We start from the raw sequence: 461373 nt of genomic DNA on the forward strand, positions 1-461373 counted from the left end.
GAAGCCAGCTGTGTGAAATTTTCATTTTTAAAAATAATTTAAGAATAACCGCCGAAATAATCATGGTCTCGCCGGTCTGCAAATATCGTGTTTTCAGCGCCTAAAAAAAAATTGAGACCCGAAAAATTCGAATCTCAAATGATAGTTTTTTAACTGTTAGATGCTTTTTACATTCCAATCACCGGCATAGAAAGCATCAGGATATTTTCCTGGTCTTCCAGTCCGTCCACCGGCTCGATGATGCCCGGTCTGTTCGGCTGCGACATTTTCATCGTGATATCGTCGGAACTCAGTACAGAAAGCATTTCGGTAAGGAATTTAGAACTGAAACCGATGTTGATGTCTTCACCGTTGTAATCGCACGGAATCTGCATGTCTGCTTTGTTTGCGTACTCGGTATCTTCAGCGTGCAAATGTAAAATATTGCCCGAAAGCTTGAATCTCACCTGATTTGTCGATTTGTTTGACATGATCGAAGCACGGCGGATCGAGCTCAGCAACAGGCTTCTGTTGATTGTCAGTACATTCGGATTCTCTTTTGGGATTACCGCGGAGTAGTTCGGATATTTACCGTCAATCAGTCGGCAGATCCAGATATTGTTTCCGAATGTGAATTTGGCCATGTTTTCATTAAATTCAATCTTCACATCTTCGCTGGAGTTCGCAAGGATGTTTTTAAAGATTGAAAGCGGCTTTTTGGGCATGATGAACTCAATCGGTTCCGGATTTCCAAGGTCGCTTCTTTTGTAAACCACCAAACGGTGAGAATCAGTGGAAACGAAATTGGTTTCGTCTTCTTTAAACTGGAAGAGAACGCCCGTCATCACCGGTCTCAATGAATCGTTGCTTGTCGCAAAAAGCGTATTGGTAAGAGCTTCGCAAAGAACGCCGGCTGAGATTTGAACACTTTGGGAGGCATCAAATTCCGGAACTTCCGGATAATCTTCAGCATGATCCAGCGCCACGGCGAAGTTGTCTTTTTCATCCAGTATCTCCAGGATACTGCCATTGCCGTCTTCCGCATCTTTTACAGATAATGTCAAAGGCTGTTCGCCATAAGTCTTCACAAAATCCTGAAAGATCTTGGCAGGCACGGCGAATTTCCCCGTATCGTCTGAACGTACTTCAATGGAATTTATGAGCGTGGTTTCGCCATCGGAGGCCGTTATTTTAAGGTTGTTTTCGTCAATTTCAAAGAGGTAGTTTTCGAGAATCGGCCGTGACTGGGAACTGGAAATCACACCACTCACCGTATTCAGTGCTTTCTGTAACTCCCCACTTGCAACAATAAATTTCATTTGGATATATTTATTTTTTTAAGGTCAAATGAAACGTGGACGCTTCATTTTAGAAAAATATTTTGACAAATATAACGATTTGAAGCAAAAAACCGCAATAATCCTAAAATATAAAAACGGCCTTTACGCAAAAGTTATCAACACTAATCCGCGCCCGGGAAACCGTATTCCTTCTCGTCTGAACCGTCTATTGTAATATTCAGTGCGAGATACAGGAAATGCACATTTTTGTTTCCGGACAGTGCAAATTCACGCTGCCAAAGATAGCCGGACGCGATGCCGAAATGATCATCGATCTGATACCCGAAACCACCATAAACACGGTTCCGTGCGAACAGCGGCTCCTGCGTCGTCACGAAGAAGACTTCCTCATAAGCATTCGCGAAGATGGTTCCCTTTTCAACCTTGGCAGAATTCAGCGGCACAGTGAGATTGAGCCTGTAGCGCAAACGGATCCGGTCTGAAACTTCATCGGTCTGCGGCTCATAAAACCAACTTTTTTCTGCCCGCACACGGTTTTCGAACTTTACGCGGCCTGCTTTAAAATCTACCACATCCTGAAGCCAGACACGGAATTCTTCCTTATCAAGCTTCCGGTCTGCGTAAGTCGCATAGCGTCCGATACCGATGAATGGCTTATGATTGGGCGTAAGTTTGTAGCCAAGCCCACCCTTGATCTCGTAATAATCGGGGTATGAGAAATCTTCGATTCCGCGCAACTGACCTTCCGCAAAAAGATAGAATTTCGGATGGAAATTATACGTGACAGAAACGCTATTGAAACTCGAAATATGTTCCTGAGCGCTTAATTTGCCGAAGAAAAGCGCAAACGCGAGAAATAACAGGCATTTTTTCATCGGGCAAAAATAGCACTTTTTGGTTTACCCAAAAAAAGTGTAACCTTTTCAGATTACACTTTTGCGTTTTAAGAAATTAGACATAAAACTACTTATCTTTTTCTCATCAAATGTGTAAGCAGATCATTAAAAAATTTTTTCATGATTGTTACAGATTTGTACTGCAAATATCTTAAAATTTTCCGGATTGAGCAATGCCGCCTTTTAAAATGAATTCGGTGGAAAAAGCGTAATTTTGTGGGTTCCAATTTTACACATGATTACTACAGAAATAGATATAAAAAAAGAGATTTTCGTTAAAAATGCACATCTCAACAACCTGAAAAACATTGATGTTCTGATTCCGAAGAATAAACTTGTGGTAATCACGGGTGTTTCCGGAAGCGGCAAATCTTCACTGGCATTTGACACGATTTATGCGGAAGGACAGCGCCGCTATGTGGAGAGTTTGAGCTCTTACGCAAGGCAGTTTTTGGGAAAGCTCGAAAAACCGAAAATTGATGATATCAAAGGGCTTGCACCTTCTATCGCGATACAGCAAAAGGTGATTTCATCTAATCCGCGCTCCACCGTGGGTACGTCCACCGAAATCTATGATTACATAAAGCTGCTTTTCGCGCGCGTGGGCCGCACTTTTTCGCCTGATTCCGGACGGGAAGTAAAAAAAGATTCGGTGACGGATGTGATTGAGCACATCAAACAGAATGAAAACCAGGATTTCCTGCTCAGAAGTCCGCTTATATTTGAAACTGAAAAATTTCAGGATTTGCTGAACACGCTGAAGGTTTCCGGTTTCACGAAGCTTGAGGTAAACGGAAATGTCGCAGGAATAGAAGATCTGGAAAGTTTCGGTTTCGTGCCGGAAAAACACATGGAAATCTTCCTGGTCATCGACAGATTCCGGTATGAGGAAGATGAAAGTTTCCTGCAGCGGCTTGCAGATTCAATACAAATGGCATTTTACGAAGGTCATGGTTACTGTTCTTTAAAAAATACCGAGACCGCTGAGATCACCGAATTTTCAAATAAATTCGAACTCGACGGACATGAATTCATGGAACCGAATGTCCATTTTTTCAGTTTTAATAATCCTTATGGCGCATGTCCTGAATGTGAAGGTTACGGTAAAGTAATCGGCATTGATGAAGATTTGGTGGTTCCAAATAAGAACCTGTCGGTTTTTGAAGATGCGGTGGCAAGCTGGAAAGGTGAAAGCATGGGCGAATGGAAGAAATCTTTTATAAAAAAGGTCGGTACTTCATTTCCGGTGCACAAACCTTATTTCCAACTCACAAAAGAGCAGCGGAATTACCTTTGGAAAGGCGACGGAACGCGAAGTTTCCCGTCCATCAACAGTTTTTTCAAGATGGTCGAGGAAAACCTGTACAAGATCCAGTACCGCGTGATGCTTTCCAGATACCGGGGTAAGACACTGTGTCCGTCCTGCGAGGGTCTGCGTCTGCGCGAAGAAACCCAGTGGGTAAAGATCGATGGCCATAATATCCAGGAAATGATTGAGCTGCCGCTCGACGAATTACTGCCGCTGATCAATTCGCTGAAACTCAACGAACACGATGCTGAGATTGCAAAAAGGCTACTCTACGAAATCACCACGCGCCTCGATTTCCTGCTCAAAGTTGGGCTTGGATATCTTACTTTAAACCGAACTTCAAACACACTTTCCGGCGGTGAAAGCCAGCGGATCAATCTCGCGACATCACTCGGAAGTTCGCTTGTAGGCTCGATTTATATTTTGGATGAACCTTCAATAGGACTCCACTCCCGTGACACCGAAAACCTCATTGAAGTACTGAAAAACCTTCGCGACCTGGGCAATACGGTAATCGTGGTAGAACACGACGAAGATGTGATGCGCGCGGCAGATTACATCATCGACATCGGTCCGGAAGCCGGTTATCTGGGGGGCGAACTGGTTTTTGCGGGTAATTTTGAAGAATTGAAAGATTCCGAATCGCTTACCGCGCAATATCTTACCGGAAAATTACAGATCGAAGTTCCGGCCAAAAGGCGCAAAGCCAAAGAATTCATCGAAATAAAAGGTGCGCGGCAAAACAACCTTAAGAACATTGACGTCAACATTCCGCTTGAGAATCTGGTGGTGATTTCGGGTGTTTCGGGTTCCGGAAAATCGACTTTAATGAAGGAAATCCTGACGAACGAGATTCACATCCAGCTTGGAATGGGCGGTAAAAAAGGTGATTACGATTCGGTAGAATTTCCGAAAAAACTCGTCAGAAATATTGAACTGATCGATCAAAACCCCATCGGGAAATCATCGCGGTCAAATCCGGTAACTTATTTAAAAGCTTACGACGACATCCGCGACTTGTTTTCAAAGCAGAAACTCGCTAAAATTCAGAATTTAAAACCTAAACATTTCTCCTTCAACGTAGACGGCGGACGCTGCGATGAATGCAAGGGCGAAGGCGTGATCAACGTGTCCATGCAGTTTATGGCCGATATAGAACTCGAATGTGAAACCTGTAAAGGCACGCGTTTCAAGAGCGAAATCCTTGAGATAAAGTTTGATGAGAAAAACATCGCCGATATCCTGCACATGACTGTGGATGAGGCACTTGAATTCTTTAAAGACAACAACGAACAGAAAATCGTGACCAAACTGAAACCTTTGCAGGAAGTCGGCCTTGGTTATCTACAACTTGGCCAAAGCTCCTCTACCCTGTCCGGTGGTGAAGCGCAGCGGATCAAACTCGCGTCGTTCCTGGTGAAAGGTGTCACGACGGATAAGACACTGTTTATTTTCGATGAACCTTCTACCGGCCTGCATTTCCACGATATCAATAAGTTGCTGACCTCACTGCAGGCACTTATCGAACTCGGGCATTCGGTGATCGTCATCGAACATCAGCCGGATATCATCAAGTCTGCAGATTACATCATCGACATTGGTCCGGAAGCCGGAAAATATGGCGGTGAAGTGGTGTTCCAAGGAACGCCGGAAGAACTGATAAAAAATAAAAAGTCCCACACCGCACGATTTTTGGTTGAGAAGCTTACCTAAATTAGAAGTTATCCACAAAAAATGGTTAGTAACTTGTGAATTTTAATATTTCGTTCATCTTTCGGAATATTTTAAACAGTACATTTACAGTAAGAAAGGACAAGTTTTAAGATATATTCTGAAATTTGAAATTTTTGAAATCTAAAAAACAGAAGCGATGTCGGCTTCACTGTTCGTGGTTGTATAACTAAACAAATGAGATGAAATTATCTGTCAATCCCACGTCTGAAGCGTGGGATTTTCTTTATTTGTGGAAGGATTTTGTAGCCCCAACAGGAATCGAACCTGTATCTAAAGTTTAGGAAACTTTTGTTCTATCCTTTGAACTATGGGGCCGGGAATACAAATTTACAAAGAAAAATTCCGCTACAGTCTGCAGCGGAATTAATTTGTTGATTCAGTATCAACGGGTATTCTTACCGTCAACTACGATTCTTTCAGCGCGGTTCGCCAGTTCCCACGCGGTGGCAAACACGAGTTGCGTACGTTTTTGGAGTGCGACGTAATCGATCTTGTCTGGATCGTCGCCCGGCTTGTGATAATCGGCGTGGATACCATCAAAGAAAAAAGCAGCCGGCACGTTGTGCTTTGCAAAATTATAATGATCAGACCGGTAATAAAGCCTTTGCGGATCTGCAGGATCGTCATATTTATAATTCAGTTCAAGCTTTACGGTCTTGTTGTTTGCTTCTACGTTGATTTTCTTCAGTTCGGAGCTCAGCATTTCTGAGCCGATTACATACACATAATTTTTACCACAGTTTTCAGGATCGCAACGTCCAATCATGTCAATATTCAGATTTGCAACCGTATTGGCCAACGGAAATACCGGATTTTGGGAATAATAATCAGAACCTATCAGTCCGTGCTCTTCACCGGTCACATGCAGGAATAGAATTGATCTTTTCGGGCCGTGACCGGCTTTTTTGGCGTTCTGAAAAGCTTCCGCGATTTCCATCAGGGCAACCGTTCCACTGCCGTCGTCATCCGCACCATTGTAAATCTGCCCGTCCCGTGTTCCGACGTGGTCGTAGTGCGCCGAGATCACGATGAGTTCCTCCGGCTTTTCGCTTCCCGGGATGTAAGCCAGAATATTTTCAGATTCCGGCAAATTGCCACCGCGCGTCTTGGCCTGCATAAAGGCTTGCGGAACCGTTTGATAATAAGATTTGAGCGGTGCGGGGAAACCTACACCCATCTCTTGATACTGACCAATCATGTAGCGGCCGGCTTTCTTTTGACCTTCGCTGCCGGTCTGGCGGCCTTCCATCTCATCGGAAGCTATGATATAAAGGTCCCGTTTTAGGTCGTCCTGGCTGATCGATTCGTACGCTTTGCGAAATGCACGGCCGTCATAGGAATAATTTGTGGTAGCACAACTTGTCAGCAATACCGCCGAAAGCAACGGCACAAAGATGTTTTTCATAAATTCTTAGTTAATTGGAAGGTTTAAAAATATAAAAAAATTCTAAAGTCTTTTCCATGCAGAATATAGTAAATTTGAGTATGATAAAACGGAAACATTCAGGTCAGGACATATCTATTTTCTCGGAAATGTCGGCATTGGCGGCAAAACATCAGGCGGTGAATCTTTCGCAGGGTTTTCCGGATTACGAGACCGATCCGCGACTGCGTAAACTGCTTGGCGAAGCTTCTGATCTGCATTACAACCAATATCCACCGATGAGCGGACTGCCTGTTCTGCGCGAAAATCTGCTTACATTTAACCGCCAGCGTGAAATTCCACTTCAGCTTGAGCTTGAAAACATCATGATTACGCCCGGCGCGAGCTATGCGATCTTCATGGCGCTGGCCACGGTACTCGAGCCCGGAGATGAAGTGATTGTGCTGGAACCTTCGTACGATTCTTATGTTCCGTCAATCGAGACCAATGGCGGTGTGCCTGTCTATGTTTCTTTGAAGGATGACTTCTCTGTTGATTTTGAGGCTTTAAAAAATGCAGTTAACGCTAAAACAAAGGCAATCATGGTCAATTCACCACACAATCCCTCAGGTTACGTGTGGACGCAATCCGACTGGAATCAGCTTGCCGAAATCACCACGCGAACCGGCATTTTCGTGATCTCCGACGAGGTCTATGATATCTTAACCTATGATGGTAACCCATTCTACAGCGCATTTCATCACCCGGACCTGTGCGAACGCTGCTTCAGCATATTTTCTTTTGGTAAAATGTTTCATGTGACGGGTTGGAAGGTGGGCTACGTGTTGGCATCAGCAGAATTACTGGCCGCGTTCGGGCGGGTCCATCAGTACGCCGCGTTTTGTGTAAATGCGCCTGCACAGTATGCGCTGGCAAAATATCTCGAGATTTTCGATGTAAAGGAAAACCGCAGAATGATGCAGCACAAACGCGATTTTTTCACCGAAAGTTTTGCCGGTCTGCCGTTCAGCTTTGATCAGAAAGCCGGCGCCGGCTATTTTCAGCTATTAAAATTAGAAGGTACAGAACTCAATGACCGCGAACTTGCATTTTGGCTCACCGAAAAAGCCGGAGTTGCAGCCGTTCCTCTTTCCGCTTTTTATAGAGACCGGCCGAAAACCGGACTCCTTCGCTTCTGTTTTGCGAAGAAAAAAGAAACCATTGAGCGGGCCGCACTCAATCTTAAAAAATTCTTCGGCAGCTAATTTCCGCTTCAATTGTTCCGGGCGTCGTCAGACAACTTACTGACAATCAAATTTAAATTGAAACAAACCGCTGTTTTTCTGCGGATCTCCGCTTTAGCACCGTTACGTTAAACAATGTTAATACAGCCATGCATGGCATTTTAATTGAATGTTCTGCACCATAACAAATCAAAAATATTAACATTAAAAATTTTAAAGTTATGGAAAACCAACAGTACAGACCAGAATTCAGAAACGATTATGTTTCACGCGTATTCAGATCAAGAGAAGAAGCTGATAATGCATACTCAGACCTTCACAGCAGAGGATACAGCAAAGACGATATCAACGTGATGATGTCTGATGATACACGCAACAGATATTTCACGGAAAATGATCACGACTCTGAATTGGGCGATAAAGTAGCAGAGAACGCAGCTACCGGCTCACTGATTGGTGGTGGTATCGGTGCCGTAGTAGGTGCTGTAGCAGCAATCGGTTCTAACGTACTTCTTCCGGGTCTTGGACTTGTAATTGCCGGTCCATTGGCTGCAGGTCTTGCGGGCGCAGGCGCAGGTGCCGCAACTGGCGGCTTGGTTGGCGCGCTTACCGGTGCAGGTGTACCTGAGGATGAAGCCAAAAGATATGAAAACGAAATCAAAGACGGTGGAATCTACATGGGTTACAAACCACGTAACGAAGAAGACGCCCGTTATTCATACGACAGATGGTATAACGACGATACCGAATCTAGACTTTAATCTGCACAGATCTAAAAGACAAAACCACCGACATTTCGGTGGTTTTTTGTGTGGCAATAGGGATGTGATCAAACTTTTTTGCGCTGAATCCATTATCTTAGCTAATAAATGCATTATGAAAAAAGTACTTATTATTCTTTGCGGCGCCCTGATTCTGGAATCCTGCGTAGTATCCACCGCCGCCAGTGTCGTGAAAGGTGCCGGAAAACTAGCCTATAAAACCGTGAAAGGAACCGTGAAAGGTATCGCGTGGACGGTGAGCAAAGCCAAAGGTAAGATCGATGAAGACCGTCTCGATGGTAAATGGAAAATCGTGGGGATTTACAACGGTTCATTCACCGAATTTGAAAAAGCTGAAAATCCGGAAACTTCATTTGAAAGCAATTGTGCAGAAGGTTTTGAACAAATCGAGTTTAAGGCAAAACGCAGTAAATTCAAACCGGTTCACTGCAGCAGTGAAAAAGAAGACTGGACGAAATATGACTTTAAGTTCGGTAAAAATCCGGCGAACGGTGAACGTGAAAACTATCTCGAGTATAATTCGCGCAATTATATTTCGGTCATCGACGTCAGCGGCAAAAACCTGACGCTTGAAGGAAACCTGATGATGTCGGGAACCCAGGTTTATCTTCTTGAAAAAGTGAGATAAGCCGAACGCTGCCTGCAACGTTTTAAATTCAAGTTCGAATCTGCGGCGAAGTTCGGAGCAATTTTTGTTTTTGATCATATTCATCCGGCGGAATTTTCTGCCGCAATCATCAAAAACCAACTTATGCACAGAACGATTGAAGCCTCCATTCCATCAACCGCTACTCCTGCTGTTACCAAAGCCTTACTCAACGACCAGAACGTCATCCATCTCAGCGTACATGAAAATTCATCGCTGAAACCCGCCGGCGACACCCTCGTCATTCATGTGCTCAACCGCGGCACAGATGACGTATTGAAAATGATTGGTGAACATACCGAAGGTCTCGAATTCTCAATTGCCACCGCCGAGGTCGCCAGCCTTACGCACCATTCGAAACAAAAAGAAATCAACCATGATGTGGATGAAGCCATTTGGGAAGAGATGGAAACCGGCTTGCGGCACAACGGACGTATGACCACGAATTATCTGATCCTGATGTTCATCGGAGGCGTAATTGCTTCGGTAGGCTTCATTTCGGAAATCCACGATCTTATCATCGCATTCGTGGCGGCTTCTATTATCGCGCCGGGTATGGAACCTTTAGCCAAAATTCCGCTCGGTATCGCGCTGAAAAAAACCGATGTACTTCTCACCGGGCTGAAAGCTACATTCTTTGGTTACTTCACACTTATCGCCGCTTCATTTCTTACGTTTATGGTACTCGTCAATTTCGGCCTGGCGAAAGAAGCCGATTTCACCCATAACGAAGCTACGGCGGGCATGCTGCATTTAAGGCTTAAAGACATTTTGCTTTCACTCGCAGCCGCCACAGCGAGTATCATCATGTATCTGTCTTACCGCACCAATGTAATCGCGGGACCGCTGATTGCGCTGATCATCGTTCCGGCTGCGGCCGCGATGGGCATTTCGCTCTACATCCAAAACTGGGATTTTCTGGCCAATTTCAGCAAAAGATTTATGCTCGATGTACTGACGATCGTGATTGTCGGCATTATCTGCATAGTGCTCAAACAGAAATTCGTTCACCAGCGTGAACCATTAAGGTAAACTGGATCCAATAAAACACAAAAGAGGAGACTACTTGTAGATCTCCTTTTCGTATGCCTTGAAGACAAGGTTTTTCAGACTGTTAAGAATGGTTTGGTGATTCCGGTCTTTTTCATTGTCTATTTTAATGACATTGTTATCCTTTGTAATCAGCCGCAAATTGGAAAGTGATACCACGAAACCTTCCTTCATGAAATCATAGCGTACGCGGCTTTTGATCTTTCCCGCCTCCACTGGCATTACGAGAAATAAATCAAGATGGTCGCTGCCTGAACTTATCGGCTCCACGGAAAAGCGGCCGGATGAAACCACATCGAGCAGAAACAGGTCGGTTTTGGCTTTCACCAGGGCGGCATCGTTGCGGGTGGTGTAATTGTATATTTCGCGCACCGGTTTCTGTTGTGCAAATGAAAGCATAGAAACTGTGATCAGTAGGCTTACTAATACTCTTTTCATTTTTTTAAAGGTTTAGCGCGATGAAGCAAAAAGCTTTCCACATTCCTACCTCAGGTTTAGCCACAACTAACACATTAAATGATTTTTAACAGTATTTAATATTTCGAACATTAAAATAATTAAAAACGCTTGCACGATTTGCAGAATTAAAGTATTTTCCGAATTAATATTTTAAAATTATTTCATGTCATTAACTTTCCTTCTTCTGCTCGTCATTGCCCTTGTAGTCATCATCGGCATCGTAACCAAAAAACTCGACATCCTCACCTATTCCACTGACCGAAACGGCAAACAGGTACCGAACGGTGTGCGCTGGAAACCACTCACTTTCATCTTTTTCGCGTGCATCGCAGCGCTGCTTCAGCCCATGAATTATGACGTGATCAGCGTGGGTCACAAAGGTTTGCTCATCAACTTACTGGGGGACAAACGTGGTGCGTCTGATACCGAAGAAGTTTCGGGTGTGGTGTTTTACAACAAATACACCCAAGAAATCCAGGAGATCCCGCTCGATCAGCGCCACATTGAATATCCGGAATCCATTATCGTGGCCAAAGGCGGTTTCCCCTGCCCGATCAAGCCTTCGTTCAACTATTCAGTGAAAGAATCCACCGCCGCGGATATGTTTACCAACCTGCGCTCCACCTATAAAAAGGGCGGACTCGAAGCTATTCAGGAAGGCTGGCTCAACAACGCCATCATCGGCGCGATCAACGATGTGGCGAACCGTCATTCGATTGATTACCTGTTCAATAACCGTGAAACCTATGAAGCCGAAATTCTGTCGGAAGTAAACAAACGCATCGGCAAATGGTTCCTCGTGTCGCAGTTAAAAACCAATATTCAGCCACCCAAAGCCATCCGCCAGTCGATTGAAGACAAGGCAACTGCCGATGCCGACGCCATTAAAGCGGAAGCTCAGGCGCGTGTGGCGCAGGCTGATGCACAAAGAAAAATTCAGCTTGCGAAAGGAGATTCAGCTTCAATCGTGATCCGGGCGCAGGCCGATGCCAAGGCGATCAGCCTGAAACAGCAGGAAATCACCCCTACTTATGTGGAATACCAGCGCGTGCTGAAATGGGACGGTGTAATGCCCGCGACGATGCTGGGAAGCGGGAGCGGGACGCTGTTGAATTTGGGGAAGTAAGACACAGGAAAGGATTCGTAGAGTATGGATACAAATATTGATATGATACAATAAAGTGAAATGTATTTAGCCAAAATAAAAGTCGAAAATTATAAAGGAATTGAACTCATTGAAACAGAGTTTGATCCTAAATTAAATATTATTATCGGAGAAAATGGATGCGGCAAATCTGCGATAATTGATGCAATCAGACTACTATATAACATTGGAGAGCCGATAAGAGAAATATCAGTATCGTTTGATGATTTTCATCAAAAAATAATTGACAATGCTGGAATTAAAGCCATTCAAAAATCCACTCTTGTAACCATAACATATATTTTCAAAGGATTATCAACACCGCAAAAAGGTGCTTTCTATGAATATATGGTGATTGACCCAAATAAGATTGAAGAAGATTATGCTAAAATTTCTATTTCTTACGAGGACAAAGATGATGGAAAATATCCCTATTTTTCTTATAACACTGGAAATATAGATGGTCAAAAAGCTGACTATAAAACCTTTGAATTGTTTCAACATTATTACTTAGGTGCATTAAGAGATAGTACAAAAGATCTATTAAGTACTAGAAACAATATTCTTGGAAAAGTAATTAGAAGATTTGTAAAAAGAGAAGGTTCAGAAGCAGATATTGAACAAATTATAAAAGATGCAAATACACAATTACTTGGTCGTGATGAAGTGAAAAATACAAGAGATGGTGTAAATACAAATCTTGAAAATATTTTTAAAAAAGTCATAGATAATAAAGTCGGACTTCGAATAGAGGAAGCAAGAACTGAATATATTGTAAATGTTATAAAACCTTATCTTCCGCACAATAGAATTACTCTAATTGATGAGGGATTTCATCTATGGCAAAATAGCTTGGGATTAAATAACCTAATATACATAGCAGTTGTTCTCGGTGATATTAAGGAACAAATTAAAGATAATGGACTTCCACATTTTGCATTACTAATAGAAGAACCTGAATCACATCTTCACCCGCAATTACAACTCAGCTTATATAACTTCCTTAATAATGCTAATGCAACAGAAAATAGCCAATTATTCATAACTACACATTCTCCTACTCTAACTTCAAAAGTCCCTCTTAAGAATTTGATTTTGATAGATTGTGGGAAAGCGACAAAACTTGATAAACAATTTCAAAATAGAGAATCAGAAAAAATAATTGAGGATACTACTAAAATTAAAGAATTATTGGATGTTGATTTTGAAAATAGGATGAAGAAACTTCAGAGATATATTGATGTTACAAAATCTCAACTTCTATTTGCTAAATCAATTTTATTTATTGAGGGGATTTCTGAAGAGCTACTTGTCTCATCTTTTACACATTTGGAAGATTATAAACTAGAAGACTATAGAACTGAAATTGTAAATGTTAGCGGAACATCATTTTATCCTTTTTTATATCTGTTTAACAATTCTAATCCTATAGAAAGAATAAACAAACCCATTTCAGTAATTACCGATGATGACAGATTTACGGATTCAAAAAAATCAGAATACAGCTTTGAAAAATTAATAGCTGATAACTCAGTTCTTGATACTTTAGATGATTCTATACAAAAAGGTAATGCCGTTTCTAGAATCAAAAATTTACACTCGGTCAAAAATAATGCAGATAATATCAAAATATTTGCATCATTTAAAACGCTCGAATACGAAATAGCATTACACAATATAAATAGAGATAGAAAACACTTTAAAGAAAATTTTTTAGTAAAATATATTGGTTTAATTGACAACGATAAAATAAACAAGATTGTCGCTTATATGTTAACATTTCCAAATGACCTGTTGACAAATGAAGAAATAAGAAAAATAGCAATTCTATTATGGAAAAGTTTTCCAACCAAAGCAGAGTTTGCTCAAGATTTTTCAATTCACTTGCTCGAAAACGTAGATGAAGCTAAAATATCGTTTAAAGTCCCAGTATATTTATTAAATGCACTTAACCACTTAAAAAATGGATTATAATGTATTTTGAAAATGAAGAAAGGCTTGCTTATTTAAATGCAAGAGGTAAGGTAATTTTGAACGCTTGCCCTGGTAGTGGAAAAACAACAACGATTGCTAAAAAAATTATAGAATTAGAGAACTTGAAAGAAATTGGAGGTCATTCAGGTGTAGCTTGTTTATCTTTCACAAATTCTGCTAAGGATGAAATTAATGAAGCATACAAAAAATTGAGTGGTAAAACATTACAATTTCCAAACCACGTTTCAACAATTGATAGTTTTATAAATAAGTTCATAACGCTGCCTTTTTATAATTTACTAAATCGTGATTTTAACCGACCAAATATACTTGAAAATACAACGATCTTAGATAATATGTGGAAGATTACATATATCAAGAACGGTAAAACACTAGAAGGTCTGTTAAGACCTTTAAATAATAAAGAATACAAAGCAAAGAATAATAGAAGTATATTTTATCTTTATCCCCCAAGTGAAGTAAGAATTGAGCCAAACGGCACATATTCAATAAAAGGGAATCAGCCATCTGTTAAGAAAGTAGATAGAGAAAATTTTAATAAATATTGTCAACTCATTAAAAACAGACAATTTACAAAAGGACTCATATCAACTAATGATTCAGCATTCATAGCCTTACACTTATTACGAAATAATCCTAAAATTAGTGAATGGCTTAGTGTAAGGTTTCCTTTTATTATTATAGATGAAGCTCAAGATAATTCAATAATGCAGCACACTATTTTTGAGGAGCTCATAAAACAAGGACTAAACAATATTGAGTTAATTGGAGACCCTTATCAGAGTTTATATGAATGGAGAGATGCAAAACCTACTGAATTTTTGAGAAAGTACGATGAAGATGAAACTTGGCAATCTTTTGATTTAACAGATAATAGACGCTCACCACAAACAATCGTAGATGTTTTTTCAAAAGTAAGGAGACAAAACGATTCGAAGATTAATAGTGTAGATTGTCCACAATTGGATGAATCCATCCTAATTTATAAATATAGTTCTAATAATCACCAATCAATAATTAAACATTATGATGATATTTGTATAAAAAGCAAATACAAAAATAGATGTATTGTAGTAAGAGGTAATTCAATAAAAGATGGCCTTTTAGGAAATAAAGCAGAACAAAGACCTTGGGGAAATGAATTGCCAAAAAGGATTATATATGCTAAAAATCTTTATCTAAGTGGTGACATAAAAAACTCAATTAAAGAAATGCGAACAATATGTATTCCTTTAATTCATTCTGACATTTCAGATTATCATAAGTTGAAGGAAATCGAAAAGAATAAAAGTTTAGACCCGAATTTTAATTCTTTAATGATAACTATTTTAGATGAATTACCTGAGTTTACAATGACTATTCGTAATTGGACAACTAATGCACAACTTTTTATTAAAAACAAACTAAATTTAGATTATGATGTGGATTTTAAATTAAAAAGTAGAAAGTCTCCATTTCTAGAGAAAGCTACTCTAGATGAAAATGTTGAAAAACATTTTAGAAAATCGTATTCAACATTCAATACTCCAATAACAACAATTCATCAAGTAAAAGGACAGACTTTAGATTCTATATTGGTTTTTTTTGATCAAAATAATCGCAAAGACAACATGAATTTTGAAAATATTGCAAATACGGAAAATACGTTTCCTGATGAAATTAAAAGATTAATTTATGTAGCTCTATCTAGACCAAAGTATTTATTGGCAATGGCGTTCCCCATTTCAGTATCAGATGAAAAACTTCTAGCAAAATTTGGAAATAAGATAAGGATAATATCAGACCTCGAGTTACTATGATTCTCCGCTGCGCCAACTCTGACTTCGTCTAATCTTCGATTTCCTGACTTTGCGCTAACCTATATAAACCTTTATGAATAGAAACTTCCATCCCCTATTAAGAAAAAGTTTGATCACTTTATTAGTAGTCTTTGGCTTAACTGAATTCTACTCCCAGAATACCTTACTCAAAGACATCGAGGCTGCGAAGCTTGTTTCAAGACATGTTTCCCAGGATTTCCGGGATAATAAAATTGAAGAAGCCTTCAATACCCTCAGTCCGTATTGGCCACTGCCGGTGAATGAAATCAATAACCTGAAGACCCAAACCATACAGTCTATTAATCTGATTTCCGAGCGTTACGGGAAAGCGGAATCTATTGTAAAAGTTTCGGAACAAAATATTAAAGATGCAGGGTTTCGGGAAACTTACCTTGTGAAATTTGAATATACTGCCATCAGATTAATATTTACCTACTACAAAAACAGCAAAGGCTGGCTAATTAACGGTTTCAAATGGGATTCGGATTTTGATGAGGAATTCAAATAACATCATTGACCTACCCGCCCCTAATTTTATTTCATTAAATGAAAGATTCAAAAGAAAATACTCATACGCCTACTCACATTTCCCCAGGCAGAAGGACAGGATATTCACTATTTGCCGCCGCCCTAATAATTTACGCAACCTATTCATTGTATACCGGCAAAGTATACATTCCGTCGCGCAGCGGTGAAGGACTATCTTTCACCGGTATTGCGCTCAAACTAATTTGCTCCGGACTATTTATGGCGGCAGTAACAGCGCTTTCCCTTGTAGCTAAATCCTATGACACAAAAAATAAAGGAAACTTTTATGACCGAATTGGCTACTTTACAAAGGCTCTGGCTTTAGTACTAGTTGCAGTCGGAACCATAGGATCGCTTTTATATGAGTACTTAATGCGTTAAACGCACAGCAGTACGGCGACCAGCTTGGCATTTTTTTTCGCCATCGGGTCAACACTCAACCACACGCTGGTCTTTGGATCATAATACCTTGCCACGTAACAATACAGCCATGTCCCCCGCTGCCGCACGATTGCATCGTGTGGTCATTTCTAAAAACCAAACATCCTAAACACCACTATATCATCCAACAGTCCTTTCCCCCGCTGCGCAAAGTCTCCTGACTTTGAGCCTTCTACAAAAATTATTTATCTTTGATAAAACACAACCAATGAAAACCGGTTACCTTATCAGAGATCAGGAAAAGCCACATTTTATTACGGCTACTGTGGTTAACTGGATTGATATTTTCACAAGGAAAACCTATCGCGACATTATCATAAACTGTTTCGACTTCTGCATCAAAAATAAAGGGATGGTGCTGTTTGGTTACGTCATTATGAGCAACCATATACATTTCACCGTGCGGAGTAACGAAAGAAGATTAAAGGTGATACCACTAAGACAGAGCAATAAAGTTTGGTAATGCTGTACGCGGAAGCCTTGTTACTTTGCGCCTTTAGATTATATTTCTGTATATAATTACCACTACCTGCTAAAAAAACTTTAACCGAATTTTTAATTTCCTTCTTACAAGGATTTTTTTATTCCACAATACGGAATGTTCTGCTGAACTCTGCACCAGAATTCCTGTAATTGCATATAAATCCGATCTGCAAGGTAGAACCCGGATACCATGATGATAAACCACGCGGACTTGTCACCGTACAATAATCACATTTCCGGGACGTTTTTGGCTGTTATAAAACGATACAGCAATATCTTTTATCGCACTGATCCTTTGTTTTTCAAGGGCGACATGATCCTTCCGCATGTTCATCTGCTGATCCCACTGTTTTTTCTCCTCCGCCGTTATCCTGTTTTCGATGTTTTTAACCAACAGACTGCTTTCGGCCGCACAGGGAGATACGCTGCCGACTCTGGAGAGAACTTCAAAAGCAGAAGAATAATCTTTCTGCGCAATAAACATTTTTGCGTCGCTGATGAATGCTGAACACTCCTTGCGCTGAAGATTACTGAAAATTTCCAGTGATTTTGACTGTGCGGTATTATAGCACCGTGCCGCATCTGGAATGGATGCCAACAATGCTAACGATTCTGCATATTTTCCGGATTTATCAAGGTTGGCTGATTTTGAAATGATCTGATTACAGTTGCTTTCATAGTACTTCAGCACTTTGTCTGTCCCTTTGTTCAGGAAGGCGACCAGCGACGGGTCGCCAGCAGAGAGGGTATTTAGCGCATTACTAATAGCCAAGGCCGTATTTCGTCCGGTTCCTTTTAATGTTTTGGAATAAGAGGAAAAAATAATATCAGTCTGATCCTGTCTTATCACAAGCTGCAGGGTCATAGTAATCACGTTGATATTCTGCATGCCGCCTTCCACAACATCCTGGCTGTTGATAATGATATTGGGTTGAAGGAGGAGACCATTGTTATAGTTTGTCGCTGCAATTCCATAGTCGGCAAGTAACTGCGTAAGTTTCGACTCCGTTTTCAATAATACATCCTGCTCAAAACGTTCTGTCTGAGCTTCGGTAAAGGAAACTGAGAGTTGAATCTTTCCCAGATCTTCCTGCGTTTGCGAATACGAGACCGCCGAAGCCATAAATGCTGCGCAAAGTAATAATTTTTTAATCATTATTTAATGGTGATATAGATCGTATTTCCTTTAATATCTTTTTCTGTCTGGAGATTTAAATTCCTGAAGAACTTGAACATTTCGAGCGCAAATTTGTTGGCATTGTAGTTTTTTCCTGTCGAATCTTTAAGCGGAATTCTCACATCGTCCAAAATCATCCTAAAGTCTGTAGTACCCTGTATGTGATAGTTATTTTTGTAGGAATTATTTTCCATCCACATCTCGATCTGATCGGAAAGAGGAAGGTTTTCCGGTGCAATCTCGGAAGACATTTTATATTTTGAATCCTGAGCGAAACTGATATCAATGTTGATAGATTTACCGTTCAGGACAATATCGGTGAATTTAGCTTGCATCACGTTCAGGAATTCTTCAGAAACGCTTTCTACCGCTTTGGAAGCCAGCTTACCGAAATCATCTGTATAGAATTTGCCACTTTCACCCACTTTATTGGACAGCGAATTTCCTGTAGAAGCTTCATAGCCAGACATTACTACCGAAACGGAATTGCCTGAAGGTGTCCGGTTTTCGGTTACTTCTGCCTGAACGTAGATATCAGCACCGGACATTTGGACGATCTGGTCTTTAAGATCAGTCTGATTGTCAGATGTGAAGATATTATTGTCTTTTGCAGATTTTAGTTTGGCCACGAAATCTACGGTCGTGAAGCCACGAGAGTCAAAAACCTCTTTTATTTTTGTAAGCGCTATCCTTTTGTTGACATCATTTTCAAGAATGGTTCGGAGGTCTTCACCTTCTTTTACGTAAGGAATGACCATAATTTTTGGCTGCACGGTCTGCACGTTCGAAGCAGACATTTGGGCAAATCCTTTAGTAATCACCAGGACAAGTGCCACTGGCAGTATAGTTTTCAGGAGAAATTTTTTCATTTTAGTAACCGAAGTTTCGGATAATGGAATTTTGTTCTAAATCTAATTTAAGGGCCCTGGTGTTAAGGACAATCCGGCAACTGCCATCTTTGTTCCGCGAGGCGACCGTGACAAATGTTTTATAGCGGTTCTTTTCGAAGAAGTTTTTAAAATAAGCAGGATTCTGTTTCTGTATCAGCTCTTCGGAGGTAGATATCAAAGGAAAAGTCTGATTGCTTTCAGGAAATCCCCGAAATAATAATTGGTAAATGGCCGCGTATTCCGGATTACCGGAGTTTACATCCAGAGTTATAGATGTACTGTTGCTCTCGATAACATGTATCTGGGAAACTCTGCGCTGCGGTGTGCAGCTGGAAATAAAAAACAGGCCTGTAAGTGACAAAATATAGAGGTACTTCATCTGTTATTTTTTAATGATAAGCGTACAGTCCAGTTTCTGTGAATCTGAATAGTTAGAAGAAAGGTTTTCACTGGACTTCCTGTCTACTGCCACTGCTTCGCTGAGGTTTTCGCCGGCTAGATTTATCACTTCCACTGTACCGATTAATTGAGGATATTTCTGGCCTTCAATAATTTCCGTTTTTTCTACTGTAAACCTGTCTCCCACTGCAACTGCATTGTTTTTACCCACATTCAGCAGGAATTTTCCCCTGTTTTCTGACTCCAGTATTTTTATCACTTTTCCCTGGACCGGGAAATTCTGTTTAAAATATTGGTTGATTTCACCCTGTAAAGATCTCATGGCATGCTGCACGGCACTTTCCGGGGACAGCATCAAATCGCCAGCTTTCCCTTCAAAGCTTGTAGCATCAGTACTGAGGCCGGTAGCCACGTCTACAACTTTCATCTGAAAGGCAACGCTGGCTTTATAACCGGTGATTGTTCCAGCCGCACTCTTCATTGCATACACCGGTATTTTAGTGATATGTCCGGTAATTATCTTTTCAGCTGCCATACTGGCTCCCTGCTCCACCCGGTTTTTACTGTCTATAAATGCTTCAGACTTCTGCAGTTCTAGTTCATTGCGAACCTTTTCACTGCTGGTTCGGTCTACGACACGGAATCTCTTTGTATTGGTAAGCATTTCCACGACTTTTTCAGTGACCAGACCTACAAACCTGTCGCTTTCATTGGTGGTGAAAGCGCTTACTCCCACTACGGCTCTGGTATCCTCCTGTGCCGGGAGCTTCGTCACAGGCAGCAGAAGGAGTAAGAAAAAAAGTGCTCTGTACATTAGAGATTCTCTGAAGTGCGAATCGTTTGAATCATGCTCTTAATCGCGGTAGCCTGAAAAAGTGTCTCTTCACCTAAAAGCGCTACAGCAGTTTTTGCATAATTAACAGCTTGTAAAGCTTTGGCAATTTTAAGCGGATTTTTAATTTCAGACGCATCTTTTGATGCACTGGCAACATCAGAGGAAATGTTTTCCAGGTTTTTTGACTGTGAATATATTCTCACGGCGAGTTCTTCAAGTTCTCTCAGGGTAGGTTTCTTAACAGTAACATCAGTTACACCGTCAACACTCTGACCGACGGACCGGTAGTACAGGTTCTGAAGCAGCGGTGTTATAGCTGCAGACTCCAACGCGGTGGAGGCAATTTTTATCTGAAGACCGTCAATAGAAGAAATTGCAGTTTCTTTTGGGGTTTCTAACTTCTGAATTTTTATAATTCTCTGTTTTGAAGTTTCAATTTGTTCTTGTGTCTGTCCAAAAACATTGGTGTAAGCAGTTAATAATACTGCCGCGAGTAAAAGTTTATTCATGTAATTGTTGTGTAAAGTGTGTATCCACAATTCTCCTGGTAGATGGGTCCTATTAGCTGTACTACTGGAAAACTGAAAAATAAAAAGTGCTCGAAGGCGTGATGTAGGATGGAAATTCAATGAAAGTGAATTGCTCTATTTCAAAATGCAGCTACCCGCAACATAAAATCGGCACAATCAGCTTGTAATTATTTGAAGATTTGCCTTAGCCTTAAATTTATTACTTAATTCTACCCCGCCGCTTTTCACTTCGCAAACAGAAAAGTTCTCATCTTCTATTCTAATTACTTTTAGTTCCCCAATGGGCTTTTTCCGTTTCATCATTTTCCCGGCAACTTCTACTTCGATAACTTCTGATACTATAAGTTTATCTTTTTCTTTAATACCAAAAGCTGACCCTCCTGCAATTAAAATTTTTTTTGCACCACTGTTACTATCAAATTCCTGGATTTCGACAATTGGAAAGGAGACAGGAAAATTAGCACCTACGAATTTGTCAATTGCTCCGCTTATATCCTGGACAGCTACTGCAAAGGCCTCTTGGGTATTTTGAGGGTCTTTTCCGGTTAGGACATTAGTCCAGCTCTTCAACGAAAGAATACCTTTGTCTGCTTTAGTAGCAAGCATATCGGAAGCGAGAATTTTCCCCGTCTCAATATCAATGAGTTTTATATCCAGCGAAATCGTGGAGTCATAGGTAGTATAATGTTTACCTTTTGAATCAACATGGTTCTGTTCCGTAGCGGTTACCGAGTTTATGTTTCCTGCAACTAAATATTGGGCTCCTAAATTTTTACTTTTTGCGATAAAAGTCCCATCCATAAAATCCTCAGTTTTTTGAAGTTCTCTTTCATTGCGGAGAGCTTCCATTTGAGCACGACTTACTATGTCAAATCTTTTTGTTTTTGCAAAGGAATTAGTTACTGCTTCTTCAATCGTCCGCGTAATGCTTTTGTCATAGCTGGAAGTAAAGGGAATTACTCCTATTGAAACCTTTTCTTGAGCTGAAATCAAACTGCCGATCAGCAGCATAAAAAGTAATGGTTTTTTCATGTAAAATAGATATTTTATTTTTTTCAAAAGTATCTCTTCCACACTAACTATATTTGTCCAATATTGCCCAAATGCATCTGATTCCATGTTCCTGGGGTTTACCGTCAGTTATATTGCGTCCCTTGGTCAGTTTCACATTACCGGCTGCACGCGGTAATTTCTCAGGCGGCACATCTTCAAACATGACTTCCTGTTCCGCTGACACAATTTCCGATGTTTATTTCGGCCAACTTCCCACATTGAAAGATCATGGCTCCATTATAAACCATTAGTTTTATTAGACAATATTGAGTCTATTTCGTACTTACATTGCGTAAGTAACGAACATGACCCGTCCTAAAATTACTGCTCAGATTAAAAAAAAGCCCGGTGAAAAAACACCGGACTTTACCTGCAAGCCATCACTATTCTAAAGTTTAATAAGCGAATTCTGCTTTGTTACTCAAAATTCATTTCCGGCATACTTTGCTGTAAGCTCTGCGTTGCTTCTATCATCTTTAAACTGATCTCGTTCATACGTTGTAGCTGCTGTGCGGAAAACTGTTCTTCACGGATGCTCTTTAGCCTGGTATTAAAATCCACCGCTTTTTGCATTAATCGAGGATATTCTGCCAACGCACGTTGGTCGCCTTGCAGAGACTTTTTATACATGGCGATATACTGGTCCATGTACTCCTCATAACTGTCGAGCATTTTATTGATATCTGCTTCTGAACTACCGGACTCAAATGAGGATTCTTCGATAGTTTCTTCAGTTTCAGTGGCGATTGGCTCCGATGTAGAGTAAGTAGTAAATGTTTCTGGTTCCAGGCTTTCATTTTTTTCACATGAGCATACAATTGCAAGCATGGCAACAGTAAATAATAGTTTTTTCATAAAAATTAGGTTATTTTAAGTAGGGTTCAAAAATAGGATGGCAACCCGACGCAGCGTGAGCCCATTTCTGCCCAATCCTTCATTCCGCTTATTGGGTCCTAATTTTTTTCAGCGTCACACCGAATCCTCACAAAATCAGCCACACATATCCGCACTGCAAGAAGCCATTTCCCCAATTTTTAAAAGTCATGATTTATTTCACCCAGAAAAAGTGTGAATATTGGTTCCGCGAACTGGAATAATTTCGAATCTTTCAATAAAACTGTGTATTTTTACCCTTAACTAATTATTATGGAGCTCAGCACACAGTCAGGAGAAATTATTAGCCTGGAGGAAGCCAGACGGTACACCCATGCTTTTCAGAAACGTAATCTAAACGAAAAGAAAGCCTTCCTTGTCGGAGCAGAAATCCTTCGGAAAATTCTTGAACAGCCAGGCTGTCTGGGTATCCGAATCTACAACGGATTCTGTGAGGAGGACGATATGCAGAACAGGGTTTTGATCGGCGTCGATGCTGACGGAAAAGATATGGAAACCGGTATTATTTTAGACAAACTTACGCCCTGTCCCCCAGGCTGCACATCATCATCCCTGTTAATGTAATGCCTGTATTGCTGTATATTACCTTTTTTGCGGGATTTCTTCCTCTTGCAGCATTGGTTTTACTTAAAAGTAAAATCCCAAATACCATGCCTGCAAAACCATTTATCTATCTGGCAGCCGCGAGTTCACTTTATGAAATGATTTTTACCGTGATGCTAAAAATAGATTCACGGGTATGGTTTACCGTATACGATATTCTTGCGTTTCTGTGCATTTTTTACTATTTTTTTAAAATTAACCGCCCAAAATACAGAAGTATTTTTACAGTATCCATGGTAATTTTTGCCCTGGTGGCTGGTGCGGGCTGTTTTATAGCTCCCAGAAGCCTGAGTCATTTTCTGCACGTACAGGCAGTCTTCTCCGGAACCATTACTCTTTTTGTAATGGTAATGACGTTTCTGTGGTTTACCGATATTTTCAGGAAAATGGAGGTTCCCAACCTTTGGGATCTGCCTGATTTTTATAACATTGCAGGTCTGTTTATCTACTATTCCACTACATTTTTTTTATTTTTACTCAGTGACATCATTCAGACTGACGGTTCTGTGATATTTTTGAACTACTGGATGTTAAATGTAGTTGCCGCGCTGATTTTAAGGACATTATTAACAATAGGTGTTTGGAAAAGTATTCGGAATTAAAACTATTTTTTTGGTTCGGAACCGCAATAATGGTCTTCCTGGCTGTTGCGGTCATCTTCCTTGCCCTGTATTACCAGAGCAGGCTCTACAAACTGAAGAAAAAAGAGGCGTTCCTGCGTATGCGGGCGATACTTAATAAAGAAAAAGAAGAACGAGCCCGCATTTCCTCCGATCTGCATGATACGGTAATTGGAAATCTCGTGTCCATCAGTATCTACTTCGGAATGCTGAAAAACCAAATCAAAGACCCTGAAGTCCTGGGCGTGATTAATGGGATAGACGATGAGCTAAGGGATACAAAGCAGCTGATCAGACAGATTACCTATAACCTGATGCCCCCGCTGCTGAGTAACAACGGTTTTATTGCTTCGGTGGAAGATTTCCTGCGCAAAAGCAGTGTTCGGTATGGGTTTACCTACGAACTTAATCACCTTGGGTTTATTGAATTTTCAAAACAGTCCTCCTATGATGTACTTCTTATCCTACGCGAGTTCATTACCAACAGCTGCGTGCACGGCGGCGCCACAGACATCAGTATAACGCTCACCACCGCGAAGAAGCACAATATCATTACCTACAAAGATAACGGTGCAAAGTATGACTTCGTTGCAGAAATGAACCGCTCCACCGGGTATGGGCTAAAGAACATTCTCTCGCGCGTTGAAAATCTCCACGGAAGTCTGCATCAGCGCGAATCTGCCACCCATAATGAGTTTGTTATATTTGTAAAAAGCGCAGACTGAATCACAACGCCTAAGAAGCCGGAACTTTCGTTGGCTTTTTAACTTTCATTGCTAAATTCCGTCAGTTTCTGAAACTTTTTCCGCCTGCGGTTTCAGAGGGTAAAGTGCTTCAGTCACTCGATTTTTCTGCCTATTTTAGCGGTCTTAAAAAAATATTTAATGACGGCCACCGCATTCATTCAGCAATCCACTTCCATTTCCGAACAAAACATCAGCGCTACGCTCCGGCTATTGGCCGAAGACTGCACCATTCCGTTTATTTCGCGCTATCGGAAAGATAGCACCGGAAATCTGAATGAAGTGCAGATCGAACAGATCGCAAAAGTGAACAGCCAGTTTCAGGAAACAGTGAAGCGCAAGGAAAGCATACTTAAATCAATTGAGGAGCAGAGCGCATTAAGCGCGGACCTAAAAAAACGAATCGATGAAAGTTTCGATCTGCAGGAACTTGAAGATCTTTATCTGCCGTTTAAAAAAAGACGAAAAACAAAGGCCGACAGCGCAAAAGAAAAAGGTCTGGAGTCTTTGGCCAAGATCATTATGAGTCAGAAATCCGATGATCTGCACTATATCGCCGGAAAATACCTGAATGCGGACGTAGATTCGGTGGATGAAGCCCTCCAGGGCGCGCGCGACATCATCGCTGAGTGGATCAACGAAAACGGTTATGTCAGGAAAATCCTCAGGAGACTTTTCCAGCGGAAATCGGTCATCAGTTCCAAAGTTGTGAAATCTAAAAAAGACGACGAAGCTGCGCAGAAGTATAGCCAGTATTTCGACTGGCAGGAAAGTCTCAGCCGGATTCCCTCCCACCGCCTCTTGGCTATGCTGAGAGCCGAAGCTGAAGGCTTTGTAAAGACCAAAGTAGATATCGATAAAGATGAAGCGCTGCGCCTGATAGAAAATGCCGTCCTGAAATCTGATAACGCGTCGGCGGAACAAATCGCTATCACGATTGCCGACAGCTACAAACGGCTTCTTGAACCTGCTCTTTCCAACGAATGCCTGCACGAAGCGAAAGCAAAAGCCGACCTCAAAGCCATCGATATTTTTTCGGAAAATCTGAGACAGCTTCTGCTCGCTCCGCCTTTGGGTGAAAAGAGAATTCTGGCCATAGATCCCGGCTACCGCAGCGGTTGCAAGATTGTCTGCCTGGATGAGAAAGGTGATTTGCTGCATAATGAAACCCTTTATCCGCACGCGCCCCAGAATCAAACCGGCATGGCCATGAAGAAAATCCGCTCGATGGTTAACGCCTATAATATTGAAGCGATTTCGATTGGCAACGGAACGGCAAGCCGCGAAACCGAGTTTTTCATTAAGAAAATTGCATTCGATAAGCCGCCGCAGGTTTTCGTCGTGTCCGAAGCCGGCGCCTCGGTTTATTCTGCGAGCAAAATTGCACGCGATGAATTTCCGAATTATGACGTCACCGTGCGCGGCGCGGTTTCGATCGGGCGAAGACTGGCAGATCCGCTGGCAGAACTCGTGAAGATCGATGCAAAATCAATCGGTGTCGGGCAGTACCAGCACGATGTAGACCAGACTTTGCTTAAGAATGAACTCGATTCTACGGTGATGAAATGTGTAAATGCGGTCGGCATCAACCTGAATACCGCCAGTAAATCATTGTTGAGTTACGTTTCCGGTATCGGCGAAAAGATGGCGGAGAATATCGTGAGTTACCGTGCGGAGAACGGTGCTTTCGAAGACCGGAAACAGCTGAAGAAAGTCCCGCGCCTTGGGGAAAAAGCATATCAGCAGGCCGCAGCTTTCGTCCGGATTTCAAACGGAAAAAATCCGCTTGATAATTCGGCCGTTCACCCGGAAGCCTATCCCGTTGTGGAGCAGATGGCTAAAGACCTGAAACTTAAAACTTCCGCATTAATAGCCAATAAAGAGAAAATTGCACTAATCGTACCGGAAAAATACGTGACCGAAACCATTGGGATTCTCGCCATTAAAGACATCCTGAAGGAACTGGAAAAACCTGGTCTCGATCCGCGCAAAGCAGCGAAAATTTTTGAATTTGACCCGTCCGTGAAAAGCATTAAAGATCTAAAAACCGGAATGATTCTTCCCGGCATTGTGAATAACATCACCGCGTTCGGCTGTTTTGTGGATGTGGGCATCAAAGAAAGCGGACTCGTACATATTTCACAACTGAAAGACGGATTCGTGTCGGATGTAAATGAGGTCGTGAAACTTCACCAGCATGTTCAGGTTCGCGTGACAGAGGTGGATGAAATCAGGAAAAGAGTGCAGCTGACGATGAAGCTTGGTTAGGTTGAGGTTGAGGTTGCGGGTAAGATTAAGGTTGAGCAGGGCGAGCTCGTTGGTCAAAAAGGTAAGGCATTGTTTTGGATGTAGGGCTTAAAAAATTTTAAAATGAAAGCATTACTTACCCTCAACTGGAAAGATCTGATGTTTGGCGCCGAAGACTGGTCCTTCCTGCCCGAAGTGATCGTGCGCACGGTCATCATGTTCCTGATCATCATCATTGGACTCCGCTTCCTGGGCAAACGGGGCGTAAAACAGCTATCCGTGTTCGAGCTGGTGGTAATAATCGGTTTGGGCTCGGCCGCCGGCGACCCCATGTTTTACAAAGAAGTTGGGATCATCTTTTCACTTTTGGTCTTTGTGGTAGTTATCGCGCTTTACGCCATACTCACCTTTTTTCTGGCGAAATCGGACCGTTTTGAAGACCTTGTAGAAGGAAAGCCGTCCTGCCTGATTGAGGAAGGTGTGTTTGTACTTGATAAGTTTAAAAAAGAAAACCTCGGGAGCGACGAATTTTTTGCCGAATTGCGTCTGCGCGGTGTGTCGCATCTGGGACAAGTTGAAACAGCAATCGTAGAGACATCCGGTGGTCTCAGTGTATTTTTCTTCGAAGACAAAGATGTGAAATACGGCTTGCCGGTTATGCACGATTCCATTGGTAATGCTTCAGCACATATTAGAAAAGCAGGACATCACTCCTGCATTTTCTGTGGCTATACCGAAGTAAAAGAAACTGGCAACGCCGGGAAATGCCCAAACTGTGCCCACGAAAAATGGGTGGAATCAAGCTGTAAGCGTCGGGTGACCTAATCTTTTTTCTTCGCGTCCATAAATTTTTTGATTACTTTCTCAAGGTTTATTCCTTTGCCTAAGACGGGTTTGAAGATATCACCTTCCGAACTCAGTCTTTCGAGCGCATTTTTGATTGTGAAATCTTTCATTTTTAATCCCTTCTTCACTTCATCCCAATTCAGCGGCATCGAAACCGTGGCGCCGGGTTTGGGTCTTACCGAATAGGCAGCTGCAATTGTAGCATGCGGCCTGTTTTGCAGAAAATCGAGATAGATCTTTCCTTCGCGGTTTTTCACGATCCTTTCGATGCTCGTGATTTCCGGCAGCTCCTGGTTGACCAAAGTGACCAGCGCGCGTGCAAATTCTTTAGACTGCTCATAGGTGTATTTATTCGCCAACGGAATGTAAATATGCAGTCCGGTAGAGCCGCTGGTCTTGCAATAGGAAGGTACGCCCATATCGTCGAGCAATTGTTTTGTGACCTGCGCGGTTTCAATCACCTGGTCAAAAGAATTTTTGTCAGGATCGAGATCGATGATGCAGAATGTAGGGTTATCCGGCTTCTCCACCGTGCTGTTCCACGGATTCATTTCGATGCAGCCCAGATTGGCCATAAACAGTAGTGTCGCTTCGTCTTTTCCTACTAAATATTTTCTTGCGCGGCCGTCGGTTTCGCTTACGTATTTAAAAGTATCCGCCCACTTTGGTGCTTTGCCGGTAACATCTTTAAAGTAGAAACTCTCACCGTCAATTCCGTCCGGAAAACGGTTCATACTTTGTGGCCGGCCTTTCAGATACGGCAAAATGTAAGGCGCAACCTGATAATAATAGTTGATGAGGTCGCGCTTTGTAATCTTTTCATCGGGCCAGAAGACTTTATCCAGGTTGGTGAATTTCACTTCGTTGCCGTTGATTTTTTTAACCTGACTCTTTTCTTTTGGGTTCAAAAGGGTTTTTCTGGGCGCTTTGCCACGTTTTGCGATGATCGGCGCCGCATCTTCTACAATTTTTTCCACAGCCTGTTCTTTTTCGAGGGTTACACTTGTTGCTTTTTTGTCAGCCCGCATCCCCTGGAATGAGGGATGGCGCATGATGCCGTCTGTTGTAAGTTCCGTGAATGCCACTTCACACAGCAATTTGGGTTTGAGCCACGTAACTGTAGCGTGGGGCGGATCCGGCCGGAAGCGTGACGGTTTGTTAACGTCTGGTTCTTTGTCAAATGGCGGTTTATCTGTAATCAGCGGTTTAAACTGTTCCATCATTTCCTTCTGGTCTTTCGTGTTGAAACCGGTTCCCACTTTGCCCGTATAAACCAGTTTCTTTCCCTGGTAAACGCCGACCAGAAGACTGCTGAACTGTTTGCGCGAATCATCGTTGAGCGTGAAACCGCCGATCACCACTTCCTGTCTTTTGTTGGCTTTTATCTTGAGCCAGTTTTTTGTGCGGTTCTTTGTGTGATATTCGCTGTCTTTGCGCTTGGCCATTATTCCCTCAAGGTCCATCTTTTTGGCGGTCTCAAGAAATTCGATACCTGATGTTTCAAAGGCTTCGCTGAGCAGGATGCTTTGGCTTTTGGGCAGGATTTGCTTTAATATTTCACGTCTTTCCATTAAAATAAATGCTTTCAAATCTTTACCGTCAAGCCACAGAATATCGAAAACGTAAAATACCAGGTCACCGTCGGCTTCGCTGCGCCAATTCTGCAGCGCTCCGAAATTCGCCTGGCCGTTCGAACCTACAACAACGATTTCGCCATCGATCACCGCATTTAAATTAATTTGTTTAAGTTCGTCGTAGATGGGATAGAATTTTTCGTTGAAACTTTTGTCGTTTCGCGATTTCATCGTCACTTCGCCGTCATTCATGAAAGCAACAGCGCGGTAACCGTCCCATTTTACTTCGTAGATCCATTCATCACTGTCGAAAGGTTTATCCACCAGCGTAGCGAGCATCGGGTCTACGGAAGTATAGAACTTCTGCGCGGGCGCATTTTTCAGTAGTTTTTCAACCGTCTTACTATCCTTTGAAGATTTCTTAGGTTTCGAGGTTTCTGTCGCGGTATCTTTTTTAGTTGAGGAAGGATTTTCTGTCTTTTTAGCTTTAGTCTTCTTCTCTTTCTTTTCTGCATCTTCTTCGCCATACACCTTGTCCGGAGATTTTTCCATTTCCGCAATAGATTTTCCCGAAATAACCGACTCATCCAGCTTGGTGATGTCTTTTTTGGTTGCAAACTCATCTTCGAGCTTCATCAAAAGCCAGCTGTTTTCACCGCGACCTTTCGTTTTTACTAGGGCGAATTCGCCTTTCAGTTTCTTACCATTCATCTTGAATTTCAGCCGTCCGGCTTCCAAATCCTTGCGAAGTTCTTTTTCGTATGCCTTAATATCCCCTTCTACGTCCGACGGAATATAGGTACCTTCGTCCCAGACAATCACGGTGCCGCCACCGTACTGGCCTTTCGGGATGATGCCTTCAAACGTGCGGTAATCGTACGGATGATCTTCCACCATCATCGCGAGCCTTTTGATATCAGGATCCATTGACGGTCCTTTCGGCACTGCCCAACTTTTCAAAACGCCCTCCATCTCAAGCCGGAAATCGTAATGAAGATGTGAGGCATCGTGCTTTTGAATGACAAAACGCAGTTCTTTGCCTGAAGGTTTGCCACCAAACGGTTCCGGTGTTTTATCTTCAGATCTTTTTTCGCGGTATTTTTCTAATGCCATAATGTATGGGTTTAATTAAATGCATCTCTTAGCTGTGACGGGTAGCGTCACTAAAGGCACCCGCGCCCCGGCTTGAGCGGAAATCCTTTTTGTGAAGCAAAGCGGAACAAAAAGATTGCAGCGGAAGACGGATGAAGGCGCCCAAAAAGATGATCCTAAATTTTGAAGCGCCCGTAAGTTTTTTGCAAATATTAAGCCGTTCAGACGATTGCGGATCGAGGGGAATATTATAATACTGCAGACCTACCCGGATGGCGAAATGGAAAGCAGGAAATGGCCGGTATGAGAAAAATTCGAAGGAAATGGGTATCGTCCAATGACTGACTCACGAAAGCGGGAAACATATAAAACGAAAAAACCTACTGTTTCCAGTAGGTTTTTCCTTAGTAAGCGGAGGAACAGGGATTCGAACCCCGGGACCTGTTACAGTCAACAGTTTTCAAGACTGCCGCAATCGACCACTCTGCCATTCCTCCATTGATCACGGTTTCCCGTTTTCAGTGGTGCAAATATAAAAAGGTTTTATATACTCACCAAACTATTTTTTCAAATTTATCTTAAACGCTTAATTTTCAATACCGAAAATTACCATTTAACTATCGACTGACCCAGCCAAACGGCCGCAAGACCTAAAATCACACTCAGCAAAATATAAATTGCGAGTACTGTAAACTGCCCAGACTGCCAAAGGGAAACACTTTCAACCGAAAATGCGGAGAAGGTCGTAAACCCACCACAAAAACCGGTGATCAGCAGAAGTCTTAGATGCAGATCACTTTTTACCAGCGCTGAAACAAGCACTCCAATCAGAAAACAGCCGATTATATTCGCGAGAAAAGTCCCCAGAGGAAACGATTTCACAATCCAAAATCGCTGGGCACCTACGGAGAGCAGGTAACGTAAAACGCTGCCCGCACCTCCGCCGATGAAAACAAAAAGAAGGCTTCTCACGCGCGTGTTTTTTGTTATTCTAAACTTAAATATTCAGAAAAGCTAAATCACTCCAGTTCAGCCAGATATTTTTCAGCATCCATCGCCGCCATACAGCCGGTTCCCGCTGCCGTAATCGCCTGGCGGTAAATATGATCCTGAACATCACCTGCTGCGAAAACACCCGGCAGATTGGTAAATGTAGAACCCGGAACGGTTATGATGTAGCCATTTTCATCAAGATCGATTTGTCCTGCGAAAATTTCGGTATTCGGTTTATGACCGATCGCGATGAAGATTCCGTGTACATCGATTTTCGAAGTTTCCTGCGTTTGGTTGTTGATTACCACCGCTCTTTCCACCAAAGCATTCTCCCCTTCAATACCAATAAGTTCATGGTTAAATTTCACTTCAATATTTGGGGTATTTTCTACACGGTGAATCATGGCTTTTGACGCACGGAAAACATCTTTACGCACAAGCATCGTCACTTTGTTGGTAAGTTTAGCAAGGTAAGTTGCTTCCTCCGCCGCGGTATCACCCGCTCCTACTACGATCACATCTTTTCCTTTATAGAAAAATCCGTCGCAGGTTGCACAGGCTGACACTCCGCCGCCGGCATATTTTTTTTCATCATCTAGACCGAGGTATTTGGCCGTCGCACCTGTTGAAATAATCACGGTACGGGCTAAAATCTCCTTGTTACCTGCCCACAGTTTATGAATTCCACCTTTTTCAGTTGAAAATTCGGTTTTCGTGATCATTTCATAATGCACTTTGGTATCAAAACGTTCGGCTTGCTTCTGCAGGTCCAGCATCATCGCCGGTCCGGTAATACCGTCGGGATAGCCGGGGAAATTGTCTACTTCCGTTGTTGTAGTAAGCTGTCCGCCCGGTTCAAGACCCGTGTAAAGTTCTGGTTTCAGGTCTGCGCGTGCCGCATAGATCGCTGCTGTGAAACCTGAAGGGCCGGAGCCGACGATGATACAGTCTAAGATATTTTGTTCCATATTGAGGTTATTTTAATTCTTTGGTTTTTAGAAGGTGCAAAATTAAACCTTTAAAATCACACTTTCACTTTGAGCTGTGCTACATTTAGAATTTTGTAAGTCATTTCCGTCAGCAGCTGCGTTTCGTTCATATTCACAGCGCCCAGACCTTTTCGTTTCATGTCGAATTCACGCAGAACAGAGATGATACGAGTGGCATGTTTTAAAGAATAATTGGCCGCAGCCACCCGAAGATCCTCCACCTGGTAGTAGTTCAGCTTCATTTCCTCCTGAATGAGTTTTGGATTCTTTCCGGCCAGCGTGTGATAAATAATAAGGTTTGAAAAAAAGCTGTATAGCGAACCCATTATCATCTCAAACGGGCTTTGCTTGGCGCTTTTACCCAAAAAATAGGCTACGCGCATGGCCTTCGCGGCGTCACGGTGGGCCAGCGTCTTTGTCAGTTCGAAAGTATTGAAATCCTTACTGATCCCGATGTGGGTTTCGATGATTTTCTCGTCAAGAACATCGGTGTCTTTCAGAATCATCTTTAGTTTGGAAAGTTCGTTTGAGATGCGCGAAAGATCAGTTCCAAGGTATTCCGAAAGCAACGCCGGAATATTCGGCTTGGTGCGAAGTCCTAATTTGCGGATTTGTTGGTCGATAAACTTCGGCACGTCACTATCGTACATTTTTTCGCTCAGGAAAAGCATTTTGTTTTTCGAAAGTGTTTTCGCGAAAGCTTTTCTTGCATCCACTTTTTTATACTTGTACGCGATGACGAGAAGTGTAGACGGTACCGGATTCTGCGCGTAAACTTTCAGTGCTTCACTTTCTTTTTCGGTGAGTTTGATTTCCTGGGCTTCTTTTAGGATAATCACCTGGCGGTCGCCCATCATCGGGAACTGGCGCGCGAGTGAAAGTACGTCACTGAATGTGGTGTCTTTGCCGTAAACTACGGTCTGGTTAAAGGCTTTTTCGTCCTCCTCCAGCACATCGTTTTCAAAAGATTTTATTGCAACATCGATGTAGTAGGGTTCCTCACCGTGAAAAAAATAGATTGGCAGCAGCTCCTTATTTTTAATATTTTTGAGGATTGAATCTAAATCTTTCATAAATGCAAGTTCCGAAACTGAATTTTGAGGATACTTTTGACTTTAAAATCAGGAGCGACAAAGATAAGTTTTTTATTTATGACCTCGTACGCAAAACGTGGCTCCTGCTCACGCCCGAAGAGTGGGTGCGCCAGCATTGGGTGCACTATTTCCACTTCATAAAAGGCCGCAATCTCTCATCGCTTATCCTTGAAAAAAAAAATCCTGCTGAACGGAACTACCAAACGCATTGACCTGCTGGTTACCGAAAAAACCCAGCCGAAAATCTTGGTTGAATGTAAAGCACCGGAAATAAAACTCACGCAGCAAACCTTTGAACAAAGCGCACGCTACAACTCGGTAACTGGTGCGGAAGAAATCATTTTAAGCAACGGCGTTCAGCATATCTGGGCAAAATTTGACGATAACCATTATAAATTTGAGCCTTTTAATTATTAATGAAACATCAATGAAAATAAGATTTTATTTACTCCTTTCCATTTTAATGCTAACGTCGCTGAAAGCCCAGAAGATAACGGACATTAGGCTCCTCAACAGCGGAAACTCGGCCGATTTAGCGGTTCAGATTGATAACACAACCGTCATCCTGAATACGAACGGCAAATTATTAAACATCAATACATTAAATTCCGATAAAATCACGCCCAATACAGGTTGGATAACATACGATTCCGACTCAAATATCGACTATGATAATCCGGATGCGATACCGCTGAACGGTGAAATTTCCTACTATGGCGACTTTCACGATTACAACAGTGGAAAATTAAAATCTGTCGGTGATGTTACATTTAAATATAATGATGGTTTTAAGACCTATCTCAAAGGAAAAGTAGAGCAAATCGGGAATCTTAGAATTTCTTATTTTGATGATTTTCATCCGTATCAAAGCGGAAAGATTAAGTCTATCGGCAACATTACATTCACTTATCACGATGATTTGCACGCATACAAAAGCGGCAAATTAAAATCTATCAAAGGCAACGCAGACCATACCAGGATAATGGTCAGCAATTACTAAATGCGTGTTAAGGTTTTATTCTGTACAACCGGACCGAAATTCTTTTCCGCTAAATTTGCATTATGAAATCAATCAGTTCGCAGGCAGTGGCTATCTGGCCGTTATTGGTATTCGTCGCGGTTTTTCTCAGCTTCGGAATATATTATGATGATTTTTATGCCTTGCCCTCACCCGTCGCAGCGCTGATCGGTATTACGGCCGCTTTTATTCTGCTTAAAGGGACAATCAACCAAAAAGTGGACACCTTCCTGAAAGGTTGCGGCGACGGAAAAATCCTTACGATGTGCATCATTTACCTGCTTGCCGGCGCGTTTGCAACCGTTACGGAGGCGACGGGCAGCGTTGATTCAATCGTGAATTTGGGTCTCAATTATATTTCGCCGGCTTTTTTCCCGGTGGGTATTTTCGTCATCGCTTCATTTCTTTCATTTGCTGCCGGAACATCGGTCGGGTCGATCGTAACACTCGGCCCTATCATCATCGCCATGGCTGAAAAAAGTGAATCACCGCTAGGGCTGATTGGCGCATGTCTATTGGCAGGTGCTATGTTTGGCGATAATCTTTCGCTGATTTCCGACACGACGATTGCCGCCACCCAAAGCCTCGGTTGCCAGATGAAAGATAAGTTCCGCTACAACTCGAAAATTGCGTTGCCAGCTGCGGCGGTAGCAATAATCATCCTTACGGTCATTGGTTTTTCGCACGAACAGACGTCCGCCGCAAATGAGATTAAAGACTTCAACTTACTGTTGATTCTGCCCTACATCCTGGTCGTAGCGCTTTCGCTTGTAGGCCTGAATGTTTTTGTGGTGCTGTTCGCCGGTTTGCTGTTCGCGGGAATCTTAGGATTAGGATTTGGCAGTTTTGATTTCATAGGCTTTGCCAAAAAAACCTACGAAGGCTTTACGGGCATGACCGAAATCTTCCTGCTGTCGCTTCTCACAGGCGGTCTTGCCGCTTTGGTGGAAAAAGCGGGCGGCATAGCGTATTTACTTAAAAACATCAGCCGCATTATAAGTTCAAAAACAACAGCGCTTCTTGGGATTGGAGCTTTGGTCTCCGCGGCTAACCTTTGCGTGGCCAATAACACCATTTCCATTATAATCTCGGGAAAGATCGCAAAGGAAATCAGTGACAAATATGAGTTGCAGCCGCAGCAGAGCGCCTCTGTACTCGACATTTTTTCATGCTATATTCAGGGACTGATTCCTTATGGCGCACAGATTTTGATCCTCATTTCGCTGAGCAACTTTAAGATGAACTACCTCGAGCTTGTACAGAATGCGTATTACCTCCACATCCTGCTCATTTTCACGCTGGCGAGCGTTTTCTTCTCTAAGAAAAAACCAGCGCACATCAGTCTTCCCGATTCACTAAATCCATAGAAAAGGCTGGCAGGCAAATGGCAATATACTCGCATTCGTCATTAGACGGATTGCTGTAACGTACGCGCGCACCTTTTTCGATCAGGATGCTTTCGCCGCCGCTCAACATCACAGTTTCACCATCGATTTCAAATTGTTTTTTACCGCGCAGAATGTAAGTAAACTCGTCAAATTCCGGCGTTTGATGCGGCTCGCTCCAGTTTGGCGGTGCAACCATATGTGCAATCGAAATTCCGGGTGTGTCGGTGGAATTTCCCCAAATTTCTTTGATGAGTTTTCCGTCCGTCGTTGGAACGATCGATGGATTTTTCTGGATTTTATATTTTGCCATGCTGTTAATTCTGATTTAGTTGATTCAATCAAAATTAAATAAAAAAATCAGGAAAAATTCCTGGTTTAAAAAGTAAACTTAGTGTCATTCTTGATGACCGACAGCACAATATTGCTGTGATACTGGCCGATATTCGGGATATTGGCAATCACCGTTGTCATGAAACTGTTGTAATCTTTAATGTTTTTAGCGACGACCTTGATCATATAATCGTACTGGCCAGACAGACTCACGACCTCCATCACCTGCGGTTCCGCTTTTATTTTATCTTCAAACTCCTGAAGTTTGTCGTGCGACTGCTCTTTCAGAACGATATTACAGTACGCCATCAACTCAAATCCGGCGAGTTCCGGATCGATCAACACGACATTTTTGCGGATGATGCCGTTGTTTTTGAGCGATTTTATCCTTTCATAGGTGGCAGTAAAGGAAAGTCCGATTTTTTCCGCCAAGTCTTTCACCGAAACCGTTGAATCTTCCTGTAAGAAATTGAGGATTTTATGGTCTGTAAGGTCTAAAGCTTTCATACATTATTTAAATTTCTGGAAGACTTCTGCAAACTGTGCAGAAATCTCATCGAGGCACAAATCCCCAATACTTCCTTTGTGGGTGTGCTTTAAATCATCATTCCGGTAACTGTAGGAACCTTCTTCAATGGAATTTCCCACCTCGCGGTACGCTTCCCGGAAAGTCGCCCCATTCATTACCAATTCATTGATTTTTTCGACGCTGAAAAGATAATCATATTTCTCATCCTTCAAAATACCTTCTTTAATCTGGATATTATTAAGCATAAATTCAAAAATCTGCAGGCAATCTTTTAAATCCTGAATTCCCGGGAAAATGATTTCCTTGGTCAGCTGAAAATCTCTGTGATAACCGGACGGAAGGTTGTTCGTCAGTATTGTAAGTTCATTTGGAAGACTCTGAATTCGGGCAGATTTTGCACGGATCAGTTCAAAAACATCAGGATTTTTTTTGTGAGGCATAATGCTGCTTCCGGTGGTAAGTCCGGACGGAAAACTCAGGAAACCGTAGTTCTGATTGCTGAACAGGCAGATATCATACGCGAGTTTGCTTAATGTGGCCGCCACCGTACTCATTCCCATTGCCGTGATTTTCTCCGATTTTCCGCGCGTCATCTGCGCATAAACGGAATTAATATTCATTTTTTCCAGTCCCAGTTCTTTCGTTGTAAAATCCCGGTCCAAAGGAAACGAAGAACCGAATCCCGCGCCCGAACCCAACGGATTTTTTTGAACCACCGACAAAGCGGCGGCTAAAACTTCCAGATCCTCAGACAAGGATTCCGCGTAAGCGCTGAACCACAAGCCAAAAGAGGACGGCATACCGATCTGAAAATGCGTGTAGCCCGGCATCAATGCGGCTTTGTGAGTTTCTGCAAGATCAATTAAAACTTCAAATAAATTTTTTGAAAGCTGTGCAATCTCTTTTATTTCGGCTGCCAGATATAATTTGATTGCGAGTAAAACCTGGTCATTCCGTGATCTTCCGGTATGGATTTTCTTTCCGGCATCGCCCAGTTTTTGGGTAAGGTTGAATTCGATTTGACTATGGATATCCTCTACTCCATCGTTAATAGTAAGCAGATGATCTTTAGCCAAAACATACATTTCGTCCAATTCTTTTTGAATGGAATTGTTTTCATCTGGAGTTAATAAGCCAATTTTCGCCAGCATTTCACAATGCGCTTTGGTTCCGATAATATCGTACTGAGCCAGTAAAACATCGAAATCTTTGTCTTTACCAACGGTAAATTTTTCAATGATTTCCAAATGATTCTGATCTGCTGAATCTTTTGCCCACAATTTATTATGTTTCATCTTTAGAGGATATTAGAGAGAATTTTAATGTATTTTTCGATGCCTCCATCGAGTTCATGCTGATAAATAAATTCATCCGCCGTATGCGAACGGGTAGAATCTCCGGGACCAATTTTCACTGAATCGAACGGCATCAGCGCCTGATCCGAAACCGTGGGAGACCCGTATAAACTGCAGTTTTCCTTCTGCGCAGCAAACACAAAAGGATGATCTAAATTGATTTTTGAAGAATTTAAAGCCAATGATCTTGGTTGGATTTCCGACTCCAGTTCATTTCTGAAAATTTCTAAAATTTCCGAATTGGAATAATGCTCATTCGTGCGGACATCAATCGTAAAATGACACTGATCCGGAACCACATTATGTTGCGAACCGGCATTCACAATCGTTACGGTCGCTTTCACTTTTCCGAGAACTTCCGAAATTTTATCAAATTCAAAATTCTGAACTTTCTGAATATCACGAACCGCTTTATAAATCGAATTATCTTCATTAACATGAGCCGCATGAGATGCAGTTCCTTTCGCGACACAGTTTAGAACGATCAAGCCTTTTTCTGCAATCGCCAAATCCATTTTAGTAGGCTCACCCACAATGGCAAAATCTATATTCCCTAAATCTTCCAAAATGGATTTCACACCGTTCGCTCCGGAAATTTCTTCTTCTGCAGTGGTGGCGTAGATCAAATTATATTTAAGTTTTTCAGCGTAAAAATGCGTGAAAACGGCCCATAAACTCACCAAACTTGCGCCTGCATCATTGCTTCCCAAGCCAAAAATCTTTCCCTCTTTCTGTACGGCTTCGAAAGGATCAAGAGTGTACGCCGAATTTGGTTTTACCGTGTCATGATGGGAATTCAATAAAACTGTCGGTAAATTTTCGTCAAACTGAAGGTTTTTTGCCCAGATATTATTTCCTTTCCGCTGAAACGGAATATTTTTAAGATTTAAATACTTTTCAATAATCAGCGCAGTATTTTCTTCCTCCCGGCTGAAAGAAGGCGTTTCGATCAATTCGATCAGAAAATTCCGGGCGTCGTTCTTTAAGATCTCCATTAGTGCAAACTGATATTTGTTCCCGGATTTTCGTTGTTGAAATATTGCTCCAACGCGTCACTTTTAAGAATTCTGGCTTCTTCCACACCGTGATACAACGCCCTAAAAGCCGTCTGAAGTTTCGGAATCATTCCGTCAGCAATCTGTTTCGTTTCTTTCATTTGCTTAAAATCCGCTTTGGAAATGACAGGAATTACAGAATTTTCGTCGGTAATATCCTGCAGAACCCCACTTCGCTCAAAACAGTAAATAAGATGCGTTTTATATTTTGCCGACATCGCTTTGGCGATTTCAGCAGCCATTACATCGGCATTTGTATTTAAAAGGTCGCCCTCTTCGCTGATGCTGATTGAATTAACCACGGGAATGATGTTCCCGGCAATAAAATTTTCAAAAACCACATCATCAACTTTCACCACATCGCCAACAAATCCATAATTAATGACAGAAGCATCTCTTTTCTTCGAGACTACACAATTCAGATCTGCGCCGGAAAGTCCGATTGCCATAAGTTTTTGTGCCGACAAACCCGCCACGATATTTTTATTGATCAACCCCGCATAAACCATTGTGCAAAGCTCCAAAGTTTCACCAGAAGTGATGCGTCTTCCTTCAACCATCTGTTGGGGAATGAACAGTTTCTGTGCTAGGTCTGTCACTTTTTTTCCGCCGCCATGCACCAAGATTACCTTTTTGCCGGAATTAGCAATCGCTTTCAGACAGGTTTTCAATGTCTCCTTGCTGTTGATGGTTTCCCCACCGATTTTTATGATGAATAAATCTCCCATTTTACAATGAATTTTCGAGAATTTTCTTGATAATTAACTGTACTGAAATTGTTCTGTTATTGGCCTGCTCATAAATTAAAGAATTGGCAGAATCTAAAACCGCGTCACTCATTTCCAGATTTCTTCGGACCGGAAGACAGTGCATGAATTTCGTTTCAGGATTTGTTTTCAAAAACTCTTCACCTAAAAGCCAGTTTCCTTCCACCACAGGCATCGCACCATATTCATCATAAGACGACCAGTTTTTCACATAGACAAAATCAGCATCTTTCAAAGCTTCCTCCTGATTGTGATACACTTTTGCATCGCCCGTAAAATCTTCGCTTAAATCATAACCTTCAGGATTTGCGATGCAGAAATCGACGTCCGCAGCGTTCATCCATTCCGCGAAAGAATTACCAACTGCCTGCGGAAGCGGTTTGATGTGCGGCGCCCATGAAAGAACAACTTTCGGTTTCTGAGGTTTGTTCCAGTTTTCTCGGATCGTAATTAAATCCGCGAAACTCTGTAAAGGATGTCGAGTTGCAGATTCCAAGGAAATTACAGGAACGGTTGCGTATTTTATAAATGAATTCAGCACAAATTCGCTGTAATCTGCGTCGCGATCTTTCAAACCCGGAAAACATCTCAAACCGATGACATCGCAATATTCGCTCAGAACTTTTGCGGCGTCTTTGATATGTTCAACTGTAGAGCCGTCCATCACCGCGTTTTCTGCAAATTCCCAGTTCCAGGCATCCTGTCCGGCGTTGATGACCTGAACCTGCATTCCGAGATTCATTCCGGCTTTCTGGCTGCTCATTCTGGTTCTTAAACTTGGATTTAAAAACACCAATCCAAGCGTTTTATTTTTTCCTAAATCGCCAAAGCCGTAAAGATCTTTTTTAAGTTCCAAAGCTTCCTGAACAAGGATTTCAGGATTTGATATATCGTATATTGATGTGAAATTTTTCATTTTTAAATTGAATTTAGGACTGATTTTAAAGAAGAGATGAAATAATCCATTTCCGGATAAGAAATGGTAAGTGGCGGTAAAAGCCTCATGGTTAAAGGATCTGAAGCGCTTCCGACAAAGATTTTAAATTCTTCCCTTAATTTTTTTGAAACCTGAGCGGCCGGAATTTCAAAATCAATTCCTATCAAAAGTCCTTTTCCCCGGATTGCCTTGATCTGCGGAATCTCTTTTAATTTTTGAATTAAATATTTCCCTTTCTCTAAAGATTCCCGAATCAGATTTTCGTTTTCAATGATTTCAAGAACCGCAATAGCAGCGGCACAAGCAAGATGATTTCCGCCAAATGTGGTTCCGAGCATTTTGTGTTTTGCCTGAATTTTTGGGGAAATTAGAACTCCACCAATCGGGAAGCCATTCGCCATTCCTTTTGCTGTCGTGATGATATCAGGTTTCACATCAAAATACTGATGCGCGAAGAATTTTCCGCTTCTTGCGTAACCCGACTGAATTTCATCTGAAATAAAATAAACTGAATTTTCAATGCACAGCCTTTCAATTTTATTCATCAATTCCTGCGACGGAATCTGAATTCCGCCAATTCCCTGAATCCCTTCAATAATGACTCCGGCCAACTTCTGAATATTTTCAAAAAAAAGTTTTTCAAATTCTTCAACATTGTTCCATTCACAGAAGATAAAATTTTCGGTTTCGTTTACGGGTGCAACAATCGAAGGATCGTCTGTGGCAGCCACGACAGCGGAAGTCCGGCCGTGAAATGAATTTCTGAACGTAATAAATTTCTTTTTTCTTGAAGTGAAAGAAGCGACTTTCAGCGCATTTTCGTTTGCCTCCGCACCGGAATTGCCAAGAAATAAACTGTAATCTTCGTAACCGGAAATCTTTCCGAGCTTTTCCGCCAGTTCTTCCTGCAATTTATTGATCACCGAGTTGGAATAAAACCCAATCTGATCCAACTGGTTTTTGATTTTTGCCACATAATGCGGATGCGTGTGCCCAACAGAAATTACCGCGTGACCACCGTAAAAATCCAGATATTCGGTACCGTTTTCGTCCCAAAGTTTGCAGTTATCTGCCTTCACAATATTTACGGGCATCAACGGATATACATCAAATAATTTCATAATTAAAATACGGAAGGTTTAAGGTTAAGTCCGGCTTTTTCGTTGAAGCCAAACATAATATTCATATTCTGGATCGCCTGTCCGGAAGCGCCTTTCAAAAGATTATCGATTGCCACGTGAACGGCCAGATTTTTACCGACTTTTTCGATGTAAACAACGGCTTTGTTCGTGTTTACGACCTGTTTCAAATCGATTGGACTTGCTGAAACAAAGACAAACTTCGAATATTTGTATGCGTATTTATAGATTTCCTCAATTTCAACCTGGTGAAAATCGCTTTCCATCATCAAGGAAACGAAAATTCCACGCGTAAAATCACCGCGCCATGGGATGAAATTGATCTCCGTTTTTGTATCAGAAATCAGGGAAATGCTTTTTTCAATTTCCGCAATGTGCTGGTGAATAAAGGTTTTATAAGGTGAAATATTATCGCTTCGCCAGTTAAAATTCAGCGTCTGATGCAGCGCTTTTCCGGCACCTGTAGAACCTGTAATTCCAACGCACTGGATTTTTTCGATTTTTTCCTGCTTCAAAATCGGCAGAATTCCTAATTGAATCGCAGTAGCGAAACATCCGGGATTGGCGATATAAGAAGACTTCGCGATTTTTTCTTTGTTGAATTCTGAAAGTCCGTAGATGAATTTCTTATCGTTCCATTCTTCATCAACACGAAAATCGTTTCCAAGATCGATAATTTTGGTTTCAGGAGCGATGCCTTTTTCGTTTTCGATGAGCCAGTTTTTACTTTCACCATGCGGAAGACAAAGGAAAATAATATCCGCAGGCTGGGCTAAATTTTCGAATTTGAGACTGGTTTCTCCAACAAGATCTTTATGAACATCGGTAATAAAATAGCCTTGAAGACTTTGGCTCGTCACGAAAGAAATCTCCACATTCGGGTGATACAGCAAAATTCTGATTAATTCTCCTGCTGTAAATCCTGTCCCCCCAACAATTCCTGCTTTTATTTTTTCCATATTAATTCTTGTTGTTTACCTGATGATAAATGCTCAGCGCATTCGAATATATTTTTGAGAAACCTTTCACGTCAGATTCCGTCCAGGTTTTGTTCATTTCTCCGTAAGAACCGAAATCAGATGACATCAAATCATTTGGAGATTCAATTCCGATCAAACTGAAATGATAGGGTTTTAGTAAAATTTTCACTTTTCCGTTGACGGTTTTCTGAGAGCTTTCGAAAAGTGCTTCAAAGTCTTTCATCACGGGATCGAGTACGAGACCGTCGTGAAGGTAATTTCCATAAGAAAGGCTCAACTGGTCTTTAATTAAAAGCTGATTTTTCGTCAGCGTATGTTTTTCCAACAAATGATGCGCTTTCAGAATAATTAAAGGCGCCGCCGCCTCGAAGCTTACGCGGCCTTTAATTCCGATAATCGTGTCGCCGACGTGCGTGTCGCGGCCAATTCCGAAAGCCTGCGCAATTTCCTGGATTTTCTGGATTGCTTCGATCGGTTTTGAAAATTCCTCATCATTTACAGCTTTAATTTCCCCTTTTTCGAAAGTGATGGACATTTCTTCATGTTCGGTTTTTGAAACCTGAGTTGGATAAGCGGTTTCAGGAAGCGACAGGTTGGAAGTAAGCGTTTCTTTTCCGCCCACGGAAGTTCCCCAAAGTCCTTTATTGATGGAATACTGGGATTTTTCAAAATTGATTTCGAAACCGTTTTTCTTCAAAAATTCAATCTCTTCATTTCTGGAAAGTTTCAGATCACGGATTGGCGTAATGATTTCAACTTCCGGCAAAAGAATCTGGAAAATGCTGTCGAAACGAACCTGATCATTTCCCGCACCTGTACTTCCGTGCGCGATGGATTTTGCACCGATTTTTTTGGCATAATCAGCAATTGCAGTTGCCTGAAAAACTCTTTCAGAACTTACCGAAAGCGGATATGTATTGTTTTTTAAAACATTCCCGAAGATTAAATATTTGATACATTTTTCGTAATAATTCTCCGCATCATCTATAACGTGGAAAGATTTTACGCCCAACTGATAAGCGCGCTCCTCCGTTTTTTTAATTTCCTCTTCGGAAAATCCGCCGAGGTTTACCATCACCGCATGCACTTCCAGCTGCTTTACTTTTGAAAGGTAAACGGCGCAAAAAGAAGTATCGAGGCCGCCGCTATAAGCTAAAACTACTTTTTCCATAACATTGTTCTTATTTTTTTGAATTTTGAAAATAACTTCTGGTCATCTTCCGCTTCGGTTTTTTTACTATTTTCAGGTTCTTTCGCTTCACTTGGATTGTAAAGCATTGCGGTACAAAGGCAGTTTTTGCGCTCTTTGCTTTTGAGGATTTCGAAATTCACGCAGCTTTGGCATCCACTCCAGAAAACATCATCCTGGGTGAGCTCTGAGTAAGTAACCGGTTTATAACCAAGATTGCTGTTGATTTTCATCACGGCAAGTCCCGTGGTGAGGCCAAAAAGTTTTGCGTCGGGATATTTTGTTCGGGAATAATCGAAAATGACTTCTTTGATTTTCCTAGCCAATCCTTCATTCCTGAATTTTCTGGAAACTATCAACCCGGAATTCGCCACATAAGTCTTATTGCTCCAGGTTTCGATATAACAGAAGCCGGCCCACTCGTCGGCCGCAGAAAAAGCCATCACAGCCTTGCCTTCATTAATTTTTTCTTCAAGGTAAGAAGCGGTACGTTTTGCGATTCCCGTTCCGCGTTCCTTAGCAGATTCCTCAATTTCTCTCAAGATTACCGGTACATATTTTAAGTCCTGCACCTCTGCAACTTTTACTGTAAATTTCGTATTCACTGTACGTTTATCTAATTAAGTCGGCAAAAATAGATATTTTTTGTTTATTACAAAATGTTTTTAGATATATTTTTCAAAAAAGAGGGTCATCTCGAGCATAATTATCTACGAAACCTTTTGATTTAAGATAAAAATTCTGTTCGCAAATCGCCAAAAAAAATCCCTCTCAATAAATTGAAAGGGATGAAACGCGATATATTTTAAAGCTACATCAAAAATATGTTGACATGCTTTATAGCGTGCGCAAATTCTTAAAATCTATTTACACACCGTACAGTAATTTGCAATGCCACAATCATTACACATTTTGCAGTTTGCCGCATTGAAATAATCTGCCTCATTACAGCCATAGACTTTTGCAAAATATTCATACGCTTTCTGGCATTTTGCGGTTCCTTTTGGGATTGGAACCGTGTTTTGGGAGCCTGCAGGACAGGTAAACGTAAAATCATAGCCCGGAAGCTGCGTCGCACTCGGTTCTACAACTTCTTCTTCGTCCCTGCCGAATAGGTCTTCAAAACAACTTACGTTAATTACCGACATCGCGAAAATCAACGAAATCAAAAATAACAGTTTTTTCATGGTTTATTTTTTTATTAATGGAATTTATTACTAAAACAAATTTAGACTATACATTCAATCAATACAATCCCACTTTCGAGTGATTTTTAATAATTTAGAAATATCTGAAAACCAAAAAAAAACCCTTTCACTATTGTGAAAGGGATTGAATATGAAACTTATCAACTTAAAACTGCATTTCGGGAATTTCCCCTTCGACGATGAGTTCGGCTTCGGTGGCTTTAATAATATCCTCGACTGAAACTCCGGGCGCTCGCTCCAAAAGTTTGAAACCATTTGGCGTAACATCCATCACAGCCAATTCGGTCACCACTTTTTTCACACAACCAACTCCGGTCAAGGGAAGCGTACATTTTTTGAGGATTTTGCTTTCACCAGCTTTGTTTACGTGCATCATCGCGACGATAATATTCTCCGCCGACGCCACTAAATCCATGGCGCCGCCCATACCTTTCACCAATTTTCCCGGAATTTTCCAGTTGGCTATATCACCGTTTTCGGAAACTTCCATCGCTCCAAGAATGGTAAGATCCACTTTTTTGCTGCGGATCATTCCAAAACTGAAAGCAGAATCGAAAAATGAAGCGCCCGGAAGTGTTGTTATCGTCTGTTTTCCGGCATTAATTAAGTCCGGATCCTCTTCGCCTTCGTAAGGAAAAGGACCCATCCCGAGCACCCCATTTTCACTCTGAAATTCCACGGAAATGTCCTGCGGAACATAGTTTGCGACTAAAGTGGGAATTCCAATACCGAGATTTACATAATAGCGGTCTTTAACTTCCTTTGAAATTCGCTGTGCGATTTGTTCTTTTGTCAACATTATGCTTCTCTTTTTCGGGTTGTACGCTGCTCGATTCTCTTTTCATATTTCTCACCCTGAAAGATGCGCTGCACCATAATTCCGGGGATGTGAATTTGATTTGGATCCAGTTCGCCCGGTTCCACAAGTTCTTCCACTTCAGCGATAGTTATTTTTCCGGCGCCAGCCATTGGCGCATTGAAATTACGTGCAGTTCCTCTAAATATTAAATTTCCTGCGTAATCACCTTTCCAGGCTTTTACTATAGAGAAGTCTGCTTTATACGCATGCTCAAGGATATGCATCTTACCGTCAAATTCTTTTGTTTCCTTGCCTTCAGCTACTTCGGTTCCATAGCCTGCAGGTGTATAAAATGCCGGAATTCCGTGTTGTGCAGCGCGACATTTTTCGGCTAAAGTTCCCTGTGGTGTCAATTCCACTTCCAGTTCACCGGAAAGCATCTGTCTTTCGAACTCAGCATTTTCTCCCACATAGGAAGCGATCATCTTTTTGATTTGCTTTTTCTGAAGCAAAAGTCCGAGGCCGAAATCGTCTACTCCGGCGTTATTGGAAATACAGGTAAGGTTGGTGACATTGCTTTCTACCAATTGATTGATACAATTCTCCGGAATACCGGAGAGGCCGAAGCCGCCTACTATTAATGTCATGCCGGCGGAAATGCCTTCTATGGCTTCCTGAGCGTTTTTTACTCTTTTGTCGATCATTGTTTTTACACGTTTTTTCGGTTACTAAATTTAGGTTTTTTTTTGAGATTAAGGGTTTTGAAAAACGGCATTGATTTTCAGCGTGTACCGCGTGAGGGATGGCAGCGGCATCCCCCTCGTCCCCTGCTAAGGGGCGAGGGGATATAGCGAACAGCCCGACCCGATGAGAGGAATGGAGCGCGAGCGGCCGCAGGCCGCGAGCGTGAAATGACCGAAGAGGGACACGCCCAGATTGAGATGAGGAGTTGGAGTGTTTGAGTTTTTGAGTTTTTGAGTGGTGAATCAGTGGTTTTTAATTGATGAAAAGAACACGACATTATTTCGGTTAAGATGTTGGCTGGTAATAATTTTTGTGCTATTTTTGCAGCCTGTTAATCAACCTCTGACGAAGGACGTGAATGTTGCTTGGCTAGACAAAAAATTTTTTATTTAAAAAATGGATTTATTAAAGTACGTACAAGACAAGTACATTGCTAAGAAAGAATTCCCTGAATTCAAAGCCGGTGACACCATCACTGTGTATTACGAAATTAAAGAAGGTGCTAAAACGAGAACTCAGTTCTTCAAAGGAACTGTAATCCAGCTAAGAGGTACCGGTCTTACGAAGACTTTCACCATCCGTAAAATGAGTGGTGATGTAGGTGTAGAGAGAGTTTTCCCTATTAACATGCCTGCACTTCAGAAAATTGAAGTTGACAGAAGAGGTAAAGTTCGCAGAGCGAGAATCTACTACTTCCGTAACCTACGTGGTAAAAAAGCGAGAATCAAAGACGCTGCATACAAAAAGTAATTCAGACTTACTTCATAAGAAAACCCATCAGATTTGTTCTGGTGGGTTTTTTGTTGCTGAAATGCCGGTGCATTCTACACGACTGCGCCAAAATGCAGGCAGCGAAAATGATAATACAGTTGCAAGCCTACTTTTTTATTAACAGTTTGGTTGAATAATTCGTGTCCTGGCCTAAAGCTTTTACGAAGTACACGCCATTTGGCAATGCGTGCGTATCTACGGCTTCAGAGCCTGAAATTTTTTGGGTTGAAACTAATTTGCCGGTGGCGTCGAAGATTTCGACATGTATTTTTCCTAACCCGTTTTTAGCGGGTTTGATATACAATTCATTTTTCGCCGGATTTGGATAGATTGTACCGCATTTATCTGAAGTTAGGACGCCGCTGCTGCCTAAAACTAAATTCGAATAGAATATCTTATGACCTGCCGGATTGGTAACTACCAGATTTCTACCGGCAGACACCTCGTTATACTCAAAATAGAAACGGTCTAAAGGCTGCGACGGATAATAAAAATCCATCACTATGTTGTCGAAATCCCGCATCTCCTGAAGTCCCGGATCCCAAATATCTATGTAGGATCTGACGAGGTTTTGAAGCTGGAAGTAAGCCGCGTTATTCGGACCGAATGTAAGCTGACCAGTACAGTAGTTAAAAAAACGTGATTCGAATGTATTATTTTGAGCATTGAAAATCACTTTGCCGGATTCTTTAAAGGACTCGGGCGGATAATAATCGGTACCATTCCAATTAATTTTCATGATTGTCCAATCAGTACTTTGCAGCAAATGACTGTAAGGCTGTGACCACGCAACGCTTGAAAGTACTGCGAAAATGAGAATGTAAATTTTTTTCATGATGTGTGTGTTTTTAGTAAATTAAAGTTATCAAAATTTTAACGATGATTAAAAATATATACAACCGGTACAGGTATCGAGCGGCAAAAGCGGGACGATCACTCCAAAAAAACGCAGTAGAACCATCCCGCAAACAAAACCGCCCTGCAAAAGCAGAGCGGCTATTAGAAATCTGATTCTTGAAATTACTTTCTGATAATCAGTTTAGATGAATAATCTATACCCAATCCTGAAGCTTTCACGACGTATACGCCATTTGGCAGCGACTGTGTATTCACCGCCTCAGAGGCAGCCACTTTTTGGCTCGTTACTAGCTTCCCTGAAGCATCGTAGATCTGAACCATTACTTTACCCGCAATGTTTTTAGAAGTTTGCAGGAAGAATTCGTTCTTCGCCGGGTTCGGATAGATCGTGATTCCACGATCCGCAGCCACATTACCAGTAGCAAGCGTAGTACATGCCGGATCAGGTGTCGGTTCTGTGTAGTCACCTTGCTGATCATTGATGTTAGTTGCTGACCCTGCTGAAGCATTAACCCCAAGACCGCGTCTTGCAAATACGCTCCAAATCATGCATTTATCCTGTTTGCCTGTTGTAGCTTCTTCGGCAGCCAAAATAGCGTTTCGACCCTGGATAAATCCTGGATTTGTAGGCGTAAGTTTAAGTGCGTCAACTACAAGCTGAAGAACTCTTGCACTTCCACTGTTCGGGTTGGCCATCACATCTGATGCATAACCGTACTTTTCAACATATTTCCAGTGCAGATCCCAAAGCATGCTTGCCCACACGAAACCGATAGAGTGAACATCAGGAACAAGTGCGCCAGCAGTGTTGGTATATTCCATTCCGTTTGTGTCACCGTATTCATAATTATTAATTCCAAAATCCGGTGAATACTGTGCCGGGCGAATCCCTAAACCTGTAATTGGTTCCGTAGTAGCATAAGTCCCGATTCCACGTGGAACTGAAGCGTCATCTCCCGGACGGTTGGTAAGCATCAAAGCAAAGAAATCTGACCAGCCCTCACCCATCTGTTCTTTGTTTATCGAAGAGCTCAGCTGCCCTACCAATCTTGTAGAAATTCCGTGACCGTATTCATGAATTACGATTCCGTTATCAAAACTTCCATCACGTGTTTTCTGCATCAGGGGATCGTACTTCAGCGTAATATTTACAGGAGCAGATGCCTGCAGCAAACCTTTCATGTAAACTCCTTCTGAATTCTCGATAAGTACCGAAGGAATCGTGATCGTAGGGTCTACGCCGGCCATACCTGCTGTAGGAGTAGACGTTGGTAAGCTATAAATAATAGCAGCTACGGCGCCGGCATTCTGTGCATTTTTAACTTTAACCACAAAATCGCAGCTTCCTCTTTCTACCAGGCCAATAAGACCCGTAAGTGAACCTGCAGGTAATGCTGTACATGCATCCAGAACCGGTGAAAGTTTCACATCAGCTGTAACTCCCGTTGCCGTAAGTGCTGGTCCGAAAGTGGTGGAAATGTAGTTCTGTACTACGCGACCCACGGCTTCAGGAGGTGAATTATAATACACACGCTCAATCACAGACGGATCCCAAAGGTACATCTGCATTCTTGGACGCGTACCGTCACCCGGCGTAGCAAAGTTTGCGTTATTTGTACCACCGCCATCCTGTGCTTCAGCCTGAACATAATCATTCTGATTGCCGCCTTTACCGAAGTTCCAGGCCTGGAAGTTACGCGCAGTCTCAGTGAAACCAAGACGATAGAAAATATCGTGAATCTTGTTATTTACATAGAAAAGGTTCGAGATAGCTGCATTCATGTTACCTGCTGTATCATTTACCGTAAACGGGAAATCGAAAACGCGGTTTGCGCCACCATCTGCATAGGCTCCCGGTGCATTGTTGTTGGCCTTGTCTTCATAAGCCATCACATTGTTTCCGCGGGTTGTGGTGTAAGTTCCGGTGTAAGTTCCGCCAGGAATTGTGTGCCAACCTTCAGGTGAGGCATCTGCAAACCAAGGATTTGAAACCAACTGACGTCCACCGTGGCTTGGGCTTTCCACAGGTAGTGGAAATACGCGGTAACTCGCGTCCTGCGGAGCTGCTGCTACTGCTTTTGCGGTATTTGAGAAATCATTTAAAAAGCCTTCCGGTGTATGTGCCGAATAATCGTGGTGATAGGCATCATGCTTAAATGAGCAGGACACGGTAAGGTTTTCTTTGCTTAATATTTCACCGGTAGCAGCATCAGCTAAGATATCCCAGTAATTTGATGTTCCTTTTTCTTCAAATACGAACTCGTGGCAAAGCTTCAGGTCATTGGATGGCGTAAGGTAATACACCATTCTTGTTTTCACGAACGGCACGTCCAAATCTGCATCTTTAATGCTGATTAATCTGTAATCTGCACTGTTTTTCAGGTTAAGAGTCTGTGCTACGTTCTGGAAGATGGATTTCTCTGCGCGCGCCGATGAAGGCTGCGATACATGAGTGTAAGTCTTTGCAAAATTATCGGTAAAATAATTGATCCTGCTGTCTTTTACAAGTGCTGTAGCCACCGCGTTGTAAACCGGAATTCCGTTGTACGATTGCTGAACTTTAATTACATCCGCATTCATCGATTTCGAAAAATCCTGTGCGATAATCTCGAAATTATTGAGGTCGGCTTTCATAAATGTATTCTTCGATGACATGTGCTGCTTTATTATGGACTGGAAATCCTGTGCAGACGTGTTACCAAAAGAAAACATCAGACAAACTGCCGCAATTTTCAAAGGTAAATTTCTGTTTTTCATATATATTGATTATTAGGCACCGAATTTATAAAAAATATAGACATGTGCTAACTTTTTTTTACAAAAAAACGCCTCCGGTTGCGGAGGCGTCATTTATAAAGATTTGTAAGGATTAGTTCCCTTCCATTTTCTTTTTAAGTTCTGCAAGAACGTCAAGATCTCCCAGTGTAGATTTCTCTTCGTTACCTGTAGAAGTCATTGATGAACGTGAAGAAGAATTGTCTTTCACATTCTTTCTTTCCTCATCTCTGAAAGTTGCAGTGTGAGACACTACTACTCTCTTGAATTCTTTGTTGAATTCGATTACTTTGAACTGAGCATCTTCACCTTTCTTGATTTTAGATCCGTCTTCCTTCTCTAATAATCTAGATGGGCAGAAAGCTTCTACTTCAGCATCTTCTAACTGTACCTGAGCTCCCTTGTCGAAAACTTCTGTAGTTTTACCAGCGTGCACTGTTCCTTCAGCATATTTAGTTTCGAATTTATCCCAAGGGTTCTCAAGAAGTTGCTTGTGACCTAATGAAAGTCTTCTTGCAGCTGTATCCAATTCAAGAACTACAACTTTAAGTTTATCACCGACGTTGCAGAATTCGGATGGATGCTTGATTTTCTTAGTCCAGGAAAGATCAGAGATGTAGATAAGACCATCGATACCTTCTTCTAACTCTACGAATACACCGAAGTTAGTGAAGTTTCTTACAGTACCTGTATGCTCAGAACCTACTGGGTATTTAGACTCAATATTAGACCATGGATCTTCGTTAAGCTGCTTCATACCTAGAGAAATTTTTCTGTCTTCTCTGTCTAAAGTTAAAACTTCAGCTTCTACTTCATCACCTACTTTCACGAAATCACCAGCGCTTCTCAAGTGAGTAGACCAAGACATTTCAGATACGTGGATCAATCCTTCAACACCTGGAGCAACTTCTACAAATGCACCATAGTCAGCAAGAACCACTACTTTACCTTTAACTCTGTCACCCACTTTCATGTCAGCAGAAAGTGCATCCCAAGGATGAGCTTCAAGCTGCTTCATACCAAGTTGGATTCTTGTTTTCTCATCATCGAAATCAAGGATTACCACTTTTACAGTTTCACCGTCTGAAAGGATCTCAGATGGGTGGTTAACTCTAGACCAGGAAAGGTCTGTAATGTGGATAAGTCCGTCAACACCTCCAAGATCAACGAATACACCGTAAGAAGTGATGTTTTTAACAGTTCCTTCAAGAACCTGACCTTTTTCAAGCTGACCGATGATCTCTCTCTTCTGACCTTCAAGGTCTGCCTCGATAAGAGCTTTGTGAGATACAACAACGTTTTTGAACTCTGGGTTGATTTTCACAACTTTGAATTCCATTGTTTTACCAACGAACTGATCGTAATCTTTGATAGGCTTCACATCAATCTGTGAACCTGGCAAGAACGCCTCGATGCCGTGTACGTCTACGATCATACCACCTTTCGTTCTTGACTTTACGAAACCGTTTACGATTTCACCAGTTTCGTGAAGCTCGTTAACTTTATCCCAAGCTTTCAGCGTTCTGGCTTTTTTATGAGAAAGCTGTAGCTGTCCAGACTTGTCTTCTCTTCTGTCAACCATTACTTCTACTTCATCACCTACCTGCAATCCTTGGTTGTAACGGAATTCGTTAAGAGAGATTACACCTTCAGACTTGAAGTTAATGTCAACGATCGCCTCTTTGTCAGTAAGTCTTACAACTCTACCTACAAGAACGTCATTGTCCTGAAGATTGTTAAGAGAACCGTTGTAGATTTCCTCTAAATCGCTTTTCTCTTTTCTAGCGTCTGCATCAAGACCTGATTCGAATGAATCCCAATCAAACTGCTCTGGTGCTACGTTTTGGTTCAAAAGAACCTCTGCTTTGTCTGTCGTTTCTGACATAATAAAATAATTTGTATTCCTTATTTTTCAATCTTTGGCTTAATGTGGTTAATGAAAAATACGGAAGATGTTAATTGTTAATGTTTTAACTTTGCCAAATGCTTCCACAAAAAGTGGTGCAAAAATAAGCAATTATTCTCACTGCCACAATATCTTAGGCATTAATATACAGCTATTCTGAGGAGGTTTTTCCGCGCTTGTCATTTTAATTTACCTTTGCAGCATGGAATTCGACTTAATTTACCGCAAACTGCAGATTCAGGACATGAATCAAATGCAGAAATCAGTATTTACCGCAACTGAAAATAATCGTGACACCGTCCTTCTTTCACCTACAGGCTCCGGAAAAACACTCGCGTTTTTATTTGCGGTTTTGCGCAGTTTGCAAAAGAATGTTTCCGGCGTTCAAGCTATGATTTTGGTTCCTGCGCGTGAGCTTGCATTACAGATCGAACAGGTGTTCAAAGCCATGGGAACTGATTTTAAAGTTTCCATCTGCTACGGCGGACACGACAAAAAAATAGAAGTTAACAATTTAAAAGACGCTCCTGCCCTGCTTATCGGCACTCCGGGACGTATCGCTTATCACATCAGAAACGAAAATTTCGACCCGACGACCGTCCATACCTTGATTTTGGATGAATTCGATAAGGCGCTTGAACTTGGTTTTGAAGATGATATGGCTTTCATCATCCGTTCGCTGGAAAATTTAGAACAAAGAATCCTGACCTCAGCTACAGCGATGGATAAAATTCCCGATTTTGTTGGCTTGAAAGATGAAAAGATTTTAAGCTTTTTAAAATTACAGGAAGCGAAACCCGATATTCAACTCAAAAAAGTGATGACGATTTCTGAGGAGAAACTTGACACGCTTTTCAAGCTTCTTTGCCAAATCGGAAATAAACGCACCTTGATTTTCTGTAATCACCGCGATGCCGTTGATCGTATTTCCGACCTATTACGTGAAAAAGGCATTGACCGTGAAACCTTCCACGGAGGAATGGAACAGGACGAAAGAGAGCGCGCGCTGCTGAAATTCAGAAATGATTCCGCGAGAATTTTAATCACGACAGATTTAGCTGCACGAGGATTGGACGTTCCGGAAGTAGAATCGATTGTTCATTATCAACTTCCGCCAAAAGAAGACGCATTTATCCATAGAAACGGCCGCACAGCCCGTATGAATGCAAAAGGTTTTGCCTATCTGATCATGACCGAAGAGGAAAATTTTCCTTTTATTAAAAGCGACACACCGGTACAAACGGTTTCGGACCAATGCAGGATTCCGGCAAAAACACCGTTCCAAACGATTTATATCAGCGCCGGCAAGAAGGACAAAGTAAATAAAGTGGATATCGTGGGTTACCTCATCAAAAAAGGTGAACTGACGAAGGAAGATATCGGTTTGATCGAGGTAAAAGATACCACTTCTTATGTTGCGGTAAGTCGCTCAAAAGTGCGGGATCTGCTTAAAAAATTAGGCTCGGAAAAACTGAAAGGCAAAAAAGTAAAAATTGAGGTCGCTTATTAAATTCATTTTCAAATCGCTATCTTTAAAAATCAATTTGCATACTTAGATGAAACTTAATCTGCCCGACAAATTATACTATCCGATTGGTGAAGTGGCAAAAGCTTTTAACGTAAATGCCTCGCTGATACGTTATTGGGAGCAGGAATTCCCGATCATAAAGCCTAAAAAAAACAAAAAAGGCAACCGCTACTTCACTCCTGAAGACATCAAAAACCTTCAGATCATCTATCATCTTGTCAAAGAGAAAGGTTACACGCTTGACGGTGCCCGAATCGCTCTGGCAACCAACAGCAAAATCTCCGAAACCGTTTCCATCATCAGCCGTCTTGAGTTCGTAAAGGCAGAACTCGTCAAACTGAAAGACTCCTTAGTTGAAAAACCTTAGCCGTTAAAGGTTGATTATACTTCACAATGTAGGTGGTTTACACCACTGAAAATCAGCGTGTACGCGATAATTTTAAATAAAAATCGCCATGCGCCACCACATCCAACTTTCCGCCGCCAAGAACTACTTTTTAGGCTTAGCAACATCCGGTGCCATTCTGCTTACCGGTTTATACTATTTCAATTCAAAAAGTCCTTCATCTGAACCAAACCCTACAGATGTCAAATTAAATTTCGTCTCCGCAGAACAGATTCCGCTGCAGGACTTCGATCCAAATGAATTAAGTGACGTGCAGTGGGAAAATCTGGGATTCAGCACGAGACAGGTTGCCACAATTCTAAAATATAAGCAGGTTGTAGGCGGCGCTTTTGAGTCGAAGGCACAATTGAAGAAATGTTATGCGATCTCCGCAGAAAAATTTGCGCAGTTAGAACCTTACATCCTACTTCCGGAAAATTCTCAGAACAGTTATCAGAAATTCGGAAACTACAGACCTCACTACCGAAGTTATTCACCAGCAAACAATCGCAACAACCAACAACTTCATTTAACGCGAAAGTTTAATCCCGACGACCTTAGCGCAGATGATTTTGTACGGTTAGGCTTTTCGGAAAAACAGGCGAACTCGATTCTAAAATACAAACAATATCTGGGCGGCAGCTTCATCAGTAAGGAAAAATTCAGAGCCTGCTTCATGATCAGCGATGAAAAATACCGACAGATGGAGCCGTACCTGCTTCTACCCGATTCTGCTCCGGAAAACATAATGACTGTAAACAACTTCCGCCAGGCACAGCAGAAACCAACGGTTAAGTATCAGAAATTTGATCCGAACAGAACCGATTTAGCCGGTTGGATAGCTTTGGGTTTTTCGGAGAAGCAGGCGCACGTGATCATTAATTATCGTGACCGAAAACTCCGCGGCAGTTTCAAATCGCTCGAGGATATCCAAAGTTGTTTTGTAATCTCGCCAGAAAAATTTGAGGAATTAAAGCCTTATATTATATTGGATAGGGAAAATTCGACTTCAGCAAACACGCCCAAAGCATCTTTCACGTCGAAAACTTATAATAATGAGGCGTCGCCCGAAACCAAGACTGATTTTTCAAAAACCGATCTCAACCAAATCACCTTTAAGCAATTGCAGGAATTTGGTTTTGATGACAAGAGTGCCGCAATGATTTTAAGCTACCGTAAAAAACTTGGCGGTTTCGTGACCAAAGAGCAGATTGTAGATACGTATGATATCGACAGAATCTTGGCTCAGCGTCTTATTTATGTTGCGCCACTTGATATTTCATCTGTTCCAAAATACAGACTAGCAGAGGCACCCGAAGAATGGCTGCGAAATCATCCCTACTTCAAATATTCCGCTGATAAGATTATCTACTATCGCATCACCCATCCGGATGACAGGAAAATCTGGAAGTTCCTGAAGCTAAAACCAGAATATGAAACCCGGATGCGACTTTATGTACGGAATGACTGAACGTTTTTTATTTTTTAATGAATTTTAATGTTTGCTGATCGAGTTTCAGTGTATAAACGCCCGTTACCAGACGACTTACATCAATTGAATTGGCCTTTTTGAATGGATATTGAATAACACAAACTGATTTCCCGCTCGCATCGAAAATTGAAAGCGAACCGACTTTTTCCCGTGAATTACCCTCAACATACAGCGTATTTCCGGTCACCGGATTAGGATAAATTCTGAAACTGTTCTGCGGGGCGGCTGAAGCACTTCCGGTTGATAAGTTTCCGAGATTTTGACAATAATCGGCCGGGTAGGTTTGCCATTCAGAAAGCGTGAAAGTGGCATTAGGCTCAGTAACAGCATTTAGTCGGTAAAGAGACTTATTTGCCAACGTTGAATAATTGTCAGTCGCGCGTACACCAATAGCATCTACAGTTGAATTCAAATATCGCAGTTCAAGATACTGACTGCCGGAAAAGGCCATTTGCGGCGATGCCGAGACGAAACGAGCCTCCTCATTAGTAATACAGGAAAAATTAGAATATGGATTCAGTACTACGAAAGTTTCATTATGCTGAACCACGCCTTCAAGTTCATAGGGTGCCGGGAAATAGTAATTGTCATTCACACTGTTATAAAACTGAATGGTTAAGCGGTATTTGTTCAGATCTACTGCATGGCCGGTTCTGTTTGTGATTTCAATTGCGGCATTCTGGCCGGTGCCTTCCAAATATTTCGTAATCTGTAAATCCTTTGCATATGCATCAGAAGCTAGCGTTGTAACGGAAATAAGATTACTTTCCGCCGATTCCAGATAGCCGTTGTCGAACGCGCGGACGGTGAAGTTATATAGAGTTCCCGGTTGCAAATGATCCACAGTGAAGCTTGTATCCTTCGTGACACCCACCAGAAGACCATTCTGATAAATGCGGTATCCCAACACGTCCCCTGATTCGGAGGCGGACCAGTTCAGATTAACAAAATATGCACTGGTAACTGACGCCGAAAGATTTTGAACCGCTGCAGGTGCTGCCGCGTCCGGGGTCTGCGTCCAGATCACGTTCACCCATTCCGGATGGTCAATAAACGGATTTCGGTTTTTTTGGATGGCAAAAACCGAATTGTTACGGTCTATTTCCCTTTGCGAAACCGGATCCTGTGCGTGCCACTGAAGCAACATCTGAACATACCAGTTTTCAAATGCTTTTTCTTCCGTACCGTCCAGAGGGCTGGTATCATTAGCCGCTGAACTTCCGTTATAGAAATTAAATGAACTCAGTTTACCCTCATACCGTACCGCGAAATACAGCAGACTTCTGGCAACATCCCCTTTAAATTCATTGATAGGTTCATAAACTCTTCCGGTATAGCCTGAGCTTGCCGTCCCGTTTTTACTTATCTTGGAAGAATTGGTGAAAGTGTAATAGTTGGTGCTGCCCGCAACCCCATACGGATAATTACTTCGCAACTGGTTGATCCGCGCATCTGTCGGAATTACATAAAACAGGTCCGAATACATCGGGTAATTACTGTTATAGGTACTTTGTGGCATCATGTGCTCACGGTTCCAGCCTTGTCCTTCAGCAGAAGCAGAACCTATAATGTTAGCGATTGTGTATTCATATACATCTGGCCCATTTGGAATTTCCGAGTAGATATCAAGGAGAATTGTATTATTACCAGCACTGTGATCGTAATAACGGTCAAGATCGGTTTGATTATAAAATGCGGGCAAATCTCCATAATGCCACGTTATATTTTTCTTTGAGACTATTTCGTGCAGTTTACTTTTCAACGCATAGCCGGTAAGCGAGGCAGTTCCATCATAGTAGCCTGCCGGCGCCTGCGAAAATGCATAATAAGAAGTGAGGACTGATAAAAGTAAAATTCGCTTCATGTAATAATTTTAAAAAAGCTAAATTAATCATTTACAGGAAGCATGGCATCAAGTGGATACTTTATTTTAGAACGTACTTTGGACTTAATGTCACCGCTACCACTGCCGACGTACGCTTGACAAAAAAAATTATTCTGCATCCTTCATTTTAATTATCTTTGGAAACAAAACATAAGATATGAGTAGCGACATTATGGATAACATTTCAATGATTGCCGAAACTGCCAAAGATTTTGCAGAAAAGAACATTCGCCCAAGAATTATGGAATGGGACGAGAGCCAGCATTTCCCGGTTGAACTTTTTCACCAGCTTGGTGAGATGGGTTTTATGGGGATCGTAATTCCTGAAGAATACGGTGGCTCCGGTTTAGGCTATCATGAATATGTGGCCATTTTGGATGAAATTTCGCAGGTAGACCCTTCAATAGGTCTTTCAGTTGCTGCGCATAACTCCCTGTGTACTAACCATATTTACGAATTCGGAAATGAGGAACAGCGCCATAAATGGTTGCCACAACTGGCTTCCGGAAAAGTAATCGGTGCCTGGGGCCTGACAGAACACAACACAGGTTCAGATTCGGGCGGAATGAGCACAACAGCTGTAAAAGATGGCGATGACTGGGTTATCAACGGGGCGAAAAATTTCATCACACACGCGATTTCCGGCGACATAGCAGTAGTGATGACTCGCACAGGCGAAAGAGGAGCTAAAAACAATTCCACCGCTTTCGTGCTTGAAAAAGGAATGGAAGGCTTCACTTTCGGACGTAAAGAAAACAAACTCGGAATGCGTGCTTCTGAAACAGCGGAACTCATTTTCGATAATGTCCGCGTACCTGACGCCAACCGCTTAGGCGAGGTAGGTTCAGGTTTCAAACAGGCCATGAAAATTCTGGATGGCGGACGTATCTCTATCGCTGCTCTAAGCTTAGGAATTGCCCGCGGAGCATACAAAGCTGCTTTAAAATATTCACTTGAGAGACATCAGTTCGGTCAACCGATCAATCAGTTCCAGGCAGTGAATTTTATGCTTGCAGACATGGCAACTGAAATCGACGCGGCAGAATTACTTATTCAGCGTGCCTCCAATCTCAAAAACGCCAAGAAACCGATGACTAAAGAAGGTGCAATGGCTAAACTGTATGCATCTGAGGCTTGCGTGCGCATCGCAAACAATGCGGTACAGATTTTTGGAGGTTATGGTTACACCAAAGATTTCCCGGTAGAGAAGTTTTACCGCGATGCGAAACTTTGTACAATCGGCGAAGGTACTTCAGAAATTCAAAAATTGGTGATTGGCCGCGAGATTTCCCGACAATAATCAATCATAAACAATAGAAAAAACACCGGTAGCGGTGTTTTTTTTTGCTTAAACGCTAATTTCGATAAAATCATCGATTTAAACTTTTCTCTAAATTTTTTATAGTAAAACACATTATGTAATTTGTTTTTTTATATACATTTGATTTTTCTTAACGGAAACAATAATTCAAATTATTTGTATTAAATGAAAACAAAACTATTATCGCTCGCATTCGCGGCAGTAGCCGGTTTGACCTTTGGCCAAACCGGTTCTTTGTGGACTCAAACTTCCCGTTCGGCGCACGCTGAAGTCATCGGAAATAAAGTTTCCATACAGACGCCCAGGCTTTTTCAGCTTGACATTGAAGGCTTGAAACAGGCTTTAAAAAACGCTCCGAAAAAACTCGCAGCAGATGAAAAATCAGGGAAAATAATAAGTTTCCCTTCCGGTGAGGGTAATTTAGAAGATTTTAAGGTTTCAGAACAGTCGAATTTTGAACCTGCACTGGCCGCAAAATATCCGGACATCAAAGCCTATGTGGGCCAAAGCCTATCGGATCCTTCCAAAATAATTTACTTCAGTGTTTCTCCGCTCGGACTTTCGTCCATGGAAATTCATGCGGACAATTCTGCCGTGTTTATTGAGCCTTACACAACCGACGCACAAACCTATGTTGTGTACAAAAGATCTGACAAAAAAGATAATTTAAGCAAATTTGAATGTACCACGATCGATGATGTTCGGGCCCAGACCGACCTTTCAGCCAGACCGAACGCAGACGACGGTTTACTTCGTACTTTCAGGCTCGCGCTTTCGTGCACAGGAGAATATGCCGTTTATTTTGGCGGAACAAAGGCACAGGCACTTGCAGCGATGAACAACACGATGACGCGCGTAAATGGCGTTTTCGAAAAAGACTTTTCGGTAAGAATGGTTTTAATCGCGAATAACGATGCCGTGATTTACACCAACGCTTCCACAGACCCCTATTCAAACGCATCATCTATGTCGCAATGGAATAACCAGCTTCAGACGACTTTGACAAATGTAATCGGTGAAGCCAACTACGACATCGGGCACCTTTTTGGTGCTTCCGGCGGGGGAGGAAATGCGGGCTGTATCGGCTGCGTCTGCGTAAACGGTTCAAAAGGCAAAGGTATAACCTCCCCTGCTGATAACATTCCGGCTGGTGATAACTTCGATATTGATTATGTTGCACATGAAATGGGTCATCAGTTTGGCGGAAACCATACTTTTACTCATTCCAATGAAGGCACAGGTGTTCAGATGGAGCCTGGATCGGGCTCCACGATCATGGGCTATGCGGGCATTACGTCGGTTGACATTCAGCCTCATTCAGACCCAATCTTTCATGCAGTGACCATTCAGCAGATCACAAATAATATTAAATCCAAAACCTGCTCAGTAAATACGCCCACAGGAAACTCAATCCCGACAGCCAACGCAGGTTCTGATTATACGGTTCCGAAAAGTACGCCTTACATGCTTACCGGAACTTCGAGTGATGCGAACGGTGATGTACTTACCTACATTTGGGAACAGATGGACAACCAAACTACATCGGCAGCGCCAAGCGCAACAAAAACAACAGGTGTGAATTTCCGCAGTTGGGTACCTACCACCTCGCCTACGCGGTACTTCCCTCGGATGCAGTCGGTTTTAGCCGGTGCAACCACCACGGCTGGGCAGGAAATTACTGTTGAGGCGCTTTCATCAGTTGCGAGAAATCTTAATTTCAGATTTACAGTTCGTGATAACCGTCCAGACGGTTCCGGAAATAATTCAGATGATGCCGTGATTACGGTGAATGCGACCGCAGGACCATTTACAGTTACTTCACAGTCTTCTGCTGTTACATACAGCGGTGGTTCTTCACAGCCAATAACATGGAACGTTGCCGGTACAACCGCCAATAATATCAATGCCGCAAACGTAGACATTCTTTGGTCAACAGACAATGGAAACAGCTGGACAACATTACTCGCAGGAACACCAAACGACGGTTCTCAAAATGTTACAATCCCGAACTCAGCTACTTCCACAGGACGAATCATGGTGAAAGGCAGCAACCACATTTTCTTTAATGTGAATAAAGCCAACATCACTGTGACCGCGGGTACTTCAGACACAGAGGCGCCAACGGCACCAACACTTGCAGCTTCCGGAACCACTCAAAATTCGACAAATCTGTCGTGGAGCGGTGCAACGGATAATGTGGGAGTTACCGGTTACGAAATTTACCGTGGTTCCACATTGCTTGGAAATACGTCAGCCACAAATTACACAGCGACAGGTCTGGCAGCATCTACTACATACACCTTTACAGTAAAAGCTATGGATGCAGCGGGCAACACTTCGGCAGCGAGCAATTCGGTTTCCGTTACCACACTTGCTCCCGCGAGTGACACCACAGCGCCAACGGCTCCCACTTTATCTGCTTTAGGAACTACATCTTCAGCCACTAATTTAAGCTGGAGCGGTGCAACTGACAATGTGGGTGTTACAGGTTACGATGTTTATCAAAATTCAGCGCTGATCGGTTCTACAGCTTCAACATCTTATTCAGTTACCGGTCTTACGGCCTCCACAAATTACAGCTTCACTGTGAAAGCTAAAGATGCAGCCGGAAATATCTCAGCAGCCAGTAACGCAGTTTCAGTTACCACGTTGAGCAACTCTGTTACTTATTGTACAGCTTCTGCAAGCAACACAGCTGATGAGCGAATTGGTAATGTGAAGTTCGGAACCATTAATAATTCATCTACCGGAACTGCCGGATATGAAAACTTCACCAACATTTCAACAAACGTAACACGCGGAACATCTTACCAGATTACAATTACACCAACGTGGACATCTACCAAGTATAAAGAAGCTTACGCGGTGTACATTGATTACAACGGAAACGGTGTCTTCACAGATTCCGGCGAGAAAGTTTGGACTAAAACAGGTTCAACCACAACTCCGGTAACAGGCAATATCACGATTCCTACTACAGCAAAAGTAGGTACCACAAGAATGCGCGTGATGATGCAGTACAATACCGTTCCTTCATCGGCTTGCGGCACTTTCACTTACGGACAGGTTGAAGACTACACGCTGAACATCGTTTCTGCCAACAGAGACGAAGACCGAATGGTTACGCCTACAACAGGACTTTCAATTTATCCAAATCCTATAAAAGGAAATATCCTGAATATCGAGAATGCGGAGTCATCAGACTTCCGAATATTCGACATGAGTGGAAAACTGATCAGCAGCGGAACCGTCACCGACCAAAAAGTGGACGTAAACCGTTTGGTAAAAGGTGTTTATATCATTCAGATTGGTAAGACTTCAAAACGTTTTATCCGCGAATAAATTAACGAAACCTTCTTTATATGAGCCGCCGCAAAGCAATTTGCGGCGGCTTTTTCATTTTAAGTTCGAATTTCTATCTTTGTTTAAATATCAATTTAAATGGATAAAATAGATTCGCTGAATCAGGTGGCTCAGTTCCACAGAACCTTTAATGCACCCATTCTCAGTTCGCCACAGATACCGTCTGCTGAAAGATGCAAACTTCGCGTCGACTTACTTCAGGAAGAACTCAATGAACTAAAAGAAGCGATTGATAATAATGATATAGTTGAGGTCGCCGACGCGCTTTGCGATTTGCAGTATGTATTAAGTGGCGCGGTCTTGGAGTTTGGGCTTGGCGAAAAATTTGTAGAGCTTTTTAACGAAGTGCAGCGTTCCAATATGTCTAAAGCCTGCGCTAATCAAATGGAAGCAGATGAAACAATAGCGTTTTATAAAGAAAAAGGAGAAGACGCCTATTGCGAAACGAGTGGTGAAAAAATCAATGTTCACCGGGTTTCCGATAACAAAGTTCTTAAAAACAAAAACTATTCTCCAGCAGATCTTAAAAGCATCCTAGACCTTACTCCAGCAAAAAATTTAAGTTAATGAGAAAATTTTCAACGCTTATATTCGCGGCCACCCTCACGCTTACGTCAGTGTCGTGCAGCAGCCAAAAAACGGTGGTAAACCGCGAAGTGGAAAGTACCTCCGACGGCAAAATGCTTCTCGGTCCGCAGACCAAAAACCAACTGCTGAAATCTCCATACAGCGAGTGGTACACTCCGGAATTTGAGGGATACAGCGTGGATGAAAACGCAATCGCTGAACTTCGGAAAGAAAAACTTAGCAGCTATAATCTTACGGTGGTGATGGGAACGTGGTGCGAAGACAGCCACCGACAGGTACCAAGGCTGATGAGAATTCTGGAGACCTTGAAATTCCCCGAAAACAAACTTACAATGATAGGCGTAAACCGCAAGAAAGAAGCGCCAGGCGGTGAAGAAGGCCTGCTTAATATTCAGTTTGTACCGACCATTATAGTTCAGAAGTACGGCAAGGAAATCGGCCGCATCGTTGAAAATCCGCAAAGCGGCTACATTGAGCGCGACCTGGTTGAAATTCTTAAAAAAGACAATTCCACGATTAAAGAAATATTCAAATAGTGAAAAATTATTCGAAAATATTACCTTTTATTATCGGGGCAGCGGCAATGCTGCTGATGGTGCTGATCTATAATTCACTTTCCAAAAGAACCGAGGATAAGATGCAGAATGATTACTACATCATCACCAACCAAATCCGAAAGATGAATAAAATGGTCGTAATGGAGCAGGATTTCTCAAGCATGCAAAAAACAAAAGTGACATCTCAACTTTTGGGCGGCATGCTGCCAAACATCGAAAAAGAGCTCATCACATTCACAAAAACGAATGCGCAGGTTTCTTACGATTTAAATAAAATGAAACTTGAAGTTGATTCCGTGAACCGCAAAGTTATCATCCGCGAACTTCCGGCGGCAGATATCAGGATCATCCCGAGTGTCGAAATACAGTCTATGGACGATTCTTTCCTCGACCGTTTCAATGAAAAAGACCTGCAGAAAGTGACGAAATCGGCGAAAGACAATGCGTACCAGACCGTAAACCAGCAGCGCCTGCGCGCCGAAGGCCGCAAACAATTACTTGAAAACCTGGATCAGCTTTTCGTTTTGGCAAGGGCTTTGAACTACGAAATCGAAGACCAAACCGGTCAGATCGACACCACAAAACTCTAAAAACTTTACTCATGATTCCTGAAAAAAACCACGACAAAAAAACACCTTCAGAAGTAAAAAAGGAAAATCAGGATCTGCCGAATATTCCGGCTTCTTCCGAAAAAATACGCTCCGAGCAGCCGACGGAGAAAGAGATAAAGCAAACATCCAAACTTCACAAAGACGGCAAAACAGAAAGTCAGGATCAAAACGAAAATTAATTTTTTCGTTTTTTTTGTGTGAACTCTGTCGAACTTTATATTTAAATACCTTCTGTAAACCACATTGTCATAATTTTTGCTGTTCCAAAGCAAAGTTTAACCTTAAAAATTAAAATTATGTCATACACAGTCGTGGGCATGTTCCCAACTACCGAAGCAGCCGAGAAAGCTTCCAGTAAACTCGCCAGTGCAGGGTTTGGAAAAGAAGATTACCAGATTTCACGCTATTCTACCACCGGCGAATACACCGAAGGCTCTGAGTTTGATGAAGACGAAAACACATCCGGATTCTGGAACTGGCTCTTCGGAGATAATGATAATGACCGCAAAAAATACAGCTACGCCGGCAGCAAAAGCAATATCGTCACCGTTTACACCAATACCAGCGACCGTGCCGAAAAAGCCCGCGACATCATGAACGACGAGGGAGCGCTGAATGTAAATGATGTCACACAGGACCGCTACATGGGCGAAGAATTTGCATCGCCTGACAACAACTTGACCGAAGACGAACGCGCAAGAATCATTGCCAAAGCCAAAAACAACCTGTATATGGTCGGTGAAAACCGCTCTTACAATTTCCGCGGACGCGGCATGAGCACCGACATGGATTCCATGGGAAATGCTGATGATTAAAGGAAACTATAGAAATAAAATCCGGACATTTTGTTCGGATTTTTTGTTTTTAGAACCCGAAGACTCTCACACTTGCCACTACCCTGCCTGCTTTCCATTGCAATCCCGCCGTGGCGGCGGGGATTTCCATTGCAATCAGGGCTAAAACATCAGGCATTTTCTCTTCCGACATACAGTGTGGACATGCTCTCTTTAAATTCAACTTTTACACCAACAAAAGTTGGAAGAAAAACCGTATTTTTGCTTCTTAAAATTTTGAGCTAAAAATGGTAAAGATCACACTTCCCGACGGGAGCGTCAGAGAATTCGAGAGCGCGGTAACGCCTCTTGACCTAGCAAAATCGATCAGCGAAGGCCTCGCCAGAAACGTAATTTCTGCAATGGTAAACGGCACACAAACCGAAATCAACACGCCGATCAGTACAGATTCTACACTTCAGCTCCTCACCTGGAATGATGATCTTGGCAAAAAAGCCTTTTGGCATTCTTCCGCTCACCTTCTCGCGCAGGCAATCGTGGAATTTTACCCGGACGCCAGACTTACTATTGGGCCAGCCATCGAAAACGGGTTCTATTACGACGTAGATTTTGGCGATGAAAGTCTTTCGGAAAAAGACTTTGAAAAAATCGAGAAAAAAATGCTCGAGAACGCGAAGAAGAATTCAACTTTCAACCTTTACGCGGTTTCCAAAGCAGACGCGCTGAAAGAATATGCCGACAATCCGTACAAAACCGAGTTGATTTCAAACCTTAATGATGGCGAAATCACGTTCTGCTCTCACGACAACTTCACCGACCTTTGCCGCGGCGGCCATATTCCTGCCACCGGAATTGTGAAAGCAGTGAAAATTCTGAACGCCGCTGGAGCTTACTGGCGCGGAGACGAGAAAAACAAGCAGCTGACACGTGTTTACGGAATTTCGTTCCCTAAGCAGAAAGACCTTACCGAATATCTCGAAAGACTTGAAGAAGCAAAACGCCGCGATCACCGTAAACTCGGTAAAGAACTTGGTATTTTCGCATTCTCAGAAAAAGTGGGCGCAGGTTTACCGCTTTGGTTACCAAAAGGCGCAGCATTAAGAAAAAAACTAGAAAACTTCTTATCCGACGCTCAGAAAAAATCGGGTTACGAGTTCGTGATGTCGCCACATATCGGTGCCAAGGAACTTTATGTAACTTCTGGTCACTGGGATAAATATGGCGCAGACAGCTTCCAACCCATCAAAACACCTAATGAAGGCGAGGAATTCATGCTGAAACCGATGAACTGCCCGCATCACTGCGAAATCTACAAAGTCGGACAGTGGTCGTACAAAGACTTGCCAAAACGATTTGCAGAATTCGGAACGGTTTATCGTTACGAGCAATCCGGCGAACTTCACGGTCTGACACGTGTCCGCGGATTTACGCAGGATGATGCGCACCTTTTCTGTACACCCGACCAGCTTTTGGCGGAATTCGAAAATGTGATCGACCTGACACTTTATGTTTTTAAATCTTTAGGATTTGAAGATTTCGTGACGCAGGTTTCACTGAGAGATCCGGACAAAAAAGAAAAATACATCGGCAGCGATGAAAACTGGAAAAAAGCAGAAGATGCAATCATTCAAGCAGCGGAAAAGAAAGGTCTGAAAACGATCGTGGAATACGGTGAAGCTGCATTCTATGGCCCAAAGCTCGATTTCATGGTGAAAGATGCGCTCGGACGCAGCTGGCAACTTGGCACCATCCAGGTAGATTATAATTTACCGGAGAGATTTGATCTTTGGTACACGGGAAGCGATAATGAAAAACACAGACCGGTAATGATTCACCGAGCGCCGTTCGGCTCGATGGAGAGATTCATCGCGATCCTGCTCGAAAACACTGCGGGCGATTTCCCGCTTTGGCTTGCACCGGATCAGTTTACCATTCTGCCAATCAGCGAAAAATATGTTGATTATGCGAAAAAAGTTTCGCAATTACTGGAAAATCACGATATTTGCGGCCTGATCGACGACAGAAATGAAAAAACCGGACGTAAGATTCGGGATGCTGAAATGAAAAAATTGCCATTTATGTTGATAGTTGGCGAAAATGAGGAGCGGGATGGCACAATTTCTGTCCGCAGAAGAAACGAAGGCGATTTGGGCACCATGAGTGTCGAAGATTTTATCGCCTACTTCCAGAAGGAAGCAAAAATTTAAGAATTAACATTAAAAATTAAACACCATAGCACAGAAATTTAACTACCGAGGCCGAGGTCCACAGCGACGCGTACAGGAAGATTTGCATCAGATTAACGAAAAGATCCGGGCAAAGGAAGTACGTTTGGTCGGCGACAATGTAGAACCCGGCGTTTATCCGCTGCAGAAAGCGCTGGAAATTGCCAAAGACCAGGAACTGGATCTTGTGGTAATCTCAGACAAGGCGGAACCGTATATTACGCGGATTCTAGACTATAAAAAATTCCTTTACGAGCAGAAGAAGAAGACCAAAGAGCTTAAAGCCAAGCAGGTGAAAGTGGTGGTAAAGGAAATACGTTTCGGTCCTCAGACTGATGAGCACGATTACGAATTCAAGAAAAAGCACGCCGAAAAATTCCTTGAAGAAGGTTCAAAACTGAAAACATACGTATTCTTCAAAGGACGTTCTATCGTTTTCAAAGATCAGGGAGAAATCCTTCTTCTGAAACTGGCGCAGGAACTGGAACATGTGGGGAAGGTAGATCAGTTGCCAAAACTGGAAGGTAAGCGGATGATTATGATGATGAGCCCGAAAAAACCGGCGAAATAGCAGTTGGCCGATGGCTTTTTGCTGATTGCCTGAAATATAAAAGAGACTTTTTCAAGTCTCTTTTTTTTGTGATAGTGTCATAATATTTGCTACTCTTCATCTTCAGCTTTCTTCTTAGATGTTAGTAAGCTAACGGCAACGGCTGTTCCTGCAGCGATGAGCGCCATTTTCAGGATAAAGCCTTTTTTGTTGTGCTTGAGTTCCGCACCCCAACCAAGTTCGTTGAAAATATTTGGAATATGACCTTTTTTGAAGTCATCCAATATTCCTTCCACTACACCCACACGGTCTGCCAGGACAAGAGGAAGCCATCTTCCGTAACTTGACTCACTGTATTTGAACGCAATTTCGCGAAGTTTTCCGTTGAGACCTTCAGGTGGTGAAGCAGTGCCGAAAACGGCTGTAAGGTTTGGCCGTTCTACGGATTTCAGGATTTCCACATCGTCTTGTTGCTGCGCTGGTCTGTCCCAGGCGTAACCTTCATGTTCTGCGTTATTGCGCTTTTTCATCGGGTAGACAGGATCATTTTCAGGATCGGCGTCTATCCCCCAACCCTTTATTTGGCTGAAATTAGCGTTTTCACTCTTTTTAAAATCGGAGGGTTTTGTTTCATCTGTAAGCATGTCGTAATATTTTTAAGTTAAAAAACCTTTTAAGCTCTCGGCGGAATCAGTACTGTTTTTATACAGCCATCAAGTTTCTGCGAAAAGATGTGGTAAGCATCAGATATTTCTTCCAGTGGAACGCGGTGCGTAATGATTTGTTTCGGATCGATGACACCGTTTTTCACATGCTCAATAAGTTTCGGCAAGTGACGTTTCACCGCGGCCTGATTCGCGCGGATGGTAATTCCTTTGTTTACTACATTTCCGATTGGTACAAGTGCATCAATCGGTCCGTATACACCGACAATTGAAACAATACCCCCTTTCTTGACGGAGTTGATCGCCCAATGCAGCGCCGTAGTAGAACCTCCCTGCAGAAGCAATTTTATACCCAGTAACGTATTCATCCTGTTTCCTTTGGCCTCGCAGCCTACGGCATCGATACAGACATCTGCTCCAAGCGAGTCGGTTTGAGTTTTAATGAAGACAACCGGATCCCCGATACTTTTAAAATTATAAGCTTCACATTGCGCATATTTTGCTACGAAATCGAGTCTATATTCCAAATGGTCGATTACGATAACCCTTCTGGCGCCAAAGAGCCAGGCACTTTTAGCAGCCATAATACCGATTGGTCCAGCTCCAAAGACAACAACCGTATCGCCTTTCTGTATTCCGGCCATTTCGGCGGCCTGATAACCGGTCGGTACTACATCGGTTAGAAGTACAGCGTCATCAGGATCCATCCAGTCTGGAATTACGGTCGGGCCCACGTCCGCGTACGGTACCCTTGCATATTCTGCCTGTCCGCCCTGGAAACCTCCGGCGGTATGCGAATATCCAAAAATCCCACCTACGGCGGTAGCGCTTGGGTTTGATTCGTGGCAGTTACCGTAAAGTTCCTGCTTGCAGAAGGCGCATTTGCCACACGAAATATTAAACGGGACCATAACTTTATCGCCCACTTTAAGTTTTTGGACGCCGGATCCTACTTCCACAACTTCACCGATGAATTCATGGCCGAAAGTGGTGCCCACACGGGTATCGGGAACAAGGCCGTGATACAGATGAAGGTCGGAGCCGCAAATACAGGATCTGAGCACCTTTACTATAGCGTCTTCCGGATGCTCGATCTGTGGCTCCGGCATATTGCGGTCGGGACGGACGCGAAAAGGTCCGCGGAAATTCATTGCTAACATATTTGTTTATTTTTTTGGTGATTGAATCTTCATGCATCAAAAAAAAGACCGCGAAACCAGAAATAATCATTATTTATGATTTTTTAAGAGGTTAAATAGTTCAGTACAATGCCGAGCAAATCAAATGCAGCACGTACCGCGGACCGTGAATTTTTAAATCCAATTAAGTGTTTCGGCTATAAAAGGGATAAAGTGTAAATATTTTTGTCTGAAATGATTTGCACCGTCTGCGTGAGGGATCGCAGCGGTTACTCCTCGCGGCGGCGGGCCGACAGGCCTGCCGACGCGAGGAGTATGAGCGCCCGACGCAAGTGAGGAAGTGGCCCCGGCAAAGGACGCAAGCCCGTGCCGGGAAAACGACCGAGCGCGCGGCACGCCCAAAAACTTAAGCAACACCACTTTCCTATTACAACAAATTGTTGTACTTTTGCACCCTGAATTGTAGTGTAACACCCCAAGGTGCCGCGACAACAGAAAACAGGATTGATAACAAACAGATAAATTAAGCAAAATGCCAAAATTAAAAACTAAATCAGGTGCTAAGAAGCGTTTTAAGCTGACCGGAACCGGGAAGATTAAAAGAAAAGGTGCTTTCAAAAGCCACATCTTGACGAAAAAAGAAACTAAGCAGAAGAGAAATCTTACGCAAACTTCTTACGTTGCTACCGTGGATGAGAAAAGCGTACTCCGCCAATTAGCCATTAAGTAGTTTTTATAAATCAACCGGTTTATAAGAATTCAAAAAAAATTCAGAAAATTTAACCCTGAAACGGTGCAGAAAAGTGTAATGAAATAATTTACCGCCCTTTTCAAAAAAAACAAATTCAATTATGCCAAGATCAGTAAATGCCGTAGCTTCCAGAGCTCGCAGAAAGAAAGTAATGAAGCAGGCTAAAGGTTTTTTCGGTAGAAGAAAGAACGTTTGGACTGTAGCTAAAAACGCCGTGGAAAAAGCAATGCAATACGCTTACCGCGGTAGAAAAGAGAAGAAAAGAAATTTCCGTAGCCTTTGGATCATGCGTATCAACGCGGGTGCAAGAGAACACGGGATGTCTTACTCCCAGTTTATGGGCGCTCTGAAAAGCAACAATATCGAACTGAACAGAAAAGTTTTAGCAGATTTAGCAATGAATCACCCTGAAGCTTTCAAAGCAGTTGTAGATCAAGTAAAATAAGTACAATTTTTTGTTATCAATTATTAAATCCTGAACTTCGGTTTAGGATTTTTTATTTTAATTTTACGCCCATAAAAATCCGTCCTGTGAAAAAGACTTTCATCGCTTTAGCTATTGTATTTACCGCTTTCGTATTTGGCCAAACTATTCCGGTTTACCAGTCGAGAGTAGATCTTGTTTCTGCAACTAATATCAATAATTTCCTTTCGGAATTCGAAGCGCTGGGCGTGAAAACAACGGGCAGCACCGCGAACGCAAATACACTTGCCTGGCTGAAAAATAAATACACGGAGTTTGGATACAGCGCGTCATCTATCCAAGAACAAAACTGGACGCAGAGTGGCTACACCAGCAAAAACCTGATCGTTAGCAAGACCGGGACTGGAAGCAATGCATCAAAATTTATCATCGTTTGTGGGCATTTTGATACCATCGTGGGACGCGGAACGAATGACAACGGCTCCGGCGTCGCACTAATATTGGAACTGGCCCGGATTTTAGCTACCGTGCCCACGGATTATTCTATTAAATTCATCAACTTCTCCGGTGAAGAACAGGGTTTGCTGGGAAGCCGGGCGTATGTGGCGAGTACACTTGTTCCGTCTCTTGCAGACACCGCTTTCATACTTAACATTGATGAAATTGGCGGCGTAACCACCAAAGCGAACACCACGGTGACCTGCGAAAGCGACCAAACCAGTGCGGGCGGAACCGCGAACAATGCCCCAAGTCTCGCAATTACCACCAACTTGGCCACATACATCCGGAATTACAGCAGTCTGCAAACCACGATGTCATATGCCTACGCCTCTGATTATATGCCTTTTGAACAAAAAGGCTACGTAATCACGGGTCTGTTTGAAACCAATGAGACTCCGCACAAACATTCTTCTACGGACCTCAAAAGTAATATGGATCCGGCGTATGTCACTAACATCACCCGCGGCGTTGTAGGTGCCATGCAGCATTTCGCAGGCGCTTCAACTGACCCAACTCCACTTTCGACAGTTTCAGCAAATATTTCGGAGCGCGTAAGTCTTTACCCCAATCCTGCACAAGACAATGTAAACGTAGGTGTAGATGCAAAGTATTTCAAAGTATTCATCTCAGATCTTACCGGAAAACGGGTTTTACAGTCAGAAAATCAGCAGAACATTGATATTTCAGCATTGACAAACGGCGTTTACATCCTGACGACGCAGATTGGCAACGAGTCTGTGAGTAAAAAGCTTATCGTAAAAAAATAGATTTAGTTTATTTTAAAAACTTAAAGCAGGAAGTAAATCTTCCTGCTTTTTTTATTCCTGTTTATTTAAAAGACTTTCGTAGACGCGCATCAGGTCGGCTGCTACCTCTTCGTCTTCAAACTTTGTGACATACCGCAAGCCTTTTTCGGCGCGGCGATCACGTTCTGATTTATTTTCCCAAAGGAAGAGAACTTTAGCTTTTAAATCTGCTACATTGTAAGGATCAACGTAAAGAGAGTCCGGTCCGCCGGCTTCGGGCAGGGAACTTCTGTTGCTGGTGATAATGGCTGTTCCCGAAAAAAGTGCCTCAATGACAGGAATTCCGAAACCTTCATACACGCTAGGATACACAAAAATATCTGCGAGCTGATAAATTGCAGCGAGTTCGTCCATGGAAACTCCTTCAAGGAAATGCACGCGCTGCTGCATCTTGTTTTTGATTAAATACTTCTGCACGTGGCCGAAATATCTGGTTTTTTTTCCGACGACCACCAGCGGAATCTCAGAATCCGTGATTGCTTTTACTACATTCAGCAGGTTTTTTCTTTCCTCAATGGTTCCTACATTCAAAATAAAACGCTCAGGAAGCGAATACTTAAGTTTTACGACACTCCGTTCTTCGTCGGTTTTTTTTGATTTAAATGCGGCGTGGCAACCCTGATAAACTACGTTGATCTTGTGCTCAGGAACTTTCAGGTAATGAATGATGTCCCTTTTCGTCTGTTCGGAAATCGCAATGACTCGGTCGGCCTGATTTGCGGCCTGGCGGAACTTCCACAAATGAATCTTACGGTCAAAAAAAGAGTAATATTTGGGAAATTTCAGAAAGATTAAATCATGGATCGTTACTACTTTCCTGATTGGTTTTTTGTTCCATTTCAACGGCAGTTCACCAGAAAGTCCATGGAACACATCAGCATCCGCGTTCTGCGCGTCTTTGCCCATTTTGAGCTGGCGCGAAAGGTTACCTTTTGATGTCGGAATAAAATCAACATTCGTTAAACTGAGGATTGACTCACCTTTTGCTGTCTTCGACTTATTTAATAAAAGATACTCATGCGCCGGAAAGTGCGTAGCTAAAACCCGCACCAGGTCCCGCGAATAGTTGCCTAAGCCCGAACTGTTGTTAAAAAACCTTTTACCGTCGAATGCAATCTTCATACGTTTGCCTTTCTTTCAAATTCCTGAAAAGTGCCGAACCGGAAACCGTTTTTATTAAGCCAGCCTAAATATTCGTCAAAGCGCTGCACCATTTCACGGCCTGTGTTTTTGGTCGTGAAAGCCGGAAGTTTCAGTTTCTCATCTTTAATACCGGCGAATTCCCAGGGATGAAAATAAATATTTAAATAATTATCTTCCTTTAAGACAGCTTTGCTTAAAAATTTATAGAACACAAGCGGGAAATTATGGAAACTCAGCCAAAACAGCGGAATCCGGAGTATGGGTGATACAGATGCAGGAACCTGAAGTAGTTTTCCCTCACGAAAAAAAGTTCTGGAAACACCAAGATTGTTGTATTTTCCAGGTAAAAATGTAGGATTAACCGATGAATTATAAGTATATCCCGCCGCTTCAACGTCTTTGCAATCTACTTTTTTCATTCGCGGCATCCGCAGGCCCGAAACATTAGTCACGAACATTTCCGCTAACTTCTCACGCGATTTTTTCAGGTCTTCAACAGAAAATTTTGAATGGAACCACGTATGTGAAGCGAGCTCATGACCTTCTTCCAATAGCTGCACGATCAGGTCTTTGTTATTTTCAGCAAAGACAACGGTGGAAAAGAAAGTAGCTTTTGCATTGTGTTTGCTGAGCAGCGCAAGGATTTCGATCAGGCCGCGCCGCGATATTTCGAGTTGTTCCTCAAAACTGATTTCACCGCCATATTCAAAAGGCATATCAAATTCTTCGATATCAAAACTGAGCAAAACCATATTAAAAATTTTTAGATCTGATGATGTAGTTGGGTCTGTCCTTAACCTGCTTGAAAATTTTGCCTAAATAAATGCCGATTATCCCAAGCATGATTAGCTGAACCCCGCCAAAAAACACAACGGTCATGATCAGCGAAGCCCAACCGGAAATCTCTGTGCCGTCTACGAATGAATTGATTACATAAATACCATAACCCACAGCGGCAAAAGCTGAAAAGATAAAGCCAAGATACGCCGCCAGATAAAGTGGTTTAACGCTGAATGCCGTGATGCCGGTGAAAGCGAAACGCATCATTTTTTTGAGGTTGTAGCTGCTTTGGCCTGAAACGCGTTGTCCAGCCGTAAATCTTAAGCCGGTCTGCCGAAAGCCCATCCAGTGGGTAAGTCCGCGCAGAAAGATGTCAGATTCGTTCATGTTGCGCATTACACGCACCACCGCTGCATCCATCAGCCTGAAATCTGAGCCGCCACCCTCGCTCATATCTACATCAGAAATTGCCGTGAGGAAGCGGTAATAAAGCGATGACGATTTCCTTTTGAACATCGATATCTGCTTTGGGTATTTACGGATGGTGTAAACCACATCGTAGCCTTCTTCCCACTTTGCAATAAGCGTCGGAATAAGTTCAGCGGGATGCTGCAGATCGGCATCCATCGAAATTACAGCATCACCGTCAGCAAGGTCAAGGCCGGCTTTCACGGCCGGCTGATGGCCGAAGTTCCGCGAAAATTCGATGGTTTTTATTTCGGGGTGGAGTTTTGATAGTTTCTCTAAGACATTTTGAGTGTCGTCGGTACTTCCATCATTGACAAAAATAATTTCAAATGTATAATTCAGTGATGCAAAAACGCGTGCAACCGCGTCATAGATCAACACGATGTTGCCTTCTTCGTTATGTGCCGGAATTACAATTGAGATTTTTTTCACCGTAAATGTTTTATGCGAATTTATAATCTTTTGCAAAATCTTTCGTCATGAGTTCATAGCATACCCGAAACCACACTACGCAGCACGGCAAAGCCTTGAGCGAATATTTTATGATATAATTTTCCTTAATTGACTTCGGAAACAGATCTGAAAACGAAAAGCACGTGAGTATGATAACGAATACCAACAGCGCGATATCAACCGCAGTTTTTTCTTTCTGCATCAAAAACCACAACATCACACCCGAAACCGCTATGATAAAGGTAGGCGATTCGGAACCGGAACTGAAAAGCACGATAAACAAAAGCGTGGACGCCAGAATCATCATTTGGAAAGCCAAATTTTTATACTGTTTAATCCGAAGATACGGTAATCCAAACAAAACAATACCCGGCAGCAGAAACGTAAGGTTTGAAATTTCTGCGCCGCTGATCCGTCGCACAATTCCCATCAATGAGTAATCCTGACGGTTGCCCAAGACCTGATTCGACATATTTTTCTCCGATAAAGACTGGTACCAATCCGCATAAGATCTTAAACCAAAGCCGGGACTTGAGATTATCATTGGCAGGATGAAAAACAAAACAGCAACCGCGATGAATGCACCGATAAACCGAAGTTTATTTTTAATAAAGAAAAATGAAGAAAGCCCCGCGATTCCGTATAGTTTTACGAAGAACCCAATTAAAATCGCGATGGCAGATTTAGCTTCTTTCCCCTCATAAACGTACACAGCGGACAGCATCAGTAATCCCGTCAATGCAATGTTAAATTGAAGACTCACCGCGGCTGTGATAAATTCCTGCAGACACAGCCACGCAAAAAACGCTTTATACTGGTTCGGGAACGGTAATTTATGGATGGCATAGGTGAAAATGGCGGCATTTGCGACGTTCCACAAAACGATCCCGAGCCAATCGGGCAGCATCGCGAATGGCGCAATGATTATGCTGAACAGGATGCCGTAATGATTGGCATCAAAATGCGCGTCTGGATAGTATGAATAAATATTCCGCTCACTCAGCGTGTTGACGAAGACATTCTTAAAAATCAGATAATTATTATATTTCAGCGGTCCGCCCAGATATTTTGCAATGGCAGAAGCGGCAGAAACAAGAAAATAAATCCCAAAAATATATTTGGGATCTGAAATGAATTTTAAGAATTTAGATTTCACGGTGCAGGGTTATACTGCGACGTTATTTTCGCGAAGCGCATCATTCAGTGAGGTTTTCTTATCGGTAGATTCTTTTCTCTTACCGATGATCAGCGCGCACGGAACCTGAAATTCTCCGGCCGGAAATTCTTTGGTATAACTTCCCGGAATCACGACCGAACGTGCGGGTACACGACCTTTAATTTCAATTGGATCATCTTCTGTAACATCAATGATTTTTGTGGATGCCGTAAGCACCACATTTGCGCCTAGAACAGCCTCTCTTTCCACATGCACACCTTCAACAACGATGCATCTGGAACCCACGAAAACGTTATCTTCGATGATAACCGGCGCAGCCTGCAACGGCTCTAAAACCCCACCAATACCTACTCCACCACTCAGGTGTACGTCTTTCCCGATCTGCGCACAGCTACCTACCGTCGCCCACGTGTCTACCATAGTTCCGGAATCTACAAACGCGCCGATATTCACATAAGACGGCATCAGGATCACGCCCGGCGCAATATACGCACCTTCTCTGGCAACCGCATGCGGCACCACACGAACGCCTTTTTCGGCATAATTTCTTTTTAATGGCATTTTATCGTGAAATTCGAACGGACCCACTTCGATAGTTTCCATCTTTTGGATCGGGAAGTACATCACCACCGCTTTCTTCACCCATTCATTTACTTTCCAGCCATTATTGGTAGGCTCCGCAACACGCAATTCGCCTAGGTCAAGTTGGCGGATTACCTCGCGTATCGCCGCCTGGCTGTCTGCGTTCTGCAAAAGGTCGCGGTTATCCCAAATATTCTCGATGGTCTGCTGTAACATATCTGATTATTTTTAAATATTAAAATTGAGGCCGCAAATCTACAAAACTCTGCGCACGAAAAGATACGCCTGATTCCAGTATTTTTCGTTCAGCGATGAAATGATGACGCCTTTTGACGTAGAAGCATGAATGAATTTCACCTCGCCGCCATGACCAATGTCGTGCACAATACCCACATGCGAAACGCGGCTACCGCCCGCTGTGGCGAAAAACACCAAATCACCGGGTTTGGCGTCTCGGATGTTTACTTCTTTTCCGGTACTCGACTGGTCTTCGGAGCGGCGTGGCAGTTTCGTTTTGTTCTCATCGAAAACTTTTACCACCAAACCGGAACAGTCGAAACCCGCCGATGTATTTCCGGCGTATTTGTAAGGTGCACCGAGATATTTTTGCGCATCGCGGAGAATCTCTTCGATCTGCGAATTCAGTTTGCCGGAAAAATTAGATTCCAGATTTTTTAAGTTGGGAGATTTTGCAACGGTTTTTGTAGGAATGCTTCGCTTTACGACTGCGGGTTTGGAAGCGCCACATGAAACTAGAAGCAATGCCAGAACGGCCAGAAGAAGGTTTTTCATAGTAGAGTTCGCACTGAGGTTCAAAAGTACTAAAATTATTTTGTCTAAGCTGAATATCACAGCGTTTTCCGGGTGCTAATAGATTTTTAATCTTAAAAATATCTTCATCAAAAGTTTTTGGTTAAAAATTATTTATATTTAAAAACTTCAAGCAAAAAACAATGACTTTACAGGATCTGAAAGATGTATATAAAACTGAATTAAGCGCAATTTATGATGCAGGCGAAATCACGGAGCTGTTTGCGGTATTCACAACAGAATTTGTAGGTCTAAGCCGAAGGGAACAGCGGCGGTCTTTGGATTTAATCCTAACCGAAGACCAAACAAAAGTACTTATACAGGCTCTAAACGAACTGAAAAGCGGAAAACCCTTCCAGCAAATCCTCGGAAAAACCGAATTTTACGGTGTTGATTTTATTGTGACTGAAGATGTGTTGGTTCCGAGACCCGAAACGGAAGAACTGCTAGAACTGGCGATTGGACAAATAAACCGCATACATACCACCAAGAGAACGCTAAAAATACTTGATATTGGGACCGGCAGTGGTATCATTCCGATAATCCTGAAAAAGCATTTTCCGGAGGCTAAAGTTTGTGCCGTCGACTTCTCTCAGAAAGCGCTTGGAGTTGCGCAGAAAAACGCGGCACTGCACAACGTGGATATCAATTTCATCCATGCAGATTATCTGAATTCTGAACTTTCTGATGTTTTTGAGGTGATCATTTCGAATCCACCCTACATCGGACAGAATGAAAAATCGGATATCGCCGTCTCTGTGAAAGATTTTGAACCCGAAATGGCGCTGTTTTCACCCACCGAAAATGCGCTCATATTTTACGAAAAGATCGCCGGGGACTGCAAAAAACATCTAGCTGCGGGCGGAATGGTATTTCTCGAAATCAATCAGAAGCTTGGAGCGGAAACGTGTGGACTGTTTGAAGAGGTTCTGACCCGCGCGGAACTCGTGAAAGATATTTCCGGGAATGACAGGATGGTATGGGGAATAAAATAGGATGTAATTTCGTGGTCCGGTTTTGTATGGCGCGAGCGAAGCGAGCGCCAAAAAGTTTTTTTTGTCTCTCCGAAATGAAAAATACCTGATTTTTTAGCCCCGATGGAAGCGGCATCCCCGGCGACGCGCCAGCGGCGGGATATAGCGGACAGCGGGTAAAGTCGTCGAAAAATCGACTCACTTTCTTGCTCCTAAAAAATTACCCGATTTTCTTTTTCACGAAGACCATGTACGACATGTAGATTAGTGGCAAAGCCATGATGGCGAGGTAAAGTGCATTCTCGATCGCACGCTCCGGCTGAAGCGCCACCGCAAAGACCAGTCCGAAAAATGCACCGCCTAAATGTGCGGCATGTCCGATATTGTCATTTTCACGCGGGTTCAGCATCATATACACCGAATACGCGAAGTATGCGAGTCCAAAAATGTAGCCCGGGATCGCAATTGGGATGAAGAAAAAGTAAATCCCAAGATCCGGAATCATCGCAATGGATGCGAACAGTATTCCCGAAACGCCACCGCTCGCACCAATAGCCGAATACCAAGACTGGTTTTTGTACAGATACAGCGAGAACAAGTTTCCAAGCAGTATAGAGCCGAAGTATACGACTAGAAATCCGATTGGTGTGAAGGCCTGAATTACAATGGGCGCAAAAAAGTAAAGCGTCATCATGTTGAACAGCAGGTGTATCATGTCGCCATGCAGGAAACCCGCGGAGATTAGCCGCACATATTCTTTCCGCTGCAGAATGGCCCCTACATTGAATTTATACTTCTCGAACATTTCCCTGTTGCTGAACGCAACGAAACTGATGATGGCCGTGGCGGCTATGATAATAAGTAAAAAGGTATCCATATCTAAATAAAAAGTTTCAGCAGCGCCGAAACTTTGGTGTTAAACTATTTCTGAGGTTAAACTCCGGGCAAGTAATTTTTCGTGCATTGGCTTCAGAACTTCAAGACTGCCCGTTTTCACTGTACATTTACCTTTGTAGTGAACCAAAATGGTACATTGCTCGGCCTGTTCTAATGTGTGACCGCAAATTTCGATCAAAGCCTCGATTACATAGTCGAAAGTGTTTACATCATCATTCCAAAGCACAATTTTATATACTTCGTCTTCACGCTCCAGCAGCGCTACTTCTTCATCATATTCGCGCTGCGGATTTTCATAATCGCGCACGTTATCAAAAAACTGATTAAGCATTTTTAGATTTCTGAGATTTCGTCTGTCAGTTCAGACATGATGTTCGGCTCGTCATAGGTGAGTTCTACAACGTCCACACTCTTATTCTGCATTTTGAGAATCTTCACATGGTAACTGTTCATCACAAACTCCTGATTTTCCTCCGGAATATCTTCAAGCTCATGCAGGATGTAGCCGGCCAGCGTATTGTATTCACCGTCTTCGGAAAGCGGAAATATCTTTGGCAAATGTTCATTGATCTCATCCAGGTTTTGAGTCGCCTGCACGCAGTAAACATTTTCGCCAACTTTCTCTACGATTCTGTCTTCGTCATCTTCCTCGTCCTGAATTTCTCCTACCAGTTCTTCCAGAATATCTTCAAGTGTGATGATACCTTCCGTACCGCCAAACTCATCGATAACCACGGCTAAATGCTGCTTTTTCTGCTGGAAAACTTTCAAAAGATCAGAAATTTTCTTGCTTCCGACTACGAAGAAGGCTTCACGCATCAGTTCTGCAAGCGTGTCGTGCGTCACTTCGCCTTTGGTACGCACATACACACGGATGATTTCTTTCGCATAGAAAATTCCGATGATATTGTCAATCGAACCTTTATATACCGGGATACGCGAGTATCCGCTGTCCATGATTTGCGTAATGATATCTTCTATCGGATCTTCAATGTCGATTGACGCAATATTCTGACGCGGCACCATGATCTGCTTCGCAGAATGGTCTGTAAAATCAAACGCGTTCTTGATGATCTCATAATTTTCTTCCTGGATCTCACCGCTGTCCGCAGACTGCTTCACCAAAAGCTGAAGTTCTTCTGTGGAGTGTATTTCATGTTCCGTAACCGGATGAACTTTCATTAATCTTAAAACCGCATTTGACATCATGTTCATTGACCAAATGAAAGGTTTGAAAACAGTATAAAAAACGCGAAGCGGCATTGCGATCGCCATCGTAGTAGGTTCAGCTTTACGGATCGCAATAGATTTTGGTATCAGTTCACCAAAAACGATGTGCATGATCGTAATCAAAAGGAAACTCACGACAAGAGAAACTGTATAAACAGTGGCTTCCGCAATTTGGAAGTTAAAATAATGGAAGATATTTTCTATGATATGATGCAGGGCGCTTTCACCTACAAAACCTAGCCCCAGAGAAGCGAGTGTAATACCGAGCTGCGTGGCGGAAAGGTATTCATCAAGATGTTTGATGATGTGCTCGGCCTGCTTGGCCATTGAGTTGCCTTCGGCAGCTTTGATTTGAATTTGAGAGTAACGAACCTTAACGATTGAAAATTCTGCGGCTACGAAAAAGCCATTGAGTAATACTAAGAATAAAGCCAGTAACAGCTTGACGACGTCTGAGTCCATTTAATTTTTTAAAAATAATTCCTACAAATATATATAAAAAATAAATAACGCCGGGGAAACGATCCGCCATCCAAATGCATCAATATTGCGCGGTTAGCACCAAAAAAAGCACCGGCAAAACCGATGCTTATATAAATTTGTCTATTGAAATTCTTACGAATTTTTAAGGGCTTCTGCGCCGGATACAATTTCAAGAATCTCATTTGTAATCGCAGCTTGTCGTGCTTTATTATAGAAAATCTTCAGATCATTTCTCAGGGCTTCGGCATTGTCGGTTGCCTTGTGCATCGCCGTCATCCTGGCGCCGTGCTCAGATGCAATAGAATCCAGAATTGCTTTGTAGACCTGTGTTTTGATCGATTTTGGAATCAGAACATTCAGGATGTCGGCCGCATTTGGCTCGAAAAGGTAGTCTGTATTCGCAGATCCTTCTTTTTCCGACATCTTTATCGGCAATACCTGCTCAAGCTGAACTTCCTGCGTTGCGGCGTTGATAAATTTGTTATAAACAACAAATACTTTATCGAATTTACCCTCACGGTAATCGCGCATCACATTCTCCATGAAATTTGATACCACCTGGAAACTCATGCCATCGAAGATCGCACTTTGGTTATCATACACGGTACGCGTTCTGCGAACTGCATCGAACACTTTTTTCCCAACGGCTAAAATTTCCACTTCGTGCGGCGTATTGCTCAGTGCGCTGTTCAGCTCTTTGATTACCGAAGAGTTGAAAGCCCCCGCAAGACCTTTGTTTGAAGTAACTACGATGAAAAGAACCTTTTGCACTTCTCTTTCCTCAGTAAATGTGGAGATCCCTTCAAGATCCGTCGAGGAACTTACATTTTCAATAATTTCCTGCAATTTTTCCGAGTAAGGTCTCAGCATTACGATCGCGTCTGTAGCTTTCTTCAGCTTAGCTGCAGAAACCATTTTCATCGCGCTGGTAATTTGCATCGTAGAAGAGATGGAAGTAATTCTACCCCGTATTTCCTTTAAGTTTGCCATTTGTTCTATAGTTGTCGGTTGTCGGCTTCTGGTTGATAGTTTTAGAGAAAATCCCGTGAGCTACCAACCAAAAACCATCAACAAATATTAATTATATTTTGAAGCCAATTCTGTAGCTGCCTGCTTCAGAACGCCTGTAATATTATCGTCGATCTTTCCAGCTTTGATAGCGGCCATCGTATCCGGATGTTTTGATCTAAGGAACTCCACATACTCTTTCTGGAATTCTTTTACCTTTCTGATTGGGATATTTCTCATCAGGTTTTCTGTACCTGCATAAATCATCGCTACCTGAGAATCTACAGGAAGTGGTGAATTTACCGGCTGCTTAAGAAGCTCTACGTTTCTCTCACCTTTAGAAATTACACCTTGCGTAGAAGCATCAAGATCGGAACCGAATTTAGCAAATGCCTCAAGTTCTTTGTACTGAGCCTGATCTAGTTTCAATGTACCTGAAACCTTCTTCATCGACTTGATCTGCGCGTTACCTCCTACACGTGATACAGAGATACCTACGTTGATCGCAGGACGTACACCTGAGTTGAACAGATCAGATTCAAGGAAGATCTGCCCGTCCGTAATCGAAATTACGTTCGTTGGGATATATGCAGAAACGTCACCAGCCTGTGTTTCGATAATTGGAAGTGCAGTAAGTGAACCGCCCCCTTTTACGATAGGTTTTAGAGAATCCGGAAGATCGTTCATTTGTGCCGCAATGGTATCATCAGCGATTACTTTTGCAGAACGCTCCAATAATCTGGAGTGAAGGTAGAAAACGTCACCTGGATAAGCCTCACGGCCCGGTGGTCTTCTCAATAGAAGAGAAAGTTCACGGTATGCTACGGCCTGCTTTGATAAATCATCATAAATGATCAATGCAGGACGACCTGTATCACGGAAATACTCACCGATTGCAGCTCCGGCCATTGGCGCGTAAACCTGCATTGGAGAAGGGTCTGAAGCGTTTGCAGCTACAACCACTGTATATGCCATCGCACCTTTATCTTCTAATGTTTTAACGATCTGTGCAACGGTAGAAGCCTTCTGCCCAACTGCTACATAGATACAAAATACTGGTTCACCAGCGTCATAAAATTCTCTTTGGTTAAGGATGGTGTCAATCGCCACAACTGTCTTACCAGTCTGACGGTCACCGATGATCAGCTCACGCTGACCTCTACCAACCGGAATCATGGAATCGATGGCTACAATACCTGTCTGAAGAGGTTCTGTAACCGGCTGACGGAAAATAACTCCCGGCGCCTTTCTTTCCAATGGCATTTCGTATAAATCTCCGGTGATCGGTCCTTTACCATCAATTGGGTTTCCTAAAGTATCTACTACTCTACCCAACATGCCTTCACCTACATTGATAGATGAAATTCTTTTGGTTCGGTTTACCGTATCTCCTTCCTTCACCTGCTTAGACTCACCAAGAAGTGCTACACCCACATTGTCTTCAGCAAGATTAAGAACGATTCCTTCGATACCGCTCTCGAATTTTACCAATTCACCGTACTGAACATTTTCTAAACCGTACACTAAAGCGATACCATCACCGATGGTCAATACAGTTCCTACCTCTTCCACATTACTCTGTGTGTCGAAGTTTGCCAACTGCTGTTTAAGAATTGCAGATACTTCTGCCGGATTTATTTCTGCCATTTTATGGTTGTTTTTGTCTTAATTTAATTGAAATTCTTTTTTAAGCTTGCCCAGTTTTGATCTTACAGAAGCGTCGATCTGCTGATCGCCCACTCTCAGGATATAACCTCCAAGAAGTGATGAATCGATTACCGTCTTCACATCAAATTTGTTGTCATGATTGATCAAATCTGTCGCCTTCAGGATGTTTTTTTGGTTCTCATCTGTAAGTGGAGCCGCTGACGTAAGCGTAATTCTCTGCACGCCGTTCATTTCGTTCACTTTGTTGATGAATTCCTGAGCTACGTTCTGCATTTGGCTTTCGCGACCCTGTTTGATGATCAGTGTGATCAAATTTTTGGTTACCGGTGAGAAACCCTTGAAGATTTCCGCAGCAATCGATTGCTTTTTCTTGCCGTCAATAATCGGCGACGCGAAGAAATTCTGAAGTTCACGGGAATTGGCAATCGTTTTTGCAACATCGCCCATTTCCGCAAATACAGCCTCAGTATTTCCGCTGTCCTGCGTAAAGCTCAGCAGTCCCTGTGCGTATCGTTTAGCTACTTTACTTGTAAGCATCTTAGTTCAGGTTAGATTTGTTCAAGATGTTTTCTACTAATGCATTCTGCGCACCGTCATTGCTGAGTTTTTCCTTAAGGATAGATTCCGCGATGTTCACAGAAAGAGTTCCGATCTGGTTTTTGATATCAGACATTGCAGCTGCTTTTTCAGCCTGGATAGACTGGCGTGCCTGCTCTATCATTTTATCACCCTCCGTTTTCGCAATTTCTTTGGCTTCACCTACGATTCTTTCCTTAATCTCGCGCGCCTCTTTAAGAATGTTATCACGCTCTATTTTCGCTTCGCGGATGATGATTTCATTCTCAGCTTTAAGGTTCTGAACTTCCTGCTTTGCAAGTTTAGCCTGATTAAGTGAATCAACAATAGTTATTTCTCTCTCATTCACCGCCTGCATGATCGGTTTCCATGCGAATTTGTGTAAAACAAAAAGCAAGATCAAAAAGATCACAGACTGAATGATGAATAAACCTGATGAAAAGTCTTCTAATAATCCCATACGAGTTATAATAAAATATTGTTCTTAAATTTTTTTCTAATTTTTTAAAAAATCACTTGCCGTAACCAACCGTTCCCGGCAAGTGAAAATTTCTGAGTGTTCTTAGTTTACTGCGAACAATGCAGCAAATGCAAGACCTTCTACAAGTGCAGCAGCAATAAGCATCGCAGTTTGCAGTTTACCTGCCTGCTCTGGCTGACGAGCCATACCTTCCAAAGCAGCAGCACCGATCTTACCGATACCAAGACCTGCTCCGATTACTACTAGACCTGCTCCTACTAACTTAGGGATTTCCATAATATATAATTTAAAAAATTAGTTTCTGTTTATTGCTTTCAGCTACTTTTAATCAGCTGTTGGCTACTTCTGCCGCTTACGTGGCTCTATTTACTTTTTACTATTGCCTTTGCTCTTATTAATGAGCTTCTTCATGATGGTGCTCCTCATTGGCCATACCGAAATACACCGCCGAAAGCATCGTGAAGATATACGCCTGAAGGAACGCTACCAAAATTTCGAGCAAATAAAGCACGAATGTCAGGAAAGGGAACGCGATACCCGCGATTACATTTTTAAAGACATAAATCATTGCAATAAGCGACATTACTACGATGTGACCCGCAGTCATGTTCGCGAAAAGACGGATAAGCAGCGCGAAAGGCTTGATAAACATCCCGATAATTTCAATCGGCATCATCACCAGCTTCATCGGCCAAGGCAAGCCCGGCATCCAGAAAATGTGCTGCCAATATGTTTTATTTGCGGTAAACTGCGTCAAAAGGAAAGTCACGATCGCCAACGCAGCAGTGATTGCTAAGTTTCCTGTCACGTTGATCCCGAAAGGCATCAGACCTAAAACATTAAGGAACAGAATAAAGAAAAATACGGTCAGCAAGTAACCCATGTACTTTTTATAGTTCGTCCCGATGTTTGGTTTGGCAATGTCATCACGAATGAAAATAATAAGCGGTTCGAAAATCTTCCCTGCACCAGATGGCACCAAAGAATTCTTATAGCTTCTGGCAATCGATACAAAAAGAAGCGTCATCAGAATCGCTACTAAAAGGATAGCGAAAACGCTTTTTGTAATTGACAGATCCAGCATTTTAGCGTTGGTCGCATGTCCATGGTCATCCATTTCGATGGTTCCTGAAGCATCTGTCTTATAGATTTTTTCGTGAAATAGCTTATAGTAGCTTCCTTTGCTGGCAAAAGTATCTTCTCCATGGTTGAAAGTTGAACTCATCGTTGCATGGAAACCGTTCTCTTTGTCGTAGAAAATTACCGGAAGCGGGAAACCGATGTGGTGTCCGTCTTTGGTCACCATGATATCGAAACTGTGAGCGTCCTTTACGTGATGCTGTATAAACTCTTGGTTTTTAGCTTTTTCAGCCTGGGCCTCAGTTACATTTCCGGCAGCGTGTTCAGTAGCTGCGCTGGTTTCGTGCTGCGCCTGCGAAAGCGAAAATGTAGATAAAAATCCAAGTAAAAGGATAACTCTTTTAAGCATTATGATATATCTTTTTAAAGTTTTGCAAAAATAGGATAAATATTCAGATTACAAAGAGGTTGTCTCCTGATTTTTTTCATCTTTTTCCGCGGCCGAGGCATCCTGAAACTGAATAAGTTTCACCGCAAATAGGGTTTCGAGGATAAGTGATACCAGATATGGAATTGCAAAATGCAGCTTATAGTTCGGAACGGTACTCAGTTCAAGCTGACCCATCGCGATGAAAAGCGCCGCCATCTTCACCATCACCAAACCCAAAAAACCAAAACCGATATACTGCGGGAACTGGTTTTTTATAATGCTAAGAACGGTAATCACCATCACGAACAGCAGCGTAAGGAAAATATAATAGCGGAAGAACACGAGATCAAAACCGATCTTCAACCATTCCCAAAGCCCGAAATGCACGGCAATCATGACAAAGAACAAGATGATATAAAGTGTGGTAGGTTTCATTTTCATTTTTGAATATTTTTTAGCTGTTTCAGCAGATTGTAAAATGCCAGTCCCATCGCGGTGAAACCGATAGCAACCGTCAGTAGGTTGCTTTCGATTTCATAATAGTCGTTAATCTTCTTTCCTCCCCAAAAACCAAGTCCCATCGTGGCCAGCATTTGGAAAACTACAGCTGAATAAACACCGTACTGCCGCAAGCCCGAGGAGGCAAATTTGCGTTCAACGTCTTTACCCGCAGAGTTTGGGTTGGTATTTTCGGTTGCCATTTTATTAATTTTTGCAAAGCTAATGATAATCAGTCAGCCTAAAAATTTTCAATTTTAAATATCCGCGATTTTCCCTATTTTTGCGCATCTTTAAAATAAAAAACCGATGTTCAACAGTTTACAGGATAAATTAGACAAAGCTTTACACAATATCTCAGGCCGCGGAAAGATCACCGAGATCAATGTGGCTGAAACCGTAAAAGAAATCCGACGCGCACTGGTAGATGCCGACGTAAACTACAAGGTGGCGAAAGACCTCACAAAGCGTGTTCAGGACAAAGCTTTAGGCCAAAATGTTCTCACGAGCCTCACGCCGGGACAGCTGATGACCAAAATCGTGCACGATGAGCTTGTAGAGCTTATGGGTAGTACGAGTGAGGGCATCAATCTTTCGGGCAAGCCTTCTGTGATTTTGATCGCAGGTCTGCAGGGTTCAGGTAAAACCACTTTCTCCGGAAAATTGGCGAACTATTTAAAGCAAAAAAGAAACAAAAAACCTCTTTTGGTGGCATGCGACGTTTACCGTCCGGCCGCGATTGAGCAGCTTAAAATATTAGGAACCCAAACCGGAATCCCTGTTTATACGGAAGAAGGTGCCTTAAATCCTTCGTCTATTGCTGAAAATGCGGTAAAATTTGCGAAAGAGAATAATCATGATGTAGTGATCGTGGATACGGCTGGCCGTTTGGCAGTTGATGAGCAGATGATGAATGAGATCAAATCGGTTCATTATTTCATCAAGCCGCAGGAAACACTATTCGTAGTAGATTCCATGACCGGTCAGGATGCGGTGAATACGGCGAAAGCGTTTAACGAAGCCTTGAATTTCGACGGTGTTGTACTTACGAAACTGGACGGTGATACGCGTGGTGGTGCGGCGCTTACAATCCGTTCGGTTGTTGAAAAACCTATTAAATTTATCTCTACCGGCGAAAAAATGGAAGCGCTCGACGTTTTCTATCCCGAGAGGATGGCTGACCGAATTCTTGGAATGGGTGACGTTGTTTCGCTCGTTGAAAGAGCTCAGGAGCAGTTTGATGAGGAAGAGGCTAAGAAGCTTCACAAGAAAATCGCCAAAAACGAATTCGGTTTCGACGATTTCTTAAAGCAAATCAATCAGATCAAGAAAATGGGTAACATGAAGGATTTGATGGGCATGATTCCGGGAGTTGGCAAAGCCATTAAAGATGTGGATATTCAGGATGACGCCTTTAAACATATTGAAGCGATCATCCACTCTATGACGCCGGAAGAAAGAAGAAGACCTTCAATCATCAACACGCAGCGTAAAAACCGCATTGCACGCGGAGCCGGAAGAAAAATAGAAGATGTAAATGCTTTGATGAAACAGTTTGAGCAGATGGGCAAAATGATGAAGATGATGCAGGGACCGCAAGGCAAGCAGATGATGGAAATGATGAGCAAAGGAATGCCGAAGATGCCTGGAATGGGCGGAAACCTCTTTGGGAAGTAAGAGTTCGAAAAATTCAGATAAAAAACAAAACCCGGATCAGATGATTCGGGTTTATTTTAGATATGAACTTAATACTATTTGAACTTGTAGTTAAGACCAACGTTCAGTGTGTTGATTTTTGCAGAAGCACCGGCATCTTTAGCAGCTCCTTTGATATGATCATTTAGCTGAAATCCGTATCGCGCCTCCACGCCAAAAGCTTGAGTAAAGTTGTATCCCGCTCCAAGCGCAAGACCAAAATTAAATCTGTTGTAGTACTGATCCATCCCTGCAGGAACTTCAGCAAGATCAAACATTAACTGAGGACCGAATGCCAAGTTAAATTTTGGATCAACATAATACTTCAACATTACAGGAATTTGCAAAGCGTTGGTATCTTCAGCAAAAAGATAATTAATGCCAGGTGCTATATTTAAGCTACCATCAAGGTTGAACTCTCCAAAAAAGCCAACGTAACCACCAGTCTGTGAGTCACTCTCAGAATATCCGGGAGCTTCAGCTTTTGCATTAAAAACTGCTACACCACCAGTTAAACCAAATGATTGCGCGTTAGCCAATACAGTTGCCACGAATGCAACAGCAAAAAGTAATTTTTTCATAGTTTTTATAAAATTTTGCCGCGAAACTAAGCGTTTTAACTTATGTTAACAACTTTTTGCGAGCAAATTTTAATAAAAATTATTCTTCCCGCTGGCGCTGCTCTTCCTTTCCATAGGCATTGATGATCTTGCGCACCACCGGATGCCGCACCACATCTTCTTCCGTAAGATGTACAAAACCGATCTCCTTTACATCTTTCAGAATGCGCATCGCCTCTTTAAGGCCGGATTTCTGACGCAGCGGCAAATCTACCTGGCTTGGGTCGCCCGTGATGATGAATTTAGCATTCATTCCCATCCGGGTAAGAAACATTTTCATCTGGGCGTGCGTAGTATTCTGCGCTTCATCCAAAATCACAAAGGCTTCATCTAGGGTACGGCCGCGCATGAAAGCCAGTGGCGCAACTTCAATCACCTTTTTTTCAATGAATCCTTCCAGTTTTTCATGCGGAATCATATCGCGAAGCGCATCATAAAGCGGCTGCAGATATGGATCAAGTTTTTCTTTAAGGTCGCCCGGCAGGAAACCAAGGCTCTCACCGGCCTCCACTGCGGGTCTTGTAAGGATGATGCGTTTCACTTCTTTGTCCCGAAGGGCGCGTACTGCTAACGCCACGCTGGTATAGGTTTTCCCCGTACCGGCCGGCCCAATGGCGAAGACCATATCTTTTTTCTCCGATTCCTTTACCAGAATTTTCAGATTGGTGGTTTTGGCTTTAATGATTTTACCGCTGACGCCTTTTACAATGATATCCTGATCGAACACGATCTGCTTTTCAGTTTCGCTCTTTATGCTGAGTATATTCTCTACATCCTTCAGCGTAATGCTGTTGTTTCGGGAGATGAAACCTATGATATCATCCAGCTTATTTCGGAGCAAATCCAGCGTTTCCGTGTTGCCCTGTGCAAAGATAAAATGGTCTCGCCCGGTTATTTTAAGGGTTGGAAACGTAGATTTTATAAGATTAAAATATTGGTTGTTGACGCCGTAAAATGTTTTAGCGTCTATGCCTGTAATTTCGTAATTCAGTTCAAACATTCAGTTGTACTTTGTGATCGTTAATTTGTTTAAAATTATTCATTTTATTTTAAATACACGCTTTTGTGCCGGCGAATACGTCGCAAAATATTTTTTTACTTTAAATTTGCCGTTCCTATTTTTCCAATAATGGCGGTCATCACATTCACATCAGATTACGGATTGGTTGATCACAGAGTTCCCGCTGTGAAAGGTAAGATACTGAGCCTGAACGAGAATGCTGTCATCGTGGATATTACGCACGAAATCCAGGCATATAACCTTTTGCAGACGGCCTATATTGTCCGGAACGCATACCGGCACTTTCCCAAGGGCACCGTGCACATCATTGCAGTCGACAGTTTTTTTACAAAAGCCCGTAAGTCCCTGGTTTACGAAGCCGACGGACATTTCTTCATCGCCGCCGACAATGGCGTGATGAGCCTTATCTTTCACGACCTGAAACCGGACAATGTTTATGAACTTACGTTCAACAACCGTTTTGATGATGCCGTTTCATTTACATGTACCGATATTTTCGCGCCTGCTGCCGTACATTTGCAGAATGGCGGTTTACCGGAAGTAATAGGGCGCAAATATAATATGCCGAAGCAACTTGCTCTGCCGCGCGCCGTCTTCAATGAAAAAGAGAAAATGATCATCGGCGAAATTATTTACATCGATAATTTCGGAAATGTAGTATCCAATATCAACCGCCGCTTTTTCGAAAAATGGAGCATCGGTTATACCGATTTTTACTTAAAATTCAGGAACCTTGCATTAACGAAAATCTACAATCAGTACACCGAATTGATTGCTGACTGGTCGCTGGAGCATGAATATCACGGGAAATCAGCTGCTATTTTTAATGACGCTGGCTTGCTTGAACTTACCATCTACAAGGGCAACCGGCTGAACGGTGCGAAAACACTTTTCGGACTTCACGTCGGCGAACGTATTTACATAGAATTTTTGTAAATCTTAAAAACCTTTAAACATTAAAAAAAAATTAGCCGGCTCTTTTCAGAACCGGCTAATTTCGTTATCAATTATTAATTATCTAATCACTTTCTTGGTCACAGTTTCTTTTGAAGTTGTAACGCTCACCACATAAGTTCCTCTTGGGAAAGAAGACAGATCAAGTTTTGCAACTGTAGAATCCACCTTTGCACCTTTAGACACCATTTTACCGGAAGCATCAAATACCGAATAGGACAGTACTTTATCTTTCGAAGTAATGGAAAAGACACCTGCAGTAGCTGTTTGCGAAATGTTTACGTCGCTTGAGAGCGCAGCGTCATTCACACCCAAGATCGAGCTTTCAAAATGAGCCACCCAGCCCGCTTCAGTTGCTCCTGGATCTGAAATAAATCTTACTGTGATGGCACCTGTAGAATGCGTGGAAGTAAATGGTCCCGGAATGGTATTTCCACTGATCTGTGTACCGCCTGTAAATCTTGGTGAACCGGTACTTGGTCCGTCATACACATTCATGAAATCATATCCCTGCTCCGTAGCAAACTCTGTGAATACCAATTTAAGTTTGGCATTAGGCGCGCAAGTGGTTGAAGGATAGAATGTCTTAATGATTATCTGGCTGTCACCATAATTAGCATTTTCACCACCCGGATCGGTAAACGGAACACCCGCACACCAATCTGCGTCGGTAAGTATAAGTTGTTCATAGGCAAATGCCTGTGGACCTGAACAGTCTGTTCCAACGGCAATGGTGTAGTATGTTCCTTGATCGAGATTTGAAAAAGTAAGTGCTTTATTTGTCGTATTTCCGGAAGCAACAACGGTTCCGTCCATTTTCGCCAATCTGTATTTCCAGCTTGTACCCGTAGCATCAACGATTGTTGCACTTGCAGAAGTAGCGGTTACACTCGTAATATTAAGGCCAGTCACTGTAAGAGCACAAGAAGTAACGCAATTGGTACCAAGGCAACCTTTAGAATTTACTGTATTTCTGATGAGGGCCCCAGGCTGTGGACCAAAACCAAGAGAAAAGTTGATTCCCACAGAGCCAACAAGGTGGCAATAACTCATGATCGTACCGCCGTTTGTTGGAAGCGGCGCGTTACAGCCCTCATCATTACCTGATGCGGGCCCGCAACCGTCGATAGCGGTATCATTACCGTTCCAGGCACATGCGTGCGTGTGTGGCGACCCGAGGTTGTGACCAATCTCGTGGGTCATTGCCTCAATGTTCCATGAATAGGTAGGTACGTTCTGGTAACTGAAGTTTACCCCTGAATACGAATATTTGTAAGTGCTGCAAAGTGCATTTACCCAAGCGATACTTGTAGTTGCGGGGTTTCTAAGTAATTGTGCGATATCACCGTTGAAAGATGTTCTTGTATTTCGGAACTGGTTCAGGATATTCGACGGTGTACCGGAATACGGATCCGTGGTTGTCCACACCATCACTTCACTTAAAGCTACGGTGATTCCATCATTTGCATAAAGTGTAGAAATGTTGTTGTGCATGGCGGTTACCCAGTTGGTGGTAGTCTGCACGTTTGATCCATTCTGTGTATATGGTCCGAAGCCCGCTTCATAATAAATCCTCACGCAGTTGTCCGTCTTTTTGTCGGTCATTGTTTTCGGATCGAAAGACGGCATCGCCATTTTTTGGTTTTCAATGAGTTCATCTGCCGCGCAGCTAAAAGGATTTGCCTGCTTAAGATTGGCATCGTTGTAAGAAACGAAATATTCAGAATCCTTGGCCTTTCCGATTACGATGTTACCGATATTCCTAATTGAAGTAACACCTACCACATCGTCATTGAAGAAACTGATGGCGACAAGTGATTCATTATCACCTTTCACGATCCCGTGATAGTATACGCCGGGGGAATAAGATGTGCGGCCTTTATCAGTACTCAGCCTGAAATCATCGGTAAGGAAATTGTTTTTCACCAATTCTACGGTGATATCTTTACCCTCAAATGGGAAAACCATTTCTAAAGCTTCCGGTCTCTCAGCATTAATACGGGAAATTTCCGCGGTATTCAGTTTCATTACCGATACCCCATCTGCGGCGGCTCGGTATTTATTTCGCAGCTGCCCCGATTTTTCTTCGGTGAACACACTGTATTTAGCAAACATCTTGTTCGCGCTGTGCGCGCGCTGCACCTTTTCTGCAACGGGCCTCAGGCTCTGCGAAAACCCGAAAGCGAATAATGCAAAAGTGAAGCACACTTGGAGAATTCTTTTCATATGTAATATTAAATGGATTATTTATCTGCAAAAAAAGTAAATAATATTGAAATACACACCGAAACCTGTAATTTTAACAAAAAAATTCGAGGGGCGTATTCCGCTCAAAATCCACTATATTTGCGGCTAAATTTCTAAGATGCTGTACGTAATTCTGAAGGCAGTTCACATTATTTTCATGGTCAGCTATTTTGCCGGAATTTTTTATCTGGTTCGGATCTTCGTCTATTATAAAGACACCGATGATTTCCCCGACCCGAAGCAAAATATCCTGCGCGAACAATATGTTTTTATGGCGCGCCGTCTTTGGAATATCATCACGGTGCCTGCCGGCGTCATCATGCTTGCAAGCGGACTTACACTCATTTTTTTAAATTTTGGTCTGATGAAGTCGCCGTGGTTTCATCTGAAACTGACGTTTTTAGTAGGACTTGCGCTCTATCATTACTGGTGCTGGAAAAAAGTGCTTCATTTAAAGAATCTCTCGGGAAAATCAATTGAAACAAAAAACATCAAACTTCGACAAGCTAACGAGATCGCTACATTCATTTTGTTTCTTGTGGTTTTCACAGTTATTCTTAAAGGTGCTGTTTTAGCTTATTGGTGGCAGCTCATCACTGGATTTATTCTCCTGGTAGCCGCGATTACCGCCACCGTAAAACTCGTAAATAAAAATAAAGCTGGCCGTTAACTACTAAAGGGAATAATAAAATATGATTGCAATTTTCAAAAAAGAACTTTGGAGCTATTTCGGGAGCTGGCCGGCTTGGCTGGTGATCGGAGCGTTCAGTATTATCGGTGGTCTGTTCCTGTTTTTCTTCGAAAACGATTTCAATATCTTCGATATCGGCAGCGCAAGCCTTCAAAGCTACTTTGTGCTGGCGCCGTGGCTGCTGCTGTTTATAATACCGGCACTTTCGATGAAAACGCTGGCCGAAGAACAGCAGAGCGGAACGCTTTACTGGCTATTTTCCCAGCCGCTGAAGGTTTCTGATATCGTTTTGGGAAAGTTTCTCGCGGTTTGGTTGGTCGCACTTTTGTGCCTTCTGCCGTCACTCGTGTATTTTTACAGTGTTTATTCTTTAGGCGTTCCCGCCGGCAACCTTGACCTTGGCGCGACTCTCGGAGGTTACTTCGGTCTGTCTGTATTGGCAGCAGCATTTTCAGGTGTTGGAATTGTGGCCTCAGCCCTTTCGCAGAACCAGGTGATGGCCTATTTGCTCGGCGTAGTTTTATGTTTTTTCATGTATTTCGGCATAGAGCAACTCGCAAGTTATAAACTTCTTGGCGGTGCAGATTATGTACTTTCCTCACTTGGGTTTTACCAGCATTTCTTAGCGTTTACTCGTGGTCTTATAGACACAAAGGATGTATTCTACTTTCTTCTGGTGGTTGGGCTCTGTCTTTTTTTAGCTAAAATATTTGTTGAAAAGAAAAAATAGCATCGCGATTTATTTTTAAAGATGAACAAAAAAAACTTCATATACATTGCCATCGCCGGGCTTCTATTGCTTGGCACTTTCGGAGTTTTCTCGCACCGGTTCGATTTTACGCAGGAAAAACGGTATACACTTTCAGAATCTACACTGAAGGTTCTAAATTCAGTGCAAAGGCCGCTGACGGTGGAAGTTTATCTTGAAGGTGACTTTCCGGCAAGCTTTCGTCAGTTGCGAAACGAAACCGAGTTCATGCTTCAGGAATTCCGGAAAATCAATCCAAAAATCGATTACAAATTCATCGATCCCATCAAAACAAAGATGTCACGCGACACGCTGGCCGCAATGGGAATGCAACCCTCCATCCTACCCGACATGAAGGATGGGCGGATTTCTGAAATCGTGATGTTTCCGTATGCAGCCATTAAATATAATTCTTACGGCACCTCCATTCCGCTGGTAATTACACAGAGCGGAATCGACGCCAATGAACAGCTCAACCGTTCCATTGAAAATCTGGAATATAACTTGGTCTCGAACATTAAAAGCATAAGTGAAGAGCGCAAAAAAAACATCGGAATCCTCATCAATCAGGATGAACTGGGTCCCGAGCAGTTTCAGGGTTTTATGGAAATGGCGCTCGAAAATTACAATGCCGGTCCTGTGATACCGCAAAATCAGACAGAACTATCGATGGCTGACGTATCGCGTTTGAAACAAATGGATGCGCTGGTGATCGCGAAACCGCGTAAACCGTTTACTGAGAACGAAAAAATAATTTTAGACCAATACATCATGAACGGCGGGAAAACGCTGTGGATGATCGACGCGGTGAATGCGGAGATGGATACTTTGTTCCAGTCGAAGAAAATAATGGCGTATCCGATGGAGACTAATCTTACGGATCTGTTCTTCAGTTATGGAATCCGCATCAATTCAGGTTTGGTAAAAGATATGCAAAAGTCTGCCCTTATCAGAATCGTTTCCGGGGAAATCGCCGGAAATCCACAGTTCAGCAGTTTTTTATGGCCTTATTTTCCATTGGGCATTGCGGAAAGCCAAAATCCTATCACGAAAAACATCAATCCGGTAAAATTTGAATTTCCTACCTCAATCGATACTTTGGGCAGGCCTAATTTGCGCACCAGAGTACTTTTTGAATCGAGTGCGCGGACGAACACGAAACAAGTCCCGAATTATGTCGCGCTGAGCGAAATCGTGAAAGCAGATTCGTTAAGTGAATTCGACAGGCCTTCGCCGCCGAGGATTTTTGCGGTTTCTCTTGAAGGCAAATTTACGTCCGCCTATAAAACGCGCAGCGAACGCGGATCCTACCCAGGTTTTCGCAGTGAAAGTGGTGAGAACCGGATGATTGTCATTGCAGATGGTGACGTGGGCCGAAACCAGGTTTTCAAAGGCAATGCATTGCCGTTAGGTGAGGATTTGCTTACGAAACAGACCTATGGAAACGCCCAATTTCTGCGCAATTCACTCGATTTCCTGCTGGATGATGCAAACCTGATGGAACTTCGTAACCGAAACATCGAAGCCCGCCTGCTCGACAGACTGCGCATTGATGAAGAACGGACAGATTGGCAATGGATCAATCTGCTGCTGCCGCTGTTTTTTACGGCTTTAGCTGCGGCAGTTTTGGTTTGGGTGCGTAAAAAACGGTTTAGCTAAACAAATATTACCGCTAAACGTCTTTAATGAAATCTTCATAATCATAGAAGAACCTTTCGAAACCTTCCATTTTCGAGACGAAAAACTCGAAAATATCACGCCACGTTTCCTTGTTATAGATTGAAACATTTTCTTTTGAAACCCAGATGCGCGCGATGATCTTGCCGTTTTCCAAAAGATAGGTCGAATCTTTATTAAAGTCACCGATCTCGTCTTTGAGCATAGCTTCTAAAGACCATATTTTGTCGTAATAGGCCTCGCGGAAGAGTTCATCCTTCATCTCAATGTCCAGCGAGACTTCTGCTTTCTTGTTGTCTGCATAAAACTTAAATGAAAAGTCTTTGATCTTTGTGTCATAAAGTAACCATTTACGCGGAAAACTTTTGCCAAAAGCTGTCCAGAATTCCTGTTTAAGTTGCTGCGCTTCGTTTTTTGAGAACATTTATGTGCGTTTTTAATTTGCCAAATATTAAGAATAAAAAACGGGCCGAAGCCCGATTTGTCATTTCATATTTAAGTTTAAATCTAAGCGATGACACCAAGTTCGCGACCTACTTTTTCAAATGCCGAAATTGCCTTATCTAAATGTTCCTTTGTATGCGCGGCCGAAAGCTGTACACGGATCCTGGCTTTGCCTTTCGGTACGACCGGATAGAAGAACCCAATTACATAAATCCCCTCATCCATCAGTTTTTCAGCCATTTTTTGGGCTAAAGGAGCATCGTAAAGCATTACGGGCACTATCGCCGCATCGCCGTCCGGTATATCAAAACCTTTTGCCTTCATTTCATCTCTGAAATATTCAGCATTTTCCATCACACGGTCGCGGAGTGAGTGATCATCGGAGATCATATCCAAAACTTTCATCGCTGCTCCTACAATCCCGGGAGCTAGTGAATTTGAAAACAAATAAGGCCGCGAGCGTTGTCTCAGCATATCGATTATTTCCTTTTTACCGGAAGTGAAGCCACCAAGAGCTCCGCCAAGCGCTTTACCTAATGTGGAAGTGATAATGTCTACCCTTCCCATCACATCATTGGCTTCATGCGTCCCACGGCCCGTCTTACCGATGAAACCGGTCGCGTGGGAATCGTCTACCATTACCAGACAGTCATATTTATCAGCAAGGTCGCACAAACCTTTGAGGTCTGCCACGATACCATCCATCGAGAAAACACCGTCTGTTACGATGATCCTGAAACGGTGATTTTTCTCCGAAGCGGCCTTTAGCTGTTCTTCAAGGTCCTGCATGTCATTGTTCTTGTAACGGTAGCGTGCAGCTTTACAGAGACGCACTCCGTCAATAATGGACGCGTGATTCAGTTCATCGGAAATGATAGCGTCCTGGTCTGAAAAAAGCGGTTCGAAAACACCACCGTTTGCATCGAAACATGCAGCATAAAGAATGGTATCTTCCATCCCAAGAAAGTCAGAAATCTTAGCTTCAAGCTGTTTATGGATATCCTGGGTACCACAGATAAACCGCACGGAGGACATACCATAGCCGTGACTGTCAACCATATCTTTTGAAGCCTGCATCACCTCGGGATTATTTGAAAGTCCCAGGTAATTGTTCGCGCAGAAATTAAGCAACTCTTTTCCGTTTGCGGTGATTACCGCAGACTGCTGAGAAGTGATGATGCGTTCGGTTTTATACAGCCCGTCATTTTTTATGTTTTGCAGTTCATTGCTGAGTGCATCGATGAAATTTTGGGAGATCATAAGGTAAATTTTATTAGAATTGCTAATTTAAGAAAAAAGCCTTCATTTCTGAAGGCTCCTTTGCTTTATTGTTTGATGAACTTAAGGTTCTGACTGTCAATTTTCAGTACGTATAAACCTTTTACAAGTGAATTCACATCCAGGTTTTGGCCCGGTTGATAAATCCCGGAATTCACCAGCTTGCCGTCGGCACTTATGATTTCAAATGGTTGTGATGTTTTCAAACCTGAAACGGAGATGTAGTTTTTCGCCGGATTTGGATAAAGTTTTACCGCATCGTTAGTAGTATCGTTTACCGCAAGAATCGACGAATCTTTTACCACCGACGAGTTTCTGTGAATGATTTGATTTTCATAATTAAACTGAATGGAGGCCACCGGAAAATTAAGTTGGTTAGCAAAATTCTGGTTGTTGGTTGTGTGATCCAACACCAAATACGCCACCTGACCACCGGTACCATTTACTTTGATTGGCAACGGCATCTCGAAGAAACTCACTGAAGAATGGCTCTGTGTCTGGCTCACGCGAAAACGCAGGACCTGATCTGAAGTCTGGTTCCATCGGATCTGGTAACTTGGGTAACCTTGGCCGTAAATCCAGTCATTAAAAAATTCCGTGAAGTCTTTACCGGTAGATTGCTGCAAAGAGTTTTTAAGGTCTGCGGTCCGCGCATAACTGTATGCCAGGTTCGGTCTTGAATGATAATCTTTTAAAGCGGCGTAAAACACGTCATCCCCCAAAATCCATTTGATCATCCTTACGACATAACCACCTTTGGAATAGCTGAGTCTGCCACTGAAAATGGCACCTGTATTGCCCAAATTGGAATCCGCAACATACACGCTGCCGCCGGGGCTGCTTGTAATATAGCTCATCTCCTGAGCTAAATAATTTAAAAACTGCGAATTCGTCATCAGCAATTTTTCATTGGCCAGATGTTCGCCAAATGTGGCAAAACCTTCATTAAGCCAGATATCATTCCAGGCGCCACACGTCACTTTGTCACCAAACCACTGGTGCGCCAATTCGTGAGCGATAATTCCGCGACTCCACGCGCCCATTGAAGACATCGTAGCATGTTCCATTCCGCCACCCCAGCCAAACTGCATGTGACCGTATTTTTCATTCCGGTACGGGTAAAGCCCAAAGTATTGTTCAAACGTGTTCATCACCGTCTTGGTCCACTCAATATTTGACATTATCCCAGAATTGGTGGTGGTTGAAGGATACAAATAATTGACAAAAGGAAACGCGGGGTTGCCCATCGTATCGTTCAGTTTTGTATAATTCGTGATTCCCAGCGCAATAAGATATGCGGGAATCGGATAGTTTGTTTGCCACCAGGTAAGTTTCCGCCCGCCCGTAAGGGCAGCCTCAGATATCAACTTGCCGTTTGAAGCTACATTATACAGTGAAGGTGTATTGATCTTAATATCTACTTTTTCAATTTTGTCATTGAGGCTTTGCTTTGTCGGGAACCACTCCTGCGCGCCATAAGGCTCAGATAAGGTGTAGAGTGCCGGTACGCCGCCCTGAGTAGAAGTTGTGAACGCATCACCCGCACTGCCGCCGGTATTTGGAGCGCCAGCATATCGTATCGAAAGTGAATCAAGCGTGGCCGCAGATATAGCAGCCGGAAAATCGATCTTGATTTCCTTTGTTGAAAGCTGCGTAAAACTTACATTGGCACCGTGATATTTCACTTCTGAAACAGTGAGATTATCGGCCAAATCGAAATAGATGCTCGAAATATTCTGGTTTGGGATAAAATGGTTTGTCACCGTCCCGCTTACGTACTGCTGAGCGGGGTCAAGTTCAAGTTCAAGGCGCTGATAGCGTAAATCGTAGTTAAGTGTATTCGGATTTACGTTGTACTCAATCATCTTCGCGTATTTGAGTAGTTCGCTATTTATCATACTTTTTCGCTCAGCTTCCTCATTTTTTTGAGCGAATGCATGAAGAGAAATCAATGAAAATGCAATTGCATAAAGGTTTTTCATTTTTAAATATTTGCCGATAAAGGTAAAAAAAACCTGCAATAATATTTGCAGGGTCACTGATTTTTAAATCTTTAAATATCAAAGCTGAAGAGCCGGTTTCAGGATTTGCTCCATTCGGTTTTTCACCTGATCTACAGAACCAGCGTAATTATTGATCAGCAGGGAAAAAACATAAGTCTTCCCACTGTTTGTCTTTAGGTAGCCAGCCAGTGTTTTAACTTTGTTTAATGTCCCTGTTTTCGCGAAAATCTGGCCATTGCCTTCACCCACAAACTGACTTTTTAATGTACCTGTTTGCCCGGCAATAGGAAGTGAGTCAAAATAATTGCGGAAATAGTTTCTGTCCATTAGACCCGTTAAAAACTTAACCTGCGAAATGGGCGTAACCACGTTAGAACGCGAAAGTCCGCTGCCGTCCATATAATTCAGACCGTCAAGGTCGAAGTTGATTGATTTTAAATGTTCGTTTACTACAATTTTACCGCTTGATGCCGTCTGGTCGCCTCTTTTCTGGAAACCTACAGTCCGAAGCGTTGCTTCCGCCAAAGCATTATCACTTCGCTGATTAATGTAATAAACCACTTCGGATAGGGCTGGTGAGCTGTAGGCCGTTATCTTCACACGCGGTTCAGGATTGGTTTCAGTAAGACGCGTCACCACTTTTCCGGTAACGGATGTACCTCTTTTCACCAGCAAAGTCCTGAAAGTATTGGCCAGATAAGCTGGCGGATCCGCAACCTTGGTTGTCAGGGCAGCACCTTCAAATTTATCCGCGTAAACCATTTGTCCGATGTAAGGTGAGATGTAATAAAAATTCTTGCTCTCAGAAAAAGGGTTGGATGACTTCGCGATTAGTTTTTCATTCTGCGGACTGATCTCTGAAGTAGAACCAGCAGGTAGATAATAACTTCCGTTTTCCAGCCAAACAATGTTTTCGGGCAACTGATTCAGTTTGTTTGATTTAAATATGGCAGTCTGAATGATGATATCGCCATTTACTTTTTTTATGCCTTTGGAAGATAGCGCATCCAGAAAGTCTGCTGCGATTGCTGAGTACGATGACGCGCCAGCTTTGTTGGTACCCAATGTAGGGTCACCGCTGCCGACGATGTAAAGATTACCCTGCAAAACGCCGTCTGCATCTATTTCACCGGAATGTTCCAAAAGTGTGTGCCATCGGAAATTACTGCCCAGCAAGCTCATCGCGGTTTCTGTTGTTAACAGTTTGGTGGTGGAAGCAGCGATAAGTGGCGTGGTTTCATTGTATGAGCTCACCACTTTCTTAGTTTTAGGATCATAGATCACGAAGCCCCAATTCGCATTACGCAAGACTGGATCATCGCTCATGGCATTAATATTGATGTCCAAAAGCTCTTTCGGACTCATCAATTTTTCCGGAGCGGTAAAGTCTTTTACAATTGAACTCGGATGGCTGTCATAAGACTGTGGGATATTAGAATTTGCGAAGGTGCCCTGAGCAAATGTAATTGACGACAATGCAAGTAAGGGCGCTAGAAAAATATTTTTAAGTCTAATCATTTAATTTTGGTTATTTGATTATCTGATACTTACGTTTTAGGTAAAGGTTTAATTAACCTTTCTTAAACGCCCAAAAATATTAAATATTACCGTAGGAATAGAATTAAGCTTCTTAAAACACTTATAGAAGCTGTTAAACTATGTTAAAAATCGACAAAAATCAGTTTTTTCACGCTTTTGTAAGCCGGAATGTCTTCCACTTCGTCTAAACTTTTCATTACGAGTGATTTATATTCAGCGTAATTCTTCCGCGGAAGTTTTAGCCAGATCTGGTATTGATAAAGCAAATTCAATTTCGCAATCGGTGACTTTTCAGGTCCCAGAATACATTCTTCAGGCAAATATTTTCGCAAAACTGAACCCAAAAACTGCGAACACCGGTCTGCTTTATCTTCACGCCGATGTTTTATTTCGATCATTATCAACTTTACAAATGGTGGATAATGAAATTTTTGCCGCTCCGCGAGCAAATGGGTGTAAACCTCGGTGGAATCATGCTCAGCAATCAGCTTGAAGACCGGATGCTCGGGATTATAAGTTTGAATCATCACTTTCCCTTCACCCGAAACGCGCCCTGCACGGCCGGATACCTGCGTGATCAGCTGATACGCACGTTCTTCCGCACGAAAATCCTGCACATAAAGTAAAGAGTCAGCTTTTGGTATTGCAACGAGTTCGATATTTTCGAAATCTAAACCTTTGGAAATCATCTGGGTACCTACAAGAACGTCTGTTTCGCCCTCCTCTATTTTTTCGTAGAGCTTTTCGTACGCAAATTTCTTGCGCATAGAATCCACATCCATCCGGTCCACTTCTGCATCGGGCAGGAGCCTTGAGATTTCTTCATGGATTTGCTCCACACCCACGCCACGAAGGTTCAGATTGGCGGAATTACAGCGCGGACACGCCTTTGGCTTTGCTGCTTTCTGTCCACAGTAGTGACATTTCATCTCATTAGAAAACTTATGAAAAGTCATCACCACATCACAGTTTGAGCAATAATTCACATAGCCGCAACTTTCGCATTCTATCACGTTCGAGTATCCGCGGCGGTTATGCAGAATCATTGTTTGCTTGTGTCGGTCAATTTGCTTCTTGATCTCATCTGTGACACCCAAAGAAAAGTTGCCCACAGACTTTTTCGAGTCCTGCGCTTCTTTGAAATTAATGATTTGAATTACCGGAAGACTGATGTTTCCAAAACGGTTCTTCAGTTTTACGTGTGCAATTTTGTTTTTTAAAGCCAAATAGTAAGATTCGACCGACGGCGTGGCAGACCCCAGGATGGCGCGGCCGCCATAGAAATTTGCCAGCATCAGGGCAGCATCGCGGGCGTTGAAAAACGGCGAAACTTCACGGGGCTTGTAAGCAGAATCATGTTCTTCATCGACAACGATAAGCCCCAGATCCGAATAGGGTAGAAAAAGCGCATTTCTGGTTCCAACCAGCACCTTGATTTCGCCGTTCCGGACTTTACGCCACACCTCTACCCGCTCAAAATCTGACAGTTTTTGGTGATAAAACCCCAGTTGGCGTCCGTACTTTTTTTCGAGCCGCTGCACAATCTGCTTGGTGAGGGAGATTTCTGGTAGAAGGAACAGCACCGTGCGGCCCGCTGATACGGTTTGCTCAATGATTTCAAGATAAACATGCGTCTTGCCCGATGAGGTCACGCCGTGTAAAAGTACGTTCTGGTTTTGAGCGAAAGCTGTTTCTATTTCTTTGGTGGCAATCTGCTGTTCGGGTGTAAGCTGTTCGCGACTTTCCGTTTCGCCGTCGTAGAGCTCGATCCGGTCTTTCTGCATGAAATATTCTTCAACCCAGTTTTTAGAAATAAGTGTTTTTAATGGTGCTGTGCCAAAATTTCCCTGATCCAGAAACTGCGATTTTTTCAGCGGTATTCCGGCAAATTCGGTCTCATGTTCCAGAATGCTTAGCAAAAGTTCCTGTTGCCGCGGTGAGCGTTTAAGTGAAAGCAGAATTTCGGGTAAAGACGCTCGTATCTCCGCAGGATTTTTAAGTCTCAGATACGCGACTTCTTTTGCCTTATAGGTTTCAGCGATTTTCTCGTCAATTTCAATGTACTGAAGGTCAATGAGCGATTTGATCGTTTTTACAATCTCCTTTTTTGGGATAAATGCTTCGATTTCTGTGACATTGATCAATTGCCTTACTTCCAGAGCGTGAATTAAGTGCATCTCGTGAACATCAAGGTTCTCAAAGGCAACGGAAACATTAGGCTTCAGTTTCAAATAAGTTTCACTCTCTAGTTTCAGCGAAGCTGGAAACGAAAAACGGTAGATTTCACCGAGGTTGCAGAGATAATATTCGGACAGCCACTGCCAAAACTGCATTTGACTTTGAGGCATGATAGCCGCATCATCCAGCAAACTGATGATGTCTTTCGGTAAAAAACCTTCGGGCTCCTCGTCGTGAAACTGAAAAACGATGCCGGTGTAAATCTTTTTGCCCCGAAATGAGACCAACACACGCATGCCCACTTCGATTTTATCTTTAAAATCAGCAGGAATCTTATAGGTAAATGTACCTTTCAGGTTAAGCGGTAAAATGATTTGGGCGAAATTCAAAATCGGGCTGCCATAAACAGTTTGCGAAACGGCAACTGCAAATTTAGAAAAATTCGCAAGAGCGAAGTTCGGAAGAGCATCGCAGCATGCTTCCTATTTCCCGTTTCGGCGTTTCAGTTCACGGCTGATCAGGCTGAGTTCCCGACCCGTCTGACCGGCTACAGAAGTATTTTCCTCCGCACGGCGCGTGAGATACGGAACTACATCTTTCACCGGGCCATAAGGAAGATATTTGGCAACATTGTAATTTTTATTCGCCAAAAGATAGGTGATGTTGTCGCTCATGCCATAAAGCTGCCCGTAAAAGATTCGTGGGTCATTGTTCTGCAGACCGTTTGCTTTCATTTTTTCGATGACAAGCTCACTCGAGATCTCATTATGCGTGCCGAAAAATGCGGAAACACAATCCAGATTGGCCATCACAAAATCAATGGCGTCATTATAATTTTTATCAGAAGCTTCCTTTGTAGGTTGAATAGGATCAGGATAATTCATTTCAGCGGCACGCTCCCTTTCCTTTTCCATATAAGCGCCGCGTACGATCTTGTAACCGATGAAATAACCTTTCTCCTTCGCGGACTTCAGGTTTTGCTGCATATATTCAATACGTCCTGTCCTGTACATTTGCATGGTGTTCCATACTATCGCTTCCTTCGCGTTGTACTTTTCCATCATCTCCTCTATCAGCCAATCTACAGCGTCCTGCATCCACGATTCTTCAGCATCGATCATTACTTTCTTGCCGTTTTCGTGGCAGAGCCCGCACACCGCATCAAAACGTGCGACAATGCGTGACCATTCCTGCTGCTCAGCGTCTGTGAGGGCAGATTTCTTACTTACTTTTTCATAAAGACCGATTCGGCCAAATGCGGTAGGTTTAAAAACAATAAAAGGAAGTGCCGGATTGCCAACCGAAAAACGAACAATATCCTGAATCTCCGCGCACACCGCGTCAAACGTGCTTTCTTCTTCTTTGCCTTCAATGGAATAATCGAAAATGCTTCCTACGCCGCGTTTGTACATGCGGTTTACCACGTTCAGACTCTCTTCTCGGGTTTCGCCGCCACAAAACTGCTCGAATAAAGTAGATTTTACGATATCACCTGCAAACGGAAAATTATTGTGAACCGCCACATTCAGCAGTCGTGTCCCGATTTTTGTCAGCGCCGGTTGCTCAATCAGTTTAAACATCCAGTAGGCTTTGCGGAGCTGGCTGTTTGATTTGTCTGCGAAGGCGATCTGCGTGTCATTGAATAGGCTCATGGATGGTATTTTGGATGTTCGCAAATTTAACGATAGTAGCTGAATAGAAAAACCATTTTAAAGTTTAATTTTGTGATAAAATTCAGTTAATGATCACAATTTTAGACGACACTTTCAGCGAGCTCAATGCCTATTTAGAAAGCAATAAACCTTCGAAAATCATCTTTCTTACCGATGAGAACACGCATGAGCACTGCCTTCCGTTTCTGTTATCTAATGTCACCACTGAGGTTCCGTATGAAGTCATAGAGATTGAACCAGGCGAAGAACTCAAAACCATCGACACTGCCACGCAGCTTTGGGAAATTTTGTCAGATTTCGAAGCAGACCGAAAAACATTAATGATTAATCTGGGCGGCGGCGTAATCACGGATCTGGGCGGGTTTGTAGCATCCACTTACAAGCGCGGCGTCTCATTTATCAATATACCGACTACGCTTCTGGCAATGTGTGATGCGGCAATCGGCGGAAAGAACGGCATTGACCATCAGTTTCTGAAGAATATTGTGGGCACTTTCGCAAATGCTGAGCAGATATTCATTTACCCAGGTTTTCTAGAAACCCTTCCTTACACGGATCTACGCAGCGGGTTTGCCGAAATGCTGAAGCACGGATTGATAGCAGACCGAAAGCATTGGGAAGATCTGACCGCCATTTCTGAATTAAGACCTGAAAATATCGCGCCTTTTATTGAAAGGTCCACTGAAATCAAACAAGAGATTGTACAGCAGGACTTCAAAGAGCAAAATATACGTAAAACGCTGAATTTTGGACATACAATCGGACATGCGCTTGAAAGTTTGTTTTTAAAGTCTGGCCGCCCGATTCCGCATGGTGAAGCTATTGCTATCGGGATGATATGCGAAACAAGGCTGTCTTATCTAAACAAGTTGATAACTGAGGAGGTTTCGGACGAAATCATCAAACAAATCAAAAAGTATTTCCCGTTACACGACATTTCATCGTTCAAAACTAAAGAAATCCTGCATTTGATGACCAATGACAAAAAGAACAGTTTGGGTGAAATCAGCTTCTCATTAATCGACGGGATTGGATCATCATGCCACGATCAGCGTGTTTCAGATGATGAAATTACCGAAGTTCTGACTTTCTATAACAACATGACAGCATAGTGCTATTCATTGCATTATTATTAAATTTTATGACTATGTTCCTAATATAGTCCTGAATTTCAATGCATTATAATAATTTTTAGTTAAACATTTGTTTAATTTTTTAAATCATACACCGGTTTTGGCACACGGTTTGCGACATCGCTTTCCGTAAAACAAAAAATTTAAAAAGTGCAGACCGATAATTTAGAACCGTGATATTTCAAATTAAAGAATATTCACAATCTAAATTCAGTCAGCAAAAATTAACTAAAAATTTAAGATTATGAAAAAGTTATTTTTAGGTGCAGCAATCGCAATGAGTTCATTGACATTCGCACAGCAGTTTGGTATCAAGGCAGGGATGAATGTTTCTTCACTTTCTACTGAAGAAGGTTTGGATGATCAGTCTTCAAAAATCGGTTTTAACGCTGGTTTGTTCATGAATGCTCCGATCGCTGAAAACTTCAGCATCCAGCCAGAGCTTCTTTACAGCCAATATGGTTCAAAAGTAGATTGGGTAAACCCGATTAACAACGAGCGTTACTCAGGTTCAAGAAATCTTGATTATATCACTGTGCCAGTAATGTTCCAGTACAACGCTACACCAAGCTTCTACCTTGAGGCAGGTCCGGAATTGGGTCTATTGGTTTCAGCAAAAGACAAGTCTAAAAACGAAACTACAGGTAACACAATTGCTGAGTCTGATAACTACAAAGACGAGCTAAACGGCTTCAACTTTGGTGTTGGTCTTGGTGCAGGTTACTACTTTACACCTAATATCGGTCTTACTGCAAGATATGTGGCAGGTTTCACAGACATCTACAAAGATGGTGAGAACAGTGGTGACGCTGTGAAGAACAACGTATTCCAGGTAGGTTTAGCATATAAATTCTAATAAGACAGAATTTATTAAAACAGAAAGGTTGAGAAATTTCTCAACCTTTTTTTATTTGTCTGTGTAATCAGGATTTGGTCCGGGAGGAACGGGATAAATTTCGGTAAAACAACCAAAGCAGTGGTCGCTGCTGCCCAAAATTTCCTTCAGGTTATCCATACTTAAAAACTCCAGTGAATCTACTCCAAGATAATCGCGCAGTTCAGGAGCTGTCATATTTGCAGAGATGAGATCTGTTTTGGAAGGTGTATCAATGCCCAGATAACATGGCGCAATGATTGGCGGTGACACACTTCTGAAGTGAATTTCCTTCGCGCCTGCATCTTTCATAATTTTTACAAGACGTTTTGAAGTGGTTCCGCGTACAATGGAATCATCAATGATCACTACCCTTTTGCCACGTATTTCGGAAATGATGGGATTAAGTTTCAGGTTGACGATCCGTTCGCGCATATCCTGTGTCGGTACTATGAAACTTCGGCCGATATAGCGGTTTTTAATCAGAACAGGTCTGAAAGGTATTCCGGAGGCTTTTGAAAAGCCAATCGCGGCCGGCACGCCCGAATCGGGCACTCCAATCACAATATCGGCATCTACAGGAGACTGCTGCCAAATTTTCTCACCGGATTTCTCGCGGATTTCATGCACATTGATTCCTTCAAGGGTAGAATCAGGTCTGGCAAAATATATATACTCAAAGGCACAGATACGTCTTTGGCAATTTTCTTTTACCAAAAAAGATTTTAGACCCTGTTCATTCTCGCTCGTGTATACTATTTCGCCGGGAAGAATATCACGTACATATTGCGCTCCCACCGCATCAAGCGCCACAGATTCTGAGGCTGCCACGAAGGTGTTCTGATCAATTGCGCCAAGAACCAAAGGCCGAATACCGTTAAAATCACGGAACGCGAAAAATTTATTGCGCGTCATCCCAACTACGGAATAGGCACCTTCGATCTTTTCCATGGTCGCTTTGATTGCGCCACGCAAACCCAGGTCCAGGTTTTTCTGGATAAGCCTTAAAATAACTTCCGAGTCTGAAGTAGCTTTGAAAACGACGCCTTCGGCTTCAAGTTCTCTTTTAAGTTTGACCGCGTTCGTGAGATTTCCGTTATGTGCAATTGAGAGAATGATCTGGTCATATTCATTTTTCGCGAAGAAGGGCTGAAAATTATATTTCTTCTTGTCGCCGGCGGTGGTGTAGCGCGTGTGCCCGATCGCCGAATTGCCCATGAAAGTTTCGGGCTCGCGGATGTTTTTGTACACATCCAGCACCAGACCTTCATCCTTGATGTTGAAAATGCGTCCTTTGTTCATCACCGAGATTCCGCAAGCTTCCTGTCCGCGGTGCTGCAGTGCAAAAAGGCCAAACTGCGAGAGGGAAAAAGTATCCAGATCCATATCCGAATATATACCGAAAATCCCGCATTCTTCCGACGGCGAATCGTGCATGTCCTCGCTCTTCATCAGGTTCCGGCCGTACATCCGGTCTTTAAACTGATCTAAATATTGTTTTTTTTGTGATTCTAAATCCTGCATGATTCGTTTAAAAAAATTTTACTTGCCCAAAACTTTTTTCAGGCGCTCGTAGATTTCTACGTATGCTTCGGTCACCTCGCCTAAATCCCGTCGGAACCGGTCTTTATCGAGTTTTTTCATGGTCTCCTTATCCCATAAACGGCAGGTATCCGGGGAAATTTCATCTGCGAGGATAATTTTTCCGTCCGCTGTTTTTCCAAGCTCGATCTTAAAATCAACCAAAATGATATTCATCCGGCCAAAAAGTTCAATCAGGATATCATTAATGTCAGAAGTCAGTTCGTACATTTCGTCCAGTTCCTCATAAGTTGCAACGCCCAGGAAGACCGCGTGGTGATCATTGATCAACGGATCACCGAGTTCGTCATTTTTAAGACAGAGATCGAAGATTGTAACGGGTGATTCAATACCTTCTTCCACGCCAAGTCTTTTGGCCATACTGCCTGCGGAATAATTCCGCACTACCATCTCAAGTGGGATAATGTTCACCTTCTTTACCAACTGTTCGCGCTCGTCTAGCTGTTTGAGGAAATGCGTCGCGATGCCTTTTTGACTTAAATATTCAAAGATCAGCGTGGTAATCGCATTATTCATCTCTCCTTTTAGGTCGACGCTGCCTCTTTTTTGGGCATTGAAGGCAGTTGCGTCATCCTTGAAACGGACAATCACTTCATTCGGATTGTTAGTTTCGAAAATTTGTTTCGCTTTGCCTTCGTATAACATTTTTCCTTTTTCCATGTCTTTTTGTAATGATTTGTAGCTGTTAAATTTGAACTAAGATCCCGACTATAACCGCTATTCCGAAGCTTAGCAGCGTGCCGATGAGCACATATTCGGTAAGTTTTCGCTGTTTTGCCTGTGCCAGATCACTGAAGCGGAAGACCGATTTGGCGGCGATCATGAAACCGACACCTTCCCAATGATTCACTAAGATAAATACGAACACTAGCAATCGCTCCAGGATGCCGATATATTTTCCTGCATTGATCAAAGATTCTGTTTGGTTGTCGGCAGAAGATGCGTCTTCGGGCGTCCAGATCGAGATTAAGGTCTTGATTAAAATTGAAGTGGGCAGCGTAAGGAAGATGATGGCAGTAGCGATGCGGATATTTTCGGGCGAAAACAGGTCAGACCAACGCCAATACGGAAAATAAAGCGCAGAGACTCCGGCGATTACGGCGATGTGAAGCGCCTGGTCGAGGAAAAACCACGTTCTTTTGTTTGTATCTGTTTGAAAATGAAGTTTCAGCGCATCTATTATTAAATGTGACACAGCAACTACTGCCGCGATCCACCATAGTTTGATGTTCCAAAGAACGATGATTACCAATGCGAAATGGATGAAACCGTGCAGGTAGAGATAGATGCTTGCTGTTTTTCTACGTTCCTTATGGCTGACCCATGCGTTTGGCTGGAGAAGGAAATCTCCCAAAAGATGAGCTAGTATAAGAAGCGTGAAAATCATTTAAAGTTCTGCTATTTTCTTCTTGAAAAACTGGTTAGTCTCGTAAATGAGTTCATAATTGGCCCTTTTCAGCCGCTGGCTCACCGATGATTGCGAGATGCTGAAATCCCTGGCGAGCTGCTCCTGTGTGAGATCGCGGTTGGTAAGCATACGGTGAATAATTTCAGCCGTGGCGACGGACCAACCATCAAAATCTATGGAGGCCCATTTGAACAGAATATTCAGGTCGCGGTTCACGTTATCGTTTTCTGTTCGTATGGCGAGCGTTCTGCCTTCTGCTTTGATCTCGTTCAGCAAACGGCCCGAATTCACATAGGCGGAACCGTTTGATTCCGTGATTTTTTCTGAACGAAAGACCTCATTTCCAACGCCAATGGCGAGACGGACGTCAAGGTTTTCGATGTTTTTAATCAAAGACTTGATCATCAGTGCTTTCGCGAACGCATCATCAACACTGCATTTAATCTGAAATTCGTCACCTCGGTAAATTTCCCAGTTCTCCGGTGTTGCAGACCATGTGGACAGCAAGTTGCGCAGGCTTCCGATCCAGGATTCGGATTCTGCATTTTGTGAACTGATGATATCACCGGTAATGACTGCAATCATAATACAAATATAAGCGAATTTGCTTATAAACACCAAATATAAGTTATTTTGCTAATATACTGCACTTATAAGGTTTTTAGCTTATAAAGCCACATTATAAGCAATTAAGCTTATAACTACGATTTTGGCATTCGCCAGTTGCTTGATTTATTTAAAATATTCAACTCCATTACGGAAGATATTGTGATATTCGGCGATTGGGATATTCCTGAATAGTCCCGCTGCATACCTTTCCGGATGACCCATCCTGCCAAAAATCTTACCCGACCTGTCCGTAATTCCTTCGATACCGAAAAAAGAATTGTTTGGGTTAAAAGGCATTCCATGCGCCACTTCTCCGTCCAGATTTACATATTGCGTCGCAATCTGTCCATTTTGGTAAAGTTCGGAAATTATACGCTCATCTGCCACAAACCGGCCTTCACCATGGGAAAGCGGAATTGTGAAAACCTGATCCTTCATTCCCTTCAGCCACGGCGAAGAATCATTTACAACGCGAACATCGGTCATCTGCGAAATGTGACGACCAATCGCATTGTGCGCTAACGTAGGCGCTTCCGCGTCCAACTCGCGAATTTCTCCGAACGGTAACAGTCCGGATTTTACCAATGCCTGAAAGCCGTTACATATCCCGAGAATCATTCCGTCACGCTCCAGGAACTTATGAACTGCATCCATCATCGCGGGATTCTTAAGCACATTGACAATAAATTTAGCGGAGCCGTCCGGCTCATCACCTGCCGAAAACCCACCGGAAAATACAAGAATCTGCGCCTGCGAAATCTCCGCACACCACGCATCAATGCTTTCATTTAAAAGTTGGTTGTTAAGATTAATCAGTGGAAGACTTCGAACCAGAGCACCTTCTTTTGTAAAAGCATTCTGCGTCTCATATTCGCAATTTGTACCGGGAAAAACAGGTGCAAAAACCCGCGGCGCTGCAAATCCGTGCTTATTAATTACCACAGGACTCCTGTTAATGCTATTTTGTTTTGAATCAATTTTAACTTCAATTTTATCCGTTTCAACCGTTGGGAAAAGAACTTCAAAAACGGAAGTATTTACTTCAAGTAATTTTTTAATATCAAAATTAAAATTATTGATTATGAGGTATTTTCCCGAAACAACTTCACCAATTAATTGAAGTGATGAATTGTCTAAATTTGATATAGATTCAATGACGAAACCGGCACAGTTTTTCTTTAGCAGAAACTCCTCAGTAACAGAAACCTCAGCTCCCAACATGTTCCCAAAACTCATTTTCGCAAGTGCAACCGCAACACCGCCATCCTTTACAGTCTTCACCGATTTAATATTTCCAGCTTCAATATTATCATGAATAAAACCGAAGATTTCTTTCAAAGCTGAATAGTCAGGCAGTCCGTTTTCGGCGGGAATGTGATTGAAAAAATACAGCTTGTTCCCTGCATGCTTGAACTCCGGAGAAATGATATTATTCTTTTGACCGGGCGCACAGGCAAACGAGATCAACGTAGGCGGAACATGGATATCCTGATAGGTTCCACTCATCGAATCTTTACCACCGATAGCAGCCAGTTCCAGATTTACTTGCGCATCATAAGCGCCTAAAAGTGCGGCCAAAGGTTTGCCCCACTTCGAAGGATCACTTCCAAGTTTCTCAAAATACTCCTGGAAACTGAGCCTGATGTTCCGATAGTTCCCACCCATCGCCACGATTTTTGCAACACTTTCAATGACGGCATTGGCAGCGCCAACCATCGAATTTTGTGAAGAAACTCCAGCATCAAAACCCCAAGCTGCGAGCGAAACGGTTTCTACATCTTCAGCACCCAAAACCGGCAACGTCTGCACGCTACCTTCGGCTTCAGTCAACTGATACCTTCCGCCAAACGGCATCAGAACGGTAGTGCCGCCGACTGACGAATCAAACATTTCCACAAGACCTTTTTGGGAAGCCGCAGATTTATCGGAAAGTGCCGCATAAAAAGACTCCTCAGAAAATACAGGCGAGTCTGTCTGCACATTTTTCAGATGAGAGACTTCCACTGTCTGACTTTTTGCACATCCGTTCGAATCGAGAAAATCGCGGCTCAGGTCCACAATCATTTTGCCGCGCCAAAACATTTGCATGCGTCCGGAATCATTTACTTTCGCAACCTCTACCGCGCGTATATTTTCGTCCTGACAATATTTAATGAAAACTTCTTTATCTTTCGCCTCGATGACGACGGCCATTCTCTCCTGCGACTCCGAAATGGCGAGTTCTGTACCATTCAAACCACCATATTTCAATGGCAGCACATCGAGGTTAATTTCCAGCGATTCTGCTATTTCACCAATCGCAACGGAAACGCCGCCTGCACCAAAATCATTTGATTTCTTAATCAGTGAGGTAACTTCCGGATTCCTGAATAATCGCTGAATCTTGCGTTCTTCCACAGGATTTCCTTTTTGAACTTCTGTAGACAAGGTATGGATCGCGGTTTCATCCTGCTCCTTTGAACTGCCCGTCGCGCCTCCAACACCATCACGGCCGGTAGCACCGCCCAAAAGGATTACAATATCACCGTTTACAGGTTTTTCACGGCGTACCCAATCTTTTTTTACAGCTCCTACTACAAATCCTACTTCCATGCGTTTTGCGCGGTATCCTTCATGGTAAATCTCACTTACATGCGTAGTAGCCAGGCCAATTTGGTTTCCATAGGAGGAATAACCGTTTGCTGCGTGTTTTGTGATGGTACGCTGCGGTAATTTTCCTGGTAAAGTTGCAGATATCGGTTCCAGCACGTCAGCGGCACCGCTCAGACGCATTGCCTGGTAGACGTAAGCACGGCCGGAAAGCGGATCACGGATTGCACCACCCAGACACGTGGACGCACCGCCAAACGGCTCGATCTCTGTGGGATGATTATGCGTTTCGTTTTTGAACAGAAGATACCAAGGCTCCTTCTTTCCGTCAAATTCTGCTTCAATCTCTATCGTGCACGCATTGATTTCATCGGAAATCACCAGGTTTTCAAGTTTGCCGGTTTTATGGAAATATTTCGCACAAACCGTAGCCAAATCCATTAACGAAATTGGTTTTTCTTCCCGCCCGAGAAATTTTCGTTTTGCGAGATAATCTTCAAATATTTTTTCTAAAGTTGCTTTAAATGCACCTTCAAACCGAATGTCAGTAAGCTCTGTCTCAAAGGTGGTATGCCGGCAATGGTCGCTCCAGTAGGTATCTAAAACCTTAAGTTCCGTTTCACTCGGATCACGTTTTTCTTTTTTAAAATAAGACTGGATAAACAGCAAATCATCAAATCCAAAAGCAAAACCGTGTTCCGTGTAAAATTTTTGCAGCTGGGATTCCGACCATTCAGTGAATCCATTATGAGTAACGACCGGATCAGGTGTTTCGACTGACGGAATTTCAAGCTTCCGGAGGTCTTTTTCCTGGCTTTCGACTTTATTAATCAGATGAGATTGAATCAGTTCAAGATCTTGCGGCGGCTGAATCCCAAACAACTCAATGAGTTTTCCTGTACGAACCGTGGTATCTGTGTGGCCAGTGAGCAGCGTGATGCATTGCTGCGCCGAATCTGCGCGCTGATCATATTGTCCGGGAAGAAATTCGGTCGCAAAAAAGAGGTTTTTCGCCGGATTTTCATGGTGTAAAACGTCGGTTACGGGATCGACGAAGGTATTGAAAACCACCTTTTCCATTTCCGGTTCGGCCAATCCAAAAACATCGTAAACGTTGTACACTTTCACGTTTTCGAGTTTCGGAACAATGTTTTTGAGCTCATTGTAAATTTGCGGACTTTCTACATCGAAAATTCCACGTTTCTCAACAAAAATTCGGGTCTTCATACGATATTGTGGTTGGCAGTATTAAATACATTCACTGCCTTTAACTTTTTAAATATTAACTGTTTACGTACCGGAACAAATTAAAAATAACAAAAAAAAATGCAGACAAAAAAGCCTGCAAATCATTATACTTTAAGGTCAGCATTCAAGCCGATGAGTTCGCTGTATTTAGACAAAATCGGGCGAACCTCATTTTCGATAAACTCTTCAGTCTGAACCGGTGCAAAGCCTATGAAATTGGCAGGATCAAGAACTTCCATAAATTTCTCCTTATCCATTTTCAAGCTTGAATCATTTAAAATCCTTTCGATAAGGTCGTTTTCTTTACCTTCGATCTTCACTTTTTTCGAGGCTTCCATGGAGTGAACGCGAATGATCTCATGAATTTCCTGCCGGTCACCACCAGCTTTCACCTCTTCCATGATGATATATTCGGTCGCCATGAACGGTAACTCATCCATGATATGCTTCTGGATGCGCTTTTCGTAAACCACGATGCCGTTCATGATATTGTTCCAGATCAGTAAAATCGCATCCACTGCCAGAAAGGCCTGCGGAATAGCGAGACGCTTGTTGGCCGAATCATCAAGTGTTCTCTCGAACCATTGCGTCGCTGCTACCATTGCAGAACTGGATGAGAGCGACATAACGAATTTTGCAAGCGAACCAATTCGTTCAGAGCGCATCGGATTTCGTTTATATGCCATCGCGGAGGAGCCGATCTGGTCTTTTTCGAAAGGTTCTTCTATTTCTTTCAAATTCTGCAACAGGCGGAGATCGTTTGTAAATTTATGTGCCGACTGCGCAATATTGCTCAGCAAAGCCAACACTTTAGCATCGATCTTACGGTCGTACGTCTGTCCTGACACCCCAAAAACTTTGTCAAAACCGAAACGCGCGGAAAGTTCACGATCCAGATGTTTCACTTTAGAATAATCTCCGTCAAAAAGCTCAAGAAAACTGGCCGCGGTACCTGTTGTACCTTTCACGCCGCGAAAACGAAGCGTTTCAATAAAAAATTCAAGTTCTTCAAAATCCAAAATAAGAGACTGAAGCCAAAGCGTCGCTCTTTTCCCAACAGTAGTAAGCTGCGCGGGTTGGTAATGCGTGAAGCCGAGCGTGGGAAAATCTTTATACTTTAAAGCAAATTCTGAAAGTCCGGAGATTACGTTTACCAACTGTTTGCGAATCAGCAAAAGGCCGTCACGCATTTGGATGAGATCCGTATTATCTCCTACAAATGCCGAAGTGGCACCGAGATGAATGATTCTTTTCGCAGCAGGCGCGGCATCTCCATACGTGTGCACATGAGCCATCACATCATGCCGGAACTTTTTCTCGTATTCTGCTGCTTTTCGATAGTCGATATTATCCGCATTTGCTTTGAGTTCGCTGATTTGCTCATCTGTGATGTTCAGGCCAAGTTCTTTCTGTATTTCGGCGAGTGCAATCCACAGTTTCCGCCAGTTTCTGAACTTATTGTTGGGCGAGAAATTATAAAGCATTTCTGCGCTGGAATATCGCTCTTCAAGTGGGTTTTTGTATGAATCCATTTTGTTTTTTTGGCGTGTTGCGGTGCACAAATTTAGTTTTTTAGAGAGGAATATAAAAGTTGTAAACCGCTATTTAATTTTAAAAATTCAGAAAAGAAAAACGCCCCGAAAATGCGGAGCGTTATTTTAATCTTAAGAGTTGCCGGCGTATTTCAGCAAAAATTCTTTCACTTTGTCTACACTGTAACCCTTTCCTTCTTCAAGCACTGCGCTGTCCTGCGTGTGGATCATCTTACCGTCCGCGTCAAGCACTACGAAAACCGGATACCCGTATTTCGCGCCGGGATTGTCATACTTTGCAAAGACTTTCTCGTTTTTATTCTCCGGAGAGTAATTAAGGTGATAATAGAGGTAGCTATCCGCTAAAATCTTGTTCAGCTCTGGTGTAGAATGCACAAATTCATTAAATCGCAGGCACCAGATGCACCAGTTACCACCGGCCTGAAGGATAATTTTCTTGTTTTCAGCCTTTGCCTGCAATACAAGTTCAGCAATTTTCTTTTCAGCGTTTTCCTCTACGTTGTAGGGCTTAGGTAACCGCGCCCTTTCTTCGGCGGCAGCTTTCTTGGCAGCATCTGCACTGACCGTTTGCTGAGTTTCCGCTTTGGTTTTGCTGGTATCTTTCGTGGTGACCTGCGCCGACAATAAAGAGAAAGAAGCAAGAAGCGAAATAGATAATATTTTGGTTTTAATAATATTCATTCGTTCAAAAAATTAGGTGATGCAAAATAACGAAAAATAGCGGCTTTCAGCACGTTAATAATTGCTAAATTTGCAAGCATCAACATGAAATTCCTATTTAAAATCATCTTAGCCATTTCCCGGCTGCCGCTTTGGCTACTGTATATTTTTGCGGATTTAATCTTTGTGCTTACCTACTACGTGTTGCGCTATCGTCGCACGGTGGTGAAAGAAAACCTGCGAAACTCTTTTCCAAAGAAAAGCAGTGAGGAACTGAAACAGATTGAAAAAAACTTTTACCGAAATTTTGCCGATTATATTGTTGAAACACTGAAGTCCTTCACCGTTTCAAGACTGGAACTTCGGGTCCGTGTGCAGCATCTCAACCAGGATATCTTTGTGGAGGCAAAAGCTGAGCAAAAGAACGTGATTCTGTTAGCCGGCCATGTTTTTAATTGGGAATGGTTTACCGCGCTCGCAACCATCATTCCGCAGGAACACAGCTTCCCCGTTTACCGGAAAGTGCAGAGCGGGTTTTGGGAGGAAGGTATAAAAACCGTGCGGAACCGCTTCGGCAATACCGCGGTGGAGGCTAAAGAAGTCATCCGACACATTTTTAGAAATAAAAATGACGGAAATTCAGTGTACATGTTTGTGGCAGACCAGACGCCTCATGTCTCCGAAGTTTCATATGGTCTTAAATTTCTGAATCAAAAAACACCGGCATTCATCGGCTACGACAAACTTTCTACGCGGATGGATCTGGCCTTTGTGTACTGCGAGATGAAAAAAGTGAAACGTGGTTTCTACCAAATCAATTACCACCGGATTTACCCGGATAGCGAAAGGTTTAGCGAATACGAAGTGGTGCGAAAATTTCACAAACTGCTTGAAAATACCGTCAATAAAGACCCTTCAAATTATTTGTGGTCACACCGCCGCTGGAAGTACCAACACGCGGTAAAATTCATGGATACTACAAATGAAAACAGATAAGTTGAGGATCGCAATTGCTATTTTAAACTGGAACGGAAAGTCATGGCTTGAAAAGTTCCTGCCAGGCGTCATCCAATATTCTTCGGAAACTGAAATCTATGTAATTGACAATGCTTCTACGGATGATTCAATAGATTTTGTCCGACGCACATTTCCTTTAGTTAAAATAATTGAAAACGCCAGTAACAGCGGTTTTGCGGCAGGTTATAACGAAGGCCTACGCAGCATCGATGCAGATGTATTTTGTTTATTAAATTCTGACGTGGAAGTCACCGAAGGTTGGCTGCAGCGCGTGGTTGCCCTATTTAAAGAGAATCCGGAAATTGCCGTTATTCAGCCGAAAATATTAGATTACAATAACAGAAACCAGTTTGAATTTGCAGGTGCCGCAGGCGGTTTCCTCGATAATTTAGGTTATCCCTATTGCCGCGGACGACTTTTTGAAACGGTGGAGACAGACTTGGGTCAATATGATGACGAAGCCGAAATTTTCTGGGCCTCAGGTTGCTGTTTTTTTATCCGGTCTAAGGATTTTTGGGCGCGGGATGGTTTTGATGAAAGGTTTTTTGCACATCAGGAAGAGATCGATCTCTGCTGGCGGCTTCAGAATGCCGGTCGGCGCATTTTCTATACATCGCAGTCAACGGTATACCATGTCGGCGGCGGCACACTGAATAAACAAAGCGCGCGTAAAACTTTCCTGAACATCAGGAACAACTTCACGATGCTTCTAAAGAATTTGCCTACAAAAGCCGTTTTTCCGGTCCTGCTTGCAAGGCTGATTCTTGATGCGGCCGCGGCCGTACATTTTGGTTTAAAGATGGGCTTTCCCCATTTTTTAGCCGTAATACAAGCGCATTTCAGTTTCTACAGACAGATTCCGGGAACATTGAAACTTCGAAAAGGTCCGCAGCTACAGAAATATTTCAATGCAAAGTTTATCATATTTAAACATTTCCTTTAGGATTTAAATTTGACAACTTTAACTAAAAATAAGCTACATTTATCATTGCAATGAATGAAAATGCTTATACCATATTGGCAGTCTTCGGTGCTGTCATCCTCATTACAGGCATATTAATCTACTTTTTTCAGCACCGATTTTTCTTCCAGCCGGAAAAACTTCCGGCAGATTTCCGCTTTGCGTATGACAATCTACGTGCAGTAGAGAAAACCGTGGAACCTGAACCCGGTGCAAATATAAATTACCTGCATTTTCAGGTAGATGACCCAAAAGGTGTAGTGTTATATTTAAAAGGAAATACAAAAAGCATAAAAGGCTGGGGGAAATTTGCGATAGACTTTACGCGGCTCGGCTATGAAGTCATCATGATGGATTATCGCGGTTTCGGGAAAAGCACCGGAAAACGGACTTCAGATGCCATGAAACGCGATTCGCAGTTTATTTATAACCTTGCAAAAAAAGAATTTACTGAAGACAAAATCGTGGTCTACGGCCGTTCACTTGGCAGTGGATTTGCCGCCAGGCTTGCTTCAAAAAACAATCCGCGTCTACTCATCCTCACGTCGCCGCTCTACTCCATTTCGCGAGCGGTACAGCGGTATTTGCCATTTATGCCTGCACGGCCGTTCCTGCGGTACAATCTTCCGACTTTCCAGTATTTAAAGAATGTCCGCTGCCCAATCAAGATTATTCATGGCAGTGACGACCGTCTCGTGCCTGTAAACACGGCCATAGATCTGTCGGAAGTTAACCCGAAACTTACACGCCTCTATATCATTCTGGGTGCCGGACATATCAATGTGCATCAGTTTGAAGAATATCATCGCGTAATGCAGGAAATTTTTGACGAACGGAAAATATTTATCGATGTTGAAAAAACCAGTTTCGGGTATTCACACCGTAAATAGTCCGTTAAAACTTATCTTTGCATACTCAAAAAGCATTTATCCTTTTATTGTCCGCTGTCATTCTTAATTATTTTTAATGCCCGATTTTTTTAAATATTTACAGGAAAAAGTAGTCTTCTTACCCGCGGCGCTGGACACTTCGCATACTTTCGATTTTGAGACGCCTTTTGAAGAATACTTTTGGGAAACCCCATTTGGCGGAAAGATAAGTTGCATCCATTTTAAGACGACGAACCCTGTGGGTGTAATCGTTTACTACCACGGCAATTCCGATAATCTTGCACGTTGGGGCAGCATCGCGGAACAACTGACCAAATATTCATACGATGTTCTGGTGATGGATTACCGCGGATACGGTAAAAGCAGTGGACCCCGAAATGAGGAATTCCTCTATTCAGACGCACAGGCGACATACGATTTTGCCCGTAAAAATTACGGCGAAAACAATACGGTCATCTACGGCCGCAGCCTTGGTGGCGCTTTCGCAGTAAAAACCGGCGCCCAGAACCATCCTAAAATGGTGATTTTGGAGGCGGCGTTCTACAATCTTCAGGATGTAGTGAACCGCTGGCTTCCTGTGCAAGTTACCGACCGGGTTGCACCCAGAATGAGGTATCACTTTCTTTCAAACCAAAATATTCAGAATTTGCACGTTCCATTGTATCAGTTTCACGGTTCTTTGGACAAAATTGTTCCGGTAAGTTCGGGACGTAAACTTTTTGAACATTATTCGGAACTTCGGCCGGATGTTGAAAAACAATTTATTGAAATAAAAGAAGCCGGACATGATGACTTGGCCGATTTTCCGCTGTACCGGGAAACATTGAAAACCGTGTTTTAAGTTTAAATTTACCACTGAAAAAATGATTGATTTTTGCGCCATAGATTTTGAAACCGCCACACATGAGCGAAATTCCGCCTGTGAAATGGGAATCTGTGTAGTAGAAAATGGCGAAATCGTGAAAACCCAGACCTGGCTGCTGAAACCGCCAAGTTTCCCCTATTTTAACCCCCGAAATGTCGCCGTACACGGAATTTATCCTGACGACGTGCGTGATGCGCCTACTTTTGATGAGATTTGGCATGAAGCTGAGGAAATGATGTACGGCAACCTGATGATTGCGCACAATGCTGGTTTTGATGCGGGCGTACTTCGGAGCTGTCTGGATTATTATGGTTTTTACAAGCCGAAACTAAACTATCTCTGCAGCATATCTATCGCAAAAAAATCCTGGAAAAATTTGGGTAAAAACGGTTTGAAAAACCTCGCAGAACAACATCAAATCTCTTTCAATCACCACAGAGCCGGCGATGATGCCGAGGTATGCGCCAAAATTTCGCTCCTGGCCTTCCAGAATATGATGGTTACCAGAACCGACGAAGTGCATGACGTACTCCGAAAAAATTTAAAAGTTCTTTAAAAATCAATTGTGTAAAACTTCCGCAAGCAGATTGAATTTCGGGATTTCGATCTTCAGGTTTTCGCGGCTTGAAAGATGTGTGCAAAAATAGGTTCCGCTCATGCTTCCCACGCCCGAACGAAGTACCACATTTGAGAAATATTTAAACGTTTCTCCTGCGCCGATTTCAGGGGTAAGACCTATCACGCCCTCACCTTCCACTTCGGTATAGCCGAAACCCACATCATAGATCAGCCACTCACGACGGAGCAGCACAATGGGTTGGTCACTGAGATTTTCAATGGTTATATGATAACGAAAAACAAAACGGTTTTCCGACGGAAAACTGTTCTTACTGTCGTACTCCGGATAAACGGTAACTTTGATGTCGAAAGTAGTTAATGAGAACATAACCGCATTTTAAATTTGCATCTGCAAAAATCCCGCCTTTTTCGGGCGGGATTTAATAATTTTACTCAAAACGTTTGATTTAGACCTAAAGTTCAAGGGCTTTGCGCTCATCTCCATTAAATAAATGCTCCACAGGATTGTCAATAGCTTCTTTCACGGCTACCAAAAATCCTACAGATTCCCGACCATCGATGATTCTGTGATCGTAAGACATTGCAACATACATCATCGGACGGATTACTACCTGCCCATCTACTGCTACAGGACGCTGGATGATATTGTGCATACCCAAAATCGCAGATTGCGGCGGGTTAATGATTGGCGTAGAAAGCATTGAGCCGAAAACCCCACCATTTGTGATGGTGAATGTTCCGCCGGTCATTTCATCTACGCTGATGTTGCCTTCACGTACTTTATCCGCTAAATTCTTGATGCTTGCCTCTATACCGCGAAAGCTCATATTCTCAGCATTTCTCACAACAGGTACCATAAGACCCTTTGGTCCGGAAACTGCCACCGAAATATCGCAGAAGTCATAATTAATTTTATAATCGCCGTCAATAGAAGCATTCACATCAGGATACATTTGCAATGCGCGTGTAACTGCTTTTGTAAAAAATGACATAAAACCCAGTCCGATGCCATGTTTTTGCGCAAATTCGTCTTTGTACTGCTTTCTGATTCTGAAGATTTCAGACATGTCCACTTCATTGAAAGTAGTAAGCATCGCAGTTTCGTTTTTCACAGAAACCAGTCTGGTAGCAACTTTACGGCGAAGCATTGAAAGTTTAGTGGAAGTAACAGCGCGTGAACCACCTGATGTGCCGGAACCCATCGCAGCAACTGATGCAGTTTGTGCATCCTGCTTGGTGATGCGGCCGTCTTTGCCCGAGCCGGTAACGTCTGATGCCTGAACTCCTTTTTCATCAAGGATTTTCTTTGCTGCAGGAGAAGGTGTACCGGAAGCGTAGCTCGTTGGTTTTTCTTCTTTTGAAGCCTCTACTATCGCAGGCTTCTCTACCACTTTCTCTTCAGCTTTCGGCGCCTCAGCGTTTTCGGCTTTTGGAGCTTCCGCAGTACTTTCGGGCTTTGCAGCGCTCATATCGATCAGGCAAACTACCTGACCCACCTGCACTACATCGCCTTCCTCCGCTTTTAGTGTAATGATACCACTTTGCTCAGCCGGCAATTCTAATGTTGCCTTGTCTGAATCTACTTCAGCAATTGGCTGATCTTTCTCCACAAAATCGCCATCCTTCACGAGCCAAGCGGCAATTTCAACTTCTGTGATTGACTCGCCGGGAGACGGCACTTTCATTTCTAATATTGACATCGGGTATGATTTATTTTAAAATTAATTTTTAAATATGAATTAAGCTGTTACAGGTCTTGGTGCAGGTGCATCGTCACAGTCGAAAACCTGGTTCAGCACGCTGTTCTGGTTGCGTTCAAACATTTTGTGGCTTCCCGGCGCCGGTGAACCACTGGCTACGGGTGCGATAACGTTTATACCGGTATCGCGAAGGTTGCGAAGTATATAGGCCCACGCTCCCATATTTTCAGGCTCTTCCTGTGCCCAGATAATCTGTGTTCTGGCGCTGTATTTAGACAAGATTTCCGCAATTTTTTCCTGATCCAGTGGATACAGTTGCTCCAAGCGCACCAGCGCGATATTATCACAGTTGCGTTCTTCTTTTTTAGCTAAAAGTTCATAGTAAATTTTACCTGAGCACAACACGAGTTTTTCAATTTTGGTCGCATCTGCTGTAGCATCATCAATGATTGGCTGGAAACGTCCGTTCGCAAAATCTTCAAGCGGTGAAACCACCTTTGGATGACGAAGAAGAGATTTTGGCGTCATGACGATCAATGGTTTTCTGAATTTCCATTTTTGCTGCCTTCTCAACAGGTGGAAATAGTTTGCCGGCGTGGTAACATTGGCAACCGCCATATTTTCATTGGCACAAAGTCCTAAAAACCGTTCAAGTCGCGCAGAAGAATGTTCCGCGCCCTGACCTTCGAAGCCGTGTGGTAAAAGCATCACGAGACCGTTCTGAATCTTCCACTTCTCTTCAGCAGCAGACAGGTATTGGTCAACGATAATCTGTGCACCGTTCACGAAATCTCCAAACTGTGCTTCCCAGATCGTCAGTGTTTGCGGTGAAGCCATTGCATAGCCATAATCAAACCCAAGAACACCGTATTCTGAGAGGTGTGAGTTGAAAATATCAAATCTGCTTTCCGAAATATGTCTCAGCGGTACGAATTCTTCTTCCGTATCTTCGGTTTTCACGACCGCGTGGCGATGTGAAAATGTTCCGCGTTCCACGTCTTCCCCGGAAATACGGATATTATTGCCTTCAGTTAGAAGAGTTGCATACGCTAACCATTCACCCAACGCCCAATCAAGGGAGTTGGCTTCGATCATCTTAAGACGGTTTTCGAACAGTCGCGTAATTTTATTTAAGAATTTTTTATCGCCAGGCAAGGTTGACATCTTTTTAGCCAACTCTTTTAATGCATTAAGATCAAAACCCGTATTTACCGGCTTCAGCATTTCGCCGCGCGGAGAAATAGCAAAATCTTTCCAGTCATCCGCCATGAAGATATCCATCGTGTTTCTTTCGATCTCTTTAGATGCGTCAAAATCAGCATCCAGAAGTGTTTTGAACTCGGTTTCCATCTTTTTCAGGATTTCCTCAGATACAATTCCTTCCTTGATCAGTTTTTCTTTATAGATTTCACGTGGATTCGGATGTTTTGAAATCAGCTTATAAAGGTTTGGCTGAGTAAAACGCGGCTCATCGCCTTCGTTATGGCCGTACTTTCTATAACCAAGCAAATCAATGTACACGTCTTTGCCAAACTGAGAACGGAAATCTGCCGCAAACTTCATTGCGTACACCACCGCTTCCACATCATCAGCATTCACATGCATCACCGGCGACTCAGTCACTTTAGCGATATCTGTACAGTAAGTTGAGGATCTTGCATCGAGATAATTCGTGGTAAATGAAACCTGATTATTTACGACAATATGAACGGTACCACCGGTTTTGTAACCGTCAAGCGTCATCATCTGTGCGATTTCGTACACGATGCCCTGACCGGCGATGGCGCCATCACCATGGATCACGATCGGCAATACTTTTTTGTAATCTTTGTACTTGTCATCTACTTTCGCGCGGCAAATTCCTTCTACCAATGCTCCTACCGTTTCAAGATGCGACGGGTTTGGAGTTAGATTTATGGCAACCTGTTCACCAGAGGCCGTCGTGATTATTTTTGATGAGCCAAGGTGATATTTCACATCACCTGAGAATACGTCTTCCTCAAACTCTTTACCTTCAAATTCAGAGAAAATCTGCTTGTAAGACTTTCCAAAAATATTCGTAAGGACATTAAGACGGCCGCGGTGTGCCATTCCCAATACTACCTCGTCAACGCCAAGTTGTGAAGCGCGTGAGATAAGTTGATCCAGCGCCGGAATAAGCGATTCGCCACCTTCGAGTGAAAATCTTTTCTGTCCAACGAATTTGGTATGAAGATAATTTTCAAACGCCACAGCCTGGTTCAGCTTCTGCAGAATTTCGGTCTTTTCAGCTGCGCTGAGTTGTGGCTGGTTTTCGTTTACCTGAAGCCACTTTCTGATGAAAGCGTTTTCCTCTACATTAGTGATGTGCATATATTCTACACCCACAGATTCGCAGTAGATATTTTCTAGATGACGGATGATTTCCTGCAAAGTCGCGGCAGAACTCAATCCGGTTTCGGTCGCCGAATTAAATTTCACCGAAAGGTCTGCTGCAGTAAGTCCAAAATTCTCTATTGCGAGTGTTGGCTCATACTTTCTGCGCGCGCGCACCGGATTTGTATTGGTAAAAAGGTGTCCGCGCTGGCGGAAAGCTTCAATGAGGTTAAGAACTTTAAATTCTCTCTTTATGTCATCAGGGATGAGTCCTTGAGATGCAGCATCATTGGCAGCGTGCACGATATTTTTTTGTGCAGACGCCTCATTTTGATCTTCGCCGTAATTTTCAAGCGCAAAATCAAATCCCTGGAAAAATGCTTTCCAGGAAGGTTCTAGTGAATCGGGATATTTTAAATATTGCTGGTATAAGTCTTCTATAAGCTGCGCATGTGCGGCATTCAGAAATGAAAATCTGTCCATTATTTACAGGTTAAACTGTTGTTTTTATTTAAAACACAAATTTAACAAAAATATATGAGGAAAAGGCCCGAAAAATACAGTAAATGAGTGAGTGAATTTAATTTAGCGGAACACAGGCACAGCCAGTTTCAAAAGGACATTGCTTTCCGCAGTAGGCTCTTCGATGAAGGTTTGCTGCAACTCACCGGTTCGCAATGTGTCCCGTTTGGCCTGAGAGAGAATCTGCTGAATCGCTTTTACCCGACCCGAATATGCGCCACGGTAGTAAACCACGTAGTTTCGGGATGCGTTCAGGGTGCGGAAAGTAAAATTATTATCAGAAATACCGATACGTTTTGAAAGCGGAATGCCATAATAGTAAGATACTTCTTTGTCCGTATAGCTGTCTGCATCGGTGATCAGCACAGGTTCACCGTATTCGTCATTTTTCTTGGCCAAATCGCTGGTAATGTAGTTAAGCGTTTTGTTATGATTCAGTATGATATTTTTGAAGAGCAAATCTTTTGTATTGCGGGTGCTGACATTCACGCCTAAAAGCAATCTTCCGGGGCTTTGTTCAATGATCAGCGAATCGAATTTTATATTTTCCCGCTCCTGCTCTTTCTGCACTTTATTTCCAAGCGTTGAGGCAAGGTTTTTTGTACTTGAATCAATATTTAAGCGCATATTTTCAGCCGTAAGATTGCCGGACCTTTCCCACCATCCTTTTCCCGGAATATTTATACTCCACAAGATATCAGTAGTGTTCATTTGAGGTGTAAATTTCACATCCAGCACTACGGGTTTCTCACTATCAGCACTGTAAATATGATATCTAACTGCTTTTTTCGGCATCGCGAAACGGATGAAAACTTCCCCGAATTCATCGTCATCAGCTAAATTTTTGTAGGTCATGGCACTGCCCTGTCCTTCGTAGGGACTGAAAAAACGAAACTGGAAATCAGGATTTTGCGTAAAAAAGGTATTCCACTCGACAAAGTTCTGCAGATTGCTAAACTGGCTGTAAACGCGGTCAAGAGGTTGGTTCACATTGGTGCGTACGGAAAAGGTTTCACCTTCGGACTTAAGATTCTTTGAAATCACATAAAAAATAAGTCCCAGTACTACGGCGACCATTATTATCTTAATCCAACGCATAGCCGCAAAAATACAAAAAAGTAGCTGATGCCCAACTGGGAATGAAGGTCAGTAAATTCACCCTGGATTTTAAGGAATTGTAGTTCCCGAGGTGATTACGGCGTTTTTCTTTACGACTACGATCCCGTCTTTTATGGAATATTTTTCGAAATCACCGTCCGGAAGATGTTGCCCACCCAAAATCCGAACGTTATCGCCGACGCTGCAGTTTTTATCCAGAATCGCCCGCTCGATATAGCAATATTTACCAACACCAAGGTTTGGGATGCCCTGAGACTCATTGTTCATAAGCTCTTCCGTATTTTGGTAATAATCTGCGCCCATCATGTACGTGCTTATTAGTGTGCTCCCTTTATCGATTCGGCTGCGGTTGCCCACGATGGAATTTTCGATCTTATCAGCCATCACGACACATCCGTCACCAAAAATGGCTTTGCTCACATATGATCCCAGGATTTTGGAAGGTGGAAGCATACGCGCGCGGGTGTAGATCGGTGAGCGGCTGAAGAGGTTGAACTTAGGCAAATCCTGAGTCAGTTCGAGGTTTGCATCAAAAAAAGACTGGATCGTTCCGATATCCGTCCAGTAACCATCGTACTGAAAACTCATCATCTTGTACGAGCCGATGGCATTTGGAATCAGTTCACCACCGAAATCATCACCTGGATCTTCATCAAACATTTTTTTAAGCATATTCCGGCTGAAAACATAAATCCCCATTGACGCTAAATATTCCTTACCCTCACGTTTACTTTTATCCGAAACCTCCGATTTCCAGTCCTGAAGCAGATCTGCGGAAGGCTTTTCAATAAATGAGGTAATATTTCCCTGCTCATCAGATTTTAAAATTCCGAAGCCGGTTGCATCATGAGCATTTACCGGAATGGTGGCGATCGTAATATCGCTTTCGTTCTGGCAGTGAAATTCGATCATTTCGCGAAAATCCATTTGGTAAAGCTGGTCACCGGATAAAATCAGAATATAATCATATTCATATTTGGTCAGATGCTTCATAGACTGGCGCACCGCATCAGCGGTCCCTTGGTACCATTTATCGCTTTCAACATTCTGTTCGGCAGCCAGAATATCCACAAAACCACGGCTGAAAATATCAAAGTGATAAGAATTTTTGATATGTGAATTCAGTGAAGCCGAATTATATTGAGTAAGCACCAAAATACGGTTGAAACCGGAATTGAGACAATTGGAGATCGGGATATCAACCAACCTGTATTTTCCGGCAATAGGTACCGCAGGTTTAGACCGTGAATAGGTAAGTGGAAATAAACGCGAGCCGCGACCACCACCGAGAACAATAGAAATTACGCTGGGCTTCATAAATATAAGTTTTTAATGTTTTTAAAACCTTCGCCAGGCCTTAACAATATTAAGGATTAATTGGCTTGAAACCAAATAAATTACATCCCGTGAAAGATGTTACTATCCCAGCAAATTCAGCACCGAAACGGCATTTCTGCGGTTAACTTAAGGTAAATTTAAAAACACAGAAAGGCATATCTTTGAAGAGTGAAAAAGAAAAAAAGAGAATTTCAGGCCAGCGAACTTGTAAAATCATTTGCAAGAATTCATGGTTTTGAAGATAAACTGCTGGCTTTTGAGGTGAAGGATTTTCTGGAAGAATATCTGAGCAACGTGCTTTTCGAAGAGATAGAATCCGTAGATCTGGAACAGAAGGTATTGAAAATCAGGATAAAATCTCAAATGCTGAAAAATGATTTCCGGTTGCGGAAAAGTTTTTATTTAAATAAATTCCAGGATAAATTCGGCGCAGAAAACTTTATCGACCTTCAGGTTTTGTAACCTTTCTGTAATTCAGCATGTCCTTGGTAGTTTCATCAAGTTCTGAACGGATTGGTAGGAAAAACCGGAACGGGTTCTTCATAAAATAGCGCCAGATCTCTCTCGAAATCTCCTTCATCTCTCCCAAATCCACCTTACGCGAACGGAAAGCCAACAGGATGGATAGGCCAAAGCTCACAGCAAAATTGAAAAATCCGATCAAAAAGACCGTGGTAACCGTGATGATCACGGTATATAAATCTACATTAAAGCCTTTGCCGTAAAAGCCGAGCGCTACGTTTCCGGCCGCAAAAGTAATGTGGCGGATGTCCAAATCCAGTCCGAGGAAAATTCCTATAGGTCCGGTGACGCCCAGGAAGATCCCGAACCAAAAATTTGAGACAATTCCGGCCCAGTTTCGGGCATAATAATTCGAAATTCCCTTCGCCGTACGCGCTCCGAGAAAATAATTGAGCAAAGGATTTTTCGCCAGTCTCTTCGGAATATTATAATACACAGAGCTGTTTCCTACATTTCCCGAAATGATTCCCGATACAAACAGGAAAAAACCGGCGATACACGCGTGCAGGATCGCTTTTGATTTGAACGGATCCTGGTCTGTAAGCAGTTTCGTGGCTTTTTCAGCAGCAAAATTTTGCTGGAACAACACATCCAAACCATAAATAATTGCCAGTGCAACCGGAAAAGACAGTAAAACGTTACCCATGAAGGCAATGAACTGCGAACGGAAAACCTTTGATACCAAATGGGCAAATTCCACATAGTTCTTACGTGTGTTTTCACCTTCTGAAAGCACCCTAGCCATGGTAGCCGCCGTCATTGCCGGCTGTTTGGTAGCGAGACTGAAATTCATCAGGTAAATCATGATGAAGCCCATCGCATAGTTGAAAGCATACAGTACCGCATGCGAAAAATCACTGCCGGGCAATGTGCCGTAGAAAAGTTTAAGAATGACAAGACACGCCACAATGATTCCGCCGCCACTCGCTTTCATAAACATCGTGAAATAATCACTTTTAGAAGACGTGATATAATGCGCACCGGTTTCGGCTGTGTGGTTGGTAATCAGATGCGACATCAGTGTCGTGCTGTCTGAGATCAGATCCCGGAGATTATTTTTGTGTGTTTTGTATTCTAATATGTTAAAAAACAGCTGTTTGGAATTTTTTAAGACATCTTTTTCAGAATCTACAACCAGAATTTCCAGAATATCTGTCATTCGGTTCAGCTGCTGCCGAATTTTAATCAGTGACTGGTTGATTTTTCCGGAAATGCCATACTTCTCTGAATTTTTAAAGGCAATGGTTACAAATTCAAGACATTGCGTTAAATAAACTTTAATCTGTTTATAAAGTTCATCGCGCGAATGCAGGAAGAATTGCTGATCCTCGAGAAAGTTTTCATTCAGGACATCGAGTTCATTCTGCAGCGCCAAGAACGGATTGTCAAACTGCCGGTATTCCGGGGCCATGTGCACCACTTCGGCATCCATCGCATTTCCGATCACGCGCCAGGCAAGGATGTTCAGGGAGAACAGAATCTCACGCTTAGCTTTTGGGCGGGCCACGATATCATCTATCCCGAGCAGCAAAAAAAGTTCATCGAGCTGCTCCTCTCTTATATTCCGAAAATACTCAAGGTCTTTTATGGGCCGCACCGACGCAGTATCTACCAGCACCCAAACAGAGTTTTCGTTCTCTACGGCAGGCAATACTTTATCTAAAAGTCTCTTCTTGAATTCCGGATAAAATGCGTTTTCAGAAAGTATATTGGCTTCCGTGAGCGAAAGGTTGAACGGTTTACCATCAAACAAATGATTAAGGTAGAAGCCAAAATTGGCGGTGATATCCGGGTTATGCCGAAGAAAATCAAGTATTTCGGCAAACGGTGTGCGCCGCAGATGAAGCATAAGGTCAGATAACGGCTCCAGTGATTTCGTTTCATTTTGGAAACTGAAATATTTGGTAAGAACCGCTGTGAAGGTAGCGCGCTTTCTGTTGTGGTAGAGCGTCATCCGTGCAAAGGTAAATTATTTCAGACTTACGTTATTCATCTGACGCATAATCCATCGGTGCTTTTTCTGGAGATAAGCCGAAGGATTTTTGGGATCATATTTTTTCGGATTCGGCAGAATTGTGGCAATCCAGGCAGCTTCAGATTTGGTCAGGTTTTGCGAAGATTTATTAAAGTAATAATTGGAGGCAGCCTCTACCCCAAAAACGCCCTGGCCCATCTCGATGGAATTCAGGTACCTTTCCAGAATCACATCTTTCCCCCAAATAAGTTCGATAATGAAGGTGTAAACTGTCTCTAGCCCCTTGCGCAGCCAACTTCTACTTTGCCACAGAAAAATGTTTTTGGCTGTCTGCTGGGAAATCGTGCTGCCACCTCGAATCTTCTTCCCTTTTTGGTTGTACGCCATGGCTTTTTCGATCGCTTTATAATCAAAACCGTTATGGGTGAAAAATGCTTGGTCTTCTGAGGCGATCACAGCTTTCTTTACGTTATTTCCCATTTCGTCATAGGAAATATAGTCGCGTTCCAGCTTTCCGTAATCAAGGATGCCACCGATCTGCGTAATGGTGATTGGAGGATTGAAGAATTTACCCCATACAATGAAAAGGATATTGGCAAGGATCAGGATATAAATCAGGCGTTTAATTTTTTTCCACATATTTTTCAGTAATGTTGCGGCCATTTTGGGCGTGCAAAAATAACGATATTATTTAAGTTCTTTAAGGTAAGTCAGTTCATATTCGGGCAATAGTTCCGGATGAAAAATCTTGATGTAGTCTTTTAAGACGATATCGGCACGCACTACTCCACTTTCAAAAAAATCATTGGCGCGGCCGCGCTCCCGGCCAGAAACCGTGTACAGCTTTCCCGAGTGGTAGACGGGCATTTGCGCATAATTCGGATTGATACTCAGCAGTTCTTTCTTTGTGCGATGATTGCCTACATTCACCCAAAATTCAGCTTTTTCGGCGCGCGACATCACTTCTTCAAAACTCATCGGAATTGCTTTTGAGTCGGTGTTTTCCGCATTTATATATTGCGCATTTGCATCTTTGATGAGCTGGGCCAGGCCGGTTTTACCGCCGGGCAAAAACCACTGGTTGCCGTACATCTCGTTCGCCAGAACCTTTGGACTAGAATGGGCTTTTTTGACTAAATTCTTAAGGGAATCGTAGGCTGCTCTAATGCTGCCCAACCTTTCGGCCGCTTGCTTCTCGGCGCCGAGTAATTTTCCGAAAACCAACAGATATTCGGCTTTTTTTACCGGATCCTGCTCGAGGTATTCATCAAGAAAAATGATTTCGATGCCGTTTTTTCTTAAGAGATCATAGGTGTTGTCAAAACTCGAAATATAGTTCGTAAAAACCGCATCAGGCTTTGCTGCGATAATTTTTTCAATGTCATATTTCTGCTCGTTACCGACATTCTGGATGGTTCCGTTCGCAATGAAGGTATTCAGTACAGGTGAAAAAACGTATTCGGGACTTGAAATTCCTGCTATTTTTTCTTCCATTCCAAGCTCGGCTAAGTAACCTACAAGGCTTGCGTTGAGCAAAATAACTTTTTGAAAGGGCAATTTTCTTTGCGGAATAGTATATTTAAATTTTCCTGACTGAAGTTCGAATGTGTTTGTATCATCCTTAAAACGAACATTTTCAGAGATATCATGCCAGTCTTCGGACGTATCAATACTTTCCTTTTTACATGAGTTAAGAACAAAAAGTAAAATAAAAAATAAAATTTTGCATTTCATTTCTCAAAGAAACCAAAAAAGTGCTATATTTGCAAACCGAAAAACGGCCTCGTGGCGCAACTGAATAGCGCATCTGATTACGGCTCAGAAGGTTACAGGTTTGAATCCTGTCGAGGTCACTTTTTATTAAATCCTGCAATTCGTTTGCAGGATTTTTTTTTGCACTTTTTTTATGAAGATTTCACTGTTTTTATATTGCTCTTGCTGTTTAATAAATAAGAAAACACGCTGTGAAAGCGTGCTTAAATTTATATATAAGAATTAAAATCAAAGGTTTACGAACAGTTTGGGATTTACTGGTGTATTGTTTTTGTGCACCTCATAATGCAGGTGAGGACCTGTAGAACGTCCTGAGTTTCCGGACTTTGCGATCACCTCATTTACTTCGATCACATCGTTCGCTTTCACTTTGATAGTGGATAAGTGCCCGTAAAGTGTCGCCAAGCCATTTCCATGTGAGATGATCACGCAATTACCATAGCCACCTTTCGCGCCGGCAAAAATAACGGTTCCACGCGCCGCAGCACGTACATCAGTACCGAACGGCACCGCAATATCCATTCCTTTGTGAAACTGGATCGGTTTCGCTTCAGCTGCGTCAGATTTTTGCACGGTAGCGTTGCTATTAGGCTTTTTAGAGGCACTTACATTACCCAAAGAGTCTTTCTCCGGTGAAACCTGCACTTGCGGAACCACGCTTTTCATAGGTTGCGCTGATGCCATCAGGATATTTCTTGGCGGAATCGGGTTCACTCGCTTTCCGAAATTTGATGAAATATAACCGTCCGTCGGGATGCCGAGCGGAACCTGCTGCAATTTGTTCTGCAAATCCATCAGATATTGGCTGTAGCGGTTGGTTTGTCTTGCAAGGTAAACGGCATTTGAAATGCTGTCTTGCGCAAGCATGGCAATTCTTGCGTCTGAAAGATTTTTTTCTGCAAGAAAAGAGTTAAGTTCTCTCACAGTTTGGTCAACCAGCGACAGTTTATTTTTCATTTCCAAATAATCCACACTGTCTTTCTGTGTGTTTATTTTCACGAGATTCACCTCGTAGGTCTTGTCATTCTGTTCAGAATACATTTTCCCGATGATTACCGACTGTGCAGCAATCACGGTAAACATTAATGCGCCAATAATTTTAAGAATGGCTTTTGATTTGATTGTTTGAACTATCTTATTGTAAAATGTCATTATGTTTAAATTAGCGGCTGCAAAATTAATAAAAATCTGTCATTCCTATACGTAAGTGTCTTTTTTTAAAATAATTTAACTTTAAGTTGCCGAATGTACATCACGGAAAACTGCCACACTCCCCACCTCGGAACGGGTTTTACCCTAAATTTCCTCAATCATAACCGCACTTTTGTATATTTGTTAATTAACTAAATTTTAATGGCAAGAAAGGCTTCAGAAAATGATAAGACAATCGGCGTATTGGGAAGTGGAAGCTTCGCGACTGCGATTGTAAAAATGCTAACTGAAAACAGCAAAATCGTCCATTGGTGTGTGCGGAATGAGTTTGTAAAGGGAGCCATTGAACTGCGGCACCACAACCCGACTTACCTCACAGCTGTAAATTTCAATGTAAAACATCTTCATCTTACTACTGACGTCAATGAGCTTGTCACCGCCTGCGACATCATCGTTCTTGCAACACCTTCCATTTATCTGTCGGATTCACTTGAGAAAATGACCTGTGATTATTCGGGCAAGATCTTCGTATCAGCGATAAAAGGTATTGTACCGAAAGTGAATGATGTAGTGGCACATTATCTTCGTGATGAATTTAAAATAGGATTCCGAAGTCAGGCCGTGATCGCCGGTCCGTGCCACGCCGAAGAGGTGGCGATGGAGAGGCTTTCGTACGTGACGATTGCGACCATCGAAGAAAACCAGAAAATGCTGAGCCAAAAATTTGCCTCACATTTTATTAAAGTAAATTGTTCTGCAGACATTTTGGGCAATGAATACAGTGCTATTCTGAAAAATATTTATGCCGTAGGAGCCGGCATTGCGAGCGGTTTGGGTTACGGAGACAATTTTACTGCAGTGTTTGTGACCAATGCGATACGCGAAATGGAAGTTTTCCTGGAAGCCATACATGAAATGCCGCGCGATGTGAATGAAAGCGCTTACCTGGGTGACCTTTTGGTGACGGCTTATTCACTTTTTTCGCGAAACCGGAATCTTGGCAATCTTATTGGTAAAGGTTACACGGTGAAATCTGCATTGCAGTCTATGAACATGATCGCAGAAGGCTATTATGCTGCAGACTCCATCTACAAAACTTCACAGGAAAAAAACATGAAGACGCCCATCATAGATGCGGTTTACCGCATTCTGTATGAGGAGGCCAACGCAGAAATTGAGTTTAAGAAACTTACCGTTTTGCTCAATTGATCAGCATCTTTATCGGCGTTCCATCATTAAAAACGACTTGAAAAATGCCAAAATTCCGAAACCAAATTACACCTAAACCGCGATATGATGTAGTGTTAATCGGCGGTGGAATAATGAGCGCCACGCTGGCCACCTTGCTGCACGAACTGCAGCCTGAACTGAAAATTGCAATTTTTGAACGGTTGGGTCGCTTTGCGCAGGAAAGTTCGGCCGCCTGGAACAATGCCGGGACCGGGCATTCTGCATTTTGTGAACTGAATTATACCCCGCAACTTCCGGATGGCTCCATCGATATCAGCAAAGCCGAAAATATTGCAGAGCAGTTCGAAATTTCAAAGCAGTTCTGGGCTTTTCTCATAAGGCAGGGATACATTCAGAATCCGCACGAGTTCATCAATTCATGTCCGCACATGAGTCTTGTGTTTGGTGAGAATGACCGCCAGTTTTTGAAAAAACGTCATGAACGGATGTCGCAGTCATCGCTGTTTGAGGAGATGCAGTACAGTGACGATCATGAAAAACTACGCGAGTGGATCCCGCTCATCATGAGCAAAAGAAACCCGCATGAGAAACTTGCAGCAACAAAAATGGATTTGGGGACCGATGTCAATTTCGGTACACTGACCCGAAAAATGGCACATTACCTCATCGAAGATTCCGGCGTTGAAGTATTCCTGTATCACGAAGTAAAAGATCTGGATCCGCGTGAAGACAATGCCTGGCAGATGCGCGTGAAAGACAGGCTTCATCAGCACAGCCAGCGTGTGGTAGCAGATTTTGTATTTATCGGTGCGGGTGGATATGCGCTTCCGTTGCTTGAAAGTTCAGATATCCCCGAAGGAGCAGGCTACGGCGGGTTTCCGGTTTCGGGCGAATGGCTGGTAACACACAATCAGGATCTGGTGAAGCAACACCGTGCGAAAGTGTACACACAGGCACCGCTGGACGCACCACCGATGAGTGTTCCGCACCTTGACTTGCGCATCATCGACGGGAAAGAGGCTTTGCTTTTCGGTCCGTTTGCAAGTTTTTCCACTAAATTTTTAAAGGAAGGCAGTTATCTCGACTTGCCCGAAAGTATTAATTTCAAGAATATACGCTCGCTGTTTGGCGCATGGTGGCACAATTTACCATTAACACAATATTTGCTGCGTCAGGTTGCGATGACCAAGACGCAGCGGATTCAGCATTTGCGTGAATTTATAAAAGATGCCGAAGAAAAAGACTGGGAAATAAAAGTGGCTGGTCAGCGCGTACAGATTATCAAGAAGGATGACCAATTGGGTGGAAAACTGGAGTTCGGGACAGAAGTTGTGGTAAATTCTGCGGGAACCATCGCGTCTTTGCTCGGTGCGTCGCCCGGCGCTTCTACGGCGGCTTTTGCAATGCTACAGGTGCTGGAAAAATGCTTTAAGGACAAATTTAATAATGAATGGCGCGAAAAAATCCTTGAAATATTCCCAACCTATGGCCAAAAACTGTCTGATAATCCCGAACTCGTGCGGAAAACGCGTGCGTACACCAAAGAGATTTTAAATCTTAATTACGGGGATAAGCAATAAACTGTTTGCCTGAACCAAAGCATCTTAGGGTTTGAAGATGGATTTCTTAATGGCTGCGACGCTTTCAATACGTCGCTGATGGCATAAAAATCGCTTATGGAATTTTAACATTAAAAAAATTAAATGCTATGGAAAATCCAGACAGAAATAAACCCGGGAAATTCATGATCGCCGCTATTGTGCTGCTGGTTGTCGTTATCATTTCATACCTCATCATTATGCAAATTTTTCCAAACCTTTTCATGACGTTGCCCACCGGCGATGCGCAGCCTGTAGATGCTAGACCTTAGCTAGGAAAGCGTTGAAAGAAGCTTTTGCTGAAACACTTCCGTCTTCTAAAATCTCGCCCAGTGTGAGCAACTCGATTTGGTTAACCGAATTTTGGTCAAATGGTTTTTGTACGCGCACATAATTCTCGGTGAAACCGTACATCTTTCCGTTCCGGTTTTCATGTTCCCAAAGAACCGGAAGTGTCTTACCAGTTTGGGTCCGATAGAACTCCATCTTTTTTTTCTCCGAAAGGATGCGAAGCATTTTGTTCCGTTTTTTACGTTCCGCAATACTTACTACGCCTTCCATGTCAGCTGCTTCCGTATTTTCGCGTTCAGAATAGGTAAACACGTGCAGATAGGAAATCGGCAGGCTGTTCAGATAGTTGTAGGTCTCCAGAAATTTTTCCTCAGTCTCGCCGGGAAACCCCACAATTACATCAACGCCAATACATGCATCGGGCATTACCTCCCGGATTTTTGCAATCCGGTCGGAGTATAAACCCGTCAGATAGCGCCGCTTCATTTTCTTCAGAATCTCATCTGAACCGCTTTGCAGCGGAATATGAAAATGAGGCACAAACCTGCTGCTCTGCGCCACAAGTTCTATGCTTTCATCCTTCAGCAGATTGGGCTCAATCGACGAAATTCGGATCCTTTCAATTCCTGCTACCTCATCAAGTTCTGAGATCAGGTCAAGAAATGTGTGTTCATGTTTTTTGTTTCCGAATTCACCTTTACCGTAATCGCCGATATTTACGCCGGTCAGTACAATTTCCTTTATGCCTTTTGCCGCGATCTCTTTCGCGTTGTTCACTACATTGTCGATGGTATCGCTTCGCGAAATACCTCGGGCAAGCGGAATGGTGCAATAGGTACATTTGTAATCGCAACCATCCTGAACTTTCAGGAAGGCGCGCGTTCGGTCTCCGATGGAATAACTTCCGATGAAAAAATCTGTTTCCGCAATCTCACACGAGTGAATCTGGCCGTTGGTTGATGATTTTCTCAGATCATCGAGATAATTTAAAATATTGAATTTCTCCTTTGCGCCCAGCACCAAATCTACGCCTTCGATTGCCGAAATTTCACCAGGTTTCAGCTGGGCATAACAGCCGATGATCACCACAAGTCCGTCAGGATTTGCTTTCATAGCACGCTTCACGTGAAGTTTACACTCGCGGTCTGCATTATCGGTCACGGAGCAGGTATTGATTACATATATATCCGCACGGTCGTCAAAACTCACTTTTTCATAACCTGCGTCGGTAAGTTGACGCGCGATCGTAGAGGTTTCAGCGAAGTTCAGTTTGCATCCAAGCGTGTGAAATGCAGCGGTTTTAGGGAGTAAAGTTTCCATATTTTGAGGCTGCAAATTTAGCGAAATTATTCCGGAAGATTGGAAACAGAAAACTTCACAGATTTATAACAGTTATCACAGATCGTCTGAATCTGTTTTGAATTCATCACGGATCTCCTCACTTTCGGCGAAACAAACAGGCGAACTGTTCGGGCGAAGTTTTTCATCTGATTCTGTTGTGTCTGATTTACTGTCTGCCAACTTTTTATTTGAATTATTGGCCCTAGCCGAAGACTTTGACTTCTCTTTTAAATCGTCAGTTAAATGGGTGTGTTTATTCTGGCAGCCGGTTTTTTTCATCGTATAAAATGCAAATGAAATGTTAATTAAAGATAAAAAAATAAAAATCAGGTCTGAAAGTGAATGCGTTGCAAAGTAATTCGATCTAATTTTTTTGATTCGCGGCATGATAAATCTCGCAAAAATTTTAAATTTGGTAAAACTAATCCGATGAAAACCCACGAAAATAGGTGCCGAAACTGCCGTCAGCACCTGCTTCTGCATCAGCGTTTCTGCCACCAGTGCGGACAGAAAACCGATACGCACCGCATCAACCTCCATTTTCTGATCCACGAGCTGCAGCACGGCGTTTTTCATGTTGACAGCGGAATTCTATTTACGATCCGCGAACTTTTCACACGACCCGGCCATTCGATCCGCGAATATATTGATGGAAAACGTAAGCCACACTTCCCGCCTTTTACGCTCGTAGTGATTTTGGGGTCGGTTTGTGCACTGATTCAATATTTTTTTAAAAAAGAACCGAAAGAGGGTGATGGACTTACTACCAAACAGGACACTGCAGACACCTCTTTAGCGTCCTACGTAGATTTCGAAGGTCTTGTTGCCTATTTCCGGCACGTCATCGATTGGTTTAGCGAACATTTCGCATTTACTGTTTTGCTGGTTCTGCCGGTTGCGGCACTCGGTTACTTTTTGGGCTTCCGAAAATACAGGATCAATTATCCCGAATGGCTTGTCATCATGCTTTTCCTGGCCGGACAGTCGCTCGTACTCTATATTCCCTTTATATTTCTCAACCATTTTCTTGGAAACCAGAACGGTTGGTTTTTTCTGCTATCATGGGGTATGATCACGTTTTCTCTGATGCAGTTTTTTGACGAACGGGGAAACAATTACGTTCTTCTCCGTTCTTTGTGGTCAACGTTTTTAACGTACTTTTTCTCACTGATTTACCTGGTGCTTGCCGCGCTGATATTTACGGTAATTGGGATTTTACTTTACGGATACGAAGGTGTTTTCACCAAGATCATTGAGAAAATATGACAAGTATTATGAATTAGCCAAAAAGAGGGAAAGGTCACTTTTGCCAGCATTTAAATATTTACCTTTGCACCTAAAATTTTTAGCAAAGCAATTATGAATTTTGAAAACTTTACCATTCCGTTTGATATCAACCCTGAATATTCGAAAAAAGTCGCGTACTTCTCGATGGAATTCGCTATCGACCAGGCACTGAAAATCTATTCCGGCGGCCTGGGTTTTTTAGCCGGATCGCACATGCGGAGTGCTTATAACCTGAAGCAGGACCTCGTAGGAATCGGTATTTTGTGGAAATTCGGTTACTATGACCAGGCACGCAATCATGACCAGACACTGCAGCCAACATGGACCAAAAAGATGTATTCGTTTTTGGTTGATACTGGAATTAAGTTTCAGATCGAAATTCACTCGGCGCCAGTTTGGGTAAAAGCGTATTACCTAGATCCCGAAATTTTCCACACCGCACCTATGTTCTTCCTTTCTACGGACGTGCCGGAAAATGACCATGTTTCAAAAACCATCTGTCACCGTCTTTATGATGCGAATGAATCAACGAAACTTGCGCAATACATCCTCCTCGGAAAAGGCGGCGCGAAACTTCTTGATGAGATGAAACTGACGCGCGATGTCTATCACCTGAATGAAGCACACGGTTTACCTGCGGCGTTTTATTTACTTAAAAAGTTCGGCGGTGATCTGGCGAAAGTAAAAGAGAAACTCGTTTTCACTACACACACCCCTGAAGAAGCCGGGAACGAAAAACACGACCTTTTCCTGTGCCATAATATGTCTTATTTTTCCGGACTTTCGATTGAGGAAGTGCGTGCGATAGAAGGCGAACAGGACGACAGATTCAATCACTCACTGTGCGCGCTGAAGATGGCACGTATCGCCAATGGTGTTTCCCAGCTTCACGGCAAGGTTTCGCGAAAAATGTGGAACAAATATCCCGGGATTTGCGAAATAAAGGCGATCACGAACGCTCAGGAGTTTAAATACTGGGCCGATAAACCGCTTTATGACGCGAAAGATGAGAATGACACGATGACATTCGATTTCCGCAAGAAGCATTTGAAAAAAAGAACGTTCAAGATCGTGGCCGACCAAACAGGAAACCTTTTTGATCCGAATGTTTTCACCATTGTTTGGGCGCGCCGTTTTGCAGGATACAAACGTGCGGACATGCTTTTGCACGATAAAGAACGATTTGAGAAACTGCTGAACAACCCGAAATATCCCGTACAGATTATTTGGGCCGGAAAACCATATCCGATGGATTATTCGGCGATCTCTACCTTTAATACGCTTGTTGAAGAAAGCAAGAATTATAAGAATATGGCCGTGCTGACAGGCTATGAGTTGGCTTTGAGCAAAGCTTTAAAGCAAGGTTCTGATCTCTGGCTGAATAACCCGAGAGTTCCGCGCGAGGCATCTGGAACTTCGGGAATGACCGCTGCGATGAACGGCTCGGTAAACCTTTCGACAGACGATGGCTGGATTCCGGAATTTGCCAAAAACGGAGTGAACGGTTTCGTGGTGCCACAAGCCGATTATGAGAACATGAGCGTTTATGATCAGGATAATTTTGATCTCGAGAACCTCTACAACGTCCTGGAGAACGAAATCCTGCCGATGTATTATGACCAGCCCGATAAGTGGAGAAAAGTACAGCAACAGGCGATGGATGACGTGAAAACCGCGTTCAACAGTGACCGTATGGCCGATGAGTATTATAAGCAGATTTACGCTTAGGCAGTTTTTAAATATTTAAACACAATCCGGAAAATTCGTTTCCGGATTTTTTTGTACCTAATGTTCTTAATTAAGTATTTAAAATTCCATTCAAAATTTTCACCAAGATTTAAAAGCCGGATTTTAAGGTCAAATCCGTATTTTTGCGATATGACAAACAGTGACCAGCTCAAAGATGTACAGGCGCGTGTAGCCGATTTATATAAGTTCCTTCAGATCGAAAAAAAGAAAATAGAGATCACCAACGATGAAGAAAAAACCGTGTCGCCGGAGTTTTGGGACAATCCGAAGGAGGCTGAAGCGTTCATGAAGCAACTTCGCTCGAAGAAAAAATGGGTGACTGATTATGAAGAGATCGTTAGCCGTTTCGAAGACATCCAGGTTTTGATAGAATTTGCCAAAGAAGATCCCGATTCAGAAAAAGAACTTGATGAAGCCTTTCCTGTGCTTGTAGAAAAGATCGAAGACCTTGAGTTCCGAAATATGCTTTCAAACGAAGGCGATGAGCTTTCGGCCGTTCTTCAGATCACCGCCGGTGCCGGTGGTACCGAATCCTGCGACTGGGCATCGATGCTGATGCGGATGTACACGATGTGGGCCGAAAAACAGGGTTACAAACTCCGCGAACTCAACTTTCAGGAAGGTGATGTAGCGGGGATAAAGACCGTAACACTCGAGATCGACGGCGAATTTGCTTTCGGCTATCTGCGCGGCGAAAACGGCGTGCACAGGTTGGTAAGAATCTCACCGTTTGATTCAAATGCGAAACGCCACACGAGTTTCGTTTCCGTGTACGTCTATCCTTTGGTAGATGACACAATCGAAATCAACATCAATCCCGCCGACATTTCATTTGAGACCATGCGTTCCAGCGGCGCAGGAGGCCAGAACGTGAACAAAGTAGAAACCGCTGTAAGACTTCGCCACGCTCCTACCGGAATCATCATAGAAAACTCTGAAAGCCGTTCCCAGCTTCAGAACAAAGAAAAGGCAATGCAGCTCCTGCGTTCAAGACTTTACGAAATGGAACTTGAGGAAAGGATGAAAGCCAGAAACGAGATCGAAGCCGGCAAAATGAAGATTGAGTGGGGCAGCCAAATCCGGAATTACGTCATGCATCCCTATAAACTGGTGAAAGATGTGCGTTCGGGTTATGAAACGTCGGATGTAGACGGCGTGATGAACGGTAACCTTACACCTTTCCTTAAAGCCTTCCTTATGGCAGACGGTACAGCCGCAACTGAAGACGATTTTTCGCTCTGATGTTTTGGGAAACTTTAACTATATAAATTTTCCGAAAAAACTGCCCTTTTGTTACCTTTGTGAATATGGGAAATTTTGAGAGTTGGAAGGATTTGCTGAATCCTGAATTTTATATACAAATGGGCGGTTTCTGGCTCATTTTGTTTATTATTTTTGCAGAAACAGGTCTTTTCGTCGGCTTCTTTTTACCGGGTGACAGCCTTCTGTTCGTGTCCGGAATTTACGCCGTAGAAATTATCAATGAATCTATAGGTTCTACCGGAAGTGACTTTCTGGATACCACCATTCTCGCAACCGCTGTGGCTTTGGCAGCCATTATTGGAAATGAAGTTGGATACTGGTTTGGTTTAAAAGCCGGCCCGGCACTTTACAAAAAAGAAGACACTTTCCTCTTTAAGAAAAAATACCTGTTTCAGGCGCATGACTTTTTCGAGCAGCATGGGGCGCTTGCTGTGATCATGGCTCGCTTTCTTCCTGTTGTACGAACCTTTACGCCTATCGTGGCAGGCATCGTGAAGATGGATAAAGGGCGTTTTCTGATAGACAATATCATCGGTGCCTTTTTATGGTCTTTCTCATTAATTTTTGCGGGTCATTATCTGGACAAGATCTTCCTTGACGAATTCGGTATTGACCTTAAAACCCATCTTGAAATAATCATCCTGATCATCGTGCTGGTCACTACGGTCCCACTTGTATTAAAATTCTTCTTCGGAAAGAAAAACACGAAAGATTATAGCCAGCATTAATGCTATTAAATACTAAAAAAGCAATCTAAAATTTAGATTGCTTTTTATTTTCTGTTAAATACTCAGCCTAAAGCGTGCCGCTATTCAATTGAAAAGATCACGCACCTTATCAAAGAAAGTCTTTTCCTTTCCGGACGGCTCGGCCATCATTTCGCCGTTTTCAATCTGTTTCTCAAAGAATGCGCGCTGCTCCGGAGACAAGTGCTGCGGCGTCCATACATTGATGTGGACAAACATATCGCCTTTGCCGTAGCTATCAATACTCGGTAGTCCTTTGCCTGAAAGTCTCAGGATTTTGCCGGACTGCGTTCCCGGATCCACTTTTATCTTCACCTTTCCGCCAACCGTCGGAATCTCTTTTTGAGTTCCCAAAGCGGCCTCCGCGAAAGAGATGTATAATTCCTGATGAAGGTTGTCACCTTCGCGTTTGATGCTACCATCTGCCTCTTCTTCTACCACCACGAGTAAATCGCCCGGATTGCCACCGAACGGCGCATCATTACCTTTACCGCGAACGTTGAGCTGAATACCCTCGCGTGCGCCTGCCGGAATGTTGATCGTTACTTCTTCATCTTCTTTAATCAAACCCTGCGCATTGGCACCCGCTGGAATTTTATCGGCAATTTTACCGATACCCTGGCAGGTTCCACACGTGGTTTGCGTTTGCATCTGTCCGAACATCGTATTCATCACCTTCATCTGCACACCGGCACCGTTACAGGTAGTACACGTTTTTGAAGTGGCACCCGGCGCCATCTTCATTTTTTTCACTTTGATGGTTTTCTGCGTACCGTTTACCATTTCTTCCAGGTTCAGCTTGATGCGAACCCGAAGATTGGAACCGCGTGCCTGCTGACGCTGACCGCCACCGGCAAATCCGCCGCCACCGAAATGACCACCGAAAATATCACCGAACTGCGAGAAAATATCTTCCATATTCATACCGCCACCGAAACCGCCACCGCCGAAGCCGCCGCCATTCACGCCCGCATGTCCATACTGGTCATAACGCGCTTTCTTATTATCGTCGCTGAGCACTTCATAGGCTTCTGCCGCCTCTTTGAATTTTTCTTCTGCGGTCTTGTCACCTGGATTTTTATCTGGGTGATATTTTAAAGCCATCTTCCGGTAAGCTTTCTTTATCTCGTCTGCTGACGCACTTTTAGAAACTTCCAGAATTTCGTAATAATCTCTTTTTGTCATCTTTTAAATAGGATAAGTAATGAAGAATGGGTAATGGGTAGTTGCCTGAAAACCCACTAATCATTGCTGATGTTTTAGTTTCCGGTAACTACTTTGCTGAAACGGATCACGCGGTCATGCAACTGATAACCGGTTTCCACTACGTCTACGATCTTACCTTTCAGATCTTCTGAAGGCGCGGGAATCTGCGTTATGGCTTCGTGAAAATCTACATTGAAATCGTCTCCGGCTTTCACTTCGATGGGCTTCAGACCTTTTTCTGTGAGTTTATTCTTAAGTTTTTGATAGATGAGCTCCACTCCCTGAAGATCTGCTTCATTGCCGTTCTTCGCAATTTCTTTCAAGGCACGCTCAAAATCATCCAGAACTCCTAACATCGAAATCATCATATCCTGATTCGCGTATTGGAAGAATTCCATTTTTTCTTTCGTGGTGCGCTTTTTATAGTTTTCAAACTCTGCGAAAAGTCTGATATAGCGGTCTTTCTCGTCTGCCAAAAGTTCCTCCGCAGAAGGTGTCTCTGCCACATTTTCAGGCTGGTTATTCTCTACATTTTCATTGGATTCTTCCTGCAAATTCAGTTCATCTTCCTGAAATTCTTTATTTTCTGACATAATTATACAATTTATCCAGCAACGTTCTCAAAGATTTTGCCAAATCAGGGATACGGACATTTAGGCAGATTTTAGTGCAGCGGCAACCGGTAAGAGAAGCCACCCGAAACAAAATAGGATGGCGAAAGTTCAGAAAGTCCGGCGCCCGCTGATATATCTAAGGAAAAGTTTTGATTTAAAAGCAGCATTGCGCCTGCATCAAAGCGGTGATCGGCACTTTCATATTTATTCAGATAACCGTAAAATTCAGCAAAGAGAGACAAGTGATCTGCAGCTTTGTAGCTTGCGGCAATGGTATAGAGCGCACTTGCGTCAGGAGTTTCTCCATTCCATTCTGCACCCAGATTATAACTGAGCTCGAAATGATCTGAAAACGCATGGCGGAAAAGAAACCTGAAATCCGGCGCGACATAAGTAGATTGCAGGTCTGCAGTCGCTAATTCCGCAAGGGTGAGATGACCAACGAAGGAAATGTCCGGAATATAACCTTTACTTTTTATTAACGATGTTTTAAAACCAACCGCTACCGGAGAAAAACCTGAAATTCTTCTGCCTGCCCTACTTTCGGTTGTGAAATCGGTTTGAAGTCGAAATTCAACATTTGGAGTGAGTCCGTACCGCCACAATAGCGTGGGATGGTAAATATTTTGTGCATCCTTGTGCACTTTCTCATACATAAATCCGGTTTCAGCCTGCAGATACCGATGAGGAACGGTTGCGGGAGATTCGGTTTGATCGGGCCTGTCGGTTTCAATCTGTTCCTGCGCAAAATTCAGAATTGGAACCGCAAGTAAAAAAACTGCAAAACTTAGCGCTTTCATATTTTGGTGAATGTTTCGAGCAGCAGATATAGATTAAGGGCAATAATGATCGCGGCAATTATCCAAACCAAAATTTTAAGCCATGATTTATTCACGAATTCGCCCATTTTAAGTTTTGAGCCGGTGAACATCACCAACGGAACGACCGCGAAGCTCAGCTGCATCGATAAGATGACCTGGCTGAGTACCAATAAATCGGTTGTGCCTTTTTCGCCATATAAAACAGTAACAATCAAGGCCGGAATAACCGCAATCAGCCTGGTGATCAGGCGGCGAAGCCAGGGTTTCAGACGGATGTTCAGAAAACCTTCCATCACGATCTGGCCGGCAAGCGTACCGGTGAGTGTAGAGTTCTGGCCTGAAGCTAAAAGAGCCACGGCGAATACAATGCTCGCAAGCGTGGTCCCCAAAAGCGGTGTCAGCATTTTGTGAGCATCATGAATATCTGCAATATCCTGATTTCCCGTCGTGTGAAACGTGGCTGCAGCAACGATAAGAATGGCTGCATTAATAAAGAAGGCGAGAAAAAGCGACACCGTACTGTCGATAGTGGCAAACTTGATGGCTTCTTTCTTTCCCTCCGTCGTCCGCTCATAATTTCGGGTTTGTACGATGCTGCTGTGCAGATACAAATTGTGCGGCATCACGGTGGCGCCCAAAATCCCGATCGCAATATAGAGCATCGCCGGATTGGTGACGATCTCTTTCTGAGGAACAAGACCACTTAAAATGGGGAAGATATCGGGTTTACTTAATATTATTTCATACGCAAAACATCCTAAGATGACGATGATCAGACCTGCAACGATACTTTCGATATAGCGGAAACCTTTAGCTTGAAGAAAAAGTATGATGAAAACATCAATCACGGTGATCACTACGCCCCATGTAAGTGGAATGCCGAAAAGCAGATTCAGCGCTATGGCCGCACCAATCACTTCCGCCAGGTCGCAGGCCGCAATCGCAATCTCGCAGAAGACCCAAAGGATAAAATTCGTCACCGGATCAAAATGGTCGCGGCAAGCTTGTGCTAAATCACGCTCCGCAACGATGCCTAGTTTTAGCGAGAGATGCTGCAAAATGATCGCGAACAGATTTGAAATGAGCACCACAGACAGCAATGCATAGCCGAACTGTGCGCCGCCGGCAATATCGGTCGCCCAGTTGCCTGGATCCATATAGCCGACCGCGACCATAAGACCGGGCCCTGTAAATGCAAAAAGTTTCCGCCAGAAACCGGCATTTTTCGGAATGTTTACACTCGAAAAGACTTCAGGCAGCGAATCTGCGCGGCGTGCGTAACGCCAGCCATTATTTATATTTTTCAAAATGTTAGATTAGTCTAACAAATATATTAAATTAATAGAAGCGTCCAAATAAATTGCAAAAAAAAATCCCGGACAAGCCGGGAAGTAATTAAATTTTGATCACTATTTCGTGAATCTGATTGCTGTTTTTCTGTCTTTTTCACGCTCCATGTCACTGGCAGACTCCTCTACTGTGGCAAACTCTTCTCCATATCCTTCAGCTGAAACCACCTGCGGAGAAGCGAGTGCAGCCTTCACTGCGTTCGCGCGGTCCTGAGATAACTTCTTATTTGCGTTATCATCTCCTTTTTTATCGCTGTAGGCACCGATTTTAATTTTGGCATCGGGATATGCTGCTAATATCGACTTGATATTATCAAGCTGAACCTGAGATTCAGGTGTAAGTTTAGTTGAATTAAACTCGAAATTCAGGTTATCAAAATTGAACCATCTGTCCTTCAGTGCATCGTCATCTGCACTTTTATATTCGTCAGAATTTAAAAAAGCTACAATTTGGTCTTCTATTCCACCACGGTACGCATTTACACTGCTACCCGATGGCAAAGCCACTGCCATGGATTCGCGGTTTGCGGTAGTCATCGAACTGTCTGCTAAAGTATCTGTAAGCACTGCAGCCGGTTCAGACTGTACTGCGGTAGAATCCGTCATCACAGTACTCTGCTCGGCAGATTTGTCACATTGTCTCCAAAGGAACCACGCAGCCAGCGCCAGCAAGATAAGCGGCAGCAGCCATCTCCACAGTGAACCTTCTTTGTGAACATCATTTCTGTCTACATGCACATGCGTATTTCCTCCTCTGTTCACATCTACGGTAGATGTTTCAGCAGGCTCGGCAGAAGTGATCTTAGCGGCATCCGGATATTCATCAGCATTTGCCAAACTGCCTTGTGTGGTATCAGCAAATGTGAATCCAGCCGGAACAAGTGATGCAACATTTTGGCGCTCATCCCGCAGCAGAGACGCAATGCCCGATGCATCCATGTTTTGATCCTCGGCATATTTACCAATAGAACCCACAGCAGCACCGGTCACGGTATATAGAAGTGAATTTGCCGACGTATTGTTTATTCCCGCATATTCTGAAACGGAATTTACCAGATTAGGTACGCGGTCACCAAAAATTGCTGACAACACCGTAGCAACCATTGAGTTACCCGCTGTTCCGCTCAGCAAATTGCCCAAAAGGCCACTTGCAGAGGAATTGCTTATCGTACTTTGTACACCGGGTTTATCTGCGTTATCTGCCAGCGCCGTAAAAACTGAAGGCAATAAAACGCTCACCGCTTTCGATACGGTAGATTCACTTTCACCCAACTGTGTGGCACTCTGTGAAATAAGTGCAGGACCCAGCTGACCACGAATAAGATCAATAATGTTTAATGACATAGTAGTTTATTTTAAAATTTAACATTCAGAAAAACCTGATGCAAATTTTAATCCAAACGAACTACTGCTTTCGGCTGTAAGTATATCTTCTAATATGCTTTTGCAAATATTACGCGCTGCGCTGAAGGTTTACCTGTAACCATTGAAACTCCCTCTTCAAGCTCATTATCCAATGGTATGCAGCGTATCGTGGCTTTTGTTTCGTTCTTAATCTGTTCTTCCTCTTCTGCTGTTCCGTCCCAATGTGCGAAAATGAAACCACCCTTTTCTTCAAGAACTTTTTTGAATTCTTCGTAGCTGTCCACTTTCGTAATGTGGGAATCGCGATAATCGAGTGCTTTGTTATATATATCATGCTGAATTGTTTTCAGCAAATCTTCGATATAAGAATCAAGCCCTTCGAGCGCGATGGTTTCCTTTGTAAGATTGTCGCGGCGAGCGATTTCTACGGTGCGGTTTTCAAGGTCGCGCGCACCAAGCGCGATACGTACCGGTACACCTTTAAGTTCATACTCGGCAAATTTCCAGCCCGGTTTGTTTTCTGTACGGTTATCGTATTTAACAGAAATTCCTTTTGCTTTGAGTTTTTGCTGGATATCAAAAGCAACCTCATCAATCTGTTTTAGCTGTTCTTCACCTTTAAAGATCGGTACAATCACCACCTGAATCGGTGCTAATGACGGTGGCAATACAAGCCCAAAATCATCAGAATGCGTCATGATCAAAGCACCCATCAGACGTGTTGAAGTTCCCCACGAAGTTCCCCATGCGTGCTCGATCTTTCCTTCGCGATTGGTGAATTTCACATCAAATGCTTTCCCAAAATTCTGTCCCAGGAAGTGCGAAGTACCCGCCTGCAAAGCTTTTCCGTCCTGCATCAAAGCCTCGATGCAATAAGTCTCATCTGCACCGGCAAACCTTTCGCTTTCAGTTTTGAGTCCGCGGATCACCGGAATGGCCATGAACTTTTCGGCAAAATCTGCATATACTTCAAGCATTTTTTCAGATTCCTCGATGGCTTCTTCTTTCGTGGCGTGTGCGGTGTGACCTTCCTGCCAAAGGAATTCAGCTGTACGGAGGAATAAACGCGTACGCATTTCCCAACGAACTACATTTGCCCATTGATTAATCAGAATCGGTAAATCACGGTAAGATTGTATCCAGTTTTTATAAGTATTCCAGATGATAGCTTCAGAAGTTGGTCTTACGATGAGCTCCTCTTCAAGTTTCGCTTCCGGATCTACAACGAGTTTTTTCGGATCGTCCGGATCGGTTTTCAGACGGTAATGCGTCACTACGGCGCATTCTTTGGCAAAACCTTCGGCATTCTTCTCTTCAGCTTCGAACAGACTCTTGGGTATGAATATCGGGAAGTAAGCATTTTCGTGGCCGGTTTCTTTAAACCTTCGGTCCATCTCATCTCTCATTTTTTCCCAGATCGCATAGCCATAAGGTTTGATCACCATGCAGCCGCGAACACCCGAATTTTCAGCCAGGTCAGCTTTTACTACGAGTTCATTGTACCATTTGCTGTAATCTTCGGCGCGCGAAGTAAGTTTTGCCATTTTTTATCTATCTTTGATTTAACTTTTGCAGATTTGCTATATCTAATATTCACAGTGGTTTCAAGCCATAATAAAACTTTCGGCAGTATTATTTTGGTATGAATTGCAAATATAATTCAATTTAAAACTTTTCACCTATCATGGAAAAAATTACTTATAAAAATATCCTGCAGGCATTAAAATCTAAAGTTGTTTTGATGCTTGCGGGAAGTTTTGTGTTAACCTCCTGTGTCATCCAGACAGGTGGCTATACAGAAACAGACGGGGTCTATTATGACCCAAACCGTGACACACTTCCTGAAGGGTCTATGACCCCCAACAGCAATAGAGTTGGCGATTATTATAACTATCAGGCTAATGAGGACCAAAACGTTTACCTCAACACGGAGAACCGAAATGAAAGCTGGCGCGAAGCGCAGGGCTCAGACTGGGGAACCTACGCAGGAACAAACACGTATTACAGCGATAACTGGGGATACCCATACGGTTATTACAGTGGTTTCGGCTTGGGAATGACTTTTGGTTGGGGCTCACCCTGGGGATTCGGCGGATATTACAGCCCATGGGGCTACGGCGGATATTATAATCCGTGGGGATTCGGATATAATCCATGGTACAGCTACTACGGCGGTTTCTACGACTACTATCACCCGTATTACGGCTACAGTCCTTACTACATGTACAATCCTTACGGATATGGATATGGAAATGGGTATAATACTTATCAAGGCGGCTTCACGAACAGAAGGAGCGGCACCGACAACGGATTCAGAAACATCCGTACCTCTAGCAACAGTCTGAGAAACACGAACAACAGCGCTGGGTTCCGCAACGGGACAGCGCCAAGAAGTTCAGAAAACAGTGGCTTCCGGAATCAGACGCAGCCGAGACAGCGCGATTTCCAGAACAACACGCGTGAGATGTCTCCGAGGCAGAGTACGCCACGCCAGACGACTCCTACCTACAACGAACCCAGGTTCAGAAGCAACAGTGGCAGCGATGGCGGCTTCCGTTCCGGTGGCAGCAGAGGCGGCTTCAGTGGTGGCGCTACCTCCGGCAGTACACGCTCATCGGGTGGTTTCAGAAGATAATTTTAATTTAAATATTTAAATCTAATAATGATCAGAAAAACATTGATGGTCACGTCCCTTGCTGCAGCTTATCTGATGAGCGCACAGGATGTCTCCACGATAAAGAATACAGCCGATGTATATTCGAACTCCTCTTTTCAGGGTTCAGCTAAATACAACGCTATGGCAGGCTCGATGGGCGCCTTAGGCGGTGAGTATTCGGTAATCAATTCAAACCCTGCCGGCATCGGTGTCAGCATTGCTAACGATTTCTCGGCTACTTTGGGTATACAGTCACAGAATAATGTTTCACGGCTGAATAACCAGTCTGTGGAGTATAAAACAAACAATACAGACATTACCAATTCCGGCGGAATCGCGGTATTTCCGGTTTCATCTTCCAACTGGAAATTTGTAAACGTTGGTGTATCGTACTCCAACCGCTCACTTGACGATTATACCGAAACTCCGGGAAACAGTAACGTGTCATTGGAGTATGTGGATGATGACCAGAATGTGCAAAATTTTGGATTTGCAGGTCACGCGTACAACCGCTATGGAAATCTGAACAAAACCGGCATCGCGGTAGGAGGAAACTATGATAACAGAATTTATGTCGGCGTTGGAGTGAATTTCCAGAACTCGATCTTAGACCAGTTCGATTCAGCAGCGTTCACAAGCCCAACAGGCTCTGTAGAATATTTCGACAAGCAGTACACGCCTTTTTCTGAATCTGCCAGCGGTTTTTCTGCGTCTGTGGGTGTGATTGGAAAGATCAATCCGAATTTCCGAGTGGGTGCAGCAGTGGAAACACCTACCTGGTGGAATATTGAGCGTATCTATAATTCCTACCCTATTTCCACATACGGATCTTATTTTGAAGACCGCAAACTTTCCTCACCGCTGAAAGCAACGCTGAGTGCCGCATATGTAGCCAATAAGAACTTTTCGGTTAACGTAGATTATTCACTTGGGCTCACAAAACCTAAGTATAAAGTGTACGGCGAGGCGGAAACGGTTCTTAATGATTTCTTTTCAGACAGCTACACCAGCAACTCAGAAGTAAAAATCGGTGCCGAATACAGACTTGATGCCTTCAGATTGCGCGCAGGTTATGGTTATGCTGCAAGTCCTTTCGATTCGGTTTCCATAAGTGCTTTTGATAATGCCGGAAGCGGTGCGAACAGATCATTTGATAATATGTTTATCAGCAGCAGAAATACAGTTGGCGCAGGTATCGGTTATGATTTCAGATCGTTTTATATCGATGCTGCATATCAATATGTTAATTCAGACTATTCAAATCCATTCCTGTACGGTTCACAAACTGCAGGAACTGGATATTATTCAGGTAATACAGCCCTTAATTCTTCCAACTATCTCGTTTCAGATGTTGAAAGTACGCAGAATAACTTCTTCGTAACTTTGGGCTGGAAGTTTTAAGAATAGACTTCACATATCAATCAAAGCTTCGGAATTATCCGGAGCTTTTTTTAATGTGCGTGAAAGAGATGACCGAACATCCCCAGAGCCACACCGCAGATCACCATCAGGATTTTTACATAATCAATGTTGTGGTTCTTGTTGCTCTCAAAGATGATCACCGATGAAATATGCAGAAAAATGCCGCCAACAAGCGCCAGAAAGTACACTTTATAGGCCGGATTAAAGAAATTCCCAAGCATCAGACCGAGTGGCGAAGCGATTGCAAAAATGCCGATGATCAGTAGTGAAGAAGTCGAAAACTGCATTTTTTTCTGCGACAGGAATGCGCCCAAAACGAATGAAATCGGCAGGTTGTGGAAAAGGATTCCCATCAGATACGGACTAAAAACATCTGTTTCGTTTGCCAGCGGAATCCCTTCAAGAAAAGCGTGCACAAACATTCCGAGCATCAGTGCCAGCGGCAGGATGTTCTTTTGCTCGTGGTGGTGATGAAAATGCCCATGCTCAAAACCTTTGGTAAGATTTTCTAGCAGCATCTGGAGCAGTACACCCGCGATCACAAACAGGCCGATATTTTTGATGTCGCTTGTGTAGATCTCCGGGAAAACTTCATTGAGACATACTGTTATAAGGAAACCGGCACTCAGGATGAGCAGGTTCTTGGCGAACTTCTGCTGAGACCCAAAGAACTTTCCCAAAAAAACGCCAATGACGACACTAAGAACCAGCAGGATTATTATCGGCAACATAAAATTTTTCTGTTTAGTTAGTGACTTTTCGGAATACACTTATGCAGCGCGGCGAAGTCTCCGCATCATATTCGCCGAGCGAATAATCACCGTACGTTTTCACGGTTTCCAGACCCAATTCGGCAGCATATTCCTTGATTGTTTCCGGTGAATGCAGCTTGACGCGCTCATAGTAATGATGCTCCTTATCTTCTGCTGTAAAGTGAATGTCTTTAATAACAAATTGGTTTTCAATTTTTTTCTTAATCTTAAACTCAATACCCTGCTTTACGAGCTTTTCTTCCGGTACCAGTGTATTTTTCACCCATTTCTCATTCAGGAAATCAAGCACAAAAAAACCGCCGGGCAACAGCACATTATTTATCGACTGAAAGATCTTCCGGTCCTCCTCCGGGCTGTCAAAATATCCGAAACTGGTGAAAAGGTTGAAAACGGCATCCACTTTTTGCGCGCTCACATCCGGGAAAATCTCGTTTCGCATGTCATGCACCTTAAACTTTAATGTATTATTCTCCGACTTTCTATTGTGTTTAATGCTTTCTTCGGAAAGATCGAGACCGAGCACATCGAAGCCTTTTTTATTCAGAAAAACCGAATGCCGGCCTTTGCCACACGCCAGATCAATGATTTTGGAACCCGCCTGCATATTCAGATCCTGAACAAGTAAGGTAATGAAATGTTCTGCCTCTTCGTAATTCCGGTCGCTGTAAAGAATGTGATAATAAGGGGTATTAAACCATGTTTGAAACCATGCCATTCTGCAAAAATAACTATTTTTGCAAATCCTGAACTACGAATACGCGTGTTTGAGACTTCTGCAAACCCGCCCAACAATAATTTCTAAAGAACCGAAAGGAAGCTCTTCCGGCTAATTATCTAACACACAGCCTGTTCAGCATAAACCCAGCAAATAAAATAATGGACACACAAAATTTAAAAATACAGATCAAAACATTTTTCGGCCTGGAGCCGGTATTGGCTGAAGAGATAAAAAAATTAGGCGGCACCAATGTCGAGATCAAAAACCGCGCGGTAAACTGTGAGGGTGACCTGGGTTTCCTTTATAAAATCAATTATTCTGCACGTACAGCGCTCAAGATTTTGGTGCCGGTGCTGACTTTCAAAGCCTGGGACGAAAGCCGTTTTTATGACAAGCTGTTTGCCTTTCCGTGGGACGATTACATGAGTGTGGACCAAAGTTTCGCAATTGATGCAACGGTTTATTCCGAAAGATTCAGACATTCGCAGTTCATGTCGCAGAAAATGAAAGATGCTGTCGTCGATTATTTTAAATTCCATCACCGCAAAAGACCCAACGTTGATACCACGGATCCGGACATCAAATTCCACCTGCATATCGACCGGGAATTGGTAACGGTATCGCTCGACGCTTCCGGCGACGCGCTGTTCAAACGGGGTTACCGCCGCGAACAGGGTGAAGCGCCGATCAATGAAGTTTTAGCCAGCGGCATGCTGCAGCTCGCAGGTTGGGACGGTAAAGGTAATTTCCTGGATCCCATGTGCGGCTCCGGAACCCTGCTGATCGAAGCCGCGATGATCGCAATGGATCTGCCGGCGCAGATTTTCCGTAAGAAATTTGCATTCCAAAACTGGAAAAATTACGATGCGGAACTGTTCCAGAAAATAAAAGAAGTACGGATCAACCGCATCAAAGAATTCACAGGCAAGATCGTAGGTTACGATTTGGATTCGCAAATGCTGAATGCGGCGCACCTCAATGTGGAAGCAGCCGAAATGGAAGATGTGATAGAGATTAAAAGACAGGATTTCTTCGAGTCTAAAAAAGAGCTTTTCCCGCTGCTTATGGTTTTTAATCCGCCCTACGATGAAAGAATTGAAATCACCGACGATGAATTTTATAAGAAAATAGGAGACACGTTCAAGAAAAGCTATCCGAATACGCTGGCCTGGTTCATCTCTTCAGATTTGGATGCGGCTAAAAAAGTAGGTTTAAGGCCTTCACGCAGAATTAAACTTTTCAACGGAAAACTGGAATGCCGGTTCCTGCAGTTTGAAATGTATGAAGGCACGAAGAAAGTGCATAAACTGGAAAACAATCAATAATTAATAATGCAGCAATGTAGCAATTTAGCAATGTAGCAATTTTCACAAGTAAACTTCCATGGTTAAAATGGTAAATTGCTACATTTTCAAGTTAACCCATTTTCAAAATTTCAAATTAACGAATTGCCTTCTCTCTCCCTCATCATCGCCATCTACAACCGCAAAGACGAACTTTTCGAGCTGCTGGCGTCACTTACGAAGCAAACCGACCAAGATTTCGAAATCATCATTGTGGACGATGGATCGATGATCGACCTCAGGCCGACGGTCGCGATTTTCGATGAAACGCTGCAGATACAGTTTTTCCGGAAAGAAAATACCGGTCCGGGACTTTCGCGAAATTACGGCGCACGTCGTGCAAAAAACGAATGGCTCGTTTTCGTGGATTCAGACGTGATCGTGGAGACAGACTACATTGAAAACATCAAAAAAAATATTGAAAAATCAGACTGCGATGCGTTTGGTGGTGCAGATAAAGCGCATAAAGGTTTTAATCTGATGCAGAAAGCCATCTCCTACTCGATGACTTCGGTTTTCACGACAGGCGGCATCCGCGGCAACAAAAAATCCGTGAGTAAATTTCAGCCGCGGAGTTTCAACATGGGCGTACGGAAAGCTGCATTTGAAAAAGTGGGTGGTTTCTCGGAGATGCGCGTCGGCGAAGATCCCGATCTGTCGATGACATTGTGGGAAAATGGCTTCAGCACTGCGTATTTTGATGATATCGGTGTCTATCACAAGCGGCGTGTAGATTTCGGGAAATTCTCCAAACAGGTCTATCAGTTTGGCTGTGCGCGCCCGATCCTGAACCAGCGGCACCCCGAATATGTAAAACTTTCTTTCGCGTTTCCCACCTTCTTCCTGCTTGGTTATGTGATGGGTTTCATCGAATACTTCATCCTCCAAAAAGGCCTCATACTCGGCTTTTACGGTGTTTATACGTTGTTGGTTTTCTTCCATGCGATGTACAAAACGCGCAACATCAGCATTGCGTCCTTCGCGGTCATTTCCACTTACATCCAGATGTTTTCATATGGGTACGGTTTTCTGAAATCGTGGATTTTACTCAATATATTCCGTAAGAGACCGGAGGAGGCATTCCCCAATCATTTCCACAAATCCTGATTTTGCGATAGCACAAAAATGATTAACGATGAAAAATTTAATAATTTCGGTTACCATTTTAGCAACGCTGACAGGTTGCAGATCGATAACCAACAAAACAAAAGATATGGCAGCAGAAAACAATAGTTCTGAAGGGTCGCTTCCGCAGGCAGACACCACACCAAAAGTGACCGGAATTGGGGGAATTTTCTTCTTCTCTGAAAACCCCGGTAAGACGAGAGAATGGTACTCAGAAAATCTCGGACTGGAGGTGAACCAATACGGTTCAAGCTTTAAATCCAGAAATTTAGAAAAACCGGAAGAAATCAATTATTTGCAATGGAGCCCTTTCGCACAGGGAAGTGATTATTTTTCACCCTCAAAAAAGGAGTTTATGATCAACTACCGCGTGCAGAACATCGAAGGCCTTGTAGCAAAACTCAAAAAAAATGGGGTGACTGTCCTTGACCAGATTGAGACTTATGATTACGGAAAGTTCGTGCACATCATGGACGAAGAAGGAAACAAAATTGAACTTTGGGAGCCCATTGACACCGTGTCAACGAAGGTAAGCAGTGAGACGACAAAGGAGCAAAAACCTGAATGACACTGAATGACCGAAACACACCTGATATTCAGCGCATTAAATGAAAGTGAAGAGCGAAACCCAGGAAACAAAGATCGGAAGGAAAAATCCCTGTTGCTTTTGCACACTATGAAAACGGCGATTCACCGCGCCCCGGATTGAGCGGCCTGTCTGAGCTCTCCCGCGACCGGCAGGGCGCGGGAAACGAGTAGCGAAAGCCGGAAGAGGCGCCCAGATAAATTAATTTTAAATAACATAACGTATGCAGACTTATCTTGAATTTACATTTAAAATAGAACCTCTACAACCCTGGAATGAAATCCTGATGGCAGAACTCATCGAAGTCGGATTCGACAGTTTTACGGAGGAACACGATGGCATCCTGGGTTATATTCAGAAGGATCTGTTCACCGAAAGCAGTCTGCAAAACGTGAGTCTGCTCACCCATCCGGAAGTGGAGATCAGCTACACGTACAGCGAAATGCCGAACATCAACTGGAATGAGGAGTGGGAAAAAAACTTTGATCCGATCAACGTCGAAAATCAGGTTTCCATCCGCGCAGAATTTCACCCGAACCAAAATCTGCCGCACGAAATCATCATACAGCCGAAAATGTCTTTCGGCACCGGACATCACGCCACCACTTACCTGATGATCCAGCAGATGCTCGACATGGATTTTGACGGAAAAACCGTGCTCGATATGGGCTGCGGAACTTCTGTACTTGCCATTTTCGCGAAACAGAAAGGTGCCGGCAAAACCGTGGCGATCGATATTGACGAATGGTCTGTGGAAAATTCAAAAGAAAACGCGGCACGCAACAACGTCGAACTCGAAATTTCGCAGGGAACGGCGGATAATCTGGGCGGTGAAAACTTTGACATCATTCTGGCCAACATCAACCGCAATATCCTTATTTCGGATATCCCAACATACGTTTCGGTACTGAACGATGGCGGCAGCCTGCTGCTTTCAGGGCTTTGCTTTTTTGATGTAGCGGACATCATGGAAGTTTGCACGCAACAGAATCTTAATCTGAAAAGGCAGCTTCAGAGGGAAGAATGGGTGTCGCTGTGGCTTGAGAAGTAAACTCGCGTAGGATTTTAACGAATGGATTCTTGCGGCCTGATTAGGTTTAAATTCAATGAAACTTTAATGTAACTGTATTAAAACTCCAATAGGCTATTGGAGTTTTATTGGACTTATATTGGACTTATATTGCAGATAGCCCGAAGGAAATTAAGGGATGCGCTGAAGTTCCAGATCCTCACTGATCTCCAAGATTTCGTACACCCGCCGCGAATCAATAAGCGCCACGTGATTTCCGCTAAGTTCTATCCTGTCTACATTTTCATGATAAACCACCAGGCCATTTCTCAGAATTATAAATGCCAGATTCTTCGGATGATACGGATGTTTGATTTCTATATAATCAAAAATATTCTTCGCATCAAAAATTTGAATGGGCTGTACCAAAAGTTAACATTTAAAGCAAAATTATTGAATTACGGCCGGGCGATTTCAGATTTTGGATGATGCGGCGAAAAAAAGCACCATTCTCCGCAATTTATGCGGAGAACAGTGCTTGCCTGTACTGTCATTATTTAATGAAAACGCCTTTTACGCCACGGTTACTCAGAAATAAACAGCCTCAAAAACAGCCAGCGCGCTGTTGCCTTTCTTAAGGTGTAAGGTATCTCCGTTCAGGGTGTAACTGTCCGCGTTATGAAATACATTCAGATAGGCGCGCTCATCCATTTTGAGTTCCGTGCAGGCCCTCATGGTGACGGCCATATTTTCATTGAATATAATCCTGTTGTTGTCTTTTAGCTCATAAGAACCGCTGAAGCCGTTGCACCCACCAAAACCGCTGAGGCTGCCGTCGCTTCTCAGGATAAAATGCGCCTCACGTTCCTGGGCCGCCTCCATGGTCACAGGCTTACCGTCCAGAACGGTCAGTTTCCAGTATTTATTAAGAACGGGATTGGTGCTCATTTCCGCAAACACGGCCAATGGGGCCCTTCTACCCACATTCAGCATCAGTTTCCCGTCACTCAGCGTAAAGTTGTCTGCAGTGTTCAGTACATCAAGGACATCTTTTTCAATATTCATGTCAGCAGGTGCACACATCATGCGCGAACTTGCCAATTGGGAGAATCTTATCTGTGTTCCGTTGGTGATGGAATAATTTCCCGTCAGGGTGTTGCAGCCTGTTTTACCGCTCACTTTATTATTTCCGTCCAGGGTAATATAAACCGGTAACGTGGCATTCACCTGCTGACCGTCCAGGGAGACAAGTTCCCACGTTTTATTTACCGTATTTGAAACTTCGGTTTTTTCATTCTGCATAGGCGTACAGCTTGTTACAATAGCTGTCAGCACCGCTGTCATCAGTAATTTCATATGGTATAATTTTAAATAATTGCATTCATCAGAATACCGTGCCGAACGTGCCTGAGGCCCCAATTAGAATGATATTAAAGTTTGAAAACGGTTTGTAAACCCAACGGTCAGAAAGCGGCAGCCAACCTCTGCTACCTTCCTTAATTTCCTCTGTAAGTGGAATAACCGTAGGCCGAAAGTGTAATGGGAACATGATAGTGTTGCTCATCGCGGATCTGGAAAACCACCTCAATAAAAGGGTAAAAGCTTTCTGTATTGTTCTTTTTGAAGTAATCGCTCACCAGATAGGTCAGTTTAAAGATGCCGTTGGCTTTATTTCCCGGCAGGAAATCCGTAATCCGGCCGTTGGCATCGGTGGTTTTTTCATCCACAAAAGTCCAGGTTCCGGCCACCTGCTTTTCAAGGCGGATCTTTACACCGCTGGCAGGAGTGCCGCGCGAGACATCCAGAATGTGACTGGAAAGCTGATGGCTGTAGGTCTGGCCGAAAGCGAAAACCGACAGGACGGCAAGGACGGCAGTAAAAAACATTTTTTTCATATTGATCATTATTTAGATGTTAAGATTCCTTTCTCCGGAATAGCGGCAGCACGCGCGATCGCATCCTCATTTTCGGGGCTGCCGCCACCTGCCACACCTAGGCTGCCTATTACATTACCGCCGTACCAAATGGGTACACCGCCACTCAGGAGCAGGAGCTCGGGCAGGGTATTCAGGTTATGGGTATCGGCGTTGGCTGCGGCGTTCCTCAGGAGTGTAAGCGTATTTGTTTTCGTAGATACTGCCGTGTAGGCCTTGCGCCGGGCGGCCTCGGTATTGTGTGGACCTACACCGTCGCCGCGCATAAGCAGGATAACGTTACCAGAGGCGTCCAGCACCGCTATGGAGACCTGCTTATCCAATTGCGCAGCCTTTTCAGTACTGTTCTTTGCCAGTTCCAGCGCTGCCTCTAAAGTCAGATGGTCCGCCGACTTTACCAAAGTGGAAAGCGGTTTGGGGTTCTTATCCGAGTTGCCTTGTGCCAAAGCCAGTGTCGACAGCAGCATCAGGAAGGGCAGGTACATTTTCATACTTAAATTTCAGCAAAGGTAATTTGCCGTTACGTAGAAAATGTTGCTCCAGGTCAACGTTTTCCTTAAAGTCTGGATTTAATCCGGCTCAGGGTAGAGGGTGAAAGTCCCAGATAGGTAGCCGCCATTTTGTTGGACAGGCGCTGCAGCAGCAAAGGCTGGTGACGGATCACCCATTTTACCTTTTCTTCGGCATCAAAACTTTGGAAACCGTAGATTCTTTTCTGTGCGTTAATGAATCCCAGTTCCAGGATTTCAGTGTAGATGGCCGCAAAAGCAGGCTCGGTGGCCACCAGTTCGTAGAAATCGGCGCGGCCAATGCGCAGCAGATCCGAGGGCTCAATACTCTGCAGGTATTCATCGGCAGGCAGCTGGTCTATAAAGCTGGGCAGCGCGGTGATGAAGTTTCCCTCAAAGGCGAAGTAACGCGAACTCTCATTCCCCTCCTGATCTGTGGTAAAGATGCGCATAGAGCCCGAATTAATAAAGTAATAATGCCGGCACACCTGGTTCCGGTCCAGCAAAATCTCGCGCCGTGCCGTCTTCACTGGACTGAAACACGCAAAGATGCGCTGCAGCGCATCATCATCGGTAGGCTTTCGCGTGAGGATAAAGTGTTTCAGGGTTTCGTACATGCAGAAGGAAAATAAAGTTGTGCGAAAAATAAGGTATTTATATGAAAGCCTACCTAAAGAAATAATTGTTGCATTGTGAAATGATTTATTATCATTGTAGAATATAAGATCACTCACGGATGGCGTAAATGGAACGTTGTTTTTCTTCACGCTTATTAAAAATGCACAGCGCAAATGATGAATTTAGGAATTTATGAAAGCCTCATTACTGATGCCTTAAAGAACCGTCTCAATAATATTGATAGAAATGAATTTTATGTAGCAGACCAAAAGAAATTAGATGCGGACGAAGCAGTGCATTTCCTAGCGCTGCACCTAGGAGCGGCAATTAGTAGTGCGCTTAAATTAATCAAGGCTGAAAAGAAGGACCTATTAGTTGCTAAGCAAATTAAAATTACCAACAATATTCTTAAGTATCTAACGCAGGAAATTTCCCAGTACGAATTTGCGGATGATTTGGTCTATGCCGAAGGATTGATCCTGGAGGGAGTTCTGGACAAATTAAATTCTAAGTATACCGATGTCAAGTTGCATTTAAGCGAGATCATGCCATTAACAAGGTTGACCCAAAGCGAACTGTTCACTGGGGGAAACGTCGGTTTGTCGCTGGATGCTGAACTAAAAAAGGAAATTCGCTCTTCTGATAGAATCGATTTGCTGGTTTCCTTCATTAAGTGGAAAGCAATAGTCATCCTGCGTGATGCGTTCCAGGAGTTTACCAGCAGCGGCGGCAAGCTCCGTATCATTACTACGACTTATATGGGTGCAACCGACGCCAAAGCGATCCATGAGCTCAGTAAGCTTCCTAATACGGAGGTAAAGGTTTCGTATAACAATTCAAATGAGCGTTTGCACGCAAAAGCCTATTTGTTCTTCAGAAATTCCGGTTTCCATACCGGCTATATTGGATCTTCGAACTTTTCTCGTTCTGCATTGACTGATGGATTGGAGTGGAATGTCAAAGTGACTACCAAAGAGATTCCACACATCATTGATAAATTCCAAAAGACTTTTGAATCTTATTGGAACAATGCAGAGTTTGAATTATATGATGAATTGAAATTAAAAGTCCTGGATGATGCGCTGCAGAATAATAAAATGGGCAAAGCGACACTGGAAGCTGTAAGATTTTTTGATTTAAAGCCTTATCACTATCAATCAGAAATCCTAGAAAAACTAAAAGTCGAAAGAAACGTACATAATTCTTATAGAAATCTTATTGTAGCTGCAACAGGAACTGGTAAAACCATGATTGCCGCCTTTGATTTCAAGAAGTTTCTGGCAGAAGATTCCACTGCAAAGTTTTTATTTATTGCACACAGAATTGAAATTTTAAAGCAGTCGCTCCACACTTTTAGAAATGTTCTAAAAGACCAAAATTTCGGGGAACTATATGGGAATGGATATGAACCGAAATACAAAAATGCGGTTTTTGCCACCGTTCAATCTTTAAGTAATCTAGATTTCGCCACCTAAAGTCCCAAGGACTACTTCGATTACATAATTTTGGATGAAGCGCATCATGGGCAAGCCAGGACCTATCAGAAGGTCATTAATTATTTTACTCCAAAAATACTTTTAGGCCTTACTGCTACTCCGGAACGAATGGATGGCAAAAGTATTCTGCCGGACTTTAATAATAAGATTGCTGCCGAAATTCGCCTTCCTGATGCACTGAACAACAAACTTCTTTGTCCTTTCCAGTATTTTGGAATATCAGATTCCATAGATTATTCACGCATTAAGTGGAGTAATGGAAAATATGATTCTACCGAGCTTACCCAAATGTACACATCTAGTGATATCAGGGTAGGTGATATCATCAAAAACCTTAATGACTATACGAAGGATCTTTACACTGTTTCTGCCATTGGTTTTTGCATCAGTATTGAGCATGCAAAGTTTATGAAAAGCAGGTTTGAAGAAGCGGGATTACATGCTGAATATTTGGTTTCTGAAAACTCATCGAAACGGGAAGAAATTATCCATCAGTTCACCACAAAGCAAATCAACTATCTTTTCGTGGTTGATATTTTCAATGAGGGGATCGATATTCCGCAGATTGATACGGTATTGTTTCTACGACCCACCGAAAGTTTAACGATCTTTCTGCAGCAGTTGGGTAGAGGCTTAAGATTGTCGGATGATAAAGATGTACTAACGGTATTAGACTTTGTGGGGCAGGCACGGGATGAATACGACTTCGAAAATAAATTCCGTGCGCTTATAGGCAAAACAAATACTACAGTTCTCAAAGAAATCGAGCAGGATTTTCCTCATTTACCTTTAGGATGTTCGATTGTATTAGAGAAAAAAGCAAAAGATTTTATCCTTGAAAATATTAGGAAAGCGACATCTATTAATAAACGACAATTGATCTCGAAAATCCAGAAATTTCAACATGATACCCATTTAGAACTTACCTTAAGCAACTTCCTTGCGTTTTATAATTTACGACTCCAACAAGTGTATAAAAATTATACCTTCAGTGTACTCGTGGAAGAAGCATTGCGCAAAACTTGTGATAAACACAATTACGCCAATTATAAATCAATGCTTTCCAATAAACTTATGGCTACGGAATCGTTAAGTTATTTTAAATTCATCTTGGAACTAATTCATCAAAATTTTGAACTTGCAAAATTACCGCAGTCGGAGGATACGAATCTACTGGCAACAATGGTTTTCTATGACTTTTATCAAAATGCATCCAAAGAGATGACTTTAGAAGAAGGAATTAAAAAAATAGGCGAAAATAGAGACATGGTAAAAGAGCTTCAGGATTTTATTTCCATAAAAATAGATCAAATCAACTATGAGGAGTTTCCTTTAGAGGATGCGCTATTTGCATTCCCATTAAGATTACATTCACGCTATACCCGAGAACAAATTTTTGTTGCTATGCAACTTACAACTGTCAGACAGAAATTTCCCGGAGTAAGTGGTGTTGCAGAAAACAAAGATCTTAATTGTGAAGCACTATTCGTGAACTTAAAGAAATCAGAAGAAGATTTTTCGCCTACCACGATGTATGATGACTATGCGATTAATGAATCTTTATTCCATTGGCAATCTCAAAATCAAACGGCAGACACATCGGAGAAAGGTAAATCCTATATCCAGCAGAAGGAACGAAATAAGATTATCCTTCTTTTTGTCCGCGAATCAAAAACAGATGCTGATGTTTTTACGCGTGGCTACGTATTCTTGGGCCCAGTTAATTTCGTTGAATTCACAGGTTCGAAGCCAATGTCCATCACTTGGTCACTGGCTAAAGAAATGCCGCATTTTCTTTGGCAAGAAGCAGCGAAATTACAAGTTGGTTAAATAAATATTTTGAGTGGATGTGAAACGAATACAATTACCTTAGCGAACAACGGATGCTAATAGTATATTTTTAACTTAGGTCCACTCTTTGCACCCACCCATCCAAAATCCAAAATTTACAATCCAAAATTTCACAATGATTCCCAAAAAAATACATTACTGCTGGTTTGGCGGACAGCATAAGCATGAACTGGCCGAACACTGCATCGCGTCCTGGAAGCGTATTCATCCCGATTTCGCGAGATTATTGAATGGAACGACAGCAACTAACCAGCCCTGAAAGCAAAAAAAAACCGCTCCGCAATATGCGGAACGGTTGTGGCCCAGCTTGGGCTCGAACCAAGGACTTGCTGATTATGAGTCAGCTACTCTAACCAGCTGAGTTACAAGGCCAAAAACATCAGGATGTATCCCGGCTGTTTTTATGAGGTGCAAAAATAAGCTTTTTTTTTGTAGATTACCAAAATATTTTTCAGGCTTTTTCCTGGCATAATTCGATCAGGACGCCATTTGTGGACTTCGGATGCAGGAAAACCACCAGTTTATTGTCCGCGCCGTCTTTCGGTTCTTCGGAGATGAAGATGAACCCCTCTTTTTTAAGTCTTTCAATCTCAGCATAAATGTCATCTACACCGAATGCAATGTGATGGATGCCCTCCCCTTTTTTTTTCAGGAATTTGGCAATGGGACTGTCGTCATTGCTGGCTTCCAACAGTTCAACCTTGCTTTCGCCGACCTCATAAAACGAGGTGGTGACGCCTTCCCGCGCAACCGATTCCTGCTTATAATTTTTCTTTCCGAGCAGACGCTCAAACAAATCATCGGAAGAGCCGAGGGAATTGACGGCGATGCCGATATGTTCTATTTTCATAAATGCTTTTTGTTTTTATACAGTCACCCGCGTGAGGGCGGAGTGCATTGTCGGAACTCTTTTTGCGGCCGCGGACACGCGGAAGCAAAAAAGCGACTGCACGCAGACCGGCCTTTTTCCGCGGCTGGCAAGGGCACTGGCGAAAAAAGGACACGCCCAAATATTTCAAAACAAAAATACTAAATTTGCACCATGAACGAAAGCAACAGACAAAGAAAAGTAGCCCAGATTATACAGCAGGACATGGCTGAACTCTTCCGCAAACAGGCGTCTGACAGCAAGCAGAACTTTCTGGTCACCGTCTCTGATGTGAAGATCACGGCCGACCTGAGTATTGCCAAGGTATATCTCAGCATTTTTCCGCCGGCTCTGCGAAGCGCGATCATGAAGGAGATTGAGGTGAACAAATCTACCTACCGCAACTTCCTGGGCCAGAAAATGGGCAAGCAGGTGCGTATCATTCCGGACCTGAATTTCTACCTCGACACCACGCTGGACGATGTGGAAAAAATAGAGAAAGAACTGAAAGGCGAAGGCGACAACCCGATTCTATAAACCTCCACAACTCTTGAAAAACACGCCGTTCTATATCGCGACGCGCTACCTTTTGGCCAAGAAAGGCAGTACCGCCGTGACGTTCATCACGTGGCTCGCGGCACTGGCGATGACGGTGGCTGCCACCGCGATGTTCATCATCATCTCGGTGTTTTCGGGCCTGGAGGACCTAAACCAGGACCTGATTGCGAACCTGCACGCTGATCTTACCCTCAAAAGCAAGTCGGGGAAAACTATACCGGAAATTCAGAAGGCTGCAAAAGTGCTGGCGTCTGAACCGAAGATCGCGCATTTCTCAAAGGTCATTGAAGAAAAAGTGTACATCAATTTCCGCGAGAACGGCGATATAGCCAATCTGCGCGGCGTAGATTCGGCTTATGTACTGGTGAATCCGATTGACAAAAATATTTTCTACGGCTCTTACCCGAGTTTTAAATATTCGAACGAAGTACTGCTTGAAAACAAGCTCGACAACCGGCTGAGCATTCCGGTAGGCGAAAGTTCGGACGTGGCCAACCTGATGATGCCCAAACCCGGCACCGGAATCATCAGTAAGGAGGAGGATATCTTCAACAAGCGCGACATCTTTGTGTCCGGTGTTTTTCCGGGCAACGACCAGCTCGACAACACGGTGATATCACCCATCGAACTGACACGCGAACTGCTGGAACTGCCTAAGAATTCGGCTTACCAAATCGTCATTAAACTTAAAAATGCCGACGAAGCGCAAGCCGTGAAAAGCGCTCTGCAGCAAAAATTGGGAAGTAAGTACGTCCTTACCACCAAATCTGAAGAAAATGCGGCCTTCTGGAAGATGATCAATACCGAAAAACTGTTCATCTACCTGATCTTCGCACTGGTGATTTTTATCACCACCTTCAATCTGGCCGGCGCGATCATCATCCTTCAGCTCGACAAAAAGGAGCAGGCGAAATCATTGATTTCGTTAGGTTTGAATCAGAGATCACTTAGAAATATTTACTTCTATACCGGAATTCTCATTGTAGCCTTTGGTATCCTGAGTGGTTTGCTGCTGGGGACTGTACTGAGCTATGTGCAGATCGAAACCGGATTTTTCAAGGCCGGTGCAGGCACAGACCTGGCATTTCCGGTGCGCATTCTTCCGGTGAATTACTTTATTGTCGCCGGTACGGCAGCGGTTTTCGGTGTAGCGGTATCCTGGTTTTTTTCCAAGGTAAACACTACCTATTCCACTCAAAAGTAAAAGTTTACCGTTCCTAATTTTTCTTTACCTTTACACCCCTAATTTTTAATCAATAACTGATATGAAAAAGTTACTATATTTTCAAATTGCGCTCTTCATTGCAGGCTTCGCAACGGCGCAAATCCCAAACGGATATTATAATACGGCAACCGGTACCGGATACGCCCTGAAAACACAGCTGCACCAGATCGTAAAAGCCGGTCACCGTGACAATGGCTACAATGCTTTGCTTGACGCATACAAAGTAGGTGACCTGGATAAGTATTATGAAAATGACAACACAATCCTCGACATTTACTCGGAAAAACCCAACGGGCCGGATGCTTACAACTGGATTCCGGGACAGAAGGAGTGCGGAAACTACAACGGTGAAGGCGTATGCTACAACCGCGAGCACGTTTTTCCACAGGGATTTTTCAATGAGAACGCGCCGATGAAAAGTGACTACCTCCACATCTTCCCTACCGATGGCTATGTGAACGGTAAACGCAGCAACTACCCTTTCGGTACAGTAGGAAGCGTAAGCTGGACATCAACTAACGGTTCGAAACTCGGCACAAGCAACTTCCCGGGTTACAACGGAACTGTATTTGAGCCTATCAATGAATTCAAAGGTGACATCGCACGAAGTCTGCTTTATTTTATCACCCGCTACCAGGACAGACTTGCAAGCTTCAAACACACCGACGCGAATAACCCGCAGGATGGTTCATCAGACCGCGGTTTCGATCAGTGGTATATCAATCTTTTGCTCCAGTGGCACCAGAATGATCCTGTTTCGCAAAAGGAAATTGACCGAAACAACTATGCATACACGTACCAAGGCAACCGAAACCCTTATATTGATCACCCGGAATACGTAACGATGATCTGGACTTCAACACTCGCAACAGGCGAAACAGAAGTAAAAACAGGTGGACTGCAGGTTTTCCCGAATCCTGTGAAAAATGGTGAGATCAACGTTAAAGGCGAGAATCTTAATGAGGTTGCGCAGGTACAGATCTTTGATCTTACCGGAAAGCTGGTTCAGTCTGTCAGCCAACCGTTCAAAAACACATCGAAGATTTCACTTCAGAACTTACCAAAAGGTGTGTATATCCTGAAAGCCGGAAGCAGCAGCACCAAATTCATCGTGCAGTAAATCATTTAGATTTTAAATAATAAGACCGGCGCTAGCTGGTCTTTTTTTGTTTTAATATTTAACCAACATCTTAGCTGAAATAATCAAAAAAAATCCGCCTCTCTAAAGAAGCGGATATTCTGATCATTTAATTAATATGTTCCTATTTTTTAATGAACTTAAGCGTTACTGTTTTGCCCGTTCTCGATGTAGCATTCAGCATATAAACACCCGCTTTAAGGCTGTTCACCGCACTTTCACTCCCTTCAAAAACAATTTCGGTGGCTCTGCCGCTCAAATCGTAAATCTTCGCCTGGCTTACCGGTTCGCTTAGAAGCAGCCGGTCTTTTACCGGATTCTGTACGATCCGCAATGTAGAACCTGCAGTCTGGTCACTTACAGCAAGCAATTCCGCAGGTAAATTACTGCGTTTCAGATACAGTGTTGCATTGGCTACATCCGCTTCTTTGTCATAAAAAACGTGGTAAAGTTTGCCGTTGCTGTGCAGGAACTGGTCACTCCACGGTGAGTACGGCGCGCTTTCCGGAACATACAGGGTATAAACACTCGCAGTGCCAAAACTGGTATCCAGCGAACCATTTGGATTGATGCGGCGGAAGTTTTTGTTATAACCAATGGTATTGTTGTTTCCGTCGTAGATATAATCAATATTTTCCGCGATGATGCTGCCGCCGGGCTGAAATACAAAGTTGCTGCCCACAAAATCCTGATAAGTTGCCGTTCCGTTAACTCCAAAGTTGCTTACAGGCAGCAAATCTGCATTCAGCTTTATGATTTTGTTGTTCGGATCTTCAATGAAAATATTGTTTCCGCTGAAATGCACATAGGAACCCTGAGCTAAATTGAAAATGGTGGTATTGGTGGAACTTTCGTTATCGAGTTTTATCAGCCTGTTACTTAAGTAATCGTGAAGATATAGGGCATTGCCTATCCGATTAATTTCTTCCACATCAACACTGAATGATCTCACACCGTTATTTCCGTATGTTGTGTCCAATGTTCCATTCTGATTAAATCTCATGATATAATCGCCACCATAGATCAAAAATTTTGAAGAAGGTAATGGAATCAGACCATATGGCGCATCCTCTTCCGCTATATTGCTCTGCTGATAGCCTGTGAAAGTGTTATCCACCGTTCCGTTGGCATTCAGGCGCAGCATTCGGAATGAAATGACGCTCTGGTCAATTCCGTTGTCGTATTCAGAACCGTACAGTGTCAGAATTTTTCCGTCCGGCAATGGATAAGCCTGTGAAAATGCTTCGTAATAGTCCATGCCGGCATACTGATCAATCACAAAACTTCCGCCCGTTCCAAATGAGGTATCAATACTTCCGTCAGGTTTCATTTTCACCATTTTGGCCTGCGCGATATTTAAATCCTCAATATACCTGTCGCCACTAAGAAGCACGTTGCCGTCGGGAAGCTCGGCCGCCTCAAAATAGCTCATCAGATCCAGATGCGTGTAAGTACCGTTCGCACCGAAAGAGTTGTCAAGTGATTGCGCATTGAGACCGGCAAAGGCCAGCACAACAAAAGCTGATAAAGTTTTCTTCATTGTTTTAAGGTTTTAAGGTTTTAAGCAAATGTACACCAGTGACCTTAGGCGAATCAATACCACTTTAGGGCTATTTTTTCAGACTGCAGAAATAGGAGGATTATCAAAAAACATCAGCTGTTGCTCATCATAATACGAAAAACAGTTGTGTCCGAGTAAACCGTTTTCTATTTTTGAATGATGGAAAAGACCGCATTCGGCCTCATTGGCAAAAACATCTCCTATTCATTCTCAAAAAGATACTTCGAAAACAAATTTCAGCGGCTGATGCTGAAGGATCATGCCTATGAACTTTATGATTTACAGGATATCGCAGAGGTACAAACGCTTTTTGAGAAACCGAATCTCCGGGGCCTGAATGTCACGATTCCATTCAAAGAAAAAATAATTCCTCTGCTCGACGAATTGAGTGATGAAGCGCGCCAAACCGGCGCCGTGAACTGTATCTCTATTAAAAACAATATAAAAACCGGTTACAATACCGATGTATTCGGTTTTGAGAAAACTCTTCTGCTCCACCGAAATGCAAATCACCGGTCAGCGATCATCCTGGGCAACGGCGGCGCCGCAAAAGCTGTACAGTACGTCTTAAGCCAAAATGGAATTGATTTTATAACCGTCAGCAGGAAATCAGAACAGAATTTTGAAAATATAAGTCCGGAAACCGTGACAGAACATCTTCTGATCGTACAGTGCACCCCGGTCGGCACCTTCCCCAATGTTGAGGATTTCGTACCATTTCCTTTCGGGTCGCTTACAGAGCGGCATCTGGTGATCGACCTGATTTACAATCCGTCAGAAACCGCATTCATCAGAAATGCGGCACGCCAAGGTGCGAAAACGGTTAATGGTCTGTACATGCTTGAGCAACAGGCCGAAAAAGCGTGGGAAATTTGGAACCGTTAAATAAAAAAAATTTAATTAATTTAGTGCACTGATACACAAATGATATGAGGCTTCGGCTTCAATAAACCCTAATGACACTGCCATGATAACAGAAGATTCAGTCTCTGACCAACCAAATAAAAAGCCTCAGGACGCTGGGAACGCTGACGGTCACATCGATAATAAAACCGCTTATGGCGTCGACGCCGCGTCCGGACAGGCCGAAGATTCTCCGGAAACAGGGACGAATCCGGCGGAAGTTGCGGTTTCGTCAAGACTTGTAGAGCAGGAACGCGATAAAACAGAAGCAACAGGCCATTCAGAATATTCAGATTCTTCAGAAACTGGTGAGACCGAAAGTTCGGCACCTCAAACTGATGAAGAGTCTGTTTCTGACGATCAAGTTTTAAATTCGGAAACTGAAAACACAGCTACTCAGACAATTGATGCTGAAGAAGATCACGTGGCGGAAGAACCCGATGAAATCTCCCATCTGAACCTGAATGAGATTTTGGATGAAATGCAGAATATCGTATCTAAAGACGATGCAGGCGCAGAATTCAAAAAATTCAACCAACTTAAAGACCAGGCGCATAAGCTGATTCATCACGAAAGTGAAGACGAGAAGAAAATTTTTAAGGAAAAAGAAGACGAGTCGGCAGAATTCAGCTTCACTCATCCGGAGCAGGGCAGATTATCAGCTTTAACGAATCAGTTTCGCGAGAAAAATAATGCGTTCACACGGAAACAGGACGAGCAGCACGCCGCAAACCTTTTGGAAAGACAGGATATCATTGAAAAATTAAAGGCGCTCTACACCAACACAGAAGCCGGCACCAATCTTTTCAAAGCCATCCGCGAAATAAAGGATGCCTGGAAAAACGCGGGTCAGGTAGCAAAATCTGAATTTAAAATCCTGAATAACAACTATTTCCATCATCTGAACCAGTTTTACCAAATGCTGGATATGAACAAGGAATATCTGGAGCAGGAGTTCGCACATAATTTAGAAAAAAGACATCACATCATTGATCGGGCAAAGCAGCTGCAGGAAGAACCGGCCGTGCAAAAAGCACTCAATGAACTGCAGTATCTGCATAAACTCTGGAAAGAGGAAGCCGAACCAGTTGCTGAGGAATTCCGTGAGAAAACCTGGGAGATGTTTAAAGAGATCTCAAACAAGATCCATGACCGCAAGTCGGAACTTTCCGCACAGATAGAAACGGAGCAAAATGAAAACCTCGAGAAGAAGAATAAAATCATTGAGGAGCTTAAAAAACTGGCGAAGCCTGAGAAGGAACCGAACCACAGCTACTGGCAAAACGCCATCAAAAAAATAGAAGACCTGCGAAGCGAGTTTCTGAAGATTGGCAGCGTTCCACGAAAAATTTCAAACCAAAACTGGAATGAGTTCAAAGTTCAGCTTAAAAACTTCAATTCGGCCAAGAACGAATTTTACAAGAGCCTGAAAACTTCGCAGCACACGAATCTGGAGAAAAAACTGCAACTGATCCAAACCGCCAAAGACAACAGCCTTTCCGAAGATTGGGAGACCGCAGTTCCGCTATTCAAAAAACTGCAGGAAGACTGGAAACAGATCGGACACGTACCGCGCAGCATGACCAATAAAGTCTGGGACGATTTCCGCGATGCGTGCAACACATTCTTTAACAACTACCGCGAGAAAAACAACGCCACGAACGATAACTGGAAGGAAAATTATAAGAGGAAAAAGCAACTGCTGGATGAGCTAAAAGAAATCACAGACGAAGAAGGCAGCGTAGAAAAGATTGAGCAGATCAAGACCACCTGGAACAACACAGGAAAAGTCCCGCGCGAAAAGCTTAGCATCAACACCGAGTTTAACAAAGTGCTTCGCGAGAAAATGAAACTCAACAAAATCCACGAATACGACCTGAAAGAAGAAGGACTTTCGGAAAACCAGCTGACAGACAAAGCGCGTAAGATTAAAAATCAGATCGCTGACCTCGAAGCGGAAATCGTGAAAATGGAAAACAACCTCGGTTTCTTCAGCAACCCAACACGCGAAAATCCGTTACTTAAAGAGACTTTTGAAAAAATCGATGATAAAAAAGTGCAGCTCGAAAGCATGAAACAAAGCCTTCACAACATTCTGGCCGGCGAAAATCAATAAAATCTGATATGTTTAAAAGACTGCTGTTTGCGATATTTATAAGCACATTTGTCAGCATAAATGCACAGGAACCGCGGGATTTGCTCTCAATTCCAGGCCCAATCGAGCTGGATGGAACTGAATTTTTCCTTTCCTGGAGCAAAGAAGCATCAAAGACACTGCTTCGCCAGCAATATATGCCGCGCGACGAGCGAATTGAAGACTTCAACCAAATCCTCGATTTTTCTTATTTCACTAAGGAAATCGATCTGGAACTGGCCGTAAGACAAAAAGTGGAATCCATTCAAAAACGGGCAGAAACAGACAGGTTGGCGAAAGTGAACGTAACTGAAAGTCCGGACGGCAGCGAGTTTGTGGTTGATTATTTTATATCTGAAATGCCCGATAAAGGCGACGCGTTCGTAGAATACAACATCTACCGTTTCAAGCCTTACAACAACGGAACCGCGAAAAACTTCCTTATTTTAGCGTACGCCAAAAGAATTTACGGCGACCCGAAATCTGCAGCCAAAGCGCTCGCAAAACAGCGCGACCAATTAATGCTTAGCCTGATAGAGTATAAAATCCCGGAATTAGTGGTGCTCCGCACGGGAAATAATTAGAGTATGCAATAATTTACGGCCCGGCATCAGTCGGGCTTTTTTAGTTAGAATCAGATGACGAAAGACGAAATGTATATGCAGCGCTGCATACAGTTGGCGGAAAATGCCTTTGGACAGACCTATCCGAACCCATTGGTCGGCAGCGTGATTGTATTTAATGATGAAATTATTGGCGAAGGTTATCACAAAAGAGCTGGCGGGCCGCACGCCGAGATCAATGCGATCAATTCGGTAAAAAATCCTGAGCTGCTGCATGAATCTACGATTTATGTTTCGCTCGAACCCTGCTCCCACTATGGCAAGACACCGCCGTGCGCGGAAAAACTGGTTTCCGCAGGTTTTAAGAAAGTCGTGATCGGCACGCTGGATCCTCATGAAAAAGTGAATGGCCAAGGCCGGAAAATCATTGAAGATGCCGGTATAGAAGTCGTCTCAGGAATTTTGGGGAAAGAATGTCAGGAACTCAACAAACGCTTTTTCACTTTTCATCAAAAGAAAAGACCTTATATTATGCTGAAATGGGCCCAATCCGGCGACGGTTTTTTGGATAAAGATTTTAAAGCCACCCAAATCGGAAATCCGCTCACGAAGCAGTTTGTGCATACGCTGAGAAGCCGCGAACACGCGATATTAGTTGGAACGAACACGGCGCTTACCGATAATCCGTCGCTCACCACACGCGAAATTGTGGGCCGAAATCCGATACGGATTCTGATTGATTTTGATTTAAAAGTTCCGGGCAGCTGTACAATATTTAATAACGATTCGCAAACCATTGTTTTTAACGGAATAAAAGACGCGGACGAAGGTAATTTGCGTTTTATCAAAATCCCGAAAGATGAAATGCCGGGGCAGATGCTCGAAAAATTATACGAAATGCAGATCCAGTCGGTGATCATCGAAGGTGGCCGCTTTACGCTCCAGCAATTCATCGATGCCAATTTGTGGGATGAAGCAATCATCATTAAAAACGAAAACCTTAAACTTGAAAACGGCACGAAAGCACCCACAATCGCGGCGGAAATAGTAAGGACAGCTATTTTAGATGACAATGTAGTTGATTATTATAAAAATTCTGCGTCTTGAAAGTTGACTATAAAACAATCGCCGCGCCCGTCACCGACATCCTGCTGAAAGAAAAGGGAAGCAAGTTCATCGGTTTTGCATTTCCGGTTGACAATGAGGCTGACCTGAAAAAAGAATTAGATCACATCAAAACCTTACATCCGAAAGCCACGCATCATTGCTATGCTTTCCGTCTTGGCCTCAATGGCGAAAATTACCGTGCGAACGATGACGGTGAACCCTCCGGAAGCGCCGGATTGCCAATTTACAACCAACTGCTTGCGCACGAAGTCACAAACATACTCGTGGTAGTAGTAAGATATTATGGTGGAACCAAACTGGGCGTTGCAGGATTGGTCAAAACCTATAAAGAGTCAGCCAAAATAACTCTTGAGGCAGCTGAAATAATCACGAAAGAACTTGAAACTACCGTCCAGATCAACTTCAGTTTCGAAAAGCAAAATCAGATTTTCACTTTGCTTAATAAATTTGATGCAAAGATCCTGGATTTCCGCGCTGAAGAGAACTGCACGATTGAAGCCAGCCTTAAAATGGCATTAAAACAAAACATCTCGGAACAATTGTCCGAGATGCAGAATATTTCTTTTCAGTTTTTGGCTTAATCGCGTCTGCCCATCAGCATTGAGGCCCAGTAGAGAAGTTGTGCAAGTGAACCCAGCGCTGCCACAAGATATGTTCTGGCTGCCCATGTAAGTGAGTCCTTCACCCCAACAAATTCTTCCGTTGTCACCGTTCCCGTGTCTTTAAGCCACTTCATCGCGCGGTTACTGGCATCATACTCTACCGGCAAGGTGATGAATGCGAAAAGCGTCGTCACCGCGAACATTGCGACACCAATTGCAAGAACAGTCGTGTTACCGTTCGGATTATCAATGGTTTGCGTCGCGGTCATCAAGACGATACCGGCTATCAGTACAAACTGCATTAAGTTTGAACTGATGCTCACCAACGGAACCAATTTTGACCGTAGCTGCAGCATCGAGTATCCGACAGCGTGCTGAACAGCGTGGCCACATTCGTGCGCAGCAACTGCGGCTGCGGCGGCATTTCGCTGCATGTAAACGGCTTCAGAAAGGTTGACGGTTTTGTTCATCGGATTATAATGGTCAGTCAGCTGACCGGGAACCGAAATTACTTTCACATCGTGGATATTGTTGTCGCGAAGCATTTTTTCGGCCACTTCTTTACCCGACATGCCGTTTCGGAGATGCACATTAGAATAGTGTTCGAATTTTGATTTTAAACGGGCAGAAACAAGCCAACTCACCAGCATCGAAATCCCAATAATTACATAATAACCTGTCATTTTTTTATTTTAAATTTAATTTAATTCTCGGCTTTCAATTGTAAAAAACATGCCAAAGTTTTTATATCTGTTTTAATCAATTATCTTTGTTTTTACAAACCTACCGCAATGCCCGAAGTATCTTTACTTGAAGTAAAAAATGCCCGTGATTTAGAGCGATTTGTACGTTTCCCGATGGAACTTTACAAAAATAACAAAAATTACGTACCGCCTTTAATCAACGAAGAAAAAAACGTTTGGGATCCCTCGCAAAATCCCGCCCTCGCCTATTCCGATACAAAGAAATATTTAGCCCTGAAATCCGGTAAAGTTGTTGGTCGGATTGCTTTGATCATCAACCGAAAAGAAGAGAAAGAGCTTGGCATCAGCAAGGTGAGGTTTGGCTGGCTCGATTTTGTGGATGACCCGGAAGTTTCTGAAGCACTCATCAATGCCGCTAAAGATTTCGCACGGGAGCATCAGATTAAGAAAATAGAAGGTCCGATGGGTTTTACAAACCTTGACAAATCGGGTATGTTGACCATGGGTTTTGACAAATTGGCAACCATGATCGGGCTTTATAATTTCGAATACTATCCGCAGCACCTTGAAAACCTGGGTCTGGTGAAGGAAAAGGAATGGGTGGAGTTTGAAATGAATTTCCCCACTGTATTGTCGGAGAAAGTAGACCGTTTCAGTACCCTGATTGCCGAAAAATACAATCTGAAAGTGGTCGGCTTTAAGAATAAAAAAGAAATTCTTCCTTACATCGACCCGATGTTCAGGCTTCTCGACCAGACCTACAACACGCTTTCAACCTACACGCCTATTACCGAGGAGCAAAAACAAACCTACCGCGAAAAGTATTTCCCGTACATCGACGCGAATTACGTCATCTGTGTGACGGATGAAAATGACGAACTGATTTCATTTGCGGTTACCATGCCTTCTTACTCGAAGGCTTTACAAAAATCTAAAGGTAAACTTTGGCCTTTCGGCTGGTGGCACTTCCTGCAGGCCGGAAAGAAAAACGACAGAGCAAATTTTTACCTGATCGGCATTCATCCGGAGTATCAGCGGCGCGGTGTGACGGCGATCATTTTCAAGGAAATCTTTATCCGCTTCAGCAAGATGGGCATCAAATTCGCCGAAACCAATCCGGAACTTGAAGAAAACAAAAGCGTGCAGCTGCTGTGGCAAGACTACAATCCGGTGAATCATAAACGCAGAAGGACGTATTCGCTTACTTTAGATTAGAAAAGGATGAAAAAGCAATTGTATATCTACTCCGTTCTGGTACTGGCATTTATTGCCTATAACCAATTTTTCCAGGTGGAGGATGAGCGCACTAACGACCTTATCAACATTCTTTTCGCCAGTTTTCTGTTTTTGTACATCGGTTATATGGCCTATGTGCTTATCCAAAAGCTCAAAAAGAAACAGCAGGACCGATAATTGCATTTAAAATCAGTACTTACACACTTTTTGCGGAGATTTGAATGCTTAAATTTTTAATGGTTGCAGTTAATTTCGTAAATTTGTAGATTGAAAAAATATAGTATCCTATGAATATTCCAGCAGATTATATTCCAATTCTCATTCAGGTTGCCGTAGGTTTCGGTTTTGTATTGCTTTGCATCGCAGGTACTCATTTCCTCGGGCCAAAACAGAAAGATTCTTCATTTAAAAAGAACGAAAACTTTGAGTGTGGGATTGATGTCGAAGGAAACGCACGTACGCCTTTCTCGGTAAAGTACTTCCTTACCGCGATTCTTTTCGTGCTCTTCGATGTGGAAATTGTGTTTTTCTATCCTTATGCAGTGAATCTGCGTGAGTTCGGGATTGAAGGTTTTCTTGCAGTTCTTACTTTCATTTCCGTGTTTTTTATTGCTTTTGTGTACGTGTGGAAACGTGGCGCCCTCGATTGGGATAAGTAAAAAAAAGACTGCAGAGCCTATTTATTAATATTAAAGCATTTTAAAAATGTCAGATACAAAACCAGTAGTAAGAATGGATGCCGAACCTCCTGAAGGTTTCGAAGGCGAAGGTTTCTTTGCCACCAAACTCAGCAGCGTTATTGGCATGGCACGTAAATATTCACTTTGGCCGCTTCCTTTTGCAACGTCCTGTTGCGGTATTGAATTCATGGCGGTTCTTAACCCAACCTATGACGCATCGCGTTTTGGTATGGAGAGAAACTCCTTTTCCCCACGGCAGGCAGATATGCTGATGGTTTGCGGTACGATCTCAAAAAAATTAGGTCCCGTCCTGAAGCAGGTTTATACGCAAATGGCAGAGCCAAGATGGGTTGTCGCTGTGGGCGCGTGTGCCAGCAGTGGTGGTATTTTCGATACCTACTCTGTTTTGCAGGGAATCGACAGAATCATTCCTGTTGACGTGTACGTCCCGGGTTGCCCGCCAAGACCGGAGCAGATCATCGAAGGTGTGATGCAGGTTCAGGCGCTTTGCGAGAGCGAAAGCATCCGCAGACGTGACACACCGGAATATCAGCACCTGCTTGAATCTTACGGAATCAGCTAAAGATAAAATGGCTCAAAAGCCTGAATGATTACCGTGCGTAAAGTATATTTAGAAGTTTTGCGCACTATCAATTTAACTCTATGACCAACGAATTTGTTTTAGAAGCCATCACACGCGAGTTTCCGGACTCCGTGATTTCACATTCCGAACCCTATGACTTTTTGACTTTAGAGATAAAGAAAGAAGACGTAAAAAAAGTAATTCACTATCTGCGCGATTCCAGCCTGGAAATCAAGTTTCTTACCGATATCTGCGGCATCCATTATCCTGGTGAACCAGAGAAAGAACTTGGCGTGATCTATCATCTTCACAACATGATGACCAACTTCCGCATGAGGATCAAAACCTTCATGCCGAGGGAAAATGCTGAAATTGATACCCTTACCGATCTTTATGCCGGCGCCAACTGGATGGAGCGTGAAACTTTTGAGTTTTATGGAATTAAATTCAAAGGCCATCCGGATCTCCGCGTAATCCTGAATATGGAAGACATCGGTTACCATCCGTTACTTAAAGAATACCGGCTGGAAGATGGCACGCGTACGGACAAGGATGATAAAATGTTCGGCCGATAGAGATTATTTGAAATACGGAATATTGAGATCCACGGTTTCAAATTTCAAAACTCAGATCAAAAATTATGAAAGACAACGCACTATCCAATATACTTAACCAGCACGATTCGAAAGAGCAGATTGACGGGCAACTTTATACCCTCAATCTAGGTCCTACGCACCCTGCGACACACGGAATTTTCCAGAATGTACTCACGATGGACGGCGAACGCATCCTGCACTCAGAGCAGACCATCGGATATATTCACCGCGCTTATGAGAAAATCAGTGAACGCAGGAATTTCACCCAAATTACGACACTTACCGACCGTATGAACTACTGTTCAGCGCCCATCAACAATATTGGCTGGCACCTAACGGTTGAAAAACTGATTGGCTGCGAAGTTCCAAAACGCGTCGATTATATGCGTGTGATCATGATGGAGCTGGCGCGCATTGCCGACCACATGGTTTGTAACGGCGTAATCGCGATGGATGCAGGTGCGATCACCGGTCTTACCTACCTGTTTCAGGAAAGAGAGAAAATCTATGAAATGTACGAAGAGGTTTGCGGTGCACGTATGACCACTAACATGGGTAGAATCGGAGGTTTTGAAAGAGATTTCAGCCCGAGATTCCACGAACTTCTTCAAACATGGCTTAAGAAATTCCCTAAAATCTGGGGTGAGTTCTGCGCCCTGAACGAAAGAAACCGGATTTTCATGGACCGTACCATCAAAGTAGGTGCGATCTCGGCAGAAAGAGCCTTGAGTTACGGATTTACGGGCCCGAACCTTCGCGCGACGGGTGTAGATTACGACGTACGTGTTGCAGATCCTTATTCTTCTTATAATGATTTCGATTTCATCATTCCGATAGGCAGTTCCGGCGATACTTATGACCGTTTCATGGTGCGTCAGCAGGAAGTTTGGGAAAGTTTGAAAATCATCAACCAAGCCTATAAAAATCTTCCGGAGGGAGCTTTCCATGCCGATGTACCGGAATTCTACCTTCCCGAAAAAGCAGATGTTTACAATAACATGGAAGCACTCATCTATCACTTCAAGATTGTGATGGGTGAAACAGACGTACCAAAAGGAGAAATCTATAACTGCGTAGAAGGTGGCAACGGCGAACTCGGTTTTTACCTGGTAAGCGATGGTGGCCGGACGCCTTACCGCCTGCATTTCCGCCGTCCGTGCTTTATTTATTATCAGGCATATCCGGAGATGATCAAAGGAGGAATGATCTCCGACGCGGTAGTTACCATGTGCAGCATGAACGTTATCGCAGGCGAACTTGACGCTTAATGAAATTATAAATTTTGGATTATAAATTTTAAATTAATCCAAAGTCTTTACATATAAAAAGTTATACAACTGATAAGATTTTTAGAAATATGATTTCATCTAAATCTAAAATCTAAAATCTAAAATCTTTAAAAATGAGCGAAACAATAGCTTTTCACCCTGAAACATTAAAACAGGTACAGAAAATTATCGCGAGATATCCCGAGGGAAAACAAAAATCTGCACTCATTCCGGTGCTTCATATTGCGCAAAAGGAGTTTGGCGGCTGGCTGGCTGTGCCGGTGATGGATTACGTTGCTGAAATACTGAGCATCAAACCTATCGAAGTGTATGAAGTAGCGACATTTTATACGATGTTCAACATGAAGCCTGTGGGAAAATATGTTCTTGAAGTTTGCCAAACCGGCCCGTGCATGGTAAACGGCAGCGACGGAATCATTCAGCACATCCGCGAGACGTTGAACATCAAGAACGGTGAAACCACAGCAGACGGACTTTTCACACTGAAAACAGTGGAATGCCTGGGCGCATGCGGTTACGCACCGATGATGCAGCTTGGGAAATTCTATCACGAACACTTAACTAATGAAAAGGTAGATGAGATCCTGCAACTTTGCCGCCAGGGAGCCATCGCTTTAGATTAATATTGAGAACGAAATGAGTAAAAAACTTTTACTTAAAGACGCACATATTGAAGGGATCCGTCATTACGACGTTTACCGAAAGCAGGGCGGGTACGATGCGGTAGAAAAGGCACTTGTGATGACTCCTGATGCGATAGTGGAGGAAGTGAAAACTTCCGGACTTCGCGGACGTGGTGGCGCAGGCTTCCCGACCGGTATGAAATGGAGTTTTTTGGCTAAACCCGAAGGCATCCCAAGATATCTGGTAGTGAACGCAGATGAATCAGAACCCGGTACTTTCAAAGACCGTTATCTGATGGAGTTCATTCCACATTTACTGATCGAAGGGATGATTATTTCGTCCTTCGCACTAGGGGCGAATACTGCGTATATCTATATTCGGGGCGAATATGCCTGGATTCCGGAAATCCTGGAACAGGCAATTGACGAAGCGAAAGCAGCCGGCTTTTTAGGTAAGAATATACTCGGCAAAGGTTATGATCTGGAAATCTACGTTCAGCGTGGTGCCGGAGCTTACATTTGTGGTGAAGAAACTGCACTTCTTGAATCACTTGAAGGCAAACGCGGTAATCCAAGACTAAAACCGCCATTCCCGGCTGTGAAAGGTCTTTGGGAATCTCCAACGGTAGTAAATAACGTAGAAACCATCGCTGCGGTAGTTCCAATCATCAATATTACGGGTGCTGAATACGCTAAGATCGGTGTCGGACGTTCAACCGGTACTAAATTGATTTCGGCCTGTGGAAACATCAACAAACCCGGCGTTTATGAAATCGACATGACGATTACCGTGGAAGAATTCATTTACTCCGAAGAGTATTGCGGCGGAATTCCGAACGGTAAGAAACTAAAAGCATGTATTCCGGGCGGAAGTTCAGTTCCGATTGTTCCGGCTAATTTATTATTAAAGACAATCAACGGCGAACCCCGTTATATGAATTACGAATCATTGGCTGACGGTGGCTTTGCGACCGGCACCATGATGGGTTCAGGTGGATTCATCGTCCTCGACGAAGATCAGTGCATCGTAAAACATACGATGAGCCTTGCACACTTCTATGCTCATGAGAGCTGCGGACAGTGCACACCATGCCGTGAAGGAACACCGTGGATGTACAAAATCCTTAAAAATATTGAAACCGGTAAAGGTACAATGGCAGATATCGATTTACTTTGGGACATACAGCGCAAAATCGAAGGAAATACAATTTGTCCTCTGGGTGATGCAGCAGCATGGCCGGTAGCGGCAGCTATCCGTCATTTCCGCGATGAGTTTGAATGGCACATAGATAATCCGGAGGCGCTTACCCGAAACTACGGTCTTGCAGGCTATGCAGATCCAATTCCGGTAGCATCGGCTGCACAGTAACCGTTAGGATTTTAAATTTTTAAAATTTAATCAGAAAGTCCAGAACCAATTATTTAAAACAAAGCAGATTGCTTAAGGCCTGACGCTTAAAGCATTAAGATATGAGCGAAGAAATAAAAAAATTTAAGATTACCATCGACGGGCAAACCACGGAGGTTGCTCCGGGTACTTCTATCCTGGAAGCTGCCCGACAGATTGGCGGACGTTCAGTTCCTCCCGCGATGTGTTACTATAAACCACTCGAGAATAGTGGCGGCCGTTGCCGAACCTGTCTCGTAGAAGTATCTAAAGGATCTGAAGCAGATCCCCGCCCAATGCCGAAACTGGTAGCTAGCTGCCGAACCGGCGTGATGGACGGAATGGAAGTGAAAAACCTTACTTCAGACAAGACGCAGGAAGCCCGAAAAGCAGTGACTGAGTTCCTTCTGATCAACCACCCACTCGATTGCCCGGTATGCGACCAGGCCGGTGAATGTCATCTTCAGGATTTGGGTTACGAGCATGGTTTGGAACGTACCAGAACTGAATTTGAAAGACGGACTTTCGAGCCTGAAGATATCGGTCCTTATATTAAACTTCATATGAACCGCTGCATCCTGTGTGCAAGATGTGTTTTGGCGGCAAATCAGTTAACCGAAGAACGTGAACACGGAATTCTATTCCGCGGTGAGCAGGCTGAAATTTCGACGTATTTAAATAAAGCTTTAGACAACGATTTCATCGGAAACGTGATTGATGTTTGTCCTGTGGGAGCCCTCACAGATAAAACGGCGAGATTTGCACAGCGTGTTTGGTTTACAAAACCGGTAAATGCTTCATGTTCATGTTCGAAATGTTCCGGTAAAGTGGTGCTTTGGATGAAAGGCGAAGAAGTGATCCGTGTTACAGCTAGAAAAGATCAGTATGATGAGATTGAAGAGTGGATCTGTAACGAATGCCGCTTCGAGCGAAAAGACCTGAAATACTGGTCGATCGAGGGACCGCGACATATAGACCGCCATTCGGTAATCTCGCTGAACCATTACGAGAAGCCGAAAAACATGATCAATCTTTTGAATAATCCGGACGCTAAAGAAATCAGTGTAAAAGACGAGGAATAATTAAAGTTAAAAGGTGGTTTTGAATAAGTTTAAAATATTTAAATAAAACTAAAAACCGCCGCATTTGATAAATTATGGATGTAATTACATTTAAAATCATTTTAGTTGTGTCGCTTTTTGCCCTTTCCATGGGTATCGCAGCCTACTCTACGTGGGGCGAAAGAAAAGTGGCCGCAGCTCTTCAAGACAGAATCGGGCCGAACCGCGCAGGTCCTTTCGGGATACTGCAACCTCTGGCTGATGGTGGTAAACTCTTCTTCAAAGAAGGTTTCGTGCCTCAAAATGCCGATCGGTTCCTGTTCTATTTAGGTCCCGCAATCACAATGTTTGTGTCGCTCATTACGGGCGCGGTGATTCCGTGGGGTAAAAGCCTGAACATTGGCGGAACTTCTTTCGCGGTGCAGGTGGCAAACATCGATGTAGGTGTTCTTTACCTTATCGGAATGGTTTCCATTGGTGTTTACGGAATGATGATCGGGGGTTGGGCTTCTAACAACAAATATTCACTCATCGGTGCCATCCGTGCATCTTCCCAGATGATTTCTTATGAACTCGCTATGGGTCTTTCATTACTTTCCATTATTTTGATGGCTGGAAGTCTTGACCTGTATGCGATCACGTCATCGCAGGGTGAAGGTAATATTTGGGGCTTCATCCCGCTCGACGGCATGAACTGGAATATCTTCTATCAGCCTTTGGCATTCATCATTTTCTTCGTTGCGGCACTTGCCGAGACAAACCGTCATCCCTTTGACTTACCTGAATGTGAATCAGAACTTGTAAACGGTTACATGACGGAATATTCTTCGATGAACTTCGGTCAGTATATGTTTGGTGAATATGTGAACATGTTCATTTCAAATGCGCTGATCGCAACTCTATTCTTTGGCGGATTCAACTATCCGGGAATCAACTGGGTGACAGATAACTGGGGCGAAAACATTGCCGGAATCCTAAGTATCGCAGCGATGCTTTCGAAAGTCATTTTAGGCATCATCATCTTTATGTGGATCCGATGGACGATCCCGAGATTCCGCTATGACCAACTGATGCATTTGGGCTGGAAAGCTTTAATACCTTTAGCTTTGGCTAACCTGGTTATTACGGCAGCTGTAATTATTTTCTTCACTTAAAATAAAAATAAGTTTTAATGCGTAGGCCGATGCCGACCGCTAAAACCATTAAATATGAAGTTAACAAACCGATCAAAAGTAGTCTCGAACAAAGAGATGACTTTTATGGAAAAAATATACCTCCCGGAAATCCTGAAGGGAATGGCGATCACCATGAAACACGCGTTTCAGGGCGCTAAAGGTAAAGTTTACTCTTATCCTGAAGTTGAGAAGCCGAGGGCAAAAGTTTGGCGCGGACTTCACGTGCTGAAACGTGATGAAGAAGGTCGCGAGCGGTGCACCGCATGTGGACTCTGCGCCGTGGTGTGTCCTGCAGAAGCCATTACAATGACAGCGGCTGAACGTACACGCGAGGAAAAAGACCTTTACCGTGAAGAAAAATATGCGTCAGTTTACGAAATCAATATGTTGCGATGTATTTTCTGCGGTTTGTGCGAAGAAGCCTGCCCGAAATCGGCAATTTACCTTACAGACCGTTTGGTAGATACTGAACTGAACCGCGGCAGTTTTATTTACGGTAAAGACAAACTGGTAGAAAAGATCAATGAAAGAATTGATATCACCGACCGCCAGAGTGAAAGACAAAAAAAAGCAGTAAAATAGATGGAACAGATTATTTTTTTCGCGGTATCAGCTATCGCACTTGCCAGTGCTTTCTATTTTGTATTCGCGCGTAACCCGCTCTACTCTATTTTGTCGCTGATCGTGACTTTCTTTTCTATCGCCGCGATGTACATTCTGCTGAATGCGCAGTTTTTGGGGATTGTACAGATCATCGTATATGCCGGAGCGATCATGGTTCTATTCCTTTACATCCTGATGATGCTGAACCTGAATAAAGCTGATGAGAGCAAGAAGCAGAATTTAAGCAAATTCATCGGCGTATTTGCAGCAGGAATATTACTCACCGGTCTCTTGGGCGCGTACAAAGGTTTAAGTACCGCAACATACGGCACTGGTGCAGATTCATCTATCGGCCTCACTAAAAATCTCGGCAGATTATTGTTCAACGAATATGTATTGCCATTCGAGCTTGCCTCTATCCTGATTCTTGCGGGAATCGTAGGTGCAGTATTGATCGGTAAAAAAGATTTATAGAATTATGGGAGAAGTAAATTCATTTATACAGGCCGTACCGCTCGAATATTTCATTATTCTGAGTTCCGTGCTGTTCTGTCTTGGTGTGCTGGGCGTGTTGATACGAAAAAATGCAATCATTATTTTGGGTTGTGTGGAACTAATGCTGAATTCGGTAAACCTACTTTTGGCAGCATTCTCAAGCTACAAAGGTGACGGAAACGGACAGATTCTTGTGTTTTTCATCATGGTAGTTGCGGCAGCGGAAGTGGCTGTAGGTCTCGCCATCATTGCGATGATGTACCGAAATACAAAATCGGTGGACATCAGTATTTTTAATAAACTAAGAGGATAAATAAAGGATGGAAAATTTAATCTACGCTATTGTACTTTTACCTTTATTGGGATTTCTTATTAACGGTCTATTCGGAAAAAATCTGCCGAAAGCGGTTGCAGGAGGCGTTGCGACACTGGTCGTTTTCGTTTCGTTCTGCATCGCAGTAAGTATATTCTTAAATTTTGATGCTGAATCACAGCCTGTGATCGTTCGTGCTTTCGAATGGTTCAGGGTGAATGGGATTCAGGTAAATTTCAGCTTCCAGATCGATCAGCTTTCACTGATGATGGTGATGATCATTACGGGGATCGGCTCACTGATTCATTTGTATTCAATCGGCTACATGAGCCATGACAAAGGTTTTCATCGCTTTTTTGCCTATCTGAACCTATTTATATTCTCAATGTTACTCCTCGTGATGGGAAGTAATTATCTGATTCTTTTCATCGGTTGGGAAGGTGTGGGGCTTTGCTCTTATCTTCTGATTGGTTTCTGGTATAAAAATCAGGAATATGGCGCGGCTGCAAGAAAAGCTTTCATCATGAACAGAATTGGAGACCTTGGGATGATTATCGGAATCCTGATGATCGCGTACCAAACCAACGCGGTGGATTTCCTTTCGGTAGCTCAGAATTCTTCAAAATTCGAACTTGATTCACCAATTATTATATTCATTACGATAAGTCTCTTCATCGGAGCGGTAGGTAAATCTGCTCAGGTTCCGCTTTTCACGTGGCTGCCGGACGCAATGGCAGGACCGACACCGGTTTCCGCACTGATCCATGCGGCGACGATGGTGACTGCAGGTATCTATTTAGTAGTACGTTCAAACTTCCTGTTCTCCCTGGCGCCAAGCACGATGGACGGAATACTGCTCGTCGGACTTCTTACAGCACTGGTAGCAGCCTTTATTGGTCTGAGACAGAATGATATTAAAAAAGTTTTGGCCTACTCTACCGTTTCACAACTTGGATTCATGTTCGTTGCCCTTGGTGTTGGCGCTTACAACACGGCGATGTTCCACCTGATGACGCATGCTTTTTTCAAGGCGTTGCTGTTCCTGGGTTCAGGTTCCGTAATCCACGCGATGAGTGGCGAGCAGGACATGAGAAAGATGGGCGGCTTGAAAAAGTTCATTCCAACAACACACTTTACATTCCTGATTGGTACGCTGGCCATTTCAGGTTTCCCATTCTTATCGGGGATGATTTCAAAAGATGAGATTTTAACCAATGTTTACGGTAAAAATCCGATTTTGTGGGTGGTATTGTTCATCGTGGCGACGCTTACGGCAATTTATATGTTCAGAGCATATTATCTTACTTTCCACGGCGAATTCCGCGGAACGGAGGAGCAAGGAAGCCATGTTCATGAAAGCCCGAAAACAATGACAATTCCGCTTATCATATTGGCTGTGCTCTCAGTAATTGGTGGTTTTATCAACTTGCCACACTTTATTGGTCACGGAAATTATGCAAAACTTGCAGAGTGGCTGAAATCAATTTACGTTTACGATGTTGAACTGCCGGAAGTTGCATTTGGAACTGAAATGATCTTATTAAGCCTCACAGTTCTGATGTTTTTCACCGTATGGTTTATGACAAAACGTATCTACGTGGACAAGAAAAAGATAGCTTTACCGGAAGAAAAATACACCGGCTGGGAAAGACTTTCTAACAGAAAACTATTCCTTGACGAACTGAACAATGCGATCGTGGTTCGATTTATTGAAGGTCTGGGCGTTGGAGGAAATATGTTCGATAAAGGTGTATTAAAGCGTTTCGTAGATTTTATCGGGACAGGCGCGGAAGATTCGGGTCGTGCAGCCAAAAAACTTCAGAACGGAAATGTCGAGAACTATGTACTCATCATGTCGCTCGCCATCGGGATTATCTTAATTGTTAACTTTATATTACAGTAGTAAATGTCGTATCTCTTATTAGCATTCCTTCTATTGCCTCTGGTAGGTTCAGCAGTAGTGTTCGCGTGGAAGAACCCCGCAAGTAAATTTTTGGCGCTGGGATTTGCATTTGCACAGATGTTTCTTACTCTGTTTATGCTGTCGGAGCTTGATTTTAAACCAACCGTTGATGGCGTATTGCAGTATGAAATCAATTATCCGTGGTCACAGTTCATCCGCAGCAACCTGCATTTCGGTATCGATGGCATGAGCATGCTGATGCTTTTGCTTACCAATGTGCTGACGCCACTGATCATACTGTCTTCTTTTAATGAAAAACCAGGCTACAGAAACACTTTCTATGGTTTAATTTTACTGATGCAGTTCGGACTTATAGGAATTTTCACTGCGCTGGACGGATTACTTTTTTATATTTTCTGGGAAATCACTTTGATTCCGATCTGGCTTATCGCCGGAATCTGGGGTCAGGAAAATAAAAAGATCCAGTTCACGACGAGATTTTTTGTCTATACATTTGTCGGATCCCTGTTTATGTTGGTTGGTCTGATCTATGTGTATTCAAATTCAGCTTCATTCGCACTTACAGATCTGTACAATGCACAGCTTAACGCTTCTGAACAGACCGTGGTATTTTGGTTTATCTTCTTTGCATTTGCGGTAAAGTTTCCGATATTTCCGTTCCATTCCTGGCAGGCAGATACCTATACCTATTCGCCAACACAAGGTACAATGCTGCTTTCCGGTATTATGCTGAAAATGGCAGTTTACGGACTTTTACGATATCTCTTACCGATTACACCGGATCCTATTCTCGGTATATCAGGACAAATAGTACTGGTTCTCGCAATCGTAGGTATCGTTCACGGTGCACTGATCGCTATCGTACAGAATGATTCGAAACGCATTTTGGCGTATTCCTCACTTTCTCACGTTGGTTTAATGGTGGCCGGTATCATGGCTTCCGCAATCCTAACTATGAAAGGTGTAGTTTCAACGCAAGGTGGCGAAGGTGCATTAATTCAGTCTCTTGCACACGGTATCAATATTGTCGGGTTGTTCTACTGCGCTGATATTCTTTATAAAAGGTTCAAAACGCGTGACATCCGTCAAATGGGCGGTTTAGCGAAAGTGGCTCCCAAGTTTGCCATCGTGTTCATGATCCTGGTTCTCGGATCTGTCGGACTTCCTTTAACCAATGGTTTCGTTGGCGAATTTATCCTGATCAAATCTGTTTTTGATTATAATATTTTAGCCGCTGTAGTTGCCGGACTTACCCTTATATTCTCCGCCGTTTATATGTTCAGATTTTATGGCAAAGCAATGTTTGGCGAAGGCGACGATCGGGTTTTAGCCTCTGCAGAAGATCTGTCGGGTGTAGAATTTTCGGTGCTTGCAACCTTGGCGGGCTTCGTGATCCTGTTCGGAGTTTTTCCGCAGCCGATAATCGAAATGGTAAGCAGCTCGGTGAGATTCATCTATGCCGCAATGCTGAACTAATTATTTAAGACTAAAAAAAACGAGTTTAAAATCTCAAATACAACTAAATGAGCGTTTTAATTATCATATTTATTACCGCAATCGCAGCCTTATTTTCGGGTGTGTTCGATTATGGCAAATTTTCGCGGTACATCAGTATTTTCGGGCTTCTGATCGCCCTTTATGTAAGCTTTTTGCCCGAGCCTGAATTCTTCAGCAAATACAGCGCGATGTATGAGTTTGGCGCCAATGCTGCCCTTTTCACGCGCATCTCGATTGTGGTGACACTATTGTTGTTCTTCATCGCGGGATTCGCATTCAGTAATCACCGCAGCCACCAGTCTGAGCTCTATGCGCTGATGCTTTTTTCGCTGAGCGGGGGTATCGTACTGTTTGGTTTCCAAAACCTGGTAACGCTGTTTTTGGGTATAGAGATTCTGTCGATTCCGCTATACGTCCTTGCGGGTAGCAGCAAAACCAATCTGCGCTCGAATGAGGCATCGGCAAAATATTTCCTGATGGGTGCTTTCGCTACAGGTTTTCTTCTTTTCGGGATTGCATTGGTTTACGGCAGTACCGGAAGCTTCGATCTTTACCAGATTCACGAATTTTCAGCTAAAAATCCGAAAGACTTTATGTTCGCGGCCGGAGCGGTACTGATGCTTTGTGCCCTCGCATTTAAAGTTTCATTAGCACCTTTCCATATGTGGAGCCCGGACGTGTATCAGGGATCGCCATCTTTGATTACGGCATTCATGATGTCTGTGGTAAAGATTTCAGCATTTTTCGCACTATTCAAAATGATGTCAATAGGTTTCAGCGGTATCACCGCAAGTTGGATTAACATCCTCGGAACACTGATCATCATTACATTGTTCCTCGCGAACGTGATGGGACTTGCACAAAGCAATGCGAAAAGGATGCTGGCTTACTCTTCTGTTTCCCACGTAGGTTATTTGGCTTTGATTTTCTTTGGACTAAACAACCTTTCGGCGTACAATCTGGCATTTTATCTATTTGCTTATTCATTGGCAACTGTGGGAGTGATGATGTGTCTGATTTGGGTTGAAAAACTGAAGCGTGAAACGTCTTATGAAGCTTTCAAAGGCTTGGCACAGTCTGAGCCGATTTTAGCTGTTGCTGCGGCAATTGGTATGCTGTCTATGGCGGGAATTCCGCTTACAGCAGGTTTTATGGGGAAATTCGCGATCTTCGCGCAGGCCATTAAGTCTACTCCATTCCTCGTTCTTGTGGCGATTTTAGGTTCCGCAATTTCAATTGCCTATTACCTAAGACTCATCATGGTGATGTTTTTCCCGAAAGAAAGCACATTCAACACTTCTGAACGCGTACCGCTAACCTATAATATTGTCGCCGTTTTCGTGATTGTCGCGATGATTGCTTTCGGAATTTTCCCGGACCTTTTTGCCCGTCAGTTCGGTTTATAATTAAATACAAATCTTAAAATATTGCGTAGCCGTCGGTTGCGCATTTTTTTGCCTGATGGGAGAATATCATTTTGCAAAAATTTTCAGCGCGTGCAGACTTTCGTAACTTAGAACATTCATGCTCCTGTGCGTGATCACTTCTCATGAACAAAACAATTCTTACGGTTGCGCTGACATTATTTGGACTTATCACTTTATTTGTAAGCAGTTCCGTTCTGTTCGACTGGTTTGGGATTCGGCAGAAAGAAGGCAATTTCGTACCTGCGGTGGTTTGGGCAAACTGGCTGTGCGGCTTTCTGTATTTAATGTCGGCTTACTATATATTTAATGGCAATTTGGCCGCAAAAAACACACTTTCACTCGCATTGGGCTTCATTCTGCTTGGCTATGTTTATCTGTTCATCCACATACAATCCGGAGGTCTTTACGAGATCAAAACCTTCATGGCACTCGCCTTCAGATTAATATTAACAGGAATTTTCCTTTTAACCACCATAAAAATTTTAAGAAAATGAAAAAAGCGATACTTGCTACTGCGCTTGCAATAGCGTTTGTAATCTCCTGCGAAAAACAACATGATAATTTGGAAACACACGATCATGCCGCTGCGCAGACAGAGCACGATTCGTCCGGCAGTCGCGCTACTGAAAAATCTGATGATCATGCGGACAATTCAGTTGCACTGGAACTTGACAACGGTAAAAAATGGCGAATCAACGCGGAAATGACGCCTTTCATTAATGAACAAAAACGTTTACTGGACGCGTTTGATTCTGACACGGGCGACGCTAAAAAGTTGGCCGCAGATCTTCAAGCCGCGAATGAGCAACTGATTAAAAGTTGCACCATGAAGGGCAAATCTCACGATGTGCTGCACGTTTGGCTTACAAATCATATGAATCTGATAAACCGTTTAGGCAAATCAACTATGGCGGAAGAAACTGAAAAAATAGCAGATGAACTCGAAGATTCATTCAAAAGTTTCCATCGGTATTTCGAATAAAAGTAAATGTAAAGGTTCAGCTAGCGATGCTGGACCTTTTTTTTTAATAGTTTTCTAACTGAATATCAACCGCATATTCGATGCAAACGACTACAAACGACAATAATTATTTCAATACCGATTAATTTTTCAGAACGGAGCAACCTTTGCGACAGAGTTTCGGATATGAACAGTGAGATCCGGAACTAATGTTAAATCTTTTAAATTTTAAAGCTATGTCACTCAGAAACAAAATTACCTTAATCGGTAGAACAGGAAAAGATGTCGAAATCGTGAATTTCGAGAACGGAAAGATCGCTAAAGTAAGTCTCGCAACGTCTGATCATTACACGAACAGCCTGGGCGAAAAAGTAGAGGAAACCCAATGGCACAATTTGGTAGTGCCCGGAAAACTGGCAGACATTATGGAAAAATATGTCGACAAAGGCAAAGAGATCGCAGTGGAAGGGAAAGTACAGTATAAAAGCTGGGATGATAAGTCCGGCGCAAAGCACTACATGACGGAAATCCGCGTAGAAGAACTTGTACTGCTCGGCAAATAACACTTAAATCCATTCAATTTTATTCACTTTCGTTGCACCGTTCCTTCAAAGCGGGCGGTGCAATGAAACAAAAACACACTGTCATGAAAGTAAAAATCCTGAAAATCCGCGTTTCGGAGGAGTTTATCCATGCTGACCAGAGCGTTCTCGACCGATTTCTCCAGCAGAACAACATCCTAAAATATGAATCTGCTTTCGTTCGCGATGACGAAGCTTACTGGTCTGTGATCCTCTACTATGAAGAAGCGAAGATGAGCGTGAATGAAGCAAAAACCGAAAAATATGCAGCGACGAAAGACGAAGAACTGAATCCTGACGAAATAAAAATCCTGGAATCCCTGAAACTATGGCGCAGCGAGAAAGCGAAAAACCAGAATCTTCCCGTTTACTTCATCGCGACCAATAATGAACTGCTGTCTATCGCAAAGTTTAAACCTGCAAAAAAGGAGGAACTATGCAGTATCAAAGGATTCAGCAAGCACAAGATCGAAAATTACGGCGCTGAGATTATTGGCCTGTTGGAGGAAGTTTAGAATTTTTCGCTGACATCGAAGCAGTTTTGAAACTGGCACCAAAAACGTCGGCACAAATGTTTATTTTTGCATATTGATTGTGCAGGATAGCTGCAGGAATTCTAACTACCATTCTACAATATTTAATGAAGCCAAGTTTAGCCAAAGGTACACGAGATTTTACCGCTCAGGAAGTGATCAACCGCCGTTCAATAATTAATGTCCTTCAAAATAATTTTGAACTTTTTGGTTTTCAGCCTTTGGAGACACCAAGTTTTGAAAATCTATCCACGTTGACAGGGAAATATGGAGAAGAAGGTGACAGATTGATTTTTAAAATTTTAAACTCTGGCGATTATGCATCAAAAGCTAACGAAGCAGATTGGAATGATAAAAACTCACAGAAATTAATTGCCCAGATTTCGGAAAAAGCCTTGCGTTATGACCTCACGGTTCCTTTTGCACGGTACGTGGCGATGAACCACGGGCAGCTTACGTTTCCGTTTAAACGGTATCAAATTCAACCTGTCTGGCGTGCTGACCGCCCACAGAAAGGGCGCTTCCGCGAATTTTACCAGTGTGACGCAGATGTTGTGGGCAGTGAGAGTCTTTGGCAGGAGGTAGAATTGGTTCAGCTTTATTTGAAATCATTCAGCCAGCTAGGAATTCCGGTCACCATTCATCTGAACAACCGAAAAATACTCTCAGGTTTAGCAGAATATGCAGGTATAACAGAGCAACTGATTGATTTTACTGTAGCACTGGATAAATTGGATAAGATCGGAAGAGATGGTGTAATTAAAGAACTTCTTGAAAAAAACATTGCGCAGGAATCTATAAACAAACTTGATTTCCTTTTTGCTCAAAGCCCAAATGCGTTAGACAACTTAAATGAGCTGAAAGAAAAATTTGTAGGCAACGAAATTGGTACAGCTGGCGTGAGCGAGCTCGAATTTGTACTAACAAAGTGCCTGAACCTCGGCATTTCAGCGGAAAATCTGAAGTTCGACATTACGCTCGCGCGCGGACTCGATTATTATACCGGCGCTATTTTCGAAGTGAAAGCAAACGGCGTTGCAATGGGATCCATCGGTGGCGGCGGACGATATGATAATCTCACCGAAGTTTTCGGTGTTAAAAATATTCCGGGAATCGGTATATCTTTCGGATTGGACCGAATTTATCTCGTTATGGACGAACTGGGTTTATTTCAGGAAAATAATGCTTCTGCTGTGCAGTACCTATTCGCAAACTACGGCGAAACCGAATCACTGGAAGCGATGAAAGTCATCGGTAAACTTCGTGAGCAGGGAATCGCCGCGGAGCTATATCCTGAAGCTGCCAAACTTAAGAAACAGTTTACCTACGCTGAGAAGAAAAGAATTCCGAATATTGTTTTCTTTGGAACGCAGGAGATCGAAGAGGGAAATATTACTGTTAAAAACCTCGATAACGCTGAACAGGAGACGATGAAAATTGAATCTTTTATCGGGGCGAACTAATCTTCGTGACCACAGAGTGTTTTGCCATGCGACCGTGCTTTTTGTATAGTTACTTTTACAATCTCGTGCCGGCAGTTCGATAAACCGCGGCAATTTCTGGTCAGATGACATTTCTTGCCACCGGCGCTGTCACATAGATAAACATTTGATTGATAATAGTTAGCACCCGTATTTAAACCAAAAGCCAAGATCAGCAAATAAAGAAGTTTCATTCAAATTGTTTAGCAGCCGAATTTAAACAAAACATTCCATCAAAATAAATCGGCGTAGGTGTTGAATTTAAATGGTTCAAAATTTCGGATTTTCAGACTGAAAATCTTATCTTTACGTAGTTCAGCACCTAAAAACACATAAACAAAGTCTGTAGCTGATCTTTTTTCACCTTCTAAATCCCCAATTATGGCCTATATGCTTTTACCTGCACTTCTCGCCGTGGTTTTCGCGGCATACCTGGCATACCTGTTTTTGTGGAAAAAAGATTCGGCAACGCTGAAGTCGGTTTTGTATCCAGGTTTGTTTTTCGTTGCCGTTTGGGCGCTACTCTATTATTTCGTTCTTAAATAAAAAAAGCACGGCGTCTAAACATCTTCAAAATCCAATTGAAATCAGCAAGCCATGGAAAATTATCTCGATATCAACAGAAATTCATGGAACGCGAGGGTTGAACCGCATCTTAAATCTGATTTTTATTTCGTGGACGAGTTCTTATCGGGCCGTACGTCGCTGAACAGTATCGAGCTCGGACATTTGGGTGATGTAAAAGGAAAAAAGATCCTGCATCTGCAGTGTCATTTTGGGCAGGACTCTATCTCGCTGTCGCGGATGGGCGCGACAGTCACCGGCATTGACTTTTCTGAAAAAGCAATCGAAGCTGCAAAAGATCTGGCCGAAAAATGCGGTACAAATACCCGCTTTCTGGTAGCAGATCTGTACCAACTTCCTGAATTGCTTACTGGTAAATTCGACATTGTTTATACGAGTTATGGTACAATTGGTTGGCTGCCAGACCTCGGCAGATGGGCAAAAGTGATCTCGCATTTCCTCTCACCCGGCGGAAAATTTATTTTTGTTGAATTTCATCCGTTTGTCTGGATTTTTGATGACGATTTTACGCAAATCACATATAATTACTTCAACGAAAAACCCATTGTAGAAACCGCTGAAGGTACTTACGCAGAAAAAACAGCGCCGCTTGTTCTTGATTATGTCACCTGGAATCATCCGACATCTGATGTGCTCACGAGCCTGATCGACGCAAATCTGGAAATACAGCAATTTAACGAGTATGATTGGTCGCCCTACGCCTGTTTCCAACATAATGAAGAATTTGAAAAAGGAAAATATCGCATTCCACAGTTCGGAAATAAAGTTCCTCATGTCTTCTCACTCACAGCCGTAAAAAAAGACAGCTCACCGTATTACCGTTTCAGTAGCCGCCTGCAGGCAAACAGCACAACTCAGCGCACCTCAAAAATTATATATAAAGCACTTGCAACTTCAGGCAAATAATTTGTATCATTGCAATTCAAAATATCTCAGGATCTTATTCTGCGTTTTGAATTGGGGGATTAGCTCATCTGGCTAGAGCGTTAGACTGGCAGTCTAAAGGTGGTCGGTTCGATCCCGATATCCTCCACAAACCATCCGCTTGCGGGTGGTTTTTTATTTTTAAATTAGCCTAATGCTAAAAATATATTATTTAAATATTTAATATCATGAGTGATACCCAAATCTGTCCGAAATGCCAATCCGAATTTACCTATGAACAGGATGAGCTTATGGTTTGTTCGCAATGTTTTTACGAATGGAATCCGGCCGAAAACGATGCAGCCGAAACTATTCTGGACATGAACGGTAACGAACTGCAAAACGGTGATTCTGTGATCGTGATGAAAGACCTTCCGGTAAAAGGCGCACCAAAACCGGTAAAAGCGGGTACAAAAGTGAAAAACATCCGTTTACGTCCAGACAGCGACCATAATATCGACTGCAAGATAGACGGTTTCGGGGCGATGGCTCTTAAGTCTGAATTTGTGAAGAAAGCATAAAAAAACGCCGCGAACCCGGGAAGGCTAACAGCGCATACAAAAATAGGAAAAAGGAAAAATTTGGACAGGGTTCCGTTTCAAAAAACTCGATTGTCAAAGAGAATCTGACTAATCTTCGTCTCAGAGGCAGAAAGAGAATTAACCAAAGATTTCCTTATGCAGGAAAGTAAAGTTACGAAAAATTTTATACATTCCCAATTATTACCGTTTGAAATTTGTACGGCGAGTTCCTTAATTTTTTTTCCTGGAAACCTTAATTTGCCCTTCCAAGAGATCATCAGAATACATCAGGAGTTGGCCGTCTGCCACTTTCAGTTTGTTCCAGAAATAACTTCCGGCAAAGCGGCTTTCCAAAACTTCCGCTTTAGTACCATCCGCGTCAAAGCGGAGCTCATGAGGATAACAGAATTTTTTTTGCGCCTTTAGCAAGGTCATTTGGTGTTCTGTCAGAACATTCAGCTCACCAAAAAGCCGCGCAACATATTCGTTGTAGGGATTTTTAAATGTCTCCTCCGGAGAATCGTTTTGTATCAGTCTTCCATCCTTCAATACTACGATCCGGTCCAGCCATGGCATGATCTCTAGAATCTCATGTGTAGAAATAATGAGGGAAATATCCATCTTGCGGACATAACTGAAAAGCTTTTCACGCAGTTCCAGTTTACGTGGGTAATCGAGATTACTGAACGGCTCATCGAGCAAAAGCAGTTTTGGGATTACCGAAAGTGCGCGCGCAATGGCGACACGCTGCTGCTGGCCGCCACTCAGAAACTTAGGCAGTGTATTAGCAAATTCAGAAAGACCTACCACATCGAGCAGTTCTGAGACGCGTTCCCGCTTTTCCTGAAGATTGATGTTCGAAATAAATTTACCGACGTTTTCAGCCACGGTGGCGTACGGCATCAGATCGTAGTTTTGAGCGACGAGTTTCATCCCAGCTTCACCCGGAACTATGTTCTTTTTTGGCCCGAAAAGCGCCTTTCCATCGAAAATGATGTCACCTTCATGCCAATCTATCAAACCATAAATTATACTCAGAAGTGTAGATTTGCCGCAGCCACTTTCACCGGCGAGAGCCATGATGCGCCCGGGCTCCAAAGCGAGATTAAAATTCTGGAACAGCGGCCTGTCCGGAGAATATGAAAAAGAAAGGTGGCGGATTTCTAGCAGCATCTTGCAAACATATTATTTTTGAACCTAAATATAATTTAATTATTTTAGCGAAAACAATTAAATTCCAGCTTTTTATGAATAAAATATCAGGTTTTGTGGCAGCTACCGCTTTGCTCGCAGCACTTTCGGCCGTTTCGTGCGCGAAAGACAAACCGGCTACAAGTGAAACTTCAGCCGTTACAACTTCCAAAGACGGCGCTGTTTACCAGGTTGATACGGCCAACAGCCGTGTGGAATGGAAAGGTTTTAAGATCGTAAAATCTGAGAATGCAAGCCATTTTGGAACCATCAAATTCCAAAGCGGTGAAATCACAATGCACGAAGGAAAGCTTGAAAGCGGAAAATTTACGGCGGACATGACTTCAATGACGTCCACAGACCTAAAAGATGATTCGGAACAAAACGCCAAACTCATTGGTCACTTAAAAAGCCCTGATTTTTTCGACACTGAAAAGTTCCCGACAGCGACTTTCGAAATCACCTCGGTTAAGGCGAAGCCTGAAGGTGATTATAACACGGAAATCAGCGGAAATCTTAATATAAAAGGTATATCTAAACCTATCACGCTCAATGCAAATGTTTCTGAGAGCGAAGGCATCGCGACGATCGCAACGGAGCCAAAAGACATCGACCGAGAAGATTTTGGTGTGAAATTCCAGGTGCCAATAGCAAACGGACTCATCAAAAATGAAATGAACCTCCAGATCCTGATCAAAGCCAGCGCAGCGAAGTAATTACACTTTTAGATATAAATTTGAAAACCGATTCATTTTGAACCGGTTTTCTTTTTTTAAAGTGGCGACACCTCCTCATGTTTATGGTGTTTATTTCTGATCAGCCAGAGCCCGATAAAAGTAAGTAAACCATTGATAATAATCAGTTCAACACCTATGCGGTATGCGGTATTTTCAGTTACCAGATAATTGAGCAGATAAGTGAGGACCGGCGCCAATAGTGTAATGACAATGATCGCATATTTGCGTGTGATCTGAAATTTCGTGAGGATTCCGAAGGCAAATAACCCGAGCAGTGGACCATAGGTGTAGCCCGCAACTTCCATGATCAGGTAAACAATCGATTTGTCATTGATGGCTTTAAAGATCATAATCAGAATGAAGAATATTGTCGTAAAGATCAGGTGGATTTTCATACGAAGCCTTTTCTTTTGCTTTTCAGTCTTGGTTTGGTCCTCGTTCATATTCAGCAAATCCACGCAATATGAGCTTGTCACTGCGGTAAGCGCGCCATCCGCGGACGGAAACAGCGCCGAGATAAGACCGATGATGAAAATCACGGCAATGAAAAGCGGAAAATAACCCTGCAGCGAAAGCGCCGGGAAAAGGTCATCACCCATCACGTTGGTCACATTTCCGGCCGCATCTTTAAAGCCAAAAACATTCGTGATGCTTTCAGTTCCATTTACAACACTTACTATCTGCGAATAAACCGCGCCGTTCTCCATTGCGAAAAGGTAAAGTAACCCACCGAGGAAAAGGAATGCAAGATTCACGACCAACAGCGTTGCCGCGAACGTGAGCATATTTTTTTTGGAATTTTTCAGGTTATCGACCGAAATGTTCTTCTGCATCATTTCCTGGTCCAGACCGGTCATCGCGATGGTGATGAACATGCCGCCCAGCACAGTTTTGAGGAAAAAAGTCTTCGAGTTCACATCTAAATTGATCAGATGCGTGTAGTCTTTTGCAGCCAGAGTAGAATAAGCCTCGCCGGCTGACAGATTCAGATTTGAAAGGATAAAACCGATGCAAACCACCAAACTCAATATCATGAACGAAGTCTGCAAAGTATCTGTAATCACGATGGTTTTCACGCCACCTTCAAAAGTATAGAGCAAAACCATCAGCAGGATAATAGCGGAGGTAAGCCAAAACGGTACTCCCAAATCTGCCAAAAGAAAGATTTGAAGCACGTTTACAACCAGATAAAGTCGCGCTGTAGCACCAATTGATCTTGAAATAATAAAAAACAGCGAACCGATTTTATGTGCTTCCACATTAAACCTTCTGCCAAGATAGGTGTAAATCGAGGTCAGGTTCATCCGGTAATACAGTGGCAAAAGCACCGCGGCAACAATGAAATAACCCAGGAAAAACCCAATCACCATCATGTAATACTCGAAACCGCCAAAAGGATAGTCACCCGCCGTCATCTTGCCTACGGTACCCGGCACGGAGATAAAAGTGACGCCACTGAGGCTGGTGCCTATCATCCCGAAGGCGACGAGCCACCATTTACTTTTTTTGTTACCGATGAAAAAAGACTGGTTATCGGCGTTGCGGCTGGTGTAGTAAGAGATTACAAGCAGACCGATAAAATAGGCAAATACGAACAGGAGTAAGACCGTTGCTGGGTTCATTCTATAAAAAAATTTGGTGCAGCAAATATAGTTTTTTGCGCGTATTTGGAGCATGATACTCCAGGAGAAACGGGCGCGAATTCTTTTTTGTGCGCCTTGTGCGGCTTTCACTACTCGCTTCCAGCGCCTTGGCGGGTCGCGGGAGAGTTCAGACATGCCGTTCAATCCGGGGCGCAGCACATTTGCAGAAACAAAAAACCTCTTATCGCCGGAGAGGTTCAGCGATTCACAACCTCCAATCCGACAGTATATCTCAGCACCCGCAAATCTTCCCGAAACTTCCAAACACCCGTGCAAAACACTTTCGGGTGTTCCCGAAAACCCCAAACACACGTGTTACAAGCTTTCGGGTGTTCCCGAAAGTGCCAAACACCCGCGCTACAAGCTTTCGGGCGTTCCGGAAAGTTCCAAACACGCGTGCTACAAGCTTTCCGGTCTTCCGGAAAGGTAAAAGCACATCTGCAACAACTTTTGCGGAAACTTTCAGTCACCGGCCCTCCAGTCTGAAAGCTTTGGTTTTCGGGAAATCTTTAAAAACAAAAAACCTCTCCGTTTCCGGAAAGGTTCGTTTTACAGGTTATGACTCTTAAGCCAAAACATCCTGAATATCCGCATTCTTCTCAAAAGTAGCTTTCGCGTAGGTGCAGAGCGGAATCACTTTCTTTCCGTTTTCCCGCGCGAATTTGGCTCCGGCAAAAACAAGCTGTTTGGCCAAACCTTTTCCGCCGAATTCTTCGCTGACCTCGGTGTGATCAATAATCATGGTGTCCTGATCGGCGCCCGTGTACGTCATGCTGCCGGCTTTTTTACGGTCATAGTAAATATCAAACGAGCCTTTTGAACCGTTCTTTTCATGTTTTATTTCTGTCATATTAAAATTTTTTTAATTTAAATTTTCTAAAAAAAACGGCGGATTATCTTTTTGATCCGCCGTTTTTGTTCTATTTCTGAGCGTGTTGCGTAGGTTTCGGTGCCCACCGATCATAAGGTGTCATATCAAAATTTTCTACCTCATCCCAATCGAGTCCCAAAGTGTATGCCACACCTTTTCCGTAATCGGGATCGGCTTTGTAGCAGTTTCTGATATGCCGGATCTGGATGAATTTTTCGGCTCCGCCAATGTTCACGGCGGTGTTTTTAAAAAGTTCCTCTGCTTTACCATCGGCTTTTATAATTCGGAAAAGATCGCCAGGTTGAGTGTAATAATCCTGATCATCGTCGCGGAAATTGTGCTCATACGCCGTTCCATAGAGATCCAGTGGCGGTTCCTTATATTCCGGCTGTTCCTGCCATTCACCGTAGCTGTTGGGTTCATAATGTTTGGTAGCGCCATAGTTTCCGTCTACGCGCATCTGCCCGTCACGGTGAAACGCGTGGTAAGGACAGGTAGGTTTGTTCACCGGAATCTGGAAATGATTTACGCCGAGACGATATCTCTGCGCGTCGCCGTAAGAAAAAAGTCGGCCCTGCAGCATCTTGTCGGGCGAAAAGCCAATGCCGGGAACAATATTGGTCGGGTTAAAGGCGGCCTGCTCTACATCCTGGAAATAGTTTTCCGGATTGCGGTTGAGCTCAAATTCCCCTACTTCAATCAGCGGAAAATCTTTCTTAGACCAAACTTTAGTCAAATCAAACGGATGGAAGCGGTAGGTCTTTGCCTGTTCCTCCGTCATCACCTGGATATAAAATTTCCATTTCGGGAAGTTTCCTTTTTCAATATTGTCAAACAAATCGCGTTGCGAAGATTCGCGGTCGCGCCCTATCACTTCAATGGCTTCTTCTTCCGTGAAATTCTCGATGCCCTGCTGGGTACGGAAATGAAATTTCACCCAATGCCGAACATTTTCTTTGTTATAAAAACTGTAGGTATGGCTTCCGAAACCATGCATGTGGCGGTAGCCGCGTGGGATGCCGCGATCGCTCATCACAATGGTTACCTGGTGAAGTGACTCGGGAAGCAACGTCCAGAAATCCCAGTTGTTGTTTGCACTGCGCATGTTGGTTTTCGGATCGCGCTTTACCGCATGGTTCAGGTCGGGGAATTTTTTGGGATCACGGAAAAAGAAAACCGGCGTGTTATTGCCCACCAAGTCCCAGATTCCTTCGTCTGTATAAAACTTTAATGCAAAACCGCGGATATCCCGTTCGGCATCCGCTGCGCCACGTTCCCCGGCTACTGTAGAGAAACGTGCAAACATTTCGGTCTTTTTGCCAATTGTATTAAAGATGCTTGCCTTGCTATATTGGGTGATATCATGTGTAACGGTAAAGGTTCCGAACGCGCCTGATCCTTTCGCGTGCATCCGGCGTTCCGGAATAACTTCACGGTCAAAATTGGCCATTTTTTCTAAGAACCAGAAATCCTGCATCAGCAGCGGGCCGCGTGGACCTGCAGTTTGCGAATTTTGATTGTCTGCCACCGGTGCACCGGTCTGCCGCGTAAGTTTTTTGTTTTCGTCCATGGTAAAGGTGTTTTAGTATGTAACTAAATTACGCATTAAAACGTCACCATATCATTTATTTTGTCTAAAACAGTGATTGTGTTTACGTCCCTATTTAAAGGATGATTATCGTGACAATTTACTGTTAAGCAGATTTTTAGGCAGCGGCACATATTCATCTGTGTCACCGGGCACCAGCGGGAAAGCGCCATGATTTTGCTCATGCCAGTTTTTCTTCGCTTTCTCGATTATTTCCCTGTCTGAATTGACGAAGTTCCAGAAAATAAAGCGTTCTTCCTCAAAAGGTTCGCCGCCAAAAAGGAAAACCGTTGAATTTTCGGCCATTTCAAATTCGCATAACCGCGCGTTTTTCGCAATAAGAAGCTGGCGGCTGCTGTACGTGTTATTCTCGATCTGCACGCTGCCTTCCAGGATATACATGCCTACTTCACCGAAAAGTTCACATCCAATATTTACTCTTTCTGCTTCGGTATTTTTAATTTCAAGGAAAAAGAGTTTAGAATGCACCGGAACGGTCGATTTTCTGCCAAAAAGGTCGCCTGCGATAAGTTTGTATTGCAAACCATCCACTTCCCACTGCGGAATTCCGGAGGCTTCCGTATGTTGGAAAGTGGGCTCGCTTTGTTCCAGTTCTTTCGGTAAACCTACCCAAATTTGGAAACCGTGAAGATTCTTATCGGTTTTTCGCAAATATTCGGGTGTACGTTCTGAATGTACCACACCTTTCCCGGCCGTCATCCAGTTCACGGCACCGGGCTTTATTTCGATGTCATTTCCGAGCGAATCTTTGTGCTGAATGGAACCCTCAAGCAGATAAGTGAGTGTTGAAAGCCCAATATGCGGATGCGGCGCGACATCCAAATTCTGAAAATCATTCAGCGCGGCCGGACCCATATGATCGATAAACACGAATGGTCCTACCGCTCTCTTCTCGCGGAACGGCAACAGCCTTCCTACCAGGAAATTACCAATGTTTGCTGCACGTTCTTCGATGATTAAGCCAATATTTGACATAGCAGGTTTATTTAAAGTTAAGAAAAATGAAGATTCGGGATTATTAAATTTATGGTCTGAAAATCATTTAATTAATTTTAAAAAAACCATTAACCAACGCCTAGCCTTCTTTTAACCTCGGGTACCACCTGCGACGCGAAAATCTCGATAGACTTCATTGTAAGTTCATGGGGAAGCGTTCCCAGACTCGATTGTGCTACGAATCTCGTGAAACCAAACAGCTGATGCTGATACAGGATTTTCTCCACCACCTGCTCTACACTGCCTACCAGAAGCGAGCCTTCAGGCGCGCGCATGAAATCAAATTGTGGGCGCGACATTGGCTGCCAGCCGCGGCTGCGGCCCACGCGATCCATCATTTTTGCGTAATGCGGAAAAAATTCCGATGCTACTTTGTCAGCATCTTCACCTACGTACATATGGTTGTTTACGCCCACCTGTAAATCTTCGGCGGCGATTCCGTTTTCATGGGCTGACTTCCGGTAAAGATCAAAGAACGGTGTAAAATGCCGTGGTAAACCTCCGATTATGGCTAACATAAGCGGTAGTCTAAGTTTCGCCGCCCTAACCGCAGACGCCGGTGTACCTCCAGCCGCAAGCCAGATAGGAATCTCGCCGGAAACGGCGCGTGGATAAACACCCAAGTCGTGAATAGGCGCGCGTAAATTTCCGCTCCAGGTAATCTTTTCGGATCTATTTATTTTTAAAAGCAAATCCAGTTTTTCTTCAAAAAGTTCGTTATAATCATTAAGATCAAACCCAAAAAGAGGAAAAGATTCAATAAAGGAGCCACGACCCGCCATAATCTCTGCGCGACCTCCTGAAATAGCATCCACCGTCGCAAACTGCTGGTAAACACGCACAGGATCATCTGAGCTCAAAACTGTGACCGCGCTGGAAAGTTTAATGTTTTTTGTGACCGCAGCTGCGGCGCCCAATACGGTAGTGGGTGACGAAACCGCATAATCGGGACGGTGATGCTCACCGATGCCGAACATATCAATTCCCAACTGATCTGCAAGCTTTATTTCCTCAAGCAAATCCTGTATCCTTCTGTGTGCATTCGTACCTTTAACCGATTCTTTTTCGGGCTCCATATCAGCAAATGTCATCAAGCCGAATTCTATATTCCTCATTTTCCTTTATTTTTAAATTATTATGAAATGGTTCGCTTCTTAGCTTTTCGTTGTTAAATGCAGCTAATCTACATCTCAAAATTACGTTAAGAAATGATGGAACACATTGATTTAGGTTAATTATGCTTGATTACTGGACTAATGCAGATTTTCCGTCTTCATATTATCGCCATCGCGGTGATGCAACCTACGAAAGACAAATCCTGACAAAATTGTAAGAAGCCCAACCACCAGAAAAGTGTAGCGGAAAGCCGCGTGCGGATCCGTCTGCCCCATCGTGTTCGCTTCGAAAAGTTTTAAAACAATAAGTCCAAAAGCGATTCCGAAACCAATAGCAAGCTGCTGATTAACGGCTACAAGCGAATTTCCGCTGCTGGTATGTGACGAGCGCAGATCTGCGATGGTAATGGTGTTCATCGCTGTAAATTGTATGGAATTAAAAAAACCGAGGACCGCGATAACTGGTACAAACCAAATAATGTTGGTCTCAATACCCGGAATGGCAAAACAGCAAATCAGGAATCCGATGATGAAAGTATTACCCATCAAAGTGCGCCGGTAACCCACTGTGTTCAGGATTTTCAGCACAAATGACTTCCCGAACATTGCGGTGAGCGCCATTGGAGCGACAATCCAGCCTGAAACTACTGCCGATTTATCATACGCAATCTGTATCATCAGCGGAAGTAAAAGTGGTATTGAACTAATGCCAAGCCTTGTCGCAAGATTCCCCAAAATACCGACGCGGAAAGTTCTCACCTGAAAAAGATTCAACGGAAATATTGGGTTATCCGTCTTCTTCGCATGTTTGTAATAGTAGTAGATCATCACGAAGCCCAGCGTAAAGATCAGCAATACAGGTGTAATATTTGAAGCATTTCCCAGCCACTCGAGTGAAACCGAAAGCAACAGGGATGCTGAAGCAAAAATTACAAATCCTTTAAAATCAAATTTAATGGTTTGGGAGCGGTATTCGGGCATGTGTTTAATACTCAGGATAATTCCGGCCACCCCTATCGGGATATTGATTAAAAAAATCCAGTGCCACGACAGATAGTCAACCATATAGCCGCCTACAAGCGGTCCCAACACGGGACCGATCAACGCCGGTACAATGGCAAAGTTCATGGCCTGCACCAATTCGTTTTTATCGTAAGTCTTTATTAAAGCAAGCCGCCCCACCGGAGTCATCAAACTGCCGCCAATTCCCTGTACGACGCGTGAAATAACAAGTTGTGTCAGACTTTGGGAAGCTGCACAAAATGCTGATCCGAGGCTGAAGATGGCAATAGCGAAAATGAAGACTTTGCGCGTGCCGAACTTATCGGCCAAAAATCCGCTGACCGGCATGAACAAAGCGAGTGTGAGAACATAGCTGATAATCGCGTTCTGCATATCGAGTGGCGACTCATTCAGATCTTTCGCGATGGAGGGAAGCGAGGTATTCAGGATTGTGGAATCCAGCATCTGCATAAAAATGGCAGTGGCAAGGATGAACGGCAGGATTTTCTTTGTGGGCGTGTCAAAAGTCTGGGAAAGCTTAGGCATATTGCTTAGCTAACAAAAAGCACACCCAAGTGGGAGTTGGGGAGTTTGGGGGTTTGAGAGTAGTTGAGTTTGGAGTATTTGAGTTGTTGAGCGTTTGTGTGGATGAATTTGAGGTTTTTAAGAAAAATCACAGTGGTAATCAGTTCTTAATTACCCAAACTGCCACATATTAAAATCCTACACTTAAATCCACTTTCAGTCAAACCCTCCACTCTCCAATTGTCAAACTCTCAGACCCGCAAACCCTCAATCTCTCAAACTCAATAATCTATACTCAATACTCCCTACTCCCTACTCCATCCTTAATAACTATCCTCATGCACGCTCACCACTGCTCTGCCGCTCGGATCGTTCATTTTCTTAAAAGCTTCGTCCCATTCCAAGGCAATCGGTGTTGAACACGCGACGGAAGGAACAGACGGTACTGTTGCGGCAGCGGTCTCACTCGGAAAATGTTCTTCAAAAATGGTTCTGTAGCGGTATTCTTCTTTGTTCTGAGGCGTGTTCAGCGGGAAACGGTAATGTGCGTTCGACATCATTTCATCCGATACTTCTTTTTCAGCTAAATCCTTCAGCGAATCAATCCACAAATATCCCACGCCGTCTGAAAACTGTTCTTTCTGCCGCCACGCAATGGATTCGGGCAACAAATCTTCAAAGGCTTTCCGAAGAACCCATTTTTCCATTTTTCCTTCGGCTTTATTGATCATTTTATCTTTAGGATTTACCGTCATTGCGACATCCATGAATTCTTTATCTAAGAACGGAACACGGCCTTCAATTCCCCAGCTCATCAGGGCTTTATTGGCCCGCAGACAGTCGTACAGGTGAAGCTTACCTAGTTTTCTCACTGTTTCTTCGTGAAATTCTTTGGCATTCGGTGCTTTATGGAAGTACAGATAGCCGCCGAAAAGTTCGTCACTTCCTTCACCTGAGAGCACCATTTTTATCCCCATGGATTTGATGACTCTCGCCAGCAAATACATCGGCGTCGATGCGCGAACAGTCGTTACATCGTAAGTCTCCAAATGATAAATTACATCACGCACTGCATCCAGACCTTCCTGAACCGTAAAATGAACTTCGTGGTGAATAGAGCCAATGTGATCAGCAGCTTTTTGAGCGGCAACTAAATCGGGCGAACCTTCCAGTCCTACCGCAAAACTGTGAAGTCTTGGATACCATGCCTCCTGTGTGTCGCCACTTTCGATTCTGTTTCGCGCATATTTGGCTGTAACAGCCGCGATAATGGAAGAATCCAAACCACCCGAAAGCAAGACACCATACGGCACGTCACTCATCAACTGGCGGTGAACCGCGGCTTCCAAACTTTTTCTGATGGCGGAAATATCCGTCACGTTATCTTTTACATTCTCAAAATCTTCCCAGTCACGATGATACCATTTTTGCAGCTCAAAGCCGTCTAAACTGTAAAGGAAATGTCCGGGCAGGAAGGTTTCAATTGTCTTGCAGACGCCTTCCAATGCTTTAAGTTCGGACGCTACATAATAGTTTCCGTTCCTGTCCCAACCCTGATAAAGTGGACAAATGCCCATATGGTCGCGGCCCACGAGATAAATTCCGTTTTCGATATCATAAAGTGCAAATGCAAAAATCCCGTTCAGTTTCTCCAGAAAATCTTTGCCGTCTCTGCGATACAAAGCAAGTATGATTTCGCAATCTGACTGGGTTAAAAATTCATAGTCTGGAAACTCCGCACGCAGCTCCTGATGGTTGTAGATTTCGCCATTCACCGCCAATACCACTTTTCGGTCTTTCGTAAACAGTGGCTGTTTACCCGAGGTTGGATCTACAATCGCGAGTCTTTCGTGGGAGAAAATTACTTTTTCATCCTGAAAGATTCCGCTCCAGTCCGGTCCGCGATGACGGACTTTTTTAGACATTTCTAATATTTGAGGACGGAGTGCTTCCGTTTTCTGTTTTGCATCTAAAAGACATACTATTCCGCACATTTGTTTATAATTTTAATTAAATATTTGCTTATGGTTAAAAGTCGGTTACAAACTTATCTCAAAAGTTTAAAAAACAAAACAATTTTTTACATTATAAGAAAAACATCCTACAATTAATTTTTACAAAGAAAACTTTTCAATAAAATACCGTACTTTGCTGAAAACGGTTAAAATTTTTCCGCTTATTATATTAAGACTATATTTACATTAAACTAATACACCGATCATGAAAACAAATTTACTTCTTCGCAGATGCCTGCGGAATGCAGTTGCCTCTCTGCTGCTCGCCCAACCGGTGCTTAATGCACAAGTTACACTGCCCAACACCAGACTGGTACAGCTTAATACCGTCAAGGGAAGCGCACTATCAATTGTAGAATCCACTGCAAATTTCACCTACCATGTGGGTACTGCCAATTCAGGTGAGATTGGAGTCGACGGCCTTTCTGCCACTAACATAGGCGTTGATGATTTATTTATTTTAAAGTCAAATGCATCCACAGGAAGTAATATGTGGCTTAAAACTTTTAATGCGGGAAACGGCGGGATCATCACACCGCGGTACGTCAGCGTTGATTCGTCTGAAAACCTGTATGTTTACGGGCAGTTTAGCGGCACTATTACTGCGGGAAGCACTTCAGCCACGGCTACCGGTAGCTCATCCTCTTTTTTAATGAAGATCAGCAGCAACGGAAGCGCAGCCTGGGTTAATCTGTTAACCGGTGGTCACAATGTGGTGTACCCCAAGGTAAAATGTGTAACCGACGACACTGACACTTTTATTGTTTACAATCAGAATTATGTGGCCAGGATCAATGATACCAACGGAAACCTCGTGTACAACAACCAGTTTAACCAAACCGAGGTAAAATCTGTGGCTCTGCTGAACAACAGCCTGTACCTTGCGGGAGCAACTACTGACAATGGCGTGATGGCCGGCACGGAGACCATTCCCGCAAAAACGGGATTTATACTTAAGGGAGACAAAAGTGGCTCCTTTACTGCATCTTTGAAAGCAGCCGCCAACAGTGACACCAACTATTTCGGGGGATGGACAGACGTCAGTGACATTGCCATTTCTTCCGACGGAGCAGTGGTCTTTTCAGGTTTCAGCAAAGGTTCCACCAGCTTAATATCAGAAACATCGAACTATGGATACACGTACAATCCAAACCCTTCTCAGGAAAATAACAGAATTTTTAATTACGTGGCGAAGATCGATGCCAATCTGGGTGCAGTTGCTTTTTTCAAAACTTCCTCAGCATTAAGCTCAGATTATATTTACGGTATACAAAGCCGTATAACGCACGCATCAGTAAAACCGTACGGGACAACAGGCAATTTCCGGGTCATTTACACAGACAATCATTTCGACGGTAGAAATACCATTAACACTTTTACCAATGCCAATGGGACAACGACTACATTAACACAGTCCTCCACAGGCGGCAATGTGTATAAAGTGTTGCTGTCTTTCAACTCTTCGGGCGCCGCACCCTCCGCCCTGCAGCCTTTCACAAACGGACTGGTAAGCAGCGTGGGGAATAATTATTCCTTATCCATCGTTACAGCCAGACTTTTCAGCACGACTGTTCATGATGGATTATCCGGAGCAGCAATCTGGTCAAAAGAGAAAACAAACTCAATTTCCGGCTCGCTTGTGCACGTTTTTCAGCAAAATCTCAATTTATCAAAAGACCAACTGTTTGTTACGTCCGTCGTTGAAGGCAAAGCCAATTTCTTCGGAAAACAGGTAGATAACGGTTCCGGCGTCTCGGCACGACATTTCGCAAGGCTGCGTGCAGACGGACTGCCGATGTGGCATGCGCAGTTCCATCCTGACTCCGGGACGCGGGAATTAAACGTTTCAAGTGATTTTGCAGCTGTTGATAAAGACGACAACCTGCTGATGCTGGCGAACACAAGCGGCGCCACCTCTATTTTCACTGATGCCGCAGGAAATACGGCAAGCTTTAACCAAAATGCGCTGATAAGCACAAAAGTGATCATCAAAACCAATAAGGATGGTCATTTCATGTGGAGCAAACAGCTCATTCCGGCACAGGCGGCAATTATCAGCGCTGCCATTACAGCTGACGGCAATGGCGATGTACATGTGGTCGGGATTACCAATCAATCATTTACAGTGGATGGGAATACCGTGTCGGGCACTGTTTCTGGCAATATATTTATATTGAAATTTTCGGCATCAGGAAATTTGCTGTATTCCAAATCTTATCCGAATGTTGGTGCGTATTCCTTACTCCCTGTTTTGGACGCACAGCATACGCTTTATCTATTAACAGAACCAGTCAATCACACGGGAAATAATTATGTATTTGACGGTGTTACCATTCCTGCAAATCCAGATTATATGGATCATCTTATGTTAAAATTTAACAGCAGCGGCAACGTAACCGCGGGAAAAAATTTCTACGCAAACCAACCTGCCGGTTCTACAGGGTATTCATGGCCGAACGACATTGTATTTGACGGGGAAAATTTCATTTTAATGGGCAGCTATTACAGCATCAGCAATACGGACACCAATTTCAATGGTCTGGATATGGCTGCAGTTCCGAAAGTGTATTCGCCCGAAACACACATTCCGTTTCTAGCCAAAGTAAAAACGGACGGAAGTGTAATGTGGCAGATACCCCTGCATTCCAACAACTCCAACACCTCAGCTTATACAAACATCAGTTTGGATGAGAATAAAAACATCTATATGTATGGATACGTAAAGGATAAAATGTCGGTTAATGGCACAGAGTATCTTTTTGATGCAAATACCGGAAATAAAATACTGCTGAAACTGGATACAGACGGAAGTCTTAAATACAGCAAAGTGGTTGATAGCGGTATGAACAACTACCCCATGCTTTCGGTGTTCGGCAATGATAAAGTAAACGTTTCAAGTTTTACCTCTGCCAGTACTATCTTAAACTATCCGGTAAACTTCAACCGGGCATCCAATTTCTATATCGCTACTTTCGGCAACTTAGATACCAAGTACCTCACCCCGACCAAAGAGTATCTGGAGCTGACCAATCTCGAAATCAGCAATAATCCGGATAATGCCAATACTTTTTCGTTTGACATCATCAACAATGTCAACTGGACCGCAAACAGCGACACCAGCTGGCTCAATCTTTCCTACCTGAGTTTAACAGGGAAACATGACTTTAAGAATTCAATCTCGGGGAACGGTGATGCGAAACTGATCATGTCCGCGCAAACCAATACAACAGGCGTGAACCGCACGGCCAATGTTTTGGTCTCCGGCGACAGCGGTGTTTCACCTAAAACCATCGCAATCACACAGTCTGCGGTATTGGCCTCCGGTGAAAACAAGACGTTTGTTACCACGCTGTATCCGAATCCGACTTCCGATATCTTATATATCGATACAAAACAGAGAATTTCCAAAATCGAGATTTTCGATATGAGCGGAAGACTGTTGAAAACCGCTGACGGCAAAGACAAGAAAGTTTCCGTCGCGCAACTGAACAAGGGAACCTACCTCATCCTTATCCATACCGAAAACGGAGTTGTAAATTCCAAATTCATCAAGAAATAGGTATAAATCAATAAACACAAAGAAGCCATTTCAGCATTTGAAATGGCTTCTTCTGTTATCGACAATATTCCTTTAGGCTTTCCTGGCAATGAGCGCCATGTAAAAGCCGTCGAAGCCTTCGCTCGGCATTACTTTTTCTTCTTTAAGCAGTTTGAAGCCCTCATTTTCCTTCAAGAATGTTTCCACCTGCTCATTATTTTCGCTTGGCAGAATAGAGCAGGTCGCGTAAACCATTTTCCCGCCTTTTTTCAGCATCTTGCTGTAATCCTGCAGGATTTGTTGCTGTTCTTTTTTAATACGGTCAATGAAATCCTGGTCAATCTTCCATTTGGAATCGGGGTTTCTCTTTAAAACGCCCAAACCTGAACACGGCGCGTCAATCAGCACACGGTCGGCCTTTTCGTGAAGTCTTTTGATGACTTTATTATCCTCTATGAAGCGTGCTTCGATGTTGTGTGCGCCGGCTCGTTTTGCACGGCGTTTCAGTTCCGCAAGTTTCCATTCGTAAATATCAAGCGCAATGATCTGACCTTTATTTTTCATCAGAGCCGCCAAATGCAGGGTTTTTCCACCGGCGCCCGCGCACGCATCCACCACTCGCATACCTTCCTGCACATCTAAAAGTTCACCAATCTTTTGTGAAGAGGCATCCTGTACCTCGAACAAACCGTCTTTGAAAGCCGATGTGAGAAACACATTTTTCTTTTCCTCAAGCTGTACCGCATCCGGATAATTCCGGATCGGAAAACTTTCCACGTTTTCGTCTTTAAGATCAGAGATCAGTTCTTTGGTAGAAGTTTTCAGCGTGTTGGCCCGCAGAATCGTCGGCGCCTGCTCGTTGAGCGCATTCATCTCACGTTCCCATCCAGACCCAAGTTCTTTTTCAAGTGTCTCAGCTAGCCAGTCGGGGATCGAATGCTCAATTGCTTTTGTAGGAACTGTATTCTTCTTAAGTTTATTTAAGATGTCCGCGATTTTAATACCGTCGAATTCTTCAAATTTTTTGTAGTGCGTCTTGGTCCAGAGGCAATACGTAAGAATCATTTTATAGATATTGTTGGGTTTCACACCTTCGCTCATGTAATACTCAAGGCGTTTTTTCCAGCGGATGATATCGTAGAAGATCTGTGAAACCACTTTCCGGTCTTCACTGCCCCACTTTCTGTTAGCTTTCAAAAGCCTTTCAATGACCTTGTCGGCGTATTTTCTGTCCTGAAAAAATGTTTCTTCCAGTGCGTCGTGAATTCCAATGAGTAGGTTTCGGTGAATGAGTTCCATTAAAAATGATTAAATAAAATTATAGCCTGCAAAATTACGCTTTTTGAAGATGAAAACACGTACGCGAATTTCTTCGCCATATGCACAGCTTCGAACACACCTCCCAACGGGCTGTTTTTACTTTTTACCTGGCACTTTTACCCGTTTCTGCCAAATAAGCGTTCCAGCCAGCCAGTTTGTATTGTAAGGCAGCGCTTTCGGCGTCATCGGATTTGTAAATGCCGCGACCTACGATGATGAAATCTGTCCGGAGGTTTTTTATCGCATGCTCCGGTGAGTGATACTGCTGACCTTTCCCGTCACCCGAATCAGATAAACTTATGCCCGGCGTGAACAGCAAAAGGTTCTCCGGCAATTGCTTCTGCGAAACACCGCCGATTACGTTCGGATGATCCTGCGCTAACTTCAGCGCGTGTTCGTGATAGTTTCTGTCCGTTAGTGTTCCTTTCGATGACATTCCGAGGATTGCTACGACGCCCACATTCAGGAAGCAGTCCAAAGATTCGTAACCTCCGATTACGTGGGAAGTGACAAAGTCTGCCCAGTTTGAAATCTTATACATACCGTAGGAAAACTGCAGCTCCTGCGTATAACCGATGTCGGCAAATTTGCGGTCCTCCATCAGCAGAAAATTATGCTTCACCGCGAGGTCTTTGAGCGGAAGGATAGTGGTATCGGGGTCAAAATCGGTGATGATATCGATATGAGTTTTCAGGGCGACAATATGAGGCCCGATTTTATCAGCTAACTCAAGCAACTCCTGCGTGGTAAGTACATCAGCCGAAGCGATCAGGTTCGAATTTTTTGCGATGGCGGTTTCAAGCAGTTTTTTGGCTACAGAGTGTTCGGCAGCGTCGAGTTTCTGCTCGTAGGTCATTCTGGGTGCATCCTTAAAAGTAATCTGGTTTCCGCGCAAAAATTCATTGATTCTCAGGACATCGTCGTCGCAAAGGTGTTCTTCCTCCTGCAGCATTTTGCAGACTTCAGAAATGGTAAATAAGGTATGTACACGGTATCCTTTACCTTCCAAAAGCTCTTTTCCGCCCTGTTCGCGGTCGAGAACCACCACAATATCAGAAACTGTGATGCCTTCGTCTTCAATCTCCGGAATGGTTTCGAGCAGAGATTTGCCGGAGGTGATTACGTCTTCTACCAGCAGGCAATTTTGTCCCTTTTTATAAATACCTTCAATTAGTTTTTTGGTGCCGTGTTCTTTGGCTTCTTTTCGTTTAATGATCAGCGGAAGATAACTTTCCAAAGACATCGCTGTGGCCATAGGCAGCGCCGCATACGGAACACCGCAGATCAAATCAAAATTATCGAGCGGCAGCATATCCAAAAGGTAATTGGCAAGCCGTTTCAAGATTTTCGGGTCCGAGGCCAGCGGCCGCAAATCCACATAGAATGGACTTTCAATACCACTTTTCAGGGTGAAACGACCAAATTTGATGATACCGAGCTCATAGCACTCGAGAAAGAATTTCTTTTTGCTTTCCATTTACTTTAAGGTTTGTGACAAATTTAAGGTTTTCCGCTATTTCAGATGCAGAAATTCCCTATTTAAAATTTAAAGGGACTGCCTGAGAGCAACAGCAACTGTGCCAAAGGAACCGGAACGTTCGTGCTGGATCTGAATTAAAAAAGTATAAAAAATTCTATCTTCGTAGAAAATCAAACAATTTTTCAAATGAAAAGACATCTCTCCGCACTTTTGCTAATGTTTTCGGTATTTGCGCTGGCCCAAATCGATGAAAAAAAACTCGATGAACTCATTCAAAACACGCTGAAAACATTCGATGTTCCGGGCATGTCCGTCGGCATTATTAAAGACGGAAAAACCGTTTATGCAAAAGGTTTTGGCGTCGCTTCACTGAATACCAAAGCCAAGATGGACGAAAATACGCTTGTCGGGATCGCATCAAATTCTAAAGGCTTTACAGGCACCGCACTCGCGATGCTAGCAGATGAAGGTAAATTAAGTTTCGATGACAAAGTCATTAAGCATATTCCGGAATTCCGCATGTACGATCCTTACGTAACGCAGGAAATCACCATCAAAGACCTTATTACGCACCGCGCAGGTCTGGGTTTGGGTCAGGGCGATTTAATGTTTTTCCCAGAAGGTGGAAACCTGACGGTAAACGATATCGTGCACAATGTGCGCTACCTGAAACCCGAAAATACCTTCCGTACTACACTCGACTACAATAACATCATGTTCATTGTCGCGGGCGAAGTGATTCACCGCGCATCGGGATTAAGCTGGGCCGAATTTATCGAGCAGAGAATCCTGAAACCTGTCGGCATGAATGCAAGTTTCGGCAGCTATAACCGCGCGAAGAAAGCAGGGGTAAAAAACCTGATCGACGCGCATGCGCCCGTGGACGGCCAAGCTGTTCCCGTGCCTCACGACTGGAATGAAACAGCAAACGCAGCCGGTGGAATCATCAGCAACATCACCGACATGAATACCTGGGCGGAATTTCTGATGAACGGTTTCACGACGAAAGACGGCAAAAAACTGGTTTCGGACAAGCAGATTCAGCAGCTTTGGAACCTACATATCAATACACCGGTAGCACTCAAAAATGCGAATGACTCCAATTTTGCGGGCTACGGCCTGGGCTGGTTCCTGACCGATGTGAAGGGTCACAAACAGGTTTACCATACCGGTGGTCTCATCGGAACAGTGACGCAGTTTACGCTGATCCCCGACATGAAGCTGGGCATTGTGGTGCTGACCAATCAGCAGAGCGGTGCGGCTTTCAGCACCATTACCAACACAGTGAGAGATTCATACCTCGGCATAGCAGATAAAAACTGGCTCAAAACATACGGCGACCGCATGGCGAAGGTAAATGCAGATTACGAAAAGGGTAAGAAGGAAGTTTTTGCCAAGTCTGATGCCTTTAAAAAAGATAAAAAACTTCAACCAAAACCTGAACAGTATATCGGGACCTACCGTGACAACTGGTTTGGTGATATAATTTTAAGCCAGGAAAACGGCAAACTGCTCATCCGCTGCAAAAATTCACCGCGTCTGAAAGGAGATCTGCTTCCTTACAGCCACAATACATTCATCGCGAAATGGGATGACCGCAGCTATGATGCGGATGCATTTGTGATCCTGAATTACGACGAAAAGGGAAAAGCAACCTCTGCCAGAATGAAACCGATCTCTGATATCACTGACTTCTCATTTGATTTTGAAGATCTGGATTTGCAGCGCGTAGATTAAGAATCACTTCACACCAAAATAAAAACCCTTTCTACTAACTTTTGAAAGGGTTTTGTTTTGTTTAAATGTATGCGCTAAATATATTTAGGCTCCAGGTAGAACAGCAGTTTTTTCGGCGCACCTTCAAAATCAGTCCAGGAATCACAATCGATTTCCCAAGCGGCAACACCGCAGGTGGAAAACGCGAAAATACTGTCACACAGCGTATTCGCAAAATTGGAGATTCCGTTGTTGTGAGAAAACATCGCCACCGACTCGGTATCATCTGCCAATTCATAAATCACCGACACAAAGTTCCCTTCATTGGCATTGTAAAGCTTCTTGTTCGTCTCCATATCCGTCTGGAAATGCTGATTGAAGATCTTACAAGTACTCAGTGCACGCAGCGCCGGACTGCTGATTAACCGATCCACTTTTATTCCGGTTTCGTGCAGGTGCGCCGCCATGCGTTGCGCATCCAGAATCCCGCTTTCCGCTAAAGGCCGGTCAAAATCTTCGGTATCTTCAGGCCAGTCGCTTTTTGCGTGCCGAACAAGTAAAAGTGTCTTCATAGCTAATAGTTTACGGAATAAAATTATGGAATATTTTTAAATTTCATCAAATATTTACCGCGCGCTGTACCTGATTTATGTTCGGTAAATTTTCTTAAATTTGCGCACTATGGCTCAAATCCTCGCAATAGATTACGGAAAAGCGCGCTGCGGCCTCGCTGCAACAGACGATTTCCAGATCATCGCGTCGGGTCTTGAAACCGTAGAAACCAAAAACCTTTTCCCGTTTTTGGCGAAGTATTTTTCGCAGAACGAAGTGGAAGCGATCGTAGTTGGACTCCCGACAGACCTGAAAGGAAATCTGTCGCAGATTGAAACTGAGATTTTGAAATTTTTAGAAAAATTCAGAACACAGTTTCCGGATATTACGGTAAACCGTTTTGATGAACGCTTCACCTCCAAAATGGCCTCGTTCTACATTTCGCAGAGTGGAAAAAACAAGAAAAAGCGTGAGGAAAAAGGATTGGTGGATAAAGTGAGCGCAACGCTTATTTTGCAGAATTTTTTAGAACAACAACAAAAATGATACTACCGATACGCGCATTTGGCGACGCCGTTTTAAGGAAAAGATGTCAGGAGATAGACAAAGATTATCCTGAGCTCAGCGAACTGATTGCTAACATGTTTGAAACAATGGATTCCGCGCATGGCATCGGGCTGGCAGCACCTCAGGTTGGCCTTGATATCAGGCTTTTCGTGGTAGATCTGTCGCCGCTTGCCGAAGATGAAGATTATGCCGACATTGCAGATGAACTGAAGGATTTTAAGAAAGTGCTTATCAACGCACAAATCCTTGAAGAGTCCGGCGAAGAATGGAAATTTAATGAAGGCTGCCTTTCTATTCCCGACGTCCGCGAAGATGTGAAGCGTAAGGAAACCATCGTGATCGAATATTATGATGAGAATTTCCTGAAACACACCGACACTTTTTCAGATATGCGTGCACGCGTGATACAGCATGAATACGACCATATTGAAGGAATTCTGTTTACAGATCACCTCAGCAGCCTGAAGAAAAAACTGGTGAAAGGAAAACTGATGAAAATCTCAAACGGAGACGTTGCCGTCAACTACAAAATGAGGTTTCCTAAGTAGATTACCCGCCTTTAAGAATAAAAATTAAACTAAAAAATAAGAAAAAAATGCAGTTAGAAAAAATAATTTCAATTTCGGGAAAACCGGGTCTTTACAAGCTCGTTTCTCAGCTAAAAAACGGCTTCATCATTGAAGATGTACTTACAAAAAAGAAGCTCAGCATCGGTAATACATCACAGGTGAGCCTGCTAGACAATATCGCGATGTTCACTTTTGACAAAGAGGTTCCGCTTTTTGTAGTTTTTGAGAACATTGCAAAAGATTCAGGTTATACGGAAACGATCTCTCATAAATCTACTGATGCCGAACTGCGCGAATTCATGCTGAAAGCACTTCCAGACTACGATACAGACCGCGTTTACGTTTCAGACATCAAAAAACTTGCGCAGTGGTACAACATCCTGCACAAAGCCGGCTACATCACAGCGGAATCTTTTGTAAAAGCTGAATCAACGGAAGAAGAACCAGCTGACGCAGTTTCTACTGAAAAAGTGGAGACTAAAAAACCAGCTCCGAAGGCAGAAAAACCGGCTGCACCAAAAGCCAAAGCATCATCTTCTGCTGCGAAAGGCGCTCCAAAAAGCACACACCGAAAAATGGGCTAAACTATTTTGTAATATTGAATAACTTTGTCAGGTCACCGGTCTGGCAAAGTTTTTTTTTGCCTTAACCTTAATCTCAACCTAAAAACCAAATGAATTCAAGACAGGAAAAACTCGAAGCTTTTGGGCGTTTGCTCGATATAATGGATGATCTGCGCGAAAAATGCCCGTGGGACCGTAAGCAGGATTTCCAGAGCCTGCGTCACCTCACCCTCGAGGAAGTGTATGAGCTTTCAGATTCTATTCTGGCTGAAAATTTACCCGAAATAAAGAAGGAACTGGGCGACGTACTGCTTCATTTGGTCTTCTATGCGAAGTTGGGTTCAGAAAAAGAGAGTTTTGATATCGCAGATGTGATCAATGCGCTGAACGAAAAACTCATTTACCGCCATCCGCACATCTACGGAGATGTAGAGGTTCAGAATGAAGACGAAGTAAAAGAGAATTGGGAAAAACTCAAACTGAAGGAAGGCAACAAATCGATCCTATCCGGCGTACCGAAAGGTTTGCCGAGTCTTGTGAAAGCCTTTCGAATCCAGGATAAAGTGAAAGGAATTGGTTTTGAATTCGCGAATGCTGACGATGCCTGGACGAAAGTGGATGAAGAACTCAGCGAGTTTCACGCAGAAACCGATTCTGAAAAGAAAGAACAGGAGCTTGGCGACATCTTTTTTTCTTTAATCAATTATGCCCGGATTTCAGGTTTAAATCCCGATTCTGCGCTTGAAAAGACCAATCTTAAATTTATCTCCCGTTTCCAGAAAATGGAAGATTTGGCTTTGGCTAAAAATTTAAAAATCGAAGACCTGACGCTGGCTGAAATGGACGAACTATGGGAAAAAGCCAAGCATGCCGAAGTGCAGAATGAGCAGAACCGTTGATTTTTCAAACTTAAAAATTACAGTATGAAACAGATAAAAGTTGGCCTTTGCGCTTTCGGGATGAGCGGAAAAGTTTTTCACGCACCGTTTATAAAAGAACATCCTGGGTTTTCCCTGACAGCCGTTGTAGAACGGAACAGGGAAGAATCGAAAGAAAAATACCCGGACGCGGTTATTTATCGGAGTGTTGATGAAATGCTTGAAAATGCGGATGTTGATCTGGTGGTTGTAAATACGCCGGTCCAGACACATTTCGACTATGTTAAAGCATCACTCGAAGCCGGAAAAAACGTTATCGTCGAAAAGCCATTCACCGTAAGCACCGCTGAAGCTGAAGAACTTGTGCGTCTGGCTGCAGAAAAGAATCTTTTTTTAAGTGTTTACCAAAACCGGAGATTCGACCGCGATTACCTGCAGGTTCAGAAAGTCATTAAAAGCGGGAAATTAGGCGAGATCAAAGAAACCGAAATCCGGTTTGACCGTTACAGAACGGAACCCAGCGCAAAAGCACATAAAGAAAACCGCGATCTCCCAGGTTCAGGCGCGCTTCACGATCTTGGCTCGCACCTGATTGACCAGGCGACACAACTTTTCGGGTTCCCTGAAAAACTTTTCGCCGACGTGTTTTCGATGAAAGGGGAAGTGTTCGCAAATGATTATTTTGAGATTTTACTTTACTATAAAACCGGACTTCGTGTACGACTGAAATCTTCGGTATTTACCAAAGAAGCTCATTATGCCTATGCGGTTCACGGCTCTAAGGGCAGTTTCCTGCAGGAAAGAACCGATGATCAGGAAAACCAACTGGCGGCAGGCTCCGCTCCTGTGTATGGAGCAGATTGGGTGAAACCTTTGACCAATAACGATGGTATTCTTCATTATTTAAATGAAAATTCGGAGGAAGAAAGATCATTGACGCACAGCGAACCCGGCAACTACATGAATTACTATCAGGCGGTATACGACCATGTTACAGACGGCGGTCCACTACCCTCTCCGGGTTCCGAAATTATCGTGAATATGATGATTATCGAAGCTGCCATTGAAAGTGCAGAAACAGGCGCATTTGTAAGGTTGGGGCAGTTGTAATTATAGTTCGACAGGATTTTGTTTTAATATAATTTTAAAACAGCTCGGGTTGTTGAGGTCTGATATTTGTATTTTCATAAAAACTAAAAAAATAATATTATGAGTAATACAAACACATCACAGGGACGAAAGGTACAGCCAAAAAGCTCCGCAGCAGAAGGACTGAGAGAACTTTTCGTGGATGAACTGAAAGACATCGTTTATGCTGAACGCGCACTGCTGAAAGCTTTACCCAAAATGGCCAACAATGCCACAGAGCCAAAACTTAAGATGGCCATCGAAGATCATATTGAGGTAACGGAAGGGCAAGTACAGCGCCTGGAGCAGATCTTTGAAATTTTAGGCGAATCCAGCCGCGGCAAAAAATGCGATGCGATGGAAGGCCTCATCAAGGAAGGCGAAAGCATCCTGCAAGAAACGGAACCGGGACCAGTTCGCGATGCCGGCATCATTTCCGCGTCACAGAAAATTGAGCATTACGAAATTGCATCTTACGGAACACTTTCCGCATTCGCAAACACGCTCGGCGAGACGGAAATTGTGGAACTGCTTGAAGCTACTTTAGCCGAGGAAAAAGAAGCCGATTCATTACTTACCGAGTCAGCATACAACTCCATCAATTGGGAAGCGGCGGAAGAAGATCAACAATAACTGTCGAGCAGTCCCGAATAACCAATATTCCGGCTGCATCTATTTAACCTAAAACCTTTGTCAAAATATTTTGGCGAAGGTTTTTTTTAATATATCCAATTAAACCTATGATCACAACGCTGCGATGGCCACGCGTTTTGGCAACAAAATTTGAAATAGTTATCTTTGGTGACTTTGTATATTATTAACTTATTTGAAGCAAATGATTTTAATCGTTGATGATTCGCCCGAAAATATTATTTCCTTAAAAAAGGTGCTTGAAAAAAACGATTTTGAAGTCGATACGGCCTCGTCGGGCGAGGAAGCATTAAAAAAAATCCTTAAGAAATCTTATGTCCTCATCATCCTTGATGTTCAGATGCCGGGGATGGATGGTTTTGAGGTCGCTGAAGCAATTTCTGGCTACAGCAAAGCGAAAGAAACCGCGGTTATCTTCCTGTCTGCCGCAAGCGCAAATGTGAACCTCATTACGAAAGGTTATTCTTCTGGCGGGCTCGATTATATCAGCAAACCGGTAGATATGAACATCCTTTTGCTGAAAGTGAAAACATTCTACCGAATCTACGAACAGAGCCGTAAACTTCACGAAATGCAGGTTGCACTGCAGGAAGAAATAGAGTTCCGGAAAGAAGCGGAACGCAAAAAAGACGAGTTCATCAGCATCGCGAGTCACGAACTCAAAACACCGATGACGAGTATCAAAGGATACATTCAGCTGCTTGAAAGGAGCCTTGAAAAAAATGATATCGAAACGACAAGGTCGAGACTTACAAAAGTGCAGAATCAGGTAGAAAAACTTAATCTGCTTGTCGCCGACCTGCTCGATATTTCAAAAATAGAAAGTGGCAAGCTGAAGTTCAACAGACGTTATTTTTCGTTTGATGAAGTGCTTGATCATATTGTGGAAGTGATGCAGCAAAGTCATCCGCAGCTGAAAATGCATAAATCCGGTTTTGTGAGTGCTGAGATTTTTGGCGACGAAATGCGGATTGAGCAGGTCATCATCAATTTTATAACAAACGCGATCAAATACGCTCCCGGCAGCGACCAGATAGAGATCATGACAGAACTTCGTGATGACTGCGTCTATTTTTCCGTCCGCGACTTCGGTATCGGGATGTCTGAAGAACATCAACAGAAGATTTTCGACAAATTTTACAGAATCGAAGAAACCTCTGAGCGTTTCCAGGGTCTGGGCATCGGGCTCTACATCTGCCAGGAAATCATTGACCGTCACGGCGGCAAAATCGGTGTGAACAGCCAACCCGGCGAAGGATCCGAATTTTACTTTACTCTTCCGCTGCATCCTGTGCATGCGCAATCTGAAATATTATAAATATGAGTTTTAACCGAAATCTACTTTTTGGGCTGGGCTTTTCGCTCCTTTTATTACTGGTGAGTTCAGCCGCCTCCTTTATAAGCATCAGAAACCTTATAGACAGTTCCGCGATGGTTCGCGAGACCAATAAAAACATCAGAGATCTTGAGACAATTTTCTCCTTGGTGAAAGATGCGGAGACCGGACAGCGTGGTTATCTCCTTTCCGGTGATTCACGTTTTCTGGAGCCCTACAACCGCTCTAAGGGCCGGATAGACGAGGCAATCACCAACCTTTCGGTCCAGCTTACGCACTCAGTGGAGCAAAGCCGCAACATGGAAAAGCTGCGAAACAGCATCGATAGGCGCATCCAGATTCTGGACAGAAACCTGAATTACAAGCGCGTCAATAATCCGGTATCAGCGGAACAGTTGCTGGAGGGCAAAAAACACATGGACGAAATCCGCAATATGGTTTCAATCATGCAGTCTGCGGAGCAGAATGTGCTCGCATCCCGCACGGAGAGCATGAACAAATTTGCTTCCTACACGCCGATCCTGATTATCTTTTCGGCAATTTTAGCAATTACCATTACCTTGGTATTCTTCCGCCGTGTAAATCAGGATTTCCTTGAGAAAACCAATCTGACGAGCGAACTTGAGGAAAAGAACCTGGAAACGGAAAACCGTCTAAAAGCCATCGAAAAGGTAACAGGACAAATCTCTAACGGTGATTACGACATATTATCTGACGAAAACGCACAGCAAAATCTGGGGAATGTAGCAAAACCATTAAACAGAATGGCTGCCTCCCTCAAAGATTCATTCAATACTCTTGAAACCAAAGAATGGCTTAGTTCATCTGTGGCCACATTGAATGACCGCATGATGGGTGACAAAACCATCGAAAACCTTTCTTTGGCAGTGCTCGAAACAATTACCGAAATTACAGGCAGCAGCGTGGCAGCACTTTATCTTCAGCAGGATAATTTCCTACACCTTGCGGGGTCTTTTGCAATGTCGCGTGAAAACGGGCCTACTTCGCTAAATATCGGCGAAGGCATCACGGGTGAAAGTTTCCGAACAGGAAAAATGCAACTTGTAGATGATATTTCTGAATCAGATATTACAATAAATTACGCCGCCGGTAGCACCAAACCTACGAATATCGTGGCGCTTCCGATTACGCGTTATAATATTCCGCTCGGCGTTCTCGAACTTGGCAGTACGCGGAAATATTCACCGCGTCAGCTGGAGTTTCTGGAATCCGTTGCCGGCAATATCGGGCTGGCATTCCACAGTGCGCAAAGCCGGATCAAGCTGCAGGAACTTCTGGAAGAAACGCAGGCACAGTCTGAAGAACTGCAGTCGCAGCACTCGGAGCTTGAAAACATCAATGCTGAACTCGAGGCACAGTCTCAAAAGCTTTTAGCATCAGAGGAAGAACTTCGTGTGCAGCAGGAAGAACTCCTGCAGAGCAACCAGGAACTCGAAGAAAGAACTGCTTTGCTAGAGGAAAAAAATGTTTTGATTGAACAAAGGAATCTTGACATTCAGCAAAAATCGATTGAACTTGAGCAAAGCACCAAGTACAAGTCTGAGTTTTTGGCCAATATGTCGCACGAACTCCGCACACCGCTCAACTCCATCCTACTCCTTTCCAAACTGATGTCTGAAAGTGAAGATCTTGACTCACAATACGTGGAATATGCCGAAGTGATGCAAAGCTCGGGTCAGGGACTTCTTCAACTCATCGATGAGATTCTCGATCTTTCTAAGATTGAATCGGGGAAAATGACGCTTGAGTTCGGCGAAGTACCGTTAAGTGAGATCACGCGCGATATGCAGATGCTGTTCTCGCCTTTAGCAAAAGAAAAAAACCTCGCACTTAATATTAATGTGGAGGAAAACGCGGTTACGACGCTGCGTACCGATAAACTGAGACTGGAACAAATCCTTAAAAACCTGCTTTCTAATGCAATCAAATTCACTGGCGAAGGCAGCATTACGCTTAATGTTTCCGGTGAGAAAGAAAATATCGTCTTTAAAGTTATCGATACCGGAATTGGAATTGCAAAAGACAAAATGCGCCTTGTTTTTGAAGCCTTCCAGCAGGCAGACGGCTCCACGCAACGCAAATATGGCGGTACCGGTTTGGGCCTTTCGATCAGCCGCGAACTGGCGAGACTTCTGGGCGGAAACATCACGCTGAACAGTACCGAAGGTATAGGCAGTGAATTTACCTTAACCATTCCGCTGGATGGTGAAAATGTTCACACCGGAGAAAAGGCGGAAGAAACCGCGCCAACTGTCATTACCGAAAAAATAGTGGAAAAGCAGCCTGAACGTTACATTGCCGACAACATTCCACAGCCTGTTGCAGATGACCGTGATACCATTTCCGAAGGTGACAAAGTGATTCTCATCATTGAGGATGATACGCCTTTCGCAAAAATACTTTTAGATTATGCCCGAAGCAAAAATTATAAGGCAATTGTCGCAGTGCGCGGCGATGTGGGTCTCGAGATGGCTCAGCATTACAAACCGCTCGCTATTCTGCTTGATATTCAGTTGCCGGTGATGGATGGCTGGCAAGTGATGGAAGCATTAAAATCGAATCCTGAAACCAAGCCGATTCCGGTGCACATCATGTCCTCGATGAAATTCAAGCAGGAAAGCCTGCTGCGCGGTGCGGTAGATTTCATCAATAAGCCTTTCGCGCTCGAGCAAATGCAGGAGATATTCAAAAAGCTTGAAAACGCATTGAATAAAGGCCCAAAGAAGGTCTTAATTGTAGAAGAGAATGAGCAGCACGCAAAAGCTTTAAGCTATTTCCTTAGCGCGAATAACATTACCACCGATATCGCTACGAATGTAAGTGACAGTATCAATTCACTCCGCAGCCGTGAAATCGACTGTGTGATACTGGATATGGGCGTGCCCGACCGTAATGCCTACGACACACTTGAGACCATCAAGCAGAGCGAAGGTTTAGAGCAGCTTCCTATCATCGTATTTACGGGGAAAAACCTGTCGCAGGGCGAGGAAAACCGTATTAAGAAGTACGCAGACTCCATCGTGGTGAAAACCGCCTACTCTTATCAGCGTATTTTGGATGAAGCCGGTCTGTTTCTGCACCTTGTAGAGGAAAAAAACCGAAAGAATCTTCAGCCTGCTGGTACATTGAGTCTCACCGGCGAGTTGCGTAATATCCTGAAAGGGAAGACAGTACTTATTGCTGACGACGATGTGCGTAACATCTTTTCGCTTACAAAAGCACTTGAAATTCATGGCATGACGGTGATTCCGGCGATGGATGGGAAAGAAGCGCTGAAAGCATTAGACAAAAATCCTGAAATCGATGTAGTGCTGATGGATATGATGATGCCGGAAATGGACGGCTATGAAAGCATCCGGGAGATCCGCTCGATGGCGCAATACCGAAATCTGCCGGTTTTGGCTGTCACTTCCAAAGCCATGATGGGTGACCGTGAAAAATGTATCGCCGTAGGCGCATCAGACTATATATCGAAACCTGTGGACATAGACCAGCTGATCTCACTTTTGCGGGTTTGGCTTTATGATAAACTTTAAATAAACATCGCAAAAATGAGCGAACAGAAAAAAATACTAATCATAGACGATGACAGCAAGAATATCTTTGCGCTGAGCGCGGTGCTGACGGCCAAGAAGTACGAATGCGTTTCCGCACAGAGTGCCCGCGAAGGCCTTGATATTCTACAGGCCCAACCCGAAATAGGTGTGGTGCTGATGGATATGATGATGCCGGAAATGGACGGTTACGAAGCCATAAGCGTGATGAAAAATGCCGGAAACCTGAAGCAGATTCCGGTGATTGCTGTGACGGCGCAGGCGATGACCGGCGACCGCGAAAAGTGTCTGGACGCAGGTGCTGACGGCTATATTTCGAAACCTGTGAATGTGGACGAACTTTTGCAGGTGCTTAAACAATTAAATATTTAATAATAGTGCTCTCTGAACGCAGCGACGAATACCTGGAAACTTTGCTTTCTGACGTGCTTGAAGTCTATGGATACGATTTCACGGGCTATTCACGTGCCTCGCTCAAACGGCGAATCGTGAGGCTTTATGAACTCGACAGGTTCGTAAGTTTTGCCGAATACCGCTACAGGATAAAAACCGATGCGACTTATTTCAAAAGATTTCTGGAACAGGTTACCATTAATGTCACCGAAATGTTTCGCGATCCGGCTTTCTACAGCACTTTACGGACGGAGATCCTGCCGCGACTCGGGACGTATCCTTTCATAAGAATTTGGGTCGCGGGTTGCAGCACGGGCGAAGAAGCCTATTCAGTCGCGATTTTTCTTAAAGAATTAAAACTGCTGCACAAATCGCTGATCTACGCCACAGACATCAATAATACTGTGCTCGAAAATGCGTCGCAGGCGATGATCCCGATGAGCAAGCTGCAGCTATACACCGAAAATTACCTGTCAGCAGGCGGCACAGAAAATTTTTCAGACTACTATTCGGCCAATTACAGCCTTGGAAAACTAAAGGATGAACTCCGCTCGAAAATCATTTTTTCAAGTCATAATTTGGTGACAGATAATTCATTCAATGAGTTTCAGCTCATTCTGTGCAGAAATGTGATCATCTATTTTGACAGGCCGTTGCAGAATAAAGTCTTCGAACTGTTTGATAACAGCCTCGAAAAGTTCGGTTATCTGGCACTTGGAACTAAGGAATCCCTCGACTTCTCACCGGTGGCTAAAAATTTTGAACGGCTGAAAGGCGAAAAGATCTGGCGAAAAATAAATTGATGATGAACTGTGACGCGTTGATGATTGGCGGCTCTGCCGGAAGCCTGGAAGTTCTGCTCAGAATTATTCCCGGTTTGGATGCTTCACTTCCATTCCCTATAATCCTGGTGCTGCACCGTATGCCGGGTAAAGACAATGTACTTACCGACCTTCTCGCAGCCAAAACCAAACTTTCGGTAAAGGAAGTAGAAGAAAAAGAAAAACTAAGACCGGCCACGATTTACATTGCGCCACCCGGCTATCATCTGCTCATCGAGGGCAACCGAACTTTTTCACTGGACGCTTCCGAAAAAGTGAATTTTTCCCGACCTTCGCTGGACGTAAGTTTTGAAAGCGCAGCGTATGTTTTCGGAAAGAAATTAGCCTGTCTGTTACTTTCCGGCGCCAACAGTGATGGCAGCAAAGGCTTACTGAATGTTCAGGAAAAAAAAGGAATGGTGCTGGTACAGGATCCCGCCACGGCGGTCGTGAGCTACATGCCGGCCCATGCGCTGGAAATTTTGACTCCAAACGCCATACTCACACCGGATGAAATGCCCGGATTTATTAATAATTTAGCAAAATGACGACAATATAATATGGATAAGAAAGTATTTATTTTTGATGATAATGAGGAAATCCTCGAGCTTTGTACCGAGATTCTGCAGGATCTGGGCTATGAAGTACAGACATCGCCTACCACTACTGATGTAGAGGAACAGGTATTGGAGTTCATGCCAAACCTGATATTTATGGACAACTGGCTGCCGGACATCAGTGGCGTGGAAGCTACTAAACGCATAAAAGCGCACGAGGACCTCAGCCACATTCCTGTGATTTATTTTTCGGCGAACAGCAATATCGGTGAATTGGCCTCACTTGCAGGCGCAGATGATTATTTAGCGAAACCTTTTGACATTCAGCAGTTTGAAGAAATTGTCTTAAAATATTCTGACGCATAAGTAGAAGGACAGAAATTTTAAATTAAAACAATCCATCTTTCTATTGAAGGATGGATTTCTTTTGTGGTGAAATGTTTGATTTAAATAAATATTTACTGTTTATCAATAATTATTTATTACATTTGAATAAAATTTAAACTTACCAATCATGAAAAACACAGATGATTTCGTATTCAAAGCGCTGCATGTAATTGCCTGGATTATCTTTGTCGGCCTTAGCATCGAGGCCGGCGCACTGCTAGTGACGTTTGCTTTCAGCATATTTAAGCCAGAAACCGTACCTCTACTTTACCAAAAACTGGATCTCAGCCCCATATACGCCCGCAGCCAGATGGCATTTTACAGCATTTACAGTTTAATTCTCTCAGTTGCGGTTCTGAAAGGATTGCTCTTTTATAAACTGATCGAACTTACCACGAAAATGGATTTGAATAAGCCTTTCAAAGACCTCATTTCAAAACAGATCTACACGATCAGCTATTTTACCTTCACCATTGGGATGCTAAGTTACTTCGGTCGTGAAACTGCAAAGCAACTCACCAAACGCGGTTTCGAAATCGCAGGCGTACACGAATTCTGGGTAGACAGCCAGGCTTTTATACTGATGGCAGCGGTGATTTACGTCATCGCCACCATTTTTAAAAGAGGGATTGAACTGCAAAATGAAAACGAACTAACCGTCTGAGCTATGCCGATAATTGTAAACCTCGACGTCATGATGGCCAGGCGCAAAATGTCTTTAAACGAACTTTCGGAAAAAGTGGATTTGACGCTGTCGAATTTGTCGATATTAAAAACCGGCAAGGCAAAAGCCGTACGTTTTTCCACACTGGAAGCCATTTGCAGAGTGCTTGAATGTCAACCTGGCGACTTGTTGGAATTTATTCCGGAGAAAAATGATGTTAGAGACTGAATTTTAGAACGATACAGTTTTCCTAACCCTTCAAATAAGCTTCAATTTTTTCCTTCGGAATTAAATCCAGCACCGCAGTTACATCGATTATTTTATGTTCGTTGATGATGCTCTCGACAGCTTTATTGGCATCCGGGTAATTCACCAAACGCTCAAGAAGTCCATAAACATTCACCATTTTCTTATGTGTGTTTTCTGCATCGCCGCCAAACCAGGATCCGTTGAAATGGTGACTTACATAATTTTTGGGTAAATCCTGCGAGAAATAGACCGACGGAAAAAGTTTCACGCCATGCTTCAGTTCCTGTATGGTGTCGCTGTAGCGGTTGGCGCCATATTCTTTTTCAAGCATTTCAGAAAAAATGTCAGTATTGATACGCTCAAAGAAACCATCCTGGCGGTTGTACCATTCCATAAAATCTTTTGAAAGCTGATGTCCCGGCTCGGCCATCCAAAAGGCGGAATAGGGCACTCCCTTCACTTCGAAGCCGCAGACTGCTTTTTCATTAAGGAATTCACCGAGCGGAAGTTTGAGTTCCATATCAGTATCCATGTAGATTCCGCCATGCTCGTACATCACTTTAGAACGCACATAATCCGAAACAAATGCCCATTTTCCCTGGGCATACGCGTCTTTCACATACTGATTATCACTCAGCGGTGAATTTTGGTCATTCCATTCTACAATTTCGAAATCAGGATGGATGCGTTTCCAGGAGGCGATGCAATGTTCGGCGAGTTCAGATTTTGGCTGTTCACCAAACCAACAGTAATGTATTTTTTTAGGAATCATAAATGATTGAAGATTTGAATTTTAATAACTTTTCAGCAAAGATTGAACCTAAAGTGTCTTATTTCAATTTTTAAATAAGTGCTATTTTTAATGAATTAAAAAATGCGAACCAAATGATACGTGCGCTCATCCTGTTATTCTTTCTCTTTCACTTCACTATGAAATCCCAACAAACCACATCAGCTTATCAACCCAAACCCTACGTCGAAATGAAAAGTCCGGAGTGGGTTAAAAATGCTACACTTTACGAACTGAATATTCGTCAGTTTTCTCCGGAAGGTAGTTTTAAAGCTGTCGAAAAACAACTTCCCCGCCTGAAGAAAATGGGCATCGATATTATTTGGCTGATGCCTATGCAACCCATCGGCGAGGTAAACCGCAAAGGCAGTCTCGGCAGTTACTATTCTGTGAAAGATTATTTGGGCATCAATCCTGAATTCGGTACAGAAGCCGATTTCCGCAGTTTGGTAAAAGCCATCCACGCGCACGGCATGTACGTGATCCTTGATTGGGTGGCGAATCACAGCAGCTGGGATAATGAATTGGTTAAAAAACATCCGGAATGGTACACGAAATCCCGTGACGGCAAATTCCAGTCCACGCCGTGGCGGGATTATGATGATATCATCGACTTTGATTACAGCCAGCCTGGTTTGCGGAAATACATGACGGATGCTTTAAAGTTTTGGGTGAAAGAATATGACATTGACGGTTATCGATGTGACGTAGCCAGTTTTGTCCCTATCGATTTCTGGGAAAATGTGCGCACAGAACTTGACGCTATAAAACCTGTTTTTATGCTGGCCGAAGCGGAAGATAAAGAACTTCACCGCAAGGCGTTTGACGCAACTTACAACTGGACATTGTGGAACATCCTTCATCAAATTGCCACAAGCGGTAAAAGTGTAAAGTCCCTCGGTGAAGCCTACATCGCAGAACATGTCTCTATCTTTCCAAAAGAAGGAATCCGAATGAATTTCATCGACAATCACGACAAAAATTCGTGGGAAGGAACTCAATACACCAATTTCGGTGCTGCTTTGAATGCGTCTATTGTATTTTCTGCCTTAATGGACGGCATGCCGCTTGTTTACAGCGGACAGGAAGCCGGACTAGACCGCCCGCTGAAATTTTTCGAACGCGATCCCATCGATTGGAAAGAACATGAAATCGCGAAACTTTATACGGCACTTTTCGCTTTAAAGCATAAAAACCAGGCACTCTGGAACGGCAAGCATGGCGGTGAAATGGTCAGGTTGATGAATGATAAGATGGATCAGGTCATTTCGTTTGTCCGCGAAAAAAACAGTGATAAAGTCATTGCATTCCTGAATTTAAGCAAAGACGAAGTGCAGGTAAATATCGACACGCATTTCGATGAAGGCACGTATACGAATCTCTTTAGCGGAAAAAAACAGAAAATCCCAAATACTACATCCTTAAAGCTGGCGCCATGGGAGTATGTGGTGCTGCATAACTCGAAATAAGCTAATCAACATTGGAGAAAAGAAACGCTTTCCCGTTTATTTTGCCGCATCTTTGCCTATTAAATATTTAAAAATGTCCGCTAACAAAAATACGCCTGAGAAAACACGTCTTCACCCACGAAACAAAAACCGCGAACCTTATGATCTGAAGGCACTTATCGCTACTGAACCGGATTTGGCCCTGCACATCAAACCCAACAAACACGGCATAGATTCTGTCGACTTCGCCAATCCACGAGCGGTAAAACTGCTCAACAAGGCCATTTTGAACCAATATTACGGCATAAAAAGCTGGCATTTTCCGGATGAGAATCTTTGCCCGCCAATTCCGGGTCGTGCAGATTATCTGCATCAGATGGCAGATTTGCTTACACAAAGCAATTTCGGCACACCTCCAAATGCGGCAAACATTACCGTTCTCGATGTAGGCGTTGGCGCCAGCTGCATTTATCCTATTCTTGGAATCGCCGAATATGGCTGGAGCTTCATTGGCTCGGACATTGATCCAAAATCGGTTGAATCTGCACAGGACAATATCGCGGCGAATGATCAACTGAAAGACAAAGCCGAAATCAGGCTTCAGAATGATGCAAAAAACATCTTTAAAGGAGTCATCAATCAAAATGAGCATATTGATTTCACCATGTGCAATCCGCCCTTTCACGCGTTGGCCGAAGATGCAGAGAAAGGCACACAGCGGAAAATCCGCAATCTCACCGGTAAAACAACGGTAAAAACCGAACTGAATTTTTCGGGAGTAAATACCGAGCTGATTTATCCCGGTGGTGAGATCGCATTCATCCGCAACATGATTTCGGAAAGCAAAGATTTCGGCAAGAACTGTTTTTGGTTTTCGACTTTAATTTCAAAAGAATCAAACCTTAAAAAAATCTATAAACTGCTCGGCGAAGCGGAGATTTTCCATGTGAAGACAATTCCGATGGGCACGGGAAACAAATCGAGCCGAATTATCGCCTGGACTTTCCTCGATAAGAATGAGCAAAAAAGCTGGAGAGAAAACAGGTGGCGCGAGAAATAAAAACATTTTTTCATTTTATTCAAACCTTATCAGGCTGATTAGAATAATCTATTTTGCCACCACACCTTTGGCTTGAAATTTCCATAACTTGTCGCTGCAAACTGCAGGAAATATGAGTGACGGATTAATAAATTTCAGACAGGGTTTCACTTTCAAAAAACATACACCGGAAGACATTTCGCCTTTCGACCGTATTTTTGATGTCTTCAAAGATCTTTTGACGCACACTTCCGGCGATCTGGATGAAGCTTTCGAGTGGCTTGAAATGCTCGATAAGGAATATGACATTTTTAATGAAGATTATTCGCTTGAAGATTTCATTGAAGACCTGAAAAAACGCGGCTACATTAAAGAAGAAAAAGACTCAGAAGACGGCAACACAGGCGAAGGAAAAGGTAAAAACTTGCTGACGCCAAAGCTTGAGAAGGCCTTGCGCGAATTTGCGCTCGATCAGATTTTTGGCAAACTCAAAAAAACCGGCATCGGCAATCACCGCACTTCCAAAACCGGAATTGGCGACGAACGTGACGGCGAAAACAGAAACTTCCAGTTTGGCGACGACCTAACCGCTGTGAACATGACTGAAAGTCTGAAAAATGCGCAGATAAATAACGGAATCAGTGACTTGCGCATGACCGAAGACGATTTGATCGTGGAGGAAACCCGCCACAAAGCGCAGATGAGCACCGTGTTGATGATTGACATCAGCCACTCGATGATTTTATACGGCGAAGACCGCATCACGCCTGCAAAAAAAGTTGCGATGGCCCTTGTAGAACTCATCAAGCGGAAATATCCGAAAGATTCAATTGATATTATCGTGTTCGGGAATGAAGCCTGGCCGATTAAAATCAAAGACCTACCCTATCTGCAGGTTGGGCCCTATCACACCAATACGGTAGCCGGACTGGAACTCGCGATGGATATTTTGCGGCGCAAGCGGAACACAAATAAACAGATTTTCATGATAACGGACGGCAAACCGAGCTGCATCAAACTGCCTACCGGCGAATTTTACATGAATAGTGTCGGATTAGACGAGATGATTGTCGCCCAATGTCTGAACAAAGCCGCGCAGGCACGGAAACTGAAGATTCCTATCACTACATTTATGATCGCGCAGGATCCTTATCTCCTACGGTTTGTGGAAGCTTTCACGGCGCAGAACAAAGGAAAAGCTTTCCTCACCGGACTTTCAAATCTTGGCGAAATGATTTTCGAGGATTACGAAAGGAACCGGATCAGGAGAATATAGAAAATAGATGCTAGATGCTAGATGTTAGAAGCTAGAAGGTACATTTTACATTTTACATTTTACAGCGTACATCGTACATTGTACATCGTACATTTTACAAACTACCCTTCTGCGAAAAAAAATAAACATATTAAAAAAACATGGTAAACGATACTACATTTAAAGAACTTAAAGAATCCGGCTATACACACAAGAGCATTTCGGAAGAAATTCAGCAAAACCTGATTGCTAAGATCAAAGCCAAAGAACCGGTTTTCGAAGGGCTTTGGGGCTATGAAGACACGGTGATTCCTCAACTAAAGAAAGCATTACTCGCAGGGCACCACATCAATCTGCTTGGCCTCCGCGGACAGGCAAAAACCCGTATCGCGCGCAGCATGGTGAGTCTGTTGGATGAATACATGCCCATTGTAAAAGGTTCCGAAATCAATGACAGTCCCTTTCAGCCGATCTCCAAATATGCGCGTGACCTGATTGCAGAAAAAGGTGATGACACACCCATTTCGTGGGTTCACCGCAATGACAGGTTTTTTGAAAAACTCGCTACACCGGACGTTAATGTAGCCGACCTGATCGGTGATATCGATCCGATAAAAGCAGCTACGCTCAAACTTCCTTATTCCGATGAGCGTGTATTACATTACGGTATGATTCCGCGTGCTAACCGCTGTATTTTCGTATTGAATGAGCTGCCCGATTTGCAGGCCAGGATCCAGGTTTCCCTGTTTAATATTTTGCAGGAAGGCGACATTCAGATCCGCGGATTTCAGCTGAGGATGCCGCTTGACATCCAGTTCGTTTTCACCGCGAATCCTGAAGATTACACCAACCGTGGCAGCATCGTGACGCCGCTGAAGGATAGAATCGGTTCGCAGATTTTCACTCACTATCCGAAAACCATTCCGCTCGCCCGCCAGATCACCGAGCAGGAAGCCAACATTTCAGCAGATGACAAATCGCGCATTTCAGTTCCGGATATGGCTAAAAACCTGCTCGAAGCAATCGCGTTTTCCGCGCGTGAAAGCGAATTTGTAGATGCGAAAAGCGGCGTGAGTGCACGGCTTACCATCAGTGCGATGGAAAATCTGGTCGCGGCGGCGAAACTCAGGTTGTTAGAGACCGATTCGGAGAAAACTTCGGTGCGTCTTATGGATTTTATGTCCGTGATTCCGTCGATTACCGGCAAGATTGAACTTGTATACGAAGGTGAACAGGAAGGCGCTGACCACGTGGCGAAGTTACTTATCGATCACGCAGTGATGACACAGTTCGAACAGATTTTCCCGCGAATTCCAAAACTCGAGAAAGAAAGCATCCGGACGCCGTACACCGATCTGATCCGGTGGTTCGATGAAAACCAGCTCGAGCTCAATTATAACGACAGTGATGATGATTTCAACACCAAATTGAATGAAGTAAAACCGCTGGATGTGCTGATTGATGAAAACACCAGCGACCTTGCTGCGGGCGACCGCATTTTCTGCAAAGAACTAATTTTGTGGGCACTAGCAGCCAATAAAAAACTGGACAAAACCCAGACAGAAAACAAATACACTTTCGACTCTGCCGGGATCGGAAAATATTTCAGCAAGTAACACGGCCTTAAAAAAGAAATGCCCCGCAGATGCGGGGCATTTCTTTGTTTGTATCTTAATCAACCATCGCTTCGCCGGCCTTGCGGTAGGTGAAGTTTCCGTAAATATGGCGTCGCGCAAAACGGCTTGGCGAATCTGCGTTCACCATTTTAATGTAGGTATTCCGCGGCACGCCGATGTATTCGAACATTTTACCGTTCAGATGTTGGATTTTGAGGATCTGCTTTTCATAATCGAAATCCTGAATATTCGATTTGGTCGTGGTTTCCGTGTATTCTTCCTTATATTTCTCTTGTGTCTCGGGGTTAATGCTGACGAGGAAATGATACGCCTCAATCACCGATTTGCTTTTCTCCTCCGCTTCCAGCTTTCCGGCTTCATCATTCACAAATTTGTCGGGATGTGCGTCCTTCATGGTGTTGCGGTAGACGGTTTTCAGCTCTTTCAGCGTTGCGGTTTTGTCAACGCCAAGAAGTTTTCTGTGTTCGCCAATTCTTTTCATATATTGTTCTGTTGTTTGGTTTAACTATCGTAAATTCAACGGTTAACGCTCCCGACCTGAATTTCGGGGTGCAAAATTAGGCTTTTAAAATTTAAGGCCCATTTTTTAATTTTTGGGCACCGTGAACTGCGTTCGTAAACTTCAAATAAAGCATTCGCTTTGTTTTCGTGTATGCCCGCCGTTCCCGCTTCCGCCGTGCCGGCGGAGTGCTCCACTCATTTCGGGGAGCAGTTCCGCGGCAAAAACACAGATCGCGATAAAAATAAGTTTCAGTAATAACAAACTGCGGAGACCGCGCGAAAACCTAGCCCGGATCGAAGCGGCATCCTTTTTTGGTGGCTGAGGCCGCCGAAGCCACCAAGAAAGATACAGCGGAGAGCCGGATAAAGCTCCTGAAAAAATTAACCAAAAACCCTATCTTTGCGGCTTAAAATTTTACTGAAAATGAATCCCTTTATTGAAGAACTGAAATGGCGCGGTCTGTACGCAGACATGATGCCCGGAACCGATGAACAGCTGAACAAAGAATTGACAACAGCCTATATCGGGTTTGATCCTACGGCAGATTCGCTTCATATCGGGAGTTTGGTTCAGATAAAAATACTGGCGCATTTTCAGCAGCACGGGCACAAACCCATCGCGCTTGTAGGCGGTGCAACCGGAATGATCGGCGATCCCTCGGGAAAATCAACCGAAAGAAACGCGCTCGACGAAGAAACCCTCAATCATTATGTTTCCTGTCTTAAAGGCCAGCTTACGAAGTTCCTGAAGTTTGACGGCAGCGAAGCCAACAGCGCGGAACTCGTAAACAATTACGATTGGATGAAAGATTTCTCTTTCCTCGAATTCATCCGCGATATCGGCAAAAACATCACCGTAAATTACATGATGGCCAAAGAATCGGTGAAGAAAAGGATCACGGGTGAAGGCGGTGCAGAAGGCATGAGTTTTACCGAATTCAGTTACCAGCTATTGCAGGGTTACGATTTCCTGCATCTTTACCGTGCGAAAAACGTGAAACTGCAGATGGGCGGCAGCGACCAGTGGGGAAATATCACAACGGGAACTGAACTGATCCGCAGGAAAGCGCAGGGCGAAGCATTTGCCTTAACCGTGCCGTTGATTACAAAAGCCGACGGCTCGAAATTCGGCAAATCTGAAAGCGGCGAAAACTACTGGCTCGACCCGAAAAAAACATCTCCGTACAAGTTCTACCAATTTTGGGTAAACGCGACTGACGAAGATGCGGAGCGTTTTATTAAATTTTACACCTTCCTGACTAAAGAAGAAATCGAAACGTTAATCGCAGAACATAAAACGGCACCGCACGAGCGTAAACTGCAGAAAAAACTGGCCGAAGAAGTAACCGTTTGGGTTCATAACCGCGAAGAATTTGAAAAAGCCGTGAAGGCTTCAGAAATCCTTTTTGGACGCTCCACAGCTGAAAATTTGGTGAATCTGGATGAAGCAACATTCCTGGAGGTCTTTGAAGGTGTTCCACAGAAGGAAATCGCGAAAATAGAAGTGCTGGAAGGCGGTGTGATTGATCTGATATCAGAAAAATCCGGTTTTCTTAAATCAAAGGGCGAGGCGAGACGAGAGCTTCAAAGCAACTCGATATCCATAAATAAAGAAAAAATAAACGACACTTTTCAGATAAAGGAATCTGATCTGATCGACGGCAAGTTCCTGTTGCTTCAAAAAGGAAAGAAAAATTACTTCATCGTAAAGGCTGTTTAAACTACAACAATCCGGCTCCAAGCCGGATTTTTTGTTATTACTAGCATATAGTTTCAGGCCTATAGCCACACTTGTAAACAGCTGTTTAACTTTTAAAGTTGTAATTTTACACCTAATTTATTTTAATGGCAGTTATCATTTTCATCATTGTGCTCTGGTATTCAGGGCTTTTTTTCCAGACTTTTTTTCTGCACCGCTACGCAGCGCACCAAACTTTCAGAATGTCGAAATTCGGCGAAAAACTGTGTTATGTACTGACGTGGTTTACACAGGGATCCAACTATCTTTCAGCTTACGGGTACGGCGTAATGCACCGCATGCACCATGCCTACGCAGATACCGAGAAAGATCCGCATTCACCTAAGTATGACCACAACCTGTTCACCATGATGTGGCGCACAAAAAGCATTTACCAGCAGATCAACAAGCAAAAGGTAATCATCGAAGAGAAATTTACCAAGAATGTTCCGCAGTGGGAATCTTTTGATAAGTTTGCGAGTTCATGGGGTTCCAGAATTGGCTGGGCAATCGCGTACACGGCGTTTTTCTACTTTTTCGCCACGGCGTGGTGGCAGTGGATCCTGCTTCCGGTTGCTTACATGATGGCACCGATTCATGGTGTGATTATCAACTGGTTTGGGCATATCTACGGTTATGTAAATTTTAAAGTTTCAGATACTTCAAAAAACCTGTTCCGTTTTGATTGGCTGATGATGGGCGAAGGCTATCACAACAACCATCACAAATACGGTGGAAGAGCGAATTTTGGGGGCGTAAGATGGCATGAGATCGACGTTACATATCTGATCATGTTGCTTTTAGACAAAATGAAACTGATCAAACTGAAGCCGGTCGCGGTGGTAAAAAGGGAAGTTTAAAACATTAAACCGGATTTTAGATCCGGTTTTTTTTTGTTTTTAAATTCAGGACAAAGTAATAACGCTTCAAAAACTTCAGAAAACATCCAGGTAAAACATCAAAATACTGTGCATGAGAAACTACAGAAAGTGATACTCGGCAATCACTGACAAAAATCTGTGAAATCCGTGAAATCTGTGCCTTCAAAATCAGCTTTGCGCGATCTTCTCTTATTTTCGTGAAATCTGTGCGTTCCCAGCTACCGTTTGCACCCTTCGCGAGCCTGACCCGGAAAATTGCAATATATTTGCGTATGGAATTACAATATCTCGTTCGTGAGCCCGAAACAATCACGCCTTCTACTACCCTACTTGTCCTGCTTCACGGTTACGGAAGCAATGAAGAAGACCTTTTTTCATTTGCGCCCACAATTCCGGAAGACTGGCTCATCGTCAGCTTCCGTGCGCCCCACAACTCGCATTATGGTGGCTATTCGTGGTATGATATTGACCTGATGAATGTGGAAAACCGCGTAGATGTACCGCAGGCGAGGCAATCATTAGAAAATATTTTGGCCAATATCATGAGTGTCAGCAACCGGTACGGTCTTACGGACAACCAGACGCACCTCATCGGCTTTTCACAGGGCGGCATCATATCTTATGCACTCGCGCTAGAATATCCTGAGTTGTTTAACAAAGTGGCCTGTCTCAGCGCATATCCCGAAGAAAAGATAATGCCCAACATGGTGAAAGACAAGAAGAAGCTCGAGCATTTGCGCTTCTTCATTTCACACGGAACTGATGATGCAACAGTGCCGCTCGAATGGGGCCGGAAAGCCGCGGATCTGTTATACGACCTTAGCTGTTTTTTCAGTTTTCGCGAATACATGAACGGACACGGCGTTAACCAGAAAAACTACATGGACCTGATGGACTTTTTGCGTAAATAAATTTATTAACCAAATGAAAAGGCTTTCGATTTTACTTCTGTTGCTTTCCATCCAGATTCAGGTCCACGGACAGGCAGCAGGTTCAGAACCCGAAAAACAGAGTACGCGGTCGGCTAATGTGAAAATTTTAAGTGTAAACTTTTCGGCACCGCAGCTAAACACAACCCGGCGAATCTGGATTTACCTTCCGCCCGATTACGTTTCATCCCGAAAAAAATATCCGGTCCTGTATATGCATGACGGCCAAAATCTGTTTGACGACAAAACTTCGTTTGCCGGAGAATGGCAGATAGACGAGGCGCTTGATAAAATTTACGGAGAAACCGGAAAATCGGCAATTGTCGTTGGCATCGATAATGGCGGCGAAAAGCGGATGGATGAACTTTCACCATTCAAAAACGAAAAATACGGTGGCGGAAGCGGCGAAGAATATATGCGGTTCATTGTGGAAACATTAAAGCCATATATCGACAGCAATTTCCAAACGAAACCTGCTGCGCGGCATACCACATTGGGTGGAAGCTCGCTTGGCGCGCTTATTTCGGTGTATGGCGGCGTAAAACACCCCGAAACTTTCGGAAACATACTGGCGTTCAGCAATGCATTTTGGTTTAATGGGGCTGAACTTGAAAATTTCATCAAAGATTCCAAACAAAATTTAAGGCACCAAAAGTATTATTTTGTGCAGGGTAAGAACGAATCTGCTGAAATGGTGGCGCAGACGCAGATAATAATCGACGCGCTGAAATCTAGGAGTGTGAAGGCAAAAAACATCTATAACCGTTCAGACGAGGACGGTAAACACAACGAAAGGTACTGGCGGCGCGAGTTTCCGGCAGCTTTTCTCTGGCTTAAATAATTGATTTTTAATTGTCGAAAGCGTTTGGATGGCTGTTTTTTATTTCATCCACCGTACCCAAAACTTTTTGCTCTAAAGAATCCTGGTACTGCTGCAATTTATCGGCAACACCGTGGTCAAAAGTACCGAGTATTTTCGCGGCTAGAATCCCGGCATTCGCAGCGCCGTTCAGTGCTACAGTTGCTACAGGAATCCCCGACGGCATTTGCAAAATAGACAAAACGGAATCCCAGCCGTCGATGGAATTTGAGGATAAAATCGGTACACCAATCACCGGCAATGTCGTACAGCTTGCGACCATTCCCGGCAAGTGTGCGGCACCACCTGCTCCGGCGATGATCACGCTGATCCCACGGTTTTTCGCGGTTTCGGCATACTCCAGCATGCGTTTTGGCGTGCGGTGCGCGGAAACCACCGTAAGTTCGTACGGAATGTCAAGCGATTTCAGGAAATCAGCTGCCTGCTCCATAATTTTCAGGTCGCTTTGGCTCCCCATAATGATTCCGACCATTGGTGTTGATGTTTTAATAATTATATCAGGCTAAAGATAAGGGTTTTCACAGAATTTTAAAGAGAAAATGCCGCTGACGCTCGCGATTTTACTGCACTTGCCATCCACAATCCGGACAGAGAAACCCCTTGAAATTTGCGCGCCGAGTCTTCCTTAAAATGTTTTCGGTAAGATTGAAATGAAGTAGAACAACGATCTGCAATTGGCGTAATGATAAAATCTTTCAGCCGGCAGCGTCATATGCCTTTTTAAGCCAGCCGATTACTTCCTCGTCAATATCCTGCAGACCGGAAATGCTTAATTTATGCGAACACATTGCGTTGGGTTTTTCAGTTTCCAGTTTTCCGGTCGTCTCCTGTCCTTTCAGGTTGAGGCCAATTTCGAAGCGAGTCTTTGTGGCAGGGTTCAGAATTGCGAACTGTTTCTTCCGCCTCAAACTTACATAAGCATTTTTTGGCGCAACCTCGATGTCGTTGCCGAATGTTTTAATCTCCGACAGAAGTCTGTCGTAAACCGGTTTGAAATGTTCTTTTCCGCCGTATTGCCTGGTGATCAGTTCATCCTGATTTTCGGCCGAACCGGCATCAGTTTCTTTGGCTTTATGCGCCACAAGATTTGCAAATCCGTGCGTGAAAGCGTGATTTTCTTTGAGATATTTAATGATTTCGCCGTGCTTCGCGATGTTTTGAGCCTTTACAGTCTCAATCCACTGCGCCAACGTTTTGCCTGTATTTTTATACAGGTTTTCGATCATCGTTTGTGTAGCTTTATCCATGGCTCAAGGTTTTGACTTCCATATTTTATCGGAAAAAGGCAAATACTCAGGGAGTGCGGCAGAGCCGTACCATGGGAAAATTTCGTAGTCCAACAGTCCGTTTTTTACTGCCGGATCGGTTTGTAACAATTGCGTCGCCTCTTCCTGCGTCTTTAAATTATTTAAAATAAAAATACCTCTGTAATTTTTTTCATTTTTACCGAAAGGTCCAGCCACAACTAATTTGCCATCTGCCACGAGGCGGTTGATGTTCGTCATGTGGCCTTTGAAACTTTCAGCAACAAGCGCTTTATCCGCGGATGTGTTGGCGCCAGTTTTCAGAATAACCATGAAGTAATTTTTCATTCCATAATCGTCCGCGCCCATTCTCTTGGCTAATTCATTGTCGTAATTGGGGTTTGTACCCAGACTCGTTCTATCTTTTTCAGACTGCCCAAAAATGAGGGAAGCAGTTGCAAGGAAAGTAAAAATCAATACAGCTTTCATTTTATAATATATTTTATATGTTTCCGGTTACCGCTAGCTGGGAAAACCGCTTTGCCAATCATTAAAAATACAAAGATATCCTGGAATCAGTTACCTGTTTCACCGCTGGATTTTTTAATTCTGCAGATTCAAATGCTCTGTTTCTGATATTTTTCCGGTCGCTCTTTTGCTTAACTTAAGACTGGAAAATTTGCCTTTGGTTTGTGAAGGCGCATCTTCAATGGAACTTCTCCGCTTCATCCATTTGTAGATTTCAAACCACAGAACGGAAACCGCGGCTACCAGAAATGCAGTCAGCAATTCCCCCAAAGACAATTCAACCAATCGGAAAAACGCCGCAAAAGAAGGAATGTAAAGTATGGCAGCCAGCAACAGTAAAGTAACACTGATGACGATCGGGAAGAGATTGTTCCTGTATTTCAGTGTCTCAAAAATACTGTGTTTGAATGACCGGTTCGTTAAACTCAACAAAATGTTTGCAAATATCAGCGTCGTAAAAACAATTGCGCGTGTGGTAGCTTCGTCACCACCCTGCTGCACCGTAAACTGATAGATAACAAGAATTCCGGCGGTAATCATTAAACCCTGTATGATGCTGATGCTCAATTCCTTCCAGTTCAGGAAAGTATCGGTCATTCGGCGGGGATTCTGTTTCATTATTTCTTTTTCCATCGGCTCATTCTCGTACACGATGGAACAGGTAGGACCCATTATCAGTTCAAGGAAAATGACATGAACAGGCGTGAAGATTTGCGGATAAATCCATCCTAAAAACAGTGGCAAAGAAACCGTAAGGATAATCGGTATGTGAATGGAGATGATGTATTGAATGGCTTTTTTTATGTTGCTGTAAATCCTTCTGCCCGCCGCAATGCCGGTCACCAGTTTATTAAGGTCGTCGTTGATAATGACCAGGGAAGCGGCGGCCTTCGCAATTTCGGTTCCTTTGTTTCCCATCGCCACACCAATATGAGCGGCTTTAAGTGCCGGCGCATCGTTCACGCCGTCGCCCAGCATGGCCACTACTTCGTCATCTTTTTTTAAAGCATTGACCATCTTCAGTTTGGCTTCCGGAAACATCCGTGTAAAAAGCGTGGTTTTCCTGGAAAGTTCAGTAAGTTCCTGTTCACTATGATCTACGATTTCCGCGCCATTCACTGCGGGTGAACTGTTGATAATTCCGGCTTGCAGCGCAATGGCATTTGTAGTTTCTTCGCTGTCACCGGTAATCACTTTTACCTTGATGCCCGCATCATAGATTTGCCTAAAAACATCCTCAATTCCGGCTTTTGGCGGATCATAAAACACAGTAAAACCTAAAAACTCAAAGTTGAAATCCTGCTGTGTTTCCGGGAAATCATTTCCTTCAAAATGCGATTTGGCTACGCCTAAAAGTCGGTAACCCTGCTTACCGAGTTGTTTAATTTGCGCACGTAACTGTGTTTTCTCGTTTTCCGACAAATTTGACACAGCCAAAAGCGCTTCAGGCGCTCCTTTGGCTGCAATGAGACGTTCTTTGTTTTTATTTTCAAATATGTGCGTCATCATCGGCGGCTTGCCTTCCAGCGGATATTCATGGATCATTCGGAAATTTGGCCGAACATCTGTGTTCTGGGTCTGTTCGTAAATCTTGTGCAGGGATTTTTCCATTGGGTCGAACGGTACAGGCTCACTGCTCCACATCGCAAATTGTATCAGTTCTGCCAGCACAGGATCATTGAACTGGCCGTCCTCATAAAGACGGTGGGTCCGAAAGTCATACAGCGCTTTCAGTTGCATCGAATTTTCGGTGATTGTGCCGGTTTTATCAGTACAGATCACGGTGGTACTTCCCAAAGTTTCCACTACTGTGCTTCGTTTGACGATGATGCCTTCGCGCATGAGTTTCCAGGCTCCCAAAGCCATAAATGTGGTGAATGCAACCGGAATTTCTTCGGGTAAAATAGACATCGCCAACGTAAGACCAACCAGGAGACTTTCGATAATATCACCGCTCTGCCAAAAACTGTAACCCCAAACCATGATGAACACCACGATTCCAATGACTGCCATGCCTTTAACGAATTTGGTGATTTGGGCGTGCAATGGCGACTGATCTTCCTGAATAGACTGAATGGACTCTCCTATCTTACCTAATTCTGTAGAGTCGCCGATATTCTGCACTTCAAAAACAGCCAGTCCCGAAACCACCAGCGTTCCGCTGTACACATTCCTGTCCTCGGTTTCCAGACTTTTAAAAACTGAAAACGTTTCACCAGTCAGCGATGCCTCATTTACCGAAAAATCATTGCTGTGAACAATTTGGCCGTCGGCACTGATCATTTTCCCTTCTTCAATGATGCACAGGTCACCCACCGCGATTTCGTGCGTCGGGATTTGTACTACTTTTGAATCGCGGATGACGGTACTTAAAGGCTCATTGAGTTTTTCAAGCGCTTCCAGCGCTTTCTTGCTGCGGTTGTCCTGATAAAAAGAAATACCGGACACCGCCCCGATGGCCGCGAGCATGAAAGCAGCCTCGCCATAATCTCCCACTATTAGGTAGATAACAGCGACGGCAATAAGCAGCAGCAACATCGGTTCTTTTAAAATATCGAGCAGTAAACTGAGCCAGGAACTTTTTGGGGCCGACTGAATTCTGTTGTAGCCGTATCTCTTCTGCGAAGCCAGAACCTCCTCATTTGAAAGACCGGTCAGGTGTTGGGGAATGTTGTGCGCCATAACTTTAAAAATCAAACAAATTTCACAGCCTATGAAGAGCTTCCTTTACATTAGTGCCTGGCTTCAATACAAAAGCAGCGCGGAATTCTTCTGAAAACATAGTTTCCGCATGTCTAATTTAGCTAAAAGAACCATATAAACCGAAAACAGGACTGATTCTGTAAAAAAGTAAACACGGAGGAAAAAACAGGAACAAAAACCCTGTTTTATACTCTAATTTATTTCACTGAAACAGGTGCAACCGCTTTCGCAGTCTTTATAGATTCTCTTCCATAAACGCTCTACAGTAATCTTTAATCTGTTGTCGAACCTTTGCGAACTGCGCTCTCACCGCTTCGTCAGTACCGGTTGCCTTCGCCGGATCTGGGAAATTATGGTGAAATTTCTGCGCTTCCGATGGGAAGAATGGGCACCGCTCTTTGGCATTGTCGCATACAGTGATTACAAAATCGAAATCGATGTTGCGGTACTCGTCAATGTGGTTTGAGGTGTGGTTCGAAATATCGATTCCGTCCTCTTCCATCGTTGCAATGGCTTTTGGATTCACACCGTGCGTTTCAATCCCTGCACTGAAAACATTGGCTTTCTCTCCTGCAAAATGCCGCAAATATCCCTCCGCGATCTGGCTTCTGCAACTGTTTCCAGTGCAAAGCACCAGTACAGTTTTTTTCATACGCTGTAATATTTTTGTTTTAAAAATAAACTCATCCTAACCAGCAAAATAAGAACCGGCACTTCAATTAAAGGCCCGATGACGCCCACAAATGCCTGCGGAGAATGAATTCCGAACACGGCTATAGCCACGGCGATGGCCAACTCAAAATTATTGCCGGTGGCGGTAAATGCAATGGATGCGTTTTTATCATAAGGCACTTTCAGATAGAGACTGATAAAGAAACTCACGAAAAACATCACCACAAAGTAGATCATCAACGGTATTGCGATTTTCACCACATCCAAGGGCAACTCCAATATCTTATCGCCTTTCAGGCTGAACATCAGTACAATAGTAAACAGAAGCGCGTATAAAGTGATGGGCGAAATCTTTGGAACAAATTTTCGGTTGTACCACTCAATTCCTTTTGATCTTACCAGGAAATAACGGCTGAGAAAACCAGCTAAAAACGGAATACCTAAATAGATCAGAACGCTTTGGGTCACATCTTTCATCGGGACGCGGATATTGAAATTGGCGATTCCGAGCTGGGCCGGCAATACATTAATAAAGAGCCAAACGAAAAAACTGTAGGTTAAGATTTGAAAGACACTGTTCAGTGCCACCAACAATGCAGTGTACTCTCTGTTGGCTTGGGCCAAATCGCTCCAGACGATCACCATTGCGATACATCTGGCCAGGCCGATCAGTATCAGATCCGACATATATTCAGGTTCGTTGCGTAAAAACAAAACGGCCAGCGCAAACATAAGCACCGTGCCGATCACCCAGTTTAAGACGAGTGTAATCCCTATGACTTTCCGGTCTTTCAGCGCATTGGGCAAAAGTGAATAATCTACTTTTGCAAGCGGCGGATACATCATCAGTATCAGCCCGATGGCGAGCGGAATATTGGTTGTACCAACCGTAAAACCGTCCATCACTCCGGCTATATCTGGAAACAGATAACCCAAGCCTACACCGAGTGCTATGGCGAGGAAAATCCATAAAGTCAGGTATCTGTCCAGAAATTTGAGTTTTGGCTGCATCTCCTAAGATTTAGCAACAGCCGCTACCGGGCTCGCACGAATTGCTGTTCACCGCTAATTCCGATAGTTTTTTCTTCATTTTGTTTGCCGGAATTCCGCACGCGTGCTGGGCCAGACAGGCGGTGGTTTTGTTTTTCAGCACGAATGTGTGACCATTGAAATCGAGGTCATATTTACCGATTGTCTGATTTTGGTACTCGACTTCGATTTCCAGATCGTCTTCAATACCCAGTTTATCCTGGGAAAGTTGAATAATGTGAAGGAGTTTTCCGGGCTTTAAGCGGTGTTCAAAGTCATCGGCATTCCACAATTGAAAGTTGACCACTTTTTCGGAGCGGATCACCCCGCCACAATCGATGAAATTTTTATTGATAATGCCCACTTCAGTGACGTGGAAATGCTCGGGAACAAAAGTTCTGTTTTCGAGTTGAAATTCAACACTTTGCAATGTCGGCAAGATCTGTTTTACGTCTGACAGTTTCATCTTATTTAGTTTTAATTATTGTAGTAAGAAATATTCCAGATAATGGATCAGCAGCAGTTCCCTTTTCTGACGGTTTGCAGTATATTCGAAAAATAAGAATTCAGCAGGCTCACAGCATTTTCGTCGATACAATAGCAGATTGAATTACCTTCGATGCTTCCTTTGATGATTCCGGCGTTTTTGAGTTCCTTTAAATGTTGCGATACGGTAGGCTGCGCCAGAGGGAGTTCGTTTACGATGTCGCCGCAGATGCATTGGTTGACCTTCATCAGATATTCGATGATGGCGATTCTTGCGGGATGGCCCAACGCTTTAGCCATTTTGGCAATTTGGTTTTGGCTGTCTGTAAAATGATCTGTCTTTGTGGCTCCCATCGTTCGTGTTTATAATATTGCAATATTACGATATAGTTTAAAACCATGCAAATAAAAATTTAACGGAATTACTTCACCATCGCAACTGAAAATTGCCTTTAATGACGTTTTTCTTATAAATTCTTTACGACTTTAAATTTGTCAGAAATTACTAACTTGTTGTTTTTCCGCGTTAGTATGAAATAATACACATCATTTTCAAAGCCAGTCAACTCCAAATGCATAACATCTCCGATTTTATACATATTCTTTGGCTTGTTTTGAATTTCCTCAATTACGAAATCTATTTTGCACGGGTTGTCAGTGTTTCTCACAACTTTCGAAGCAATATAACTTCCGTCTTCGGCAGTTTCTTTGCTCTTGTTGTCTAAAATAACGACAGATGTCTTTTTGAAAGTAAACGGCGATATGGACTGTAATTCAGTACCGCTAAATTCTGAACATTTCTTCCTTAGATTATTTTCTTCCAGAAACATTTTTATTTTCGGCTTTATGACTATTCTCTTATCCAAATCCGGAAAATTGCTATGAATCATTTTTTCGTCATAACCGGAAGTATCGATAAATTTCCAGGATTTCCCCTTGTCGCCTGAAATTCCTATCATGGTATATTCTCCCAGTACTTTTCCTTTTGGAGTGTCCATTAAAATCACTTGCGTAAATGTAGATTGGAGCTCGTTATTTTTTAAAATGGCATCGTTAAAATCTTTAAAATAAATGTTAACAAACTTAAACCCTTCATTCTCCATTTTTAGAATACTGGCTTTCATATTTTCAATCATCTTCTCTTCATTGCCATTCATCTCAATGATTTTTGGATATACAAATGAGGAAAATCCTTTGTAGTTTTTATTCAGGAATAAAAATTTCATTTTATCCAGGTCACTTTCCATAATTTCCTGAGAAGACTGGCCAAAAACAAAACCCGAAATAAATAATAAAATAATAAAAGCTCTTGATTTCATCACTGTTTATACAAAATGTTTATTGACGGGCGTTTAAATAAATCCATTTGCAAATGCCATATAATAGTTGACACAATGCACTGTAGTGAAAAGCAGAATTTCTTTATTCTCAAAACTGTCAAATTCATTTGAAGTTTCAATATTGAAATCCATGATAAATTTCTTCCATTTGAAATCTGCTTCAATAGCCAACAGTTCCTTTTCATTGGTATCAACAAGCACAAATCTACTTTCCAAGAAACCTTTTAATTGTAGCAGGTATTTTTCCTCACTGTTACTAAAATTGATTATGATTCCTTTCCAGCCCATTTCGAAATCCAGCCATTTTTCGTTGTCCTTTGTCAATTCAATCTTTGAATTCCAGAATCCTGTAGGCTGAAGTTGATAGCTAGAATGGTCTGCTAATACGATCCCAGCTTCAAAAGAATACCATTTTGTATATCTTAACACTCCTATATCGACATTATTCAGAGAAAGGGTGAAGTCTTTCGCATTAACCGAGTTTGCTATGTATTGTCCCATTGTTTGATTCTGGATTTAGTGAATTGACCTTTTTCCTGACGGCCTGCGGTGAAGGTATGAGAGAAGTGGCAGAATTCAAAGCAAAAGGTTTCAGTTTAGTGACACGGTAAGCAAAAGCCCATTTACTCTTAAAACTTTTTACTACATATCCTACTTATAGAGAACTCTTATTGGTGCGAATGAAAATCATGGCAATCGCTGTTGTGATCACTCCCATTACTAAGGCTCCAATTGCACTTTGTATGGCGTAGTTTGGATAATTGAAATTTGCTTCAGCTTCAGCAGCAGTCTTGTAATGACCTAGTTCTACCGAACGTTGATCACATTTGGGAAATACTCAGGTGTTGTGTTGTAAGCTCCCCGGAAAACAGTACGGTTTAAAAGTATAAAATTAATTAACTTTAAATCGTAATTAAGACAATGAAAAAGGGCACATTCAGTCCTGCAAAGATTGCGGGTGTTTTAAAGTAGTTTGCCGGTGGTCGCAGTGCCGAGGAGCTGGCTCGGGAAAACAGCATCAGCACAGCCACTTTGTACAAGTGGCGCCAGAAGTACAATGGCATCGAAGCCAGTGAACTGAAGCGGGTGAAAGAGTTAGAAGAAGAAAACGCACGGCTCAAGCGTATGTACGCAAACCTGGCGATGGAACTTGACGTGGCTAAATATATTATCGAAAAAAAGCTTTAAAGCCTTGTCGGAAACGGGAAATTGTGATGGAGATCCATGAGCTCCGTCCGAAGGATTCCGGCAAGGCTTTACGCGTACTTAAATTAAGCAGAAGCAGTTTTCATTACCGCTCCCTGAAAGATGATTCTACGGTGATGATGGAGCTTGAACAGCTTACACAGAGCATCCGAGAGAAGAGTTCTGGAAGTACTATTACCGGCTGCGCAACCGTGGCAAAAAAATCAATCATAAGCGTCTACACAGGATTTATAAGGAAATGAAACTTCCTTTGCGGCGGAAGGTGAAAAAACGTCTGCCTGCCCGAGTTAAAGCGCCATTGGAAGTACCGACATCCTTTACTCATACCTGGAGCATCGATTTTATGAGCGATGTTCTTTCCAACGGAAGAAAGTTCCGCAGTTTTAATGTGATTGATGATTACAACCGGGAAATCCTTCACATTGAGGCAGATTACAGTTTGAAAAGTTCGCGGGTGATCTGGATACTGAACCATCTGGTGAACCGCTACGGCAAGCCTGAGAAAATACGAATGGATAATGGACCGGAGTTTATAGCAAATATCGCTGAAGTCTGGAGCAGGGTAAATGAGATCAACTTTGCTTATATCCAGCCAGGGAAACCTACACAGAATGCGTACATTGAACGCTTCAACAAAACCTACAGGAATCAGATCCTGGATGCATATATTTTTGAAAGTTTAGATGAAATAAGAAGTGTTACCGAGGAATGGGTAAGGGATTACAATTACGAACGCCCCCATGACTCATTGGGTGGTTTATCCCCTGTGATGTGGAAAAATGGACAGGAAGCCCAGGCAAAAGCCAACACTTTTCCTGCCCGCTTTTCCACATCCAACAACAACAGCAATAAAAAATCTAGAAAAAATTCTACTTTTGAAGTGTACTGAAAATGGGGATCTTACAATATCTTGCTGTAGCCAGTTGGTCATTCTCGGAACGCCTTTCCAAGGGTGGTTCAGAAACGCTTCATCAATCAGGCGCATCAGCTGTAAGTTCAAGCTGCTCTGCGGAACTTTTCTGTAATAATGGGAGCTGCGGGAAATCTGCAACACTTCGCACTGGTTCTTGACGCTAAGTGCATTGGCCTTGTCAATATGAGCTTTACGGGCTCTGCGGGACTGTTTCATGACAAGGCTTTTTTTAAAAAATCGATCTCCATTTTCTGCTGGCCAATCACTTTATAAAGCTTGTCCACATCCTCTTTTTTCTCTTCCGCAGGAGTTTCCTTGCCGAAAACATCGGCACCTTTCTGCAGGAATTCCTTCTTCCAGCTGGAAATCTGGTTGGGATGCAGTTCGTACTTGCGGGCAAGTTCCTGCACGGTGTAACGCTCGCTAAAAGCTTCCACCACTACTTTAAATTTGAATCCTGAATTGAATTTTCTTCGCTGTGACATATCGTAAATTTAATTGTTTTTTTTAACTAAACTTACTGTCCGATTTTCGGGGGTAACTATACAATTAACCACTTCACCCGCCATTGAGCCAAACGCCTGTTATAGCCAGTGGTTCTTGTCAGTCGTCCTTGCAAACCATTGTCAATATTGAGTTTCTTTGTCATTGAGTGTCGGCTGAGCGTTGTGTTTTTTTATTTTTTTGAAGCGTTGGGATTTTTTTAAAAACAATTTTGTCTGCGTTGGCGAAAAGCAAACTCTTTTGCAAACTTTGGTTTGTGTGTCGGCTTGTGCTGTTTGCAAATGTGCTTGCTTTTGTGTGTTGGCTTTAAAATATATCCTCTTCCTTTTCTCTTTTTGTCTGAACTACTTTCGTTTCTGTTTCTTGCTCGTTTATTTCTAATTTTTCTGTATTTCTTTCTGAACTTGCTGGTCTTGCTCTTGTAGTTGCCCAATCACGAAGTCCGTCAATTTTTCGTTTCATTGTCTGTGAAAGCGGAACAATTTGTTCAATCGCTTTTTCTAAATGCCTTATTGATATTTGCGACTTTTCAGCATCTTCCACATAAGAAAGAAACATTGCTTCTTTTACGGCTTCTTCAATCTCTGCACCATTAAAGTATTTAGACAATTCAGCTAATCTATCAATGTCAGAAATATTGGTTTGACTGTGTTTGTTCAAGTGAATTTGAAAAATATTTTTACGTTCTTCTTGTGTTGGCAAGTCCACAAAAAATATTTCGTCAAATCTACCTTTACGAAGTAATTCAGGCGGTAAGTCGCTAATGTTGTTAGCTGTTGCCACAACAAATACAGGCTTTGTTTTTTCTTGCATCCAAGTCAGAATTGTTGAAAATACTCGTGAATTAGTTCCTCCGTCTTTCTCGCCACCTCCAACACTTAATCCTTTTTCTATCTCGTCAATCCACAAAACGCAAGGTGCAACGGCTTCTGCCGTAGCAATAGCAAGTCGGATATTATTTTCACTACTTCCAACTTCTGCTTGAAAAACTTTTCCAATGTCAAGTCGCAAAAGTGGTTGTTTCCATTCTGTTGCTACACATTTTGCCGTCAAACTTTTTCCGCAACCTGGAACACCTAAAAGTAAAATTCCTTTTGGTTCTTTTAATCCGAAATTTTTTGCTTTTCTTTCAAACGCTTTGCTTCGTTGTTTTAGCCAAAGTTTCAAATTATTCAACCCACCAACATTTTTTTCAAGTTCTTCATTTACTTGGTAATAGTCAAGGATACCACTTTTCTTAATGATTTGTTCTTTTTCGTTGGAAATAATTCGTGTTGCGTCCTTGCTATTTAATCCAACTTTTTGTTTTGCTAATCTAAACGCCAAATCTGCTTCCATATCTGTCATTCCCAAAGCTGAATCAATAAGATATTTTTCAAGGTCTGGATTTACTTCTGCTTTGTCTTTCACAACGTCTAATCGTACTTGTAAATCATCTCTGTCAGGTAAAGGAACATTAACAATCGTAACGTATTTTTCTAATTCATCAGGAAGTTTAAGAAATGGCGACATTAAAATCAAATTCTTGTCGTATGCTTTAAGAATGTTGGTTAGTTTTCTTAAATAAACAATAACTTTTTCATCTCTGAAATACTTATGAAAATCTTCTACAAGAAAAATTTCCTTGCTGCTATTCGTTGAACTTTCAGTATCTCGTTTGATAAATTCAAGTAATTCCTGATAACCTTTTGTTTCACCGTGAGCCTTGTGTTTTTCAACTTTTTCAAGTCTGTTACTTTGAGTTTTAATATGAGATTGAAGCCCGTCAACATTATCCCAAGTGTGAAATGAATAGTCTAATTCAAACGCTATTCTGCGAAGTTTTTGCATTGCTCTGCCATATTCCGAAGTTGCAAGATAAAGCAAAGGATAATTTGCTTTGAGCATATCTTTGATGTCGTCAAATGTTTTGTCCATATCGTTAGTTTTTTGCTTTGATTTTATTGTTTACTGTGCAATAAGATTTTGTTTTGTAGCGTTCGGGAACTTCCTTTCTTTTTATTTCAATTCCTTCTCTACGTTGTGTTCCAAATGCAGAATCTATTTTTAGCATTGCTTCATCAGCAAGTTTATGAATGTCTTCTGGAATGTAATTTGAATCAGTAACAACTGTTCCGTCATTTAAAATTGTAAACTGAATTTCAGTTCGTTTTTCATCTTCGTTTTCTATTTTGGAAACGCCAACCATATAAAACCTTTCTACTTCTTCGTTGTTGGCAACAAAGTCATAATCTCTTTTGAAAGTAAAGCCAACGCCTTCAAATTCTTTTAAAATAGTTTCTTTGGCATAAACAACATTTAGTTTGAAAAATACTCCTTGCAATTCTGCAACAAATTCTTTGGCATTTTTCATATAATAACTGTTATAGCTTACAGTGTCGCCTTTTACTTTTAGTAAATATTCGCCCCGCAAATCTTCTTTTTGATTTGCATTAAGTACAATAAGTTCGTTTTGTCGGATTTCATATTTCCAACCTAACTCATTACAAGCCTTTATTAAAACTTCCTGATTCATCACTTGCGGATTTTTCAGGAATTTGGAAGATTCAAAACAGGACATAATTTTAATTTTTTAAGTTTATAAATGTAGAAACAAAATCATCATAATTCATTACTTGCATTTCAACTGTTTTAGCTTTTTCCTGTAAGCCATTATCATTTGTAATTAAAATTCCGCTTTTGTCTTTGTACATTAAAGCTGTTGCAAGAATGATATTGTCGGGTGATTTTTTGTTGAAGTCAATAGGCAAGAATTTCACATTAGCTTTTGCACGATGAACATTTTTTGCCTTTGAAATTGCTTTAATACTTTTTACAGCAATATCTTTCAGTTGAGCATCAGTTTTAAATTTATCAAGCTCGTCTATTACTTTTCCTGCAATTACGATTTTGTGTTTAGCCGGTATTTTCGATATAATTTCAGGGTCTTTAAAGAAAATATTGGTGTCAACGACAAAAGAATAAACTCTTTTTACTTCTTCAAATTCTTCTTTTTTGCTCTGAATAATCTGTTTTATTCGTTCACTTTTAGCAAACACTTCCGAAGTATCGTAAAGAATTTCCGATTTTACGAATTCAAATTCTTTACAAATATTGTCTAACTCGTTTTCTGTTTCAAGTTTTGCCAACTGTAATTCTATTTCATCAAATTGTTGATTCAATTGTTCGTCCAATTTTTCAATTCTATCGTGTCTAAAAACTTCAATAAGCTCTAATGTCTGGTTAACAATTTCATTGCCTTTAAATGGCAAAAGTTTTAGTTCGTAAAACTCCAATTCTCCCAACTGCTCTTTGGTTACAGATTCTTGAATATCTTCGTTAATTGTTATCGTTACTTCGTTGCAAAGTCTTGTCGAATATTCACCTGAAAATCTTTCAAGAAAGAGTTTTTCCGTTTTTTCTGCTCTTGAATCCCAATTTCTCTTTTGGAAAAATGCCTTATTAAAACCATTTAAAGTTTTGGTTATTGGTTCAAAATAGTGAGAATCAGATTCTGTTTTTGCTATGAGAAAAAGTGAGTTCACTTTTAGCTGTATAACATATAAATTAACAACTTCTTCGGCTATGTTTTGAAGTTGCTCAAATGATTGCCCTAACGATTCATCAAGATTTCTTGGGAAAATGAAAAAGAATCTTGAATCAGTATTTTCAGTTTGCTGAACTATTTTACTTAATGTCTGATAAATATTTGTCGTAACACTTGGCAAACACAAAAACAATTCAATTTTCTTTTTCGGGTCAAAAACTTCGTTTAGACAAGATAAAAACAACTGCTCATCAATAAACTCGTCTTTGAGTAGATTTGATTTTTCTGTGATTATAGTCGTGTTTGTATCATATCCCAAAAGTTGGTTTAAATAACTCTTTGAAAAGTCATTTGTATTTTCTGTTGTTTGTCTTGCTTTTAATTCGGAAAGCAAAGTTTGTTTTACTTCCTCATTTTCATTTACCCATTGGTCAAATTGCTTGTGAATATTTTTGTTTGCAGTATCGTAACAATAAAATTGATACGAATCGTTTTTTACGTTAAACGTAATTGCAACAGGAATTTCAACATAAAAATTTTGTTGTCGTTGCAATTCTGCATCTGTGAAAGAATATTGCTTTTCAGGGTTGTAAATTTCAGGAATTTGAATTGATGCAATTTCTTTCAATGCAGAATCGTCAATCAAATCAACAGCAAATTGTTTATTTGAAGTTGAACCTTGCACAAATTCAAAATACTGTTTGGCTTGTTTGTGGTTGCCCGTTGTGTGGTCAAAGAAAATTGTAAACGGTTTATTTTCTGTAATTCTAAATTTACTTTTCTTTTCAGCGTATTCTCTGCCTGTTGATGTTAGTCTGCAACTTGAAAAGTTTATATCGCCTCCGTCAATCATTCTTCCAAATTCTTGTGATGAAAGTGATTGAAGTGCTTCGGTCAATATTTCTTTTTCAGCTAAGTCAAGAATTTTGTTTGGGTTTACATTCATTCCTAAAATGTCTCCAATTTCTTCGAGACTTAATGAGTTTTCAACTTTAAGTAATTCGCAAATCACTTTATCAAAAGGGTTGAAGGGAATTGCTTCTGTGCAAGTCGCTTTAAACTGTGCTTTGGTGTAATGAAAAGCAAAGGGAATATGACCGAGATAAATTTCGGCATTATTCATTTCTTGTGAAATGCACTTGTAAATTTCTATGTCAATATCATTGCTCATTTATACTTACTTAAAGTTTTATAGTCTTCAATAATTAAACCCTCTTTACGAATAATGTCAATCGCATTTTTGTAAATAGCATCTCCATTTTTGTCTTTGTAGTTCTCAAAGAATTTGAGATTACCAACAACAATTAAAAGCCGTCTTGCTCTTGAAAGTGCTACATTTAAACGTTCGGGTGCTTTTGCAAAACCGATGTCAGCATTTTTTTCAATCAAACCGCCTTTAATCAATTTATCACTTCTTACTGTTGAAACGATAATGATATTTCGTTCCATTCCCTGAAATTTATCAACGGTTTTCAAACGAATTGGTAAGCCCAAATCTTTTTGAGCGTATCGTCTTACATCTTGTAGTTTTTTCACTTGATGTCCGTAGAAACTGATAATGCCAATTTCTTGTTCCTGCAAGCGTTTATCATCATTTTTGATTTTACCCCAATGATTAAAATACTCCTCAAATCCTTTTGAGTTTTTCAGGTATTTCAAAACGTTTTTTACAGTTTCAACTTCTTTTTCGTTTACTCTTGATGTTCCGCTTAGTTCTTCGGGTTCGTTTACATTTATCCAAATCGTATGAATATCGGGCTTGATAAAACCTTCATTCCAAAAGCCGTGATGTCTTGAAAATGGATTGTTCAAATCCTCTGTGTCTGCGTTTTCAATCAATTCTTGTGCAGGTTCAAGTCCTTCGTCTGTTTCACCAGTGTAAAATTGTTTGATTACATTGTTGATTTTGGGGTGCATACGATATTGAATATTCAACCGTGCTGCAATTGATTTGGGAACTTTCGGGTTCATTATCAGTCGTTCAAACTGACTTGTTTCGACAAATTCTTTGCCTATTTCTTCTGCAAGTTTTACCGCTCTTTCGCTTTTTAGTTCCGACAATGCTTCTTTAAACTCTTTTTCATTGAGCATTGGTGGTAATTGCTTATGGTCACCTATTACAACAGATTTTTTACCAAAGCAAAGCGGTAAAAGCATTTCAGGCGGTGTCGCCTTACTTGCTTCGTCCATTATTACTGTGTCAAATTCAACAGGAATCCAATTCCATTTTTTAGTTGGTTCTTCTTTAAATTCAGGTTTAGAATTAAATATGAACTGATAACTCTTTGAAAAATCTCCACTACCACTTGAACTACAAGTGCTACCTACCACATTAGCATATTTGAAATACTTTTCTTTGAAAAGTTGTTTTACGCTTGTTTCGGACTGTGTTAGTTCAAATGCCCAATCTTTAAGAGCCGAGGCGTATTTCGGATTTATTTCTTTGTGTGATTTTTCAGCAATACGATTCATCCAAATTTGAACAGCATTGTTGTATGGATTATCAGGTGCGATTTCTTCTTCGTCCTCGTTTTCCTCTAAAGAATCTTCTTGAAAATCGACTGCCACAAATTTTTCATCAATCCATTTCATTATCCTATTGAATGAATATTTTTTTCCTTCTTCTTCAAATTTGGTGTCTTTTCCAAAACGCAAAGGCTTTACAAGTGTATGCTCTTTATTCAAAAGTTTTTCAATAGCATTATCTACCGCTAAATTTGTTTCAGATGTAAGCAAAACTTTTTGCTGTTGATTTTGGCTGATTAGTTGCCAAATCAATTCTGCAATTACAGTTGTTTTGCCCGTTCCTGGCGGACCTTGCAACAAACACAAATCTCTTGCGTGTAAAGCAGATAGGATTGCTTTACGTTGCGAATCATTTAGTTTCAAAAGTTCATTTCGCTTAACTCTATTCCATTCTTCGCTATCAGGCGAAATGTCTTTAAAAACTTCTTCGGCTTTACTAGAATCAAAAATAAACTGCCCTAATTTTTCATTAACGGCTTTGCCGTTAGGTTTGTCAGTCGGTGCAACAACCTTTGTCATTGCTTGTTTTAGCCAACCTATTTTTGCTTGGTCGCCAATTAAGTTTGGTTCAACCTGATTGATAGGTTTCTTTTCCTCAACGTATTCAAGTAATTGTTTGGCTAACTTTTGCTCGTCTTTTCTTCTTGTTGAAATTGAGAAAATCAAACTTGATAAGTCAGATTCTTGTGCAATCAGTTTTCCGATTGATAAATATTTTTTTCTGTTTCCTTCTTCTCCAATAGGAACTTGAAAATCAACATTTGCGAGGTCGCCAATTCTTTCAAAGAAAACTTGTTTCTCTGTTTTGTTCTTTAATAGGTTGGTTTTAACCTTAAATTTAAAGTCGGGTTGTTCGGGTGAAATAGTAAATTGAAATTTATTTATCGCTTGCAGTTTTCTCAATTTCTCTAAACATTCTTCTTTTGTTTCAAAGTCGTAAGAAATTGTTCCCATTAAAGTATTCGTTTCAACTTTAAAATCAAGCGTATAAATATCTCGTTTGATGTCGTTCCAAAAATCTTCGGTAAAATTGGAGGCAAATCCTTGTTTACTATATTTCCTTTGGAACACATAAGATTTACGCATTAAGACATTTTCTTTACCGTAAATTTTTTGTAGTGTTCTTGCAAAAATGGTTAAATCAAATTCATCTGCTCTATATACAGTAAATATGTTGTTGGTTGGTTTGGGTAAAAGCAATTCAGGAACGTTTGTTCCCTTAGAAAATTTATCGCCAAAAGTTAGATGATACTTTGTATTGAGTTTAGAATTTGTGATAATATCATTTCCATTGTTGATTACCTTAAAATCGCCTTTAAATTCTCGCAGTTCATAATTTTGGCTATCTAAATAGCCAACTAAATGATGTACTGGAATATCAACTGGCGTAACAACTAATTTTTGATGTCCTTTTTCGTTTTTTTTATCAAAGACAAAAATTCCAAATCCTGCATTACGAAAATAGTTATTTACTCTTTCGGAAATGTTTAAAGGTTTTAATTTTAAAATTGTTGCAATTCCTTTTTCTCGTTCAATTTTGTCCTTGAACTTTTTATGTATTATCGCATCAAGTCCACGATAGATGTCGTCAAATTGTAAAAATATATTTCCTTCATCATCAAAGGTTTCGTTTATACTAAACTCGTTCAGTAATTCTTCTTCAAAGTCTTTGTATTCCGAACTATCATCAACAAACAAATCAACTTTGAACTTGTATCGGGTCGTTTCTCCACTATCATTTTTTACTTCAAAGGGCTGATGATACTTCTTGACCTTAAAAGGTTGGGCGTTTCGTTTTAAAAGAATGTCTTGTGCTTCAATCCATTTTTCCCAAATTTCACGGTCGTTTTCAATTTTAGTTTTAGGAAGAATATCAAGTTTCTTAACTCTGTCAAATAAACTAACCTGTTCCCTGATTGGAAACCTTGATTCGTTTATGTCAATGAATACAAGTTTGCAAGATTCTTCAATGAAATATTCTTTTTCTTCGGGAATATAAATTGGCTGAACTATCCGTGATTTTTTATTGCTTTTAACCTTAGCTTTGTAGCTGAAAGTTTTTTCGTCCCAATCAACGTAAAGTTCAAATTGAAATTCTTCGTCTGTTAAAGGAATAATAATTTTCTGTTCGTTGTCTTTTACTTTCAGAAAATAACATTTCAGTTCTTGTCCGTCAATAAGGTTTTTAAGTTGTTCAAATGTCTTTTGATTAGAGTTGTCAAAATCGGCAATAATTTTATCGTGCCAACGAACAATCAGTTCAATGGCATTACCCGCTCCAAATATGTCCTCGTGTATTGGCATCTGAAAATTTAAGAAAGTTGAAAATTGTATTTGATTGTGGGCTGGAAAAATTGGCTCTTTTGGTTTTGCGAAACGGTCGCATTGTGTGTCGGGGCAAAACCAAATGTGCCAATGTGCGGTTGGCTAAAATTGTTTTTAAAAAATGTGTGTTGGGGAAAAAATAAAAAACATAGAATAGGCAATGAGTGTTGGCTTACTCGTTGTCCGTTCGTAGTATGGTCTGTATGTCGTTCACTTTTCAAAATGGTTTGTCTTAGTTTTCCTGTTTAAATTTTGTTCGTCTGTTCGTTGTTTGCACGGTCGTCATACCATTGGCTATAACGGTTGGGTATTTCTGTTGGCGGGGATTATTATAACAGGTCTTTGTACATATAACGAAATAAACAACTAGCGAAAACCTTTATGATGTGAACTTCAGCCCCGCTAATAGAAATACTTTGTTATGTGCTGTGCTTTTTAACGATATTCTTTAATTTTTTGTAAAATTATTGAATCTTTTTTGTCCGTGTTTTTATTAATCAAGAGATTTAAAATTTCTGTGTAAAGGTGTCTTTGTTTTTCGTTTGGTCCATTCAGCGGATTCATTTGTACTAAATTTCCATTAGAATATAATACAACAATATTTGTTGACATTCCATCAAAAGCAGGTGTGGAATTTCTATCGGAAAAATCTTCGGATTTTAATGAATCTGAAATTATCTTTATTTCTTCAACTTCAGATTTAGTCAAGCTTATTTTGAACGGATTTAGCTTTGGACGTTCATTTATGAATTCATTATATTCAATTTCCTCTTCTTTTGAATGCTTACCCTCTTTATTCGGTGGTGGCGGTGGCATCGGGCTATAAGAAGTTGGGCTGTAAAAAATTAAGTAGCTTTCTTTTAAGTTAATGATTGTTTCAGCAGGTTGGTGAAAAGTTGGATAATACCCAATTTTAATCAAAATAGGTTCAACATCAATATTTCGCGCAACTATTTTCTCATTTTTCTTATCGCAAGAAATCAATATTAAAAAGCAAAAAAAACTTTGTATAACTGGTTTCATAGCATTGCACATAACGTCCGGCGTATATGGAGCGTTGCGGCTGCTGCCCCAGATCTCCGTACAAAATCCGGACTTTAAACTTAGCGAAAATTCTGATACAAAAGCAGACTTCCGCAATCCGCCATATACGATGTTACCGCCCGTACGCGCGAGGAACATAAAACCGGAGCGACTTAGTGATCACGAAATGCCGGAACCCGTTGTCCTGCTCTCGGAAAAAGCCCGGATTTCCAATGCTGAATTAATTACAAAAACGGATTTTGGACCGGCGGAAGGTAGTATGGGCGGTAACGGTTTGCAGCTACAAGAAGTTGGCGATTTCGGAGACGAAAACTGTCTGCCACCACTGAACTTGATACGAAGCACAAAGCTTCAATTAACCACTGAACCGCCAATTTCTTGTAGGTGCTGTTACCACCAGTGCTTTCTTGTCTGTCGAGGTTTGGATGGCCTGTTTTGCTTACTCTCATTTGTCTTTCTGTAGTGCGGTGGGGCATTTTTTGAAAATTTCTTTTTCTCTTGGGTTGGCTTTGCAAGCTCTTTGACAAAGCTTTGGTTTCAGCGTAGGCTGGTGCGGCTTTGGCAATGTGCTTGCAAAAAAGCGTGGGATATTAGAACTTCTCGATTTGATTTATTCCTCTTGTTACTGCTGTGTATTGCCATTTTAATGATGGAATACCCATTGTGTTTACAAAAACTTTTTTCCATTCACCGCCTTGAGCTTTGTTACAAGTTATTGCGTATCCATAGGTAAGTCTTAGAGCTCCAACGTATCTATCGTCACCCGGCATATTGCTGTCTCTAAAAATCTTGTTCTTGGTGTATCTTTGTCTGCGAAGTTCATTTTCCAGTTTTCCGTCTAAAACTCCCCCTGGAGACAGGATAGTCTCTAAAAGTGCATAGTCTTCAATAATAGTCTCGGTTTCGCTGAATAGAACTTTAATTTTTACTGCTACGAAATGAAGTCCTGCAACCTGTTCCTGTAAATTCCAGTCAACTGATAAAAGCACAACGTGGTCACCATTGTATAACTGTATTCCGTTTCGATACCAGTTTTGTGTCACCATCAGCAGGTCACCTTGTTCCAGAATCTTTTTAGCATTTCCAAATATTCTTTCTCTCACCAAGTCATTGAAAAACTTGTTGGCTTTATGAGAAACACCTATGGCTACTTGATTTTCAAGACCGTCTTTTTTGACGTTTGCTGCGTATTTGTCTGCTGCTGCGTATATGTTTCTGTTTTGTGTACCTTTAATTGGATGGGATTTTTCACCTCTGTCAATAGCTTTTCCTGATATCTGTTGCGTTCTCAAGAATATAGCTACCATCTTCTTGTCTTTTCACTTCAGTCAGTAAATAGGAGTTGCCTTTCAGGTTGAATGTCCTTTCAAGGAATTCCTTATTCAAAGCATAAGATTCTGCTTCATCAATTGGTGGAAGTTGGTATCGGTCACCAAGAAAAATAATTTTGTTGTTTACGTTTGCATTTTTGATGTAGGCAATTAAGTCATAGATTAAGCCTTTCTCTACTTGAAATAGATTCTGTTCCTTATCAATATCTTTCGGAATCATCGAAGCTTCATCAATGATATATATTGTTGGGTTCGCATTGTGTCCTAATTTCAGTTTAAAGGTAACCTTCCCTGTTTCATTGTCCGCCTTTGGAGCATAAATCATTGAATGTATTGTCGATGTTGTAGTTTTAGCTTTTCTTCCAAGAATTCTAGCAGCACGCCCAGTTGGAGCTGATATTTTATAGGGCTTACCCAATTCATTCAAATAGCCAATTAAAGCAGCAGTGATGGAGGTCTTTCCAGTTCCTGCAGCACCACAAAGTACCATAAAATCATACTGGTTTTCGGATGAAACAAAGTCTTCCATTGCTTTAAGAACACCTGATTGTTCAACCGTTGGCTGAGTGAAGTGTAAAAACTCAAATATTTTGAAATTCACTTTTTTTAAATTTATTGGTTGAAAAAAATAGTTGTATTAACTTTAATTAATTGCTTCGATTTCATTTCCAAAGCACTTTTTATAGCTGAAATATTGAATCTTTCTAAATTATGCTTTATAATAAACTTACTTGCTAATGAAATTGCATCTTTTCTTTTTTCTTCTAGTAATTTTATGACATATTTAGAAATATATTCATCATTTTCATTTACTAATGCATATAATTCATAGGCCTGTACATAATATTTGTTTTTAAATAGTCTATTAAATGCTTGAAATAATAGACCTTTTTGTGTTTCGGTCCATTGAAATTTATTTAAGTACGGAACAAGCCAAATTAAAAAAGTAAGTTTTTTAAGATTGATTACATAATTCAAGTATATGAGCATTTCATTGTGATTGACACTATTCATAAGTAACTCAAAATATTTTTTATCTCTTTTGCCATATGGATTCCTAAAAGTATTTCTCTTTGAAAGAAAAAGCCTATCTGCATCATTTAACTCCAATAGAGTTAAGATCGACTCAATTGGTTGAAGTTCAAAGTTTGATATGGCCTTTTCCTTCAAAGATTCTTCTAATTCATTTAACGGTTTAATGGATGTTGTTAAACATTGAGAAGCTAAGTGCATATTTTCCTGACTAAGATTTATAACAAAGTTGGACTTTAGACTCTCACTCTTAAAAAGGTCTGAATATAGTTTCAGGACTTCTGACCATTCAGGCTTGCAAGCCAATTCCTTTATATCTAATATTTTTCTATTCATCTACATTTGATAATAATTTTCCAACCATTTAGAAATTTTGTAGGAATCCCTGCTACCCTTTTTATGGAGAAGATTTATTAGATATTCTTTTGAGTACTCATTTCCGAGTTTATATAGGCAAATTAATTTTAAAACAAGCTTATAGCTTATCCTTTTTTTTATCAAGGTTAGTGCTTCTATTGCTTCCGCTGCTTGGTCACTTGAAATGGAATATTTATCAAAAGGCAACAAATAGGTAATAATCCATTTAGAATAAATGTTTCGCCTATTTCTTATTAGTTTGGATAGCAAGGAAAAAATAGTTTCCTGATTTAAATGACTTAAACCAATATAAAATAGCTCACGAATATTTCCTTTAGCGTAATATTTTTCCAGAAAATCCAAAAAATAATTTTCATCACCTAATTTCAGAATTACAATAGTTTCAGTAATTAAGTCAGGCTTTTCCTTGCCATTTAAGTATTTTAAGACGGCAATATCCTTGAGATTTTCTGTTGTATTAGCATTTTTTTGAGTTGATGATAACTCACAATCAGCCGCTAATGATGTATCGCTTTGAGAAAGGTCAATTATAAAATCCCCTCTTTCCTCTTGGGTATCGAAAAGTCCTGAATACAATTTGATTGTTTCAGCCCAAGCTGGATCATTTTTGTATTTATCAAGAAGTGCCTTAGCCATTGCCTGACGTAATTAATTGCATCAAAAATTCGGCAGCATAATACTCTTGATACAGCTCGTGACTAAAGCTATATTGGTTGTTGTCAATTACGAGTATATTTAAGTCAATGGCTTTTCTCAAGAAATCAAGCAAGTTTATTGGAACGCCCAACTGCTCTTTCCTTTGTTCCAAAAGAGGAATAATGTATTCGTCTCTATCAAGTCCAGAATTTGAACCTGTCAAATCACGAGTTTGAAAACCTAAATAGCATAGTAGCATATGAAACAATTCAATATCAAAATCAATAATTTGTTTCTGTTCTCTTAGGTAAAGACTACGCATAAATGCTCGAATTATTTTCCCTTTTTCATTTGGTATTTTGCCTTCCTTTAAAACCACAGCAATAAGCATCGTAAGCATCAAAGGCGTTTGGATGATCCGCTTTAATCGTTCGTTCGAGTTTATTTCATTCAGGAGATAGTCTTTTACAGTTTTGCCATTTTTGGTGATGAAATCATCGATTTGTTTGTCACCCATTTTTTGGAGAGTAAAAACAGGAATTTTTCGTTTTAATAGATTATTGTCAAATTCTCGGTTGTAATGTTGTGGTCTTCCGGTAAACAAGAAGAAATTTTTCGGATATTCTTCCAATAGGTTATTGATTTGATTGAATACCGAAACTTTAATATTTTTCTCAATCTCATTCAATCCGTCAAGAAAAATGTTTAATCTGCCTTTGTTCAATAGTTCTTCAAAAATTGCAGAATCAAGTTTCAATTTTGATTTAATCTTTTCAAGAATAGAGTCTTTATCAGTTAGATTTTTAAGTTCAAGGTAAACGGGGATGTTTTTTTTGTTGTCTAACAATGCTGCTTGAGCATCTTGTAAATGAAGAAAGAGTAATGTAGTACTTTTCCCCATCCCGACATCACCAAGCAAAACCATCTTTCTTTCTTTTATGGTCTTCCGCAAATTATCAATTGTACCTTCTCTTACTTCTTGATCTTCCTCTGTTTCTTCTTCATCTGATTCAATTAATTCACGGGCATAAAGGTCTACTTCAGTAAATGTTTCTTTGCCTTCAATATGCACAAATCTGGATTGCAGAAATTTTATTCGTTGAACTTCGGAATTCAAATATTGACTAACATCAAAAGGATTAATAGCAACTTTTAATGCTTTTTGATGTTTGTATGTGGCATATAAGTACATTACAAAAACACTTCTAAGCTTTTCCCAAATTTCACTGTTACTCCAATTTTCACATTGATGGCTCTCGTCATTTCTTAAATCATACGAAACCCAATAGTCATCTTTGAATGGAGATTTCTTAAGATCAAGTGCAGATAGAACTGCCGAAAGTCCATCCTTATCATTGTGAATGTTCAAATACATTGGTTTGTTAACCAAGAAAAGAACTTTTCGGAGATATGGCTCTATTTTAACTGCATCACCGAAATATGTGTTTATATCGACTCTAGGCAGTTTATCAATGAAGATTCTATGAAAAGCATTAGGTACTCTCTCCGTTAGACCATTAATTTTTCCATCTTTAGTTTCAACAGGAAACTGTAAAACTTGGATAAAGAGGTCTAGAACTTCATCAATTTTGAGTTGTGGCTCTTTTGGAAGTATATTCCTTGTTTCGAGTTTAATCTCATTTTTTATTGTTGTCCAATCTATTTTCATACTCATTTATTTTTGGTAAAACGGCTCTTTTGGTTTTGCGAAGGGTCGGCTTGCGTGTCGGGCAAAACCAAATGTGCCGTTTGTGCGGCTGGCTAAAAGAAATTTTAAAAAATGCGAAGGGTCGGCTTTTTTTTTTCCTTCTGTCACCTGTCCCAATAGCAAAACACAGTCAGCTTGAAAGTCTGTCCGCTTGGTCGTTATGGTCTGTATGTCAAGTCCATTTTCAGTCATTGTCTTGCTGTGTCGTCTGTCTTTTTAGCATTGGTGGTAACGGTTTGCGGCTTGGCGTAGTGGCGGATATTTAGCACAAAAGTTCAATCGAAGAACTGCACTTGAACCTACCACAAAACTGTCATACGAAGCACTGCACCCGCCATTACGCCAAACCGCTGTTGGTGGCTGGTGTTCTTGTTGTCCGCTATTTGATTTTGTTATCAATTTCTGTTTTTGTTAGTCAAATAAATTTCCTTGCTGAAAAGTTGTTGTGCTTTTAACTGTCGGCTGTTTGTCTAAAATTTTAGAAACAGTTTCGTAAACATTTTCCTGTGTTATTATTGTGATGTCTCTTTGTTCTTTGATTAAATCTCTGTTTAAGTCAAACATTGGATTGTTTTCGTCAATATGTTTGTCATACATTACTGCTCTCGGAATACCATAATCTTTTGCGTAACACATTGCTAAACGAGCACCACTATCAAGTTTTTGTCCAAACATTTGCCAACGTTCAGCAGAATTTTGGGCATAGCTTGCAGCCAAAACAATTGTGTCGCAGAACAACGCTTGTAAGCGGTCTCTTTCTTTATAACGACTACTTAGTTCCATTTGGCTTTTAAAATCAGTTCCATATTCTGTAACAAGCAAACCACCTTCTTCTACAATTTGGAACGCTAAACCTTTATTTCTAACTGGCATTATACTACTGAGTGGGCTTGGCAAAACTGCAACGGTTCTACCATTTGAATCTAATGCTTGTTGATGCGATATGCTGTCGCAACCAAATGCTAAACCACTAACTATGGTTGCACCTTTTTTTACAAATTCAGCAACGATTTTTCTTTCCCTTTCTTCTATATCGCCTTCTGGATTTAATAGTCCAATTACAGTGATGTTTGAGTTGTCAATACTCAATAAGTCTATATTGCCTTTGTAATAAAGAAAAATAGGTCTTTCACTTTCTTTCACATTGCCACGATGTTTAGGAAAATCTTTATCTCCCAATGCTACAATCCCGTCACAAATTTCATTGTCAAACTTTTCCAAAAGTTTATTTTCAAAATTATTTCTAAGACGTTCAAATTCATCTTCGTTTGTTTGTTCACCTTTGATTGTTTTGTTTAGCAAAGACACAATAGTTTCAATACTTTCGTTGCCCTTCAAATTTTTTACAATCCAAGCATTTCCAATTCCTTTGTAGGATTTGGTTGTTAAAATATTTAATGCGTTATGGGTATATTTCATTGCCGCTAAATTATTGATTTCGTGATACAGTTTTTCCAATGGAGTAAAAAGTAACGGAGTTAGCTCCTTTGTCCATTAATGCTTGAATTGCATCTTCATCAATGTTTACACTTTTCGTGTATAAATCATCAATGAGTAAAATGTCTTTGCCATTGACCTGTCCTGAAATTGTGCAGGTCTCTTTTGTGATTCCTGGATATGGCAAATTTCCGTCACCACCTTCGCCATTTCTGTCTAAATGCGTTGTTCTTGTGTTTGTGTGTCGCACAATGTAATTAGTTCCGTTTTCAAAATTCGTCAATTGGTCAACCACATTACTAATTACCCTTCTAAAGAGTAATTGGTCGGCTCTATAATAATTTTCCGCTTTTGAGCGTGGAACAACACAAACAGCAAGATTGTTTTTTCTTACCTGTCGAAGAATTTCTGGTAAATCTTGCCTTAATATTGCTGATAATTGTTGTTGGACGTTAGGTAGTCTTTCAGGAAATGGGTCAACGTCATTCTTAAAGGTCCAAATCAGATTTTCAATACTATTGAGAATTTGCCACGAACCACCACTATTATAATCAGCGTGATAAAATGCAGTTGTATCTTGATGGAGAAATTTGCTAACTAACCGAATTTCATCAGAATCATTTACAAAAAATCCCGTGTTTGCAACTCTGCCCCTTCGTCTTTCTCCAATTAGATTTCGGAAAAACTCTTCTCGGTGACTTGGGACACCATACCATTGGTCTTCTGATAAAATTGAAAAACTTTCCATTTTTTTATTGATGAATTGGGTTAATGATTGAAATACCAGCTTTTTGAGCGTCCGCAATTTCGATTTCTTCATTTTCAAAAGCAATAACAAGATTGGGCGGAACGCCCAATTTTAAAATTGCGTTTTGAAATTTGTTTATCTTTTTGCCATTGTCGTCAAACTCTCTACAAAAAATGTAGCTGAATTTATCATCGAGTCCGAAATGCTTTAATGTCGTTATCGCTCTGTCTTTACGGCAATTGGTAACTAAAACGGTCTTGTTTGTTTTTGAATATCTGAAAAGTATATCTGCTATTTCTGGGTTTAATTTTGTTTCGTGTAGAAAGTCGTTGTAACAGGTTTCCTTTTCTTGGATTATTCTTTCGTATTCGTTGTCTGTCAAGTTTGGAACAGCGTTTATAAGACTACTGCGGTTAAAGCGTTTGTCAGAGTTGTATGTTAAGTCGTGGTCTGATTTTGTTACAGAAATTATTGCTTTCTTGTAAGAAAGAAAGTTTGCAAGGTTTGTATCTACCAATGTTCCGTCCATATCGAAGAATAAAACTGTGTCTGACGTGATTTTACGGTCAAGGTCTTGGTTTGATTTGTCTTGTTGCTCCATTCTTCTGTTCCGGTTTTTGTTTAGGTGGTCGTCCGTTACACTTGCCACCAACGTCCGGCGTATATGGAGGGTTGCGGCTGCTGCCCCAGATCTCCGTACAAAAACCGGACTTTAAACTTAGCGAAAATTCTGATACAAAAGCAGACTTCCGCAATCCGCCATATATGATGTTACCGCCCGTACGCGCGAGGAACATAAAACCGGAGCGACTTAGTGATCACGAAATGCCGGAACCCGTTGTCCTGCTCTCGGAAAAAGCCCGGATTTCCCATGCTGAATTAATTACAAAAACGGATCTTGGACCGGCGGAAGGTAGTATGGGCGGTAACGTGCAGTTATATGCCGGTGGTAAATCTGCCGTCGAACTTGCGCAGCTTTTCAATGTCCATAAAGCGACAGTGTATAGAATAATAAATAGCAGTAAGTAATAAAGATATTAATAACTAATTGCATAAATGCTTATGAAACCTATTATTGATTGCAGGTGTGTGTCGCTCTGCTCACGATATCATTTGTGGTTATACCTTTTGAAAATCACATAAATACCAGTCGCTTATTTTGCAGGACTACTTTTTTCGCAAAAGAAAAAGAATCTGAACCAATAATTAGTGTGCTGTCAAAATCTCTTTTCATAAATTCTATTCTCAGCGCGCTGCCGTACGCTGCCCTCGCATTTCCCCATCCCTGTAGGCCTACCAGTCGGTTAAAAGCTTCAACAAGTTCTTGATCAGTGAGTTTTTCCAGACTTTGCTGGTAATTGTAGTGGTCGTTCTTCATTTTTATCTTTTTTAATGAAATTATAGCTTTTCAATTTTACTTTTTTCTTCCGCTTTTTTTGTCATATCCATCTGTGGATTCAAGTAGAATATTTTGGTCACTATATTCTATAAGAACCCGGTTCTGCGAAAAGGTTTTCGCCAGTAACCCTGCTAGCGCGGTAACAGTTTTTCGGAAGTGCTTCTTCTTCTTCACTACGCTTCCCGGATAATTAATGAACCGGATCGCCAGATGCTTCTCGGTAAGGTTTCCACAAACGAAATCAAATTCGTAAATCCCCGGGCTGAACATTAGTTGGTGGTCTGCGCTCCTTTCCAACTGCCAGTTCTGGATGTAGGCGACATATTCTGCTTTGGTATAGTATTCACCGGTATATCCCTTCTGAAGCCCAATATTAATGGTTCCTGTATATTTATTTTTACTCATGGTTTTAGATGTTTTTCTCACCGTTTATTTCATCACTAAATTTAACCCACCGGGCAACGAGCCGGTCAAATTGTGATCCGTATCCCTGCATCATTGCTGCATAAAGATTAATCTTGTTACTGTCGGTCAGTTTGCTGAAAACATCTTTTCTTTCTTCCTCATTGTAGGGAGTTATATCAATCATGGTTTTGTTTCCTTCACGCATCATATATTCAAAGGCAGAAAATGGATCGGTTTCACTGACATACTTGAAAATGCCGCTTTCCAAGACTTCTTTTAAAACGGTTTTAAAGAAACTTTTGGTCCAGTTACCGCAAAGATTTTCCGGGAAAATACTAGGGTTATTTCCTATTCCCGCATAAAGCATTTCCACATAAAAATTCATATTAAATTCCAGACTGTTTTCTCTGCTGTCAAATTTGAACTTGTCAAAACCCCGCTTCCAGCTGTTTGCGTTTACGTCCACCATGATATACAACTTATCCAGATACCTGATGAGCTCAGGCATAATCTGCTGTCTTTCCTGTTCACACATGATTTCACCGCTGAAATAATCCCACTGCACGGCGTGGAATGGCCTTAGCATCGTCAGAATAAATCCTCTGGCTTCATAGTCGTCTTTTTTCGTTACAAAATAACTCCGTCCCTCATGGATGTAGCGGTAAATAATTTCCTGGGGTGCAAACGCTTCGCTACCAAGGGATGCTTCCTTGTCGGCTTCATCTATAATCGACATTGCAGGAGTATTGATGAATTCATCAAGTACCATAAATTCGCCGTCTTTTACTTCACAGATTTGCAGAACTTTTTCAAAACCCGATAACTGAGATTTACAAAGCATAGCGATCTTCTGTCCTTCCAAAGCAGCCTTCAACTCCGCGGTAATCTTTGGTGTAGTTCCGAACTGCGTCCCGATGAAAAAGGGGATTCGGGAATCTTCCTTCTTTACAAACTCCTCATACCGAACGGTATCCGTTTTGGATTCAGGAAGACTGTTACTGTGATAGTGGCAGTTAAGTTTTTTAAAGGTCACAAAGCGAGTTTTTTCATCATTTTCAAACTTCCGGTACCAGTAATTCGTCTGCACATCTGGCAGGTAGTAATTAATACTCTCACAGCCACTGTAGCGATAAAAAAGTTCCTTATAAATGGCGGGATATTCAAACTCACTGTATTCTAACACACGCTCATCTTTTTCCTGTAAATAGGCAAGAAGTTTTTTGCTTACAGAGTCCACCAGTGTTTTGCCCCAATACATTTCGCAATACATCATACAGTCGGTCACTAGGACTGTTCTGAGCTTTTTGGTGACAGAATTATTGCTGAGTATTTTTTGTCTTCCTTTTTCCGGCAGTTTGCGGAACTTTTGATGAACCGTTTTTAAGGTAGTCACGATGTTGTCCGCCATACTTACCAGATTGTTTTTCACGCCTTCTTCAATAAAGTTGATGTTCTCAGCGAAAAAATCCACCTTTATCCCGTCATACGGAAAATGAAGTTCCAACTCCAGATAGTGGGGGTGCTCGGTTTGGGTTGTGAAAAGAATGTTTTTACTGCCTGAATTTACATGATAAAGTTTTTCAGTTGTGGTGTGCTTGGTATCTGTCATTCGTTCTGCTTTTTTAAATTTACTTTTAAATTGGAATAGACGGTAGTGCTTATTTTAGTGATTTCGCTACAAAAATCCTCTCATTTCTGAAATAGGCGATCTCTTTCCTTTTACCGTTTTTCACTTCATAGATTCCTAAACCGGCTATAAGGCCTGAAAGTTTACTTTTACCGAGTACTGCTATTTTTTGCCCTTCCAGTTGTCCAAACTTTTCATCCGTAAAAGTGGGAATGAGTCCGAATTGCGTACCGAGAAAAAAAGGCATAAAACCTTCTTTTGGTGTTAGAAATTCATCTTCACTTACAGCGCCATATAGATGTTTAGGCATCTCGAATTGCGGGTTAGGTGTTCTTATTGTCTTGAAGCGGATATGACCATAATTCGCATCTGCTTGAAGATTCTCCGCCCAGAAAATGGTCTTTTTTAAGATGATGTTTTTGTCAATATCTTTTACAAAATCGTTCTCATCAAGTATCCGTTCCAATTCTCTTTCATAATTTTGTGCTTGAGGATTAACAAAATCAATTTCTCCGGTACTAATTAGATCCGAAATGCTTTCTGTGAGGCGGGTGGCCGCCCGTTTACTGAGGAATTGCAGATCATCAGCATCAATCTGCATTGCGTCTAAGGCATTTATCGCAAAATCAAAACGTCGCTTTTCTCGGTGCAGACTTGCTGCCATCGAGCGCACGTGTTGCTGCAGCGGTGCTGCGTTCACAAGTATCTTTTCACTGTTTTTCACAACTGTTTCACAGATTCGGTACAGAGCATGTATCACCGGTTTGGGATCTACCTGAACTTCTCTCGTGGTCAGTCCGTGGTTTTCTTTGAAGTAGTCGAACTTAACTGCTACAAAGGGATAGAGTAGTTCCCCTTCAAGATAGAAATCCTCTTCTTTGATTATTTTGCAGATAATGGGTTGACTTCCGCAATAGGTTATAACAATTTTTTCCATGATGTAATTTTGATTTCGCTGATATCTTTAATGTTATTGCTCAAAAAATTCCTGTTGGATAAACCAGTCAAACGTTCCGGTTTTTTGGGTGAGTATCTGTTCAGATAACAATTCTATTCGGTCGTCGATGCTTTTTTCCAGGTAAATTTTCAGTAAAGGTTGCAGTTCATTAAAAGAAGGAGTTCGCGGATGTTCTGCAAACCGTGTCCTGACATCGAGTTCTGCAGATTTTCCATGTCGGATAAAGTACAACGCCAGGAACTCAAAAATTGCTTCTGCAACTTCTGATGATTTCTTAGGACTGTAATCTGTACCAGAAAAAAAGCTTTTCATAAAAACTTTCAGAAGTTCGTCCTTATTTCTTATATAATCTTCAGTTTTTCTGTTGTTGAATTTTTCAAGCGTCTCCAGCAATCTTAAGAAATCTGTTTTCATAGCCTCCCGGTTGGTTTGTATCGTATCACAAATCAGGTAGGCCTCGTTGAGAAGGGTTTCGGCAAATGCATCACTTTGTTCCTTGGCTTCATTCTCAGTGGTGCTAATACTGCTTCTAAATCTGAAACCGCAATAGGGCGCGAGAATTTCAACTTCGGCGTATGTAGCCAACACCACGTTAATCTTTCCGATGATGTGGCAATTCTTATTAGCAATATTCACGACACTTTTAATCATATCATTTATCAGGTTGAATTACAGTAAAACATCGTGGAGAGGGTGGAAACAGATTGGAAGGTTACCTTTTATTTTGGCGCGCAGCCCTCATTCCAAACCACCGTTGAGGGTTAACTCCCGGTTGGTGTTCCGCATTTACCGGAATCTCCTGATGATTGTTCAGCAAAGGTATGTGGATGTTATTGAAAATAATTATTGCAAGTGTTGTAATATAAGTACATTACGCAAATTTTTCCTATTATACAAGTCTTATTTTTAGTTCTGAAAGTGTCAAGTTTCCCAGCGAACAATGCAGTGTAAGGGTGATTTTTTGTCACTTTAATCCATATAATCGCACAGGGCGTTTATTTATCCGTTATAAATTAAGCGGCTTTTGAGTACAAAGCAAATGCTTTTGCAAGGTTGCAATAAATCAACTTCGCAACGACGCTGACTACCTTTGACAAAAGAAATCTAAAATGAGAAATACAATTGTAGGAGCCATTGCCGGCGACATTATCGGCTCAAGGTTTGAGTTTAATAACTACAAATCAAAGAACTTTAAACTTTTTAGTGATAAATGTACCTTCACGGATGATACCGTACTTACCATTGCAGTTGCAGATGCGCTTATGAATCAGCGCGATATGGCAGAAACAGTGAAAGCATATGGCCGGAAGTATCCGAACCGCGGCTACGGCGGAATGTTCAGCAACTGGCTTGCTTCTCCCAGCCTCGATCCGTACAACAGTTTCGGGAATGGATCAGCAATGCGTGCAAGTGCGGCAGGGTTGTACGGAAAATCCCTTCAGGAAGCGATGCTCTGTGCACGCAGATCTGCAAAGATTACGCACAGCCACCCCGAAGGCATAAAAGGAGCGGAAGCTGTAGCGGCAGCGATATATCTTGCCCGTGTGGGTAAAACTAAATCGCAGATACAAGATCATATTACGTTGCTGTTTGGTTATGACCTGAATTTCACCTGTGATGGTATCCGCGAGACCTATTCCTTTGATGAGACATGTCAGGGGACTGTACCGCAAGCCATTGTTGCTTTTCTCGACAGTAGTACGTACGAAGATGCAATTCGGAACGCAGTTTCAATTGGAGGAGACAGCGATACAATTGCCACCATTACAGGAGGAATAGCCGCTGCTTTTTACCGCTCAGTTCCTGCTGAGATCCGCTCCTTTGCGCTGACGAAATTAACGCCGGAACTTAGACGGACCGTGCACGATTTCGAAGAATGGTGTGCAGGCAAGCGGTAATTTTTCTTATTTTTAAGAGCAAATCCAGAAACCTTGAAAATAAATCTGATTTATTCCCCCGACGTTCATCCACAGTCTATGGATGCAATACTCGAAATCCTAAAAAGTGTTTCCGGTCCATTGGAGTTTTCAGTGCTTCATATGCGTTGGTCCTATGATGACAGGTACAACGTTCAACAGCACCGGTACCATAATGACTTCAGATTCAGGATAGAGTCAGAATATAAACTGCAGGAGTATAAGGCTTCCCTCGGTTATCCTTTAAGTTGGCGGGAACTCTTCTTCCTCTGTCAGAAAGCTAGATACTCAGAAAATATTCCGGATCAGGACTTTGTAATCCTGATAACAAACAGGCGTAATTCAATGAATTTCTTCAGTATGTTTGACTATCAGGGCGAGCGCAACGCGTTTGTGCAGTCGTCTGACTGGGATTATTTCCTGAAGTCTCCTGAAACTTATCCCGTTGCTTACGAAGTTCTGGCTAACGTTTTACGGATACTTATGAGATTTGACCTTACAGAAGATATCAAAAGAAACTTTCATCTGGATGCTATCGGCTGTATGAATGATTTCTGTGAGAATAAAAGCCAGATCATCCTGAAACTCCGGACTGCCGATTTATGTCATTCGTGCATCGAGCGTCTGGAGCGTAATGATGCCGATCAGCAGATTGTAGCGCAGGCACTGGATATCTTTGAGAAGATCAGGACAAGTCTGAAATTTTCTCAGGGATTCGCCGGTAACATTAAACCGAAAAAACTCACAGTAAGTCAGAATGGAATGATGACAGCAGGCGACACTGAAATTTCGCTTACTCCATTGGAGAAAACAATTCTTATTTTCTTTTTGCTTCACCCCGACGGTATTAGACTCGCTACGCTCGATGACTACGAACTGGAGATTTTCGGAATCTATCAACGTTTGAAAGCCAATGCAGCTCCTCAAAATATCCGCAATCTGGTGGCTAATTTCGACGGTAACTTTGCTTATAACAAATCAAGGCTGAATAAGAAGCTCCGCGAGCAGATTGGCGAACCTCTTGCCAATTACTATATCATCGACGGGGTGCCGGGGGAAAAGTTTTCTGTTGCGCTTCCTGAAGATTTAATCTGGGTGGATAAGTCTTTTATTCCTGTCCACTAAATTCCTATTTGTATGTCGCTATTCATAGTTGCGCTGCAACCTTGCAGAAAATCAATTGGGGTTGATTGATAGTTAATTTTGTTTTTGAAATTAACACTTAACCTCAAAAATCTACATGTATGAAAAAAACTTTGGTACACAATCTCATTATTCTTGATGAAAGCGGCTCTATGGGTTCAGTCTATGATGCTACAATCGACGGTTTTAATAATTTCCTGAAAAACATCAAAACGTCTGCAGAAGAATTTCGGGATCAGGAGCACAAAGTTTCATTCGTGAGTTTCAATGCAAACAGCATTAGATATATTGCAGAGAATGTTGTAACAGATGCAGTCCCGGTCCTTACCCGTAACAATTACCGGCCAGCTGGTGGCACGCCGTTATTCGACGCCATAGGTGTCGCAGTAAACCGCTTGCGCTATCGTACAGAATATTTCCCGGAGATGAAAGTTCTGGTAAGTATTTTTACAGACGGGTTCGAAAATGCGTCGACGGAATTCACCGCGAAATCCGTCAGCAGTCTGGTATTGTCCCTTGAGAAGAAAGGCTGGACGTTTACTTATATCGGCACCGGCCACGACATTACAGATGCATCAAATTATCTAAAAATAACAAATATAATGTCCTTTACCAAAAGTAAAAAAGGTATCGACACAATGTTTGATACCGAATTAAGAAAAAGAAGAGAGTTCTATTCCAATATTTCCTTAGGAAGAAAAGATAATTCCAAGGATTATTTTGACGGCGAAAAATAGGACACCTTTCGTAGTGTATTACTCAAGCTTTTCCCGCAATACTCTTCATCGTTTCTGCGCTGTTTTGTATATATTTACCGTGAATAATACCCAGAGATAATACTTAATGAACATCCTTCATAAAATCACTCCTTTTCTTTATCAGCTTTTTAATGTGACCTATGGTGACAAAGTAAAACTGATTGCAGACATTACCGAATACTATACAATAAACCAGCATCTGCCTGTGGTCAAGGAAAAGGAAGGGATAATCTCCGTGGATATCCCTGTGAAACTATATTTAGATACCGTTTCCTACACTCACCTGATCAGTTTATGTGAGAACAAGCAATTTGAAAAGGCATATCCTGTAGCCGTAGATCTCGTGAGCAGAACCCCTTCTAATTCCGAATTGAACCGCATCAAAGGACAGATAGAATCAGAATTGGGCGAAACAGATAAGGCTGTTGATTCACTTATTGATGCATTGCGCTGGGATCCGAAAAACACTTATGCCTTAATCATGATGGGCAACATATTTGCGCGGGACAAAAATGATATTGAGACCGCAATGAAATATTTCAACCAAGCATCGGTCGCAGATCCTGAGGACAATATTTCCCTCAACAACATCGGTGCAAACCTGATGATCATGGGAAGGCTTGACGAAGCCCAGGAGTTTTTTGAAAAAGCTGAAAAACTTAATAATAAATACCCGAATACCAAATATGGTTTAGCATACGTCTCATTTTCGAAAGAAAATTATGAAAATGCATTTCAATATGTACTCCAGTCACTAACACTTAATAAGGTTAAGGATGGCTTGTTCGGTCAGTCAATTGACCTTGCTAAAGCAATTGCGGAGAAAGTGGATGCATCTGATGATGCCGCTATTGCACTGAAATCTTATGCAGAGAAACTTGAGCTTCTTACAGGGAAGAAAATTCAGATTCAGGAAGACACAGAGATCCCCACAGTTGCGAAGGTAGAACTGGCTGAAAATCACAACCGTGATTATCACCTGATTAAATATAAACCTGGCTATCCAGGTGTCACTCATCTGGTATTGCATGAGCTGACACATATTGAGCTGGCTGAAGAGGCAAGAATTGCGGGGAATCATATGCTTTTCACAGCTACTCATCAGCACAGGATTAAGTTTATGACTGATTACGAAAACTACGCTAAATTTCTTCAGAAAAAGGGCTATCCTGAAACTTCAATTGCAGGGGTGATGAACAGCCTTTTCGAGGGTCTTAATCGGCAGGTATACAATACTCCGATTGATCTTTTCATCGAAGACCGTTTATATAACGATTTTCCGGAACTCCGCCCGGTCCAGTTTGTTTCATTGTATACACTAATGATGGAAGGTCTGGATGCGGTGACAAGAAAGGAAATCGTAGATCTAACCGATACTAAAATTCTTTCCAATTCTAAGATCTATAATATTGTCAATGCGCTGCACTTTAAGGAGCTGTTCTCGTTTGATGCGATAAAATTATTCAAACCGTCTACGCTTGAATCCCGGCAGGCGACAAGTCTCTATAAGGAGTATGGAGATTACAGAAGCGATAAGGAACCCGGTGAAGAATACGAACTTTTACAGAATTGGGCAAATGATTTAAGCCTCTCAAAATACTTTCAGCTGGTTCTTGAATCAGAATACAAGAAGACAGCAATTGATCTTGACATTCCGGAGCTGAAAGATATCGACGAAAATACCGAAGCAGATCAGAAAATTGAGATGCATGAATTTCAGGAAAAGCATCAGGATGCGAATCTGAATCCTGCGGTCATGATGTTTATGGTAGGGGCGTTGAAATACTTCAAGGATAAATCTTCTGCAGAAATAAAAAGGACAGCCTTCGAGATCGCGACTATAGGGGTAAACGGCATCAATCCAGATAAACAGGATGGCTACAGAGTAAATTCAATTCCAGGCAGTAACTTCAGCGGTTACCAGCTGTTGGCGTATTACTATGTTAGTTTTGCGTTGTCTGCACCGCAGTTGTTACCGGAGCTGCAGTTACCTTTTGACAGGGAGTTTGAATCAGCAAAGGAATTTGTAAAGCCATAATCTTGTCAGAAATTAAAACACTAATTGAAAACACGACAGTTTTTATTTATGCAATGTGTGTCATTAGATGTGCCGTATATTGCACATTTAAAAACATTTTTGTAAGTTTACAGTAATAAAAATTCAGCGTTATGTTAATTAAAAAAGAAGGCCAGATAGTGAGATTCCATACTCCGCTGGCAGATGAAGACCCCAACCAGATTTATGTTGTCTTGGAACTGAAGGAAGATGGCGATAGGTCACGAGCAGATATTCAGGCACTAGGAACCGGATGGTCTTTTCCTCCCGTAAGTACGGTACTGCTTTCAGATCTGGAAGTGGTGGAAGTGGGCACAGCTGACCTTATCGGTCATCATGTTACGGTCAATAAATCGGATTATTCCCAGGCAGAAGGAAAGGTGATAAAGGTAAGCGAACAGAAGATTGATTTGGATCTTTCCGCAGGCGTTAAAGGAGTGGAGACTAATGTATGGCTTACGGTTTTAGACACAGATGGAGTGGAGCATCACGGAACTTTATATGTTAAGCCATAAATTTCTATTTAAAATCAGGAAATTATGAATACTTATCTAACTGAAAAGGAAAAATTGAATCATCCTTACTACAGGATCATGGAGCTGAAGGGTGAAGAACTTAATGAAAAGCTGCATTCATGGTCCAGACTTGAACTCATAGACTGGCTGTGCTGGAACGACCGCAATGGAGTGTATACCGACGAAGATTCCGTACGGGAATTTGGAAATGTACTTACAGAGGAGCGGGCAATTGAGATTATTACAGAAATGATTACGGAAGATTAGAAGATGGCAAATACAGATACTGCATATTTTTCAAATAGGTTAAAATCTGAAATTCTTGAAAACCGTGTGAAAACAGGAAGCTCTCTTAGGGCAATCCGTGAAAACCGTGGTTGGAGTCAGGAGCAGCTGGCAGAGAAAATGAATATTAGCCGGTCCACTATTTCTAAAATTGAAAGTGGGAAATTCAATTGCAGTATTGATTACCTCGCTAAATTTGCATCCTTCCTGGATTTTGAAATTATTCTGCAGGATTCTCAGCAGACCCTTTGATCTTTTGAATTAGAAGCTTAAATGTTTCTTCAATACTGTTTTTTTTCAGCTCACATTCCCACACCGTAATAACATTCCATCCGGTGCTTTTCAGTAGTCCTTCATTACGCAGATCTCTCTCCTATTTCCGCTGATCTTTTCCGTCCAGAATTCCGTCCTCGTTTTGGGTATAACAAAATACCTGCAATCCGTGTGACCGTGCCAAAAACAGCCGTTTACGAAAATAATAGTATTGTATTTCTTCAGTACAATATCGGGTTTTCCCGGAAATTTCCAGTCATTTATTCTGTACCTGAAACCCTCTTTGAAAAGTAATTTTCGTAGAAGTATTTCCGGTTTGGTGTTCTTACCCCTGATTTGCTACATGTTAAATCTCCTCTGATCAGGATTGTGTCTATCCGACATAAATCGTGGATTTTGAATTGTAAATGTATTTCTTTTTTCCTACTAGATAATTCCTTCAGCTTTTATTATTTTTGACCTTTTTTGGTCAATTAATTTAAATGTCAATGTTTTTAGGAGATATTTTAAGGCAGAGCCGCATTAATTTAGGCATATCTCAAAAAGAGATGGCTGATACACTTGGAGTAACTTATTCTTTCCTGTGCAAGGTTGAAAAAAATGAGAAGAAAATCAGTTTGGAAAAGCTTCAAGTAAACGCACTAAAATATCCTGTTGAAAAAGCAAAAGGCTCAAGTAAAAAATATAATGAGTTATGATTGTATATTCTAGTAAAAAACATTCCTTTAATGATGATGTCATCTGATGGTTATTTAGCTTGGCTGGATCATACCCTTCAGGTCAGACAAACAGCAACCCACTGTTGGACTCTGATGATTTTGATTTTAAAATTATAGATCGACCTGACAAGTTACGTGACATCATTTTTGCAAAAAATCTGGAGAACAATAAAGCTAGACTTATAGCAGGTTACTGCTGGAAATGGGTGAGCAAAAAAAATTATAATGCTTATGACATTGAATTCCCCGAGTATGATTTAAGAATGAAGTGGAATTTAGCCGATGACGGTACGAAATGGGTTATACAACCTGAATCCGTTAACGAAATCGGATGTATTCATACATGCCAAGGTTTAGATGTTGATTATATTGGGGTAATAGTTGGTGATGATTTAATTGTCCGAAATGGTGAAGTTTTAGTTGACCCCTCCGAAAGAGATTCTAATGACAGCACAATCCGGGGTTATAAATCAATGATGAAGGATAATCCTGAAAATACCAAAAATCTACTTAGAAGAATTATCAAAAACACATATAGAACCTTAATGACTCGAGGCATGAAAGGTTGTTATGTTTACTTTACAGATAATGAAACATCTGAATATTTTAAAAGCAAATTGTTCCTTTAAATAGGGTATTCCATCTCCTTATTTAAAATCCCCATTCATATCTATCACTTCTTCTATTATTTTCTTCATTTAATTTAGACTCTTTCTGTCAAAAAGACAAATCTGTATAATCTGTCTTTTAATTATCAGCATTTTATCATTTAAATGCGGACTATAGACCGTTGTGCCATTGTCAGCAATTAATAATATTTACATATAATAATTCTCATGGATATTAAATTACGATTTGCAGCAAAAGTTAAGGAATTGCGTGCTGCAAGTGGCATGTCGCAAGAGGTACTTGCCAACGCTGCCGGACTAGATCGAACATACCTTCAAAGTATCGAAAAAGGTAAGCGAAATGTCTCTTTAGAAACAGTGGAAAAATTAGCGATGGCTTTTAATATTGAAATTAAAGACTTCTTTAAATGAATTTAAAAAGATTTTCTGAATTAAATCAGTCGGAAATAGATTTACTGGTTAACAACATCAACACTGGAATTGAATATGAGTATGCCTTATTTTATTTGTTAACCACAGCCGAGGAAAAAACTCTGTTTATGAACTCGGTTATTAATATCCACCCTTACAAGGATCGTATAAAATCATTGATTACACAAATTAATATCGGTCCAATATTATCTTCGTTTAATGCATGTTCTTTTAATCCAAGTTCTTATTATTTAGTCACTCAAGATGATTCTGTTGGCCCATCTGACCTGATTGCAACCAATAAGAATGGTGACAAAATTGGACTGTCTGTTAAATATGCTAATTCTTGTCAACAAAATATATCTGGCAAACATTTTCTGGGAAAAGAAGATATTGACAATATAAAACCAGAATTCCATAAACTTTGCGATGAATATATTCACGAAATGACGCGGGCACATGGCTCCATAGAGAACTGGTTTCGTAAAAGAAAGACGAGTACCAAGACAGATGAAATAATTGACTTAATTAGAGATGCCGTGATAGAAAAGTGGTCGAGCAAGTCTACTGAGGAGAAACGGCTATTAATGACCAGGCTACTACAGGCTGATAGCCCTGTGAAATATTTCATTGTAACATTTAAAACAAGAGCCAATGCTCTGTCAACGGTGGTTCGGACTGATTTAGAATATAATTTGAATTATGATGCAATTATCTTAAAAAAGCACCAAACTTCAATTATCAGTTTTGAACATAACGGTGCAGTTTTGGGCCATTTGCAAATAAAATTTAATAACGGGATTCTAGAAAAAGGTACCGATAGTAACAGTTTTTGTACTATAAATGGAATAAAACTTAGGAGAGGAGCACCATTTACATCTTGGAATTTTTCACTGAAATGATTAAAGCACTACGTTCAAATAAAAAAATAATCATCAATTCAGATATTGATGGAGTCCTTAGCGGTCTTATTCTCCAAGAATATTTAGATTGTGAGGTTGTTGGGTTTTGTAATAGTGATAATAAATTATGGATTCTTGAAGATGAAATTTCAGATTATCGTCAATTCGTTTTTATTGATATGTTCGTAAATAACAAAAATATTACGTGTATTGATCAACATATAGTTTCTTTTAATGAGTCTCATAATGAAGAGCTTTCATCCTATGGTAATAAAATAAATCCTAATATTATTAGAGGTCGTTATTTTGTTCCTAACAATTCATACTACTCAAAATATCCCTTTGGTACAGTTCACTTTATAATAGCGGATCTTGAGAGAAATAATTTTGACTTAAAAAACATCTCCTTATTTAGAAATGATATAGAATTAAATCCCATAGAATACTTTTTAAGAGCAGATGATGCTTTGCTAACTTCGGTAATAAAATACAAAGACAATGCATTAGACTGGTGGAAATGGCTAAAAGAATATTCCTTAAACGGAACTGTCACCACTCAGTTCATGAATTATGTATATTCAGGGGTAGATCCGCATCTAAGTAAAAAAGGGGTGGAAAATCACCTCATGGGATATCCCTTCTACTGTAAAAAGCCCGATGGTGGTTTTTTCGAAATTCTTGATGCCCATTGTAAGATACTCCCTAATTTTAAACTTTATCTTGATTTTATAGCTGATAAAATAAATTTACCGCCTCTACGTATAAAAGAAAACTTTAAGATTTTGCAGGGAACTCCTAAAAGAATAAATTTTACTCACGCGGATTTCGAGGAATTTAAAAACCTCTCTACCGTTTCCGGTAAAAAGGTTTTTTCATATGCCTTTGTCAAATCATATGGCAAAGAGAATTCTTTTAGTTTTACTTATTTCTTAAAATAAGGCCAAATTACTGGGTTTAGTATAATGTCGCACTACATCAGCATCTCCTAAAAGAAATCGCCCAAAAAGTTCTACAACATCTACGTTAACTGCATTTCCAAATTGTTTATATGCAACCCGGTCATTTGCAGGTATCTTAAAAGTATCAGGAAATCCTTGCAATCTTGCACATTCCCTCGGAGTAATAAATCTTCTTCTTTCGCCTACAATTGAAGTTTGTGTTATTGCTACCAATGCTGGGAAGTGACTAGGTTGTTTTACACGTAACCCAGAAGGTCGAAAGTGCATTAGGGTGTTCCAAAGTGTCGGATTATCAACTTTTCCGGCTTGCCATTCAAATTTTGCTTTTGATCCCTTGAATAATTTGATGTTATCACTTTTTTTCAACCATCCATCTAGAAATTCTCTATTTTTAATATAAAGTTCATTATTTTTTAAAATGAAGGTGCGCTCCCATTTCGGTTTTTCTTCTAAATCCTCCGTCATATCCAACTCTCTCAATCGATCTGCCCATACAGGAAAACCTGGTAGAGGTGTTTTTATATTCCGTATAAATTCATCCCAATGTGAAATTAACTGGATTTCCTCCTCCTTTAATAAGTATTTTTCTAATTCTGCAATTTCCTCTTCATTTTGAAGTACTTCATCGGCACTTGCATCTTTAATTACCTTCTTGTCAAAATAAAAATGGTCAATCTCTCCCAAGTCTTCACGTTTGCACATAATAAAAACTCTTTCTCTATGTTGGGGATGTCCTAGAAAATGCGGACTAAAGATAATTGGCGTTTCGTGTACATTATATCCAATGCTTCGAATGTTTTCGTAAATAGTCCTCCATGTTAGACCGTTATCATGTGACGCTAAATTTCTCACATTTTCCAGTAACATGTACTTCGGTTTATGTTTTTTTGCAATTCTCAGAATATCATAAAATAATGTACCTCTGGGATCATTTATGCCTTTTCTGTTTCCTGCTTTTGAGAATGATTGACATGGAAAGCCTCCGCAAATCATATCATGTTCTGGTATTTCGTTCTCATCTACTTTGGTAATATCATCTGCGGGCATTAATCCGTAGTTATCTGAATATACTTCTCTACAATTTTTATCAATGTCTGAGGCAAATACACACTCACCGCCTAATCTTTCCATGGCTTGGTGGAAGCCACCAATTCCGCAAAAAAGATCAATGAATTTAAATTTCTCCAATTTATTTTATTTAGCCGCCAAAATTACAAAAAACAAACTGAGATATTTTGTTAATATTAATCGTAAAACTTTTATATTTAAATATAAATTATGTGGTAATATTAGCATATAACGACGGGTATATTCGTAAATTAACTACAAACTTGATGAGCAATAAATATATCAATCTACGAGAAGAACATCAGCCCCTCGCTCACTTGACCGCCGCTATCCTTCTTGTTCTGGCTGCCAATATTACAGTGTAAACTTACACATTTGCGAAACGGATATACACGGCCCATTATAAAATGTACCTTCCTGCAACGATGTTGTGCTTAACCATTATAATTGCCGATCATCGGAGATAAACAAGTGCATTATTGTAAGCCATGAAAAAATATTCTGACAAAATTTGATAAGAAACTGCCGATGGAGTTTTCACTATACTAACTTCTTTTAATTACCTTTAAAAAATCGTAATAACTCTTTCAGAAAACTCCCACTTTCCTTGGAAGGCATATACACATTTACGATTTTAATCTATCTTAAAATTAACCAGTCATTAAAACAAAAACTATACAACCTACAATTCATGGCGAACACGATCCGGGTTTTCCAAAATCAAATATTAAAAAGTATTATTATGGTTGGTTTTACCAAGAAGATAATGGCCTATAAGTTAATATAGATTTACGATTTAAATTATAAATATGGATAAAACAACTAAATATATTGATAAAGTTATCATATCAGAAGATTTTTATTTTGAGTACGGCAGAACAGCATTAATGAAGTGGTTAAACGATTTTAACCTTACTCCTCAAGAACAAGATGAATTACAGGTCTTAATAAAAGATTATGACCGTTTTTCGAAACTTCCGACAGATCATAAATTCGCAACTGTTCGAGAGATATTTTTCGAAATAGTGTCCTATTGTGATCTTCATGCAAATAGCAAGTCCGTCTATAATAAATATGAAGATAAAAGAACGCTGGCACGTGCAGGTGTACGAATGAATGACTGGTGTAATCACATTTACATATTTAAGTATGATCGTCAGAACACCAGCCCCTCCGTTAAGAATGCACTTAATATGCTTTTGGAGCCAAAAGATAATTTGAGTTATCTCAGTGAAGGCCATCGTAATAAAATCTCGGAGAAGTACCTTGGTAAGCCGTACAACAGCAGCACTTTTGCGAACGAAATAACCGAACATTTTTCCAAAGATATTGGTCAGTGGGCAAAAAATGCCGAGAACAATAGTTTATTAATTTCCCGACGCATATTTGACTTAGAGAAAGAATGGAATATTACAGAACTCACGTTTTCCCAATACGTTAAGGATTTCAAAAAATATGTTGCAGATAAACAGTTACCCTTTATTTTTGATGCTAAAAGACGTACCACAAAATATTTTTGGATATCAGATGTTGAAGGCTATTTTTTAAATACACCGGTACACTATGAAATTATAATTGAAAGTGATGAAATCTCCGTCGATTTACACCTGGAAGGAACAATAAAACAAAACTTGGAAATAGCAAAGTTGCTTGATCCCTTACCACCTAATCTGGAATTAAAACCTTGGCGGTCGGTTCCCAGTATATCGCATATCCAAAAATTCACACTTACTGATGAAGATCTTGTTGAAAAAACAGCAGAGTGTTTGGGAGAACTTTTTGAAAAAACTTACCCACTTTTAATCCAAACTTTAAAAACCCGCTATCCTCTAAAATCCCTACAAATGAATACATCTGATGAAATAAAAGAATATGCAGAGCTGCTCTCTTATAAGAAACAAATAATTTTAAAAGGTCCACCTGGAACAGGCAAGACCAGAATGGCAGAAAAAATAGCTCAGTTCATTATCGCTGATCAAATTGACTATTCCTCTAACGAAAAATTTGAGTTGACAAAAGACACAATCAAAAACTACATAAAGCCAGGGATGACACTTCCCAGCAAAAGTGGCATCATCTATACTGTTCAAGAAATTGATGAAGTGAAAATTGGTATCAAATCCGATAAGAGTAAAGTTTGGTATCCTTCGTTTAATAATATTATTCGCTCGTACAATGAAAAGTTATACAAGGGAAAAAATAGAGGCAGTGGTTTTCGTCCGTACGAAGATGCCATCGCTATTTATTTAGAGAAAAACATTCCTGCGGACTCTTTAGCACAAGTAGATCCCACTACACTTTCCGTTGATAACAGTCCCTATTATAAAATTGTCCAGTTTCACCCCTCTTATTCGTACGAAGATTTTGTTCGTGGCATTATAGCAAAACCTTCAGATGAAACAGAAGGCATCGTATATGAGGCAGAAAATAAACTGCTTGCAGAGTTTGCTAATACAGCTTTAGATAATGAAAATAAAAATTACATTTTGGTAATTGATGAAATTAACAGAGCAAACCTTTCGTCTGTATTAGGGGAATTAATTTATGCCTTGGAATATCGTGATAAGGAAGTAGATAGCATGTATCAAATAGATGGTGACAATACGATTACATTGCCTTCCAATCTGCTGATAATAGGAACAATGAACACTGCTGATAGAAGTGTCGGGCATATTGATTATGCAATAAGACGGAGGTTTTCATTTGTTGAAATCCTTCCAAAGAACCTGGAAGGACAAAAAGACATCACATTTGACTCCACACTATTTAATAAGGTTGCAGAGATTTTTGAAAATCACACATCAGAAGATTTTCGGATAAACGATGTCCAATTAGGCCACTCATATTTCATCGATAAAACCTCTGAAGGAGGACCAATGAATGTTAGGTTAAAATATGAAATTAAACCTATTCTGATGGAATATGTTCAGGATGGTATTTTGAAAGAAAGTGCGATTGAAGCAATCGAAAACCTCTAGTGCAATGATCTCTTTAATTGAACATTTTCAACATTATAGGCGTTCTCTGGATGAGGACACGGATAGTTACCTGCGATCACTCCCTGCCGGTAATTTTAAAAGATGTTTTCAAGATAACGAGGAAAAGCCATGCTGCTCTATTAACATTAAAGAAGATGTAAGCGGTGCTAAAACATATGAAATTGAAACTTCATACTTTATTGGCGTTGACAGGATCCGTGGGTTAGGTCGTTCTATTATTGTTGAACCAAAAATAAACACGGTCGACTCTGAAGTTAATGTGTTTGCAATGCTCTTTGAAGCCTTGTCTGATTATGAAAATTTCAAACATCTTGACGGTCTTTATGACATAAACTTCGATTCAGAACCAATAATCGTTCATCAAAAAAATGATGTACTGACACCGTTTTTACTAATTCAATTTGTGCAAACCTTAGCTGCATTGGTAAAGAAAGGATTAAAGAAATCATATTACAGAACTACTCAAAATCTGGAATCAAAAATTAAAGGTAAAATACTTGTCAAAGATCAAATCAATAAAAATGTTCTAAAAAACAATAAAACTAAAACCTTTTGTGAATTTGAAGTTTTTGGATTTGATACCGCACAAAATCAATTTCTAAAATATGTTTTAAAATTTGTCAAAGTAAATCTAAATAAATATCCTGTAGAACTCCGGGCTGCCATTTCAGATGTTTTTAATTTTATTCAACCTGCGTTTGGAAATGTATCTGACTGCTCTTTTACTAAGTTTAGTACGCGTGAAAAAAATCCGTTTTATAGCGAGTACAACCATTTATTTGAAGTAGGAAACTTAATCTTGAAAATTCAAGGCTTCAATACTTCAAATAAAGTCGCTCTTAAAAGAAAAATTCCACCGCATTGGATCGATATGAGTATGTTATTCGAACTTTACGTTTTCAAAAAATTACGAGATATCTTTCCTTTAAAAAATGAAGCTATTTATCATCGAAAATTTCTTGGAGGCAAAGAAACGGACATTATAATTACATCAGACAATTTTGAATGCGTAGTAGATTGTAAATACAAGCCGCGATACGCAAATCTAGATCCTTCTTTAGAAGATTATCGACAACTGGCAGGTTATTGTAGAATGAAATCTGTATATAAAATATTGGGAAAACCTTTTTCAGAAGTTATAAAAGGACTTATAATATACTCTGATCAAAATGCTGCTCTGGACATAAAAAAGGAAGATTTATTCAAGTCAAATGCATATGAATACGTTGATTTTTTTAAGATCGGTATAAAACTACCGGAGAAATAATTATCAGCCCAACCGGCTGTAATTTGCATTAGTTTACGCTTTGCCTGAAAAAATTATTATTAAATTTGTTTAGCACCGTTTCTAATAGAATATGCATTTATATTTTGTTGGATAATTCTACAAATCAAATTTAATTATGTGTTATTACGTTGATACAAACTTCACTAAAAAAGAGATAAAAGAAATCTACGGCGTTGGTTTTGAGGGAGAGGAATACAAACCGACTCAATTTCTTACCGGTTTTTCCCATGCTCTTTTGCCTGTTATTTTGGACGACAATCCTGCAATATGTACAACAGCAAATTGGGGGTTAATTCCGTTTTGGGCAAAGGACAGGAAAATCCAAAAGCAAACCTTAAATGCAAAAATAGAAACGGTCACTGAAAACCATCTTTCAGAAATAATCATAATCGCCGGTGTCTGGTTTTGGTGAAAGGTTTCTACGAATGGAAATGGCTAGATGATAAAGGCAAGGAAAAAAACAAACATTTTCTCACATTACCCAATGCAGGTATAATTTCTTTAGGAGGTATCTACGGGAACTGGACTGATAACGAAACCGGTGAGGAACTTACTAGTTTTTCAATTGTTACAACACAGGCTAATGAACTGATGACCGAAATTCACAACACGAAACACCGTATGCCGGTTGTTCTTACTAAGGCTATGGAACGGGAGTGGCTAACGGATCGGGATATTCAGGATTTTGCTTTCCCCAATCACGAAGCGGATCTACTTGCAGTGAATCTCGACCAGTCTACCGAATCTACAACACTATTTTAAAATCATTAATATGAATACTTACCGCGACCAAATAGTCATTGCAATTCAGGATCTGATAATATGTCGGCATAATCTCTTTGATAACATTGTAAACCTTGCAATGAAAGGAGAGTTAGGCCATCTTGACGGAGCAGTAGACCAAGGTGAAACCTACGAATTTAAAATGAATCATTTCAGAGGCCTTAACGATAAAACTGTTAACACTGTGATTGAAATTTGCGACCTGATTGATAGCAAAATAATGATTTTGATGGAGGAAAATGGTATAGACTATAACGAAGTGGATTTTGAAAATTAAATAACATTTGCCAATAAGAAAGGAGTTGCTTGAAATCCCCGCCCGCCACAGCAAGTAACATAATGGCAATTATAGGACCTTTCCAGCGCTACGGGGAGTGCGTCCTTTCCGCTTCGCTTCATTCCCGCACCTGCCATCAGCCAAGGTCCTATAATTGAAAATTATGTTAAATGCTTTCCTTGCAACGGGCGAAGCCCTTTTGCGCCAACGCCACCCAGCCGCCAGGGCAGTTATAATTTACAAGGTCATTTCCCCCATCGAAGACCTACAATTCCCCGCCACCCTTTCATAGGATGCAGCAAAATGGTGCAGAGAGCATCGGGATTAGCCAGTACCTCCAGTATATTGCCACTACATAAAGCGGTTTTATTTAATCAGCGGTTTTTATGTAGTGGCAATACACTTCCGGCACCGCGCACAGCAGTATTCCGGGCAGAACGAAAATAGCCTTACCCCCACCAATATTTCCAGCAGACGCCACAAACACTTGAATTTTATAGGCTAAGAGTTTCAGTGTGTTTGTGGCGCCTGCTGGAAATGCCAACCGCGAAGCATTTTCGTCCCGCCCTCCATACAGCTGTCTTTCCAGCCGCTGTTACCACCCGGTATCTTTATAAAGAGTGTCGCCGGTATAGCCTGTCGATATCCACCATTTTGCTGCGAGTTGTCTGCCCAGTTTTTGAAAGTTATATTTCCACAATATTGTTGTAAATTAGAAAGGTATAATTAATCCCTCCACCTATGCTGAAATTATCCCCTGAACTACGGAAAGTAGTTGACGATTTCGAAATTACAGATGATGCCATTTGTTTTATGACAATTTCGAAAGACAACCTTGACGATATGCGTTCAGGGATTAAAAATGTTGAATACCGCACGGATTCTGATCATTGGATGAAAAAATTTTTTATTCAGGATAAAGTAGGGAACCTTTCATTGAAAAAAAATTACACACATCTTTTGTTTCAGAACGGTTATAATCCAGACAGCCCACGAGTTCTTATCGAACTTAAAGGAATTTCAAACGGTCGACAGTCTTTCCCGGGAAATCTTTCCACTGTTGGCCATTACATCTATACGGATTTCATTAACCTCTTGTTGGGGAAAATTCTATATGATTCCGATCCGATTCAACTTCGTTCCTCAACAAAGAAGGGAGCGTCTAATAAATCGGCACCAAAAACTAAATCATTTTCTACGGTGCCAAAAAGCAAATCTAAGCCGGTCAAAAATATCTCTGCTTCTCAAAGTAAAATAGTCAGTAGCACCCCTACTATTACTTGGACAATTACGGGAAGTGATCAATAATCCCCGCTTTCCCATGTTCCTCCAGCACATAGCCGGCATTCACTTCACGGTCGTAGCCGCCCGTTACATTACTGCCGTCTATGCGCTTCCGTCACCGCGCACAGCAGTATGCCGGTATTCCAGATTTTTATTATTGAATTATGGTTCTGGCACACCGGCATACAGCTGTCTTTGCCCTCGGTCCCTGAGGTCCCTCGATGGGCTCGCAGCCGCTTTAAAGATCTCGCTTCGATTCAAAGTCTGTTTATAATAAGCAAAGGGGTTGCGTTCACCTCCCGACGACCCGGATGTGAAAAAATAAAAAAAAGAAAGTAAAGCTATACAGTCAGGAAATTTCCTTGCAATTTCAAGCCCTCCGGGTTTTTTGAAAAAAATATCTGCGCTGAAAAAATTGCGCCTATATTTTTTTCAAAAAAATATTGCAAAGAATTTTCCTTCCCGAGAAGGCGGAGCACTTTCTTTTTTTTTTTTTTCTTTTGAAAAATTTTCATCGAACCAGGTTTCTTTAAACCTAAACTACGCTTCCCGACAATGTCCGCACCTTCCGCTGTGAACATATCGCCACATGACCAGACCCAAGATCCCCGAATCCGATCTTTACATCTGAAAGATTATTTGATTCCCACTTTTCCCACACATTTCCCGTACATAAGCCATACTTATTTCGCCCCTTTAACCAAAGCACCGCAAACGGATGCAAACGAAATATAGAGTATGAAAAAGACCTGTCTTTCGGACAGGCCACAAACTAAATTAAAATTCCTAAATGGGACTTATGTGCTATTTTATTGCGTCCGCAATGGGGGTTTCAGGCGATCTTCCGGGAATTTTTTCGGATTTTTCGCCGTACTCCTCTGAGCTGGTAGCCGTCTGACTTACCGCGCCAAGAATGGTTCCGCCCAAAAGCAAATAGCCTCCAACGGATATTAGCGCTGCTGGCAGCGCCACCGGTGCTGCTATTAAAGCGCCACCAACCGCGGACAGACTGAGGCCAATATTTCGGATAACCCGGAACCATTTAGGAGTCGGTGCGGAAATTCTGCTAACCAGATTTAGATTCCTATTTTTCATGGTCGTGATTTTTAATTTGCTTGAGTTCAATCTTATTGATTCTTTGTTCTAAATATTCGACCTTCTGATTCAGAAGTTCGTGACTGGTCTTTGACTCCGATCTGATCAGCATTCCGGTTGTTTTTACATCCGATAGATTTTCACCCATCTTGCGGAAGTCCGCGTGAAGCTGTTTGATAAAATATGCTACAATCCCCAACAGGACGCTGCTGATGAAACCGAACAATACGCTAAGTGTTATTTCATTTGCCATGAGTTGTCGTTTTTAGAATTGAAAAATATTCTGGATCTCAATCTCATTTTCTTTGCTTCTGGCTGCCGCCAGAAGTTTCGGGTAAACCTGTCGGTACGCGTCCGCGCTCTGCAGCACCTGAAAATCGCCGTCTTTTTTGATGTAACTCAGTCCGACAAGCGGACAGCCTGCGGTATGGTCTATCGTGTTACCCACATGGATATACACTGAATCATACGTTGGCAGATCATCAATTTCAATCATGCCCTGATGCATGGGCCCGTACTTTTGGAAATACGTTTTGTTCATTCCGCCCCAGGTGTTGAGTCTAAGCTTGAAATTCCCTTCGGGAATTGCGGTCTTACTTTTAATCTTAACCTGTCGGATTTTATCTTCCAGCAGAAAACACTGGAATATGCCGTCAATATAAAGGTGAGAAAGTGTGCTTTCTTTGCCTTGTGCTACTCTTACAATCTTTGTTTTCATAATCTGGTGAAGCTTAAAAATGAATGGATGAAATAAAAAAAAGGCTTCCCGGTTGGAGAAGCCATTTGACGAAAACATCCTAAAAAACTTCCACAATTTTGAGACAGTTTCCAGTAGCAAACGGATAATATTGCGTATTAACTTCCTGGAAAAACTCGATACCTACACACTGAATTACAGAAACGTTTGCACCCAAAACCGGAGCTCCCGGTAGTTCCGCCGGTATCGTAGATCCTGCGTATGTCGCGTTTAAAGGGAGATAAGGAGAATAGGTAACTACACTTAACTCATTATTCACCGCGTCATCCGGTTCATAAGTTCCTGTAATCGGATTATAAGAAAAATCAGCGATCACAGCCAAAACATGAAGCATGCGGAAATGGGTTGCCCCTGCAGGAGAGGTGATAAGCTCAGCAGGATTAAATTCAGCAATAATCAAATCACCGGCATTCCTTTCCACCTCATGGTTAACATCGAAAGGCGCATTGAACACCCCGTTAATTGATTGGTTCTTATTGAACTCGAAACCTGCCAGATAATTTCTTTGCGTAGAAATCTCCACTTTTCGGTACCCTCTGGCTTCGGTTCCGTCCTCCAGGTTGATTCGCTTCATGATAGAAGTTAATCTGCCTGTTACCTGAGTATCGGTGAATTTTCCCATCAGTGCAGATAGAGCGGTTCGCACCGCTTTCCCGGCGATGGCGCAGCCACCGAATTCGTTCATATTTTCCCGGGTACGTTCAAACTCCGGAGCTGTTTTTACCTGTTGCGCGGTCGGACCGCCAACCATACCGGCAAAAAATCCTTTTTGCCCTTTGATTTTGAAATGTCTAACGTCGCCTATGGTTCCGACGTATTTCATGAGACCTTTTTGTCTTGCCATGATATTAAATTTTAGAATTGATAATCTGAAGAAAAACACTGTTGTCTAGACAGTTATAAATTTCCTGAATTATCTTTACATTAGCAACATATAAAAGACTGTAAACCAATGAAATACAACGCAACAAACTACAAAGACGATGCAATGAAGGGTAGCACTGAAGAAAATCCTTCTGCTAAATATTTTAAAATCCCGGGCATTATTACCGAAACATTCTGGATCGTCGAAAGAGTTCTGGATGGTGACAGTATAACTGTGAAAGAAGAATTCGGTCCGGAACGTAAAGAAATCCGCCTTTATGGTCTTGATGCACCGGAGGTGCATCTAAGCCGAAAGATGCGCGAGGACGAAGCTAAAAGCCGTATTCCTGCCAGTTTACTGCTGCAGTTCGGACTACAGAGTTTAGATTATGTACTACAGGTGTGCCCTCCGGGCACCCGCGTCACACTTCTAACCGAAAAAAAAACGAACTGGACTTCTGGCTGCGCCAGTTGGCCTACGTCATTCTGCCTTCCGGCGAATGCCTCAATGAGCTTCTAATAGCAAATGGCTGGGCAAAAGCCAGCCATTCGTATTATTGTTCAATGCTTACAGAATATCAGTCTTTAAATTTCCAGGCGAGGCAGCAACAGCATGGAATCTACCTATTAATCTACGTTTTCTGATTTGTTGTACTTATGTTGTACTAAAGGCAGTATGGGAGTAAATAAACACCCTGTTAATAAGGCTTATCTTAAAGAGTTGTCATAATACTTTGTTAGCAGAAGTACTTGTTAACGATATATTTCATAATTTGATTGTTTGTTTGCACAATTTTTATTGGGATTCACATAAAACAATGAATCGTTGCGGAACTTTAAATTTTTCATTTTGGAAGATGGTATAAGATCTCGTGTAATTTTTAGGTTGGCAATTTTCTATTGTTGTTTCTATTTTTTCCCTTGTGACAATATATTTGTCTTCGCAATAAGGTTTAAAGCTATTCATGTACAAGCATTCATTGTGCATTTTCGAATTTAGATATATTGTATCATCTTTCATTTTCCAAACTCCATTTGAAAATGTCTCACTTAAATGACTTCTTTCCGTGAAGTGAAATGTTTTATTTTCATTTAATACTAGTTGACCACTTGTATATGGATCCCGTTTTATATTCCAATTATTCACAACGTTTATCTCGTCAATATTTTCCTTTTGACAAGAAGTAAAAATGATTGAAATAATTAAAAATATGAATTTGTAGCGCAATGTTTCTGTATTTCTGCTAACGGTTGGGTATTTCTGTTGGCGGGGATTATTATAACTGGTTTTTGTAAATATAACATAAAGAATAACTACCGAAAATCTTTATGATGTAAACTTCGACCCCGCTAATAGAAATACCATGTTGTGCGGAGTTTTACTATTCAACTTTACTGTATTCATAAACCATCTTTTGATTTGTTATACCACCATATTGCATAAGTATAATTTTATTCTTCTCTAGTCTAATTTCATAAGTTTCAATGAATTTGCACCTGTCTTGGTCTGCTCCAATCTTGTCTATGAATAAACTCCCTTTTTTTGAATAAATAATTCCTTGCTGATTTTTATTGTTGAAAGACCATAAATCTGCAGTTATAAAACCATTAGGTTGAAATTTTATTATAATGTTGCTCGGTGTCCGAGGTTCATTAATAACTTTACTTAAGTTGCGCGTTGCTTCGTAGGCACTTGTTTGGCGATATTCAGAATTTATGTCAATACTTCGCAACACTTCAGGATTAAAGAGTGTAATGTTTTTGAATTCAAGATTTGAGGGAAAACAAACACCGCAAGAAATTGTGGTAATCACTAAAAATATTGATATAGTTAATTTCATTTTCTGATGACAATTGTTTTGAATCCGAATTTTCATAAATGACGCACAACGGTTGGGTATTTCTGTTGGCGGGGATTATGATAACTGCTTTTTGTAACAATAAAAAAATGAACAATTAGCGAAATCTTCATGATGTAAACTTCAACCCCGCTAATAGAAATACCGTGTTATGTGCAGTTTCTATTTATGTTTAAGTGAATTTTTAATTTTAGTCCAGCAATCAATTTTGATTTTTGTTTTTTCAATTATTTCAGTTTTTGCTTCGCTGAGTTGAGAAAGCAATTTTTCATTTTTATCAATTTCTTTTTCCGCAAAGTTTAACGTCTTATCAATTATGGAATTTTGTTCATTAAATTTCCCATTATATTCTGTTATTAAATCGTCTAATTGAAATATTATACTCCATAATTGTTCATTAGAATATTCAATTTCTTCGGTGTAAATATTTTTTCCAGACAAATGCGCTTCATTACTTCCTAAATCTTTAAATTTTATAGATTTCTTATCATTTGAAATTTTGAAAAATATTCCATCATTATATGGATTAATGAATTCTTCTATTTTTTCTTCTGAAATATTATTTTGAAAATTTTCAATTAGAATTTTGACATAAGGCTTACGTTCGTACTTATCAAAATAATACGGCGGCATATTTTTGTGAAGCAGGATAGATAAATTTAAGTTTTTAAGCTCAATATTTTCAATATACAAAATTTGGTTTTCGTCTATCATTTTTGTGCGGTTTTTGTGAATTGCACATAACGTCCGGCGTATATGGAGGGTTGCGGCTGCTGCCCCAGATCTTCGTACAAAATCCGGACTTTAAACTTAGCGAAAATTCTGATACAAAAGCAGACTTCCGCAATCCGCCATATACGATGTTACCGCCCGTACGCGCGAGGAACATAATACCGGAGCGACTTAGTGATCACGAAATGCCGGAACCCGTTGCCCTGCTCTCGGAAAAAGCCCGGATTTCCAATGCTGAATTAATTACAAAAACGGATTTTGGACCGGCGGAAGGTAGTATGGGCGGTAACTCGCTTATATGTATCACTATGTTATACAAAGCCAACATACACGCGGCGTATAGGTATAAAAAAACAATACATTATTCGTTTGATAAAAATAGAGAAAAAACACTTACAAATCATCAAACGGACTTTTTATTTGCTGCAGACTTTTCATACTCACGTGCGTATAAATCTCGGTGGTCCTGCTGCTGCTGTGTCCCAGCAGTTCCTGGAAATACCGCAGATCAGTGCCGCTCTCCAACAGATGCGTAGCGTAGCTGTGCCGAAGCCAGTGCAGTGTCACAGGTTTAGTGACCTTTGCTTTTTCCAAAGCCAGTTTCAAAACGCGCTGCAGACTTTGCTCACTGTACTGTTCTCCCGAACGTTGCCCCTCAAAAAGCCACGTTTGTGGCCGGTACGCTTTGTAATATTGCCGCAGCAGTTCCAGTACTTTAGCCGAAAGCGGCGTAATCCTGTCCTTGCGACCTTTAGATTGCCTGATGAGCACCACGTTCCTCTGCGAATCTATATCCTCTGGTTTCAGGTCAAGCAGCTCACTCCGCCTCAGACCGCAGCTGTAGATAAGGCACAGCATCGTTTTATGCTTGATGTTATAGAGAGCCTCCAGGATATTTTTCACCTCTTCTTTACTCAAAACATTCGGTAATATTTTAGGTTTCTTAGGCCGGTCAATTTTATCGGTTTCAATCTGTGTATCCAGCACCGTCCGAAAATACAGTTTTATCGCATTGGTCACCTGATTTTGGTAAGACGCCGAGAGATTTTTCTTCAGGATATAATCATTATTAAAGTCGAGCACATCCGTGTTCGTCAGTGCACTTACTTCCTTATTCCGGTAATAAACCAGAAAAATTCTTAAGGCCTGTTTATAGGTATCGATGGTACTTGCGCTGTAGCGTTTGGCAGAAAGCCAGCGGCCGAATTTCACAAGATGCTCCTGCCCTTCTGCTGAGGGCTCAGTGTCCTGTTTTGGGATCAGCTTAAATCTTCCCTGTTTTCCGGTGTATCCGGAAGATGCCAGTGCTTTTTCTGAGGATTCCAGCGGGCATCATCAAGCAGCTTAATCCTTCGGATCAGCTCTGCGTCCCGTTCAAATTCTACAGCAATGCGGTCGGTATGATGGTGTTTGATCAGTGTAGCTTTCCATCTCATGGCACTGGGCTTGTGAGAATAAAGGTAAATAAAATTCGGAAAGCAGTTTTTTTTAATGTCCGCACGACTTGCTGCACATCCCATCCGAACCGAAAATGTGTTCTAGCGGCACTTCCCGTGTCAGTTGCTTTATGGCAGCCCCTGGTTTCAGTCCACCTATCTGCAATATAACTGCAATATAAGTGCAATATTTCTCCAATAGATTATTGGAGATTCAGTGCTGTGATAATGCTTTAATGTTGTATCTTTATCGGACGGAACCCGTTGAAGGTCAGGAAGTAGAAGATTTTCAGAAAGAGCTCCGGAACGGTAACCTAAATTCACTGATTGTTATGGCAAATTTAAAGAAAAACGGGAACCTGAGCGGTGCGATAGGAAATATTGTTTTAGTAAATGATGGCGACCGCGTGTTTGCCCGCGCCATACCCGACAGCGTGAAACAGTCTCAGCGCACCAAAGAGTCATCCAAAGCGTTTGGGCTGGTCAGCAGCCGCGAAAAAATCTTCCGCCTGCGGCTACTGCGTGAAATGGGCGTTCCCGCCCTTCAATATTTCGCTGCCCGCCACCGCGCCCGGATACGGAAAACACTGACAGCGGAGCGCAGCGGCACCAGCACAGACAATCCCACGTTCAGCAATCCGCAGGCACTTGCCGGCTTCAGTTTTAATCCAAAAACTGAATGGCAGAGCTGCACCAATTTTTTCCCCGAATTCGTCATGCAGTCCGTCTCTGAAATGAAGGTTATCCTACCCGAAATTAAATGGAAAGAACAAATCATGCCACCCAAAAACAGCACTTCCGCCAGACTCACCCTGCTTGCCCTGACGGTAGATCTGAACATTAGCTCCGTTCCTTTAAACATAATATCAAGACTTGAGCTCGATATAAGCGCAGGCTCGTCTGCACCCGGCCAGGAATGGACTTTTCCAGTCACTTTCGCTGAAGGCTGGATTTTGATCGCAGCCTGTCTCAAATTTAAATCTGAGAATGAGCTTGAAGCCACGCAGCAGTTTGCCGCAACATACTTGTGGGCAGGCCTGAATGGTTAGGGAAGTACATGATTGTTTAAGAAAACCGCACTAAATGAGTCTCATTTTCACGATCCTGTTTTTGCCGGCTAAAACCACGGTATTGCGATCGATCCATTCACAGATATAAAGTCCTTTTTCCTCCGAAACCGTGGTCCACGTTTTCCCGGAATCATTTGAAAACTCAATGTTCTGGTCCCCTACCGCGAGAATTTCCCGGCCTTTTGATCCGGGTCTGAATTTCACACAGGTCTTGTAGCCGCCGTTTTTACCCGAGGCCTGAATCTGCCAGGTCTTACCACCGTCATGTGTCGTGGCAATATTGTTAATGTTCTCTGTCTGTTTCGTGTAATCTCCGCCCACCGCGATTCCGAATTTTTCATCATAAAAGTCGATTGAATAGATACCCTGCGAACTGCTTCCCTGCACAAATGGCGTGTTGAATATCTCCACTTTCTCATTAACGAGATTAATACGTATTATACGGGATGCAGCGCCGCCGCTAGCGATCCACAACCATTTTCCGTGCGAAGCAATATTGGTATTACTGGCGGCAAAAGCGGCTTCACCTTTTTTAAGTTTTACATTATTAAAGGCTGTATTATCTGTCGTCCAGGTATTTTTATCGTGATAATTGTATGTAGCCAGCCTAAGGTTTCCGTCTGCGTCCGGATCACTGAATGCAAATGCATAAGTATGATCAACAAAATGCAGTGCATCGTAAAAGGCTGTCTTCGCAGCATCTGTGTAAATGACGCGGTGGGTCATATCGTGCTTGTCGATTTGGAAAAAACGCGCCGGACTTTCGATATTTATTGCATAAAAATGTCCCGCATCCTGTGCAAGCGACCTGAACTGAAGATTGTCTTCGGACAGACTTATCTGTTTCTTGTCAGCGGTATCTCTCAGGCTCACGTAGCCAAAATTAGAATCGGTGCCGGCATACCAAACTTTGCCGTCATAAATCTGCAGTGCCCTAATCGAAATTTGGTCTTTGAATAAAGTCGCTACCTTCTGCGCAAACAGAATATTAGAAATAAACATGATCAAAACCGGAAACTTACCCATCCTTTTTTTCTTGATTTTTAAACAGTTTTCCCTCCACTGCCACTTGTCACCGCTCTCGGCCTCTGCGAAAAAGCACCTTGCTAGCAAAACAAGGCCTCAAATACTCAAGCACTCAACAACTCAATCACTCAATCACTCAATGACTCAAACACTCAAAAAAAGCCCCACAAAACGCAGGGCCCTCATTTATTTTTTAAATTTAAAATAATAGTATCCGTACAGAACGGCGTGAACCACGATCATAAATACTGAGAACATGATCAGACCGCTGTCATCGGTTTCCGCATTCTGATGATGCAGGTATGCCAAAACTGCCAGTGTAACTGTAAGTCCAAAACCGGAAATCGCAGTTACCGTATAGTTTTTCGGGCTGTCTGTAGTGTTGTTTGCCTTGCCAAGGAAAGAGTTTTTGATCCCGCGGAACAGATACACATCAAGACCGATCATCATCCAGCAAACTAAACGGATCCAGGTGTCAAACGGCAGGAACGCCATCATCCCGAAACACACCAGAATACCCAGAACCGGAACCAGCGGCACCAAAGGCGTACGGAACGCACGTGGTGCGTTGGGCTGCGTTTTCCTGAGGACAAGCACGCCCACACACACGAGGATGAATGCGAACAGCGTACCGATACTCGTCATCTCACCCACTACTCTGCCCGGAATGAACGCGGCAAACAGACTCACGAATACAAGGAAGAATAAGTTGGATTTCCATGGGGTTCGGTATTTCGGGTGAACTTCACTGAAGACTTTCGGCAAAAGACCGTCCTTACTCATCGAGTAAAATACGCGGCTCTGGCCCATCAGCATCACCAGGATCACCGAAGCGTAACCCAGCAAAATAGCCAGGATGATGGTCGTATTCAGCCACGGGTAAGCGGGTACCACAGCGCCGTTCACCACCTCACCCATCGCATCGATGGCGATGGCTACCGGTGCCAGATGGTCTGAACCTCCGCCGGCTGTAAATTCCTTGTAATGTACCACACCCACCATCACATAAGCGAAGATGATGTAGAGCACCGTACAGATTAATAAGGAACCCATGATGCCGATCGGCATCGCTTTTTTCGGGTTTTTGGTTTCCTGTGCGGCTGTAGATACCGCATCGAAGCCTATATAGGCAAAGAAGACAACCGCCGCGGCCCTTATGATTCCGGACCATCCGTACTCGCCAAACTTACCTGTGTTTTCAGGGATAAGCGGGGTAAGGTTTTCAGGCTTTACATATTTAAATCCTACAATGATGAAGATAAGTACGATGGCTACTTTAAGGACCACGATTGCACCGTTTACGCCTGCAGATTCGCTGGTGCCTTTGATCAGGATCAGCGACATGACCAGCACGATGAAGATGGCAGGCAGGTTGATGATGCCGCTCGCTCCGCTCGCAGTGATGTCAAACGGCGTGGTCATCAGTGTTTCGGGTAAAGCGACGCCGAAGGAATGGAAAAACTTCCCGAGGTATCCACTCCAGCTCGATGCCACGGTTGCAGCGCCCACCGCATATTCAAGAACCAGATCCCAGCCGATGATCCACGCGATGAATTCGCCCATGGTAGCGTAAGAGTACGTATAGGCACTTCCCGCTACCGGGATCATCGAGGCAAACTCAGCATAGCACAGACCCGCAAAAGCACAGCCCAGGGCCGCGATAATGAAGGAAATCATGATGCCAGGCCCGGCGTAGTTCGCCGCAGCCATTCCTGTGATTGAGAATAAGCCGGCACCGATGATAGCGCCGATGCCTAAGGCTACAAGTGAGAGTGAGGATAAGGTTTTCTTCAGCCCGTGCTCAGATTCATCGGCTTCCGCCATAAGCTGGTTGAGAGGTTTTGTTCTCCAGAGATTCGACATTTTTTCGTTTTTAAGATTTCCAAAAATATAAAAATTTGCCAATGATTAACTGTTTTCTGACACTTTCTTTTCCGATAAAATTTATAAAACCGCTAAATTTCTGAATATCATAACGAATTGTTGAATTTAGACCTTTGTATTTCCTAATGCACTTTTAAAAGGAAACCGTTTGAATGTTTCCACTCAGCAGCTCCCCGGTCACTCTTTTTTTGTTCATTTATCTATCTTTGGACCCATGGATCTGCATACGCTGTTTATAAAGCCTTACGAATCTTACCATACCTACCAGATCATCCTGGAATTCACCGCCACTTTCTTCGGGCTGCTGAGCGTGTATTTCTCGATCCGCAAAAACATCTGGGTCTACCCTACGGGTATTGTTTCCACCGCACTGTATGTGTATATTTTATTTAAATTCGGCCTGCTGGGCGACATGCTGATCAACTTCTATTACACGGTGATGAGCGTATATGGCTGGGTTTTATGGGCCAGAAGTTCCGATGATCACGTCCATGTCGAGGTTTCGCGCACCACCAGACGCGAATGGCTTCTATGCAGCATGCTGTTTGTCATCAGTCTGATATTGGTCACCGCAGTTTATTACTACAAACCTTTACTTGACACCCAACTTTCTGCCGAAAAAGTAATCTTAGGACTAGACCACCTCGACTGGGCCAACTGGTTGGATGTCTTCACCACTGCAATTTTCCTCGTCGGGATGTGGCTGATGGCAAAAAGACGGATTGAAAACTGGATTTTCTGGATCGTTGGAGACCTCATATGCATACCCATGATGCTGCATAAAGGCCTGGGTATTACTTCGGTACAGTATTTGGTTTTTACGGTGATGGCCATCATAGGGTATCGGGAATGGCAAAGAAGTTTAAAATAATTTAATTTAAAATAAAATGAAAAATTCAATAAAAATAGTAGCAATGATAATCGGTTTCGCAGGCCTCACTTCCTGCGTGGCTTATCAGGACGGCTACGCAGATAACAACAGATATTACGATCCGTATTACAGTGGTGGATATTATTACGCGCCTTCGTCCTATTATGGTTCCGGCGGATATTACGGAAACGACGGTTACTACTACCGCGACAACATGAATTATTATTATGATAATGGCGTTCCCTATTATGTAGGCCGAAACAACACGAAAATCTATGTAGTAAGACAAGCCGGAGCGGGAAACAGCGGAAATACAAACTCTGCTACATTCAGAAACAGCGGAACGGTGCAGAGCTCACCGGCAGCGGCAACTAATGTCCGGACACGTAACACAGCGAACCAGGGCTTTAGAGCGCCAAACAGCGCAAGCCAAACTACTGCACGCAAAGAAAGTCTTCGCGCCACTACCACGACACGCACACAAACTCCCGCTCAGGCGGCCCAAAGCCAGCGCGGGTTCCGAAACACTGCTCCGCAAACGCAGTCTGCACCTGCAGCTCCCGTAATCAGGGAATCGGCAAAGCAGAACTTGCCGGCCGGCACGCGTGGTTCGCGATAAACTATAATTGAGAAACAAAGGGTTGAAGTTTTCGGCCCTTTTTTTGTGCGTACAGCACATTTTAAAACGTAATTTTGCAGCCCTCAAAAAACTTTAATACTGCTATGGAATTCTACAAATACCAGGGAACCGGCAACGATTTTGTGATGATCGACAACCGTAATCTTCAGTTTCCGAAAAACAAAGCACTGGTAGCAAAACTTTGCGACAGGCGATTCGGGATCGGTGGTGACGGACTCATCTTACTCGAAAATCACGCAACCGCAGATTTCAAAATGGTCTATTTCAATTCAGACGGCAGCGAGAGTACCATGTGCGGAAACGGCGGCCGCTGCATCGTGGCCTTTGCTGAATTTCTCGGAATCATCGCGGGCCGGACAACATTTGAAGCCATCGACGGCACACACGAAGCCTATATCCGGAATGGTATTGTAAAACTTAAAATGATTGATGTTGACAGGATCTCTGAAGCTGCAGACGGTCACACGCTCAATACCGGTTCACCACATCTGGTGAGCTGGATAAGCGATCTTCAGAACTTCGATGTCTATAATAATGGTAACAAAATCCGGAATTCTGCGACTTACAGCAGGGAAGGAATCAACGTAAACTTTGCCGAACAGATTTCCGAAGATGAAATCGCGGTCCGCACCTATGAGCGCGGGGTTGAAGATGAGACTTTCAGCTGTGGTACGGGTGCCACGGCGGCGGCACTTACTTTTTTAAAAGACAAAGACGCCCGTGAAGTGAAAGTAATGGTTTTGGGCGGAAACCTGAAGGTGTACGCCGGGAGAGATGGCGATTCATTTAAAAATATTTGGCTCGAAGGCCCGGCAGAACAGGTTTTTAAAGGTGAAATAACGGTACAATAAAATTCAGACAATACATGAAAAGCGGAACTAAAATTCTGGCATCTGTGATGGTAATAATCCTGTTAATCGGGGGCATCATTGGTTTCAGATATTATGAAAAACTGTACGGAAATAACGTAAAGGAAGAAGGCTTCGTACTGATACCTCATTCGGCAGGTTTCGAAAGCATCATGGATTCGCTCGCCCCGCATCTGCAGGATGCTGAGCAATTCAAAGAGGTCGCTTTAGATAAAAACCTTAATAATTTCTTTAAAGCCGGCCGCTACAAAATAGAAAAAGGCGCGAGCAATACCGACCTTGTGAATATGATCAAGGCCGGAAACCAGACGGAAGACACTTTCCGCATCATTGATTTCGGCGATGTGTACCAGATGGTAGGCCGCGTAAGCCGCAAAACCGAGTTGGATTCTCTGCGTTTCGCGAAAGATCTCGATAAGATAGCGCAAGAAAAAGGCTACCGTGATGCCGAAGACCTTAAGAAATATTTCTTCATCGATACCTACAACTTTTTTTGGACCGTGACCCCTCAGGAATTCTTCGATAAATTTGACGGAATTTACAGGGATTTCTGGACCGCCGAACGCATAGCCAAAGAAAAAGCCAGCGGACTTACCCGAAACCAAATCTACGCGCTGGCCTCCATCGTGTACAAAGAATCGGGTGGAAGACCGGACGAACAGAAGACAATCGCCGGACTTTATCTGAACCGTTACCGCAAAGGAATGAAACTGCAGAGTGACCCCACCGTGATCTATGCAATCAATAAAGAAAGCAATTTCACCACGCCGATAAAAAGAGTGCTCTACAAACATCTTTCGCATCCTTCACCATACAACACCTACGCAAATGCCGGTATCCCGCCAGGCCCAATATGCATCACAGACAAAAATTCGGTGGATGCGGTGCTGAACGCGGAAAAGAACAGCTATATTTTCATGGCCGCGGATCCCGACAGACCCGGCCTGCACCGTTTCACCGCCAGCGATGTGGAACATGAAAAAAATGCAAAAGATTATCAGCGCTGGCTCGATAGCCGGGATATCAGATAATCAGCACACTAGCGCACAGAGGGGCTGTATTAACAAAATTTTAAACAAGCATTTATTTAACTATTGCCCTAAAAAGGCATCAGTACTATTGTAAACTATTATTATGACAAACAAGATTGAGATTTCATCAATGATCCGCCGAAAGACCCTCGGTTTAACTTTTGTGCTTGGCGCGGCCAGCCTTGCATTTGCACAGCAGAAAGTAAATGTTTCGGGAATCATCGCCGACCGCCAGAACGCCGCGGTGCCTTATGCTTCGGTAACCTTCAGCCACAAGACGAATAAAATGTTCAGCGACGCGGCACTTACCGACGAAAAAGGAGCCTACAGCCTTGCACTGGTGCCCGGAACTTACGATATCACCATTGAAGCGATAGACTATAAGAAATCTGTACTGACAAAAGAGATCACTGCCGCCGGAAATTTGGGTGTACTTACCATTGAAGCGGAATCTTCTGCGACAAACGGCAGAACACAGGATATCCAGGGTGTGGTAATCACCGCAGCAGCCGTAAAACCTTACCGTGTAGAACTCGATAAGAAAGTCTATGATCCTTCCACCGACATAATCAGCAAGGGCGGGAACCTGCAGGATGTGCTCACCAATGTACCCTCGGTTTCTGTGGAAACAGACGGTACCGTATCTATGCGTGGCAATAGCAACGTAAGATTTTTAATTAATGGCAAGCCCTCCGCGTTGTTGGGTATCGACAGCGGCGCAAATGCCCTGCAGTCTATCCCGGCAGACCAGATTGAAAGAATCGAGGTGATCACCAACCCTTCATCTAAATTTGAAGCCAGCGGTACAGCCGGTATCCTGAATATCATCCTTAAAAAAACAAAAGGCATGGGCTTCAATGGCAGCGTAACCGGCAGCTTGGGGTGGTTGCCAAGTACAAACCTCAACACCAATCTAAGCTGGAAAAAAGGCAACTGGACCTGGTTCCTGAACGGTGGCGGCGGATACCGCGAAAGTGAAGGCCGCAACGACAATGACACCCGCTATTTTGATCCGGCAACCGGCGCTACAACCTACTTTTTCGAGCAGAACTCTTTAAATAAAAGTCAGAACAAAAACTACAATGCCAACGCAGGTTTCACCGTTGATCTTTCAGAGAAAACAGCGTTTAACCTATCGGGTATGATTCGTGGTTTCCAAAGCGAAAACCAGAACACGATCGACAATACCAATTTCAACGCAGCGCGGGTCTTCCAGTATTTTACGCAGACAGACGCAGTGGGAAACAGCCGCAACCTTTCCCTGCAGGGGGATTTAGGTTTGGATCATAAGTTTAATGATGCCGGCCACAACCTCTACCTATCATTAAGTCTTCAGAAAAGCGACAATAAAAACAATGAAGATTCCCGCGAGTATGCTGACAACGTGTTTGTGAACGGTTCTACAGGAGACAGCAAGACCGTCAACAAATCTGTAATCGGGAAGGTTGATTATGAACTTCCGGTTGGCGAGGCTTCGAAGATCGAAGCAGGATACCGGATAGATCACAACAACAATGATTACAGTTTCTTGAATACATTGACGGACGATGATCTGATTTATCAGACTGCGGCAGATTATAGCGGAAACACAGTGTACAGCGAAACGATAAACGCCGTATATGCTCAGTTTAAAAGCAAGATCGACAAGCTGGGATACCAGATTGGTTTGCGTGCCGAAAATTCTGATATCGGCATTGATTACCTGAGTCTGAACGGCGATAAAACTTCAAGAACGGATAAAAACTACACCGGTTTCTTCCCAAGTGTATTCTTAAGTTACGATCTGGGAAGTACCAACGACCAGCTTTTATTGAACTATTCACGCCGGATCAACCGTCCGCGTTCATGGTTCCTCATTCCTTACCCAACTTCTTTGGCTAACCGCCAGAACCGTTTCCAGGGTAATCCGGATCTGAATCCTGAATATATCGATTCATTCGAATTGGGTTACGCCATTCAGAAGAAAAAATTCACGATCAATCCAACGCTTTACTACCGCGCAACACAGGATGAAACGCAGTTTGTAGTAACCAGCGAGGCGCCGGGTTCAAATGTATTGATTACGCGTCCGTACAACGTAGGAAGTGAGACGCAGTATGGTTTGGATTTAAATTTAACAGCTGATCTGCTTCCGTGGTGGAAAGTGATGGCAAGTGCCGATCTGTTCGGTTATAAGTCTGAAGGTGAATACTTCAATGCCGCGACGATGGTTAAACCGCAGTCTTTTGAGGGCGACGGCTTCTCAACACGTTTCAGACTTACGAACAGCTTCAAGGTGGACAAAACTTTCAGCATGCAGGTTCAGGGCTTCTACAGAGGAGGCGAAAAGACTGCTTCAAACGTGACCAAGCCAATGTACGTACTGAACTTCGGTGCAAACAAAACCATCTGGAAAGGCAACGGAACCGTAGCCTTCAACATTCAGGATATCTTCGGAACGCGTGGCCGTGAGGTCACCAGCTTCGGTAATGATTTCGAAAGAGAATCACTGATGCGCTGGAATCCAAGGTCCTTTAACCTGTCACTTACCTACCGCTTCAAGCAGGGTGAAAAAGTGGATCAGCCAAAACGCAAAAAAGACATCAACAGTAATTCCGCAGGCGATGACGAGCCGCAGGGACCAATGTAGTGTCCTGATTCCAACAAAAAACAAATCCTGAAATTAATTTTTCAGGATTTATTTGTTTATTATAATTACTTAAATTCATCAGGCTTCCAGCATCCAGCATCCAGCATCCCGCATCCAGCACTTACCCTCTGCTCTCCAGATACTTCTGCCACTCCCACGTCGTGCGTAGCGCTTCTTCGAGCGTGGTATCGGCTTTCCAGCCGAGTTCGCGTTCTGCTTTATCGGCGTTGGCGTAAGCAATAGTAATGTCTCCTGCCCGCCTTTCGCATATCTGGTAGGGAACCGAAACGTCATTCGCGCGTTCGTATGCTTCCACAACCTCAAGAACCGACGAACCTCTGCCGGTCCCGAGGTTGAAGATGTCGACTACGGTTTCTTCATCCGACGCAATGAGTTTCTGCAGCGCTTTTACATGTGCTTTGGCTAAATCCACAACGTAAATATAATCGCGGATCGCAGTGCCGTCTTCGGTTGGATAATCATTACCCCAAATATTGAGTTTCTCACGGATGCCCGCAGCCGTTTGGGTCACATAAGGCACCAGATTGTTCGGTACACCGATCGGTAATTCACCCAGCAGCGCGCTCGGATGTGCGCCGATTGGGTTGAAGTATCTTAGCAGCGCAACTTTTTTATGGTGTGCAACCGCAAAATCCTTAAGGATCTCTTCGCCCATTTGCTTGGTTTTGCCGTAACACGATTCGGGCGTTTTAAGCGGTGTATCTTCCTCAATGGGCATCTGGTCGGCCTGCCCGTATACGGTGCAAGACGAACTGAAGATGAAATTGGAGATATTTCTCTGTTTAAATTCCTGCAGGATGTTGATGAGCGAGAACAGGTTGTTCTCATAATAATCAAGCGGTTTTTCCTGGCTCTCACCTACGGCTTTGAAGGCCGCAAAATTGATACAGCCGGTGATATCAAATGCATCAAAAACCTGGGCCAGCAATTCCTTACGCTTCAGGTCGAAAGGAAAGAAATACGGTCTTTTGCCCGTCACTTCCTCAATATTGTCTAATATGAATTTTTCCGAATTGGAAAGGTCATCCACGATGACGACTTCAAAATTATTGTTCAAAAGTTCCACAACGGTGTGAGAACCGATATAGCCGAGGCCGCCTGTAACGAGAATTGCCATAAATAGGTATTTCCGCAAATATACAAAAACGCAGGCGCAGAAAGGCACGCCGACACAGACTGACGCCGTGTGATCCCAAATATTAAATTTGAGCACGAATCTGTGAAAGAAATCTTCAATATATTTGCACACCAGTTCTATCAATCGTTATTCGCTATTCACAGCTATTTATGAGAAAAATATTGTTATCGTTCATCTTTATACTTTTATACACCGGGATCTCTGCACAGCAATTCTCCTCGGACGAACTGTTTGCAAGGGCGCGGAATGAAGCTTTTGAAAAGAAAAACTATCCGGCAGCGGTCGAGCTTGCAAAACAGGCGCTAAATCAGTCACCTGATTATACTGATATTTCCATCTTTTTGGGTAGGCTCTACACGTGGGACAAGAATGTGGCGGCGGCGCGTGAGGTTTTTCAGGGTTTAGAGCAGAAAGAAGTTAGGGACGAAGATTTCTACCTGGCTTACGCGTCACTCGAATACTGGAATGATGATTATGCGAAAGCACTCGAAATTCTGGAGAAAGGACTTCAATATAATGCAAAATCTGAAGCATTATGGATGCTGAAAGCGAAGATTCACAACAGCGCAGATGAGTATGAAGCCTCGCAGGGCGCAATCAACCAACTTTTGGAATTAAATGCCGAAAATGCCGAAGCGCGAGCTATGCTGGTACAGTTGCAGAGCCTCACCGCAAAAAACTCGGTGGGTATTTCTTACGGATTCACCCATTTTGATACACAGTTCGATCAGGACTGGCACACGGCCGGCGTCAGCTATAAGCGTGCGACGAAGCTGGGTTCAGTTATTCTCAAAGGCAATTACGCCTATAAATTCGGTGAAAGCGGCACGCAGGTCGAACTTGAAGCCTACCCAAGGATTTCACCGACCTTTTATCTATATCTGGGTGCCGGATTTTCAGGTGACGTAGGTATTTTTCCCAAATACAGAACGGGCGCTTCACTCAACGCAAACCTGCCGAAAAGCTTTGAAGCCGAAATCGGTTACCGTCAGCTTTATTTCAGCGAAAATATCTTGCTTTACACTGCGGCAATCGGTAAATATTATAAAAACTGGTGGTTCAACCTCCGCACCTACATCACACCCGACAGCAGCAACATTTCGCACTCTTACACGGCTACGGCGCGTTATTATACCAAAGGTGCTCAGGATTATTTCTCGGTACAGGCCGGAACCGGTATCAGTCCGGATGATAACAGGAACAACCTGCTGAATGATGACACCTATAAGCTGAAGACCTTCAAGCTTGGCGCCGATTATAATTTTTCGGTAAAGAAGACCAACCTGTTTTCGGTAGGCGCTACTTGGTTCAACCAGGAGTACCGCCCGGAAACCAGAGGAAATCAACTTGATGTTTCTTTAGGTTACACGAAACTGTTCTAACCAAGAAATACCGGACGATTTGTTCTTTTTACTTACTTCAATATATCTGCTGAAAATTTGCGTTCTCGCGATACACATGTAATAAAACCACAGATAAGAATGCGTTTTGTAATTAATGTAAACAAGTAAATTCCAAATAGTGATGACGCCAGCAACCTTGGCTTCGCTACGGTGTTATTTGATTGAAATAACTGGAAATTTCTGTCCTAAACTGATTATTTAAAACCTTTAAAATAGTTGGCCTTCACACTGTCCGGCATCAGCTTTTGGCTGGAGATAAAATGTGCGTTTCTTGCCTTAAAGTCACTGAACTTACTTTCCACCTCCTTCTTCTTACCGGGATCCGACACTGCGTCTTCGTTCATGTTCGTAAGCTGATACAGAGAATTGCCCTCCAGGTGATATCGCCCGTAAACATAGTTATTCAGCATATCCTTACTCTTCTTTATTGGAACACCGGTCACAGATCTGTCCAGATCTTCGGTAAACCCGTTACCCACCCAGGTCACCATGTTTGGTGTGCGCAGTTTATAATTTTCCCGGTAGAATGCCAGAAGTGTAGGCGCCACATCGAAGTGACTCGCGATCTTTCTGAAAGTTTTAGCCTGCTTCAGCAGCGGCGAATAGATCATAAGTGGCACGCGATATCGGTCAATCCTGCTCTGAAGGGTGATTTCAGGCATACTGTGATCGCCCGTCACGATAAAAATGGTGTTGGCAAAATCGGGGCGGTTTTTATACTGTGCGAAAAATCCGCGCAGTGCATCATCGGTGTAGAGCGTGGCGATCAGTTGTTTCTGGTGCATACTTGCCCAGCGGTGCTGCTCTGCAGTCAATTTACCGGAATTCAGCAGCTCTGAAAATATACGGCGGTATTTCGCTTCGTTATTGATAAGAAACGGACTGTGCGAACTTAGCGTAAGAACCGTATTAAAATAGGGCCTACTCTGCAGCGGCTGGTCTGCGAGTAACTTCCGGTAAACAGAACCATCATCATAACCCCAGCTTTCGCCGTTTTGCGCGGGCAACTTCTGGTAATTTCCCCTGTACATTCCTTCCCCAATTATTTTGTCTACTTTACTATACTTCAGGTACTTGTCCATTTTGTCAAAGGAAACCTGTCCGCCATAGTAAAAACCGGTATCGAAACCATTACTTTTCAGCACGTTATACAGATTAAAGTGTTCCGGCGTCTGATCGATTTCAAGGAAGCCACTTTTACCGAAAGGCAGTGAACCGGTGAGAGATGGCACCGCACCAAATGTTCGTCCCGCTGTACTCAACGCGTTTTCCCAGTAAAGACTTTTCTGGCTGAGAGAATCAATAAAAGGCGTAAAGTTGCCGATATATCCTTGCGGTGAGGTGTAGGCATGTCCCATTCCTTCCAGAATGACGAGTACAAGATTCGGTGGTTGCTCCGCCGTGTTCATATACGGACCGAGGAAATCTCTGGTGTTTTCTTTTTTGAGGAATGGAAATTCGGGACTGAGAATACCGGCTGATGTATCCAAATTGTTTTCGTCACCTGTAAGTGCGGCCAACTCAGGATGCTGGCCGATAAAATCATCGACATTTGAACTTAAAAAATAATCCCACTTACTTTTGGATGCACTTTCTTCAAATTCTGATGTGTGCGTTTGATCTTTAGGATGTTTCGGCACTAAGAAAGCCATTAATCCAATAAACAAAATTGCGATTCCGGCTGCATAATGCCGGAACGGACGCCGTGCCACGATCCAGAAAGGCGGCAGAAACAACAGGACCATCAAAATGGCCAATGCCGTATTTTTAAAATTAAGCATTCCGCTTGCTTCAAGGGTTTGCTGAAGTTCTACTTTGGTATAATACTGAATATCGGCACCAAGCAAGTTATGGGACTCCGCAAAATAGGTAAAAAGTACAAACTGGAAGATGACCACAGCCGCGAGACCCCAAACCGCTAATGTACGTGCCCAGGGCGCTTTAATGAGATAAACAAGCAGATAAATCAGTCCAAAGCCGAAAATGAAACGCAGCATGAAGAGCGTATTGGTGCGGAAAAGGCTGAGGGTAATCTGGTTGGTGTAATTTTCTGGGTAAAGATACCGGTACCACAAGGCTTCAGCCGTTACTCCAAGCATGAACAAACCAAAAAGCAGTGCAGCCACGGAACCGTAACTCCGCAGGCCTTGCTGCAGAATGATCCAGATTCTTTTGCCAAACGGAAGATTTCGTGTATCCACATTGAAACCCTGCCTCGTCATCTCGCCCCACGAATGCGACTTCTTAAAATAATCAACGAAGCCTTTCACACTGGCTTTCACGATCGTGGGATGGAAAGAAAACGGTTCCAGCAAAGCTGTCCCGATCAGCGAAACAAAATCTTTCGGCCGTGTGTAAACCTGGCGGCTTACCACATCCACCAGAATCGCATAAAATGAATAAAGAAATCCTGATGAAATGACGAGGGCAAAAAGTATCAGGAAAAAGGGCCAGTTAACAATTCCCAGCAGTACAAATACGATAAAGACGATGTATCCGGCAAACTCAATCAGCGGGCCTAAGAATTCGAAAAAAAGCCAGTACGGCAAACTTACCATGCCGAGTTTCCCATACCGTGGATTGAATATCATACGGCGGTGCTTCCATAGGGTTTCCATGGTACCGCGCATCCAGCGGTTTCGCTGCTTTGTAAGGATTTCCTTGGTTTCTGGCGCTTCCGTCCAGCAGAGTGGATCCGGGATGTTGATTACCTCATAAGGCTCTTTGCGCTCTTCCATGTACTTTCTCATGCGCACCACGAGTTCCATGTCTTCACCAACGGTTTTTCTGTCGTATCCGCCGACCTTAAGCACAATCTTTCGGTCAAAAACGCCAAAAGCTCCTGAAATTAAGATAAGTCCCGATGCACGTGACCAAGCCATACGTCCCAGTACAAAAGCACGGATATACTCCAAAACCTGGCTTTTGCCAATGAGTGTCCGCGGAAGATTGACCTCAACTACTTTACCGTTTTCAATCTTGCAGTTATTCGCCAGACGGATGACACCGCCGCAGGCAATCAGCTTTTTATCGGTTTGTTCGAGGAAAGGTTTGGCTAGTTTCAAGATCGCATCCTGCTCCAGGATACAGTCTACGTCAATGCAGACCAAATATTCTCCGCCCGAAACATTCACACCTACATTCAGCGCGTCTGCTTTTCCGCCGTTAAATTTATCCACGACCAGCAGTTTTCTGAACGCCGGATTTTTACTTTTGTAAATCCCCTTCACCTCGGACGTCGGAATTTGTCCCTGAATGAAGAAAGTGACGGATTCAAGCTCATAAGCTTCGATGAGTTTCTGCATTGAATCATCCTTGCTGCCGTCGTTCACGATGATGATCTCGAGATTATGGTAATACAGCGACAAGAGTGAACGCACGTTTTCTACAATGGTCATTCCTTCATTGTAGGCCGGCGCTATGATACTGAAGACGGGTGCGTTCGGATTGGAGGCGACGATGCTGTAATCGGTAAAAGTATTCTCGCGTTTATAGCGCAGTACAGCGCCAAGCGCATACATCCCCATCCAGGTGTAAACCACAAGGACGGCTGCTCCGTAAAGCAGAAAAAACCAGATGACAACTTCAAAGATGATATGTGAAAATTCCGTCATTTCCTTTCCTGCAATGCATGTTTAATTATAAAAATAAGTTCTTCGGAGGTATTTTCGTCATCTGTGATTTGTGTCAGTTCGTGTTTCATGCCAAGTGAATGAATAGCTTCAGCAGCCTTGATCCTCACGGCCGGGGCTATGTGCCCGTGAAGTTGCTGAAAAAGGAAGTCTTTGGCGCGCACATCGCCCATTTTCTTCAGTACATTAAGGATTTCAACCTGCACTTCGTGGGGTTGGCTCAAAAAAGTATCTTCAAGTTCTTCGAGTGTGGTATCGTTTTCCAGCGCCTGGAGAGTCTGCACGGTCTGGATCCGAACCTGCTCAGATTCATGCCCCAGTAAGATTAGCAGTTCGGGATATATAGTAAGCAATTGAAATTTCCGGATAAGCCTTAAAGTAAATATGACCACGGACGCATTCTCACTCTGAAGCCAACTGCGAACCAGTTCAGTCCCATCTGGCGGAACGGAGGCGACTGAATTTAAAAGGCGGAGCTGTTGCCAATCGGAAAGTACACCTTTGGCGGAATTCAGAAAGCGCAAACCTTCAAATCCCCGAAACGTTACCTGCGCATACTGCGCTTCCTGATAGACCTGTGGCGAACTGTGATTAAGGAATTTTGAAATTTCGGGCAGTGCTTTTTCGGCGCGCATCGCGGTAAGCTCTTGGATTCCGCCGGCAATAAGAAAAAGTTTCTTTTGCTTAAGTTTTTGCAGCGCTTCTTTCTCCAGATGATATTCTGAAAATATCCGGCGGATCACGCTTCCGGCCATCCCGGAGAATTTACCTTCCGCATTTACAAGTTTTTCCAGGAAATACGTGCGGAAAGAGCGTTTTCGGTTTAGTCTGTCGATCACCTCACTTTCCACCACTTCTCCGCTCACGATAGACTGTACAACCTCCTGCCCGATGACTTCAGACCAGGCATCAGCACGCCGGAAATATCTGTAACCATAAAACGCATAGAGCAACACTGCGAGGATCAGCAAGGCGATCACCACCAGCAGAACAATAAACGTAACGATTAAAATATGAAGGGAAGTACTCAAGTAGACAGGTATTACATTCTCGCGGCAATTCTTTTCACGCGAAGCATCAGTTCATTAGGGCTGAAAGGTTTGACGATAAAATCCGCAGCGCCAAGATCAAAAGCATTGAGGATTACATCCTCCTGCCCCATGCTAGACAGCATGATGACAGGAATGTCTTTACCGGCAGTTTTCACGGCGGAAAGGATCTCAATGCCGGAGGCGAAAGGCATCATAATATCAGTGATTACGATGTCCACCTCGGTTGAAAGGATCGTGTTGATCGCATCCTGGCCGTTGCGTGTAAGAATGACCTCATACCCTTCCTTCAGAAGCTTATGCTCAATGGTTTTCAAAATTAATTCATCATCTTCAGCAATCAATATCGGCATTTAAAACAATTTTTTAGTCAATCAATTTATTTACGAGTGCCAAGCCTGTGCCAATGGCGCTGTTTATTTCGTTTCGCAGGGCATCCAGATCGGGGTTACGCTCCATCCTGTTTTCCCACTTCGCAGCGGTATCAGCCAGATTAAACAAACCTGAGGTACCACTTGTCCCTTTTAGTTTATGTAAAAGCCTTTTCATCTCTGCCAAATCATTTCTGTCAATCGCTTCGGCGAGTTCTTTTCGCGAAACCTCCAGCTGCTGTATGACGAGTGTGAGGAATACTTCCCGGAATTCAGCATCATCACCCACCTGCTGCTCAAGATGTTTAATGTCGAGATACAGTTCAGGATTGGTAATACCTTCTGATTCATCATTTTCAGTGAAAAGATGCTTCTTCAGGGCTTCCATGAGATCTGCGCTGCGCAGGGGCTTTGTAAGGAAATCATCCATGCCCGCGGCCAGACACTTTTCTTTTTCGCCCTTTACATTTCCGGCCGTCACACCGATGATGACCATGTATTTACCGTTTGGTAACAGCCTGATCTGTTTCGTGGCCTCGATACCGTCCATCAGCGGCATCTGTACATCCATTAAAATAAGGTCATATGTATTGGTACGGCAGTATTCAAGGGCTTTCTGGCCATCCACGGCTTCCGTAAAGACAGCATCAGGGACCAAAGACTGCATCATTTTGTTGTTCAGTACCATATTGACCGGATTGTCATCAACCAATAAAACTTTCAGCCCCGTTATTGAAGGTCTTGAACGTGCTTCCACGTCAGACGTCACAGCTTTGCGTTCGGTCTGTTTCACAGCCTGTTTAAGCGTCATGTACAGGTCTCGTGATTTGATAGGTTTTAACAGACAGAAACTGTTTTCATTCTTGCGGAAAGAGTTTACCACTTCATGTTCCTCCGAAGACGTATGAAGCACAACCAAAGGCGAGACATCATCCTGGCGGCTGTACAGCGCACGGATCTTGTCGATGGTTTCCAGCCCCGAGATTACCGGCATATGGTAGTCCATCAGGATTATATCGAAATGTTCGCCCGCCATTATCAGCTGCAGGGCTTCCATCCCGTTTGCCGCAAGACGGGACTCGATATTTTTGTAGGCGAGCATATGTTGCAGGATCATACGGTTGTTCGCGTTATCATCTACGATCAGCACCCTGTTTATACCTAAATCTGAAATATCTTCGCCATCATTTTCGTCACTTTCTTCGTACGGCACCTCAATATCGAAAAAGAACTCCGAACCTTTACCGGGCGTGCTGGTAAGGGAGAGCGTACTGTTCATATACTGGAGGATATTATTTGAAATGGTAAGTCCGAGGCCGGTGCCGCCATACTTTTTGCTAACGGAACTGTCTTCCTGTGTGAAGGCATCAAATATGCGCTGCTGTTTATCCAGCGGGATCCCGATACCGGTATCACGTACGGAAAAGCGCAGTTTTATGTTTTTGTCATCCTGCTGCAGCTTTGTAACCTTAAGTTCAATCTCGCCTTCAGATGTAAACTTCACTGCATTACCCAGCAGGTTGATAAGGATTTGCTTGATGCGCGATTCATCGATGAAGAGGATTTCAGGCAGACCCGGCTCGATATTCATCAAAAGTTCCAGATTTTTCTTCTGAGACTGATAAAGAATCACATTCATCACCTGGCTCACCATCTCATAAACATAGCTTTGCTCTATCACAAGTTCCATCTTGCCCGATTCGATCTTTGAAAAGTCGAGAATGTCATTAATGATGTTAAGCAAAGTTTCTCCGGACTCGTTGATGTAGTTCAGATACTGAGTCTGCATCTCGTTCAGCGGCGTCTTCAGCAACAGATCCGAAAACCCGATAACGCCGTTGAGCGGTGTGCGTATTTCGTGGCTCATATTGGCCAGGAATTCAGATTTAGCACGACTTGCGAGGTCGGCCATTTCCTTTGCATTCTTCAGCTCCAGCGTTGTTTTCACGCGCTCTGTGACATTCTGCGCTGAAACTATCATACCGCCGATTTCGTCTTCCGAGAGATACCAGGGGCTCACCTCCATGTTGTAGCGCTGCAGCGCCTCCTTATTCGGAACCGGCAGAAGCAGTTCTTCCGCTTTGAAAGATTTGCCCTGCAGTGCGTCCATGTAAATACGAATCCTGTATTCGGGAATTGAAGGTGAGGCTTCGAAAATCGTCTTTCCTATGATATCGTCAGCGTTCAATGAAAATTCTTCGAGCCAGCACTGACTCACCGCCAGAAACTTAAGATCCTTGTCAAACATCGCAACCGCCACGGGCACATCGCTGATGAAAGACTGCAGCATAGCCTCCTTCCTGGCCAGTTCGAGGTAGGTCTTTTTGGACTGGTCTATATTCTGGATGATTCCAAAGACCTTCTTGCAAATACCCTCATCAAATTCCGGGATACCGATAACGCGCACCCAGATTTTTTCGCCATTCTTTTGCTGCAACTCAAGTTCTTCATCGTAAGAAATTCCATCATTTACCGCACGGGCGAAGAGATAGCGCATGCGGTCTTCGCTTTCGCGTCCATAGAAGCCCAGCGCGGATTCAAAATCCGGCTCGAAATCCGGTTCTACTTCATGAATTTTCTTCGTAGCGTCGGACCAGAAAACTTTATTCTGTTTCAGATTGACTTCCCAGCCACCCACCTGGGCTACGGAACTCGTCTGCTCCAGAATCTTTTTGGTATAGATAAGATCCTTCTCCATCGCCATCCTTTCCGTCACATTCAGCGCGGTGCTGATGACATAAGGTTGACCTTCTTCATTGATCTCGAGTACATTGTGATACATCCAGATGTGATCCTGCCCGTCCCTGGAGCGCAGTTCCATCAGTCCTGAATCTTCTTTTTCGGTCGCAATCCGTTGCAAATAGGCCTGAAGGAAGCCTTGGTTTCGAACTGGCACGAGGTCTTTCAGGTTAAGCTTTACCGCTTCTTCTTCGGTATATTGCAGTGTCTCCCGCCCACGCTGATTTACCGCCAGGATATTTCCATCCATATCATGCATGCTCATCAGGCCAATTCCGCTCTCGAAGAAAGACCGGAAACGGCGCTCAGACCGAAGAAGTTTTTGCTTCTCTTCGATGATCACCGTAATGTTGCGGCCAAAGCAAAAGATTTCCTTTTGTTTCGGATTGCGTTTTATGCTCCATTCAATTACCGAAACATCCCCATTTTCATGCGCTATATTGGAGCGGAAAGAATATTCGTCCTGATCTGCAAACATGCCGGAATGAAGCGAAAGCGAGGGATCTGCCTCATTCATCACATCACAGAATTTTTCCCCGACCGCACTGTTGAGCGGAAGTCCCAAATTGCGCTCGAAGGATTTATTTACGATCTTTATATTGAAATCGTTATCAAGTACGCAGATGATATTATTGGTGACAATGAAAAGTTGCTCGAAATAGTCGGCCAGGGCATATCGCCGCTTAGCCAGAAGGATGCGCGACACGGCTTCTCCCATTTTGGTAAGCCCGTCTATTTGGTTTTGCGGAAGGTTTTTAGGCTTAAAATCTATCACACATAACGTTCCCAACACATATCCCTCCTCATCTTTCAACGGAATGCCGGCGTAAAAGCGTATTCCTCCTTCTAGAATTAAAGGATTGGAAGATGACCGCTCATCCAGCAGTGTATCATTGATGATTACAGGTTCTCCGCTGGCTACGGCATATTGGCAGACCGTATTCTTGCGGTCCACAAAATTGAAGTCCACTCCTACACAGCTCTGTACGGTCTGTGTATCCCGCTCCATCACTGCAATGAGCGATGCAGGACAGTCCGTGAGCAAGGCGGCACTTTGAGCCAAAACATCGAGGTCCGGATATTTTCCGAGATCCAGCAGGTTGTGCAGAGTCAGTTTCTCGAGGCGCTCCTCCTCGTTTTCCGGTAAAGGAAATTTTTTCATTCGGTGAATATTGGGTTTGGATGACGTCACAGAAGTCTAAGACCGTTATTGAAGCGCGCGCTACTGTTGACTGTTACCTAAAAATTCGAGCACCGCATCGGTGATGTACTTCTGCTGTTCTTCATCGAGTTCGGTGTGCATCGGCAGCGAAATCACTTCATTCAAAAGTCTGTCTGTATTTTTAAAGTCTTCGTCGTTGCTTTCCTGAAAATAGGCCTTCTGCTTTCTCAGCGCCACCGGATAATAAATCATCGCGGGAATTTCTTTCTCGGTAAGGAACGCCTGCAACTCATTACGTTTACCGTCCAGAATCCTCAGCGTATACTGGTGGAAAACATGGCTGGTATAATCTGCCCGTTTCGGGATAAGGATTCCGGGTTGGTTTGCAAAAGCTTCATCATAGAAATCTGCTGCCTTGCGGCGAGCTTCATTGTATGTATCGAGCAGCGGAAGTTTTTTTCTTAAAACTGTGGCCTGCAAACTGTCAAGACGTGAGTTTACGCCGACCTCATCGTGGTAATAACGCTCATACATACCGTGATTGGCAATTCCGCGGATTTTGTGCGCGAGTTCATCATCATTGGTGAATAGTGCACCGCCATCACCATAGCAACCCAGATTTTTAGAGGGGAAAAAGGAAGTAGTGCCGATTGTTCCCATCGTACCGGATTTTTTCACGGTGCTATCCGAAAATGTAAAATCAGCGCCGATTGCCTGAGCATTGTCCTCGATCACATGCAGATTGTGTTGTTTTGCAATTTTCAGGACTTCTTCCATGTTTGCGCACTGGCCGAAAAGATGCACCGGAATAATGGCTTTCGTGCGCGGCGTAATCGCGGCTTTCAGTTTCTCTGTATCGATCGTGAAAGTATCGTAATCTACATCAACCAGCACAGATTTAAGTTTAAGAAGGTGAATCACTTCCACGGTGGCGGCAAAAGTAAAATCTGCCGTTATCACCTCGTCGCCTTCTTTCAGATCCAGCGCCATCAGTGCAATCTGTAGTGCATCTGTACCGTTGGCACACGGAATAACGTGCTTCACATCCAGGTACTGTTCCAGTTCATTTTGGAATGATTTTACTTCAGGTCCGTTTATAAATGCCGCGGAATTCATCACAGCCAGCATCGCGTTATCTACATCTGCCTTTATCTTATAGTACTGACTCTGCAAGTCCACCATCTGTATTTTCTTCATATAAAATATTTATCCCAAAATTAAGAAATTAAACTTCGACCGGAAAATATTAAAACAAGCTGTTTTCGCTGCTCAATTTCTTTACTTATACATTCAAAGTTTAAAAATATCGTTTCTTAAAACATCAATGATTAAAAGTTTCCATTGAATTAATTGAAATTAACCTTAAAGCAAAAACAATTTTTTATACGCTTTTATCTATTTTTGTGAAAGATTAATAACTCCTTCCAAATGAAAAAATATTTATCCGTTTTCGCTTTGTTTCTGTTTTTAATTATCAGTGCGCAGACGGAACTTGTTTTTGTTTACTTCAAAGACAAGCCGAACAAAGCTGCATTTTATGCAAACCCCCTTACCGAACTCACGCAAAAGTCTCTGGACAGACGCGCGCGGCTCAGCATCCCACTCAATGATCAGGATGCCCCGATTGAACAGACTTATATACAGAATGTACGCAACCTTGGTTTTACAGTAACTGATTATTCAAAATGGATGAATGGCGTCGCCGTGAACGCGACACCTGCACAGATTGCCACGCTTCAGGCGCAAACTTACGTACAGTCTGTCGAAAGGTTTATCAAGCATCCCAACGGTGGCAAAAATCCGGCGCGTGTAAATAAATTTGAAGAATTTAATAATACCGTCGGCAAAACAGATTTCAATTACGGCATGGGACTTTCACAAATCAACCAAATCAACCTTCGTCCACTGCACATCGCCGGATATACCGGAACAGGCGTCACCATTGCGGTGATCGACACCGGCTTTCCGACAGTGAATACCGGCAGCGCCTACGCCAGGATCCGGAATAACGGTCAGATAAAAGGCGGGTACAATTTCATCAGCAAAAACACGGATATATACAGCACTTCGCTAAATAATCACGGTTCTTACTGTTTGGGCGTCATCGCCGGCTATATCCAAAACCAATATGTAGGCTCCGCACCTGATGCCGATTTTTACCTGTATGCAACCGAAGATGCGGCCGATGAATATCCTGAAGAACTGATTTACTGGACTGAGGCTGCTGAAGAAGCCGACCGCAAAGGCGTTGACGTGATTTCAAGCTCACTAGGCTATTATGATTTCGATGACAGCCGCTACAATTTACTTTACTCCGACATGGATGGACAGACCTCATTTATCGCCAGAACCGCCCAGATCGCCACAGAAAAAGGCATTTTTGTGCTGAACGCCGCCGGCAACGAAGGCCAAAATGCGTGGAAATACATCATCACACCGGCTGACAACCCGAAAGTATTTACCATAGGCGCGGTGACCTCCACCAATACCAGCTCAGGTTTCTCCTCGTATGGCCCTAATGCTGCAGGCGTGGTAAAACCCGATGCCAGTGCACGCGGAACCGGCACCGCGATGGCATACAACAACAATGCAACGACCAGCAGCGGCACCTCTTTCGCCACACCTTTGGCTGCGGGCGGCGTGGCATGTCTGCTTCAGGCACAACCCACGAAACCTCACGACTTTCTGCGTTCACTGCTCCGCGAAAACGCTTCACTATATCCATCTACCACACCCCAAATGGGCTATGGAATCCTGAACTTTTCGGAAACGCTGAATGATGCCGTCTTAACGTCAGCAGAGGTCGGTGTAAAGTCAACTTTAAAAGTCTATCCGAATCCCGTTTCGAGCGTATTCAGCGTGCAGACTGACGAAAAGATAATGTCAGTTGAGCTTTATGACACGCTTGGCCGCAAGATAAAATCTCTGCCAACCGAAAAGACGAACACGCTCGAAGGTTTGGCCAAAGGCGTTTACTTCCTTAAAATAAAAACCTATTCAAGGGAACACATCGAAAAAATCATTAAAAACTAAAATAAAAGACCCTCGCATGAGGGTCTTTGTTTTTTAACTCGTAATGTTGATCAGAATTTAGTTTTGCTCCGTTGAAAAATAAGGAAGCAGGATATCTTCAAATTTATAAAGTCCCGCAGCCCGGTCCTTAATGTTTTGTGCCACGAAAACCACGCCGTTTCCAAACGCCTCGCGCGAAATGGATTCGTGAATCAGCCTCACTGTCTGAAACGGAAACCCGAATATCACTTCATGCTTACCTACAATACCGCCCGCCCTTACAGAATTGATTTCTTCTTCCGGAAGCTCAAGCGCTTTGGCAAGCTTTACTGCTGTTCCCGATGTACCTACTTTTTCCTTAAAGTGCTCCTCGTTAATTTCTATATCCACCCACGGTGCTATTTTCTTCAGAAACTGCGCGGCAAACAGCAGATAATTCACGCCTAAAGTGATGTTTGGACTCCAAAAAACAACTGTTTTTTCGGCCAGTTTTTTCAAAAGTTCTTTTTCATTCTCACTATAATGCGACACGGCACTGATAATTTTTACACCAAGTTCGGCAGCCGCTTCACCATAGGTATAAATCCCGGTTTCTGAGGAGAAATCGATGATCAGATCCACCGGATGCTGATCAAGCAAAGCCGACATCCCGATGGTTTCGGCTGAATATACACGGCCCGGATGGTCAGATTCAATTCCCAGAAATTCCGGCACATTGCGTCCTTCAAGATGTGGCGTTCTTCTGTAAACCCACTCCAGCGAGAATTCTTTGTTTTGTAAAATCACGGCCGCGACGGCCTTTCCTGTCTTTCCGAATCCGAGTAAACCTATTTTCATATGTCGTAAATTTTTGAACTGTATTTTCCGCTTTTTTAAAGCTTTTGAAACTGCCTAAGCGACCTTAATATACGAAAATTCAAAATAAACAACCTAAAAATCTGATTTTAAACTTATTACAAAAACTCAACTTATAACTTTTAAAAATCAGTTTCTTAATATTTTCTCCATTGGTTTGCCTTTGGCAAGTTCATCAACCAACTTGTCGAGATAACGGATTTTCTGCATCAGCGGATCTTCTATTTCCTCCACCCGGCAGCCACAGATCACACCGGTGATTTTCGAAACATTAGGGTTTAATTGTGGTGCGTTGCCGAAGAAATCCTCAAAATTGGTTTTGTCAGCCAAAATACTTTTAAGCGCGGCTTCATCATAACCCGTCAGCCAAAAGATAATTTGGTTGAGCTCCGCTTTGGTGCGGTTCTTCTTCTCTGCTTTTGCGACGTAATGCGGATAGACGCTGGCGAAAGACATCTTGAAAACGCGTTCGTTGGATGATTTCATGGGATTAATTTTTTTAAGCCGAATTCCGGCTGGCATTAATATTTCCAAACAGCGAGCGCATCACCAGTTTTTCATACACATCTCGGTTGCCTTCACCTTTCTGGATTTTCATCAGCGCGAATTGCTGGATACTTAGCAGCGGCAACACTATCTTTTCGCGGATTTTCACAGATTTCCTTGAAAGCGGTTCTTCCTCCATCAGCATCCTGAAACCGCTGAGTTCGAGCATCAGGTCGCGCGAAAGCGTGTACTCATCGAAAATGACCGTCCAGAAATCACCGAATTTTTCGTTGTTTTTCATGTAGTACGTGAGCGGAAAATAAGATTTATTCATACTCATCATCGAATTTAAAACCAACGTTTTGAAGAAATCCGAACCTTTATAAAGCGCCTTCACCTCATCAAATCTTCCCTGTTTCTTAAGTTCATTCACCGAAAACCCAAAACCGAAAAACCCCGGAACATTCTGTTTCAGCTGGCTCCACGAACCCACAAACGGAATCGCGCGCAGATCTTCGAACTTCAGCTCACTGCTTCCGGCCCTTTTGGTCGGGCGGCTGCCGATATTGGTTTTCCCGTAATATTCAAGCGTGCTCATTTCCTGCAGATACGGCACAAACATCGGGTGCGCTTTAAGTTGGGAATACTTTTCAAAGCTGATTTCCGCCAGTTCTTCGATAAGTTTCCTTTCTGCCTCGGTTAAATCTTTTTTGGTATTTTTAAAGACATCGTTTTCGATACCGGCCGTGAGCAGCTGCTCAAAATTAAACTTCGCCTGGTCCTTATTCCCGAAGACGCTGGTGATCGTCTGCCCCTGAATGGTGATTTCTATTTTATTATTTGCGATGGTTTTGCCCTGCGATGCGTAAAAATCATGCGTCTTACCGCCACCCCGCGCGGGTGGGCCGCCGCGTCCGTCGAAGAAAATTACACGGATTCCCTTCTCATCAGCTGCTTTCGTAAGCTGTTCTTTCGTCTCGTAAATTTCCCAGTTGGCCTTCAGATAGCCGCCGTCTTTGGTGCCGTCTGAAAAACCGAGCATAATCGTCTGTTGATTTCCGCGGCGCTCTAGGTGTTTCCTGTAAACGGGAAGGGCATAAAGTTGCCGCATCACATCCTCGCCTGCATCAAGACCTTCCATCGTCTCAAAAAGCGGAACGATATCTATATTTATTTCGTCTTCGCTGTAACCGCAAAGGCGGAAAAGTCCAAAAACATTCAGTACATCTTTTATCTGGTCAGAATTGGAGATGATATAGCGGCTCAGTCCGCGCTGGCCATTTTTTTTCTGGATGGCTCTAATGTTTTGGATATTTCTAAGGGTATCACGCGTCACGTCTTCAAAATCTTCAGGATCTAAAACCGTGTCCGTTTCCAGAAGCCATTGCAGTTTTTCTTCTGTGGAGATGTTTTCGAACTCCATTACTGACTTTTTATTAATGATTTCGTCAATCACGCTTTGGTGCACGCGGCTGTCCTGACGTATATCAAGTGTCGCAAAATGGGTTCCGAAAATCTTTACCCTGTCCTCAAAATCATCGAGAAGATCTTTGAAAAGGCCGTTGTGTTTTTGAAGTAAAATTTGCTGTGCTTCGCTGACGGTTTCTAAAATTTGGTCTGAAGTGATGGTCTGCTCCCGGAAAATCGCGTCGTAAAGTTCATCGCTCAGTGCCGCCAGAAGTTCTGAAACGCCACTGAAACTTAACCTTCGTCTCAGCTTTTTCAGATGTTCATAATAGGATTTAAGCACTGAAGAATACAGTTCGTCAGCTACTTTCAGTGTAGTTTCGGCAGTCACGAAAGGGTTTCCATCACGGTCGCCGCCCGGCCAGAACCCCAGTTGTAAAATATCATGTGGCGGAGTGAAATCTTTGTCAGCAAACCGGTATTTTATTTGGCCATAAAGTTCTCCCAGCGAATCATAATAAACATACCTCAGATAGAAAATGATGCTTAATGCTTCGTCAAAGGGCGTAGGTTTTTCGCGGTTCAGGAAAGGTGTTTTCCCCAGCTGCTGCAAAAGCATATCTATTTCTGTTACTGAATCTTTCATAATAGCGGAACGCAGATCATGAAGGATCCGCTGCACAGAACTGGGATAGAACTGCGTGGGATGCGCTGTAAAAACCACGCGCACACCGAAATCTTTCATTTTTTCCCGTACCGCGGCAAGAAGATCCTGCTGTACGGCACGGTCATAAAGATTGAGCAATGTGCCGCTTTCACCCGCGGGATGCAGCTCAGCAAACGAGGCATCTTCAATACTGTCAAAAAGTACCACCTGCCGCTCGATATACTGTATGATCTTGAAAAGAAGCTCCGTTTTCTGCTCTTCGCTTTCAAGACTTGTATGGCTGGCAAAAAATTCTTCGACGATCTCTTCCGGCGTCTTCCCTTTCTCATAGCCGGCCTTGCTCTCTTCATACAAAAAAGGCAGCAACATACCGATATTGCTCATCTTATCATAAGGTAAACTCATGAAGAGTGAATTGTAGATTTGGAATTTATTCTCGACGATCTGCCGGAACTTTTCGCTTTTTTCGTGGTTTTGCATATCACAAAATTATAATATTTAAGCTCCACACCCCCTGCTTTTTCATGAAATACCGTTGCAGAAAGGCAAAAAATTGTAACTTCAAATAATGAAATTTTTCGTTTCTATTTTTATGTTGGTCACCACCCTACTTCACTCGCAGCAGGGTTTTGAGTTGGTAGGCGGCAGGAAGGCGGTGATTCCCTTCAAATTTATCAATAATCTGATCTTCGTGCCGGTACAGATCAATGGTGTGGATCTCACTTTCCTGCTCGACTCGGGTGTGAATGAAACGATTTTGTTCAGCCTTGACGAACGCGAGGTAAATTTCAACGATATCGAAAAAATAAAATTTTCAGGCCTTGGTGAAACCAAAAATATTGAAGGTTTGCGCTCCGACAATAATACAATGACCATCGGCAAAGGTTTCAGCGATCCAAAACATACAGTTTTCATCATCCTGGATGAGAGCATCAATTTTTCCTCACACGTGGGAATTCCGGTGCATGGTATCATCGGCTATCAGTTTTTTGCGAATCATGCGGTGCAAATAGATTTTATGGCTAAAAAACTGACAGTCTTCCCGAAAAGTAGCGTAAGTTCAGCAAAATTTAAAAAATTCACGGAGTTTCCGCTGTCTATTGAAGGTAATAAACCATACATCACGGCCGGTATAGAACAGAAAGACGAGAAGAGGGATTCTAAAATGCTCATAGACCTCGGTAACAGTGACGCCGTATGGCTTTTTCCGAAGCTGATCGATAACTTTGTGTACAACCGTCCGAATATTTACGATTATCTCGGCCAGGGCTTTAATGGTGATATTTTTGGAAAAAGAAGCCGGATCCACAGGCTGTATCTCGGCGAATTTACCTTTGAAAAACCCATCGCGGCCATGCCAGACGAATATTCAATCCAGAACCTGAAACTGGTGCCGGATCGCAAAGGTTCTGTAGGCAGTGAGATTTTACGGCGTTTTACAGTGATATTTGATTATCCCGGAAGCAGGATTTTACTTAAAAAGAACCGGCATTTCAACGATCTTTTTCAGATAAATAAAAGCGGACTCGACATACAGCACGATGGCGCAACCTGGGAAAGTGACTTGGTACGCGTTGAAACCACGAAGAAAGACAGCGATCCGGACGGCATCAAAGTGTATGACGCCCGTGAAGGGTTCCGCTATAATTTTGTCCTCAGACCGAAATATTCCGTCGCGGGTTGCCGTAATGATTCGCCGTGCAGTGAGGCCGGCCTGCTGAAAGGCGATAAACTGCTCCGGATAAACAATCAGAAAGTCGGGAATATGACACTGCCACAAATCAATCAATTGCTGAAAGCACCGGACGGGACACGATTGACACTGAAAGTTGACCGTAAGGGACAGCAATTTGATTTTTCAATAAAACTGATCGATCCCATTCCCTACCGAGATGAAAATTGAGGAATCTACGCTCGACAGCATCCGTTCGCGGCCGCGTTTCAAGATGTATACGGATATCAGTCCGCAGCAATACACAGCGTACCTGCGAAACTTCCTTGGGGAAAACTCAGATGAATTTTCGGGTGTGATTAATTCCGAAACCGCCATAATCACCGTAAAGACAACAGAAAATGATTACTGGAAACCAAATTTAGCGCTGCGCGCCGAGAGTGAAGACGGCGAAAATATCACGACAGTCCGTGGTATTTTCGGGCCAAGTTCAGCGGTCTGGACTTTCTTTATGTTCACCTACTTTGTACTTTCAATCCTGTGGATGGTCTTCATTACCATTTGGTTTGTAGAACGACAAATTGGGAGCGATGATTTTCCGTGGGCGCTTACCGCCTCTTTCATCACGGTTTTTCTATTAGCACTCACCTATTTGGCGTCACTCTTTGGCCAAAGGAAAGCGCGCACCGAAATGCAGAAACTGCGAAGTTTTGCGGAGAGATCTGTAATTAAAATTGAGGAAATTAATGCTTAGGAGAAAATTAGTGAAAAGCTCTCCTATCGCCGGTACAAATCCAGATAACGTAAGGCAGAGCTGTCCCAGGAAAAATCGAATTTCATGTTCAAATGCACCAAATCATCCATCATGCCGGGCTCATAGTACATGTGAAGCGCCCGGTGGATCGCGTGAGTCACGTCTTCAGCGGTTGCACTTCCAAAATTAAGTCCGCTGCCGCCGCGTGATATATCATTCACGGTATCACGAAGACCTCCGGTGTAGCGCACAACCGGTACGGTGCCGTACCGCATCGCATACATTTGGTTCAGGCCACAGGGCTCCACCCGTGAAGGCATCAGCAGAAAGTCAGCGCCCGCATAGATCTTATGCGAAAGATATTCTTTGTAGCCGAGTTCAAGTGCGAGATTGTCAAACGTCTTATTCAGTTCTGTAAGTTCAAACTCGATCCGCTTGTCGCCGGAACCAAGAATCATGATATTCAGCGCGCCCCCGGTACTTTGTATTGCCTTCGCCACAATTTCCGGCAAAAGGTCTGCGCCTTTTTCACCGGCAAAGCGACCGATAAAACTGAACAGAGGCAAGTCAGGATTCAGACCGTAAGCGTGACAAAGCGCTTTTTTATTTTCAGATTTACCTTGGAGTGCATTTTCATTATTAAAATTAAAGTCCAGAAACTCATCGGTTGCCGGATCCCAGACTTCTGTATCAATCCCGTTGATAATGCCGAAAGCCTTAGCATGTTCCTGCTGCACCAGGCGCTCAAGACCCCGAAGATCCCAAAAAAGCTCGTGCAGATATCCTTCCGAAACCGCATTGAAAGCATGGCAGCATTTGATCATCGCTGCAAGCGGATTGATCAAGCCGTCCCAATCAAGTAATCCGGCATTTTCACTGCGGTACCACGGTAAATAATCGGCCATTTCCCATTTCATCTGTCCCTGATACTCGCCGTTGTGAATGGTGCCTATGGTTTTCACACCTTGCAAAAAGCCGAATTCCGGACAGTTTTCAATCATGAAAGGTACGAGACCGGTGTGATAATCATGGCAATGCAGAATATCGGGGCGGATTTTCGCTTCCGTCAGCCAATGCAGCACAGCGTGCTGAAACGCCAGGAACTGCTGACTTTCATCCCAATAGCCATAAGGATTTTCACGGTCTAGAAGCCCCGGAACTTTGACAAGGAATAGTTCAAATCCCAGGACATCGTTCTTTTCTTTGAGTACTTGGACGTTGAAATGCTGGTAGTTCTGACGAATCTGTCCTTCAAAAACGATTTCAAATTCATGCTGATGCACAAAACTACGGTCATAAAAAGGCATCACGACGCAAGCTGATATTCCTTCAATCTTATTCAAATACTTTGGTAAAGCGCCTACCACGTCTGCCAGGCCGCCGACCTTAGCAACCGGATAACACTCCATCGAAAGATTGATTATCTTCATAGGGCCAGATTTAAAAATTTTTTATTTAGACCAAAATGTGGGCTTAAACTATTTTTTCTGCTTTAAGACCACGCCGGCCAATGGTGGCAACCTTAGAACCAATGAATTTGGTCTGTACATCCATTCGTCATCTTCTTCATCTAAAATTTCGGGCAAAACTCCACTTCCACCAAACGTTTTGTCATCGGAGTTCAAGATCACTTCCCAGTTCGTGCCTTCATCAACTCCTATTTTATAATCGAAAACGCGCGGAGTCAGGTTCAAGACGATCATCGTCATGTCATTTTCCGCACTGCCCTTTCTTAAATAAACGAATACAGAATTGTTGTCATCGTTCGCTTCCACCCATTCAAAACCACTTCTGTCAAACTGATTTTCATACAGCGAAGTTTCGGTTCTGTACAGCCTGTTCAGTTCTTTTACGTACTCCTGCAGACCTTTGTGAACCGAATGTTCAAGAAGATGCCAATCAAGCGAGCGTGTAAAATTCCATTCGCCGGTCTGGCCGAATTCGCCACCCATGAAAAGCAGTTTTGCGCCCGGATGCGTGTACATGTAGGTGTAAAGTGCACGGAGATTTGCAAATTTCTGCCACTCGTCGCCCGGCATCTTGTAGATCAGGCTCGATTTTCCATGCACAACTTCATCGTGAGAAAGCGGCATCATGTAATTTTCGTTGTACACGTACATGGACGAAAAGGTGATCTTGTTATGCTCATATTTTCGGAAGAGCGGGTCTTCCTTGAAATATTTTAAAGTATCATGCATCCAGCCCATCATCCATTTCATCCCGAAACCTACACCGCCGTCATGCACGGGTTTTGTAAGCATCGGAAAGTCTGAACTCTCTTCGGCGATAGTCATCACGTCCGGAAATCCCTTATAAACCGCGGTATTAAAATCCTGCAGGAACTTCAATGCTTCTAGGTTGACATTCCCACCTTCGGCATTGGGCTCCCATTCGCCCTCATTCCGGGCATAATCAAGATGCAGCATCGATGTTACCGCATCCACGCGGAGGCCGTCCGCATGATAACGGTCCAGCCAAAACATGGCATTTGAAATTAAAAATGACCTTACTTCCGGTCGGCCGTAATTGAAAATATGCGATTTCCATTCGGGATGAAATCCTTTGCGCGGATCCTCGTGCTCATAAAGGTAAGTCCCGTCAAAATAATGCAGCCCGTTTGCATCGCCAGGAAAATGAGACGGTACCCAATCGAGGATTACGCCGATCTCATGGCGGTGAAGCTCGTCAATTAAAAACATCAGATCCTGTGGTGAACCAAAGCGCGAAGTAGCAGCGTAAAAACCTGTAACCTGATAGCCCCAGCTCGGATCATATGGATATTCCATCAGAGGCATGAATTCTACATGCGTAAAGTTCATTTCTTTGAGGTAAGGCACCAGGCGTTCGGCAATTTCGCGGTAGCTGAAGAATCTTTCGGGGTCCGTGGTGCCGCGCATCCAGGAAGCCAAGTGCATTTCGTACACCGAAATGGGCGATTTCAGACTGTTGTTCTTCTTCCTCTTACGCATCCATTCCCGGTCTTTCCAGTCAAACCATGTGGTGGAAACCACGGATGCAGCCTGCACGTTCTGCTCCCAGGCCAAAGCAAACGGATCGCCTTTTTCGAGAAGCACATCCCTATTGCTACGAATCGCGTATTTATAAAGGTTTCCCCAAGCAATATGGGCGATGAAACCTTCCCAAATTCCGGAACCATCCCATCTCGGTAAAAGTTTGTGCGATTCGCTGTTCCAGTTGTTGAACGTCCCTATCACCGATACTTCCTCGGCATTGGGTGCCCAGACCGCAAAATAGGAGCCTTTTACGCCGTCATGTTCAATTGTATGTGCCCCGAATTTGTCGTAAAGCCTGAAATGTTTGCCCTCGCGAAACAGATAAACATCATGGTCCGTAAAAAGGGAGAATGGCAGCACTTTGTCCATAATAGGCGCGTTTTGGGAAAGGTTTTACATGAGAAAAGAAGCTTCAGGCTTGCTTCTTCAAATATATTTAATTTTAAGCTAAATGCTACTCTGGATCGACTTCTAATTAATAACAGAACCCGTACCACGCAATTTAGCTTTAAAAACAGTAATTCTAAACAGCAAAAACCGCAAAGCTCCGGAAGCGGTTTTGCGGAATTTATGAGTTGAAAAAAATTTTAAAAAACGAGATTGCCTACTTCGTCCTTAGTCGGTCTTCGGAACTTTCACAGCAAGTTCGTACAGGCTTCCGCGCATTAAAAATTTGATTCTTTCACGCGTGGTCACTGTGTTAACTTCGCCGTTTTTAACGATGATGATTCGGTCCCGTGGCGCAATGTTTTGGTCTGCAAGCCAATCTTCAGGCGTATCGTCGTCTTCTTTTTTCTTCAGTTCTTCCAAAACCTGCTCGGCCATCGCCTGAAATCCTTCATCCTGCGAGTAATAAACCTGATATTCTTTATCGAGGCCAACTTTAAAACTTCTACGCTCTGCGATCAAATTACCCGTCGTGTCAGGCATCGGGTTGTCTGAACCGTCCGTGAAACCGACTTCAATAAGTTCAGAATTATGCTCGCGTGCGTACTCTTCAGCCTGTTCGTAAGTTTCGAAGTTGGTAACTACCGTGTAATCATCATACTCGTACTTTTCAAGTCTTTCCGTGTTGTCCATATCTTTATTTTTTATTGTTTAAAACTAAAAGTCCATTATTTTTTCTCCGCTTCTATCTCTTCCTTCACTTCATGCCACTCGTTGTCTTTTAATTTGGCTTCCAATTTTTCAACCTTTAGATTCTGCCTCAGCAGCGCAAAAAGACTCATATAAACATTAGCCAAAAACACCAGTGCAAAGAATGAAATCAGATAGCCCCGCCAGTCATCGAAAAGCAGCCTATATTTAGTAACAATCAGAAAAAACGCCGTTACGTAGTGGCTGAAACAGTATTCGCACGTGAACAGATAGAAAAATTTGCGCTGATAAAGTTTCTCACTTTCCTGCGAACGCTTCACGCAGTATTCCCGCGGTTCACGGAATATTTCTTCGTGTGTTACCGTCCAGGCAATGCAGGCTATGGGTATCGCAAGCAGGAATAACCAAAGTAGCTGCTCAGCTAATAATAGCATATTTTCAATGTTTAATGTCAAATCTCAGCACGTCAAAAGTAATGCCACGCGAACCTACAGCGATCGGGCGCACTTGCAGTCCCTCTTCCACAATTCAAGCTTATTGTCCCATGGCAGTTGCGTGCTTTTTTTATTCGCCTAAAAATCTCTATTTTTAGACCAAATTTTACTAGAATGAACAGAAAACATCTATTGCTTGCTGCAATAATTTTTCCCGCTGTGATGGCATTTGGCCAGCAGTATGGCGGAATGTGGATTCCGACCGAACTGAATGAGAAGGAAATGAAGGATTTGGGAATGAAGATTTCCGCTAAACAGATATTTGATCCATCGAAACCAAGCATTAAAGACGCCGTCGTGCAGTTTAACGGTGGCTGTACTGCAGAAATCATCTCACCACAGGGACTTTTACTTACGAATCACCACTGCGGATACGGGCAAATTCAAAAGCATTCGAGCGTGCAGAATGACTATCTGACGGATGGTTTTTGGGCAAAAAACATGTCGGGTGAACTTCCGAATCCGGGTGTAACCGTAGATTTCATTGCAGATATCAAAGAAGTGACAGACCAGGTGCTTGCAGGAACGAAAAATCTTGACGCGACAGCGGCGCAAGCCCTTATTGATAAAAACACCGAGCGTGTAAAAGCTACATTCAAACTGGAGCCGTGGCAAAAAGTGGTGATCAGACCGATGTATTATGGCAATAAATATTATGCTTACGTAATCGACACTTACAAAGATGTACGGTTGGTAGGTGCCCCACCGTCGAGCATCGGCAAATTCGGTTCAGATACCGACAACTGGGTTTGGCCCCGCCACACGGGAGATTTTTCGATGTTCAGAATTTATGCGGACAAAAACAACAGGCCCGCGGAATATTCGAAAGACAATGTACCTTACAAGCCAAAACATTTTTTACCTGTTTCCATTAAAGATAAAAACGAGAACGATTTCACGTTCGTATTCGGCTTCCCGGGCAGAACAACGGAATACCTTCCGGCGATTGCGGTAGAAAAAGTAATGACGGATACCGATCCTGCGATGATCTCAGTACGTGAAGTGGCACTGAAAACTTTAGACGAAAAAATGCGTGCAGATGCCGAAACGCGTATTAAATATGCTTCAAAATACGCTTCCGTAGCGAATTACTGGAAAAAATGGATTGGGGAGGTAGAAGGTTTGAAAAAATCTGATGCGGTAGGCAAAAAGAAACAGTACGAGCAAAGTTTAATCGCTAAAAACGCGCAGATAAAACCAACCATCGATGAGCTGAACCGTCTTTACACGGAGCAGGCGCCTTATGCGCTGAACCGCGCCTACTACAGCGAAGTAGTACGTAACGCCGAAACACTGACCTTGGCAAATCTTTATCTCAACTACATGCAGAATGTTGAGGCCGGAAAGATGGACGAAAAAGCCAAAACTTCATTTACAAACCGACTTCAGTCTTTCTACAAGGACTATGATGCGGAACTGGATGCAAAAGTGACGGCCAAACTGCTGGCTCTCTACGCCAATAAAACGCCGAAAGCATTTTTACCTGCCAATTTCGATCAGTTTGCTGATGAAAATAAAAACCTGACCGCAATTGAAAACTGGTCAAAAAATTCGGTTGTCACCGGGCGTCATGCACTGAACGGAGCCACTGCATCTGCGGATATCAATAAAGTTTTTGCAAATTCTGCGGAGCTTATGAAAGCTTTAAAAAATGATCCGATCATACAGTTGGCTGCCGGAATGCGCGAAACGTATATGGCAACTTCAGAAAGCAAGTTTGCACCCCTACAGGACCAGATTGACGTGCTACAGAAAAAATTCATGGCACAGCAGATGGAAACGGACAAAGACCGCAAGTTTTTTCCGGATGCGAACTCTACTTTGCGTGTAACCTACGGTCAAATTAAAGGTTCAAATCCGCGTGATGCTGTTTATTACGGATATCAAACGCATCTTTCAGGAATCATGGAGAAATATGTGCCTGGCGATTATGAATTTGATGTACCTAAAAAGCTTATCGATCTTTATAACACGAAAGATTACGGAATCTATAAGGACAAAACCGGCGACGTTCCTGTGAATTTTACGGCGACCAACCACACAACGGGCGGAAACTCCGGAAGCCCCGCGCTGGATGCGCACGGAAACCTTATCGGACTGAATTTTGACCGCCAGTGGGAAGGCACGATGAGCGACATCAACTTTGATCCTCGTTTCAGCCGTAACATCATGGTGGACACGAAATATATTCTGTTCATCATCGATAAATATGCGGATGCCAAATGGCTGATCAACGAAATGAAGGTCGTGAAATAAGACCATACATTTTACTTAAAACTAAAACTCCGGCAAATGCCGGAGTTTTGTAGTTTTCATGGTTATGGTGATCAGATTTGGAATAGCAAACTTCGTAAATCTCACGTAATTATCTGCCGTTAATTCACCCAAAAATTAACTAGTTAAATCAACATAATTCATTTAAAAAAGTCATAAACGATTTCTTTTCACGATCTTAATGGCTAAAGGTCTAATATCCGAAAATCTCTTCCAGGCTTAATTCCTTAAATTTGCCGAGTTTCTCAAGAGCAGCCATATCCAGATTTTCTTTTTTGCCCATAAGTGCCGTATTAAACTTTAATGGTCTCATGTGTTCATTGTAAAACTGCGCTACATCTGAAACGCTAAGCGAACTGATTTCCGCATACAGATCCTTACGCAAATCATAATCTACACCCAATTTCTGAAGATTCAAAAGATTAAAAAACAGGTTTGTTCTGTTAATTCTGCCCGCGGCGATCTGCTTCAGCGCTGCTGTTCTCGCATTTTCAAACTGGGCCGGAACTTCGGGGAAAACAGTCATGAGTTCATCCATTGAATCGATGGCCTGCGCCAGTTTATCAACCTGAGTTCCAATGTAAGTGGTGACGTAATCTGGTCTGCCAATTTCCGAAGCGGGCGCGTAATACACATACGCTGAATAGGCCAGACTTTTACTTTCGCGGATTTCCTGGAAAACGATGGACGACAGTCCGCGGCCAAAATATTCGTTGAAAACGTTTATTTTACCCATATTCTTCAGGTTTACATTGCCAGCTTTTGCCACACGGCTCATTTCGGTCTGCACCATATCATACGGCGTGAAGTAAACGATTCCTTCGGCTGCAGGTTCAGGGTATACCTTCCTAGGCGGGATTTCGATGGTTTCCTCTTCGATGAAGACTTCTACATATTTCTGAAATTTTTCAAAATCATTACCGTAAAAAAAGATTTGATAAGGCATAAGCAGCAAATCCTGGATTTTCTGCGTCATGTCTGCCGATTTGATTTGCTTCAAACGCTGCTCCGAAAGTACATCTCGGAATCTGGACTCGCGGCCGTATTTAGCATAATTGGTAAGCGCGGTCATGATGCGGCCTTTGTCTTTTTTGGCAACTTCACGGCTTTCCAGAATGGTCTGCACGTTTTCTTCATAAACCTGTTGGTCAGGCTGTGCGTTTTGCATCCAGTGCTTCAGAAGCGAAATCGCCGCGGGCATATTTTCTTCGAGTCCGGCCAGAGAAATGGTAAGCTGATCCTGTAAGATTCGGAAATCATTGGTAATACCCAGTTTGAACAACTCCCGTTTTAGGTCTTCCGCCGAAAGTTCATCCGTGCCAAGATAATGCAGCACCTGCGTCGCCAGTGAGAGTTCCCTGTCGTGATCTGTGCCGAATGGATAGATGAAAAAAACCTGGGCTACATCATTGTAGCTATTGGTAACAAAACTTACCTTTTTGCCACTTACCCACTCTGTTTTTATCACTTTTTGGTAATCGACAAATTCAGGTTGGATTTCGTCTGATTTCTGGTCTAAAATTGACTGTAAGAATGGTGACTGCGATTCTTTATTGAGTTTTATAGGCGTGATACCGGGATTTTCTACACGCACAAGCTTGTCATTCTCGCCTTTTTCTTTACGTATAACTACGTAGTTATCTTTAAAAAACTCATTGGCAAATTCTACTACATCAGCCTTCGAAATCTTTTCAAATGCCGCGATCTCATTCAGCTCCTCGGCCCATGATCTGTCATGGATGTATGCCCCATAAAGCGCTGTTGCAAGGCCATCCGCTGTTTCGAAAGACTTCATGCGGTGAATTTTCATGTCATTCACGATCGCTGGAATGAGCCATTCTTCAAAATTGCCTTTTTTTATGTTTTCAATCTGTTCCAGCAGAAGATTTTTGGCCTCATCCAGCGTCTGCCCACTCTTTGGAATGACGACCATCGAGAAGCTGCCGTAATTTTTAAATGCCGACGCATATGCCATGGCACGCAGCGCTTTCTGGCTCTGATTTATATTTAAATCAATCAGGCCTGATTCACCGGAATTGCTTAACAGATTGGCTGTTATTTCTGCAAGCCTGGCATTCGGCGTTCCGTATGAATCTGTTCTCCAGGCGAGTTGCATACGCGTAGACGACGCACTTTTCACCGTTCGCTCGACAATTTCCGTCATCGGTTCTTCAGTAACCGACGTTTTTGCGGGCAACTCTTTAAACTTAAAAGTGCCAAAATATTGATCGACAAGTTGTATAGTATTTTCAAAATCTAAATCGCCTACCAAAACCAAAGCATAGTTATTCGGTACGTAATACGTATTAAAATACGAATGGATTGCCACCATTGAGGGGTTTTTCAGATGATCCGGCTTCCCGATTGTGGTCTGCTGCCCGTTTGGATGCTTGGGAAAAAGCGCGTCCATTAGCTCATAATGCACCAACCGCATGTCATTATCCTGCGCCCGGTTGAATTCTTCGTAAACCGATTCAAGTTCGGTATGGAACAGCCTAAGCACGACTTCCGAAAAACGTTCACGCTCAATCTTCAGCCATTTTTCAAGTTCGTTATTCGGAATGTTGTTCTTATAAACCGTCTCATCAAGCCAGGTATGCGCGTTCGTGCCCGATGCGCCCAGCGAGGAAATGGCCTTATCATACTCATTCGCGATAGCGTATTTGGCGGCTTCCTGCGAAATATCATCTATTTTTCGGTAGATTTCCTTTTTCTTTTCCGGATTTTGTTCGGCTTTATGCTGTTCGTACAGGTTCGAAATTTCATCCAATAATGGTTTTTCCTTAGCCCAGTTAGTGGTTCCGAGTCTCGATGTTCCTTTGAACATCATATGTTCGAGATAATGCGCAAGCCCGGTATTATCAGCCGGGTCGTTGTTACTGCCCGTCCTTACCGGTATGTACGTCTGTATTTTTGGTGCGTCGGTATTTTGCGCCACGTAGACTTTCAGTCCGTTTTCCAGAGTGTAAATACGTACGCCGTTCTTGTCGTTTTCTACGGTTTCATAAGTATAACCGAGTGAATCTGTTGCCTTAACTGTTCTGAATGCCTGTGTGTTCGTCATTGTGCGTGCCGCCGTTTATACGTCGTTTCGAATTTCTCGGGTAAATTATTTAGAGGTTATGAGGCTTCAGCATATTGGCTGGATCCAAAATCTCATCTAGTTTTTCCTGGGAAAGAATCCCTTTTTCCAATACCAGGTTATAGACACTTTTGCCCGTTTCAAGGGCTTCCTTAGCGATTTCAGTGGAATTTTTGTAACCGATATACGGATTCAGCGCGGTTACAATCCCGATGCTGTGCTTCACCATATATAGACACACTTCGCGGTTTGCCGTAATTCCAGTAATGCATTTTTCGCGTAGCGTATCAAGTGCGTTGCCCAAAAAATTAATGCTTTCCATAATGGAATGCGAAAGCACAGGCTCCATCACATTTAGCTGTAGCTGCCCGGCTTCTGCGGCAAAAGTAACCGTAAGATCATTCCCTATTACTTTAAAACAAACCTGGTTCACCACTTCGGGTATCACGGGATTCACTTTCCCAGGCATAATTGACGAGCCCGGCTGCATAGGCGGCAGATTGATCTCAAACAAACCTGCTCGCGGCCCGGAAGAAAGCAAGCGGAGATCATTACAAATCTTCGAAAGTTTCACTGCCAAACGCTTCATCGCAGACGAATAAATCACGTAAGAACCCGTATCGGGCGTTGCCTCAACCAGGTTCGGCGCGGAAACAATTGGATAACCCGAAATCTTCGCTAAATTTTTCGCACACAGACGCGCGTACCCGGGAGGCGCATTGAGGCCAGTACCAATCGCAGTAGCACCCATATTGATTTCCACGAAAAGTTTAGCATTGCTGTTCAGCTTTGAAATATCTTCTTCAAGTGTTGCCGCATACGCTTCAAACTCCTGCCCGAGCGTCATAGGAACCGCATCCTGAAGTTGTGTACGACCCATTTTAATCACATCGGAGAATTCAACTCCTTTCGCACGGAATGCCGAAATCGTTTTGCGCAGCTTCTCTACCAGTTCAGAATTCATATTAAGCAAAGCCATTTTTATAGCCGTAGGATACGCATCATTGGTAGATTGAGAGAGATTCACCTGATCATTCGGCGAACAAAACTGGTAATCGCCTTTCGCTTTGCCACGCTTTTCGAGCACGCGGTTGGCAATAACCTCATTCGCATTCATATTGACTGATGTTCCGGCTCCGCCCTGGATCATATCAATCGGAAACTGGTCGTGCAATTGGCCGGCCATGATCTCATCGCAGGTTTCGCCAATAAGGCTGTTCATCTCTTCGTCCAGCAAACCAAGTTCATAATTGGTTTTCGCAGCCGCCTTTTTTACCATTGCCAACCCGTGGATAAAATGCGGATAGGACGAGAGAAGCTGCCCGGAAATCTTAAAATTATCTATAGCGCGCTGTGTCTGCACGCCGTAATATGCGTCTGCCGGAACCTGTAGCGTGCCCAGCAGGTCAGTCTCATATCTGAAGTTTTCCATATTTAAATAAGATTACATTTGTTTGATGAAAGAATTAGGGCCAAAATAAGGGATATTATAAAAAGGGACGAATAAAATCGTCCCCTATTTATTTAAATTCTGATAGCTTTTACTTTGCAGCATATTTTTGGTTGAGTGCCTGCAAAATTGCCCAGGTTTCCGCGTCCATTACGCCGTCATATTTCTCAGGACGGAAATGATACTGAAATGCTTCGATTGTTTTCTTTGTGGCATCATCTACACGTCCGGAGGCTTCTAAACCATAACCGAGTTTTTTAAGTGCCAACTGGTAACTGTAAATAAATTCTGAATTTCCCGACTGCATTGCATAATTTTCCGGTGTTGTCTGACTCAAGAAACCATCCTTAACAGGCGCATCGTACCACATACCGATCTGATAGTCCTCATAAAGCTGCTTCCATGGAAATTTCGGGCCGGGATCCTGCTTCCTTGTCGGAGCAATATCTGAATGTGCCAAAATATTGGTTGGTGGTATCATATATCGGTCTGCAATATCCTTTACCAATGCCCCGACTTTTTTTATCTGATGGTTGTCAAATTCCGGAAAAATCTTGATACCGCTAGAATCTACTTTGTAACCCGCGTTCACAATCTCAATGCCGATTGAAGTGTCGTTCAGCGAAGTGTCATTACGCCAAGAACTCACACCCGCGTGGTAAGACCTTTTGTTTTCATCCACTAACTGGTAGATTTCACGGTCGCTGTGGCTGTTCACCAAGTAATGCGAACTCACAGACTGCTGTGTAAGGACTGTAACTGATTTGTCATCGTCCAAAGCCGTATAATGCAAAATGATATATTTCTGACGGAAATTCTGCGCGACTGCGGGAAAAAAAGACTTTACGACTTTGTATCCATTAGGGTTTGCTGATACGATAGAGCCATAACTGATGGTGTTATCGTTTTTTGATGCGTCAGCAATATTTACCTTATAGAAATCATAGCCACTTTCAGATTTAATTGTGGGTTTTGCCGCTGCCGGTTGCGCCGTTTTCGGGGTGGTAGTCTTGGTCGGCGGGTTTGTCTTAGTATTTGTGGATGATTGTTTCACCGGTTTGGTGGAAGCGCATGAATTTATCAATACGGCTAATCCTATGACATATAATGGTTTACGCATTTTCAATTTTTTATTGCGGATTCAGACTCAAAAATACAAAATAAATTACGTAAAAAATTTTGGTTAATGTTGGAAAGTATTCTATATTTGCACTCGCAATTACAGAACAGAAGGTCATTCAAAATATTGCATTTTTGGAGAGTTGCCTGAGAGGCCGAAAGGACATGTTTGCTAAACATGCGTACTGGAAACGGTACCAAGGGTTCGAATCCCTTACTCTCCGCAACAACCAGAAAATATTCGGGGCGTAGCGTAGTCCGGTCATCGCGCCTGGTTTGGGACCAGGAGGTCGCAGGTTCGAATCCTGCCGCCCCGACATTTTTTATCACAAAAAGTTCCTTCGGGAATTTTTTTTTACCCGCTAAGGGTGCGTAGCTCAGCTGGATAGAGCATCTGCCTTCTAAGCAGACGGTCCCAGGTTCGAATCCTGGCGCGCTCACTTAAAAAATAGACTGAGATTTTTCTCGGTCTTTTTTTGTTTAAATAAGTCATCCCAAAATGTATTTTTTCTAACTGAATTTAAAGATAAAGCGACAGCTTCGCAGCGTTTATCACTACTTTTTTCTTCAAATTAATGTAGATTTGCACTTCAACATTTGAAAATATGTCGCTGCAAATAAACAGACTCACCAAAAAATTCGGAACACAAACAGCCTTGAATAACGTCAGTTTAACAATCGGCAAAAGCGAGATCGTTGGGTTGCTCGGGCCGAACGGGGCCGGAAAATCCACCCTGATGAAATCGATTGTAGGCGCACTGAAAATTGATGAAGGCGAAATCTTTTTCGAAGGCAAAAACATCAGCCAGCATTCTTTGGAGACCAAAAGTAAAATGGGATTTCTGCCGGAAAATAATCCGCTTTATGCCGAGATGTATGTGAAAGAATATCTCACTTTTGTAGCAGAAATTCACGGCGTGTCCAAAGCCCAAATTGAGGAGGTGATTGAACTTGTGGGTATTACGCCGGAAAAAACCAAGAAAATATCACAGCTTTCCAAAGGTTACCGCCAACGCGTCGGGCTTGCTCAGGCGATTTTACATTCACCGGAACTTTTGATCCTCGATGAACCCACAAACGGACTGGATCCCAATCAGATCGTGGAAATACGCAATGTAATAAAAGAGATTGGGCGCGAGAAGACCGTGATTCTCTCAACCCACGTGATGCAGGAGGTGGAAGCGCTGTGCTCACGCGTTATTTTACTGCACAAGGGAAACATCATTCAGGATTCGCCTATCGCAGAATTTAAAGACAAATTTGGAAGCCTCGAAGAAGCATTTGCAGACTACACCACCGAATAGCATAAAAAAAGCCCCGAAAGATTTCGGGGCTTCTATTTTTACCTTCAATTAAAGCTTTTCCAAACTGTCTGAAAGGGAGTTGATGAAATTTTGCAGCGGTTTCTCCACCATCATCTTAATGAACGGATTGAATTTTCCGTCGAACAGCAACTGAACTTCCGTTTGGTTCTCAGCTATCGGATTCATCGTTCCTTTCAGCTCAAAATCAAGATTGGATGCCGCTGATTTCAGCACCACTTCACGGTCAGTGACCTCTGAAATTTTCAGTGCAATTTCAGGCATACCTTTCAGGCTGAATTTAAAACCATCTTCGCGCGCTTCAAAACTTTGCAGAGAATCCGGCATCAGATCACGGTAATCAGCCGGGTTTTTAAGCATCTGTACCAATTGTTCTGAGGATTTATTTACGATTATTTTACGTCCTTCTAACTTCATTTTTTATATTTTTGCAAGATTAAAATACCGTTGCAAATGTATAAAGTTTTTGTGAACGAAAAAAAACTTACACTAAGTAAGTACCCGGAGGACATCGAAAAGAAACTGAGGTTCGAAGGATTTGCAACACTCGAGATTGCGGTTGACCTGCTTCAGAACACCTCTTGCCCAGAGCTTAATGTTTATGGCGAAAACATCGAGGAAATTTGGGAAGACTTCACGCATATGTTCAAAGTGATCGAAGCGGCCGGCGGCGTGGTGATCAACCAGAAAAACGAGGTGCTGTTTATACGCCGACTGGGCAGATGGGATTTGCCTAAAGGTAAGATTGAGATAGGAGAATCGCTGGAACAGGCTGCTGTAAGGGAAATAGAGGAAGAAACAGGGCTGAAAGAAATAATTCTGGAAGAATTTCTGAACAATACATTTCACATCTACACCGAACGCAACGGCGAGAAAATCTTAAAAACAACTTATTGGTTCCGAATGCGGTACGTGGGTAACGAAAAACCCGTTCCCCAGCTTGAGGAAGGCATCTCGGAAGTTTGCTGGAAAGACAGCGACGCCATTTCACGCGACGTTTTACCACAAACCTTTAAAAATATCAAATTGATTCTAAATGATTTCTGGGCTCAGCATTAAGTATATTTAGATATAATCCAGAACTGCCTCCAGCGCAATTCCGCGTGAGGCTTTCAGAAGTATATTTTTCGATGTTAGCGGATTCTGGCGCAGCATTTCAATGAATTCCGCAGCATTTGAATACGCCTGTGAAATATTGTTTATTTTCTTAAAGTTTTCTCCTACGGTAATTATTTCCTCGAAACCCAAAGATTCCGCCTCACGCAGGATGGACGCGTGTTCGGTATCCGATTCCGCTCCAAGTTCGAGCATATCGCCCATGATGACGGTCTTTGAGCCTTCAAAATTGCTGAAATTCTTCAGAGCTTCTGTCATAGAACTCGGATTCGCATTATAGGTATCTAACACAAGCGTCTTGCCCGCTTTCTGCATGATTTGCGAGCGCATGTTCTGCGGTTGATAATTTTCGATCGCAGTCTTGATTTGAGTAAAATTCAATCCGAAATGGAAACCTAAACTCGCGGCGGCGCACAGGTTAGTGAAGTTATAAGCTCCGGTCAAACGTGAAAGTGCATTTTCGGCTTTGTAATTCAGACCAACGAAATTCTGCTCATTGATTTCATTAAAAAAATAATCTGAACTTTCTCTTCCAAACGTGATAAGGTGCGGATAACCGGCTGTTTTTTCAAGTTGAATCTGGTCGTTCTCATTTAGGAGTATTTTGCCGTCGTTCTGTTGAAGGTATTCATACAGCTCCGATTTTCCTTTGATCACACCTTCTACCCCACCGAAACCTTCGAGATGTGCTTTCCCGAAGTTGGTGATATAGCCAATTGTAGGTTTCGCAATGCCACACAGAAACTCGATTTCTTTCTGATGGTTTGCACCCATCTCTACTACAGCCATTTCATGCGTTTTATTGATAGAAAGCAGCGTGAGCGGTACACCGATATGATTATTCAGATTACCCTGAGTAAACTGTACATTATACTTTTGCGAAAGAACAGCGTGAATTATTTCCTTCGTAGTGGTCTTCCCGTTGCTGCCAGTGAGCGCGATGACCGGTATATCCAGCTGCTGACGATGGTATGACGCTAATCCCTGCAAAAATTCAAGCGTCGATGGAACGTAAAAAATTTGTCTGGAAGCGTTAGCGAATGCTTCGTTTTCCACAATCACCGCTGTGGCACCGCGATTTACCGCATCTTCGGCCAGTGTCGCTGCATCAAAATTTTCGCCCGAAAAAGCGAGAAAAACGTCTCCCGTCTTTATTTTCCGGCTGTCAATGGTCACGCCGTTTGCGTTCAAAAAAACGGGATAAAAAGTAGCTGCATTCATAACCGCAAAAATAAAAATCCTTCTGCGGTAAGCAAAAGGATTTTAAATATGTTTTTAAATAAATTAACGTTTTGTTCGTCCCTTACCGGCAGATTTAGCATCCTGCGCGACACGGAAACCAACCCAGCCATACGCTTTGGCTTCGTCTCTGTAGCGACGCTGACCCGGATCTAGCCAATAAGCACCGTCAAGCCAAGAACCACCTTTGATCACGCGGACTTCATTTGAAATTCTTGTCGTACGTGCAATTGGATCTTTCTGCATCACAACACGTCCGCGACCGTCTACGATGAATCTTTTACGTTCAGAGTTGTACATGTTGTATCCGGCAGTAGTACTGTCTTCCGCACGTCCATAACCTGCGTCCAGAGAAGACTGGAAGTCACCGTCACGATAGTTTCGGTAATCTGCCACGGTTTCACGCTCATACTGACCAGGCAATCCACGGTAAACCAATCGGCCGTCCGCTAAGGTGTCGTATTTTGCTGCTTCTACTTTTTTAAATGTACCGTCAGCATTTCTTGCAACTTCCTGCGCTACATTTCCACGGTAATAGTTGAAATCGCTTGCTTCGTCATCGATGATCGGACGGTAAACATCCGCAGTCCATTCAGCAACGTTGCCGAACATCCCATAGATTCCAAGATTGTTGGAAGGGTATTGTTTTACGTCCGCCGTAGTAGGTGAACCGTCATTTTTCCAACCTGCAACACCGGAGTAATCTCCCCGCCCCTGCTTGAAGTTTTCAAGGTACATACCGCGGTCACGGCCTTTTTTACCTTTAAGCTCCTCGATTTGTGGCTCCTTGTTTTTGTATAGGTTGTACTCACGTTCTTTTTGCATGCCCAGTGCGGCAAATTCCCACTCAACTTCAGTTGGAAGACGGAATTTTTCAACTACGCCTGCCGCAGCATTTCGGTTGGCAGCTAAAATTCGCTGATTGCTCGTCTTGATGCCCGAACGTTGCTGAAGTCGCTGTGTATTGATGTACGCTTCAAGTTCCGGATCATTCGCTTTGAATTTATCAAGGTTAAATGAGTTCGCACCTTGGTTATTAGCATCATTCGTGTAAAAATCTTTCGAGATTACACCCTGCTCCATCAGCGCCTTCTCATTCGCACGGTCTGTCAACCAGTCGCAGTAGCGAGACGCCTGTAACCACGAAACCCCTACAACAGGATAATAATCGTATTCAGGACGGCGGAAATAGGTTTCAGCAAAATCATTTCGCGAAAGCTCATTATTCCAAACAAGTGTATCTGGCAAAGCACCTTTGTAGATTTCTTTAAAGCTAGGGTCAGACGGTGGGAAAACAAATTTTAACCAGGTAACGTATTCGCGGTATTCATAGTTGGTGATTTCAGTTTCACCGATGAAAAAGGCACTTACCTGCATACGGCGCGGCGTGTTGTTCCAGTCATGCATCACGTCATCTTTCACAAGACCCATGGTGAAGGTACCGCCTTCTACGTAAACCATTCCTGGCCAACCTTTCTGTTTTTGCTGTTTTCCGGTAAAGAACCAGCCTTTTTGGTCGTTGGGTTTCCAGCCGGTTTTACTGGTGAAACGCTTTGTTCCGCCACCTTTCTTACTGTTGCCACCGCCGCAACTCATAAGGATAAGTGTAGAACAAAACATTAATATCGTGAACAACTTCAGTTTATTCATAGTTTACATAGATAATTTTCAGGGTACAAAGAAAATAGAAATTATTTAATTAATCAAATTAAATGATATTGATTTCCTGCAAAACGCCTACATTTTAATTTTATTGCGTCATATTATATTATATTATTTTTCGTTTAATTTGTAACCGCGAAACTTAAAACCAAATGATACGCATATTTACTATCTTCTCTCTTTTTTTTATGATAGGTTCTGCATCTGCGCAGTCTTATAAAATTGAATGGTCAGGCACTGAAGTTATCGATTATGGCACGAGCCAGGTTACGATTCCCGCAATCAAAAATGAAGGTTTGGCTTATGAAGAAGGAAGCCTGTTTATTAGAGTGAATGAAAAGTCAGCGAACACCGGTCGAACGGTTTCAAATCTGATCTGGGAAAAAGTTTCCGCTAAAGACCTTTACGATCTCAATCCGAATAACATTCCGGGCACTGAAAAAGCAGAAACAGGAACGTTCGCAAACCCATACACTGGTGAACAACACGGCCTGATACGGGTCTCATTGCTAAAAAATGAGTCAGGAAACCTTTTCCGGCTGGTTTCATTTGATGTAAATTCTGTTGCCAAAAATCCACAGGGACGGGCACCGGGGAATAATCTGGTAGGCAGCACGGAGAACCCGCTGAAATCAGGAAATTTCTATAAAATCAAAGTCGATAAATCCGGAATTTTCAAGATCACATCACAGTTTTTGCGGGATAATGGCATTAATCCTTCCTCTATCAATCCTAAAAATTTCAGAATCTACGGTAATGGAGGTGTAATGCTTCCTGAGCATAATCTGGATACCCGCTACGCAGCCCTGCAGGAAAATGCCATTCAGGTCGTAGGAGAAGATGACGGCGCATGGAACGATCAGGATTTTGCTCTTTTTTATGCCCAGGGACCGATTGGTTATAATATTTATCAGAGCGCCGGAAACGGAACGGGCAACAGGCGAACAGAAACCCGGCTAGATACAGCTGCGCATGTGCAGAATATCTACGAAGATTTCGCCTATTATTTTATCAATTTCGATATCGGTCCGGGAAAACGGGTACAGGCTGATGATCAATCGGTAACTATAGATGTCATCACGCGCTATGATGAGTATCAGTACATTGATGAAGAAAAATTTAACCTGATGAAGGTGGGCCGTAACTGGACTGGCGATGCTTTCAATGACCTTAAGACAATTACTTTCACCACAAAATCAGCCATTTTACCTTCAGACGTCATCAGATTCCGGACGCGCGTTGTAGGTTATCAGTCTGCGGGTAATAAAATTGAAATAAGTCTGAACAACAAGCCTGGCAGCACCACCACCATTCAAACCGATGCGAAAGATTATGTCGAGATCCTTTACCCGCTTCAGGGCGGCAGTGCGGGCACAATGACCAACCTGGAGGGAACGCAGCTCACATTTACGTACAAACCTACGGTGTCTAGCAACCCCAACGGAAAATTCTACTTCGATTATGCTGAGGTGCAGTATAAAGAGGATTTGAAATACCGCAATTCGCAGTTCAATTTCCGAAGCTACACCATCGCGGAGAACACTGGTACACGATACACATTCGGCATTGCGGATGCTTCAGCTATCGAACAGGTTTGGCAGGTTTCGGATATTACCAACGCAAAACGGAAAGTCAATAAATCTGGCAGCAGTACGCTGTTTACCTTTGGTTACCTGGCGAACAGCGACACGTTCGTGAATGAGTTTGTAGCTTTCAAGGCAGAAGATGCCTTTGCACCGGCATTTGTTGGAAGAATTGAAAATCAGGATTTGGCGGCACTGCAAAATATTGATTACCTGATGATCACCGTGCCGGAGATGATGGGGCAGGCCCAGCGGCTGGCCAACTACTATCAGGACAAATACAACGTGGCGGTGGTAGATGTAAACAAAATCTACAACGAATTCAGCAGTGGCGGAAAAGATATCACCGCGATTCGCGATTTTGCGACTCAATTAAAATCAAAAGGTAACCTAAGATATATGTTCATACTCGGTGATACTTCCTATGATTTCAAAGGCAAAAATAATCCCGGGTCTGATATTATTCCGTCCTATCAAAGTGAGAGAAGTAATAACTACGAACAGTCTTACGTAACGGATGACTATTTCGCGATGACGAAACCGCAGGCTGCCGGCACAGTTTCTCTTGCGAATATTTTACCCGATTTTCCGGTCGGCAGATTACCGGCCGCGAATGTTGCTGAAGCTAAACTCCTCATTGACAAAGCACTTGCGTACAATAACGCACTACCAGGACAATCTACACCGTTTGGCGAGTGGCGCATGAAACTCGATTTTGTAGTGGATGATGATGCAGATAATGTAGTTCCGTTCCACAACACGATGAATGACGCAATCCTCAAAGCAAGCATGGAGACCGGATCTATCACCGTAAATACGCCAAGCGGGCCGCCGGTGGTTACCAATTATGTAAATAAAATTCCCGAATACAACATCCGCAAACTTTATCTGGATGCATTCCAGGCGCAAACATCAGCAGGTGGCCAGCGTTATCCGCAAGTCAATCAGGCCATCTCGAATGATATGGGCAACAGTCTTTATATGTTCTACTTCGGACATGGCGGCATCAACGGTTGGGCACAGGAACGTGTACTTTCAATTGATGAAATTCAACAGTTCAACAACTGGAACAATGTATATTCAAGGTTTCCTTTGGTATCTACTATAACATGTGAATTCACACTTTGGGACGAACCTTCCACCTTTTCTGCCGGTGAGCAGGTCATGAAATCGAAGCAAGGTGGTGCAGCGATCATGATTACTTCCAGCCGAGCAATTGGCGTTGGCTATGGTGAAAGTTTCACTACCATTTTCACGAAGCACATGTTCGAGCTTGTTAACGACGATTTTATTAATCTGGGTGATGCATTTTTAAAGGCTAAATTTGAAAAAGGCCCAAATGAAGATCATCTGCGCGTAAATCTTCTTGGCGACCCGGCTACCAAACTCAGCAGACCTAAAAGGCTGCTTGTAATCGATGAAGTAGAATCACCGGTCCCCGGACAGTTGCGTGCATTGGATTTTGTGAAAGTTAAAGGTCACATAAGCAAGGCCGGAGGCGGTATTGATACAAGTTTTAATGGTCGCGTTGCAATCAATATATTTGATAAAAGAATCAACAAAAAGACCTTAAACAACGATAACATGCCGAAGATGAATCCTCCGTTAAACTATACGGAAGAAAGTGGACCGATCGTGAAGTCATCCGGTTTGGCTGTAAACGGTGAGTTTACGGTTGAATTTTATGTTCCAAAGGACATTAATTATGAAAACGGTGACGGCCGAATCCTGGTTTATGCGGACAATAAGAAATTAGATGTCTTTAATAATCAGGTTCAAAAAGTAGGCGGAATCAATCCGGATGGCATCAATGATACTGAAGCGCCGAAGATTCAGCTTTTCATGAATAACACCAATTTTGCTGATGGTGGTATTACAGACCAGAATCCGATGTTGCTTGCATGCGTCACAGACGATAAAGGCGTCAATTCTACTGGTTCCGGTATCGGGCATGACATTACTGTGATTTTGGACGGAAAGATTATAGATACAGTCGTACTGAATGATTTTTACTTCTCAGGTGACGGAAACGGCTGTACAAACCCAACATTAAAAGATTACCAAAAGGGCAATGTAAGCTATCCGTTCCGTAATCTTGCGCCGGGTCCGCATCAGTTACAGTTCAAAGTTTGGGATATCAACAATAATTCTACTACAGGGACGTTAAATTTTGTAGTAAAAGACGAGGTGAATCAGAATTTGATAATAAACAAGCCTCTGAACTGGCCAAATCCTTTTACGAGCAAGACTTATGTTCAGTTTGAACACAACTGTGATGATATGCTGGATGTGAATGTACAGATCTATACGATCACCGGTAAACTGGTGAAAACCATCAGCAGCACAGTGACGGCAGAACCGTTTTTCCAGGGTTACCGCACGCCGCGCACCGCGATCGGATGGGACGGACTGGATGATTTCGGCGATGCAGTAGGTAAAGGGACATACATTTTTAAGATATTTGCACGCAGCCAAAATCAGGATAAATGCAAAGGAAGCGCAACTGCAGTAGAAAAAATGGTATTATTGAAATAGAATATTAAACGATAAAAAAAACTTTATGACATTAGGTAAAAAACTATTTTTAGGTTTGGGTCTGGGCATGAGCATGATGGCTTATTCACAAAGCAATATTGTTCTTACGGGTGCACCATTTCTCAGAATTTCACCAGATGCACGCTCTGGCGGTATGGGTGACCAGGGGGTAGCTACAACCACTGACGCTTTTTCCCAGTTTTGGAACGCGGCAAAATATCCGTTCAGCAAAACCACAGCTGCCGTAGGTATAAACTATACGCCGTACATGGGTAAACTGACAAATGATGTTTTCCTTCTGTACGGTGCTTATCACCAGTTTTTAGGTGAGGAAGAACGGTCTACCATCTCTGCGAGTCTTTATTACTTCAACATGGGTGAAGTTGCACTTACCGAACTTCGTGGCAATGTTCCGGAATCTGCAGGTATTTCAAAGCCCAATGAGTTTTCAATTGACGTGGCGTATGGTCTGAAGCTTTCAGATTATTACTCGATGGCAGTTACCGGCCGTTTCATCCGTTCAGATTTGGGCGGCGGACTTGGTTCCGACAACACACTGAAGCCGGCGAACAGCTTCGCGGTAGATGTTTCCGGATATTTCCAGTCTGAAAAACATACCAGCATCAACGATTTTGAAGGTCGTGCGCGTGCAGGTTTCTCAATCCAAAACCTTGGTCCCCGACTCGACTATACGGGTGACGAAGCGTCCAGATCATATCTTCCTACCATGGCGAGACTGGGTGCGGGTTACGATCTTTTCGTGGATGATCTGAGCCGTGTAGGTTTAAGTTTCGAAGCCTCAAAACTTCTTGTTCCGGGACCTGAAAATGGCGTGGTACCAAATGTAGGCGTGATTGAAGGTATCGGAAAATCATTCAACAATGAGAAAAGCACAATGTTCAGTGGTGCGGTAGAATATGAATACGACAATGCTTTCGCCGTGCGTGGTGGTTACTTCCATGAAAGCGAAGAGCAGGGAGCACGTCAGTTTGCAACCGTGGGTGTAGGTTTGAAGTATCAGTCATTCGGACTTGATATGTCTTACCTCATCAATACTTCTAAAGTAAATTCAGCATTGGATAATACCCTGCGTTTCGGTCTGACCTGGAACATCGGCGAAGAATCTTCAAACAGCGATTATTAAGTTAATCAGTGTTTTATTTAAATACAGCGGCTCCGTAAATGGGGCCGCTTTTTTATTAAATATATCTTCAAAGTTGAAAATAGATTTCGAAACACAGATACATTTACGAACAGCACATCATAAATCCTCAAACATTAGCACAAAAATTGCAGCGCCAGGTTTTTTTGAAACCAGCTTTATTCCCAATCCAAGCACCTTCTAATGGGGCTTTATATGGTAAAATACCCTTAAATTAGCACAATGAATTACGCCACAGAACTGAAAAAATTCGCCTCCAGCCAGTATATTTACTCTGCGGTTCGGATTACGCTGGCGATTGTGGTTCCAAGTATCATTTTAGCGCACTTCGGTTTACTGCAGGAATATTTCCTGTTTCCGCTCGCAACCAGTTTTGTAGGTCTTACAGACCAACCCGGACCCTTCATCCGCCGCCGAAATGCTCTCATCATGGCAATCGGTATATTTTCGGTGGTTGCCGTGATCGCCAGTTTACTGCAGGGTATTACGCCTTTGGTTTATCTGGAGCTGCTCCTTTTCGGTTTGTTTTTCTCAATGATCGGCGTTTACGGTCAGCGTTTCGCGGCAATCGGCTCACTCTCACTGGTCGTCCTCGCCATTTTTGCAGACGGCCATCTCAGTGATAGCGGAGTGATAAAGAGTTCGCTGACATTTTTAGCCGGTGGAATTTGCTATCTAATTGTATTTCTGATAGTTTCGAAAATCCAACCTTACAAACTCGCCAGCCAGATGATTGGTGAAAACTACGTGGAACTCGGGAACTATTTAAAAATTAAGTCAAAATATTACGCCAAAAACCCTGATTATGATGATCTGAATCTTCAGGTAATCGCCCAACAGGTTAAAATAAAAAACCTGCAGGAAGATACCCGAGAAACGGTTTTTAAAACACGGAAGATCGTCAATGAATCTACCACCACGAGCCGTCTTTTGATGCTTATGTTCCTGAATTCCATCGATCTGCACGAAAAACTGATGACTTCAGAAAGTGACTACCGAAAGATTCATGACAGTTTTGATGACAGCGGATTTCTGGAATCTCTAAGTGCGTATCTATCGGGGCTCGCAGATGAGCTGGAAAATATCGGAATTGCTTTACAGAGCGGCACGAAAGCGCGTCCTGTCACCAATTTGGATACAGAACTTGACCGCATTTATGATCAATATTTCGACCTTAGAAACAGAAAACTGAACGCGTCTACTTTAGAAAACTTCATGATTCTGAGACTGATCTTGGTACGGATTACGGGCGTTTCAGAAGATATCAGCACGATGTACAGGGTCTTTACACAAAACCAAAAACTTGCGAAAAGCCTTTCCACAGGCCTTGATTTGAATAAATTTGTCCCGGATGAGGAAAAAATCAACCTAAAACTTTTAGTGGGAAATATTTCGCTTAAATCTTCGCATTTTCGGCATGCTCTGCGGGTCACGATCGCACTGCTTTTGGGGTATTTTATTTCAAGTATCAGTTTTCTCGGGATTGGACGCTCATATTGGGTGCTCATAACCATTTTGGCGATCATGAGACCCGCATATTCCACCACCAAACACCGTAATCTTCTGCGGCTTTATGGTACAGTAGTAGGCGCGTTTGCAGCGTACGGACTGCTGCATTTAGTTGATAACAGTTCAATTTTATTTGCCGTGCTTATGCTGAGCATGATCCTGTGTTTCAGCTTTTTAAAAGCACAGTATTTCTGGGCTGTACTGTTCATGACGATCTACATATTCCTCACTTTTAATTTTCTGAATCCGGGGAATATTAATCTATTATTTAAAGACCGCATTACAGATACGGCGATCGCCGGAATCGTGGCTTTTGCGGTTTCCTATTTTGTCTTCCCTGTTTGGGAACACACGCAGAATCTCGGCTTGATGAAAAAATCAGCAAAAAGTAATCTCCGATATTTCCGCTCTGTGATGGATGTGCTGATGAATAAAAAAATTGGTGTTGAGGATTACAAACTTAGCCGGAAGAATGCCGTAATTGACCTTGCGAACCTTTCTGACAGTTTTCAGCGAATGCTTTCGGATCCGAAAAACCAACAGAAAAAGATGGAGCATATTCACCAGTTCGTGAATACCGCACAATTGCTTACGGCTTATATTGCCTCGCTTTCGCAGTATTCGAAAAGCGGCCGTGAGTATCCCGAAATCGATTTCCGCAGCTGGATGACTAAAATTTCCGCTGAATTGCTGCGAACCACACTTATTTTAGCTAAGAAAGAACTTAAAGATGAAATAATAAGTGAAAGCCGTCTGCAGCCGGGAGATTCCGTACAAAAACTGCTTGAGAAACGTAAAAAAGAAATCCGCGATTACGATATCACAGACCGTCGTGATCCGAACAGGATTACCCATCTGACGGAACTTCGTAACCTGCAGGAAGTGCTGGAACTCATCTATGAGGTAGCACGGGAACAGCGAAAAGTAGCGGAGCACCTGGATCCGGACGTTCAGTCAACAATTGTAAAGCAGTAATTTTCAAAGAATTCTACACGCGCTTTGAAAAGGTCTGATACGTTTTCGTCATGCACGCGGCACAGGATATTGTATGGAAAATCTAGCCTGAAAGGCTTTACTTCATAATGTTTCTTCAGCGACCAATATTTGGAATGGTGGATCTTGTAGAGACTTTCTTTTACTGACCAGATCACCGTAAGGTAAGGCACTTCCCGTCCCTTTTCGATGAATTTACTTTCATTTTCATTTAAAAACTTGTGCTGTATGCGTGCAATTTTATCATTAAATGGTTCAATATCGATCCCGATATTCTCTTTGGCAATCGCAAGTGCAGCATATGGAAACGAGTGAGTGATGGAAATTTCGAAATGGCGCGGTTCAAGATAAGGTATGCGGCCGTCATATAGAATTTTATAGCCGGGAAGAACAGTTTGCAGGATTTTGCGTACGAGTAAAATTTCTTTCAACTTCACCGGGTGGTAATCTTTTACTTTCTCGAAATTCTCCTCTTCCAAAAGTTTTTCTGCATCCAGCTCCTCCGGTTCATCATATTTCCAGAGTAAAATAGTCGCATTATGATCGGAGAAATCTCGGTAAAGAGGCATGTGTAATTGATTATTGCCAAATTTAGCAATTATTTAGAACAGAAAAAATGGACAATTCGTAAGTAGCAGCCGGATATAACTCCTATTTCGCCTGATCCTGAGCTGAATTTAAACAAGCAGAATTTCGTACATTTGCAAAAATTTTTTATTTAGATGAGCACACAAACACAATATTTACCTTATAAAGTAAAAGACATTTCCCTCGCAGAATGGGGACGTAAGGAAATAATGCTTGCAGAAGCAGAAATGCCCGGACTGATGGCTATCCGTGAAGAATACGGTCCTTCGCAGCCTTTGAAAGGCGCACGTATCGCGGGCTGCCTTCACATGACTATTCAGACGGCTGTACTTATCGAGACATTGGTTGCACTCGGAGCTGACGTTACCTGGTCTTCATGCAATATTTTCTCTACACAGGATCATGCAGCTGCTGCAATTGCGGCCGCAGGAATTCCGGTTTACGCTTGGAAAGGAATGAATGAAGAAGAGTTTGAATGGTGCATCGAACAAACCATATTTTTCGGTGAAGACAGAAAACCGTTAAATCTCATTTTGGATGATGGCGGCGACCTTACCAATATGGTTTTTGACAAATATCCTGAACTTACAAAAGACATCAAAGGACTTTCTGAAGAGACTACTACAGGTGTTCACAGACTTTACGAAAGAATGGCGAACGGTACTTTGGTGATGCCGGCGATCAATGTAAATGACTCTGTAACGAAATCTAAGTTCGACAATAAATACGGCTGTAGAGAATCTGCGGTAGATGCAATACGCCGTGCGACGGACGTAATGCTGGCAGGTAAGCGTGTGGTAGTTTGCGGCTACGGCGATGTAGGTAAAGGTACGGCAGCTTCGTTCCGCGGAGCGGGCTCAATCGTTACCGTAACCGAAGTTGATCCGATCTGTGCACTTCAGGCAGCTATGGAAGGCTTTGAAGTAAAAAGACTTGATACTGTGGTAGAAACAGCAGATATGATCATTACAACGACCGGAAACTTCAATATCGTACAAGGTGCGCACTTCAAGAAGATGAAAGATAAGACCATCGTGTGTAATATCGGTCACTTCGATAATGAGATTGATATGGCCTGGCTGAATGAAAACTATGGTGATACCAAATATGAGGTAAAGCCCCAGGTTGATGTTTACAATATCGATGGCAAAGAAATCATCATTCTGGCAGAAGGACGGCTTGTAAACCTTGGCTGTGCAACAGGTCACCCAAGCTTCGTAATGAGCAACTCATTCAGCAACCAAACGTTAGCACAGATCGAACTTTGGACGAACGCGTCTGCTTATAAAAACGAAGTGTACACTCTTCCGAAGCATCTTGACGAGAAGGTTGCAGCACTTCACCTGAAGAAGCTAGGCGTAGAGCTTGAAGTTCTCACGCCAGCGCAGGCAAAATACATTGGCGTAGAGGTTGAAGGACCTTTCAAACCTGAGTATTACAGATACTAAATAAGTCTTCAAAAGGACTTATCTGATAACGCTACTGAGAACTCGGTAGCGTTTTTTTTTAAAATCTACTGCCCGGTACTTTTTAACATTAATATTGAAGGGTGTATTCACTCTTTTATTAAGGTGAATTGACCTAGTTTGCGCTTTCATATTTAGTCGTATATTTGCTCTAACACAAAACACGACTGATGAAAAAAAATCTACTACTGGGGTTCCTGGTAAAAGTTGCGCTATGCCATGCGCAGGTCGGCATAGGCAACAATGTCACTACGTTTGACAACTCTGAGGTACTAAAAATTGCTGCAACCAACAAAGGAGTATTACTACCAAATATTTCTATTCCCAATCTGAACAACGCGGCTCCGGTCTCTTCTCCGGCCTCGTCTCTGCTGGTTTACAACACGAATACCATGACCGGTAAAGGTTTCTACTATTGGCAAAACAACAAATGGAACCCGATTCTCGATACTACAAATATTTTTAAATACCTGGGGATCGTAAGATCGGAGAGCGCGATTTCCACCGGAGGTGTGAACGACAGTTCACCGATAACCGGCGTTTCTTACACGATGGGTGAAAGCCCGTCAGCGCACGACTGGCAGCTGATCCCGGGGCTCAGCAAAACAATATCGCTCTATTCCGGGCAGAATACAGTTTCAATTTCCGGAAGCGGTATCGCACAGATAAATTCTGCTGCTTATGAAAACACTTTCATGTCCTACTCTGTCGCCCTTTTCGTTGATTCTAAACTAAGCGGCGTGCGTAATTTCATGATCACGGGAAAGCAATCATGCCTGTACAATGACTTCAATGTCTATTTCAATGTGAGCAATTTATCCACAGGAAACCACCTTATTGAACTTCGGGAGACTTTACGTGTTACCGAGATCAGTACTCAAAGCATCACTTTTGGTGCTAAGCATGCATCCTGCAGCAACCTTAGTCCGCTGATGGATAAATCGCTGATGAGCATTCAAATTTCAGAAAGACCTTAAACACACACAAATTATGAAAAATTTATTCATTTCACTCCTGGCATTCGGGTGCACACTACTGTCCGCGCAGGTGGGAATTAACACACGCACGCCACATGCTTCTGCCGCGCTGGATATCAGCGCAAACAATAAAGGAGTAAGCTTTCCGAAGGTTGCGCTTTTAAGCAAAACCGATGTTACATCCGTTTCGAATCCTAAGGAATCCCTGATAATTTATAATACCAACACAAGTGATTCCGGCAATGAAGGATATTATTTCTGGAACGGGAGCCGGTGGGATTACTTCTTTTCAGACCTTAATCAGGCCAATTTGCTCAATCAGGTTAAATATTACTCAGCAACATCCAGCACCGGATATACTTTCACAAGTTCACAGTTTTTAGGTTACAGTGCGCATGCATATGGTGAGACGATCAATACATCTCAATGGACTGTAATATCATCGATTACTAAAAACATCGTAGTGGACCGCGCGCAAAATCAGGTGCTGATGAACATCAACGGTATGTACCAAGCCAATAACGGAAGTTCAGCTACTGGTGGTATTACTTCTACCATCGGCTTTTTTGTGGATGACAAACTGATCGATGTGAAACCGATGTTCCTCGACTTTGCCTCCTCATGTGCGTTCCGGCAGTTTATGATTTATGGCGTGGCGAACAATCTTACTGTAGGAAACCACACGGTGAAATTTGCAATCCGTAATATCGAAGCGCCTGCGATAAGTGGTCTCACTGTTACTTACGGCGCGCCAAATACATCGTCGTCATGCAATACCATTAGTGCTTTCGAATCGGCCATCAGCAGTACGATTTTCGTTAACCAACCTTATGTTTTTTAATCATGAAAGCAACAATTACCACTTTATTTATCGCTGCCATGATTACCGGATATAATGCGCAGGTTCTCATCACTACCAATCCTGCGCTGGGCACTACGCCACATTCCAGTGCGGTGCTCGATATTAAGGATGACCGTCACGGCATTTTATTGCCGCAGGTTGCACTTACAGGCAGTACAGATAACAGTACGATTCCGAGTCCTGTGAGAGGTTTATTGGTTCAAAATACCAATACCGGGCAATTAAATTTTTGGGCTGCAGGAAAATGGAACCGCAATTTCGCGGTAAGTGATGGTTTGGCAATCATTAAGCAAACTGAAAATTTTAACGGAAATTCTACAGCCAGTACGGCTGTCAGTACCTTCCCGACTACGGTTCCGTTGTTCAATTTAAATGATTCCACAACAGGCTGGACCAAACTGAATGCAGGTACCACCGTGACAATCACCAAAGCGACCAATACCAACTATGTAATCACAGAAGGTATGGTGCAGGTAAATAACAGCTTAACAACCGACCAAAAGTTTCAGTTTGCAATTGGGATCTTCGTTAACGGACAACTAAAACTAGCGAGCAAATATTATACAACGAGCACTACCTACGTCTGCAGCTGGCGAAAGTTTAATCTTGCCGGTATCTTTAATGATCTTCCTGTCGGCACACACAATGTGGAAGTTTACGGAAGAAATCTGCCGATAGTTACATCTGGATATACGCAAATTGTTTATGGTGGAAACAGCAGCAATTGTGACAATATAAACAATGATATGGCGCGCATCTACGTAACGGCACAGACAAGTCAGTAAGGTGAAATATCTTTTTTTTAATCCCCGGTGTACAATTCCGGGGATTTTTTTTGCTTAAATTTAAGTTTTAAAGCAAATAAAATGAAGAAACTATTCACTATACTTACCTTTCTCATACTTTCGCAGTCACTTTTTTCACAGACGAAAGCAGCTTTTTGGGAAGACATTGAAAACTTTAAGAAGGCCGACAGAGAAATGCGCGCGCCGGAGGATGCGATACTTTTGGTCGGCAGCTCTTCATTTACAATGTGGAAAGATGTGGCTGATTATTTTCCGGGAAAGACATTTATCAATCGTGGTTTCGGAGGGTCAAGTCTTTTCGATCTGAATTTTTATTCGAAAGAACTTCTTCAACCCTATAATCCCAGGCAAATCATTATTTATTGCGGCGAAAATGATTTTGCTGCAAATGAAAATCTAAAACCTCGCGAAGTCTTTAACCGCTTTAAGCATTTCTACGCTGAAGTGCGAAGATACCATCCGAATGTCCCTGTTTCGTACATTTCAATCAAGCTTTCACCAAGCCGAAAACATTTGTGGCCTAAATTCACCGCTACGAACAAGATGATTCGTAAATTTATGGAGCTTAAACCAAACGCGGCTTATATCGATATTGTGAAACCAATGACCAATAGTAACGGGGAAGCACGAAAGGAACTTTTCCTGGATGACCAGCTGCATCTTACGCCTGAAGGTTATAAAATATGGGCCACACAGATGGCTCCGCACATCAAATAGAAAATTATGAAAAGACATGAAGCACTGGTGCAACTCAGCCGTGATCACCATTTTGGACTTCTGCTATGCTGGAAACTGAAACAGGGAATTGTAAAAAACATCGGTGCAGACCGAATGGAGCGGTACATTTCTATTTTTTTTAATCACAATCTGGCGCCGCATTTTGCCGAGGAAGAGGAAACAATCTTCAATATTTTAGGTGAAAAACATCCGCTGATTTCAGAAGCACTGACGGAACATAACATAATGCGTGAGATGGTAGCACGCGGATTCAGCGATATCGCAGAAATACAGGGTTTCAGGGATTTACTGGAAGTTCACATCCGGAAGGAGGAACGCCAGATTTTTCCGGAAATTGAGAGACAAGCCACAGACAAGCAACTTCGGGAGCTGTTGGAGCTGCCGCATCCTGTTCTGAAAGAGCCCGAGTACGACGACCAATTCTGGAAATAGCAAAAAAATTTTGAGACTACTTTTTTCGTTTCGCCTTTGATTTTGCCTTAGCCTGGGCACGGTTACCGGGTTTGGTTTTTGGTGGGTTCCGTTTTGTGGGTCCACCCCAGTTGACTTTTTTGTTTTTGTCTTTTTTCTCATGAAATGCACCACCGCCCTCTTCGAGTTTCACGGTATGCGCGTTTTTCATAATCACCTCATCTTTTTCAGATGCGATCTTTACGGGATTTATTTTTACGTCAGCCGGAAAATCCTGCAAGGCCAGGGATTTATCCATCAAAACCTCTATTTCAAGTAAATTGATTTCCTCTTTTTCTGTAAAAAACGAAAGCGCTTTTCCGTCCTTGTCCGCACGGCCGGTACGTCCGATGCGGTGAATATACTGTTCTGGAACTTCAGGGATTTCAAAATTGACAACGTGGGTAATATCTGAAATATCGAGACCACGCGCCATGATATCGGTAGTAATCAATCCGCGCAGCTGCTGATCCTCAAAATTTCGCATCGCATTGAGACGGTAATTCTGGGATTTGTTTGAATGAATTACATCAAATTCGCCCGGGAACATTTCATCAACTTTGGTGAAAAGATAATCCGCGTTCTTCTTATTGTTACAGAAAACCAGAACTTTAGACATTTCATCATCCGATTTCAGCAAAAATTCAAGCAAATTAATCTTTGTGTTAAAATTCTGGACTTTAAACCCAATTTGCTCAATCTTATCAAGCGGCGTACCTGACTTGGCTAACGAAATTTCAATAGGTGAGGCAAAATATTCATCCAAGACAGCATCTACAGCTTCTGTCATCGTTGCTGAAAACAGAATGTTCTGCCGCTTTTCCCTCATCATCGTGAAAATGGTAGTGAGCTGCATCTTAAAACCTAAGTTCAGCATTTCATCAAACTCATCCACCACTAATTTCTGCACCTCTTTTAATGAAATCGCATTGTCAATCGCTAAGTCCATGATTCGTCCGGGAGTTCCAACAAGAATATCACAACCTTCGTTGAAAAGCAGTTTCTGAGTATTGATGTTCACACCGCCGTAAATTCCCAGCACGCGTGCCGTAAGATTTTGCGTTAGATTTTTCACCACATCTGTGACCTGCACTACCAATTCGCGTGTCGGAACCAGAATAAGCACCGTAGGATTTCCGCTCTTGCTGTACTTCCACATCTTGAGCACCGGCAGCAAATAGGCAAGTGTTTTACCTGTTCCCGTCTGTGCGATTCCCATCACGTCGCGGCCTGAAAGTATAGGCTTCAGCGATTTTTCCTGAATAGGCGTCGGCTCAAAAAGTTCAGAATCGGCTAATACATCAAGGATTTTTTCATGTAGATCAAAGTCCGCGAACGTGAGTTTTTCCATTCGGCAAAGATATGTTTTTTGGCAGGATTAAATATTTTGTAATTTTAACAGATGAACCGAGTCTTTTCCGCATTTCTGTTTTTCATTCTTTTTGCCTGTACCGACAAGAAAGAAAAAGGGCTGGAAAACAGCGTGGCAGAGACAATTCCGACCAGGCAACCGGCCGAAAAACCGCTGGATTCTGCGCTCATTCAATGGCTGAGTTACTATCAGGTAGACAATCCGGAGTTCACCAAAGATAAGTTCAGACTCACCGAAACCAGTGCAATAACGTACAGTCCGAGCAATGTTATTGTGCTGAATCAGAAAGGCTTCAATGAAATTTATAAACCTTTCCTTGTATTTAATCCAGGCAAAACCGCATACATGGATTTCGACAGTTACCATTGGATTTTAGCTAAAGACGGTAGTGCCAGCTTTGAAGCCGACCAACAGGTGGTCTTGGTAGATTTAAAGACAAAAACCGCGAAACAGATCGCATTTTTCGGACCTTCTTTCAGGATTGAAGAGGCGTATTGGGCGAAGGACTCAACCATGGTTTTACTCGGAAACACTTACGAAAAGGTTCCTTTTATGCTGCGTTTTAATTTTGCTGAAAATACCAAGCAACATTTTCAATATCCCGATACACTGAAATTTGAAAAGCCCTACTCTGAAATAAGGATGCAGAAATTTGGGATTAGTACAGAATAAAAAATGCCTCCGAAGAGGCATTATCTTGTTATTCCCACTCAATAGTAGCAGGCGGTTTGCTTGAAATATCGTAAGTCACACGGTTGATACCGCGAACTTCATTGATTATTCGGTTCGACACCTTTTCCAGAAATTCCCATGGGAACTTGCTGAAAGTCGCCGTCATGAAATCGGTGGTATTTGCGGAGCGGACAACGGCGGTATACTCGTAAGTCCTTTCATCGCCCATGACCCCTACGGATTTCACAGGAAGCAAAACAACAAAAGCCTGCGAAACCTGCTCATAGAGCTTGTTTTTATACAATTCCTCAATGAAGATATCATCTGCTTGCTGCAGTATCTCTACTTTTTCCTCAGAAACTTCGCCCAAAATCCGAATGCCCAGCCCCGGACCGGGGAACGGATGGCGATGCACAAGATGGTGCGGGATTCCAAGTTCCTCACCTACTTTCCTCACTTCATCTTTGAATAGTTCGCGAAGCGGTTCCAGCAGTTTAAAATCCATTTCTTCCGGCAGTCCGCCCACATTGTGATGTGATTTTATAACCGCAGAAGGTCCTTTTACAGACTGGCTTTCGATGACATCGGGATAAATGGTTCCCTGTGCGAGAAATTTTGCGCCTTCAATTTTATGTGATTCTTCATCGAAGACCGCTACGAACTCATTTCCAATGATTTTACGTTTTTCCTCCGGATCTGCGACTCCTTTGAGCTTTGACATGAACCGGCTTTTTGCATCGATAAGTTTTATCTTTAGCTGGAAATGTTCGCCATAATTTGTCATCACTTTTTCCGCTTCATCCTTTCTCAAAAGACCCGTGTCCACGAAGATGCACTGAAGCTGATCGCCAATTGCTTTGTGAATAAGTACCGCTGCAACTGAAGAATCCACGCCGCCGGAAAGTCCAAGGATTACCTTTTGGTCGCCCACTTTTTCTTTGATTTCAGCAACCGTTTTGTCAATATAGTTCGTGAGTTTCCAGTTTTTCGGGGCTTTACAAATCCCGAAGACGAAATTTTCGATCATGCGTGCACCTTCCTCGGTGTGTGAAACCTCAGGATGAAACTGTACGCCGTAGATCTTTTTCTTTTCATCGGAAACCGATGAGATCACATCTGTCTGTGCATTGATCGCGAAACCTGCCGGAACTTCCTGTACCTCATCAAAATGGCTCATCCAAACGGTTGAAAAACGGCCCACGCCCGAAAGCAAGGCACTTGATTTGATAATTTCGAGGGTTGCTTTACCGTATTCGCCTTTGTCGCCTTTCTTTACTTTTCCGCCCAGCATGTGGGTCAAAAGCTGCATGCCATAACAGATTCCTAAAACAGGTATTTCCTGTTCGAATAAACTTCTCTCGACAAGCCTTGCGTTTTCCACATTCACGGAGCTTGGTCCGCCGGAAAGAATGATTCCGGTAGGCTTCCGCTCGAGAATCTCTTCGAGTGGTGTATCGAATGGCAAAACTTCGGAATAAACGCCGAGCTCGCGGATGCGCCGCGCGATAAGCTGGTTGTACTGCGATCCGAAATCGAGGATGATGATGCCGTGCTGCATATTTTATTTAATTGTTTTTGAAAAATTATTAACTGATGAATGTGCCTTTTTTTTATTGTAAATGTGTAGTTTTTGCCTCTCTTCCCTAGCCCCGATTGCAATGGAAATCCTTTTTTGGCGGCTTAGGCAACCGAAGCCGCCAAAAAAGATTGCAATGGAAAGCGGGAAAAAGCTCCTAAAAAAAAAAGCGTGAGAGTTCACGCTTTTCTGTTTAAAATTTGCCAATGTCTTCACGGTAAAACTCGTAGTCAAAACTGATGCTCTTCGCGTCTTCATAGACTTTTTTGCGTGCGTCTTCGTAGCTTTCGCCTGTTGCCACTACGCTGAGCACCCGTCCACCCGAAGTCAGGATCCGGTCGCCCACCTGCCGTGCGCCGGCGAAAAGCACATCGCTGTGTTTCACTTTCTCCAGATTACGGATCTCATATCCGGTCTCGATTTTGCGCGGATAACCGCCCGAACACATCACGAGGCAAACTGCTTTTTCATTTTTAAAACGAAGTTCCACTTCTTTTCCCTCGATACAGTCTGTAATGACATCGAAAAGTTCATTTTCCAGAAGCGGCAGAATCACCTGCGTTTCCGGATCGCCCATTCTCATGTTGTATTCAAGCAGAAAAGTACCTTTTTCAGTGACCATCAGGCCGAAGAAAATGAAACCTTTGAAGTGTATGTTCTGTTTGTTGAGTCCGCTGAGGGTAGGATTCATGATGTTTTCCTCAAAATCGCGGAAATGCTCTGCCGTGAACTCCGGGCTTGGCGCCACGCTGCCCATACCGCCTGTGTTCGGCCCTTTGTCACCGTTACCGGCTTTCTTATAATCTTTCGCCGCGATACATGGGAAAAGCTTGGTTCCGTTCGAAAATGCAATCACAGAGGCCTCAAAACCTTTCAGATATTCCTCGATCACCAACTGAATGCCGGCATCACCATAGATTCGTTGGATCATGAATTTGTGGATTGTAGATTCCGCTTCTTCCAGGCTTTCAGCGATCACGACACCTTTTCCGCCTGCAAGTCCGCTGGCTTTGATAACGAGTGGGAATTTCTCTTTTCGCACATAATCTATCGCATCCTGATAAGCATCAAAAACCACAGCGTTGGCCGTTTTGATATTGTATGACTGCATGAATTTCTTCGAAAATGCCTTACTTCCTTCCAATTCGGCGGCACGTTTTTCCGGTCCAAAAATAGCAAGGTTGTGCTTTTTGAACTCGTCTACGATTCCATCGACAAGCGGTGCTTCAGGCCCTACGATTGTAAGGTCAATTCTTTCCTTGATGGCAAAATCGCGCAGGCCCATTACGCTGTCCTCATACACATTTTGGCCGAGCTGGGCAGTGGTTACCGTACCTTTTGCAAAGTACATCTTTGAAATCCTTTTGTCGTTTTTCAGTTTCATCGCGATGGCAGATTCACGTCCGCCATTCCCTACTATCAGTATTCTCATTGTTTATAGCTTATGATTTGAATGTTTCAAATTTAGTGAATTGAGTGTACAAATTAGTGGCGATTATGGTAAAGTTTGCGCATCTGAGCGTCAAAAAAGAACCAAAAGCACGTGCTAATCCGTTGTTTTTTTTACTCAATGCAAAAAGTGGCGCATTCCGGTAAACATCATGGGAATTCCGTGTTCATCGGCCGCCTCTATGCTATCAGCATCACGCATGCTGCCACCCGGCTGAATAATTGCTTTAATGCCCTGCTGCGCGCAGAAATTAACAACATCACGGAATGGGAAAAAGGCATCAGAAGCTAAAACCAGATCACCCGAAAATTTTTCTTTTGCACGTTCGATCGCCTGCTGAGTTGCCCAGATTCTGTTCACCTGACCACCGCCAATTCCCAGAGCCTGATTGCCGTTGGAAACTACGATCGCATTAGATTTTACGTATTTAACGACACGTTGTGCGAATAATAATGCTTTTTGCTGTTCGTCACTTGGCGCCGTTTTCGTGACCGTTTTTATGTCCTCTGAAAACTGGTTATCGTTATCCTGAACCAAAATTCCGCCATCCACTTTCACCCAAGTTTGAGCATCTGAAACGGGATGGTTGATTTTGATGATTCTTAAATTTTTCTTCTTCTTTAAAATTTCCAAAGCGTCAGCATCAAAATCCGGTGCCATCACGATTTCCAGGAAAGTCTTGTTTAGTTCTTCAGCCGTCGTCGCATCTACTTTGAAATTCATCCCGATGATTCCGCCGAAAATTGAAACCGGATCACATTCGAAAGTCTTCGTGTACGTCTCAAGCGCTGAAGTTCCGATCGCAACACCGCATGGCGTGGAATGTTTCACGGCACAACAGGCCATTTCATCTGTGAATTCGTTTACTACCTTCCAGCACAGATCCATGTCGCGAAGATTATTGAAAGACAATTCCTTTCCTCCCAGAATATTGAAATCTTTCATCGCGCCGCTGCCGGTTGTGGAAACGTAGTAAGCTGCAGTTTGATGCGGATTTTCGCCGTAACGCAAATCTGAAACCTTCCGGTAGGAAGCATTAAGATACTGTGGATAATCTTCCTCAAGAAGCATTTTTGAAATCGCCGCATCGTACGCAGAAGTAAGATTGAACACTTTTCCGGCTAACTTTTTACGGGTTTCAAGTTTAGAGTTGCCGGTTTCAGCGATTTCATTTTGAATCAATTCGTAGTCCTCAACCTGTGTAATGACAGTCACTGAGGTAAAGTTTTTGGCCGCGGAACGGAGCATGGAAGGTCCGCCGATGTCAATGAATTCCACTTTTTCATCTAAGGAAATGTCAGAATTGGCGTTTTCAAAAAACGGATAAAGATTCACGATTACCATGTCAATCAAACCGATTTCATGCTCCTGTACGGTTTTCATGTGCTCTTCGCTGTTTCTCACCGCCAATAATCCGCCGTGCACTTTTGGGTGCAGCGTTTTTACACGGCCGTCCAGCATTTCGGGGAAACCGGTTACTTCATCAATCTGAATCGGATTCAGGCCGGCATCTTTAAGATGTTTAAAAGTTCCGCCGGTGGAGATGAGTTCGTATTCGTGGCTTTCCAAAAACCTGGCAAAATCTATAAGGTTTGTCTTGTCGGAGACGCTGATTAACACTCGCTTCTTGTTCATTTTACGTTTTGCTTTTTATAATATCTGCTTGTGGTGATTAATTTCTATTTAAACCGAAAACAACACCTGTTCAACTTCAAGTTGCGGTTTAGTGAAGTCCAGAATCAGGTAACCAAATGACTTCTTATCTGCTTTATAATCTTTCTGCTTCAAAATCTGATAAGAAACCGCCGGCGCAATAATCTGACGGATACTGCCGGTCGTTTCATCGTGGAAATGATGATAATGCCCGGAAATCAAGGTGATGTTTTTGCCGCTTTCTTTTAAAATTTCCTGTACTTTTTCGCGGTTTTTCAAAGGATGTTCTTTATCCATCCAACTACCGTCGCCCAAGACAGGATGATGGATAAATATAACAGGATTGTTGGCATTTGTAAGCCATTCTTGAAGAAATGTTTGCTGCTCCTCACTTAATTTGTATGATGATGTATCGAGAAAAATGCCATCGGCTCCTGCAATTATTGTTATGTAGAATAACTCCTCCTTTCCTTTCGCTTGCGGAAAGAATTTGTCGAGATGCTTTATTTTATCGTGATTACCGAGGATGACCTGACAGTAAAAACCTATGATATCTTCTTCTAAAATTTTCAAAGCTTCCTTTTCGCCTAGATCACCGCCAAAAACTATACTCGAAATACCACGATTTCTTGCATCTTCCAAAACTGTTTTCCAATTCTGAACAGTCTTAATTCCTTTCTTTTCAACGTTTTTCTCCAACATGTGAAGATCTGTAATGAAAGCAATTTTCCCGGTATTATTCAAAATTTGATCGATGGCTTTTGGAAAAATTTCATGTTCGATTTCGTGGACTTTAGCCGAAATGTTTTCCACTGAATCATTTGATGTGATGTCAAATGACTTCTGCAGGATTATTTCGCCTTCGTCAATTCCTGAAGTCACATAATGCACCGTAGCACCTGATTTTTTTTCGCCCGCCTTCAGCACGGCTTCATGTACATGATTTCCCCACATCCCTTTACCGCCAAATTTTGGCAAAAGTGCCGGATGAATATTGATGATTTTACCTTTAAATTTTTCGCAGAACTCATGATTCAAAATTGACAGAAAACCGGCTAAAACAACAAGATCGATATTTGTGGAAATTGCTTCAGGAAGTTTTGCAGAAAAGCCTTTCCCGCGCGGGATAAGCAGTGTTCTAATTCCATGTTTAGCAGCACGTTCAAGTGCGTAGCAATCGCGGTCGGCAATTACCAGATTAACCTGAGCGTTTTTTATTTCGCCGCTTTCGGTCGCATCAATGATTCGCTGAAGATTGCTTCCTGAACCTGATACCAAAACACAAATCTGCTTCATATTCCGTCTGCTTTCAGCAATAATTTAAACCAGTTCAATTTGATTTTCGGACTTCACGATCTCGCCAATTTCGTAAGCATCATCAAGAAGATCCAAAACTTTCGGCGCGTGCTTGGCATCTACCGCGAGAACCATTCCGACACCCATATTGAATGTTCCGTACATTTCTTTACGCGCTATTTTTCCGCGTTTTTCAAGTTCAAGCATAATAGATGGAATCTGAATTTTCGAGGTATCGATTTTAGCGCCTAAACCTTGCGGAATCATTCGCGGCACATTTTCGATAAGTCCACCACCGGTGATGTGTGCGATTCCGTCTATCTCAACTTCTTCAAGTAATTTATGAATTGGTTTGTAATACAAACGTGTCGGAACCAAAAGCGTTTCGTATAAAGGTTTACCTTCAAATTCTTCGTTGAAATCCGGGAAAATTTTTCTCACCAATGAAAAACCGTTGCTGTGAAATCCGGAACTTGGCAGTGCGATCAACTTGTGACCAGCCGCTACTTTTGAACCGTCAATGATTTCCTCTTTTTCAACAATACCCACGCAAAATCCGGCTACATCATAATCTCCAAGTTGGTACATGCCTGGCATTTCGGCCGTTTCGCCACCAATTAATGCGCAATTGTTGTCTTTACAGGCTTCCACCATTCCCAAAACGATTTCCGCGGCGATTTCAGAATCAAGTTTTCCGCATGCCAGATAATCCAGGAAAAAAAGAGGTTTCGCGCCATGACAAAGGATATCATTGGCACACATCGCGAAACAGTCGACGCCGATCGAGCCATATTTTTTCGAATCGAGAGCCACTTTCAACTTTGTTCCGACACCATCGGTTCCTGAAACCAAGACCGGATTTTTATAACCTGCGATTTCGTAAAAAGCACCGAAACTTCCGAGGTTGTTCAGCACATTCGCATTGTGCGTGCCGGCAACTGCTTTCTTGATCTTATCGACGGTCTTGTAACCTTCTTCTTTGTCTACGCCGGCTGATTTATAGGTATTGCTCATTATAATATGTGTGAATTTTTGGTCAAACAAGTTCATAAAAAAAGCCGACAGTCATTCGGACCATCGGCTTTTCTAGTATTTTTCAGCGTAAGTTGCACCTCCAAAGGTTTGGAATTTCTTTTGTGGAAGATGTAATATACGCGGTTCCAAGTGTAAAAAATTTGTTCTGCGAAAATAAGGTTTTTAAATGATTAATAAAACCCTGATGCCGTATAATTATCAAAATGCTTTCGAAAAAAGGCGCGTGCGTTAACAACTTAAATCATTATTTTTGCTCCCTACCAATAAGAAACAATATATATGGCTTCAGGTTTTTTCGCGATTTTAGACGACATAGCTGCGCTGATGGATGATGTGGCAGTAACAGCAAAATTAGCAACCCAGAAAACCGCGGGGATCCTTGGCGACGACCTGGCAGTAAACGCCGAGAAGGCTACAGGCTTTTTGGAATCGCGTGAAATTCCGGTTTTGATGAAGATCATGAAAGGTTCTTTTGTGAATAAACTCATCATTGTTCCCGCAGTTTTTTTGCTGGAATGGCTGTACGAGCCTGCTATCACAATCATTCTGATTTTTGGTGGATTTTATCTGGCTTACGAAGGAATTGAAAAAATTATCGAATATTTATTTCACCGGAATAAAAAAGGAAAGGAAGTAATCGATGAGGCCAGTGAGACCACAGAAAGCGGCAGCGACCTTGAAAAATCTAAGATAAAATCCGCCGTGACCACTGATTTTATCCTTTCCCTTGAAATTGTAATCATAGCGTTGGCGTCAGCAAAAGTGGGTTATGAGGGGCTAAAGTCGCAGTTTAATCCGTTTCTGGTCGAGATTGTAACTGTTTCCATCGTGGCGATTATTGCTACGATAGGCGTATATGGAATTGTTGCTTTAATTGTGCGGATGGACGATGCCGGCTACAAACTGATCAAAAAATCCGGCACGGAAAAAGGTCCGCTGGTTTCGCTTGGAAACTTTCTTGTGAATGCTTTGCCTTGGGTGATAAAAGGTTTAGGTGTGGTAGGTACGATCGCATTAATTCTTGTTGCCGGTGGCATCTTTGTTCATAATATCGAATGGATGCACCATCATTTCCTTCCAAACCTTAATTCTATCATCAAAGAAGCTTTAGCCGGAATTATTGGCGGACTTATCGCGCTTCCCATTTTTAAACTCGGAAGCAAAGCGTTTTCGCTGATTAAGAAATAAGAATTTAAGTCTAAAAAAGATAAAGCGGAAAATCAGTTTTCCGCTTTTTATTTAAATATAAGGAGCTCAGTATGGAGTTACTGTGGCAGTGGCATAGGAACCTCCATCAGTAAAATCTCTGCATCTTCCGTGGCCTCCATTGTGAAAGATTCTACCTCCCAAATGCCATATCCATCTCTGGTTTCCAGAACTTGGTCACCAATTTTTGCCGAACCTTTCAGCACAAAAACATAAACTCCATTTTCCGTGCGGTTCAAATGATATTCTTTAGAATTGCCTTTTTCAAATTTAGCCAGATAAAACCAAGCATCCTGATGGATCCAAACACCTTCATCATCCGGATTGGGTGAAAGGATCTGTTGGAAACCATTCAACTTTTCATTTTCTCTGATGCTGATTTGGTCGTAGCGCGGCGCGACATTCATCTTATTTGGAATGACCCAAATCTGCAGGAATTTTACAGGTTGGTCTTTGTTTCGGTTAAATTCACTGTGCTGCACACCGGTTCCCGCGCTCATCACCTGAATTTCACCTTTGCGGATGACCGCTGAAGTCCCCATCGAATCCTGATGCTCCAGGTCACCTTCAAGCGGAATGGAGATAATTTCCATGTCACGGTGCGGATGTTTCCCGAAACCCATGCCGGAAGCAACCTGATCGTCATTTAGTACTCTCAATACGCCAAAATTCATCCGTTCAGGATTATAATAATTGGCGAAACTGAAACTGTGGTAAGATTTCAGCCAACCGTGATCGGCGTAGCCACGTGTGTCTGCGTTGTGATATACTGTTTTCATTTTCTGAAGATTTATGGTTACAAATTTAGGTGAATGAAAGCTGTATAGTGTTGATTTAGGTTAAGTTCGCCTAAAGCGGTTCATAAAAAAAATCCGTCAAAGTGAATTGACGGACTTTAAAACTTCATAATCGATTACACATTAGGCGTATTTCTCAACCGTCGCGCTGGCTTCAATTGATTCGGCATCGTCATCTTTTCCAACACCTTTAAGTGTAAGGGAAATAAAGGCTGCGATGATCATCGCCACACCACCTGCAACTACATAACCGATGGCGTAATTTCCGAAAAGACTGTGGACAACAGGTCCGCCGATGATTCCGTTTATGATTTGCGGAAGCACGATGAAGAAATTAAAAATCCCCATGTACACACCCATTTTTTTCAACGGAATTGCGTTAATCAGCATGGCATAAGGCATTGCCAAAATACTGGCCCAGGCAAAACCAATCCCGACCATCGGCAACCAAAGCAACGCTGTATTTTCGATAAAATACAACGAAATCAAACCCAGACCTCCGCAGAAAAGTGCCAGTGCATGTGTCTGTTTCTTGCCGATTCTTTTTGCTAAAGGTATCAGCAGGAAAGCGAAACCAATCGCGAAAAGGTTATAATATCCGAAAAGTTCGCCGACAAGGTTACCGGCATTATTGAATTCAGCGGATTTTGCATCGTCAGGTAAGAGTCCGAAATGGTGCGTTGCAACGGCACTGGTTGTATAAACCCACATGGTGAATAGTGCAAACCAAGAGAAAAACTGCACCACGCCCAAACTTTTCATCAATGGTGGAATGTTGGCGAAATCCTTAAAGATATCGGTGAAACGCGGTGTCACTTCGTGTGGTTCTTCTTCAGAAAAATCAGCAAAGTCATCCGGTGAATATTCTTTCGTGGTAAAAATCGTGTAAAGGATCGTCACCAAAAGTACAGCGGCCCCAATGTAGAACGAGTAAATCACAGAATCGGGCACGAAACCTTCAGCGGCAACATTTGAAACACCTAGCTGTGTAAGCCAAGCCGGCATATTTGAACCGATTACGGCACCAATTCCAATCAAAATCGTTTGAACAGAAAAACCAACCGTTCCCTGGCTTTTTGGCAACATGTCACCCACCAACGCACGGAAAGGTTCCATCGCCACGTTGATCGACGCATCCATCAGCGCAAGGAACAAAACGGCAAAAAGTAAAACTCCACTCGCCATCATAACGCCAACCGAGGCTGAATTTGGAAGGAAAACCAGACCTACAGCCGTAAGCAGTGCCCCGATAAGGAAATAAGGTTTCCTACGGCCCCATTTTTCAGACCAGGTGTGATCGCCCATGTGACCGATGATTGGCTGCACGATGAGCCCTGTGAAAGGCGCTACCAGCCAGAACCATGATAAGTGATGCACATCTGCACCAAAGTTTTGCAGGATTCGGCTGGCGTTTCCGTTTTGAAGGCCAAATGCCATCTGGATCCCCAGAAAACCCATGCTCATGTTGATGATTTGGGTAAGTTTCAGTTGCGGTTTTATTCTTCTTGACATTTTAAATGTTTATTTTAAAGTAAAGATCTGTTATTTTTTCGTTTTTAGTTCAGAAATCACGCGGTCTTCCAATGGTGCCTTGATTTTCGTCACCTCATCCACCACATCGTTCGGAACGGTTACCGACAGCACGTACTGACGGATTTTCCACTTGCCACCAATTTTTTCGAGGACACCAGAGCCGCGGCAGATTTTCATCTGCGTATCTAAAAGTTCATCGAACCAGGCGTAAGTGCCGTCTTTGCTGAAATAAATATTTCTTTGTAAAGACGTGAAATTCCAGGCTTTTCCACGATCAAAATAAGGTTTAGACCAAGCCATAAATTCCTCTTTGTTCCAGACCTCGCCGGCTTCCGTGCCAATGTAAATGGATTCTTCTGCGAAAAGCTCGAAATAGTTTTTATAATCAGCCTGTGCCGCAAAAAGATTCAGGTCGTCTAAGACTTTGCTGACATTTTTCTTCTGAACATTTTCATAGAAGCCTTTTTTCTGTGCAGAAAGCGAATTTGAAAATATAAAAGCGCATATCAATACGAAAAGAGAAACAAGTTTTTTCATGGTTACTGGTTTAAATTTGAATTATTTCAAATCTAAAATTAGTGAAGATTTCGCTGGAACGGTCAGTTTACCTGTGGAATATATCGTAAAATCCCTGCCTGAGATCACATCGTTTCCGGCAGAAACTCCATTTAAGGATTCCGCAAAACGGGTGAGATCAAAAGTTTGGTCTTTTTCATTGTTGTTGATCACCACCATTACTTTCTCGCTTTCATTGTATCGGAAATACACATACACCTTTTCTTTGGGCATATAGTGCTTGGTTTTCCCGTTGTGGATCACGTCTTTGCCTTTTCTCCAATTCAAGACTTTCTGCGTGAAATCATGAAATTCTTTCTGTTCGGCAGTACGAATTTCAGGGTTGAAAGCATTTTGAGGATCTCCTTTCCAGCCACCTGGAAAATCACGTCGGATATCGGCGTCGCCCTTCGATTTTTCACCTCTCATCCCAATCTCAGAGCCGTAATAAATCTGCGGAATTCCGCGCACGGTAGAAATCAAAGCTAAAGCCATTTTATAGTAACGCGCGTCGCCGTTAAAGATCTCGTTAAACCTTTCTGTATCGTGGTTTTCGAAGAAGACCAAAATATTATTGATGTCCGGATAAAGGAAATCGTTGCCAAATGAATTGTAAATCTTGATCATCCCTTTATCCCAACTTTCCTCTTCTTTCAAAGCTGAAGGAAGATCGGTGTACAGCGTAAAATCCATCACAGACGGAAGATTCGAGTTGTAGCCATCAATCTCACCTATTTTTGAATCTTTCTGCCAGTAAGAAATATGCGCCGGATTGTACATCCAGGCTTCGCCCACAATATTGAATTTCGGATATTCATCGGTAATTGCTTTTGCCCACTTCGCCATCGCTACTTTGTCGTTGTAAGGATAGGTATCAACACGCAAACCGCCGAGTTCAGCATATTCAATCCACCAGATGGCGTTTTGGGTCAGATATTTTAAAACCAAAGGATTGCTTTGATTTAAGTCGGGCATTGTGGTATCGAACCAGCCGTTTAAAGCTTCCTGTTTATCGATCTCAGCAACATTGTTGTCGAACTGTGAAGTGGTTCTGTAGTTGGATCTTTTGAAACCATACTTCCCTTCCCCATCGGGGAACTGATGAATCCAGTCTTTGGTTGGTAAATCCTGGATGAGCCAGTGCGAAATGCCCCAGTGATTCGTCACATAATCCTGAATAAGCATCATGCCGCGTTTCTGAAGTTCGCGCGAAAGTTCCAGATATTCTTCGTTTGTCCCGTAGCGTCCGTCAATTTTATATAAATCCGTTTGCGCGTAACCGTGATACGAAGTCTGTTTTTCGTTGTCTTCGTTGGCCGGCGTCAACCAAAGTGCAGTTGCGCCAAGATTTTTCAGATAATCAAGATTGTTGATGATGCCGCGTAAATCGCCGCCGTGTCTGCCGTTCGGCGCATTGCGGTCCAGTTTGTCTACCAGATTTTTCTGAGAATCATTCGAAGGGTCACCGTTTGCAAAGCGATCCGGCATAATGAGATACATCACATCTTTCGAAGTGAACGAATTTCTTTCTGCGGAACCCGGCTTGCGGTTTTTGAGTTCGTAAGTGTAGGAATAGCGCGTTCTGTTCTTTTCCTTAAAATTAATTTTGAAGGATGAAGCATTGATTTCATTGGTATTCACCGTGATAAAAACGTAATTCGGGTTTTCGGTTTTCGTGAGATCTTTAACCTGAATATTGTCGGATAATTCCAGCGAATATTTTGAAATGTCTTTTCCGTAAACCAAAATCTGGAGTTCCGGATTTTTCATTCCTTTCCACCAAAAGGCAGGTTCCACTTTCTGGATCTGGGCAAAACCGAATAAGGAAATGAACAGAAAAAGTACTGAGAGTTTCTTCATTTTTTTGCTTTAAAAACCTTGCCAGGGATTGAGTCCTGACAAGGTTGGTTGATTATTGGTTGGGCGCGAGCGAAGCGAGCGCCAATGTTCACAAAGCTCTAAACTAGCCCCGAGGGAAGCGGCATCCTTTTGTGCAGCGTAGCGGAACAAAAGATACAGCGGACAGCGGGATTAAGCTCCTGAAAAGTTTACTTCACGGCCTTCACTGAAATGGCGTAACCACCACTTCTTGCGAGTTTCATCGGCAGTTTCGATTTGCTCGTAACGGTTTTTTTATAGATTTTGTATGATTGCGGATTGTTGATGTAATCAGCATCATCGCCATCGGCATATACAGTGGCTTCGTACTTCTTGCCCTTCGGAAGGAAAGAGAAATCTACGGTATAATTTCTCGCATTTTCGTCTGTAATTCCGCCAACATACCATTCATCCTTACCTTTTGCTTTTCTGGCTGTGTGGATGTAATCGCCCGGTTCTGCTGAAAGGATTTTGGTATCATCCCAATCTACCGCAACGTCCTTGATGAACTGAAACGCATCTAAATGTCGTGCGTAATTTTCGGGTAAATCTGCCGCCATCTGCAGCGGAGAATACATCACCACGTACAGTGCCATCTGCTTCACAAGCGTGGTTTTCACGAATCTTGTGTCGCCAGGGAAATAATAATCGAGTTTGGTCTGGAAGATTCCCGGCGTATAATCCATCGGTCCGCCCATAAATCTGGTGAAGGGAAGAATGGTCTGATGATCCGGATTGTTTCCGCCAAAAGCTTCGAACTCTGTTCCGCGCGCGGCTTCAGCAGCAATCCAGTTCGGATATGTACGGCTTAAACCCGTTGGACGAACAGATTCGTGCGAGTTTACCATGATTTTATACTCATTTGCTTTTTCGGCAATTCTCAGATAATGATTGATCGTCCACTGCGAATAATGATGTTCGCCACGCGGAATAATATTTCCTACATAGCCCGTTTTCACCGAAGGATAATCATATTTGTTCATGAGTTGAAAAGCCTTGTCAGCCCATCTTTCGTAATTGGTTGCAGAGCCGGAAGTTTCGTGGTGCATCATAAGTTTCATGCCTTTGGAATGGGCATAATCATTCAGCATTTTAATGTCGAAATCCGGATAAGGCGTGATGAAATCGAAAACGAATTCTTTGCTGTGCCCGAACCAGTCTTCCCAGCCCACATTCCAGCCTTCAATAAGCAGCGCATCGAAACCGTGTGCCGAGGCGAAGTCGATATATTCCTTAACCTTCGTGTTGTTGGCGGCGTGTTTTCCATTGGGCGTCAGTTTAGTAAAATCGGTTTTTCCGATGTGAACATTGTTCGCGGTAGAATACGACCAGTTCGATTTTCCGATGATCATTTCCCACCAAACCCCCATATATTTTGTGGGTTTGATGTACGAAGTGTCCTTGTATTCGGTCGGTTCGTTCAGGTTGAAAATCATTTTTGAAGCGAGTACTTCTTCCGCTTTTGGCGAAACGATGATCGTTCTCCACGGCGAAACCGCAGGTGTTTGGATATAGCCTTTCGCACCCTGCGCATCCGGCGTCAAATGGGTTTTGAACTTAAAATTTGCCGCATCCAGTTCAAGATTTGAAGCCGGATAATTGATTACCGCTGCTTCCGCGATATTTACATACAGTTGGTCTTTGCCTTCTTTTTTAAGCATCAAAGGCGTCTGGACAGCATTTTTAATTAAAGTCTGCGACGCATTTCCGTCATAAGAAGTCGGCCATTTTGCAGGTATCTCGGAAAGATTTGTTGTTTGTGTCTGGTATTCCTGCGAATCGTAATCGCCTGCAAGCCACCACGCTTTCATATCGGTTGGAAGATCAATTTCGGAATCTTCTTCTCTGATGATGAAATAGTTTAGATTTTTCTGCTCCGGAAACTCGTATCTGAAACCTAATCCATCATTGAACAAACGGAATTTCAGCACAATATGTCTGTCGTTTTCATCCTGATTTAGGGTAACCGCTAATTCGTTATAATGGTTAATATAGGATTTTTTCTCACCCATAATCGGATTCCAGGTTTCATTTTTGGAATCAAATTTTTCAGCGGTTTTGGTAAATCCGCTGTCGAGATTTTTACCTTTCTGGTCTTTGTTTTCTATTTCCGAGGCAAACTGAATGTCGCCATCTCGCAAAAGTCTTAACCCTAATTTTGAATCTTCAACCACGGTTTTTCCCTGGTATGTAAGGTTGTAAAAAGGAACGCCGCTCTTCAACTGAAAATTCATTTCAAATTTTCCGTCGGGCGATTTTACAGACTGTGCGTTGAGTGCGAAACTTCCCATCAACAGGAAAAGCGCAGATATTTTTATATTTTTCATACGATAATTTTCGAATCAATAAATTTAGAGAAAATGCGCCTCAAAACAAAGTTTTTCGCGTCCTAAAAAGGTTTTTCAACGCGGTGTTTACGCAAATTCCGCCAGACGGGATTTATCAGTAGATGTGCAGAAATGGTATAGTGAGGTGCAGGAATGGTATATCAGCCTGCAGGAATGGTAGATCGGGTTGCAGGAATGGTATATCGGGCTGCAGAAATGATATAATGGCACGCAGAAACGGTATAATGAGAAATTGGGCGGCCTGTGCGTGGATGTGCAACGTTTAGATAAAAAAACTGCTGCCCGAAGGCAACAGTTTTAAATAAATGTAAGTGTTAAAGGAAAACTATTGCGGTGTCACCGTATAAGTTCCCAGTTTAATGTTAGCGGTGATTTTGTACATATTGCCGCCACCATTGAATTTGATGTCGCCATTGTCGCCATTTGGTCCCAGATATCCTGAGGTTCCGGCTGTATGCATGTTGCCCCACTCCTGTCCAGACCAGTCTTGCTGTCCGAGGAATTTGAAAGCAGCATCATCTCCAATAGCAATTACGTGCTCATAAACACCGTCACCCACCTGGGTCATCGGAATTGCTGCACCAGCGTTCCAGCCCTGGATAGATCCTACCAAATATACGTTGGTTGGCAATGTAGGTACAGATGAAGGCGTTACTTTGATATCACGTGAGTTTTGGTCAATCGTGATCTTGTACATACCTGAATTTCCTGTAAACTTCATGTTTTCAGATCCGTCAGGCTCCAGGTTTGCAGACCAGGTATTGAAGTACTTGTAACCCTCATTCATTCCCGGCGCGTTAAGGCTGTAGTTAATTGGACTCCAGTCTTGCTGACCTAAGAAACGGAAAGATCCGTTACTTTCCAGATAGGTGTAAATTTCAGATATCTCATTGTTTCTGTTAAGCTTTTGAGCTGCAGAAGCATTCCAGCCTACTGCTGATCCGCCACCTACTATGTAGAAATCTACAAACGCAGGTTGGAAAGGCGTTACTTTGAATGTAACCACCTCAGAAGTTTTCGTAATGGTACCACCTGTAGAAGTAGTGCTCGCTGTTACGCGAACGTCCACTTCTGAAGCAACACCAACCGGTAAGTTTAATCCGATAACCGCATTGTTAAGGGCAAAGTTTGTCCATGCCAATTCCTTCAGGTCCGTTACCGTACCCGTAGAAACGAAGTCTGTAGAACCTTTCTTCGCGATCTCTACATTATACGATACGTTCACACCGTAAGCATAATCTGTCCAGGTTACTACAGTTGCGGTTGCAAGCGGGCTTGCAGCGTCAAGTACAACAGATTCACCTGCGGTAGGTTTAGTAATAACAGGAACAGCCGACGGGTAAGGCGTCACAGAAAATGCAATCGCATTAGAAACTGCGGATCCGGTTTCAACGCGGATATAAACCGTTTGAAGTGAGTATGGCTTTACGCCCACCTGCAGCATTGCTGTATTCAGCTCACCAATCGTTGTGCGAAGCGTAGTTTTATCTGAAGTTCCTAAAACTGACTTCTTAGCAAAATCTTCCGTAGCGGAAACCACTACCGAATACGTAGATGCACCGGTTGAAGGTTCCCACGTAAGGATATATGGGTTGTTATCCATCGACGGATAAAGAACAGACACCCCGGGAACAGTATTGTGCAGCGTGAAAGATGCTTCCGGAGAAGCCCAGTCTCTGTCAGCATCATTTCTGCAGGCCGTGAGAAGTATTAATGGCAGACAAAGCACCATCAGGGTTTTAAATATATTTTTCATAAGATCTGATTAAATTTATTAGCCTGCCCTTATTTCACCGGAATCAGTGTATAAGCGCCTGTAGCATCATTAAAATAAATGTCATAAGTCCATTCTGCCGCAAGCGGAATATTCGCACCACCCGGTGATGCTGTACCGAAGAATTCGGCATTTGTTCCCCAGCTCGTATCCCAGGCATTGTTTGCTCTGAATTTGAATTCACCAGCGTTCAATGTAACATTGAAAGCCGTCCAAACATGTGGGTCAAATGTAGACTGCGTAAGCTGTGTATCTGTATCCCAGTTTCCGTTCACGGTTCCGATGATTGAGATATTGCTGTACGTTGTAGCAGGAACTGTAGCCGGAACGAATGTATACGTAAGGTCAGCAGTGTCTACGGTAAGCGTATAGTATCCGTCAGCAGCTACCGGAATGTTGCCCGAGCCACCGTCTGAGCTAAGAAGCCCTGGTGCAGCACCCAAACCGAACTGATCATCCCATGAGCCTTTCACTTTAATCATCTTGAAACCACCTGCTTTGAAATAGCCAGTAAATGTGTATTTACCTGCTTCCGTACTTTTCAGCAGCGGGAAAAGATTATTGTTTGTAGCTAAATTGTCCCAACCACCGGCGGTTGCATCACCCACGAGGTATAGGTCAACAAAATCATAGATCGGTGCTGATGCATACGGCGTAACCATCAGGCTGGTGACATTAGAACTCTGTACAAAATCGTCGGTTCCGATGAAAGAAACCACGCGGAAGTACATCTTCTGTGCTACATCCGGCACAAAACCAATCTTTTTAGCGGCTGAGTTCAGGTCTGCAGCGGTAAAAGAAGCATAATTCTGAGAACGCGTTGTGGAAGTAAGTTCCAGTGCATCATCAAATTTATCATTAGAACTGATCTCTACACGGTATTTCGTTTCAACCGGCACATCAAACGTTGCTCTGCTCCAGGTAACGGTAAGCGCGGGATTTGCTGGAAAATTTGCATCAAGGAAAAGTGTTTCCGCCGAGAGATCGATAAGTATCGGCGACGACTCCGGATTGATCGTAATAATCTCGCGATCCTGGCATGAGGAAAGCCCCAGCAACATCGCAAACATCACGAATAAGTGATTAAAAATATTATTTTTCATTGTCTCTTAAAATATTAGATTAATATCCAGGGTTTTGTGTAAGATTCGGGTTCACTACCAAATCGTTGGTTGGAATTGGGAATAGGTTTCTGTATTCCGGCACTGAAGTTCCGTTCTTTACGTTTCCTTTCCATGGCCACAGGTAAGATGAAGAAGTGAATTTACCGAAACGGATAAGGTCTGTACGGCGCGTCATTTCCCAAGACAGCTCGCGCGATCTTTCATCAAGAATAAAGTCCAGATTCAGAACCGAAACTGTAGAGGCTCCCGCACGGGCACGCAAAGCATTTACATAACCTAAAGCTGTAGCAGCGCTACCGCCACCACCACGCAGGTTGGCTTCAGCATACATAAGATACACATCTGCTAGACGGTACATCGGAAGGTCAGTTTCTACCCAGTTTTCATGGCTTCCGGCCGACCCGTCACTTTTCAGGTTTTTGTATTTGATGAATGCATAGCCGTCATTGAAGTTTCCTAAATCTTCTATTTCCAATGTCTGCCCGGCAGTATAGAAACGGCCACGCTTATCATTTGGTTCGAATTTCTGAACGAAGGCTTTTGTAGTTCTGAGACCGCCCCAGCCACCATTCACACCGAAATCTTTCGGATCCATAGATCCACCGATCGCTGCATGTACCAGGTACGTCGTTCCACCGTTGGTCTGTGTTCTCTGGCCGTCATAAACCACTGAAAAAATATTCTCAGGATTTGCAACGTGGTTGTCCGCAAGGAAAAGACTCTCGTAGCTAATGTCTTTAGCAATCGTATTGTTCGGATTCGTTGGGTCCGGAACCTGAATCACTTTGTTTTTCAGAGAATAACCGGCGTTGATCACTTTATCACAATAAGCGATTACGTCTGCGTTTCTTTCTGTTCCTGTGTAAACTTTAGCATTAAGATAAAGTCTGGCCATCAAAGTCCAGGCTGCAGCTTTGTCCAGTCTGCCATATTCATTGGTTCTTGGTGCTTTCAGCTCAGCTTCTGCTTCCTTTAGTTGATTTTCAACATAAGCAAAAATTTCAGGTCTTGAGATTTGCTTTGGAACGGTACCAAATGTAGTTTCGTCTACGAAAGGAACATTTCCGAACATATCAAGCAGGTGATAATAGGCCTGTGCACGGAGGAATTTGGCTTCCGCACGCATTGCCTTGGCCTCATTCAGGTTTTCGCCGGTGATTCCGTTTTGGCTAAGCTTTTCATCTGTGGTATTTTTAATGAACTCATTGCAATACGCGATCTCTGTGTAAAGACGGAAATACATTGCGTTGCTGAATTCATTTGCAGGCGTCCAGATCATTTTGTGAAATTCGTGCAGTGAGCCGTCATTCCAGCCAATCACCGCTTCATCTGTTGTAATAACCTGCATCGTGTAAAGCAAACGTGTGTAGATTGAGAATCCACCGTCGATACCCGCGATGTCACCATTTCCGTCACCGCTGTCCTGTCCGCCAAGGGCAAGACCGCCGTAAAGTTTTGCGAGAAGACTTTTATAATTCGAAAAGTCCTTATATAATAGCGCACCGGTAACCTCCGTTACGGGTTCCTGCCGCAGATCATCCACACAGGAAGATACGGTAAGCGTAAGTCCCAGAAGTGCAGCTGCAATAGTATTTCTTGTTATTCTGAAATTTTTCATTTTCGTAAAATATTAAAATTGAAAGTTTAAACCTAATGAATACACTTTAGGTCTTTGGTAGAAACCATTATCGATATTGCCAAAGATTTCTGGATCTACACCGGTGTAATCTGTAATTACAAATACGTTCTGCGCCATACCGTACACGCGAAGGTTGCTCTTGTCTCCCAAGACACTACCGAAATTGTAGCCTAATGAGATATTATCCATTCTGAGGAAAGATGCGTCTTCGATGAAGATATCACTCCAGTACTGAACGTTTTTGAAGCCATAAGATGCTGCTACGCTGGAGATATTCTGTAAATAATCATTGGTAGCGATGCTCTGAACGTTCGACTGTGATGCGAAGTTGTTGTAAACATAGTTTCCAACTACTGCACGTAATGATGTGGAGAAATCCCAGTTTTTGTAATTGAATTTCGTAGAGAAACCAAACGTTGCATCCGGCGTGGTAGACTTGTAAAAGTATTTATCCGCCTGCGTGATAGCGCCATCACCGTCTCTGTCCACGTAAACTCCTTCCAGCGGCTTACCAGCGTTATCATAAACCTGCTGGTAAACAAGGAAACCGAAAGGTGTATTGCCTTCCTGATGAGCCTGCACCGTATTACCGATACCACCGGAAATACCGCCTGTAGGTATAAAATATCCTTCTGCAACGTCCGCGAGGTTCGTGATGACCGGATTGTACATGGCAGCATTGAAACTGAAGTCCCATGTAAAATCATCTGTTTTCACAGGTACTATATTAATCAGGAATTCCAGACCGTCAGTTTCCATCTCTCCAATGTTTCTGATATTTTGATTACTGAATTCACCTGCCGGTACTGCAACCTGTCCCTGAAGCTTAGACGTAAATTTCTTGAACCAGTCGAATGAACCTGTAATTCGATTATTGGCAAAGCCAAAATCAAGACCTGCATTAACAGTATTTGTTGTTTCCCATGTCAACTTATCATTATACTGCGTTGGGCGGTACATATAATAATACTGCTCGCCAAATCCGTACTGTGCTCCCGGGTTCGAAAGGCCGTAAGAAGGGAAAGAGTTATAGTACCCTCCAACTTCCTGTTGCCCCGTTTGGCCGTATCCTGCACGGAGTTTTAAGTCCGAGAACACTTTGGAATCTGCAAGGAAATCTTCATTTATAATTTTCCACGCACCTGAAGCTGCATAGAATGTTCCCCAGTTGTTTTTGGTATCAATACCGTTATAAAATCTTGATGAACCGTCACGTCTTACAGATCCGTTTAGGATATACTTATCGGCGATAGTAAAGATTCCACGTCCATAGAAACTCAATAAAACCAAATTTTCATTTATGTCTCTTGGTTTATCTGTCGCATTCTGCGATGGATCACCAAAATAAGTCAGTACACCCGGAACCTGGTTGTTAAACTTCTGGTAAGAGTACCCTGCCACTAAGTCCATTTTGGTATTTATCGCATCTACAGTCTTCACGTAATTAAAAAACGTTTCCAGTAGTTTATTGGTTTTTTCCTGAGTATAATCTCTGCGTGAGCCCAAAGTGAAATAGGTGGCGCGGTAATTCGGATATTCGGTTACTGCCCCCGTACCTTTCTGATAATCATAACCTGCGTTCACGTTGAAATGAAGATCAGGTAAAAAGTGGAACTTATAATCCAACTGCAAGCTTGCAATACCACGCTGAACTGATGAAACATCACGACGACCTTCCAGGGAAGCTACCGGGTTTGCGGTACCATTTACGTTAAGACCGCCTGTAGGCAGGAACCATTCCCAATAATTACCTACGCTGTTTCCACGCGGTGAAGAATCATAAACTGGCTGAGTAGGATCCATCAGCTGGGCAGCACCGATTACGCCTGCATTGAAGCGGTTTTCCGTCAATGAACCTTTCAGGTTGGCATTGATTGACAGGTGTCTGTCGAATAATTTCGGTGTTAAATTTAAACCAATAGACGTTCTGCGGAATTCATTGGTGCGAACGATACCGTTTTGCTCATTGTAACCTAATGAAAGACGGTAAGGTAAACCTTTGATACCACCTGAAAGCGCAAGATTGTTGTCTGTTCCCCAAGCTGTCTGATAAATCTCATCCTGCCAGTTTGTGTCCGCATTACCTAAAAGACCCAGATACTTTGGCTGAGTTGCATTTGCCTGCACGTAATTTCGGAATTCGTCGGCGCTCAACACCTTTTGGTCACCCATTCTGGTTGAAGCACTGGCCATCGTAGAAAAATCTACTTTGAATCTGCCGGATGTACCTTTTTTAGTGGTAATCAATATTACACCATTTGAAGCACGGTTACCGTAGATCGCCGCTGAGGAGGCATCTTTAAGAATACTGAAAGACTCAATATCATTTGGATTGATGAGCGCCAATGGATTTGCGGCACCAGAGATCCCTCTATAATCCATCGGGACACCGTCAATTACGATCAGCGGATCGTTTAGTGCTGATAGCGAAGCACCGCCACGAATCCTGATTGTAGAACCTGCACCCGGATTACCGCCGTTACTGGTGATGTTAACACCTGGTGCCTTGCCCTGGATAAGCTGGTCAGCAGATGTAGAACCTACGTTGAAATCTTTAGCCGTAAGAGAAGAAATAGAACCCGTAAGGTCTTCTTTCTTTTGCGAACCATAGCCAATCAGTACGACCTGCTCAATGTCTGCTGTACGTACCGTGTCCGTTGTTTGTGCCTGTAGAATTGAGCCCGCCAATAGAAATGCCGGCGCAATTTTCAAAACTTTCGTATAGTTTCTCACAAAAATAATATTTAAGGATTAATATTCAAGATATCTGTTCTTCATGGTTAGAAGACATGCAATTTACTTAAAATTATAAATATTACTAAAAATTTATAATTTATGTTAATAATTAGTGATTATTATCATATATTATATGCATGGCATTTTTTATTTCGCTGATTATCAATAATTTCAGAAACAGGAATGCCTCTTATACCCATACCGATTTTAAGATAAAGTTAAACATTTGTTTAGCTTTAATATGCCCCAAATTAAGCTCCAGGGACATTTTCGTACCTCCTTTTACTTGAAATGAGCCCAAAACAGAACGCTTAAAATCTTATCTTTGCCGAAAATTGACAATAGCATAATGCGAGACAGAAAATTGATTACTGCGGCACTGCCCTACGCCAACGGGCCGGTACACATCGGGCATTTGGCCGGTGTTTATATTCCGGCGGATGTATATGCAAGATTTCAGCGCAGACTGGGCAAAGATGTCGCGTTTATCTGCGGATCTGATGAACACGGAATTCCTATTACCATCCGCGCGAAAAAAGAAGGAGTTACCCCGCAGGATATCGTGGATAAATACCATGAAATTATTAAAAAATCTTTTACCGATCTTGGGATCTCCTTTGATGAATACTCCCGCACGACCTCGAAAAAGCATTATGAAGTCAGCCAGGATTTTTTCAGGACACTATACAATAAGGATAAGTTCATTGAAGAAGTTTCTGAACAGTATTTCGATGAGCAGGCCAACGAATTTCTCGCTGACAGGTATATTGTAGGTACCTGCCCGAATTGCAGTAACGAAAATGCATACGGTGATCAATGCGAAAAATGCGGCTCTACACTTTCGCCATCAGAATTGATCAACCCTAAATCGATGCTGAGCGGAAATATTCCCGTGCTGAAAGAAACGAAGAACTGGTATTTGCCACTGAACGAATATGAAACTTTCTTAAATGAATGGATCATCGAAGGTCACAAAAACGACTGGAAACCGAATGTTTACGGACAGGTAAAATCGTGGCTGAATGACGGTTTGAAACCTCGCGCAATGACCAGAGACCTCAATTGGGGTGTTCCCGTTCCTTTGCCGAATGCCGAGGGAAAGGTACTTTATGTTTGGTTTGATGCGCCTATCGGCTATATCTCGTTCACGCAGGAATGGGCTGAAAAGAACGGAAAAGACTGGAATGATTACTGGCAGAGCGAGAATTCAGACCTTGTACACTTCATTGGAAAAGACAACATCGTTTTCCACTGCATTATTTTTCCGGCGATGATGAAAGCCCATGGCGACTACATTATGCCTACCAATGTTCCGGCATTCGAGTTTTTAAATCTTGAGAACGATAAAATTTCAACTTCCCGAAACTGGGCAGTCTGGGCGCACGAATATGTGGAAGAATTCCCGGGACAGCAGGATGTTCTGCGTTACGCGTTACTTTCTTCCGCACCGGAAACCAAGGACAATAATTTCACCTGGAAAGATTTCCAGACCAAAAATAACTCAGAACTCGTAGGAATCTTCGGAAACTTTATCAACAGAGTTGCCGTATTGATTCACAAATATTATGACGGAATTGTTCCTGAAGGCAATGTAAATGCTCCGGAACTCGCAGAAATTACAAAGGCCGCGACTGAAGTTGAAAACTTCCTGGAGAATTACGAATTCAGAAATGCGCTTTCTGCGATGATGAATCTGGCAAGATTCGGGAACCAGTATCTCCAAACCGAAGAACCCTGGAAAACCATCAAAGTCAATCCTGAAAAAGCAGCAAACTCCCTTTTTGTAGCCGCACAGATTGCGGTTGGTTTAGCGCAGATTTCAGAACCGTTTATGCCTTTCAGTTCAGAAAAACTACTGAAAATGTTTAATGTTTCCCAACTCAACTGGAAAGAAATCGCTGACGAGAAAATCCTTATTAAAACCGGTCACCAGATCAATCCGGCGGAATTACTGTTTTCGAAGATTGAAGATGAAACAATAGAATTCCAGATTCAGAAACTGGAAAACACGAAACAATCCAACAAAAAAACCAATCCAAAAGCCAACCCCATGAAAGACGAAATTCAGTTTGATGATTTCACCAAAATAGATTTACGAACAGCAACCATTCTTACCGCTGAAAAAGTGGAAAAAGCAGATAAATTGCTAAAATTCACCGTGGATACAGGCGTGGACGTCCGAACAGTAGTTTCCGGAATCGCTGAAAGCTTCACGCCGGAAGAATGCATCGGAAAACAGGTGATGATTTTACTGAATCTTGCACCGAGAAAAATCCGCGGTATCGAATCCCAGGGAATGTTGCTGCTGACGACAAAACCAGACGGAAAACTGTCTTTCGTAACACCTGACGAAAAAGTAGAAAACGGCGTAGAAATCGGGTAAAATTTTATATTAATAATACTTCAAGACACACAAACCGTGCGTCTTTTTTATAGAGATCAAATGTTGTCGCAACTTCTTGGCATTTAATGATTCTTCTCATCCCAATCCCTGAACACATCCAATCTAAACAGGCATAAAAAATTGTAATTTTACGCTTTAAATTGAATTTCATGAAAAAATTAAGTGCACTTTTCGTTGGTCTATCCCTTCTTTCGGTTGCTGTAGCGTGCGGTACACGGGAAGATGAACTGTCAAACGAGCAGTTTGTGGGAACCTGGAACTGGGCTTCCACCACCGGCGGAACCGGAAACATAAACCATACTCCCGAAAACACCGGTGTACAGCGCACGATCACTTTTACAGATAACTACACCTACACCGTAAAGGAGAATGATGCAACCGTGAGCGACGGCAGCTATAGCATCATCAAAGAAGTGACGCCTACCGAACATGCTGAAAAACTCTTTATTGATTTTTCAAATTATCCTGACGTTTTTGTCGACGGCATAGACGCATCAAACCTTTATCTTGGCGACCATACGGCCGACGGATATTCTTATCATTATAAAAAATAAATAGGCGCTTTATTTAAGCGCCATTTTTTATGATCCGAAATGCTTTTTCACTTCCTCCAAAACCTGTTCTTCGCTCATTTGCTGCGAAGTACCGAGTGTAACCTTGGTGTTTTTGAAAGGTGCGGTTTCAAGAAGATAAGATTTAAATTCTTCCTGAATGGTACCGGTTCCCGTAAGAAACAGCTCTTCGGTATTCGTCAGTTTTTCAAGGATATTCTTAAAGAACTTGTGTCGGTTTGTAATTTCGGCATTGTTGCCTGTATTTTCGTTCGAGTTTCCCTGTTGGATAACCGCTGTGACGGAATCTACAAGATGGAAATCGGAAACTTCACGTCCGTCATGGTTAATCGCGATAAATGCCTGAGTCTGGTCGAGCCATACGCCCGCTGATTTCTTGTTCTGCATAACTGTTTATTTTTTAGTGCAGACAGTTACAAGATTGGTGCAAAGCGGCCGTTAATGGATGTTAAACTTATTTCCCAAGGACGAAAACTGCGGGGATTTTATGCAGTTCGGGTTTATTTTTCCGCCAGTCTTTTATGGTTTTTGTCTTAATGAATTCGTCCATCGGATCATTAATATTTGCGGCGATGCAAAGTTTTGACTGTGGCGAAAGGAATTGGCATAAATCTTCAAAAAGCTGGTTGTTGCGATAAGGCGTTTCCATGAAAATCTGCGAATAACCGGTCTTTTGCACCTGAGATTCAAGCCATTGTATTTTTGATTTTTTCTCGGATTTATCGATCGGCAAATAACCATGGAACGTAAATTCCTGCCCATTGAAACCACTTCCAATTAATGCCAGGATTATCGACGAAGGTCCGTTCACCGGTACCACTTTCACCGAATTTTCATGGCACCATTTCACCATCAGGTTTCCCGGATCGGCAATACAGGGCAAACCCGCTTCAGAAAGTAATCCGAAATCCTGACCGTTTTTCATCAGTGTCTGCGCTTCCTTTAAATCTGAATTTTCCGAATATTTGTCGAGTAAGAACAACTTCAAATCTGCCTGCTTCTTTTCCGGTGCAAAAAACTTGATAATTTTGCGCGCGGTCTTTTCGTTTTCAACAAAGAAATAATCGGTTTTCAGGATGTATTCTTTAATGGCAGGCGCGAAATATTCGATCGGGGAATTTTCGGAAAGGTAAGCTGGAATTAAAAACAACATGGCAGGATCTTTTAAGAATTTGAAGTAAGTTTAATTTTAATATTTTCCGAAGCCTCGTCGAGCAATTTGTAAACCCGTTCGAAACCATCCATCTCACTCCAATATGGATCAAAAACCTCATAATTGTTGCCCGGAATCATCGCTTCTTCCAAAAACAGCGATACTTTCTCACGTTGAATGTCATCTTTGGCCAGGGAAATTACATCTTCCATCACACTCAGATCCATGCAGTAAATCTTATCGAAATCTTCAAAATCCTTTGTGGTAATTGGTCGCGAACGTTGTTTAGAAATATCCACGCTATGATTTTTCGCCGTCGCCACTGCGCGTTTATCCGGATTTTCACCTTCGTGAAGTGAAATGGTTCCGGCTGAATCGATAATGAAATCCTGCGGCAGTTTTGACTTTAGAATTCCTTCCGCAAGCGGGCTCCTGCATATATTCCCCAAACATACCATGAGTATTTTCATTTGACGTATTTAAAATTTAAAGTTCGACCCAATTTAAAATAAAAAGAAGGAATCAACAAAATTCCTTCTTTTACTTTATATATTTTGCAGCGTTTTACTGCTTGATTTTTTCTGAAAGTTCCTTGACGTACTTTTTCACTTCCTTATCAATCTTCGACACATCTTTTATCGTATCGCAGGCATACATCACAGTAGAATGGTCCTTTCCGCCCATTTCTTCACCGATTTTTGTAAACGTAGCGTTCGTAAGTTCCTTTGCAAAATACATCGCAAGTTGTCTCGGCAGTGCAATTTCGCGCTTTCTGGTTTTCGATAAAAGCTGCTCGCGCTGAATCCCGAAATATTCGCAGACAACTTCCTGAATATAAGGAATGTTGATGACCTTTTTCTGGTTCGCAGCGATCTTGTTAATGGTTTCCTTTAATAATTCAAGGCTAAGTTCAGATTTATATACCGTGGAATAAGCGATCACGGAATTGATAACACCGATCAGTTCACGAACATTAGTTTTCACTTCGGATGCAAGGAAATCGAGCATATCTTCGGTAAGTACTATTCCGTCGCGACTCAGTTTATCTACGATAATCTTACGTCTGGTATCGAAATCCGGTGATTTGATCTCCGCAGAAAGCCCCCATTTGAAACGGGAAACAATTCGGTCCTGAATATCAAGGATATCCACCGGCGCTTTATCAGAAGTAAGGATGATCTGTTTGCCATTTTGGTGAAGATAGTCGAAAATATGGAAGAAGCTGTCCTGCGTGGATTTCTTACCGGACAAAAACTGGATATCATCGATGATCAGTACGTCAACCATTTGGTAAAAATTCGCAAATTCTGTCTGTTTATGCGACTTTGCCGCAGTTACAAACTGCTGAATGAATTTTTCCGAAGACAGATAAAGCACAACTTTATCAGGAAAGGAATTCTTCACCTCAAGACCTACAGCATGTCCTAAGTGCGTTTTACCGACACCATAACCTCCGTATAAAAACAGTGGGTTAAATGCAGTGGCACCCGGTCTTTTCGCGATAGATCTGGCTACAGTAGATGCAAACTTATTACTCTCACCTTCCACGTAATTGTCAAATGAGAAATCAGCTTTAAGGTTTGAATCAATGTTCATTTTCCTCGCACCCTGATCCGCAAATGGATTGATGAGATTCGAAGAAAATGCTGCCGGAGCCGTAGGCTGTAATTTTGGTGCCGGTATACTTTTGCCTTTCACATTCACAGTGATTGGCGCTTCCTGACCTGCAGGCTTATTTTCCATTACAGAATACCAAAGCTTCACACCTTTTCCAATATTTTTGCGCAGGGCCGCAGATAACAGAGTCAGATAGTTATCTTCTATATATTCCTTGTAAAAATCACTGGGTACAAGCAACGTAAGATTGTTGCTGATGAGTGACACCGGGCGTACATTATCAAAGAGTAAATCGAACGAATTTTCAAGTTTTTTAAGATCCGTATTGTCCTCTGCAGCACTGAGGTTATCCCTCATAAACTGCAGACATCGTTCCCAAATAAGTGGTAAATTTTCGTTCATATTTTTCTCCAGTTTTCAAGCTGGCGGTGTTTGGTTTTTATGGGAAGACAAATATCTCATATTAAAATGTCAAAAAAAAATTATTGCGCTATTGGTTATTAAAAAATATATTTGTATGCTTCATTTAAAAGTACACCATGATTCACACAACACATTCATTAAGAGTACGTTACTGCGAAACTGACCCCATGAAATACGTCTATTATGGCAACTATGCAGAGTACCTTGAAGTGGCCCGCGTGGAGCTCTTCCGGGAACTCGGGATGTCATATGACGAGATTGAAAATCAGGGAATTTGGTTGCCTGTGTCGGAGTTTAACATTAAGTATCTGAAACCCGCGCGATATGACGAACTTCTGGAAATCAACACTTACATCAAAAAGATTCCAGGCGTAAGGATAGAGTTCGAATACGAAATTTATAACAGTTCTAAAGTGAAGATCACTGAAGCCAAAACCACCCTCTTTTTTCTATCATCTGAGACCGGAAAAGTAATCCGGTGCCCATCATTTCTAATGGACCTCATCCGGCAAAATTGGATAGACTAAATCTATAATGTAGTGCCGGGTTCTATTTCGTAAGGTTCCTTGCCATTTTCGAAAATCCTGGTCATTTCAGATCCCTGCACAGTAATGGAATTACCGTTCCTGCGGATCCAGTTTCCTTCGCGTAAGCCTACAACTTTGGTTTCATTCTGAGTCAAAAACTCTTTAATCCGCGTTTCGCGTGTCTCGCCGTTGTGTTTCAGATGAGGGCTTGGATCCAAATAATGCGGATTGATATTAAACGGTACCAGCGCCATACAGTCAAAGGTCGGCGGATAAACAATTGGCATATCGTTCGTCGTTTTCATATTCAGACCGCCAATATTGGAGCCTGCACTACATCCTAAGTATGGTTTGCCTGTTTCAATATTCATTTTCAGTACATCCATCAGCTTCAGTTCGTGCAACATTTTAACCAACAGAAAAGTATTTCCACCACCTGTAAAATAGCCTTGAGCGGAATTGAGTGCTTCGACCATACCTTCAAAAGTATGAAGTCCTTTCACGCGGATGCCGAGCTTTCCAAAAAATTCGGCGACTTTTTGGGTATAATCGTCATGTGAAATTCCGCCGGGTCTTGCGAACGGTATAAATATGATCTCCTCGCATCCTGCAAACAATGATCTTATTTCATTTTCCAGATATTCCAGATAATTCCCGCCAAACAGCGTGGATGTAGAAGCTAAAACGATATTCATCCCGCAAATCTATTACTTTATTTAAATATAAACCTCTAAAAAACGCAATTACACATATCACAATTATTTACATGATTTTTGTCAAGTTTATGTTAATATTTAAATATTTAACAAAATTAGGTATTATTAATACTTAAATTTGCATCGAAAATAACACTCAAAACTATTTAATGATGAACCTAACTGTAGTTGGATTATTCGAAAGCCAGGAAAAGGCAAAAAATGTATCCGAATCTTTGGAAAGAACCGGAATCAGAAATGAAGATTACATTATTTACAAAACCAATCCTGCCAGCCCGCGCGCACAAAAGCAGGCATTTTGGAGAACAGTACTTGGATTAAAAGAATCGCGTCCTGCTGCAAATCAGGATAAACTGATCACAAGCGTAGAAGTTCGAAGTGATGAAGAGCTTTTGGAAGTAAAGAAGTCTTTCGCCCAAAACGGTGCTGTGAACATCTATGAATTTAAAGATATGACAATTGAGGAAGCTAAAGATCTCAACTATATCAAGAAAATTGTAGAGCTCCGCGCCAAGTCACATATCTACGCGATGCCCGCTATTTCTCTGTCTTCAATGCAGATGAGCCAAGGAATCAATGCGGAAGTAAAAGCATAAATGCAAGTTTTTTTTTCATAATCAAGGAAGTCCGTGCAGTTTGTTGTGCGGATTTTTTGTGTGCTCATTTTTCTAAAAGCCAATTAACACTAACTTTACTGTACCCAAATTCTTAATTATGAATTCCAGAATTGCGCTTTCTTTTATTTTAATGTTTTTAATGACATTCGGAGCTGCACAGCAGAAAACCTATTGCAACCCGATCAACATCGATTACGGCTACACACCTTTTGACGTATTTTCAAAACAGGGGAAACACCGCGCTACAGCGGATCCTGTAATCGTGAATTTTAAGAAAAAACTCTATCTGTTTTCCACTAATCAGGAAGGTTACTGGCACAGCGATAATATGCTCGACTGGAAATTTGTATCGCGGAAGTTCCTGCGCGACGATAAATATATCCACGACCTGAACGCGCCCGCGGCCTGGGCAATGAAGGATACGCTTTACGTTTACGGCTCTACCTGGGAATCAGATTTTCCGATATGGAAATCAACAGATCCGGTCAACAACAAATGGGAAATTGCGGTAGATACGCTGAAAGTGGGCGCCTGGGACCCGGCTTTTCACTACGATGAAGACACCAATAAACTGTTTCTTTACTGGGGTTCGAGCAATGAGTGGCCACTGCTTGGCACAGAAGTCAAGATGAAAACCCTGCAGTCTGAAGGATTTGTAAAGCCTATTATAAAGCTGAAACCAGAAGATCACGGATGGGAAAGATTTGGCGAATACAATGACAATGTTTTCCTGCAACCTTTTGTGGAAGGCGCCTGGGTAACAAAACACAACGGTAAATATTACATGCAGTACGGCGCGCCCGCCACCGAATTCAGCGGGTATGCAGACGGAGTTTACGTATCTAAAAATCCGCTTGAAGGTTACGAATACCAGCAGCACAATCCGTTCTCCTATAAACCCGGCGGTTTTGCACGCGGTGCGGGCCACGGCGCGACTTTTCAGGATAACTTCGGCAACTACTGGCATGTTTCTACCATTTTCATTTCAACAAAAAACAACTTTGAACGCAGGCTCGGTATCTGGCCGGCCGGTTTTGATAAAGATGACGTGATGTACGCAAACACCGCGTACGGCGACTACCCTACATTGCTGCCGCAGTACGCGCAGGGCAAAGATTTTACGAAAGGTCTATTTCCGGGCTGGATGTTACTGAACTACAATAAACCCGTTCAGGTTTCATCAACACTTGGCGGATATTTACCCAATTATGCCGTGGATGAAGACATCAAAACGTACTGGTCAGCCAAATCTGCGGGCGCAAATGAATGGTTCCTAACCGATCTGGGTGAAATCTCAACCATTAATGCGATCCAAATCAATTACGCAGATCAGGATGCAGAATTTAAAGGTAAAACACTTGGCAAAATGCATCAGTACCGTGTTTTGAGTTCTGATGACGGCAAAAAATGGAAGGTTTTAATCGATAAAAGTAAAAACACCACCGACGTTCCGCATGATTATATCGAACTTGAAAAACCAGCCAAAGCGCGCTACTTGAAAATGGAAAACGTGAAGATGCCTACCGGCAAATTTGCACTCAGTGGATTTCGGGTGTTCGGTAAAGGCGGTGGTGAAAAGCCGGGTAAGGTTGAAAACTTTGTTCCCTTACGCGCAGATCCGAAAAAATTTGGAGAACGCCGCAGCATCTGGATGAAATGGCAGCAAAACCCAGATGCGGACGGATACGTAATTTACTTCGGAAAAACACCCGATAAACTCTACGGAAGCATTATGGTTAATGGCAAAAACGAGTATTTCTTCACCGGCGCAGACCGCACGGATGCATACTATTTCCAAATCGAAGCATTTAACAATAATGGAATCTCGGAGCGTTCAGAAATTTTTAAATCTGAATAACCTGTCACAAAAAAGCGGGCAGTAAATATAAATACTGCCCGCGTCTTTTAATATTTTCCTTTCCACTTTTTGGCCAACTCGTCGCGGATCTTATTCTCTGTAGAATTGTTACCGGGCGAATAGAAAGCCGTACCTGCAATTTCATCCGGAAGAAACTCCAGATTTACGAAGTTTCCTTCGTGAGAATGCGCGTATGCGTAATCTTTGCCATAATCCATATCCTTCATCAGTTTCGTTGGGGCGTTGCGGAGATGCAAAGGAACGGGAAGATTACCGGTCTTTTTCACGAAAGCCATCGCTTCATTTATTGCGGTGTAAGTGGAGTTAGATTTGGGCGAAACAGCAAGGTAAACCGCCGTCTGACTCAAAATAATCCTCGATTCCGGGTTTCCGATCACATTTACCGCCTGAAAACAACTGTTTGCAACGGCCAACGCGTTCGGGTTTGCAAGTCCGATGTCTTCGGATGCCAGGATCAACATCCGCCGCGCGATGAATTTGATGTCTTCGCCACCGGCCAGCATTCTTGCGAGCCAGTAAACTGCCGCGTTCGGGTCAGAGCCGCGCATAGATTTGATAAAGGCCGAGATGATATCGTAGTGCTGCTCGCCGTTTTTGTCGTACAAAGCCATATTTTCCTGTAAGACTTCGAGAACTTTGGCGTTGGTAATGGCTGTATTTTTTAAACTTTTAAAATTATTAAGTACATTTTCCACCGCATTGATCAGTTTGCGTGCATCACCGCCGGAGTACTGAATGAACGCTTCTTTTTCCGTTATCTTAAAATCGGTGCCGTGGATAGAATTGTAATTATTAAGGGAAAGTTCTGTAAGTTCTTCCAGTTTTTCAAAACTTAAAGCCTTTAAAACATAGACCTGCGAACGGGATAAAAGTGCCGAAACTACTTCGAAACTAGGATTCTCGGTTGTGGCGCCTATCAATACGATCCAACCTTTTTCCACTGCGTGAAGCAGCGAATCCTGCTGCGACTTGTTGAACCGGTGAATCTCATCAATGAATAGAATTGGCGATTTTCCCGAAAATAAGTTCTGCTGTTTTGCCGTATCGATCACTTCGCGCACATCTTTGACCCCACTGGACACGGCGGAAAGCTTGAAAAACTTCCGTCCGCTCTGCTCTGAGATGATTTCCGCTAAAGTTGTCTTTCCCGTGCCTGGTGGACCCCAAAAAATGAGCGACGTAAGCGTATCATTTTCAAGCATCTTTCGTACGGTGCCGTTTTTTCCGGTTAAATGCTCCTGACCGAGAACTTCATCTAAAGTCTTCGGCCTCATCTGTTCGGCAAGCGGAATGTTTGAATTCAAAATAAATTTCGGGATTTTAAAGGTAAAGGCGTGGCGCAACTTTCGGCCCAAACTGCAAACAAAATTAAACTATTTAAGTACTTTTGCAAGGCAATGCTGAATAAAATCGTTACATTTCCGCTGGTTTTACTTATCAAATTTTACCAATGGTTCCTGTCTCCACTTTTACCAAAAAACTGCCGCTATGAGCCCACCTGTTCGCATTATATGCTCGATGCATTGCGCATACACGGCCCGGTAAAAGGATTTTGGCTCGGTGCGAAGCGTATTGCACGCTGCCATCCGTGGGGAGGCGAAGGTTACGATCCGGTGCCACCAAAAAATTAAATTAAATAAACATTAAAAATACATAATCAATGATGCTCACATTTTTATACACTACCTGGGACCCCGCGACGGGCATTAATTTAGGACCGTTCACGCTGCACTATTACAGCCTCATGTTTGTGCTGGCATTCGGTCTAGGTTATGTGATAATGTCGAAAATCTACAAAATTGATAATGTCAACCTTAAATATGTGGAGCCACTTTTCACGTGGACACTGGTTGGAACTATTCTGGGTGCCAGATTAGGGCATGTTATTTTTTATCAGCCAGAATTGTTTAAAGAAGATTTTTGGTCAGTTTTTTTACCTATTCAAACCAAACCTGAACTTAAATTTACAGGATTTGCGGGACTTGCGAGCCACGGAGCCACCATCGCATTGATCTTCACAACATTATATTACGCTTACAAAGTAATCAGGAAAAATCCGTTCTGGGTGTATGACAGAATAGGGATTGTAGTTGCTTTAGGAGGTGCTTTCGTAAGGATCGGAAACTTTTTTAATTCTGAAATCATCGGAAAACCTGCGCCGGAAGGATCTGCGTTTGCCATCCTCTTCCCGCAGCAAAGTTCCGAATATGGAGCCATCGTACCGCGTTACCCAACACAGCTTTTCGAGGCTGCCGGCTATTTCTTACTTTTTATCTTGCTTTGGGTTCTGTACAGATACACAAACAGGAAATATCAGCAAGGCTGGCTTTTTGGGCTCTTCTTCATTATCCTGTGGGCAGTACGTTTCTTCGTTGAGTTCCTGAAAGAGCCGCAGGGCGATGAATTCATTCAATTTGCCGGTCTGAATACGGGACAGATACTTTCGTTGCCATTCATGTTAGCCGGATTCTTCATTATGTGGTATTCTAAAAACAACCGCATTACCGAAGCGGAGAACGAAAAACCGGAATAGTGCAGGAATCATTTAGTGAATTTGCCCTTTCTTTTCACTTAAACATTTAAATACCGAACCTAACTCTGAGATTAGGTCTGTAGGAAGCATGGCCTCCACAGATGATTTTTGCATAGCAAAATCCCCGGCTTTGCCGTGCAGCCAGACGCCAAAGATTGCAGCGTGCGCCGGCTCATATTTTTGTGCGAGCAACGAGGTTATAATTCCGAGTAATACATCGCCGCTACCGCCCTTTGCCATTCCTGCGTTTCCAGTGGTATTATAATAAACTGAACCATCAGGCAAACAAATTTGGGTGAAATGATCCTTTAAGACAATAGTGACACCGAGTTCTGCCGCCATTTTTTGGGCTAAATCTACCCTTTCATAAGAATTTGCAGTGGAGCCAAACAGCCTTTCGAATTCTTTCGGATGCGGTGTGAGTATTGAATCTTTTGGAATCATTTTTAAGGAATCCGGGTTTGATGCGATGATATTTAATGCATCTGCGTCTATAACCATTGGTTGGGTGCAATCCTGCAAAAACTTCAGGAAAGCTTTGGCTGTGTCGGGATTCGTACCCAGTCCTGGACCAACTCCTACACTTTCATTCTCATTTATCAGGAAAGCCGTCGCATATTGGTCACCATTAAGCTCAAACATTGCTTCGGGACAGGAGGTCTGCAGAATCTCATTCCCGCATTCCGGTGCTTCAATCACAGTCAAGCCGCTTCCGCAATGTACCGCGGCCTGCACAGCGAGCACTGCGGCACCCATCTTTCCGTAGCTTCCGGCGATAATTCTGGTTTTACCCAACTTTCCTTTGTGTGTAAATGGCGATCGCGGTTTATACAATTCAAATATAACCTTATCATCAGCCACGAATTGGTTTGATGGCTCCGACCCAATAAAATTTTTGTGTAAACCGATATCAAGGATGTGGACATTTCCGCAGAAAGTGCCAGTCTCAGGATGCAGGAAAGATTGCTTCCAAAATTGGAAACTCAGCGTATCGTGCGCTGCGAAAACCGTGGCATTTTCCTTAATCAATCGGTCTGCAAACAGGCCTGACGGCAAATCAATTGAGATACGGCGGAGCGGAAGTTCATTTAGAAATTTAAATAACTCGGCGTATTTCCCATCAATCTCACGGTTCAGGCCAGTACCGAACAACGCATCGACCAGTACTGAATTTGCCTCAAAAGCAAATCCGAGTGCCTCTTCCAACTGATAAACGGTGATTTCGGGATGCTCCGCGAGCCGCTGAAAATTGACGGAGCGGGCCTCAGACCCTTGTTCATTACTTTCATCAACGAAAACGTGGGTTGATAAACCGTTGTGACAAAGAAGACGCGCAAGCGCAAGTCCATCGCCGCCGTTGTTTCCGGACCCACAGAAGATGTAAAAAACAGTTTCCCTCGGAATCTTGTCCTCCAGCCATTTTGCGCACGCCTCAGCGGCGCGTTCCATTAATTTAAGTTCGGTGACAGGTTCATGCGCAATAGTATAGGCATCTGCCTTCCGGATTTGGGAGGAGCTAAAAATTTTCATCAGTTGTTAGTTTAAAATAAAAGTATAAAAATATTAGACGTGCGACAATTTTAATATGATTATATTTTTGTGACGCAATATTTTGTTACATTTATAGGACTAAAAAACTAAGATTATGAAATTTATCCAGGAGTTTAAGACCTTTGCTTTTAAAGGTAATGTGATTGATCTGGCGGTGGGTGTGATCATTGGCGCAGCATTTGGCAAAATTGTTTCTTCACTGGTAGAAGATGTCATTACCCCGCTGCTGTTGAATCCCGCTTTGGATGCAGTAGGTGCTAAAAACATCGCGCAACTCAGTTGGCACGGCGTAACTTACGGAAATTTCCTGTCTGCAGTCATTAGCTTTTTATGTATCGCACTTGTACTTTTCTGGTTGATTAAAATTGCCAACAAAGTGGTGAAACCGGCCGAAACAGATGAGGAAGTGGCAACAACAATTACAAAAGATCAGGAATTGCTCATGGAGATCCGCGACCTCTTGAGAAACAGAAATTCCGGTTTGTAATATTTAAAAAATGAAAAGATAAGCCCACTCCTGACCGGAATGGGCTTTTATTTTACTGTATCTGAAGGATGCTGCAAATCTGGGCAGCGAGTGACAGACCTATCCTGTCCTGCGCCTCGAGCGTAGAGGCACCGGTGTGTGGCGTAAGTGATATTTTAGGATGACTTAAGATATTTTTTGCCGGCACAGGTTCATTGGCGAACACATCGAGTCCTGCAAATGAAATTTTTCCCGCATCCAGCGCGGAAACTAAAGCTTCTTCATCAATCACACCACCCCGCGAGCAATTGATAATCGCTGCGCCGTCTTTCATCAGCGCAATTTCACGTTCACCAATCACGTAACCATTTTCCTGTGAAGGAACGTGAAGTGTGATAAAATCTGCGTGCTGCAGTACACCGTCAAGCGGCTCTGTTTCGATATCTACATTGATAAACTGGTTGTTGTAAAAAGTAAGCTTAATGCTTGCGCGGCCTACATTACTGTCCGCAGCTATCACGCGCATTCCCAAACCTAAAGCGATTTTCGCAACCTCCTGACCAATTCTTCCCATGCCGATGATTCCGATCGTCTTCCCGCGAAGTTCAATACCGCGTTCATAAGATTTCTTTAGCTGGCTAAAATTTGTATCGCCCACGAGCGGCATTTTTCGGTTAGAATCATGCAAAAAGCGAACACCTGAAAACAAATGAGCAAAAACAAGTTCGGCAACAGATTCCGAAGAAGCTGCTGGCGTGTTGATCACGTGAATATTTTTGGAGCGCGCGTAATCTACATCAATATTATCCATACCTACCCCGCCACGTCCGATGATCTCTAAAGTAGGACACGCGTCAATGAGTTCTTTGCGCACCGTCGTTGCACTGCGCACCAACAGAGTACGGATTCGGTGTTCATTGATGAAATCTGCAAGGAATTCCTGGGGAATGTTGGTTGTAATTACGTCAAATCCTTTTTGGGTAAGCGCCTCCACGCCTGAACGGTCTAATCCGTCGTTTGCTAATATCTTCATGCTTCTGCTTTAGTCTTTAAATACCTCAATTGTCACCTGCTTTTCTACCATATCCGTGAATTTTCCCTTGTAGCGTGTTGCCTTCACTAGATGATTATCTATCCAGTGATAGTTGCCACCTCGCGGCTTCCCGCACAGAACGCTGTGGTATCTGAATCCGTGTTTATCGAGCCAATCTACCGTAATTTGCTTTAAATCTTCAGTTCTTGAAGTAAAGAAACAAATGATGTGACCCTGATCATACCAGCGGTTGATGGTTTCCAAAGCATCGGGATAAGGTTCACATGTCACCATGCGTTCAGGTTCTTCATTCGGAATGTCGTCTGTAATGGTACCGTCAATATCAATCAGGTAATTCTTGATATGGCCTTTCAGCATTGGGCTCAGGTGATCTTTGTATTCTAACTCCATCGGAAAATTTTTAGGAAGGGGCAAAATTACAACATTTCGTTGGTTACCGGCAGTATTTCTTATTAACATGCTATGCACCAAGTGGTAAGATTTGGTCTTAAAATTTGAGCATCCGCTTTATAAACCCTAATTTTGTAAGGATGGAAGAACAGGTAGTTTTAGTTTCCAGGAACGACGAAGTTTTAGGCGTGATGGAAAAGATGCAGGCGCACCAAAACGGTATTTTGCACCGCGCGTTTTCGGTATTTTTGTTTAATGAGAATGGCGAAATGCTGTTACAGAAGCGGGCTGACGGAAAATATCATTCGCCGGGTCAGTGGACCAACGCTGTATGTTCTCATCCGCGGATCGATGAAACGTACAAAGAAGGCGCAAAACGCAGGTTACAGGAAGAACTTGGAATAGAAGCGGAACTTACAGAAAAATTCCATTTTACGTATAAAGCGGACGTCGGCCAGGACTTGTGGGAACATGAGCTGGACCATGTGTTCACCGGAAAATATGATGGTGAAATAGATTTCAACACTGAAGAAGTGTCTGAAATACGTTACATCACCATGGAAAATCTGGATGCTGAGATGGCGGCCAACCCGGAAAACTTCACGGAATGGTTCAAAATCATCCTGAACGAATATAAACATCATCTGTAAAACCACGGGAACCTCTGGGTGAGGGGAAAATGCCTGAACTTTTAGCCCGGATTGCAATGGCATCCCCCGGCGGCGCGCAAGCGGTGACTGGGATAAAATGGAAAGCCGGCGCAGACTTCAGGAGATGAAAAAAATTTCGGGCTCCAAAAAAATATAAAAATCTGAACAATGAATAAAACGGCCTTATTTGACAAACATGTTTCGCTGGGCGCGAAGATGGTTCCTTTTGCAGGATTTGACATGCCTGTGCAATACAGCGGTGTGACCGAAGAGCACTTTGCGGTGCGCGAGAAAGTTGGAATTTTTGACGTTTCACACATGGGCCAGTTTCTGGTAGAAGGTGCTGCGGCCAAAGACCTGCTGCAATATGTGACTACAAATAATGTTGACAACCTGGAGACCGGAAAGGCTCAGTACACTTGCTTTCCCAACGGAAATGGCGGCATAGTGGACGATGTGATCATCTACAAGATGGCTGACGAAAAGTATTTTGTGGTGGTAAATGCTTCGAACATTGAAAAAGACTGGGAACACCTTACGAAACACAATGAAAAATATAACGCGACACTCACGAACAGGTCCGATGAGCTGTCATTGATTGCGATCCAAGGTCCGAAAGCGGCTGAAACATTGCAGAAACTTACGGATACCAATCTTTCTGAGCTTCCTTATTATCATTTCACTGAAGGCAATGTGGCTGGCGTGAGTGATGTGATGATCTCCAACACTGGTTACACGGGCAGTGGCGGTTTCGAAATTTACTTTGAAAATGCAAGTGCCGAAAAAATTTGGATTGCACTGACGGAAGTCGGCGCCGAGTTTGGTCTTTTGCCATGTGGACTTGCCTCGCGCGACACACTGCGACTGGAAAAAGGTTTTTGCCTGTACGGAAATGATATCGATGATACTACGTCGCCGCTTGAGGCCGGTTTAGGCTGGATTACGAAATTTGACAAAGATTTTGTAGATAAAGAATTATTCGCGAAACAGAAAGAAGAAGGCGTAACCAAAAAACTCGTGGGTTTTGAGATGCAGGAACGCGCAATTCCGCGGCATGGCTACGAACTGGAAGATGCGGAGGGCAACAAGATTGGAACGGTGACTTCGGGGACGATGAGCCCGATGAAAAATATCGGAATCGGGTTGGCGTATGTTAATAAACCACATTTCAAGATTGGAACTGATATTTTCGTGAAGATCCGGAACAAAAGCGTGCCGGCGAAAGTGGTGAAACTTCCTTTTGTTTAAGTTATCATATTAAATAAAAAGTCGGCTGGAAATCCTTCCAGCCGACTTTTTTTGCATTTAAAATCAATAACTCTAATTATTTTATTTCGATGGTTTTCACGTTCTGCATGGTCACCTCTTTTTTCGGGACATCAATTTTCAGGATGCCGTCTTCATAAGACGCCTCTATCCTATCCGCTTCTACAACCTCCGGCAGTGTGAAAGAACGCGAGAATGAACTGTAATTGAACTCGCGGCGTGTGAAAGCCCCATTATTATCTTTTTCCTCGCTTTCAGACTGTCTTTCGCTCGAGATAGTGAGCACATTTCTTTCAAGATTGATTTTGAAATCCTCTTTCTTGATTCCCGGCGCTGCTACCTGAATCTCGAAGCCGGCTTCATGTTCTTTTACGTTTACGGAAGGAAGTGTGAAGTCAGTCTTCTGGAATCTTGGTGTCGCAAAATCGAATAAATCTTTGGTGATGAAATCATCGAAAAAACTGTTTCTTCTGATTAGGTTAGACATTGCTTTTAAATTTTTAAGGTTAAACTTCAACTTATTTGCATCCTTAAACACAAAAAAAATGCCCGCTCACTTTGGCGGACATTTTTTCATAAATATACTGCTGTTCAGGTCATTATGACTTTTAAAAAGCTAAATTAAAAATTCAAACCTGAAAATTTGTCATATATTAACCATTGAGTTCAGCAAAGAATCCGCGCAGCGCATCGAGGTTCTTCTTTTCGCTTCCAATGAATATTTCTTTGTCTGTAATGAAAACCGGACGTTTCAGAAAAGTATAATGATCCAGGATCAGTTCGCGGTAATCTGCTTCCTGCAAAGTCTTCGGATTGATCTCGCGAAGTTTGATCTGGTTAGATTTTTTGCTGAAAAGTGCTTCGTAAGAGCCGGCCAATTTGTACATCTCATCTAGTTCTTCCTCTGTGACCGGATTTATTTTAATCTCGCGCATCTCCCAATCTTTCAGGTTATATTTTTTAATGATTTTCAGGCAGGTATCGCAAGTTCTTAAGTAAAATACTTTTTTCATAGTTCAAAAATAGTCTTATTAATAATAAATAAAGAAAGTTTTTTAATGTTGATTTGTTAAAACTTTCAGGGCATCATCATTTGCAGTTATTTGAAAAACTCCCTTCTTGTGGGAAGAGAGTTTATCTTGATTTCTTAAAAATTATCTCGCAATATTAACTGACCTTGTCTCACGGATCACGGTGACGCGCACCTGGCCCGGGTAGGTAAGTTCATTCTGAATTTTTTCTGAAATGTCGTAAGACAGTTGTGAAGACTGGTCATCATTCACACGGCCGCTTTCTACCATTACACGAAGCTCACGTCCGGCCTGGATTGCGTAGGCGCTTGAAACACCGTCAAAACTCAAAGCGGCAGCTTCAAGGTCTTTCAGTCTTTGGATGTAGGACTCTAAAACCTGACGTCTGGCGCCCGGTCTCGCTCCCGAAATAGCATCTGCCACCTGGATGATCGGCGACAAAAGAGAAGTCATTTCCACCTCATCGTGGTGCGCACCAATTGCGTTTACAACCTCTGCATTCTCCCCGTAACGTTCTGCCCACTGCATACCAAGAAGTGCATGTGGAAGTTCCGATTCCTGCTCCGGAACTTTACCGATATCGTGCAGAAGTCCTGCTCTCTTGGCTAATTTTACATTTAAACCAAGTTCAGCCGCCATTGTTGCTGCGATATTCGCTACCTCACGCGAGTGCTGAAGAAGGTTCTGGCCATAAGATGAACGGAATTTCATTCGTCCGACAATTTTCACCAATTCCGGATGAAGCCCGTGAACACCAAGATCGATTACGGTACGTTTACCAACCTCAATGATTTCTTCCTCGATCTGTTTCTTTGTTTTTTCAACAACTTCTTCGATTCTTGCCGGGTGAATTCTTCCGTCAGTTACCAATCTGTGGAGTGAAAGTCTTGCGATCTCTCTTCTTACAGGATCGAAACATGAAAGCAGGATCGCCTCCGGCGTATCATCTACTATGATCTCAACACCTGTTGCAGCTTCCAAAGCACGGATATTTCTACCTTCCCGACCAATGATGCGGCCTTTCACCTCATCAGATTCAATATTAAATACAGACACAGAGTTTTCTATCGCCTGTTCGGTACCGATTCTCTGGATTGTTTGAATTACAATTTTCTTGGCTTCCTGCTTTGCATTGAGCGTGGCTTCCTCCATAATGCTTTGAACATGAGCCTGCGCACGGGTTTTGGCTTCAGATTTCATCGCTTCCACCAGTTCGTTTCTGGCTTCTTCGGCAGAATAATTGGCTACTTTCTCTAGCATCTCAACTTTCTGGGCAGTCGCTACGTCAAGTTCCTGCTGTTTTCTTTCGATTACTTCCTGTTTCTTGTTATAATCAGCGATTTTACGTTCAAGCTCTTTCTCCAGTTTTCCGGTTTTGCTCAGTTCATCGTTCAGCTTGTTTTCTTTGTCTTTTGTACGCTTTTCTGCTTCCTGCATTTTTCGCTCACGCGCCTGGATATCAGCATCATGCTGGGACTTCAGTTCAAGGAATTTTTCCTTAGCCTGAAGCTGCTTTTCCTTGCGTACAGATTCTGCCTGCACATTCGCTTTTTCTATAAGGTTTTCGGCGTTTTTGCGCGCATCATCGATGATGAATTTCGCTTTGGCATTGAGCGAACTTTTCGAGAAAAGTATCCCTGCCAACGCACCTCCGATGAGGCAGACGATGCCGACAATAATGGTTGTTATCATATATGTTTAGTTTTAATAATGTTCATATTCAAAAAAAAATCGGTTCAATTTGCCAATAAGGCATAAAAAAGCCTACAATAATTCAGTGATTTAGAGTAAACTCCTAATCAACACGATTTGAACTGATTTTCACTTTCTGTAATCCGGGCAGGCCGGCGCGCCATCAAGTGAACTTTCGTCCGGTAATTGTTTAGCGTTGAGTTTACCTTAATGTGTTAGAACTATTGTAGGCAGTCGGTTGTCGGGCAGAGAAAAATCTACTCTTCCACTGCGTCCAGCAGTTTGCTGATCTCCTGGATCCGCTCGCTGGCCGCGTTCATATTTTTTTCGTTGCTCAGGGCAATCACTTCAGCGTTGGTCCCCAGTTTAAGGGCGCACATTGCCAAGGCATCCTGTTTATCCCTTACATCGAAGTTTTGCTCAAAATCTTTAATCATACCCTCGATCTGCTTTCCTACTTTTCTAAGGGTTTCTTCTTCCGCAGACGGCACATTCAGCGGGTAGGTTCTCCCGGCAATGTTGATGGTTATTCTTCTTACTTCCATTTATAAGCCGCTATTCTGAAGTTCGGCAATGCATTGGTCTACTTCCTTTATCAGACGGTTGATGTGGTTTTTCATCAGCCTGTTGTGATCTGGATTTCCGCTGATTGCTGAGTAAAGTTTAATATTTTTCTGTTCTTCTGCCAATACCTGATTTTTTTTCCGCTCTTCATCGTATCTGTTTTTCAGTTCCTCATGTTCTTTTGAGAGTTCTGAATACTTCTCGCTGATACTCTTGTAGCTTTTGCTAATGCTTAGAATCTTTTTCTCTAATTCCGAAAAATTATTTTCAAGGTCCTTCAGCATTTTTCAGGTTCAATTTATTCTAACTGTTAGCAAAAGTAGGAAATTTTGGGTAATACTGACGCTTATTTTAAGAATATCTTAGCGTAAGCAACAGGCGAAGTGCTGTGTTTCAACTTCCGACAGTAAGTCAGGAGTATTTACTCAAACTTCAGCACAAACATGAAAGCTCGGCTTTTCGCGCTTACGATCGCCGGCGTCCAATACGGTGGCGTATCGGCATTGTCGGGAACCATTTCGTCATTGATCATGAAGGTGCCTCGGAAACCCGGTGTAAGCTTGAATCTGCTGAAATAAAACTGCATACCGATCTCGGCTGACCACGCGAAATTGCTCGAAGTGGAACGGAAAAGGCCCTGCGAATTATCATCTGCTGCGTTGGAATTTGACTGCAAATTCAGCATCCAGTTTACACCTGCCGCGGCGTAAGGTCGGGAATTATACCAACGGTCACCGTGGATCTCAATAAGTAATGGTAGATCTACGTAGGTAGATTTTATAGTTCGGAGTTTATCCGCATCGCTCAAAACACGAGGCGTAAACGGCGGGTTGGAGTTGGTGCCTGCAGCAAACCGGTCATTAGCCTGTGTATCAAAATAAAGTTCTCTTTCAACAAACTGCAGCCCGGGTTCAAATCTAAGGTCAAAATTTTCATTCAGGCGCAGTTTACCGATAAGGCCCGCGCCGAAACTGTACGTGGATTTGCTTTGCACAAGATTTTTCTGTCCGTCCATCCCGAATTTAGGGTCCAAAACGAGTTTATAATCGAAATTATTACCAGCGAGATAAAACCCGTAGCTGAATTTTTGGTTATCAAATCCTTCAAGGTTGTCCATCCGGTCCTTATTGCGGAAAAGCTGCGCACTGCTGAGTGTGGCAACTAGAATGGCTGTAAGAACATTAAGCTTTGAAAATATTTTCCGCATATTATTTGGTTGCCTTATAAATAGTCGCAATGCCCAGACTAAGTTTTTTATACTCTACTTTACTGAAACCACTGTTCAAAAGTATGTTTTTCATCTTTTCACCGAACGGAAACGCATTCACCGAGTCCGGCAGGTACGTGTAAGCGCGGTTATCTTTGGAAACCAGACGCCCGATGAGCGGCAGGATATTCTTAAAATAAAACATATAAAACGGACCCAGAAAGCCTTTAACTTTCGAAAATTCCAAAATATAAACGCTTTTTTTCTCCTGCACCACACGGCTCAGTTCAGCCAGACCTTTCTCCAGGTTTTCGAAATTCCGGACTCCAAATGCAACGCAAACCGCATCGAATTTATTGCTTTCAAACGGCAGGTTTTCCGCATCACCTTTCTGCATCGAAATAGTTTCGGTAAGATTCGCTTTTTTTATTTTTTCGATTCCTACATTCAGCATCTGCTGTGAAAGATCTAGGCCTACGACCTCTGCGCCGGTACCTTTTTGCACAGCAATAGCGAGATCGCCGGTTCCCGTGGCAACATCAAGCACGAGCTTCGGCTTATCTGCATTCATCCATTTCACAAGCGTGTTGCGCCATAAAACATCGATTTTCATCGAAAGGACATGGTTGAGCAGGTCGTATTTCGGGGCGATGTTATCAAACATCTCCTCTACTTCGCGTTTTTTGCCGGCTTCGGTATTATATGGTTTTATCTGGCTCAAAATCTTTTATTTAAAAATTATAGTACTCTTTATAGTAAATAAGAAAGTCGTCTTTGCGGAAAATCTTGGTACGTGATTCTATTTTCTGGACGTTTTTAATTACTTTATCATAATCTTCATCCACATTGTAATAAAAATCTTCGCTGTAAAGCCTGTTCATCAGTTTTGGTTCGTTCAGGTAGTTTTTATTGTCGATGACAGTGGCTTTTCGGGCAGCTATAAGGGAATCTTTATTAAGTCCATAACCATAAAACTGCTCATTGATATAATAATCCTCATGTGCAATGTTCAGTAATCCGCGTTCTTTTTTCACCTCAAATGCCGAATCATACAGCAAATTCCGCTTGTCATCAAGAACCTTTACATGGTTCCGGCCTTTTTTAAGATCAACCTTAAAGTTTTGGCCGGCGGTAATGGTGTTCTCGCGGCCATTATTCAGAATGAAATAATAGGTATTGTCCGTCGGATTATCTACAAGGTAGTAGTTGCGTTTCGCCAAAAAAAGAAAATAAACACCGAAGGCGAATAATACGGTGAGAACCGCGATGATCAAACCCTTTGTAGATGCACTTATTTTCATATTTAATTTTGTAGTAATCCCGAGCAAATTTAATAATAATTTTGCTTCTTGATGATACAATATTAATCATTAACTTTGCTTTAAATTTTTCAATTTAAAAAATGCCGAACACTATCATTATAGGCTCCGGAAGTTATATTCCAACAAAAATTATCGGGCGCGACCATTTTATGGATTCCGTTTTTTATACGGATGAAGGCGATAAAATAGACAAACCGGTAGAAGAAATCATCCAGAAGTTTGTAGAAATCACCGAGATTGAAGACCGCCGTTATCTGGAAGATGATGAGTTTAATTCAGACCTCGGTTTCCGCGCGGCCAAAGAGGCCATTTATGACGCGGGAATTGATCAGGAAGAACTGGATTACATTATCTACGCCAGCAACTTTGGCGAAGTTGACAAAAATGGCATGACGAATTTTATGCCTTCAATGTCTGCCCGTGTGAAAAACAAACTGGGCATCAGAAACCGCAAATGTGTAAATTACGATATGATCTTCGGTTGCCCGGGCTGGGTAGAAGCAATGATCATGGCGGATACACTTATCAAAGCTAAAAAAGCCAAACTTATCCTAGTAATAGGGTCTGAAACGCTAAGCCGTGTAACTGACGCCTATGACCGTAACAAGATGATTTTTGCAGACGGCGCCGGCGCTGTGGTGGTAAAAGCAACAGACGACGAAAATGTCGGGATTATCGCTGATTCAACACTTTGTGATAACGATTCTGAACTTCAGTATCTGGAAAATGCACCTTCTCTGAAACAGGACGAAGACCGTAAACCACTCTACATCAGGATGCATGGCCGTAAAATTTACGAATATGCGCTGAAAAATGTTCCGATTGCCATAAAAGAAACCATTGACCAGGCTGGGCTTAGCATTGAAGATATCGATAAGATCCTGATTCATCAGGCCAACGCGAAGATGGATTATGCGATGATTTCTAGACTTTTTAAACTATACGGCATCACTAACTATGATCACTCGATTGCGCCGATGACCATCCAACAGTTAGGAAATTCATCAGTTGCGACCATTCCTACCATGTTTGACCTCATCATCAAAGGTGAGATGAAAGGACATTCATTCAAAGAAAAAGGAACGATCGTCTTTGCGTCTGTAGGCGCGGGAATGAACATCAACGCGCTGGTGTACAGGTTTCCCTAATTAAGATTTAAGTTTTTAAGAAATAAAAGCACAAAACCATTTCAGTTTGTGCTTTTTTAATGAAGACAAATGCAGAAAAACATCCTCATCATCACCGGCATCACATTTTTGCTGGAGTTTTACGTATATCAGGCATTCCGAACAGTGGTTTCGAATCCCTGGCTGCGCACCGCATATTGGATCATCACAATTCTTACCTACGCGTACTTCATTTTTGAAGTGATGAGCTTTCGGCGGGAAGACCGTGATCATCACCGCGTACAGATCGTCGCTTCGCTCTTCTTAATATTTATATTGCCGAAACTTTTCGTGGTTTTCTTTCTATTCATAGAAGATATTTCGCGGTTTTTCAGGTACCTGTTTACCTTCTTTGCACAGCCGGAGACTTATTATCCTGAACGCCGAAAGTTCATGAGTTTAACGGGACTGGCGATCGCGGGCGTTTTTTCGGCACTGATCATTGATGGTATTGCGTTCGGCAAATACCGGCACCGCGTGCGGAAAGTAAAACTGAAAATTCCAGGTTTACCGGATGTTTTTAAAGGCTATAAGATTATCCAAATTTCCGATATTCACGCGGGAAGTTTCTTTAATCCCGCCAAACTCCAGCCTGCGATCGATCTGATAAAAGCGCAAAACGCAGATATGGTCTTGTTTACGGGCGATATGGTGAATAATTATGCACAGGAATTTGAGCCTTTCGTAAAAATGTTTGCTGAAATAAAAGCCAAAGACGGCAAATTCTCCGTGCTCGGAAACCACGATTACGGCGATTACGCAAAATGGCGCACCCAGGCCGATAAAGACCGTAACATTCCATTTCTTACCGAACTTCAGCAGCAGGCAGGTTTTGAACTTTTAAGAAACGAAAACCGCGTAATTCAGCGTGGAGAGGAAAAAATCTATCTTTTGGGCGTTGAGAACTGGGGAATAAAGCCTTTTCCGCAATATGGCGACCTCAATAAAGCCGTGGCGGGAATCCCAGTTTCAGCTGTGAAGATCCTGATGAGCCATGATCCGACGCATTTTGATGAAATTGTGAAAAAACATCCGGCCAATGTACAGTTGACGCTTTCTGGCCACACACACGGCATGCAATTCGGACTCGACCTGAAGAATGTGCGCTGGTCACCGGTTCAGTACCGCTACAAAAAATGGGCGGACCTGTATGAAAGTGAGGGCAAATATCTTTATGTAAACCGCGGTTTCGGCGTTATCGGTTTTCCGGGTCGCGTGGGTATAGAGCCTGAGATCACACTGTTTGAACTTCAATAATCAGCATGGATATTATATTTCAAAAAGCAAGCGAAAAAGAAGTGGCACTGATTCAGTATCTCGCGGAAAGATCCTGGCGCAGCGCATACCGCGAGATCCTTTCTGCGGAACAGATCGATTATATGCTTGCTGAGATGTATTCAGAATCAGAACTTATCAACCAACTTCAAACCTTAGAATATCAATATTACATTATTATTTTCGAAGGAAACGCGGTTGGATTTATGGGATATGAACTGCATTATGAACCGAATACCACGAAGCTTCACCGCTTATATCTCATTCCGGAAGTTATCGGGAAAGGCCTCGGAAAAGCTTTTATTTCATTTTTAAAGGCAAGAGTCGCGGATTTTGGCGACCAGCGGATCATCCTGAATGTGAATAAGAACAATCCGGCAAAGAAAATTTACGATTCCCAGGGATTTAGAGTATATGGCGAATCCGTTATTGACATCGGAAAAGGTTTCGTGATGGATGATTATCTGATGGAACACCATCTTTAACGCCCTTTTTAATCTTCCCGGAAAAAATATTTGGTACAGTTTTAGAAAGTATCGCTTTATAACATAAAAAAATAAAGCTATGATACGTACAGACCTACTCACCAAGATAAAATTTTTCGCAGTTTCACTTTTTCTTACATTCACTTCTCTAGTGCTAACCGCACAGGAACGTGGCGCCGATTTCTCGGTAGAAGCCGAAGACCAGGGCAAAGGTCCCGGAGCCGAAAGTTTCATGAGCAACCCGCTGCTTTTGGTTGTTGGTGCATTGATTTTGGTCACTGCGGTGGTATTTATCCTTAAAGGAAGAAAAAAATAATCAAATTCAAATATGGCCGTAACCTCTTTGGTTGCGGCATTTTTTATTTAAAATTAGATATTCAATAAAATCACATCACCCAATTTTGGTACGCTTTTAGAATATCTCAGTTCATAACATTTAAAAAAATAAAATTATGACACGCGCTAACCTACTTACGAAAATCCAGTTTTTTACATTGGCAATCATTGCAAATTTTGCCACCATTTTAGTTAAGGCTCAGGAAGGAGCTGCCGACCTGAATGTGGATGTAGATGTAGACAAAGGCGGCGCAGCGTGGATGAGCAACCCACTGGTTTGGGTAATCGGTGCGCTGGTTCTTATCGTAATCATCGCCTTGGTTGCAAGAGGCGGCGGAAACAGAGAATAATTTCGATCACCAATTCATATTAACACGGAAATCCCGAACAGCATGTCTGTCCGGGATTTTTTTATTACTGTAAGTATTGATTTCTTTAAATTTCCAAAGCTTTCTGGTAAGCGGCATCAATGCCCGCCAGGTTTTTACCTCCGGCTGTGGCAAACCCCGGATTACCGCCGCCGCCGCCCTGTATCTCTTTGGCCAGTTCTTTTACAATTTTTCCGGCATGGTATGTACTTTCAAGGTCTGAAGAAACACCCACCGTGATCATCGGTTTATCTCCGGCGTCTGAAATAATGATAATGATTGAACTCGGCACCTCTTTTTTAAGCTGAAACACGATGTCTTTTACACTTCCGGCTTCCAGTGAGGCTTTCTTCACCAAACGTTTATGGTCACCTTTTTCTATAAAGTCGTTTTTCCAGTTGGCCGTTTCGCCCTGCGCCTTTTCTTTTTTGAGTGATTCGATTTCTGCTTTTAATGCCGAATTCTCCGAAATTAATTTCTCAACCGATTTTACAAGGTCTTTAGATTTCAGAAGTTGTGAGATTTCGCTGAGCTGCAGCTCAAGATTCTGGAAATATGCCGCAGATTTATCCCCGGAAATCGCTTCGATACGACGGATTCCCGCGGCTGTAGAAGATTCGGAAACAATCTTGAAATGCCCAATCTCGCCGGTAGATTTCACGTGTGTACCGCCGCAAAGTTCTTTTGAACTTCCAAATTGGATCATACGAACGGTATCACCATATTTCTCGCCGAAAAGGGCCATTGCACCTTTCGCCATTGCTTCCGCAACCGGAATATCGCGGTATTCCTCCAGCGCAATATTTTCCTTTATTTTTTGATTCACCTTCTGCTCTACCAGTTTCAAGTCATCCTCGCTAAGTTTGGCAAAGTGCGAAAAGTCGAAACGCAGATATTCCGGTCCTACAAACGAACCTTTTTGCTCTACATGCGTTCCTAAAACTTCTCTCAGCGCTTCGTGAAGAAGATGCGTCACTGAGTGGTTTGCCTGGGTATTGCGACGCTCGCCCGTATTTACTTTCGCATAAAAAACAGCGCCGGCATCTTTAGGCAAATCTTTTATCAGTGAAATAATCAGGTTATTTTCTTTTTTGGTTTCAAGGATTTCTATTAAATCTTCTGAAACGTTTAAATCTGCACTGAAATAAAGTTCAGGCTTCGCAATGTTAAATCCTTCAGCATAACTTGGAACCAACAGACCTTTATCGCCTACCTGGCCGCCACCTTCCGGATAAAACGGACTATTAGACAAGACAATTTGGTAATATTCACCGTCTTTATTTTCAATTTTTCGGTATCGCGTGATGTAGGTTTCGGTTTCCGTTTGGTCATAACCTACGAACTGTTGCTCTTTTTCCTCCAGTATTACCCAATCGTAAACTTTCTGCGCCGACGATTTTTTCGAGCGTTCTTTCTGCTTCGCCATTTCTTCATTAAAGCCTGCTTCGTCCACGGTCAAACCTTTTTCTTCCGCGATGATCCTTGAAAGGTCTGCAGGAAAACCGTAAGTATCGTAAAGTTCAAAAACCGCCGCGCCCGGAAGCGACTTTTCATTTTTCGAAAGGGTATCATTAATGACTAAATCAATCCTTTTCAGGCCCAATTCAATCGTTTTCAAAAACGAGATTTCTTCCTCTTTTATTACCTCAGTCACGAGTTTCTGCTGACGGCTAAGTTCCGGGAAGAAACCGCCCATCTCGTTATTAAGCACAGCCACCAACTCGAATAAAAACGCTTCGTTCATTCCTAAAAAACGGTAGGAATAAGAGATTGCGCGACGCAGTATCCGGCGGATCACATAGCCCGCGCCACCGGTCGAAGGCAGCTGTCCATCGGCAATGGCAAATGCCACCGCACGGATATGATCTACAACCACACGGATCGCGATATCTTTTTCGTCAGCCAGAATTCCAGTATATCTAAGTCCTGAAAGTTGCTCTACCTTTTCAATCAGCGGCGTGAAAACATCGGTGTCATAATTGGAAGTCTTTCGCTGAAGTGCCATACACAGACGTTCGAAACCCATTCCGGTATCCACGTGCTGTGCCGGAAGTTTTTCGAGTGTCCCGTCTGCTTTCCGGTTAAATTCCATGAAAACCAAATTCCAGATTTCCACTACCTGTGGGTGATCATTATTCACGAGTTCGAGCGCTGAAACCGACTTTTTTTCCTTTTCAGTGCGAAGGTCCACGTGAATTTCTGAGCACGGTCCGCATGGTCCGCTCTCACCCATTTCCCAGAAATTATCTTTTTTATTGCCGTTGATGATACGGCTTTCGTCTACATGTTTTTTCCAGAAATCATACGCATCCTGGTCGCGCGCAAGATCTTCTGAGGCATCGCCTTCAAAAATAGTCACATAAAGATCCTCTTTCGGAATTTTATAAACTTCCGTAAGAAGCTCCCAGGCAAAATCAATTGCATCTTTCTTGAAATAATCGCCAAAAGACCAGTTGCCCAGCATTTCAAACATCGTGTGGTGATACGTATCACGACCTACATCATCCAGATCATTATGCTTTCCAGAAACACGCAGACATTTTTGCGTATCAGCGATCCGTGGTGCTTTTGGTTCCTTATAACCCAAAAAATAATCTTTAAACTGCGTCATCCCGCTGTTCGAGAACATCAGCGTGGGATCATCTTTGAGCACGATAGGGGCAGATGGCACGATAAGATGATTTTTTGCCTTGAAAAAATCTAAAAACTGCTGGCGGATCTGTTGTGAAGTCATAGTAAGCAATTGGATAATGGCTAAGTTTGAATGTGCGCAAATTTAATGATTTTTGACGGAGTTTTCACGCGCCGCCCGGTAGATTCAAAATATCCCGCGGAACTGGAATTTATCAGTCTAAAACTGCCGCTTAAACGCACTAAAATTCGTAAATTCGCCTCCAAACAAATCATACATAATGAGCAAAAGTATTGAAGAGCTGAAATCTCTTGCAACACAGATCAGAAGGGACATTATTCGAATGGTACACGCAGTGAATTCCGGTCATCCCGGTGGAAGTTTGGGCTGTACCGAATACTTTACCGCCCTCTACGGAAAAGTGATGAATTATAAGCTTCCGTTCACTATGGAAGGAAAAGATGAAGATCTTTTTTTCCTTTCAAACGGGCATATTTCACCGGTTTTCTATTCCACTCTCGCACGTTTCGGGTTTTTTCCGGTAGAGGAACTTAAGACTTTCCGAAAACTCAACACAAGACTTCAGGGTCACCCTACTACCCATGAAGGTCTGCCGGGTGTGCGCGTTGCTTCCGGATCGCTGGGGCAGGGACTTTCGGTAGCTGTAGGTGCGGCGCTCGCAAAGAAAATGGATGGCGACAAGTCGCTTGTCTATACGCTTCATGGCGACGGAGAACTGCAGGAAGGCCAGATTTGGGAAGCCCTGATGTTCGCTGCTCATAACAAAGTTGATAATCTGATCTCCACGATCGATTACAACAACCGCCAGATTGACGGAGATGTAGATGATGTTTTAAGTTTAGGAGATTTACATGCAAAACTCGAAGCTTTCGGCTGGAAGGTTTTGAACGAGAAAAACGGCAACGATATGGAGGCCGTAATAGCGATCCTGGAAAAAGCAAAATCTGAGACCGGCAACGGAAAACCTGTCGTGATCATCCTCAATACGGAAATGGGCTTTGGAATTGATTATATGATGGGCTCACACGCTTGGCACGGGAAAGCGCCGAACGATGAGCAACTTGCACTTGGCATCAAGCAACTTTACCTGGAAGCACCGGCGGATTACTAATTTTTTTTGGGCAGACATTTCCGCCCTCCGCTCCCGCTTTTTTACCTGGCGGCTTCGCCATCAGATAAAAAGAGCTTCGCTCAGGTCGGGCTGCAAAAAGATTATCATTCAGAAGACCTCTCCTACATCAAAGACATCCGGAGAAAATCCGGAAAAAACCAAGAATCAAATGAAATATACATACACAGAAAAAAAAGATACACGAAGCGGATTTGGCGCCGGTTTAGCTGAACTGGCTGATAAAAACCCAAACGTCGTTGCCCTTTGCGCAGACCTCATCGGCTCGCTTAAAATGGAAAAATTCATCGAGAAAGCACCCGAAAGATTCATCCAGGTCGGTATTGCAGAAGCAAACATGATGGGCATCGCGGCCGGACTTACCATCAACGGAAAAATTCCGTTCACGGGGACGTTCGCCAACTTTTCTACATCCAGAGTTTATGACCAGATTCGTCAGTCAATCGCCTATTCAAACAAAAACGTGAAGATCTGTGCTTCGCATGCAGGCCTTACATTAGGTGAAGACGGCGCGACGCACCAGGTTTTGGAAGATATCGGGATGATGAAGATGCTTCCGGGAATGACGGTTATTAACACTTGCGACTATAACCAGACCAAAGCTGCAACTTTAGCAATCGCCGATTTTGAGGGTCCGGTTTATCTGAGATTCGGCCGTCCGGTGGTTCCGGTTTTCATTCCGGAAGATATGCCGTTTGAAATCGGTAAGGGAATTATGCTGCAGGAAGGAACAGACGTGACCATCGTCGCTACCGGACATTTGGTTTGGGAATCTTTGGTAGCAGCTGACGAACTTGAGAAAGAAGGCATATCATGCGAAGTGATCAACATTCACACAATCAAACCACTGGACGAAGAAATCATACTGAAATCAGTGAAAAAAACCGGTAAGATCGTAACCGCTGAAGAACACAATTATTTAGGCGGTTTAGGCGAGTCTGTTGCCGGAATGCTCGCCCGTAAAAGACCTACAATTCAGGAATTCGTGGCGGTAAATGATACTTTCGGTGAATCTGCTACGCCTGCGGAACTGATGAAAAAGTACAATATTGACGCTGAAGCGGTGAAAAACGCAGTGAAAAAAATTATGGCAAGATAATTCCATTTATTTTTGAAAATAAAGCACGTCTTTTTTGGCGTGCTTTTTTTGTGCCTGATCGCGCCAAAAATTTTAGTGCTAGTTTTACTGCAATCAATCTTAAAGTATATGGACAAAAATACCGTTTATACTATCGGACATTCCACGAGATCATTTGAGGAGTTCTTAGCCTTGCTTAATTCTTTCGGCATCAAAGTACTAGCCGACATCCGCAAAATGCCGGGCTCGCGGAAGTTACCTCACTTTGATCAGGAACAACTCAGGAAAAATTTAAACGAAAACGACGTCGAATATGTTTATCTGGAAGATCTCGGCGGACGGCGAAAACAATTGAAAACCTCCAAAAACACGGCGTGGCGCAACAAATCGTTTCAGGCGTATGCAGACTATATGGAGACGGAAACTTTTGAAAGCGGGGCCGAAAGCCTAAAATTACTGGCCGACGATAAACCAACAGCGATGATGTGTTCCGAAGCGGTTTGGTGGCGCTGTCACCGTTCGCTGGTTTCAGATTATCTGAAAGCGCAGGGCTGGAAAGTTTTACACATCATGTCTGAAGGTAAAGCCACTGAGCACCCTTATACTTCACCGGCAAAAGTGTATGACGGTAAATTAACATACGGCAGCGACGATGTTTCTACCAACTAAAAAACCGCTCCAACTGTAAAGTTGAAACGGTTTCGTCAAATTAAACAATTAAAAAAATAACTTAGAATGTCTTTTCAAGCTCAATCGCTTTCGGGAACAGAATGTTGTTTTCTAGGTGAATATGTTTATGAAGATCGTTCTCAAAATCTTCAAGCATACGGAAGGTTACCTGATATGTACCGCAAGCGTCCACCGGGAATTGGTATCCGTTCGTAAGTTCAGAAATCTTTTCGAAACGGTCTCCTTCAGCCTCGTGTTCGTCTTTCATCATCGCAACGGGATTCTCTACAGTTCCGAAATGCGGTTGAACTAGTACTTCTCCGCTGCGTTTTGCTGCCACCATTTTACGGATGAACGGGAACAGGATAAGTTCCTCTTTTTTCATGTGGGCTCCTAAATCCTGCGCGCTTTCGAGGAAAAGTCTGTTGATCTCAAACAACTCCGGATGTCTGTCACCATGAACTTTGCAAAGCTTGTTGAGGTACGGAATCAGCATCGCCGTCTTTTCCTCCACATAGCGATGATGTGTTTTCTCAACGTAATCTGCAAGCAGGTCCAGCGGCCAGGACGTAAAGTCGATATCTTCAGATTTTTGGGTGGAAATTTCTTCAAGTTCGCGGTAGAGCGTTTCCGGTTCTACTTTTTTGTTTTCGCAGGCCTCTTCGATCGTGCGGCCACCTTTACAACAAAAGTCGATATGGTATTTTTTAAAGATCTGCGCAGTTCTGAAATTTTCTGCAACGTAATCGCCTATGGTTTTTTCTTGGGTCAGCATTGTATGTGGTTTAATAATTATAGAGCAAATTTACACATACTTTTTAATTCGGACAAATTTATCCTATTATATTTTAGAGGATTAAAGAAGTGATTTTTGACATGAATTTTTAGGGTTAATTACGTAGCCAGGCCAGTCCGTTTTCGGTTTGTGCAGCCAGATCCTTAAAAGTGTGCTTCTGCGTCATTTCAAAGAGTTTCTCGCGCACAACTTTGAAATCATCATGTACCGGACAGGGATTTTCACCTGAACAGTGATGTAAACCGAGGCCACACTTAGTAAAAAGACCGTCACCATCGATTAGCCGTACCACATCAAAGATCCGATGTCTCGCCTGCTTTTCAGTGTCGAAGAAAAAACCACCCTGCTTTCCACGAACTGACTGTAAAATGCCGCCACGACATAGAACCTGCAAAATCTTGGCTGTGAAAGCTACAGGTGCATCGATCGAAAGCGATACATCCTTCACATTCACGGTACGTTGCTGCTGGCTTTGCTGCGCGATATAGATTGCAGCTTTTATGGCGTATTCGCAGGCTTTAGAAAACATGATTTTATTTGAAAAATTTCCATTTCGGGATGAAGGCCAGTAATCCAACCGTTATGTACAGGAAGAGATTGGTCACATCCGTGTACAGAAATGTGCTGAGATAATAGTTGTGCAGCAGAAAATGCAGTACAACGACAGCCGGGAAAAGATAGGCGCCTATCTTACGATACATGAAAATGAGCGCAAGCCCGACGATCATGAGAAGATCGGTTAAAAAGATCAGTACAAAATAAAAATCAGGAATCCCAAGTTCGGCTTTCTGTAGATACTCATCAAAATCAATACCTGCACCCATCAGGCTGAAAAGCAGCAGTGCTGCGAGTGAAAGCAGGAAACCTATGTCCTTTTTTGGGCTTTCGTCCGCAAATTCGTCATTCATAGTGTAAAAATAACGAAACTTTTGATAGGCATCAAAAGTTTCGCATGTAATAAGATTGTCAATGTAATTTAGATAGAAACAGCGTCGATCAGACGGTTTTTATCAGACATGTATTCCTGCATCGAGATCATACTTTCTGTACGCATCACGTCCTGGATATCATCGATCTGATAGATAATTCGCTTTGCATCTTCGGTATTTTTCGCACGGACTTTACAGAAAATGTTATACTTTCCGGAGATCACGCTGGCCTCGATTACGTTCGGAATGGTAGTAAGTTCCTTTAAAACTTCCTGTGTGCGGTTACTTTTTGTAAGCAGAATGCCGATAAATGCCGTAAAATGATAATCAAGTTTTGCGTAATCGATATTAAGCGAAGAGCCTAAAATAATTCCGGCATCTTCCATCTTTTTTACACGCACGTGAATTGTACCGGCTGAAACCTCCATTTGTTTAGCGATTTCTGTGAAAGGCATACGGGTATTTTCAACTAAAAAATCCAGGATTTTTTTATCTATTTCGTCTAACTGATAGTTCATTGTTAAATATTGTAAGATTGATAATTTTCGATTAATAATTTTGCAAATTTACAAATAAATATTAATACTAAAAAATTTCATTTCTTTTTAACAACTTTTAACGCTTTATTATGTATTAGCTAGTATATCCCTATTTTAACGTATCTTTTATAGAGGAATCGTTTTTAGTATCGCCAGTTTCCTGCACGGCTTTTTTACTTTTCTGTTTCCTTTTAAAGATTGTATTGAAACTTTTACTGTACACAACCCCAACTCCATAGCTTTGATTAGCACCCGCATTTGCAGCGCCCGCACCGTTCAGCCCGATATTGGTAGGTTTTGAATAAGCCCTAAGCAAACGCGTTCCGTCATTTTTCTTAGACCAGTCATATTCTATAATACCCTCGCCCGAAAGATAATCTACATTGGTATTTTCGCTTTTTGTGATCGGTATTCCCAGGCCGGTTTTCACCGTGACGCGCGGTGAAAGTGCGAAACTTACACTCGCATTGGCCCGGTCGCCACTGTTTGAATTGGTGTCACCTTTCAAATAATTCAAATCCACCTGAAACTCATTGCTGATTTGGTTTAGAACGGATCCAAGTTGCTTGAAAAGCATATTGTAACCGGATGTCTCCAGCGTATTTCCAAGATTGATATCGAAAGCCGAATTCCCTACATTGAAACTGTTCATCACCAACACCGATCCAAACTGAATGATCTTTTCATCCTCATTGCTCATTTTCTCGGCTAAAGTTTCACGCAGACTGCTCGAAACGTCCTGTGCAGATACTCCAAGTTCAATCTTAGGATTGTTCAGGGTCTGTGTGATCTTCGTAGAAAGAAGAACATTGATCGGCTGCAGGCTTCCCATATTCAGATATGCGCCGGCGTTGCTCACCGTGCGGAGGTAGGTTGCATTTATATCCAGCTCGGGCGACATAGCATCACCGTCCCAACGTATGCTGCTGTTTTTGGTAATTTGGAAGGTACGGTTGAGGATGGCTTTTGAAACAAAAGTCCCGCTGTCCACAAAATAATCGCCGTTCATCGCGATGGTTCCCGTACGAGCCATTCTGAATCTTAATTTTTCCGCTACACCACGAACGGTAATATCACCGATATCATCGCCTACAAGCACATTCACGGTTGTGCCGCGGTCTAATGAAATGGTGAAATCAACGTTTATGTTTGCGCTCGAACGCGGTCTCTCCTCGGCAGTTACGATCCCGGAATCATCACGTTTTAGGAAGCGTAGCATCTTAAATTCCTCCACATTTGAAGTGGAATTAGAATTAAATGTAAATACGCTGTTGTTCAGAGCAGTCATCTCAGGTGTGGAGATGTTCAGCGCTGAAACCGGCCCGTCAACATAGAGTGTTCCCGAACCATACACACGGCCCCAAAAGAGGTCGTTATCTTTTTGAGTTGTGTTTAGAAGCATTAGATTATCCGCACGCATTACAAGGTTGACACCCATCGATGAAAGCGTTTGAAACTGAATCGCCCCGGAAATCGAGCCACTTGAGTTGCCGCGGCCGTCTTTCACACCGATGTCATTGAGGATGGCAAGTCCGCGGGAAAGCGAAATCACCGTATCGTCCAGCGAATAATCTACGCCTGTGAAATTCAGTTTTAAACCAAAATCCTTCACCGCGATGTCACCACTGTAATCAAGGTTAGCCAATGCACCCGAAATCTTCAGGTCACCCGAGGCTTTTCCGCGCAGATTGCCGAACACACCTTTCACGAATTCCTGTGCGAAAGCGAGGTCAAAATCATTGAGGTTGGCCGTAACATCCATCGTTGGCGACGAAGTATTATTATTAATGGTTCCCGAAAGGAAAAGTGAATTATTTCCAATGATTCCCGCTGATACGACACGTGCCTCGACATCGAAAACATTAGGAACAGTACTTTGTTTCGCCGAAATCACCACATTGCCCATGTCATTACCATTCATCATGATATCGGTAATATTCAGATCGATCAGCGGCTGCAGATTGTTACGGTTCATTTTGATGTCAAAAGTACCGTTCGCTGTGCCCTGCATCGCCATGCTGTTGTCTGTGTTCATCAGCGCAAATACTTTCGCGATGTCCAGATTCCGCACTTCGCCCGCGGCCGAAAAATCTTTCGCAGACTTAAAGACCGCGTTGCTTAGCAACAGTTCGCTGCTGTCTGAGTAGAGCCGCAGATTCTGCACAAGGAAATCACCAGCCTGCCGCCTGTAGGTTATTGAGTGATTCATTGCGGCGCTGGTATCCACGTTCCATTCCACATCATTGAATTTCACGGCGGTAGGTTCAAAGCGGAACACATAGTCACCGGCGGCATTGGTAGATTGGTTCAGATTTACGGCATACTGCTTCATGGTCTGCTTCACTTCATCTTCGGGGGACCCATGTCTGAATGAAGCCGCGATGTGCAGCACCTGATTATTTTCGTTCCGCCCGCTCAGGGTGATGTCTTTTAAGATATTCGTGTTGTACTCTACCCTACCAATTCTCGCAAATATCTGTTCGTCAAGATTTGCTGTATTGATACGCACCATCAGACTGTCGACCATTGCGCTGTCTTTTGTAACTCTGTCGCGATCCGTAATGCGGTAGGCCGGATTGGAAGCAGCCAGAGCGCGGTCTGCCTCGGTGATTTCCTGCTTTTTGGTCATCACATATTTCAATGTCTGTGCGTCAACATTTAAAATCAAATTATTTGATGTACCATCAAAAGAACCATAAACCGAGGCCCCGCGCGGAATTTCAAGATTAGGCTCAAAATAATTCACCAAACCCTGGCTCACCGCAAAATCCATGGTGAAATACTGTCCGCGGTAGATTTTACGCGGTGGCGGACCCACCAAAATCTTTCCGAGACCGTTCTGTATCATTCCTGTAAGGTCTGCAAGATTGTAACGGCCGGAAATTTGCCCGCGCACGGCACCCGGCGCATCTACTGATACAATGCGGTTTCCGTTCTGCACATACGCTTTCACGCTTGCGTTCGGAATTCCGTAGTTTTGGTTACCGCTGGCGAAATTCACGTTCCGAAGATCCGCATCCAGATTTAGGTCGTTCAGATTTGTCATCGAGATTTTGCCGTCAACAAAACCGCTCACAATCTGATTCCCGGAACCTCCGGTGAAATAATTAAGATTTAAATATTTCACATCAGCCTTCACGTCCGCGGCCAGCCTACTCGTTTTAAAATCGACAAATCCGTTGACAGTACCTTTGGCCTGATCGTCATTCAGCGTTACCAAACCTTTATAAGTACGGTGATCCAGCACGCCGTCAAGAAAAACATTATTAATCTCGCGGTTCATGATCTCAATCTTCGAGATTTGAGAACGGGTGCGGATTTTCATCGTATTCACATCGAAACTTTGGCCCTGCAGATTAAATTTGCCGGAAATCAGTCCGACCTGCGGCATTTTGGTGATAACTGTTGTGTTCAGATCGTTTACTTCCGCGTAGCCGCGATATTTCGGCACATTTGTACTGAAATCATCGAGGTAGAAATTACTTATTTTCGCCTGTCCGATGCCTGTGATCAGTCTCGCATTAGGCACGTACACCTGTTTCGGAGTTACACGCACGGCACCGTTGTATTTTAACCTGCCAAAATCATCGGCGAAATTTTTCATTTTTGTGGAAATGAAGGTCGGCATCATCGCTTTCAGGTCTTTATACGTGAAATCGGTGGCCAGTGTGTTGGTCTCAATCTGGAAATTACCTTTTAGGATGTTGGCTACCTTCATCGTATTGGTACGGATATTCACCCGCTGATTTCTCACAAGGAAATCATTCAGATAAAAACGGTTTAGCGGGCCCGTCATATTACCTGAGATATTGATTGGTTTATAATTATCCCAATTGGTAACGAAATAACTTATGTCATAACCACTGATCTGGCTTCCGGGCTTCAATGAAAGATCCCAGCGCACGCGATCAGCAAAATCTGCCCACGATCCGTTGTTCAGATTAAATTTAATATCGCCTTGCAGGAGCGAATTATCCGTATTCAGCGTAAGGTCTTTAAGTGAAAGAAAACGCTTGGTCAATGCCAGATCCGCGGCGAAAGTATCTACATAATGCTTTTTTCCCCAGCGCTCCGTGGTGAAACGAAGATTGTTGATCTGTGCAAATACGTTCGAGCCGTTTACCCGCAGTTCGGGTACAATAAGGTTAAGATTTTCTGCCGTGAGCCATTTTCCCGCCTCGCCACCTGTATTTTGGTTGATGATTGAAACCTTAGAATCTGTAATATATACGCGCGATTTCAGCTGGAAAGGTTCGCGGCGCGGAGTAGTGGGCGTGGGCGTATTAAACAAATCCACGAAACGCACAAAATTCGAGATGCTGTCTCCTTTGTATGTAATCACTTTCAGATCCATTTTCTTCAGTGACAAAGACTGGAACTGCATATTCCGCGAGTTGCTGATAATCGAAAACCAATCTGAATCTGCATAAAGCTCCTCCGCTTTCAGAAACTGAAAATTTTTATGGTCTTTGATCCCGACTTTATGAATGTGGATGTCGCCGAAATAGTTGACATCTACGCTTTCAAAAGACATTTGGGAATTAAGGTCTTTATTCAGTTTGGCGATCACCTTCTGTGCCGCCCAGTTTTTAGTGGAAGGCAAACTGATAAGTACAAGAACGGAAGTAATGATGAAAAGTGCGACCCAAAAAATAACGAGCAGAAGTTTTGCCCACCACTTGTAGCTGGTAACATCCTTTGCGGCCTGCCCTACGAATTCGCCGGCTGTATCTATCGGATGCTTTATCGCATCGGAGGCCAGTTGGGTAGCATCCTTTACGGTATTCTGCAGGTTATCTACGCCCTTTTGCACGGAGTCGCCGATGTTTTCGGCTACCGATTTCTTCTCTTTGTTATCGTTATTATTATCTAAATTTGCCATTCTTATGAGCGAATCAATAATTTTAGGCATCGAATCATCTTGTGACGATACCTCGGCGGCCATCATTAAAGGAAATAAAATTCTGTCGAACATCGCAGCCAGCCAGGCAATCCATAATGAATATGGCGGCGTAGTTCCGGAGCTGGCCTCGCGCGCGCATCAGCAAAACATTATCCCCGTGGTTCACAAAGCGGTGAACAAAGCAAATATACAACAAAAAGATATTTCGGCTGTCGGTTTCACACGCGGTCCCGGACTCTTAGGTTCGCTGCTTGTGGGAACTTCCTTCGCAAAATCGCTTTCGATGAGTCTTGATGTGCCGTTAATTGAAGTCAATCATTTGCAGGCCCATATTTTAGCGCATTTCATCGATGATGCCAATGAGAAATCGCCGGAGTTTCCTTTTCTGTGCCTTACGGTTTCAGGCGGACATACTATGATAGTGCTGGTGCGCGACTATTTCGACATGGAAATCATCGGCAAAACGATCGACGACGCGGCAGGTGAAGCATTTGATAAGATCGGGAAGATATTCGGACTCGATTACCCGGCCGGACCAATCGTTGACCAACTTGCAAAAACCGGTAACGCCGATGCTTTCAAATTCAATAAACCGCGGCTTGAAAACTACGACTATTCCTTCAGCGGAATAAAAACATCTGTATTGTACTTTATCCAAAAAGAGGTGAAGAAAAACCCGGAGTTTATAACGGAAAATCTGGCTGATCTATGTGCTTCCGTGCAGAAATCTATTATTGAGATTTTGATGCTTAAAGTAGAAAAGGCTGCGAAGGATTTAAACATCAATGAAGTAGCCATCGCTGGCGGTGTTTCCGCCAATTCAGGCCTTCGGGAAGCTATGCAGCAGAATGCAGAGAAGCTTGGTTGGAACATCTACATCCCGAAATTCGAATATACAACCGATAATGCAGCAATGATTGCGATGGTTGCCAAACTGAAATTCGATAAAGGTGAATTCGCTGACCTTTCGGTATCTGCAACAGCACGGTACGATATTGAAGAAAGTTTCAAAACAAAAGATTAGCAGATATGAAACTGTTTTATGGCGAAATATTTCCGGAAGTAAAGATTAATGATGAGGAGCAAACCCACATCTCAAAAGTGCTGCGTATGCGTGATGGCGAGGAAATCTTCGTCACCGACGGAAAAGGGAATCTTGCAAAAGGAAATTTGGCTTTTGAGGGCAAGAAAATTTCATTAGACACGACAGAAATCAGCGAAAACCTGCCGAAATTTTCAACCCACCTTCATATTGCGATCGCACCGACAAAAAACATCGACAGAATTGAGTTTTTCCTCGAAAAGGCCACAGAAATGGCGGTTTCAGAAGTCAGTCTGATTCAAACTGAAAAAACAGAAAGAAAAAATCTGAACATCGATAAACTCAGAAAGCAAAGTATCGCTGCGTCAAAACAAAGTCTGAGATTTCATTTTCCGGTGGTGAATGATCTGGTAAGGTTCTCAGATTTCATAAAAACGCTCGATCCCAAAACGACATTTGTGGCGCACTGTAACGAAAATCTGGAAAGAATTGATTTGCACGAAATAAATCCGGGAAAAAACATCACATTTTTAATTGGTCCGGAAGGCGATTTTTCGGATAAAGAAATCCAGCTTTTAGCAGAGCGCGGAATCAGAGCGGTTTCTCTCGGAAATCAAAGACTCAGAACCGAAACGGCCGGCGTTTTTGTCGCTGCGTGGAACTATTTTAAGATGATGTAATCTGTTCGCGCTGATATTTCTCTAAAATCTGCGGGCCACTCGCGATAGAATTTACTGCCCATCGCAGTTTCATCTGCCAAAGTTTTTCTTCAGATAATTTATAATCAAGCCCGGATTTTATGAGCTTTTGTTTCAACTCATAAAAACAAATCGCGGCAGCCACCGAAACGTTGAAACTCCGTGTAAATCCATACATCGGAATTGCCAAAGTTTCATCAGCAAATTCCAGTATTTCTTCCGTCACACCTTCTTTTTCGGTCCCGAAAACCAAAGCTACAGGTTCTTTGATTTCGTAATCCGGCAGCATTGTCGCATTGTTTTCCGGCGAAACCGCCAGAATTTTATAGCCCCGGTTTTTAATTTGTTTTAAACTTTCCAGATTGTGTGGCAGCTTCTCTACTTCCACCCAGGTTTCCGCGCCTTTCGTAACACGAAGGTTCGGGTTGAATTCGTTCTCGCTTTCCATCGCCACGATCTTATGAAAGCCACACGCTTCCACCGACCGTACAATAGCCGCCGCATTGCGGAACTGAAAAATATCTTCCATCACGGGCAAGACGAAATCTGAACTTTCGGGCGCGTAATGCTCGATTTTGGCAAGCCGCTCGTCGGTAAGGAACTGTTTGATGTAATGGAAGGCGTGTTCGTGATTCATGCACCAAAAATAATGAAATTTTGTGGTGGCGCGAGCGAAGCGAGCGCCGAAAAGAGTGCTAAACAGCATAATTACTTACATTCACAAAACCGCACTCCTTATTAAAAGATATCCCGCGCCCCGGCTTGAACGGAGCTCTTTTTGCGCAGCGCAGCGCAGCAAAAAAGCGGGAGTGGAAGACGGATAAAGGCGCCCAAAGGAACATCGGAAATCTAAGTAAATAGCGTATTTTTGGATCTATGAAAAGAAAAGTTCTTCTGATCTACACCGGCGGCACCATCGGTATGGAAAAAGATTACGAAACCGGAAGCCTGCGCGCGTTCAATTTCAGCCATATTTTTGACCGGATGCCGGAAATGAACCTCATTGAATGCGAGATCACCGTACATCCGTTCCGCAAACCGCTGGATTCATCGGACATGGGCCCGAAAGAATGGAAAAAAATCGCGACCTATATCGGAAAGAATTACGAGAACTTTGACGGCTTCCTGATCCTGCACGGCACTGACACCATGTCTTACACCGCCTCTGCACTGAGTTTCATGCTTAAAAACCTGCGCAAACCGGTGATTTTGACCGGATCGCAACTTCCGATTGGCGACCTGCGCACCGATGCCAAAGAAAACCTGCTGACAAGTCTCTATTATGCCAGTCTTTATGAAAATGACGAAGCGGTAATACAGGAAGTTACGATTTACTTTGAGTATAAACTGCTGCGCGGAAACCGAACTTTGAAATATTCTGCCGAATACTTTGACGCCTATCAAAGTCCGAACTACCCTATTTTAGGACAGTCTGGCGTGCATCTGAACATTGAGAAAGATTTTTTACTTAGGCCCTCTCGTGATGCAGATTTTAACGTGGACACTCACCTTTCACAGGATGTGCTTTTCTGGCGGATCTTTCCGGGAATGCATCTCGAACATTTTGCCGAGATCCCAAGTATGAAGGTTCTGATCCTGCAGGTATTCGGGTCGGGTACGATTTTCAACACAACAAAAACTGAACAGATATTACAGCTGCTGCGCGAGCGTGGAACAGAAATCGTGGTGGTATCGCAATGTGTTTCCGGTGGGGTATCGTTCGGAAAATATACCAACTCCAATGTCTTTACAAAGGTCGGCGCGATAAGCGGCCATGACATGACAGCCGAATGCGCGATTACAAAAGCGATGCATCTGCTCGAAAATCCTTCTTACGAAGGCAGTTTTGCAGAAAACTTTAACAAAAGTCTGTGTGGTGAAGTGTCACTGGAGCATCATTAGCGGCGCATTATTTAGTCTTAAAGACTTTGCAATGTGCGCAAAAAAATCTATTTTTGCAGTCTTCAATTTAGAGAGGTGTCCGAGTGGTTGAAGGAGCTACCCTGGAAAGGTAGTATATGGGTAACTGTATCGAGGGTTCGAATCCCTTCCTCTCTGCTAAAGTCCTGAAAGTTTTTTTCAGGATTTTTTTATTGGAATCTTTTCAAATCCACCTCGGGCATCAGCGGCTTGCCGTTTTCAATAAATTCAAACAGTTCTTTGCTGAAATAGCAGCCATTAAGAATTCCGCGCGCGCCAAGTCCGTTGAAAACAAAAAAGTTTGGCTCTTCCGGATGTCGGCCGAGGATTGGTCGCCGGTCTTTCACGGTGGGTCGCCAGCCGTAATTCACGGCGGCAACTTCAAAATCATTTGTATAGAATTCAGCGAGTCCGTTTTTAAGTTGCGAAACAGCGGAATCATTTATTCCATTTCCGGTTTCAAATCGGTCATAAGTTCCGCCATAATAATACAAATCACCTAAAAGTGGAAACAGGAAGTGCTTTTTCTTGATTGTAAATTGATGATCTAAAGGATCGGAAAGTCTTACTTTGAGATGATGTCCTTTGTTTGGAAGTACGGGAATATCTTTGAAATAGGGATTCTGCTGAACGCCCATTCCTTCGCAGAAGACGATATTCTTAAAGCTGATATCATGATAGGTGTTAGTCTCAAGTTCTTCATGTTTAAATATTTCCTGACGCAAATGTTTATTTCCAGCCAAATATATTTTAAAATCTTCAAAAAAAGCCTTTACATCCAGTCGCGCGGAGTTTCTTACGGAACCTGCGCCAAATGGATTTTCTATATTGTCAACCGTACTTATTTCTTTATCTAAAAATGGTTGAAGTTCCGGCGTTTCCGCTTTCTTCAGCCACAGGTCTCTTTCAGCTTCGTCATGAAAAATACGTCGGATGTTTTCTTTTATTAAATAGTTCCTGCCGGTGTACTTTTCGATTTCAACTAAAGTTTTCTCAAGAAAAGAGATTTGCTCCGGAGCAAGCCAGAAAGTGGTAAACCTCTTCAGGACTACAGGATTGATGATCCCCGCCGAGACTTCAGAAGCGCCAGGCTTCTCGTCGGAAAACAACACAAAGGACTTACCCGCGGAAATAAGCTGATGTGCGAAAAAATATCCGGCATAGCCGCCCCCGACGATAATATAATCTACCTGTGACATATTTAAATAAAAAAAACCTGAGCAAAGATACTCAGGTTTAATTAAATTATGTTGTGGCTTAGTAATTCCACATGTCGTTTTCCATCTGCAGGATCTGCGCCTTGATTCGCTCGCTTTCTTCAAGCTGAGCATCGGCATCACGCGGGATATAATCTTTGATGACACCGTTACCCAATCCGTTATCTGATTTATAAATAACCGTTGAGAAACGTCTCGCATTCAGGATGTCATCAAAAGTAATATCCGAAGAAAGGTTTTTGTTATTGAATACTACCGAATTGGCCAAAACTTCACGCGCATCCGGATAATAAACCCAGAATAGATCGATAAGTTCGTCTTTGGAAGCGATCGGCTGCCCGTCCGGACCGAACTGACCCATTGTCGACGGATCCTGACCCATCGCAGCAATACCCAGGAGACGATATTTCATCTGGCTGTCTCTTCTGTCGATATACCACATACCTTTGATCTTCAAAACCTTCACATTCTCCGTTTTGGTCTCGTACACATTGGTAAATTCACGCTTTTCCTCTTCTGTAAGTGTTCCGGATTCATTCAGTCTGTCGATACCCGCATCACTCATCACCTCATTTTTAATTCTCGCAGCAATAGCATCAGGGCTCAGACGTGTCTGGAACATTTCGTCATCATAAACCTCAGTGATCCGGCCATCATTGATCGCATCAAACAACAGCTGATAGAGTGATTTATTTTGAGAAACCAGTCCGTCTTCATTATGATAGAAAGGTTGGTTGATCTTATCATTCATATCAATGATTTCCCATACCACCATACTTTTCAGGATGTCTTTGTCTTCGATAAAGCCATATTTCAACGGTGTGTTACGAACAGACACCATAGAATCTCCCTGCTGGATCATACCGGATTCGCGATACTCACGAAAAGCTTCCGGAGACTTCGCATTTAGAATGGACATGGAACGTACTGGCGCATCTACTGGTGCGCTGCCTGCTTCCTGCTCATCAGACGAAGTATCCACTACCGGAGCAGCAGGTTCCTGTGCAGCCTGAGTTGATTGCGTGTTCGTATTGGCAGAATTTCTCTTGACCTGTGCCTGCACCTGCAGAAAACCGACTGAAAGAAATAAGAAAATGACCTTTTTCATTTTAATCTTTTAATAAAAAACTAGATATTACTACAACGCAAACTACTGTACGTTTATTACAACAGGCGGAATTTGCTTCAAAGTCTGACCTCCAAGTCCTGTCGCAGTTGCGTTGATATTAAATACGTATGCGATGTCTCCTGAACGTAGATTCTTCGTTAAAGCAGCTACGGAACTCATCGAATTACCAGAAACCTGCATTGCCGCCCTTCCAGGTACTTTGAACATGAAACTGTTCACCGTGAAGCTTACAGGGAAATCAAAGTCTGGCATATCCGCGCTCACTTTTTGGTTCGGGATAGAACTTGCCGGCATAGAGACTACGGATTTACCCTGAATAAGACCAACCGGCGGCGGTACATTTTTAATTCTGAAAGTAAATGCTTTAGAGATAGATTCGCCTTTCGGGCCTCTACCGGAGATCGTCAGCGTACTTGTAGCTCCACCTCCAGGTGTTACAACCCAGGTTCCACCTCCTGTTTTTGAAACTGAAGCTCCGGAAGCTGATAAACTGGTTTGTGAATTATCTGCTCCTAAGATTGAACCGGAAATAGGGTTTGGTAAGCCCCGATACAATACCTGCATCTTATCGGCAGAAAGCAAAGCTCCGCTTTCAAATGCAACTTCCTTGGAACCTGCAACTACATTATAAGTATGGCTGTACGGAAGCGTAATTACTTTTCCGTTAACATCGGTGAATGAAATTTTACCGTTAAACTGTTTTTGACCAAGTGTACCTGTTGAAAGGTTCGCAACTCCCTGACCATTGCTCATCGTAAGACCCGGCATTGACAAGCCCGGTACGTTGCTGGAGTAATTTCCAATGGCAACTTTAGCCTGAACATTTTCGCCCAATACTACTGATGTAGGTGCGGAAACAATTGCCTGATAAGCATCAAATTTGATATCTGCGTCCACTTTTTCCTGAAGCATAGTCATCAAGGCATCAGACTGAAGATTTCTTGCTTCGGACTGAATGACTTCAAGATTTGAAAGTGCCGCAATAAGTGGCTGACCGTAAAATTTATACTGGATCCAGTTTTTGTTTTTGATAGTCTGACCTTTAGGGAATTCTGTAGCTAAAGTTGTTTTAGCACGATTGACTACGTGGGCCATGTCGCTATTGCTACCGAAAGTCTGAGAAATGTAAGACTGTAATGATGCCATTTTGGATTTCAAATCAGCGGAAGATTTTGATGGATTGTTTTCATCTGCGCCGTTGAAGAACATTTTAGAGGAAGGCTCTGTATTGTTCAACGCGGCGAAGTTGTCGCTTACATCAATTCCATCCACATATTCTGCTTCCTGCTTCAATGTGGTTTTGAGACTTTCGATAAACGCCACCAGGTCATTCGCTCTTTCTTTCAGACCTTTATAATCCTGTAACGGTTTAGTATATGTATCCGGCGTATTTGCTGCTTTTGCTTCGAGGGTTTTCTCGAAAATATCATCGTTTTTCTTCTCTACAAGAATTCTTGTATCGGTAAGCGTCTGATTGGTATCATTGTAGGATCTGATGATTTCCTGGTCGATCTGCATCGCAAGCATCGCGATGAAAACCAGATACATCAGGTTGATCATCTTCTGACGAGGCGTCTGTTTTCCTTGTGCCATTTTCAGTAAATTTTGTTAAATAATTTAAAATTTTAAATATAAAAAATGGTGGAAAATTAAGACTTCATTGCGCTAAGCATACCGCCATAGACACGGTTCAAACTGTTCAGGTTAGAAGTAAGGCCAGCCAACTCTTCGTTAAATCTTTCAGAGTGTGCCGCAGATCTCTGCATATCCTCAACATATTTTTTGCTGTATTCAGCTTGCGACTGACCATGCTCTAGTTGTAATGCATAAAGCGCATTCATGCTTTCAAGGTGACTTGCCGCCAAAACCAGCTGATCATTGTAACGCTGAGTTGAGCCCGTAACATCAACTGTTTGGTTGATTTGGTCAACTGAATTCGAAAATTTGTCGATACCTGTTCTTAGTCTTTCGAAAAGTGTCACATCAAGTTTTGCATCTTCAAGCATCTTATCCAGCTTATCTGACAGAGACACTTCAAGTTCCTTTACTTCAGCTAACTGAATACCTGCAGTAGAATGTTTTGGGTTTGGCGCCGCCTCACGATCAAGTAGCTCAGGATAAACGTTTTCCCACGCGTAAGATTCTTCCGTTTTAGGGGCATCGAATGCGAATATGATGAAAATAATCGCCTCTGTGATAAGACCGATAGCCAGGGTTACGTTACCTGTCAATGGACCAAGGCTCCAGTGGGTAAGTTTGAAAAGTGCTCCGATGATTACAATTGCAGCACCGAATGAATAGATAAAATTGTATATAGCTTCTTTAGATTTAAACATGGTGAGGGAAGTTTAATAGTTAATGATTTCGTTGTAGTTTTTGTTTTTTAATTTGTTCTTTTCTTAAATTTTGCAGTTCCTTCCGGAATGTCCTGTACCGTTCGGAAACCGATGTAGCTTCGTGCAGAATCTTTCCTCTCATAATCCCTCGCACCATTCATCAGCAAATAACCTACATCTTTCCATGAACCACCCCGTACAGATTTACGAACTTCACGATAAGCCTGATTTGATAAATGTGGGTTCAGGGTAGATGCAAACTGGTAAGTTGCGTTATTGTATGGAGATTCCGTCCATTCTGCTACGTTACCTGCCATGTCATAAAGACCGAAACCATTCTTTGTAAACGATTTTACAGGCGCTGTGTAAGTGTAAGTACCCTTTTTCTCGTCTTCAATATAATTACCACGCTTTGGTTTGAAGTTGGCCAGGTAGCAACCACGGTCATCCTGAAGATAAGGCCCGCCCCAAGGGTAAGTAGCGTTTTCACGTCCACCTCTCGCGGCATATTCCCATTCTGCTTCGGTAGGAAGACGGAAGGCCATCGGCTTTTGTTTTTTCTTTTTCAGACTTTCATTCCAATCTGACTTCATCTTAGATCGGAAATTACAGAATGCTCTGGCCTGATCCCAGGTAACGCCCACTACAGGATAGTTTTTGTAAGCGCTGTGCCAGAAATAGCCGTCATAAAGAGGCTCGTTATAAGCATAATTAAAGTCTCTGATCCAAACCGTAGTATCCGGATAAACTGCGATACTTTCTCTCTTCAGATATTTTGCACCTCTGGATTTATCTTTCACTGCAGATTCTATGTCTTCCCAATTGTAGGCATACATAAGTTTTCTACTGTCAATGATTCTTTCGTTATTGATTCTCTCTGCGGGTGGGATGTACATAGACTCTAACACCTCCGCATACTGTGCATCCGGATAGTCAGAAGTTTGCCATCTGAGTGGCACGCTCCAGTCCAGTTTTTTAGATTCATCATAGCCATCTCGTCCGCCCTGAGATTCCATAAACTCCTGATAAGCGGTTTTCTCTTCGCCCGCTTTTTTAGACAGATAAGCAAAATCACCTATTGAAGTTCCATCGCCATCAGAACCACCGTCTCCGGCAGCTTCAGCCAGCAATGTACGTGCGATAGAATCTCTCACATAATTGATGAATACGCGATACTCTGCATTGGTAATTTCGGTTTCATCCATAAAGAACGAAGAAACGGTTACCGTCTTTAGTGTAGCTTTCTCCGGCGTATTGGTGAAGTCCTGATCTGCAAGACCCATCACGTAAGAACCCGCCGGGATAGAAACCATGCCGTAAGGACGCTCCGCCACAAAGGACTTAGACTTTCCTTTTGGTACCAGTTCACCCTTCTGGCCGGGCTTTCCAGCCGTGGAATTGCCACGTTTGGAACAGGAAATGATTACAGATGCCGATAATAATATGAGAAATACTCTTTTCATGCTACTTTTAAAAATTAAGCGGTAAATATATAATTTTTCGGAATGAGTTCGAAGATTTTTTTGCAGAACGTAAAATTGAAATTATTATTTTACAGCCAGCATTTTTTTATTCTACAGTTACTGATTTTGCAAGGTTTCGCGGCTGGTCAACATTCGCTCCGCGATATACCGCAATATAATATGCTAATAGCTGTAAAGGTACGGACGCCACGATCGGCGAGAAACATTCCGAAGTTTCCGGGAACTCAATCACATAGTCTGCCATTTGCGCAACCTGTGTATCGCCCTGGTTCACCACTGCGATCACTTTTCCTTTTCTGGCTTTGATTTCCTGAACATTACTTACGATCTTATCGTAATGGCCCTGTTTTGGCGCAATGATCACAATCGGCATGTTTTCGTCGATCAATGCGATCGGGCCGTGCTTCATCTCTGCTGCCGGATAACCTTCAGCGTGGATGTAGGAAATTTCTTTAAGCTTCAAAGCACCTTCAAGTGCCGCCGGGAAGTTGTATCCACGACCTAAATAAAGGAAGTTTTGCGCATCCACAAACTGCTTCGCGATTTCCTTCGTAATTTCGTGGGTTTGCTCCAGAACTTCTTCGATCTTTTTAGGCAATGCATCCAGTTCAGTAATCAGTTTCATGAATTCCTGGTTGCTCAGATGTCCGTTGTGTTTACCAAGCTTCAGTGCGATAAGAGAAAGGATGGTAAGTTGTGCTGTAAATGCTTTTGTAGAAGCCACACCAATTTCCGGTCCTGCGTGGGTATAAGATCCCGCGTCAGTAACCCGCGCGATGGATGAGTCTACCACATTACAGATACCATATATAAATGCACCTTTTTCTTTAGCCATTTTTATAGCTGCCATGGTATCGGCTGTTTCACCTGACTGAGAAATAGCGATCACCACATCTTTTTCGGTAATAATCGGATTTCTGTAGCGGAATTCCGAAGCATATTCTACTTCTACCGGTATCCTTGCAAATTCTTCGATCAGGTATTCACCGATAAGTCCCGCATGCCATGAAGTCCCACATGCGATAATTGTAATTTTCTGTGCCTGATTGATTCTTTCAAGGTGATCCCAGATTCCGGCCATCTTGATGATGCCTTCGTCTACTAAAAGTCTTCCGCGTAATGTATCGTGGATAGATTTCGGCTGCTCAAATATTTCTTTAAGCATAAAATGCTCATAACCACCCTTTTCAATCTGCTCAAGGCTCATTTTAAGTTCCTGAACTGCGGGAACTATCTTCAGGTTATCCTGAATATTTCTGATGTCAACACCATTTTCAAGCGAAATGGTAGCCATGTGGCCTTCTTCCAGATACACAGCCTCCTTGGTGAATTCCACAAATGGACTCGCATCCGAAGCGATGAAAAATTCCTTGTTTCCAAGACCGATCGCAAGCGGTGAACCAAGTCTGGCAACCACCAATAGTCCCGGATAATCATCATGCATCACGGTGATCGCATATGCGCCATATACTTCATTCAAAGCAAAACGCACAGCCTCAGGAAAATCAGTTTCAGGATTTGTGTCCATGAAATACTGAATCAGGTTTACCAGGATTTCCGTATCAGTTTCGGACTGGAAGGTAAAACCCTTCTCCGTCAGCATTATTTTGATGGTATCATAGTTCTCGATGATCCCGTTATGTACCAATGCAATCTTTCCGTTATTTGAAAGATGTGGGTGAGAATTTCTGTCACTCGGCACCCCGTGCGTGGCCCAGCGGGTGTGGCCCATACCTACGTTAGCCTTCCCCACAAGATTTCCTGAAATAGCCACCAAATCATCTACTTTACCTTTGGTTTTTGCAACCTGAAAAAGATGATCCTCCTTACCGTCGAGCACAATACCAGCACTGTCATAGCCACGGTATTCCAATCGGCGCAAACCGTTTATCACCACTTCATAGGCGTCCTGAAAACCTGTATATCCTACAATACCACACATATTACTTAATTTTTTTTAGAATGAATGAAAATTTACTTTTTGCCGTAGGTAACGACAAGTTTAGCTCCGCGATCATCTCCCGGACGTGTACCTACCAAAACTACACGGTTCGGTGTATAAGCTCTGGTATTGTAAGTTTGGGCGAATTCAGGCTGAACAAGACCCGCCAATCCTCCTGACGCATCAGTAGTATAAGTACCGACATTAATTATAAGATCTTTCGGCTCTACATTTTTCTCGATGATATTCTTTAAAGTTTGCGTTATCGCAATATCATAATGAGCAGGATTTTTATCTAAATCAAAACCTTTCACAAGACTGAAATTCGGTGCGTACGCAAGCGTCGTCATATCCTCCAGGAAGGTATCCAATCCCTGCTGTTTCACCACGAAATAATTCGGTTTCTTAAAATTATTATTCCATGCATTAACATCTGTGTACAAACGAAGTTTCGCAGATACAATCCCGATTTTCTCGTTGTTGAACATATCACGAAGTACAGCAATATCACTGGCGCGGATTTTTAAACCAACTCCCGGCCCACCCATGCCCTGTGCGAAGACAGTTGGCTCGCCATCTACCATATTCTGTGGTTGAACGATTGCTGCAGAAGGCGTATTGGTACGATCAAAAGTAATTTGGTTGAAATGTGCGTTTGCAGCACCTAAATCCAGTGCGAATGTCGCGGCTTCGCGTTCACCTGTAGTTGTTGCCGCCTTATTTTTCTTGTAATAAAGGTTTATGGTCACAGAGTTCGGGTCGAAATTGAAAAGATAACCGTCATTCTCATCTACCGACAGCTTTACGCCGCGGAAATAACGGATAAAAGAAGCAGCATCTGCCAAATCTGCGGCGCTGGCTTTAATGATCTTATTCTGAAAAAATGTAGAATCCAATGGGATGCGGAGATTAGCGTCCCGGTTGAAAAGTTCAGAATTATCCGAATCACGTGTAATTTTAACCGAGCTGATGTCACCATTGAACGCACGGCCTCCGATGACAGAACCGGTAGACACCTCTTTATTTGAGTAGGCGGCGTCTGTATTAGCGAATAGAAACTGCGTTACTTCCTGAACTTTAATATTAAAGATCGTTTTACCGTTTAGTTTGGTCTGGCCATATTTTAATATCGGATATGTGTTTACCATTTTTTTGGCTGGCAGTGCGCCGTCTGGATAGATATAATCTTCCTGTGTAGTAGTACGCACAGAATCTGAAGCATAAAGCGGTTTAATTACAAGCACTGCGGAATCCAACACCGGGTTTGTCCCGAAATCAGGGCTATACGCCGAAAGTCTTACCTGAGACACATAACTGGATTTCTGAAGCCCAAACTGCGGTTCACGGAACGCGCCTAATGTTGCGCTCTGGAGCCTCGTAGCATCCGTACGGATAGAATCGCTGTTGAGCACGCCCGGTGTACCATTGAATACATTGTACGCGATCACGTCAAAATAATCTTCGTTTCCGGTGGCACCATTCTGAAAAAACTGAGACCCGAGCTGATCAGCATCGGGTTCGCAATTCCATAAAATAAAGCTTCCTATTAGCAGTGACGCTACAATATTCAGCAACTTTGTGAATTTTTTTATCATTAAAGTAAAGTTGATTTTTTTTAGTATAATTTCTCGATAGAATCCGCCTCCAAATAGTCGAATTTCTGCGCAGTACTGCTGTTGAAAGCCTCTTCCAGACCATCCTGAAGAAACTCATCGCCTTTCACTACTACGTCTACATGATTCATGCTCTCTATAACAAACTGTCTGAAACTAGGATTGCTAAACGCATTTAGTGACTTAATATTGTCAAATTTCAGTTTTTGCTCCACAGACGCGTCCAGTGGCGCATCATCTTCGTTGTAAACCGATAGAATGATCTTGGTATCTTTAAAATAGGCATCGTTCTTATAGAAAGTCTTCAGATAAAGCGGCACGAAAGACGCCATCCAGCCATTCAGATGAATCACATCCGGCACCCAGTTGAGTTTTTTGATGGTCTCTATCACTCCACGTGCAAAGAAGATTGCGCGTTCATCGTTATCTGAAAAAGGCTCGCTGTTGTCGTCAAGATAAAACTGTTTTCTCTTGAAATACTCATCATTATCAATGAAATAAACCTGAAGACGCTCACCCGGCAAAGAGGCTACTTTGATGATGAGAGGCTGATCAAGGTCATTGATGATGATATTCATGCCGGAAAGGCGGATCACCTCGTGCAACTGAAATTTACGTTCGCTTATTTGCCCAAATCTAGGCATGAAAACACGTACATCGTGGCCTTGTTGGTGCATTTTCAGCGACATTTTGTTTACCGTAGTCCCGATGTTGCTATCTTCCTGATACGGAAACATTTCTGTGGTAACGTACAATATTTTTTGATTCGACATAAATTCAATCGTTGTTCTAAGATATAGGCAGAAAATTCTGTTGCGCAAAATTACGAAATTTTAAACGAATAATTTTTAATTAACAAATTTTAATAAATGTTGTGGCAATGCAGGTTTTGAAGAGTAAAAATTCCGTTATCAATAAAGCATTTTTTGTGGAAATGGTTACTTTTACAAAAATTATAAGGCCATGCGAATTATCAAACGTAAAAAAGATATTGAAGCTTTCGTGGAGCGAAACAAAGAAATGGGTCTGAAGATCGGTTTCGCGCCTACCATGGGTGCGTTGCACGCTGGACATATCTCGCTTTACGCTGCGGCAAGAAAAGAAAATGACCTTGTGATTTCGTCCATTTTTGTAAATCCAACACAGTTTAATAACCCCGAGGACCTGGAAAAATATCCGCGCGATGTGGAAAGTGATTTGCAGCTCCTCCGAGAGGCAGGTTTTGTGGATGCGGTCTATCTGCCGGAGATCGCTGATCTGTATCCGGAGGGATTGGTAACGAAAAACTACGATTTTGGAGGACTTGAAAATGAGATGGAAGGGAAATTCCGTCCGGGTCATTTTAATGGCGTCGGGACGGTGGTGGAAGAACTTTTCAGGCAAATAAAACCGGATAACGCCTATTTTGGAGATAAGGATTATCAGCAGCTCGCGATCGTTAAAAAACTCGCGGCGCAGGTCAATCCACAAATTTCGATTCATGGTGTAGGTATTCACCGCGAAGAAAACGGTCTGGCGATGAGTTCTCGCAACCAACGGTTAACAGCCGATCAGCGTGCGGCGGCGAAACTTATATTTGAGACTTTAAACAAAGTAAATGATTGGTTTCGAATTATTACGGTTCCGGAAATCAACAGACGCGTGAAGGCAATTTTCGAGGCGGAAAAAGACATGCAGCTCGAATATTTTGAGATCGCTGACGAAGAAACATTGCAGCAAACCGATTTCTTCTACAAAGACCGAAGCTACAGGGCATTTTTGGTAGTCTTTGTAGGTGATGTGCGTCTGATTGACAATTTACACCTCGACTGAGACCTCTAAAAACGCCAAAAGTCTCCCCGATAGAGAAGACTTCTGATCACCAAATCACAAAATATTAATATGAAAAAAACTACTCCGAGGAGTAAGTAGTGACCCGGCTGGGATTCGAACCCAGGACCCATACATTAAAAGTGTATTGCTCTACCAGCTGAGCTACCGAGTCATTGAAATCACGGATTTTAAACTATAAATTTCAGATTATCCATGCCGAAACATGAAAAACAAAAATTATTAATTTAAAATTTAAAATTCAACATTTAAAATTTTTATGGTGCCTGCGACTGGACTCGAACCAGCACATCCGTAGGAAACCACCCCCTCAAGATGGCGTGTCTACCAATTTCACCACGCAGGCAAAAAAAAATTCCGTCTCGTCTTTGATATGCGAGACGGAATTTTAGTTGTGACCCGGCTGGGATTCGAACCCAGGACCCATACATTAAAAGTGTATTGCTCTACCAGCTGAGCTACCGAGTCGGCCACTTTACTAATACAGTCATTTTGCTCGAATAATCGGCAGGAATGCTGTGTTTTAAAGTGGTGCAAAGATAGGTGTTTTTTTAAAATCTCAAAATTTTTTTAGTAATTTGTATAAAATTCAAAGATGATAATTACACTCGTCGGATACATGGGAAGTGGTAAATCTCACGTTGCCAAAGTTTTGAGCCAAAAACTACAATTAAAAATAATTGACCTCGACAGAGAAATTTCTTTGAAAAACAAAATGACGATCCCTGAAATCTTTGCCAAAAAAGGCGAAATCTACTTCCGGAAGCAAGAAAGAGAAACGCTGCATGCGCTTTTGAACACATATTCAGCAGGGATTTTGAGTCTGGGTGGAGGCACACCATGCTTTTATGATAATATGGAAACCATCAACCAGTCGACCGAAAGCTTCTTCCTGCGCGCGTCCGTCGGGACACTGGTTACGCGTCTTTCCCCGCAAATGGATAAAAGGCCGCTAATTGCGCACCTCAATCCTGAAGACCTGCCCGAGTTTATCGCAAAACATCTTTTTGAGCGGAATGTGTACTATTCTAAGGCTAAATTCACCATTACAACGGACGGGAAAGCCCCTGAACAAGTCGCGGACGAGATTTGGGCGCTGGTTTAATCGTCCCCGTCATCAATTCCGGTGAAAAACATATCCCAATCTGAATCTTCGCCGGTCGTTTCCGTGTCGTTTTCAATGAAATCATCCATGCTGCGGCGGTCTTTCTTGGTTGGGCGGCCTTCGCCACGGTTGCGGTAATAGTCCTGGTTCAGGTTTCGGAGTTTCAGGATTTCATATTGTTCCTTTTCGGTTTTATCGGCGATGTAGAGCGGAACAAGCTTTGGCCCTACCCTGCTTTTCGGGATACTCAGTACTGCAATCTGGTAATCGATCTGGTTTTTCCTTACTTTAATGATGTTTCCGGGTACCACTTCGCGGGAAGATTTTACGGTAGTACCTGCAATGGATACGCGGTTCTTTTTTATTTCGTCTGCAGCTATACTGCGTGTTTTGTAGAACCTTACACACCATAAAAATTTATCGATTCTCATAATTTATTTATACTTTTGCTGGATTAAAATTTTAGCAATTTAACGATATTCTTTAAAAATGAAAAAAATATTCCTCGGTATCGCCATAGCAACTCTTGCCCTGAACTCCTGCCGGAAAGATGAAGGCGTGGAAACGGTGGAAGAGGTCAGCATCGAGACCCAAAACTCTTATGATGACCAGGCAGCTACCGCTTTTCTTGATACACACTACCTGGATACCAAAGGAAATATAAAGCCTTACGTTGCCACAGATACGGTGAATGTAAAACTTGCTGACCTGAACCCTGTAAAACTGCCTTCAGGCGTGATTTATGTGATGAGACCCGGCGCCCAACCCACAGACGGGACGCCAATCGGGCAATATGATATCATCCGTTTGATGAGCAATACTACCACTTATGTCGCTACAAATACGGACAACAAGATAGCTTTCAGTTCGCCATCCGGATTTAAAAATACAATTGCGGGATCAGGCCTACCAGAGGTAGATCCAGCATACTATTACGTAAAAAAATCGGTTTTGCAGAACGCTACTAGCGAGATAGCTAAGCAACGCAGCTTTTATGAAATCGAAGGATTCCAGGAAGCATTAAAAAAATTCCAGGCGTTTAACATTCCGGACGAGAGCAGCTATAACCTGCAGGGTGTGATCATCGTACCCTCAAGGGCTGCATTTGCACGTGACCCACATTATAACTATACCGGATTTTCTTACCGTAACAGAAGTTTCGTGTTCAACTTCCAGGTGTACAAAACAACGCCGGTTGCTGAAGAAAGATAATACTACGATATCATATAACATAAAAAAGTTCCTGCGGGAACTTTTTTTATTCGTAGATCTGCTGAATGATGTCTAATGAGTTCGGGACAGTAAAACCCGCGAAGTGCAACTTATAATACAGCATAACAGAATCCAGAAACTGCCGGCGGAGTGACCTTTTGAGAGTTACGCTGTAGATATCTTCCGTTTCGGTGAAATGCTTCCAAACCGCCGATATTTCTTCATCAAAGAATGAATGGGATTGTTCAATGCTGAAATTACCGGCTTCCGGATCGAGAAAGTGCCCATTACCGGGAAGTGGAGAAAGGCCTTGCTGGGCGAGGATTTTGAATATAAATGCAGGATAAGATCCGGCATTTCCCTTGTAGAGCTCCCTTAAAAACGTTTGAATCTCAAAGAATGCTGAATTTCGGTGAGTTTCGTCGCGCAAAACCTGATTGAGAAAATCTGATACAAACAGCAAAACCGTGTTTGTCTTCACATCGCTGAAATCGTAATCCCGTTCGAGCATTTCTATTTTGCTGACATTCGGCATGCCACCGCCGGTTTTCTTTGCCAGAATGGTGATATTGAGTCGGTTTAACGGAAAAAGATATGCTTTCTTTTTGTTCCGGGAGCTATACAATCCTTTCGCGAAAAAACTCTGGTATCCCGACTCCGCTGAAAAACAGTGCAGGATCGCATCGTTATCGCCAAATTTCACATAAGAGAGGAGAAAGCAGTTGACATTCTGCATCAGTTCACAACGGCAATTTTCGCTGTGGCAGTATCAGTTCCGTCCGCATTGGTCATCAACACGAAGTAGATGCCGGAAGCCACACGTACACCACGGTGGTTGTTCAGATTCCATTCATAATAACCTCCGCGAGAAACCGCCTGGTGAACAAGATTTCCGGCTGCATCGGTTATCCTGATGTTGGTTTTTTCAGCCAAGCCGCGGATGCGAACGTTGCCTTTGTATTTCGAATAAACTACGGGATTTGGATATACCAATACGTCGCCAAAATTTTCGGTAACATCCAGTACATCGCCCTGGTAAACCATCACACCGTCAAGGGTTACGAAATATACCTTCCCGGTTTTATTGTCAACTTTAATATCGGTAACGCTGTTATTCGGTAATGGAGAATTTTCTTTGGTGAAATGTTTGATGGTCTGTTCGCCAGTAGAACTTAGGTAAAAAACCCCACCACCATTGATTGAAACCCATTTTTGATTACCGGAATCTACCTCAATTTGCAGCACGCCACTGTCACGGAATAATTCTTCACCCAAGCCGTTTTCTTCGATGATCACAGGTTCCACCGCCGGGCTGTTTCTGATGTTTGAAGCTGCCGATGAAAGTACGCGCAAGCCATTATCAGTACCAATCCATGCATCACCCGTTTTGTCAATCGCTACGGATAAGACGCCTTCAGAATTGGAAGGTAAACCATTATTTACTCCTACCACGAAAACCTCATCGTCATTTACGGACGTGGTGCCTTTGTAATCTGTTGCAGTAATACCATTTACACGTGGTAACGGAATCCAGATCAAACCTTCGGATATGATCGGTTTTTGCACGGCCGCGCTTATTTTAAGACTTTTATATCTGAATGCATCAGCAGCACGGTCATACGACATCAAACCTGCGGAACCAGCCGGATTTTCAAGTGTTAGGAAAGCAATCGACCCATATAGATTGTTTTTGTCATCAAAAACAAGTCCCATAGGTCTGTTAAAATAAACATCCTGACCTGTTTTGTAAACATTTATAAATTCATAATCTTTAGCAGAAGCGTTATATTTCATCTTATAAACTCCCTGGCTACCAGAAGGAATAAAGTTCGTGAAAAAAACTTCGTCGGTATCAGCGGGGTTTGCGGCCACATCCATCACGTTGAAAAGCATTCCGCTTGTCTTGAAATATGACGGATAAACCCATTCCGAACCGGTGTAGTGATAAAAACCTAGATTCAGAGGATGCGGTGCAGCATCATTGAATCGGTTGGTACGGTTACCTGTTGATAACCAAATCTTGTCATTCTGCAGGTTGATTTTATATGCAGTATTGTTGTAGGGACCATCCGGTTTTATTAGATCGCCGCTTTCAGTTTTAATTCCTGAACTTTGCGTACCTGCATAAATATTTCCCTGTGAGAAAAAGCCTGTATTGAGGGTCTCGCCGGCCTGATAAGTTTTAATGAAGGTTCCATTATTCCCGAAAACTGATATTGCCGCATTGTCTGTCACGATGATGTTTTCCGCGGTTACGGTTACATCACGAATCGCTGCAAAACTTTGCGGAATAGCACTGAATGAAGTTCCTGAACCATATCTCACGCTGTTGGCATCCGAAAATGCAATCACACCGCCATTTGCGAGTTGTGTCATATTTCCGGCTGCAACATTAGTCCAGGTCGAATAAATGGCAAAAGTGGTATTGATCTCGTGTGATTTCAGGCCAGTAGCAGTCGCGGCATACACCGTATTGTCTTTGATGACTGCTTCGCGGGACGCTTCGTAAACACCGCTGCTGTTTGTAAAAAAGGCTGAATCACCAAATTCTTTGCGGTCAAGCCTGAAGACAGATACGCCGTAACCCACAGAAACCACCGCAAGATTACCGGTGATGGATATGTGATTGATTTTTTTATCGCCATTATACCCGGTCGCCAGCGGAATATCTACCACATAGGTGATACCGTCCGGAGAGATGACATCCAAAGAACCGTTGCGGTAACCTACAAGACCGATTTTAGTCTCCGGGTTGTAGTCGAACGCTGAAATTTTCACTTCATGCAAGCCATTAGCTTTAGAAAGCTTCGTGATCTCACCGCTTGAAGGCGTGTAAAAAAAGATTCCGTTTTCTGTCGCAGCAATAAGTTTTCCGTTGTCTTCTCGCACTGTGAGGACATTTCCGTATGAAAAGAGGTCTGTCCAACGACTTGAAGAGATGACCTGCGCCGAAATTTGAATTGAAACAATCAGCAGCAGAAACGGTAGTATTTTTTTCATCAGTGGTTTTGCGGTATTTTATAAAGCTTAAGTGAGTTTTAAAGGCCCAATTAAGCCATAATCTTATCATCTATAACTTGGTTTCGCCAGGAAATATTTTTAATTGATTTATTTTTATCGAAGTGAAAGTCTATTCTTCCTAAAAGCAAACCGGCCCAACCCACCTGATTCACAATCACTTCTTTACCCGAACTGTTTCTGAAACGTTGTGGTTCCGGTAAAAATGTATGCGTATGACCGCCTAAAATCAGGTCAATATCCGAAGTGTTTACGGCTAAAACCTTATCCGAAACTTTTTTGGAATTTTCGCCATAATCAAACCCCAGATGCGACAGGCAGATTACCAAATCACATTTTTTGTCCTTTCGAAGCAATTCTGAATATTCCTGCGCCATTTCGATTGGATCCAAATATTCTGTTTCGCCATAGCTTTTCTTGCCAACAAGGCCTGCAAGCTCAATTCCCAATCCGAAAATCCCTACTCTGATGCCGTCTTTATTGAAAATCCGGTATGGTTCCGTCTGGCCCTCAAGAATAGTATCCGAAAAATCATAGTTTGAACAGATGAACGGAAATTTAGCGTGAGGACGCACATTTTTAAAACCTTCCAGACCGTTATCAAAGTCGTGGTTACCCATCGTAGCGGCATCATAGCCCATCATGGACATCAGTTTAAATTCAAGTTCACCACCGAAAAAATTAAAATAGGGTGTTCCCTGAAAAATATCGCCCGAATCCAGCAGAAGAACGTTCGGTTCTTCGTGACGGATCTTCTGGATAAGTGAAGCTCTTCGCGCAAAACCACCTTGGTTCGGGTTTTTACTGTAGCTCGAGTCGAACGGTTCAATTCGGCTGTGCTGATCATTGGTATGAAGAATCGTTAATTTATATTCTGATTTTTCTGCAAGCAAATCAAGGCCTTGCCCAAAAAGCAAATTTGGCGTCATCGCAAGCGCCAATGAACCTCCACCGATTGTTTTAAGAAATTTCTTTCTATCCATCAGTTCTATCTTTTTTGTTTTTAAAATTTAAGCGGATATCAGTTGGCGGTACGATTTCCGGGTTGGCCTGAAACTTTTCCAGAAACAGCTCACGCAGGCGGATACCGGTGGAAATCATCTCTCCTTTACCGAAAAAATTCATATTGTCACCGCCGAGCGCCAAATAATCGGATGTGGCGATGTAATAATCCTTTGACGCCACTATTTCTTTGCCGTTGATCTGTTTTTTGGTGACAGCGCCATTATCAGTCTCGATATAGATTTGCGCGACCGGATTGTTTTTTTGTGTTTTTAAATAATATTCAAACAGTCCTTCCAGGTCCGAACCTTTCAGTTTCACGATTACCACTTCATTTTCAAAAGGCATCACCTCGTAGACGTGTCGGGTAAGGATATCGCCGGCTCCAATTGTCGAACGTATACCCCCGATATTGATGACGGCCGCGTCTACAACACCGGCAATGCCATTACTTTTCGCCCAGGCATCCGCGCCCTGCAGCGTATAATCTGCGAGCAGATTGCCAAGATTACTGTTGTCGCCCTGTTTATTAAGGTCCACCGAAGTGTGGGAAATTTTTGTATTCATCTTGCCTTCCACCTCCCTCTTGTAAGGTTCAATCACCTTCTTGAAAATTTCGTTTTCAGGCAGGTCTGCGGTCAGCGCAATATTTTTTCGGGTTTCTACCTGGCTTACATTCAGCGGCGCACGGCACGCAGCAAGAAGCGTAAAAGCAGAAATAAGAAGCAGAATTCTATGTTTCATTAGATGCAAATCTGTTTTTGCAAATATAAAGATATGAATACAAACGTTACCTCATATCTCAAAATTCTCGCGTTTAATTTTGTATTTTTGAAGAACTAATTACAAAACAATGAGCATATTAAAAGGAGTGGGTGTAGCACTGGTTACGCCATTTAACGAAGATTTGACTGTTGATTTCGATTCGCTGACGAAATTGGTAGATTACAATATTGAAAATGGAACCAACTATCTGGTAGTTTTGGGAACAACTGCCGAAGCAGCCACACTTTCTGGCGAGGAAAAAGAGCAGGTCATCTCTCATATCATCAAAGCAAATAGCGGTCGTGTGCCGCTTGTTTTGGGAATCGGAGGTAACAACACAATGGAAGTAAAAAAACAGATCGAAGAAGCTGATCTTTCGGCATTTGAGGCTGTACTCTCTGTGTCGCCATATTACAACAAACCCAGCCAGGAAGGGCTTTACCAGCATTATAAAGTTTTGGCAGGCACAGGAAAGAAAATCATCATTTACAATGTACCGGGCAGAACCGGACAAAACATTGAGGCGTCAACTACACTAAGGCTGGCAGAAGAATTCCCGAACCTGATCATGATCAAAGAAGCAGCGCCCAACATCCTGCAATATTTCGATATTTTAAGACAAAAACCACAGAATTTCGAATTGGTTTCCGGTGATGACGAATTCACTTTACCGGTCACTTTAGCGGGAGGGAACGGTGTGATCTCGGTGATTGGGCAAGGCTATCCGAAAGAGTTTTCTACGATGGTTCAGCTAGCTTTTGACGGTAAGGTAAAAGAAGCGTACGAGATTCACAATAAATTAGTAGAAATCACCCGACTGATTTTTGCAGAAGGCAATCCGGCCGGTATAAAGACCGTTTTGGCGGAAAAAGGCATCATTAAAAATCATTTAAGATTACCGCTGGTGAAAGCTTCAGACAGTTTACAGGACAAAATAAAATCTGAAATGGCAAAAATCGGATAAGATCAAAGGCTTCTTTTGAAGCCTTTTTTAATTACATTCTTGAAGCAGTTCCTGAAAATAACTTTCACATTTGGCCAGATGCGTCCCATACCACGAGAATGCTTCACCATCAACCAGAATGATCCGCGATTGCGGAAGCTGTTTTTGTAGTTCATCCGCATGTTTTTGTTTAAATGGATACGGTTCCGAAGACAGAAAAATACAATCGGTTTCCTGGAGTTCTTCGACATCCACAATTGGGTAACGTTTTCGGTTTGCAAAAAGATTTTTAAATCCAAGCCGCTGCAGAATCTCGTGGATAAAAGTGTCGCTACCTACCGTCATATAAGGATTTTGCCAAATTAAATAAGCGCAGGTTCTTTCGGAAACCGAACTGATTCCGTCAAAAATTTCGTTGATTTTTGTATTGAAATGTTGCGCACGTTCACTTTCATTCAGAATATTTCCAAGGGTTTTAAGCAAATAATAATTGTCTTCGAGCGTAGAAATATTCGTCATCAAAACTTTAAAGTCCTTTTCTAATTCCTCAATCTGGTCCTTCTCATTTTCTTCTTTATTTGCAATGATGAGATCAGGTTTCAACGACTTTATTTTCCCGATATTCAGATTTTTGGTGCCTCCGATAATCGGTACGCCACAAACCTTATCTTCCGGATGAATGCAGAATTTTGTACGACCGACAAGGTCAGGACTCTTTAAACCAAGATCAAGGAGTGCTTCAGTAATGCTCGGAACAAGCGAGATGATTTTCATGAAAGCAATTTACAACAATCTGCCGCTCAGTAACAAACCGGCCAGAGAGAAGTAAATGACGAGTCCGGTAACATCTACCAGTGTAGCCACAAAGGGTGCCGACGAAGTGGCCGGGTCGAGATTGAATTTTTTAAGTACAAACGGTACCATGGATCCCGAAAGCGTACCCCAAATCACGATCATCATCAGTGAAAGTCCAACGCTGACTCCGATGAACGACCAATATTCGCCATAATCGAACCAACCCATGAATTGCCAAAGCATAATGCGCAGGAATCCAAGGATACCTAATACTCCGCCCAGAAAAAGTCCGGTCACAAGTTCTTTTTTAATGACAATCCACCAATCTTTCACCGTGATTTCCTGCAGTGCCATCGCACGGATAATCAGTGTTGCTGCCTGTGAGCCGGTATTTCCGCCACTTGAAATAATTAAGGGAACAAAAAGCGTCAGGACCACGGCTTTTTGGATTTCGTCCTCAAAAAAGCTCATCGCCGAAGCCGTAAGAAGCTGGAAGAAAAAAAGCAAAATCAGCCAAAACCCACGCTTTCGGATCATCTCAAACCAGTGAGTTTGGCGGTAGGGCTCATCCAAAGCCTCCATACCACCAAATTTCTGGATGTCTTCGGTGTTTTGCTGCTCGATCTGGTCTAAGATATCATCAATTGTCACGATTCCGACTAAAACGCCGGCTTCGGTAACAATCGGGAGCGCCGTACGGTCATATTTTTCAAAATACTGCACTGCGTCCTCCTTTGAGGTCGTGGTGGTAATCGCCACAAAATGATTATCGGTAAGTTCAGAAATCAGGGTATCTTCTTCCGCAAGAAGCAGGGAACCAATTGCGATATCGTCTATCAGCTGGTTTCTCTCGTCCACTACATAAAGGTGGTTCATGGTTTCCATCCTCTTCCCTACTTTCTTTATCTGCTGCAGACAACGCTTCACCGTCCATTCTTTCCGGATCTGGATGTAATAAGGCGTCATCAGCCTCGCAATGGAGTCTGCATCATAGCCAAGCAGTTTCAGCGCGATCCTTCTTTCCTGGGGATTGAGGTGGTTGATTGAATATTTAATGAGTTCATCCGGAAAATCCTCAAACAAGGCCGTCCGGTCATCGGGTGTCATGGCATTCAGGATTTCGGAAACATCTTCGCTACCGATATTGCGGATGGTTTCTTCCTGAAAATCAGGCTCAAGGTGTGAGAAAACGTCAGCTTTGTACTGCTTCGGAACTTTCAGAAACGCCAATACCCGCTCTTTCACGGGAAGTTCACTGAGTGTCTCAGCGATATCGGCAGGGTTGAAAATAAGTTCTTGTGTATCCAAAGTTTCTGGTTTCTGACCATGCAAAAATAGCCAAAATTCTTAGGTATAAAGAATGGCAGTCTGAAGGATGAACTTGAGATTAATGATCAGAGAAAGAAATCGAAGTGTTTTTACGCTTCCGAAGATGCTGCCCGATTAGTTTCAATGCGCCTTCTGTACCGATTTTGATACTGTTTTCGGCGGAACCAAGCATTCGCGCTTTCTTCTTGTACGTATCATAATCGCTTTCAGCGACGAGCTTACCCGTGGAATCATAGAGTTTCAGGCTTACGATTACCTGATTTGAGAAAACGTATTTACCAAAGCCGACCTTGAAGAACTTCACTTTAGGAACTACCGCAAACGCCGCCGTATTCATCTCGCAATACTGTACAAGATCGGGGATTTGAACAGAATCAAAATCAAATGCGGTTTCTACACGCATCATCTTATAATTCCGGTTTCGGGTTACCCGCTCACCTACTGCCTCAAAAAAAGCAGCATATGTGGGCTCTTTCACTTCTTCAATTTCCGGATAAACTGTGGGGTTAAAATATAGTACGGTTTTTAATTTCGCAGACTTTTCGCGGGTGACATCCTGCGCCTGCACCCGGCAGGCGGTAAAAAGGGCAAGAACGCCAAAAGACAACGAAAAAAGGTAGAAATGTTTCATCATTTGCTGTGTTGCAAAAATACAGCCAATACATTTAATTTTAATTAAATTTTTAAGATTTTTTTAACGTTTATAAAACATTCAGCAATAATCATTTAAATAACAATTGCGAGTTTATCTGAATAGTTGTACTTTTGCACCCGTTACATAATAATCATTAAATAATATTGGAATGTACTTAACAACTGACAAGAAGAAAGAAATCTTCGCAAAACACGGTAAGTCTGATGCAGACACCGGAAGCGCGGAAGGGCAAGTGGCTCTTTTCACGTACAGAATCAACCATCTATCCCAGCACCTAAAAGCGAACCACAAAGACTATGCAACGGAGCGTTCTCTTGTAGCGTTGGTAGGTAAAAGAAAAGCATTGCTGGATTATCTGAAGAAAAAAGACATCAACAGATACCGTGCGATTATCGCTGAATTAGGCTTGAGAAAGTAATCTTTCGCACTAAAAAGATAAAGCAATCCCGATAGGATTGCTTTTTTTTATTTAACCTTTTTAAAGTTTAGTAAAGTTCTGCCAGCGTAGCGATGAAATCTTCTTCCATTATGCCAAACTGCGAACAGAAAAGCTGCAAACCGCGAAGATCACGCGCAACATCCTCCTTTAGATTTCCGAGTGATAGCTCGCCAAAGTCTGTGTTTATGGTTATTTCATTGCTTTTCATCTGATAATCTGCTATTTCAAAAGGCAGTTTCCGGAAAAAGACCGATGTCTCGGGAATTCCGTTCTCTAAAACCTGCGGATAAATTAGAATTCCGCCAGGCGTGATGTTTTCAGGAAGAGATTGCCAATTTTGGTCCGTAAAACCGGAACCTATCATCGCAATTGTCGGTTTGAAAGCGGCGGCTGTGTTGATATCGCCGGTCGAAAGTATGAGAAAGTCGCTCCCGTTTCTGGTGTCATTCGAGACCCAGGCGGCATTGATGTCATTAGTCCTGAAAATCTGCTGCGCAAGAATTGAAATTGAAGGATCAGAACATAAAATCACGGCCCGTGTCCGAAAATCTGCATTATCTGTACCTGAAGAATCCCTCATATCTTATCGGGATTCGGCCGCTACATTGGTTTTAATGATGTTTTCGAATACTGCCACCACCTTATTCCAGCGGTCCTGATCTTTCTCGCGGATAAGTGAGGCATCAGATTTACTGCCCGAATTAGCGCCTTTCTTTACGATGATGGCCGTTGCCACACGGTCATATACTTTGTTGTAATCTTCCTCAATCATGCGGAAACGGTTGTCGGAAAGCGCAGTTTCGATATTCTGCAGGTCGTTTTGGGTGAGTTTAAAGTCTTTTTTAACCTTTTTACCCTGGCGTTCGTAGATATAATGTGCGGAAGTTCCCTTAACCCAAAGATTTTCATAAACCGGAAGCAGACCGCCACTGCGCGAATAGCTGTAATCGAAATCTACATATTTCTTCTGCGAAGTACACGCCGCAAGCAGCACAAGCACAAAGACTGCGATGAATTTTTTCATAAGCTGATTTTAGTTAGGTAAAGTCTCTTCAGATTTTTGGGCTTTTAGCTCCTGATCGTAGCCATGAAGAAGGTTGAAATCCTCGGTTTGTTCTATGGCAACCATTATCTTATTCAGGATGGTTTGCGCGTCATCATTGTCGTAATCTATGTCAAGCGGTTTTTTAAACTCCATCGTAGGCTTTACGCCTGTAACTTTTACACGCAGGCCTTTTTTGTCAAATGCACGGCGGAAACCGTTAATTTTAATTGGGATGACAATTGGCCTTTGGTTCTTTACGAGTTTGGCTGTTCCTTTCCTTCCCTGCGCGAATGCGGATGTCGTTCCCTGCGGAAAAGTGATTACCCAGCCGTTATCCAGCGCTTTCATAATGTTTTCAACCTCCGTGAGGTCCACCATTCGGTTTACGTTCGCACCTTCTGCACGCCAGGTACGTTTTACGGTGACCGCACCGGCGAGTTTGAAGATTTTGGTCATCAGACCTTTATTCATGGTCTCTTCGGCGGCTACATAGTAAAAATCTACTTTTGGGTTTAAAAGGTAAACCGGATTTTTAATGGTATTAAGATAACCGTTATTCACCGCGCAAAAAGCATGATACATTGCCGCCACATCGGCGAAATAGGTTTGGTGATTAGACACGAAAAGCACGTTGGCATCGGGAAGATCCACCAGATTTTCCGCACCGGAAATCTTCAGCTTGTTGAAGCCGTTGAAGCGCCGGTAAGAAACCAGTCCCAGGATGAAAATGATCAGTCTTTTGAGAAAATAGAAGGTTCCAAACGCGTCCGTGAAAATATTTTTCTTCGCCATTATCAGTTTAAAACAGTGTGCGAATTTACAAATTTTTCATCAGATTGCTGAATTCGCTCAGAATCATTGAGGTTGCGCCCCAGATAAGATACCCGTTGAACTCTATCACCGGGACCGCGACACCCCGCGAACCGGGAAGAATCCTCATCTGAGGCTTTCCGGCTATGTTCAGCAGCGAATCTACCGGAAATTCAATGAGTTCAGTCGCCTCGCTTTGCTGCAGAAAAAACTCGGGATTCCGTTTGGTGTAAGACACGTAGGGTTTCACATAAAAATTGCTGGGCGGAATATAGATTGGCGACATCTCGCGGATGACCCGGATATAATGCTGCTCAACGCCCACTTCTTCGCAGGTTTCGCGTTTTGCAGTATGGGCGAAATCTTCATCGTCAGACTCTTTTTTACCTCCCGGCAGCGAGATTTGGCCGCTGTGCCGGTCGCGCTCGTTCTCTGTACGCACAATCAGCGGAAAATACCATTGCGAATCTTTAAGGTACAGCAGTATGTTTACAGCGGCAAACTTGGGGTTTTTAGTAAGAATCTCACCGTAAGAATAAAGCGGACGGTAAGGCGGCGAATAAATTGCGTGCGCATTTTCGCCCGGCAACTCGGCAGCTTGAATTCTTTTCACCAAATCTCTTCCGAACGTTTCCATACCTCAAATATAGGCAAAGACGCCCCGAAAAAGTTTTAAAGGAAAGTTAAAACTTCATGATGAGGCACACTCACGACTCATTTTGAGTTGATAAATTTGAAAACCTGCTTGCGGAATTCATCATTCTTTTCAAAATAAATCAGATGGCCGCCATCAATTTCTGAAACCGTCTGATTCGGGAATTTAAATAATTTATAATGATCAGGCCCCACTGCCCAATCTTTTTTGCCCGAAATAACCAGGACCGGAATTTTGATATCGGGTGTAAGCTTCGTGAAATCGCCGTAATATTCATTAATAGACCACACATTATTCCGGAAACCGTTTTCCTCGGGGCGTTCGGCGTCGATTTTATTTAATGCTGCGAAACTTTCTTCACTGTCTGTAAGTAATTTATACAGAAGGTTTTTTTCGCTAAGTTTTCCCATCGCCTCACCAAGTGCCGGCATATGCTGACCATCTTGAATTTGAATTTTGCTGCCTGTGAGCGAGTTTGCATACGCAACCTGACTTTCTACAGAATTGTTCAGATAAAGCGTCGAATTGACCAAAATCAGACCTTTTAGATGCTCGGGATAACGTTTGGCGTAGCTCGCCGCAATGATTCCGCCGAATGAATGTGCCATTAAATATACTTTTTCAGCACCTAGTTTGCTTCGAATGGTCTCAATATCATCCACCATTTTCGCCACGGAATAATCACCGTTTGACGCTGCGCCAGACCTGCCGCTGCCGCGCTGGTCGTAATACACCATCTTTAGCTTGCTTTCGAGCGTTTTGCCTTTCAAATCCTCAAAAGAACGGCTCCACATGCCCGGACCACCGTGCACATAGATGCAATAATCTCCGTTTCCGGAAACTTTTGTGAATAATTTCGTACCGTCCGCAGTGGTGGTAAAGAATTCATTTGCAGGCGTAGGCTTCGGAGAATTTTGCTGCGCATTTAAACTGAAAGGCACGAGCAGTGCAATGAAAAAAAGGTAAAATGTTTTCATCATAAATGGAAGTATTAAATTTTTCCTAACCGCTGATGTGTCGTTTCAATCAACCATTTGTAACAATTTAAAACAAAAAAAAGAACCACTTCTCAGGGTTCTTTCTTTAGAATTTCTTTAATTGGAATAGCTCACCAGCTCCTGCTTTTGTGCATTGATGATTTTATATTCCAAATATTTAAATGAGTCACGCGGAATGATGGTCACCCATTTTTTGTATTTCACGTACCATTTTGCCTGGATGCTCATGATCCCTTTGGTAAGATAGGCTTCCACAAACGGATGCACATGAAGGAAGATCTTTCCTTTCTCTTTCTGAATGATATTGCGGATCATTTCTTCCATCCTTTCCACTACCACGATTGGCGCTAAAATTTCGCCCGCAGCGTTCGGGTTCTCCTCTTTGGTTTCAATGATGTTTTCAGGACGCGTGCGCTGTCTCGTAAGCTGAATGAGGCCAAATTTGCTTGGCGGCAAGATCTTGTGCCGTGCCTTGTCGCGGCTCATCTCGCTTTTCAGGTGTTCGTAGAGATCGCGGCGGTGGTCTGCATTGATCATGTCGATGAAATCTATGACGATGATTCCGCCCATATCGCGCAGGCGAAGCTGACGTGCAATTTCTGTCGCGGCCATTTTGTTGACATTCAGCGCATGTTCTCTGCTCGCAGAGTTGCCGGATGAAATATTGTTACCGGAGTTTACATCTACCACGTGAAGTGCTTCTGTATGCTCGATAACGAGGTACGCGCCTTTAGAACTGGGGATATTTACGTGTTTTCCGAAGCTTTGTTTAAGCTGCTTTTCTACGTTGTAATATTCCATCAAAGGAATGGGTTTATCGTAGAACTGCACGATATTTTTGCGTTCCGGCGCGATCACTTCAAGGTATGAACGCATGTCCTGAACCATCTGCTCATCATCACAAATGATCGATACGAAATCTGCATTGAAATTATCACGAAGAATCGCGGAGGCTTTATCTTCCTCGCTCAACACGCGGCTTGGAACTTTGTTTTTCTGAAGATTACGGAAAGCGGTTTCCCATTTCTGAACCAGCTGATTCATGTCATTGTGTAGCTCCGCCACCTTTTTACCTTCAGCAACTGTGCGGATGATTACACCAAAACCTTCAGGCTTAATGCTTTCAATCAAGGTTCTGAGACGCTCACGTTCTTCCGCGCTCGCTATTTTCTTTGAGATCGAGACACTTTTGTCGAACGGAATCAAAACCAGAAAACGTCCGGTAAGCGAAATCTGTGTAGAAATTCGCGGACCTTTGGTAGAAATCGGTTCTTTAGTGATCTGGAGAATTACGCTGTCATCTTTGGCGACAACTTTATCGATAAGGCCATTTTTGTGAATTTCAGGCTGGATATCGAAATTCTTTAGGGATGAAGTCGACTGTTTTTTAGAAAAAGTGTCCTTCAGAAATTTTTTATACGTCAGGAACTGCGGTCCGAGGTCCTGATAGTGTAGGAACGCGTCTTTTTCGTAGCCAATGCTTACGAAAGCCGCATTCAGGTTTGGCGCAAGTTTTTTCACTCTGCCGATGAACAGATCGCCCACCACAAAGTCGCTTTTATCTTCCTGCTCATGCAGTTCAAACAGCCGCCCGTCTTCGAGCAGTGCTATTTTTGATTTTTCATCTTCATGCGATATGATTAATTCTTTCTTCATTGTATTACCGAGGAATAAATAAGATTCCAAAGTGCCGGCCAGGATTTCGGCGGACCAATTTACTTCAAAACCGTACGATTTTTATTATAGCTAAAGCCTGATATAGCCGTGGATTACAAAGTATTTAAAAAACAAAAAACAGAGCATTTTGCTCTTTTTCATGTCAGTTTTTCCACGGCGGAAAATTTTGGCTTAAACAAAAATATAGTCGGTGAAATTTTATAAAAATAAAAACACCAACTATATTGTTATATGGTAGATCGCGAATTGATTACTTTTTCTTGTGTCTGTTCGCTCTTCTTCTTTTCTTTCTTTTGTGAGTAGCAACCTTGTGTCTCTTTCTTTTCTTTCCGCTTGGCATAATTTAAAAATTTTTAGTTTGTAACTTATATTTTATCGTTTATTATTTTACTGCTACTTTAGTTTTTACTTTCTCTACGAAAGTTTTTGAAGGTTTAAAAGCCGGAATATTGTGAGCCGGGATCTCGATTGCCGTATTTTTTGAAATATTTCTTCCCGTTTTTGCTGCTCTGGTCTTAATTACGAATGAACCGAAACCTCTTAAATAAACATTATCCCCATTGTACATTGAAGTTCTGATTTCCTGCATGAACGCCTCCACAACTTTCTGAGTTTCATTCTTTTCAGTACCCAATTTATTTGAGATGGTGCTCACCAATTCTGCCTTTGTCATTTCCTTTATTTATTTATATTTTTGGTGTGCAAATATAACAACATTTTTTGACAAGTAAAAAACAAAATGCTGATTTTCTTCACGTTGGTGAGAAACTCTTGGCATGGTACAGAACGCACGGCAGAGATTTACCGTTTCGCAATACGCGTGATCCTTACAAGATCTGGATCTGCGAAATCATCTTCCAGCAAACACGCATTTCGCAGGGTTTGAATCATTATAACAATTTCATCACACGCTTTCCGGATGTGCAGACACTGGCTGACGCTGAAAGTGATGAAGTCATCCTGTACTGGAAAGGTCTCGGCTACTATTCGCGCGCCATCAACATACACAAAGCTGCGCAGCAGATCATGAATGACTACGGCGGCAACTTTCCGTCAGCATATGAAGATATTCTCAAGTTGCGCGGTATTGGGAAATACACGGCGGCAGCCATTTCGAGCATCTGTTTTGGTGCGGTATTACCAGCGGTGGACGGAAATTTTTACCGCGTATTGTCGCGAATTTTTGCTGATGATTTTGATAGTTCGTCCTCAAAAGCCTTCAGTTACTTTTCCGAACTGGCGCTGATGATGATGCCGAAGAACGAACCGGGACACTTTAACGAAGCGATGATGGACTTAGGCTCCGAAGTTTGCCGGCCAAGAAATCCGAAATGTGATGAATGTCCGTTGCAAACAGATTGCCTAGCCTATAATCTGGGCCTGACTACGAAGTTTCCAGTAAAAAGTAAGCGGACGAAAGTAAGCGACCTGGAACTTACTTACTATTTTGTAGAGTTTGCCGGCAACTTTTTGATTCGCCAGCGCGGCGATGATTTTATCTGGAAGAAACTGTACGAATTCCCAAACGAAATAAGAGACGACTTTAAGGATAATATTTCCCATCAAAAAACCGTTACACATCAGCTTACGCATAAAAAATTAACGATTCATATCTATAAGGTCTCGCCAGACGACGAAAAACTGTTTCTGGAGTTTGCTTCGGAAGGCGGTTTTACGGCAATTTCACTAGAAGGATCACACGGAAAATCATTCCCAAAACCACTTGAAAATTATCTGACAACCATTTAACCCACAGATTAAATCGCAGTCTAATGTCTAAAGCAGTTGTTCCTCAAACTGATTTTTTAAAAATAGAATTTAGGGATTCTCGGAATTAAATGATTGATAAACACCTAAAGAGGGTTCCTAAATTCTGCTTTTTAAAACTGCTTTGCTTCAGACTTTTACACCACACAACTCCCCGCCGAAATCTCAAACCAAATTCGTACTTTTGCGCGATGTTTAAAAACCTAATTATCACTTTACTGGGACTTTTCACCATTTCGTGCGCAGAGGATGCGAAACCGAAACCCAGCGGTGAACTTCGGTTAGAATATCCTGCAGCCAAATATACTCGGTACAGCTCGCCGTGTGGGTTTTCATTTGAGCATTCGGCTTTTGCCAAAATTGAAAATGCCAAAAATGAATGTTGGTATTACATTTCTTACCCGGAAATGAAGGCCAAAGTCTTTATCACCTATTTCCCGGTGAAAAATGATTTCGCACTGCACATCAAGGAGTCCGAGAAAATGGTGTACGAGCACACCATAAAAGCAAGTGCGATCGACACTAAATCTTTCAGCTATCCTGAACGAAAGGTTTTCGGTAATTTTTATGAACTGAAAGGTCCTACTGCGTCCAACGTGCAGTTTTTCGTGACCGATTCTACGCGACATTATGTTACCGCCAACTTATATTTCAATTCCAGGCCAAAGCCAGATTCACTGGCGCCAGCCGTAGATTATATCAAAAAAGACCTTCAACACCTTATCGATACTTTTGAGTGGAGGTAACCGATAAGTTCCCATAATTCGAAATAATAATAAATATATATGAAACTTTTAGTCGTAGGATCCGTCGCTTTTGACGCCATTGAAACACCATTCGGGAAAACTGACAAAATTTTAGGCGGCGCCGCAACTTATATAGGCATCGCAGCTTCTATTCTGAATGTAAAATCGGGTATTGTGTCGGTAGTTGGAGGAGATTTTCCGCAATCTGATCTCGATATGCTGACAAACCGTGGCGTAAATATCGAAGGAATCGAAATCGTGAAAGACGGTAAAACCTTCTTCTGGAGCGGCAAATACCACAACGATCTGAACTCCCGCGATACCTTGGTGACTGAAGTGAACGTACTTGAAAACTTTGACCCTAAGATTCCGGATTCCATGCAGGACGCGGAAATTCTTATGCTCGGGAACCTTCATCCGGGTGTTCAGCTTTCAGTTTTAGAAAGAATGAACCAAAAGCCAAAACTGGTGATTCTCGACACGATGAACTTCTGGATGGATACAGCCTGGGACGTTTTGATGCAGATGATCGCAAAAACCGATGTCATCACCATCAACGACGAAGAAGCGCGCCAACTTTCAGGTGAATATTCATTGATCAAAGCAGCTAAAAAAATCCACGCGATGGGTCCGGAATATGTGATCATCAAAAAAGGTGAACATGGCGCACTACTTTTCCATGCGGGTAAAGTTTTCGCTATTCCGGCACTTTTGCTTGAAGAAGTTTTCGATCCTACCGGCGCCGGAGACACTTTTGCAGGCGGTTTTGCATCTTACTTAGCCAAAAAAGGCGATTTCAGTTTCGAAACGATGAAGTCTGCGCTGATTATCGGTTCTGCCATGGCATCTTTCACTGTAGAAAAATTCGGAACCGAAAAACTTCAGGAAGTGACGGAAGAAGAAATGAACAGGCGAATTCAGGAGTTCAAAGAATTGACTTCGTTTGAAGTGGAAGTCTAACTGCCGGTTTCATTTGAAATCTTTAAACAAAGCAAAAGCACAATATCGCAACATAGTATGAAAAAAATATTTTCATTTGGTTTTACTTTAATGGTGGGACTTGCATTGCAGGCCCAGTACATGATTATCGGGAAAGACAGTATTTCGCTGGCCAACTTCAAGAAAGAATACCAGTACGGTCTGCAAAACACCGGCGTAGAAAAGACGCTGGCTTCCACTGAAGACTTTATTCTTCTTCAGCAGTTCGCCGCGGAAAAGAAGGCCGACACCACGATGGCTTTTCGTGAAAAGATGGTGGAGAAAGAAGGTGAACTGCGTGAAAAGTTTTTCTATCCAAAGCAAGTGATTGATCCTGTGCTGAATGGTTATATGAAAGACAACCTTACTGAAAAGGAGGTGCAGATTTTCATCATCCAAAAAACGGAAGGCGATAAAAACAATTATCAGCATATCTACAGCGATGTAAAATCGGGTAAAATAGCGATGGATGAGGCGGTGAAGAAGTACACCAAAGGAAATCCGGCGGCTATCTTTGTCAAACCCGGAAGTGTTGACATTAACCTTTACGACGAACTTAAAAACCTGCCGAACAACAGCTATACTAAGTTGATTGACACGCCCGGCTATGTGGCTTTCGCTAAAGTTTTAAGTTCACGGCCAAGCTTGGGCTACATGATTTTCGGCACACTTTCTATCCCGAAAGACGAAAATTACGAAACCACAAAAAACAAGATTTACACGGACCTTAATGCCGGTAAATCTTTTCGCGAAGTCGCGAAACTTTACGGCGCTTCTGAACACGAGAAGGAAAGCGGCGGCGTGGTGATGGGTTCACCTACGCTTCCTGCGGAGATTTACAACTTGTTCAAAGGGCAGAAATCTGGCTATTATACGCCTGAACCTGTACTTTTTGGCGACAAATATTTTGTTTTTAATATTTATAATGTTGAGCCCTACACGCTGACTGAAAAAAACCGCGACTTTTTCATCAAAGACATGAACGCTACACTTTACGGCGAAAAACTTCAGGATGCGATGATCGCTTACCTGAAGGCAGACCCTTCGTACAAAGAGTTCCCAGAATATCAGCAGGCAAAAAAATCCTACCAGGCCTTTGCTGCGGCCAAAGACAATACCGTTTTATACGCTACCGGGAGCCGAAAGACCACCGTTGGGGACATCAAGACACTGATTGGCGACCAAAAATCCGAAGCAGAGAAAATGTCTCCTGCCATTTGGGGTGAAGCGCTCGAAAGTGTACAGCAGGGACATCTTCTGGGCTACTACAGCGAAAATTTCGCCAAGCAGAAAAACATTCAAGCCGAACTTGACGACTACAAACGCGGTCTCTACTCGGACTATATTTTCTCAAAATACATCAGCGAAGAAATTGCAAAAAACCCGCAGTGGCTTACCGAGAACTATAACCGCAACAAATCCCGCTACATGTGGGGCAACCGCGCCGAAGGCCGCGTGGCGATCATCGCGGACCCTA

At 42.7% G+C, this 461373-nt stretch carries 427 protein-coding genes, 12 tRNA genes, 5 pseudogenes and 1 riboswitch (2 of these 445 only partly in view); of the genes and pseudogenes, 204 read left to right on the top strand and 240 right to left on the bottom strand.

All coding sequences use genetic code 11. The annotated features are described in order from the left end of the window. From pheT to QEP06_RS02885, 3 genes are all read right to left on the bottom strand, one after another. On the bottom strand, positions 1–25 hold the beginning of the coding sequence (pheT, locus tag QEP06_RS02875) for a phenylalanine--tRNA ligase subunit beta (RefSeq protein WP_285268990.1). Its footprint begins 2378 nt before the window's first position; only the first 25 of its 2403 coding nucleotides appear in the window; the start codon lies at positions 23–25; its stop codon lies off the left edge, out of view. Between the two features lie 142 nt (positions 26–167). After that, positions 168–1298 carry a DNA polymerase III subunit beta gene (gene dnaN / locus QEP06_RS02880; RefSeq protein WP_251833152.1) on the bottom strand — a complete coding sequence of 377 codons (1131 nt, stop codon included), beginning with the start codon at positions 1296–1298 and terminating at the stop codon, positions 168–170. A gap of 143 nt (positions 1299–1441) precedes the next feature. Next, entirely contained in the window at positions 1442–2155 is a 714-nt protein-coding gene (locus QEP06_RS02885) for a DUF2490 domain-containing protein (RefSeq protein WP_285268991.1), read from the bottom strand. Between the two features lie 256 nt (positions 2156–2411). Between QEP06_RS02885 and uvrA the strand changes: the two genes are divergently transcribed. Beyond that, positions 2412–5198 carry an excinuclease ABC subunit UvrA gene (gene uvrA, locus QEP06_RS02890; protein WP_285268992.1) on the top strand — a complete coding sequence of 929 codons (2787 nt, stop codon included), beginning with the start codon at positions 2412–2414 and terminating at the stop codon, positions 5196–5198. A gap of 264 nt (positions 5199–5462) precedes the next feature. Here the strand turns inward: uvrA and QEP06_RS02895 are convergent. Together QEP06_RS02895 and QEP06_RS02900 are read right to left on the bottom strand one after the other, a co-directional pair. Next, positions 5463–5534: transfer RNA gene (locus QEP06_RS02895), tRNA-Arg, on the bottom strand. Between the two features lie 67 nt (positions 5535–5601). Continuing rightward, complete coding sequence (locus QEP06_RS02900; RefSeq protein WP_285268993.1) at positions 5602–6624, bottom strand: M28 family metallopeptidase; 1023 nt, start codon at positions 6622–6624, stop codon at positions 5602–5604. 80 nt (positions 6625–6704) lie between these two features. Here QEP06_RS02900 and QEP06_RS02905 point away from each other — a divergent pair, with 80 nt between their 5' ends. The 4 genes from QEP06_RS02905 (at position 6705) to QEP06_RS02920 (ending at position 10286) form a co-directional block, all read left to right on the top strand. Beyond that, positions 6705–7847: an aminotransferase class I/II-fold pyridoxal phosphate-dependent enzyme gene (locus tag QEP06_RS02905; protein WP_285268994.1), complete on the top strand. Its 1143-nt coding sequence runs from the start codon at positions 6705–6707 to the stop codon at positions 7845–7847. 200 nt (positions 7848–8047) lie between these two features. Continuing rightward, the gene (locus QEP06_RS02910) at positions 8048–8587 is read left to right on the top strand and encodes a hypothetical protein (RefSeq protein WP_285268995.1); all 540 of its coding nucleotides are present in this window, start codon (positions 8048–8050) and stop codon (positions 8585–8587) included. Positions 8588–8702: 115 nt separating this feature from the next. After that, positions 8703–9236, top strand: coding sequence for a hypothetical protein (locus QEP06_RS02915; protein WP_285268996.1), 534 nt, complete (start codon positions 8703–8705; stop codon positions 9234–9236). Positions 9237–9359: 123 nt separating this feature from the next. After that, on the top strand, positions 9360–10286 hold the full coding sequence (locus QEP06_RS02920) for a DUF389 domain-containing protein (RefSeq protein WP_285268997.1): 927 nt from the start codon (positions 9360–9362) through the stop codon (positions 10284–10286). Between the two features lie 30 nt (positions 10287–10316). Here QEP06_RS02920 and QEP06_RS02925 read toward each other — a convergent pair whose 3' ends face one another. Then, on the bottom strand, positions 10317–10742 hold the full coding sequence (locus QEP06_RS02925) for a hypothetical protein (protein ID WP_285268998.1): 426 nt from the start codon (positions 10740–10742) through the stop codon (positions 10317–10319). Positions 10743–10926: 184 nt separating this feature from the next. Here QEP06_RS02925 and QEP06_RS02930 point away from each other — a divergent pair, with 184 nt between their 5' ends. From QEP06_RS02930 to QEP06_RS02955, 6 genes are all read left to right on the top strand, one after another. Next, positions 10927–11889, top strand: coding sequence for an SPFH domain-containing protein (locus QEP06_RS02930; RefSeq protein WP_285268999.1), 963 nt, complete (start codon positions 10927–10929; stop codon positions 11887–11889). A 60-nt stretch (positions 11890–11949) separates the two neighbouring features. Continuing rightward, complete coding sequence (locus QEP06_RS02935) at positions 11950–13881, top strand: ATP-dependent nuclease (RefSeq protein WP_285269000.1); 1932 nt, start codon at positions 11950–11952, stop codon at positions 13879–13881. Continuing rightward, positions 13881–15701, top strand: coding sequence for an ATP-dependent helicase (locus tag QEP06_RS02940; RefSeq protein ID WP_285269001.1), 1821 nt, complete (start codon positions 13881–13883; stop codon positions 15699–15701). Before QEP06_RS02935 ends, QEP06_RS02940 begins: the two co-directional genes overlap by 1 nt. A gap of 73 nt (positions 15702–15774) precedes the next feature. Continuing rightward, positions 15775–16230 (top strand): hypothetical protein, encoded by a 456-nt coding sequence (locus QEP06_RS02945; protein WP_285269002.1) that lies wholly within the window; start codon positions 15775–15777, stop codon positions 16228–16230. A 38-nt stretch (positions 16231–16268) separates the two neighbouring features. Then, positions 16269–16631, top strand: coding sequence for a hypothetical protein (locus tag QEP06_RS02950; RefSeq protein WP_285269003.1), 363 nt, complete (start codon positions 16269–16271; stop codon positions 16629–16631). A 268-nt stretch (positions 16632–16899) separates the two neighbouring features. Then, positions 16900–17154 carry a hypothetical protein gene (locus QEP06_RS02955; RefSeq protein ID WP_285269004.1) on the top strand — a complete coding sequence of 85 codons (255 nt, stop codon included), beginning with the start codon at positions 16900–16902 and terminating at the stop codon, positions 17152–17154. A gap of 234 nt (positions 17155–17388) precedes the next feature. Here the strand turns inward: QEP06_RS02955 and QEP06_RS02960 are convergent, their stop codons facing one another. From QEP06_RS02960 to QEP06_RS02990, 7 genes are all read right to left on the bottom strand, one after another. Next, positions 17389–18330: a hypothetical protein gene (locus QEP06_RS02960; protein ID WP_285269005.1), complete on the bottom strand. Its 942-nt coding sequence runs from the start codon at positions 18328–18330 to the stop codon at positions 17389–17391. Further along, positions 18330–19220, bottom strand: a complete 891-nt coding sequence (locus QEP06_RS02965) for a DUF6175 family protein (protein ID WP_285269006.1) — start codon at positions 19218–19220, stop codon at positions 18330–18332. The genes QEP06_RS02960 and QEP06_RS02965 overlap by 1 nt, the downstream gene beginning before the upstream one ends. A gap of 1 nt (position 19221) precedes the next feature. Then, complete coding sequence (locus QEP06_RS02970) at positions 19222–19620, bottom strand: hypothetical protein (protein WP_251833137.1); 399 nt, start codon at positions 19618–19620, stop codon at positions 19222–19224. A 3-nt stretch (positions 19621–19623) separates the two neighbouring features. Next, positions 19624–20454, bottom strand: a complete 831-nt coding sequence (locus QEP06_RS02975; protein ID WP_285269007.1) for a CsgG/HfaB family protein — start codon at positions 20452–20454, stop codon at positions 19624–19626. After that, positions 20454–20984: a hypothetical protein gene (locus QEP06_RS02980; RefSeq protein WP_251833135.1), complete on the bottom strand. Its 531-nt coding sequence runs from the start codon at positions 20982–20984 to the stop codon at positions 20454–20456. The genes QEP06_RS02975 and QEP06_RS02980 overlap by 1 nt, the downstream gene beginning before the upstream one ends. 177 nt (positions 20985–21161) lie before the next feature. Then, positions 21162–22124, bottom strand: coding sequence for a CsgG/HfaB family protein (locus QEP06_RS02985; protein ID WP_285269008.1), 963 nt, complete (start codon positions 22122–22124; stop codon positions 21162–21164). Positions 22125–22475: 351 nt separating this feature from the next. After that, on the bottom strand, positions 22476–22886 hold the full coding sequence (locus QEP06_RS02990) for a DUF6591 domain-containing protein (protein WP_285269009.1): 411 nt from the start codon (positions 22884–22886) through the stop codon (positions 22476–22478). Between the two features lie 318 nt (positions 22887–23204). Between QEP06_RS02990 and QEP06_RS02995 the strand changes: the two genes are divergently transcribed. From QEP06_RS02995 to QEP06_RS03015, 5 genes are all read left to right on the top strand, one after another. Next, a complete protein-coding gene (locus QEP06_RS02995; RefSeq protein WP_285269010.1) occupies positions 23205–23516 on the top strand; it encodes a hypothetical protein in 312 nt (103 codons plus the stop codon). An 86-nt stretch (positions 23517–23602) separates the two neighbouring features. Continuing rightward, positions 23603–24157, top strand: a complete 555-nt coding sequence (locus QEP06_RS03000) for a hypothetical protein (RefSeq protein ID WP_251833131.1) — start codon at positions 23603–23605, stop codon at positions 24155–24157. Then, a complete protein-coding gene (locus tag QEP06_RS03005) occupies positions 24136–24900 on the top strand; it encodes a sensor histidine kinase (protein ID WP_285269011.1) in 765 nt (254 codons plus the stop codon). Before QEP06_RS03000 ends, QEP06_RS03005 begins: the two co-directional genes overlap by 22 nt. A 159-nt stretch (positions 24901–25059) precedes the next feature. After that, positions 25060–27186, top strand: a complete 2127-nt coding sequence (locus QEP06_RS03010; protein WP_285269012.1) for a Tex family protein — start codon at positions 25060–25062, stop codon at positions 27184–27186. A 102-nt stretch (positions 27187–27288) separates the two neighbouring features. Next, complete coding sequence (locus QEP06_RS03015; RefSeq protein ID WP_285269013.1) at positions 27289–27990, top strand: DUF421 domain-containing protein; 702 nt, start codon at positions 27289–27291, stop codon at positions 27988–27990. Here the strand turns inward: QEP06_RS03015 and ligD are convergent. The 5 genes from ligD to holA all read right to left on the bottom strand — a co-directional run bounded on the left by ligD (position 27987) and on the right by holA (position 33732). After that, on the bottom strand, positions 27987–30698 hold the full coding sequence (ligD, locus tag QEP06_RS03020) for a DNA ligase D (RefSeq protein WP_285269014.1): 2712 nt from the start codon (positions 30696–30698) through the stop codon (positions 27987–27989). The genes QEP06_RS03015 and ligD overlap by 4 nt on opposite strands. A 391-nt stretch (positions 30699–31089) precedes the next feature. Beyond that, positions 31090–31174: transfer RNA gene (locus QEP06_RS03025), tRNA-Ser, on the bottom strand. 109 nt (positions 31175–31283) lie between these two features. After that, positions 31284–31649 carry a fluoride efflux transporter CrcB gene (gene crcB / locus QEP06_RS03030; RefSeq protein WP_285269015.1) on the bottom strand — a complete coding sequence of 122 codons (366 nt, stop codon included), beginning with the start codon at positions 31647–31649 and terminating at the stop codon, positions 31284–31286. 47 nt (positions 31650–31696) lie between these two features. Then, positions 31697–32638, bottom strand: coding sequence for a thioredoxin-disulfide reductase (gene trxB / locus QEP06_RS03035; RefSeq protein ID WP_285269016.1), 942 nt, complete (start codon positions 32636–32638; stop codon positions 31697–31699). A gap of 56 nt (positions 32639–32694) precedes the next feature. Then, positions 32695–33732, bottom strand: a complete 1038-nt coding sequence (gene holA / locus QEP06_RS03040; protein ID WP_285269017.1) for a DNA polymerase III subunit delta — start codon at positions 33730–33732, stop codon at positions 32695–32697. 2 nt (positions 33733–33734) lie between these two features. Between holA and QEP06_RS03045 the strand changes: the two are divergent. The 3 genes and pseudogenes from QEP06_RS03045 (at position 33735) to QEP06_RS03055 (ending at position 36138) form a co-directional block, all read left to right on the top strand. Further along, positions 33735–34170: pseudogene (locus tag QEP06_RS03045) on the top strand (type I restriction enzyme HsdR N-terminal domain-containing protein). 10 nt (positions 34171–34180) lie between these two features. Then, the gene (locus tag QEP06_RS03050) at positions 34181–34753 is read left to right on the top strand and encodes a hypothetical protein (RefSeq protein WP_251833122.1); all 573 of its coding nucleotides are present in this window, start codon (positions 34181–34183) and stop codon (positions 34751–34753) included. Between the two features lie 62 nt (positions 34754–34815). Continuing rightward, complete coding sequence (locus tag QEP06_RS03055) at positions 34816–36138, top strand: Na+/H+ antiporter NhaC family protein (protein ID WP_285269018.1); 1323 nt, start codon at positions 34816–34818, stop codon at positions 36136–36138. On the opposite strand, the gene QEP06_RS03060 is transcribed toward QEP06_RS03055, so the two are convergent. From QEP06_RS03060 to QEP06_RS03120, 13 genes are all read right to left on the bottom strand, one after another. Then, positions 36110–36469, bottom strand: coding sequence for a cupin domain-containing protein (locus QEP06_RS03060; RefSeq protein WP_285269019.1), 360 nt, complete (start codon positions 36467–36469; stop codon positions 36110–36112). The two genes, QEP06_RS03055 and QEP06_RS03060, sit on opposite strands and share 29 nt — an antisense overlap. Before the next feature lie 65 nt (positions 36470–36534). After that, positions 36535–36996, bottom strand: coding sequence for an Lrp/AsnC family transcriptional regulator (locus tag QEP06_RS03065; protein ID WP_251833119.1), 462 nt, complete (start codon positions 36994–36996; stop codon positions 36535–36537). 3 nt (positions 36997–36999) lie between these two features. Continuing rightward, the gene (argH, locus tag QEP06_RS03070) at positions 37000–38313 is read right to left on the bottom strand and encodes an argininosuccinate lyase (protein ID WP_285269020.1); all 1314 of its coding nucleotides are present in this window, start codon (positions 38311–38313) and stop codon (positions 37000–37002) included. Between the two features lie 2 nt (positions 38314–38315). Then, positions 38316–39368 carry a M20 family metallo-hydrolase gene (locus QEP06_RS03075; protein ID WP_285269021.1) on the bottom strand — a complete coding sequence of 351 codons (1053 nt, stop codon included), beginning with the start codon at positions 39366–39368 and terminating at the stop codon, positions 38316–38318. After that, positions 39368–40156: an acetylglutamate kinase gene (gene argB / locus QEP06_RS03080; protein WP_285269022.1), complete on the bottom strand. Its 789-nt coding sequence runs from the start codon at positions 40154–40156 to the stop codon at positions 39368–39370. Before argB ends, QEP06_RS03075 begins: the two co-directional genes overlap by 1 nt. A 1-nt stretch (position 40157) precedes the next feature. Further along, on the bottom strand, positions 40158–41111 hold the full coding sequence (locus QEP06_RS03085; protein ID WP_285269023.1) for a Rossmann-fold NAD(P)-binding domain-containing protein: 954 nt from the start codon (positions 41109–41111) through the stop codon (positions 40158–40160). A gap of 2 nt (positions 41112–41113) precedes the next feature. Then, entirely contained in the window at positions 41114–42253 is a 1140-nt protein-coding gene (locus QEP06_RS03090; RefSeq protein ID WP_285269024.1) for an aspartate aminotransferase family protein, read from the bottom strand. 2 nt (positions 42254–42255) lie between these two features. Next, a complete protein-coding gene (gene argC / locus QEP06_RS03095) occupies positions 42256–43230 on the bottom strand; it encodes an N-acetyl-gamma-glutamyl-phosphate reductase (protein ID WP_285269025.1) in 975 nt (324 codons plus the stop codon). Position 43231: 1 nt separating this feature from the next. Continuing rightward, positions 43232–44422, bottom strand: a complete 1191-nt coding sequence (gene argG, locus QEP06_RS03100; protein WP_285269026.1) for an argininosuccinate synthase — start codon at positions 44420–44422, stop codon at positions 43232–43234. Beyond that, the gene (locus QEP06_RS03105; RefSeq protein ID WP_425256173.1) at positions 44410–45045 is read right to left on the bottom strand and encodes an N-acetyltransferase; all 636 of its coding nucleotides are present in this window, start codon (positions 45043–45045) and stop codon (positions 44410–44412) included. Before QEP06_RS03105 ends, argG begins: the two co-directional genes overlap by 13 nt. A 258-nt stretch (positions 45046–45303) precedes the next feature. Further along, positions 45304–45627 (bottom strand): hypothetical protein, encoded by a 324-nt coding sequence (locus tag QEP06_RS03110; RefSeq protein ID WP_285269027.1) that lies wholly within the window; start codon positions 45625–45627, stop codon positions 45304–45306. Positions 45628–45793: 166 nt separating this feature from the next. Then, entirely contained in the window at positions 45794–46447 is a 654-nt protein-coding gene (locus QEP06_RS03115) for a CoA transferase subunit B (protein WP_285269028.1), read from the bottom strand. Beyond that, positions 46447–47151, bottom strand: a complete 705-nt coding sequence (locus tag QEP06_RS03120; protein ID WP_285269029.1) for a CoA transferase subunit A — start codon at positions 47149–47151, stop codon at positions 46447–46449. The genes QEP06_RS03115 and QEP06_RS03120 overlap by 1 nt, the downstream gene beginning before the upstream one ends. A 436-nt stretch (positions 47152–47587) precedes the next feature. Here QEP06_RS03120 and rplS point away from each other — a divergent pair, with 436 nt between their 5' ends. Then, complete coding sequence (gene rplS / locus QEP06_RS03125) at positions 47588–47941, top strand: 50S ribosomal protein L19 (RefSeq protein ID WP_122027716.1); 354 nt, start codon at positions 47588–47590, stop codon at positions 47939–47941. Between the two features lie 127 nt (positions 47942–48068). On the opposite strand, the gene QEP06_RS03130 is transcribed toward rplS, so the two are convergent. The 3 genes from QEP06_RS03130 to rpsA form a co-directional block, all read right to left on the bottom strand. Beyond that, complete coding sequence (locus QEP06_RS03130; protein ID WP_285269030.1) at positions 48069–48797, bottom strand: T9SS type A sorting domain-containing protein; 729 nt, start codon at positions 48795–48797, stop codon at positions 48069–48071. A gap of 185 nt (positions 48798–48982) precedes the next feature. Beyond that, the gene (locus QEP06_RS03135; protein WP_285269031.1) at positions 48983–51577 is read right to left on the bottom strand and encodes a T9SS-dependent M36 family metallopeptidase; all 2595 of its coding nucleotides are present in this window, start codon (positions 51575–51577) and stop codon (positions 48983–48985) included. 112 nt (positions 51578–51689) lie between these two features. Next, on the bottom strand, positions 51690–53480 hold the full coding sequence (gene rpsA / locus QEP06_RS03140) for a 30S ribosomal protein S1 (RefSeq protein ID WP_285269032.1): 1791 nt from the start codon (positions 53478–53480) through the stop codon (positions 51690–51692). 223 nt (positions 53481–53703) lie between these two features. Here rpsA and QEP06_RS03145 point away from each other — a divergent pair, with 223 nt between their 5' ends. The 3 genes from QEP06_RS03145 to QEP06_RS03155 all read left to right on the top strand — a co-directional run bounded on the left by QEP06_RS03145 (position 53704) and on the right by QEP06_RS03155 (position 56885). Next, positions 53704–55011, top strand: a complete 1308-nt coding sequence (locus QEP06_RS03145) for a DEAD/DEAH box helicase (RefSeq protein ID WP_285269033.1) — start codon at positions 53704–53706, stop codon at positions 55009–55011. A 46-nt stretch (positions 55012–55057) separates the two neighbouring features. Further along, positions 55058–55396 (top strand): MerR family transcriptional regulator, encoded by a 339-nt coding sequence (locus tag QEP06_RS03150; protein ID WP_285269034.1) that lies wholly within the window; start codon positions 55058–55060, stop codon positions 55394–55396. Positions 55397–55484: 88 nt separating this feature from the next. After that, complete coding sequence (locus tag QEP06_RS03155; protein WP_285269035.1) at positions 55485–56885, top strand: ComEA family DNA-binding protein; 1401 nt, start codon at positions 55485–55487, stop codon at positions 56883–56885. 7 nt (positions 56886–56892) lie between these two features. Here QEP06_RS03155 and QEP06_RS03160 read toward each other — a convergent pair whose 3' ends face one another. After that, positions 56893–58770, bottom strand: a complete 1878-nt coding sequence (locus QEP06_RS03160; RefSeq protein WP_285269036.1) for an endonuclease — start codon at positions 58768–58770, stop codon at positions 56893–56895. A gap of 178 nt (positions 58771–58948) precedes the next feature. Between QEP06_RS03160 and QEP06_RS03165 the strand changes: the two genes are divergently transcribed. From QEP06_RS03165 to infC, 9 genes are all read left to right on the top strand, one after another. Then, positions 58949–60091: an acyl-CoA dehydrogenase family protein gene (locus QEP06_RS03165; protein ID WP_285269037.1), complete on the top strand. Its 1143-nt coding sequence runs from the start codon at positions 58949–58951 to the stop codon at positions 60089–60091. 186 nt (positions 60092–60277) lie between these two features. Continuing rightward, on the top strand, positions 60278–63454 hold the full coding sequence (locus QEP06_RS03170) for a reprolysin-like metallopeptidase (protein ID WP_285269038.1): 3177 nt from the start codon (positions 60278–60280) through the stop codon (positions 63452–63454). Between the two features lie 99 nt (positions 63455–63553). Continuing rightward, a complete protein-coding gene (locus QEP06_RS03175) occupies positions 63554–64042 on the top strand; it encodes a pyrophosphohydrolase domain-containing protein (RefSeq protein WP_285269039.1) in 489 nt (162 codons plus the stop codon). After that, positions 64042–64599 carry a TlpA family protein disulfide reductase gene (locus tag QEP06_RS03180; RefSeq protein ID WP_251833098.1) on the top strand — a complete coding sequence of 186 codons (558 nt, stop codon included), beginning with the start codon at positions 64042–64044 and terminating at the stop codon, positions 64597–64599. Before QEP06_RS03175 ends, QEP06_RS03180 begins: the two co-directional genes overlap by 1 nt. Then, positions 64599–65210 (top strand): DUF4230 domain-containing protein, encoded by a 612-nt coding sequence (locus QEP06_RS03185; protein ID WP_285269040.1) that lies wholly within the window; start codon positions 64599–64601, stop codon positions 65208–65210. Before QEP06_RS03180 ends, QEP06_RS03185 begins: the two co-directional genes overlap by 1 nt. Positions 65211–65221: 11 nt before the next feature. Beyond that, entirely contained in the window at positions 65222–65410 is a 189-nt protein-coding gene (locus tag QEP06_RS03190) for a hypothetical protein (RefSeq protein WP_285269041.1), read from the top strand. A 117-nt stretch (positions 65411–65527) separates the two neighbouring features. Beyond that, the gene (locus tag QEP06_RS03195; protein ID WP_285269042.1) at positions 65528–66046 is read left to right on the top strand and encodes a hypothetical protein; all 519 of its coding nucleotides are present in this window, start codon (positions 65528–65530) and stop codon (positions 66044–66046) included. Between the two features lie 266 nt (positions 66047–66312). Next, the gene (thrS, locus tag QEP06_RS03200) at positions 66313–68232 is read left to right on the top strand and encodes a threonine--tRNA ligase (protein WP_285269043.1); all 1920 of its coding nucleotides are present in this window, start codon (positions 66313–66315) and stop codon (positions 68230–68232) included. Positions 68233–68314: 82 nt separating this feature from the next. Continuing rightward, positions 68315–68821 carry a translation initiation factor IF-3 gene (infC, locus tag QEP06_RS03205; RefSeq protein WP_285269044.1) on the top strand — a complete coding sequence of 169 codons (507 nt, stop codon included), beginning with the start codon at positions 68315–68317 and terminating at the stop codon, positions 68819–68821. A gap of 89 nt (positions 68822–68910) precedes the next feature. On the opposite strand, the gene QEP06_RS03210 is transcribed toward infC, so the two are convergent. Both QEP06_RS03210 and QEP06_RS03215 read right to left on the bottom strand, forming a co-directional pair. Further along, positions 68911–69444: a hypothetical protein gene (locus QEP06_RS03210; RefSeq protein ID WP_285269045.1), complete on the bottom strand. Its 534-nt coding sequence runs from the start codon at positions 69442–69444 to the stop codon at positions 68911–68913. A 29-nt stretch (positions 69445–69473) separates the two neighbouring features. Further along, positions 69474–70625 (bottom strand): zinc-dependent alcohol dehydrogenase, encoded by a 1152-nt coding sequence (locus QEP06_RS03215; protein WP_285269046.1) that lies wholly within the window; start codon positions 70623–70625, stop codon positions 69474–69476. Between the two features lie 511 nt (positions 70626–71136). On the opposite strand from QEP06_RS03215, the gene rpmI reads away from it, so the two are divergent. From rpmI to QEP06_RS03230, 3 genes are all read left to right on the top strand, one after another. Further along, complete coding sequence (rpmI, locus tag QEP06_RS03220) at positions 71137–71334, top strand: 50S ribosomal protein L35 (RefSeq protein ID WP_088358204.1); 198 nt, start codon at positions 71137–71139, stop codon at positions 71332–71334. Between the two features lie 121 nt (positions 71335–71455). Continuing rightward, complete coding sequence (gene rplT / locus QEP06_RS03225) at positions 71456–71800, top strand: 50S ribosomal protein L20 (RefSeq protein WP_251833090.1); 345 nt, start codon at positions 71456–71458, stop codon at positions 71798–71800. Positions 71801–71886: 86 nt separating this feature from the next. After that, a complete protein-coding gene (locus QEP06_RS03230) occupies positions 71887–73047 on the top strand; it encodes a M20/M25/M40 family metallo-hydrolase (protein WP_285269047.1) in 1161 nt (386 codons plus the stop codon). Between the two features lie 51 nt (positions 73048–73098). Here the strand turns inward: QEP06_RS03230 and QEP06_RS03235 are convergent, their stop codons facing one another. Genes QEP06_RS03235 through QEP06_RS03260 form a run of 6 tightly spaced genes read right to left on the bottom strand, consistent with a single transcriptional unit; the run spans position 73099 to position 78481 of the window. Next, positions 73099–74208 carry a glycosyltransferase family 4 protein gene (locus QEP06_RS03235; protein WP_285269048.1) on the bottom strand — a complete coding sequence of 370 codons (1110 nt, stop codon included), beginning with the start codon at positions 74206–74208 and terminating at the stop codon, positions 73099–73101. Next, entirely contained in the window at positions 74205–74981 is a 777-nt protein-coding gene (locus tag QEP06_RS03240; protein ID WP_285269049.1) for a polysaccharide deacetylase family protein, read from the bottom strand. Before QEP06_RS03240 ends, QEP06_RS03235 begins: the two co-directional genes overlap by 4 nt. Before the next feature lies 1 nt (position 74982). After that, positions 74983–75909 carry a glycosyltransferase family 2 protein gene (locus tag QEP06_RS03245; protein WP_251833086.1) on the bottom strand — a complete coding sequence of 309 codons (927 nt, stop codon included), beginning with the start codon at positions 75907–75909 and terminating at the stop codon, positions 74983–74985. 10 nt (positions 75910–75919) lie between these two features. Next, positions 75920–77086: a glycosyltransferase family 87 protein gene (locus QEP06_RS03250; RefSeq protein WP_285269050.1), complete on the bottom strand. Its 1167-nt coding sequence runs from the start codon at positions 77084–77086 to the stop codon at positions 75920–75922. A 9-nt stretch (positions 77087–77095) separates the two neighbouring features. Next, a complete protein-coding gene (locus QEP06_RS03255; protein ID WP_251833084.1) occupies positions 77096–77905 on the bottom strand; it encodes a 2,3,4,5-tetrahydropyridine-2,6-dicarboxylate N-succinyltransferase in 810 nt (269 codons plus the stop codon). Between the two features lie 39 nt (positions 77906–77944). Continuing rightward, the gene (locus tag QEP06_RS03260; protein ID WP_251833083.1) at positions 77945–78481 is read right to left on the bottom strand and encodes a C40 family peptidase; all 537 of its coding nucleotides are present in this window, start codon (positions 78479–78481) and stop codon (positions 77945–77947) included. Positions 78482–78642: 161 nt separating this feature from the next. Here QEP06_RS03260 and prmC point away from each other — a divergent pair, with 161 nt between their 5' ends. Beyond that, a complete protein-coding gene (prmC, locus tag QEP06_RS03265) occupies positions 78643–79494 on the top strand; it encodes a peptide chain release factor N(5)-glutamine methyltransferase (RefSeq protein WP_285269051.1) in 852 nt (283 codons plus the stop codon). Positions 79495–79693: 199 nt separating this feature from the next. Here prmC and QEP06_RS03270 read toward each other — a convergent pair whose 3' ends face one another. From QEP06_RS03270 to QEP06_RS03320, 11 genes are all read right to left on the bottom strand, one after another. Then, positions 79694–80350, bottom strand: coding sequence for a rhomboid family intramembrane serine protease (locus tag QEP06_RS03270; protein ID WP_285269052.1), 657 nt, complete (start codon positions 80348–80350; stop codon positions 79694–79696). Positions 80351–80389: 39 nt separating this feature from the next. After that, positions 80390–80701 (bottom strand): ATP-dependent Clp protease adaptor ClpS, encoded by a 312-nt coding sequence (locus QEP06_RS03275; RefSeq protein ID WP_251833080.1) that lies wholly within the window; start codon positions 80699–80701, stop codon positions 80390–80392. Positions 80702–80703: 2 nt separating this feature from the next. Next, positions 80704–82062: a hemolysin family protein gene (locus tag QEP06_RS03280; RefSeq protein WP_251833079.1), complete on the bottom strand. Its 1359-nt coding sequence runs from the start codon at positions 82060–82062 to the stop codon at positions 80704–80706. Positions 82063–82215: 153 nt separating this feature from the next. Continuing rightward, positions 82216–83073, bottom strand: a complete 858-nt coding sequence (atpG, locus tag QEP06_RS03285; protein ID WP_251833078.1) for an ATP synthase F1 subunit gamma — start codon at positions 83071–83073, stop codon at positions 82216–82218. A gap of 87 nt (positions 83074–83160) precedes the next feature. Continuing rightward, positions 83161–84738, bottom strand: a complete 1578-nt coding sequence (atpA, locus tag QEP06_RS03290) for a F0F1 ATP synthase subunit alpha (protein WP_251833077.1) — start codon at positions 84736–84738, stop codon at positions 83161–83163. Between the two features lie 18 nt (positions 84739–84756). Further along, on the bottom strand, positions 84757–85296 hold the full coding sequence (gene atpH / locus QEP06_RS03295; protein WP_285269053.1) for an ATP synthase F1 subunit delta: 540 nt from the start codon (positions 85294–85296) through the stop codon (positions 84757–84759). Position 85297: 1 nt separating this feature from the next. Continuing rightward, positions 85298–85795: a F0F1 ATP synthase subunit B gene (atpF, locus tag QEP06_RS03300; RefSeq protein ID WP_285269054.1), complete on the bottom strand. Its 498-nt coding sequence runs from the start codon at positions 85793–85795 to the stop codon at positions 85298–85300. A 102-nt stretch (positions 85796–85897) separates the two neighbouring features. Next, a complete protein-coding gene (atpE, locus tag QEP06_RS03305; RefSeq protein ID WP_012782425.1) occupies positions 85898–86092 on the bottom strand; it encodes an ATP synthase F0 subunit C in 195 nt (64 codons plus the stop codon). Positions 86093–86210: 118 nt separating this feature from the next. Next, complete coding sequence (gene atpB / locus QEP06_RS03310) at positions 86211–87305, bottom strand: F0F1 ATP synthase subunit A (RefSeq protein ID WP_285269055.1); 1095 nt, start codon at positions 87303–87305, stop codon at positions 86211–86213. A gap of 48 nt (positions 87306–87353) precedes the next feature. Then, positions 87354–87761 carry a hypothetical protein gene (locus QEP06_RS03315; protein ID WP_285269056.1) on the bottom strand — a complete coding sequence of 136 codons (408 nt, stop codon included), beginning with the start codon at positions 87759–87761 and terminating at the stop codon, positions 87354–87356. A gap of 2 nt (positions 87762–87763) precedes the next feature. Further along, on the bottom strand, positions 87764–88027 hold the full coding sequence (locus QEP06_RS03320; protein WP_251833072.1) for an AtpZ/AtpI family protein: 264 nt from the start codon (positions 88025–88027) through the stop codon (positions 87764–87766). Positions 88028–88133: 106 nt separating this feature from the next. Between QEP06_RS03320 and ffh the strand changes: the two genes are divergently transcribed. Then, complete coding sequence (ffh, locus tag QEP06_RS03325; protein WP_285269057.1) at positions 88134–89501, top strand: signal recognition particle protein; 1368 nt, start codon at positions 88134–88136, stop codon at positions 89499–89501. Positions 89502–89575: 74 nt separating this feature from the next. On the opposite strand, the gene QEP06_RS03330 is transcribed toward ffh, so the two are convergent. Further along, a complete protein-coding gene (locus QEP06_RS03330) occupies positions 89576–90100 on the bottom strand; it encodes a porin family protein (protein ID WP_285269058.1) in 525 nt (174 codons plus the stop codon). 79 nt (positions 90101–90179) lie between these two features. Further along, on the bottom strand, positions 90180–91139 hold the full coding sequence (locus QEP06_RS03335) for a PhoH family protein (protein ID WP_251833069.1): 960 nt from the start codon (positions 91137–91139) through the stop codon (positions 90180–90182). A gap of 129 nt (positions 91140–91268) precedes the next feature. Here QEP06_RS03335 and QEP06_RS03340 point away from each other — a divergent pair, with 129 nt between their 5' ends. Next, complete coding sequence (locus QEP06_RS03340; RefSeq protein WP_285269059.1) at positions 91269–92096, top strand: SAM hydrolase/SAM-dependent halogenase family protein; 828 nt, start codon at positions 91269–91271, stop codon at positions 92094–92096. A 78-nt stretch (positions 92097–92174) separates the two neighbouring features. Here the strand turns inward: QEP06_RS03340 and QEP06_RS03345 are convergent, their stop codons facing one another. Then, a complete protein-coding gene (locus QEP06_RS03345) occupies positions 92175–94340 on the bottom strand; it encodes a M12 family metallo-peptidase (RefSeq protein WP_285269060.1) in 2166 nt (721 codons plus the stop codon). A gap of 139 nt (positions 94341–94479) precedes the next feature. Here QEP06_RS03345 and QEP06_RS03350 point away from each other — a divergent pair, with 139 nt between their 5' ends. The 3 genes from QEP06_RS03350 to gldG are packed head-to-tail and all read left to right on the top strand — an operon-like array spanning position 94480 to position 97459. After that, positions 94480–95031, top strand: a complete 552-nt coding sequence (locus QEP06_RS03350; RefSeq protein WP_285269061.1) for a CopD family protein — start codon at positions 94480–94482, stop codon at positions 95029–95031. Between the two features lie 22 nt (positions 95032–95053). Next, on the top strand, positions 95054–95782 hold the full coding sequence (locus tag QEP06_RS03355; protein WP_285269062.1) for an ABC transporter permease: 729 nt from the start codon (positions 95054–95056) through the stop codon (positions 95780–95782). A 21-nt stretch (positions 95783–95803) separates the two neighbouring features. Further along, positions 95804–97459 carry a gliding motility-associated ABC transporter substrate-binding protein GldG gene (gene gldG, locus QEP06_RS03360; protein WP_285269063.1) on the top strand — a complete coding sequence of 552 codons (1656 nt, stop codon included), beginning with the start codon at positions 95804–95806 and terminating at the stop codon, positions 97457–97459. 13 nt (positions 97460–97472) lie between these two features. Here gldG and QEP06_RS03365 read toward each other — a convergent pair whose 3' ends face one another. The 6 genes from QEP06_RS03365 to QEP06_RS03390 all read right to left on the bottom strand — a co-directional run bounded on the left by QEP06_RS03365 (position 97473) and on the right by QEP06_RS03390 (position 106571). After that, complete coding sequence (locus QEP06_RS03365; RefSeq protein WP_285269064.1) at positions 97473–97901, bottom strand: DUF4268 domain-containing protein; 429 nt, start codon at positions 97899–97901, stop codon at positions 97473–97475. Between the two features lie 83 nt (positions 97902–97984). Next, positions 97985–99181: a glycine C-acetyltransferase gene (kbl, locus tag QEP06_RS03370; protein WP_285269065.1), complete on the bottom strand. Its 1197-nt coding sequence runs from the start codon at positions 99179–99181 to the stop codon at positions 97985–97987. Between the two features lie 65 nt (positions 99182–99246). Further along, positions 99247–101181, bottom strand: a complete 1935-nt coding sequence (locus tag QEP06_RS03375) for a M1 family metallopeptidase (RefSeq protein WP_285269066.1) — start codon at positions 101179–101181, stop codon at positions 99247–99249. A 78-nt stretch (positions 101182–101259) separates the two neighbouring features. Further along, a complete protein-coding gene (dacB, locus tag QEP06_RS03380) occupies positions 101260–102720 on the bottom strand; it encodes a D-alanyl-D-alanine carboxypeptidase/D-alanyl-D-alanine endopeptidase (RefSeq protein ID WP_285269067.1) in 1461 nt (486 codons plus the stop codon). A gap of 143 nt (positions 102721–102863) precedes the next feature. Then, positions 102864–105308 carry a replication restart helicase PriA gene (gene priA / locus QEP06_RS03385; protein WP_285269068.1) on the bottom strand — a complete coding sequence of 815 codons (2445 nt, stop codon included), beginning with the start codon at positions 105306–105308 and terminating at the stop codon, positions 102864–102866. A gap of 93 nt (positions 105309–105401) precedes the next feature. Continuing rightward, positions 105402–106571 carry a proline dehydrogenase family protein gene (locus tag QEP06_RS03390; protein WP_285269069.1) on the bottom strand — a complete coding sequence of 390 codons (1170 nt, stop codon included), beginning with the start codon at positions 106569–106571 and terminating at the stop codon, positions 105402–105404. 89 nt (positions 106572–106660) lie between these two features. On the opposite strand from QEP06_RS03390, the gene aroB reads away from it, so the two are divergent. Beyond that, the gene (gene aroB / locus QEP06_RS03395) at positions 106661–107704 is read left to right on the top strand and encodes a 3-dehydroquinate synthase (protein WP_285269070.1); all 1044 of its coding nucleotides are present in this window, start codon (positions 106661–106663) and stop codon (positions 107702–107704) included. A 265-nt stretch (positions 107705–107969) separates the two neighbouring features. Next, a complete protein-coding gene (locus QEP06_RS03400) occupies positions 107970–108581 on the top strand; it encodes a porin family protein (protein WP_251833056.1) in 612 nt (203 codons plus the stop codon). Positions 108582–108632: 51 nt separating this feature from the next. Here the strand turns inward: QEP06_RS03400 and purF are convergent, their stop codons facing one another. The 7 genes from purF to QEP06_RS03435 all read right to left on the bottom strand — a co-directional run bounded on the left by purF (position 108633) and on the right by QEP06_RS03435 (position 118289). Continuing rightward, a complete protein-coding gene (purF, locus tag QEP06_RS03405; protein WP_285269071.1) occupies positions 108633–110123 on the bottom strand; it encodes an amidophosphoribosyltransferase in 1491 nt (496 codons plus the stop codon). An 18-nt stretch (positions 110124–110141) separates the two neighbouring features. After that, positions 110142–110861, bottom strand: a complete 720-nt coding sequence (purC, locus tag QEP06_RS03410) for a phosphoribosylaminoimidazolesuccinocarboxamide synthase (protein ID WP_285269072.1) — start codon at positions 110859–110861, stop codon at positions 110142–110144. Between the two features lie 25 nt (positions 110862–110886). Beyond that, positions 110887–111588 carry a DUF3307 domain-containing protein gene (locus QEP06_RS03415; protein WP_251833053.1) on the bottom strand — a complete coding sequence of 234 codons (702 nt, stop codon included), beginning with the start codon at positions 111586–111588 and terminating at the stop codon, positions 110887–110889. After that, a complete protein-coding gene (locus tag QEP06_RS03420; RefSeq protein WP_285269073.1) occupies positions 111589–112194 on the bottom strand; it encodes a SatD family protein in 606 nt (201 codons plus the stop codon). Positions 112195–112341: 147 nt separating this feature from the next. Beyond that, entirely contained in the window at positions 112342–116034 is a 3693-nt protein-coding gene (locus QEP06_RS03425; RefSeq protein ID WP_285269074.1) for a phosphoribosylformylglycinamidine synthase, read from the bottom strand. A 125-nt stretch (positions 116035–116159) separates the two neighbouring features. Beyond that, complete coding sequence (purB, locus tag QEP06_RS03430; RefSeq protein ID WP_285269075.1) at positions 116160–117587, bottom strand: adenylosuccinate lyase; 1428 nt, start codon at positions 117585–117587, stop codon at positions 116160–116162. A gap of 132 nt (positions 117588–117719) precedes the next feature. After that, entirely contained in the window at positions 117720–118289 is a 570-nt protein-coding gene (locus QEP06_RS03435) for a thioredoxin family protein (protein WP_285269076.1), read from the bottom strand. An 84-nt stretch (positions 118290–118373) separates the two neighbouring features. Between QEP06_RS03435 and QEP06_RS03440 the strand changes: the two genes are divergently transcribed. The 5 genes from QEP06_RS03440 (at position 118374) to QEP06_RS03460 (ending at position 122557) form a co-directional block, all read left to right on the top strand. Continuing rightward, positions 118374–119264, top strand: a complete 891-nt coding sequence (locus QEP06_RS03440) for a lysophospholipid acyltransferase family protein (RefSeq protein ID WP_285269077.1) — start codon at positions 118374–118376, stop codon at positions 119262–119264. A gap of 1 nt (position 119265) precedes the next feature. Beyond that, a complete protein-coding gene (locus tag QEP06_RS03445) occupies positions 119266–120228 on the top strand; it encodes a glycosyltransferase family 2 protein (RefSeq protein ID WP_285269371.1) in 963 nt (320 codons plus the stop codon). 50 nt (positions 120229–120278) lie between these two features. Further along, entirely contained in the window at positions 120279–121136 is an 858-nt protein-coding gene (locus tag QEP06_RS03450) for an alpha/beta hydrolase (RefSeq protein ID WP_251833047.1), read from the top strand. A gap of 76 nt (positions 121137–121212) precedes the next feature. Next, complete coding sequence (locus QEP06_RS03455; RefSeq protein ID WP_285269078.1) at positions 121213–121977, top strand: alpha/beta hydrolase; 765 nt, start codon at positions 121213–121215, stop codon at positions 121975–121977. A 22-nt stretch (positions 121978–121999) separates the two neighbouring features. Further along, positions 122000–122557 (top strand): 3'-5' exonuclease, encoded by a 558-nt coding sequence (locus tag QEP06_RS03460; protein ID WP_285269079.1) that lies wholly within the window; start codon positions 122000–122002, stop codon positions 122555–122557. 3 nt (positions 122558–122560) lie between these two features. On the opposite strand, the gene apaG is transcribed toward QEP06_RS03460, so the two are convergent. The 5 genes from apaG to QEP06_RS03485 all read right to left on the bottom strand — a co-directional run bounded on the left by apaG (position 122561) and on the right by QEP06_RS03485 (position 129593). Continuing rightward, entirely contained in the window at positions 122561–122947 is a 387-nt protein-coding gene (gene apaG / locus QEP06_RS03465; protein WP_251833044.1) for a Co2+/Mg2+ efflux protein ApaG, read from the bottom strand. An 85-nt stretch (positions 122948–123032) separates the two neighbouring features. Then, positions 123033–124280 carry a 2-oxoglutarate dehydrogenase complex dihydrolipoyllysine-residue succinyltransferase gene (odhB, locus tag QEP06_RS03470; RefSeq protein WP_285269080.1) on the bottom strand — a complete coding sequence of 416 codons (1248 nt, stop codon included), beginning with the start codon at positions 124278–124280 and terminating at the stop codon, positions 123033–123035. A gap of 39 nt (positions 124281–124319) precedes the next feature. Beyond that, positions 124320–127118 (bottom strand): 2-oxoglutarate dehydrogenase E1 component, encoded by a 2799-nt coding sequence (locus QEP06_RS03475; RefSeq protein WP_285269081.1) that lies wholly within the window; start codon positions 127116–127118, stop codon positions 124320–124322. A 102-nt stretch (positions 127119–127220) separates the two neighbouring features. Next, positions 127221–128255, bottom strand: a complete 1035-nt coding sequence (locus tag QEP06_RS03480) for a polyketide cyclase (RefSeq protein ID WP_285269082.1) — start codon at positions 128253–128255, stop codon at positions 127221–127223. Positions 128256–128324: 69 nt separating this feature from the next. Then, positions 128325–129593, bottom strand: coding sequence for a glucose-1-phosphate adenylyltransferase (locus QEP06_RS03485; RefSeq protein WP_251833040.1), 1269 nt, complete (start codon positions 129591–129593; stop codon positions 128325–128327). A gap of 189 nt (positions 129594–129782) precedes the next feature. On the opposite strand from QEP06_RS03485, the gene QEP06_RS03490 reads away from it, so the two are divergent. Beyond that, positions 129783–130076, top strand: a complete 294-nt coding sequence (locus QEP06_RS03490) for a hypothetical protein (RefSeq protein WP_251833039.1) — start codon at positions 129783–129785, stop codon at positions 130074–130076. Here the strand turns inward: QEP06_RS03490 and QEP06_RS03495 are convergent. The 3 genes from QEP06_RS03495 to QEP06_RS03505 are packed head-to-tail and all read right to left on the bottom strand — an operon-like array spanning position 130054 to position 133647. After that, a complete protein-coding gene (locus QEP06_RS03495) occupies positions 130054–132090 on the bottom strand; it encodes a recombinase (RefSeq protein ID WP_285269083.1) in 2037 nt (678 codons plus the stop codon). The two genes, QEP06_RS03490 and QEP06_RS03495, sit on opposite strands and share 23 nt — an antisense overlap. A gap of 15 nt (positions 132091–132105) precedes the next feature. After that, positions 132106–132750, bottom strand: coding sequence for a monofunctional biosynthetic peptidoglycan transglycosylase (gene mtgA, locus QEP06_RS03500; protein ID WP_251833037.1), 645 nt, complete (start codon positions 132748–132750; stop codon positions 132106–132108). 48 nt (positions 132751–132798) lie between these two features. Continuing rightward, positions 132799–133647 (bottom strand): ABC transporter substrate-binding protein, encoded by an 849-nt coding sequence (locus QEP06_RS03505; protein ID WP_285269084.1) that lies wholly within the window; start codon positions 133645–133647, stop codon positions 132799–132801. A 243-nt stretch (positions 133648–133890) separates the two neighbouring features. On the opposite strand from QEP06_RS03505, the gene QEP06_RS03510 reads away from it, so the two are divergent. Further along, positions 133891–133964: transfer RNA gene (locus QEP06_RS03510), tRNA-Arg, on the top strand. A gap of 148 nt (positions 133965–134112) precedes the next feature. On the opposite strand, the gene QEP06_RS03515 is transcribed toward QEP06_RS03510, so the two are convergent. After that, positions 134113–134967: a M23 family metallopeptidase gene (locus QEP06_RS03515; RefSeq protein WP_425256186.1), complete on the bottom strand. Its 855-nt coding sequence runs from the start codon at positions 134965–134967 to the stop codon at positions 134113–134115. Between the two features lie 270 nt (positions 134968–135237). On the opposite strand from QEP06_RS03515, the gene QEP06_RS03520 reads away from it, so the two are divergent. The 3 genes from QEP06_RS03520 (at position 135238) to QEP06_RS03530 (ending at position 138097) form a co-directional block, all read left to right on the top strand. Further along, on the top strand, positions 135238–136245 hold the full coding sequence (locus tag QEP06_RS03520; protein ID WP_285269086.1) for an NAD(P)H-dependent glycerol-3-phosphate dehydrogenase: 1008 nt from the start codon (positions 135238–135240) through the stop codon (positions 136243–136245). Positions 136246–136289: 44 nt separating this feature from the next. Further along, positions 136290–137807 carry a malate dehydrogenase (quinone) gene (gene mqo / locus QEP06_RS03525; protein WP_285269087.1) on the top strand — a complete coding sequence of 506 codons (1518 nt, stop codon included), beginning with the start codon at positions 136290–136292 and terminating at the stop codon, positions 137805–137807. Positions 137808–137935: 128 nt separating this feature from the next. Then, positions 137936–138097, top strand: coding sequence for a hypothetical protein (locus tag QEP06_RS03530; protein WP_285269088.1), 162 nt, complete (start codon positions 137936–137938; stop codon positions 138095–138097). Here QEP06_RS03530 and mtaB read toward each other — a convergent pair. Both mtaB and QEP06_RS03540 read right to left on the bottom strand, forming a co-directional pair. Then, positions 138087–139436, bottom strand: a complete 1350-nt coding sequence (gene mtaB / locus QEP06_RS03535; protein ID WP_285269089.1) for a tRNA (N(6)-L-threonylcarbamoyladenosine(37)-C(2))-methylthiotransferase MtaB — start codon at positions 139434–139436, stop codon at positions 138087–138089. The genes QEP06_RS03530 and mtaB overlap by 11 nt on opposite strands. 75 nt (positions 139437–139511) lie before the next feature. Next, positions 139512–139736 carry a hypothetical protein gene (locus QEP06_RS03540; RefSeq protein WP_285269090.1) on the bottom strand — a complete coding sequence of 75 codons (225 nt, stop codon included), beginning with the start codon at positions 139734–139736 and terminating at the stop codon, positions 139512–139514. 150 nt (positions 139737–139886) lie between these two features. On the opposite strand from QEP06_RS03540, the gene QEP06_RS03545 reads away from it, so the two are divergent. From QEP06_RS03545 to QEP06_RS03560, 4 genes are all read left to right on the top strand, one after another. Beyond that, positions 139887–140723, top strand: a complete 837-nt coding sequence (locus QEP06_RS03545; protein ID WP_285269091.1) for a DUF3667 domain-containing protein — start codon at positions 139887–139889, stop codon at positions 140721–140723. A gap of 93 nt (positions 140724–140816) precedes the next feature. After that, positions 140817–142472 carry an alpha-glucan family phosphorylase gene (gene glgP, locus QEP06_RS03550; RefSeq protein WP_285269092.1) on the top strand — a complete coding sequence of 552 codons (1656 nt, stop codon included), beginning with the start codon at positions 140817–140819 and terminating at the stop codon, positions 142470–142472. Between the two features lie 150 nt (positions 142473–142622). Next, positions 142623–143735 carry a peptide chain release factor 2 gene (gene prfB, locus QEP06_RS03555; RefSeq protein ID WP_251833027.1) on the top strand — a complete coding sequence of 371 codons (1113 nt, stop codon included), beginning with the start codon at positions 142623–142625 and terminating at the stop codon, positions 143733–143735. Between the two features lie 65 nt (positions 143736–143800). After that, on the top strand, positions 143801–144484 hold the full coding sequence (locus QEP06_RS03560) for a DedA family protein (protein ID WP_285269093.1): 684 nt from the start codon (positions 143801–143803) through the stop codon (positions 144482–144484). 84 nt (positions 144485–144568) lie between these two features. On the opposite strand, the gene dnaJ is transcribed toward QEP06_RS03560, so the two are convergent. From dnaJ to proS, 6 genes are all read right to left on the bottom strand, one after another. Continuing rightward, positions 144569–145687 carry a molecular chaperone DnaJ gene (gene dnaJ / locus QEP06_RS03565; RefSeq protein WP_285269094.1) on the bottom strand — a complete coding sequence of 373 codons (1119 nt, stop codon included), beginning with the start codon at positions 145685–145687 and terminating at the stop codon, positions 144569–144571. A gap of 74 nt (positions 145688–145761) precedes the next feature. After that, entirely contained in the window at positions 145762–146301 is a 540-nt protein-coding gene (locus tag QEP06_RS03570; protein WP_285269095.1) for a nucleotide exchange factor GrpE, read from the bottom strand. 71 nt (positions 146302–146372) lie between these two features. Further along, positions 146373–147122: a transporter gene (locus QEP06_RS03575; protein WP_285269096.1), complete on the bottom strand. Its 750-nt coding sequence runs from the start codon at positions 147120–147122 to the stop codon at positions 146373–146375. After that, a complete protein-coding gene (locus QEP06_RS03580; RefSeq protein WP_285269097.1) occupies positions 147119–148450 on the bottom strand; it encodes an Nramp family divalent metal transporter in 1332 nt (443 codons plus the stop codon). The genes QEP06_RS03575 and QEP06_RS03580 overlap by 4 nt, the downstream gene beginning before the upstream one ends. Positions 148451–148552: 102 nt before the next feature. Then, positions 148553–149836, bottom strand: coding sequence for an OmpA family protein (locus QEP06_RS03585; RefSeq protein ID WP_285269098.1), 1284 nt, complete (start codon positions 149834–149836; stop codon positions 148553–148555). 89 nt (positions 149837–149925) lie between these two features. Continuing rightward, the gene (gene proS, locus QEP06_RS03590; RefSeq protein ID WP_285269099.1) at positions 149926–151401 is read right to left on the bottom strand and encodes a proline--tRNA ligase; all 1476 of its coding nucleotides are present in this window, start codon (positions 151399–151401) and stop codon (positions 149926–149928) included. 140 nt (positions 151402–151541) lie between these two features. On the opposite strand from proS, the gene QEP06_RS03595 reads away from it, so the two are divergent. Both QEP06_RS03595 and QEP06_RS03600 read left to right on the top strand, forming a co-directional pair. Then, positions 151542–152492, top strand: a complete 951-nt coding sequence (locus QEP06_RS03595) for a prolyl-tRNA synthetase (protein ID WP_285269100.1) — start codon at positions 151542–151544, stop codon at positions 152490–152492. 27 nt (positions 152493–152519) lie between these two features. Continuing rightward, positions 152520–153914 (top strand): OmpP1/FadL family transporter, encoded by a 1395-nt coding sequence (locus tag QEP06_RS03600; RefSeq protein ID WP_285269101.1) that lies wholly within the window; start codon positions 152520–152522, stop codon positions 153912–153914. 50 nt (positions 153915–153964) lie between these two features. Here QEP06_RS03600 and QEP06_RS03605 read toward each other — a convergent pair whose 3' ends face one another. Together QEP06_RS03605 and QEP06_RS03610 are read right to left on the bottom strand one after the other, a co-directional pair. Continuing rightward, positions 153965–154666 (bottom strand): ZIP family metal transporter, encoded by a 702-nt coding sequence (locus QEP06_RS03605; RefSeq protein WP_251833017.1) that lies wholly within the window; start codon positions 154664–154666, stop codon positions 153965–153967. A gap of 13 nt (positions 154667–154679) precedes the next feature. Beyond that, on the bottom strand, positions 154680–155423 hold the full coding sequence (locus tag QEP06_RS03610; RefSeq protein ID WP_285269102.1) for a class I SAM-dependent methyltransferase: 744 nt from the start codon (positions 155421–155423) through the stop codon (positions 154680–154682). A gap of 161 nt (positions 155424–155584) precedes the next feature. Between QEP06_RS03610 and QEP06_RS03615 the strand changes: the two genes are divergently transcribed. The 4 genes from QEP06_RS03615 to prmA all read left to right on the top strand — a co-directional run bounded on the left by QEP06_RS03615 (position 155585) and on the right by prmA (position 159531). Beyond that, positions 155585–156751, top strand: a complete 1167-nt coding sequence (locus tag QEP06_RS03615; RefSeq protein ID WP_285269103.1) for a THUMP domain-containing class I SAM-dependent RNA methyltransferase — start codon at positions 155585–155587, stop codon at positions 156749–156751. Between the two features lie 123 nt (positions 156752–156874). Then, positions 156875–157876 carry a glycosyltransferase family 2 protein gene (locus QEP06_RS03620; RefSeq protein WP_285269104.1) on the top strand — a complete coding sequence of 334 codons (1002 nt, stop codon included), beginning with the start codon at positions 156875–156877 and terminating at the stop codon, positions 157874–157876. 28 nt (positions 157877–157904) lie between these two features. Next, positions 157905–158462: a VOC family protein gene (locus QEP06_RS03625; RefSeq protein ID WP_341850006.1), complete on the top strand. Its 558-nt coding sequence runs from the start codon at positions 157905–157907 to the stop codon at positions 158460–158462. A gap of 241 nt (positions 158463–158703) precedes the next feature. Continuing rightward, complete coding sequence (prmA, locus tag QEP06_RS03630; RefSeq protein WP_285269105.1) at positions 158704–159531, top strand: 50S ribosomal protein L11 methyltransferase; 828 nt, start codon at positions 158704–158706, stop codon at positions 159529–159531. A 150-nt stretch (positions 159532–159681) separates the two neighbouring features. Here prmA and QEP06_RS03635 read toward each other — a convergent pair whose 3' ends face one another. The 5 genes from QEP06_RS03635 to QEP06_RS03655 form a co-directional block, all read right to left on the bottom strand. Continuing rightward, a complete protein-coding gene (locus tag QEP06_RS03635; protein ID WP_285269106.1) occupies positions 159682–159918 on the bottom strand; it encodes a hypothetical protein in 237 nt (78 codons plus the stop codon). A 159-nt stretch (positions 159919–160077) separates the two neighbouring features. Further along, positions 160078–160845: an META domain-containing protein gene (locus QEP06_RS03640; RefSeq protein ID WP_285269107.1), complete on the bottom strand. Its 768-nt coding sequence runs from the start codon at positions 160843–160845 to the stop codon at positions 160078–160080. Positions 160846–160985: 140 nt separating this feature from the next. Further along, on the bottom strand, positions 160986–161384 hold the full coding sequence (uraH, locus tag QEP06_RS03645) for a hydroxyisourate hydrolase (protein WP_285269108.1): 399 nt from the start codon (positions 161382–161384) through the stop codon (positions 160986–160988). 8 nt (positions 161385–161392) lie between these two features. Further along, positions 161393–161890 (bottom strand): GlcG/HbpS family heme-binding protein, encoded by a 498-nt coding sequence (locus tag QEP06_RS03650; RefSeq protein ID WP_285269109.1) that lies wholly within the window; start codon positions 161888–161890, stop codon positions 161393–161395. An 89-nt stretch (positions 161891–161979) separates the two neighbouring features. Continuing rightward, entirely contained in the window at positions 161980–162462 is a 483-nt protein-coding gene (locus QEP06_RS03655) for a Crp/Fnr family transcriptional regulator (RefSeq protein WP_285269373.1), read from the bottom strand. Here QEP06_RS03655 and QEP06_RS03660 point away from each other — a divergent pair. The 3 genes and pseudogenes from QEP06_RS03660 to QEP06_RS03675 all read left to right on the top strand — a co-directional run bounded on the left by QEP06_RS03660 (position 162409) and on the right by QEP06_RS03675 (position 166156). After that, positions 162409–162564: a hypothetical protein gene (locus QEP06_RS03660; RefSeq protein ID WP_285269381.1), complete on the top strand. Its 156-nt coding sequence runs from the start codon at positions 162409–162411 to the stop codon at positions 162562–162564. The two genes, QEP06_RS03655 and QEP06_RS03660, sit on opposite strands and share 54 nt — an antisense overlap. A gap of 531 nt (positions 162565–163095) precedes the next feature. After that, positions 163096–165876, top strand: a pseudogene (locus QEP06_RS11665) (DEAD/DEAH box helicase). 136 nt (positions 165877–166012) lie between these two features. Then, positions 166013–166156: a glycosyltransferase family 32 protein gene (locus tag QEP06_RS03675; protein WP_285269110.1), complete on the top strand. Its 144-nt coding sequence runs from the start codon at positions 166013–166015 to the stop codon at positions 166154–166156. A gap of 39 nt (positions 166157–166195) precedes the next feature. On the opposite strand, the gene QEP06_RS03680 is transcribed toward QEP06_RS03675, so the two are convergent. Together QEP06_RS03680 and mce are read right to left on the bottom strand one after the other, a co-directional pair. Then, positions 166196–166269, bottom strand: a tRNA-Ile gene (locus QEP06_RS03680). Positions 166270–166348: 79 nt separating this feature from the next. Then, positions 166349–166747 (bottom strand): methylmalonyl-CoA epimerase, encoded by a 399-nt coding sequence (gene mce / locus QEP06_RS03685; protein ID WP_285269111.1) that lies wholly within the window; start codon positions 166745–166747, stop codon positions 166349–166351. Between the two features lie 192 nt (positions 166748–166939). Between mce and rbfA the strand changes: the two genes are divergently transcribed. The 3 genes from rbfA (at position 166940) to QEP06_RS03700 (ending at position 169668) form a co-directional block, all read left to right on the top strand. Further along, positions 166940–167302 (top strand): 30S ribosome-binding factor RbfA, encoded by a 363-nt coding sequence (rbfA, locus tag QEP06_RS03690; RefSeq protein ID WP_251833000.1) that lies wholly within the window; start codon positions 166940–166942, stop codon positions 167300–167302. A 13-nt stretch (positions 167303–167315) separates the two neighbouring features. After that, positions 167316–168527: an ABC transporter permease gene (locus QEP06_RS03695; protein WP_285269112.1), complete on the top strand. Its 1212-nt coding sequence runs from the start codon at positions 167316–167318 to the stop codon at positions 168525–168527. A gap of 61 nt (positions 168528–168588) precedes the next feature. Continuing rightward, the gene (locus QEP06_RS03700) at positions 168589–169668 is read left to right on the top strand and encodes an endonuclease (protein WP_285269113.1); all 1080 of its coding nucleotides are present in this window, start codon (positions 168589–168591) and stop codon (positions 169666–169668) included. A gap of 142 nt (positions 169669–169810) precedes the next feature. Here QEP06_RS03700 and QEP06_RS03705 read toward each other — a convergent pair whose 3' ends face one another. Beyond that, positions 169811–171226 carry a T9SS type A sorting domain-containing protein gene (locus QEP06_RS03705; RefSeq protein ID WP_285269114.1) on the bottom strand — a complete coding sequence of 472 codons (1416 nt, stop codon included), beginning with the start codon at positions 171224–171226 and terminating at the stop codon, positions 169811–169813. A 180-nt stretch (positions 171227–171406) separates the two neighbouring features. Here QEP06_RS03705 and QEP06_RS03710 point away from each other — a divergent pair, with 180 nt between their 5' ends. From QEP06_RS03710 to QEP06_RS03730, 5 genes are all read left to right on the top strand, one after another. Continuing rightward, positions 171407–172132: a shikimate dehydrogenase family protein gene (locus QEP06_RS03710; RefSeq protein WP_285269115.1), complete on the top strand. Its 726-nt coding sequence runs from the start codon at positions 171407–171409 to the stop codon at positions 172130–172132. Between the two features lie 82 nt (positions 172133–172214). Further along, the gene (locus tag QEP06_RS03715) at positions 172215–174266 is read left to right on the top strand and encodes a DUF349 domain-containing protein (protein ID WP_285269116.1); all 2052 of its coding nucleotides are present in this window, start codon (positions 172215–172217) and stop codon (positions 174264–174266) included. Between the two features lie 8 nt (positions 174267–174274). Further along, positions 174275–174868 carry a hypothetical protein gene (locus QEP06_RS03720; protein ID WP_285269117.1) on the top strand — a complete coding sequence of 198 codons (594 nt, stop codon included), beginning with the start codon at positions 174275–174277 and terminating at the stop codon, positions 174866–174868. 54 nt (positions 174869–174922) lie between these two features. Then, complete coding sequence (ribD, locus tag QEP06_RS03725; protein WP_285269118.1) at positions 174923–175954, top strand: bifunctional diaminohydroxyphosphoribosylaminopyrimidine deaminase/5-amino-6-(5-phosphoribosylamino)uracil reductase RibD; 1032 nt, start codon at positions 174923–174925, stop codon at positions 175952–175954. Beyond that, on the top strand, positions 175951–176556 hold the full coding sequence (locus QEP06_RS03730) for an IMPACT family protein (RefSeq protein ID WP_285269119.1): 606 nt from the start codon (positions 175951–175953) through the stop codon (positions 176554–176556). The genes ribD and QEP06_RS03730 overlap by 4 nt, the downstream gene beginning before the upstream one ends. Here the strand turns inward: QEP06_RS03730 and QEP06_RS03735 are convergent. Beyond that, complete coding sequence (locus QEP06_RS03735) at positions 176553–177260, bottom strand: zinc metallopeptidase (RefSeq protein WP_285269120.1); 708 nt, start codon at positions 177258–177260, stop codon at positions 176553–176555. The genes QEP06_RS03730 and QEP06_RS03735 overlap by 4 nt on opposite strands. Before the next feature lie 108 nt (positions 177261–177368). Here QEP06_RS03735 and QEP06_RS03740 point away from each other — a divergent pair, with 108 nt between their 5' ends. The 21 genes from QEP06_RS03740 (at position 177369) to hisS (ending at position 195708) form a co-directional block, all read left to right on the top strand. Next, complete coding sequence (locus tag QEP06_RS03740; RefSeq protein ID WP_285269121.1) at positions 177369–178496, top strand: GNAT family N-acetyltransferase; 1128 nt, start codon at positions 177369–177371, stop codon at positions 178494–178496. A 6-nt stretch (positions 178497–178502) separates the two neighbouring features. Continuing rightward, positions 178503–178694 carry a hypothetical protein gene (locus tag QEP06_RS03745; RefSeq protein ID WP_251832990.1) on the top strand — a complete coding sequence of 64 codons (192 nt, stop codon included), beginning with the start codon at positions 178503–178505 and terminating at the stop codon, positions 178692–178694. Positions 178695–178804: 110 nt separating this feature from the next. Further along, on the top strand, positions 178805–179176 hold the full coding sequence (locus QEP06_RS03750) for an NADH-quinone oxidoreductase subunit A (protein WP_251832989.1): 372 nt from the start codon (positions 178805–178807) through the stop codon (positions 179174–179176). A 46-nt stretch (positions 179177–179222) separates the two neighbouring features. Beyond that, positions 179223–179780 (top strand): NADH-quinone oxidoreductase subunit B, encoded by a 558-nt coding sequence (locus QEP06_RS03755; protein ID WP_251832988.1) that lies wholly within the window; start codon positions 179223–179225, stop codon positions 179778–179780. Between the two features lie 80 nt (positions 179781–179860). Continuing rightward, complete coding sequence (locus QEP06_RS03760; RefSeq protein WP_251832987.1) at positions 179861–180355, top strand: NADH-quinone oxidoreductase subunit C; 495 nt, start codon at positions 179861–179863, stop codon at positions 180353–180355. Positions 180356–180420: 65 nt separating this feature from the next. Further along, a complete protein-coding gene (locus QEP06_RS03765; RefSeq protein WP_285269122.1) occupies positions 180421–181644 on the top strand; it encodes an NADH-quinone oxidoreductase subunit D in 1224 nt (407 codons plus the stop codon). A 134-nt stretch (positions 181645–181778) separates the two neighbouring features. Then, positions 181779–182288 (top strand): NADH-quinone oxidoreductase subunit NuoE family protein, encoded by a 510-nt coding sequence (locus tag QEP06_RS03770; protein ID WP_285269123.1) that lies wholly within the window; start codon positions 181779–181781, stop codon positions 182286–182288. A 13-nt stretch (positions 182289–182301) separates the two neighbouring features. After that, a complete protein-coding gene (gene nuoF, locus QEP06_RS03775) occupies positions 182302–183657 on the top strand; it encodes an NADH-quinone oxidoreductase subunit NuoF (protein ID WP_285269124.1) in 1356 nt (451 codons plus the stop codon). 101 nt (positions 183658–183758) lie between these two features. Then, a complete protein-coding gene (locus QEP06_RS03780; protein WP_251832983.1) occupies positions 183759–184757 on the top strand; it encodes an NADH-quinone oxidoreductase subunit G in 999 nt (332 codons plus the stop codon). Between the two features lie 74 nt (positions 184758–184831). Continuing rightward, on the top strand, positions 184832–185890 hold the full coding sequence (gene nuoH, locus QEP06_RS03785; RefSeq protein ID WP_251832982.1) for an NADH-quinone oxidoreductase subunit NuoH: 1059 nt from the start codon (positions 184832–184834) through the stop codon (positions 185888–185890). A gap of 54 nt (positions 185891–185944) precedes the next feature. After that, positions 185945–186493, top strand: a complete 549-nt coding sequence (locus QEP06_RS03790) for a NuoI/complex I 23 kDa subunit family protein (protein WP_285269125.1) — start codon at positions 185945–185947, stop codon at positions 186491–186493. Beyond that, positions 186494–186988 (top strand): NADH-quinone oxidoreductase subunit J family protein, encoded by a 495-nt coding sequence (locus QEP06_RS03795; protein ID WP_251832980.1) that lies wholly within the window; start codon positions 186494–186496, stop codon positions 186986–186988. 4 nt (positions 186989–186992) lie between these two features. Continuing rightward, positions 186993–187322 (top strand): NADH-quinone oxidoreductase subunit NuoK, encoded by a 330-nt coding sequence (gene nuoK / locus QEP06_RS03800; protein ID WP_251832979.1) that lies wholly within the window; start codon positions 186993–186995, stop codon positions 187320–187322. Between the two features lie 7 nt (positions 187323–187329). Beyond that, positions 187330–189225 carry an NADH-quinone oxidoreductase subunit L gene (gene nuoL / locus QEP06_RS03805; RefSeq protein ID WP_285269126.1) on the top strand — a complete coding sequence of 632 codons (1896 nt, stop codon included), beginning with the start codon at positions 187330–187332 and terminating at the stop codon, positions 189223–189225. A 3-nt stretch (positions 189226–189228) separates the two neighbouring features. Next, positions 189229–190722, top strand: coding sequence for a complex I subunit 4 family protein (locus QEP06_RS03810; protein ID WP_285269127.1), 1494 nt, complete (start codon positions 189229–189231; stop codon positions 190720–190722). A 47-nt stretch (positions 190723–190769) separates the two neighbouring features. Then, entirely contained in the window at positions 190770–192149 is a 1380-nt protein-coding gene (locus QEP06_RS03815) for an NADH-quinone oxidoreductase subunit N (protein WP_251832976.1), read from the top strand. 143 nt (positions 192150–192292) lie between these two features. Continuing rightward, complete coding sequence (locus QEP06_RS03820) at positions 192293–192664, top strand: hypothetical protein (protein ID WP_285269128.1); 372 nt, start codon at positions 192293–192295, stop codon at positions 192662–192664. Next, complete coding sequence (locus QEP06_RS03825) at positions 192661–193152, top strand: hypothetical protein (protein WP_285269129.1); 492 nt, start codon at positions 192661–192663, stop codon at positions 193150–193152. The genes QEP06_RS03820 and QEP06_RS03825 overlap by 4 nt, the downstream gene beginning before the upstream one ends. A 215-nt stretch (positions 193153–193367) precedes the next feature. Continuing rightward, positions 193368–193694: a single-stranded DNA-binding protein gene (locus tag QEP06_RS03830; protein WP_251832973.1), complete on the top strand. Its 327-nt coding sequence runs from the start codon at positions 193368–193370 to the stop codon at positions 193692–193694. 83 nt (positions 193695–193777) lie between these two features. Next, the gene (locus QEP06_RS03835) at positions 193778–194227 is read left to right on the top strand and encodes an HRDC domain-containing protein (RefSeq protein WP_285269130.1); all 450 of its coding nucleotides are present in this window, start codon (positions 193778–193780) and stop codon (positions 194225–194227) included. A 125-nt stretch (positions 194228–194352) separates the two neighbouring features. Beyond that, the gene (gene hisS, locus QEP06_RS03840) at positions 194353–195708 is read left to right on the top strand and encodes a histidine--tRNA ligase (RefSeq protein WP_285269131.1); all 1356 of its coding nucleotides are present in this window, start codon (positions 194353–194355) and stop codon (positions 195706–195708) included. Here the strand turns inward: hisS and QEP06_RS03845 are convergent. Continuing rightward, positions 195705–195920, bottom strand: a complete 216-nt coding sequence (locus QEP06_RS03845; RefSeq protein ID WP_285269132.1) for a hypothetical protein — start codon at positions 195918–195920, stop codon at positions 195705–195707. The genes hisS and QEP06_RS03845 overlap by 4 nt on opposite strands. A 187-nt stretch (positions 195921–196107) precedes the next feature. Here QEP06_RS03845 and QEP06_RS03850 point away from each other — a divergent pair, with 187 nt between their 5' ends. The 4 genes from QEP06_RS03850 (at position 196108) to QEP06_RS03865 (ending at position 197756) form a co-directional block, all read left to right on the top strand. Beyond that, complete coding sequence (locus QEP06_RS03850; protein WP_251832969.1) at positions 196108–196272, top strand: hypothetical protein; 165 nt, start codon at positions 196108–196110, stop codon at positions 196270–196272. A 51-nt stretch (positions 196273–196323) separates the two neighbouring features. After that, positions 196324–197217, top strand: a complete 894-nt coding sequence (locus tag QEP06_RS03855) for a class I SAM-dependent methyltransferase (protein WP_285269133.1) — start codon at positions 196324–196326, stop codon at positions 197215–197217. Between the two features lie 53 nt (positions 197218–197270). Further along, positions 197271–197344 (top strand) — tRNA-Ala (locus QEP06_RS03860). A gap of 79 nt (positions 197345–197423) precedes the next feature. Further along, on the top strand, positions 197424–197756 hold the full coding sequence (locus tag QEP06_RS03865) for a zinc ribbon domain-containing protein YjdM (protein ID WP_285269134.1): 333 nt from the start codon (positions 197424–197426) through the stop codon (positions 197754–197756). Between the two features lie 231 nt (positions 197757–197987). Here QEP06_RS03865 and QEP06_RS03870 read toward each other — a convergent pair whose 3' ends face one another. Further along, positions 197988–198929: a sulfate/molybdate ABC transporter ATP-binding protein gene (locus tag QEP06_RS03870; RefSeq protein WP_285269135.1), complete on the bottom strand. Its 942-nt coding sequence runs from the start codon at positions 198927–198929 to the stop codon at positions 197988–197990. 74 nt (positions 198930–199003) lie between these two features. Between QEP06_RS03870 and QEP06_RS03875 the strand changes: the two genes are divergently transcribed. After that, positions 199004–199663 carry a YceI family protein gene (locus QEP06_RS03875; protein ID WP_285269136.1) on the top strand — a complete coding sequence of 220 codons (660 nt, stop codon included), beginning with the start codon at positions 199004–199006 and terminating at the stop codon, positions 199661–199663. Between the two features lie 56 nt (positions 199664–199719). Here the strand turns inward: QEP06_RS03875 and QEP06_RS03880 are convergent, their stop codons facing one another. Then, positions 199720–201306: a sodium:solute symporter gene (locus QEP06_RS03880; RefSeq protein ID WP_285269137.1), complete on the bottom strand. Its 1587-nt coding sequence runs from the start codon at positions 201304–201306 to the stop codon at positions 199720–199722. Between the two features lie 52 nt (positions 201307–201358). On the opposite strand from QEP06_RS03880, the gene QEP06_RS03885 reads away from it, so the two are divergent. Continuing rightward, positions 201359–201757, top strand: coding sequence for a hypothetical protein (locus QEP06_RS03885; protein WP_285269138.1), 399 nt, complete (start codon positions 201359–201361; stop codon positions 201755–201757). Between the two features lie 135 nt (positions 201758–201892). On the opposite strand, the gene QEP06_RS03890 is transcribed toward QEP06_RS03885, so the two are convergent. The 6 genes from QEP06_RS03890 to asnB all read right to left on the bottom strand — a co-directional run bounded on the left by QEP06_RS03890 (position 201893) and on the right by asnB (position 209439). Then, positions 201893–202177: a GNAT family N-acetyltransferase gene (locus QEP06_RS03890; RefSeq protein ID WP_285269139.1), complete on the bottom strand. Its 285-nt coding sequence runs from the start codon at positions 202175–202177 to the stop codon at positions 201893–201895. Between the two features lie 70 nt (positions 202178–202247). Further along, positions 202248–203768 carry a catalase gene (locus tag QEP06_RS03895; RefSeq protein WP_285269140.1) on the bottom strand — a complete coding sequence of 507 codons (1521 nt, stop codon included), beginning with the start codon at positions 203766–203768 and terminating at the stop codon, positions 202248–202250. 105 nt (positions 203769–203873) lie between these two features. Beyond that, positions 203874–204782 (bottom strand): pirin family protein, encoded by a 909-nt coding sequence (locus QEP06_RS03900; RefSeq protein ID WP_285269141.1) that lies wholly within the window; start codon positions 204780–204782, stop codon positions 203874–203876. An 89-nt stretch (positions 204783–204871) separates the two neighbouring features. Next, positions 204872–205918, bottom strand: coding sequence for an LLM class flavin-dependent oxidoreductase (locus QEP06_RS03905; RefSeq protein ID WP_285269142.1), 1047 nt, complete (start codon positions 205916–205918; stop codon positions 204872–204874). 138 nt (positions 205919–206056) lie between these two features. After that, positions 206057–207466, bottom strand: coding sequence for an MFS transporter (locus QEP06_RS03910; protein WP_285269143.1), 1410 nt, complete (start codon positions 207464–207466; stop codon positions 206057–206059). 302 nt (positions 207467–207768) lie between these two features. Further along, positions 207769–209439 carry an asparagine synthase B gene (gene asnB, locus QEP06_RS03915; protein ID WP_285269144.1) on the bottom strand — a complete coding sequence of 557 codons (1671 nt, stop codon included), beginning with the start codon at positions 209437–209439 and terminating at the stop codon, positions 207769–207771. A 226-nt stretch (positions 209440–209665) separates the two neighbouring features. On the opposite strand from asnB, the gene QEP06_RS03920 reads away from it, so the two are divergent. Further along, the gene (locus QEP06_RS03920; RefSeq protein ID WP_285269145.1) at positions 209666–213019 is read left to right on the top strand and encodes a T9SS type A sorting domain-containing protein; all 3354 of its coding nucleotides are present in this window, start codon (positions 209666–209668) and stop codon (positions 213017–213019) included. Positions 213020–213091: 72 nt separating this feature from the next. On the opposite strand, the gene QEP06_RS03925 is transcribed toward QEP06_RS03920, so the two are convergent. Beyond that, the gene (locus QEP06_RS03925) at positions 213092–214297 is read right to left on the bottom strand and encodes an RsmB/NOP family class I SAM-dependent RNA methyltransferase (RefSeq protein ID WP_285269146.1); all 1206 of its coding nucleotides are present in this window, start codon (positions 214295–214297) and stop codon (positions 213092–213094) included. 124 nt (positions 214298–214421) lie between these two features. Further along, entirely contained in the window at positions 214422–215795 is a 1374-nt protein-coding gene (gene pyrF / locus QEP06_RS03930) for an orotidine-5'-phosphate decarboxylase (protein WP_285269147.1), read from the bottom strand. Positions 215796–215984: 189 nt separating this feature from the next. Here pyrF and QEP06_RS03935 point away from each other — a divergent pair, with 189 nt between their 5' ends. Then, complete coding sequence (locus QEP06_RS03935; protein WP_285269148.1) at positions 215985–217535, top strand: serine hydrolase; 1551 nt, start codon at positions 215985–215987, stop codon at positions 217533–217535. Positions 217536–217609: 74 nt separating this feature from the next. On the opposite strand, the gene QEP06_RS03940 is transcribed toward QEP06_RS03935, so the two are convergent. Beyond that, positions 217610–218086 carry a SixA phosphatase family protein gene (locus tag QEP06_RS03940; RefSeq protein ID WP_285269149.1) on the bottom strand — a complete coding sequence of 159 codons (477 nt, stop codon included), beginning with the start codon at positions 218084–218086 and terminating at the stop codon, positions 217610–217612. A 109-nt stretch (positions 218087–218195) separates the two neighbouring features. On the opposite strand from QEP06_RS03940, the gene ruvX reads away from it, so the two are divergent. The 14 genes from ruvX (at position 218196) to QEP06_RS04010 (ending at position 230383) form a co-directional block, all read left to right on the top strand. Continuing rightward, a complete protein-coding gene (ruvX, locus tag QEP06_RS03945; RefSeq protein WP_285269150.1) occupies positions 218196–218612 on the top strand; it encodes a Holliday junction resolvase RuvX in 417 nt (138 codons plus the stop codon). Next, positions 218609–219181, top strand: coding sequence for a peptide deformylase (def, locus tag QEP06_RS03950; RefSeq protein ID WP_285269151.1), 573 nt, complete (start codon positions 218609–218611; stop codon positions 219179–219181). Before ruvX ends, def begins: the two co-directional genes overlap by 4 nt. Positions 219182–219228: 47 nt before the next feature. Then, positions 219229–219786 (top strand): DUF5606 family protein, encoded by a 558-nt coding sequence (locus QEP06_RS03955; RefSeq protein ID WP_285269152.1) that lies wholly within the window; start codon positions 219229–219231, stop codon positions 219784–219786. Between the two features lie 89 nt (positions 219787–219875). Beyond that, positions 219876–220664, top strand: coding sequence for a nucleoside triphosphate pyrophosphohydrolase (gene mazG, locus QEP06_RS03960; RefSeq protein ID WP_285269153.1), 789 nt, complete (start codon positions 219876–219878; stop codon positions 220662–220664). Positions 220665–220688: 24 nt separating this feature from the next. Next, on the top strand, positions 220689–221753 hold the full coding sequence (locus QEP06_RS03965; RefSeq protein ID WP_285269154.1) for a Gfo/Idh/MocA family oxidoreductase: 1065 nt from the start codon (positions 220689–220691) through the stop codon (positions 221751–221753). Between the two features lie 99 nt (positions 221754–221852). After that, positions 221853–222404: a YciE/YciF ferroxidase family protein gene (locus QEP06_RS03970; protein WP_285269155.1), complete on the top strand. Its 552-nt coding sequence runs from the start codon at positions 221853–221855 to the stop codon at positions 222402–222404. Positions 222405–222606: 202 nt separating this feature from the next. Then, positions 222607–223740 (top strand): ATP-binding response regulator, encoded by a 1134-nt coding sequence (locus QEP06_RS03975; protein WP_251832946.1) that lies wholly within the window; start codon positions 222607–222609, stop codon positions 223738–223740. 2 nt (positions 223741–223742) lie between these two features. Continuing rightward, positions 223743–227315: a response regulator gene (locus tag QEP06_RS03980; protein ID WP_285269156.1), complete on the top strand. Its 3573-nt coding sequence runs from the start codon at positions 223743–223745 to the stop codon at positions 227313–227315. 15 nt (positions 227316–227330) lie between these two features. Then, complete coding sequence (locus QEP06_RS03985; RefSeq protein ID WP_285269157.1) at positions 227331–227705, top strand: response regulator; 375 nt, start codon at positions 227331–227333, stop codon at positions 227703–227705. A 5-nt stretch (positions 227706–227710) separates the two neighbouring features. Further along, on the top strand, positions 227711–228529 hold the full coding sequence (locus QEP06_RS03990; protein ID WP_285269158.1) for a CheR family methyltransferase: 819 nt from the start codon (positions 227711–227713) through the stop codon (positions 228527–228529). Continuing rightward, a complete protein-coding gene (locus QEP06_RS03995) occupies positions 228529–229095 on the top strand; it encodes a chemotaxis protein CheB (protein ID WP_285269159.1) in 567 nt (188 codons plus the stop codon). The genes QEP06_RS03990 and QEP06_RS03995 overlap by 1 nt, the downstream gene beginning before the upstream one ends. Before the next feature lie 12 nt (positions 229096–229107). Further along, positions 229108–229470 (top strand): response regulator, encoded by a 363-nt coding sequence (locus QEP06_RS04000; protein WP_285269160.1) that lies wholly within the window; start codon positions 229108–229110, stop codon positions 229468–229470. A 148-nt stretch (positions 229471–229618) separates the two neighbouring features. After that, complete coding sequence (locus QEP06_RS04005; RefSeq protein WP_285269161.1) at positions 229619–230155, top strand: DUF2975 domain-containing protein; 537 nt, start codon at positions 229619–229621, stop codon at positions 230153–230155. Between the two features lie 3 nt (positions 230156–230158). Then, positions 230159–230383, top strand: a complete 225-nt coding sequence (locus tag QEP06_RS04010) for a helix-turn-helix domain-containing protein (RefSeq protein ID WP_285269162.1) — start codon at positions 230159–230161, stop codon at positions 230381–230383. A 22-nt stretch (positions 230384–230405) separates the two neighbouring features. On the opposite strand, the gene QEP06_RS04015 is transcribed toward QEP06_RS04010, so the two are convergent. Beyond that, a complete protein-coding gene (locus QEP06_RS04015) occupies positions 230406–231176 on the bottom strand; it encodes a glycosyltransferase family 32 protein (RefSeq protein ID WP_285269163.1) in 771 nt (256 codons plus the stop codon). 113 nt (positions 231177–231289) lie between these two features. On the opposite strand from QEP06_RS04015, the gene QEP06_RS04020 reads away from it, so the two are divergent. The 4 genes from QEP06_RS04020 to QEP06_RS04035 all read left to right on the top strand — a co-directional run bounded on the left by QEP06_RS04020 (position 231290) and on the right by QEP06_RS04035 (position 236552). After that, on the top strand, positions 231290–232663 hold the full coding sequence (locus QEP06_RS04020; RefSeq protein ID WP_285269164.1) for an alpha-amylase family glycosyl hydrolase: 1374 nt from the start codon (positions 231290–231292) through the stop codon (positions 232661–232663). Between the two features lie 73 nt (positions 232664–232736). After that, the gene (gene rlmF, locus QEP06_RS04025; protein ID WP_285269165.1) at positions 232737–233702 is read left to right on the top strand and encodes a 23S rRNA (adenine(1618)-N(6))-methyltransferase RlmF; all 966 of its coding nucleotides are present in this window, start codon (positions 232737–232739) and stop codon (positions 233700–233702) included. 112 nt (positions 233703–233814) lie between these two features. Beyond that, positions 233815–234957, top strand: coding sequence for a vWA domain-containing protein (locus QEP06_RS04030; RefSeq protein ID WP_285269166.1), 1143 nt, complete (start codon positions 233815–233817; stop codon positions 234955–234957). Positions 234958–235097: 140 nt separating this feature from the next. Continuing rightward, positions 235098–236552: a sigma 54-interacting transcriptional regulator gene (locus QEP06_RS04035; RefSeq protein WP_285269167.1), complete on the top strand. Its 1455-nt coding sequence runs from the start codon at positions 235098–235100 to the stop codon at positions 236550–236552. Positions 236553–236607: 55 nt separating this feature from the next. On the opposite strand, the gene QEP06_RS04040 is transcribed toward QEP06_RS04035, so the two are convergent. Next, positions 236608–237054: a KTSC domain-containing protein gene (locus QEP06_RS04040; RefSeq protein ID WP_285269168.1), complete on the bottom strand. Its 447-nt coding sequence runs from the start codon at positions 237052–237054 to the stop codon at positions 236608–236610. A 444-nt stretch (positions 237055–237498) separates the two neighbouring features. On the opposite strand from QEP06_RS04040, the gene tyrS reads away from it, so the two are divergent. The 4 genes from tyrS (at position 237499) to QEP06_RS04060 (ending at position 241463) form a co-directional block, all read left to right on the top strand. Continuing rightward, positions 237499–238794, top strand: coding sequence for a tyrosine--tRNA ligase (tyrS, locus tag QEP06_RS04045; protein ID WP_285269169.1), 1296 nt, complete (start codon positions 237499–237501; stop codon positions 238792–238794). A 125-nt stretch (positions 238795–238919) separates the two neighbouring features. After that, positions 238920–239672 (top strand): acyl-CoA desaturase, encoded by a 753-nt coding sequence (locus QEP06_RS04050; RefSeq protein WP_285269170.1) that lies wholly within the window; start codon positions 238920–238922, stop codon positions 239670–239672. A 293-nt stretch (positions 239673–239965) separates the two neighbouring features. Further along, positions 239966–240604 (top strand): alpha/beta hydrolase, encoded by a 639-nt coding sequence (locus tag QEP06_RS04055; protein WP_251832930.1) that lies wholly within the window; start codon positions 239966–239968, stop codon positions 240602–240604. Between the two features lie 13 nt (positions 240605–240617). Continuing rightward, complete coding sequence (locus tag QEP06_RS04060; protein ID WP_285269171.1) at positions 240618–241463, top strand: alpha/beta hydrolase; 846 nt, start codon at positions 240618–240620, stop codon at positions 241461–241463. A 7-nt stretch (positions 241464–241470) separates the two neighbouring features. On the opposite strand, the gene purE is transcribed toward QEP06_RS04060, so the two are convergent. The 10 genes from purE to QEP06_RS04110 all read right to left on the bottom strand — a co-directional run bounded on the left by purE (position 241471) and on the right by QEP06_RS04110 (position 250005). Then, positions 241471–241974: a 5-(carboxyamino)imidazole ribonucleotide mutase gene (gene purE / locus QEP06_RS04065; protein ID WP_285269172.1), complete on the bottom strand. Its 504-nt coding sequence runs from the start codon at positions 241972–241974 to the stop codon at positions 241471–241473. Between the two features lie 223 nt (positions 241975–242197). Further along, entirely contained in the window at positions 242198–242749 is a 552-nt protein-coding gene (locus tag QEP06_RS04070; RefSeq protein WP_285269173.1) for a DUF4287 domain-containing protein, read from the bottom strand. A 3-nt stretch (positions 242750–242752) separates the two neighbouring features. After that, positions 242753–243235, bottom strand: coding sequence for a YciI family protein (locus QEP06_RS04075; protein ID WP_285269174.1), 483 nt, complete (start codon positions 243233–243235; stop codon positions 242753–242755). 114 nt (positions 243236–243349) lie between these two features. Continuing rightward, a complete protein-coding gene (locus QEP06_RS04080) occupies positions 243350–245956 on the bottom strand; it encodes a cation-translocating P-type ATPase (RefSeq protein ID WP_285269175.1) in 2607 nt (868 codons plus the stop codon). Positions 245957–246212: 256 nt separating this feature from the next. Further along, positions 246213–246629, bottom strand: coding sequence for an arsenate reductase ArsC (locus tag QEP06_RS04085; RefSeq protein ID WP_285269176.1), 417 nt, complete (start codon positions 246627–246629; stop codon positions 246213–246215). Then, positions 246626–247660: an ACR3 family arsenite efflux transporter gene (gene arsB / locus QEP06_RS04090; RefSeq protein ID WP_285269177.1), complete on the bottom strand. Its 1035-nt coding sequence runs from the start codon at positions 247658–247660 to the stop codon at positions 246626–246628. The genes QEP06_RS04085 and arsB overlap by 4 nt, the downstream gene beginning before the upstream one ends. A 10-nt stretch (positions 247661–247670) precedes the next feature. Then, positions 247671–248144 (bottom strand): DUF6428 family protein, encoded by a 474-nt coding sequence (locus QEP06_RS04095; RefSeq protein ID WP_285269178.1) that lies wholly within the window; start codon positions 248142–248144, stop codon positions 247671–247673. Between the two features lie 47 nt (positions 248145–248191). Continuing rightward, positions 248192–248518 (bottom strand): ArsR/SmtB family transcription factor, encoded by a 327-nt coding sequence (locus tag QEP06_RS04100; RefSeq protein WP_285269179.1) that lies wholly within the window; start codon positions 248516–248518, stop codon positions 248192–248194. Between the two features lie 113 nt (positions 248519–248631). Next, on the bottom strand, positions 248632–249483 hold the full coding sequence (locus QEP06_RS04105; RefSeq protein WP_285269180.1) for a hypothetical protein: 852 nt from the start codon (positions 249481–249483) through the stop codon (positions 248632–248634). 33 nt (positions 249484–249516) lie between these two features. Then, positions 249517–250005: a hypothetical protein gene (locus QEP06_RS04110; RefSeq protein ID WP_285269181.1), complete on the bottom strand. Its 489-nt coding sequence runs from the start codon at positions 250003–250005 to the stop codon at positions 249517–249519. A gap of 420 nt (positions 250006–250425) precedes the next feature. Between QEP06_RS04110 and QEP06_RS11695 the strand changes: the two are divergent. Next, a pseudogene (locus QEP06_RS11695) lies at positions 250426–251599 on the top strand (IS3 family transposase). A 236-nt stretch (positions 251600–251835) separates the two neighbouring features. On the opposite strand, the gene QEP06_RS04130 reads toward QEP06_RS11695, so the two are convergent. The 15 genes from QEP06_RS04130 to QEP06_RS04200 all read right to left on the bottom strand — a co-directional run bounded on the left by QEP06_RS04130 (position 251836) and on the right by QEP06_RS04200 (position 269419). Continuing rightward, on the bottom strand, positions 251836–252108 hold the full coding sequence (locus QEP06_RS04130) for a transposase (RefSeq protein ID WP_285269183.1): 273 nt from the start codon (positions 252106–252108) through the stop codon (positions 251836–251838). A 325-nt stretch (positions 252109–252433) separates the two neighbouring features. Then, positions 252434–254044, bottom strand: coding sequence for an AAA family ATPase (locus QEP06_RS04135; protein WP_285269184.1), 1611 nt, complete (start codon positions 254042–254044; stop codon positions 252434–252436). A 4-nt stretch (positions 254045–254048) separates the two neighbouring features. Next, positions 254049–254642, bottom strand: a complete 594-nt coding sequence (locus QEP06_RS04140) for a hypothetical protein (RefSeq protein ID WP_285269185.1) — start codon at positions 254640–254642, stop codon at positions 254049–254051. Positions 254643–254691: 49 nt separating this feature from the next. Then, a complete protein-coding gene (locus QEP06_RS04145) occupies positions 254692–256824 on the bottom strand; it encodes a PIN domain-containing protein (protein ID WP_285269186.1) in 2133 nt (710 codons plus the stop codon). Next, entirely contained in the window at positions 256821–260483 is a 3663-nt protein-coding gene (locus QEP06_RS04150) for an AAA domain-containing protein (protein WP_285269187.1), read from the bottom strand. The genes QEP06_RS04145 and QEP06_RS04150 overlap by 4 nt, the downstream gene beginning before the upstream one ends. Before the next feature lie 456 nt (positions 260484–260939). Further along, positions 260940–261527 carry a hypothetical protein gene (locus tag QEP06_RS04155; RefSeq protein ID WP_253311272.1) on the bottom strand — a complete coding sequence of 196 codons (588 nt, stop codon included), beginning with the start codon at positions 261525–261527 and terminating at the stop codon, positions 260940–260942. Positions 261528–261772: 245 nt separating this feature from the next. Continuing rightward, a complete protein-coding gene (locus QEP06_RS04160; RefSeq protein ID WP_285269188.1) occupies positions 261773–262024 on the bottom strand; it encodes a hypothetical protein in 252 nt (83 codons plus the stop codon). Positions 262025–262138: 114 nt separating this feature from the next. Beyond that, positions 262139–262855, bottom strand: a complete 717-nt coding sequence (locus QEP06_RS04165) for an ATP-binding domain-containing protein (RefSeq protein ID WP_285269189.1) — start codon at positions 262853–262855, stop codon at positions 262139–262141. Continuing rightward, positions 262806–263480, bottom strand: coding sequence for an AAA family ATPase (locus QEP06_RS04170; protein WP_285269190.1), 675 nt, complete (start codon positions 263478–263480; stop codon positions 262806–262808). Before QEP06_RS04170 ends, QEP06_RS04165 begins: the two co-directional genes overlap by 50 nt. A gap of 11 nt (positions 263481–263491) precedes the next feature. Further along, positions 263492–264247, bottom strand: coding sequence for a hypothetical protein (locus QEP06_RS04175; RefSeq protein WP_285269191.1), 756 nt, complete (start codon positions 264245–264247; stop codon positions 263492–263494). Further along, positions 264248–264925 (bottom strand): hypothetical protein, encoded by a 678-nt coding sequence (locus QEP06_RS04180; protein WP_285269192.1) that lies wholly within the window; start codon positions 264923–264925, stop codon positions 264248–264250. After that, positions 264918–266594, bottom strand: coding sequence for an NACHT domain-containing protein (locus tag QEP06_RS04185; RefSeq protein ID WP_285269193.1), 1677 nt, complete (start codon positions 266592–266594; stop codon positions 264918–264920). Before QEP06_RS04185 ends, QEP06_RS04180 begins: the two co-directional genes overlap by 8 nt. A gap of 450 nt (positions 266595–267044) precedes the next feature. Next, a complete protein-coding gene (locus QEP06_RS04190) occupies positions 267045–268052 on the bottom strand; it encodes a DNA-processing protein DprA (protein WP_285269194.1) in 1008 nt (335 codons plus the stop codon). Between the two features lie 10 nt (positions 268053–268062). Beyond that, positions 268063–268818: a hypothetical protein gene (locus QEP06_RS04195; RefSeq protein WP_285269195.1), complete on the bottom strand. Its 756-nt coding sequence runs from the start codon at positions 268816–268818 to the stop codon at positions 268063–268065. Positions 268819–268822: 4 nt separating this feature from the next. Beyond that, positions 268823–269419, bottom strand: a complete 597-nt coding sequence (locus QEP06_RS04200; RefSeq protein WP_285269196.1) for an HAD family hydrolase — start codon at positions 269417–269419, stop codon at positions 268823–268825. Positions 269420–269583: 164 nt separating this feature from the next. Here QEP06_RS04200 and QEP06_RS04205 point away from each other — a divergent pair, with 164 nt between their 5' ends. Then, positions 269584–269847: a helix-turn-helix domain-containing protein gene (locus QEP06_RS04205; RefSeq protein ID WP_285269197.1), complete on the top strand. Its 264-nt coding sequence runs from the start codon at positions 269584–269586 to the stop codon at positions 269845–269847. Between the two features lie 106 nt (positions 269848–269953). Here QEP06_RS04205 and QEP06_RS04210 read toward each other — a convergent pair whose 3' ends face one another. The 5 genes from QEP06_RS04210 to QEP06_RS04230 are packed head-to-tail and all read right to left on the bottom strand — an operon-like array spanning position 269954 to position 273858. Further along, entirely contained in the window at positions 269954–270196 is a 243-nt protein-coding gene (locus QEP06_RS04210) for a hypothetical protein (RefSeq protein ID WP_285269198.1), read from the bottom strand. Positions 270197–270232: 36 nt separating this feature from the next. Further along, positions 270233–270622, bottom strand: coding sequence for a hypothetical protein (locus tag QEP06_RS04215; protein WP_285269199.1), 390 nt, complete (start codon positions 270620–270622; stop codon positions 270233–270235). Between the two features lie 4 nt (positions 270623–270626). Continuing rightward, positions 270627–272231, bottom strand: coding sequence for a hypothetical protein (locus tag QEP06_RS04220; protein WP_285269200.1), 1605 nt, complete (start codon positions 272229–272231; stop codon positions 270627–270629). Positions 272232–272280: 49 nt separating this feature from the next. Beyond that, on the bottom strand, positions 272281–273186 hold the full coding sequence (locus QEP06_RS04225; protein WP_285269201.1) for a hypothetical protein: 906 nt from the start codon (positions 273184–273186) through the stop codon (positions 272281–272283). Between the two features lie 33 nt (positions 273187–273219). Further along, positions 273220–273858, bottom strand: a complete 639-nt coding sequence (locus tag QEP06_RS04230; protein ID WP_285269202.1) for a hypothetical protein — start codon at positions 273856–273858, stop codon at positions 273220–273222. A gap of 59 nt (positions 273859–273917) precedes the next feature. Further along, a riboswitch (SAM-I-IV-variant riboswitch) is annotated at positions 273918–274018 on the bottom strand. Between the two features lie 298 nt (positions 274019–274316). On the opposite strand from QEP06_RS04230, the gene QEP06_RS04235 reads away from it, so the two are divergent. The 7 genes from QEP06_RS04235 (at position 274317) to QEP06_RS04265 (ending at position 280132) form a co-directional block, all read left to right on the top strand. Beyond that, positions 274317–275105: an ADP-ribosylglycohydrolase family protein gene (locus tag QEP06_RS04235; RefSeq protein WP_285269203.1), complete on the top strand. Its 789-nt coding sequence runs from the start codon at positions 274317–274319 to the stop codon at positions 275103–275105. Between the two features lie 33 nt (positions 275106–275138). Further along, the gene (locus QEP06_RS04240; RefSeq protein WP_285269204.1) at positions 275139–276248 is read left to right on the top strand and encodes a hypothetical protein; all 1110 of its coding nucleotides are present in this window, start codon (positions 275139–275141) and stop codon (positions 276246–276248) included. A gap of 119 nt (positions 276249–276367) precedes the next feature. Next, positions 276368–277003, top strand: coding sequence for a vWA domain-containing protein (locus tag QEP06_RS04245; protein ID WP_285269205.1), 636 nt, complete (start codon positions 276368–276370; stop codon positions 277001–277003). 106 nt (positions 277004–277109) lie between these two features. Continuing rightward, positions 277110–279062: a tetratricopeptide repeat protein gene (locus QEP06_RS04250; protein WP_285269206.1), complete on the top strand. Its 1953-nt coding sequence runs from the start codon at positions 277110–277112 to the stop codon at positions 279060–279062. 131 nt (positions 279063–279193) lie between these two features. Then, positions 279194–279595, top strand: a complete 402-nt coding sequence (locus tag QEP06_RS04255; protein WP_285269207.1) for a hypothetical protein — start codon at positions 279194–279196, stop codon at positions 279593–279595. Positions 279596–279619: 24 nt separating this feature from the next. Further along, the gene (locus QEP06_RS04260) at positions 279620–279862 is read left to right on the top strand and encodes a hypothetical protein (RefSeq protein ID WP_285269208.1); all 243 of its coding nucleotides are present in this window, start codon (positions 279620–279622) and stop codon (positions 279860–279862) included. A 3-nt stretch (positions 279863–279865) separates the two neighbouring features. After that, positions 279866–280132 carry a helix-turn-helix transcriptional regulator gene (locus tag QEP06_RS04265; protein ID WP_285269209.1) on the top strand — a complete coding sequence of 89 codons (267 nt, stop codon included), beginning with the start codon at positions 279866–279868 and terminating at the stop codon, positions 280130–280132. Between the two features lie 90 nt (positions 280133–280222). Here QEP06_RS04265 and QEP06_RS04270 read toward each other — a convergent pair whose 3' ends face one another. After that, positions 280223–280489, bottom strand: a complete 267-nt coding sequence (locus tag QEP06_RS04270; RefSeq protein WP_341850009.1) for a very short patch repair endonuclease — start codon at positions 280487–280489, stop codon at positions 280223–280225. Positions 280490–280641: 152 nt separating this feature from the next. On the opposite strand from QEP06_RS04270, the gene QEP06_RS04275 reads away from it, so the two are divergent. From QEP06_RS04275 to QEP06_RS04295, 5 genes are all read left to right on the top strand, one after another. After that, a complete protein-coding gene (locus tag QEP06_RS04275; RefSeq protein ID WP_285269210.1) occupies positions 280642–280851 on the top strand; it encodes a helix-turn-helix domain-containing protein in 210 nt (69 codons plus the stop codon). A gap of 104 nt (positions 280852–280955) precedes the next feature. Beyond that, positions 280956–281501 (top strand): DNA/RNA helicase domain-containing protein, encoded by a 546-nt coding sequence (locus tag QEP06_RS04280; protein WP_285269211.1) that lies wholly within the window; start codon positions 280956–280958, stop codon positions 281499–281501. A gap of 207 nt (positions 281502–281708) precedes the next feature. After that, on the top strand, positions 281709–281912 hold the full coding sequence (locus tag QEP06_RS04285; protein WP_285269212.1) for a helix-turn-helix domain-containing protein: 204 nt from the start codon (positions 281709–281711) through the stop codon (positions 281910–281912). Next, complete coding sequence (locus tag QEP06_RS04290) at positions 281909–282814, top strand: hypothetical protein (protein ID WP_285269213.1); 906 nt, start codon at positions 281909–281911, stop codon at positions 282812–282814. Before QEP06_RS04285 ends, QEP06_RS04290 begins: the two co-directional genes overlap by 4 nt. After that, positions 282811–283752, top strand: coding sequence for a hypothetical protein (locus QEP06_RS04295; protein WP_285269214.1), 942 nt, complete (start codon positions 282811–282813; stop codon positions 283750–283752). The genes QEP06_RS04290 and QEP06_RS04295 overlap by 4 nt, the downstream gene beginning before the upstream one ends. Here QEP06_RS04295 and QEP06_RS04300 read toward each other — a convergent pair. Beyond that, positions 283744–284961 (bottom strand): DNA cytosine methyltransferase, encoded by a 1218-nt coding sequence (locus QEP06_RS04300; RefSeq protein WP_285269215.1) that lies wholly within the window; start codon positions 284959–284961, stop codon positions 283744–283746. The genes QEP06_RS04295 and QEP06_RS04300 overlap by 9 nt on opposite strands. A gap of 689 nt (positions 284962–285650) precedes the next feature. Here QEP06_RS04300 and QEP06_RS04305 point away from each other — a divergent pair. The 5 genes and pseudogenes from QEP06_RS04305 (at position 285651) to QEP06_RS04330 (ending at position 291496) form a co-directional block, all read left to right on the top strand. Then, positions 285651–287819 (top strand): McrB family protein, encoded by a 2169-nt coding sequence (locus QEP06_RS04305; RefSeq protein ID WP_285269216.1) that lies wholly within the window; start codon positions 285651–285653, stop codon positions 287817–287819. A gap of 4 nt (positions 287820–287823) precedes the next feature. Continuing rightward, positions 287824–289107 (top strand): 5-methylcytosine restriction system specificity protein McrC, encoded by a 1284-nt coding sequence (locus QEP06_RS04310; RefSeq protein ID WP_285269217.1) that lies wholly within the window; start codon positions 287824–287826, stop codon positions 289105–289107. A 136-nt stretch (positions 289108–289243) separates the two neighbouring features. Beyond that, a pseudogene (locus QEP06_RS11670) lies at positions 289244–289890 on the top strand (SOS response-associated peptidase). A gap of 10 nt (positions 289891–289900) precedes the next feature. Continuing rightward, entirely contained in the window at positions 289901–290188 is a 288-nt protein-coding gene (locus QEP06_RS04325; RefSeq protein WP_285269219.1) for a hypothetical protein, read from the top strand. Between the two features lie 741 nt (positions 290189–290929). After that, positions 290930–291496 carry a hypothetical protein gene (locus tag QEP06_RS04330; protein WP_285269220.1) on the top strand — a complete coding sequence of 189 codons (567 nt, stop codon included), beginning with the start codon at positions 290930–290932 and terminating at the stop codon, positions 291494–291496. A 780-nt stretch (positions 291497–292276) separates the two neighbouring features. Here QEP06_RS04330 and QEP06_RS04335 read toward each other — a convergent pair. The 4 genes from QEP06_RS04335 to QEP06_RS04350 all read right to left on the bottom strand — a co-directional run bounded on the left by QEP06_RS04335 (position 292277) and on the right by QEP06_RS04350 (position 294168). Then, entirely contained in the window at positions 292277–292567 is a 291-nt protein-coding gene (locus QEP06_RS04335; protein WP_285269221.1) for a hypothetical protein, read from the bottom strand. After that, the gene (locus QEP06_RS04340) at positions 292557–292820 is read right to left on the bottom strand and encodes a hypothetical protein (protein ID WP_285269222.1); all 264 of its coding nucleotides are present in this window, start codon (positions 292818–292820) and stop codon (positions 292557–292559) included. The genes QEP06_RS04335 and QEP06_RS04340 overlap by 11 nt, the downstream gene beginning before the upstream one ends. A 12-nt stretch (positions 292821–292832) precedes the next feature. Then, on the bottom strand, positions 292833–293285 hold the full coding sequence (locus QEP06_RS04345) for a DUF5675 family protein (RefSeq protein WP_285269223.1): 453 nt from the start codon (positions 293283–293285) through the stop codon (positions 292833–292835). Positions 293286–293364: 79 nt separating this feature from the next. Beyond that, positions 293365–294168: a hypothetical protein gene (locus tag QEP06_RS04350; RefSeq protein ID WP_285269224.1), complete on the bottom strand. Its 804-nt coding sequence runs from the start codon at positions 294166–294168 to the stop codon at positions 293365–293367. A 108-nt stretch (positions 294169–294276) separates the two neighbouring features. Between QEP06_RS04350 and QEP06_RS04355 the strand changes: the two genes are divergently transcribed. Both QEP06_RS04355 and QEP06_RS11700 read left to right on the top strand, forming a co-directional pair. Then, positions 294277–294708 (top strand): thermonuclease family protein, encoded by a 432-nt coding sequence (locus QEP06_RS04355; RefSeq protein ID WP_285269225.1) that lies wholly within the window; start codon positions 294277–294279, stop codon positions 294706–294708. Beyond that, the gene (locus QEP06_RS11700) at positions 294591–294833 is read left to right on the top strand and encodes a thermonuclease family protein (protein ID WP_425256180.1); all 243 of its coding nucleotides are present in this window, start codon (positions 294591–294593) and stop codon (positions 294831–294833) included. Before QEP06_RS04355 ends, QEP06_RS11700 begins: the two co-directional genes overlap by 118 nt. Before the next feature lie 737 nt (positions 294834–295570). On the opposite strand, the gene QEP06_RS04360 is transcribed toward QEP06_RS11700, so the two are convergent. The 4 genes from QEP06_RS04360 to QEP06_RS04375 all read right to left on the bottom strand — a co-directional run bounded on the left by QEP06_RS04360 (position 295571) and on the right by QEP06_RS04375 (position 298215). Beyond that, complete coding sequence (locus QEP06_RS04360; protein WP_285269226.1) at positions 295571–296029, bottom strand: hypothetical protein; 459 nt, start codon at positions 296027–296029, stop codon at positions 295571–295573. A 180-nt stretch (positions 296030–296209) separates the two neighbouring features. Then, positions 296210–296761: a hypothetical protein gene (locus tag QEP06_RS04365; RefSeq protein WP_285269227.1), complete on the bottom strand. Its 552-nt coding sequence runs from the start codon at positions 296759–296761 to the stop codon at positions 296210–296212. 411 nt (positions 296762–297172) lie between these two features. Further along, entirely contained in the window at positions 297173–297991 is an 819-nt protein-coding gene (xerA, locus tag QEP06_RS04370; protein WP_285269228.1) for a site-specific tyrosine recombinase/integron integrase, read from the bottom strand. Between the two features lie 47 nt (positions 297992–298038). Continuing rightward, the gene (locus QEP06_RS04375; RefSeq protein ID WP_285269229.1) at positions 298039–298215 is read right to left on the bottom strand and encodes a hypothetical protein; all 177 of its coding nucleotides are present in this window, start codon (positions 298213–298215) and stop codon (positions 298039–298041) included. Positions 298216–298451: 236 nt separating this feature from the next. On the opposite strand from QEP06_RS04375, the gene QEP06_RS04380 reads away from it, so the two are divergent. Continuing rightward, positions 298452–299264, top strand: a complete 813-nt coding sequence (locus QEP06_RS04380; RefSeq protein ID WP_285269230.1) for a hypothetical protein — start codon at positions 298452–298454, stop codon at positions 299262–299264. Between the two features lie 30 nt (positions 299265–299294). Here QEP06_RS04380 and QEP06_RS04385 read toward each other — a convergent pair whose 3' ends face one another. Together QEP06_RS04385 and QEP06_RS04390 are read right to left on the bottom strand one after the other, a co-directional pair. Further along, positions 299295–300311: a WD40/YVTN/BNR-like repeat-containing protein gene (locus tag QEP06_RS04385; RefSeq protein ID WP_285269231.1), complete on the bottom strand. Its 1017-nt coding sequence runs from the start codon at positions 300309–300311 to the stop codon at positions 299295–299297. Between the two features lie 186 nt (positions 300312–300497). Continuing rightward, a complete protein-coding gene (locus QEP06_RS04390; RefSeq protein ID WP_285269232.1) occupies positions 300498–302174 on the bottom strand; it encodes an amino acid permease in 1677 nt (558 codons plus the stop codon). A gap of 235 nt (positions 302175–302409) precedes the next feature. Here QEP06_RS04390 and pnuC point away from each other — a divergent pair, with 235 nt between their 5' ends. The 5 genes from pnuC (at position 302410) to QEP06_RS04415 (ending at position 308235) form a co-directional block, all read left to right on the top strand. Further along, positions 302410–303066, top strand: coding sequence for a nicotinamide riboside transporter PnuC (pnuC, locus tag QEP06_RS04395; RefSeq protein ID WP_285269233.1), 657 nt, complete (start codon positions 302410–302412; stop codon positions 303064–303066). Between the two features lie 16 nt (positions 303067–303082). After that, entirely contained in the window at positions 303083–303685 is a 603-nt protein-coding gene (locus QEP06_RS04400) for a hypothetical protein (RefSeq protein WP_285269234.1), read from the top strand. A 104-nt stretch (positions 303686–303789) separates the two neighbouring features. Further along, a complete protein-coding gene (gene dapF, locus QEP06_RS04405) occupies positions 303790–304557 on the top strand; it encodes a diaminopimelate epimerase (RefSeq protein WP_285269235.1) in 768 nt (255 codons plus the stop codon). A gap of 14 nt (positions 304558–304571) precedes the next feature. Next, entirely contained in the window at positions 304572–305606 is a 1035-nt protein-coding gene (gene mltG, locus QEP06_RS04410; protein WP_285269236.1) for an endolytic transglycosylase MltG, read from the top strand. A gap of 103 nt (positions 305607–305709) precedes the next feature. Next, entirely contained in the window at positions 305710–308235 is a 2526-nt protein-coding gene (locus tag QEP06_RS04415; protein WP_285269237.1) for a TonB-dependent receptor domain-containing protein, read from the top strand. A 121-nt stretch (positions 308236–308356) separates the two neighbouring features. Here the strand turns inward: QEP06_RS04415 and galE are convergent, their stop codons facing one another. Next, positions 308357–309373, bottom strand: a complete 1017-nt coding sequence (gene galE / locus QEP06_RS04420; RefSeq protein ID WP_285269238.1) for a UDP-glucose 4-epimerase GalE — start codon at positions 309371–309373, stop codon at positions 308357–308359. A 170-nt stretch (positions 309374–309543) separates the two neighbouring features. Between galE and QEP06_RS04425 the strand changes: the two genes are divergently transcribed. Further along, positions 309544–310776, top strand: a complete 1233-nt coding sequence (locus tag QEP06_RS04425) for a YaiO family outer membrane beta-barrel protein (protein WP_285269239.1) — start codon at positions 309544–309546, stop codon at positions 310774–310776. Between the two features lie 215 nt (positions 310777–310991). On the opposite strand, the gene QEP06_RS04430 is transcribed toward QEP06_RS04425, so the two are convergent. The 5 genes from QEP06_RS04430 to QEP06_RS04450 are packed head-to-tail and all read right to left on the bottom strand — an operon-like array spanning position 310992 to position 320947. Beyond that, the gene (locus QEP06_RS04430) at positions 310992–314411 is read right to left on the bottom strand and encodes a sulfatase-like hydrolase/transferase (RefSeq protein ID WP_285269240.1); all 3420 of its coding nucleotides are present in this window, start codon (positions 314409–314411) and stop codon (positions 310992–310994) included. After that, complete coding sequence (locus tag QEP06_RS04435) at positions 314408–315460, bottom strand: HEAT repeat domain-containing protein (RefSeq protein WP_285269241.1); 1053 nt, start codon at positions 315458–315460, stop codon at positions 314408–314410. Before QEP06_RS04435 ends, QEP06_RS04430 begins: the two co-directional genes overlap by 4 nt. Before the next feature lie 11 nt (positions 315461–315471). Next, positions 315472–315831 carry a response regulator transcription factor gene (locus QEP06_RS04440; protein WP_251834093.1) on the bottom strand — a complete coding sequence of 120 codons (360 nt, stop codon included), beginning with the start codon at positions 315829–315831 and terminating at the stop codon, positions 315472–315474. Positions 315832–315844: 13 nt separating this feature from the next. Then, on the bottom strand, positions 315845–319750 hold the full coding sequence (locus QEP06_RS04445; RefSeq protein ID WP_285269242.1) for a response regulator: 3906 nt from the start codon (positions 319748–319750) through the stop codon (positions 315845–315847). Positions 319751–319810: 60 nt separating this feature from the next. Beyond that, positions 319811–320947 (bottom strand): DegT/DnrJ/EryC1/StrS family aminotransferase, encoded by a 1137-nt coding sequence (locus QEP06_RS04450; RefSeq protein WP_251834095.1) that lies wholly within the window; start codon positions 320945–320947, stop codon positions 319811–319813. A 231-nt stretch (positions 320948–321178) separates the two neighbouring features. On the opposite strand from QEP06_RS04450, the gene QEP06_RS04455 reads away from it, so the two are divergent. Next, the gene (locus tag QEP06_RS04455; protein WP_285269243.1) at positions 321179–322783 is read left to right on the top strand and encodes a S8 family peptidase; all 1605 of its coding nucleotides are present in this window, start codon (positions 321179–321181) and stop codon (positions 322781–322783) included. A gap of 57 nt (positions 322784–322840) precedes the next feature. Here the strand turns inward: QEP06_RS04455 and QEP06_RS04460 are convergent, their stop codons facing one another. The 3 genes from QEP06_RS04460 to QEP06_RS04470 form a co-directional block, all read right to left on the bottom strand. Beyond that, positions 322841–323599, bottom strand: a complete 759-nt coding sequence (locus tag QEP06_RS04460; protein ID WP_285269244.1) for a 4-hydroxy-tetrahydrodipicolinate reductase — start codon at positions 323597–323599, stop codon at positions 322841–322843. 147 nt (positions 323600–323746) lie between these two features. After that, complete coding sequence (locus QEP06_RS04465) at positions 323747–324103, bottom strand: DUF2200 domain-containing protein (RefSeq protein WP_285269245.1); 357 nt, start codon at positions 324101–324103, stop codon at positions 323747–323749. Positions 324104–324116: 13 nt separating this feature from the next. Further along, positions 324117–326657 carry a phosphoenolpyruvate carboxylase gene (locus tag QEP06_RS04470; protein WP_285269246.1) on the bottom strand — a complete coding sequence of 847 codons (2541 nt, stop codon included), beginning with the start codon at positions 326655–326657 and terminating at the stop codon, positions 324117–324119. Positions 326658–326745: 88 nt separating this feature from the next. On the opposite strand from QEP06_RS04470, the gene QEP06_RS04475 reads away from it, so the two are divergent. Continuing rightward, complete coding sequence (locus tag QEP06_RS04475; RefSeq protein ID WP_285269247.1) at positions 326746–328080, top strand: aspartyl protease family protein; 1335 nt, start codon at positions 326746–326748, stop codon at positions 328078–328080. Further along, the gene (locus QEP06_RS04480; protein WP_285269248.1) at positions 328070–328603 is read left to right on the top strand and encodes a hypothetical protein; all 534 of its coding nucleotides are present in this window, start codon (positions 328070–328072) and stop codon (positions 328601–328603) included. Before QEP06_RS04475 ends, QEP06_RS04480 begins: the two co-directional genes overlap by 11 nt. A gap of 23 nt (positions 328604–328626) precedes the next feature. Here the strand turns inward: QEP06_RS04480 and QEP06_RS04485 are convergent, their stop codons facing one another. The 4 genes from QEP06_RS04485 to QEP06_RS04500 form a co-directional block, all read right to left on the bottom strand. Further along, entirely contained in the window at positions 328627–330033 is a 1407-nt protein-coding gene (locus QEP06_RS04485; RefSeq protein ID WP_285269249.1) for a glycogen synthase, read from the bottom strand. A gap of 48 nt (positions 330034–330081) precedes the next feature. Beyond that, positions 330082–331986 carry a 1,4-alpha-glucan branching protein GlgB gene (glgB, locus tag QEP06_RS04490; RefSeq protein ID WP_285269250.1) on the bottom strand — a complete coding sequence of 635 codons (1905 nt, stop codon included), beginning with the start codon at positions 331984–331986 and terminating at the stop codon, positions 330082–330084. A gap of 246 nt (positions 331987–332232) precedes the next feature. Next, complete coding sequence (locus QEP06_RS04495) at positions 332233–332697, bottom strand: hypothetical protein (RefSeq protein ID WP_285269251.1); 465 nt, start codon at positions 332695–332697, stop codon at positions 332233–332235. A 35-nt stretch (positions 332698–332732) separates the two neighbouring features. Then, positions 332733–333149: a hypothetical protein gene (locus QEP06_RS04500; protein WP_251834105.1), complete on the bottom strand. Its 417-nt coding sequence runs from the start codon at positions 333147–333149 to the stop codon at positions 332733–332735. Between the two features lie 174 nt (positions 333150–333323). Between QEP06_RS04500 and QEP06_RS04505 the strand changes: the two genes are divergently transcribed. Continuing rightward, the gene (locus QEP06_RS04505) at positions 333324–335465 is read left to right on the top strand and encodes a S46 family peptidase (protein WP_285269252.1); all 2142 of its coding nucleotides are present in this window, start codon (positions 333324–333326) and stop codon (positions 335463–335465) included. Between the two features lie 211 nt (positions 335466–335676). Here QEP06_RS04505 and QEP06_RS04510 read toward each other — a convergent pair whose 3' ends face one another. From QEP06_RS04510 to QEP06_RS04520, 3 genes are all read right to left on the bottom strand, one after another. Next, positions 335677–338547 (bottom strand): M16 family metallopeptidase, encoded by a 2871-nt coding sequence (locus QEP06_RS04510; RefSeq protein WP_285269253.1) that lies wholly within the window; start codon positions 338545–338547, stop codon positions 335677–335679. Between the two features lie 49 nt (positions 338548–338596). Next, positions 338597–339997 (bottom strand): aspartate ammonia-lyase, encoded by a 1401-nt coding sequence (aspA, locus tag QEP06_RS04515; protein ID WP_285269254.1) that lies wholly within the window; start codon positions 339995–339997, stop codon positions 338597–338599. 109 nt (positions 339998–340106) lie between these two features. Continuing rightward, the gene (locus tag QEP06_RS04520) at positions 340107–341135 is read right to left on the bottom strand and encodes an N-acetylmuramoyl-L-alanine amidase (RefSeq protein ID WP_285269255.1); all 1029 of its coding nucleotides are present in this window, start codon (positions 341133–341135) and stop codon (positions 340107–340109) included. Positions 341136–341271: 136 nt separating this feature from the next. Between QEP06_RS04520 and QEP06_RS04525 the strand changes: the two genes are divergently transcribed. From QEP06_RS04525 to QEP06_RS04540, 4 genes are all read left to right on the top strand, one after another. Continuing rightward, positions 341272–341358 (top strand) — tRNA-Ser (locus QEP06_RS04525). 18 nt (positions 341359–341376) lie between these two features. Beyond that, positions 341377–341451 (top strand) — tRNA-Pro (locus tag QEP06_RS04530). A gap of 49 nt (positions 341452–341500) precedes the next feature. Next, positions 341501–341574 (top strand) — tRNA-Arg (locus tag QEP06_RS04535). 165 nt (positions 341575–341739) lie between these two features. Then, complete coding sequence (locus QEP06_RS04540; RefSeq protein ID WP_285269256.1) at positions 341740–342438, top strand: ABC transporter ATP-binding protein; 699 nt, start codon at positions 341740–341742, stop codon at positions 342436–342438. Positions 342439–342486: 48 nt separating this feature from the next. Here the strand turns inward: QEP06_RS04540 and QEP06_RS04545 are convergent, their stop codons facing one another. Beyond that, entirely contained in the window at positions 342487–342873 is a 387-nt protein-coding gene (locus QEP06_RS04545; protein WP_285269257.1) for an SRPBCC family protein, read from the bottom strand. A 36-nt stretch (positions 342874–342909) separates the two neighbouring features. Between QEP06_RS04545 and QEP06_RS04550 the strand changes: the two genes are divergently transcribed. Next, positions 342910–343515 carry an NUDIX hydrolase gene (locus QEP06_RS04550; RefSeq protein ID WP_251834113.1) on the top strand — a complete coding sequence of 202 codons (606 nt, stop codon included), beginning with the start codon at positions 342910–342912 and terminating at the stop codon, positions 343513–343515. A gap of 6 nt (positions 343516–343521) precedes the next feature. On the opposite strand, the gene QEP06_RS04555 is transcribed toward QEP06_RS04550, so the two are convergent. Together QEP06_RS04555 and gldJ are read right to left on the bottom strand one after the other, a co-directional pair. Next, complete coding sequence (locus QEP06_RS04555; protein WP_285269258.1) at positions 343522–344793, bottom strand: UDP-N-acetylmuramoyl-tripeptide--D-alanyl-D-alanine ligase; 1272 nt, start codon at positions 344791–344793, stop codon at positions 343522–343524. Positions 344794–344856: 63 nt separating this feature from the next. Beyond that, on the bottom strand, positions 344857–346461 hold the full coding sequence (gene gldJ, locus QEP06_RS04560; RefSeq protein ID WP_251834115.1) for a gliding motility lipoprotein GldJ: 1605 nt from the start codon (positions 346459–346461) through the stop codon (positions 344857–344859). A 164-nt stretch (positions 346462–346625) separates the two neighbouring features. Between gldJ and porU the strand changes: the two genes are divergently transcribed. From porU to QEP06_RS04575, 3 genes are all read left to right on the top strand, one after another. Beyond that, the gene (gene porU / locus QEP06_RS04565; protein WP_482183822.1) at positions 346626–350591 is read left to right on the top strand and encodes a type IX secretion system sortase PorU; all 3966 of its coding nucleotides are present in this window, start codon (positions 346626–346628) and stop codon (positions 350589–350591) included. Between the two features lie 25 nt (positions 350592–350616). Further along, positions 350617–351735 carry a type IX secretion system outer membrane channel protein PorV gene (gene porV, locus QEP06_RS04570; protein ID WP_285269260.1) on the top strand — a complete coding sequence of 373 codons (1119 nt, stop codon included), beginning with the start codon at positions 350617–350619 and terminating at the stop codon, positions 351733–351735. A gap of 240 nt (positions 351736–351975) precedes the next feature. After that, on the top strand, positions 351976–354237 hold the full coding sequence (locus tag QEP06_RS04575) for an FUSC family protein (protein ID WP_285269261.1): 2262 nt from the start codon (positions 351976–351978) through the stop codon (positions 354235–354237). Here QEP06_RS04575 and QEP06_RS04580 read toward each other — a convergent pair. Further along, positions 354213–354824 carry a 4'-phosphopantetheinyl transferase family protein gene (locus tag QEP06_RS04580; RefSeq protein ID WP_285269262.1) on the bottom strand — a complete coding sequence of 204 codons (612 nt, stop codon included), beginning with the start codon at positions 354822–354824 and terminating at the stop codon, positions 354213–354215. The two genes, QEP06_RS04575 and QEP06_RS04580, sit on opposite strands and share 25 nt — an antisense overlap. A 153-nt stretch (positions 354825–354977) precedes the next feature. Between QEP06_RS04580 and ahcY the strand changes: the two genes are divergently transcribed. The 6 genes from ahcY to QEP06_RS04610 all read left to right on the top strand — a co-directional run bounded on the left by ahcY (position 354978) and on the right by QEP06_RS04610 (position 360124). Then, positions 354978–356291, top strand: coding sequence for an adenosylhomocysteinase (gene ahcY, locus QEP06_RS04585; protein WP_285269263.1), 1314 nt, complete (start codon positions 354978–354980; stop codon positions 356289–356291). A gap of 188 nt (positions 356292–356479) precedes the next feature. Further along, complete coding sequence (locus tag QEP06_RS04590; RefSeq protein ID WP_285269264.1) at positions 356480–357286, top strand: hypothetical protein; 807 nt, start codon at positions 356480–356482, stop codon at positions 357284–357286. A gap of 13 nt (positions 357287–357299) precedes the next feature. After that, complete coding sequence (locus tag QEP06_RS04595; protein ID WP_285269265.1) at positions 357300–358127, top strand: hypothetical protein; 828 nt, start codon at positions 357300–357302, stop codon at positions 358125–358127. A 2-nt stretch (positions 358128–358129) separates the two neighbouring features. Then, positions 358130–358933 (top strand): hypothetical protein, encoded by an 804-nt coding sequence (locus tag QEP06_RS04600; RefSeq protein ID WP_285269266.1) that lies wholly within the window; start codon positions 358130–358132, stop codon positions 358931–358933. Between the two features lie 81 nt (positions 358934–359014). Beyond that, positions 359015–359671: a GDSL-type esterase/lipase family protein gene (locus QEP06_RS04605; RefSeq protein WP_285269267.1), complete on the top strand. Its 657-nt coding sequence runs from the start codon at positions 359015–359017 to the stop codon at positions 359669–359671. Positions 359672–359677: 6 nt separating this feature from the next. Then, entirely contained in the window at positions 359678–360124 is a 447-nt protein-coding gene (locus QEP06_RS04610) for a hemerythrin domain-containing protein (protein ID WP_285269268.1), read from the top strand. Positions 360125–360140: 16 nt separating this feature from the next. Here the strand turns inward: QEP06_RS04610 and QEP06_RS04615 are convergent, their stop codons facing one another. Further along, positions 360141–361493, bottom strand: a complete 1353-nt coding sequence (locus QEP06_RS04615; protein ID WP_285269269.1) for a DEAD/DEAH box helicase — start codon at positions 361491–361493, stop codon at positions 360141–360143. A 51-nt stretch (positions 361494–361544) separates the two neighbouring features. Here QEP06_RS04615 and QEP06_RS04620 point away from each other — a divergent pair, with 51 nt between their 5' ends. Further along, positions 361545–362186, top strand: a complete 642-nt coding sequence (locus tag QEP06_RS04620; protein WP_285269270.1) for a hypothetical protein — start codon at positions 361545–361547, stop codon at positions 362184–362186. 28 nt (positions 362187–362214) lie between these two features. On the opposite strand, the gene guaA is transcribed toward QEP06_RS04620, so the two are convergent. The 6 genes and pseudogenes from guaA to purM all read right to left on the bottom strand — a co-directional run bounded on the left by guaA (position 362215) and on the right by purM (position 369175). Beyond that, a complete protein-coding gene (guaA, locus tag QEP06_RS04625; protein WP_285269271.1) occupies positions 362215–363744 on the bottom strand; it encodes a glutamine-hydrolyzing GMP synthase in 1530 nt (509 codons plus the stop codon). Between the two features lie 211 nt (positions 363745–363955). Beyond that, a complete protein-coding gene (purD, locus tag QEP06_RS04630; protein WP_285269272.1) occupies positions 363956–365194 on the bottom strand; it encodes a phosphoribosylamine--glycine ligase in 1239 nt (412 codons plus the stop codon). A 135-nt stretch (positions 365195–365329) separates the two neighbouring features. Further along, positions 365330–366847, bottom strand: a complete 1518-nt coding sequence (gene purH / locus QEP06_RS04635) for a bifunctional phosphoribosylaminoimidazolecarboxamide formyltransferase/IMP cyclohydrolase (protein ID WP_285269273.1) — start codon at positions 366845–366847, stop codon at positions 365330–365332. Positions 366848–366895: 48 nt separating this feature from the next. Continuing rightward, complete coding sequence (locus tag QEP06_RS04640; protein ID WP_285269378.1) at positions 366896–367609, bottom strand: metallophosphoesterase family protein; 714 nt, start codon at positions 367607–367609, stop codon at positions 366896–366898. After that, positions 367604–368161: pseudogene (purN, locus tag QEP06_RS04645) on the bottom strand (phosphoribosylglycinamide formyltransferase); the annotation flags it as partial. The pseudogene purN and the gene QEP06_RS04640, both read right to left, overlap by 6 nt. Positions 368162–368185: 24 nt before the next feature. Next, entirely contained in the window at positions 368186–369175 is a 990-nt protein-coding gene (purM, locus tag QEP06_RS04650) for a phosphoribosylformylglycinamidine cyclo-ligase (RefSeq protein ID WP_285269274.1), read from the bottom strand. A gap of 300 nt (positions 369176–369475) precedes the next feature. Between purM and QEP06_RS04655 the strand changes: the two genes are divergently transcribed. Further along, on the top strand, positions 369476–370384 hold the full coding sequence (locus QEP06_RS04655) for a DUF808 family protein (RefSeq protein WP_285269275.1): 909 nt from the start codon (positions 369476–369478) through the stop codon (positions 370382–370384). A 77-nt stretch (positions 370385–370461) separates the two neighbouring features. Here QEP06_RS04655 and QEP06_RS04660 read toward each other — a convergent pair whose 3' ends face one another. The 9 genes from QEP06_RS04660 to QEP06_RS04700 form a co-directional block, all read right to left on the bottom strand. Further along, the gene (locus QEP06_RS04660; RefSeq protein WP_285269276.1) at positions 370462–371181 is read right to left on the bottom strand and encodes a pirin family protein; all 720 of its coding nucleotides are present in this window, start codon (positions 371179–371181) and stop codon (positions 370462–370464) included. Positions 371182–371322: 141 nt separating this feature from the next. Then, positions 371323–372711, bottom strand: a complete 1389-nt coding sequence (locus tag QEP06_RS04665; RefSeq protein WP_285269277.1) for an MFS transporter — start codon at positions 372709–372711, stop codon at positions 371323–371325. A gap of 30 nt (positions 372712–372741) precedes the next feature. Continuing rightward, a complete protein-coding gene (locus QEP06_RS04670) occupies positions 372742–373269 on the bottom strand; it encodes a nuclear transport factor 2 family protein (RefSeq protein WP_285269278.1) in 528 nt (175 codons plus the stop codon). Between the two features lie 21 nt (positions 373270–373290). Continuing rightward, complete coding sequence (locus tag QEP06_RS04675) at positions 373291–375147, bottom strand: glycoside hydrolase family 13 protein (protein ID WP_285269279.1); 1857 nt, start codon at positions 375145–375147, stop codon at positions 373291–373293. A gap of 188 nt (positions 375148–375335) precedes the next feature. Then, positions 375336–377492 carry a glycoside hydrolase family 97 protein gene (locus QEP06_RS04680; protein ID WP_285269280.1) on the bottom strand — a complete coding sequence of 719 codons (2157 nt, stop codon included), beginning with the start codon at positions 377490–377492 and terminating at the stop codon, positions 375336–375338. Positions 377493–377838: 346 nt separating this feature from the next. Then, entirely contained in the window at positions 377839–379269 is a 1431-nt protein-coding gene (locus QEP06_RS04685; protein WP_285269281.1) for a SusE domain-containing protein, read from the bottom strand. Between the two features lie 29 nt (positions 379270–379298). Further along, positions 379299–380390 carry a SusE domain-containing protein gene (locus tag QEP06_RS04690; protein ID WP_285269282.1) on the bottom strand — a complete coding sequence of 364 codons (1092 nt, stop codon included), beginning with the start codon at positions 380388–380390 and terminating at the stop codon, positions 379299–379301. Positions 380391–380409: 19 nt separating this feature from the next. Next, positions 380410–382029, bottom strand: a complete 1620-nt coding sequence (locus QEP06_RS04695) for a RagB/SusD family nutrient uptake outer membrane protein (protein ID WP_285269283.1) — start codon at positions 382027–382029, stop codon at positions 380410–380412. 12 nt (positions 382030–382041) lie between these two features. Next, positions 382042–384783: a SusC/RagA family TonB-linked outer membrane protein gene (locus QEP06_RS04700; protein ID WP_285269284.1), complete on the bottom strand. Its 2742-nt coding sequence runs from the start codon at positions 384781–384783 to the stop codon at positions 382042–382044. Between the two features lie 352 nt (positions 384784–385135). Here QEP06_RS04700 and metG point away from each other — a divergent pair, with 352 nt between their 5' ends. Together metG and QEP06_RS04710 are read left to right on the top strand one after the other, a co-directional pair. After that, positions 385136–387169 (top strand): methionine--tRNA ligase, encoded by a 2034-nt coding sequence (metG, locus tag QEP06_RS04705; protein WP_285269285.1) that lies wholly within the window; start codon positions 385136–385138, stop codon positions 387167–387169. A gap of 170 nt (positions 387170–387339) precedes the next feature. After that, positions 387340–387744 carry a hypothetical protein gene (locus QEP06_RS04710; protein ID WP_285269286.1) on the top strand — a complete coding sequence of 135 codons (405 nt, stop codon included), beginning with the start codon at positions 387340–387342 and terminating at the stop codon, positions 387742–387744. Positions 387745–387771: 27 nt separating this feature from the next. Here the strand turns inward: QEP06_RS04710 and QEP06_RS04715 are convergent, their stop codons facing one another. The 4 genes from QEP06_RS04715 to dnaA form a co-directional block, all read right to left on the bottom strand. Further along, on the bottom strand, positions 387772–388149 hold the full coding sequence (locus tag QEP06_RS04715; protein ID WP_285269287.1) for a hypothetical protein: 378 nt from the start codon (positions 388147–388149) through the stop codon (positions 387772–387774). Between the two features lie 67 nt (positions 388150–388216). After that, positions 388217–388915: an SAM-dependent methyltransferase gene (locus QEP06_RS04720; RefSeq protein WP_285269288.1), complete on the bottom strand. Its 699-nt coding sequence runs from the start codon at positions 388913–388915 to the stop codon at positions 388217–388219. Between the two features lie 11 nt (positions 388916–388926). Continuing rightward, the gene (locus QEP06_RS04725; protein ID WP_285269289.1) at positions 388927–389385 is read right to left on the bottom strand and encodes a low molecular weight protein-tyrosine-phosphatase; all 459 of its coding nucleotides are present in this window, start codon (positions 389383–389385) and stop codon (positions 388927–388929) included. 94 nt (positions 389386–389479) lie between these two features. Then, entirely contained in the window at positions 389480–390934 is a 1455-nt protein-coding gene (gene dnaA, locus QEP06_RS04730) for a chromosomal replication initiator protein DnaA (protein WP_285269290.1), read from the bottom strand. Between the two features lie 137 nt (positions 390935–391071). On the opposite strand from dnaA, the gene QEP06_RS04735 reads away from it, so the two are divergent. Next, positions 391072–391482 carry an acyl-CoA thioesterase gene (locus QEP06_RS04735; protein WP_285269291.1) on the top strand — a complete coding sequence of 137 codons (411 nt, stop codon included), beginning with the start codon at positions 391072–391074 and terminating at the stop codon, positions 391480–391482. Positions 391483–391484: 2 nt separating this feature from the next. Here the strand turns inward: QEP06_RS04735 and pepE are convergent, their stop codons facing one another. Next, positions 391485–392177, bottom strand: a complete 693-nt coding sequence (gene pepE / locus QEP06_RS04740; protein WP_251834149.1) for a dipeptidase PepE — start codon at positions 392175–392177, stop codon at positions 391485–391487. Between the two features lie 170 nt (positions 392178–392347). Between pepE and QEP06_RS04745 the strand changes: the two genes are divergently transcribed. Then, a complete protein-coding gene (locus tag QEP06_RS04745; protein ID WP_251834150.1) occupies positions 392348–392794 on the top strand; it encodes a hypothetical protein in 447 nt (148 codons plus the stop codon). A gap of 118 nt (positions 392795–392912) precedes the next feature. Continuing rightward, entirely contained in the window at positions 392913–394673 is a 1761-nt protein-coding gene (locus QEP06_RS04750; protein ID WP_251834151.1) for a discoidin domain-containing protein, read from the top strand. A gap of 47 nt (positions 394674–394720) precedes the next feature. Here QEP06_RS04750 and QEP06_RS04755 read toward each other — a convergent pair whose 3' ends face one another. Further along, positions 394721–395998, bottom strand: coding sequence for a replication-associated recombination protein A (locus QEP06_RS04755; RefSeq protein WP_251834152.1), 1278 nt, complete (start codon positions 395996–395998; stop codon positions 394721–394723). 93 nt (positions 395999–396091) lie between these two features. On the opposite strand from QEP06_RS04755, the gene yidD reads away from it, so the two are divergent. Beyond that, positions 396092–396325, top strand: a complete 234-nt coding sequence (yidD, locus tag QEP06_RS04760) for a membrane protein insertion efficiency factor YidD (RefSeq protein WP_285269292.1) — start codon at positions 396092–396094, stop codon at positions 396323–396325. Between the two features lie 32 nt (positions 396326–396357). Further along, on the top strand, positions 396358–397227 hold the full coding sequence (gene lgt, locus QEP06_RS04765) for a prolipoprotein diacylglyceryl transferase (protein WP_285269379.1): 870 nt from the start codon (positions 396358–396360) through the stop codon (positions 397225–397227). Between the two features lie 12 nt (positions 397228–397239). On the opposite strand, the gene QEP06_RS04770 is transcribed toward lgt, so the two are convergent. After that, positions 397240–398757 carry an NAD(P)H-hydrate dehydratase gene (locus QEP06_RS04770; RefSeq protein ID WP_285269293.1) on the bottom strand — a complete coding sequence of 506 codons (1518 nt, stop codon included), beginning with the start codon at positions 398755–398757 and terminating at the stop codon, positions 397240–397242. Between the two features lie 115 nt (positions 398758–398872). Between QEP06_RS04770 and mscL the strand changes: the two genes are divergently transcribed. Next, positions 398873–399265, top strand: coding sequence for a large conductance mechanosensitive channel protein MscL (gene mscL, locus QEP06_RS04775; RefSeq protein ID WP_251834155.1), 393 nt, complete (start codon positions 398873–398875; stop codon positions 399263–399265). Between the two features lie 52 nt (positions 399266–399317). On the opposite strand, the gene QEP06_RS04780 is transcribed toward mscL, so the two are convergent. Both QEP06_RS04780 and QEP06_RS04785 read right to left on the bottom strand, forming a co-directional pair. Further along, the gene (locus QEP06_RS04780) at positions 399318–400277 is read right to left on the bottom strand and encodes a D-2-hydroxyacid dehydrogenase (RefSeq protein ID WP_285269294.1); all 960 of its coding nucleotides are present in this window, start codon (positions 400275–400277) and stop codon (positions 399318–399320) included. 9 nt (positions 400278–400286) lie between these two features. Beyond that, on the bottom strand, positions 400287–400688 hold the full coding sequence (locus QEP06_RS04785; RefSeq protein ID WP_285269295.1) for an LNS2 domain-containing protein: 402 nt from the start codon (positions 400686–400688) through the stop codon (positions 400287–400289). A gap of 140 nt (positions 400689–400828) precedes the next feature. Between QEP06_RS04785 and idi the strand changes: the two genes are divergently transcribed. Then, positions 400829–401338, top strand: coding sequence for an isopentenyl-diphosphate Delta-isomerase (gene idi / locus QEP06_RS04790; RefSeq protein ID WP_285269296.1), 510 nt, complete (start codon positions 400829–400831; stop codon positions 401336–401338). Between the two features lie 168 nt (positions 401339–401506). Continuing rightward, complete coding sequence (gene gcvT, locus QEP06_RS04795; RefSeq protein ID WP_285269297.1) at positions 401507–402586, top strand: glycine cleavage system aminomethyltransferase GcvT; 1080 nt, start codon at positions 401507–401509, stop codon at positions 402584–402586. Between the two features lie 76 nt (positions 402587–402662). Here the strand turns inward: gcvT and QEP06_RS04800 are convergent, their stop codons facing one another. The 8 genes from QEP06_RS04800 to QEP06_RS04835 all read right to left on the bottom strand — a co-directional run bounded on the left by QEP06_RS04800 (position 402663) and on the right by QEP06_RS04835 (position 408399). Beyond that, complete coding sequence (locus tag QEP06_RS04800; RefSeq protein WP_285269298.1) at positions 402663–403091, bottom strand: Hsp20/alpha crystallin family protein; 429 nt, start codon at positions 403089–403091, stop codon at positions 402663–402665. 166 nt (positions 403092–403257) lie between these two features. Further along, the gene (locus QEP06_RS04805) at positions 403258–403617 is read right to left on the bottom strand and encodes an arsenate reductase family protein (protein WP_251834161.1); all 360 of its coding nucleotides are present in this window, start codon (positions 403615–403617) and stop codon (positions 403258–403260) included. 141 nt (positions 403618–403758) lie between these two features. Continuing rightward, positions 403759–405327, bottom strand: a complete 1569-nt coding sequence (gene rny / locus QEP06_RS04810) for a ribonuclease Y (RefSeq protein WP_285269299.1) — start codon at positions 405325–405327, stop codon at positions 403759–403761. A 257-nt stretch (positions 405328–405584) separates the two neighbouring features. Further along, complete coding sequence (locus QEP06_RS04815) at positions 405585–405872, bottom strand: cell division protein ZapA (RefSeq protein WP_285269300.1); 288 nt, start codon at positions 405870–405872, stop codon at positions 405585–405587. Continuing rightward, on the bottom strand, positions 405873–406175 hold the full coding sequence (locus QEP06_RS04820) for a hypothetical protein (protein ID WP_251834164.1): 303 nt from the start codon (positions 406173–406175) through the stop codon (positions 405873–405875). Positions 406176–406312: 137 nt separating this feature from the next. After that, a complete protein-coding gene (gene porT / locus QEP06_RS04825; protein WP_285269301.1) occupies positions 406313–407098 on the bottom strand; it encodes a type IX secretion/gliding motility protein PorT/SprT in 786 nt (261 codons plus the stop codon). Position 407099: 1 nt separating this feature from the next. Next, the gene (gene ubiE / locus QEP06_RS04830) at positions 407100–407819 is read right to left on the bottom strand and encodes a bifunctional demethylmenaquinone methyltransferase/2-methoxy-6-polyprenyl-1,4-benzoquinol methylase UbiE (RefSeq protein ID WP_425256182.1); all 720 of its coding nucleotides are present in this window, start codon (positions 407817–407819) and stop codon (positions 407100–407102) included. A gap of 10 nt (positions 407820–407829) precedes the next feature. Then, the gene (locus QEP06_RS04835; RefSeq protein WP_251834166.1) at positions 407830–408399 is read right to left on the bottom strand and encodes a hypothetical protein; all 570 of its coding nucleotides are present in this window, start codon (positions 408397–408399) and stop codon (positions 407830–407832) included. Positions 408400–408500: 101 nt separating this feature from the next. Here QEP06_RS04835 and QEP06_RS04840 point away from each other — a divergent pair, with 101 nt between their 5' ends. The 5 genes from QEP06_RS04840 to QEP06_RS04860 all read left to right on the top strand — a co-directional run bounded on the left by QEP06_RS04840 (position 408501) and on the right by QEP06_RS04860 (position 412032). Continuing rightward, positions 408501–409568 carry a 3-oxoacyl-ACP synthase III family protein gene (locus tag QEP06_RS04840; protein ID WP_285269302.1) on the top strand — a complete coding sequence of 356 codons (1068 nt, stop codon included), beginning with the start codon at positions 408501–408503 and terminating at the stop codon, positions 409566–409568. Between the two features lie 69 nt (positions 409569–409637). Further along, a complete protein-coding gene (locus QEP06_RS04845) occupies positions 409638–410843 on the top strand; it encodes a metallophosphoesterase (RefSeq protein ID WP_285269303.1) in 1206 nt (401 codons plus the stop codon). A 5-nt stretch (positions 410844–410848) separates the two neighbouring features. Continuing rightward, positions 410849–411346 carry a GNAT family N-acetyltransferase gene (locus QEP06_RS04850; protein ID WP_285269304.1) on the top strand — a complete coding sequence of 166 codons (498 nt, stop codon included), beginning with the start codon at positions 410849–410851 and terminating at the stop codon, positions 411344–411346. 79 nt (positions 411347–411425) lie between these two features. Continuing rightward, positions 411426–411662, top strand: a complete 237-nt coding sequence (locus QEP06_RS04855; protein ID WP_251834170.1) for a hypothetical protein — start codon at positions 411426–411428, stop codon at positions 411660–411662. Positions 411663–411798: 136 nt separating this feature from the next. Further along, positions 411799–412032, top strand: coding sequence for a hypothetical protein (locus tag QEP06_RS04860; RefSeq protein ID WP_251834171.1), 234 nt, complete (start codon positions 411799–411801; stop codon positions 412030–412032). An 85-nt stretch (positions 412033–412117) separates the two neighbouring features. Here the strand turns inward: QEP06_RS04860 and alaS are convergent, their stop codons facing one another. Beyond that, entirely contained in the window at positions 412118–414784 is a 2667-nt protein-coding gene (gene alaS / locus QEP06_RS04865; protein WP_285269305.1) for an alanine--tRNA ligase, read from the bottom strand. 178 nt (positions 414785–414962) lie between these two features. Between alaS and QEP06_RS04870 the strand changes: the two genes are divergently transcribed. The 3 genes from QEP06_RS04870 (at position 414963) to QEP06_RS04880 (ending at position 417579) form a co-directional block, all read left to right on the top strand. Continuing rightward, positions 414963–415814, top strand: a complete 852-nt coding sequence (locus QEP06_RS04870; RefSeq protein ID WP_251834173.1) for a transketolase — start codon at positions 414963–414965, stop codon at positions 415812–415814. A 169-nt stretch (positions 415815–415983) separates the two neighbouring features. Further along, a complete protein-coding gene (locus QEP06_RS04875; protein ID WP_251834174.1) occupies positions 415984–416931 on the top strand; it encodes a transketolase family protein in 948 nt (315 codons plus the stop codon). A gap of 108 nt (positions 416932–417039) precedes the next feature. Beyond that, positions 417040–417579, top strand: a complete 540-nt coding sequence (locus QEP06_RS04880) for a DUF488 domain-containing protein (RefSeq protein WP_285269306.1) — start codon at positions 417040–417042, stop codon at positions 417577–417579. Between the two features lie 61 nt (positions 417580–417640). On the opposite strand, the gene ric is transcribed toward QEP06_RS04880, so the two are convergent. From ric to QEP06_RS04905, 5 genes are all read right to left on the bottom strand, one after another. Further along, the gene (gene ric, locus QEP06_RS04885; RefSeq protein WP_251834176.1) at positions 417641–418354 is read right to left on the bottom strand and encodes an iron-sulfur cluster repair di-iron protein; all 714 of its coding nucleotides are present in this window, start codon (positions 418352–418354) and stop codon (positions 417641–417643) included. A 115-nt stretch (positions 418355–418469) separates the two neighbouring features. After that, positions 418470–418904: an RrF2 family transcriptional regulator gene (locus tag QEP06_RS04890; protein WP_251834177.1), complete on the bottom strand. Its 435-nt coding sequence runs from the start codon at positions 418902–418904 to the stop codon at positions 418470–418472. 4 nt (positions 418905–418908) lie between these two features. After that, complete coding sequence (locus QEP06_RS04895) at positions 418909–419283, bottom strand: hypothetical protein (RefSeq protein WP_251834178.1); 375 nt, start codon at positions 419281–419283, stop codon at positions 418909–418911. Between the two features lie 68 nt (positions 419284–419351). Beyond that, positions 419352–419822 (bottom strand): Lrp/AsnC family transcriptional regulator, encoded by a 471-nt coding sequence (locus tag QEP06_RS04900; protein ID WP_012782105.1) that lies wholly within the window; start codon positions 419820–419822, stop codon positions 419352–419354. 130 nt (positions 419823–419952) lie between these two features. Next, the gene (locus QEP06_RS04905; protein ID WP_285269307.1) at positions 419953–424725 is read right to left on the bottom strand and encodes a translocation/assembly module TamB domain-containing protein; all 4773 of its coding nucleotides are present in this window, start codon (positions 424723–424725) and stop codon (positions 419953–419955) included. A 4-nt stretch (positions 424726–424729) separates the two neighbouring features. On the opposite strand from QEP06_RS04905, the gene tsaD reads away from it, so the two are divergent. After that, complete coding sequence (tsaD, locus tag QEP06_RS04910) at positions 424730–425770, top strand: tRNA (adenosine(37)-N6)-threonylcarbamoyltransferase complex transferase subunit TsaD (RefSeq protein WP_285269308.1); 1041 nt, start codon at positions 424730–424732, stop codon at positions 425768–425770. 5 nt (positions 425771–425775) lie between these two features. Then, positions 425776–426468, top strand: a complete 693-nt coding sequence (locus tag QEP06_RS04915) for an RsmE family RNA methyltransferase (RefSeq protein WP_285269309.1) — start codon at positions 425776–425778, stop codon at positions 426466–426468. Here the strand turns inward: QEP06_RS04915 and QEP06_RS04920 are convergent. After that, entirely contained in the window at positions 426455–427123 is a 669-nt protein-coding gene (locus QEP06_RS04920; RefSeq protein WP_285269310.1) for a TrmH family RNA methyltransferase, read from the bottom strand. The genes QEP06_RS04915 and QEP06_RS04920 overlap by 14 nt on opposite strands. Positions 427124–427362: 239 nt before the next feature. On the opposite strand from QEP06_RS04920, the gene QEP06_RS04925 reads away from it, so the two are divergent. Beyond that, entirely contained in the window at positions 427363–428388 is a 1026-nt protein-coding gene (locus QEP06_RS04925) for an asparaginase (RefSeq protein WP_285269311.1), read from the top strand. A 69-nt stretch (positions 428389–428457) separates the two neighbouring features. Continuing rightward, a tRNA-Ser gene (locus QEP06_RS04930) sits at positions 428458–428544 on the top strand. 32 nt (positions 428545–428576) lie between these two features. Here the strand turns inward: QEP06_RS04930 and QEP06_RS04935 are convergent. From QEP06_RS04935 to QEP06_RS04970, 8 genes are all read right to left on the bottom strand, one after another. Continuing rightward, a complete protein-coding gene (locus tag QEP06_RS04935) occupies positions 428577–429605 on the bottom strand; it encodes an NAD(P)/FAD-dependent oxidoreductase (protein ID WP_285269312.1) in 1029 nt (342 codons plus the stop codon). Between the two features lie 58 nt (positions 429606–429663). Further along, positions 429664–430542 carry a type IX secretion system ring subunit PorN/GldN gene (porN, locus tag QEP06_RS04940; RefSeq protein ID WP_251834245.1) on the bottom strand — a complete coding sequence of 293 codons (879 nt, stop codon included), beginning with the start codon at positions 430540–430542 and terminating at the stop codon, positions 429664–429666. 231 nt (positions 430543–430773) lie between these two features. Then, positions 430774–432345, bottom strand: a complete 1572-nt coding sequence (gene porM / locus QEP06_RS04945; RefSeq protein ID WP_285269313.1) for a type IX secretion system motor protein PorM/GldM — start codon at positions 432343–432345, stop codon at positions 430774–430776. 56 nt (positions 432346–432401) lie between these two features. Next, positions 432402–433088 (bottom strand): type IX secretion system motor protein PorL/GldL, encoded by a 687-nt coding sequence (gene porL / locus QEP06_RS04950; RefSeq protein ID WP_285269314.1) that lies wholly within the window; start codon positions 433086–433088, stop codon positions 432402–432404. Between the two features lie 47 nt (positions 433089–433135). Then, positions 433136–434551 (bottom strand): T9SS ring complex lipoprotein PorK/GldK, encoded by a 1416-nt coding sequence (porK, locus tag QEP06_RS04955; protein WP_285269315.1) that lies wholly within the window; start codon positions 434549–434551, stop codon positions 433136–433138. Between the two features lie 106 nt (positions 434552–434657). Beyond that, positions 434658–436514 (bottom strand): glutamine--fructose-6-phosphate transaminase (isomerizing), encoded by a 1857-nt coding sequence (gene glmS, locus QEP06_RS04960; RefSeq protein WP_285269316.1) that lies wholly within the window; start codon positions 436512–436514, stop codon positions 434658–434660. Positions 436515–436546: 32 nt separating this feature from the next. Further along, positions 436547–438109 (bottom strand): DUF4270 family protein, encoded by a 1563-nt coding sequence (locus QEP06_RS04965; RefSeq protein ID WP_285269317.1) that lies wholly within the window; start codon positions 438107–438109, stop codon positions 436547–436549. Between the two features lie 20 nt (positions 438110–438129). After that, complete coding sequence (locus QEP06_RS04970) at positions 438130–438900, bottom strand: glycogen/starch synthase (protein WP_251834190.1); 771 nt, start codon at positions 438898–438900, stop codon at positions 438130–438132. A 190-nt stretch (positions 438901–439090) separates the two neighbouring features. On the opposite strand from QEP06_RS04970, the gene panC reads away from it, so the two are divergent. After that, positions 439091–439939 (top strand): pantoate--beta-alanine ligase, encoded by an 849-nt coding sequence (panC, locus tag QEP06_RS04975; protein ID WP_285269318.1) that lies wholly within the window; start codon positions 439091–439093, stop codon positions 439937–439939. 99 nt (positions 439940–440038) lie between these two features. Here panC and QEP06_RS04980 read toward each other — a convergent pair. The 3 genes from QEP06_RS04980 to QEP06_RS04990 all read right to left on the bottom strand — a co-directional run bounded on the left by QEP06_RS04980 (position 440039) and on the right by QEP06_RS04990 (position 440425). Further along, positions 440039–440111, bottom strand: a tRNA-Lys gene (locus QEP06_RS04980). 106 nt (positions 440112–440217) lie between these two features. Next, positions 440218–440303 (bottom strand) — tRNA-Leu (locus QEP06_RS04985). Positions 440304–440352: 49 nt separating this feature from the next. Then, positions 440353–440425, bottom strand: a tRNA-Lys gene (locus QEP06_RS04990). A gap of 127 nt (positions 440426–440552) precedes the next feature. Between QEP06_RS04990 and QEP06_RS04995 the strand changes: the two genes are divergently transcribed. Continuing rightward, positions 440553–441062: a shikimate kinase gene (locus tag QEP06_RS04995; protein ID WP_285269319.1), complete on the top strand. Its 510-nt coding sequence runs from the start codon at positions 440553–440555 to the stop codon at positions 441060–441062. Here QEP06_RS04995 and QEP06_RS05000 read toward each other — a convergent pair. After that, complete coding sequence (locus QEP06_RS05000) at positions 441059–441493, bottom strand: RNA-binding S4 domain-containing protein (RefSeq protein WP_251834193.1); 435 nt, start codon at positions 441491–441493, stop codon at positions 441059–441061. The two genes, QEP06_RS04995 and QEP06_RS05000, sit on opposite strands and share 4 nt — an antisense overlap. A 58-nt stretch (positions 441494–441551) precedes the next feature. On the opposite strand from QEP06_RS05000, the gene QEP06_RS05005 reads away from it, so the two are divergent. Next, a complete protein-coding gene (locus QEP06_RS05005) occupies positions 441552–442274 on the top strand; it encodes a hypothetical protein (protein ID WP_285269320.1) in 723 nt (240 codons plus the stop codon). 46 nt (positions 442275–442320) lie between these two features. On the opposite strand, the gene recO is transcribed toward QEP06_RS05005, so the two are convergent. From recO to QEP06_RS05025, 4 genes are read right to left on the bottom strand one after another with little or no spacing between them, the layout of a single operon-like run. Beyond that, positions 442321–443010, bottom strand: a complete 690-nt coding sequence (recO, locus tag QEP06_RS05010) for a DNA repair protein RecO (protein ID WP_285269321.1) — start codon at positions 443008–443010, stop codon at positions 442321–442323. Next, a complete protein-coding gene (gene porZ / locus QEP06_RS05015; protein ID WP_285269322.1) occupies positions 443010–445274 on the bottom strand; it encodes a type IX secretion system anionic LPS delivery protein PorZ in 2265 nt (754 codons plus the stop codon). Before porZ ends, recO begins: the two co-directional genes overlap by 1 nt. A 50-nt stretch (positions 445275–445324) precedes the next feature. Then, entirely contained in the window at positions 445325–446275 is a 951-nt protein-coding gene (locus QEP06_RS05020) for a bifunctional metallophosphatase/5'-nucleotidase (RefSeq protein WP_285269323.1), read from the bottom strand. Next, entirely contained in the window at positions 446268–447038 is a 771-nt protein-coding gene (locus tag QEP06_RS05025; RefSeq protein WP_285269324.1) for a 5'-nucleotidase C-terminal domain-containing protein, read from the bottom strand. Before QEP06_RS05025 ends, QEP06_RS05020 begins: the two co-directional genes overlap by 8 nt. A 109-nt stretch (positions 447039–447147) precedes the next feature. Between QEP06_RS05025 and dapA the strand changes: the two genes are divergently transcribed. Beyond that, entirely contained in the window at positions 447148–448023 is an 876-nt protein-coding gene (gene dapA, locus QEP06_RS05030) for a 4-hydroxy-tetrahydrodipicolinate synthase (protein ID WP_285269325.1), read from the top strand. Between the two features lie 27 nt (positions 448024–448050). On the opposite strand, the gene QEP06_RS05035 is transcribed toward dapA, so the two are convergent. From QEP06_RS05035 to QEP06_RS05045, 3 genes are all read right to left on the bottom strand, one after another. After that, a complete protein-coding gene (locus QEP06_RS05035; RefSeq protein WP_285269326.1) occupies positions 448051–448776 on the bottom strand; it encodes an ABC transporter substrate-binding protein in 726 nt (241 codons plus the stop codon). Between the two features lie 9 nt (positions 448777–448785). Beyond that, on the bottom strand, positions 448786–450105 hold the full coding sequence (mgtE, locus tag QEP06_RS05040) for a magnesium transporter (protein WP_285269327.1): 1320 nt from the start codon (positions 450103–450105) through the stop codon (positions 448786–448788). A gap of 79 nt (positions 450106–450184) precedes the next feature. Continuing rightward, positions 450185–450760, bottom strand: a complete 576-nt coding sequence (locus QEP06_RS05045; protein WP_285269328.1) for a pyruvate decarboxylase — start codon at positions 450758–450760, stop codon at positions 450185–450187. 169 nt (positions 450761–450929) lie between these two features. On the opposite strand from QEP06_RS05045, the gene rpsO reads away from it, so the two are divergent. Then, complete coding sequence (gene rpsO, locus QEP06_RS05050; protein ID WP_251834203.1) at positions 450930–451199, top strand: 30S ribosomal protein S15; 270 nt, start codon at positions 450930–450932, stop codon at positions 451197–451199. Between the two features lie 67 nt (positions 451200–451266). Here rpsO and QEP06_RS05055 read toward each other — a convergent pair whose 3' ends face one another. The 7 genes from QEP06_RS05055 to QEP06_RS05085 form a co-directional block, all read right to left on the bottom strand. Next, complete coding sequence (locus QEP06_RS05055) at positions 451267–451800, bottom strand: hypothetical protein (RefSeq protein WP_285269329.1); 534 nt, start codon at positions 451798–451800, stop codon at positions 451267–451269. A 3-nt stretch (positions 451801–451803) separates the two neighbouring features. Continuing rightward, positions 451804–452244 (bottom strand): hypothetical protein, encoded by a 441-nt coding sequence (locus QEP06_RS05060; RefSeq protein WP_285269330.1) that lies wholly within the window; start codon positions 452242–452244, stop codon positions 451804–451806. 9 nt (positions 452245–452253) lie between these two features. Continuing rightward, positions 452254–453057 carry a lysophospholipid acyltransferase family protein gene (locus QEP06_RS05065; protein WP_251834206.1) on the bottom strand — a complete coding sequence of 268 codons (804 nt, stop codon included), beginning with the start codon at positions 453055–453057 and terminating at the stop codon, positions 452254–452256. A 25-nt stretch (positions 453058–453082) separates the two neighbouring features. After that, positions 453083–453712, bottom strand: a complete 630-nt coding sequence (locus QEP06_RS05070) for an NUDIX hydrolase (protein ID WP_251834207.1) — start codon at positions 453710–453712, stop codon at positions 453083–453085. Between the two features lie 77 nt (positions 453713–453789). Further along, entirely contained in the window at positions 453790–454710 is a 921-nt protein-coding gene (locus QEP06_RS05075; protein ID WP_285269331.1) for an alpha/beta fold hydrolase, read from the bottom strand. A gap of 114 nt (positions 454711–454824) precedes the next feature. Further along, positions 454825–456384, bottom strand: coding sequence for a ribonuclease E/G (locus tag QEP06_RS05080; RefSeq protein WP_285269332.1), 1560 nt, complete (start codon positions 456382–456384; stop codon positions 454825–454827). 403 nt (positions 456385–456787) lie between these two features. Then, on the bottom strand, positions 456788–457078 hold the full coding sequence (locus tag QEP06_RS05085; RefSeq protein ID WP_012782072.1) for an HU family DNA-binding protein: 291 nt from the start codon (positions 457076–457078) through the stop codon (positions 456788–456790). Between the two features lie 47 nt (positions 457079–457125). Between QEP06_RS05085 and mutY the strand changes: the two genes are divergently transcribed. From mutY to QEP06_RS05105, 4 genes are all read left to right on the top strand, one after another. Then, positions 457126–458154 (top strand): A/G-specific adenine glycosylase, encoded by a 1029-nt coding sequence (gene mutY, locus QEP06_RS05090; RefSeq protein ID WP_285269333.1) that lies wholly within the window; start codon positions 457126–457128, stop codon positions 458152–458154. Positions 458155–458363: 209 nt separating this feature from the next. Next, on the top strand, positions 458364–458918 hold the full coding sequence (gldD, locus tag QEP06_RS05095; RefSeq protein WP_251834211.1) for a gliding motility lipoprotein GldD: 555 nt from the start codon (positions 458364–458366) through the stop codon (positions 458916–458918). Between the two features lie 39 nt (positions 458919–458957). Next, on the top strand, positions 458958–459878 hold the full coding sequence (locus tag QEP06_RS05100) for a PfkB family carbohydrate kinase (RefSeq protein ID WP_285269334.1): 921 nt from the start codon (positions 458958–458960) through the stop codon (positions 459876–459878). A 57-nt stretch (positions 459879–459935) separates the two neighbouring features. Then, positions 459936–461373, top strand: the 5' portion of a protein-coding gene (locus QEP06_RS05105) for a peptidylprolyl isomerase (protein ID WP_285269335.1). 392 nt of this gene lie beyond the right edge of the window; the window shows 1438 of its 1830 coding nt (coding positions 1–1438); the start codon lies at positions 459936–459938; its stop codon lies off the right edge, out of view.

The sequence above is a fragment of the Kaistella rhinocerotis genome (genome assembly GCF_030243905.1).
Classification (GTDB): domain Bacteria; phylum Bacteroidota; class Bacteroidia; order Flavobacteriales; family Weeksellaceae; genus Kaistella; species Kaistella rhinocerotis.

Excerpts from the sequence above, each read along its gene's own strand:
- dnaN (WP_251833152.1), bottom strand. The coding sequence starts at position 1,298 with ATGAAATTTATTGTTGCAAGTGGGGAGTTACAGAAAGCACTGAATACG.
- QEP06_RS02885 (WP_285268991.1), bottom strand. The coding sequence starts at position 2,155 with ATGAAAAAATGCCTGTTATTTCTCGCGTTTGCGCTTTTCTTCGGCAAA.
- uvrA (WP_285268992.1), top strand. The coding sequence starts at position 2,412 with ATGATTACTACAGAAATAGATATAAAAAAAGAGATTTTCGTTAAAAAT.
- QEP06_RS02900 (WP_285268993.1), bottom strand. The coding sequence starts at position 6,624 with ATGAAAAACATCTTTGTGCCGTTGCTTTCGGCGGTATTGCTGACAAGT.
- QEP06_RS02905 (WP_285268994.1), top strand. The coding sequence starts at position 6,705 with ATGATAAAACGGAAACATTCAGGTCAGGACATATCTATTTTCTCGGAA.
- QEP06_RS02910 (WP_285268995.1), top strand. The coding sequence starts at position 8,048 with ATGGAAAACCAACAGTACAGACCAGAATTCAGAAACGATTATGTTTCA.
- QEP06_RS02915 (WP_285268996.1), top strand. The coding sequence starts at position 8,703 with ATGAAAAAAGTACTTATTATTCTTTGCGGCGCCCTGATTCTGGAATCC.
- QEP06_RS02920 (WP_285268997.1), top strand. The coding sequence starts at position 9,360 with ATGCACAGAACGATTGAAGCCTCCATTCCATCAACCGCTACTCCTGCT.
- QEP06_RS02925 (WP_285268998.1), bottom strand. The coding sequence starts at position 10,742 with ATGAAAAGAGTATTAGTAAGCCTACTGATCACAGTTTCTATGCTTTCA.
- QEP06_RS02930 (WP_285268999.1), top strand. The coding sequence starts at position 10,927 with ATGTCATTAACTTTCCTTCTTCTGCTCGTCATTGCCCTTGTAGTCATC.
- QEP06_RS02935 (WP_285269000.1), top strand. The coding sequence starts at position 11,950 with ATGTATTTAGCCAAAATAAAAGTCGAAAATTATAAAGGAATTGAACTC.
- QEP06_RS02940 (WP_285269001.1), top strand. The coding sequence starts at position 13,881 with ATGTATTTTGAAAATGAAGAAAGGCTTGCTTATTTAAATGCAAGAGGT.
- QEP06_RS02945 (WP_285269002.1), top strand. The coding sequence starts at position 15,775 with ATGAATAGAAACTTCCATCCCCTATTAAGAAAAAGTTTGATCACTTTA.
- QEP06_RS02950 (WP_285269003.1), top strand. The coding sequence starts at position 16,269 with ATGAAAGATTCAAAAGAAAATACTCATACGCCTACTCACATTTCCCCA.
- QEP06_RS02955 (WP_285269004.1), top strand. The coding sequence starts at position 16,900 with ATGAAAACCGGTTACCTTATCAGAGATCAGGAAAAGCCACATTTTATT.
- QEP06_RS02960 (WP_285269005.1), bottom strand. The coding sequence starts at position 18,330 with ATGATTAAAAAATTATTACTTTGCGCAGCATTTATGGCTTCGGCGGTC.
- QEP06_RS02965 (WP_285269006.1), bottom strand. The coding sequence starts at position 19,220 with ATGAAAAAATTTCTCCTGAAAACTATACTGCCAGTGGCACTTGTCCTG.
- QEP06_RS02970 (WP_251833137.1), bottom strand. The coding sequence starts at position 19,620 with ATGAAGTACCTCTATATTTTGTCACTTACAGGCCTGTTTTTTATTTCC.
- QEP06_RS02975 (WP_285269007.1), bottom strand. The coding sequence starts at position 20,454 with ATGTACAGAGCACTTTTTTTCTTACTCCTTCTGCTGCCTGTGACGAAG.
- QEP06_RS02980 (WP_251833135.1), bottom strand. The coding sequence starts at position 20,984 with ATGAATAAACTTTTACTCGCGGCAGTATTATTAACTGCTTACACCAAT.
- QEP06_RS02985 (WP_285269008.1), bottom strand. The coding sequence starts at position 22,124 with ATGGAATCAGATGCATTTGGGCAATATTGGACAAATATAGTTAGTGTG.
- QEP06_RS02990 (WP_285269009.1), bottom strand. The coding sequence starts at position 22,886 with ATGCTTGCAATTGTATGCTCATGTGAAAAAAATGAAAGCCTGGAACCA.
- QEP06_RS02995 (WP_285269010.1), top strand. The coding sequence starts at position 23,205 with ATGGAGCTCAGCACACAGTCAGGAGAAATTATTAGCCTGGAGGAAGCC.
- QEP06_RS03000 (WP_251833131.1), top strand. The coding sequence starts at position 23,603 with ATGCCTGCAAAACCATTTATCTATCTGGCAGCCGCGAGTTCACTTTAT.
- QEP06_RS03010 (WP_285269012.1), top strand. The coding sequence starts at position 25,060 with ATGACGGCCACCGCATTCATTCAGCAATCCACTTCCATTTCCGAACAA.
- QEP06_RS03015 (WP_285269013.1), top strand. The coding sequence starts at position 27,289 with ATGAAAGCATTACTTACCCTCAACTGGAAAGATCTGATGTTTGGCGCC.
- ligD (WP_285269014.1), bottom strand. The coding sequence starts at position 30,698 with ATGGCATTAGAAAAATACCGCGAAAAAAGATCTGAAGATAAAACACCG.
- trxB (WP_285269016.1), bottom strand. The coding sequence starts at position 32,638 with ATGGAACAAAATATCTTAGACTGTATCATCGTCGGCTCCGGCCCTTCA.
- holA (WP_285269017.1), bottom strand. The coding sequence starts at position 33,732 with ATGAAAGATTTAGATTCAATCCTCAAAAATATTAAAAATAAGGAGCTG.
- QEP06_RS03050 (WP_251833122.1), top strand. The coding sequence starts at position 34,181 with ATGAAAATAAGATTTTATTTACTCCTTTCCATTTTAATGCTAACGTCG.
- QEP06_RS03055 (WP_285269018.1), top strand. The coding sequence starts at position 34,816 with ATGAAATCAATCAGTTCGCAGGCAGTGGCTATCTGGCCGTTATTGGTA.
- QEP06_RS03060 (WP_285269019.1), bottom strand. The coding sequence starts at position 36,469 with ATGGCAAAATATAAAATCCAGAAAAATCCATCGATCGTTCCAACGACG.
- QEP06_RS03065 (WP_251833119.1), bottom strand. The coding sequence starts at position 36,996 with ATGAAAGCTTTAGACCTTACAGACCATAAAATCCTCAATTTCTTACAG.
- argH (WP_285269020.1), bottom strand. The coding sequence starts at position 38,313 with ATGAAACATAATAAATTGTGGGCAAAAGATTCAGCAGATCAGAATCAT.
- QEP06_RS03075 (WP_285269021.1), bottom strand. The coding sequence starts at position 39,368 with ATGGAGATCTTAAAGAACGACGCCCGGAATTTTCTGATCGAATTGATC.
- argB (WP_285269022.1), bottom strand. The coding sequence starts at position 40,156 with ATGGGAGATTTATTCATCATAAAAATCGGTGGGGAAACCATCAACAGC.
- QEP06_RS03085 (WP_285269023.1), bottom strand. The coding sequence starts at position 41,111 with ATGAAAAATTTCACATCAATATACGATATATCAAATCCTGAAATCCTT.
- QEP06_RS03090 (WP_285269024.1), bottom strand. The coding sequence starts at position 42,253 with ATGAAATTATTTGATGTATATCCGTTGATGCCCGTAAATATTGTGAAG.
- argC (WP_285269025.1), bottom strand. The coding sequence starts at position 43,230 with ATGGAAAAAATAAAAGCAGGAATTGTTGGGGGGACAGGATTTACAGCA.
- argG (WP_285269026.1), bottom strand. The coding sequence starts at position 44,422 with ATGGAAAAAGTAGTTTTAGCTTATAGCGGCGGCCTCGATACTTCTTTT.
- QEP06_RS03110 (WP_285269027.1), bottom strand. The coding sequence starts at position 45,627 with ATGAAAAAACTGTTATTTTTGATTTCGTTGATTTTCGCGATGTCGGTA.
- QEP06_RS03115 (WP_285269028.1), bottom strand. The coding sequence starts at position 46,447 with ATGTTGACAAAAGAACAAATCGCACAGCGAATTTCAAAGGAAGTTAAA.
- QEP06_RS03120 (WP_285269029.1), bottom strand. The coding sequence starts at position 47,151 with ATGATCGACAAAAGAGTAAAAAACGCTCAGGAAGCCATAGAAGGCATT.
- rplS (WP_122027716.1), top strand. The coding sequence starts at position 47,588 with ATGGATTTATTAAAGTACGTACAAGACAAGTACATTGCTAAGAAAGAA.
- QEP06_RS03130 (WP_285269030.1), bottom strand. The coding sequence starts at position 48,797 with ATGAAAAAAATTTACATTCTCATTTTCGCAGTACTTTCAAGCGTTGCG.
- QEP06_RS03135 (WP_285269031.1), bottom strand. The coding sequence starts at position 51,577 with ATGAAAAACAGAAATTTACCTTTGAAAATTGCGGCAGTTTGTCTGATG.
- rpsA (WP_285269032.1), bottom strand. The coding sequence starts at position 53,480 with ATGTCAGAAACGACAGACAAAGCAGAGGTTCTTTTGAACCAAAACGTA.
- QEP06_RS03145 (WP_285269033.1), top strand. The coding sequence starts at position 53,704 with ATGGAATTCGACTTAATTTACCGCAAACTGCAGATTCAGGACATGAAT.
- QEP06_RS03150 (WP_285269034.1), top strand. The coding sequence starts at position 55,058 with ATGAAACTTAATCTGCCCGACAAATTATACTATCCGATTGGTGAAGTG.
- QEP06_RS03155 (WP_285269035.1), top strand. The coding sequence starts at position 55,485 with ATGCGCCACCACATCCAACTTTCCGCCGCCAAGAACTACTTTTTAGGC.
- QEP06_RS03160 (WP_285269036.1), bottom strand. The coding sequence starts at position 58,770 with ATGAAGCGAATTTTACTTTTATCAGTCCTCACTTCTTATTATGCATTT.
- QEP06_RS03165 (WP_285269037.1), top strand. The coding sequence starts at position 58,949 with ATGAGTAGCGACATTATGGATAACATTTCAATGATTGCCGAAACTGCC.
- QEP06_RS03170 (WP_285269038.1), top strand. The coding sequence starts at position 60,278 with ATGAAAACAAAACTATTATCGCTCGCATTCGCGGCAGTAGCCGGTTTG.
- QEP06_RS03175 (WP_285269039.1), top strand. The coding sequence starts at position 63,554 with ATGGATAAAATAGATTCGCTGAATCAGGTGGCTCAGTTCCACAGAACC.
- QEP06_RS03180 (WP_251833098.1), top strand. The coding sequence starts at position 64,042 with ATGAGAAAATTTTCAACGCTTATATTCGCGGCCACCCTCACGCTTACG.
- QEP06_RS03190 (WP_285269041.1), top strand. The coding sequence starts at position 65,222 with ATGATTCCTGAAAAAAACCACGACAAAAAAACACCTTCAGAAGTAAAA.
- QEP06_RS03195 (WP_285269042.1), top strand. The coding sequence starts at position 65,528 with ATGTCATACACAGTCGTGGGCATGTTCCCAACTACCGAAGCAGCCGAG.
- thrS (WP_285269043.1), top strand. The coding sequence starts at position 66,313 with ATGGTAAAGATCACACTTCCCGACGGGAGCGTCAGAGAATTCGAGAGC.
- QEP06_RS03210 (WP_285269045.1), bottom strand. The coding sequence starts at position 69,444 with ATGCTTACAGATGAAACAAAACCCTCCGATTTTAAAAAGAGTGAAAAC.
- QEP06_RS03215 (WP_285269046.1), bottom strand. The coding sequence starts at position 70,625 with ATGTTAGCAATGAATTTCCGCGGACCTTTTCGCGTCCGTCCCGACCGC.
- rpmI (WP_088358204.1), top strand. The coding sequence starts at position 71,137 with ATGCCAAAATTAAAAACTAAATCAGGTGCTAAGAAGCGTTTTAAGCTG.
- rplT (WP_251833090.1), top strand. The coding sequence starts at position 71,456 with ATGCCAAGATCAGTAAATGCCGTAGCTTCCAGAGCTCGCAGAAAGAAA.
- QEP06_RS03235 (WP_285269048.1), bottom strand. The coding sequence starts at position 74,208 with ATGAAGATTGCATTCGACGGTAAAAGGTTTTTTAACAACAGTTCGGGC.
- QEP06_RS03240 (WP_285269049.1), bottom strand. The coding sequence starts at position 74,981 with ATGGTTTTGCTCAGTTTTGATATCGAAGAATTTGATATGCCTTTTGAA.
- QEP06_RS03255 (WP_251833084.1), bottom strand. The coding sequence starts at position 77,905 with ATGTTACAGCAGACCATCGAGAATATTTGGGATAACCGCGACCTTTTG.
- QEP06_RS03260 (WP_251833083.1), bottom strand. The coding sequence starts at position 78,481 with ATGAAAAACCTTCTTCTGGCCGTTCTGGCATTGCTTCTAGTTTCATGT.
- prmC (WP_285269051.1), top strand. The coding sequence starts at position 78,643 with ATGACTTTACAGGATCTGAAAGATGTATATAAAACTGAATTAAGCGCA.
- QEP06_RS03270 (WP_285269052.1), bottom strand. The coding sequence starts at position 80,350 with ATGGATACCTTTTTACTTATTATCATAGCCGCCACGGCCATCATCAGT.
- QEP06_RS03275 (WP_251833080.1), bottom strand. The coding sequence starts at position 80,701 with ATGCTTAATCAGTTTTTTGATAACGTGCGCGATTATGAAAATCCGCAG.
- QEP06_RS03280 (WP_251833079.1), bottom strand. The coding sequence starts at position 82,062 with ATGGACTCAGACGTCGTCAAGCTGTTACTGGCTTTATTCTTAGTATTA.
- atpG (WP_251833078.1), bottom strand. The coding sequence starts at position 83,073 with ATGGCAAACTTAAAGGAAATACGGGGTAGAATTACTTCCATCTCTTCT.
- atpA (WP_251833077.1), bottom strand. The coding sequence starts at position 84,738 with ATGGCAGAAATAAATCCGGCAGAAGTATCTGCAATTCTTAAACAGCAG.
- atpH (WP_285269053.1), bottom strand. The coding sequence starts at position 85,296 with ATGCTTACAAGTAAAGTAGCTAAACGATACGCACAGGGACTGCTGAGC.
- atpF (WP_285269054.1), bottom strand. The coding sequence starts at position 85,795 with ATGGGATTATTAGAAGACTTTTCATCAGGTTTATTCATCATTCAGTCT.
- atpE (WP_012782425.1), bottom strand. The coding sequence starts at position 86,092 with ATGGAAATCCCTAAGTTAGTAGGAGCAGGTCTAGTAGTAATCGGAGCA.
- atpB (WP_285269055.1), bottom strand. The coding sequence starts at position 87,305 with ATGCTTAAAAGAGTTATCCTTTTACTTGGATTTTTATCTACATTTTCG.
- QEP06_RS03315 (WP_285269056.1), bottom strand. The coding sequence starts at position 87,761 with ATGAAACCTACCACACTTTATATCATCTTGTTCTTTGTCATGATTGCC.
- QEP06_RS03320 (WP_251833072.1), bottom strand. The coding sequence starts at position 88,027 with ATGGCAACCGAAAATACCAACCCAAACTCTGCGGGTAAAGACGTTGAA.
- ffh (WP_285269057.1), top strand. The coding sequence starts at position 88,134 with ATGTTCAACAGTTTACAGGATAAATTAGACAAAGCTTTACACAATATC.
- QEP06_RS03330 (WP_285269058.1), bottom strand. The coding sequence starts at position 90,100 with ATGAAAAAATTACTTTTTGCTGTTGCATTCGTGGCAACTGTATTGGCT.
- QEP06_RS03335 (WP_251833069.1), bottom strand. The coding sequence starts at position 91,139 with ATGTTTGAACTGAATTACGAAATTACAGGCATAGACGCTAAAACATTT.
- QEP06_RS03340 (WP_285269059.1), top strand. The coding sequence starts at position 91,269 with ATGGCGGTCATCACATTCACATCAGATTACGGATTGGTTGATCACAGA.
- QEP06_RS03345 (WP_285269060.1), bottom strand. The coding sequence starts at position 94,340 with ATGAAAAGAATTCTCCAAGTGTGCTTCACTTTTGCATTATTCGCTTTC.
- QEP06_RS03350 (WP_285269061.1), top strand. The coding sequence starts at position 94,480 with ATGCTGTACGTAATTCTGAAGGCAGTTCACATTATTTTCATGGTCAGC.
- QEP06_RS03355 (WP_285269062.1), top strand. The coding sequence starts at position 95,054 with ATGATTGCAATTTTCAAAAAAGAACTTTGGAGCTATTTCGGGAGCTGG.
- gldG (WP_285269063.1), top strand. The coding sequence starts at position 95,804 with ATGAACAAAAAAAACTTCATATACATTGCCATCGCCGGGCTTCTATTG.
- QEP06_RS03365 (WP_285269064.1), bottom strand. The coding sequence starts at position 97,901 with ATGTTCTCAAAAAACGAAGCGCAGCAACTTAAACAGGAATTCTGGACA.
- kbl (WP_285269065.1), bottom strand. The coding sequence starts at position 99,181 with ATGATCTCCCAAAATTTCATCGATGCACTCAGCAATGAACTGCAAAAC.
- QEP06_RS03375 (WP_285269066.1), bottom strand. The coding sequence starts at position 101,181 with ATGAAAAACCTTTATGCAATTGCATTTTCATTGATTTCTCTTCATGCA.
- dacB (WP_285269067.1), bottom strand. The coding sequence starts at position 102,720 with ATGATTAGACTTAAAAATATTTTTCTAGCGCCCTTACTTGCATTGTCG.
- QEP06_RS03390 (WP_285269069.1), bottom strand. The coding sequence starts at position 106,571 with ATGAGCCTATTCAATGACACGCAGATCGCCTTCGCAGACAAATCAAAC.
- aroB (WP_285269070.1), top strand. The coding sequence starts at position 106,661 with ATGATCACAATTTTAGACGACACTTTCAGCGAGCTCAATGCCTATTTA.
- QEP06_RS03400 (WP_251833056.1), top strand. The coding sequence starts at position 107,970 with ATGAAAAAGTTATTTTTAGGTGCAGCAATCGCAATGAGTTCATTGACA.
- purF (WP_285269071.1), bottom strand. The coding sequence starts at position 110,123 with ATGCAGGATTTAGAATCACAAAAAAAACAATATTTAGATCAGTTTAAA.
- purC (WP_285269072.1), bottom strand. The coding sequence starts at position 110,861 with ATGGAAAAAGGAAAAATGTTATACGAAGGCAAAGCGAAACAAATTTTC.
- QEP06_RS03415 (WP_251833053.1), bottom strand. The coding sequence starts at position 111,588 with ATGATTTTCACGCTTCTTATACTAGCTCATCTTTTGGGAGATTTCCTT.
- QEP06_RS03420 (WP_285269073.1), bottom strand. The coding sequence starts at position 112,194 with ATGATTGCAGTCATTACCGGTGATATCATCAGTTCACAAAATGCAGAA.
- QEP06_RS03425 (WP_285269074.1), bottom strand. The coding sequence starts at position 116,034 with ATGAAGACCCGAATTTTTGTTGAGAAACGTGGAATTTTCGATGTAGAA.
- purB (WP_285269075.1), bottom strand. The coding sequence starts at position 117,587 with ATGGATTCATACAAAAACCCACTTGAAGAGCGATATTCCAGCGCAGAA.
- QEP06_RS03435 (WP_285269076.1), bottom strand. The coding sequence starts at position 118,289 with ATGAATATTATTAAAACCAAAATATTATCTATTTCGCTTCTTGCTTCT.
- QEP06_RS03440 (WP_285269077.1), top strand. The coding sequence starts at position 118,374 with ATGAAATTCCTATTTAAAATCATCTTAGCCATTTCCCGGCTGCCGCTT.
- QEP06_RS03450 (WP_251833047.1), top strand. The coding sequence starts at position 120,279 with ATGAATGAAAATGCTTATACCATATTGGCAGTCTTCGGTGCTGTCATC.
- QEP06_RS03455 (WP_285269078.1), top strand. The coding sequence starts at position 121,213 with ATGCCCGATTTTTTTAAATATTTACAGGAAAAAGTAGTCTTCTTACCC.
- QEP06_RS03460 (WP_285269079.1), top strand. The coding sequence starts at position 122,000 with ATGATTGATTTTTGCGCCATAGATTTTGAAACCGCCACACATGAGCGA.
- apaG (WP_251833044.1), bottom strand. The coding sequence starts at position 122,947 with ATGTTCTCATTAACTACTTTCGACATCAAAGTTACCGTTTATCCGGAG.
- odhB (WP_285269080.1), bottom strand. The coding sequence starts at position 124,280 with ATGTCAATATTAGAAATGAAAGTGCCGTCTCCCGGCGAGTCAATCACA.
- QEP06_RS03475 (WP_285269081.1), bottom strand. The coding sequence starts at position 127,118 with ATGGACAGATTTTCATTTCTGAATGCCGCACATGCGCAGCTTATAGAA.
- QEP06_RS03480 (WP_285269082.1), bottom strand. The coding sequence starts at position 128,255 with ATGCGTTGGATTAAGATAATAATGGTCGCCGTAGTACTGGGACTTATT.
- QEP06_RS03485 (WP_251833040.1), bottom strand. The coding sequence starts at position 129,593 with ATGAAGCCCAGCGTAATTTCTATTGTTCTCGGTGGTGGTCGCGGCTCG.
- QEP06_RS03495 (WP_285269083.1), bottom strand. The coding sequence starts at position 132,090 with ATGACGCTCTACCACAACAGAAAGCGCGCTACCTTCACAGCGGTTCTT.
- mtgA (WP_251833037.1), bottom strand. The coding sequence starts at position 132,750 with ATGTGGAAAAAAATTAAACGCCTGATTTATATCCTGATCCTTGCCAAT.
- QEP06_RS03515 (WP_425256186.1), bottom strand. The coding sequence starts at position 134,967 with ATGTTTACCGTGATTGCTGCACAGTCGGTAATCATCGGGAAAATGTAT.
- QEP06_RS03520 (WP_285269086.1), top strand. The coding sequence starts at position 135,238 with ATGGCAAGAAAGGCTTCAGAAAATGATAAGACAATCGGCGTATTGGGA.
- mqo (WP_285269087.1), top strand. The coding sequence starts at position 136,290 with ATGCCAAAATTCCGAAACCAAATTACACCTAAACCGCGATATGATGTA.
- QEP06_RS03530 (WP_285269088.1), top strand. The coding sequence starts at position 137,936 with ATGGAAAATCCAGACAGAAATAAACCCGGGAAATTCATGATCGCCGCT.
- mtaB (WP_285269089.1), bottom strand. The coding sequence starts at position 139,436 with ATGGAAACTTTACTCCCTAAAACCGCTGCATTTCACACGCTTGGATGC.
- QEP06_RS03540 (WP_285269090.1), bottom strand. The coding sequence starts at position 139,736 with ATGAAAAAAACCGGCTGCCAGAATAAACACACCCATTTAACTGACGAT.
- QEP06_RS03545 (WP_285269091.1), top strand. The coding sequence starts at position 139,887 with ATGAAAACCCACGAAAATAGGTGCCGAAACTGCCGTCAGCACCTGCTT.
- glgP (WP_285269092.1), top strand. The coding sequence starts at position 140,817 with ATGAATTTTGAAAACTTTACCATTCCGTTTGATATCAACCCTGAATAT.
- prfB (WP_251833027.1), top strand. The coding sequence starts at position 142,623 with ATGACAAACAGTGACCAGCTCAAAGATGTACAGGCGCGTGTAGCCGAT.
- QEP06_RS03560 (WP_285269093.1), top strand. The coding sequence starts at position 143,801 with ATGGGAAATTTTGAGAGTTGGAAGGATTTGCTGAATCCTGAATTTTAT.
- dnaJ (WP_285269094.1), bottom strand. The coding sequence starts at position 145,687 with ATGACAAAAAGAGATTATTACGAAATTCTGGAAGTTTCTAAAAGTGCG.
- QEP06_RS03570 (WP_285269095.1), bottom strand. The coding sequence starts at position 146,301 with ATGTCAGAAAATAAAGAATTTCAGGAAGATGAACTGAATTTGCAGGAA.
- QEP06_RS03575 (WP_285269096.1), bottom strand. The coding sequence starts at position 147,122 with ATGAAAGCGCTAAGTTTTGCAGTTTTTTTACTTGCGGTTCCAATTCTG.
- QEP06_RS03585 (WP_285269098.1), bottom strand. The coding sequence starts at position 149,836 with ATGTCATTAAACATTATTGATCTTATTCGTGGTCAGCTGGGTCCTGCA.
- proS (WP_285269099.1), bottom strand. The coding sequence starts at position 151,401 with ATGGCAAAACTTACTTCGCGCGCCGAAGATTACAGCAAATGGTACAAT.
- QEP06_RS03595 (WP_285269100.1), top strand. The coding sequence starts at position 151,542 with ATGGAAAAAATTACTTATAAAAATATCCTGCAGGCATTAAAATCTAAA.
- QEP06_RS03600 (WP_285269101.1), top strand. The coding sequence starts at position 152,520 with ATGATCAGAAAAACATTGATGGTCACGTCCCTTGCTGCAGCTTATCTG.
- QEP06_RS03605 (WP_251833017.1), bottom strand. The coding sequence starts at position 154,666 with ATGTTGCCGATAATAATCCTGCTGGTTCTTAGTGTCGTCATTGGCGTT.
- QEP06_RS03610 (WP_285269102.1), bottom strand. The coding sequence starts at position 155,423 with ATGGCATGGTTTCAAACATGGTTTAATACCCCTTATTATCACATTCTT.
- QEP06_RS03615 (WP_285269103.1), top strand. The coding sequence starts at position 155,585 with ATGGACACACAAAATTTAAAAATACAGATCAAAACATTTTTCGGCCTG.
- QEP06_RS03625 (WP_341850006.1), top strand. The coding sequence starts at position 157,905 with ATGAAAAATTTAATAATTTCGGTTACCATTTTAGCAACGCTGACAGGT.
- prmA (WP_285269105.1), top strand. The coding sequence starts at position 158,704 with ATGCAGACTTATCTTGAATTTACATTTAAAATAGAACCTCTACAACCC.
- QEP06_RS03640 (WP_285269107.1), bottom strand. The coding sequence starts at position 160,845 with ATGAAATTACTGATGACAGCGGTGCTGACAGCTATTGTAACAAGCTGT.
- uraH (WP_285269108.1), bottom strand. The coding sequence starts at position 161,384 with ATGAAAAAAATGTTTTTTACTGCCGTCCTTGCCGTCCTGTCGGTTTTC.
- QEP06_RS03650 (WP_285269109.1), bottom strand. The coding sequence starts at position 161,890 with ATGCTGCTGTCGACACTGGCTTTGGCACAAGGCAACTCGGATAAGAAC.
- QEP06_RS03660 (WP_285269381.1), top strand. The coding sequence starts at position 162,409 with ATGCCGGCACACCTGGTTCCGGTCCAGCAAAATCTCGCGCCGTGCCGT.
- QEP06_RS03675 (WP_285269110.1), top strand. The coding sequence starts at position 166,013 with ATGATTCCCAAAAAAATACATTACTGCTGGTTTGGCGGACAGCATAAG.
- mce (WP_285269111.1), bottom strand. The coding sequence starts at position 166,747 with ATGAAAATAGAACATATCGGCATCGCCGTCAATTCCCTCGGCTCTTCC.
- rbfA (WP_251833000.1), top strand. The coding sequence starts at position 166,940 with ATGAACGAAAGCAACAGACAAAGAAAAGTAGCCCAGATTATACAGCAG.
- QEP06_RS03700 (WP_285269113.1), top strand. The coding sequence starts at position 168,589 with ATGAAAAAGTTACTATATTTTCAAATTGCGCTCTTCATTGCAGGCTTC.
- QEP06_RS03705 (WP_285269114.1), bottom strand. The coding sequence starts at position 171,226 with ATGAAGAAAACTTTATCAGCTTTTGTTGTGCTGGCCTTTGCCGGTCTC.
- QEP06_RS03710 (WP_285269115.1), top strand. The coding sequence starts at position 171,407 with ATGGAAAAGACCGCATTCGGCCTCATTGGCAAAAACATCTCCTATTCA.
- QEP06_RS03715 (WP_285269116.1), top strand. The coding sequence starts at position 172,215 with ATGATAACAGAAGATTCAGTCTCTGACCAACCAAATAAAAAGCCTCAG.
- QEP06_RS03720 (WP_285269117.1), top strand. The coding sequence starts at position 174,275 with ATGTTTAAAAGACTGCTGTTTGCGATATTTATAAGCACATTTGTCAGC.
- ribD (WP_285269118.1), top strand. The coding sequence starts at position 174,923 with ATGACGAAAGACGAAATGTATATGCAGCGCTGCATACAGTTGGCGGAA.
- QEP06_RS03735 (WP_285269120.1), bottom strand. The coding sequence starts at position 177,260 with ATGACAGGTTATTATGTAATTATTGGGATTTCGATGCTGGTGAGTTGG.
- QEP06_RS03740 (WP_285269121.1), top strand. The coding sequence starts at position 177,369 with ATGCCCGAAGTATCTTTACTTGAAGTAAAAAATGCCCGTGATTTAGAG.
- QEP06_RS03745 (WP_251832990.1), top strand. The coding sequence starts at position 178,503 with ATGAAAAAGCAATTGTATATCTACTCCGTTCTGGTACTGGCATTTATT.
- QEP06_RS03750 (WP_251832989.1), top strand. The coding sequence starts at position 178,805 with ATGAATATTCCAGCAGATTATATTCCAATTCTCATTCAGGTTGCCGTA.
- QEP06_RS03755 (WP_251832988.1), top strand. The coding sequence starts at position 179,223 with ATGTCAGATACAAAACCAGTAGTAAGAATGGATGCCGAACCTCCTGAA.
- QEP06_RS03760 (WP_251832987.1), top strand. The coding sequence starts at position 179,861 with ATGACCAACGAATTTGTTTTAGAAGCCATCACACGCGAGTTTCCGGAC.
- QEP06_RS03765 (WP_285269122.1), top strand. The coding sequence starts at position 180,421 with ATGAAAGACAACGCACTATCCAATATACTTAACCAGCACGATTCGAAA.
- QEP06_RS03770 (WP_285269123.1), top strand. The coding sequence starts at position 181,779 with ATGAGCGAAACAATAGCTTTTCACCCTGAAACATTAAAACAGGTACAG.
- nuoF (WP_285269124.1), top strand. The coding sequence starts at position 182,302 with ATGAGTAAAAAACTTTTACTTAAAGACGCACATATTGAAGGGATCCGT.
- QEP06_RS03780 (WP_251832983.1), top strand. The coding sequence starts at position 183,759 with ATGAGCGAAGAAATAAAAAAATTTAAGATTACCATCGACGGGCAAACC.
- nuoH (WP_251832982.1), top strand. The coding sequence starts at position 184,832 with ATGGATGTAATTACATTTAAAATCATTTTAGTTGTGTCGCTTTTTGCC.
- QEP06_RS03790 (WP_285269125.1), top strand. The coding sequence starts at position 185,945 with ATGAAGTTAACAAACCGATCAAAAGTAGTCTCGAACAAAGAGATGACT.
- QEP06_RS03795 (WP_251832980.1), top strand. The coding sequence starts at position 186,494 with ATGGAACAGATTATTTTTTTCGCGGTATCAGCTATCGCACTTGCCAGT.
- nuoK (WP_251832979.1), top strand. The coding sequence starts at position 186,993 with ATGGGAGAAGTAAATTCATTTATACAGGCCGTACCGCTCGAATATTTC.
- nuoL (WP_285269126.1), top strand. The coding sequence starts at position 187,330 with ATGGAAAATTTAATCTACGCTATTGTACTTTTACCTTTATTGGGATTT.
- QEP06_RS03810 (WP_285269127.1), top strand. The coding sequence starts at position 189,229 with ATGTCGTATCTCTTATTAGCATTCCTTCTATTGCCTCTGGTAGGTTCA.
- QEP06_RS03815 (WP_251832976.1), top strand. The coding sequence starts at position 190,770 with ATGAGCGTTTTAATTATCATATTTATTACCGCAATCGCAGCCTTATTT.
- QEP06_RS03820 (WP_285269128.1), top strand. The coding sequence starts at position 192,293 with ATGAACAAAACAATTCTTACGGTTGCGCTGACATTATTTGGACTTATC.
- QEP06_RS03825 (WP_285269129.1), top strand. The coding sequence starts at position 192,661 with ATGAAAAAAGCGATACTTGCTACTGCGCTTGCAATAGCGTTTGTAATC.
- QEP06_RS03830 (WP_251832973.1), top strand. The coding sequence starts at position 193,368 with ATGTCACTCAGAAACAAAATTACCTTAATCGGTAGAACAGGAAAAGAT.
- QEP06_RS03835 (WP_285269130.1), top strand. The coding sequence starts at position 193,778 with ATGAAAGTAAAAATCCTGAAAATCCGCGTTTCGGAGGAGTTTATCCAT.
- hisS (WP_285269131.1), top strand. The coding sequence starts at position 194,353 with ATGAAGCCAAGTTTAGCCAAAGGTACACGAGATTTTACCGCTCAGGAA.
- QEP06_RS03845 (WP_285269132.1), bottom strand. The coding sequence starts at position 195,920 with ATGAAACTTCTTTATTTGCTGATCTTGGCTTTTGGTTTAAATACGGGT.
- QEP06_RS03850 (WP_251832969.1), top strand. The coding sequence starts at position 196,108 with ATGGCCTATATGCTTTTACCTGCACTTCTCGCCGTGGTTTTCGCGGCA.
- QEP06_RS03855 (WP_285269133.1), top strand. The coding sequence starts at position 196,324 with ATGGAAAATTATCTCGATATCAACAGAAATTCATGGAACGCGAGGGTT.
- QEP06_RS03865 (WP_285269134.1), top strand. The coding sequence starts at position 197,424 with ATGAGTGATACCCAAATCTGTCCGAAATGCCAATCCGAATTTACCTAT.
- QEP06_RS03870 (WP_285269135.1), bottom strand. The coding sequence starts at position 198,929 with ATGCTGCTAGAAATCCGCCACCTTTCTTTTTCATATTCTCCGGACAGG.
- QEP06_RS03875 (WP_285269136.1), top strand. The coding sequence starts at position 199,004 with ATGAATAAAATATCAGGTTTTGTGGCAGCTACCGCTTTGCTCGCAGCA.
- QEP06_RS03880 (WP_285269137.1), bottom strand. The coding sequence starts at position 201,306 with ATGAACCCAGCAACGGTCTTACTCCTGTTCGTATTTGCCTATTTTATC.
- QEP06_RS03885 (WP_285269138.1), top strand. The coding sequence starts at position 201,359 with ATGATACTCCAGGAGAAACGGGCGCGAATTCTTTTTTGTGCGCCTTGT.
- QEP06_RS03890 (WP_285269139.1), bottom strand. The coding sequence starts at position 202,177 with ATGACAGAAATAAAACATGAAAAGAACGGTTCAAAAGGCTCGTTTGAT.
- QEP06_RS03895 (WP_285269140.1), bottom strand. The coding sequence starts at position 203,768 with ATGGACGAAAACAAAAAACTTACGCGGCAGACCGGTGCACCGGTGGCA.
- QEP06_RS03900 (WP_285269141.1), bottom strand. The coding sequence starts at position 204,782 with ATGTCAAATATTGGCTTAATCATCGAAGAACGTGCAGCAAACATTGGT.
- QEP06_RS03905 (WP_285269142.1), bottom strand. The coding sequence starts at position 205,918 with ATGAGGAATATAGAATTCGGCTTGATGACATTTGCTGATATGGAGCCC.
- QEP06_RS03910 (WP_285269143.1), bottom strand. The coding sequence starts at position 207,466 with ATGCCTAAGCTTTCCCAGACTTTTGACACGCCCACAAAGAAAATCCTG.
- asnB (WP_285269144.1), bottom strand. The coding sequence starts at position 209,439 with ATGTGCGGAATAGTATGTCTTTTAGATGCAAAACAGAAAACGGAAGCA.
- QEP06_RS03920 (WP_285269145.1), top strand. The coding sequence starts at position 209,666 with ATGAAAACAAATTTACTTCTTCGCAGATGCCTGCGGAATGCAGTTGCC.
- QEP06_RS03925 (WP_285269146.1), bottom strand. The coding sequence starts at position 214,297 with ATGGAACTCATTCACCGAAACCTACTCATTGGAATTCACGACGCACTG.
- pyrF (WP_285269147.1), bottom strand. The coding sequence starts at position 215,795 with ATGGAAAGCAAAAAGAAATTCTTTCTCGAGTGCTATGAGCTCGGTATC.
- QEP06_RS03935 (WP_285269148.1), top strand. The coding sequence starts at position 215,985 with ATGAAAAGACATCTCTCCGCACTTTTGCTAATGTTTTCGGTATTTGCG.
- QEP06_RS03940 (WP_285269149.1), bottom strand. The coding sequence starts at position 218,086 with ATGAAGACACTTTTACTTGTTCGGCACGCAAAAAGCGACTGGCCTGAA.
- ruvX (WP_285269150.1), top strand. The coding sequence starts at position 218,196 with ATGGCTCAAATCCTCGCAATAGATTACGGAAAAGCGCGCTGCGGCCTC.
- def (WP_285269151.1), top strand. The coding sequence starts at position 218,609 with ATGATACTACCGATACGCGCATTTGGCGACGCCGTTTTAAGGAAAAGA.
- QEP06_RS03955 (WP_285269152.1), top strand. The coding sequence starts at position 219,229 with ATGCAGTTAGAAAAAATAATTTCAATTTCGGGAAAACCGGGTCTTTAC.
- mazG (WP_285269153.1), top strand. The coding sequence starts at position 219,876 with ATGAATTCAAGACAGGAAAAACTCGAAGCTTTTGGGCGTTTGCTCGAT.
- QEP06_RS03965 (WP_285269154.1), top strand. The coding sequence starts at position 220,689 with ATGAAACAGATAAAAGTTGGCCTTTGCGCTTTCGGGATGAGCGGAAAA.
- QEP06_RS03970 (WP_285269155.1), top strand. The coding sequence starts at position 221,853 with ATGAGTAATACAAACACATCACAGGGACGAAAGGTACAGCCAAAAAGC.
- QEP06_RS03975 (WP_251832946.1), top strand. The coding sequence starts at position 222,607 with ATGATTTTAATCGTTGATGATTCGCCCGAAAATATTATTTCCTTAAAA.
- QEP06_RS03980 (WP_285269156.1), top strand. The coding sequence starts at position 223,743 with ATGAGTTTTAACCGAAATCTACTTTTTGGGCTGGGCTTTTCGCTCCTT.
- QEP06_RS03985 (WP_285269157.1), top strand. The coding sequence starts at position 227,331 with ATGAGCGAACAGAAAAAAATACTAATCATAGACGATGACAGCAAGAAT.
- QEP06_RS03995 (WP_285269159.1), top strand. The coding sequence starts at position 228,529 with ATGATGAACTGTGACGCGTTGATGATTGGCGGCTCTGCCGGAAGCCTG.
- QEP06_RS04000 (WP_285269160.1), top strand. The coding sequence starts at position 229,108 with ATGGATAAGAAAGTATTTATTTTTGATGATAATGAGGAAATCCTCGAG.
- QEP06_RS04005 (WP_285269161.1), top strand. The coding sequence starts at position 229,619 with ATGAAAAACACAGATGATTTCGTATTCAAAGCGCTGCATGTAATTGCC.
- QEP06_RS04010 (WP_285269162.1), top strand. The coding sequence starts at position 230,159 with ATGCCGATAATTGTAAACCTCGACGTCATGATGGCCAGGCGCAAAATG.
- QEP06_RS04015 (WP_285269163.1), bottom strand. The coding sequence starts at position 231,176 with ATGATTCCTAAAAAAATACATTACTGTTGGTTTGGTGAACAGCCAAAA.
- QEP06_RS04020 (WP_285269164.1), top strand. The coding sequence starts at position 231,290 with ATGATACGTGCGCTCATCCTGTTATTCTTTCTCTTTCACTTCACTATG.
- rlmF (WP_285269165.1), top strand. The coding sequence starts at position 232,737 with ATGTCCGCTAACAAAAATACGCCTGAGAAAACACGTCTTCACCCACGA.
- QEP06_RS04030 (WP_285269166.1), top strand. The coding sequence starts at position 233,815 with ATGAGTGACGGATTAATAAATTTCAGACAGGGTTTCACTTTCAAAAAA.
- QEP06_RS04035 (WP_285269167.1), top strand. The coding sequence starts at position 235,098 with ATGGTAAACGATACTACATTTAAAGAACTTAAAGAATCCGGCTATACA.
- QEP06_RS04040 (WP_285269168.1), bottom strand. The coding sequence starts at position 237,054 with ATGAAAAGAATTGGCGAACACAGAAAACTTCTTGGCGTTGACAAAACC.
- tyrS (WP_285269169.1), top strand. The coding sequence starts at position 237,499 with ATGAATCCCTTTATTGAAGAACTGAAATGGCGCGGTCTGTACGCAGAC.
- QEP06_RS04050 (WP_285269170.1), top strand. The coding sequence starts at position 238,920 with ATGGCAGTTATCATTTTCATCATTGTGCTCTGGTATTCAGGGCTTTTT.
- QEP06_RS04055 (WP_251832930.1), top strand. The coding sequence starts at position 239,966 with ATGGAATTACAATATCTCGTTCGTGAGCCCGAAACAATCACGCCTTCT.
- QEP06_RS04060 (WP_285269171.1), top strand. The coding sequence starts at position 240,618 with ATGAAAAGGCTTTCGATTTTACTTCTGTTGCTTTCCATCCAGATTCAG.
- purE (WP_285269172.1), bottom strand. The coding sequence starts at position 241,974 with ATGGTCGGAATCATTATGGGGAGCCAAAGCGACCTGAAAATTATGGAG.
- QEP06_RS04070 (WP_285269173.1), bottom strand. The coding sequence starts at position 242,749 with ATGGATAAAGCTACACAAACGATGATCGAAAACCTGTATAAAAATACA.
- QEP06_RS04075 (WP_285269174.1), bottom strand. The coding sequence starts at position 243,235 with ATGAAAGCTGTATTGATTTTTACTTTCCTTGCAACTGCTTCCCTCATT.
- QEP06_RS04080 (WP_285269175.1), bottom strand. The coding sequence starts at position 245,956 with ATGGCGCACAACATTCCCCAACACCTGACCGGTCTTTCAAATGAGGAG.
- QEP06_RS04085 (WP_285269176.1), bottom strand. The coding sequence starts at position 246,629 with ATGAAAAAAACTGTACTGGTGCTTTGCACTGGAAACAGTTGCAGAAGC.
- arsB (WP_285269177.1), bottom strand. The coding sequence starts at position 247,660 with ATGCAGCCAAAACTCAAATTTCTGGACAGATACCTGACTTTATGGATT.
- QEP06_RS04095 (WP_285269178.1), bottom strand. The coding sequence starts at position 248,144 with ATGAAACTGTCAGACGTAAAACAGATCTTGCCGACATTGCAAAGTGTT.
- QEP06_RS04100 (WP_285269179.1), bottom strand. The coding sequence starts at position 248,518 with ATGGGAGCCACAAAGACAGATCATTTTACAGACAGCCAAAACCAAATT.
- QEP06_RS04105 (WP_285269180.1), bottom strand. The coding sequence starts at position 249,483 with ATGAAATCAAGAGCTTTTATTATTTTATTATTTATTTCGGGTTTTGTT.
- QEP06_RS04110 (WP_285269181.1), bottom strand. The coding sequence starts at position 250,005 with ATGGGACAATACATAGCAAACTCGGTTAATGCGAAAGACTTCACCCTT.
- QEP06_RS04130 (WP_285269183.1), bottom strand. The coding sequence starts at position 252,108 with ATGTCACAGCGAAGAAAATTCAATTCAGGATTCAAATTTAAAGTAGTG.
- QEP06_RS04135 (WP_285269184.1), bottom strand. The coding sequence starts at position 254,044 with ATGGACAAAACATTTGACGACATCAAAGATATGCTCAAAGCAAATTAT.
- QEP06_RS04140 (WP_285269185.1), bottom strand. The coding sequence starts at position 254,642 with ATGAATCAGGAAGTTTTAATAAAGGCTTGTAATGAGTTAGGTTGGAAA.
- QEP06_RS04145 (WP_285269186.1), bottom strand. The coding sequence starts at position 256,824 with ATGAGCAATGATATTGACATAGAAATTTACAAGTGCATTTCACAAGAA.
- QEP06_RS04150 (WP_285269187.1), bottom strand. The coding sequence starts at position 260,483 with ATGCCAATACACGAGGACATATTTGGAGCGGGTAATGCCATTGAACTG.
- QEP06_RS04155 (WP_253311272.1), bottom strand. The coding sequence starts at position 261,527 with ATGAAACCAGTTATACAAAGTTTTTTTTGCTTTTTAATATTGATTTCT.
- QEP06_RS04160 (WP_285269188.1), bottom strand. The coding sequence starts at position 262,024 with ATGCCCCACCGCACTACAGAAAGACAAATGAGAGTAAGCAAAACAGGC.
- QEP06_RS04165 (WP_285269189.1), bottom strand. The coding sequence starts at position 262,855 with ATGGTAGCTATATTCTTGAGAACGCAACAGATATCAGGAAAAGCTATT.
- QEP06_RS04175 (WP_285269191.1), bottom strand. The coding sequence starts at position 264,247 with ATGAATAGAAAAATATTAGATATAAAGGAATTGGCTTGCAAGCCTGAA.
- QEP06_RS04180 (WP_285269192.1), bottom strand. The coding sequence starts at position 264,925 with ATGGCTAAGGCACTTCTTGATAAATACAAAAATGATCCAGCTTGGGCT.
- QEP06_RS04185 (WP_285269193.1), bottom strand. The coding sequence starts at position 266,594 with ATGAAAATAGATTGGACAACAATAAAAAATGAGATTAAACTCGAAACA.
- QEP06_RS04190 (WP_285269194.1), bottom strand. The coding sequence starts at position 268,052 with ATGAAATATACCCATAACGCATTAAATATTTTAACAACCAAATCCTAC.
- QEP06_RS04195 (WP_285269195.1), bottom strand. The coding sequence starts at position 268,818 with ATGGAAAGTTTTTCAATTTTATCAGAAGACCAATGGTATGGTGTCCCA.
- QEP06_RS04200 (WP_285269196.1), bottom strand. The coding sequence starts at position 269,419 with ATGGAGCAACAAGACAAATCAAACCAAGACCTTGACCGTAAAATCACG.
- QEP06_RS04205 (WP_285269197.1), top strand. The coding sequence starts at position 269,584 with ATGATGTTACCGCCCGTACGCGCGAGGAACATAAAACCGGAGCGACTT.
- QEP06_RS04210 (WP_285269198.1), bottom strand. The coding sequence starts at position 270,196 with ATGAAGAACGACCACTACAATTACCAGCAAAGTCTGGAAAAACTCACT.
- QEP06_RS04215 (WP_285269199.1), bottom strand. The coding sequence starts at position 270,622 with ATGAGTAAAAATAAATATACAGGAACCATTAATATTGGGCTTCAGAAG.
- QEP06_RS04220 (WP_285269200.1), bottom strand. The coding sequence starts at position 272,231 with ATGACAGATACCAAGCACACCACAACTGAAAAACTTTATCATGTAAAT.
- QEP06_RS04225 (WP_285269201.1), bottom strand. The coding sequence starts at position 273,186 with ATGGAAAAAATTGTTATAACCTATTGCGGAAGTCAACCCATTATCTGC.
- QEP06_RS04230 (WP_285269202.1), bottom strand. The coding sequence starts at position 273,858 with ATGATTAAAAGTGTCGTGAATATTGCTAATAAGAATTGCCACATCATC.
- QEP06_RS04235 (WP_285269203.1), top strand. The coding sequence starts at position 274,317 with ATGAGAAATACAATTGTAGGAGCCATTGCCGGCGACATTATCGGCTCA.
- QEP06_RS04245 (WP_285269205.1), top strand. The coding sequence starts at position 276,368 with ATGAAAAAAACTTTGGTACACAATCTCATTATTCTTGATGAAAGCGGC.
- QEP06_RS04250 (WP_285269206.1), top strand. The coding sequence starts at position 277,110 with ATGAACATCCTTCATAAAATCACTCCTTTTCTTTATCAGCTTTTTAAT.
- QEP06_RS04255 (WP_285269207.1), top strand. The coding sequence starts at position 279,194 with ATGTTAATTAAAAAAGAAGGCCAGATAGTGAGATTCCATACTCCGCTG.
- QEP06_RS04260 (WP_285269208.1), top strand. The coding sequence starts at position 279,620 with ATGAATACTTATCTAACTGAAAAGGAAAAATTGAATCATCCTTACTAC.
- QEP06_RS04265 (WP_285269209.1), top strand. The coding sequence starts at position 279,866 with ATGGCAAATACAGATACTGCATATTTTTCAAATAGGTTAAAATCTGAA.
- QEP06_RS04275 (WP_285269210.1), top strand. The coding sequence starts at position 280,642 with ATGTTTTTAGGAGATATTTTAAGGCAGAGCCGCATTAATTTAGGCATA.
- QEP06_RS04285 (WP_285269212.1), top strand. The coding sequence starts at position 281,709 with ATGGATATTAAATTACGATTTGCAGCAAAAGTTAAGGAATTGCGTGCT.
- QEP06_RS04290 (WP_285269213.1), top strand. The coding sequence starts at position 281,909 with ATGAATTTAAAAAGATTTTCTGAATTAAATCAGTCGGAAATAGATTTA.
- QEP06_RS04295 (WP_285269214.1), top strand. The coding sequence starts at position 282,811 with ATGATTAAAGCACTACGTTCAAATAAAAAAATAATCATCAATTCAGAT.
- QEP06_RS04305 (WP_285269216.1), top strand. The coding sequence starts at position 285,651 with ATGGATAAAACAACTAAATATATTGATAAAGTTATCATATCAGAAGAT.
- QEP06_RS04310 (WP_285269217.1), top strand. The coding sequence starts at position 287,824 with ATGATCTCTTTAATTGAACATTTTCAACATTATAGGCGTTCTCTGGAT.
- QEP06_RS04325 (WP_285269219.1), top strand. The coding sequence starts at position 289,901 with ATGAATACTTACCGCGACCAAATAGTCATTGCAATTCAGGATCTGATA.
- QEP06_RS04330 (WP_285269220.1), top strand. The coding sequence starts at position 290,930 with ATGCTGAAATTATCCCCTGAACTACGGAAAGTAGTTGACGATTTCGAA.
- QEP06_RS04335 (WP_285269221.1), bottom strand. The coding sequence starts at position 292,567 with ATGAAAAATAGGAATCTAAATCTGGTTAGCAGAATTTCCGCACCGACT.
- QEP06_RS04340 (WP_285269222.1), bottom strand. The coding sequence starts at position 292,820 with ATGGCAAATGAAATAACACTTAGCGTATTGTTCGGTTTCATCAGCAGC.
- QEP06_RS04345 (WP_285269223.1), bottom strand. The coding sequence starts at position 293,285 with ATGAAAACAAAGATTGTAAGAGTAGCACAAGGCAAAGAAAGCACACTT.
- QEP06_RS04350 (WP_285269224.1), bottom strand. The coding sequence starts at position 294,168 with ATGGCAAGACAAAAAGGTCTCATGAAATACGTCGGAACCATAGGCGAC.
- QEP06_RS04355 (WP_285269225.1), top strand. The coding sequence starts at position 294,277 with ATGAAATACAACGCAACAAACTACAAAGACGATGCAATGAAGGGTAGC.
- QEP06_RS04360 (WP_285269226.1), bottom strand. The coding sequence starts at position 296,029 with ATGAAATTAACTATATCAATATTTTTAGTGATTACCACAATTTCTTGC.
- QEP06_RS04365 (WP_285269227.1), bottom strand. The coding sequence starts at position 296,761 with ATGATAGACGAAAACCAAATTTTGTATATTGAAAATATTGAGCTTAAA.
- QEP06_RS04375 (WP_285269229.1), bottom strand. The coding sequence starts at position 298,215 with ATGAGATGGAAAGCTACACTGATCAAACACCATCATACCGACCGCATT.
- QEP06_RS04380 (WP_285269230.1), top strand. The coding sequence starts at position 298,452 with ATGTTGTATCTTTATCGGACGGAACCCGTTGAAGGTCAGGAAGTAGAA.
- QEP06_RS04385 (WP_285269231.1), bottom strand. The coding sequence starts at position 300,311 with ATGGGTAAGTTTCCGGTTTTGATCATGTTTATTTCTAATATTCTGTTT.
- QEP06_RS04390 (WP_285269232.1), bottom strand. The coding sequence starts at position 302,174 with ATGTCGAATCTCTGGAGAACAAAACCTCTCAACCAGCTTATGGCGGAA.
- pnuC (WP_285269233.1), top strand. The coding sequence starts at position 302,410 with ATGGATCTGCATACGCTGTTTATAAAGCCTTACGAATCTTACCATACC.
- QEP06_RS04400 (WP_285269234.1), top strand. The coding sequence starts at position 303,083 with ATGAAAAATTCAATAAAAATAGTAGCAATGATAATCGGTTTCGCAGGC.
- dapF (WP_285269235.1), top strand. The coding sequence starts at position 303,790 with ATGGAATTCTACAAATACCAGGGAACCGGCAACGATTTTGTGATGATC.
- mltG (WP_285269236.1), top strand. The coding sequence starts at position 304,572 with ATGAAAAGCGGAACTAAAATTCTGGCATCTGTGATGGTAATAATCCTG.
- QEP06_RS04415 (WP_285269237.1), top strand. The coding sequence starts at position 305,710 with ATGACAAACAAGATTGAGATTTCATCAATGATCCGCCGAAAGACCCTC.
- galE (WP_285269238.1), bottom strand. The coding sequence starts at position 309,373 with ATGGCAATTCTCGTTACAGGCGGCCTCGGCTATATCGGTTCTCACACC.
- QEP06_RS04425 (WP_285269239.1), top strand. The coding sequence starts at position 309,544 with ATGAGAAAAATATTGTTATCGTTCATCTTTATACTTTTATACACCGGG.
- QEP06_RS04430 (WP_285269240.1), bottom strand. The coding sequence starts at position 314,411 with ATGACGGAATTTTCACATATCATCTTTGAAGTTGTCATCTGGTTTTTT.
- QEP06_RS04440 (WP_251834093.1), bottom strand. The coding sequence starts at position 315,831 with ATGCCGATATTGATTGCTGAAGATGATGAATTAATTTTGAAAACCATT.
- QEP06_RS04445 (WP_285269242.1), bottom strand. The coding sequence starts at position 319,750 with ATGAAAAAATTTCCTTTACCGGAAAACGAGGAGGAGCGCCTCGAGAAA.
- QEP06_RS04450 (WP_251834095.1), bottom strand. The coding sequence starts at position 320,947 with ATGAAGAAAATACAGATGGTGGACTTGCAGAGTCAGTACTATAAGATA.
- QEP06_RS04455 (WP_285269243.1), top strand. The coding sequence starts at position 321,179 with ATGAAAAAATATTTATCCGTTTTCGCTTTGTTTCTGTTTTTAATTATC.
- QEP06_RS04460 (WP_285269244.1), bottom strand. The coding sequence starts at position 323,599 with ATGAAAATAGGTTTACTCGGATTCGGAAAGACAGGAAAGGCCGTCGCG.
- QEP06_RS04465 (WP_285269245.1), bottom strand. The coding sequence starts at position 324,103 with ATGAAATCATCCAACGAACGCGTTTTCAAGATGTCTTTCGCCAGCGTC.
- QEP06_RS04470 (WP_285269246.1), bottom strand. The coding sequence starts at position 326,657 with ATGCAAAACCACGAAAAAAGCGAAAAGTTCCGGCAGATCGTCGAGAAT.
- QEP06_RS04475 (WP_285269247.1), top strand. The coding sequence starts at position 326,746 with ATGAAATTTTTCGTTTCTATTTTTATGTTGGTCACCACCCTACTTCAC.
- QEP06_RS04480 (WP_285269248.1), top strand. The coding sequence starts at position 328,070 with ATGAAAATTGAGGAATCTACGCTCGACAGCATCCGTTCGCGGCCGCGT.
- QEP06_RS04485 (WP_285269249.1), bottom strand. The coding sequence starts at position 330,033 with ATGAAGATAATCAATCTTTCGATGGAGTGTTATCCGGTTGCTAAGGTC.
- glgB (WP_285269250.1), bottom strand. The coding sequence starts at position 331,986 with ATGGACAAAGTGCTGCCATTCTCCCTTTTTACGGACCATGATGTTTAT.
- QEP06_RS04495 (WP_285269251.1), bottom strand. The coding sequence starts at position 332,697 with ATGGACAACACGGAAAGACTTGAAAAGTACGAGTATGATGATTACACG.
- QEP06_RS04500 (WP_251834105.1), bottom strand. The coding sequence starts at position 333,149 with ATGCTATTATTAGCTGAGCAGCTACTTTGGTTATTCCTGCTTGCGATA.
- QEP06_RS04505 (WP_285269252.1), top strand. The coding sequence starts at position 333,324 with ATGAACAGAAAACATCTATTGCTTGCTGCAATAATTTTTCCCGCTGTG.
- QEP06_RS04510 (WP_285269253.1), bottom strand. The coding sequence starts at position 338,547 with ATGACGAACACACAGGCATTCAGAACAGTTAAGGCAACAGATTCACTC.
- aspA (WP_285269254.1), bottom strand. The coding sequence starts at position 339,997 with ATGGAAAACTTCAGATATGAGACTGACCTGCTGGGCACGCTACAGGTT.
- QEP06_RS04520 (WP_285269255.1), bottom strand. The coding sequence starts at position 341,135 with ATGCGTAAACCATTATATGTCATAGGATTAGCCGTATTGATAAATTCA.
- QEP06_RS04540 (WP_285269256.1), top strand. The coding sequence starts at position 341,740 with ATGTCGCTGCAAATAAACAGACTCACCAAAAAATTCGGAACACAAACA.
- QEP06_RS04545 (WP_285269257.1), bottom strand. The coding sequence starts at position 342,873 with ATGAAGTTAGAAGGACGTAAAATAATCGTAAATAAATCCTCAGAACAA.
- QEP06_RS04550 (WP_251834113.1), top strand. The coding sequence starts at position 342,910 with ATGTATAAAGTTTTTGTGAACGAAAAAAAACTTACACTAAGTAAGTAC.
- QEP06_RS04555 (WP_285269258.1), bottom strand. The coding sequence starts at position 344,793 with ATGAATGCAGCTACTTTTTATCCCGTTTTTTTGAACGCAAACGGCGTG.
- gldJ (WP_251834115.1), bottom strand. The coding sequence starts at position 346,461 with ATGAATAAACTGAAGTTGTTCACGATATTAATGTTTTGTTCTACACTT.
- porU (WP_482183822.1), top strand. The coding sequence starts at position 346,626 with ATGATACGCATATTTACTATCTTCTCTCTTTTTTTTATGATAGGTTCT.
- porV (WP_285269260.1), top strand. The coding sequence starts at position 350,617 with ATGACATTAGGTAAAAAACTATTTTTAGGTTTGGGTCTGGGCATGAGC.
- QEP06_RS04575 (WP_285269261.1), top strand. The coding sequence starts at position 351,976 with ATGAATTACGCCACAGAACTGAAAAAATTCGCCTCCAGCCAGTATATT.
- QEP06_RS04580 (WP_285269262.1), bottom strand. The coding sequence starts at position 354,824 with ATGCCTCTTTACCGAGATTTCTCCGATCATAATGCGACTATTTTACTC.
- ahcY (WP_285269263.1), top strand. The coding sequence starts at position 354,978 with ATGAGCACACAAACACAATATTTACCTTATAAAGTAAAAGACATTTCC.
- QEP06_RS04590 (WP_285269264.1), top strand. The coding sequence starts at position 356,480 with ATGAAAAAAAATCTACTACTGGGGTTCCTGGTAAAAGTTGCGCTATGC.
- QEP06_RS04595 (WP_285269265.1), top strand. The coding sequence starts at position 357,300 with ATGAAAAATTTATTCATTTCACTCCTGGCATTCGGGTGCACACTACTG.
- QEP06_RS04600 (WP_285269266.1), top strand. The coding sequence starts at position 358,130 with ATGAAAGCAACAATTACCACTTTATTTATCGCTGCCATGATTACCGGA.
- QEP06_RS04605 (WP_285269267.1), top strand. The coding sequence starts at position 359,015 with ATGAAGAAACTATTCACTATACTTACCTTTCTCATACTTTCGCAGTCA.
- QEP06_RS04610 (WP_285269268.1), top strand. The coding sequence starts at position 359,678 with ATGAAAAGACATGAAGCACTGGTGCAACTCAGCCGTGATCACCATTTT.
- QEP06_RS04615 (WP_285269269.1), bottom strand. The coding sequence starts at position 361,493 with ATGGAAAAACTCACGTTCGCGGACTTTGATCTACATGAAAAAATCCTT.
- QEP06_RS04620 (WP_285269270.1), top strand. The coding sequence starts at position 361,545 with ATGAACCGAGTCTTTTCCGCATTTCTGTTTTTCATTCTTTTTGCCTGT.
- guaA (WP_285269271.1), bottom strand. The coding sequence starts at position 363,744 with ATGCAGCACGGCATCATCATCCTCGATTTCGGATCGCAGTACAACCAG.
- purD (WP_285269272.1), bottom strand. The coding sequence starts at position 365,194 with ATGAGAATACTGATAGTAGGGAATGGCGGACGTGAATCTGCCATCGCG.
- purH (WP_285269273.1), bottom strand. The coding sequence starts at position 366,847 with ATGAACAAGAAGCGAGTGTTAATCAGCGTCTCCGACAAGACAAACCTT.
- purM (WP_285269274.1), bottom strand. The coding sequence starts at position 369,175 with ATGAGCAATACCTATAAATCAGCCGGCGTAGACAAAGAAGAAGGTTAC.
- QEP06_RS04655 (WP_285269275.1), top strand. The coding sequence starts at position 369,476 with ATGGCTTCAGGTTTTTTCGCGATTTTAGACGACATAGCTGCGCTGATG.
- QEP06_RS04660 (WP_285269276.1), bottom strand. The coding sequence starts at position 371,181 with ATGAAAACAGTATATCACAACGCAGACACACGTGGCTACGCCGATCAC.
- QEP06_RS04665 (WP_285269277.1), bottom strand. The coding sequence starts at position 372,711 with ATGTCAAGAAGAATAAAACCGCAACTGAAACTTACCCAAATCATCAAC.
- QEP06_RS04670 (WP_285269278.1), bottom strand. The coding sequence starts at position 373,269 with ATGAAAAAACTTGTTTCTCTTTTCGTATTGATATGCGCTTTTATATTT.
- QEP06_RS04675 (WP_285269279.1), bottom strand. The coding sequence starts at position 375,147 with ATGAAGAAACTCTCAGTACTTTTTCTGTTCATTTCCTTATTCGGTTTT.
- QEP06_RS04680 (WP_285269280.1), bottom strand. The coding sequence starts at position 377,492 with ATGAAAAATATAAAAATATCTGCGCTTTTCCTGTTGATGGGAAGTTTC.
- QEP06_RS04685 (WP_285269281.1), bottom strand. The coding sequence starts at position 379,269 with ATGAAAAATATATTTAAAACCCTGATGGTGCTTTGTCTGCCATTAATA.
- QEP06_RS04690 (WP_285269282.1), bottom strand. The coding sequence starts at position 380,390 with ATGAAAAATAATATTTTTAATCACTTATTCGTGATGTTTGCGATGTTG.
- QEP06_RS04695 (WP_285269283.1), bottom strand. The coding sequence starts at position 382,029 with ATGAAAAATTTCAGAATAACAAGAAATACTATTGCAGCTGCACTTCTG.
- metG (WP_285269285.1), top strand. The coding sequence starts at position 385,136 with ATGCGAGACAGAAAATTGATTACTGCGGCACTGCCCTACGCCAACGGG.
- QEP06_RS04710 (WP_285269286.1), top strand. The coding sequence starts at position 387,340 with ATGAAAAAATTAAGTGCACTTTTCGTTGGTCTATCCCTTCTTTCGGTT.
- QEP06_RS04715 (WP_285269287.1), bottom strand. The coding sequence starts at position 388,149 with ATGCAGAACAAGAAATCAGCGGGCGTATGGCTCGACCAGACTCAGGCA.
- QEP06_RS04720 (WP_285269288.1), bottom strand. The coding sequence starts at position 388,915 with ATGTTGTTTTTAATTCCAGCTTACCTTTCCGAAAATTCCCCGATCGAA.
- QEP06_RS04725 (WP_285269289.1), bottom strand. The coding sequence starts at position 389,385 with ATGAAAATACTCATGGTATGTTTGGGGAATATATGCAGGAGCCCGCTT.
- dnaA (WP_285269290.1), bottom strand. The coding sequence starts at position 390,934 with ATGAACGAAAATTTACCACTTATTTGGGAACGATGTCTGCAGTTTATG.
- QEP06_RS04735 (WP_285269291.1), top strand. The coding sequence starts at position 391,072 with ATGATTCACACAACACATTCATTAAGAGTACGTTACTGCGAAACTGAC.
- pepE (WP_251834149.1), bottom strand. The coding sequence starts at position 392,177 with ATGAATATCGTTTTAGCTTCTACATCCACGCTGTTTGGCGGGAATTAT.
- QEP06_RS04745 (WP_251834150.1), top strand. The coding sequence starts at position 392,348 with ATGATGAACCTAACTGTAGTTGGATTATTCGAAAGCCAGGAAAAGGCA.
- QEP06_RS04750 (WP_251834151.1), top strand. The coding sequence starts at position 392,913 with ATGAATTCCAGAATTGCGCTTTCTTTTATTTTAATGTTTTTAATGACA.
- yidD (WP_285269292.1), top strand. The coding sequence starts at position 396,092 with ATGCTGAATAAAATCGTTACATTTCCGCTGGTTTTACTTATCAAATTT.
- lgt (WP_285269379.1), top strand. The coding sequence starts at position 396,358 with ATGCTCACATTTTTATACACTACCTGGGACCCCGCGACGGGCATTAAT.
- QEP06_RS04770 (WP_285269293.1), bottom strand. The coding sequence starts at position 398,757 with ATGAAAATTTTTAGCTCCTCCCAAATCCGGAAGGCAGATGCCTATACT.
- mscL (WP_251834155.1), top strand. The coding sequence starts at position 398,873 with ATGAAATTTATCCAGGAGTTTAAGACCTTTGCTTTTAAAGGTAATGTG.
- QEP06_RS04780 (WP_285269294.1), bottom strand. The coding sequence starts at position 400,277 with ATGAAGATATTAGCAAACGACGGATTAGACCGTTCAGGCGTGGAGGCG.
- QEP06_RS04785 (WP_285269295.1), bottom strand. The coding sequence starts at position 400,688 with ATGGAGTTAGAATACAAAGATCACCTGAGCCCAATGCTGAAAGGCCAT.
- idi (WP_285269296.1), top strand. The coding sequence starts at position 400,829 with ATGGAAGAACAGGTAGTTTTAGTTTCCAGGAACGACGAAGTTTTAGGC.
- gcvT (WP_285269297.1), top strand. The coding sequence starts at position 401,507 with ATGAATAAAACGGCCTTATTTGACAAACATGTTTCGCTGGGCGCGAAG.
- QEP06_RS04800 (WP_285269298.1), bottom strand. The coding sequence starts at position 403,091 with ATGTCTAACCTAATCAGAAGAAACAGTTTTTTCGATGATTTCATCACC.
- QEP06_RS04805 (WP_251834161.1), bottom strand. The coding sequence starts at position 403,617 with ATGAAAAAAGTATTTTACTTAAGAACTTGCGATACCTGCCTGAAAATC.
- rny (WP_285269299.1), bottom strand. The coding sequence starts at position 405,327 with ATGATAACAACCATTATTGTCGGCATCGTCTGCCTCATCGGAGGTGCG.
- QEP06_RS04815 (WP_285269300.1), bottom strand. The coding sequence starts at position 405,872 with ATGGAAGTAAGAAGAATAACCATCAACATTGCCGGGAGAACCTACCCG.
- QEP06_RS04820 (WP_251834164.1), bottom strand. The coding sequence starts at position 406,175 with ATGCTGAAGGACCTTGAAAATAATTTTTCGGAATTAGAGAAAAAGATT.
- porT (WP_285269301.1), bottom strand. The coding sequence starts at position 407,098 with ATGCGGAAAATATTTTCAAAGCTTAATGTTCTTACAGCCATTCTAGTT.
- QEP06_RS04835 (WP_251834166.1), bottom strand. The coding sequence starts at position 408,399 with ATGAAAATAAGTGCATCTACAAAGGGTTTGATCATCGCGGTTCTCACC.
- QEP06_RS04840 (WP_285269302.1), top strand. The coding sequence starts at position 408,501 with ATGCCGAACACTATCATTATAGGCTCCGGAAGTTATATTCCAACAAAA.
- QEP06_RS04845 (WP_285269303.1), top strand. The coding sequence starts at position 409,638 with ATGCAGAAAAACATCCTCATCATCACCGGCATCACATTTTTGCTGGAG.
- QEP06_RS04850 (WP_285269304.1), top strand. The coding sequence starts at position 410,849 with ATGGATATTATATTTCAAAAAGCAAGCGAAAAAGAAGTGGCACTGATT.
- QEP06_RS04855 (WP_251834170.1), top strand. The coding sequence starts at position 411,426 with ATGATACGTACAGACCTACTCACCAAGATAAAATTTTTCGCAGTTTCA.
- QEP06_RS04860 (WP_251834171.1), top strand. The coding sequence starts at position 411,799 with ATGACACGCGCTAACCTACTTACGAAAATCCAGTTTTTTACATTGGCA.
- alaS (WP_285269305.1), bottom strand. The coding sequence starts at position 414,784 with ATGACTTCACAACAGATCCGCCAGCAGTTTTTAGATTTTTTCAAGGCA.
- QEP06_RS04870 (WP_251834173.1), top strand. The coding sequence starts at position 414,963 with ATGAGCAAAAGTATTGAAGAGCTGAAATCTCTTGCAACACAGATCAGA.
- QEP06_RS04875 (WP_251834174.1), top strand. The coding sequence starts at position 415,984 with ATGAAATATACATACACAGAAAAAAAAGATACACGAAGCGGATTTGGC.
- QEP06_RS04880 (WP_285269306.1), top strand. The coding sequence starts at position 417,040 with ATGGACAAAAATACCGTTTATACTATCGGACATTCCACGAGATCATTT.
- ric (WP_251834176.1), bottom strand. The coding sequence starts at position 418,354 with ATGCTGACCCAAGAAAAAACCATAGGCGATTACGTTGCAGAAAATTTC.
- QEP06_RS04890 (WP_251834177.1), bottom strand. The coding sequence starts at position 418,904 with ATGTTTTCTAAAGCCTGCGAATACGCCATAAAAGCTGCAATCTATATC.
- QEP06_RS04895 (WP_251834178.1), bottom strand. The coding sequence starts at position 419,283 with ATGAATGACGAATTTGCGGACGAAAGCCCAAAAAAGGACATAGGTTTC.
- QEP06_RS04900 (WP_012782105.1), bottom strand. The coding sequence starts at position 419,822 with ATGAACTATCAGTTAGACGAAATAGATAAAAAAATCCTGGATTTTTTA.
- QEP06_RS04905 (WP_285269307.1), bottom strand. The coding sequence starts at position 424,725 with ATGGCAAATTTAGATAATAATAACGATAACAAAGAGAAGAAATCGGTA.
- tsaD (WP_285269308.1), top strand. The coding sequence starts at position 424,730 with ATGAGCGAATCAATAATTTTAGGCATCGAATCATCTTGTGACGATACC.
- QEP06_RS04915 (WP_285269309.1), top strand. The coding sequence starts at position 425,776 with ATGAAACTGTTTTATGGCGAAATATTTCCGGAAGTAAAGATTAATGAT.
- QEP06_RS04920 (WP_285269310.1), bottom strand. The coding sequence starts at position 427,123 with ATGAATCACGAACACGCCTTCCATTACATCAAACAGTTCCTTACCGAC.
- QEP06_RS04925 (WP_285269311.1), top strand. The coding sequence starts at position 427,363 with ATGAAAAGAAAAGTTCTTCTGATCTACACCGGCGGCACCATCGGTATG.
- QEP06_RS04935 (WP_285269312.1), bottom strand. The coding sequence starts at position 429,605 with ATGTCACAGGTAGATTATATTATCGTCGGGGGCGGCTATGCCGGATAT.
- porN (WP_251834245.1), bottom strand. The coding sequence starts at position 430,542 with ATGTCCATTCTAAATGCGAAGTCTCCGGAAGCTTTTCGTGAGTATCGC.
- porM (WP_285269313.1), bottom strand. The coding sequence starts at position 432,345 with ATGGCACAAGGAAAACAGACGCCTCGTCAGAAGATGATCAACCTGATG.
- porL (WP_285269314.1), bottom strand. The coding sequence starts at position 433,088 with ATGTTTAAATCTAAAGAAGCTATATACAATTTTATCTATTCATTCGGT.
- porK (WP_285269315.1), bottom strand. The coding sequence starts at position 434,551 with ATGAAAAGAGTATTTCTCATATTATTATCGGCATCTGTAATCATTTCC.
- glmS (WP_285269316.1), bottom strand. The coding sequence starts at position 436,514 with ATGTGTGGTATTGTAGGATATACAGGTTTTCAGGACGCCTATGAAGTG.
- QEP06_RS04965 (WP_285269317.1), bottom strand. The coding sequence starts at position 438,109 with ATGATAAAAAAATTCACAAAGTTGCTGAATATTGTAGCGTCACTGCTA.
- QEP06_RS04970 (WP_251834190.1), bottom strand. The coding sequence starts at position 438,900 with ATGTCGAATCAAAAAATATTGTACGTTACCACAGAAATGTTTCCGTAT.
- panC (WP_285269318.1), top strand. The coding sequence starts at position 439,091 with ATGCGAATTATCAAACGTAAAAAAGATATTGAAGCTTTCGTGGAGCGA.
- QEP06_RS04995 (WP_285269319.1), top strand. The coding sequence starts at position 440,553 with ATGATAATTACACTCGTCGGATACATGGGAAGTGGTAAATCTCACGTT.
- QEP06_RS05000 (WP_251834193.1), bottom strand. The coding sequence starts at position 441,493 with ATGAGAATCGATAAATTTTTATGGTGTGTAAGGTTCTACAAAACACGC.
- QEP06_RS05005 (WP_285269320.1), top strand. The coding sequence starts at position 441,552 with ATGAAAAAAATATTCCTCGGTATCGCCATAGCAACTCTTGCCCTGAAC.
- recO (WP_285269321.1), bottom strand. The coding sequence starts at position 443,010 with ATGCAGAATGTCAACTGCTTTCTCCTCTCTTATGTGAAATTTGGCGAT.
- porZ (WP_285269322.1), bottom strand. The coding sequence starts at position 445,274 with ATGAAAAAAATACTACCGTTTCTGCTGCTGATTGTTTCAATTCAAATT.
- QEP06_RS05020 (WP_285269323.1), bottom strand. The coding sequence starts at position 446,275 with ATGGATAGAAAGAAATTTCTTAAAACAATCGGTGGAGGTTCATTGGCG.
- QEP06_RS05025 (WP_285269324.1), bottom strand. The coding sequence starts at position 447,038 with ATGAAACATAGAATTCTGCTTCTTATTTCTGCTTTTACGCTTCTTGCT.
- dapA (WP_285269325.1), top strand. The coding sequence starts at position 447,148 with ATGAGCATATTAAAAGGAGTGGGTGTAGCACTGGTTACGCCATTTAAC.
- QEP06_RS05035 (WP_285269326.1), bottom strand. The coding sequence starts at position 448,776 with ATGAAAATCATCTCGCTTGTTCCGAGCATTACTGAAGCACTCCTTGAT.
- QEP06_RS05045 (WP_285269328.1), bottom strand. The coding sequence starts at position 450,760 with ATGATGAAACATTTCTACCTTTTTTCGTTGTCTTTTGGCGTTCTTGCC.
- rpsO (WP_251834203.1), top strand. The coding sequence starts at position 450,930 with ATGTACTTAACAACTGACAAGAAGAAAGAAATCTTCGCAAAACACGGT.
- QEP06_RS05055 (WP_285269329.1), bottom strand. The coding sequence starts at position 451,800 with ATGAGGGATTCTTCAGGTACAGATAATGCAGATTTTCGGACACGGGCC.
- QEP06_RS05060 (WP_285269330.1), bottom strand. The coding sequence starts at position 452,244 with ATGAAAAAATTCATCGCAGTCTTTGTGCTTGTGCTGCTTGCGGCGTGT.
- QEP06_RS05065 (WP_251834206.1), bottom strand. The coding sequence starts at position 453,057 with ATGGCGAAGAAAAATATTTTCACGGACGCGTTTGGAACCTTCTATTTT.
- QEP06_RS05070 (WP_251834207.1), bottom strand. The coding sequence starts at position 453,712 with ATGGAAACGTTCGGAAGAGATTTGGTGAAAAGAATTCAAGCTGCCGAG.
- QEP06_RS05075 (WP_285269331.1), bottom strand. The coding sequence starts at position 454,710 with ATGATGAAAACATTTTACCTTTTTTTCATTGCACTGCTCGTGCCTTTC.
- QEP06_RS05080 (WP_285269332.1), bottom strand. The coding sequence starts at position 456,384 with ATGAAGAAAGAATTAATCATATCGCATGAAGATGAAAAATCAAAAATA.
- QEP06_RS05085 (WP_012782072.1), bottom strand. The coding sequence starts at position 457,078 with ATGACAAAGGCAGAATTGGTGAGCACCATCTCAAATAAATTGGGTACT.
- gldD (WP_251834211.1), top strand. The coding sequence starts at position 458,364 with ATGTTTAAAAACCTAATTATCACTTTACTGGGACTTTTCACCATTTCG.
- QEP06_RS05100 (WP_285269334.1), top strand. The coding sequence starts at position 458,958 with ATGAAACTTTTAGTCGTAGGATCCGTCGCTTTTGACGCCATTGAAACA.